Consider the following 461373-nt stretch of genomic DNA (forward strand, 5'->3'; position numbering starts at 1 on the left):
GTATTTCAGCTCTTGAACGGGTCGCAGCGATTTAGCGAAATTGAAGCAGCACTTCCAAATCTAAGCGGCAGAGTTCTGTCAGAACGGCTGAAAGAACTTGAGCTTGAAGGAGTAGTGAAGCGGGATGTCATCCCTGAAACTCCGGTTCGCATCGAATATTCATTGACTGATAAAGGAAAGGCACTAGCACCCATATTAGGTGAGATTTCTAAATGGGCGACTGAATGGATTGACCCTTCCTTTCTTGACTAATTGCTAAAACGGTTCTGATCTCAAAGACGAGAAAAGAACCGTTTTTTATTTTCCAGGTGAAAAAAAGATATCTCAGCCGATATATAGTACATCCACACATTACGTTTTTAAAGGAGACCACTATATGCGACTGACGATTTCCCGCAAATTCAGCCTGGTATTTTTGACACTGATCCTGATCAATTTACTTGTAGGCGGAATAGGCGTTCTTAATATGCAGCATATCATTCAAAAAACAGATGAAATCAACACAAAATGGATTGACGGCATCAAAGGAATCACTTCAATTAATTATGTAACCGAGCACCTGTCTTCTAAAGAAAAGGACTTTCTGATTTATACAGACAAAAGTAAAATGGATACACTTGATCAAGAAATGAATCAAATCATGGAAGACATTAACCAAAAGCTCGATAACTACGAAAAAACGATCTCCACTGATAAAGAGCAGAAACTGTTCGAGCAGCTTCAAACTGAAGTGAATACCTATATGGATATTCATGCGCAAATTATCGAAAGCGGCCGCACGAATGACATGGACAAAGCAAGAGGTTTATTGGTTCAGACTGAGGCCAGCTTTGAGGATATGAAAAAAACAATCACTCAGCTTGTTGACTTAAATCAAGAAGGCAGCAACACAGCGGTAAAAGAAACGAAGGCCGTCTATCATAAAGGGCTCATTTACACTGCTTTGCTTGTGGCAGCATCAATCCTCATCAGCATTTTCATCTGGCTTTATATCACGCGAAACATTGTAAAGCCTATCATTCGCATGAAGGAATCTGCCAATCATATTGCCGAAGGCGATTTGTCGAACGATATGGAGGCGCTCAACTCAAAAGACGAACTGGGTGATCTGAATGAAGCGCTGCAAAAAATGGTAGGGAATCTGCGAGATATTGTCGGATATTCTAAAGACATATCAAGCCGGGTTCTTTCTTCTTCACAGGTGCTTGCAACCGCAACGAATGAAACAAGATCCGGCAGCAAACATATTACCGAGACGATGAACGAAATGGCTGAGGGCTCTGAACAGCAGGCCCAAGACGCCGTGACGATTGCCGAATCGATGAATGAGTTTACCGAAAGCATTGATAAAGCCTATAATCACGGCATCACAATCAGCGATACGTCTCAAAACGTTCTCGAACTCGCGGTAAGCGGGAACGAAAATATGGCTACGTCATTACAGCAAATGAAAACCATCCATCATATTGTTGAAGAAGCCGTGCATAAAGTGAGATCACTGGAACAGCATTCTCAGGATATTAACAAGCTCGTTCAGGTCATCAACGGAATTGCCGAGCAAACGAATTTGCTGTCCCTTAACGCCGCGATTGAAGCTGCCCGCGCAGGAGAAAGCGGCAAAGGCTTCGCCGTTGTGGCAGAGGAGGTCAGAAAGCTGGCTGACGGCGTTTCTGATTCCGTGCAGGATATTACCCGGATTGTAGGCGGGACACAGCAGGAGATCCACACTGTCATTACGTACTTGGAAAGCAGCTTTACAGAAGTCGAAAAAGGAACGGAAAACCTGACAGACACCGGGCAGGCTATGCAGCATATCAAGCAATCCGTCACTCATGTTGCAGACAGCATTAAGGAAGTAACGGATGGCTTGAAGCAGTTAACAAACCAATCGATTACTATCAATCAATCGATTGAAAATATCGCTTCTGTATCCGAAGAGTCGGCCGCCGGCATTGAAGAAACATTTTCAATAACCGAGCAATCCGCCCATTCGATGGATCAAGTGCTTCAAAATGCTGAAGAGCTTGAGCAGCTGGCGAAGGAGCTTAATGAGAAGATGGGGCAGTTTACGATTTAAATAGAAAAAAGAGGCTGGACTCCAGCCTCTTTTTCTATTCTATGCAGCTGATTGAACGTGTTTCGCCCCGGTTCTTTTTTTCTTCACCGGACTTAATGCCCGCTCCAGCCAGGCCATGAGCAAATCCGCCCCTACCGCCATCACCGCAGTTGGTATCGCTCCGGCTAGAATAATGGCTGTTCCGTTTGTCGCGTTTGAGCCGCGGACGATCATGTCCCCAAGGCCTCCGGCACCGACAAATGTGCCAATCGCTGTAATTCCGATGGCAATGACGAGAGCCGTGCGAAGGCCCGCCATAATGACAGATAGTGCGAGCGGGAGCTCAACCATTCTGAGCACTTGGAATTTCGTCATGCCCATTGCTTTCCCCGATTCTAAGTAGGCATGCTCAATACTGATAATGCCTGTGTACGTGTTTCGAATAATCGGCAGCAGGGAATACAGAAATAATGATAGAATCACGGTATTTGCGCCGAGCCCCATAACAAGCATTAAGACGGCCAGCATAGCGAGCGACGGGATTGTTTGAATAACGTTTGTTACGGCAAACACCCAGGCTGACAAACGGCGAAAATGCGCGATGAGGATTCCGACCGGAACCCCGACGACAGCGGCAAACAATACGCCGTAAGCCGACATGAGAAAGTGGCGGCTGAATTCATCCATGACGTAACTGCCATTCTGCGCGTAATACGTCATTAACTGTTCAAACACGTTCATTGACCTCGTCCCCCTTTCACGATTCGAAGTAGCGATGTTTTTCTAAATATTCCTTGGCAACGACAGACGGTTCTTTGAGATTGCCGTCGACTTCATAGTTAAGCTCCTGCATCGTGGCTGTGTCGATTTTTCCGAGCATTTTCTTGATGATGCCTTCAAGCTCAGGATGTTCTTTGAGCACCTTTTCCGGAACAACCGGAGAGCAGTCGTACGGCGGGAAAAATTGTTTATCATCCTTTAGCATTTTGAGACCATAGGACTTGATTCTTCCATCGGTTGAATACGCAAGCACAATGTCCATTTTTCCGCTCTTCACCGCGTCGTACACAAGGCCGATCTGCATCGGATACGTGCCGCCGAATGTCATGCCGTAGGTTTTTGTAAAATCCTGATAGCCGTTTCCTTTGAGCTTCATCCAATAGTTATCAACGCCCAGCTTTAATTGCGGCGCCCATTTTTTAACGTCTGATACGGTCTCTAAATGGTATTGGTCGGCCAGTTCCTTGCTGACTGTAAAGGCATATGTATTATCAAACCCGTAGGAGTTATACCATTTTAAATTGTATCTTTTTTTAAACTCCCGCTGAGTAAGCGCCAGCGCTTTGTCCGGGTCTTTTTCCGGTTGCATTCTCAGCGTGCCTGTCAGCGCGTCTCCCGTATATCTTGTGGCCGCAATGTCAATTTCCCCGTTCATTAAAGCCTGCTGCTGCACCGCGTTGGAGCCAAGATTTTTAATCGTTGTTGTTTTGAGATCAGTATGGTGTTCGATCAACTGGCCAAGCATGCTGGCGATGATTTCTGATTCGCTCATGCTTTGCGCGCCGATTTTAATGGTCTGGTCTGCAGCAGCGCTGAGACCAGGAAGCGAACAGCCGCTCAGCGTCAGCGTTGCCGCAAGTGCTAAACCTATCATTAATTTGAGATATTTTCTTTTCATGAGCCGCCTCCTTATGACAATTCCTTCAATCTCTGCATGCCGGCAGGTGTCAGTTTTCGTTCAGCAACTGCCAGCACATAATCAATCACAATTGCCAATATCGTGACAGGTACCGCGCCCCCGATGATATATTCCGGCTGATATAAATTCAGTCCGATAAAAATGTAATCACCCAATCCGCCGCCTCCGATAAAGGAAGCAAGCGTGGCCCAGCCGATTAAGTAAATCGTCGATGTCCTGATTCCCGCCATGATCACTGGCGCGGCAAGCGGCAGCTCCACCAAGCGGACTTGTTCAGCCGGCGTCATTCCTATGCCTTTACCAGATTCGAGCAGATTTTTGTTGACGCCGCGAATGCCGGTATACGTGTTGCGAAGAATCGGCAATACGGAATAGAAAAACAAAGCCACAATGGCCGGAACCTTCCCTACACCAAGGAGCGGGATAAAAAAAGCGAGGATGGCCAGACTCGGCAGCGTCTGAATGATATTGACAATGCCGATAATGGTGCCGGCTCCTTTTTTCATTCTGGTAAGCACAACCCCGAGGGGGACGGCAACCAGCACGCCCAGGATCACAGCAATGAGCGATATCGTAATATGCTCGTATGTTTTATAAAGAAGCTCGCCCCCATTGGTTTGCAAAAATTGAACAATATGATGCATGACTTATCGCCCCTCCCTATGACAATGCTGCGAGCTGCTTTTCTTCTCCCCAGAGGGAGTCATACACGATGTCGACCAGACTTGCCCTCGTCACAATTCCGATCAGGCGTCGGTCTTCATCCACAACGGGAACATATTTGACACCCCGTTTTAAAATTTTGCGGACCGTGTCGCGCAGCAGTGTGCCGCCCAGTACTGTGTATATATTTTCATGTAAAACCTCACCTACGAGATTGGCCTTTTTCCGGCATTGATCAATGATTTCAACATCGACATAGCCTTGCAGAACGTGCTCGTCATCGACGACCAGCAATGAATCGACCCGTTCCTGCCTCATCAGCTGAATGGCCTCAGAAAGCGTTTTATCCGCGGTGATCGTTACAGGCTGTGTGTTCATAATCTGGTCAACCCGTTCAACATCCGGGCTGGATGACTGAATCAGCCGCTCCTTGCCGATAAATTCCTCAACAAATTCGTCTGCCGGATTTCTTAAAATGTCATCGGGCGTTCCAACTTGAACGATTTCTCCAACTTTTAAAATCACAATTCGGTCTGCCAGCTTAATCGCTTCATCCATATCGTGGGTAACAAATACGATGGTTTTATGTAAGGTTTTTTGCAGTTTTTTAAATTCTTCCTGGAGGGAATCCCTCGTAATCGGGTCGAGTGCCCCAAACGGTTCATCCATTAAGATAAGCGGCGGCTCCGCGGCAAGTGCCCGTAATACACCAATACGCTGCTGCTGCCCCCCGCTTAATTCATGAGGGTAACGGTCTAAATATTCAGGCCCCATATCGACCAATTTTAAAAGCTCACGCGCCCGTTCTTTCCGCTGCTGCTCCGGCCATTTCAGCAGTTTTGGGACGAGTGAGATATTCTGCTGAATGGTCATATGGGGAAACAGGCCGATCTGCTGAATCACATAGCCAATTTTGCGCCTGAGCTCTACAGGATCCTGGTCCATGATGTTTTCGCCGTCAATGAAAATCTTCCCGGCGGAAGGCTCAATTAATCGGTTAATCATTTTCATTGTTGTTGTTTTTCCGCAGCCGCTCGGCCCGATAAAGCAGATAAATTCGCCTTTTGCAATCTTAAGATTTACGTTGTTCACGGCTTTTTTGCCGCCCCTGTATGTTTTCGAGACATTTTCTAATGTCAGCAAACATCGCACCTCCAAAATTAAGTTTATTCAATTCGTTCAGTTTAAATTTAATTTTTCAGACAATTGAATGCTTCCCATTATAGAATAAAGTTTATAAAATAAAAAGTTTACAATTTGTTCATATTATTTATAAAGTATGTGTAAACGCTGATTTACCCGCATTGACGTGTGTTGATCTCCTTATTGCTCCAATTTCCTGCCAAATTCTCTTTTGACAGCATTTTCGCCGTATCAAAAATGTGGTATATTGACATCGGAATTGTTAGCTGAAAGGATGAAACCGTTGGAGAAAGATCCGTTAACGATCATTGAACAAGCCGAGGACCATTTTATAGAAAAAATCGCGGAAAACATGCATGCATTTGGAATGCCCTCTACCGTCGGACGTGTGCTGGGCATTATTTATATGAATCGAAAACCGATGACGCTTACGGAATTATCTGAGGCCACCGGCATGAGCAAAACACGCATGAGCCAGGTAGTGCGGGAAATGCTTGATGCCAACATTGCCGAGAAGGTGTTCGAAAAAGGCGTCCGAAAAGATTTATATGAGGTTGAGCAGGACTACTATCAAACATTTATCACGCTGTTTTCAGCCACCTGGAGCAAAGTCGTCAGCAAAAACAAAATGATGCATAAAAAACTCAATCGGGAGCTGCTTAGCGTGTTGGATGAAGAGCTTACTCCTGAAGCGGAAGAAAAAGTGAATGAACTGCTGAAAGAATTAAAGGAATGGCTTGATTATTATAATTGGCTCAGCCGTTTGATTGAGTTTTTTGAGAGCGAAGAAATTTTTAAATATGTGCCGAAGCCGTAAAAAGTTCCCAAATTCAATTCTGGGAACTTTTTTAGTTCCAATCCAAATGGTTGAATATCAAACTTCAAGAAAATAAACAAAATAATGCATAGTTTACATTAATTTATTCATTATCCATTTTTTGTTGATTATTCTGACTAGCTATTATATAATCTTTTTGAAATGATTATATTAGCTTAGAGGAGGTAATCTATATCAAAAAAAAAGGAATTATAACTGTAATGACTATATGTTTCCTATTATTTTCTTCTTATTACTTTAGTAATATTTCACCTCAGAATCCACTGTTCAAAAAAAATTTTTTGCAACAATTGTCTCCCCAAGGCTTTGGCTTTTATAGTAAAAGCCCTACAGAAGAAAACATTTCATTTCACACAAAAGAAAATTTAAAGTTACCTAATGCACTTCCCAATAATTTTTTTGGGATAAAAAGAGAAGGAAGAGTTCAGGCAATAGAATTAGGCAAAATTGTAGAGAATATCGATCCAAAGAATTGGAAAACTTGTGAAAACAACAACTCCTGCACAAATTTAGAGAAACAAATAAAGCCTATTAAGGTTATAAAAAATGAAGATTATATACATCTTAGCAAAGGAGAATACCTAATATATCGCCAAAAACCACTCTCATGGTATTGGATAGACTTTAAGCAAACTACCTCTTTTGAAAGAAAGGTGCTAAAAATAAAAATAGTATGAAGATATTAAATAGTTTAGAAGGTTATATTGACACCTATAATCCATGGAAAAATACATATGCACTTTTTAGAAGTTTACTTGGTTTCTCAACATTACTAGTACTATTATTCAATAGTACTGATATTTTATTTAGTTATAGTGCAAATAATGTCACATGTGAAAATGTCTATATCCCTACCGCTTTTTGTTTTGCTAAAGAATATAGTATCAATTTTGAGATTATAAGATACTTAATGATTTTTATATTAACCTTAGTGGTTATAGGGTGGAGACCTAGATTTACCGGTTTATTTCACTGGTATATTTGCTATAGTATTCAAACTTCAGCTTTAACTATCGATGGTGGAGAGCAAATTGCAACTGTTCTTTCTTTTCTTATATTACCTGTTACATTATTAGATTCAAGGCGAAATCATTGGAATATAAAGAAAAACAATAATGAATCTTTCACAAAGAAGACAGTATTGTTTTATATAATGACAATAATTAAAATTCAAGTTTTTATCATTTATTTAAACGCAGCTTTAGAGCGATTGAAAAATAAAGAGTGGGCAGAAGGAACAGCAATTTACTATTTCTTTTCTGATCCGGTGTTTGGATTACCTGAATATCAACTTAACTTAATGAATCCACTACTTGAAAGCAATTTTATTGTTGTCATCACTTGGTTAGTAACTATTTTTGAGTTGTTCTTAGCAGCAAGCATAATTTCAAATATCAGAATAAAGAGAATTGCCCTTGTTTTGGGAATATTATTTCATATTGGGATAATATTCAGCATTGGTATTGTAAGTTTTGGCTTGATCATGATATCAGCATTAATTATATATCTGCATCCTGTACAACAAAATATCACTATGAATTGGTGTTCTCCTTTATTTAAATATATATATGTAAAAGGAAAGAGAAATTTCAAAAGAATAGGAGGTGAATCAGTCAAGTTTCTTACAAAATTGTTTCATAGCTAACATTTAGATAATGGAGAAATAACTTAATGGAGGTATAATAATTTGAAAAGTAAATTACTTAGGCTATTGATTGTTTCCATGGTGACGATATTGGTTTTTTCATTAGTAGGACTCTCTAAGGAGTCAAGTACATCTGCTAAAGAAAACCATACATTTTCTGGAGAAGATTACTTTAGAGGACTTTTATTTGGACAAGGGGAAGTTGGTAAATTAATTTCAAACGATTTGGACCCTAAACTCGTAAAAGAGGCAAATAGTACAGAAGGTAAAAAGTTAGTAAATGATGTAGTCAAATTTATAAAAAAAGATCAACCACAATATATGGATGAATTGAAACAATCGATTGACAGCAAAGACCCTAAAAAACTCATTGAAAATATGACCAAAGCAGACCAACTTATCCAAAAATATGCTAAGAAAAATGAAAACGTAAAATACTCTTCTAATAAAGTTACTCCATCTTGTGGGCTTTATGCCGTCTGTGTAGCAGCTGGATATTTATATGTTGTGGGCGTTAACGCAGTTGCATTACAAACGGCTGCCGCAGTAACAACTGCAGTGTGGAAATACGTTGCCAAATATTCCTCTTCAGCTTCTAATAATTCTGATTTAGAAGCGGCTGCTGCAAAAACCCTAAAATTGATTCATCAATAATCCATTATAATTGAGTGTCTTGCGGATTGCTCCGCAAGACACTTTTTCAACGTGAACCGTTTAATTTTTTGTAATAATGATATGAAGCTAGTGTTGAAATAACTAATGCTAGAAGAACTAGCACAATCATAATAAGAATTATATATTCTCCTGTAAAAAATGAAAGAACAGCTATTATAAAACCACACACTACAAGTACTTTAGAGGCAAAGCGATTTCCCAGTTTCCAAACAGTCTCATCTTTTAATGTCCAAGGTGTCCTCAATCCAATAAGATGGTTTTGTTCTGCTAGCTGCATAGAATTTCCACCAATAATTAAAAAGATACCAACACCAAGCCCTATTATTAAATCAATATTCACTTCGTATCCTAAACTTATCAATAGAGTTGAGAGTTGTAAAATATATAAAAGGATTAACATATTATTAGAAGCTAGGAAAAGCAATGCTTTATTTTTTTGTGTAGACTTAATAGTTAACATATAAAAAGTAAGATAATAAATAAGCATAACAACAGGTATAATAAATATTGTTAAAGGTTTAGATACAATTGCAGCCGGTTTATTTCCTGACCATTGTATCGGTATTTCTTCTGGAAGGTATTGATATAATATAATTGAAGTCAAGAAACTCAAACATACAATAATTATGGAAATTATATTTTTCTTCATAAATCGTTATCCCCTTTATTTATAAAGTTAAGCATCCAATTTATTGAGTCTTGAAGTACTGTTGTATTTAGAGAGTAATAAATAAATTGTCCTTTGCGATGGTCACTTATGACTTCCGCTTGCTTTAAAATATTCAAGTGGTGCGAAATACTCGGTTTGCTGATATTAAAATGCTCAGCAATATCTCCCGCAGTCATATCCCCTCCTTTTAACAAATCCAAAATTTTTCTCCTTGTTGGATCTGATATAGCTTTGAAAACATTATTCATAGCGTTTTCTCCTTTACAAAAAAACATTTAGACATTTAGATATTTGTATAAATGTATTATTTCCATTATAACTTGAAATTTTTTTAAAAACAACCCTCCAATTGGTTATAATATATGTTTTTGTATTTTATTCAAATAATTGGATAATCCCAACACTGGAAAATATGTTTAACAGGTACTAACACATGTTGTTTATTTAAAAAAACCACCTCCGTTGTATTTAAATAGAGGTGGTTTTTCTATCAGCTATAATAAAATTTCCTTTTTTCTTTTTAATCGGGCTTAATGCTCGTTCAAGCCAGCCCATGACCAAATCGGCAATCACCGCCATCAGAGCTGTGGGGATCGCTCCCGCTAATATAATCGCGGTTCCGTTTGTGGCGTTTGATCCCCTGACGATGATGTCCCCGAGACCGCCTGCACCGACAAATGTCCCGATGGCCGTAATGCCGATGGCAATGACAAGCGCGGTGCGCAGGCCGGCCATTATGACCGAAAGCGCAAGCGGAAGCTCGACCATCCTCAGCACTTGAAATTTTGTCATCCCCATTGCTTTTCCGGATTCAAGATAGGCGTGCTCAATACTGATAATCCCTGTATACGTATTTCTGATAATCGGCAGAAGAGAATACAGAAATAATGACAATATCACCGTATTAGCGCCCAGCCCCATGACAAGCATCAGCACGGCAAGCATGGCGAGAGCCGGGATCGTCTGAATGACGTTCGTGACCGCAAAAACCCATCCGCTTAATCTTCTGTATCTGGCTATCAGGATGCCGAGCGGAATTCCAACAATGGCGGCAAATAAAACGCCGTATACCGACATCAGAAAATGGCGGTAAAACTCCTGCAGCACATAACCGCCGTTTTGCGAATAGTATGTGCCAAGCTGCTGTAGTACTTCCATATGATCCACCTCTTTTCTTAGTCAAAATAATGATGTTTCTCTAAAAATTCCTTTGCTACGACAGACGGCTCCTTCAGCTTGCCATCCACTTCATAATTAAGTTCCTGCATCGTTTCCGTGTCGATTTGCCCAATCAGCTTATTGATCACACCTTCAAGCTCCGGATGCGCCTTAAGCACCTTTTCCGGAATCACCGGTGAACAGTCATACGGCGGGAAGAAACGCTTATCATCTTTTAAGATTTTCAAGTCATAGGCTTTAATCCGTCCATCCGTTGAATAAGCCAGAACGGCGTCCATTTTCCCGTTTTTGACTGCGTCATAGACAAGCCCGATCTGCATTGGATAAGTTGTGCCGAATTCAAAGCCATATGTGCTGACAAAGCCTTTATACCCGTCACCTTTTCGTTTCAGCCAAGCATTGTCGACGCCTAATTTATATTGGGAGGCATTTTTTTTCAGGTCGGACACGGTGTTAATATGCTCATTTTCCGCAAACTTTTTTGTTACGGTGAAGGCATACGTGTTATCAAAGCCGTAGGAATCAAACCATTTATAAGAAAAGCGCTTTTGAAACTCGTTCTGCACAATGTTCAGCGCTTTTTTTGGATCTTTCTCCGCTTCCTTGCCGAGGGTGCTTGTTAAATCTGTTCCGGAATAGCGCGTGGCTGAAATATCAATGTCACCGCCCAGCATCGCTTGGTGCTGAACATAGTTTGAGCCGAGGTTTTTCACTAAAGCGGTATTCAAATCTGTATCATGTTCAATAAGCTGCGCGATCATATTCGCTAAAATTTCTGATTCTGTCATGCTTTGCGCCCCGATTTTGATCGTGTCGTCAGAAGCGCCGCCGAGACCCGGCAGAGAGCAGCCGCCTAGCAGCATGACAAAGACGAGAGCAAACGCGCCAAGCCATTTGATTTTTGTCATTTTCAACAGAGCCAACTCCTTACGAAACTTCCTTCATCCCTTGCAAGCCTTTCGGCGTCACCTTTCGTTCTGTCACGGCTAGGACATAATCAATGATAATTGCCAGAATTGTGACAGGCACGGCACCGCCAATGATATATTCAGGCTGGTATAGGTTCAGGCCGATAAAAATATAGTCCCCGAGGCCGCCTCCCCCGATAAACGACGCAAGTGTCGCCCAGCCAATTAGGTAGATCGTTGATGTGCGGATCCCCGCCATGATGATGGGAATCGCCAGCGGGATTTCAACGAGCCGAATCTGCTCCCAGCCGGTCATGCCAATTCCTTTCCCAGATTCCAGGAGGTTTTTATTTACACCTTTAATGCCGGTATACGTATTGCGCAAGATCGGCAGCACCGAATAGAAAAATAAAGCGACAATCGCAGGCACTTTTCCTACGCCGAGAAGCGGAATAAAAAAGGCTAAAATCGCCAGACTCGGCAGGGTTTGCACAATGTTTACGAAACCGATAACCGCACCTGCGCCTTTTTTCATTCTGGTAAGAGCAACGCCGAGCGGCACTGCAACGATAATGCCCAATACAACGGCTATGAGTGAAATATATAAATGCTCTCCTGTTTTATACAACAGCTCTCCGCCGTTCGTTTGCAAAAAAGTCATCATTTGATTCATCTTAAAAGAGCTCCTCCCCTGGTCAGATCGTCATGAGCTGGTTTTCCTCGTCGCCCCAAATGGAATCGTACACGATATCAACAAGGCTCGCTCTTGTCACAATCCCTGCTAAATGGTTCTGTTCATCGACCACCGGAACATACTTGATCCCCTGCTTCAAAATTTTTCGGACTGTATCGCGAAGTAGCGCCCCTTTTTGAACGGTATATATATCTGAGCGGTATACATCGCCAACGATGCTTGCTTTTTTGCGGTTTTGATCAATCATTTCCACATCAACATAGCCCTTCAGCACATTTTGCCGGTCCACAACGAGCAGCGAGTCAACACGTTTTTCTCTCATCAGCTGAATCGCCTGAGAAAGCGTTTTGTCCGCAGATACCGTCACCGGCGTTCTGTTCATCATTTGCTCTACCCGCTCGATATCCGGTCTTGACTGAATCAGGCGCTCTTTCCCGATAAATTCTTCAACAAACTCATTTGCCGGGTTTCGAAGAATCTCATCAGGTGTGCCGACTTGAACGATTTCTCCCGCTTTTAATATCACAATCCTGTCAGCAAGCTTAATCGCTTCATCCATATCGTGGGTTACAAACACAATCGTTTTGTTTAAGGTTCTCTGCAGTTTTTTGAATTCTTCCTGAAGGGAATCACGCGTAATCGGATCAAGCGCTCCGAACGGTTCATCCATTAAAATGAGAGGGGGTTCCGCTGCCAGGGCGCGCAGCACGCCGATTCTCTGCTGCTGTCCGCCGCTGAGTTCATGCGGATAACGGTCTAAATACTCTGGGCCCATATCCACAAGCTTTAACAGCTCGCGCGCCCGTTCTTTCCGTTTTTCCTCAGGCCATTTCAACAGTTTTGGTACGAGTGAGATGTTCTGCTGGATGGTCATATGGGGGAACAAACCAATCTGCTGAATCACATAGCCGATTTTTCTCCTCAGCTCAACCGGGTCCTGTTCCATAATATTTTCTCCGTCGATAAAGATCCTTCCAGACGATGGTTCTATCAGTCTGTTAATCATCTTCATCGTCGTCGTTTTTCCGCAGCCGCTCGGGCCGATAAAACAGATAAATTCACCTTTGGCAATATCTAAATCAATGCTGTTCACAGCTTTTTTGCCGCCTTTATATACTTTTGACACTTGTTCCAATTTCAGCAATCCGTGCACCTCCGCAGGTTTCCTTTAAATTTTCTGAAAAGTATAATCCTTATTATAGTTTGAACTTTGTAAAATAAAAAGTTTACAATGTGTTGAAATTATATGTTATTTATAGATTATTTATTGTTATGACCGAGACGGAAAGGGTGTTCTTACAATTACGCCGGATACCTCCCACTTCCTCTGCATTCAGCTATTTTCAACACCAGGAAGAAATATGATATATTGACACCATCAATTGCCATTTGAAGGGATGATCAGCTGTGAAAAAAACCGCTCTCGACATCATTGAACATGCTGAAGAGCATCTCATTGAGAAGATTGCCGAAAATATGCATACGTTTGGAATGCCTTCAACTGTCGGACGTGTGCTCGGAATTATTTATATGAATCGAAAACCAATGACCTTAAGCGAGCTCTCTGAGGCAACGGGCATGAGCAAAACACGGATGAGCCAGGTTGTCCGGGAAATGATCGATGCCAATATCGCCGAAAAGGTGTTTGAAAAAGGCGTACGAAAAGACCTTTATGACGTCGAGCAGGATTATTATCAAACCTTCATTTCTTTATTTGCGGCGAATTGGACAAAGGTCGTGAGCAAAAACAAAGTGCTGTATAAAAAATTAAACCGGGAGCTGAGTGATCTTTTACAAAGGGACGGGCTTACCCCGGAAGCGGAAGAGAAAGTCAATCAGCTGCTGAATGAATTAAAAGAATGGCTTCATTACTATGATTGGCTGAGCAGGTTGATTGAATTTTTTGAGAGTGAGGAAGTCTTTCGGTACGTGCCAAAAACAAAAGAAAGCAGCTCTCTAAAATAAGGGAGCTGCTTTTTGCATCATGAGGTTAAGATCGGAAACATGCCTTTCAGCCCCGCACCAATCATCCCGACCGCAACCACGGCTAAGATTAATCCCATCAGTCTGGTAATCACATTCATCTCGGTTTTTCCGAGTTTGCTGCTGATAAAAGCAGAATAGTGGAAAAAGAGAAAGGTCAGGGCAATAACGGCGGCTATGCCGATCATGACAGCCACATAATGACCAATGCCGCTATGACCGGCGGAAAGGCTCATTACTGTTGCAATCGTTCCGGGCCCAGCAATGATCGGAATGGATAAAGGTGTGACTGATATATCCGCTTTTTCCTTGCTTTCCTTATGTTCATCATGGTGAAGAGATTGCACGTGTGATTCTTTCGCATTCAATAGATTATAGGCAATGCCGAAAATGAATATGCCGCCCGCCACTCGGAGCGCGTGAATGTTGATATCAAACAGTTTAAAGATAAGATGGCCGAAAACCAAAAAAGCCGCGAGAATAAAAAAGGATAAAATAGCTGCCTTCCGGGCAATCACTTTTCTTTCCGCTGCAGTATAGCCTTCTGTCAGCGTCAGAAATATCGGTACGTTTCCGATCGGATTCGATACTGCGAATAAAGAAATGAAGACGTGAACGATGAATGAGAACATCATATACCTCCTTGTTGGTAGTGTCTGCATAGGAAATAGAATTATTCTCCACCCTTTTACCCGGAGGCGATTTCCCGGTAAACCTTTATAGCCTGTCAGAAACGCGCCATGCTACAATGAAGTGACAAATTGAATAGGAAGGACGTATACAGATGTTCAAAAAAATTGCGGCAGATGCCTTGGGCTTATCTGATATCGGAAAAATTATCGAACCTCAGGACTATGACAAAACAGACGCAGATGACTATGTCATGCATGAAGATAATGAGAAAATTTATTTCTTGATTAAAACAAAAGCAGACGAGTATTGCTTTACGAACCTGGCCCTGATCCATGTAGACGGCGAACGCGCCACTTCCTCGAAACGAACGTTGAAACGCTATCCTTATTCGCAATATAAAATCTCTGACGTTTTTCTTGAAACTGCCGGAAAAGTGGATTTGGATGTTGAAATTAAGTTCAAGCTGGGCGGTGAACAATTCGACATTGATGTCCACAAAGACCAGATTGAAAAGTTAAAAGACCTTTATAAAGCACTGCTTCGCATCGCTGAAACAACCTATGAAAATGACATTTTAATCAATCAAGCGGAGCAAAGCTTAGATAAAGCAGTGACGATTCTTCACCATACCCGCCCTGAGCACGTCAATATTGAAACGCAATACAAAGAGCTGACCGAATTCGGATTCACTTGGCTGACATCCGTTCGCTCGCAGTATCATATTAAGGATTTTGGAGATGTATTTGAGAAATATATTAATAACTAGATAAAAAAAGACACAGCTGCTATCGTGCTCTTCTCTTTTTTTGTATGAATATTGATTACTTTACAACTTTTTTCTTTTATAATAAAACTATTAGTCTATTTTCCCTATATTACAGGTAAAGGAGTTATTTTATGTATTGTCCTCAATGCGGCCATCAAACAGATGGTGGAAATTTTTGTGAGAAATGCGGATCACCGCTCTCCGGTCAATCAGGCCACCAGCATGCAGCTCAAACTGGAGCCGCTGCAAAGCAAGCAGCAAAACAGTTCGGTTCATTTGTCTTATCCGTCCTGAAACGCCCTTATCAGGAATGTAAAGCAACAGGCGGAGAACAGCTGATCAGCGCAATCATTACGATGGTTCTTTTCAGTTTGCTGACCCCTTTGATGTTTTATATTCTTTTTTCAGACGGTCCCGGAAGCGTAAGCTTTACAGCAATCTTCTTAGAGCCAACCATTTATTTTATTTTATTTCTATTTGGCCTGCATGCATGCATCTTTTTCGCCCTGAAAATCGCGGGAAACCAAGTGTCTTTCAAGGATTCATTCTCAAGATTCGGAGCATTTCTTATTCCTTTTACGGCTATTTTGATTCTTGCCCTTTTCTTCTTTTTATTACATACAGACATTTGCTTTACTATATTAGCCGTTGGTTTAATCGGTGCATTCTTCGCCATTCCTCCTGCGATGCTGAGCAGTTACCAGCATTCATATAAAGGGAAAATTGATGTCATTTACTCAACGATTGTGATTTATCTGATCATCTGCGTTACATTTCAGCTTATTATCGAACACTATGTCAAAGAAATTTTCCGTTATATGCTCTTTTAAAAACAATCCCATCACCTGCTGGTGATGGGATTGTTTTATTGAATAGACGTTAAGTAAATTCTTCCGTTCTTCACTACGCCGGTATAAGTCCAGTTATATGTTCTGAGCTTTGGACTGCCGCCTGATTTTGTGATTTCGAATTCTTCGTATGTTTTAATTGTGATATTCGAGCCGCTTTGGCTAAAGCTTTTGACCTCTACATCAATAAATACTTCAGTCGTCCCCTCGCTATACAATTTCTTAACTAGTTTCTGCTGATCAGCATATAATGTGCTTCCTTTTTCCAAATTACCTTCCATCACTGCAAATTCATTTAAACTCACAGCACTTGATTGATTTGTCAGATAATCAACCATAAATGATGTCACTTGCTCTTTTGTAAGTGTGTCGGAATTAACTTTGGCCTCATTTGATGACGCCCAAGCGGAGGTGTATATTTTAGGATTTTCATTTTTAAGAGTTTTTATATGGTCTCCTATGGAATCAGAAGTGGTCTCCGCACTCTCAAGCTTCCATTCTTTTTGTTTTTTATCATACGACAAATAATAACGATAAGCTGTATGTTCTTGTTTCATCTCAGGTTCTGTATAATCATCAAAATAAGCTGATTCGTGAAGTTCATTTCCGTTCACTGAAACAATCCATTGTCCCTTGTCACTTTGTGAAATAGCAAATGAATCAAGATCGTAATCTGTTTCTATATATTTATCCTTATAATACATATGATTGCTCTTCATCTCTGAAATTTGTTTTTTCGTTTGAGCTTTAACATCGGATACAGCTTTTGTCATCTGTTCGGTTTTCCCATTGGAAAAGGCAGCCGTGTATTGCTCAGTCGCCTTATTAATGGTTTCTATGATGTTTTCTTTTGTTTCTTTATCAGGAACTAATCTCATCTTCATGTCGCTACCTGTAATTGGCATTGCATCAGTCATTTGCTTTCCCCATGGAAAGTCAGTTTTCACAGTCGCCGTCATACTGCCATCAGTCAAAAGAGGGCCATATGTAAAAGTTTTGAACGGATCTTTATGAATTGATTTACCGTTAATCAGCAAATCTCCCTTCCCGCTCTTGATGTCATCCGCTAAGCTGAATGTCACATCGTCTGCTTCCAATGAGAGATCAACACGAAAGCTGTTATCGCCAATCGCCTGAATGTCTTCCTTTTTCACAAGGTCAACGACATCGTTTTTCAGTTTGGCTGAGACTGTATATTCGCCGGGAATGTACGGACCAAGGGTTTGTGCTTGATCTGCTTTCTTTACAGATCCGGCTTCCTCTTTATTGACATATAGATCGGTATTTTTATAATTGCTGCTCACTTCAAAATAAACAGGTGCTACCTTTAAGTCATAATGGTCAAATACCAGCAGGCTTTTCCCGTCTTTTTCCGCATATACGATATCCTTCTGGGCTGTTTCATCACGCAGCGATGCAAAAAGTTCATCTTTTTTATCTGGATGATCCTTCAAATATGTAAGAAACGGTTTTACATTATTTTTAGTGAGTTTAAGATTGTCATTTACCGGTGTAAGTAGAGTCGCGATTTGGTCCTGATCCTCATCATTTACGGCCTGTTCAAACTTGTTAACTAACCTATCCTTTGAAGTAAAATACGCTCCGGTTTTATATGCGGCGAATAATATAACGCACGCCGCGGCAATGCTGCTCCATAAAATGATGGTTTTCTTAGGGATCGGTTTTCGCGGAGCCTGCCTTGTTTCTGCAGTGCTAGCTGTTTCTTGATTCGCCTGTTTGCTGCCCCCTCCGATCGGGGTGCCGCATTGTTTACAAAACTTGGCTCCTTCATTATTTTTTTGACCGCATTCCTTACAAAACATGTGGCTTTCCTCCTGTTTGTTATACCCGCTATATTTTGTGCTTATTTCCTATGTTACATATTTTATAATAGAATGGTAAGAAATTGGAGAAAATCATGAAAATATCTCTATAAACTATGAAAAGGTGGAATGATAATGCAACACCTCACCATTCAAAAAGCAACAAACTTTGATCAAGCGCTGTATGAGCTTCTGCTGCTCGCCGATCCGTCAAAAGAAATTGTTGATGACTACTTGGTCAGAGGAGAATGCTACACAGGTTATATATCAGGCGAATTAGCTGGTGTATACGTGATCATCACAACTAGGCCACAAACGGTAGAAATCGTTAACATCGCAGTAAAACAAACAATGCAAAAACAGGGCATTGGCAAGCTTCTTATCCTCGACGCCATTGAAAAAGCGAAACACATGGGAGCAAAGGTGATTGAAATAGGTACTGGAAATTCAAGCATCCATCAATTGTCTCTATATCAAAAATGCGGATTTCGCCTTCAAGCGATCGACCATGATTTTTTTATCAGACACTACGACGAGGAGATTTTTGAAAACGGCATTCAATGCCGTGATATGGTGAGGCTTTATTTGGATCTCTAAAAGCATAAAAAAAGCCGCCGAGAAAATCCCGGCGGTCTTTTTATTACTTGTTTAAGTTGTAGAAAGAGTTGATACCGTGGTATTGAGCAGTTTCAGCCAACTGATCTTCGATGCGAAGAAGCTGGTTGTATTTCGCAACACGGTCCGTACGAGACGGAGCACCTGTTTTGATTTGTCCTGCGTTTGTTGCCACAGCGATGTCAGCGATTGTGCTGTCTTCAGTTTCACCAGAACGGTGAGAGATAACAGCTGTGTAGCCTGCGCGTTTCGCCATTTCGATCGCATCGAATGTTTCAGTCAATGTACCGATTTGGTTTACTTTGATCAGGATAGAGTTGCCTACGCCGTTTTTAATACCTTCAGCAAGTTTTTTCGTGTTTGTAACGAAGAGGTCGTCACCAACAAGCTGAACTTTTTTGCCAAGACGCTCAGTAAGAAGCTTGTGGCCTTCCCAGTCGTTTTCGTCAAGTCCGTCTTCGATAGAGATGATTGGGTATTTAGAAACAAGCTCTTCATACCAGTCAACCATTTCAGCAGATGTTTTCACAACGCCTTCGCCAGACAGATGGTATTTGCCGTCTTCTTTGTTGTAGAACTCAGAAGATGCAGCATCCATAGCAAGTTTAACTTCTTCGCCAGGTTTGAAGCCGGCTTTTTCGATTGCTTCAACGATTGTTTGAAGCGCTTCTTCGTTAGAACCAAGGTTTGGAGCGAATCCGCCTTCGTCACCTACAGCGGTGTTTAAGCCTTTTGCGCTTAATACTGATTTCAGGCTGTGGAAGATTTGAGCGCCCATGCGAAGTGCTTCACGGAAGTTAGGAGCACCTACAGGCATGATCATGAATTCTTGAATATCCACGTTGTTATCAGCATGCTCTCCGCCGTTTACGATGTTCATCATCGGTACAGGAAGCGTTTTTGAGTTGAATCCTCCAAGGTATTGGTAAAGAGGAATCTGTAAGAAATCAGCAGCAGCACGCGCACAAGCCATAGATACGCCAAGGATTGCGTTCGCACCAAGTTTGCCTTTGTTTTCAGTACCGTCAAGCTCGATTAAAAGCTGGTCGATTGCGTTTTGTTCAGTTACATCAAAGCCAAGAAGCTCTGGAGCAATGATTTCGTTTACGTTGTTAACAGCTGTTAACACGCCTTTTCCAAGGTAACGGTCTTTGTCGCCGTCACGAAGCTCAACCGCTTCGTATTCACCTGTAGAAGCTCCGCTTGGCACTAATGCGCGGCCGAAAGCTCCTGTTTCTGTATATACTTCAACTTCAACTGTTGGGTTGCCGCGGGAGTCTAATACTTCGCGTGCATAAACATCAACAATGTATGGCATGAGTTTTGTCTCTCCTTTTGATTTTCAAATTATTTTTGAATTAAAGATGTTCCTGTCATTTCTTTCGGTTTTTCAACACCAAGAAGGTCTAATAACGTTGGTGCAAGGTCGCCTAGGATTCCGCCTTCACGCAGCGTAATGCCTTCTTTCGTTACAATCACAGGGACTGGGTTTGTTGTATGCGCAGTGTGCGGTTCGCCTGATTCTGTAATCAGAATGTCAGCATTACCGTGATCAGCGGTAATGATGGCGTGTCCGCCTTTAGCAAGAATCGCGTCAACGACTTCGCCCAAGCATTCGTCCACTGCTTCAATTGCTTTAATTGTTGGTTCAACCATTCCGGAGTGGCCGACCATATCAGGGTTTGCGAAGTTAAGAATGATCGCGTCATGCTTGTCAGCTTCAATTTCTTTGACAAGCGCGTCTTTCACTTCATACGCACTCATCTCAGGCTTCAAGTCATACGTTGCAACTTTAGGCGAGTTGATGAGAATACGCTCTTCACCCGGGAATTCAGCTTCACGGCCGCCGCTCATAAAGAACGTGACATGCGGATACTTTTCAGTTTCTGCAATTCGAAGCTGTTTTAACCCGTGCTGAGATAATACTTCTCCGACTGTGTTATCAAGATTTATCGGTTTAAACGCTACATAGCCGTCAACTGTTTCACTGAAGTGAGTCAGGCAGACGAAATACAGGTTCTTTGGATAATTCTCGCCGCGGTCGAAGTCACGGAAGTCTTTGTTTGTGAACGTGTTGGAAATCTGGATGGCGCGGTCCGGTCTGAAATTATAGAAAATCACAGAATCGCCGTCTTGGATTTTCGCAACAGGCTCACCGTTTTCTTTTGTGATGACAGATGGAATCACGAATTCATCGTAGATACCATTTGCATATGAATCATCAACAACATCCAGGGCGCTGCGGTAAGAAGGGCCTTCGCCGTACGCCATTGCGCGGTACGCTTTTTCTACACGGTCCCAGCGTTTGTCGCGGTCCATAGAGTAGTAACGTCCGGAAATGCTGGCGATTTCACCCACACCGATTTCCTTGATTTGATCGTTCAACTGGTTGATGTACGTTTTCGCTGTCTGCGGACCTACATCACGGCCGTCAAGGAAGCCATGGATATAAACCTTTGTCAGCCCTTCTTTTTTCGCAAGCTTTAACAGTGCGAATAAATGATTGATATGGCTGTGCACGCCTCCGTCAGATAAAAGACCGAACAGGTGCAAGGCTTTGTTGTTTTCTTTCGCGTTGCTGATCGCGTCAAGGAATGTTTGATTGCGTTCGAACTCTCCTTCGCGAATGGCAACATTTACGCGTGTTAAGCTTTGGTACACAATACGTCCCGCACCGATATTTAAGTGACCTACTTCGGAGTTCCCCATTTGCCCTTCAGGAAGACCTACAGCCTCGCCTGAAGCAGTCAATGTTTGATGAGGATACTGGTTCCAATAGCGGTCAAAATTCGGTTTTTTCGCTAAAGCGACTGCGTTCCCTACTGTTTCGTTACGTAATCCGAACCCATCAAGAATGATGAGTGCAGCTGGTTTTTTACTCATATTGACCTTCCTCCAATAATTGAACGAATGACTGTGGCTCAAGGCTCGCGCCGCCGACCAAAGCACCGTCAATATCGGACTCTGCCATATATTCTTTAATGTTTGCAGGCTTTACGCTTCCGCCATATTGGATGCGAAGCTTGTCTGCAGCTTCTTGGCTGAAGCTTTCAGCGACGGTTTTACGGATATGCGCACACACGTCATTCGCATCTTTCGCTGTAGAAGATTTGCCTGTTCCGATTGCCCAGATTGGCTCATACGCAATAACAGAAGCAGCAACTTGTTCTTCAGAAAGACCAGCAAGGCCTTTTTTCACTTGGTCAGCAACAAGATCATTTGTTTTGCCGGCTTCACGCTCTTCAAGCGTTTCACCTACACAGATGATCGGCACAATGCCGTGTTTGAAAGCTGCGTGTGCTTTTTTGTTAACTGTTTCATCAGTTTCAGCGAACATTTCACGGCGCTCAGAGTGGCCGATGACGCAGTAGTCAACGCCAAGGTCTTTCAGAGCAACCGGGCTGATTTCGCCTGTGAACGCGCCGCTTTCTTCGAAGTGCATGTTTTGAGCGCCGACTTTTAGGTCAGTGCCTTTAACAGCAGAAGCAAGCTTTTCTAAGAAAAGCGCTGGCGCGCAAACAACAGCTTCAGCTTTGTCTGCTGCTGGAATGGAAGATTTCACTTCTTCAACGAAGCTGACAGCTTCGCCGAGTGTTTTGTTCATTTTCCAGTTACCGGCGATAATTGGTTTTCTCATCTGTTCCACTTCCTTATAGCAGTTTTGAGATTATTTATCGTTCAGTGCAGCTACCCCTGGAAGCTCTTTGCCTTCCATAAACTCAAGGGATGCGCCGCCGCCTGTTGAGATGTGGCTCATTTTGTCAGCAAGGCCGAATTTTTCAACCGCTGCCGCAGAGTCTCCTCCGCCGATGACAGAGTATGTATCTTTCGCCTCTGCCAATGCTTCCGCAACCGCTTTTGTTCCTTGAGCGAACAAGTCGATTTCGAATACGCCCATCGGTCCGTTCCACACGACAAGTTTGCTGTTTTTGATGACGTCAGCATACGTTTCGCGTGTTTTCGTACCAATGTCGATTGCTTCTAAATCACTAGGGATTTCAGAGATCGGCACAATTTTCACGTTTGCATCGTTAGAGAAATCATCTGCAACGAGTACATCTTCAGGCATGTAGAAGTTAACGCCTTTTTCTTTAGCGCGGTCCATAAATGATTTCGCAAGCTCGATTTTATCCTCTTCAAGAAGAGATTTACCGACTTCATAGCCAAGCGCTTTTACGAAAGTATAAGCAAGACCTCCGCCGATGATCAGGTTGTCTACTTTATCAAGAAGACTTTCGATTACACCGATTTTGTCTTTTACTTTCGCTCCGCCGATGATCGCTGTGAACGGGCGGTCAGGATTGGAAACCGCTTTTCCAAGTACATCAAGCTCTTTTTCCATTAAGAAACCTGCAACTGCTGGCAGATGCTCGGCAATTCCAGCTGTAGATGCGTGAGCACGGTGGGCAGCACCGAATGCGTCATTTACATATACATCTGCAAGTTCAGCAAATGCTTTTGCAAGCTCAGGGTCATTTTTCTCTTCACCAGGATAGAAACGTACGTTTTCCAATACAAGAACGTCTCCGTCCTTCATCTCGGAAATTTGTGCTTTTACAGCATCGCCGTATGCTTCATCCGCTTTTTTCACTTCTTTTCCAAGCAGTTCGCCGAGACGTGCAGCGACAGGAGTTAAACGAAGCTCCTCAACCACTTCGCCTTTCGGGCGGCCTAAGTGGCTCGCAAGAAGGACTTTTGCGCCTTGGTCTGCAAGGTGTTTGATTGTTGGAAGCGCAGCACGGATACGTGTATCGTCTGTTACTTCCCCGTCTTTCATTGGAACGTTAAAGTCGACGCGGCAGAATACAACTTTGCCTTTTACGTCGATGTCTTTGAGAGTTTTCTTATTCATGCCTAGGAGATCCTCCTTCAAAATGGTTTGCATACAGCACGAAAAACGTGAAACCGTCTGTTCAAGCGATAACGCCGCTAGGGCAGATCGCAGTCTTTTTCGGCACAGGGCAGTTCGTCTAAAAGCCAGGGCAGCGGCCTTAGGCGAAAGTGCCGGCAAAGCTGCTTAAAACGCGGTCGTTTCTCTATCACAGAGCGTTTTCTGAAAGCCGGTCTTCATGGAAAAAGGGAAAGGGAGTCCGTCCCCTTCCCTTGTCCGCTTTCATTATAGCGCTTCTATTCGAAAGAACCAAGTCAGGTCCTTTTTCAGCTATAAATTAAAGACCTTTTTTTGCGATGTAAGCTGCAAGGTCAACAACGCGGTTAGAGTAGCCGCTTTCGTTATCGTACCAAGAGATTACTTTTACCATGCTGCCTTCCATAACCATTGTAGAAAGAGCATCGATTGTAGAAGAGTTTTTGTTTCCGTTGTAGTCGCCAGAAACTAATGGCTCTTCGCTGTAGCCAAGGATTCCTTTAAGGTCGCCTTCAGCCGCTTCTTTAAGAGCTGCGTTTACTTCTTCAGCTGTTACTTCTTGGTTCAGTTCAGCAACCAAGTCAACTAGAGAAACGTTTGGAGTTGGAACACGCATTGCTCCACCGTTCAGTTTGCCTTTTAGTTCAGGAAGAACTAGAGAAACTGCTTTAGCAGCACCAGTTGATGTTGGGATGATGTTTTCAGCTGCTGCACGCGCACGACGGTAGTCTTTGTGCGGAAGATCAAGGATTTGCTGATCGTTTGTGTAAGAGTGAACAGTTGTCATCATACCGCGTTTGATGCCGAATTTATCGTTAAGTACTTTTGCAAACGGCGCAAGGCAGTTTGTTGTGCAAGATGCGTTAGAGATAACATCGTGGTTAGCCGCATCGTATTTATCTTCGTTAACACCCATAACGATTGTGATATCTTCTTCGTTAGCAGGAGCAGAGATGATTACTTTTTTCGCGCCAGCTTCTAAGTGTTTCGCAGCGTCTGCGCGTTTTGTGAAGAAACCAGTAGATTCAACTACGATTTCAACGCCTTGTTTGCCCCAGCTAAGTTTAGCAGGATCGCGTTCTGCAGAAACTTCAATTGTTTTGCCGTTAACAACAAGGTTGTTACCGTCAACTGAAACTTCAGCGTCTAATTTTCCGTGTACAGAATCATATTGTAAAAGGTGAGCCAGCATGTTAGCATCTGTTAAATCGTTAACCGCTACTACCTCAACTTCAGGATTGTTTAATGCTGCGCGGAATACGTTACGTCCAATACGACCAAAACCGTTAATACCGACTTTTACTGCCATGATTGTTTCCTCCTTTAAATAAGTGAGAGATATTTATATTGAGGGATTATTCATCCCTTAATAACTTCTTTGCGGCTCCTTCGTCTGTGACGAGAACCGTGTTGCGTGGCTTTTTAAAGTAAGCCTCGATCGCCTCGGCTTTTGATGATCCGCCCGCTACCGCAATAATATCGGGGATGGCGTCTATGTCATCCAGCTGCATTCCGACAGAATGCACTTTGTGAACCACTTCGCCGTCCGCGTTAAAATAGTAGCCGAACGCTTCTGTCACCGCGTCGTTATCATCTATTTTCTTTAAGTCTTCTAAAGGCGTGTTTCTGCGCTGAGCCATAGTTTTAGCTTCGCCGATTCCATGAACCAGCATACTCGCTGATTTAATGGTGTTCAGCACCTCTTTGACAGAAGGCTCTTCAATAATAGATGAATAGGCGCCTTGTGACAGCTGTCCCGGAACAAACAAAAGCCGGTAAGTGCCTGAAGCCTTCTCCGCCATATGCGCGCATATGGTGTTCGCCTGGTTTTTCACATCTTCGCCTAAACCGCCTCTTGCAGGCACAAACAAAAGCTCGCGGTTTTTAGAATCCGGCGTCATCATTTCGGCGACAGCTTCAATTGTCGTACCGCCAGTTACAGCGACGATATTTTTGCCTGAAAATCTTTTTTTCATACATGCGACAGCCGCTCTTCCCATTTCTTTTTTGACCCATGGGGATTGATCGCTGTCTCCGGATACGATAATGGCATCCTTCAGATTTAAACGTTCTTTTAATGTCTTTTCCAAAAGAGTCAAACCTAAAACATCTTTCATCGTATCTTCCAAAACAGAAAGCAGTTCATAGCCCTCTTCTGTCAATGTCATGCCGTTTGTCTTAATATCAACCAGGTTCTGTTCCTTTAAAAACTGAACCTCGCCCCTCAGCACACGCTCGCTGATTCCGAGACTGGCAGACAGGCTTCTTCGCCCGATGGGTTCTGTCAGCCTGATATACTGCAAGATTTCAAACCTCTTTTGCATAACGAGCAGAAGATCAGGCAATAATTTTTTTTGAGCTTGTATTAACTGGTTCATGACTCAAACGTTCCTTCCTTTTTTGCTGGACATTATATGTCCCGCTATGACAAAAAACGTCCCGTCATAGCCAAAAAAAATCATTTCTGCTTTCTTTAATTATTTTAACAGGGTGGAATTGTTTATTCAACTGTTAAGAGCCAATTCATCGACAATATTCGCAGAGTTTTCATGCCGCGTCGTTTTATCCAGCAATATTTTATCCTATATATCTTTATCTTATACAGAAAGCGCCAAATGGTGCATCCCAATATAAACAGCCCTTCCCGTAGAAAGGGCTGTTCCATTAAAGCGTTTTCATTTTATCCAAAGCTTTTCAATTTCCTCGAGCGATTTGTTCTTCGTTTCCGGACAGATCGTAACGACAAACAGGAAACAAAGGATGTTAATCACCGCAAAGATCCAAAATGTATAGGCGAGCCCGAAAGAATCGATCATCATTGGCACAAACTGTCCGATCGCCCAGTTTGCTCCCCATAAAAAGATGGTCGCAATGCCCGCGGCCCGCGCACGCAGATGGTTCGGGAAGATTTCAGAAATCATAATCCATGTGATCGGTCCGACCGAGACACAGAAAGCAGCGACAAAACCTAATATAAGGACGATCATCATGATCCCGCTTGTTAACTCAAAATAAAACGACGTCCCGATTAAAATCATAAAAATAGCCATAAAAGCAGAACCGATGGACATCAGTTTTTTTCGTCCGACTTTATCAATCAGCAACACCGCAATAACGGTAAAAATAACTTCTACAACCCCGACGATACAAGTCGTCACAAATCCGGCGTTTTGCCCGAATCCCATCATTTTAAAGATTTCCGGCCCGTAGTAAGTAATCGCGTTCATGCCGATGACTTGGTTAAACAGCGCCAGCAGGATTCCAATGACAAGCGCCTTTCTGAGCCCCGGCTTAAACAGCTGGGAGAGCGACCCCATTTGTTCTATTTTTAAAGAGTTCTCAATGTTCTTTAATTCTTCTTTTGCAACAGTTTCTCCATTAATTCGTGTCAGGATCTTTAAAGCTTCATTTGTTTTGCCCGCTTTCGCCAGCCATCTCGGACTTTCCGGGACGACGAGCAGGACAAGGAAAAAAATGACGGACGGCACCATTCCATAAGCAAGCATCCATCTCCAGCCGGTGTGCACGCCCCATTCGTATGTTCCGGACCGCTGCACAGCTAGATTAATAAAGTATGTTGCGGAAATCCCCAGTATCGTAAAGAGCTGATATAAGGAAGATAAACTTCCGCGTATGGCGGGCGGTGCCGCTTCTGTAATATACGTAACAGAGAGCGATGAGCCCATCCCGATTCCCAGCCCCCCGATAATCCTTGCAATGATTAAGGTGGACACGTCTTGAGAAAGCGCTGAAACGATTGCTGATATCGCAAATAACAAAGCGGCTGTCATTAAAATTTTTCTCCGGCCGAATCTGTCACTTAAAAATCCGGATATCCCGACGCCCACAACTCCTCCAATCATAATGCTTGAAATGACAAGTCCCTCCATAAACGGACTCAGGCTGTATAAATCTTTCAGAAAACCGATGGCGCCAGAAATCACTGCCGTGTCATAGCCATACAATAAGCCGCCAAGCCCCGCCGCACATGAGATCAAAATGACAAATCCCATTGAATGGCTTCGTGTTACAGGAACATTTGGTTCTAATTGAGTTGGAGTATTCTTCATTTCCCTGCCCTCCCGAATGTTGAGTAAAGCGTTTTCATTCAAAACTTCAATTGTACGTACTTATATTAAAATTTAACGAAAATTACATTTAATTAGTACGTACAAATATAGAATAATCTTGTTTGCATTTTCTGTCAATGTTTTCTTACAAAGAACGCTGTGATATACTGAAATTTGTCCGTATACATTTTGGAGGAATGGATATGTTACCAAAATACGCGCAAGTAAAAGAAGAAATCAGTTCTTGGATTAATCAAGGCAAAATACTGCCCGATCAAAAAATCCCTACCGAAAACGAATTAATGCAGCAATTCGGCGTCAGCCGGCATACCATCCGCAAAGCGATCGGAGACCTCGTATCACAAGGTCTGCTGTACAGCGTGCAAGGCGGAGGCACCTTTGTCGCTTCACGCTCTGCTAAGTCAGCGCTGCATTCCAATAAAACGATCGGTGTTTTGACAACCTACATATCAGACTATATTTTCCCGAGCATCATCAGAGGAATCGAGTCCTATTTAAGCGAGCAGGGGTATTCTATGCTTTTGACAAGCACAAACAACAACCCGGACAACGAAAGAAGAGGCTTAGAAAACCTGCTGTCCCAGCATATTGACGGACTCATCGTAGAACCGACAAAAAGCGCCCTTCAAACCCCAAACATCGGCTATTATCTGAACTTGGAGAAAAACGGCATTCCTTTTGCGATGATTAACGCGTCATATGCCGAGCTTGCCGCGCCAAGTTTTACCTTGGATGATGTGAAAGGCGGGATGATGGCGGCGGAGCATTTGCTTTCTCTCGGCCACACGCATATGATGGGTATTTTTAAAGCTGATGACACACAAGGCGTGAAACGGATGAACGGATTTATACAGGCGCACCGGGAGCGTGAGTTGTTTCCTTCTCCGGATATGATCGTGACATTTACAACGGAAGAAAAAGAATCAAAACTTCTGGAGAAAGTAAAAGCCACACTGGAGAAAAACAGCAAGCACATGCCGACAGCCATTCTTTGTTATAACGATGAAATTGCGCTGAAGGTGATTGATATGCTGAGGGAGATGGATCTTAAAGTGCCGGAGGATATGTCTATTGTCGGGTACGATGATTCACATTTCGCCCAAATCTCAGAAGTGAAACTAACCTCTGTCAAACATCCGAAATCGGTGCTTGGAAAAGCAGCCGCCAAATATGTCATTGACTGCTTAGAGCATAAAAAGCCGAAGCAAGAGGATGTCATATTTGAGCCTGAGTTGATCATTCGCCAGTCCGCACGAAAACTGAATGAATAAAAAAAGCAATGTATGGGTCTCCCCGCTACATTGCTTTTTTTATAGCTGTTATCTGTTTTTCCAAACGTCAGCGATGATTTCAAACGAACGCATTCTGTCTGCGTGTTCAAAGGTTTCTGAGTTAACCATAATTTCGTCAGCCTGTGTCGTTTTGACGAAATCTTCAAGCTTCGCCTTCACTTCTTCCGGACCTCCGACAATCGTGGAGCTCAGCTGCTCATTGACCATCGCTTTTTCATACGGGCTCCAAATTTGATCCATATCCTCAACAGGCGGTTTAAGCTGGTTCGGCGTACCGCGGACAAGATCAAGAAATCTTTGATAATGCGAAGTCGCAAGGTGCTGCGCTTTCTCGTTTGTATCTGCCGCGATAATGGTGACACCGACCATCGCATACGGTTCGTCGAGCACGTCTGACGGCGTGAAGGAATTGCGGTACAGCTCCAAAGCGGGAACCGTATTCGCCGGTGAGAAATGAGCGGCAAAGGCAAACGGAAGACCTAGTTCACCTGCCAAACGGGCGCTGAAACCGCTTGAGCCCAGCAGCCAAATCGGCACATCTATGCCCTCTCCGGGAATGGCGCGAACTTGATTGCGCACATTTCCTGACGGTTTAAAATAATTGCGCAGTTCCTCTAATTGTTCTGGAAAATCCTCCCCGCTGTTGATGTTTCTGCGGAGTGCTCTGGCTGTCAACTGGTCTGTTCCCGGCGCACGTCCAAGCCCCAGATCAATCCGCCCGGGATACAGTGTTTCCAGTGTGCCGAATTGTTCAGCAATGACTAATGAAGAGTGGTTCGGGAGCATAATGCCGCCGGAACCGACGCGGATTTTCTTCGTGCCTCCGGCAATATGGCCAATCAAAACTGCGGTGGCAGAGCTTGCAACACCTTCTATATTATGATGTTCAGCAAGCCAGTAACGGTGATAGCCCCATTCCTCTGCCCGGCGCGCCAAGTCCATGCTGTTTCGGAATGATTCTGCAATCGTTCCTCCCTGAACAACCGGAGATAAATTCAAGACAGAAAGCAAGGTATCTTTGCGTTGGTTGTTAGACATATTGTTCTCCTTTGCAAATGTGTTATCAGTAAACAGCCCAAAGCTGTCAGGTCATGATTGAAAGAACTTCTATCACACCATAACACAACTGCATTCAGGAATAAAAGAATTTGATTCGATGAAATTCGAACAATATAAAACGAACGGTTTGGAACATTATTCTGCTCCAAACAGCTCCTTAGCCATCTCAATAAAGAGCTTAGCCGCCAGAGAAGCCTCCTTTAGCGACGGAACAGCAAGCTGCACATCACGGTATACCTGCGGGTCCAATTCCCGGGTCACCACATGCTCTGGCAGCGGCATCCCCGACATGGACATTTCTGATAAAATGGCCAGGCCCAGGCCTTCTCTGATCATACTGATCGAGGTGTTGATGTTATAGACCGTGAAAGCTGGGTGCAGCGTAGCACCCGCCTGCCTGAACATATCGATAAATGGTGATTCATAGCCGCCGTCACAGACGATCATCGGTTCATGGTCAAGATCTTTCAGCGTAATGGCTGAATGACTGGCAAGCGGGTGATCGTCCCTGAGCACGACAGCCATTTTGTCTTTTTTCAAATGAATGTACTCCATCTCCTCTGTTGGATACAGAAGAATCCCAACATCTATCATCCGCGTATGAAGCCACTCCTTGACTTCATTTACAGTTCCCTCGTGCAGCACGAGCTCAAGTTTCGGATATTTTTGTTTAAATTCACTGATCAGCTTCGGCATAAAATAAGCCGAGGCAGTTGAGAATGTGCCGATATGGATCGTTCCCAGTTCAAGCCCTTTTTCCGCTGCTGCTACCTGCTCAACTTTTTCAATGCCTTTTAAGACTTCTCTGATGTGTACTAAGATCTGTTTTCCCGTATCCGTCAGCATCAGGCCATTGCGGCGGTCACGAATGATCAGCTTTACATCAAGCTCAGCTTCGATCGCAGAAATCGCATGGCTGACAGCCGGCTGTGTCATGTTCAGCGCCTGACCCGCTTTTGTAAAGCTTCCCGTTTCAGCTATTTTCACAAAAACCTTTAATTGAGTAATAGTCATAACAATTTACTTATGCTCCTTATAAAAAAGATTCATTTTATTTATCTTATGTTCTACCGTATCATATGATGGAAAAGTTCTACAAGGAGTGAATGAACAATGAAGCAGCTCTCAAAAACGCGGACAGCTCTCCTGCTCGCATTTCTCGTCATCATGTGGGGCGTCAATTGGCCGCTGTCCAAAGCCGCGCTCGCCTATTCTCCGCCATTATTGTTCGCGGGCATCCGAACGCTGATCGGCGGGCTTTTATTAGTCATAGTCGCACTGCCGCGTATTCATAAATTACGCTTAAAAGAAACGTGGCCGATTTATCTTGTTTCTGCTCTTTTAAATATTACATTATTCTACGGCCTGCAAACGATCGGGCTGAATTATCTTCCGGCCGGCCTGTTTTCTGCAATCGTCTTCTTCCAGCCTGTTCTGATGGGTGTATTTTCTTGGCTGTGGCTCGGCGAATCCATGTTTGTAATGAAAGTGATCGGACTCATCCTCGGTTTTGCGGGAGTAGCCGTCATTAGTGCTGCGGGCTTTGGCGGGCATATTTCTGTCATTGGGGTTCTGCTGGCTCTCGGCTCCGCAATCAGCTGGGCGCTCGGAACGGTATATATGAAAAAAACAGGCAGCCGCGTCGATTCCATCTGGATGGTCGCTCTGCAGCTGACGATCGGAAGCGTGTTTCTGCTTATATCCGGCTTTTGGACAGAAAGCTTTTCGGCGATCCAATGGACAGCTCCGTTTATCACGAGCCTGCTGTTTATCTCCGTATTCGTTATCGCACTCGGCTGGCTTGTCTTTTTTACGCTTGTCGGTTCAGGAGAAGCAAGCAAGGTCGCATCTTATACTTTTTTGATTCCGCTCATATCAATCGTGGCCAGCTCCATTTTCCTGCATGAACCGCTCACCCTTAGCCTCTTGGCAGGGCTGCTGCTGATTGTCACGAGCATCTGTCTCGTGAATACAAAATCAAAAGCGCAGAAAGCTGCGGCGATTGGTATAAACGAGAAAGCTGCACAATAATAAAAACCCTCTTGCCGGATGCGGCAAGAGGGTTTCTTATTTACTGATGCTTGCGTCCTTTGACCAAATATGCAACTGTAATCAAAAGGTAGATCGCCGCAGTAATGCCGGTAATGACAATTGATGTTGTCATGATGACCCCGATCAGAATGGCGAGTAATGCCACAATCGCAAACCATGTCGTGTACGGGAACCATTTTACATAATAGGCCGGTGTTTCCGTTTGCTGTTTTCTCGATTTTAAATGAGCGAATCCGATAATCAGCCAAATGAATAAAACGGTATATCCCAATGATCCCATTAAATAATTAAATGTTTGGCTTCCTGCGAACAGAGAAATCAATACGCCAATATAGAGAGAAGAAGTGCACATCAGAATCGCAAACATCGGTACGTTTTTCGATGAAAGCTTAGAGAAGACCTTTGGAAGCCTTCCGTCACTTGCCTGTGTATACAAAATGCGTGATGATCCGTATAAACCTGAATTCATAGAAGAAATGATCGCCAGCAGGATGACTGCATTCATGATATGATCCGCGCCCGGAATGCCTACCATTTTAAAGACCATTACGAAAGGACTTTCCGGAACGGAATTGACTTGGTTCCATGGAATCAGGCTGACGATGATGAAAAACGGCAGCAGGTAAAACGCGACAATCCGTGTCAGTGTGCTGCGGACAGCTTTCGGGACAACCTTTTCCGGATTTTTTGTCTCTGCAAGCGTTACACCGATAATTTCTGTACCGCCGTAAGAGTAGATGACGACAAGCATCGCCGTGATCAGCCCTGTGCCGCCGTGCGGGAAAAATCCGCCGTGGTCTGTCAGATTTGAAAATCCGGATGCTGTATGATCACCGAATGATACAAATAAGAGCAGCAATCCCAGAATAATAAAGATAATAATAACGGTAATCTTGATCATTGCCAGCCAATATTCGGTTTCGGCGAAGATTTTAACAGAAAGCAAGTTTACAATCGTGACGATAAGAGAAATTCCTAATGCCAACACCCAGATCGGGCAGCCCGGCAGCCAATATTGAATGAAAATCGCAGCTACAACAGCTTCAGCCGCAATGTTAAGCACCCACATTTTCCAGTAGATCCAGTCCAAAAAGTAAGCGGCGTAATTTCCCAATACCTGCTGGACAAGATCACGGAAGGTTCTGGCGTTACGGTTTCGAACAGCCATTTCCGCCAGCCCCTGCATAATAAACAGCAAAATAATCCCGCCGAGCAGATATGCGAGAATGACAGATGGCCCTGCCACATCGATCGCTGAGCTGCTCCCCTTAAATAAACCTGCGCCGATTGCTCCGCCCAGCGCCATCATCATAATATGGCGGGACGTCATCGTGCGTTTTAACGTTTGATTGTCGTTTTTCATCCTCTTCTACCTCTCCTTCTCGTTTTCAAAAACAAAAAAGCCCGCCGTCTCCTACCTAATCTAATAGATAAAGAGACGACGAGCCTTCGGCTGACCGCGGTACCACTCTTGTTGATTCTTCATGAAGAATCCTGCTTTTGACCTGTAACGAAGGTTAGCCGTTAAAACATAGGGAATATTCAATCTATTCCGTTCCGTCTTACCACTCCCGGGCGAGTTCAAAGAAGAATCAGGCTGCGTCGCACCACCCCGCAGCTCTCTGTTCTGATCACTTTCTTTTACTGCTCCCAATCTATGTGTTTTAGTTTTCTGAAAAACTCAAATTTTATGATCTGAATATATTAACATAATATACGTGCTTCTCTTTTAACTGTCAATAACTTCAGAGAAAAAAGAAACTGTTATTTTGTCCCTTTTCGAATGGCTTTCCAAAAGGATTCTGACTCGTTTCCTAATGCGTAAACTGAAACACCTGCTATTTTATATTGCTTTGCCAGATGGCTTTTCGTTTGAACGGTTTTTTCGTTTTCATACCACACGACATGTTTATGCTTCTTTTTATCAACATAAGAAAACGTCATCGAGCCTGATTTTTTGTTGAATGCCGGCTTTGCTTTTTGTTTTTTGATGAGGGATTTGAGCTCATTCCATTCCCTTATTGTGCTGGTACTTCCGTCTTTTACATCCCAGTCATAGCCGTACGCAGGGATTCCCATGATGACTTTATTGGCTTTGATCTTTTTGACTGAAAACTGCAGAGAGCTTTTGATCCAGTTTGTGCTTGCCACTGACCCTGGCTCACCCCAAATGCCATGTTCGTCGTAGGTCATGACTTGTACGAAGTCGGCATATTTGCCGATTTTCGCATAATCATACGGCCAGCTCCAGTCATCATTTTTATCATCGACGCTTTTGGCCGGAACGGATACCATTATTTTAATATGTTTCTTGTTCAAAGCCTGTGAGACATATTGAATGAAGGTCGAGTACGCAGCGCGGTCTTCTGGATTTACTGCTTCAAAATCGATATTAATTCCGTAATATGAGTGCTTTTTGGCCAGTGTAATTAACTGATCTGTGAATCGTTTTTTCGCTGTTTTATTACTCATGACTCGACTCGCTAAATCTCCGTCAAAATCATAAATGGCATCATTATAGTTTGAAATGACAGCCCATGTCTTGATTTTTTTCTTTTTGGCATATGTCAGCTGCTTAGTTGGGGCATCGCCAATCACATGTCCGTTTTTTTCAAACGCAAACGTATCGGTTGCGATGGCATTCATGTATGTATGATATTTCGTAAGAGAATTGTATGAAGCCGTATCCCCAGTCGTGTAGCCTACTGTCATACCGGCTGCCTTCGCTTCTCCTTTTGTATACATAAACAGAACAATCGCAATCGCCAGTGAAACCGCTATGATCAGCCATTTTTTCATCGCATTTCCTCCTGTATCAAGTCATACTCTTCTCATCGGTCAAAAAATTGGAAGTTGAAGTTTTTTCAAGCAAAAAGCCCGGCATATGCCTGCCGGGCTTCCTGAGTTCAGCGGTCAGAGACGAGAATATATGCTGCCTTTACAGGTCCGTGCACTCCCACAACTAAATCCATTTCAATGTCGGCTGAGTTGCTCGGTCCGGTAATGTAGTTGATACATGAAGGAACAGTGACACCGTCCGCAATGTTTTGGCGGATGATATCACTGGCTTGTGTCATTCTCGGTACAATGCTTGATTTCGGCACGATCGCAATATAAGTCGTCGGCAAAAGGCTGACAGATCGGCCGATGTCTTTTGAGGAGAAGAGGACAACCGTCCCCGACTCAGCCAATGTAATTTCGCTGAATGTAATCCCTACATTGGCTTGCTCCGCTTTTTTGATATTGTCCTCGCCTTTGTCAGCATCCCACTCCCAGACCGGCGTTCCTTCACTCGGCCAGTCCTTGGTGAGCAGGCTTTTCAGTCCGTATTCTTCAAAGCGGGGGTCCTTCGGAATGATGACAGGGCCTCCGGAAAAGCGGCTGACTTGCTCGCGCAGGGCATCATAAAGGCCGGTTGAATCCGTTTCAATCAGCTCTGTATGGATTTTGACACAATGGTTTTTGAGCACTGTGACTAAGTCATCCGCTGAATATCCTTCAAGTGTTTTATATTGCGGCTGATGCGCCCATTCAGGGACTGCCACGCCTCCTGTTCTTCTTTCACGGCCCAGGCTGGATGCGATTCGATTTAAAAAGCTCTCTTGATTCTGAATGGTTCCCTTCGTCATCACTGCTCCTCCTTCGTGCGTTCACTTGTTTCTCTGTCCGCAAACCAGTCTCTGAATCTCGATTTATGCGGTGCCGGGAAGTCGCGGATCTGTGTCCAATTTTTAAGCGGGCCGGGCCCTTTCGAAATTTTTTCGTCCTCTGTAAAAGGCGTCATGGCGGCCGGCGCCCATTTTGAGCCCATTTTGTAAAGCGATAAGGAGGATGCGCCAAGTCCGAATGCTTTCATTGCAAGCTTTTCACTGATCGGCGCTCTGCCTTCTTTTTCGACGATATTCTGACGATGCTTGAGTAGCAGCTCATGAAGCGGGATTTTGACCGGGCAGGCTTCTGAACAAGCAGCGCACAGTGAAGACGCGTACGGCAGCTCCTTATAATCGTCATAACCGCCGAGCAACGGCGATAAAACCGCTCCGATCGGCCCCGAGTAGATTGAGCCGTATGAATGTCCGCCGACATGGCGGTACACAGGACAGACATTGATACAGGCGGCACAGCGGATACATTGCAGCACAGACTGGAATTCCGTTCCAAGGATATTGGATCGTCCATTGTCAACGATGACAAGATGGAATTCTTCCGGACCGTCCACTTCACCTTCCAGCTTCGGACCCGTCAAAGCTGTAATATAACTTGTCAGCCGCTGTCCGACAGCACTTCTTGTCAGCATGCTGACAAGCACTTCAAATTCAGAAAATGACGGGACAATCCGCTCCATTCCCATGACGGTAATTTGTGTTTTCGGCAAGGTGCTCACAAGCCGTCCATTTCCTTCATTGGTCACAAGGCTGACAGAACCCGTGTCAGCGATGGCGAAGTTACAGCCGGTAATGCCGATATCCGCTTCCAGAAACTTTTTCCGGAGAATGGCGCGCGCATGCATCACCAGCTCTTCCGGTTTTTCTGTATGTTGATAGTCCAGCCTTTCTTTAAACACATCGCGTATCTGCTCTTTATTTTTATGAAGGGCGGGCGCTACGATATGTGACGGCGGATCGTGATCATCGATCTGCAAAATATACTCGCCGAGATCGGTTTCTACGACTTCACAGCCTTCCTTCTCCAGCACCTCATTCAGATTGATTTCCTCTGTGACCATTGATTTAGATTTCACAATTTTCTTCCCGTTCTTCTTTTGAATGACATCACGAATATAAGAAGACGCCTCTTCCGCTGTTTCCGCGAAATAGACATGTCCGCCTCTTTTCGCCACATTTTCGGCAAGCTGTCCGAGATAGAAATCAAGGTTTTCAAGGACATGCTGCCTGATTTCCTCTGATAATGAGCGCCACTCCTCCCAGTTTCCCAGTTCTTCTGCTGCCTCTAGGCGCCGCGTCCGCAGACGCTCCTGTGCACCCGAAACAGCACCTCTCATAAATTCATTATCAATCCCCTGTGATACCCGCTCTTTAAAAGCGTCAGTACCGATTTTCATCGCCATGATCCTTTCCCCCTCTGAATCCAGTTTTATCTGCTGTTGAGCACTTCGGCGATGTGCATCACTTTGACATTCTTATCTTTTCGGCCAAGCCGTCCCCCGATATTCATCAAACAGCCGCAGTCAGCACCGATCAGCACCTCTGCTCCCGTTTCCTCCACACATTCGACTTTTTCATCGACCATCTGCTCAGAAATCTGCGCCATCTTGACGGAGAACGTTCCTCCGAATCCGCAGCAGTTATGTTTGCCCGGAAGCTCTGTAAACTGCAGGCCCTTCACATGGCTCAACAGCTTCATCGGCTCCTCCCGAACACCCAGCAGCCTTGTCATATGGCACGACGTATGTAAGGTCGCTTTTGTATGAAGGGTCGCGCCGACATCCTCTACTCCAAGTACGTTCACAATAAAATCTGTCAGTTCATACGTTTTATCCGCCAGCTTTTTCGCTTTATCGGCCCATTTCGGATCATCCTGAAACAGGTGCGGATACTCCCGGAACATCGTTGTGCAGGAACCGGAAGGACTGACAACATATTCGGAATCCTGAAACGTTTCGATCATCCGTTTCATTGCTTTTTTGGCGTCATTTACATAGCCGCTGTTGTAAGCCGGCTGCCCGCAGCAAATCTGCCCTTCCGGAAAATCAACCTCACACCCAAGCCGCTCCAGCAGCTCAACCGTTGCTTTTCCGACATTTGTTTGAAACATATCAACAAGACAAGTGACAAAAAGTGAGACTTTCATGATGAACCCCTCTCTCATCCCCAATATATGATCAGGTCATCTGATGACCTGAGTTAAAATAACTATATGAATATCGTACACTATTCTGACAATGGAAGGGAAGGGTTTTCTAGGGATATTTTCATTTGTGGCATATAAAAACACTCCCGATCTCCCAGGAGTGCAGTATATGGTTAAATCCAGCCCTTTTCCTCAGCGATGCTGGCGGCTTCTGTCCGATTTTTCGCATTAAGCTTTTGGATGATTTCTGAGATATAGTTTCGAACTGTGCCTTGAGATAAATAGAGCTCCAGCGTAATGTCTTTTGTTGTCTTGCCTAAAGCCGCAAGCCTCAGAATTTCTTGCTCTCTAACGGTTAGCGGATTTTCGTCTCGCATCATATTAAACGTCAGCTCAGGGCTGAAGACACGTTTTCCCTTTACACATTTTCGAATGGCATCGGCCAGATCGTCAATTTCGCCGTCTTTCAGCAGATAGCCATGTGCACCGGCCTTTACGGCGCGTTCAAAATATCCGGGGCGAGCAAAGGTGGTTAAAATAATGACCTTGCTGACGCAGCCTTTTTTCATTAATTCCTCTGCCACATCCAGCCCGCTTCGAACCGGCATTTCAATGTCCATAATGCATACATCCGGCTCCAGCTTCAAAATAGCATGTAGCGCCTCTTCCCCGTTTAATGCTTGTCCGATGACTGTCATATCCTCTTCTAAATCAAGCAAAGATCCCAAAGCGCCTAAAAGCATTCGCTGGTCCTCAGCAATAAACAGACGAATCATTCTTTTCGTCCTCCAATCATTCTGCTTTTTTAATAAGCGGAATCGTCAGTGCCACAACCGTTCCGTTATGATCTGAAACCGTTAATCCCCCTTCAATGAGCATGAGCCGTTCTTCCATTCCCCGCAGGCCATTCCCAAACATTTTCTCCTTCGGCGCTCCCTTTCCGTCATCCCGTATCACGATCCTCATTTTGTCAGCAAACTGAGAAATGGTGATGGCACAGTGGGTTGCTTTGCTGTGCTTGATAATGTTAGTCACGGCTTCCCGCATACACATACTGATAATATTTTGAGTGACGGGAGATATCGCTGAAAAGTCGTCGGCTCCTTCGTATTGAAAGGTAATGTTCCCCGCTCTTAATATGTGCTGAATGTTTACGAGCTCCTCTGTTATCGTGACCGTCCTCATATCAGAAACCAGCTCTCGAACTTGCTTGAGTGCGGATCGTGAGCTGGTTTCCATTTCTTTTGCCTCAAGCTTGGTCCGTTCTGGATCAGATGCAGCCAGCCGCTGAATGAGCTGGCTTTTTAATGTAAGCAGCGACAGGGTGTGGCCAAGAGTATCGTGAAGATCACGGGCGATTCGAACACGCTCCTCTCTTTTAGAGAGTTCTTTTATCTGTTCGTTGGCTTGTGCAAGCTTATTTTCAAGCTCAATTCTCCGAAACATAGAACGAATGCCGAATGGAGAAATAAGCATAATGACGAGAAACGGGAGAACAGATAAAAGCTCCCGGAGCGAGACCGAATTCGCGATAAATTGGTATAGGCATGGAAAAAGCAGTATAAAGATTAAAGCGCAGAACGCACGGTTAAAATTCGTTTTCTCTTTGAAATAGCCAACAAAGTTTGCCGGGAAAAAACCTAAGTATATATAGGTGATATTGTAAAACACACTATACATCAAAATAACCGCCATTTGCACGATAAGCCAATATGTAAACGAAGCTTTGCCCACGCTGCAGAATAACTGGCGATATGCCGCTACAAAAAGGAGCAGCATACCATATCCGATCCCCTGTTTGACACCTGATTCTTTTAATAAAGAGAGGAACGGCATAATCGTATACACCAGAAAGATATAAGGGAAAAACCCGAATTCCTTCGGGAAAATAGATATTGCCTTTTTCATGTATTACACCGCTTCTTGTTTTCTTCTTATGTATTTAGATAGTAGCATGAAGAGCATCATATAAGCGATTAATATCAGAATATTTTTCCAAGTCGGACTCCCACCCCGGACAAGTTCCCACGCTCCGCTCCCGAAATGATAAGACGGAAGCCACTGGCCAATGCTCTGCATCATGTCAGGCATGACCTCAAACGGCATCCACATCCCTCCGCCTAAAGCCAGCAGCATATAAAGCACATTACTGATTCCGGCCGCTGTTTCTACTTTTCTCATGAGGCCGATTAGTGTGCCTAATGCTAAAAAAGGCAATGCGCCAAACAAAATCCACAGTCCGCTCATCAACCATTCAAACGGTGACAAGGCAATATCATTGATGATTGCGCCGAACAGAAATATGACGGTAATTGATAAAACGTGAATGACACTTTGGCCGATCATCTGAGCTGATAAATAGATATGATCCGGAAGAGGCGTAAGGCGGATAAAGGCGGCCCAGCCTTGTGACCGTTCTTGTACCATTCGGATGCCAAGCGTCATGATAGAGGAACCCATCACGCTGAAGACTGTCATCGACATCAGGTAATGGGCTTCCCATGCACGTTGATCAGGGACGTTGGTATTCACTACATTTGTAAAGAAATAATAAAAGGCAATCGGCATGATCAGAGACCAAAGCACAAAATACTTGTTCCTAAGCACCCTTTTCATTTCAGCGATGCTTTGCTTTTGCAGCATGTTCACTCACATCGCCTCCCTGTTGCCGTCAGCCAGCTGGCGAAATGCCTCATCGAGCGTCGCTTGCTCAATTCGAATATTTCGTGCTGGGATGTTTTCTTGAAAGATCAGCGCCAACACTTTGTCTGTATTTGATGTCTGGATGATGGTTCTCTCATGCTCGTGGATCACTCTCTCGACTTCCGGGTGACAAGACAGCCTTTCCAATGATTCACTTGGATGAAGCGTAAAGGAAACAGACTGTTTTTGAATTCTTGAGCGGATTTGCATTGGTGAGCCGTCTGCAACAAGCCGTCCTTCAGTAAAAAATAGGATTCGCTGTGCGGCATCATCTGCTTCCTGTAAATAATGAGTTGAAAAAATAATCGTTTTTCCTTGGTCCGACAGTCCGTGAATGGTCTGCCAGAATCGGTGTCTTGATGAAGTGTCCATGCCGACTGTCGGTTCATCAAGTATAAGCAGCTCCGGGTTCCCGGCAAGAGCCAAAGCAAAGCTCAAACGGCGTTTTTGTCCGCCGGATAATTTTTCTGCTCTTGTTTTCAAATCTTCTTTGGTGAGTGCTGTTAACGAAACGAGTTCTTTCATGGACAATGGATTCGGATAATAGCTCCGGAAGAGTTCAAGGATTTCATCCACCTTAAGGCCCGGCATGACACTTACTTCCTGAAGCATTACACCTATTTTTTCACGAACCTGTTGATCATCGGGAACCCGGTTAAATAGTTTGATTTCTCCCTCACTCGGTTTCAGCAATCCTAATATCATCGAGATGACGGTCGTCTTCCCTGCCCCATTTGGCCCGAGAATGGCTGCAATTTCTCCTTTTTCAATACTGAAGCTGATGTTGTTTACAGCGGTTTTTCGCTGGAAATGTTTTGTCACGTTGCTTACTGTTACTGCTTCTTTCATCACATGAGCACCTCCTGATCGTTTACATTGATTGTAAAATGACGGAGAAGACGATGTTAGTATGGGGTGTCATGATGATGGAGTGACAAATGTCATTTTTTTCTCACCCCGGTGTCTAGGCAATCCTCCTCCTGCATCTTCCAATTCATCCATCTTTTCTATCTCCCATGTCCTCTTTCTTTTAAACTGCTGTGACATTCATAGAAAGATACACTCTTCAAACCATCCGAGTGTTATGATAGAAATATTGAACTTTATATTACTTTCCGGCTGAAAGGAGCCAATCATGAACGAAGCGATTTTGTCTAGAAATCATGTGAAGGTGAAAGGCAGCGGCAAAGCATCTATCATGTTCGCACCTGGTTTTGGATGCGATCAAAGCGTGTGGAATGCCGTGGCACCTGCCTTTGAAGAAGATCATCGGGTGATTTTATTTGATTACGTCGGTTCGGGACATTCAGATTTGCGCGCATATGACCTGAATCGTTACCAGACACTTGACGGCTATGCCCAGGATGTTCTTGATGTTTGTGAAGCTTTAGATCTGAAGGAAACCGTGTTTGTGGGGCACTCCGTCGGAGCCTTGATTGGGATGCTTGCATCCATCCGCCGCCCGGAGCTTTTTTCCCATCTGGTGATGGTGGGGCCTTCTCCTTGCTATTTGAATGATCCGCCTGAGTATTACGGAGGATTTGAAGAGGAGCAGCTCCTTGGCTTGCTGAAGATGATGGAGAAAAATTATATCGGCTGGGCGACTGTATTTGCGGCAACCGTTCTGAATCAGCCAGATCGGCCTGAAATTAAGGAAGAGCTTGAAAGCCGTTTTTGTTCTACTGATCCTGTCATTGCCCGCCAATTCGCGAAAGCGGCGTTTTTTTCTGATCACCGAGAGGATCTTTCGAAGGTAACGGTTCCCTCTCTTATTCTCCAATGTGCAGATGATATCATCGCACCTGCAACAGTAGGTAAGTATATGCATCAGCATCTGCCTTATAGCAGTCTGAAACAAATGGAGGCTCGCGGACATTGCCCTCATATGAGCCATCCAGATGAGACGATACAGCTGATCGGCGATTATTTAAAAGCACACGTGTGATATAGGAACGAAAGGGATAGAGGTGACCCTCTTAGATGGACAAACAATTGAATGATGCACCATGCGGTTTCCTCGCTTTGTCAGAAGAGGGGTCGATCATAGCTGCCAACCGCACCCTTATCAAGATTCTGGATTATGAACCGGAGCAGGTTATCGGCCAGCACATGAATATGATGTTGACCATTCCCGCACAGCTTTTCTGCCAGCTTTATTTTTTTCCGCTTTTGAAATTGGAGCATCACATCGAAGAAATATACATTTCCCTGAAAGCAAGAGATGGAGAAGAAATTCCCGTCCTTATCAATGCTATTGCGAGACACGATAGCGGGGCTTCTGTCTTTGATTGTGTTCTTATTCCAATGCGAAAGCGAAATGAATATGAAAATGAGCTGCTGATAGCCAGAAATGAGGCCCAAGAAGCTTTGCTTGCCAAACAGAAAGCCAATGCGGAGTTAGAAATTGCCTTGGAAACGCTTAAAGCAAAACAAGAAGAACTTCTTGAGATCAATAAACAAAATCAACAATTTAAATTAAACACCAAAAGAGAGCTTGAACTCGCCAGAAAGATCCAGAAAAACTCGTTGACTGAACCGATTGTAAACGATCAGGTTCAGATTGACTCTTATTACAACGCATCGAGTGAATTGTCAGGTGATCTTTACGGATATTATCAAATCGATGAACACCGTTACGGCATTATTATCCTTGATGTGATGGGGCACGGAATTTCATCTGCATTGATTACGATGTCTCTTCATCCTTTGTTCCAGCGCCAGATCACGCAAGGTCTCAGCCCCGTTAAAGTTATGAAGGAATTAGACCGGCACCTTCACAGCTTGTTTCAAAATGATGAGGAAGCAAGACATTATTGCACTGCTATTTATCTCGAGATTGATATAGCACGGCAAAGAATTGATTATGTCAACGCAGGGCATCCGCCGGCACTTTGGCAGGACGATAGCGGAGCTCAACATCTGCTTCACGCGACTTCGCCTCCGATCGGAATGTTTGAAGACTTAGTATTTCAGTCAAGCAGCCTTTCATACACGGAGGGCGGAAGATTGCTTCTGTATACAGATGGCGTGATGGATCCTACGGCTTCATGTTATTTATATGATTTACTAAAGGATCATCCTGATTCGCCGATCGCTGACCAGAAGGAGAAAATCCTTACATCACTGCAGCATCAAAAGGAAGCTCATCATAAGAGTGATGACGAATGTTTTATATTAGTTGATGTAAAATAAAATGATCCATGAGACATAACAATGATTTGTTACATCTCATGGATTTTTTGTTTCAGCGTTTCTTTGGAATATGTCCTGACTCCGCATATTGAAACACCTGCAAGGAAGGCAGCGGGTGTCCATTAAAATCAAATAAAGCTTGATTATCTACAGCACTTCCCCCATACCACTTCCCGGCGTCTTCAGGATCGTATTCAGCAGCGTAGCTGGAAGCCCACCCTGACCCGTATGTTTCCCATAACACTTTGTTTTTCTCTATCTGTGTCTGCGGCCCGACCGGAATCCACGCCGGCTCCCAGTAGAAAACACCAAGTCCTGCTTTGCCCGTATTCGCCACTGCCTCCATTACATCTCTTACTGCAGTTGCCTGGCCTTGAACAGAAATTGGATATGGCAGCGTCTGCCCGCTTTTTGGTGCTGTATTTCCATGCCCATCGCCATCCTCAGCGGTATAGGTGTACGATGTCTCCGCCACCATGACTTTTTTGCCGTAAGTATTGGCAACAGCCTTCAGCACGGAGGTCAAATTTTGTAATGTCCCATGCCAGAAAGGATAATAGGAGCTCGCAAACACATCATAATCCACTTTGTTTTTGCTGAGTGTTTCCGCAATAAATGAATACCTTCCAGCCGTTTCAGGATTGGTAAAATGCAGGGCGACCAAAATATTTGAATTTGTCTCCCTGACCGCTCGGCTTCCTTCATTAAATAATTGGCACATCTTCGTCCAATCAGTCTCACCGGCAAATCCTCCTGTTGTTTCATTTCCGACCTGAACCATGCCGATGTCAACGCCTTCCTTGATCATCTTTTGCAGGCTTTGTTTCGTATACTCATAGAGCTTTGCTTTTTTTGCTTCAAAGCTGAGATTCGCCCAGGCTTTGGGCACCTTTTGTTTCGCTGGATCGGCCCAGAAATCAGAGTAGTGAAAGTCGGCCAGCACCTTCATTCCGTTCGCTGTCGCTCTTTTTCCGATTTCGATGGCTTTTTGAACATCATTGTTCCCCCCGCCATACCCATTGCCATTTGAATCATACGGGTGATTCCAGATGCGGACGCGAACATAGTTGACCCCAGCCTGTTTTAAGGTTGTAAAGATGTCCTGGCGTTTTCCGCTTGTATTGTAAAAGGTGACACCGCTGTTTTCCAAAGCAATAACGCTGGATACATCTGCCCCTTTGATAAAGTCCTTGTTCATTCCCTCTACTTTTTTAACAAAAAGATCCTCTGCCCGAAGCTCTGACACGTGCTTCTCCTTCTCAATGGCAGCGGCATATCCTGTTGAACTACATGCACTCCACACGATGGCAGCCGCAAAGAACATTTTCACTTTGCTTTTCATGATTTCATCCCCCCAAGACTTAGTAAGCGGTTTCATTCTATAGAAAAAAGAATCCGCCCATATCGAGCGGAGCATCAGCCTAATGTGTGTTTACGACAATTCTCACTTCATACTTTTCCATCGTCAGGTCGCCTGACAATATGTCTCCTGTCATCATGTCCTTCACACTCTGATCAAACGTGACCAGCTGTTTTTCTTCCGTGAAATTCATGATAAAAATATAATCATTGTCCTGATCCTGCCTCGCTTGTACGGAGACGCCTTTTCCGTGCCGAACCGGAAAAACTGGAGAAAGAGACAGGTCTGTGATCAGACCCTCATAGAAATCACGCTGAAATTGATCCTCCAAACGCGCGCCGATAAAATACGCCTTGCCCTGCTGGTACTCATGGCTTGTGACCGCTGGCGTGCGCGCATAAAAATCTTCTTGATACACCGCTTCCACTGAAGCTGTCTTTACATCAATCACGGTTGCATAATCCTTCATTTCATATATTTGGCTGCGGTAGCTGACAGCGTTTCGATCCTTCGGATACAGGGTGTCCGTTTCAAGAGGCTCAACTCCAAATATAGCTTGAAGATCCGGATGCCATCCGCCTGTGTATGTTAAGTCATGCTCATTCACAACCCCGCTGATATACGTCATGACTAAGGTGCCGCCGTCAGCCGTAAACGCTTTTAAACGGGAAATGGTGTCCTCGCTGATTAAATACAGCATCGGGACGATCAGCAGTTTATATGGTGAAAAGTCTTGTTCTTTCGTGATGACGTCGACAGGGATATCGTGTTCCCAGAATGTGCGGTAATGCTGCTGAAGCGTTTGCGGATAACGTTTTGTCGCCTTCGCAAACCCCTGAGCATCCTCGAGCGCCCAATGATTTTCCCAGTCATATAAAATCGCGGTTTGAGCCGGCCTCTTCGTTCCGACAACTTCGGACAGCCGTTCCAATGTCTCACCTACCTTGGCCACTTCTTGAAAGACGCGGTTCTTCGGGCTATTGTCATGATCCACAACCGCTCCGTGTAATTTTTCTGATGACCCCCGTGATTTGCGGTATTGGAAATAGAGAACGCTGTCCGAGCCGTGGGCAATCATTTGCATGGATGACAGCAGATTCATGCCCGGGCGCTTTGCCTTGTTGACGTTATGCCAATTGACCGCGCTTGGCGTACACTCCATTAATAAGAAAGGCTGCTGCTTCAAGCTTCGGTACAGGTCGTTGATAAAACCGACCTTCATCGCCAAATCAGCTGTGCTTTCCCAGTCATTGTGCCAGACAGGATAAGCGTCCCAGCTGATGACATCGACATGCTTTGCAAATTTGCTGTAGTCGAGGCCCTGATACGGGATCAAATCCGCTGTGTCAGCCATAAAATTCGTTGTGATAGGGATATCAGGCGTCAATTCTTTCAGCGGAATGATTTCATTTTTATAAAACGAAATCGTTTGATCGGTGACGAACCGGCGCCAATCTAAATTCAGGCCATGCAAGCCATTTTCACCGATCGGCGAAGGGCTTTCAATTTGTGACCAGTCATTGAACGTATGGCTCCAAAAAGGAGTCCACCACGCATGGTTCAATGTCTTGAGGCTGTTGTCATATTTCGATTTCAGCCACTCCCGGAAAGCATGCTGGCATAGATCACAGTGGCAATCTCCCCCGTATTCGTTTGAAATGTGCCACATTAACAGCGCCGGGTGATGTCCGTATCGTTCTGCTAATAAGCGGTTGATGTGCCGTGTTTTTTCTCGGTAGACTTTAGATGTGAGGCAGTGGTTGTGCCTTCCGCCGTGCAACTGTTTGACGCGGGAGGCATTGACGCGCAAAACTTCCGGATAGGTTTGCGACAGCCAGGCCGGACGGGCTCCGCTCGGCGTTGCTAATATGACCCGGCCGCCTATACTGTGAATCCGCTCAAAAATATCATCCAGCCATTCAAATTGATATATGCCCTCCTCCGGCTCAAGTGCGCTCCATGCAAAAATGCCGACAGAAAACGTATTCGTATGAGAAAGCTTCATCAGTTTGATATCGTCAGCTAAAATATCGGGCCGATCCAGCCACTGATCGGGGTTGTAGTCTCCCCCATGGAGCATAAATTTCGCTTCTGTTACGTGCGTTTTTTCAAGCTTTGACATCACATTCTCCTCCTTGTTCTCTTAGCCCTTCGTTCCGCCTGCGGTTAATCCGGATACAAAATTCTTTTGCAGCATGATAAAGATAACGGCAACCGGTATGCTGATAAGCAGGGCTCCGGCCGCAAATGTCGTATAGCTGGCCCCCATGACATCATTCACTAAATTGAATAGACCGACGGGCAATGTATATGATTCAGGCGTTCTCAATATGGTTGAGGACAGCACAAAATCTCCGAGCGGACCGGTAAAGCCGTTCATGGCCACGACTGCCGCCATCGGTTTTGATAATGGCAGAATGATCTGGAAGAAAATTCTGGTGCTGCTGGCTCCGTCAATCTTGGCGCTTTCGTCTAAATCCATCGGAATGGAATCCATATACCCTTTCATCAAATACGTATTCATCGGGATCAGGCCGCCGATATAAAGCAAGATTAGCAGCCAATGGCTATTGATCATTCCCAAGATTTGCGCCAGCACAAACAAGGCAATTAAAGCTGAAAACTGAGGAATCATCTGCAGCAATAAAAAGAGCGTTAAAGCGTATTTCCTGCCTTTGAAGCGAAAGCGCGAAAACGCATAGGCTGTAAACGTCACACAGAGCAAAGACCCTGCCATTGTAAACAGGCTGATCTTCATTGAGTTGACATACCACTGCACATATTGAAGGCTTTCTTTGCCCGCAAATAATTCCTTGTAATGGTCGAATGTCGGATGCTTCGGAATGATGGATGTACTGATTAAGCTGTTGCCAGGGTTAAAGCTTGCGCCTGCTGTCCAAAGGAGAGGATAAACAATGATGACCGCCATAAAGGCTAGCAACAAGTAAGAGAAAAGGAGACGGATATATTTTCTGACCTTCATATCTGCCAGCATGCCTTATGCCTCCTCTTTAAAAGACTTTGTCTGTCTGAACTGCCACAATGCGATGGAGATAACAAATACAGATAATAAAATGGTTAAAGCCGCAGCAAGTGAATATTGGCTTGACTGCATTGTCAATTTATAAATCCATGAAACGAGGATATCTGTCCCGCCGGCTGTTGATCCGGTTACAGCCGGACCTCCGCCATTGAATAGATAGATAATATTAAAGTTATTAAAGTTAAACGTAAACTGAGTAATGATAATCGGAGCCATTGCAATGAACACCATCGGAAGCGTGATGTATCTCAGCTTTGAAAAGACAGAAGCGCCATCAATCGTAGCTGCTTCATACAGATCGTCCGGGATGGATTGCAATACGCCTGTTGAGACGAGAAAGATGTACGGAAATCCGAGCCAGCCCTGCATGAGAATCAACGCAAGCCTCGACCAATTGGCATCTGTCATCCACGGAAGCGGATCTATCCCAAAGAAAGCCAAGATGTCGTGATTCATCGCACCGAAGCTATCATTAAACAGTCCCGCAAAAATTAAAATCGTCACAAAACCGGGAACGGCCCATGGCAAAATCAGAATGGTCCGAAAAAAACGTTTAAACCGAAGGTCTTTCTGGTTAACAATGATCGCGAGAAAAATCCCCAAGCTGACTTGCAGTGTGGATGCAGCAAGTGTCCAAACCACCGTCCAAGCCAGTACATCAAAAAAAGTCGACCTCCAAATATCAACTGTGAAAATATTTGCGAACGTTTGAAAACCGACCCAATCAATTAATTTTGCAGGAGGAGAATGATACAAATCATAGTTTGTAAACGCTAATGCAAAGCTGAATAAGATAGGAAAGATCACGGCGAAAATTAAAATAAACAAAGATGGGCCGCTGACGACATAAGGATAGCCCTCAGAAATGATATGTTGGTATTGTTCCTTTAAGGAACTTAATGGCTTATTTTCATCACGCTGTTTTCCGCTTTGGAACGCATCGCGAAGATTCACATAATACACCGCAAGGCCAAAGCAGGTCACGATGACAGCGATAATTCCTTCCGCCAGCAGAAAAACGGAATTATCCCGCGGCACTTCTGTTCCCAGTGTAAAGATTCCCCAAAACCCCATATTGAGCAGATCTCCAAAGACCGCAAAAAACGATGCGCCTAAGAAAAGAAAGACAATACCTTTTATCCATTGCTTGTTATAAAATTGCCCGAGCCCCGGGATGATAGAAAGCAACAAAGCGACTTGACGATGCTGCACCGTTTTCACCTCTCTTACAATACAAATCTAGCTTCCTCTTTATTTTCCGCTGTGCTTTGCCTTAATTTGTCCTTTGGCGGTTTCAGCGGCTTGATCCAATGCTTGTTTCGGATCCGCCTTCCCTGTTGCAACCGTCTGTAATGCTGAATCAGCCGGCGTCCATATTTCATTCATTTCCGGAATATTTGGTGTTGGCTCTGAGAAACGGGATTGTTCAGTAACAGCCCGTGCCGCCTCGCTTTTCATAATAGCCGGGTCATTGGCTAGGGATTTCACAGCAGGAACTTCTTTCGTCTCTTCATATCGTGTTTTAGAATTTTTTTCATTTGCCAGGAAAACGGCTAATTCTTGCGCCAGCTCTTCATTCTTTGAAAATGCACTAACGTTGTAGCTTTTAACGCCGATAAAGGAGCTCATGTTTTTCCCATTTTCCAGCTTCGGCAGTTTCGTAATGCCATAATTGATTCCTGCTTTCGAAAAAGCTTCTACATTCCATGGCCCAGAAATAATTGCGGCGGCTTTTCCTTCTGTGAACAGCGATTCCAATACGTTAATCCCTTGTTCTCCAATAATGCCAGCCGGGAACAAGCCATCTTTGTAAAACTTCTGAATCAGCGCCGCACCTTTGACAGCTCCTTCATTATTGATTCCAATGTCTGACGGGTTATAGCTCCCATCTTTGGCCTTTCCAAAAATGTATCCGCCATATCCGCTCATCACACTTTCTGCATAATAAATTTGATCGAATAGGGCTAAAAAGCCAAATTTGCTGCCGTCAGCAGTCTTTTTGGAATAGTCGTACCACTCTTCCAGCGTTTTGGGCAATTCCTTTTCTGTGATGAGATCTTTGTTGTAAAAAAGCACAGTCGTTTCGACCGCTTTTGGCATTCCATAAAGCTTTTGATCTACCATTTGAGACTGAATGGAAGCGTCAGTATAAAGTGATTGAACGTCTTTTTTGACATGTAATTCCTTGAGTAATCCTTCCGTGACAGCGGTTCCGATTTGGTCTCCTGGCATTGTTAACACGTCAGGGCCTGTGCCGGCCGGTCCGTCCATTCGCAAATCTTCAATCTGCTTGGCATACGGTTTTTCAACGACTTTGACCTTCACATCATGCTCTTTTTCAAACGCAGCAACGGCCTCTTTAATGCCGATGCTCTTTTCTTTATCCTCCCATACAACAAGCTCTGATCCTTTCGAACTCGATTTGGCGCTGCTGCTTTCCTTTGGGCCGCAAGCCGCCAAGGATAAACTGACAGCTGTGCAGAGCATGAATACGGAACACTTTTTTGCCATTTTCATTGATTGTCACCCTTTCGGTAGGAATGAAAGCGCTTTTAAAGATAATATAGCACGCCTGAGAAAATGTGTAAACAAACTATTTACCTCACAGAGTAAATTTTTTTACTTAAATAAAAAATGACTTAGTGTCCTAAGTCATCCTTAATTCATACTCTTCCTGACGATTAATTCTGCGCCCACATATAATGTTTTTACCGTTCTTCTCTTGTCCTGCACTTGTTCAAGCAGTAATTGAACAGCATTTTTACATAATTCATGTATATCAATATGAAACGTCGTCAGAGGAGGCGAGACATACTTCGCGAAGCTGATGTTGTTGATACTCACAATGCTTACCCTGTTTGGTATGGCAATTCCTTTTTCGTTCAGGGCTTGCAGACAGCCCACTGCAATCGGGTCCGCTGCAATCATAAAAGCAGTCGGAAGCTGATCGCCTAATGTGTCGATCGCTGCTGACATCAGGCGGTAGCCGTTTTCTACAGAGAATCCGCGATGACAGAAAATATAGCGCTCGTCCAGCATGGCTTTTTCCCTCATATAGGATCTGAAGGTTTGTTCACGGATGTCCATTTCATCCTGATTGGTATTCGGATTTTTGTATGTGCCGCCGATAAAACCGATGCTATTATGCCCCTTCTCAGTCAGGATGTTTACCGTCTTCCTTGTCATTTGTGCCAAATCGGGCCTTACCGAGTCAAAATGATCGGGATCAGGAGTTGAATCGATGAACACGCCGTTTTCAGTGAGATTTCTGAGGAAAGCCAGCTCTTCATCTGAAAATGTGCCGACGGCAATAAACCCTTCCGTATGTTCAGGAATGCTCTCGATTCCATCCGCTATTTTATAAGTGGTCATATCGACATTGAATGCTTTCGCCAGTTTCTCTACTTCTAATCTCATCGTTTTAAAATAGACATCTTCTAATTCTTCTTTATCTGTCAGCCAATATAAAAACGCAATATGTTTCACCAGCGGCCTTACTGTTTTTTTGCGGTAATTGAGCTTTTCCGCCGCTTCATAGATTTTCTCCCGTGTTTCATCAGGAACAGAAAGGCTTTCATCGTTATTTAAAACGCGGGAAACGGTTGAGATTGAAAATCCCGCTTCCTGCGCGATATCTTTAATTGTCGCCATTGCATCTGCCTCCATTATTCAGCTCGCATTGTTTTAGTAAAATATTTTACTTTCTTTTTCGCAAATGTCAAGTACACAAAGCCCTCTGGCTGCCTCATGTAAAAAGACTGAACCATTTGCGGCTCAGTCTCAGTTGTTCGTATCATTCGGAACCGGCGGAATTGCCCGGGAAATGAGTTGGTTATTGCACATTTTCCTCGAAATATCCCGAAAGCACATCTTCCACATTCGTCAAATGCGCCAGCATGGCGGCTTCCGCCTGTGCACCGTTCCCGGCAGCCACAGCATTGTAAATCCGTTCGTGCTCCTCATACAGCCGCTGAACGGAGGTCTTCTTGGAAAACAGCCAGATTTTCCTCGTTTCCCTCATTGTTTCCAGCAGCAATGATGACACGTGATTCATCAAGTGTTTAAGAAGTTCATTTTGAGAAGCGTCCGCAAGCGCAAGATGAAATGCAAAGTCTGCTTTCTCTCCCAGCTCCCCGTCCGCTTCAATGCTGCCCATTTCCTTTAGTGCATCCTGAATTCTTTCGAGATCTGCTTCTGTCCTTTTTTCAGCCGCTAGTGAAGCCACGCCGATTTCAAGCAGTTTTCTGACCTCGAGCAGCTGCTTGACGTCCTCTTTTTTCATCAGAAGGGCGGCTGAGAGCGGCTGAGAAATTTGATTGAGCTCAAATTCCTTCAGATACGTGCCTTCTCCCTGTTTCATTTCGACAAGCCCCATCGCTTTTAGCGCAGAAAGTGCCTCGCGAACCGCTGAACGGCTGACTTGAAAGCTCTCAGCAAGCGCCTGAACAGAGTCCAGTTTATCCCCCGGCTTCAATTCGCCGTTTTTGATCATATCTAATAGTGCATCCGCTACTTCTTCATATATTTTTTTTGTTTTAATCTGTTTGTATTTCAATGCAATTCACCCCGTAACTTGTAGGTCTGGCTGTTTACGATCTATTATACTCTGTTTTGTGGGCCGCCAAAAGATTTTGACTATTTTGTCAAAAAGTCTTGTACTTTGATTTTTTTCAAAATATAATGCTAGGTAACTGGTCTTATTACCCAGTCATCAGATGATCATATCATCTATAGAAACCGCTTACATATGGCGCCAGTTTATGTTTCAAGGAGGGGTTTGGGATGCAATGGACACAGGCATATACGCCTATAGGGGGAAATTTGCTAGTATCAGCGCTTGCCGCACTTGTACCGATTATTTTCTTTTTTTGGGCACTCGCGATTAAACGGATGAAGGGGTATACAGCTGGCTTGGCCACATTGGGGATCGCCCTTGTCATTGCTGTATTGGTTTATCGGATGCCTGCGGAAAAAGCGCTGATGTCCGCGACACAAGGAGCCGTATACGGAATGTTGCCGATCGGCTGGATCATTGTGACGTCTGTTTTTTTGTATAAAATCACTGTGAAAACGGGACAGTTTGATATCATTCGCAGCTCTGTTCTCTCGATTACTGATGACCGACGGCTTCAGGCTCTCTTGATCGCTTTTTCATTCGGGGCTTTTTTAGAAGGGGCAGCAGGCTTCGGAGCGCCGGTCGCCATTTCTGCCGCGCTGCTGGTCGGTCTCGGCTTTAATCCTCTTTATGCTGCGGGGATCTGTTTGATCGCCAATACGGCGCCGGTTGCCTTTGGGGCGATTGGGATTCCAATTACAGCCGTAGAAGGGCCGACAGGGATTCCGGCGATGGAGATTTCGCAAATGGTCGGGCGGCAGCTGCCGTTTTTATCCGTATTTATTCCTCTTTATTTAATCATCATCATGAGCGGGTTCAGGAAAGCCTTGGAGATCTGGCCGGCGATTCTCGTATCTGGTGTTTCCTTTGCTGTTGTTCAATATCTCAGTTCCAATTTTTTAGGGCCTGAGCTGCCCGATGTTTTGTCAGCTCTTGTTTCAATGGCTGCACTTGCTGTGTTTTTGAAATGGTGGAAGCCGAAAACAACATTCCGGTTTGCCGGTGAACAAGAGTCGGCCGCCTCAATTGAAACGGCGCGCACAAATCCGGCGGCGCCTGCGTACAGCGGCGGACAGATTTTTAAGGCTTGGTCGCCATTTCTGCTGCTGACGGCGATGATTTCCGTATGGGGCATTCCATCTGTCAAATCTGCACTAACCGGGCATTATGAAGGCTCTGCGGTGTTCTTGAAGTGGCTGAATGCTGTTGGAGAAAAACTGACTTTTGCCCCCGGTGTGCCTTTTTTGAACAATCAGATTGTCAATGCTGACGGTACGCCGATTGAGGCGGTTTACAAGCTTGAGGTGCTTGGTTCAGCCGGCACCGCGATATTGATTGCCGCAGTGCTGTCAAAGTTCATCACGGCGATTTCGTGGAAAGACTGGGGAACCGTTTTTAAAGAAACAGTCCAGGAATTGAAGCTTCCGATTTTGACCATCGCTTCTGTCGTTGGTTTTGCCTATGTCACCAACTCCTCGGGAATGAGCACGACACTCGGGATGACACTCGCGCTGACAGGTTCGATGTTTACCTTCTTTTCGCCCATCCTCGGCTGGCTCGGCGTCTTCATTACCGGCTCGGATACTTCCGCCAACCTGCTGTTCGGCAACCTGCAGAAAGTCACCGCATTATCAGTCGGCATGGACCCCGTTCTGTCTGTGGCCGCCAACTCTTCAGGCGGTGTCACAGGAAAAATGATTTCACCGCAGTCGATAGCGGTGGCGTGCGCCGCGGTAGGGCTCGCCGGAAAGGAGTCAGATCTTTTCCGCTTTACCATTAAACACAGTCTGTTTTTGCTGCTGCTCGTCTGTATCATCACCTTTTTGCAGCATCACGTATTCAGCTGGATGATTCCTTAAAAAAATCCTCCCGTCTAGGGAGGATTTTATTTATATCGCTTTCTCGCTGCCGATGACGGAATATTCATTTGATCGCGATATTTTGCCACGGTGCGTCTCGAGATTTGGATGCCGTGTTGTTCATACAGCAAATCGACAAGCTTTTGGTCTGAAAGCGGTTTTGTTTTGTCCTCTTGATTGATCAGGTTTTCCAGATGCGTTTTGACTGCATAATTCGACGCATCTCCATCACCTGAAGCCTCGGCTTTTGCTGAGAAAAAGAGTTTCATCTCAAACAGCCCGTAAGGCGTTTGTATTGTTTTCCCTTTAATGGCCCGGCTCACAGTTGATTCATGAAGGCTTAGACAGTCCGCCACCTCTCTGAGAGTCAGCGGCTTCATTGCGCTTCGCCCTTTCAGAAAGAAATCCTTTTGGCGTGTGATCAGTTCATTGATAATTCTCGTGATTGTCTGTTTTCGCTGCCTCAGCGCGCGGCTCAGCCAGCGCCACTCCTGATATTTCGCAGATAAATAGGAGACAGTATCCTGACAGGAGCCGGATGATAAAAGCGTTCTGTACTGCGGATGCAGATCGATCTCGGGAAACGAGCGGGTATTCAGTTCCGCTGCGATGTGCCCGTTTTTTACAGTGATAAAAATGTCAGGCTCAATATACACATCTTGCTCTGGCCGGGCAAACAGAAGGCCAGGTCTAGGATGAAGAGCCGCGATATCATCTGAGATATCTTGAATGGTATGAAGCGGAATTCCCGTCTCTACTGAAAGCGCTTTCCATTTTTTTTGCGCAAAAGCATCAAAATGAGCTGAAACCAGCATTTCCGCTTGTTCATTTCTGTTCGGCAGCCGCTGTAATTGAAGAAGGATGCATTCCTGCAAAGATCTCGCACCGATTCCAGCCGGTTCTAATGACTGGAGTTTTGCCAAAACAGCCTCCGCTTCCTTGGCCGATACAGATAATCGCCGTGCTGCCTCCTCTATATCTTCTTCCAAGTACCCGTTTGAATCAAGCGAATGAATCAGATAATTAAAAATCTTTTTTTCAGTGTTTGTCAGATTCATATCGAGTGACTGCTGTTTTAACGCATCCTGCAATGTTTTTTGCGGATTACTTAATTGAAGGCCCGCTTCCTGTGCATTCATCCTGTTTTTGTTTGTTTTATGGTAAGATAGTGGCGGTGTGTCTGTTTCCTTTCGTTCAATAAGAGGGTTTTCCAGTGAGAGCTCATCAATGTACTCGGCGAGTTCTGCCGAATGATAGCCAAGCAGCGTGATGGCCTGCCTGAGCTCCTGTGTCAGTTGAGGCTTTAATACTTGTACTTGCTGAAGTTTCATATCCATCTTGCTCACTCCCCTTTCTTCATTGTACATGATTGAGATCACACCGTATACATTTATGAAAAAGGAGCTGCCAAAGAAATGTCTGAACTTTTTTCCGTCCCTTATTTTATTGAGAATTTAAAACAGCATATTGAAATGAATCAGTCTGAGGATAAAATCCACGCGATGAACAGCTACTACCGTTCCGTCGTCTCAACACTAGTGCAGGACCAGCTGACGAAAAACGCAGTTGTCCTGAAACGGATTCAGCATTTAGATGAAGCATACAACAAAGTCAAACGTGGAGAATCAAAATAAACCTTCCGCTCACATGTGAGCAGGAAGGTTTTCCTTCTTTGAGGCGTGCTGGATGAGACGGGTGCTTGGCACGCCTTCCATCCAGGTATGAAAGTAATTGGCGTTTTTCCCGTAGGAATTATCAATGACCGTGTTTTCTTTTTGAAGAAGAGAAGACAGGATGTGGCCGTGCAGCCTTGATGTTTCCACCGATTCGTAACGGCTGAAAAACCGAATCGCTTTTTGGACGATATAATCCGAGTATTTTTCCCATATATACGCAATGGGCAAAGGGTTGCCTGCTTTTTTATTCAAGACGTTCAGCGTTTGGAGAAAAGCAATCGTCCGGCGGTCTGAAGCTGACAGCACCGTGCGCCAGTCGTAGCTTTCCGCTTCTGCGTGTTCCTGAAGCGCCTGGTTTGCTTCATGATCTGTTCGGATAAATCTCAGCTTTTGATTGGACGGCTGCTGCGTGGGAATGACGGGAAACAGCTGATGAGCCATATCAGGCAGAAGCTGAATGTGATTTGTTGTAAAATAGGCCTGTGCCGTAGCATAGGAGGCTTTTTCCCTTGTCATGATGTGAAGGTTCGCATGCTTAGAAAATATCTCTGCCGTCCGTTTGAGGTTGTCTTTGTTTTGAAAATAAATCGATTGCGGCAGGATCACAATTTTGTGGTTCGGATAGGTTTGAACGATTTTCTCTCTAAAGCCTTGATAGTACGGATACAGATCCCCGAAGTTTCCGCCTCCCTGGCAGACGATGATGAGATTCGGATCAAGCTTTCGCCCGATTGGGAAATTGTCTGGATTCCAGCGTTTTCTGACCCGAATCCCGTGTTCTTTAAAGAAGACTTCTGTTCCTTTCATAATAAATAAATCCCCTACATTCCCATATAGAGGATAGTCAGCATATATAATCTCTGATTGTTTCGGAATGACGTCGAGCAGCCCGGACAGTTTCTGTTTCAGGCTGATCATCGAATGCTTGCTGTCCATTTCTTCACCTCGGCAGTTTGGAATAAGTGCAGTAGCACTTCAATGACCCGGTCTTGCTCATCTTCTGTCATATTGGACCCCGATGGGAGACAGATTCCTCGCTTGAACAAATCTTCGCATACGCTTCCTGTATCTTCATAAGAATAAAATAAAGCCGGATTGAACAGCGGCTGGGTATGGAGCGGCTTCCACAGCGGACGGGCTTCAATGTTTTCTTCAGCAAGACGTTGAACTACGTCATATGGGCTGAGCCCGTTATCAAGTGTGAGCGTGGTGAGCCAGCGATTGGATACGCCGGCTGCGTACTCCGGCATAAAGCGGACGCCGTCTATGTGACCGAGCGCATTTTTGTATCTCGTGAAAATGGTCCTTCTTTTCTCCACTCGCTCATCCAGCACCTCAAGCTGGGCAATGCCGACGCCGGCTAAGATATTGCTCAGCCTGTAATTATGTCCAATTTCACTGTGATGATAATGAACAGCTGGCTCTCGTGCCTGCGAAGCGAGAAATCTTGCTTTTTCAATTGCGGCTTCATCATTTGAAACGAGCATCCCTCCCCCTGATGTGGTGATGATTTTGTTCCCGTTAAATGAAAAAATGCCGAAGCGCCCGAATGTTCCGCTTTGCTTCCCTTTATAGACTGTGCCGAGAGATTCGGCTGCGTCCTCAATGACAGGAACTCCGTATGCATCACACAGGCTTACGATTTCATCCATTTTCGCGCTCTGCCCATATAGATTGACGGCAATAACCGCTTTTGGCAGTGTTCCGTTTCTTTTCGCTTCCTCCAATGCTCTTTCAAGGGCTGTCGGCGACATATTCCACGTATCAGGCTCAGAATCAATAAAAACGGGCACCGCTTTTTCATATAAAATCGGATTGGCGGTTGCTACAAATGTGAAGGACTGGCAAAACACGCTGTCACCTTCTTTTACCTCAAGCAAACGCAGGGCCAGATGAATCGCCGCCGTTCCTGAGCTGACCGCAGCTGCTGCTTTTACACCGACTCGTTCTGCCAGCTGTTCTTCAAATGAATTCACGAGCGGCCCAAGCGGCGCGATCCAGTTTGAGCGAAAGGCTTCTGAAATATAGTGCTGCTCCCTGCCGCTCATATGAGGGGGAGATAAGTAGATTTTTTTATGCATAGAATCATCCTTTGTTTGATGTTTGAATGGAAGAAATGATGCGTGCCGGAGCACCGGCCGCCGTTACCCTGTCCGGTATGGGACGGATCACCGCGGAGCCGGCGCCGACAATGCTCCAAGCCCCGATTGTGATCTGCGGTATGACGGATGCACCAGTTCCGACGTGAGCGCCTTCCTGAACGGAAACCGCTCCTGACAGCGTGACACGCGGGGACAGATGAACGTAATCGCTGATTTGATTGTCGTGCTCTGCCACTGCACCCGTATTGATGATGCAATGAGCGCCGATGCGCGCATCCGCCTGAATGATCGCGCCCGCCATAATCACTGTCCCTTCCCCGATGACAGCCGACTTGCTGACGATGGCTGACGGGTGAATCAATGTAATAAAATCATCTTTCCTCAGTCCCAGTCGCACCGCCAGCTGTTTTCTGACACTGTTCTTTCCAACAGCAATCAGAAACAGCACATCAGGAATGAGCCTGCGCAGTTCAGTAACGGCTTCCGGCGGTCCTGTGTACCATTCTTTTCCGCCTTCGAACGTTTTGAATTTATCATCCAGCACCGCGGCTAAGCGCGTATCTGAGCGGGCGTTTATCAGCTCTCTGATCACCTTTCCGTGTCCGCCGTCACCCACAATGGCCACGTTTTTCATGAGGACACATCTCCGCTTCCGGTAAACCGTTCCGCGGTCACATGATTGGTTTGCTGAATCCCTTCTGAAACAAGGACCTTTCGCACCGTCAAACATAAAATTTTCAAATCGAGAAAAAATGACCGGTTGTCAACGTACCATACATCTAATTCAAATTTCTTTTCCCAGGAAATCGCGTTTCTGCCATTGATTTGCGCCCAGCCTGTGATACCCGGCTTCACCTCATGGCGCCGTGCCTGTTTTTCTGTATAAAGAGGCAGATAGTCCATCAAAAGCGGCCGCGGCCCGACAAGGCTAAGATCGCCCTTCAGGACATTCAGGAGCTGCGGAAGCTCATCAATGCTCAGCTTTCTGATCAGCCTGCCCGTTTTCGTCAGCCGGACTTCATCTGGCAGCAGATTTCCCTCACTGTCCCGTTCATCCGTCATTGTCCGGAACTTATATAAGGTGAACGGTTTGCCGTGCAGGCCTGGCCTTACTTGCTTAAAGAAGACAGGTGATCCTATTTTCAGCCTGACAACGGCGATGGTGAACAGAATGATCACACTCGTACAGCACAACAAAAAAATGGCGGCCGTCAGATCAAAAAGTCGTTTCAGGATCAAAGATTCACAGCTCCTTTCGTTTTTCGAAACCGTTTTAGTATCAGCTGTCTTTCCTCTTTTGTACAAACGAGCATAAAAGCGAAAACAGCGTAACAAAAGCTGACTGTCACTCCCGTCGCTATCAGTGACGGCCAGCTGTCAATCTTCACAACGAACTGAATTGCCTTACAGACCGTCCAGGCAAATACAGCGGCTGAAAGAGGCCCGATTATGCCTTTAAAGAACACGTGCTTTTTGTAGCCTGTAATGCGGGATACGTAAAGCGGCGTAAAGATGGCATTTTTTAAAATAAGAGAAATGGCCCCTGCCAATGTTATGCCGTACAGACCGAGATGAGCCGGCCCGCTCAGCGTGACCGCCAGCACCACATTCACCGCACCTAACAGCAGGGTAACAATCGCCGGTGTTTTTTGTTGATTAAAAGCGGTCCATATATAAAACAGCGGCATAAAGGCGAGGCTGACAACCAAGTATCCGGCATGAATAAATAAAAGCGGTGCTATTGTTGAAAAGGACGGTCCGAGCCAGATTGTCAGAAAAGGTCCCGCCAATCCGCCCAATAAGGCAGCAGGAAGTGCAAGCAAAAGACCATTGAGCCTTACTGCCTTATTGGCGTAATTCATCAATCCTTCCATATCGCCTTTTGAATAATATGAAGTCATGATGGGCGCAAACAGGGATGCGACCGTTCCGGCCAAGCTGCGCAAAAGCAGCGGAAACTGGATAATCGCCGCGTATTTCCCGGATGCAGACGCCCCCAGCATCAAATTGGCGGTTAACAGATCAATCTGCAAAAAAAGCAGGACGCCGATTTGATTGACGGAGCTCCATGCGCCCGCTTGAAACAGCTCCTTGCTTGTGCGGAATGAAAGATCCTTCATACGAAACGAAAACCACGGAATCAGCTTTTTGAAGAAATAGAAAGACAGCACAGACGCAATAACAGCACCAGCTAAAGCTGCAAGCTGGATCTGCCAGATTTTCGGCGCAAAGCATGCAAACAGGAGCAGCACAGACAGCACCCGTATAAGCATTTGCACCGCCTGAATGGAACTGGTGATATAAAGGCGGTTGGCATAAAATGGTGCAGCGCCGAAACCCGCCATCAGAAACGTTAAAATAAACAGCAAACTGCCGATTAAAATCGACAAACGCACATCAGCCAAAAGCGCTTGCGGCACATTCATGACGCGGTCAATAAAAAAAGCCGAACCCGCAAGCGGCAGCAAGAGCAGCAATGAAATCAAAACAGAGGCCGCTAAATAATTGCTGATATACGCATTTGCTTTCTCCCGCTCTCCCCTGTGGGCAGCAACAGAAAAGAACCGAACGACAACCGAGCTGAGCGCCACGGTAATAATCGAAAAGTAATTAATCACATTTTGTGTCAAGTGAACAAAGCCAAACGCTTCCACACCGAGCGTTTTGACAATAAAAGGCGTCATCCAAACCGATAGGAAAACGGACAAGAGAAAAGCCGTGAGATTAGCGCTGAAGTTTATTGTGAATTTCATGCTTGCTTCGCACTGCCTTTCATTGTCCCCCGATGCTCGAAAAACAGCTTGATGAGAAAAGTGAGCCGCCATTTACACAGTGCTAATACCAAGCGCTCTCCTCTTAATAATTTCTCATGCTGAAACGGTGTATGTCTGACAGCCTGCCGCACCATGTCATAGGATAAAATCTGCCTGATCTTCTTTTTGATGTCTTTCGGCGAATTCGGAGAAGCACAGGCATTTGCCAAAAGCATCGGAAGCTGGTGCCTGCAAATGTACACATTCAAATCTTCTTGGCATGCGCCTGCTAAGCCATAGTGATTGTAGAATGCGATTTTAGCTTGATATTGTTTTTGAAGATGTTCATCCATCGCCGGCTTATAAGGGATTTCTGTCAGGCTGTTCGGGTTTTCACGATAAATGTACAATCCCTCATCAAGCATTTTCACCCGCTCCGCTTCGCAAAAAGCGGACAAATTGAAGGGAGAGTCTTCAGCAAAACGGATGTCTTCATCAAACATCAGATTCGCCCTATCAAAAAGCTCACGGCGGTAAAGATAACGCCATACATACCAGATAAATCTCGTTTCGTGAGCATGTTTAAGCCGTTCAGTCATTTCTCGTTTTGTCAGCACGCGGTTTGCCTCAAGCTGCGGCGGCACATAAGTCCGCCTGTCCGATGACTGTTTGTAAAAACCGCATCCGACGATGTCGAGCCGATTTTCCTCCGCTTCTTCAGCCAGTCTCTGGAACATGGAGGAAGATACATAATCGTCTCCGTCTACAAAGCCGATGTAAGTGCCCCGCGCGGCCTTTATTCCCGTATTTCGCGCTGAACTAAGCCCGCCGTTTGCCTGATGAATGACCCGGATTCTCGCATCCCGTTTTGCATAGTCCTCTGCAATCTCGCCTGAACGATCCGGTGTTCCGTCATTCACGAGGATGATTTCAATATCAGAAAGCGTTTGACGAAGCAAAGAATCAATGCACTCCCCTATAAATGGTTCAACATTATACATCGGGACAATAATGCTGACGAGCGGGGTCATTGCGCTTCACCGCTGATTTTGTCACGCAGACCTTTAAAATACACATCTCTCGGAAAGCCTGCACGGGATGTTTCTTTTGTTAAAAGCTCATTGACTGCGGCTGTTACGCGCTCTGGCTCCGGATGTTCTATCAGCTTCATGAACGGGATGTCTTTAAGCCATTGATAGCCCTCCATCACCTTATGGTCAAAGGAGCGAATGACAACACACGGCGTTCCTGTCAGCGCGCAAAAAATCATGCCATGAAGCCTGTCAGTGACGACGGCTTCTGCGCTTTGCAGCTTAGACCACAGCGCTTCAAGTTCATGTTCGCGTGTATCGCGGCTGACCCGACGGCCGATCGTTGTCTTAAAGGATTTGATCTCGCCGAATTCCTCACATAGCGCAGCCTTAACCCGGTTCCTCTGCTCCTCCTGAAGCACGCTTTCCTGATCCTCGCGCAAACACATATAAACCCCTTCGCGTTCTGCGGGGGCCTTGCTTCTGTCTAAATACAGCACCATGTCCGGCTGTTTCAAAATTATTTTTTCTTGAAAATGCTGTTTCATAAATTGATACGTTGTTTCATCCCGCGCCATCAGCAACAGGCCGGGGTGCGCATTATAAATTTTCTGTGCCCGTTTCAGCTCTTTGCGCCCCTTTTTCGTGTCAGAAAAATGAGCCGTTGCCGGAAGCTGGACAACCCGAAAGTCATGGAATGTTTTAATGATGAAGCGGCGCGTCCACTCCTCATAACGGTATAAATCCCCCATATTTCCGCCGCCGATGATAAAGACCATATCCTCCGGATGGCGCGAGCGGATCAGGTTTTTTGCTGATTTGTAAATGTCCTTCATATCGACCTCGACGATGTCAAAGTCCGGGTATTCTTGCTCAAGAAATGCCTTGCTGGCATAAGCAATTGCGTGATCTCCCAAATTGTCATGGGACGGCAGCAGGGTCAGTATGATTTTTTTCTGATGTGCTGCGGCCTTTACCGGTTGATCTGCCGCTCCCAGCCAATATTGGGACGGGTATTTGACCTTTAGCAGCAGCCATTCTGCAAAATTGATTTTCAACGATTGTAACGACATGTCCTCACCCTCTGTTTCTCATTTTGTACTCGATCACCCGCTGATACACAGCCGATGCCATAGCGACGAACGGAATCATTCTGTATTTCGCCATCAGAAGCAGGCATGACCGTTTTGCGTCAAAAGGAGCAGTACCCGTTTTTGAAAGACTTTCTTGAAACACCGGGTCCGCGCATATCACGCCAACATTTCTAAACTTTTCAAACAGCCGGCGGCTTCCGCTCGTTTTCCATTCATTCAGCATACAGATGCTGCTGTGAAGAACGATAAAGGTATCAAGCTCCTTGCGATACTCCTCCAGTTTGTTGTTCTCCTGTAAAAACGCCGCATTCGCCTCATACAGCGCAAGTCCTGATTTAAACAATTTTTTCTGATAGCGCTGCACAATGGAGGAAAGGTGAATTCGGTAATGATAGAGCGGCGTTTTTACGTAGGCTACTGAGCGGGCGAAAAAATGAGCCCTGAAGCTGAAAAACTGATCCTCGACATGCTCCAGCTCTCCTCGGAGCGGAAACGACAGCCGATGGGCTTCAATCATGCTTCTTCTGTACAGTTTGTTCCATGAAAACCCTCTGACCTTCCCTTCGAATAACGCCTTGATATAGTGCTCCTTCGGCTGATCCTGATAGGTTTGGGCAATGTCAGAGTCCATGGTTTTGCCAGTGTCCTCAAACTCTGCGGCGTAATTGCAAATGACCAGATCAGTTTCATCGCCTGCTGCCCGGAGCATCTGCTCGCAATAATCAGGCTCAATCCAATCGTCTGAATCGATAAACGCGATAAATTCGCCGCGTGCTGCCTCAATGCCTTTATTCCGAACCGCACCGAGACCCTGGTTCTCCTGATGAATCACCTTGAACCTGTTGTCCATTTTGGCGTATTCTTCTGCAATATCCGGGCTTGCGTCTGCTGAACCGTCATTAACAATGATGATTTCTATATTGTCCACTGTCTGGTTCCGCAGTGATTCGAGACACGTTCTGATATATGTTTCTGTGTTATAAACAGCGACTAACAGACTAACCGCAGGTGTTTCCATAATGACCGGCTCCTCTTGCATAAATTACCGGGAAAAAATCGTTCTGTAAGGCAGAACGGATGAATCAACCGGCATAAGCAAATAACTGTAAAGAAAATAACAAACAACAATAGCGATATAGATAAGGGCGTTCGATTTTTCATCAAATATCCTGACAAAATAAGGGACTAAGATCATTTGATACAGACCGAAATAAATATTGAATCTGGCAAAAATCACGTCCTTTGTGGCCAAAAGGCCGAACAAAAAACCAAGCAGGCACAAATTGACTACAATATCGATTTGCGGCCACAGACTCCGCAATCGTTCTTTATAGCAAAATGCAAGGAACAGCGGCAGAACCAACACAGCGATTTTGATCACATTCATTCCATTTGTGTTCGTCATGAGCCATTTTTCATAATGGCTGTATGAGCTGTTTTCAAGTACAACGACAAACACAGAAATAAATTTTTGATATAAAAATGTCATGCCGAGAAATAAAGCGGATAGGCCGAATATCGCCGGTGACCAGGCTTTTCTTCTGACAATAAAGTACACTGGAATCATAATCAGCGCCGACGAATGAAAGAGAGAGCTGACCAGCACAATCAGGAAATATCGCTTCCAGTTCCCGCTGATGATATAACGGATCGCCCAAAACAAAGCAGCTGCGACCATGTATTGCCTGATGCCGTTAAAAGACGCGTAGTAATGAAAGGTTCCCAAAAACAAAAAGACACTCAGCTCAAACGGCCTGCCATAGTCGGCGAGTGTCTTCATAATAAAGCTGTAGGTCACGACCGCCACCGTAAAATACATGATTTGAGGATCTTCCGTGATGAAATTCATCAGCCAAAGGAGTGCGGTAAACCCCGGATCTGTCGCTGTTTTCGCAGTGCCGAAACCGAATATCTGCCACACATTTTGATAATCGCCCGCCAATTCGTACAGCAGCGTGTACGTCTGAAAATCCGTGCCGACTCGATAGCGGAGACCTGACACGAGCACAAGTGAAGCGAGCGGAATCCAGATCAAAAGCTTATTCGGCCGATACCCCGTGGCAAGCGAATCGTCACGGCCGCCGCACATTTTAGCGAACCAAGACCAAATAAATACAATCCCCATATTGACGGCATATACAATCATCGGTCATGGTCCTTTTCCGTGCTGATGTTGTATACATTCAGCAGCGCTCCTACATTTTGCTGTGCATCGTAGCCAAGTTGAGCGAGTGTTTCTTTGATGAACTCACGCTTCGGCCTGCCTGCGGCGGCCGCCCTTGCAATGGTTTCAGCCCAGACGCTGATCGGCTCAGAAAGACTTAATCTTGTGACAAGCCCGAGACCGGCGTCGACTTTTTCTGTAATGCTGTCTGAAATGATGCATGGAAGCCCCGACGCCTGTGCTTCCACAAGCACAACCGGCAAGCCTTCGTACAGAGACGGCATGACAAATACATCAAATGTGCGCATCAATTCATGGATCCGTTCTTCCGTGCCTAAAAAGAGGACGTCTGAAAGCAAATTCTGCTGCCGCGCCTCCTCCTCTATCTCCCCGCGCAACGGCCCGTCTCCCGCCAGAACGAGCTGAAAGCGAACGCCTCTTTCTTTGAGATGTGCGGCAAGTTTAAGCAGGAACGCGTGGTTTTTCACTTCATGAAACCGGGCCACATGGCCAATGATGAGCCGGTCGGCTGCAATGCCGCGTGCTGCTTTTTCTTCATCAGCCGCCTGCCCATTTGGGGCGAACAACTCAAGGTCAATCCCATTCGGAAGAAGGTGAACACGCTCCCGCTCCATATTGGACTGTCCAAATAAAAACCTGCCCGCATCCTCTCCGCAGGCACACAGCGCTGTCGCATTCGCCAAGATGAGCCGCCTGAACACCATCAGCTGCAAGCGATCCTTCCAATTGAAGCCGGTCTTCCAAGACGTATTGTGGGAATGGCATACCCTGACCGGCACTCCGGCGAGCCTTGCCGCAAGGGCGATAAAGCCCGTTTGGAAATCCGTGTGCGCATGAACGGCGCTGAACGGCCCGTTTTCTTTTATCGCGTTTCTCACATTCCTCACAAATGTAAGGGGATTGCTTTGCCCAATGCTCGGGACATAAAAAAGCCGCCCGCCTAAAGATAAAATCTCTTCATCATAAGCGCACGGATCATTTCGATACGTTAAAAAGTCAAATTGCACTTTGCTTTTGTCCATCTTCCGATATAAATTCATTACCATGGTTTCCGCGCCGCCCCTGTTCATGCCGCTGAGAACATGGAGCACGCGCTTTTGGCTGCTATTCATGCTTGACAAGCCCTTCCTTTTGGTTCATCACTCTTTTTTTGTGGTAGCGATTCATCACGGCTGCAGGCATAAACGCGCGGATTAACGGTTTTGCGATATATATGTAATCAGATAAAGGAAGCTTCAAGCGTCTGCACGCCTGATAGACAAGAATGGCATTGTCGATTGAATACGTAAATGACCGCCGTTTGAATGCATCGCTGTCTTCCCTCACTTTATACAAGGCTTCCTGAAGATTATAGCCCCTGAAGCCCTCTTCAAAAAAGCGAAGCCACAAATCAATATCTTCCATTCGTCTCGTTCGCCGCACCGACCGATAGCCTTTCAGCGTGCGGTAGGAACTCGCTCTCATCATAATCGTGCCGTGGCAAAATGGGGTCCCTTTTGCCATGATGCCCGGCTCCGGAACAGAAGGCAGAATGCGGGTGCCTCTTACGCCAAATTCATCAAACACAAGCATGCCGGTGCCAACCACCTGATAGTGTCGGTGCTTTTCTAAAAACGCGACCTGCTTTTCCAGGCGGCGCGGGAACGAAAGATCATCTCCGTCTTGACGTGCGATATAATCTCCTGTCGCATGCGAAAGACAATGATTTAATGATGCGGCAAGCCGCTTGTTTGTTTTGTTTTGAATCAGTTTGATGCGGTCGCTGTAATGAGCGGCATACTGCTTCGCGATACGGAGCGTGCCGTCTGTTGACGCATCATCGCACAAAATCAGCTCCCAATTTTTATAGGATTGGCTGAGAATGGATTCTATGCTTTCTGCCAAAGTGCGTTCGCAATTATAAATGCCCATAATGACAGAAACTTTCGGTCCTGAGTTCATACGCTTTTCTCCTTTGTATCCATATCCATGTAGGCGGAATAAATATCTGCCATTTCTTCCACCGTTCGCGCCTCCGAGAAGCGCAAGGCTGTTTTTCGGCCTTCCTGTCCCAGCTTTCGGCAGAGCTCCGGCTTATGGTAAAGCTGTTCAATCCGGCGGGCAAAAGCAGCACTGTCACCAATTTTGATCAGAAAACCGTTTTCTCCGTCGCGGATGATTTCCCGATGCCCGCGATTATCTGTGGCGATCGCCGGTTTTTCTGCCGCCATTCCCTCAAGCACATTCATGCCGAGGCCCTCTCTAATGCTGGATGCGACAGATATATCCGCAAGCTGAATCAGCTCTTGTATGTCGCTGCAAAAGCCGTAAAAACAGACATTGGCGGAAGCGCCAAGCTTTTCAGCCAACGTTTGATACGTTTGTTCCATTGCCCCTTCCCCGGCAAACACAAGGCGAAGCGAGGGAATTTTTTCTTTTAGCAAGGCTGCGGCTTCAATTAACTGCTTCTGGTTTTTGTTCAGATTGAGCTCAGCTGGATAAACCAATATAAAATCATCTTCACGGAACCCGTGCTTTTCTCTGAGTCTTTGCTGCTCTATCGGACTGACAGGCCGGAAACGCTCTGTGTTGACGCCAATGCCGTGAATTTTCTGCGTCCTTCCGCCCGGCCTTTGAAGTCCTTTCGCCCGTTTATAATCCTCTTCATTAATCGTAATCAGGCAGTCCGTATATGCTGAAAGCCATTTCTCGACCGGATAGTAAAGAAGCCAATTTTTCATTGGTGCTCCTTTGCAGAAGTGAAATCCGTGCGCTGTGTACAGCACCTTTGTTCCGTGCCGCCGTGCCTGCCTCGCCGCCAGTCTGGCGAGAACACCGCCGACCGGTGTATGGCAATGGACAATATCGTATTCATAGGTGTCGATCACTTTCTTCAGCTGCCTATAAACGGCCAGGTTCTGAGGGTTAAAAGGTGACCTGCGAATCGGGATGGAGAATTTCTCATCCACATACGGCAGCTTGGTTTGTCCGTTCGCGGCGACATGAACCTCCCAGCCCATTTGCTTGAACCATTTAAAATAAGGGAGGTGAAAGGCCTTAAAATGATAATCAACAGTCGCGCAAAACAATATCTTTTTCGTCATTTTCACTCCCCCTAATGAACGCTGGCAGCCGTCATTTTGTCTGATGTATTGATTGCCGCAAACAGCCTCGCTCTCAGGTCGGCTTCCGACAGTTCAGTGAAATCCTCGATAAAGCGCATCAGCACCGGCCAGTCGCCGTCTACCGCTTTGCCGATATGAATTTTTGGAAAGACTTGTTCAGCGTGGACTTCATTTTTGTTCAGTAATTCTTCATACATTTTTTCGCCCGGACGAATGCCTGTGAATTCGATCGGAACCTGCTCAGTCGTGTAGCCGGACAAATGAATGAGGTTTTTGGCAAGATCCACAATCTTTACGGGCTCTCCCATATCGAGAACGAAAATCTGACGCCCTTTCGCCAGTGCCCCAGCCTGAATCACAAGCCTTGATGCCTCGGGAATCGTCATGAAATAGCGGGTCATTGCCGGATGTGTTACTGTCACCGGGCCGCCTTTTTCAATCTGTTTTTTGAAAATTGGAATGACGCTGCCGCGGCTCCCGAGTACATTGCCGAAGCGAACAGCGACAAATTTGGTTCTGCTGACTTTCCCAAGATTCATAATAATCATCTCTGCGAATCGTTTTGTCGCCCCCATTACATTGGCTGGGTTCACCGCTTTGTCCGATGAAATCAGCACGAATGTCTCTGTTCCCGACATATCGGCTGCTTCCGCGACATTTTTTGTTCCGATAATATTGTTTTTGACCGCCTCTTCAGGATTGTGTTCCATTAAAGGCACATGCTTATGGGCAGCTGCATGATAGACAACATGCGGCTCGTATTTTTTCATCAAGGTAAACATTTTATCGCGGTCCTGCACATCAGCGATTTCCGTATGGAACACAATGTGTTTGCCGAATCGTCCGTTCAGCTCTGTATAAATCGAATGAATGCTGTTTTCCCCATGGCCGAGCAGAATAATTTCCTTAGGCTGAAACGCGCTGATCTGACGGCAGATTTCCGAGCCGATTGATCCGCCCGCTCCCGTGACGAGAACTGTTTTTCCTTTGATGCGGTTCGAAATTTCGCTAGTGTCGAGGGTTACCGGCTTTCTGCCGAGCAAGTCCTCAGCTTTTACATCTCTGATTTGTCCGGCAGTTCGTGTGCCAAGCAGCATTTCATCAAAATGAGGCATAATTTTAATGCTTACTCCTGTTCGCACACATTCTTTATATAACACCTGAAGCTCATGGGTGCGGAGTGAAGGAATGGCAATAATAATATAATTAATTTTGAGCTTTTGCACCGCAGGCATGATACTTTCTTTACCGCCGATTACGGGCAGTCCCATAATTTCTAATTTATGCTTCGTTTGGTCGTCATCAATAAAAGCGACAGGTATGATATCAGGTTCATCTTTCGAAAGCAGCTGCCTGACCATCAGAGTCCCACCTGAGCCCGCCCCGATAATCAGCGCGCGGGACGAGGCGCAGCGTTTTTTCCTGATGCTTTCGTTTAATACTCTGGATAAAATACGGGTCCCTCCAATAGACAAAAGCTGAAGCACCCAGCACGCGGTTAACAGACGGAAGAACATCGTGTGATACACAGCATACTGAATGATACCGGTCACAGCGGCGGAAAGCGTAATGCCCTTAAGCAGGACAATCAGCTCGCCGAGTCCGGTGTATGTCCACACCTGTTTATACTGATTGAACAGGAAAGCACACACATGATAGCTGAGGAGCAAGCTGACAGCGGTAAGCAGTAATGCTCCGGAGTCATAAAATTGATAGGAATCTTTTAAAAATTGATATCCTGCAATAACTGAATTTAAAACGAGGTAAGTATCCAGCGCAATAATCATTGACAGTCTTCTCCGGTAACTCAACCTTTTCCCCCCTAATTCTTTTATCGGTTTAGCTGCGGCGGTTTTCGTCTCTCCAAAAAATCGGCAGCAGCTAAACCGACAATACGTCCTATGTATATATCAGATAAGTGGGCATTTAACCCATCCTCACGCCCCGCCAGCGACGACCAGCATCTAAGGCAGCAACTTCAGCTGCCCACAGCAGAGCCGAGTGCCTCCATTGATACAGGTCAGGAGACATCACCTTTACAAAAACTAGTAGGAATAGTGTTCCGATTTTTTCATTTTCTTTTTGTTTAAAAGAGCGCCTAACAGCTTCGCATTGGATTGTTCCAGTGCATCTTTTGCTTTCAGAACGGTATCGGTTTTTGTTTTTCCGCTTAAAACGACGAGCACGCTGCCGTCTGTTTGATTTGCTAGAATCTGAGCATCTGCAACAGCCAAAAGCGGAGGGGAATCAAAGATGACGAGGCTGAATTGTTCATAGATCTCAGATATTAAGTCTCCCATTGCTTTTGAAGACAGCAGTTCTGCCGGATTTGGCGGGGTCGGCCCGCTTGTCAGTACATATAAGTTATCGATCGGCGTCTTTTGCACCGTCTCACTGAGTGAAGCATTGCCGACCAGCACATTTGTCAGCCCGGTTACATTATCAACCTGAAACGTCTGATTGATGGTCGGCTTTCTTAAATCGGCATCCACCAGCAGTACTTTCTTTTCCTGCTGCTGCGCAAAGACAGCCGCAAGATTCGCTGCACTGAACGATTTACCTTCACCAGGCACAGAGGAGGTGACGAGGATAGATCGCAAGTTGGTCTGGACAGATGAGAACTCAATGTTTGTCCGAATGGTGCGATATTGTTCCGCAACAACTGATTTATTGTGTAAAACAGATATTTGAGCCAAACCTCGCCTTGCTTTCTTTTTTCTAAAGATCACTCGCTTCACTCCCCGAAATGTTTTATCCCGCGATTCCGCCCTTTGTGGACATCAGGAACGGAGCCTAAGCATGGCAATCCGGTTCTCTCGCTGAGCTGCCGTGCGCTTTTGCATGTATCATCGAGAAAATGCAGAAAAAATGCCAGTGTAATGCCGCCCATGACAGCAGCGCCAAAAGCCATGACCATATTTCGCAGCCTGGCCGGCTTGATCATCGGGCTTTCAGAAGCCTTCGCCTCTGATAATATATGTACGCCTTGTACATTCATTCTTTCATCTACTTCTTTTTCAAACTTGTTCACTAACGTGTTCGCAATCTCAGCTGCTTTCGCCGGATCGTGATCCTGAACGGCAACGTTGATTATTTCTGATTCATTTTCACTGCTGGTAACCACTTTTCCTTTCAGCGAGGAAGCCGATTCAGATAGGTGCAATTCCGCCTTAACTTCTTCCATCAAGGCAGTGCTTTTCATAATCGATTGGAACGTGCTGCTATACTGAAGATTTCGCTGGATGTCACTGAGATTCGAGTTTTCTTCACCGTCTGATTCATGAACCAGCACCTGTGTCGACGCCTGGTAGGTCGGTGAAATGACCTTAAATTGCACAAAACCCATAATAAGGGTGACGCCGATTGTGATGAGCAGAATCAGCACGAATCTGTGTCTGACAATCGCATATAATTCTTTGAAACTCATATTCTCATTCATGTATTCATAGCCTTCAGCCTTCCCGCGGCTGGCTTCCCGCGCCCCTTTCTGTTAATGATTGGATTATAAAAGAAAACGTTATTATTTAAAAATTGCAAAATAAGCCAATAAGTTCTCTTTAGAGAACAAAAACGTGATTTTCCTCTAATTTACTGCACTTCCCTTATTATTTTAAATTTTATAAAGAACGAAAAATTCCTTATAATGAACGAAATAACGACAGGAATAGAGGAGAATTTCATATTATGATTGGAAGAATTATCCGTTTGTACCGTAAAAGAAAAGGCTATTCTATTAATCAGCTGGCTGTTGAGTCAGGCGTATCCAAATCCTATTTAAGCAAGATTGAAAGAGGCGTTCACACGAATCCGTCCGTTCAATTTTTAAAAAAAGTTTCTGCCACACTGGAAGTTGAATTAACAGAATTATTTGACGCAGAAACAATGATGTATGAAAAAATCAGCGGCGGTGAAGAAGAATGGCGCGTACATTTAGTGCAAGCCGTACAAGCCGGGATGGAAAAGGAAGAATTGTTCACTTTTACGAACAGGCTGAAGAAAGAACAGCCTGAAACTGCCTCTTACCGCAACCGCAAACTGACAGAATCCAATATAGAAGAATGGAAAGCGCTGATGGCGGAAGCAAGAGAAATCGGCTTGACTGTCCATGAAGTCAAATCCTTTTTAAAAACAATGGGAAGATGATGATCGGTTAAGGGCTAACGTTCGCATCTGTAGGGTAAATCTGTTTATAATGGGGGAAAAAGGGAGAGAACACGATGACTCATCAAATAGTAACGACTCAATACGGCAAAGTAAAGGGCACAACGGAAAACGGCGTACATAAGTGGAAAGGAATCCCCTATGCCAAGCCGCCTGTCGGACAATGGCGTTTTAAAGCACCTGAGCCGCCTGAAGTGTGGGAAGATGTCCTTGATGCCACAGCGTACGGCCCTATTTGCCCGCAGCCGTCTGATTTGCTCTCACTTTCGTATACTGAGCTGCCCCGCCAGTCCGAGGATTGCTTGTTTGTCAATGTATTTGCGCCTGACACTCCAAGCCAAAACCTTCCTGTCATGGTGTGGATTCACGGAGGCGCTTTTTATCTTGGAGCGGGCAGTGAGCCATTGTATGACGGATCAAAACTTGCGGCGCAGGGAGAGGTCATTGTCGTTACACTGAACTATCGGCTGGGGCCGTTTGGCTTTTTGCACTTGTCTTCATTTGATGAGGCGTATTCCGATAACCTTGGGCTTTTAGACCAAGCCGCCGCACTGAAATGGGTGCGAGAGAATATCTCAGCGTTTGGCGGTGATCCCGATAACGTAACAGTATTTGGAGAATCCGCCGGCGGCATGAGCATTGCCGCGCTGCTCGCTATGCCTGCGGCAAAAGGCCTGTTCCAGAAAGCGATCATGGAAAGCGGCGCTTCCCGAACAATGACAAAAGAACAAGCGGCAAGCACTGCGGCTGCCTTTTTACAAGTCCTTGGAATTAATGAGAGCCAGCTGGACAGATTGCATACTGTAGCAGCGGAAGATTTGCTTAAAGCGGCCGATCAGCTTCGGATCGCAGAAAAAGAAAATATCTTTCAGCTGTTCTTCCAGCCCGCCCTTGATCCAAAAACGCTGCCTGCTGAACCAGAAAAAGCGATCTCAGAAGGGGCTGCTTCCGGCATTCCGCTATTAATCGGAACAACCCGTGATGAAGGATATTTATTTTTCACCCCGGATTCAGACGTTCATTCTCAGGAAACGCTTGATGCAGCGCTCGAGTATTTACTAGGGAAGCCGCTGGCAGAGAAAGCTGCCGATTTGTATCCGCGTTCTCTGGAAAGCCAAATTCATATGATGACTGATTTGTTATTTTGGCGCCCTGCCGTCGCCTATGCATCCGCACAGTCCCATTATGCCCCTGTCTGGATGTACCGGTTCGATTGGCACCCGGAGAAGCCGCCGTACAATAAAGCGTTTCACGCATTAGAGCTTCCTTTTGTCTTTGGAAATCTGGACGGATTAGAACGAATGGCAAAAGCGGAGGTTACGGATGAGGTGAAACAGCTTTCTCACTCGATACAATCAGCATGGATCACATTCGCCAAAACAGGAAACCCAAGCACCGAAGCTGTGAATTGGCCGGCGTATCAGGAAGAAACAAGAGAGACGCTGATTTTAGATTCAGAGATTACGATCGAAAACGATCCCGAATCTGAAAAAAGGCAGAAACTATTCCCTCCAAAAGGAGAATAAACAAGGGGAAAACAGGATACATTGGTGCTGCCATTGTTGTGGCAGCTTGTATCATTATTTTATCGGCCGTGGTATGTTTACGGGACACAGTCTATTACCAGCCTATGCGCTGGACTGGCATCATACTGTTTTTCGCGGGAATTGTGATGGTTCCCGCATACTCAGCAAAAAGAAAACCCGGAAAAGAGAAGGAATTCTCTTTTCCGGGTTTTTATGTTTATTATAATCTTCCCGCGCGAATATCGTCTGTCATTCCCTCATAAGGAGCCTTCGAAATCACTTCTTCGTTGTCGACTCCTTCATTTTTCAGAAATGTAATTTCCGCAAATTCAGGTACAACGTATTTTGGATACGTTTCATATTTTTCGCGGGATTCTTCCATCAAATCAATGTGGTCATTTTGGTAGCAAACCGTAATTTCAGGATGTTCATGCACCCATTTCGGGAAGAAAATAATGCCGTGCATGCGTTTTTCATTTGGCATAAAGTTTAATGAAACATCCGTGCCAGTCGGCTCTGTCCAAGACACTTTATATACGCCTTCTGTCAGTTTGACAATATTCACTTCCTGATCCCGAACCCAGCGTCCGGCAACCATTCCGCTATGAATTCTATAATCAATTGTATGGTCGTTTTTAATATAAATCTCGTATTCCCATCCGTTTTCATACGTATAAATCATGTGGCTTCCGATAAAGTTTTCCATTTTTCACACTCTCCTTAGTCTTTTACTGCACTTCATAAATGTCTAGTTGAACGTAATCAGGGGTTCTTTCTGCGGAACCGATAAACAAGCGGTCATGGAGCCATTGATAGACTTCACTGCCTGTTTCAAACGTCGGTACCGTACGAAAATAAACATGCTCCGGTTCAATAATTTCCCCGGCTGCCGCTTGTTTTCGAAACGGCTCACTGACTTGCCGTATTCCATTGTTTTCAATGTAAATCAGTTCATGATCTGCTGTTTCAATCACATACCTGGCAGATAAATCGATTCTGCCGTTAGCGCGAATCATTTGTGAATCGGCACCGCCCGGCAAAATACGTCCCTTTACTTCCCCGGTTATTGTTCCCGAACGAATCGGAATGAATCGTCTCAGTCCCAGGCCTGTCTCACCAATCGTGATAGGCGGATCAACCTTGATTTCTAAAGAGGCGAATGGTTTTAAAACCGGCTTCTTCACGAGAACCACCTCACCTTCAGAAAAAAATCATGTAATTATTTACATGTTTACTTTAACACCATTGCAGTTAACTGTCAAACAATAGGAACATAAAAAAACAAGGACTGTTTGAAGACAGTCCTTGTCTGAAGCTAGCTTTGATAAGCAAGATATGTGCTGACAGTGCTTTTGGCAAGACAGGCAGAGGAATCTATAATCGGAATCTCACTTTGAATATGATCTAACACCGCATTTAAATCTGTGCAGGCTGAAATGATGATGTCTGCATGCTGACTGATTTCTTCATATAGCGTCTGCCACAATGCTTGTGAATGCTGCATATGATTTGGCTGTTTGATTGCGGCGATAAGCTGGTTCACAGCCTGCTGCCAATGGTCCTTGTGAACAACTTCTTGTCCATTTTCCTTCAGAACTTTTTGGTAGATGGCGGATTGGATGGTTGGCTCTGTTCCTAAAACCACCGCTTTTTTTGCAGGATGCGGAATCTCTTTTATCGTTTCCTCAACGATATGCAACATAGGAACCGACAATGCCTGCTGAATCTCTTCATAGTAGACATGCGCCGTATTACAAGGCAACGCAATGAAATCCACTCCTGTTTTCTCGAGCTTTACCGCTCCGTCGATAATCGCTTTTTTCATCTCGTCATGGTCAATTGGACGATCTGCATAGAAGGGCGTCGGGCATGAATAGATCATCATGTGCGGGTAGTCAATATCGTTTGAAGCCCCATACAGCTTCTGACAGTAATCAATCACCTTATCAATAAACGGCGAGGTCGATTTCGGCCCCATTCCGGCTAATATTCCGATCATCAAATTCATTCCTTTCTAATTCGTACGGACCGCTTCTTCCTCTGAGCCATCCTCATAGAGGATAAAACTTTTCGCAGCATCCCCGCCTAACATAAACTCGACTTCAACAGACAATGCTCGCAGAAAAAAACGCGTTTCCGAGGAAGGGAATAACTCCAGTCTCAGCTGCCCGGTGATCTCCAAATAAAGCCGTTCATTCTCGGCTGTCACCTGTGCAGCCGTCCCATCCTGCAACAAGTAGCTGCCAACATAGCGGCTGTATATCGCCGTATCAATTGCTTTTTTCTTTTTATCAGCAGGACGTTCCGGGACCTCATATGGCTGGCCAAATAGAATATGTTCCGCCGCCTTCAGAATCGCTTGTTCATATTCAGTATCCTCTTCCTTATTACTCAAATAGATCAGCGTTTTACGATGATCGATATATCGGATCATCATCGTCGAATAGCCGGGCCATCCTCCGCTGTGGCTGACAACCCGCCCTTTTTCAGGACTGTTTTGCAGTACCCAGCCAAAGCCATAATCAATTGTTTCTCCATTGTTGAGGCGCACTGGAGAAAACGCAGATTCCTTAGAAGCCTTGCTGATTAAATCGTCCTGATATAAAGCCTGATCAAATCGAAACAAATCGCTTGTGACAGAGTTCACCGTCCCATCTCCCTGTATGCCATCGAGATACACAACATAGTTCGTTTCCTCTAGCTCATCAGGGAGGACGTATGTTTCGGAATGTACATCATACACATATCCATATGCATAATGATCAATTCGCTCAGGCGAAAGCCTCCTGTTATACACTCTTGTTTCATTCATGCCGGCCGGTGAAAAAATACTTGTTTTCATAAAATCCGCATAGCTCATGCCAGATGCTTTTTCAATGATAACCGCCAGCAGCACATACCCCGTATTGCTGTACAGCCAGCCTTCATTCGGCTCAAAATAACCAGATAGCCCCTCATTCATCAGCATATCGACAATATCCTGATTCACCGCAATCTTGTGTGAATCCCAATTGGCAAAAAACCATCCCATATAATCAGGAAGCCCTGACGTATGGTTCAATAAATGCCGAATCGTTACGCCCTGATACGGAAAACCGGGCAGCCAGCGATCCACTTTATCTTCATAGCCAAGAATCCCCTTCTCCTCCAGCAAGATGATTCCCAATGCTGTAAAAGGCTTTGACAAAGACGCTAACTCAAACAAAGAGTTGGTTTGCAACGGGCGTTTTTCCGTCATTTCCGCATAACCAAAAGAGTGATGATATAAAATATCGCCACCCTCCGCAGCCAGAACCGTCCCGTTAAACTGATGTTTTTCGCCTAATGTCTCAAATAATGCCTGAAGATGCTTTCTTTTATTCTGCTTCATTCCTCCACCTCCCATATCTCTGTACGTAACTAACCTACTAACGTTTCAAATATTTTGAAAACAATAAAAAAAGCTGATTAATCCTCAAATAGGAAAAATCAACTTTAATATAGCGGTATTAGATCTGCATGAATCAAAAAATCCTCTTTTATGAAGTCGGAGAAGGAACTCTAGCGGCTGCAAAATGGGTTCTCGTAGTCGCTTGAATGACTCCTGCGGCAGTACTCCTCATTGCAACTGTCACCGTATCTCCGGCGTTTAACTGAAGAATTTCCGTAATGGCTACGACAGCGGGGAGATTCCCTGCTTGAAATTGGTTATTTCCGCCGCCTACCACATCTTGATTCACGAGAAATACGACTTCTAAGTTGAAGCCAACATTCGCATTCGCTTGAAATTCAACTGATGCATTAAGAGAATACACGCCTGCTGTTCTCGGGGAAAATGTAGATGTGCCGGGGTTATATTCATTCGCCAAATCAAATTGGACATTTTGAAAAAGAACTCCGCTGGCTGCATTTGCAGCAACTGACAGATTCATATTGCTGGTGGCTCTGAAAGCAGAAATAGGCTGGTTCGTCATTGGTGCGAAGGACTGGTTTTGTTGAGCTGATGGGGTATTTCCATTTGTGACACTTGGTGATAAAAGAGGTTCCGGTCGATCGTTCCTCTTAATCCATTTAGTTGGCCGGGGCTGCATAACTTTTTCCTCCTTATAAGCCTTACGCTTCTATCATTTGTTTGCTAGTTAATACATTATTATATTAATCGTTACAGACATTGAAACGGTATCTGCCCGACTGTATTCAAAAATAGAAATCACAGCAGCATGTTCCAAAACAGATTACTGCTTTTGATCCAAGAGGCATGCTTCATCAAGGCATCAGACGATCTTATATGAAAGACCTCAGTTAGAGATCCTTTTTAAAACATCACATATACCTGCCGTTCACTATTATTTAGTGAAATGAGATATTATGATATTTTCTGAATTGTGATTAAAAAGGCAACTTTATGCCCATGCAACAGAAACTTTAAAAAATACAGAGAATGAAAAGAAACAGATAGATTTTTTAGTTCTTTAGGCCCGTAGTCTGCAAATCCTTTTATGATTTTCTATCAAACAAAAGAGGAAAATAGACCAGTTGCAATCCAAACGAGAGTCTAATAGAATGAGGTCGAAAAGTAAATCGCGCGGGTTTGTTACTGATAAAGCAGGCAAGACCTAAAATGTGTAAAGGGCAAAGTGTATACTTTGGCGTCACCCCTTACATATTTTAGGTCTTTTTTATTGTGCGTAACTAACTTGCCATCTTCAAACAGGAGGGCTGGAAGAAGCAGACCGCTAACACAGTACATACAAAAAGGAGACATGAACGATGAACATTAAAAAGTTTGCAAAACAAGCAACAGTATTAACCTTTACTACCGCACTGCTGGCAGGAGGCGCAACTCAAGCATTTGCGAAAGAAACGAACCAAAAGCCATATAAGGAAACATACGGCATTTCCCATATTACACGCCATGATATGCTGCAAATCCCTGAACAGCAAAAAAATGAAAAATATCAAGTGCCTGAATTCGATTCGTCCACAATTAAAAATATCTCTTCTGCAAAAGGCCTGGACGTTTGGGACAGCTGGCCATTACAAAACGCTGACGGCACTGTCGCAAACTATCACGGCTACCACATCGTCTTTGCATTAGCCGGAGATCCTAAAAACGCGGATGACACATCGATTTACATGTTCTATCAAAAAGTCGGCGAAACTTCTATTGACAGCTGGAAAAACGCTGGCCGCGTCTTTAAAGACAGCGACAAATTCGATGCAAATGATTCTATCCTAAAAGACCAAACGCAAGAATGGTCAGGTTCAGCTACATTTACATCTGACGGAAAAATCCGTTTATTCTACACTGATTTCTCCGGTAAACATTACGGCAAACAAACACTGACAACTGCACAAGTTAACGTATCAACATCAGACAGCTCTTTGAACATCAACGGTGTAGAGGATCATAAATCAATCTTTGACGGCGACGGCAAAATGTATCAAAATGTACAGCAGTTCATCGATGAAGGCAACTACAGCTCAGGCGATAACCATACGCTGAGAGATCCTCACTACGTAGAAGATAAAGGCCACAAATACTTAGTATTTGAAGCAAACACTGGAACTGAAGATGGCTACCAAGGCGAAGAATCTTTATTTAACAAAGCATACTATGGCAAAAGCACATCATTCTTCCGTCAAGAAAGTCAAAAACTTCTGCAAAGCGATAAAAAACGCACGGCTGAGTTAGCAAACGGCGCTCTCGGTATGATTGAGCTAAACGATGATTACACACTGAAAAAAGTGATGAAACCGCTGATTGCATCTAACACAGTAACAGATGAAATTGAACGCGCGAACGTCTTTAAAATGAACGGCAAATGGTACCTGTTCACTGACTCCCGCGGATCAAAAATGACGATTGACGGTATTACGTCTAACGATATTTACATGCTTGGTTATGTTTCTAATTCTTTAACTGGCCCATACAAGCCGCTGAACAAAACTGGCCTTGTATTAAAAATGGATCTTGATCCTAACGATGTAACCTTTACTTACTCACACTTCGCTGTACCTCAAGCGAAAGGAAACAATGTCGTGATTACAAGCTATATGACAAACAGAGGATTCTACGCAGACAAACAATCAACGTTTGCGCCAAGCTTCCTGCTGAACATCAAAGGCAAGAAAACATCTGTTGTCAAAGACAGCATCCTTGAGCAAGGACAATTAACAGTTAACTAATAAAAACGCAAAAGAAAATGCCGATATCCTATTGGCATTTTCTTTTATTTCTTATCAACATAAAGGTGAATCCCATATGAACTATATAAAAGCAGGCAAATGGCTAACCGTATTCCTAACCTTTTTAGGAATATTGCTGTTTATCGACTTATTTCCAAAAGAAGAACATGACCAAAAAACAAAATCAAAACAGAAGCCGGACTACCGGGCGGCATATCATTTTACGACGCCGGATAAATGGAAAAATGACCCTCAAAAACCGATCTATTTTGATGGCAAGTATCATTATTTCTATCTATATAACCGGGATTATCCAAAAGGCAACGGCACAGAATGGCGCCATGCCGTCTCAGAGGATTTGGTGCACTGGACCGATGAAGGCGTGGCGATTCCGAAATATACAAACCCGGACGGTGATATTTGGACCGGTTCCGTCGTGGTGGATAAAGAGAACACAGCCGGCTTCGGGAAAAATGCGCTTGTCGCGATTGTGACACAGCCCTCAGCCAAAGACAAAAAACAGGAACAATATTTGTGGTACAGCACAGATAAAGGAAAATCATTCAAATTCTACAGTGGCAACCCCGTTATGCCTAATCCGGGTACAGACGATTTCAGAGATCCGAAAGTCATATGGGATGACCAAGATAACAAATGGGTCATGGTCATGGCTGAAGGATCAAAAATCGGCTTTTATGAATCCGATAATCTTAAGGACTGGCATTACACAAGCGGATTCTTCCCAGAACAGGCGGGAATGGTGGAATGCCCCGACCTCTACATGATGCGGGCAAGCGACGGAACGAATAAGTGGGTTCTCGGTGCCAGCGCGAATGGCAAACCGTGGGGCAAACCAAATACGTACGCCTACTGGACCGGAAGCTTCGACGGAAAAGAATTCAAAGCGGATCAGACTGAAGCCCAATGGCTTGACTATGGCTTCGACTGGTATGGCGGTGTGACGTTCGAAGACAGCAAAAGCACAGATCCATTAGAAAAGCGGTACGCGCTTGCCTGGATGAACAATTGGGATTATGCCAACAACACCCCGACAATGAAGAACGGCTTTAACGGCACAGATTCTGTCATACGCGAACTCCGGCTGAAGGAGCAAGATGGAACATACAGCCTCGTCTCACAGCCGATTGAAGCTTTGGAGCAGCTGACTGTTTCAACTGACAAAATAGAGGATCAGGATGTGAACGGATCAAAAACATTGTCGATAACAGGTGATACGTACCAGCTTGAGACGGACCTTTCTTGGTCAGAGCTAAAGAATGCAGGCGTCAGGCTCAGAGAATCAGAAGACCAAAAACGCCATATTGATGTCGGTATTTTCGCTGAAGGCGGCTATGCTTATGTCAATAGAGCAGCCACAAATCAGCCTGACAAAAGCAATACCTATGTCGAAAGCAAAGCTCCTTATGATGTAAGCAAACGTAAGGTGCATTTGAAAATACTTGTCGATAAAACAACGATAGAAGTATTTGTTGGCGACGGGAAAACCGTTTTTTCAAATGAAGTCTTCCCAAAGCCTGAAGATAAAGGCATTACCCTTTTTTCTGATGGCGGCACAGTCTCCTTCAAAAATATAACAGTGAAACATTTTGATTCGATTCATGAATAAAAACAGGGGCAGCGCAGGCTGCCCTGTTTTTTTATTAGGAGCGGTATTCTCTGTTACATATTGGGCATTGTAAGAAATATAAGGCTGGTTTCAAAGGAGGAAGCGAATGTCTAAACAAGGAAATTTTCAAAAATCAATGTCGCTGTTTGATCTGATTTTGATTGGGATGGGAGCCATCTTTGGATCAGCGTGGCTGTTCGCTGTCAGTAATGTCGCTTCAAAAGCAGGGCCCTCCGGCGCTTTTTCCTGGATCCTCGGAGGAGCCATTATTTTGTTAATCGGGCTTGTATATGCGGAGCTCGGAGCCGCTCTGCCCCGTACCGGAGGCATCATTCGATACCCCGTTTATTCACATGGCCACCTTGTCGGCTACTTAATTTCGTTTGTCACGATTGTCGCTTATACAAGCTTAATTTCAATTGAAGTGACAGCTGTGCGCCAGTATGTGGCCTATTGGTTTCCCGGCCTGACCATTAAAGGGTCTGATTCGCCGACCATTTCCGGCTGGATCTTGCAGTTTGCCCTATTATGCTTGTTTTTCCTGCTGAATTATTGGAGCGTCAAAACCTTCGCTAAGGCAAATTTCATCATATCGATTTTTAAATATATTGTGCCGATTACCATCATTATTGTGCTGATCTTTCATTTTCAGCCGGAGAATTTATCCGTTCAAGGATTTGCACCGTTTGGATTTACAGGTATTCAGGCTGCAATCTCGACAGGCGGCGTCATGTTTGCGTATCTCGGCCTGCACCCGATTGTATCTGTAGCAGGTGAAGTCCAAAATCCAAAACGCAATATCCCGATCGCTTTAATCATTTGCATCATCGTTTCAACCATCATTTATACTGTTTTGCAGGTCACCTTTATTGGTGCAATCCCGACAGAAACACTGAAACATGGCTGGCCCGCAATTGGTCGGGAGTTCTCATTGCCGTTTAAGGATATTGCGGTCATGCTCGGATTAGGCTGGCTTGCAACGCTTGTCATTTTAGACGCCATTCTGTCTCCCGGAGGAAACGGGAATATCTTTATGAATACGACATCCCGCCTTGTTTACGCCTGGGCGCGTAACGGCACATTATTCGGCATATTCTCAAAGGTCAATAAAGATACGGGGACACCCCGCGCTTCGCTTTGGCTTTCGTTTGCCCTGTCCATTTTCTGGACACTTCCCTTTCCTTCGTGGAACGCGCTCGTCAATGTCTGTTCAGTCGCGCTCATTCTTTCATATGCGATTGCACCCATTTCTTCAGCTGCGCTGAGGGTCAACGCGAAGGACTTAAACAGGCCGTTTTATTTAAAGGGAATGAGCATTATCGGGCCGCTTTCCTTTATATTTACAGCGTTTATCGTGTACTGGTCAGGATGGAAAACAGTCTCCTGGCTGCTCGGTTCACAGCTCGTGATGTTTTTGATCTATCTCTGTTTCAGCAAATATACGCCTAAAGAAGATGTCAGCCTCGCTCAGCAGCTGAAATCAGCCTGGTGGCTTATCGGGTTTTATATTATGATGCTGATCTTTTCCTACATCGGTTCTTTCGGACATGGTTTAGGGATTATCAGCAATCCCGTCGACCTCATTTTAGTCGCGATCGGCTCACTTGCGATTTATTACTGGGCAAAGTATACCGGGCTCCCAAAAGCCGCCATTGATTACGATAAATAAAGAAGCAAGAGGTTTTCTTGCTTCTTTATTCTTTACAAACATACATATACGCGATAAAATGAATGAGAGTCAGTCATTATTGGAGGTGTTCCTCATGCCAAAACAAACATCGGGCAAATATGAAAAAATTCTGCAGGCTGCCATAGAAGTCATTTCTGAAAAAGGCCTCGACAAAGCTTCTATTTCTGATATTGTCAAAAAGGCCGGCACTGCCCAAGGAACATTCTATTTGTATTTTTCATCTAAAAATGCCCTCATACCGGCCATTGCAGAAAATCTTCTCACCCATACACTTGATCAAATCAAAGGTAGGCTGCATAGGGACGAAGATTTTTGGACCGTTTTAGATATATTAATTGATGAGACATTTCTCATTACAGAACGCCATAAGGATATTATTGTCCTCTGTTATTCCGGGCTTGCGATCGACCACTCCATGGAAAAATGGGAGACGATCTATCAGCCTTATTATTCCTGGCTTGAACAAATCATCAACAAGGCCATTGCAAACCATGAGGTAACGGAAGGAATCAATTCAAAATGGACGGCCAGAACGATTATCAACTTGGTCGAGAATACTGCGGAACGATTCTATATCGGATTTGAACAAGATGAAAATGTTGAAGTGTATAAAAAGGAAATTTTCACTTTCTTAAAACGGAGCTTAGGTACTGCTTAAAAAATGACTGGGTAACACCGCTCATTTTTTAATGCCCTAAAAATGACTGACGTTCATTCATGAAATAGAGAGGTGTTTCATTTGAATTGGGTTCTTGTTTTTATTGCAGGGCTTTTAGAGGTTGTTTGGGCCTCTTCCCTCAAACATGCCGATTCGCTTTTGGATTGGATCATCATTTTTATCTTAATCGCGGTCAGCTTTATCCTGTTGATCCGCTCTTATCAAAAAATCCCAATGGCCGCCGCGTACACTGTGTTTGTGGGAATCGGAACCGTCGGAACATATCTGACTGGAATTGTTCTGGGCGAATCCTTCTCAGCAGCCCAAATGTTCTTTTTAGCTTTATTGCTGGCTGGCATTTTAGGAATGAAATTATTTACGAAAGAAAGCAAATCTCAGCCGGGAGGTGAACAATAATGGCATGGTTTTTATTAGTGATTGCCGGCATAGAAGAAATTATAGCTGCCATTGCCATGAAATATATAGACGGAACAAGAAAAAAATGGCCGATCATTGTGATGACTGTTGGATTCGGCTTATCCTTTTACTGTCTTTCTCAAGCGATGATGGTCCTGCCTGCCGGAGTCGCATATGCCGTCTGGACTGGCATTGGAAGCATTGGTGTTTCGGCGGTCGGGCTCATCTGGTTTAAGGAGCGATTTCAGCTTTCACAGGTGATTTCACTTTGCCTTATCCTAGCCGGCGTTATCGGCCTGCGTCTTACGTCATCTTCATAAAATCAAGGCATATACAGCTGTATATGCCTTTGCCATTAAGCTTCGTGATGTTTTTGAAGATGAAGCGGCGGCGGGATGAGCCAGCCTTTGTTTTTTAGCAGCCTTAAGTATTTTGCGCCAGTTGCCGCTTTCGACATATGAAATTGCCCAAACATCATGGCAATATCCTCACGAATCGATTGCCCCATCATTTTGCTGCATGTCACAAGACCTGCAGCATTTTGTGCTGCCGCGGAGGCCGCCACATCCGGATCGAGAAAACGTGCGCCAGGCGGAATATCGTTAAGATCTGCTGTCGGCGGTTCAGGAGAAGCCGGCGGCATCGCCACCCCGTTTTCTTTCAGGATCGTGCTGACCTGTTTGATTTCATCTTGGCATTTCTCAATAGACTCACGAAGCAGCTTCTTCAGGTCGTCATCACCGACATGATTCAATAGCATTTGGTAATTGCCGACCATTTTATTGCCCGCCATCACATAACTCCACAAGCCGAATACCTCACCGTAATGCATCGGCTCATCCTGCGGGTTTCCGCTTAAAATACCCATGTTCATCCTCCTCGCAAATTTAATATCGCACACATTCCATAACGTGCCCGAGAGAAGGAAAATTTATGTTCCAGCGGCAGAGATTTATGAAACAAAACAGACAAGAGTGGTGAAATGCCAAAACTCTTGTCTTTCCTCTTTTTATGTTCGCCTGCTAAACAGCCTTTTTTCTCGGTGAGGCCTGCTGAGAAACCAGTTGATTCTAATTTTTTCGTAAGCTTTTGAGCAATCTTCCTGTCAAACCCTCCAACAAGAATCTTTTTTCTTATCGTTTTTAGAGCCATGTACAGATTTTTTCCGTGTAAATATTCGATCGTGGTAAAAAGAAAAGTGAGATAAAAATGGGATAACGCATGATGAAGGTTGAAAAATCGAATGATTAGGACAAGAGATGTTCATTCATTCATCCATACAACAGACTCTAAATAAACATATACTGAATGATAGTTTTAATTAGAAAGGAGAAACCAGCTTTGGCAAAATATCGGATCATAACCTTTGATGGGGGAGGTACCTTAGGTGCTTTAAGTTTACAGCTGATGAACAGACTGGCTAAACAAAATCCAACATTAATAAGTCGAACTCATGTATTTTCGGGAAATTCAATCGGTTCATTTACTGCCCTTGCATTAGCAAGCGGAAGATCTCCGAAGGAAACACTTCAGTATTTTGAGGATGAAATCCTGCCCGCATTCAGCATTTCCCGGCCGGGCGGACCTGTTTTCAATCAACAATTACCATACTCCGGTTTTATAAAAGCAGTACGAAATTTTTTCCCAGCAGACCTTCGTCTTAAAGATGTAAGAAAACGAATTGTTGTCCCATCATTCAAATTATATTCTCCAAAACTGGATCGTTGGACTCCTGTATTATTTCACAACTTTCCCGGCTCTCCCTATTTCAATGAGAAAGTAAGTGATGTCATACTGCGGAGCAGCGGTGCTCCCGCGACGCAACGGGCCTATCAAAACTATGTGGACGGATATGTAGTAGCAACGAATCCTAGTACAGCCAGTATCGCGTTTGCGGTTGGTAAAGCTAACGTACCACTGGATCAAATTGCGGCATTATCCATTGGAACAGGTGAAGCCCCGACTCGTTTAAGAAGAGATACGAGGGGGTGGGGAATGGTAAGTGCAGATAACATACGTCCTGAAAATCTGAAGAACCTTCCTCCAAATTGGGGAGTTCTTTTGGACAGATCGCCTAATGAACCTCTACTGCCATTTCTTCAGATGATCTCTGGCGGAAATGGTTACTACGAATCCATGGTCAGCGCGAATCTTCTGGGAGATCGCTTTTTTCGGCTAGATCCACGAATTCCAAACTTCTCCAAAACGGATCCTACCGTGTTTCCCGCTCTCATTGAGATTGCGAACAAAACCAATTTACAACCTGTGATTCAATTTATAGAGAAGAACTGGAGGACCAAATAAATTTTTATTTTAAAACTATTCTCACTTACATTTCTAACTTACCACTTTTCTCTGAGAAAAGTATTCTCGAATAAAAACAGGCAATGGGTAAAAAGAATTTTTTTCTTCTAGTTTTGACAATAAAGTTGTTTACAAGTGTAATGTCTCTTTGGATTCCAACAAGTAAACAACATTTTTGCAAAGTATCAGTAAGAACCGGATTTTTTTTAAGTGTTATTCAAAGCTAATAAGACAATCGCATAATGATTGATTTGAAGTTTATTTCAAAACTCGAAGGTTTACTATGCCTCTTTTTTCACACAAAAAAGACAAGAGCGGCAAATCGCCAAACCCTTGTCTTTCCTGTTGTTCTATTGGACGCGCTCGGAGGGATTCGAACCCCCGACAGACGTGGTACCGGAAACCACCGCTCTATCCAACTGAGCTACGAGCGCATATAGACTGCGTTATGAGAACGTCAGCACAACTAATTATACGATAATTCCATTCAAATAACAACCCTCTATTTCGAGAGGCCGTTTTTTAAATAGACAAAGCATCTTAATTGGCAATCTGACATACGATGGTTTGAACCCCTGTATTTTTGGGGAAAATGGGAAAAAGAGACGACTTTGCATATCAGGCCAGCTTTTTGTTTGACCTTTATTGACCAAAAATGTATCATGTAACTACATACTTACCTAAAAGGTGAAGGAGGAGCATTATGAATTTAATACCTACAGTCATTGAACAAACGAACCGCGGGGAAAGAGCGTATGACATTTATTCTCGTCTATTAAAGGATCGTATCATCATGCTTGGATCTGCGATTGATGACAACGTTGCGAACTCCATCGTGTCACAGCTTTTATTCTTAGCAGCAGAAGACCCTGAAAAAGAAATTTCTCTTTACATCAACAGCCCGGGCGGCTCTATTACAGCCGGTATGGCGATCTATGATACCATGCAGTTTATTAAGCCGAAGGTATCTACAATTTGTATCGGTATGGCTGCGTCAATGGGCGCGTTCCTGCTTGCAGCCGGCGAAAAAGGCAAACGCTATGCGCTTCCAAACAGTGAAGTCATGATTCACCAGCCTCTTGGCGGTGCGCAAGGTCAGGCGACAGAAATTGAAATTGCCGCGAAACGCATTCTCTTGCTTCGCGACAAATTAAACAAAGTCCTTGCTGAACGTACTGGCCAGCCGCTTGAAGTGATCGAACGCGACACAGACCGTGATAACTTCAAGTCTGCTGAAGAAGCGCTTGAATACGGCCTGATTGACAAAATATTGACTCACACAGAAGACAAAAAATAATCAACACAACCTGCAAGAGCTGCGTCTCTTGCAGGTTTTTTCATTTCAAGGAATTGACTCCCTTAAACACTTTTTATTCTATACTGCTCCCATTCCTCATGTAACAGCTCAAGTGTCAAATCATTCGTCTGCCTCACAACTAGATCAGCACCAAGCATCGGCTGTCCTTGACCGACTCCAACCGCAAACATCCCGGCAGATTTGATTGCAGAAATACCTGCTTCTGCGTCTTCTATTGCCGCGCAATCAGCAGGGGAAACATCGAGCATCGCTGCAGCTGTTAAAAAGATGTCAGGATCAGGCTTCCCCTTCGCAAGAGTCGTCGGATCAACAATGGCATCAAAATCATCGATAATTGCCAAACGTCTTAAAATCTTAGGAGCATTGCGGCTTGAAGATGCTAACCCGATTTTTATATTTTCGTTTTTCAATTGACATAGGAGCCTGCCAATCCCCGGCAAAAGATCTTCCGGCGTCAATTTGCTGATCAGCGTTTGATAATCGTGATTTTTCCGATGCATAAGTTCTTGTTTCTCCGCATTTGTATACCTAGTTTCCGCACCGCCAGAGATCAAGATGCTTTCAAGTGACTCTTCTCTGCTGATTCCTTTTAGCCTTTCATTCATGTCTCTGTCAAAAGGGATATTGATTTGTTCTGCGATGTGCTTCCAAGCGAGAAAATGATATTCAGCCGTATCTGTTATCACTCCGTCTAAATCAAAAATGACCGCTTTCATATACTAATGCCCATCACAGCTTCATAAGGTTTGAGGCTAATACTCTTTAAGTCAGCCCGCTCCTGCGGATAGTTTGAAATCAGCACTTTCCAACGCTCATGAATCAGTTCTGGAGGCGCTTCGAACAGAGCCTTTTCTTCCGATAAATTCACAACGACAAGAAGCTTTTCCCCTTGATATTCTCGAAGGTAAGAAAAGACCTGCGGATCATTCTCCTGCAGCAGCTGATAATCGCCATATATCATAATCTTATATTGCTTTCGTAATTGAATGAGCTTCTGATAGTAAAAGAAAATCGAATCTTGATCTTCCAAGGACTCTTTCACATTGATAGCTTGATAGCGGGAATTTACCGGCATCCACGGGTCTCCGGCTGTGAATCCCGCATGTTTTCCGGCATCCCACTGCATCGGTGTTCTCGCATGATCCCTTCCTTTTATCATCACGGCTTTGACAAACTCTTTTTCTGACATCGTTTTGTTTTCGACGACTAGTTCACGATATGCATTCTTTATTTCAAGATCATCATACATCTCCAGCCACATATCGCTGTTGACCATGCCGATTTCTTCTCCCTGGTAAATAAACGGCGTTCCTTTCATGCCGTGCAGAACCGTTGCAAACGCCTTCGCACATTCCTTACGCAGCTTCCCATCATTGCCCCAGCGGGAAATAACCCTCGGCTGGTCATGGTTCTCAAAATACAGGGTATTCCAGCCGACATTCATTAACCCGGTCTGCCACCTTGTCATCGTCTTTTTTAAAGCAACCAAATCGAACGGCTTGATCTGCCATTTCCCATTTGGCGAGTTTTGTTCTGTATCAATATCCATATGTTCAAATGTAAAGATCATATTCAGCTCTTGCCTGCTTGCATCTGTGTACTTTTTCGCCTCTTCAATATCAGAGCCGTTTGCCTCTCCGACTGTCATGCAGTCGTAATGAGAAAGCACTTCCCTGTTCATCTCTTGAATAAACTCATGAAGACGGGGGCCGTTAGAGTGATAACGGCCGACAATATAGCTGCGGCTGTGATCCGTTTCGTAGTCCGGAAAATCGGTGTATTTAGAAATAGAGCCGATCACATCCATTCGCCAGCCGTCAACGCCTCTATCCATCCAGAATCTCATTACATCATAAACTTCCCGGCGAACGGCTTCGTTTTCCCAATTTAAATCAGGCTGTTTTTTTGAAAAGTAGTGCAAATAATACTGCCCTGTTCCTTCATCGTATGTCCACGCTGAGCCTGAAAAGATCGATCCCCAATTATTCGGCTCTGAGCCGTCCGGTTTAGGATCTTTCCAAAAATAATAATCCCGGTAAGGATTGTCCTTCGACTTGCGGCTTTCAGCAAACCAAGCATGCTCATCCGACGTGTGGTTCACGACCAAATCCATGACGATTTTCATTCCGCGTTTATGGACTTCATCAATCAGCTGAAACATATCTTCATTTGTCCCAAACTTTTCGTACATGTTTTTGTAATCGCTGATATCATATCCGTTGTCATCCTGCGGGGAATCAAATACCGGGGAGAGCCAGATGACATCCGCCCCGAGATTTTTGATGTAATCCAGCTTTTGAATCACACCTTGCAAATCCCCGAATCCATCTCCATTGGCATCATAAAAACTGCGCGGGTAAATTTGATAAACGACAGCTTCTTTCCACCATTCACTCATTAGGCGTTCTCCTTTCACATCGTCCCTGTAGGACAACTGGTTCCTCATAAACGTTCATGTGCAGCGGCTCGCCTTTTACAAGCTCAAAAATAACGCGCTTTTCGTCAACCGTCACATTGATTAATCGATTTCGATAATTGATGTTGAAAGAATATTCGTCCCATTCTTTCGGCAAAAACGGAGCAAATGACAGCGTCTCATTCGCGGTGCGCATGCCTGCAAAGCCATGAACGATTGCCAGCCAGCTCCCCGTCATTGAAGTAATATGCAAGCCTTCTTCCGTATCATGATTGTAATTATCAAGATCAAGCCTTGCTGTGCGCTTATATAATTCGAGCGCTTTCTTTTCCAGCTTGAGTTCGGCTGCGAGAATCGCATGGACAGAGGGCGATAGGCTTGATTCATGAACAGTCATCGGCTCATAAAATTCAAAATTTCGCCGTTTTTCTTCCATTGTAAAACGGTCATTAAAAAGATAAATGCCTTGGAGAACATCTGCCTGCTTAATAAAATTGGAGCGGAGAATCTTGTCCCATGACCAATTCTGATAAAGAGGCCGCTCCGCTGGATCTAATTCATCTACTGCTTGCAGATCTTTGTCCAAGAACGTGTCATGCTGAACGAAAATTTGCAGTTCTTCACTATACGGATAGTACATGTGCTGGATGATTTCTCTCCAGACTTTCAATTCTTCTTCCTGCACATCCAGAAGGCGGCGTTTCTCCGCTGAGATACTTTCGAGATTTTGTAGAGTATACTCCAACGTCCAAGCCGCAATGACATTCGTATACCAATTGTTGTTAACGTTGTTTTCGTATTCATTCGGCCCTGTGACGCCATGGATCATATACTTATTTTTTCGTTTCGAGAAGTGAACACGGTCGGCCCAAAATCTGCTGACTGCCACAAGAACATCTATCCCGTATTCTTCCATATAGTTACAGTCGCCTGTATAATTGATATAATTGTAGATCGCATAACAGATCGCGCCATTGCGGTGAATTTCTTCAAAGGTGATTTCCCATTCGTTGTGGCATTCATCACCGGTGAACGTCACCATCGGATAAAGTGCCCCCTTCATCCCCAATTTTGCAGCGTTTCGTTTGGCAGCCTCCAACTGATGAAAGCGATACAAAAGCAGGTTTTTCGTCACCTCCGGCTCGGCTGTCGCCAAATACATCGGAACGGCGTACGCCTCAGTATCCCAATATGCGGCACCTCCATATTTCTCGCCAGTAAATCCTTTCGGCCCGATATTCAAACGGGCATCGCCCCCGTAATATGTCGAGAATAACTGAAAGATATTGTAGCGGATTCCTTGTTGAAGCTCCTCATCTCCTTTAATCTCAATGTCCGCTTTTGCCCATCTTTCCTTCCATCGATCAGTGTGCCTCCGTTTTGCATCTTCATAGCCGTTCTCTACCACATCCGACAAAAGCTCCTTGGCTTTCGATAAAAGCTCTTCCTCCCGAAAATCACGGGAAGTCGTGACAATCACAAACTTTTTCAATGATGCTTTCGTTTGATAACTGTAGCGATTCTCGACATACATTTCATTCGTTTTAAAGCTTTCATTGACAAAACCCTCCGTCTCGTTTGCCATCGCGGCTAAAACCGTGAAGCGCGGTGTTCCAAATGGATTTTCGATCGTTTTTGCCGCTAAATGGCCGCTGTGAGAATCAGCACCTTTCGCTTCCTCCTGCCAAAACTGTTCTTGGTAGTTAGAATCTTCATTTGCCACATTTCCATCCAGGTAAGGAACAAGCGTAATGACAGCATCTCCCGTCAGGCACTCCGCTTCATAATGAATCGCACAAAGTTCTTTTACAGCAAGGCTAAGAAACCGCTCTGACCTGATTCTGACGGTTTTATCTTGAATGCGGACAACAGCTTTTCGCCGCAGAATCCCCTCTTTCATATTGAGTTCTACCTCAAATGATTCGATTGGATTTTGATGGAGATCTATTTTTTCACCGTCAACATATAGGCCTATGCCTATAAAGTTCATCGCATTGATCACTTTTCCGAAATATTCTGGATACCCGTTTTTCCACCAGCCTACTCGCGTTTTGTCGGGGAACCACACGCCTGCAATATATGTGCCTTGGTGACTGTCGCCTGAATAGCCTTCTTCAAAATTTCCTCTGACCCCCATATAGCCATTGGCAAGAGACGTCAGGCTTTCCAGCAGCCGTGTATGCTCCTTATTAAATGTATTTGTTTTGATTTTCCATTCATCAATCTCAAATAACCGCTGATTTATCATCATTTCCTCCCGAATGTAAGTTTCCATTATCACGGCGGGTTTTGGTCAAATATCTAAATGCAAAAGAAATCATCAAAGTAACGCCACACGAATGGATCATCAATACAGTAATCAAATCAAAATGAACCATGCCGATAGCAGCTGCCGCAAATGCCGGCAGTGCCGAGGCGCAAATCGCCGTAGATACTGCTTCCTTGAATGACGCAATAGAGATCATGTTTGATATTTTTGTGATCCAGAGGCCACCTGCAAGAACAAACGTTAACAAAAGCTGGATCATAAAGATTACCGCATATGCCAGCATCATGATCATCGGCTTATACTGTGCCAACCATAATGTATCGATCAAAACCTCTACATCATGGACGTTTGGTTTCTCGAGCTTAACGTCCATTTTCGCATAGCCAACAGAAAACCCCGTTTCGTTTTGATCGGTGATCACCAGTTGATCAGGTTGAAATATGATGGCGTTTTCAAATCCAGTTACTTTCAATCGCCCATTTTCACCGCTTGTCTCATATTCATGCTTCATATCAACTGCCATCACATTCTGCCCATCTTCAATCCTCTCAGAGCTCTTCCCGCCTGTTAGTTTTCCGTTCCTGATTTGAAAACCCTGTAATTGATCAGCAAATTGATCATTAACCCCTTGAATCGCTGACGGCATAAAAGATGCAACGCTGAAGCGATCCATTTTCACAAACGAAACCGCTAACGGCGCCATTAAGCAGGCCGTTAAAAACATAAAGAGAAAAGAGAGCTGCAGCCAGCTGAAGGTATTCCCATAGCTGCAAACACCTGATGGAGATGCAGCCGCTTTCAGGCAGCGGATGATAAAGCTTTTATTCTCCAGATTCTTCATTGAATTACCCCTTTGTTCCGCCGGCTGTCAAACCGGACACAAAGTTCTTTTGGAGAAAAAAGAATAGAACGCATATCGGCAGTGCGGCAAGGATGGCACCAGCCGCAAATAGAGCTACTTTTTGCTGCTGCGGATTAGAAATAAAGGATTGTAATCCTACAGCGATGGTCAGCCTTTCCGGTGAGCGAAGCAAAAACTTTGCCAGCAAATAATCACCAAACGGTGCCATAAATGCCCAAAGCGCTTGTACCGCGAGCATTGGCTTAACAAGCGGCAGAACAATTGAAGCGAAAATCCTCAGATGTCCCGCTCCGTCAATTCGCGCGGCTTCATCAATTTCTCTCGGCACAGTATCAAAATAACCTTTCATCAGCCACGTGTTCATCGGAATTCCGCCGCCGATATAGATCGCTGTTAAAAACCAGTATTGATCGAGTGCGCCTATCAGCATCGCCAAGACATAAAAAGCAGTCAGCGCCGCCATTGTCGGCACCATTTGAATGATTAAAAAGAATATCAGGCTCTTTTTTCTGCCTGCAAACCGATAGCGGCTGTACGAGTACCCGGCAAGTGTCACGATTGTAACCTGCAAAACCATGACCGATAGCGCGATGACAAGTGTATTGCTGTACCAATTGAGATAAAGCGTTTCGTCAAATAGCCGCTTAAAATGATCCAACGTCCAAGAACCCGAAAAATCGAGCTGAAAAGCCGCCGAATTTCCCACACGGAAGGCTGATGATGCCGTAATCAGCAACGGATATATAATGACAATACTTAAAAGCGTCAAAAATAAATACGTACAGATTTTATTAAGCATTCTGGCAGTGCTCGCGTTCACCTACATAACCTCCTCATTGCCAAAAGCATTCGATTTTTTGAAAGCAATCAGTGAAATCCCAATGACAATGAAAGAAATTAACAGTGTCACAGCCGCCGCAACGGAATATTGGGGTGATGTGCCTGTTGTCAGTTTATAAATCCACGAAATTAAGATATCGGTCGATCCGGCCCCGGCTCCCGCACTGCCTGGCCCTCCCTCATTAAATAAATAGATGATCGAGAAATTATTGAAATTAAACGTATACTGAGTAATCATCACGGGTGCTGTGGCAAATAAAATCATCGGGAATGTAATATGCCGAAAACGCTGAATAAAAGTGGCCCCGTCAATCTTTGCCGCTTCATACAATTCACCTGGAATCGCCTGAAGCACTCCCGTTACCATGACATAAATATATGGAAAGCCGAGCCACGTCTGAATCATAATGAGGGCTGTCTTTGTCCAGAAAGGATCAGTCTTCCACGCGATCGCAGGCAGCTCAACAAACGGCAGGTGATTGAATAGTGGAATCACCTGTGCATTCACCGCTCCTATGCTGTCGTTAAACATGTTGGAAAAACTCATGATTGTAATAAACGCCGGAACAGCCCATGGAAATAAGAAAATCATTCGAAATATCCGCTTGCCTTTTATAAAATCCTGATTGACGAAAAGTGCCGTCACAATACCTAAAATGATTTGCAGCGTTGTTGCACAGATTGTCCAGATAACCGTCCAGCCCAGTACATTCACAAATGTTTCACGATAGGAGCCAAGGAAAAAAATATTTAAGAAATTTTTAAACCCGACCCAGTCAATCAGACGATTAGGCGGAATATGATAAAAATCATAGTTTGTTAATGCAACAAACAGAGTCACCAAAACCGGAAAAATAATCACAAACACCATCATGATATATGCCGGAAGTGTAAATAGATATGGAAACCCTTTATCGCCCGCATGACAGATCATATCCTTGGCTGTTGTATTGACTTCCAAACCCGCCGCTTTCATAGCGGCGGTCTTACGCGAATCATGGATATTAAAGATATAGAACATGAGGAAAATCACCGTCACGATCAATTGCAGCGTGCCTTCAATCAGCATAAACAGCGAGTGGTCTTCACCGGGAACACTTCCCAATGTCATCAATCCGGTTAGCGCCTGTATACCGAAAACGCATAATTCAAAAGCAAACAAGCCTGTGATGGCAAGAAATAAGAGCCCCTTTGACAATTGCTGATTCGCAATCTGCCCAAGTCCTGGAATGATCGATAAAAGCCCTGCCTTTCGTTTTTGCTTTGCAAGTGTGTGATGTTTATTCATTTTTTTCCGCCCTCTATTCTTCCGGACGCTATCCCGCCGTTTTATTTCACATACTTTTCTTTAATGTTTTCCTTTATGACATTTACAGCATCATTCGCTGATGTTTGTGTCGATTTTTTTCCTGAAGCTGCATCAAAAATTAAACTTTCCGCTCCTGTCCATACTTCAGCCATTTCCGGAATATTTGGAGTCGGCGTCGCTGTTTCATATTGTTTAATCACAGCCGACGTCAGCTCATTCTTTTGCTCATCGGCTTTCTTCCTGGCGGCTGTGTTGGCCGGAACTTCGTTTGTATCCTGATAAAAAGCGTAAGCATTGGCATCATTTGCAGCATACTCAAGCCATTTTTCAGCCAGCTCGGGCTCTTTTGTATATTTTGAAGCTACCCAGCCCTTCCCGCCCGCAAAAGGGGCATATTCTTCTCCATTGGGCAATGTCGGAATGGGAGCCGCTCCGTAGTTCAATTTAGCCTCTTTATAATTGGCAGCTGACCAAGGACCGCCAATGATCGCAGCCGCTTTGCCTTCTAAAAACATCTGCTGAATAAAGTCGTCTGCGCTTGAATTGTCTTGCATTCCTTTCGGCCAATATGTTTCAAACCATTTCTCCGCATATTTCACCGCTTCTACAGCTCCTTTATTGTTCAGGCCGATGTCCCCGGAATCTGTGCCGTTTTTTCCAAACACATATCCGCCGTATCCAGCCAATAAGCCGTACGACATATAAAAGTCAGTCCATTTTGCTAAAAATCCGGTTGATTTTCCTTTTTCCGAAGCAAACGCGAATCGAGGATCTTCCGTTAACTTTTCAAGGTCTTTAAATGTTTTTGGCGCTGTTTTTAAAAGATCTTTGTTGTAATACAAAATAAGTGTCTCAATGACTAGCGGCATTCCGTACACTTTGCCGTCAACTGTCACCTGCTGCATTTCTTTATCACCAAAGCTTTTTGTATGAGATGGCTTAATGTCAAGCAAATGTCCTTGCTGTCCCAAACCGCCGATCCGGTCATATGCAGCAAGCATAACATCAGGCGCATTACCCGCCGGGCCATCAAGAGGAAGCGCTTCTAACTGTTCGAACATTTGCTTTTCAACAATTTTTACTGTGACATCATTCTCTTTTTCGAACTTTGCTTTAATGCTTTCAATGTATTCTTTATACGTTTCTTCGACAGACACAGTCAGCACCTTTTTGCCATCAGCGCTTGCTGGATTTTTTGAACTTGAGCAGGCGGCAAGGCCGATTGCCAGAAATGATGCCGCCAATATGGCGAACCCCTTTTTAAAAAGAACCATCTCTTTTCCCCCTTCTATTTACGAAACTATAACAATTGTATTGTCCTATAGAAAGCGGTTACAACAACTTTCGATTTGTTACCGATAACAGAATTTTATACTGGGGCAGCAGCACTCAAAATCAAAAATTCTCCCGGCTGAACGGCAATGACATCGTGATGCTGAAGCGGCTGCTCTGTCCATGCATCACAGATCCTCTTATTCCTTTCAATATTCAAATCCAGTAAACTGACATGTTGAACCGCATTCCCTTGATTAAAGAAATAAATCAGTATTTTTTCATCAAGAGTCCGTGAAAAGCTGATAAAATCGTTTTGGTCATCCAGCAGATTCCACTCAAGATGTCCTTCTGTCAATAAAGTGTTTTCCTGCTTGCGTAAAGCAATTAACCGTTTCATAAATTGCAGCATGTCTTGGTTTTGCTTCTCTTTTTCCCAAACCATACATTTCCGGCATAATGGATCATTTTCGCCGTCCAGCCCGATTTCCGTTCCGTAATAAATGCAGGGAGAACCTGCTTGAGCAAACATAAAGGCCAGCAATGCGCGTGCTTTCTTCTCATCATTGCGGCATCTGGTCAAAAGGCGCTTTGTATCATGGCTATCCAGTAAATTAAACATCACCTCATTGGCTTGCTTCATCCCATTCATCAAATGCGCATTGACAAGGTAGGCCATACGTGAGGCTCGGATCGTCCGGTCAGCAAAATATTCAATCATAGGCTCTGTAAAAGGGTAATTCATCGCCGCATGAAATTCATCCCCTCTAAGCCAGGGTTCGGCAGAATGCCAGATCTCACCTAAAATATAAACGTCAGGCTTTTCAGTAGATACAGCCTGCCTAAATGTCTTCCAAAAAACGTGATCCACTTCATTTGCGACATCCAAACGCCAGCCGTCAATGTCAAATTCGCGAATCCAGTACAAAGCAATATCAAGCAAATATTTCTGCACCTCAGGATTAGCCGTGTTTAGCTTCGGCATATCAGCTGTAAAAGCAAACCTGTCATAATTGTCGTCTGTGACGGGAAAAGAGTGAATATGGAACCAGTCCTTATAGCGGGATCGAGCTCCGTTTTTGACGACATCCTGCCATTGCGGAGACGCGCTTCCTATATGGTTAAAAACCGCATCTAGCATAATTCTCATCCCCCGCTGATGAAGCTGGCTGACCAATGTACGAAAAATCTCTGGATCCCCGAAATGCTGATCAATAGAAAAGTAATCCAGCGTGTCGTATTTATGATTAGAAGGCGCGGAAAAGATCGGCGTCAGATAAATGCCGTTCACCCCTAAATCCTCTAAATAATCAAGCTTGTCAACAATTCCTTGTAAATCCCCTCCAAAAAAATCATTGACGTCCGGGTCCTTGCTCCCCCACGGCAATGCATTCTTCGGTGACAAGTCTTCTCTTCCATTTGCAAAACGCTCCGGAAAAATTTGATACCAAACCGTTGACTTGACCCATTCAGGCGCTTGAAATGTATCAGCCTCGTGAACAAACGGAAATTTAAAGTAATAATGAATCGTTTCCAGTGTTTTTTCGTTATAAGGGCATACACCCGAACTTCCGAAAAAGATGTCTTCATGATCGTCTGTTACAACAAACGCATATTGTAAACGCCTAAATGGCGGCACCACTTCAGCAAACCAATAGTCATGCATTTCTGTAGCAGCAATTTTCCTCATCGGCTGCTCGTTTGCCGACCACTTGCCGTCGTTGTACTCATAGGGATCACCCCAAATGAATCGAATGTGATCTACATCACCTTTTTTCGTCCGAATCTTGATATGCACAGTCCGCCCATCATAAGAATAAGCATCGGTGCTGAATGGCTGGTGGTGAATCGCTGCATATTCCATCATGTTTCCCCCTTTGATTTCCGTTTTATTGAAGCCGGCTCATAGTTTGAAAGTATCATGATGAAATTGTGGGAACAATCCTTTTCACCCTGTTACCGATAACAGGATAAGGCGCTTACAGCGTTGATTCTCGTACAATTAACTCTGGTTCAAAAAATAGACTTCCTTGTGCAGCGCCGTCTTCATTCATTTTTTTCAGCAACATTTTCGCACAGGCTTCCCCCATTTCAACAACAGGCTGTCTGACCGTAGTCAAGCGCGGCGAGGAGATGCGATCAAGAAACACACCGTCATTCCCGGTAACCGCAACGTCTTCTGGAATTCGCTTTCCAAGGGATTGCGCCGCACGAATGACGCCGAGCGCGATTCGATCAGATGCGCAGACAAATGCGGCCTGATTGTCCATGGATTTCAGCAGTTCTCTTGCAAGGCATTCACTTTTCTTAGAACTGTTGTCGATCCGAAACATATTCGATTTTTTAAAGCTTTTATTCATCGCCCGTATATACCCCTGTTCTCTTGCACGTTCGAAAGGCTCATCTAAATCAATGCCAAAAAAGACAACTTCCCGCTCCCCCAGCCCCATAACATGGCGGGTTGCCATAAAAGTGCCTTTCTCGTTATTCACATCGATAAAGTCATAGCCCATTTCATTTTGCCCAAATACGACGAGCGGCTTCTCAAAAGCTTTTATTACACCTTCAAAATCGTTCTTTCTCAAGCCGGTGGCAATAATGCCGTCACATTGGCCAATATTAAGAGAATTTCTTGTCACAAGCTGGAGAGCATAGTGATTGCGATCCAGCTCCCTGCTGATTCCTGTCAGCAGGTTCATGTAATATGGTTCTGTCGTATCCATTTCCTCAAGTATCAATAGTTTCACAACCTGTGTTCTGTTTTGCACGAGCGCTCTCGCCGCATAATTAGGGATGTAATTCAGCTCTTTCATCGCAGAATGAACAAGCTTTTTCAATTCATCCGTCACCGTCTCAGGGTGATTGATCACTCGTGATACCGTCATTTTCGAAACATTTGCTTTTTTCGCCACATCTGACAATGTTGCCATTTTCATCCCCTCCTTATCTGTGCTTATTATCCAAACTAGTGATAAAGTCCTCTATTACTGCTAAATATACGATGCAGGCAAAAGAGAAATAAAAAAGAGATTTCCTTAAGGAAACCTCACTTTGTTAAAAACACTCGATTTTTCATGAATTCATACGCTAGGTTGCTGACTCATTCTCTCCACTTCCATGAGAAAGTCTCTTTTTTAAATTTCTGTCCACTTTTTTTCTAAAATCGGATAAGAATAATTTTGCATTTGCTCAATTAACTCATCCGGCCGTGACGAGCTGTGAATCAGTTTTAGGTGCGATTCGTTAGAAAACCCTTCTTGAATGCTGTATTTCACCATTTTCATCATTGGCTCAAAATACCCGTTTACATTATACAGTCCGATTGGCTTTTGGTGGATGCCGATCTGTGCCCAGCACAGCACTTCAAATAATTCTTCATATGTACCGAAGCCGCCCGGCATTGAGATAAAGCCGTCCGCCAGCTCGCTCATTTTAGCCTTTCGTTCATGCATCCCGTTTACTTCAATCAGCTCAGTCAGGTTTTGATGGACAACCTCCCCGCTGAACAAACCGCTCGGCATGACCCCGATTGCAGTTCCGCCGTTTTCCATAATCGCGTCAGCAATCGTGCCCATCAAGCCGACGCGGGAGCCTCCATAGACAAGGCCGATTCCCTGCTCAGCCATGTACGTGCCAAGCTCTGCCGCTTTTCTTTTATACGCTTCATTTCCCCCAGGGTTTGATCCCGCAAATACACAAATGGTTTTCATCTTGTCATCTCCGCATCTATATATCGTGTTAAACATTCAAAAACACACTATATATTGTCCCATCTTCATGTGATAATATCAATATGAAATACATAAAGAATGCAGGAGTGATGAGGTTGCAGCTGGCTGATGCAGAAAAATGGATGAAAGAGTTTTACGAAAAAAGAGGCTGGACAGAATACGGACCTTTTATTCGCGTCGGCTTTTTAATGGAGGAAGCCGGAGAATTGGCCCGGGCTGTCAGGGCGTATGAAATCGGCAGAGACCGGCCGGATGAGAAAGAATCGTCACGCGCTGAGCAAAAACAAGAATTGATTGAAGAAATGGGAGATGTCATCGGAAATATCGCCATTCTTGCTGATATGTATGGTGTCTCTTTAGAAGACGTCATGAAGGCCCACCAAGAAAAACTGACAAAACGATTTGAGCATGCATAAAAAAGCGGCCGCGATGGCCGCTTTTTTTAACCTGTGATTTCATCATGGTGATCAAAGAAATGCTGCTTTCCTATTTTGTGAAAAAGGCCTGTTTTATGCAGCAGCTCCTTCGGCTGCGATTGCAATCCTACAATCATCAGCTTTCCATTGTGGCGTTTAATTCGATTCATAATGTTCCCAAGCACCGCTTCAGCTGACGTATCCATATAGTGCACCTTATTCATGAGCAGAATGAGGGTTTTCGGTTTTTTCTGTACATGCTCCAGCAATGACGATTCAAGGGAATCAATTGATCCGAAAAACAGCGGCCCTTCTATGGCATACATGCTGACAGATGGATCTTCTCTCTTCGCCAGAACAGGATGCGATTCCTGATTGTGGATGCGGGTCGCTTCGCTCATTCTTCTGATAAAGAACACAAATGCAAGCAGCAATCCGGTTGCCACACCGATGATTAAGTCAAAAAGAACCGTAAGGGCGAAGGTCGCCGCCAAAATAAAGGAATCAGCATTTTTCAGTCTCAGCATGTTTGCGACTTCCTTGCGCTCACTCATATTCCATGCGACCACCATGAGAATCGGTGCCATACTGGCAAGCGGCACATGGGACGCATAAGGCGCAAATACAAGCAGGACAAGGAGAACGACTACGCCGTGAACGACGCCGGAAACAGGGGAAACCGCTCCGTTTTTTATATTGGTCGCCGTTCTCGCAATCGCTCCTGTAGCCGGGATTCCGCCAAACAGGGGCGCTGCCATATTCGCAATCCCCTGGCCGACAAGCTCCTTGTTGCTGTCATGCTTTGAGCCCTTCATGTTATCAGCGACCATTGCGGACAAAATCGACTCAAGTCCTCCAAGAAGCGCGATGACAAGCGCAGCCGGAAACAGCATGACCATTTTATCCAAAGTAAGCTCAGGAAACTGAAATTCAGGCAAATGGCGGGGGATTTCTCCATAAGTTGACCCAATCGTTGCCATGCGGTCAGGGAAAAAGACAACCGCGACCACTGTGGAAATAAGAAGCGCCAACAAAGCGCCCGGCACTTTAGGCATCACCTTGGCGGATACAAGCAAAATGACGAGCCCGATCACAGCTGTCAAAATGGCATACACGTTAAAGGTGCCGAGCTGCTGTACAATTTCAAACATGTTGTGATGAAAGTTCTCATGTTTTTCAACATTTCTCAATCCGAGAAAATTAGCGATTTGTTCCGTAAAGATCAGCACGGCAATTCCGGCTGTAAAACCGACGATAACGGGTTTGGGCACGAATTTCATTATTTTTCCGAGCTTAAACAGCCCAAACAGTACCAGCATCACTCCTGCCATAAACCCCGCAATCAGCAGATTTTCCAAGCCGTACTGCATGACAATGCCGAATAAAATCGGGACAAAGGCGCCCGTCGGACCGCCAATCTGATATTTTGATCCTCCAAACAAAGAAATACAAATCCCTGCTATAACAACAGTGTATAGCCCATATTCAGGCTCGACTCCCGAGGCAATGGCAAACGCCATTCCTAAAGGAATTGCCACGACACCTACTACGATACCTGCAATCAAGTCTTTCTGAAATTTCTGCAAATTGTATCCCTTGAATCTCCCTGAGAATCGCATATTTTGTTATAACCTCCCTTATGAGTGATTGTTTATAAGCTCAGTTTCATAACCGTTAATGACCACATCAAGTTTTCCTGTTTCAGGATGAATGACAAGTCCGTGAACCGGCACTTTTTTCGGAAGCAGCGGATGATTCTTAATCATGTTCACACTGTGGGAAACGCTTTCTTCCACGCTGTGAAAACCGGTCAGCCACGTTTTCAAATCGAGTCCGGCGCTCGTCAGCAAATTCAGGCAGCTATCCTCCACCCCGCGTTCCTTTGCTTTCTCAAGAATCGAGGACGCATTCAGCCCAGACATTCCGCATTCATGATGGCCGACAATGCATACCTCTTCAGCCTGCAATTCATAAATCGCGACCAGTATGCTTCGCATCACGCTTCCAAATGGGTGAGAAACGATGGCTCCCGCGTTTTTTACAATTTTAGCATCACCGTTTTTAAGCCCCATTGCTTGCGGAAGAAGTTCTGTAAGCCTTGTATCCATACAGGTGACAATGACGAGCTTTTTCGAAGGAAACTTTGTCGTTTTGTACGGTTCATACTTCTTCTCACTGACAAACCGCTGATTGTGTTCCAAAATTGATGTTAAAGAAACCATTTGATTCATCTCCCATCCATATGATTTTGCAAGCCTTCTTACCCAGCTTACAGTAAGGAATTATAGCATAGGAATAAGCCAAGAAAAGGTTTTCAAAAAAAGACACTATAATTGGACTGTAGAATCAAAACATAAACATTTATATCTTTCAAAGATAATAAAATTTATATTTAATGCATCCTATAATCCGGCTGCAGTTCGCATATCGATGATTTGTCTGACAAAAAATATGGGTGAATTCTGATAATTAAAAAACTTTTTTAAGCAGATTTAGCTGTTCGATCTTCATTTTAAGTTCAAAAGAACCAGAAATTAAAAAAACGCAGCTATATTTTTAACATCTATTTATTTCCGATATAATGAATTAGACAACAGCCATAAAGGGGGAGCCTTGTTGAAACCATTTGTATTTATCACAAAACCGATTCCTGAAGAGATTGAAGCATTCATCGGTGAACATTGCCGTTATGAAGTATGGCAGGAGGATACGCTTCCGAGTGACGTGCTATTTGAAAAATTAAAAGAAGCGGAGGGGCTTTTAACATCAGGGACGTCCGGACCGTCAATCAATCGTGAGTTGCTGGAACACGCGCCTAAGCTCAAAGTGGTCAGCAACCAATCAGTAGGCTACGATAACTTCGATATAGAAGCAATGAAAGAAAGAGGAGTCGTCGGGACTCATACACCTTATACACTGGATGACACAGTTGCAGATCTGGCTTTTTCACTGATTCTGTCTTCCGCCAGACGTGTTGCCGAACTGGACCGTTTTGTCAGAGCAGGAAAATGGGGAACCGTGGAAGAGGAAGCGCTTTTCGGAATTGATGTTCATCATCAAACGTTAGGCATTATCGGCATGGGCAGAATTGGAGAACAAGCAGCGAGACGCGCCAAATTTGGTTTTGATATGGAAGTGCTTTATCATAACCGACATCGCAAACAAGAAACAGAAGACAGCATCGGCGTTAAGTATGCAGAGCTTGATACATTGCTGGAGCAATCTGATTTTATTCTTCTCATTACGCCGCTGACTGATGAAACCTATCACATGATAGGAGAACGCGAATTTAAGTTGATGAAGGATTCAGCAATTTTCGTCAATATTTCCCGGGGAAAGACAGTTGATGAAAAAGCACTGATTCGCGCTCTTCAGGAAGGCTGGATCAGGGGAGCCGGCTTAGATGTATACGAAAAAGAGCCTGTCACCCAAGATAATCCGCTCCTGCAGCTGGATAATGTCACGCTGCTTCCTCATATCGGTTCAGCAACAGCTAAAGTGCGCTTCAACATGTGCAAACAGGCCGCCGAAAATATGATCGCAGCCATTCAAGGACAAACACCGAAAAATCTCACAAGAGAATTTCAATAAATCAAAAATCCGGTCTGATAACAGACCGGATTTCATATTACATACGCTGAAGAACAGCACGCTTATAAATATGACGGGTGACGATATAATAAAGAGCCTGGAATACAAAATAAATGAAGATGACAATTACGGCCTCAAGAAATAAATTGGAATTCAGCATATTACTTAACGCTGCATACGCAAAGCCCGCGTGAATCGTACCTGCGATAAATGGGATGAAGAATAAAAATCCTATTTGTTTTCCAAGGATCGAGTGAATCTCTTTGTCCGTAACCCCTATCCTCTTTAACGCTAACACCTGCACTCTCGTATCTTCTATTTCCGTAAACATCCGCAAATACAGCATGCTTCCTTGCACGATAAAAAACAGCACGCTGACAAACAGACCAATAAACAGCATTAATGCAACTCCCTGCTTCACAATTTGATAACTGGGAGCACGTGTTTGAAAATCAGATGTATGTTCTTTCGGCACCATGTTTTCAAGCTTTTCAGAGACATCCACCGTCTCCTGCCAATGCTCAAGCTCATAACCTACCATTCTCATCTGTTCCTTCAGCGGCACATCCTGTGACAGACTGTCAAAGCTCTTTTCGCTGACAACCAATAAACGGCTGACTCCATCGACAGACATCAATATCCCTTTGTTTTGCTGCTTTTTCATGACGTAGGAAAGGGTTTTTCCTGACTTCATATGAAATGCTGCTGTTTCCCCTTCTCCAAATGTGTCTTTCACCATCATTTGAAAAGAAACATTAATAAATGCTTCATTTTCTTGTAAATGAATAACTGGGAACCCTTTTTCCTTTGCGACTTGATTATAGACTTTTTCTGAAATCAGCAAAGCTTCCGCTTCCATCTTCTTATTTCCATACGGCAAGTCTGACTGAAAAGTGACAGGAATCCCTGTGGCATCCACCTTATACTTGATAACAGCATGAGCTTTTTTCAATGTATTCTCAGCTGTCTCAGGCTTCATGACCTGAAAGCGGGAAGCATCCTTTTCCACCCAGGAAACAGACTGAGGAATGCTTTGCTCCTCCTGCCTTTGTAAATCGGAATAAAACATATAGATGACACCTGTAGCTGTTAATATGACCGCTGTAATGACAGAGGTTAAAAACAGCATGCGTGCATGATCCTTCAGCCTGAATATCATGTTGGAACGCACAATGATATTCGTGCCTTTGTAGAAGCTGTGTTTCTTCCGGTAAAGCATGCGGAAAAACGCCACACTGCTTTGGGTAAAAAAGAAATACGTGCCAATTAACACTAAAATCAAAATTGGAAAAACCCGAAACATCATGTCAATTGCATTGGCTGTTGCAGATAGATAATAACCGCTGCCAAGACATAGCAAAGACAATACAGTGAGCCATTTCGAATAAACCGGCAAACTTTTCGGCTTTTTGGCCGATTTAATCAGTTCAATGATTTCCAGCTTCCGAATCCGTCCCAGTGATAAAATGAGCAGCGTCTGAAACAGGATGAGAAAGCCGGCAATTGTCATCACAAACGCTTTCGGCACAATGGCAAACGAAATCGGCACCTTCACGCTGAGCATCCATGTCATGATCATAAAAAACAGTTTTGAAAATAACAGGCCTGCTCCAATGCCGGCCGCAATCGCCGCAAGAGAAATAAGTGACTGCTCATAATAAATCATCTTGCGAAGCTGCTGCTTTGATGTGCCAAACAGTGTCAGCAGCCCAAACTCTTTCTTTCTTGCCTGCAAAAACGCTGAATTGGAATATGTAATGAAAAATATACAAAACACAATGATGACGACAAGAGCTGCGCTCAAGCATGTTTTGACAAGGCTTCCGCCATATATATTGTCTTCATTGACATCAGGATGAAAAATAAATGATGTGAAGACAAAAAACACCGAAACGGCAAACACACAGCTTAAAAAGTAGGCCACATACCGTTGCAGATTCCCAAGAATGTTTTTACGGGCGATAGTTCTCAAATTCATGAAAATCGCCTCCCAACACACTCAAGGTATCCAATATACTTTGATAAAACACCTGCCTGTTTGTTCCTCTGTGAATCTCTGAAAAGAAACGTCCGTCTTTAATAAAAACAATTCGTTTACAGAAACTTGCTGCTGTGGCATCATGCGTAACCAACAGAATCGTCGCTTCCTTTTCCTCATTCAGCTGAGCCAGTGTGTTCATCACTTGCTTTGCCGATTTTGAGTCGAGGTTTCCTGTCGGTTCATCAGCAAGAATGAGCGCCGGATTGTGAATAATCGCTCTGGCACAGGCTGCCCGCTGCTGCTGTCCGCCCGACACCTCATATGTGCGATGATCGAGAATGTGCTTGATTTGCAGCGTATCCGCCAGTTCATCCAATCGGGCTTCCATTTCTCTCAGCTTTACCTTATCCAATGCGAGCGGCAAGAGAATATTTTCACGAATCGTCAGCGTATCAAGCAGATTAAAATCCTGAAAGACGAAGCCGAGTTCTCTTCTGCGAAACAAAGCCAGCTCTTGGTCCTTTAACGTTTTCGGCTGAATGCCGTTGATCATCATCTCGCCCTGGGTCGGCTTATCAATGGTAGCCAGCAAATTCAAAAGCGTGGTTTTTCCGCTTCCCGACGGCCCCATAATCCCGACAAATTCCCCTTTTGACACACTGAGATCAAAGGCGCTGAGCGCTTGGTATGATATTGTTCCTTTATTTGAATAGTACGTTTTCGATAGGTTCGTTGTTTGCAACACGTTCATGTTCTGCTCCTCCTTTTTCTTTATTATAAAAAGGAAGTCAGCATCCTCCCATCGAACTTTCTTGCAATTCCGCTCCCCAATCTTACAATGCTGTCACATTCACGAGGGTGTCACTTGAAAACACGATGGTTATCACAGTGCCAGCCCCTTCTTTTGATTCCGCATACAGCTTATGGCCGAGACGGCTGCACACCTGTTTTGCTAAATAAAGGCCCATTCCAGTTGCCTCTTTCATGGTTCGTCCGTTTTCTCCGGTAAAAAACGCGTCAAAAATCCGCGGCAGATCCTGCGGCGGTATGCCGATTCCTTCGTCGGCAAGCGACAAGCGCGTCTCATGTCCCTGTGTTTCAATCCGGATTGTAATAGGGTCTCCCACACCTTGCTTTGAATATTTTAAGGCGTTGAAAAGGATTTGCTCAACAACAAAGGAAAGCCACTTTTGATCACTGGAAATCTGAACGGCATTTGGTGGCACATGTAATGTTGGAAAAAGGCGCCGTTTAATAAACTGACGTTTTTCCTGATTGATCAGTGAACGAACCATTTCTGCCAAATCAAAGGTTTGCGGCTTTACATCAAATGCAAATTCCTCCAGCCGAGCCGTTTGCAGCATCATATCAAGACCGTGGCGAAATCTCTCATTCTCATCCTCCAGCTCCTCTAAGAACGTCGGAAAAGAGGATGAGGTTCCGTTTTTTCCTTCCTGAATCATTAAGGATATGACGGATACCGGTGTTTTCATATGGTGGACCCATTGGTTGGTGAAGGTGTAATGCTGTTTTTGCTGATTGATATATTGTGAGAGCCTGCTTTCGTATTGCTGCCCGAGTGCGTTGATCATTTTCGTCCAAAGCGCTTGCTCTCCTGTTCTTGGCTTTCTGGCTTTCAAAGATTGTCCGATGTCATTCGAAGAAGAGGCTTGTTCTGCAAGCTTTTTAACATATGTGAGAAAGGAAAATTGCCGAACATAATCAGCAGCAAAACCTGCGGCTAAAAGAGTACCGGGCAAAATCCATATGTACATCATATTTTCTTTGGAAGGTTCTGCGCCGCTCTCTACAATGCTTAAATACGCAATCAGCATGGCGGACCCTATCCCTAATAATGAAAATAGAATAATGGCTAAGCGGTCGATGAGATAAGTCTTTAACACTCCGCTTCATCCTTCCGATTGACTTGAAATTGATAGCCTTGTCCTCTGATTGTGGAAATGCAATCTTTCAGTCCTGCATTCTCCAGTTTTCTCCGCAGCCGGTTGACATTGACCGTTAACGTATTGTCATCGACAAAATCAACGTCATCCCATAACGCCTCCAATAGTTCATCACGAGAGACAATTTTTTTATGCTCCCTCACAAAAATCGAGAGAAGCTGGAATTCTTTTTGGGAAAACAAAATCCGGACGCTGTTCCACTCCGCTTCATTTTGATCAGGATAAATCGTTAGCCCGCCAAGCTCCACTATTCTTGATTCCTGCGGCAAAGAGGGCGAGTATTCACCATATGTGCGGCGCAGGACGCTTTTGATTTTGGCCATCACTACCTCTAGATGGAACGGCTTTGTGATATAATCATCGCCGCCATTTTCAATCGCCATTACCTGATTCAGCTCATCGGTCCGTGCCGATATAAAGATAATCGGCGCATTGGAAATGGTACGGATTTGCCTGCACCAATAAAACCCGTCAAAAAAAGGCAGGTTGATATCAAGCAGCACAAGATCAGGCTTCATTTCTGCAAATTCCAATTTTATATCATTCAGCTGTTCAGCAATTTTCACTTCATATCCGTATTTTTGAAGATGACCGCCCAGCAAAGAAGCAATCCGCTCATCATCTTCCACAAGCAAAATCCGATACACGTTAATCCCCCTTATATGTACATCACGATGATTTTTCTAGAAGATTCCAAAATTATTATAGCATGTGCGAAATAGTAAATCGGTCTTTTTCTTTTCGTTGTGATAGAATAATAAAGGTAAAATTTTCATAATAGGCAGGTGTCGTGATGAAGAAAATCATGCTGTTTCTGGCAATGACGTCAATTCTTTCAGCATGTCAGCCCAACTATACCGGGAAATACATAGAAATTGGGGATACACTAACTGACTATACCAAAGAGTGCTTTAAAGAGAATGAAATTCCTTATAAATACGAAAAGGGAAAACTGTATATCCCAGAAGACGCATTTGATACAGCAATCTACACTTGTTCATAAGAAAAAGCTTGCAGATAACCTGCAAGCTTTTCACGTTACAAAAAATGAGTATTTAATTTCTCTTCAAATCCTGAAGGGCCGATGTCGCTTTTTTGAATGTTACCGCCGTTTTCATAAATCGTAAAATGGCGCTCTGACATGACCATCCTTCCGCTCGGCGTCAGCTTTGAGGCAAGCAGGGACTTGTTAAAAGGAGATTTTTCATGAGAGTGAATGATGTCCTTCATGTTATCTAAATCACCGAGATCACTCTCTTCAAGAGTAAAGGCGTACCCAATTTGCCAGCCTTCTCCTTTGTCCATCAGCAGAACATGGCTGCCCTTTTCTGTCTCTTCTCTCTTGATTCGGAATGCCCCGACTGGTGACTGTACCGTTTCTCCGGAAAGCGGTATCGGCTGGAGCGCCAGGTTGATGCCGAAGCCGATATCAACGAGGTAATCGCCGTTTTCCGCAGACAGCCATACAGCAGCATGCGTCCCTTCTAGTGCCCATCCCTCTTGATCGCCTGCATAAACCGTTCCTCGAATGAGCTTCACACGAAACCCAGCCTCACGCAAGACAAAATAAAGAAAACCATTTAAATCGTAGCATAGGCCGCCGTGCTGATCTTTGAGCAGACGTCGCCATAGCTCTTCTTTTGTGATCTTATAATTCTCTTTTGCAAGTACGGCACGGTTTTCGAATGGAAAACGGTATGCCATTGCTTTGAGAAAAAGGGGAAGATCGCCAAAGCTGACATGGTCTTTCTCCCAGCCGATTTTCTGAAAGCAGTCTTTTAGAAAGTCACTCATTTTTATCACCTAAACTTCTTCTTGAACGTAAGCAGCCAGCTTCTCCAGGGCCTCTTGTTCATCTTCTCCCTGGGCAATCAAGGTAACCTCAGTGCCTGTGCTTACCGCAAGGCTCATCAGCCCCATGATGCTTTTGGCGTTTACTTTTTTCCCATCCTTCTCAAGAAACACATCTGACGTAAACCGGTTTGCTTCTTGTACAAACAAAGCAGCAGGACGTGCTTGCAGTCCTGTCTTTAATCGAACTTCCACTTTCTGTTGAACCATAAGATCTCCCCTTTTCTTTACGGTTATTTTAAAGTGACGGTTTGCCCTGTCCGCAGCTGTTCTGCGATTTCGTCAAGTTTTCTCAGCCTGTGATTGATCCCTGATTTGCTGATTTTCCCGCTTGCTACCATTTCCCCCAGCTCTTTCAGCGTCACTTCCTGATAATCAATCCGAAGCTGCGCAATTTCCCGAAGTTTTTCAGGCAGCGCCTCCAGGCCGATTCTTTCATCGATGTATTTAATATTTTCCACCTGTCTCAGCGATGCGCCGATCGTTTTGTTTAAGTTGGCTGTTTCACAATTGACAAGGCGGTTGACCGAATTTCTCATGTCCCGAACGATTCTGACATCCTCAAATCGCAGAAGCGAATTGTGAGCGCCGATTACGTTCAGAAACTCTGTAATCTTTTCAGCCTCTTTTAAATAGGTAATGTAGCCTTTTTTCCGTTCAAGCGTTTTGCTGTTTAACTGAAACTCATTTAACAGGTCACATAATGAATCGTTATGCTCCTTATAAAGAGAGAAGATTTCTAAATGATACGAGGAGGTTTCCGGGTTATTGACCGAACCTCCTGCCAAAAATGCTCCTCTCATATAAGAACGCTTGCAGCACCTCTTTTTAACCAGCTCTTTCGAAATACTTCGTTCAAACACAAAGTTCTCCCCGAGTATTTTTAAATCCTCTAAGATCGTTTTTGCATTTTCTGAAAAACGCACAATATAGACGTTATTCTTTTTCAGCCGCATTTTCTTTCTGACCAGCAGCTCGACCGACACATCATATTGTTTTTTCAGCAATGTATAGATGCGGCGGGCAATCGCCGCGTTTTCGGTTTGAACATCGAGTACGAGATGGCGGTTTGTAAATGATAAAGCTCCATTCATCCGAATGAGTGCAGACAGCTCGGCATTAATGCAGCAGTCCTTCACTTCCAGATTCGTTAATTCTTTTTTTGTTTCTGATGCAAATGACATATAGCCACCTCATTTCAAGGCTTCATTCTTTCAGTAAATCAACAAGAAGAGAGGCCACTTTATGTGTATCGTGACGTATTACGTCATTTTTATACGTTACAATTTGATCTCTGATGACTTCAAGCCCCATCGCTTTCAGTTCTTCGATATCAAAATCAACAGGACGCGCCGATTCCATTTCGTACTTACGCTTTATTTCGTCGGGAATGTCTTCACTGTTTACTAATATCGTATCAATAAAACCGCAGCCCATATGCTGATTGAGCGCTTTCACATGATCAGCAGCGGTGTAATGGAGCGTTTCGCCGGGCTGAGTCATCACGTTGCAAATGTATACTTTTTTCGCCGGCGCCTTTATCACTTCTTCCCCGATTTTTGGGACGAGCAAATTGGGAAGAATGCTTGTATAGAGGCTTCCCGGGCCGATAATAATCAAATCCGCTTCCCTGATCACGTCTATTGTTTCCGGCAGCGGATCAATCTGTTCAGGCGTGAGAAAAACACGCTTAATACGCTGTCCGTATTCCGGGATCGTTGACTCGCCTGAGACCACGCGGCCGTCTTCCATCTCAGCATGCAAAACAACACTGGCATTGGCAGCCGGCAAAACCTTTCCTCTTACATTCAGCACCTTGCTCATTTCTGTGACAGCGTGAAAAAAATCACCGGTTATATTTGTCATCGCTGCCAAAATCAAATTCCCGAGAGAATGGCCTGTTAAGTCATTCCCTTTATTGAAGCGGTGCTGAAAAAGATCTTCAACAAGCGGCTCCACATCGGATAAAGCGGCAAGCACATTTCTGATGTCTCCGGGAGGCGGAATTTTCAGTTCATTCCGCAGACGGCCAGAGCTTCCCCCATCATCGGCAACTGTTACAATGGCCGTGATGTCAACAGGTTTATGCTTTAAGCCCCTAAGCAATACAGAAAGACCTGTACCGCCGCCAAAGATTGCGATTTTCGGCTTTTGTCCCATCTTATTTCCGGCTTCTCTTTTCAATGTCCCGGTGAGTAACATGAGTATAGTAATCCTTTTTGAAATAATCAGCTAAATTCTCGGCTAATGTCACAGAGCGGTGCTGGCCCCCTGTGCAGCCGATCGCAATGACAACCTGGCTTTTTCCTTCTCTTTTGTAAGATGGAAGCATAAAGCTCAGCAGATCAATTAATTTCTCATTGAACTTTTGTGTTTCATTCCACTTCATGACGTAAGAGGAAACCTCTTTATCCTTGCCAGTCAGCGGCCGCATGCTTTCGATATAGTACGGATTCGGCAAAAATCTGACATCAAAGACGAGATCTGCATCAATTGGAATACCGTATTTAAAACCAAATGACATGACATTCACGGTAAATGTCTCTCCTTGGTTTGTCGCAAAGTGCTTCACGATTTTTTCACGCAAATCACGCGGCTTCATGTCAGACGTATCGTAAATGATTTGAGAGCGGCCTTTTAATTCCTCAAGCAGCTCTCGTTCCAGCGCGATGCCTTCAAGCGGCAGGCCAGTCGCTGCCAAAGGATGCGAGCGTCTCGTTTCTTTATATCTTGTGACGAGAATGGAATCCTTCGCGTCCAGGAATAAAATTCGCGGTGTGATCCACGGATTTTCGGCCATTTCATCCAGCGCTTCAATCAGCCGGTCAAAAAATTCGCGGCCGCGCAAATCCATCACGAGCGCAACTTTGCTCATTTTCGAATTTGATTCCTTCATCAGCTCTAAAAACTTCGGAAGCAATGAAGGCGGAAGATTATCGACGCAGAAATAGCCGAGATCTTCAAAGCTTTGGATCGCGACAGTTTTCCCCGCTCCCGACATTCCGGTTATAATGACAAGCTGAATATCATGTGATTCACTAACACTCATCTTTCTCCCCCCTGACTTGTCTTTCTATTTGATGTGCTGCGGGTCTAAACGATAACTGAGCAGCTCAAATTCCGGTGTATACGTAAATGTGCCGTGCAGCAGCCCTTGTCCCTTCATCATAAAATCAAGGATATGGCCGTCTCCAGGGGCCATAGGCAGGTTCTGAATGTCATTGACATCGTGCCACTGCAGTTTGCCTTCCTCTGATTCTGATACATTTTGTCCTGTATAAGAATCCGCGACAAACGTAAACATCATCCACTCGGAGACAATGTGGTCACCGTCTTTAATAATAAAGGTAAAAACGCCTTTTAATTGAGGATTTATGATATAGATACCAGTCTCTTCTCTGTACTCTCTGATGACGGAGTCTCTGACTGATTCTCCGCTCTCCATCTTGCCTCCCGGCGCGACCCACCATCCGCGTCTCGGCTTTTGAAGCAGAAGAACTTTGTCATCCGTCTGAAGCACACAATTTGTCACTCTTTGCAAGTACGTCACCTAACCTTCGTCCTGTCATCGTCTCTTTATTATACCGCTTCAAGATGCCTCCCACAATGAAGAGACATTGACAATCTTTTCTTCTATTTTACAGCATATTCATTCCTTAATTCAGATGATTTTGCTGTAACTGGCATTCATCTTTTATTTATGGACAAAAAAAGGACACGGATAACTGGAGAATCCGTGCCAAAAAAGTGTATTCATTATAAAAAGGGGGTCAATTACTTTATTAATCATAACCGAAAAGCATTACACATGTGTTACAGCGGAATTAAAACCCAGTAACGTAATGTGAAACTCGTATGACAGCCCTTTTTATTTTAAGGTTTTCAGCGTTTCTTGAAGCTCTTCAACATAATGCTGTACGCTTTGCGCCGCAATACTTCCGTCTCCTGTAGCCGTTACGATTTGGCGCAGTGATTTTTCGCGAATGTCTCCGGCAGCGAAAATTCCTTCAACCTTTGTCTCCATGCGGTCATTTGTTTCGATGTAGCCTTCTTCATTCGTAATGCCCAGATTCTCAAACGGTTTAGACAGAGGAAGCATGCCGATGTAAATGAATACGCCGTCTGTTTTGAATTCACTTTCTTCACCGGTTACCGTATCGACAAGCGTTACGTTACCGACTTTGCCGTTTTCCTCATGAATTTCCTTCACGGTTTTGTTCCATAGGAAGTCAACTTTTTCATTATCAAATGCTCTCGCTTGAAGAATACTTTGAGCACGGAGTTTATCACGTCTGTGAACAATCGTTACTTTTGAAGCGAAACGAGTCAGATATACGCCTTCTTCAACCGCGGAATCTCCGCCGCCAACAACGACTAGTTCTTTGCCTTTAAAGAAAGCGCCGTCACATACTGCACAATAAGATACACCGCGTCCGCCCAATTCTTTTTCGCCAGGCACACCGATTTTTTTATATTCCGCACCAGCAGCAATGATGACAGCACGAGCTTTATATTCTTTTGAACCAGCTTTGACTACTTTGTACTCTTTGCCGTCAACGACTTCTTTAATATCGCCATAAGCGTATTCAGCGCCGAATTTTTTCGCGTGTTCAAACATTTTGTTAGAAAGCTCAGGCCCAAGGATACTTTCGAATCCAGGATAGTTTTCTACATCTTCCGTATTGGCCATTTGTCCGCCAGGAATTCCTCTTTCAATCATTAATGTCGATAAATTCGCTCTTGATGTGTATACAGCGGCCGTCATCCCAGCAGGGCCCGCGCCGATTATAATCACGTCATAAATTTTTTCTTCTGACACACTATTCACTCCTTAAACCATCTTTTCAAGTTTGGGCTCTTTCTTATAAGATAAGAATCCCCATCAAACGTATTCCTTACCCATATCCTATAAAATCTCATGATGATACGCTATTTTTTTGCTCATTTTTTTCGAAACGCGATTAAATGTATTTCAAAAGGGTATGTATATTAATAAGAAAGAGCCTTCTGTCCATAGAAGGCCCTTGTCTTATTTATTATTGAACAACACGTCTTACAACGCCTTTAAATGCTGCTTTCCAGTAAGGATTGCTCATAGAGTCAACAGATACACCATGAGATGTATTGTCGTTTAGGAAAGTACCGTTTCCTAAGTAAATTCCAACGTGACCGTTTGTTTTATATGTGTCAAAGAAAACTAAGTCTCCGCGTTTCATATCCGATGCGCTGACAGCTTGTCCTCTGCCAACTAACGTATCAGTTGTTGTTCCGCCGACAGGTCCAAGGTTAACACCTGCAGAAGCGTATGCCCAGCGTACGAATGATGAGCAGTCAAAAATACGGTTGTTGATATCAGACTGACTGCGTCCGCCGCCAAACTTGTACGGAGATTGTCCTACAATGCTTGAACCAACGCTGATCGCGCCTTCAATTCCGCCGGAGTTGCTGATAACAGTGCCGCCTGAATTGCTGTTTGAGCCGCTGCTCTTCTTAGAAGATGAGCCGTTAGACGAACTGTTTGATGAACCGTTAGAAGAATTGTCTGAAGAATCATCAGATGAGCTTGCTTTTGCTGATTCAGTTGTAGCCGTTTGGCTGTCATCTGTTTGTGTTTCATCAGATGCTTTTTGTGCTTCTTCCTGCTTTTTGATCAAAGCAGCCGCTGCTTCTTGTTCTTTTTTGATGCGTGCTTGTTCAGCTTCAGTATTTGCTTTTTGATTTGCAAGTTCAGACGCCTCTGATTTTAATTCAGAAATCGCTTTAGCCGTTTTCTTCTGGCTTGCTTTTGCTTCGTCGAAAAGCTTGTCTTTTTCATTAAGCTGTTTATCAAGGTCTTTTTGCATTGTTTCTAATTTAGCCAATGCAGCTTGAACTTCTTTCAGCTTGTCATTCAAATCCGCTTCAGAATCCTCGAGCTTCGCTTTATCCTGCTCTTGCTGTTTGATTAAATCTTTGTCTGCGTCCACAATAGATGAAACCGCAGTCGCACGAGAGATAAAGTCACCAAAGCTTGTTGATCCTAGAAGAACATCTATGTATCCTTGAGATCCGCCGCTTTCCTGTAAAGAACGAACGCGTTTTTTCAGGATTTCATTGCGTTTTTCGATACGTGCTTCTGTTTCTTTAATCTCTTTTTTCAGTTTTTTGATTTCTTCTTTTGTTTTATCATTTTCTTCTTTTTTATCTTCGATCTTGTTGCTTGTATCAAGCGCCTTAGCGTTAATGTCTTTCAGTTCTTTTTCAATCTTTGATTGATTTTCCTGAAGCTCACTTAATTCTTTTTCCTTCGCTTCAATGCTGGAAGCAACCTCAGATTGCTTGCTTTCGATTTTTTGTTTCTTTTCATCTAATGTTTCCGCCGATGCAGTTTTACTTGTAAATGGGATCAAAAAACTGCTTGTCCCGATGACGGAAGCCAAACCAAGTGTAATTAAACTCTTTCTCACTTTTTATATCCTCCCTTTTACTGTGAACCTGTCCTCATTTGGAATCGTATTTTGAACATCAAGTTTCGTTCCTCATACTCTACGAGGAATGATGGTTGTTTATGGTTAATTATTCTGTGCATCTCTTATTCTGGTTGTATAGCGTTTATTTCACATCATATGTAAAAAACACTAATTCCTTATGTACGAGAATCATTATACCATCAAGTTTCGACAAATTAGCGATAAATTTTATTACATTTATGTTTCAAACAGATGTCAAGTCACACATCATTTGTCATTTTTCTTAAGCGTGTAAAAAAACTGTCGATATTATTTTCTTAATATAATCTATCAAACAAAAAAAGAGTCGATTAAATAAATCGACTCTTTAAAATTTACTATTCTAGAATATCATCAATATATTTCATATATTTCGTCAACGTTGCCGGAGAGATGCCGAATCGGGCCGCTGTGTCTTTTTTCGTGTCTTGCTTGCCATGGGCTTCTTTCCAAATATAACAGATGGCTGCTGCCCAGCCTTTCTCATTCTTCAACGGAGCAGCTGCACGAATTTGCTGGATGACATGGAAAACCCAGCAGCTCATGACTTCTGTTTTCATCTCTTCTTTTTCAGCTTGCTCTAATAGTTTGACCGTTTGATAGGCGAAAAGTGCATCCTCTGAAACGTCAGCAGCCGCAGAATCTCCATTTAGAAGCAGCTTTACAAAATGATTTTCAAAAGGAGCGGTAATTCTCTTTGAGCGTATCACCGCTTCAAGATGCTCTGTTTCTCCCTTTGTGCTGCTGATATAATAGGCTGCAAGACGCTGTTCCACAGATGAAGGAAGAGCTTCCCTCCGCTCAATCCAAGGCGCCGGGCGGTCTTCGCCGGGATATTGCGACTCGACTTTTCTCCAGATCGTCTCGGCAAAGTCGGTATGTCCCGTAAAATAAGCAGAGCAGGAAAGCCAGTAAAAGAAGGTGTCGTCACCTTCAAAGCCGGTTTTATATAATGATTTGAGCCATTTATATCCGATCTCGTAGCGGCCGACAAGCGCCAAAGTAGCACCCAATTTATAACGCTGCTCCATTAGCATCGGATAGACATTGGAGAGCTGATCACTCAATTCCGCCACTTTTTCGTCTTCTCTTTCATAATAGTAGAAAACGAGAAGATTGCATAAGGCGTGAAGATTTCCTTCATTATGAGAAAGCACTTCATAAGCGGTTTGCTTCGCTTTTACAACGTTTCCTGAATAGAAATAGGCAAGCGCGAGATTGTTGTATGCTGACCAAAGCTCCGGATATTCAGCTGTGATTTCCTCAAGCGCCGCAACCGCTTCAGCAAGCTGGCCGCTTTCCAGCAATGACTTTGCCCGATCCTGTTTCACCAGCAGTTCATCCTGATCATACAACGAATCCTCAATGCCGTCGTCTCCTAAATCGAGCAAATCAAGCAGACTATCGTTTTCTTCGGCGAATTCACCATCCGGGTCCGCATCAGAATAAGCGGCCGCTTCTTTATAAGCTTCCTGGAAGAGCCCCAGATGGGCAAAGTTATTCGCTTTAAAGTAATGGCACTCCGGCATTTCGGCCTCCAGATTTGCCATGATATAGTCAAGAAGATCGTTCGACTCTTGATACTGGCCCATTTCCGAATAAATGACCGCAAGCTGTGAAAGCATCTCTGAATCCTCCGGCTCCAAATGAACCGCGCGCTGAATCAGTTTGCTTGCCCGTTTTAGATTGCGCTCTTTATACGCTTTCAAGCCTTTATGAAAAAAATATTGTCCATCTTGAAGCAGCTGGACAATTTGTGCGTGATTTTTATGTTCAGAAGTGTGTTTTCCCACAACTACCCTCCGTTTTATACAATATTACCGTCAGTAGTATACCATAAATCGTAAGCCCCTCAATAGTTCAAAAGGAAGGATTGGGAAAATCCCTCCTCTTTTTTATTGGCTGATTCGACCAAAATTTACCCGGCTTTGTTTTCTAAGTCCGCATTCATTTTCAGCTGCTGTTCAGCAAAATCCCTATAAAGGCCATGGGAAGCCATTAACTCATGGTGTGTTCCACGACCGGTAATTTCCCCTTTTTCAACAAACAAAAGCTGGTCCGCATCTACAACGGTAGATAGGCGGTGAGCGATAACAATCGTTGTTCGGCCCTCCATCAGCACCTCAAGCGCCTGCTGAACTGATTTTTCAGATTGGCTGTCGAGACTTGAGGTAGCTTCATCGAGCATAAGAATGCTTGGGTTACGGAGAAGCGCTCTCGCAATCGCGATTCTTTGCCTTTGTCCGCCTGACAGCATAATGCCGCGTTCGCCCACTTCTGTATCAAACTGATTCGGCAGCTCCTTTATAAAATTGAGCGCATATGCCATCTCCGCAGCTTTTTCGATCTCAGCATCCGTCACATCTCGTTCTAACCCGTAGCAAATATTTTCTCTGATTGTCCCGGACATTAACGGGCTTTCCTGTGATACATACCCGATATGCTCCCTCCACGATTCAAGCGAGTAAGTATCAATCGGCTCGTCCCCCAGCCGAATGGACCCTGCAGTCGGAGAATAAAAACGTTCAAGCAGCTTAAACAGCGTCGTTTTCCCCCCGCCGCTCGGACCGACAATCGCTGTGACTTTACCTGCTTCAATGACGGCGCTGATCTCTTTTAAGATCAGCTGATCAGGCTTATATCCAAAAGACACGCGATCAAGCTGGATAGGGAGATGCGCATTTTCAATTTGTTTTCCTGTCACTGTATCTTCCTCTTCCTCTGCCAAAATCTCAATCATTCGTTCTGTTGCACCGATTGATTTTTGCAGCTGTGTGAAAAACGTTGTAATCTGGCCCATCGGCATAATAATTTGGAACAAATATAAAATAAAAGCCACGAGCGCTCCGGCTGTGAGCTCGCCTGATGAGACCTGCATGCCGCCATATCCGATCACTGCGACAAGCGCTGCCATTAACACGAGTGAGATAAGCGGGCCGACAAGTGATTGAACCTTGGCTTCACGAACGCCAAGCTTAAATAATGACGAAATCCCCATTTTCCCGCGCCCATATTCGACATCCTCCGCATTTGAAGCTTTGACAAGCCTGATTTCCGGGAGAATTTGATTCAGCAGGCCTGTAAAATGAGCCGTTTCATCTTGCGTTTCCCGTGAGATAGAAAACATCTTCCGGCCAATCGGCATCAAGATGAGAGCGGCCAGCGGAACGACCACTAACACAAGCAGTGTCAGCTTCCAGTTCATAATAAACAAGATTGTCAATGATCCAATGACAGAAATGATGCCTGTAATAAACCCGCTGATATGGGTTGTAATCAGTTCTTTGACCACCATCGTATCATTCGTTACACGGCTGACTGTTTCTCCGGAAGCATTTGTATCGAAATAAGAGACAGGAAGCTTAATTAATTTCTTCCATAATAAATCCCGCAGCCCGGAGATGATTTTTTGTCCATTATAGTTAAGCGCATAGGTGGCATAAGCGCTTAAACCGGCCTGAACGAAAAACACCAGCGCGATCAACCCGATTTGCGTGCCTGACAGATTTGACATAGAAAAACCATCGACAAGCTGCTTCGTTAATAATGGAATGAGCAGGCTGACCAGCGTGGTTACAACACTGAGGGCAAGCGCAAAGGCGAGCTTTCCATAAGAAGGATTGGTCCGTCTTACTAATGCAAAAAAGGGTTTCAATTTACTTTTAGATTTTTGTTTCTGGGTTGGCATATATTTTCCTCCTGTTTCAGCGTTCAGAAAGGTGAAATGTCATAGCAAAAGGATGATTTTTACTCTTTCTCAATCATATCAATGGAGAAAGACTTTTTCAGTATATTTTTGCCGTGATCAAAATAAAAATCTCCCACTCATTGTTTGAATAGGAGATTTTTATGTTAGACATCTTTCACAGGCTTCTTTTTTCTGTAAGTCAATGTTACATCCTGCTGTCGCAGGTCTTCTATTATCATTTTGTACCGATCAACTTTTGCGGTATGTTCTTCTTTTATCATCTCAAGGGCAGCTTTTCGTTTTTCGCTATTAGACTCAAGCTCTTTTTTTATTTTTTTTACAATCAACCCTTTTTGCCCTTTGATTTCCTCTTTTAATGAAGACTCAAATTTCTTAGTCAGGCTGAGAAAGTCGTTGATCGGTTGATTGAGGGTGCCCGCTTTCCCCTTCATTTCATCTTGGGTAAGAAACATATAGGTCGTTGATACAATTTCTGTTTCACTTACTGAAAATAAGGAAGTCACTCTTCATATTCCTCCTAAGGCTGAAAATCAAATAACTGAGAAATCATTTCTTCTTTTTCAAACAGCTTTTCAATACTCTCGCGGATATTTTTGATAAAATCTCTTTTTTCTGTTGTCTGTTTTTTTAATTCAGCAACAATTCCATCATTAGCAGGAAGCGCACCTGTGTGGAATGATTCATGAACAGAGATTTTCTCCAATTTATCGAATGTGTGGCTGAAACCAGCTGCAAGCCGGAATTGAAGATCGAAGGCATAATGCGAAGGGGTTTCTTCCATATGATGAATCGCCGTGGTGATCGCCTGTTTTTTATCTATGAAATCTTCATCGATTTCCTGACTGTAAACCTTCTGGTACTTAGAAATCGCATCTTCCATATCTTCAACGATTTTCATACCGTTTTGATAGATTCTGACAGCGGATGAGAGATTGACTTGAATTGTTTCTCCCGAGCCGCTCTTCCCTGTAAAGTAAATATCGGAGCCTTTATAGCTGAAGCCTTTTTCCTTTGACAAGGCGTTGAGCATTTGAACGATGCTGTGGCCGTCGACGATAAGTTTTAGTGCGTCTTTTGTTTCTGTGTCGAGTGTTTTCAATGAGGACAGAATTGATTTTACGTAGTCCACTATTTCACCAACGTCTTTTAAAGCTTGCATAAATTGGCCATGCTTTAGATGGTCAATGAAATGTTCGTACCGTAATTCTATGCCTCGCATACTCGCATTAATATTCGTTAATTCTTTTTTGATCACTTTCTTTTGCGTTTCATCAATATAACCATTTTCAGCTAACTGATCTACGACCGGTCCGCTGTTTCTCAACAAGGTATGAAGAAAACCTAAAAACGACGGCAGTTCCTCTTTTATTCGGCCATACATTTGCTTAACATCATCAAAATGCTCATATAGGACACTTACTTTCTTTAAAGCGCCGTCTGTGTTTTTCACTCTTTCAATCAGGTCTATGTCTATCCCGCTGGCTGCCTTTATAAAACCGTTCAAGCCGTCTTTTTCATAGTCATCCTTATATTTTTGAAGGAATTTTTGAATTGACCTCACATCTTCGTCAGGAACCCCATCCATAATGTTTCGGATGCCTTTTACACTTGTATTTGTATCTGCCATCTTCACATCACCGAATGTAATGAAATCGGCCTTGCCGCTGACTCCATACAGCGGGTCATCTTTTGAGATGCGTTGGATGATGTTCGCTGTGACGCCTTTGTCTTCATAATATTTTTGGATTTCTTTTTTTAACTTTTCTGGCGGGATATCATTAATATCTTTTAAGCGTCTAATATGAAATTTATGCATTAACCTATCTCTCAAATTCAAATCAGTTGCTAGTAGGTGGTCAACGCTTATTTGAGCTCCGTTAACCCCATAAACTTCATCAAATTCTCCATCAATTAATTGAACCATCACCTGATTATTATTTGCCAGTGAGTGCCCCATAGCAAAGGTCTTTAAATCATTAGAATTCTCTGTTTCTCTTTTGGCATTTCTTACAAACTCTTTTGTCGCTTGGTACTGGCTGTCATCTATCCCTAAAAAGAGACCAAAGAAATTGTATGACCAGTCTTCGTTATCAGCACTCCCCTCTGAAATAATATGAAGTTGATTAACGTGTTGTTTATCATCCTTAATATAAATAGCTGTACCATCATATCCGGACTCTCTTATTGATGTATCTATTTTCGAATTTTTTTTAATAAGTTCATTAGATGTGTATATTTCCACACTTTTTGGAAGGTCTCGATGTGTTTCTTCTTTGTATATTCTACGCACCTCGACTTCAAAATCTGTTTTAGCTCTCTTTATTTCACTTTCAGTATCAGAAGCAAATCTTTCTTTATAATCGTACTCCAAGTCAATTAAACGCAGCTTTACATTTTCATTTTCAAATATATTCTTATTTTCCATTTTCTCTATTTCTCCTTTTTAACTTTTAAAAAGGTAATAGAATCAATTATTTTCCGAACTTTTTTTTCTGCTTCTTCTTCCTTTAATGAACAAACCTCTTTACCCTTATAGCAAGAAAAACGAAAAGAATACTCTATTCCTAAATAATCCTCTTTTTTAGATTTAACATAACCAAAAAATCTATAAGAAAAATTATTCTTTTCATCTACATCATCAAAAATACTTTTCTTTTGAGCAGAATATACAATTTTATCAGATAGCTCTCTTTCTTCGAATTTTCCTTTATAGCTATTTCTACCGCTTACAATGTCAAGCATTGTGTCCTTGTCATTCGCAAAACTTTTTTCTTGATGATAATCTAATTGCCCGTCATATTGAATGTTAGTTTTTTTATTGAAACTATCAAATACTATTGTTTCCTCATTTTCTCCTTTACTTGAAAGATCAGGTACGTACTCCCCATCCTCTGGAAACAACATCCTAAACCCTTTCAGCTTAGATTCCAGCAAATAATATCCTGGTTCCTCTTCTTTTGTTGACACCATATACTCTCTCGTTTTCTCGTCCTGAAACGCAGGTACTTGAGGCAGATCCTTGGGATCCATGTCTTTTGGTTTTACCGCTTCTGTTTTATTGTCATTTGTGGTGTTTTTATCATTATCATTCATACTGCATCCTCCTGTCAGGGCAAGTAATAAGCTGAAGCAAATAAAGATGATCTTTTTCATTACGAACCTCCACGGGTTTTGTGAGAATAGAATTCTATTTTCATACTAAAATAATTCTATTGACCTGCTTAAGAAATGATTATTTTATCCTTTTTCATGTTACATCATGGCTGAATTTGGATAAATAGGAAATCGGACTCGGTTTCGTTCTCTTTCCATTAACAAATCAAGCAAAACATCACAAACACATCAAAATACCTACTTCTTTTTTCATAAAATCGTTTATCATACGGCTCTTACTTAACCTCTTCATCTTTATAGTAGGTAAATCGAAACGAATACTCTATTTCCCTTAATTCTCTATAAGAAAAACTATTCTTTCCCTCTATATCATCAAAAGCCTTTTTCTTTGAGCAGATATCTCTCTTTCTTCGTATTTTCCTTTACATATCGCCAAAGGTAGTAGAGTTTATTATTTTTTTAACTTTTTCTTCATTTTCTTTCGGGTTTTGTTTACATGTATTTGCATTGGCGGAGCAGCTAAACATAAAAGAATATTCCATCCCTAAATAATCTTGTTTTTTCGATTTTATATAACCAAAGAAGATATAAGATGGTTTCTCTTCTTTGTCAAAGTTTTCTTGTTTTAAGGCAAAGTAAATATCTTTATCCTTCGTTTCTAATTTCTCAAAATTACCTTTGTATTTATTTTTACCGCTAATAATATCCAACATATTCTCCGGTTCGTTTATAAACGATTCATTTTGATAGAACTTTACTGAAACATTCATTACTATATTCGTTTTTTTATTAAAGCTGTCAAAAAATAGTGACTCGTTTGTCTTTGAAGTTTCAGAGTCGGAATACTCCGCATCCTCCGGAAACAACATCCTAAATCCTTTCAGCTTAGACTCAAGCAAATAATACCCTGGCTCCTCTTCTTTCGTTGACACCATGTACTCTCTCGTCTTCTCATCTTGAAACGCCGGAACTTGCGGCAGGTCTTTTGGATCCATTTCTTTTGGTTTTAAGGCTTCTGTTTTATTGTCTTTTGTGTTGTTTTTTTCATTGTTGTTCATACTGCATCCTCCTGTCAGGGCAAGTAATAAGCAGAAGCAAAGCAAGATGATTTTTTTCATGACGAACCTCCACGGGTTTTCGGCTAATTTGCCTAAATCATTTTTGACCTTAATTACAAAGTGATTTTTAGCCTTAATATTTTTGTATTCATTTTATTTCTCCTGTTTGTTGTAAAAAGGTGATCGATTTTACGTGTTTTTTAACCTGGTCTCCTAAATGATCTTTATCTAACGTACAAGACTTTCTATTATTTGGACATCTAAACATAAACGAAAATACGATACCTGCTTGTTTTTTCTCGGGTGAGTTAATATAACCGAAATATCTGTATGAAAAGTTGTATTTGTTTTTATCGTTTTGAAAATGATTTTTCTTATGAGCAATATAAATATCTTTGTCTGCGTGCTCTAGCTTTTCAAAATTGCCATTATAACCATTTTCATTCCTTACTTGCTCTAACATTGTCTCAGGATTATTAATAAAAGATGTTCCTTGGTAATACTCTATTTGTGCATTTAACATTTTATTTTTTGTTTTATCATAACTATCAAATGCGATAATTTCTTCATTTTCATCACGACTAGACAAATATTTCGAATATTTTGCATCCTCCGGAAACAACATCCTAAACCCTTTCAGCCTAGACTCCAGCAAATAATACCCCGGCTCCTCTTCCTTCGTTGACACCATGTACTCTCTCGTCTTCTCATCTTGAAATGCCGGAACTTGCGGCAGGTCTTTTGGATCCATTTCTTTTGGTTTTAAGGCTTCTGTTTTATTGTCTTTTGTGTTGTTTTTTTCATTGGTGTTCATACTGCATCCGCCTGTCAGAGTAAGTAATAAGCAGAAGCAAAGCAAGATGATTTTTTTCATGACAAACCTCCACGCGTTTAACTGATAGATTGTTACAACATGATTATTTAGTTCTATCCGTATTACAATATAGAATCATACTGAAAAAAGACCGCCGCGTTCTATCGGCAGTCTTGACCAGACATGATTGTTACTCTTTTTTCGAATAAAATACTCTGGATATAAACAGGCCAATGACTCCTAACAAGATGAATAAGACCGCTCTCCAAACAATATCAATCGAAGCAGAATCTATTAAAATTATTTTGGCAAGTGTAATGAATAAAAAGATCAGCCCAATTCGGTTCCATGTCTTGTCTTTGGTTGCGTAATAAACAGCATACATCACAATGACAAATATAAACCATGACAGGGATACTCCGACGTTTACTGATACGCCGTCAATCCTATCCGACATCCATATGGATAATTTGCTGAAGAATACAAGCAGCAACAATGAAACAGCGGACGAAACAACAGTTGTGACTTGTTTATAATGTATTTTCTTCGAATACAGATAGCCGCCAAAAAGTGAGCTGATCAGCAGCAGCCAAGAGACAATGCTGAGAACGTGTAATGAACGTGCCGGGTATTGTATGAGGCCGCAGGCTGCCTGTAATAATACAATCACTCCGGCAATGCCGATCAACCAGCTTTTTTTGCGGTATGACACGTAACACATCATGATTCCTTGTAAGGTGAATATGATGTACAGCAAGATCACATTTTCAGCTAATGCATCCGCTGCCAATACATTAAAATAAATCATAGAAATGAGTAAAAACGTATATTTGATTTCGGCAAATTCTTTACTTTTCCATAAGCTTAACAACAGGTAAAACACAAATGCAGCAGTATAAAAGACGTATAAGGCTGTATCGTTTTTCATGTACAGGACAACCCCTGTGATGAAAACGACAAAAGCTCCGATTGTAACAGCTGTGAGATAGACAGCTTTTTTAAATTGGCTGTTCGATCGTAAGGCTGATAGGATCGTAATCGCCTGCTGTAGGATAAATACAGCAAGTGTCCAACCCGTCACCTGCGCATCTGTAAATGATAAGAAAGCAAAAATCGCTAATATGAAAGCATAGTTTGCTATATTCCATGCTATGCTGTACTTTTGTTTAACTGTCTCATATATTAAGCCTGCGAAAACCAATGACTCATATACATAAAAGATGTATTCATTTCCTTGTTTCCCGCCAAATAAAAAAGGATACAAGTAAACACCTGCGACGATAATCGCAATCAGTGTTTGTGATCGGTATTTCCTTGATATGTACACACCGCCCGCAACGCCTGCAGCAAGAAGGATCATTGTAAGCGGCGTCGGTATAATCTGGTACAGCATGTTACCCGCAAACAAAGAAACAATATAGACAATATTACTACCCGCCAATAATGAACTGCCAAATACACTGGCATTTTTCTTATGTGACCTGCTACCGAGAACATATAGCACAATAGAGACAATAAGTCCTGCCCCTACCCTCATATATGCGTTGATCCAGCCTTTTTCTGCAGCTGCCACAAATGCCCAAATCATACCAAGAAGAAAAACAAAAATAAAGATCTTCGGAAGCCAATTTCCCGCCATGTTTTCTAAAGTGCGGTTCTCTTTTCGCGGAGCCGGCGTCTTTTGTGGAACTTCGGTTTCCTTGTTGATTTTTGGGTGCTCATCCGTTTTGACTACTGTTTGTTCTTTCTTGCCAGCAGCGAGATATGCGATCTCCCTTTTGACACTTTCCAGTTCTTGTTCTAAACGTCCAACTCTTTTGTTCAGTTCATCAATTTTTTCGTTCACCATTCTCTCCTCATTTTTCGAATAATTAGCAGCCGCTTTTTCATACTATGTCTTTTCCTCACTATCCTGACCGGTTTGTATAAAATAATCCTAAAGACCTGATATCCATTTGGGATTTTCATTCTAAGTCATGTTACATCATGGGAAATTTTCGTTAAATAGGAAATTCGATTGGTTTTTTTATTTCTTCTATTAGGACAAGACAAATGGTTCAGCTGAAACAAATACATAAAAAAGGAGCTGACATATGAGCAGCTCCAATCCTTTTATTTCTCAGAATGGCGTTTTTTCAATACGTCAAGCACATCATCCAGCGGCAAGGCTTGTTCTCTGAGCAGGACAAGCAGGTGATACAGCAGGTCTGCCGCTTCCCATTTGAGTTCCTCGTGGTCCCGATTTTTCGCGGCGATGATGACTTCGGATGCTTCTTCTCCGACTTTTTTCAAAATCTTATCGACGCCTTCACGGAAAAGGTAAGTGGTGTAAGCTCCTTCAGGCATCTCCGCTTGGCGTTCCGCGATCACGCGCTCCAGTTCGTTCATGATGCCGAATCGGCCTGCGGCCTGTTCTTCTGTTTGTTCCTTCGTAAAACAGCTGTAGCTGCCAGTGTGGCATGCCGGGCCGGACGGCTCTACAAGTACGATCAGTGCGTCCTGGTCGCAGTCATACCGGATACCTTTGACGGCTTGCGTGTTCCCTGAGGTTTCTCCTTTATGCCATAACGCTTGGCGTGAGCGGCTGTAAAACCATGTTTCCTTCGTTTCCAGCGTTTTTTCGTACGATTCCTTGTTCATATACGCAAGGGTCAGCACTTCTTTGCTTGCCGCATCCTGCACGATGGCAGGAATTAATCCGTCCTCGTTAAAACGCAGCTCATCTGCCTGTTTCATCTCACATTCACCCCGTACTCTTTCAAGTATGATTTCACTTCTTTAATCGATGTTTCTTTATAATGAAAAATTGAGGCGGCCAGCGCGGCGTCGGCTTCTCCTTTTGTAAAAGCCTCAAGCATATGCTGTGCGTTTCCCGCGCCTCCCGAGGCGATAACAGGGACGGGGACAGCTTCGGAAACAAGCTTTGTCAGCGTGTGGTCGAAGCCTTTTTTCTCACCGTCAGAGTCCATGCTTGTCAGCAATATTTCTCCTGCCCCGCGTTTGACGCCTTCTTTTGCCCACGCGGTGACCTCCCAATCTGTTTTCTTTCTGCCGCCGTGCGTATAGACCTTATATGTGTCAGATTCTTTGTCATACTTGGCATCAATGGCAAGAACGATGCATTGCGAACCGAAAAACTCGGCTCCTTCTGCAATCAGCTCAGGACGAAGAACAGCTGCCGTGTTCACCGACACTTTGTCCGCTCCGGCACGCAGTATCGTTTTCATATCGCTGAGCTGATTGATGCCGCCGCCGACTGTAAACGGAATGGCAAGCTTCGCGGCAACCTGCTCCACAACGTCAACCATCGTCTTTCGTCCTTCGTGCGAGGCGGAGATATCAAGAAAAACAAGTTCATCCGCACCTTCCCGGTCGTACACTTCGGCGAGTTCGACTGGGTCACCGGCATCCTTCAATTCGAGAAATTGAATTCCTTTGACAACGCGTCCTTCTTTGACATCAAGGCATGGAATAATCCGTTTTGTGATCATTTGCGCTTCACCCTTTCAAGCGCCTCACTCAGCGTAAACTGATTGGTATACAGCGCTTTTCCGATGATCGCTCCAGAGACGCCGTCCGCCTCGTAGCGGGCGAGAGCTTCGAGATCCGCGACGGAGCTGACTCCGCCGGAAGCGATCACCGATTTCCCCGTTTCCTTAGCAAGCTCGACCGTGCTTTTAACATTGGGGCCTGACAGCATTCCGTCTGTCGCGATGTCAGTAAAAATAAAGACTTCCGCACCTTCATTGGCTAGCTCTTTGCCCAGTTCAGTTGCCTTAAGGGTTGATGTTTCAAGCCATCCCTCTGTTGAAACAAAACCGTTTCTCGCATCCAGTCCGATTGCAATTTTCTCGCCATATTGTTTCAGCATTTTTTTGACAAACGGAGGGTTAGAAACTGCTGAGCTTCCCAGGATCACCCGATCGACTCCTGCTGATAAATATTCATAGACGTCATTTTCGGAACGGATCCCGCCGCCGATTTCGACTTTCAGGTTCAGCTTTTGCGCAATCTCAATCACATGGCGGTCATTCACTCTTTTCCCTTCTTTGGCCCCGTCGAGATCAACGAGATGGATCCATTCGGCACCCTCTTTCGCAAATAACTCAGCCATGTCGTACGGTGAATCGCCATATATCGTTTCCTTATTATAATCCCCTTGAACAAGGCGAACACATTTGCCGTTTCTCATATCAATTGCCGGATATAATGTAAAAGCACTCATTTTTTCACCTTCTGTTCTGCTGCCATTTTCGTAAATTGGGTTAAAATAGACATTCCGACCGTGCTGCTTTTTTCCGGGTGAAATTGGGCGCCGAAGACGTTCCCTTTTCCGACTACAGCAGGCACTTGCACACCATAATCAGCGCTTGCCAGGAGCGCGTTCTCCTCCATCCCGTCAATGTAATAAGAATGAACGAAGTAAGCGTAGCCTTGTTCTGTTTCAGACAGCAGCGGAGATTCATTATGAAAAGAAAGACGATTCCAGCCCATATGCGGAACCTTCAGCTTGTTTCCTTTTTCATCTTCTGCTTTCAGCCTGACTGCTTTTCCTTTTAACAGCCCGAGTCCTGAAGCGGTGCCGTTTTCTTCGCTTTCTTCAAATAAAAGCTGCATGCCGAGGCAGATCCCGAGAAGCAGCCTTCCCTCTGAGACCATATCGTGAATCAATTGATCAAGCTTCGTGTAGCCCAAATTGTCCATCGCGTCTCCAAATGAACCGACTCCCGGCAAAATGAAGGCATCAGCTTCTTTCAGCTCCTCCGGCTTTTCAGAAACAAAATACGGCACGCCGACACGTTCAAGCGCCTTTGAGACACTGTATAAATTCCCCATTCCGTAATCTATCACGCCAATCATCTACAGCATCCCTTTCGTTGACGGTATTCCTTTAACTCGCGGATCGATCGTTGTCGCTTCATCAAGCGCACGTCCCAGTGCTTTAAAAACGGCTTCAATCATGTGGTGGGTGTTTGTGCCATAATGAACGATGACGTGCAGGTTCATTCGAGCTTCGAGCGCCAGCTTCCACAAAAATTCATGTACAAGCTCCGTATCGAAAGTTCCGACTTTAGCAGCCGGGAAATCAGCGCGCATTTCTAAGTGCGGCCGGTTGCTTAAATCAATCACAACTTGAGCAAGTGCCTCATCCATCGGCACAAACGCCGATCCGTAGCGTTTGATTCCTTTTTTATCGCCTAACGCTTCGAGCAGCGCCTGCCCTAAGCAGATGCCGATATCTTCAGTCGTGTGGTGATCATCTATATCAACATCGCCTTTTGCGTTAATGGAAAGATCAAATTGGCCGTGTTTCGTGAATAAATCCAACATATGTGTCATAAACGGCACATCTGTTTTAATATCCGCTTGTCCTCCGCCGTCTATTGTAAATGCCAGCTCAATATCTGTTTCGTTTGTTTTCCTGACGCGTTCCGCTTTTCTCATTTAGAAACCCTCCGTTCTCTCGCTTCAATTGATCTGGCATGGGCTTCTAACCCTTCCAGTCTGGCAAAAGCCGCGATACTTTCGGCATGTTCTTCAAAGGCTGATTGACTGTAAGAAATAATGCTCGATTTCTTTTGAAAATCAGTTACGTTTAATGGACTTGAAAATCTGGCTGTTCCGTTTGTCGGAAGCACATGGTTCGGTCCGGCAAAATAATCACCGACAGGCTCAGGGCTGTATCTGCCTAAGAAAATTGCACCCGCATGTTTGATACTGCCAAGCAAAGCTTCCGGAGACTGTGTTATGATTTCTAAATGCTCTGGCGCGAGTGTATTGACAGTCTCAATCGCTTCTACCATTGTTTCCGCCACATATATACAACCGTAATCTCTCACTGAAGCTTCCGCTATTTCTCTTCGCGGCAAGGTTTCCAGCTGCTTACTCACCTCAGCTGAAACCGTCTCGGCCAGCGCCATGGAATCTGTGACAAACACACATGAGCTGAGCTTATCGTGTTCCGCCTGTGACAGCAGATCGGCTGCAATTTCGCTCGGGATCGCTGTTTCATCAGCCAGCACGACGATTTCACTAGGTCCGGCAATCATATCGATATCGACATCGCCGAACACTTCTCGTTTGGCAAGCGCGACATAAATGTTCCCCGGACCCGTGATTTTATCCACCGGCTCAATGGTTTCTGTTCCGTATGCTAACGCCGCAATCGCCTGAGCGCCGCCCATTTTGTAAATGTCTTTTATGCCCAGCTCGGCTGCAGCAACCAAAACTCCAGGAGACAGCAGACCGTCTTTTCCCGGAGGCGTGACGAGAACGATTCTTTCAACGCCCGCTACAAGCGCCGGAATCACATTCATCAAAACAGATGAAGGATATGCAGCCGTTCCCCCCGGCACATATACACCGGCGGAATCCAGCGCCGTCACTTTCTGCCCCAGCATTGTGCCGTCCTTTCTGTGATAAAACCAGGAGGATTGCAGCTGTCTTTCGTGATATTCCCTAATATTTTCGATTGCCTGCCTAATCACCTGAAGAAGACGTGAATCCAGTGAGGTGTATGCCTCCTCAAATTCTTCTTTTGTGACCAGCGGGCTGTCTATTTCGATGCCGTCAAATTTCGCCGTGTAGCTGCGAACCGCCTGATCACCGTTTGCTTTAACATCTTCAATAATGGATCGGACCGTCTTTCTTTGCTCTTCCGTTCCGGCATCGATGGAACGCTTGAGAGAAAGCCGTTCCGTTCCGCTGATGGTTTTGATCTTCATTTTGCCGTCTCTCCTTCCACAACGAGAGATAGGCGAGATGCCATTTCGTCAATCACATCGTCTTTCATGCGATAGCTTACCGGGTTGACAATAAAGCGAGAGGTAATGTCACAAATGTGCTCCGTTTCAACAAGCCCATTTTCTTTCAGCGTCTGTCCTGTGGAAACAATGTCCACTATCCGATCTGCAAGCCCAATGAGCGGAGCCAGTTCAATTGAACCGTTGAGCTTAATGATCTCGACTTGTTCTCCCTGCTCTCTGAAATAACTGGAAGCCACATTCGGATACTTTGTCGCGATTCTTGGCGCTACGCCGCTCCAGTCTGTATTCGGAAGTCCGGCGACAGCTAAGTGGCATTTGCTGATTTTTAAATCCAGTACCTCATACACATCGCGTTCCTCCTCCAGCATGACATCCTTGCCCGCAATTCCGACGTCTGCCACGCCATGCTCCACATACGTGGTTACGTCCATCGGCTTCGCTAATATGAAACGGAGATTTTCCTCCGGCACATCGATGATCAGTTTTCTCGAATCTTCAAACTCCTCAGGGAGCCTGTAGCCTGCCTGCCTCAGCAGCCCTGCCGCTTCTTCAAATATCCGGCCCTTTGGCATCGCCATTGTGAGTAACTTACCCATTTTGCTCTTCCTTTCTGGCACCGATAAAATAAGTGACGTTTGCAAAAGATTTTGTCATCTGGTCGATATTTTCTATTCCCGATAAATCTTGAAGAACCACTTTGTTCCCTTTCATGCGTTCTTCATTCGCATAAGCGATGGCTTGCGCCCGCTGCTCTTTGCTGAAAATAACAGCGTCTATATCACAAGGTACTTCTTTCATATGAAGGGCTTCAATCAGCCGGTCGATCCGAAGCCCGAAGCCTGTTGCCGGTGCAGGTGAATCAAAATGGCCCAGAAGCTTGTTGTAACGGCCGCCGCTTCCAATGACAAAACCGACATTCTCGGCGTACACTTCAAATAAAATCCCTGTGTAATAGCTCATGTGACTGACCATATTCAGATCCAGGCGGACATTTTCCGTACATCCGTAATCCTCAAGAGTGTCCCACAGCGCCTTCAGCTCATCAACCACGCTTTTTCCTTGCGTAGAATCGACGATTTCCTCGGCACGTCCGCATACTTCTATACCGCCCCGCAGTTCAAGGAGCTCAAGCAGCCTGCTTTTATCAATGGAGGAAAGCGGGAGAGACTTGACATGCTCTCTGTAGCCGACGTAGTTCTTTTCATATAAGAACCTCCGCAGCACATCAGCTCGTTCAACGTTTCCGAGCACCTCAACAAACAAAGCATCCGCAATGCCGGCATGGCCAATGGCAATTTTAAAGGATGCCAGCCCAGCGTTTTTCAATGCCCCGACGACTAAAGCAATGACCTCCGCATCCGCGCTCGTCGTGCCGTCACCGATTAACTCCACTCCGACCTGCTCGAACTCAGCCGGACGTCCGCCTTCACGCTCCTGAGCCCTGAATACATTTGCCGCATAGCCGACTCTGAGCGGATGACCGTGTTTCAGAAGCTTCGATCCCGCCACCCTTGCAATCGGCCCCGTCATATCCGGGCGAAGCACCAATGTCTTGCCGTCCTGATCAAGTAGCTTAAACAGCTGCTGCTCTTCAATTGCTGACTGGACGCCAACGGTATCGTAAAACTCCAGTGTCGGCGTTTCCATAAATTGATATCCCCATTTATCAATCAAATCGGTTAACGATCGTCTCACCTTTTTTTTCGTTTCGTATAAACCGGGCAGTGTATCTCTCATGCCGTGCGGTTTTTCAAACATAAACATCAACCCGAGCACCTCCGTTGTTATCTTATGAAGGAAAATTCCGAATCCTTTAGTTCGCTAATATGATAATATGTTAGCAGATGAAAGAATGAAAATCAACGCTTAACTTCAGTAAGGATATTTTTAGTTCAAATATCCTTCTCCTCATTATGAAAAAATCATGAATAATGTATTAAAGGTACGTAATATCTCAAATTCTTTATGTTTGGCATGCTATAATACAAATCAAATAGAGAACAAGGAGATAAAGATGAAAACACTGCGAACTCTATGTGTCCTGATGATTCTTTCAGGCGTTATTTTTTTCGGACTTAAAATAGATGCAAAAGATATAGATATTCCTTTTTTGAACAGCCTTAAAAAAGTGGTTTCTGATAGCGATACAGACTCAGCTGCGAATAGCAAAAAGGAGCTGAAGGGAAGCGCAAAACCGCTGGATGTCATCCTTTACAATCAAATGGACGCACCCCGGCTCTATAACGGCTGTGAAGTAACAAGCCTTGCGATGGTGCTGAATTATGCAGGATACGACGTGACAAAAAATACCCTGGCAAATCAGGTTGCCACAGTGCCTTTGACATACAGCAGCGGATTAAAGGGTGATCCGAATGACGGATTTGTCGGGGATATGGCGAATGGCCCTGGTCTCGGTGTCTACCATCGACCGATCTATCAGCTGGCGAAAACCTATGCGGGAGACAAAGTGTCTGATCTGACTGGAAAAAGTATTTCCGCTGTTTATCAGCAGCTTGAAAAAGGCAATCCAGTTTGGGTTATTACGACAGCCAACTTTACGCCAGTTGACAACATGCAGACATGGAAAACGCCAAACGGAACGATAGAGATTACGTACAGCGAACACAGCGTCGCCGTTACGGGATATGATGATAAATATGTGTATCTCAATGATCCGTATGGCTATAAAAACAGAAAAACCGATAGAACAAGCTTTGAAAAAGCGTGGAAACAAATGGGCAGCCAGGCCGTGGTTATTCAAAAGTAAACACCTGAAGCCTCACTATGCTCTATCCTGAGCAAATACGACAATATTCATGCTTTTTGTATCAATCGGTAAGATCGATTCATTTTCCATTTTTCACCCAAAATTGTCTTTACTTTCAGGCTGTCTGTTTTTATGATTAAAGCAGATTCAGCCTTGCCCCGATCTATGCGAGAGAAGCCGGTGCAAGTCGCTGACGCTTCTCTTGCAAAAAATGAAAGATATCCGGGGAGGATTTATCATTGAAAAAAATCGTGTCTATCCTATTTATGTTCGGTTTGGTTATGGGTTTCAGCCAGTTTCAGCCATCAACCGTTTTTGCAGCTGACAAAGTGGTGCACGAAACAATTATCGTACCAAAAAATACAACATATGACGGGAAAGGACAGCGGTTTGTGGCAGGAAAAGAATTAGGCGACGGAAGCCAGTCAGAAAACCAAGACCCTGTTTTTCGTGTGGAGGATGGAGCAACCCTGAAAAATGTCGTGCTTGGTGCACCTGCTGCTGATGGCGTGCACACTTATGGAAACGTTAACATTCAGAATGTGAAATGGGAAGATGTTGGTGAGGATGCGTTAACGGTGAAGAAGGAAGGAAAAGTGACGATCGACGGCGGTTCTGCTCAAAAAGCGTCAGATAAGATATTCCAAATCAATAAAGCCAGTACCTTCACAGTGAAAAATTTCACGGCGGACAATGGCGGGAAGTTCATTAGACAGCTTGGCGGTTCAACCTTCCACGTTGATGTGATCATCGACAAGTGCACCATCACAAACATGAAGGAAGCGATATTCCGGACGGACAGCAAAACAAGCACGGTCAGAATGACAAATACACGCTACTCTAATGTCGGTCAAAAATGGATTGGTGTTCAGCATATTTACGAAAACAACAACACTCAATTTTAACAAAAAAAGTCCGCTGATGTTATTCAGCGGACTTTTTCAATCTTTCTTGCATTTCTTCCTTCGTATAGATGATCCTCATCGGATTTCCGCCGACAAATGCCCCGTCAGGCACATCCTTATGGACAAGCGTTCCGGCGGACACAACTGCGCCATCTCCTATTTTCACCCCGGGCAGAATGGTCGTGTTGGCACCAATCATCACTTCGTCTCCGATCAGAACTTTGCCGATCCGGTATTCGTGAATCAAATACTCATGGGCCAGAATGGTCGTATTGTACCCGATGATTGTATTTGTTCCGACTGAGATCTTTTCCGGAAACATGATATCTGGCATCACCATGAGGGCAAAGGATGTCTGTTTTCCAACCTTCATCCGCAGAAATGTGCGGTACAGCCAGTTTTTCATCCCTATAAACGGCGTATATCTCGCAATTTGAATGACAATGAAATTTTTGACGACCTTTAAAAAAGGTACCGTTTGATAGACATGCCACAGTGAGTTGGCCCCCGAGACCGGATGACGATCTGTTTTTCTCACAGATTACTTCACTCCAACGATTTGTAATAGATCACTCATTTTCTCAAGCATAAAATCCGGCTCATACTTCGCCAGCATTTCCGGCCCTTTAATCGTCCATGCGACTCCTGCCGTTTTTGTACCGGCGTTTTTCCCTGCCAGCACATCGTGGTAATTATCTCCGACCATAATGGCTTCCGCCGGCTCGCTTCCTAGCTGTTTCAGCGCTAACAGCACAGGCTCGGGATCAGGCTTTGCATTCGTCACATCATCAAGGGTAACAACTGTTTCAAAGAATTCGCCGATTCCCGTGAGCTTGAGGCCCATGTTGACAGTATCTCTTAATTTTGTTGTCACAATCCCTAATGTAAAGCCGGCTTTTTTTAATGCATCCAGGGTCTCATATACCGTTTCATATTCAGTCACGAGTGAATCATGCATGTCATGATTGTATGCTCTGTACATGGCGATCATATCCTCGCATTTATCAGGGTCCATCGAAGAGAACGTTTCAAAAAGAGACGGCCCGATAAACGCAAGGACATCTTCTCGTTTATACTTGCTCGGATAATAATGCTCCAGTGTATGCAAAAAGGACGCGATAATTAATTCATTCGTATTAATAAGCGTTCCGTCTAAATCAAACAGAATCGTCGTTACTTGTTTGTCACTCATATTGCTTCCTTTCCAACCGCTGAGGGTTTCCACTTTTTCCATGTATGCGCAATAGCCATTGTCAGCAGAACTGCTGTGGTGACACGAATCACAAGAAGAGGCCAGACCGGTATGCCAAGCGGAATAAAGACAAGTGTATCTTCTACGACCGCGTGGCAGGCAACGAGAAATATAAATGCCAATGTCATATCCCGCCTGCTCACGCCGTCATCCTCGACAGCTTTGATCATGACACCCGCTCCGTAGGCCAGACCAATCGTCAGTCCCGCCACCATCGTCATAGACGTATTTTTATTCATGCCAAGCAGCTGCGTAAACGGAGACAGCCACCTGGAGAACCGATGCAGCCAGCCTAAATCTCTTAAAAACTGGATGATGATCATCAGCGGTATGACAATTGCCGCCAGCTGCAAAACACCAAGTCCGGCTTTCGTTAAGGCTTCTGCCAGCATCGCCAGCCAGCTGTCTGGCGCCGCGCTCTTCGCAGCGATAAAACCGTACTGTGCCGTTTCCTGTCCGCCATGCCAAATGAGGTTGATGACGATGGCTGACACAGCGGCCAAACCGATGCGCACGGCCAATATGACGCCAATTCTGATACCAACCTTTGCGGCAACTGTCGATTCGATAATCAAGTTATGACAGAATGAAAGCATAACAGCTAAAATAAAGACTTCTTTCACAGATAAATCCAATGTTAAAATCCCAGCAATTCCAGCATACAGATTCAGCATATTTCCCAGTACAAGCGGAATGGCCGCTTCACCGGAAAGCCCGAAGAGACCCATTACCGGTGTGATCAGCCGTACAAGCCAATCCATGACAGGCGTATGCTGAAGCAAAGTGACCAATAGCGTTACCGGGAAAATCACTTTACCGAGTGTCCATGTTGTTTGAAGACCTGCCGCAAGACCGGCCAGAAAGATCTTCTTCATCCCTCATCCCCCTTTGTTGACGTCTACTCCGCGTACCGCTCCTTCGAGTATCCCTTGACGCGTCTGAAGATGATGGCTGCCACAGCCAAAACAATTAATACGATTGAAATCACCTGAGCGATGCGAAGTGAATCAGTCAGCATTAAGCTGTCAGTCCGCATTCCTTCAATAAAGTATCTTCCGATTGAATACCAAATGATATAGATCAAGAACATCTCGCCTCTACGCAAATTCGCTCTGCGCAGGAACAGTAAAACAATGACGCCGACAAAGCTCCATAGTGATTCATATAAAAAAGTAGGATGATAATATTGCCCATTGATGTACATTTGATTGATGATAAATTCAGGCAGGTGCAGGTTTTCTAAAAAGGCTCTGCTGACAGCCTCGCCGTGCGCTTCCTGATTCATGAAATTCCCCCAGCGGCCGATCGCCTGGCCGAGCAAAATGCTGGGCGCGGCAATATCCGCAAGCTTCCAGAACGAAAGGTTTTTCACTCTCGAAAACACATAACCCGTTAAAATGGCGCCGATTAATCCGCCATGAATGGCAATGCCGCCCTTCCAAATCTTAATGATTTCTCCCGGATGTGCCGCATAATAATCCCATTCAAAGGCAACGTAATAAATTCGTGCGCAAATAATCGCAATTGGAATGGCAAACAGGACAAGATCAATAAACGTATCTTTCTGCAGCCCCCGTTTTTCACTTTCCCTCATCGCTATCCACAGCCCGAGCAAAGCGCCGAGACCGATAATGATTCCGTACCAATGGACGGCTAACGGCCCCAACTGAAAAGCTATCGGATTGAGTGGTTCTATCGCTTCATTCATTTAACGCCAACTCCTATTCTCCTTGTTCACCGTCTTCAATGACATCCGCCAGCTTGTTCGTAAATTGTTCAGCGGCATTCAGCCCCATCCGCTTCAATCTGAAGTTCATTGCTGCCACTTCGATGATGACTGCCAGATTTCGGCCTGGACGGACGGGAATCGTCAGTTTTGTGATTTCTGTATCAATGATTTTCATGGTTTCTTCCTCAAGCCCGAGACGGTCGTATTGCTTGCCCTGCTCCCAAAGTTCAAGGTTCATGACAATCGTGATTCGTTTATTGCTTCTGACCGCGCCGGCGCCAAACAGCGTCATCACGTTGATAATGCCAAGCCCCCTGATTTCAAGGAGATGCTCAATTAATTCCGGAGCGTTTCCGACAAGGGTATCCTGATCCTCCTGCCGAATTTCAACGCAATCATCGGCAACAAGGCGATGCCCTCTTTTCACAAGCTCCAGCGCTGTTTCACTTTTCCCGACGCCGCTTTTTCCTGTGATCAGCACGCCGACACCATATATATCGACAAGAACGCCATGAATCGCCGTGGTAGGCGCCAGCCGGCTCTCAAGGAAGTTGGTTAAACGGCTTGACAGTCTTGTCGTTTTCAGCGGCGATCTGAGGACTGGCACCCCATTTTTCTCAGAAGCGTCAATCAGCTCCTGCGGGATGGGCATATCTCTAGAAAGAATAATAGCTGGTGTTACATCAGTGCACAGAGAATCCATTCGCTGTTTTTTATCCTCTTCCGGAAGCTGTTCAAAGAAAGAAAGCTCTGTTTTTCCGAGAAGCTGCACGCGCTCTCTCGGGTAATATGTAAAATATCCGGCAATTTCAATGCCTGGTCTTGATAGGTCACTCATTGTAATCGGGCGGTTAATTCCTTCTTCTCCGCTGATTAATTCCAAATTGAACTGTTCCATTACGTCTTTTGTGCGAACCTTTGCCACGATATGTTCCTCCTGTTCCGGGCTGCCCCGAGCTTGCTCACAATACTTTCATTTTATCACTTTCAGGCTTGAACCTAAAACAGATTTTATAAAAGGGGGGAAAACACCTCAGCTGGTCTAGATCACTAGTCTGAAAAAGAGTAAAATAAAGGTATTCAAATTCCAGAAAGGCGGATCATCTATGGCAGAGAGTCTTCTTATCAAAGACATTGCGATCGTGACAGAAAATGAAGTAATCAAAAACGGCTATGTCGGAATCAATGACGGAAAAATCAGCACAGTCTCAACAGAACGGCCCAAGGAGTCATATTCAAAAGAGATTCAAGCACCTGCGGATTCCGTTTTGCTTCCCGGCATGATTGACATTCATATCCACGGCGGCTATGGCGCAGATACAATGGATGCTAGCTTTTCCACGCTCGACATCATGTCGTCAAGACTGCCCGAAGAAGGCACGACGAGCTTTTTAGCCACAACGATTACCCAAGAGCATGGGAACATTTCTCAAGCTTTGGTGAACGCAAGAGAGTGGAAAGCGGCTGAAGAGTCCTCTTTATTAGGTGCAGAACTGCTCGGCATTCATTTAGAGGGCCCCTTTGTTTCGCCTAAAAGAGCCGGAGCGCAGCCAAAAGAGTGGATTAGGCCTTCGGATGTTGCGCTTTTCAAAAAGTGGCAGCAGGAGGCGGGCGGACTGATCAAAATTGTTACACTTGCGCCGGAGGAGGATCAGCATTTTGAACTGATCCGCCATTTGAAAGACGAATCGATTATCGCATCCATGGGGCACTCGGATGCCGATTCCGCATTGCTGTCGGATGCCGCAAAAGCAGGGGCGAGCCATATGACTCATCTGTACAACGCGATGAGCCCGTTTCATCACCGAGAGCCCGGAGTGATCGGAACGGCGCTGGCCCATGATGGGTTTGTGACAGAGCTTATCGCCGATGGCATTCACTCCCATCCTTTAGCTGCAAAGCTTGCTTTTTTGGCGAAAGGCAGCAGCAAGCTCATTTTAATTACCGATTCCATGAGGGCAAAAGGACTGAAAGACGGCGTATATGAGTTCGGCGGCCAAAGTGTGACGGTAAGAGGACGAACAGCTCTTCTTTCAGACGGAACCCTTGCCGGTTCGATCCTCAAAATGAACGAGGGCGCACGGCATATGCGTGAGTTTACAAATTGCTCTTGGACGGATATAGCTAATATAACTTCTGCAAACGCGGCCAAACAGCTGGGCATCTTTGACCGAAAAGGCAGTGTGACTGTGGGAAAAGATGCAGATTTGGTGATTGTCAGCAGTGATTGCGAGGTGATTCTCACCATTTGCCGCGGAAACATTGCATTTATATCCAAGGAGGCTGACCAGATATGAAAGTAATGGAATGTCAAACGTATGAAGAGCTAAGCCAAATAGCAGCCAGAATAACGGCAGATACAATCAAAGAAAAACCTGATGCCGTTCTCGGTTTAGCGACGGGCGGCACACCGGAAGGCACGTATCGCGAGCTGATCCGCCTGCACCAAACTGAGAATCTCTCATTTCAAAACATCACTACAGTTAATTTGGATGAGTACGCCGGACTTTCAAGCGATGACCCGAACAGCTATCACTTCTATATGAACGACCGTTTTTTTCAGCATATCGACAGCAAGCCTAGCCGGCATTTTATTCCGAATGGAAATGCAGACGATTTGGAGGCCGAATGCAGACGATATGAACAGCTAGTCGATTCCCTCGGCGGCACTGACATTCAGCTTCTCGGCATCGGCCGAAACGGACACATTGGCTTTAACGAACCGGGAACGTCTTTCAAGTCGCGAACTCATGTTGTGACATTAAATGAGCAAACCCGCCAGGCGAATGCCAGATATTTTCCTTCCATAGACAGCGTGCCGAAAAAAGCACTCACAATGGGAATTCAAACGATACTCTCAAGCAAGCGTATTCTGCTGCTCATTTCTGGAAAAAGCAAAGCGGAAGCTGTTCGTAAGCTGTTAGAAGGAAACATAAGCGAAGATTTTCCCGCATCTGCTTTGCACCTGCATTCCAATGTTACGGTTTTGATTGATCGTGAAGCCGCGTCATTAAGACCTTGAAAGGAACATGCTGACTTATGAATATCAATAAACAATCGCCTATTCCGATTTATTATCAGATTATGGAGCAATTAAAAAACCAAATTAAGAGCGGAGAGCTGCAGCCGGATATGCCTCTTCCTTCTGAGCGCGAATATGCACAACAATTCGGGATCAGCCGGATGACAGTTCGCCAGGCGCTTTCTAATTTAGTTAATGAAGGCTTGCTCTATCGCCTGAAGGGGCGGGGCACCTTTGTCAGCAAGCCAAAAATGGAACAAGCACTTCAAGGGCTGACAAGCTTTACCGAGGATATGAAAAGCCGCGGGATGACACCGGGCAGCAGGCTCATTGATTATCAGCTTATTGATTCGACTGAGGAACTCGCGGCTATATTAGGCTGCGGGCACCCCTCCTCTATCCATAAAATCACTCGGGTGCGGCTGGCAAATGATATTCCGATGGCGATTGAGTCCTCACATATTCCGTTTGAGCTTGCGGGTGAATTAAACGAATCACATTTTCAGTCGTCGATCTATGATCATATTGAAAGGTACAACAGCATACCGATTTCCCGTGCAAAACAGGAGCTTGAGCCAAGCGCTGCCACCACGGAAGAAGCGAACATTCTTGGTATTCAAAAGGGAGCGCCGGTCCTATTAATCAAACGAACAACATATCTGCAGAACGGAACTGCTTTTGAGCATGCAAAATCTGTATACAGAGGCGACCGTTATACATTTGTCCACTATATGGATCGTCTTTCATAAAAAAAAAGCCTCCAACCCTTTTTAAGGATTGGAGACATGGCGAAAATCAAACTGGTCTGGTGCCGGACGATATGTCTCTTTTTTCGTCTTGAACTTCCAGATCGGTGATTTCGTTTTGCCGTTAAAACTGTCTTCCACTATAATGTACCAATAATAAACAGACTGCGGTTCAAGATGATCCCAGCGGAATTCAGCTGTATCCCCGCTCTTCACTTGCTCCCGTTTTCCGAGCTCATCATTGGTATATACGTTACATTCAAAATAATCGGTTTCCACCTTTTTGATTCTTGGCTTCAAATCAAGCGAAAGGGAAAATTCATCCTTGTTGCCATAGGTATCCGTATCATAGTAGTTCTTATCCTTTACATACGGAGAGTACGTCGATACGTGCACCATGTCATTGGCTTGGTCAAATTGAAGCAAACGCAAATACCCTTGGCCGCCTTCTGGCCCGCCCTGATAATCGGCCAGCATTTGATGCACAAGACGATCCGGTTTCCCATCACCATCATCATCCAGCTCATCTGTTTTTCTCATCGCACTATGATAATGCCCGCTCAACACCATCACGACATTCGGGTTCGGCTTTACGATTTCTTTGAATATTTTCTCTCCGATTGGGCTTCTGTTTCCGCTGACCAGCAAATACTCATGAAAAGCTAAAATGGCCATCCGGTCAGGATGCTTCTTCAGCACCTGATTCATCCACGCGATGTCTTCATCCGTAATGCCCCATCCCATGTACAGCATGATATAATCATTGCCGTTGCTAGAAATCAGGTCATAATGTCCGCGGTTGTTTTTATAGGAACCGCCATAATGCAATTTTTTATCAAAACGATCGCTGCCAAAATATTTGCCAAACGCCCTGTAGGAGCCGTCCTTATGCCCGACATCGTGGTTGCCGGCCAGCACGCCGTAAGGAATTCCGCTCTTATCCAGAACGGACATTGACCGATCAGCGTTTTTCCACTGTCTGATATCGGCGGAATCATCTACAATATCACCCGTGTGGAACACATATTTGATATTGAGCTGCTTTTGGTTATCTTTTATCCATTCGGTCTGTTTATCAAAAATATGCGGATAGCTTTCGGCGTAATACTGTGTATCAGACATCCAGACAAATGTGTACATATCCTTCGCAGGGGGAATTTCATCCTGTACAATCACATTCATTTTCGACTCCCGTACAAAATCGGCGGCAATCACAGACGCTTTCAGCGTAAACGGTTTGTCATCCTTCGCGACGAAGCTGTCAACAGGCTGCCATTCGTTTGTCCGATAATTCCAAGCATACATCGTCACCTTTCTCCCCGGCAAAGAACTGCCCTTCCAGACTGCTTCTGCCAGATCATTCTCATCAATTGATGGATCAACCGTCACTTCAAAGCGATGATAAGGGAAAAGCTCTTTGTTTTCTGTCGATACTGTTTTTCCATCAGCAGCAGATACCCGCTCCAATTCTTTATTCGTAAATGGGGTCTCACTTTCCGGCACAAAGCTTTTCGGCGGTTCAGTCAGTGACGCGTGCTTAAATATTTTCACATGATTTCGCGCTGTATATTGAAATCCCCTATAAAAACCAACATCCATGGCATCATTCGTCGGATCTTTCACCCGTACAGAAAGCTTGGCCTTATGCGTGTCGGCTTCGCTGTCTATAACCTCCGGCTGGTCCGGATGCTCTCGTTCGGTTTTAAACGTCCTCTCAATCACTGTTTTATTGCCCGCGAGATCCGTTGCTGTCACTTTTAGAGAATGTTTTCCCGGCAAAAGTTCAGAAGATGACGTATGATATGGGAGTGTAATGCTTTCTCCATCTAAAGACGCCTTCGCTTCCTCAATTTTGCTCCATTTATCATACATATCCGCCTGCAGGATAAGGTTTCCTTTATACGTTTGCCCCTCGGTGATATTCGGCTCAATGTGAGGTCCTGAATTATCTACCCGTACAACCAGGCTGACATTTTCCTTGCCGTCGCTTGCTTGAATATGGTGAGCGCCTTCAGAAAGCTTTGATGTATCCCACTCCAGCAGCTGTGATGTAAATAGTCCGTCAGGCAGATTGAACTGAAATTGCCAGCTTTTATTTGAGCGCTGATTATCGCCAATAAAGAGTTCCTTCTCAGGGGACACCCTCTGATCCCTGATCACCGTTCCATCCGATAACACCAATCGGGCGTTTTTGACTAAGAAGTCATCACGGTTTTCAGCCGTATCAAACGGGGACACCTTCGAACCCGATCGTATCGTAATACGCTGCAGCTGCTTCCCTTTCCGAAGCAGTGTCTCTGGCAATGGAACAGAATAGGTGCGGTATTTATTTGTTGTATCATCGAACACCTTTAGCACTTTGCCTTCCATCGTTACCGCGTTTTTAAAATAAAGGTTCGTTTTCCTCGTATCGAATGCAAAATATACTTCTTTTTCCATCGCGGGCTCTGTCACTTGTTTTTTCCCGTCAATCCATAGCTTAATGCGGTCAGCTCGCCCTTCTGTCGTGGCTTTGAGAAATTGAGTTCCCGACAGCGTGTCTCTGTTTTCAATATTCATCCGCAGACCGTGCGACTTGCTTGTTTGTTTAATATCAATCATTTTGACCGGCGTTCTCGCTTCATTGATCCCGTCCCCGGCCGCCACATAATACTCTAGCTGATCCTTCCCGATCAATTCAGGCGAATACACAATATAATGGTAGAGATTATCGTTGCGGTCTTTTTCAGCAAGAATTCGCTTAAACGGTTTGTTCTCATCCGTCCGGTAGTAAAAGGCCGCTGTTTTCACTAGACTTCGGTCCCGTATGTCAGCCCGCAGCTCAATGCTTTCAGCAGGGCGGACAGGCTTGCGGTCAGTTAAATCCTCAATGACCGGCTTTTCTTTATCGAGCTTGATTTTCCGTTTCTGCTCGGGCACCTGTGCCTGTAATACGGTTCCGGGAGATGGATTCTTTTCCCCGATTGAAATGTTCAGAAGTTCTGCGGTTCCGTTCAGCGGATACTTATAAAGCACTGATGACAGCCGGCGCAGCGCATGTTTCCGATAATGCGCAACCGAAATGTCCTTTCCTGTATTCGTTGATATCACAACGGCCCGCGGCCTCGTATTGGCCATACCCTCTGTCTCGTCTATCACCGCGAGATTTTTTCCTTCTTTTAGTTGTGTCTGATAATAACGATTGAAATCCTCTGACGTCAATTCTGGATGCCCGGCAGGCTTCAGCCAGACGACAAACGTTTCGCCGGATGGTATCAAGATCCTTTCATCAGGTCTCCAAATCAGATCGGAGTCAGGCCCTTCTTTTGGGTAGCGGTAACGGATATGGTAGTCTTTAAAATCAATCGTTCTGTCAGTCGTATTAAAAATCTCAATAAATTCATAACCGTCTGCACGTCCTATATTCTTCGTATCAACCGCCAGCTCTGTGATCAGAAGCTCCGGAATATGGGCAAGGTCAGCCTGGTATCCTTCAAGCTTCAGTTTCTTCGTCTCCGACTTCACCCGCTGCTTCCCATTCGACATCACAATGTAATACTCAAGCTCGCTGTTCCAAATCAAACGTTTCGGAATTTGTGCCAAAAACTTGCGGACCGCTCCGGGGGTCGGGTCCATCGGCACCATTTTGTAGCCCAGCTCATTACTTTGTTTATAAAAAAGAAAGGCGGAAAATGCTTGATACGAATTATCGCGAACTTGAGCCTCAATCATTAGATTGTTTCTCATTTCAGCTTTCACATCAATTTGAGGAGGATTTTCAAGCAAGGGTATGTAATGAGGCGTTTGAAATAGTTCCTGCTGTACAACAGGAACAGCTTTCGATTCATGATGGCCGCCAGACAAAACGGAAAGAAAAGACAGTAATATAGAAGCAATAACCGTGTATTTCCTCATCAAAGCACCTCCCTTTTCATGTATTTTGCGTCTGAACAGGGAAGCTTATGAGTTCATTTTTAAACAATATCCAATCTGACAAAGCAGATAGTATACGACATATACGCGGGACTGCTGACAAAAAGCGAACACTTCACTTCACAATTTTTTAAGGAGGCTGCAGAACATGTAAAAAAGCTGCCTTTGCGGGCAGCTTTTTTTTATTTTTTTCTAAGCGGCTCTAAAATGCCTTTTTGAATCAGCAAATGGAAGACCGACAGGATAACGGATGCCCATATCGCTGTGCCGAAGCCGTCGATTTGAAAGCTGTCACCCATAATGGACGCGGTCATCATAAGCGTGATGGCGTTAATCACAAACAAGAAGAGTCCAAGCGTCACCATGGTGACCGGCAGTGTAAAGATAATTAAAAGCGGTTTAATCAGCACGTTTAAGATCGATAAAATGAGGCTGGCGATAATCGCTGCCCCAATGCTGCTGATATGGATGGAGTCAATATATCCATCAATGACGATTAATAACAATGCATTGACTAAAATGCTGACTGCCCATTTTACCATGTCATTTCATATCCCTTTCTGACGGGACGATAAAAATCCAAATGATATAAATGAGCAAAACCGGGAAAACACTTGTCATAATGGCTAAGATAACAGTTATGACTCTGAGGAGTGATGCGTCCCAATTGAAATATTCCGCGAGACCTCCGATAACACCGGCGATTTTCTTATTTTTTTCTGAGCGATAAAGCTTATTCATTCGATCACCTCTGTGAGTACTTTAGTTTGATGGCGCCTGTTAGTGATTCTGAGAAGACGGTGATGTTTTGATCATGTGCCTGATTTGAAGTGAACATCATTTCTTTTTGAATGGTATCATTTTTTTCCTTCAGCATCTCAACATCCATTAATTCATGGGACAGCGAACCAAGATTGCTTTTCAGCTCTGCCTTGACTGCGAGATCGTCCGGAATCGCAAGCTCCACACTTCCAGTCGTTGTTTTTGCATAAATGGAGCGGCAGTCTGATTCTGTTACGTTAATCGCAATATTTCCGTTAAAGCTTTGAACGTCAATGGATTCGCTTTTCCCTCGGAGATCGATCAATCCGTTAATGGTTTCCGCTTCTATCGTTCCGCAGCTGTGGCTGGCGAGTTTAATTTGCCCGTTGGCCGTTTCAGCTATGGCTTTTTCGGCTGTTAAGTGCGAGAACGACAGCACGCCGTTTGTCGTTTTCGCTGAGAACTCTTTTACATGTAAATGTTCCCCTCTGACCGGACCGTTAAACAGCTTCACTCGAATCTTATCATACTCCTTCTGAGGAATATACAAAGTGACATTCGTTTTCATCGTCTTTTTCTCAGTACGGATAAAAAATTTATTTCCTTTGATTTCACATTCAATATGCTGAAGAAATGCGTGTCTCGCCGCATCCTGGCTATCAGCGCGATATACCTTCGCCTGGCATTCCGCTCTGATATCGTCATCTTCCCAAGGGACGATATTCACGCTGCCATTGGCAATTTGCAGCTCAACACTGGAAAAGTCAGTATCTTTAAATTGAAAAATGTGCTGAACATCATACGCATGGCCAAAGTTTAAATCAAGGTCAACTTCCTTGACCTTTTTCACAGCAGAATCAATCCAGTCAAACAGCTTGGCTCCTAAAGACGGCTTGCCGCTTTCTTTTTTTGCCGTTGTAAATGGCTCTTCCTCGTCATGAACGTGAACTGAGAGCGCTGTGATTTTCTCTTCTTTTTCCTTGTAGTCGCTGTCAAGCTTTTCAATCAGTGTCAAAGCTTCTTGTGCTGTAAGCTTTCCTTCCTCAACAAGCTTAAGGATTCGTTCCTTTTCTTGCATCATTACGATCTCCTCCCCATTGTCTACTTATGCTGCACGCAGGACCTTAATGCCCTGAATCACATTCCAAATGATAATGCCAATGACAACCAAGAAATAAATAACCGCTCCCCCAATGATTACAAATACAGGAAGCAAGCTGTCTCCATCAATCGCAACGGCTCCGCCAAGTAAAGCAATAAAAAGGAACAGCCAGCCGACAAACGGAACTATGTGAGAAATAAGAGAGCGTATCGCATGGCGTTTTGTTTCTTTCTCATTTACAACAAAATAAGCGACAATCGGCACAATGATTGGCGCAATAAACACACTGAAATAACAAAGTGATGCAATAATAGCTTGATTACGGTTCAATTCATTCCACACTCCTATTGTGAATTGTCCATGACAAAAGATCAGGGACGTTTTACTTATTTATACGTTTAAAATCTCTTCAGGTTTCAAATTCATTCTTTAGACATGCTCCGATTTACGGAAATTGGATTTTAAAAAGTTTTAGAAGTAGAATCTTCCGGCTATACCGATTACAATATGTAAAAAGCTTACGGCAACCAAGGAGGCTGGACAAGCAATGGAGAAAGATCCCAGTGACTATACAGTAACACAAGAATCAGTGTTAAAGCTGATTCTTGAACAAAAAAGAATGAATCGTGAAATGATCGCCGAGCTTGAGCAGATTCACGGACCCTTCCCGATCTCTCACGATATCCAATATATAAAAGTGCTGCTCGACAGCAGCAACACGCATATTGTTCAAGATTTAATGAGTGTAAGTAAGCAGCTGTATAAGAAGACTTTGTAATTGCGGAAAACATATCATTCATTATAACTGAAACAAAGCTAAAGGTTAGATGACAATATCTTGCCTTTTTTGTTTTGAAAAAACAAGTGATTCCCTGGCTGTCACAAAATGATTGTAACAAAAAAAGCCTGCCGGCACATCCAATTAATGGACTCTGTCGGCAAGCTGTAACTATCAGAAAGAGATAGCCGTTCAAAATTAACGTAACAATTGAAGCACGTTTTGCGGCTGTTGGTTTGCTTGAGCAAGCATCGCTTGAGAAGCTTGAGAAAGAATGTTGTTCTTTGTGAAATCGCTCATTTCTTTCGCCATGTCAACGTCACGGATACGAGACTCAGCAGCTGTCAAGTTTTCAGAAGAAGCACCAAGGTTGTTGATTGTGTGCTCTAGACGGTTTTGTACCGCACCAAGTTTAGCACGTTGGTTTGAAACACTTGTAATTGCACTATCGATTTTAACAATCTCAGTGTCAAAACTAAAATCATCTGCTGAAACATCGATACCTTTTACTCCTAAAGTTGTTGCATCCATGTTGCCAATTGTAACATTAATATTTTGGCCAGCATTTGCACCAATTTGGAATGTAAATCCTGCTGTTTCACTACCGTCTAAAAGTTTTTTTCCGTTAAATTCAGTACGTTGAGAAATTCCATCGATCTCTTCAGTTAAAGCATCCATTTCATCTTTAATTGCAGTTAAATCTTCAGTTTGCTGTGTACCTGTGTTTCCTGCTTGAACAGTAAGTTCACGCATACGTTGAAGGATTGCATGGGTTTCAGTCAATGCACCCTCAGCTGTTTGGATAAGAGAAATTCCGTCTTGAGAGTTTTTAGAAGCCATTTCAAGACCTCTGATTTGTCCTCTCATTTTTTCAGAAATCGCAAGACCCGCTGCGTCATCTCCCGCACGGTTGATGCGAAGACCTGAAGAAAGTTTCTCCATGTTTTTTGAGCTCGCGCTGTTGTTTGAAGACAAACGGTTTAATGTGTTAAGCGCTGCAATATTGTGGTTGATTCTCATGTGAAAAATACCTCCATGTGTATATGTTTTTGAAATCAAAGACTTCCTTTTCTTTGATTTCTGGCGTATCAGATTCCAATAAAGCTTCTAACCTATGTAAATTCAGTTATTGATTAAGGATGCCTTTAAGCCCCTTAATAGGGTTTGTCTGCTTAATTTGGAAATCATCATCCGCCTTTCAATTCATATATCGACAGCAATTTGTAAATGTTTAGGCGTTTTCCCAAAGAAATTTTACCCAAAGACGATTCTAAACCTATTATGCCGTAAAGAAAAAGCTTGCCTGCTAAGCCCTAGGATGGACTTGCTGACAAGCTGTCCCCTCTTAACAGAGGGTTTTAAGATGTAGCTGTTTCTTTCGCTTTCAAGAGCGATTTCATGCGTGTTTTGTCACGTTCGATAACAGGCTTCAAATAACGGCCTGTATATGATTCTTCCACTTCAGTGATTTCCTCAGGCGTTCCTGACGCGACAATGGTTCCGCCCCCGGCTCCGCCTTCCGGGCCCAAATCCACAATGTAATCGGCTGTCTTAATGATATCAAGGTTGTGCTCAATAACAAGTACAGTGTCTCCGTTGTCTACCAACCGTTGCAGCACGACAAGAAGCCTGGCGATATCGTCGACATGCAAACCTGTCGTTGGCTCATCTAAAATGTAGAGCGTGCGTCCGGTCGAGCGTTTGTGCAGCTCTGACGCGAGCTTCACGCGCTGCGCTTCTCCGCCTGACAAGGTCGTCGCCGGCTGGCCGAGCGTAATATAACCTAAACCAACATCATAAAGGGTTTGGAGCTTGCGTTTGATTTTCGGGATATTTTCAAAGAAAGAAAGAGCATCTTCAACCGTCATATCAAGCACATCAGAGATGCTTTTTCCTTTGTACGTCACTTCAAGCGTTTCACGGTTATAGCGTTTGCCGTGACACACCTCGCATGGAACGTATACGTCAGGAAGGAAGTGCATTTCAATTTTAATAATCCCGTCTCCGCGGCAGGCTTCACATCGTCCGCCCTTCACGTTGAAGCTGAAACGGCCTTTTTTATAGCCGCGGACCTTCGCTTCATTTGTCTGCGCGAATACATCACGAATGTCATCAAATACACCGGTGTATGTCGCAGGGTTGGATCTCGGCGTTCTTCCAATTGGCGCCTGGTCAATGTCAATGACTTTGTCTAAATGATCCAAACCTTTAATCTCTTTATGGCTGCCAGGCTTCGCTTTCGCTTTATGAAGCTTTTGCGCCAGCGCCTTATGCAAAATTTCATTAACGAGTGTACTCTTTCCTGAACCGGAAACACCTGTAACTGCTGTAAACGTCCCAAGCGGGAACTTGGCATTCACTTTTTTCAGGTTGTTTTCTGAAGCACCTTTAATTTCAATGTAACGTCCGTCCGGCTTTCTTCTTTCAGGAGGCAATGGGATAAACTTTTTCCCTGATAAATAGCTGCCCGTTAATGAGTTTGGATCTTCCATCACTTCTTCCGGCGTACCCGCAGATATCACCTGTCCGCCGTGAATGCCGGCTCCCGGTCCAATATCTATTAAATAATCTGCTGCCATCATCGTGTCCTCATCATGTTCGACAACAATCAGCGTGTTCCCGAGGTCTCTCATATTTTTCAGAGCGCTGATCAAGCGGTCGTTATCACGCTGATGCAGACCGATAGACGGCTCATCTAAAATATAAAGCACACCGGATAAGCGCGAGCCAATTTGAGTCGCCAGCCTGATGCGCTGCGCCTCTCCCCCTGACAATGTACCCGCTGCCCTGCTCAATGTCAGGTAATCGAGGCCGACTTTGTCCAGAAAGCTTAAGCGCTCCACAATTTCGCGCAAAATCAAATTGGCGATCTGCATATCCTTCTCAGAAAGGGTAAGGTCTTTAAAGAAGGCAAGTGTGTCGGCGACAGACAGCTCGGTAATTTTTCCAATGTGGCGGCCGTCAATCAGTACGGCAAGCGCCTCTTTCTTTAACCGATAGCCTTTGCACGTCGGACAAGACTTCTGAGACATATACTGCTCCATTTGCTCACGGATGAAATCAGAGCCTGTCTCCTTATAGCGTCTTTCAATGTTGCGCAATACGCCTTCAAATTGAATTTCACCTTCGCGTATTTGTCCAAAATCATTTTCATATCGGAAATAAATCAGGTCATCCCCGCTGCCGTACAACACTTTATCCAGTTGATGCTTCGGCAAATCTTTGACCGGCACATCCATATCAATCCCGTAGTGGGTGCAGACTGCCTCAAGCAGCTGAGGATAATATTGTGAGCTGATCGGTGTCCAAGGGGCGACCGCATTCTCCTTCAATGACAAATCTTGATTGGGGATGACAAGATCGGCATCCACTTCAAGCTTCATTCCGAGACCGTCACACGTCGGACACGCCCCGAACGGACTGTTAAACGAAAACAGACGCGGCTCAAGTTCACCAATTGAAAATCCGCAGTGCGGACAGGCATGATGCTCGCTGAACATCAGCTCTTCCTCACCGATGACATCGATCATAACCCGTCCTTCACCTAAACGAAGCGCCGTTTCCAATGAATCTGACAGCCGGGCTGCCACGCCTTCTTTCACGACAATCCGGTCAATGACTACCTCAATGGAATGCTTCTTGTTCTTTTCTAATTCGATATCGTCGGAAAGCTCAGCCATCTCGCCGTCAATTCTGACTCTGACATAGCCTTGTTTCCTAATCTGTTCAAGCACTTTGACATGAGCGCCTTTTCGGCCCGAGACAATCGGCGCCAGCACCTGAAGCTTCGTCCGTTCCGGGTATTCCAGAATTCTGTCCACCATTTGCTCGATGGTCTGGGATGTAATCTCAATTCCGTGTTCCGGACAATGAGGCTTCCCTACTCTCGCATATAAAAGACGCAGATAATCATAAATCTCAGTTACCGTACCGACAGTAGACCTCGGATTGCGGCTCGTTGTTTTCTGATCAATGCTGATGGCGGGAGAGAGCCCCTCAATTGCATCCACATCCGGCTTATCCATTTGCCCTAAAAACTGGCGGGCATAGGCAGACAGCGACTCGACATACCGTCTCTGTCCTTCAGCATATATCGTGTCAAAGGCAAGGGAGGATTTACCTGATCCGGACAAACCCGTGACAACGACAAGCTGATCTCTCGGAATCGTTACATCTATATTTTTCAGGTTATGCGCCCTGGCTCCCTTCACCTCTATCCGATCCATAGCCATTTGTTCATCATCCTTCCGCTTTTAGCTCTAAAAGTAAATCGCGAAGCTCCGCGGCTCTCTCAAAGTCAAGCGCCTTGGCGGCTTCCTTCATTTCATGCTCCATCTGTTCAACGACTTTCTGGCGTTCTTTCTTCGTCATTTTCGACAGCTTCGGCGCGGCTTTTGTTTTGTATTCCGCTTTATCCTCAGCTGCTACTGTGGCACGAATGACATCGCGAATTTCTTTATTTATCGTTTTCGGCGTAATGCCGTGCTCTTCGTTAAACCGCTCCTGCTGCTCGCGGCGGCGTTTTGTTTCATTAATCGCAATTTCCATAGACTTCGTTATTTTATCGGCGTACATAATGACGCGGCCTTCCGCATTTCTCGCTGCCCGTCCGATGGTCTGGATCAGCGACCGCTCCGAACGAAGGAAACCTTCCTTATCCGCATCCAAAATCGCAACAAGGGATACTTCGGGAATGTCCAAACCTTCCCTCAGCAGGTTGATGCCGACAAGCACATCGTACTTGCCAAGGCGCAGGTCGCGGATAATTTCAATCCGTTCAAGCGTCTTGATCTCAGAATGCAGATAGTTTACTTTAATGCCGATTTCCTTTAAATAATCGGTCAGATCCTCTGACATCTTCTTCGTCAAAGTTGTCACAAGCACCCGTTCATTCCGCTCGATTCTTGCTTGAATTTCGCCGATCAAGTCGTCAATCTGACCTTCGATTGGACGGACGTCAATAAGCGGGTCAAGAAGCCCCGTCGGACGAATGATCTGTTCGACCATTTCATCTGTATGTTCAATCTCGTACGGCCCTGGTGTTGCTGATACATACACGATATTGTGCATATGCTTTTCAAATTCCTCAAAACGAAGCGGACGGTTATCAAGCGCTGATGGAAGCCGGAAGCCGTGATCCACGAGCACCTGTTTCCGCGCCTGGTCTCCGTTAAACATGCCGCGCACCTGAGGAATTGTCACATGCGACTCATCCACCACGATCATAAAATCGTCTGGGAAATAATCAAGAAGCGTATACGGCGTTGAACCTGGAGGCCGCAGAGTCAAATGTCTTGAATAGTTCTCGATGCCGGAGCAGAAACCCATTTCACGCATCATTTCAAGATCATATCTTGTCCGCTGCTCTAAACGCTGCGCTTCAAGGAGCTTTCCGTTTTCATGCATGACCTTCAGCTGCTCCTCAAGCTCCTTCTCGATATTTTGAATCGCCTTCTCCATTTTCTCGGCCCGCGTTACGAAGTGGGATGCCGGGAAAATCGCAACATGATCTCGGTCGCCGAGAATTTCTCCTGTCAGCGCATCTACTTCCCGAATCCGTTCGATTTCGTCACCGAAAAATTCAACTCTGACACAATGCTCATCACGGGATGCCGGAAAGATTTCCACTACATCCCCGCGCACACGAAATGTACCGCGCTGAAAGTCGATATCGTTGCGGGCATATTGGATGTCTACAAGTTTTCTGAGCAGCTCGTTGCGCTCAATTTCCATTTCACTCCGCAGTGACACGACCATTTCCCGGTATTCCTCAGGCGAACCGAGGCCGTATATACAAGACACACTCGCAATAATAATGACATCTCTGCGCTCAAACAAAGCTGATGTGGCGGAGTGTCTCAGTTTATCAATTTCATCATTAATACTAGCGTCTTTCTCTATAAATGTATCCGTTTGAGGCACATACGCCTCCGGCTGATAATAATCATAGTAGCTGACAAAATACTCGACAGCATTGTTCGGAAAAAATTCCTTGAACTCACTGTAAAGCTGTCCAGCAAGGGTTTTGTTATGGGCAATCACGAGAGTCGGCTTATTGACTTCTTTAATCAAATTGGACACCGTAAATGTTTTCCCAGTTCCTGTTGCACCCAGCAGAGTCTGATGCTTCTTGCCCTCCTGAATTCCTTTCACAAGCTTTTCAATGGCTTTCGGCTGATCTCCCTGGGGCTGATATTTCGAGACTAACTCAAAGCGATCTTTCACAAAAATAAGCCTCCGTTTCTTTAACGAAATCTTCCTATAGATATAGTAACACAATGGAAAGCAAAATCACTAAAAATACGAACTAAAGTTCGGTGGTTTTTTATTTCCAGCTGTTTTTGTGTATAAAAAACCTGCTTTTAAAACGTAAAAGCAGGTATTCAGTCTTTATATTCATTATGTCCGATTTATTCTTCTTTTTTCTCTGCAGCTTTTTTGGCCATATACAGTCCGCCAGCCACAAGAGACACAACATCCAATCCTACAATAAAATACGTTTCTGTATAGCCTTTTAAATAAGAGGCAAACAGCAATGCAGCTGTTAAAGCGATCGCCACATAATGATTAAAGGTGACTCTAGTAAATAAAACAACAAGCATAAAAGGGAAAAACAATGCAAAAACGGCTTTTGTAATCAACAAAAACCCTCCTCAGGGATTCTTCATCTGATCTGATTATAGTAAAAAATGAAGAATCGGACAATCGTGCATTCGCTCCCTCTACTACACCATACCCCTTTTCAGCCAAAATCAATCACCATATTTGCATTTTGGTACCGGTCAAAACTTATTCCATAATGCCGCTGTTCTAATCAGCGGCACTTTTTTTATTACATCATCAAGTCCGCCGCCAGATTCTGAGAATAAAAGAAAATAGGCATACAGTACCAGTACGGCCGCATTTTTCATGATAATCTAACTAACTTAACTATTCATTTTATTTAGGACTTTCTGCGTTTGACAGCATTTTCCTGAAAACCTACAATTGAATGATAGTGTTTACTATCATTTTTTTAAACACAGGCTCCGCAATAAAAAGACTAGAGAGAAAAACAAAATGAATGAAGAAAAGAGGGGTTTCAAATATGTATTCTGTTTTATTTCGCCAGGCAGAAGAGTCCAGCCAGCTGGCTGGAGCAAAAGGAATGAATTTGATTAAATTGACCAAACACGGTCTTCCTGTTCCGGACGGGTTTATTATTCAAACGAATGCGCTCGCACGTTTTATGGAGGACAACCAGCTTCAAGAGACTAGTGAAAACGTCGAAAGCGGGATCATTTCCGGAACATTTTCGGATGAGCTGAAAGATGAGCTGACTAGTTCCTTTTATAAGCTTAGAGAATCATATCGATCCGTAGCCGTGCGTTCTTCGTCTGCCTCGGAAGATTTAGAAGGCGCCTCATTCGCGGGTCAATATGAAACCTACTTAAATATCAAAACAGAGGAAGAATTTCTGGCTAAAGTGAAAGAATGCTGGGCCTCATTTTTTTCTGGGCGGGTCAGCAGCTATAAGAAAAAAATGAACAATCAAATCGCAGAGCCGTTAATGGGAATAGTCGTTCAGGGGCTGATCGATTCAGAAATGTCAGGTGTTATCTTCAGCCGCAATCCTGTTACCCATGATGATAGAGAGCTTTTAATAAGCGCCAGCTATGGGCTGGGTGAAGCTGTTGTTTCAGGAAGTGTTACCCCAGACACGTTCATTGTTAATAAATCTTCGTTTGAGATTCAGAAAGAAATAGGTGCAAAGGAAATCTACATGGAGTCTGCGGCAGAAGGAATTGCTGAAAAAGAAACGAGTGAAGACATGCGCAGCCGTTTTTGCCTTACAGATGAACAAGTGATTGAATTGGCTGAAATCACAAAAAAAACCGAAGACCTGTACGGATATCCTGTCGATATAGAATTTGGAATTGCTGATCATCAAATATACCTTCTGCAAGCTCGTCCGATTACAACCATTGATCAGGACAAAAAAGCGGCAGAAGAAAAACGCAGCTTCATGATTACCGACACTGATATGAATGATTTCTGGCTTAACATGGAGTCTAATATTGAAGGTCCGGTGAGTCCGTTATTTTCATCCTTCATCGTGCCGGCGTTGGAATATGGCTTGAAGAAGAGCATGCAAAAGTTTCCGATTGGTGTAGTTGTTGATGAAGTAAAACTTTATCGCGGACATATTTATTCCAAAAACCAAGGCGGACAGCAGCCTCCGTCTGAAGACTGCGGCAAAGAGCTTTTCCCGATTTTATCGGAGCATATGTATGACATCATTAATCACACATACCTCCCTTTTTACCGGACACTGGACCAGCTCGCACAAACTGAGCATACCGCAGAAAGCGCACTGGATGCTTTTCAAAAACTAAAGGCCTTTTATCTCACGGCTTATGAAGAGCACTTCAATATCGTTTTCCCGCAAATCCTTTTAACAAACAAACTGCAAGCGATGTATCAGGACATTCAAGGAGAGTCCGAAAACGCTCATTTTTACGAGATGCTGACAGGAAAAATGAACAAATCACTGGAAACGGACCGTTGCTTATGGCTATTTTCTGTGGAAGTTCAGGAGAACCCGAACCTTCTGGCCATTTTTGAAAACAACAAGCCTGAACAGCTCCAGAAGAAATTGGAACAAACAGATGAGGGAAGACACTTCCTGAAGAACGTCCATGAATTCTTGCAAGAATACGGATGGAGATCTGTTAAAAGTCATGATCTGATTGAACAAATCTGGGTGGAAAATCCGTATTTCGCTCTGGCCAATATTCAAAATTATGTCCGTAATGGCTATCATTTTGACAATGAATTTCAGAAAACGAAAGAAAAACGAGAGAAATTATACAATGAATTCTTGGAAAGCATAGAAGATCCCGGTTTGCGCACCGAATTTGATCGCTATTATCAATGGACACTGAACTCTGCAAATATAAAAGATGATCACCACTTTTATATTGACGCCATGCTGGATGCCAAGGCGAGAATCTTTCTGCTGAAGATAGGTGAATTGCTGGCGGAAAACGGTGTCATTCAAGATCGGGAGGACCTTTGGTTCTTATATGATGACGAAGTGGAACAAGCGCTTCTTCACCCTGTATCCCTGCAAGAAAAGGCTGAAAAACGCAGACAGATTTTTCATGAGTATGAGCTGGCCCAAGCCCCGGCCTACCTCGGCACCCCGACAAAAGAACAGCTCAAAGCAGCTGAAGAAATTGTCGGCGCTGTGATAGAGGATGAAAAAAACACAGAGAATCATATTTTTGGCATTGCGGCATCAAGCGGCATTGCGACAGGTCCGGTGAAAATCATTCGGGACGCCAATGAATTTTCTCAATTCGCGCCTGGGGACGTACTCGTTTGCAAGATGACCACACCGCTATGGACCAGCCTGTTTCAAGACGCCAAAGCGATAATTACAGACACAGGCGGCATTTTGTCTCATGCTGCGATTATTGCCCGTGAATACGGCATTCCAGCCGTTCTCGGCACACGCACGGCAACCGAAAGACTGCGAGACGGTGACATCATCACTGTTGACGGAAGCAGCGGCAAAATCACAGTTGTCAGCCGGTCCTGATGCGTCCCCCTCTTTCTTATACAAGCGGGGCGGGTGTATACTTGTCCTGCCAGTATATTCGTGAGGTGAAACGTATTGAGACCGACAAACAAGAGAATCCTTGACGCTGCCATGCAGCTGCTCGTCAAAAAAGGATATCGTGCAACAACTACAAAAGAAATTGCAGAAAAAGCAAATGTAAGTGAAGCGACGATTTTCAGGAACTTTAAAAACAAACAAGGACTAGTTGAGGCTTTGCTTTCTCAGCATTCTTCAAACAGAGGCAGCATTTTGGAACAAACAGAAGGGGATTTGTACAAAGACCTGCTTCATATCGGAACCTGTCTCTTGGAGGAGCTCGAACATAGAAAAGATATCATTAAAATCAGCTTTCGTGAACCGGCCATGTTTCAGGATGTCATTAACCACGTCACTGAATATCCCCAATCTATGAAACAGCTATTGGTTGATTATCTCAAAACGATGGGTGAGAAAGGGGTTATTCAGACAGGAAATGAAGCGGAGAATTCCGACGTGTTCATGTCGATTATCTTCGGTTATTTCATTCACCGTCTCCACTTAGGAGACCGGGTCATATCAATGCCCCAGGAAAAAATGCTGGAGCACAGCACAGCTCTATTTGTCAAAGGAATTTCTGCTGATTAACTCCTTGGCATAATAAAAAGGAGGATCCCAATGAGCTCAAGAAAAGAATGGGCGCTGATCGTCTCGCTATTATTGGGGGCCATTCTGGTTCCCATTAACTCAACGATGATCGCGGTCGCGCTCTCATCTATTTCCCATACGTATAACGAGTCCATCGCAAGCATCACTTGGGTGGTTACCGTTTATTTAATCGTGATGGCAGTCACACAGCCGATTGCAGGAAAGCTCGGTGACATGTACGGCAATAAAACAATGTACTTATGGGGAGTCGGCCTTTTTCTAATCGCATCTCTAGGCTGCGCCCTTTCACCGAGTCTGCTCCTGTTAATTGTCTTTCGGGCATTGCAGGCTGTCGGCGGGGCATTGCTTACGCCAAACAGCATTGCCATTATCCGGCATGTTGTTTCTGAAAAACGCCTACCGAAAGTGTTTGGATTTTTCGGACTGGGCGCGGGACTTGGTGCAGCACTCGGGCCTTTTATCGGCTCTATACTGATTGACAGCTTCAGCTGGCATTCGATTTTTTGGGTCAACATCCCGTTCCTCGCCATTGCTTTATTTACGGCATTAACGATGTTTCCTCAATATAAAGAAAATAAATCTGACGCGCCGCTGGATATCATCGGCTCTCTCTTGCTTGCAGGCAGCATCGTTTCAATTATCCTGCTGACGAAAAATGAGGCTCCATGGGGATATACTGTATACAGTGTATTGATACTTCTTTTTGTTCCGCTTTTTTTCAGAAGAGAAAAACGTACCCAGCACCCCATCATTGACTTTGCACTGTTTAAAAGCTCAACCTTTACAAATGCGAATCTATCAGTCTTGTTAAGCAATTTGATGATGTATGCCGTCTTATTGATTATGCCGTTATTTATGACGAACCAATTTGGGCTTAATACATCTAACAGCGGGATGGCGCTTTCTGTATTTTCGATCTTCATGTCAGCCAGCAACTGGGTGGGCGCGCAGCTCCATCACAAATGGGGAGCCAAAAAAATCATTTTTCTTTCATTTGCCATGATGGCTGGTGCGAATCTATTATTTCTGCTGTTAAGCAGCTCGCATTCTGTCTTGTTCCTCATGCTCTCTCTTATCCTTGGCGGGCTCGCTTCCGGAGTCGGTCTGACCAGCATGCAGGTGTCATCCCTTGCCACAGTAGACCCCGGTATGTCAGGAGTGGCATCTGGGATTTTCTCGACCTTCCGTTATTTCGGAAGCATCATTTCATCAGCCTTAATTGGCCTGATTTCGGGATATCACATCCTATTTATGATTCTCTTTGCTGTATCCATCATCGGCGTTTTTGTTTCATTGGGCATCAAATCTGATGAAACGGCACGGATAGAAAAAAACTCAGCGTAACACAAAACAGCCCGGCATCGCATCTTCCTGCGGTGCCGGGCTGCCTTTTATGATCCGGAAGCGGCTGCTTCGTCTTCACGGTCATCCTTTACGAAGAGGATGCCCAATTCATGATGTTCTCCTTCATAAGAAGCTCGCTGGTCAAAACGAATTTCTCCATTCAAACCGATAATTTCAAGCTTCACATATGCACGGTTATGCTGAAGCGCTTCATAGAAATCAGAAACGTTCTTGACCGGTATGCCATTGACTTTCGTTATGATTTCCCCGATTTTCAATTCCAGATCCTCAGCCGGCGTATTGGGGATAATCCCAAGCACCATTAAGCCCTGATCCCTTTTCGAGAAATAAAACGGAGCCGCATTATCATTCACTCTTTGCTTTATGGACAGAAAAATACGCCCTAACAAAGCAGTACAGACCGCTGCACCCGCAAGCGGCGTCCACAGTAAGCTCGCTGCACCGAGAACTGCGACAGCAAGACCGAGAATACAAACGCGTTTCGCTGTGATCCTTATACTCGTTTCAGGCAGCGATCCCTGTACCCTTTGTCCAAATCCGACAAAGTAAGGAATCCATAGAAAATGGAATGAGCCGCCGGGAACAGTAAACACGGGCCACCAGCTAAGGTGCGATTCTAAACCATTACCGGGCACGAGAAGGAACAGCGGCAAAAGCCAAACCCGGTTTGCCAGCTGCTGTCCGATCGGCAAACCGCGGCTGCTTACGACAAGTGCCGGTGATGTTCTCACATGCGCAGAACGATAAGCAACCGCTCCTTCAGTGATAATCAGCAAACCTAGAAACACAGCCACAGCCGGCCAAACAACTGCAAATCCTTGCGGAAATCTCTCTAGAAAGGGCTCCGCCTGATATATTTGCAGTCCAAAACCTATCAGCATACTCACACTGACGATATATGCAGCAGACATCCAGTTTGCGCGAAGAGTGAACGCTGCCGCTGCAGTGATAACGGCAATAATCGCAAGTAAACCGAGAGGAATCGATATTCCGAGTCCACCTAAAATAACTGACAAAAGAAGACCTGGAATCAGTCCCTTTGTATATGTAAATTTCAGATCATCATAAATATCTGCTATTCTTGTATGAAAGGTTTTTCGTTCCCGTTTGATTCTTACATAGCCGAAAGCCAGGGTTATGATGATAAAAAACCAGAAAAGCGGGTGTAAGAAGAACAAGCCCGCGCTTTTTAACAGTTCAATTCCCCATTGAACAGACACTATCTCTCACCGCCTCAAGCCAAACATGTTACTCATATTCTATCAAATATTAAATGGCTTGGATATCCTCAGGAGAGTTTATCTCTCTTGCGTCATCCACAGCGTGACATTCGATAGTGAAAAATCCTTTAAATAGTGGTTTACATCCACATCCAATAACCCGCTGATTAGATGCATCGACCTTTTTATATCTGTCAGATTAATTCCTAATCGCTTATGGTTTTTCATTAAGTAGTTAAAATAATGTTTGGCGCATTCCTCATTAATGTCATTTACTGATTCGACATTGGTGTAATTGACCAAATATCTGCTGAACAGCATAAGAAGACTTAGTGCTTTTGTAGCTGAAAATGTTACGTCTTGTGTTCTGTCTTTTAATTGTTCCACTAATTCATAATATTTTTTTTCACGCACAATACTTGCCCTCTTCAATTGTGAACCCCCATTTTCTTTATACAGATAAGCACGGGCCAGTATAAGCAGCAGTACTGGAGTGCTAACAAGCATTCTCGCTAACGTTACTCTTTAAATACCTGTCGTTCAGCTGCCATTAACCTGATTACTGTTCTTTTTAGAACCTTCTTATATTGTATGAAGTAAACAAAGACTAGGCAACTTGCAAAAGTTTCATTTTAAATGCATATTAACTCGTTAGAAAGTCTCTCTCATATATTGATATCGGGTAATAACAGTCCTTTATAAATGTTTATTTGTGAAAATTTTTTTAATTTCTTGTCAAAAACTCATTTTTTATGTGACTTATGATCCATAATCTCTTTAAGTACAAAGAAACAGGAGATGGAATACCATCTCCTTTAATTTACAAATAATGATTTCAATGCTGTTTGAAGCTGCAAATCATTTTTTTCATCTGATTTTTTCTTTTCTATCTGCTGATTTAATGTCTCTGCAGTGCGAGTGTCGATCACACCGGTTTTATTCAGCTTGTTTTGATCCTGAAAAGCCATAACCGCTTTTTTCATGTCTTTGCTGAAATAGCCATCCTCACGTCCCGGATCAAAGCTGAGACCTTTTAACAATACCTGCGCATGCTTGACGTCTTCATTGTTCATGTCCACTTTAAGCGGCTCTTTCAGCTGTAAGGGCCCGGCGGAAAAATAATCAGGCTGCTTAATCGCAATGGTCGGTTCAATTCCTTTCTTATGAATCCAGTTTCCATTTGGCGTCAGCCACTTGTAAAGCGTTAATTTGATGTTGCTGCCGTCCCCCATTGGCACAGCCTGTTGAACCGTTCCCTTTCCAAAAGACGTATCGCCTACAACATCATAATGGCCAGCTTCCTTTAATGCGCCGGCAAGAATTTCTGATGCAGAGGCACTTCCTTTATCCGTAATCACATTGACAGGGTACGCTTTTTTATGGGTCAATGTTGAAAAATAACGTTTTTTATCCCCATTGCGTTCAGCAATCTGAATATACGGCTGATCCTTTGTAACAAAATGCTTAAGAATTTCTTCCACACTTTGAAGATATCCGCCCGGGTTGCCGCGTACATCAATGACAAGTCCTTCTATTTCTTTTTTCTCAAGCTCCCTCAGCGCTTTTGCAAAATCCTCTGCGGTGTGCTCAGAAAAAGTAGAGATGGCAATATATCCGACAGAATGCCCCTGTATTTTTTTCTCTGATGCAAAAACCGTTTCGAGCGGAATCTCAGCTCTCTTGATCCGGAATGACAGCTGCTTCTTCGTTCCAGGCCGCTGAATCCTCATTGAAACGCTGGACCCTTTTTTTCCTCTTATTTTTAACACAGCGTGGTTTAAATCCTTGCCGGCCATCGATTCTCCATTGATGCTGATAATTTCATCATTAGGCTTCAACCCGGCTTTTTCCGCTGGCGATTTCTTGAATGGGGAAACAATAATAATTTTGCCGTTTTCCATGCCAACCTCAGCCCCGATGCCTTCAAATGAGGAATCAAGAGAATCAGAAAATTGCTTAGCTGTCTGCTTGTCCATGTAAACAGAATAAGGATCATTTAGCGTAGACAGCATTCCCTGGATGGCTCCCTCGAGCAGCTTTTCTCTATCTACTTTTTCTACGTACTCATTCGAAATTAACTCATACGCTTTTTCGATTTTGTCCATAGCTTTATCCCGTTCAGAGTCAGCTTGTGCCGTCGCGGGAACTGCTGCAGTCTGGGGCTTATCCATCTCAAGCAGGTTGATTCCCGCATATACACCGGCGCCTCCGAACAGCATGCTCCCTGCTGCTATCACAGCCATTATTTTTTGATTCATCCTTTACTCCTCCTGTATGCCAGACTGTCTTTACCAAAACCTAGAGATAGTATATGTAAAGGATGGAGATTTCATGTAATCATAGAAGAAAAAGAAGGCAAATGAAAAGCCGTCCCGACAGCGGGACGGCTTTTTCACTTTATACTCGCAGAAACTTACGGATGGAAGTCAGACTTCCCCATACTCCAATTACTGCGCCGATTGCAATCAGAACTAGCGAAACTTGGAATACAAATGGATTATAAGGAAGAAGAGAGACAAATGATCCTTGAACCTTTGGAACGACCCATCCGATGACGTATTGGTAAGTGCTCAGCACCAGTGCAATCGGAATCACAGAACCGAATACGCCTAGCAGCAATCCTTCAAGGAAAAACGGCCAGCGGATAAACCAGTTTGTCGCACCGACAAGCTTCATGATTTCAATTTCTTTTCTTCTTGCGAAAATTGTAATTTTAATGGTGTTGGAAATTAAGAACATCGCCGTAAATACCAGACCGATAATTAACGCGATTCCAATGTTGCGGGAAACGCCGACCACTTTAAACAAACGGCTGACCTCTTCTTTTCCATAAGTGACTTTATAAACATGATCCATTTTTTCGATCTTTTTCGCCACGTTCGGCGTATCATGCGGATCTGTCGTTTTGACGACAAACGCATCATTAAGCGGGTTTTCCTGATCCTTCATTGTCAGGGATTTTCCGCTGTCACCAAAACTGTCAACCAGCTGGTCAAGCTCTTTTTCTTTAGATGAAAAAGTGACACTCTGAATGCCCTTCAGTTCCTTAATATCGTTCTGAAGCTTGTCCTGTGCCTTCTGATCTGCAGTCAGATCAATCAACACTTTGATTTCAACTTGTTTTTCAGCATTCGTGGCCATGTTATTCAAATTCAGCATAATCACTAAAAACACGCCGACTAAAATCAGCGTAACGGTTACAGCACTAATGGATGCAAATGTCATCCATGTGTTTCTCCCGAGAGATTTAAAACTCTCACGCAAGTGGCGCCCGAGAATTTTAATCATATGAACCATACTCCCCTCTTGACTCATCACGCACAATGATACCATCTTCGATTGCAATGACACGTTTCTTCATGGTGTTTACGATTTCTTTATTATGTGTCGCCATCACGACTGTTGTCCCGCGGTTATTAACTTCCTCCAGCGTCTTCATGACTTCCCAGGACGTATCCGGATCAAGGTTTCCTGTCGGTTCATCAGCAATGACAACATCAGGGTTGTTCACAATTGATCTGGCAATAGATACACGCTGCTGCTCCCCGCCTGAAAGCTGGTCAGGAAATTGTCGCGCTTTATGCTTCAGCTGCACGAGATCAAGCACTTCAAGCACCCGTTTCTTAATAACAGACGGCTGTTCTCCAATCACTTCAAGGGCAAATGCTACATTTTCAAAAACAGTAAGTTTCGGAAGAAGCTTGAAATCCTGAAAGACAACGCCTATTTTGCGGCGCACGAAAGGAATCTCTTTTTCTTTAATTGTCGCGAGATCTTTATGATTGATTAAAATTTGTCCTTTTGTCGGTTTTTCTTCTCTGTAAATCATTTTAATAAAAGTAGATTTACCCGCTCCGCTCGGACCAACAACATACACAAACTCACCGGGATGAATGGTAACAGAAATCCCATTGAGCGCTTTTACGCCGTTCGGATAGGCTTTATATACTTCCTTCATCTCTATCATGAAATCACCTAATCTTTTATATCATTTTATCTATCACACGGTCATACTCTTCGAATGCATTCGACAATTTATGACCCATTCATTTGTAAAAAGATGAAAAATCTGAAAGTTCCCTTTTTCAATACACTTCATTATACGTCAAATTTAGACATAATACTATTACAGTTTCTTTTCATTCAATGTCAAGGCATAAAAACATCCTTGCCGGCACTCGGCAAGGATGTTTTTATCTTACTTTTTTTCTGACAGCCATTTGGCAATAACAGCGGCTTCGTTATCATCTACAAGCCCCTTTGGCATATTGCCGCGGCCGTTTTTAATAATGCTTTCAATTTTGTGTTCATCGTATTTGCCTCCGACCTCTTGGAGATTAGGCCCTGACACACCTTCTAAATCCTTGCCGTGGCAACCTACGCAGCTTTGCTGATATAATTCTTCCCCTTCAGATGCAGTGGCTTCCGTCTTGCTGCCAGTGTCTGTCTTCTCTTCTTTTGCATCGTTTGATCCGCAGGCAGCCAACAGAACAGAAAGCGCAAATCCAATCATTAGTATCGATAACTTTGATTTCATGTTGAGAAGCACAACTCCTTTACGATCTCTTCCATATTATAACCTCGTTTAAGCGCGTTTGAAACCCTCGCCCAGCACCTCGCTCGCGTCTGCTACAATTACAAAAGCTGACTCATCAATCTGTTTGACGATTTGTTTCAATTTGGTGAATTCAGTTTGCCCAACCACGCACATTAAAATCGGACGGTCATCGTCAGTATATCCGCCGACTGCAGAAATTTTTGTCACGCCTCTGTCAATCTTCTGTAAGACAGCCTCCTTGACAGCCTGCTCCTGCTTTGTAATGATGAGCGCCATTTTTGAACGATTAAAGCCGACTTGCACAACATCAATGGTTTTGCTGGACACATAGACGCCAAGCATGGCATATAAGCCTTGCTCAATATTAAATACGATCATAGCCGTAACAACAATCATTCCGTCAATGATGGCGAGACACTTCCCCAATGACAGACCGGAGTACTTATGAATGATCTGTGCAGCCAAGGCTGTTCCTCCCGTCGACCCTTTCCCTAAGTACACAATACCAATTCCGATACCTATCCCGACACCGCCAAAAATCGCCGCCAAGAGTTCATGATGAGTGGCGGGCTGAATATCCCTTGTCAGAAACACTACTAGCGGCAAAAACACAGAACCTGCAAGCGTCTTTAGTCCAAATTTCCCGCCGAGCAAAATGACGCCAGCAATAAATAAAGGGATATTAATAATCCACTGTACATACGCTGCTTCAAAACCATATGATTGTAAAATCGTACTGATCCCGCTGACACCGCCGGCGGCAATCTTGTTCGGAAGCAAAAATACATTAAAGGACACGGCCGTAATCGCTGCTCCTATCAATATGTATACATAATCCCGCAAAATCCACAATGTTTTATTCCGTACGTCCATCATATATCCTCCGTTTCTTCCAATGCTCTCCGATAGCATTTTAATCCTTCCCTGATTAGATGTAAATAACACCCAAATAAAGTGGTAATATGCTAAAGCAGCAGTGAAATCAAGGATATAAGGAATAAAAAAAACAAACCCGTATGCATCAGGTGTGTTTTTCAGCTTATGAAAGCTTAGATCGCAGGTAGGCATCAATAAACGTATCAATGTCACCATCCATTACAGCTTGAACGTTCCCCATTTCTGTATTGGTCCGATGGTCTTTTACCATGGAATACGGATGGAATACATAAGAACGGATTTGGCTGCCCCAGCCGATTTCTTTTTGTTCACCGCGAATTTCATCCAGCTCTGCCTGCTGCTCTTCAATTCTGCGCTGATACAGCTTGGCCTTCAGCATTTTCATGGCTCTTTCACGGTTTTTAATTTGTGAGCGCTCCGTTTGGCATGTCACAACTACGTTCGTCGGCAAGTGAGTAATCCGAACGGCTGAATCCGTCGTATTGACGTGCTGTCCGCCCGCGCCGCTTGCACGGTACGTGTCAACTTTAATATCCTCCGTACGAATATCAATATCAATTTCATCGTTAAATTCAGGCATGACTTCACATGAAACGAAAGATGTGTGGCGGCGGCCTGATGAATCAAATGGTGAGATCCGCACAAGACGATGAACACCTTTTTCTGCTTTGAGATACCCGTAAGCGTTGTGTCCTTTGATGAGCAATGTCACTGATTTGATTCCCGCCTCATCACCTGGAAGGTAATCGAGAGTTTCTACTTTAAAGCCGCGGCGCTCTCCCCATCTTGTATACATTCTAAGAAGCATAGAGCCCCAGTCCTGTGACTCTGTACCGCCAGCACCAGGGTGCAGTTCTAAAATCGCGTTATTTTTATCATACGGCTCGCTGAGAAGAAGCTGAAGCTCAAACTCATTGAACTCTTTTGTTAATGATTTTAGTTCTTTTTCAAGCTCAAGCTGTAGATCAGTGTCCGGCTCTTCTTTCAAAAGATCATGAGTCATTTGCAATTCTTCGTGGGATTCATTCAATTTTTTATACGAATTGACATAATCCTTTAAACCGTTTGCTTCATTTATAACCGTTTGAGCTTTTTGCTGATCATTCCAGAATTCCGGATCAGCCATTTGTTCATCTAGCTCAGCAATGCGGGCCTCCTTTGATTCGAGGTCAAAGAGACCCCCTAAAGTCCGCTAAACGAGAAGCCATATTTTCGAGCTCTGCTCTGATTTCTGATAATTCCATTTCATTCACCTCATTAAAAGATCCGCAGGCGCCTGCAGGCGCCGCGGTCAGTAAACTTGCCGGGGCGAACTATTCAGTACGGCCGCAGCAATTTTTATATTTTTTCCCGCTTCCGCAGTGGCATGGGGCATTTCGGCCGATATCAACCACTTTGCGAACCGGTGCTTTCTTTGCTTTTTTGTTATCGTCGCCTTCTTGCGGCTGATGAGCTGTTGTTTGGCCTTGTACAACCTCTTCACGCTCCAGATTGTTTTCAATCTCAGCTTTCATCACAAATTTTGCGACTTCGTCCTCAATTGATTCAATCATATGCTCAAACATCGCAAAACCTTCCATTTGATACTCACGAAGCGGGTTCGTCTGCGCGTAAGCACGAAGGTGAATCCCTTGGCGGAGCTGATCCATCGCATCAATATGATCCATCCATTTAGAATCAACGGCACGAAGAACGATAACTTTTTCGAATTCGCGCATTTGCTCTTTGCCGAATTGCTCTTCCTTCTCATTATATTTTGTGATGATGCGATCCATAATGAGCTCAAGCATTTCATCCGGTTCTTTGCCGAAGATATCGCTCTTCTCAAGCGCACCTTCATCAAGATAAGTTGTGTTGATAAGATCAACTAGACCGTCAAGCTTCCACTCCTCAGGAAGCTCTTCTCTTGGCGTATAGGCTGCAATTGCGCGTTCGAGAGAAGACTTGATCATATTTTCAACGATTTCACGCAGGTTTTCAGAGTCAATGACTTCAAAGCGCTGCTTATAAATGACCTCACGCTGCTGGCGGAGAACATCATCATATTGCAGAAGCTGTTTACGCGAATCGAAGTTATTGCCTTCGACGCGTTTTTGAGACGATTCAACCGCGCGAGATACCATTTTGCTTTGGATTGGAGTAGAGTCGTCCATGCCGAAGCGGTCCAGCATCGCCATTGTCCGCTCAGCTCCGAATCTGCGCATCAATTCATCTTCCATAGAAAGATAAAATTGAGTGATCCCCGGGTCTCCCTGACGTCCGGAACGACCTCGAAGCTGATTGTCAATCCGGCGTGATTCATGTCGTTCTGTTCCGACTACAGCGAGTCCGCCAAGCTCTTTTACACCTTCGCCAAGCTTAATGTCCGTTCCGCGCCCCGCCATGTTAGTCGCAATCGTAACTGCGCCTTTTTGGCCGGCCTCTTCAATGATCTGCGCTTCACGTTCATGGTTTTTGGCATTTAACACTTGATGCGGAATTCCTTTGTTTTTAAGCAGCTTAGAAATCAATTCAGATGTTTCAACGGCAACCGTACCGACTAGAACAGGCTGTCCCGTCATGTAACGCTGTGCGACATCCTCCGCAACTGCCTTAAACTTTCCTTCCATCGTACGGTAAATTAAATCCGGACGGTCATCACGGACAACAGGCCTGTTGGTAGGGATCGTGACAACCTGCATGTTGTAGATGTTGCGGAATTCTTCTTCCTCTGTCTTAGCTGTACCCGTCATACCGGCAAGTTTTTCGTACATTCGGAAGTAGTTTTGGAACGTAATCGTCGCCAAGGTCATGCTTTCGTTTTGAATCTCAAGCCCTTCCTTTGCTTCAATCGCTTGGTGAAGCCCCTCACTGTAGCGGCGGCCTTTCATCAGACGTCCCGTGAAGGAATCAACAATAACAACCTGTCCGTCTTCCACTACATAGTCAACGTCCTTTTGCATCGCAACGTGAGCTTTTAAGGCCTGGTTGATATGGTGGTTGAGCGCGACATGCTTCACATCAAAGAGGTTATCGATGCCGAACGCTTTTTCCGCCTTCGTCATTCCTTCTTCAGTAAGCTGTACAGCTTTTGTTTTGATGTCGTACGTGTAATCCTTCTCCGCTTTTAACGTACGGACAAAAGCATTTGCCTGTACGTACAGCTTAGTGGATTTTGCAGCTTGTCCAGAAATGATAAGCGGTGTTCTCGCTTCATCAATTAAAATAGAGTCAACTTCATCAATTACCGCAAAATGAAGCGGGCGCTGAACCATCTGCTCTTTATAAAGAACCATATTGTCACGCAAATAGTCGAAGCCAAGCTCATTGTTTGTGGAGTAAGTAATATCAGCGGCATAAGCTTCCCGTTTTTCGTCTTTTGACATTGAGTTTAAATTCAAGCCGACAGTCAAACCGAGAAACTCAAAAATTTTCCCCATTTGCTCAGCGTCACGGCTTGCCAAGTATTCGTTGACAGTCACGATGTGTACGCCTTTACCTGTTAACGCATTTAAATAAACAGGCAGAGTAGACGTTAATGTTTTCCCTTCCCCTGTTTTCATTTCCGCGATATTTCCGTCATGAAGCGCCACGCCCCCCATGAGCTGGACTTTAAACGGAAACATGCCTGTTACGCGGCGTGAAGCTTCTCGAACAACAGCGAAAGCTTCGACAAGAAGATCATCCGTTGTCGCCCCTTTTTCAAGGCGCTCTTTAAATTCAATTGTTTTATGTTTCAACGCGTCGTCAGAGAGATTTTCATAGTCTCCGCGAATCGCATCAATATCGTTAGCAATTTTTTCGTATCTATTCAGCGTACGTTTTGTTGGATCAAACATTTTATTTAAAATTCCAAGCATTTATAACGCTCCTCTATCATCACATGCCTATTTTAAAGGCATGTATAAATAATTTACTAGTCCATGTATACCTCTCATTATCATATCATACCTTTTGTTATTTCCAAAGAATTTGCAAATAAGAAAAACAAAAACCTTCCGCGGACATCACGGAAGGCTTCTCTTCATTATTCAGTCGGTTCAATTAAGCCATATTTCCCGTCATTTCTGCGGTACACGACATTTGTAAGGTTTGTTTCCGCATTTGTGAAAACAAAGAAATTATGGCCAAGCATATTCATTTGCAAGATCGCTTCTTCACTATCCATCGGCTTTAAATTAAAGCGTTTCTGACGGACAATGTCCAAGCTCTCCTCCTCTTCTATGTCATCCTGAACCGCAATATCTGTATCAGAGCCAAGGCCGTTTGCCAATAAATATTTTGGAGAGCCCTGCTCACGGAATTTACGGTTTACTTTCGTTTTATGCTTACGGATTTGACGTTCCAGTTTGTTTGTTGCGAGATCAATTGCGTTGTACATATCCTCGTTATGCACCTCGGACCGAAGCGCCAGATCTGTCATCGGAATCGTAACCTCAACCTTAGACTCCTTGTCATTGTAAAACTTCAAGTTGACGTTCACATCGGCATCCACACTATGGTCAAAATAGCGCTCCAGCTTGCCGATCTTCCTCTCGACATGATCCTTTAACGCGGGTGTCACTTCAATATTTTCTCCTCTGATGTTATAGTTCATCAAAGAACGCCTCCCTTTTATTAAGGATATGTATCTATTTCTCTTTTACCCTTTACAATTCCTGCTGAAACATAAATCTTTTGTGAAAATTCAGTGAACTTTGTCGAATTTTGTTTGTATTTGCTCTGTTATTGGCGGTTCGGAGGTATATGTATATGCTGATTGAACGAAACAAATACCTCGCACACGCCTAATTGATTAAAAAGGGTTCCATACATTGATGAATAGACAGCATCCATTTTCTATAATGAATCAGAAAATGTTCCTTTAAATACTCACTGAACTCATGAGAGGGAAAAGAGAAAGAGACCAATTGATCAAACTCCGCAAAAATTTGGTCAAATGCTTTCACACAAATTTCAGCACACCGTGAATCCATAATGAAGAGAAGTGTTGAATGTGTTGAGTCCAAATAAAAAAAGGCTTGGATCAGATCTTGGTAGATCCGATCCCCTTCTGTTTTTGATAAATTCTCTTCAGCCTCTATCAAATAACACAACCCTTCTTCAATGGTAAAAAGAAGATGATAATAAGCTGATAAAAGCGTATAATCTTCAATGCTCTTCAAGGCACTCACCTATTTACGCTTGTCATAATATGTGCCGTCAATCGTAATGTTGTTATAAGGATTTAAATACGTGGTATGCATCACACGTTTTCTTTTCATCTGCTGAAGTTCTGCTGCGATTGACTGCTTCAGTCGTTCCATTTCCTTCACAATAAGCTGATCCCATGTCAGCACAAGCTTCATCTGCTTTCGCTCTTCTTCTGAAAGCGGCAGAGATATCTCCTGAATCAGTTCAGACCGTTTAGCCACAAAGTCTTCAATTTGTTTTAAAAGCTCATCGCTTTCCGGCGTATTTTGTATGTGTGACAGCATACTCTTCGTCTCAGTGTATAGTTGATCTATGTTATTCATGCGATCCCGCCTGATCCGTGCCGGTCCTTCCGCTCACTTTGAATGGCCTGTTTCCAAGCATCGCGAAAATCTGTTACATAGCCTTCAACCTCAGCCAGCATGCCCGTATCATTTTTGATATTTGCCTGTACCAATCTTCGATACATATAATCGTACATCGCACCCATGGAAGCGGAAAGCTCTATGTTACGGTTAAGTGTAAAATTTAATTCCTGAATAATATTTTGCGCTTTAATCAGATTCTCATTTTTACGTTCCATATCATCATTCTCGATGGCCTGAGAGGCAAGTCTTATAAATTTCAAACAGCCATTATACAGCATAAGCGTCAGTTCACCGGGTGTAGCCGTATTCACTGAATTTTGCTGATAGGCTGTATAAGGATTTTGGATCGCCATGTGTCATCCTCCAAATTACATTTATTGTACAAGAAGCTGTGATAAATAGGACGCTTGTTCGTTCATTTTTTGAATCGCAGAATCCATTGCACTGAATTTTGTATAATAGCGGTTTTCTATTGTGGTCAACCGGTCCTGCATTTTGGTAATATCTGTGCTGATCGTGTTTAAATTTTTACCGATTGAATAATCATTGGTTCCCATTGTCGAGTTGCCGGCTTTTGCTTCAATGCTCTTCACCGTACTTTTCAGGGTGTCACCGATGCGTTTCATAATCCCTTTATCACTATAGGCGCTGCTGTTCGACCCACTTGTAAATAAAGCGGCAACGCTTTGCGGATCTTCTTGTATTTTGGCTTTCAGTTTGTCTTCATTAATCTCTAAATGCCCCCGCATTTGGTAAGCACTTGAGGTTGTTATGCCGAATTCTGTCAATTGATAGGTTTTCCCATCCGCATTAACTTGAGTATAAAAGTCAGTCCGCATTTGATTCGTGCCGGTGCTGATGCTGGAATCATTTCTAAGCAATCCGCTTTTCGCCTTCTCCTCCCAGAGCTCTACCTCTTTATCGGACATGGCTTCTTTTTGTTCACTTGTCAACGGAGTATAGTCTCGGTATTTTTCTTCTTTCAGCTTTTCATTCAGGCTGTCAACCATTTCATTGTATTTATCTACAAACTCTTTGATTTGGTTATAAATCCCGTCAACATCAGTAGAAACAGATGTGGTAACAGGGCCTGTGGCTGCAGTTGTATTTTTAATCGAGTAAGTAACACCATTCACCGTGAAATTGTTTGTCAGCTTCTCCATTTCAAAGCCGTTGATTGTGACTTTGGCATTTGTGCCTTCTTTGTAAGCAGTGAGCTTATTATCAGCATCCAAAGAAAAACCAAGCTGACCGGACATAAAGTCAGCTGTAGCAGAGTCTGCTGCCTGTATACTGCCCCCTGCACCTGTTGCTTTAGAAGAAAACGCAATTGTTTCTACGTACTCTGTACCATTCCAAATTTTATCTTTAAAAGCTGATACTCCTAGATCTGAGCTGTTAAGTTTAGAAATCACATTATCAATCGTATCGGCGCTCGTCACACTAATGTTCACTGTTTTTGCCGTTGTTTCGCCAGGCGCAACAACGTTAAATGCCAAATTGTAATCGCCTTGAGTGTATCCCGTATAATTGTTTGCCTTATACGTTGCTGCGGTTGCCAAGCTCGCCACTTCAACAGTAGAAGAAGAGTTTGGTGCACTTGCGCTTCCTGTAGCAGTTAACACAGACTCATTAGAGCTTGTCACAGTTTTGCTCTGAAACGTACTCGGATATGTCAGCTTATTATTAGACATATAGTCTTGCAATTCTTTTATTTTTGTATTGACTTCCCGATAGCTGTCACGCTGCCATTCAAGAGTCTGCTTTTTTTGCTTCAGCTTATCAAGCGGCGCTCTTTCTGTCTGCATCAGCTTAGATACGATATCATCTATATCCATTCCTGACGCCAGTCCTGTTATTCTTGTGACCATCTCAAACCACTCCTATTCTACTTTTTTTCATCTACAAATAACCCGAGAAATTCAGTCATAGCCGCATAAAAATCAAGCCACCGTTTTGGTGGAATTTCGCGGATCACTTCATTTGTAGAGTCCTCTATTACCTTTACATAGTATTCATTTAACTTGTCATGAAGCTCGAACTTCAGATGAACTTGCGAAGGTTCCAAAAGCTTGTTCATTTCCCCCACCATTTCAGCAAGATTGGTATATGAAACTTGATGAACAGGAACCTCGTTATCATTATCTTTCTGATTATGTATTTGAGTATCATAACGATCCCAAACAGGTTGTAACGTAGTGAGCCTTTCAATGTTCAATTGATCATCCCCTATGCCCCAATCTATCGTTTATATCGACTAAATGGAGATAAGATTACACATATTTTTGGAAAAAAATCTTCTGTTTTAGATTTCTTGTTTGGAAATACATTTATAAAAAGTTAGTGGAGAATCCGGTTATTATATCATGAGTTAGTGACAGGATGAGGAATGATTCGGAGATAGAAATATAAATTAAAAGACCCTGGCAACGCCAAGGTCTTTTTTAAAATTAACGTAACAATTGAAGTACGTTTTGTGGCTGTTGGTTTGCTTGAGCAAGCATCGCTTGAGAAGCCTGAGAAAGAATGTTGTTCTTTGTGAACTCACTCATTTCTTTAGCCATGTCAACGTCACGGATACGAGACTCAGCAGCAGTCAAGTTTTCAGAAGAAGCACCAAGGTTGTTGATTGTGTGCTCTAAACGGTTTTGTACTGCACCAAGTTTACCACGTTCAGAAGATACTTTGTTAATTGCAGAATCTACTTTAGTTAAAAGCGCATCTGTGTTAGCTGCCGTAGCTGTTGTTACAATGTAATCTGCTTTTTTAATATCAAGACCTGTAGTACTCATATCCCCAATGTTAACTGTTAATTGTTGACCTTTGTTGGCACCGATTTGGAAAGTGAATCCATTTGTCTCAGTACCATCAAGAAGGTTTTTACCGTTAAAAGCTGTACGTTGAGAAATTCCATCTACCTCATCAAGAAGGTTATTAACTTCATCTTGAATGGCTTGAAGGTCTGTCGTTGCATCTTGAGTACCAGTGTTACCCGCTTGAACAGTTAACTCACGAACACGCTGAAGAATTGAGTGAGTTTCAGTCAATGCACCCTCAGCTGTTTGGATAAGAGAGATTCCGTCTTGAGAGTTTTTAGAAGCCATGTCAAGACCTCTGATTTGTCCTCTCATTTTTTCAGAGATCGCAAGACCTGCTGCGTCATCTCCCGCACGATTGATACGAAGACCTGAAGAAAGTTTCTCCATGTTCTTTTGGCTTGCACTGTTGTTTGAAGACAAACGGTTCAGTGTGTTAAGTGCTGCGATATTGTGGTTAATTCTCATTGTTTTGTTCCTCCTTGAATATGTTGTTAAGGCACGTCCTTGTGCCCTTATTTTGTAACTGGCGGAGTCTTTTGCGCCTCCTCCCGGCTACATCATTAATATCGGATTGTCTCTGATTTTGTTAATACAAAAATAAAAAAATCCTCACTTTTTTTGTGAGGATAATGCGGAGATCACATCGCTGGATAACGCTGCCGCACGGTTATTTTCTTCCTGAATGGTCAAGTAGATTTCTTTCCTGTGAATATCAATATGCTTTGGGGCGTCAATTCCAAGCTTCACTTGATCCCCCTCAACCGCAATCACTTTCACTTCAATATCAGCACCTATTTGAATCGCTTCGTTTATTTTCCGCGATAAAACTAGCATGATTCTCCTCCAATCGGATGCTTTGTCGTATATGAGGAGTCGTGTAAAACGACTTGCTTAGCCATCATGTTCTTGCGATTCACAATAATGGGGGCCAATAAATTCGCAGTAGACTTTTCAAATGGCTCTGCCATAGTCAATATTGTCATGACTTCTACGTCTTGAATATTATCAATATCCAAAAGTTCAGCAGTTGATTCATCAAGGTCAAATTCATAATTCTTAAAAAAGATAAACGGACTTACAACGATAAACGCAAGATTTTCTGAAGTGACGGACTGCAGTGCCACGAATGGGGAGTCTTCTGAAAGCGGAAGTATGACGAACTGTTTTTCTTCTAAAAAGCCTGGAATCCCGCTTTCAAAAAGAATGATTTGTTCTTCTTTTATGTTCATTTGGCCATGGTACTTCGTATGAATGATCATTGTTCACGATCCTTTTCTTTTTACTTTTCGGGTGATTCTTTTGGGTATTCTACATCTATATTTAAATCAGGGTATTGGAGCATGTCAACCTTAACATTTCCTGGCGTATATTCAACAATTGGCTTATGCGGCTCAGCCTGAATAACAGGCTTTCGCGGCGTAATCTGAACATCAAGCTGTGACGGAGTATATTGTATTTTCACCCTAGATAGAGAAGGAGCATAATTTTCGCCTAATTGAATTTGGTGCATTTCAGAGTTCCTCCTTGCTTGTGAAGCGATTGGGTTCCCCTTATTTTCAATCCTCATAAGCTCGTCGCCTTCTTCTGCAGTACGCGCTATTCCCTCCATTACATCCTCATGCCCTTGTTGTGCGGCTTCTTCAATTCTCTTGAAAACATGCTTTCTGTCTAATTCTTCCCATGCTTGTGTCTGGTCAATCGTGAGTTTTCCAGGTGTCACCGATAGTTCCATTTCCGCACTCGGCTGTTCGATCTCTAGATCAGCTTGAGGCTGCTCCATTTTTAAGCTGGCAGGCGTCGTTGTTAAACCAATTTTTCCTTGAACACTATGCATAATCAATCTGGGAATCTGCATCACTCTACCTCCTGAACTATAAAAAAAGCGAACTCCTAAGAGCCGCTTACTTTAAAAAGTCAATCAATGTAGGCTGAACAATTTGCGCATTAACGGCCAGAGTAGCCCTGTGCACACTTTGCTGCGCAATAAATTCAGTTATTACTTCTTCCAGTTCTACATCTTCATTGTCTGATAACACTTTGGTAGCTGTTTCTTCTTGCGCTGACAGTCTTGTATTAACCAATTCAAGACGATTATATCTCGCTCCAAGATCAGATCGTTCAGCACTCATGCCGTCAGAAAAATGATCAATATCATCTAAAACACTGTCCATGCCATCTAGCGAACCAGAATTTAGTGCTTTCTCAAAAGAATCAAGCATTTCAAATACATTCTGCCCGCTTTCAGAAGTGCCTCCAAAAGCTGACTTTGGATCTGAATTCACTTTCAATGACATATTATTTGATATATTGACTACGACATCAGCTGTATCAGAAATTGTATAAGTTCCGTCTCCGTTATCTGTAACCGGAGGCTTATCTGAATTTGTGCCATTAAAGATATATCTGCCGTTCACTTGTGTATTCGCAATATTTAAAAGCTGTTCCTTTAACTGCTTTACCTCTACGCCAATCGCTTGCCGCTCCGACTCGCCGTTTGTATCATTTTGAGCTTCAACCGCTAATTCTCTGACCTTTGACAAGATGTCAATTCCTTCTGTAATGTTTGTTTCTGTGTTTTCGAGCCAGGTAAAGGCTTGAGAAGCATTGCTTTTGTACTGCTGCACTTGAGACAGTTGCGTATTATACTTTAAGCTTTTCATTGCTACTACAGGATCGTCGGAAGCTTTTGAGATTTTTTTCCCTGAAGAAATCTGCGACTGGAGTTTATCCAGTTTCGAGTAGCTCGAACCGATATATCTCAGTGAGTTTTGCTGTATCATGCCTTGTGTTACTCTCATGTGACTCTACCTACCTTCCTCCAACACCCATGCCATTGATCACTTTATCAAGCAATTCGTCTTGTAAAGTCACCATTCTTGCAGCTGCATTGTATGCGTGTTGGAATTGAATCATATTCGTCATTTCTTCGTCTAAAGAAACTGCGCTCATTTGCTGACGGTTTATGTCAGCATCATTTAGCTGTGTTTCTGTATTAGACGCCAGTCGATTAGCCTCTTGAGCTTCGATCCCTAGCTCGCCAATCAGACCAGCATAATAATCTAACACACTAGTTTCTTTACCGTTAATAGTAATTTTACCGGTTAAAACATTTGCTAGTTTTGTAGCATTTGCGTTATCGTTGGCTGCACCAGTCAGTGAGAAAGCAATGTTTGCGCCTTTTGAATCTATTATGCTGTCAGCCACTTTGATCTTGCCCGCCGCGCCCTTGGCAGGTTCAGTTTCACCGCCAGTAAAATCAAAAAAGTCTCCGCCTTGTTCACCGCTCTTGGTCACACCATTTCTGTGCACTTCATTGAAAGCTTTCGCGAATTCAAGCGCCATATTGTCAAGATCAGAAAGCATTTCCGGGTATACGCCCTTTTCTTGGCCGTCTGCTGTTATATACCCGTAGGACTCTATAAATCCTAAAAGGGATCCCTTGCTGCTGAAGGACTCCGCCTGCACAGCTGTATCTCCGATTGAAATACTTGATACTAACCCAGTTTCATTATCATAGTTGGCTGCAAGTTCTGAAACCTCGTAATTTTTACCGTCCAAAACAGTTCCTAGCGACTGTTTATTTTTATCGAGGATTTCAATTGATACAGTTCCTTCAGCAGAAGCAAGCGCATTCCCGCCTGATTTGTTGTAGCTGACTTTGATATCAACCATTGAGGATAATTTATCGATCAGCAAATCTCGCTGGTCATATAAACCATTCGGAAGAAGCCCGACCGGCTCTACTTGTGCAATTTGCTTATTTAAACTGTTTAATTGAGAAAGCAGAGAATTGACATCCAACACAGTTGTATTTAGCTCTGCTTTTAAATTCGATTGGACATTTGTAAGTGATTCAGAAATATAATTAAACGTTTCAGCTACAGCTTGTCCTTTTCGAGCAACAACAGAACGTGCACTTTCTTCATTTGTATTATTCGATAATTCCTGCAGGGAGTTCCAAAACGAATTGAGCACACTGTTCAAGCCGCTGTCATCCGTTTCATTTAAAACGCCTTCCATTTGGGACAGCGCTTTGGCCTTCGTGTCATAGTATCCGGCACTGTTGTTTTGAAGACGGTATTGGTAGTCAAGAAAGATATCTCTTATTCTCTCAACTGATTTTCCTTGAACGCCCGTACCCATTTGTCCCGCTGTTTTTTCTGCGTTTTTGGATACAGCAGGGAAATAGTCAGTTGCCTCCAATGAGACCCGCTGTCTTGTATAACCATCAGTATTGGCATTTGCCACGTTATTTGCAGTAGTGCTTAAAGCTGCCTGCTGAGCGCTTAACGCCCGCCTTGCAGTTTCAAGCCCCATAAAGGTAGATGTCATTTTCTGAATTCCTTTCTGCTAAGCTTTTGAATCAAACAGTTTCATTTGGCTGCTTTTCGGCAGCTCAGCTTTAATTGATTTGCTGTAATTGAAGTTATTTTCCTTAGGAACCAGCATATCGTACGAAATAGAGATGAATTGCAGCGCGTCTCTTGTCAGCTGCCTATTCATCTCATTTACTTTTTTCAGACGTCCGAGAACTTGAGAAAGAGATTCGTATAGTTGTTCCAGCTCTTCCTTTTCACTGCCTGAGGTTTTGGCGATACATGCGGAAATAGTATTATTTTCGCTATATCCGAGAAAGGCCGAAGTTGTTTTGATCCGGTCATCTTCTGTCTGCGTGATCGCTTGAATATATTTTTGCTCTTTTGTCAAAATGTTAGAAAGCTCTTTTGTTTTGCCGGCTTTGAGCGCTTCCGTCTTTTCTTCAGACAGCGTGAGCAGGTGCTCATGCAGAACGCAAAGTCGCTTCAATTGTTCAATAATTGCCTTCGCTGACATGGGCTTTCTCCTTTTTTATTGCTTTTTATAAAAATTAATTATATTTTTCGCGATATGATTTGCGTCTACTTTGTATGACCCGTTTTCAATTTGCGCTTTAAGCTGCGCAATTTTTTCCTGTCGTGAACCAGCGACTGCGTCGGATGCATGTTGCATTTCTTTAGCCTGTGATGAAATTTCAATTTTATCTTGAGGCTGTGCAGCAGTTTTTTGCACCGCTTGCTTATCATAATTTTTTTGATATGGATTAACGGATTGTGTTCCAAATTGATTGATTTTCATAGGATTCCTCTCGCTTTCCGTTGCAGTCTTTAAACAATCTTAACCCTTTTATCGACTGCGTTTTCAGTTAGTTTAGGGAATCAGCTGTTTTTGGTATTATAGGCATAGTATGTGTCTTTTTTACTATTTTCTTTCTCGATTTTCAGAGCATCCTCGTGGTTCAAATGATCCATTTGATCCTTAATATCGGACTGGCAAACCTTGCAGAACTTGCCTTCTCTAATCGATGTCCCGCACCTTTCACAAGGGTATGCCAAATTAGGAAGATGAGTGATCTGAATTCGCTTCTGCCTGATGAATTTCAATATCAGCTCTTCTTCCACACCTGTTTCCTCAGTTATCCGGCTCAAAGTTGATTGCCGATTTTCCTGTTTTCTTAAAAATTTATAGACAGTCTCAAATGATTTTTCTTCTTCCTTAATACACGCCTGACATACGGTTTGCAGCTTTGTTTTTAAAAATAAAGCATTGCATTTCGGACAATTAGCCAGTTCTCCCATCTTTTTTTCTCCTTATTAGATAATATGCCTGTGTCAATTTCTAGTGATTATATCGGCATAAAAACAGAATCATTTAGCTTCTGATCAAGGTAAAAGATGCCACTGAAGCGGCTTTTCCTTTTTCTAATAAGCAGCGGGCTGCGAAGTGCAAAGTGGCGCCTGTTGTATAAAGATCGTCTATTAAAATGATATTCATACCTTCTGCTGAATTATTTTTCGTATCAAAAATGCGCTCTGACAGCAGGCGTTCTGTTTTCTTTTTCTTTGACTGTTTCTCATTATTCAGGCGAATGAGGGGATGGTGGGAAGGCCGGTCTAAACATTCTGCCAAGAGCTGTGCCTGGTTAAATCCGCGCTCTTCTTCCCGTTCCTTGCTCAGCGGAATAGGTACAAGAACAAAATGCTTATCGGGGTAAACCTTAGAAAAGGTTGAAGAAAAATCACTTTTAAATGCATTTATGATTTCTGCATCTCCTCTAAATTTAAAACGGGAGAGCGTTTCTTTCATCATATCATTATATGTGTAAACTGAACGGTTTTGACGCAATAGCAAACTGTCTCTGATCCTTGTTCTCCACACCTCGCAATCCCTGCATACGGCATGAACAGATTGAGGTCTGCCGCACAGGGGGCAGATATGTCCTGTGATTTTCTTTAATTTGCTTCTGCAAGAATAACAAACCTTTTCATCAGGCTTTAATAAAAAAAGGGCTCTCCATGTAACATCTTGAGAAAATTGCGAATCACATAATAAACAGATCAGTTTATGAATGCCTCCTCCTGCTTCGTTTGACATAAATCGCTTGGACTCTCTGAAACTACAGCAGCAGATTCAGCCAAAATGACAAGCATTGCTGTGTTTTTTTGTTTATCTACCAGCTCAGCTTTCGTATATGCGATCTTTTTAAGATCAGTAACGTAGGATGGACTCACTTTGTTTAAAGAAAGTGCCAATACATCGTTTTGGCATACTTGGCAAGTACAGGCCATATGAAGCTGGTCCATATATCGGTCGAGCAGTTCTTTCATTACGATTTCTTTTGAATTGACAAGCATTTTTACAGCTCCTCATCATCGGTTATATGAGTATACTGTACCACGTTTTCAAATAATGGCTAGTCTGTACATTCAACTTTTGCTGCCAATTCATTCATTTCTTTTATATGCTTTCTTGCATCGAGCATACTCTTTGTTTTGCCGAAGTGAAAGTAAATGACATCGCCGTCCGCATATTCTTTATGCCGGCCGGTTCTTCCTGCAATTTGAACAAGTGCGCTTTCCGTAAAGATAGGTGATTCCGCTCCTAGTACACCCGTTTGCACCTTGGGGACTGTGACGCCTCTTTCCAGTATTGTTGTTGTGATTAATAAATCGAGCTGACCATCTCTGAATTGCTGCACTTTCTCCTTTCTATGCTTGTCTTCCGCGTGCACAGATGCGGTTCGGCAATGAACACCTCTAAAGCACGCAGCAGCCTTTTCCAGAATAGAAACGGAAGGAACGAATAAAAAAACAGGCCTCCCTTCTTTTACATGAAACTCTATCCATCTTTTCACCGCTGGCGGAATTTTATTTCGGTTTAATTTCTTCTTCCAGTTTCCACACCATACAAAGCGCGGTTCGGGTAAAGGTTTCCGGTGGTGTCTTGCGGGGATGCGAACTGAATGTAACTGTCCGTTCAGTGCTTTTCTTTTTAATTCTTTAGGAGGTGTTGCACTTAAATAAACAAGGGTGCTGTTTTTCTTTCTTGCTTTTTGAACAGCGAATTGAAGGGTTTGATCAGCAGAATATGGAAAAGCGTCAACTTCATCAATGATCATAACATCGATTGCATCTTTATATCGCAAAAGCTGATGCGTAGTGGAAATCATAAGCGGAGATAGCCGCCCTTTGTCATCACTTCCTCCATAAAGCGCTGAAATGTCAGCACCCTGAAAGGCAGCCTTGAGCCTTGGAGCAAGCTCTAATACAACATCGGTGCGAGGTGTTGCAATACATACACGCAGTCCTTGATTTAACGCTGATTCTATACCAGGGAACAGCATTTCTGTTTTGCCAGCGCCGCAAACCGCCCAGATGAGGAGCTCTTCTTTTTTTGATATTGCTTCAATTAATACATTGGCGGCTTTTTGTTGTCCGCTTGAAAGCTTGCCATCCCATGTCAGTTTAATTGACTTCCAGTTTGGTTCATTTTCCTCTTCCCATGAATATAAAGGAACCCCCTTACTCACTCTGCCCATCATGACACAGGAACGGCAATACAGCTTATTCTTTCCAGATGAGTGATAAAAAGAATAATACCGCTGATCAGTTTGGCCGCACCTATTACATCTATATCCCCGTTTATTTATGGATATAGAATTTTCAGCAGTGATATATCCATTCTTGATATGCCATTCAATCATCTCATCGGAAAATGAGAGCTCAGTCCTGAGCAAATGACGGCTTCGAAGCGTCTGCTGCAATTCTTTTGAAAAGGAACTGTTTTTTTCAACTGGCACATTCACATAGCACGCCTCCTTTCGAGACAGTATGCCTGAATGAATATTTTCTGTCCAACTATTAAAATAAGAATATAAAAAAATCTCCGCTCTAAAAACGGAGATTTGGCCTTATTTAAAACACCAGCAAATTCCTAGCGCACCTTCACCCAAATGAGTGCCGATTACCGCGCCAAAATAGCTGTTATAAAATTCAACATGAGGATATTTTGCAGAAAGCTCTTCAATGATTTTCGCTGCTTCTTCCTCTCGATTAGCGTGGATAACAGCAGCTCGCATAGGTAACCCTTTACTCGCATCTTCGTCTAAAAGCTCATAAATTCGCGAAATTGCTTTTTTACGTGTGCGAATCTTCTCAAAAGGCACAATTACCTTATTGTCAAAATGAAGGATAGGCTTTACCTTTAGAAGACTACCAATGAAGGCTTGGGCGCTGCTTAATCGCCCGCCGCGCTGAAGATGAGCTAAGTCATCTACCATAAAATAAGCTCGAACTGTTTTTTTCATTTCTTCCAGTTCTTTTATAATATCTTCCGGCGATGATGCTCCGTTTTTGATTAATTCAGCAGCTTTAAGGGCATAAAAGCCTTGAGCCAAGCAGCTGATCTCTGAGTCAAATGGATACACATCGATATTGTCGACCATCGAATCAGCCGCTGCTGCACTGCTGAATGTTCCGCTGATCCCGCTGGAAAGATGGATACTGATAACCGCATCATAAGACTTGCCAAGCTCTTCATACAACGCAACCAGCTCGCCGATTGGCGGCTGAGAAGTCGTCGGGAGCTCATTATGTTTTTTCACTTCTTCGTAAAAGCTTTTCCAGTCCAACTCAATTTCTTCACGGTAAGTCTCCTCCCCAAAAACAACCTGGAGAGGGATCATATGTATCTGATGTTGTTCACGCATTTCTTTCGGAATATATGCCGTGCTGTCTGTTACGACTGCAATATTCATAGCTTCGATACCTGCCTTATTGCTTTATAACTCTATTGTAAGGGAAACGGCAGCCTAAAAAAAGACCTGCCTAGAAAAAGGCAAGTCTCCTATTATACTATCTCATTTCTACCCAGCCATTTTTAATGGCGACCACAACGGCTTGCGTCCGGTCGTTTACATTCATTTTTTGTAAAATATTGCTGACATGGTTTTTAACGGTTTTCTCACTGATAAACAATGATTCACCAATACCGCGGTTGCTTTTTCCGTCTGCAAGCATCTGCAGCACTTCACATTCCCGCCTAGTTAAAATATGTAATGGTCTGCGGATTTCAGGGTAAACCTCATGTTGAGGGTGTGCAGAAACTCCGCTTGTTGCAAGGCGGCGGAATTCGTTAACGAGGTTGTGAGTAACCTTCGGATGAAGGTAAGATCCGCCCTCAGCCACTACTTTAACCGCTTCAATTAATGTATCAGCATCCATCTCTTTCAGCAGATAACCTCTTGCACCTGTTTTCAGGGCATGTGTTACATAATTTTCGTCATCGTGAATTGATAGAATAATTACTTTAGATTCAGGATACAGCTCTACAAGCTGTTTTGTAGCTTCCACACCATTTACGTTTGGCATATTGATATCCATGATCACAACATCAGGATGATAGTGCTCAACAATACGAGCCGCTTCGTCTCCGTCATCACCTTCGGCTACCACTTCAAAGGTAGGTTCAAAATCCAATATCCGTTTAACACCTTCACGAAATAACTGATGGTCGTCGATAATAACAATGTTTACTTTAGTCACAAGCCACGCCTCCTTGTATTATTGTTCTATATACTCTAGCATTCGGTCAATATGCCTTTTGGCTCTATTTTACAAATCATAGTCAAAGAGATAACGGAACCTTAATCATAATAAATGTCCCAAGACCTATTTTCGAATCTATTGTCATCGTTCCTTCCAATAAATCTACTCTTTCTTTCATGCCCAGCAAGCCGAATGATTTGTTTTTCTTCTCTTTCGCTTCCTTCAGGTCGAACCCTTTACCGTTATCTTTTATCATTAAAATCACAAAATCCTTTGTGATCTCAACTTTGACTGTAATTTCTTCAGATTCAGAATGCTTTAGCGCATTAGACACAGCTTCCTGTGCGAGCCTGAAGAGCGCAACCTCAAACTGAGGCGCTAGCCTCTGATCCTCTGTTTCTCCAATGCACTGAAAATGTATTTTGACCTTCCCGTTATATTCCTCGGTTGTATATAGATATTTTCTTAAAGTTGGAATCAGGCCTAGGTCATCAAGGGCCATCGGTCTTAAATCATATATAATCCTTCTCACTTCGTAAAGGGCATTCCGAACATTTTGGCGTAGATTTTTAATTTCTTGGAACCCGTCCTCTGCGCCCCGGTCACGGAAAATCCGCTCGATTAATTCCGATCTCATCATAACATTCGCCAGCATTTGAGCGGGTCCGTCATGGATTTCTCTTGAGACTCTTTTTCGCTCTTCTTCCTGCGCCTCAATAATTCTTAAGCCGAAATCCTGTTTTGCCTGAGCATCAGCAAGAAGCAGTCCAACTTCGCGCAAATCCTGATTCAAGTAGTTGAGCACAACTGTAATTTGGCTTACTAATGATTCTGACCGCTCAATGATTTCCTGAAGCCCTAGCAATCTGCGCTCCAAATCGTCCCGCCGTTCGCGCAATTGCTTCTCACGCTGCTGGATCATCGTCAATTCTACCTGCAGCTTATGGGCTTTTTCATAAGCATTGCGGATTTCCTCTTCACTGAATCTATGAAAATTACGGCTGACCTCGGATAAACGGTTTCTCGCATGGCGGGTTTGCACTTCAAGTTTATCGCCAAGCTCGATCACTTCATACACCTGCTGTTTAATTTGTTTCAGTTCTTCGACCAGCTGTTCATACTGCTGGCGTGACTGCTCCCCGATTTGAAAAACTTCGTCCTTGCTCCCGTCAACGGTTTTCAGCATCTTCATCAAAATAGAATCCAGCACTTTGGAATCCATCTTTGTTTTATTCATAATTTCCCTCCGTCACGGCGTTGTCATATATTTTTATTATAAATGTAATTGATCTGCAAATTATGTCGAATTATAATGAAAGAATGCGTATATTCTAGAAAAAAACATTTTTATATACTATCTACTCTTTATGATACCAAAATACGCACAAAAATTCTAAAGACTGTACGAATTTGTATAGGCAGTCTTTTATGCTTAGCAGGAGGGTCAGCTAGCATGCTGCACAGCTATTTTACTGTGAAAGAAGCAGGAGAACACGAGATTGTTATAGAAAAATCGCGTTTTATCTGTCATTTAAGCCGTGTTTCTACCGAACAAGAGGCACAGGAATTTATACAGAAAATAAAGAAACAGCACTGGAATGCGACTCATAATTGCTCGGCTTATGTTATTGGCGAGAATGATCATATCCAAAAAGCCAATGATGACGGAGAACCAAGCGGTACAGCGGGAGTGCCGATGCTCGAGGTTTTAAAAAAACGCAGACTGAAGGATACTTGCGCCGTTGTTACACGCTACTTCGGAGGCATTAAGCTTGGTGCTGGCGGATTAATTCGCGCTTATGGGAAATCAGTGTCTGAAGGATTAAATCATATAGGTGTTGTAGAACGGAAGCTTATGCGAATCATGCATACTTCTGCAGATTACACATGGCTTGGCAAGATTGAAAACGAATTAAGGGAGTCACAATTTCTGTTAAAGGAAATCCATTATTCAGAAAATGTTGAATTCGAAACATACGTCGAAGAAAAAGAAACAAACGCTTTTTCTGAATGGATGACAGAACTGACAAATGGAAAGAGTGATATTAAAGAGGGAGAGTTGACGTATCTTGAAAAAGCCGTCAATCACATAAAGGAGACTGAATAATGGCTGAACGCGTTAGAGTGCGTGTGCGAAAAAAGAAAAAGAGCAAACGCAGGAAAATTATAAAAAGAATTATGTTATTGTTCGCCCTTGCACTATTGGTAGTTGTGGGGCTTGGCGGATATAAACTTTATAAAACCATAAACGCTGCGGATGAATCGTACGATGCCCTATCCCGCGGGAATAAATCAAATCTTCGCAACGAAGTTGTAGACATGAAGAAAAAACCGTTTTCTATTTTATTTATGGGAATAGAGGATTACGCGACTAAAGGACAAAAAGGGAGATCAGACTCTCTTATTGTTGTTACCCTGGATCCCAAAAATAAAACCATGAAAATGCTGAGCATTCCGCGTGACACACGTGTGCAATTAGCTGGTGACACAACGGGAAGCAAGACGAAGATCAATGCCGCTTACAGCAAAGGCGGTAAAGATGAGACAGTTGAAACTGTTGAAAACTTCTTGCAAATCCCGATTGATAAATATGTCACAGTTGATTTTGACGGATTTAAAGATGTGATTAATGAAGTCGGCGGTATTGATGTAGACGTGCCTTTCGATTTCGATGAAAAAAGTGATGTAGACGAAAGCAAACGGATTTACTTCAAAAAAGGCGAGATGCATTTGAACGGCGAAGAAGCCTTAGCATATGCCCGGATGAGAAAACAGGATAAACGCGGAGACTTTGGCCGTAATGACAGACAAAAACAAATCTTAAACGCGCTGATTGACCGAATGTCAAGTGCAAGCAACATTGCTAAAATTGATAAAATCGCAGAAAAAGCCAGCGAAAACGTTGAAACCAATATTCGCATTACTGAAGGTTTAGCGCTTCAGCAGATTTACAGCGGCTTTACCAGCAAAAAAATCGACACATTGAGCATTACAGGTTCTGATTTGTATTTAGGGCCTAACAACACATATTACTTTGAACCTGATGCTACAAATCTCGAGAAAGTCAGAAAAACGCTTCAAGAGCATTTAGATTATACTCCTGATACAAGCACTGGCACTTCCGGTACCGGAAATGCAACAGACGGGGCTGACAGCTCAAGCAGTTCTGGCAGCACTGGCACAACAACTGACGGGACGACGAGCGGAAGCAGCTATTCGAATGACAGCAGCACAAGCTCAAACAACAGTACAACGAATTCAACAACTGATTCATCCTATTAAAAAATGCCCGGTCCTTTTAGAGGATCGGGCATTTTTGCGCAGAAAAAAACTCCGGCACATAAGCCGGAATGTTTAATTCCTTTTCACCAGCCGTTTATAAAACTTTGTAAACGGCTTAAATTTTTCATTCACGAGTCCTGTCACTTCTGCTATGATTTGCATAAAAATAATTAAAATGAAGATAATAAACAAAGAAAGCCAAATTGTGGCACTTTTAAGTACAATCGCACTGATACTGAAAATAAATCCAATTAAATAAATAACTAAGACCGACATCCGATGTGAAAGGCCAAAGGCCATCAGTCTATGGTGAATATGCGACTTATCAGGCGCTGAAATCGGCTGTTTGTTTAATATTCTCCTGATGATAGCAAATGTTGTATCAAAAATCGGTACGCCTAATATAATAATCGGGATAACGATACTGAACAATGTGACACTTTTATACAGGCCTAATAATGAAAGAATCGAAATACTATATCCTAAAAAAAGTGATCCCGTATCTCCCATAAAGATTTTTGCCGGGTGGAAGTTGTAAAACAAAAACCCCAGCGTGCTGGCAATAACGACTAATGAGAGTGACAGAATGAGCACTTTTCCGCCGGATAGCGCCATGACAGCGATCGTTGACAGACCGATAACAGAAAGACCGGCAGCAAGGCCATCCAATCCATCAATCAGGTTAATTGCGTTCGTGATGCCGACAATCCATAATACCGTCAGCGGATAAGCCATCCATCCTAACTCAAATCGTTCTGTTAAAAAAGGTACTGAGAAAAAGTCCATTTTTAAGCCGGTGCTTACAATCATAATGGCTACACCTAATTGAATCAAAAACTTAACTTTTGCACTTAATTGATATTTATCGTCAAGAATACCTAACACAATAATGATGAATGCTCCGACTGTAATTGCCGTCATCCTTGTTTCTGTGTAAATACCGGATGCAAGCACGCCTGCAACCACCCCGATAAATATGGCCAGCCCGCCCATGCGGGGCATGATTTTGTCATGTACTTTTCGATTGCTGGGCTGGTCAACTGCACCTATTTTAATCGCAATCCTTTTTACGATTGGGGTTATGATTAAAACTGTCAGCAGCGAGACAATAAACGCAACAACAATGCGAATCATGCGTTCGTCAAGCATAAAGAAGTCTCCTTTGGAATTAAATGAAGTCTTTATTTATATAGAGAACCGTTCCTTCCATTATACCTTCTCCTTAGTTATTATAACAAGCTTCATCAAAAAGAAACACGTATAATCAAAAAACGCGCATCCCAATTTATAGGACTACGCATGTTTTTGAATCCCTGTATATTTCATAATTTGTCTAAATAAGCAATTCCAATCTTGTGTCCGGGCGATGTTTCGGCGCATTTCTTTATAGGTCTCGTCTCCGTTTTGACCGAGAACTTTTTCACAAGCGGCTATAAAATCAATCGGATGATCGCCTTCTACATATTCGTATACATACGGCTTTTGCATTTTTGAGGTTGACGGAAGATTAGAGCCGACGACAGGTTTTCCTGCCGCTAAAAATTCAAATAGTTTCAGCGGAAACACAGCTTGATTATACGATGATTTTTTATAAGGCATGATGCCAATGTCGATAAGCTCCATAAAATGCGGAACTTCTTTCGGATCTGCCGGGCCGGTCCATATGACATTTGGAAGCCTCAGCAGCTCTTGAAACGAAACGTCACCATTAGTGGCATCCGGGCCAACCCATAAAAATGTCCAATCAGGCTTTTGCAGGGCGGCTTCTTCAATCATTTTAAAATCGAGCTTCGGTTTAATTCCACCGATAAAACCTAACACTGTTCCTTCTCTCCCCTGCAGTATACTGCGATCGGGAGCTTGTTTATTTGCAGAAAACAGCTCATACTCCACACCGTTTTCCACAGTATGAACCTTTTCTCGTCCTGCAGTCAGTTTTTTGTCTACTTCCTTGTGAAGATAATCTGATGAACAGGTTATTGAATCTGCTCGTTGTATAATTCTCAGCTCTGCCGTTTTAATGACTTTTCGCCGGAATTCAGACAGCAGATTTGATCGGCCGCTGATCGGCGCCGCCCATAAGTCACTGCAGTCATAAATGACCTGATCCCAAGGATACAGCGAAGACAGCAGCGGGAATCCAGGAAACGTGTACCATAAACAGCAGCGTTCACCGTTTGCAGAAGCAGGTGTAAGCTCATCGAGTAATGGGGAGAGCTTATGCCTGTAAAAGACATCTGTATATCGTCCGAAACGAAACATTTTTTTCTGCAGCAGGTCTTTGACAGCGAATTGCCTGATGCCAGAATGGACTTCCTGAAACTCTTTCCCTTGGGCACGCGGAGCCGGACATACCCAAATAACTTCCTTCGTTTCCTCCTGAGCAGCTAAAAATTCTGCCAGCCGGTGCCTTCTGTATCTCAATTGGTCTTTTCCCCATTCAGCAGTGGCAACGATGACATGAATGATTGCTTCTTTTGTTTCCACCTTCATCACCTTTTCTCTCTGTTTGCGGCTATAATCTTTTTTTCACCGCGTTTTTTGCATATTGAACAAAACACCATGTTGCTTTCATAAAATGAAGCCGTTCGATCTCCCTGTAGACAAACCACGTTTTTTTCGCAGCCTTCCATTTGTTGCTGGAAATTGAGTTATTGACAAGCCGATATTCAGCCAGGCATTCATTCATTCCATAGGCAGTAAATCCTTTTTTTAAAAGAGACAGCCATGTGGCTAAGTCCTGTCTCGTTCTGATATTCGGCATTTGGATCTGTCCCGTTTGCTCCCTGTCAATCATCACCGTCAAGCAGCCGATAATTGTATTTTTCAGGGCGTCATCGTACGTCAGGCTTTCCGGCGCATGAATAAATTTATCGAGTGGGGTCCCGTCCTGCGCCATTAAGCTGTAGCCCGTGAAAGAAAACGCACAGGAGCGCTCCATCATAAACTCAAGCTGCTTTTCCAGTTTGTCTTTTTTCCATTTGTCATCACTGTCCAAAAATGCTACGTAGCGCCCTTGAGCGCGTTCCAACGCTTTGTTGCGAGCAACCGCAGCTCCGGAGTTCTCTTCCAGATACACCACATGAATTCTTTCGTCTATTTTTTCATACTGCTGTAAAATGTCGCGGGTCCCATCCGTTGAGCAATCATCCACGATAATCATTTCCCAATGAGGATGGCTCTGATCTAATACCGAATGAACCGTGTCTTCAATATAGTCACGCGCATTATAGGAAGGTGTAATGACAGATACGAGAGGTTTCCAATTGGTCATGATCACATCTCCATCGTATGATTTTAAAAGGATTCCCTGAAAAATTCAGGAATGACAACGAACATAAAGGCAATCGTAAGGCCAATCATAACGCCGAGAACTGCTTTCTTTTTCGGAGACATTCCGCCGCCTGCTGTCTCACTTACGGTTTCGGAATCAGTAATACTTGCCGCTTTCAGGTTAAGCTGTGTGTTTTTGAGCTCATACAAAAATCTCTCTTTATCCACTTTGGAATCCTCGCTCACCGACTCGCCTTCAAGCGCGTCTATGCTGCTGCGGATGACGGCTTCTCTTTCTGCATACAGCTTTTGATCGTTTTTGAGGAAGGTGGAGGATATGGCGTTTAAGACAGATTCCGTTCTATCCTTATCCTCGTCACTATAGCTTAAAGTCAGTAACGATTTGGATTCCGTTTTGATTGTAAGCTTCTCTTTGATTTCTGCTACATCTTCATCCTTTTCATCAGGAAGCGCCTCCTTCAAAAAAGAGTCGCTCTTTAGCAGAAGCGGAATCTCTTCTGTGCTGTTATAAACCGGATGATCATAGCTCCCCACAGCCAAGGTATCTTCAGCTGTATAGCTCTTTTGATCAGCGATCTGTGACGGCAGGATATACCCCGCCGCACCTAATATAATTGGCACCGCTATGATCCAAATGATATTTTTTTTTATGCGACGGGCTATTCTTATCAATATATCGTTCATATAAGTCTCCCTGCTTTTTGTAGTCTGTTTATCTGTACATCGGCTCAGGCATTTGTCTGGATCGCCTTAACACATTCACGGCTGCGATGACGAGCGCCATAAACACCCAATGGAAAAATAAATTTGAAACAGAGCTTGGGCTGATACTTGATACCAGGAAACTGACCATAGCGGTAATAAGTCCTTCTGTGATCAGTTTTGACTGATTTTCTAATTTTCTTTCATAAAACTTGTAAAGCGTCCATATGAGGTAGGCATAAATGGACAGATATCCAAGCATGATGAACAAGCCAAAATTAGCCAGAATTTCAACAAGCCAGTTATGCACCTCTGCCACATTGTCAGTATCATATACAGCATAATGCTCAAGATAATAGGATACATTTCCTGCTCCGACTCCGAATCCGTATGAATCAAGGAAAAAATGCCAAGCGTTTTTCAGCAGATTTGCCCGAGCCACATTTGATGGAAGCCTGTCATGAAATGAATGTAGCGTCTGCGGGGCCAAAAACAGCTCCCAAAACTTTGAAAAGATTTTGCTGGCGAAAAGAACTGCGAAAAGAGCAATTCCCGCCGCCGACAGCCATATAGCCATTTTCTTTAAAACAGGCGGCAATACAATGAAGATGTAGACAGCAATACCTGCAAAAATCCCCAGAAGGCTGGCTCTTGAACCAGTGGCAAAAATTAAATACAACGCACAGAGCGAGAGCACAAGGCCAATTGCCCTGATGTATCCATTCTTAATGTTTTTCATCATCGTGATGTAAAAAAAGAAGCTGATGGATAAAAAGGTCGCAAAGTCATTTTGATTAAAAAAGACCGATGTCGGATAATGCTGCTTATACTCCGGTCCGCTGTATAATGTGGAACTCGCAAGATGATGGTTGGTGATATGATTGTAAAAACCAATGATCATCAGAAATACCGTCATCACCAGCCAAATGGCATAAACAATCATCAGCCGCTCCATTTTTTGCACGTACATGACAATAAGATAAATGAAGAAAATTCCCATAGCCAATAAGGCTAAATACTTGAGGCCAACTGTTACCGACTTGGCCCACAGCAGAGAAACAAGGCCATATATAAACCAAAAGGCGAAAAAGAGCAATATCCCTTTTACTTGCAGCCCATGCCATCTTTCAATATGGGTTCGATTCCGAACCATGCCGAAAATATGAAGGCAACCCGCTGCAATGAGCAGAAGCCGGTAAAGGAACAAACTGAAAAATCCAAGATGAATGGCGAAAAATGCATTATTTAAAAAAGTGCAGGCGATCAAAATATAGATTACAGCCATAAAGAGCCGTTCTTTTGTTGTAAATGCGGTTGCAAGCGTCAGTAAAAACAGGCCAATTGCCAACACCGCAAGCACAGCAGCCATCTGCATGAAACCTATATCTTTATGGATGGCTCCCAGCAATAGGACGACTCCAAATATAGCAGCGGCCAGTAACGCTAGCGTATGGACCGCTGATCGTTTGATACTCACATGTTTAACCCCTTTCCTGATGTTTCAGGAGCCGGCGGCCGAGCCTAGCAGCCGGCAGCTTCAACCAAGTAACACTTTTTCTTTTTATAAATTGACGCTTCCCAAGTCTTTAGCCAATTCTTCAAGCGGCAAGCCCGGAAAATACTTGTCAGAGGGTTCCGTTCCCCGAACAGCGGGACGGCCGATAGAGTGATAAATGTATCCGGCTGCCTGCATCTCTTCAAGTGAAAATAAATTTCTGCCGTCGATGATGACTGGCTGTTTTAAGAGGGTTTTTACTTTTACAAGCTCCATTTCTTTCACTTCCGGCCAATCCGTTAAAATCAGGCATGCATCAGTGTCTTCAATCGCAGCATACACATCTGTGTAATACTCGACCTGTTCGCCAAGGATCGCAGAAGCTTCAGGAATAGCAATCGGATCGTATGCTTTTACATGGGCGCCCAGCTGCTGCAGCATTGGGATAATATCAAGCGCTGGAGCGGATCTCACATCGTTCGTATTCGGTTTGAAGGCTAATCCCAGGACTGAAATGGTTCTCTCTTTGACGCTTCCCATAACAGTCAAAAGTTTATCTACAATATGAACACGCTGCTTTTCGTTCGTTTCAATGACAGCTTCGATGAGCTTGAATGGATAGCCTGCCGATTTTGCGATTTGAAGCAACGCGGTTGTATCCTTTGGAAAACATGAACCGCCGAATCCAATACCCGCTTTAAGGAACTTTCTGCCGATACGGCTGTCAAGACCAACACCATCAGCAACTTTTGAAACGTCTGCGCCGACTCGCTCACAAATGTTTGCGATATCGTTGATAAAGGAAATCTTTGTCGCCAGAAATGCATTCGCGGCGTATTTAATCATTTCTGCACTTTCTAGGTTTGTTTTAATGACAGGAGCATGGAATGGCTGATGAAGTTCCTCAATGATGGCAGCGGCTTTATGACTTGTTGAACCAATCACGGCACGCTCCATATTCATCGTGTCATGAATCGCTGACCCTTCCCGAAGGAATTCAGGGTTAGATACAACATCAAATGAGTATCTCCCCTTTGAGGCTTTTTGAACGATAGATTGCACCAGTTTCCCTGTTCCAACCGGGACTGTGCTTTTATTTACGATCACTTTGTAGCCGTTAAGATGCTCACCGATTGTTTTCGCCGCCGCTTTGACGTACGTTAAATCAGCTTCACCTGTTTTGGACATAGGCGTTCCGACTGCAATATAAATAATATCTGAGGCCCGAATGGCGGACGGGATATCGTTCGTAAAGGTCAGGCGCTGATCCAGCACATTTTTTTCAACTAAGTCTGTAAGCCCTGGTTCATAGATTGGGATTACCCCATTTTTCAGACTTCTGATTTTTGATTCATCGATATCACAGCAAACAACTTTATTGCCGATCTCCGCAAAGCAAGTGCCTGATACGAGTCCTACATAACCTGTTCCAATGACAGCTATTTTTTTCACAGCGCTCATCCCTCTCCTGTAAAATGATCTTCCTATTTATATTGGTCGCAGTTTCTTACGATTAAACGGACGTTTTCGTGACCGTCTGATACTGATGATGCAAGGCCTTGGCGTTTTTTCCTGCGTCAAATTGAGCCTGCACGGTTTCATACAAGTCATCTGCTACTTCCGGCTTCCATATTTGCTCATGTTCGTACCGAGTGATCGCTTCCGCCAAGGCTTGAGCGGATTTCGGTTTAATCAGCAGATGTTGGTGCTTTCCGAATAAAGACGACACTCCGCCAACATCCGTACAAATAACAGGAACCCTTAGCGCCAGCGCCTCAATCACAACAGTCGGCATCCCCTCACTGTAAGAAGGAAGCACGAATAGATCTGCCGCAAGTAAATAGTCTCTTACCTGATGATTCGGGACTTGGCCTGTGACGATATGCCCCTTCTGCGTCAGCGTCGATTTTGCGGGACCATCCCCGACAAAGACTGCCTTAGGAGAGTCCTGCAGAGATTCGATCGCTTCAGACAGTTCAAAAATGCCTTTCTCTCTGACCAGCCGGCCGACATAGACAGCCAGACGCTGATCGAGCGGGAGTCCGAGTCTTTTTCTTATTTCCTCTTTCGTCTCCTCATTCTCCTGAAAACGGCTGAGCTGTATGCCGATTGGCAAAACCGAGCTGTCAAAGCCCGAAAGCTTTTTGGCTTCTTCCTGAAGCTTGTGGCTGACTGCTAAAACAACTGACGCAGAACCTACGGCACGCTTGAAGGCTTTAAACGCTCCTTTGCTGTAATGCGGATAGACATTCACATCACTGCCATGCAAGGTCAGGACATAAGGAATTTGCGCTGACTCTGACACGACTGCCGCAGCCCCGCCCGATGGCATGGCAAAATGAGCATGGATCAGATCCGGATATAGGTCGCGCTGTTTCATGGTTTTTAAAACGGCTGATGCGATTCTCCGATGAGGCTGCGCCCACTTCAGCTGGCCGGGAACTGCCCGATAGAAAGGCCGGTAAACCGGTATCCCCTTTCTAACCTCATACTCCGGTCTGGCATCCTTTTTTCGATATGTCTTTTTCAACATGCGGACAGGCGCTGAATGAAAAGGCCGTGGGCATATCACAGTGATATCAAGCCCGAGTTTTTGCAGCTCTTGCACCTGTGTCTCATGAAACACACCCTCTCCGGGTTTCATACTGCTCGGATATACGCTTGTGATCCACAAAATCTTCATGACAAACGTCCTTTTCTTAGTAGTTTGCTTTTCGTTTGAGGGTACGCTTTTACCAAAAGAAAGAGATAGCACAGCGCCCCGGCCGCAACTGAAATGGCCAACCGCATTTCTGCCTGCATACTGAAGTGTTCGGTACTGAGGCTTACACCAAACGCGATGATGCCCATCGCCGCAGTAATCAGAAATGGCTTCATAATCGACTGGAAATAAGCTGAAAGGTTAAGCTTGATGACATATGCCAAAAGCCAGCGCCCGATCAGGAAATTAACAACGCTGATAATGGCATACACCCATGCGACTGTCAGCAGGCTTCCCGTCTGTACAGCTGCAAACAGTGATAATCCGTACAGCAGCAGCACGCCGGAATCCCAATAAAACGCTAAGTCAGCTCTTCCTTTAGCCAGCAACACAGATCCATTTGGATTCATGAGCACTCTTAGTATCCCGACAATGGCCAGAACATTTAGGATCGGAACAGCAGCAAGCCACTTTTCTCCGAAAACCGCTGTGATAAAGGCGTCTGACACAGACACGAGCCCGATTAACAGCGGAAACGAAACAAGCGCCAGCATTTTTGTCATATTCAGAAAGCCTTCTCTGATCACGCTGTTTTCATATTTGTTTTTTGCGAAAACAGGGAATGCCACCCGTGTGACAATCGGATTGATCTTCAAAACCGGAATGGTGACAATCTGATAAGCGAGGTTATAAATCCCCAATGCTTCAGCACCAATAAACCGGCCGATCAAAATCATATCGATATTTGCTCCCAGCCTGTTCACAAGACGGGATGAAAGCTGAAAGGCTCCAAAAGAAAAGAAATCCTTCATGCCTCTCAAATCAAAAACAAAAGCAGGATGCCACTTTTTTCGGTATACAGCCCAATATAAAATCCCTTTACTGGACTGCAGCAGGACTTGAGAAATCACATACGCCAAAATCGCATCCATCATAAAAACCGCTATCGCTAAATATCCGAATGACAATACATTTGAAAAAATCTCTATTTTGCTTAACGTATTAAAATGCAGCTGCTTTTGCAGCATATACTGATATTGCTGTCCAATTGGCGCGATCAAAAACATAATCGCCAGAATCCGAACCAGAAACACCAGCTCTTCACTTTGATAAAATCCCGCAATGACAGGACTGCTCACATATAAAAGAACAAACAGCAAAACGCCCGTCATAATGTTAAGCCAATACAATGTTGACAGCTGGCGCTCCGTCGCGTCGTCTCTCTGAATTAATGCTGCGCCAAAACCCATATCGAGCACAATCTGGGCGAAAACTGTAACCGTTGTGATCATGCCGACAAGCCCAAATTCTGTTAAGGTCATCATATTTCCAAGCAGGGCAAACTGAACAATTTGTATGATTGTAATACACATGGTTGAAATACTTGTCCACTTTGCACCGCTCATGATTTGTTTTGTAATACTTGGCATCATATTCCCTACTTCTTTTTAAGCTCAGATTGATGGTGAATAATGGCATTCCGTTTTATCTTGCACCATCACCCGTCCAAACTACTTTACAAGTTTTTAACATAATTTTTAATTCTAAAGTGAAAGTCAGATTGCGAATGTAATATAAATCAAATATCAGCTTTTCCTTCGGCGTCATATCGTAACCGCCGTTCACTTGAGCCCAGCCGCTCAATCCCGGTTTAACAGCCAGACGCTGTGTAAAGCCTGGAATCTCATTCTGGAATTTTTCCGTAAATACGGGCCGTTCCGGACGAGGGCCAATCATACTCATATCGCCTTTCAGCACATTAAACAGCTGAGGAAGCTCGTCAATTCTCGTTCTTCTGATAAAAGCTCCGATCCTTGTCACCCGCGGATCTTGCTTCTGTGCCCAAACCGCCCCAGACTTCTCGGCATCTATTTTCATGGAACGAAGCTTATAAAGCTTAAATGGTTTCCCGCCTTTCCCTACGCGTTCCTGCGTATAAATGGCAGGCCCCGGCGTCTCCAAACAAATCAATATTGAAAATACCGCAATCATTGGCAGCGCAATCGCCAACCCAATGAGCGCAAACCAAATATCCATTACGCGCTTTATTGCCAAATAACGAGCCGTCTTTTCAGATAATGTAAAAGAATGTATTTGCTGAACTGAGAATTCACGACTCACATTCATGCTTTTCTCTGCACTCACTGACACACACCTCACGATTTGTTTGGGATGTTATGATGACCTATGCCAGTCAGTTTAGCAGACGGATGTTAATTGGTTGTAAATGGTATGTTAAGAAGTGTGAATTTGTTATTTTTTCTGACATTTATCCGTAAACTTTTTATTGTTTTAGACACTTTTTTTAAAAATTAAGCATATTGTTTAAAAAAAGAGACAAATCATTTTACTGATTTGTCTCTTTTCGTTGTGAAGCATTTAATATTGAAAATAAAACTTTGATTTAGAGGTTAACAGCTTGTATTGGACCTCAACCATTTTACTAAAGAATAACATGGATTTTCGTTCCACATTCCTTGTGTCCAAGACAATTGCTTGGTTATCCACTTTTGCACTGATTTTATTTTGAGAAGTGTTTATCGCAAATTCAATTAATCGCTCTTTCTTTACATGAGCTAGCTGTTCAAGCAAACTCTGCACGTTTACCGTCAATTTTGTGCAATTAGGCTCTAACTCTATACGTTTTACCGGTAATGAGATTTCAGACTGTCCGGTATTCACAATCATTTTTGAATGATTTGGCAAACAGATTTGCTTATCTTTAAAAATAAATGATAAATCTTTTGATTCAGTTTCATATGAAAGTTCTGCTTCTGTATAGGCATGTTTCTTTATATCAATCGAAAGATTATCGTAGTTCATTGTGAAATATGGTCTTGCACTGAAGACAAACAACGCATTATGCCCTAAATACATCGTGTTTGTTGAATACTTATACGCAGCACGCTTGTTTCCGATTCTCGCCCTTAATTTATAGCCATCTATTGACGATTCAATAAAGAAATCCCAAACGCCTAAATCTTCTTCTGCAGATGCCAGTTCATCAAACTTGCACTCAAATGTAAATGTTGAATTTTCATACTTAGCCGGCGCAATGTATTTTTCCGCCTTTGTATCACGATGAACAAATACTCCTGTCAGAGATTGATTTTGATTCGTTTCATCATCCAACAATTTGTGTTTAATGGTTCCTTGAATGCTGAGGCTGTGATCGCTAAATTCAATATTCTGCAGATAATGTTCAAGCTTATTTTTATAATTTACTTTTAATAACTCTTCAGAAATTGGATAGCGTTCTAAGCTCGGATAACGTGCAATTAAATCCCCATTATTTACAACACAGAACTTTTTAATGTCTTGTTCTTCACGCTCATACTGGGTTAACCCCTGCAAATCATTATTCCGAATAAACAGCAGACGCAATTTGATATGCGGAAGCACAAATTGGTCAGCCTCTTCAGGTACTGCATGAATAAATGAGGACAAATATTTAAACCATTCAGCTCTTTCTTCATCTGTCTTCATTTTTATTGTGACATTTTTTGTCCGCGAAAAATCGAAATGCCTGTTTAAAAATACTGCCATCAGTTTCGTTTTTCTTGCTTCTTCCAGATCACTAGCCTTGATAGCAGAGATAATATCTTCCATTGCTCCATAAAAGTTCTCTGGGGGAACATAAGCGACACTCATATGTTCACCGTCTCTTTTGACCAGATAGTAATAATCATAGTCAGCTGAAACAGAAATCTTCTTTGCTTTTAAATAAGCGTTCATTGTGAAGACTTGATCTTCCGCTGCTTTTATGTGAGTAGGGAAGATGATTTGATTTTCTTTTAAAAGTGAGGCTTTAAACAGTTTTTGGGGTCCCAATGTGAAAACAATTTTGGAATCAACCAAATCAACATCTGGGTTTGTTTCCTTAAACATTGATTTGGGAACACCTCGGCCGTTTATCCCTTTTAACTTACCTAAAGTAATATCTGAATCATTCTCTTTTGAGAAATTGTACCATCTTAACAATGCTTCATTGCCTAGATAGTCATCGGAATCAACAAACAGGATGTATTCACCTTTGGCAATTTTTATTGCATCATTCCGCGGCGCACCTGGACCGCCTGAATTTACGGTTCTTTCAACAACAACAATATTGTCATATTTCTTTTTATATCGATTCAAAATGTCTAAAGATGAATCCGTAGATTTATCATCGACACATATAATCTCATAATCCTCTTTTGGCATCGTTTGGTTAACTAAGCTATCAAGACATTCGGAAATAAGATCTTCTGAATTATATACAGGGATAACAATGCTTATTTTCATCGATTACCTCACTACCCTAATGGATCGGTTATATTTTTGCCTGATAATTATATCAAAAACATCTGTCAATAAGAATAGGCCTAACCTTAAATTTTGTTAAACTTTTACATAGCATATGTGGTTTAAAATTTTTCTCATTTTATCGTATAAAAAAGCTTGCCGGCAATTCCTGATGGGTTCTGCCGGCAAGCCGCTGTTGATGTCTACTAATTTAATCTCCTAATAATATCCAATGATTCCTTCATATATTGCTTGAGCTGCTTTTTCTTGATACAAAGCACTCTTTAACTTACTTGCGTCGTTCGCATTCGAAATGAACGCCAGCTCTGCTAAACTGCTCGGCATCGTTGATTCTCTGATGACATGGAAATTCCCGATTTTCACGCCGCGGTTTTGAGTATTGAGTGCTTTATAGAGTCTGTTTTGTATTTCTGTCGCAAGCCGTTTGCTGTTTTCTGACTCATATTTTGTATAATAGTAGGTTTCAGTACCGGTTGCTGCTGGGCTCGCTGAATTGGCGTGAATACTCACAAACAGGTTTGCATTATTGCTTTTTGCTTTTGCAACCCGCTCTGAAAGCTCTAAGAAAACATCTGTAGATCTGGCCATAATCGGAATGGCTCCACCATTGGAAAGTTTGCTGTTTACAAGCTTAGCAACGGCAAGGTTAACATCTTTCTCTTTTAAACCATTACCGACCGCGCCGCTGTCATAACCACCGTGTCCTGCATCCACAAATACCTTTTTGCCTACAATTACATTTTTAAGTTGGTTCACGACATTTGTTGTCACTGAAATAGTTCCCCCAAGAACTGTGAAGGTATTCTTGCTATTTGATCCGATGACTGTTCTTGTCGCAGTCGGCAATGAACCGGCGTCAGTAAATAGCATTGGGCGATTTTGCTTCGCCGCCAGCACAGAACCAGCTAAAGCATCTGCATATTGATAGCCATTGCTGACAAATGCAGCTTTTGATGAAGAATAATACTTTTTCGCTATGTTGGCAGCCACTTCAAAACGGCTGTTCCCGCCGATTCTTGTTGGTGATGGCAACTGGCTGTAAACGCTTTTTGAGACACTGATTTCTCCCCCGACCACAATAGTCGATGTTGTTCCTTTGCTGTTCATCGCATTTTTCGTTGGTTCGGGAATAGAGCTTGCAGTCGTCAGAAGAATTGGAATACCGTTACGGGCAGCATAAGAACCGATCGCCAGACTGTCAGCATATGCCGTGCCATTTGCGATTACCGCTTTTGAATTTGAAGACAATTTTTTAGAAATATTTTGGGCAACTTCATAGCGGCTTCTTCCGCCGATTCGTTCCACATTGGAAATACCCAATTTTTTAATGTCACTTACAACGTTGTTAGAAACACTGATCGTTCCGCCAATGACGATAACCTTGCTCGGTTTAAGCTGGCTGATTCTGTCTTTCGTCGGCGCAGTCAGTTTAGATGATTCCGTCAATAAAATCGGGGCATTGTATTTATAAGCTAGAGGAGCAGCAGTTAATACATCTGCATACGCTGTTCCGTTTGCCACAACAACCGTGCTCGCACTGCTCCAGCCTTGTTTTGAAACATTCACAGCAACCTCATATCTGCTTGCTCCATCCAGCCTTGTAACAGAGTTTGCCGCAAACGCATTTGGTACAAATAACACGACTCCTAGTATCAGCATAGGTATGCTTTTAAGAAAGATCCGCAAAGATAGTCCCTCCAAAGATTCATAATGATTCATAAATCAAATAACGAACAAAGGAGGCATCTCGCCTCCTTTGACTCTAACAATCTTTTAATAGCTTGATAGAGTTGTTCCCGGATAGTAAAAACTTAAAATTGTTGTATAAGATTGTCCGGCAGCTGCTCTGGCATTGGCTCCGTACTGACTCATGCCTATGCCGTGTCCGTATCCTTTACCGCTAATGAGAAAGGCGTTTGTATTGCTTGAGACAGAAGCATATGTACTCTTCATATTGGAAGCGCCAAGCATCGTTCTCAGCTCTGTTGCAGGTACAGTAATTGTTGCTGTTTTTTCACTGAGGCTTCCATTTGACAGGATATAGCCATTTGATTTTTCTTTCACGAAATATGAGAATGTGACGCTTGCTGTTTCCGGCCGCTGACCGGCAGTTTTCTCCGTGCTGAATTTCACACTGGATATTTTCGTGATTTTGATAGACTCGGCATTGCTGTATTTATTTTTAATAAACCAGCTTTTCAAACCGCTCAAATATGATGAGTTTGTTTCATTTTTAGAGCTCCACCATGAACCCGGGCTTTTCAGATTCAGACTGCTCTTATCAAGCTGGGTTTTATTTAAAGACAGAGACCAGCTGATTTGCGGGTCGTACGTATCTTTTTTGGCGATTAAATAAGGAAGCTGGCTGCTCCACACCTCACCGCTCGCTTCTGTGTAGCCGCCGTTGCTTGAGGAATACGTAGCAGAAATCAAATTCCCATTGTATTTCAAAACTTTTCCTTTTGTAGCTTCGACCACTTCTGAAGTTTTTGAATTCCAGTCATATCCGCCATATACCTGAAAAGCGGTGGTGTCTTGTACTTCTTTTCCGGCCGAACTGATGGAATAAGTTCTCGCTGCGACAGCTTGGGCTTTAAGCGCTTCTTTCTGCCAGCTGGCCGGCATTTCATGAGGAACAACACCCTTTAAATAATCTTCAAAGGGGATATTCACATTGATTGGCCGAACATATTTGCCTGACTCTATTGTAAATTTCATGTTTCCGAGATATGGCGTTCCGTTCAAACTGATAGAATTTGTAGTTGCATATTTTTTAGGCTGTGCTGTAAAAGACGTTCCAAGCGACTTGATTGCAGTACTGTTTTTATAAAGCACTAGGTTTCCGCCGGTTAACTTGACTGTATATCCAGTTCCTGCAAAAGTATCTGCCAGTTTGTTCTTTAGCGTATCACTGATGGAAATGCTTCCTCCAAGCAGCGCAAATGACTGAGTTCCTTTTGACGCTACTACATCAGCGACTGGTGACGGCAGGCTGCCTGATTCAACCAGCAGTAAAGGGCTTCCCTGCTTTGCTGCAAGCACAGATCCCGTCAATGCATCCGCGAATGTTTGGCCATTTGACATAAATACCTTTGTTGCTTTCATATTTAATTCTTTAACGATATTGGCAGATACCTCATATCGGGAAACGCCGCCAATCCGTTTCACAGTTGCCTTCTTTTTTAATGCAGCTTCCACACCAGTGCTGACACTCAACGGACCGCCGACAATTGTAACCTTGCTTGGAATTTTGTAATCACTGCGGATGTTATTGTCTCCCGCAAGTAAAATCGGATAACCGTTCATTGCAGCATATGGCGCGATTGACAGGGCATCCGTAAAGACCATGCCTGTGGCCACTACTGCCTGGCTGTAATTCCCCATCCGATCGGCTATGTTTTTAGAAACCTCGTAACGGGTTGCTCCGCCAATCCGATCGATAGAACCATATTTTTTTAATGTATTTTCTACATTTTTAGAAACACTGATTGTCCCGCCAATGATGAGAATATTGTCAGGATTTAATTTTGCAATTTCGCTTTCTGTTTTTGGTGTTAGCGAATCTGCGTCTGTTAATAAAATCGGTGCATCGTACTTTTTGGCAAGCGGGGTTGCTGAGAGCGCATCGGCAAAAGCGTCCCGATTCACAATGACCACAGTCGTTGGATTTGTCCATCCGGCAGAAGCGACATTATTGGCAACATCAAAACGGGTTGCTCCTCCATATCGCTCCGTATCCGCAATTCTTGAGCCGGAAATTTCATATCCGCCTGTGATATCGACATCCAAACTTGATTTGCTGCCTACATAATTACTCAGCTTAACCGAAATGGTTTTATCTGCGGCTTTCGCAGTCTGCATAAACGCCGGACATGCTACAGCCGCCGCAGTGACTGACGATAGAAGCAAGAGCTTCATTTTTTTCAAAACATGGAACCCCCTAAGAGTTTTTTATTACTTTGTCTCAAGATCCTTAAGCATTAAAGCACCATTTGAATCTTTTGTATATTTAACAACAACTTTTTGCCCTTCTGAAATGCTGTTCATTTTGTCCTGAAGGTCTGAACCAACCTGAATCGACGTCTCTTTATCATCAATAGTGACTGCAATTGTATGGCTGTCCGCCAAACCGGCAAAAGTGCCTTCCTTCGTTACTGTCTCTTCTGCAGTTGCATCCTGGCTGTCTGAATTTGTTTCTGCTCCTGATGAGTTCTGAGCTGTGCCGCACGCAGACAAAAGAAGCAGCATTGAGAACATTAAAATAGCAATTTTTTTCATTCCTATATCACCTCTCCACTTTTTATCGACAATTTTAAGCTTATTTTAAGATTTCTTTCAAAACAACGAAAAATTTTTGCGGATTTTCTTAAAATACCGAAACATTTGTTACAAGGAGCCGTCTATTGTAAAGAATCAGACAAATTTTAGTTGTTTTCAAATATTAAGAAACTTATAATCGTACTAGATTACAAAAAAGCGAGGACTTTATTATGAGAGCTGAAAAAAGAAAGAAAAAAAGAAAGGCATTACTTGTCATTTTAGCCATTGTGGCCGTATTTGTACTCGGAACTGGCGGCTATGCATACTACTTATGGCATAAAGCAGCATCAACCGTGGCAAGTATTCATGAAAGCATTGATAAATCGAAAAAGAGGGATAAAGAGGTCAGTATCAATAAAAAAGATCCTTTTTCCGTCTTAATCATGGGTGTGGATGAACGCGACGGCGATAAGGGCCGTGCCGATACGCTCATTTATATGACCGTTAACCCAAAAACGAATACAACCGACATGGTCAGTATTCCGCGTGACACGTATACAAAAATTATCGGAAAAGGCACAATGGATAAAATCAACCATTCATACGCTTTCGGCGGCACGCAGATGACGGTAGACACTGTTGAGAACTTCCTTGATGTTCCGGTTGATTATTTTGTGAAAGTGAACATGGAAAGCTTTAGAGATGTTGTTGATACACTTGGCGGCATTACAGTTAACAGCACATTCGCGTTCAGTTATGACGGTTATTCGTTCGGCAAAGGAGAAATCACGCTGAACGGAAAAGAAGCGCTCGCTTATACCCGGATGAGAAAAGAAGATCCGAGAGGCGACTTCGGACGCCAGGACCGCCAGCGCCAAGTCATCCAAGGTATTATTAATAAAGGCGCTAATATTTCTTCCATCACGAAATTCGGAGATATGTTTAAAGTTGTTGAAGATAATGTGAAAACGAACTTGACCTTCGATAACATGTGGGATATCCAGTCCGATTACAAAGGTGCGCGGAAACATATTAAACAGCACGAACTAAAAGGTACAGGCACGAAAATCAATGGAATTTACTACTACCAAGCTGATGAAAGCGCCCTTTCCGATATTACAAAAGAGCTGAAGGAAAGCCTCGAAAAGTAAAACAAAAAAGAAGCTTCGCACAATGTGCAAAGCTTCTTTTTTATTTGCCTGTAAATGAATCCGGTTGTTCTTTCCGATACCCGTAATGAAACAGCAATTCTTCCACAATCCGGCGAGAAGCCTCTCCATCTCCATACGGATTAGAAGCCTGGGACATTTTCTTGTACTCATCATGATCAGTTAACAGCTGTTTTGCCAACTGATAAATGTTTTCCTCATCCGTACCTGCAAGTTTCAGCGTTCCCGCTTCCACTCCTTCAGGCCGTTCCGTCGTATCACGCAGAACAAGCACCGGTTTCCCGAGAGATGGGGCTTCCTCCTGCACGCCGCCCGAATCTGTCAATATAAAATGCGATTTCGCTGCAAAGTTATGGAAATCAATCACCTCTAAAGGTTCAATCAGATGCACTCTGTCAGAATCACCAAAATGCTTCTGAGCCGCTTCCCGGACAACTGGATTCAGGTGCACAGGGTAAACAACTTGTACATCTTCAAATTCCCCTACAATTCTGCGGATGGCCTTGAACATGTTTTCCATTGGCTCGCCCAAATTTTCCCGGCGGTGAGCGGTCAAGAGAATCATTTTATCCTCACCCACCTGATCGAGAACAGGATGTGAGTAACCATCCCTAACCGTTGTGTTGAGTGCGTCAATCGCTGTATTGCCCGTTACAAAAATAGAGTCGGCCTTTTTGTTTTCTTTTAATAAATTGTCTTTCGCCTGGCCTGTCGGAGCAAAATGCAAATCAGCAATCGCCCCTGTCATCTGTCGATTGAGCTCTTCCGGAAACGGGGAATACTTATTCCCTGTACGGAGCCCCGCCTCCACATGACCGACAGCAATTTGATGGTAAAAAGCGGCTAGGCTTCCGGCAAACGTCGTCGTTGTATCACCATGGACAAGCACAATATCGGGTTTGATATCTTTAAACAACTCATCCAATTTTACAAGTGCGTTAGACGTAATCTCTGCCAGTGTCTGCCGCTCCTTCATAATGTTCAAATCGAAGTCAGGCTTGATATGAAACGCATCTAACACCTGATCGAGCATCTGTCTGTGCTGTGCAGTTACCGTTACATAGGAATCTATTTCAGGATATTTTTTCAATTCAAGCACAAGCGGTGCCATCTTGATCGCTTCAGGCCTCGTCCCGAAAACGGTCATAACTTTTAGTTTTTTCATATTTGTCACCTGGTTTCTTTGTTTAACGGGCTGTTAGATAGAATTTCGATTGGTCCGATTGTATAAATAGATCTACTTTCTTCTTTATTTTAAAGCACCATAGCTTTTTTTCAATATTTTTACTGCAAAAGTACACACTGACATCCTTTTTCGGAACCAATGTGGTTTTATAAGAATTAATGGATAAAACAATATTGGTGTTTTGTAAATAAGCCGGAGCAAACTTTTGCTGAACGAGATTCCGATCAACCTGTATCACTGTCCCATCAGCTGAACTGATTTGATTTTTTATTGGTATTAAAAACTCTTGGTTATTGCATTCGAGCAATAATAAAGATTGCTTCGGGAAAAACAATTGGCTTCCAGGAAATACGAACGTTAAATGCTGGTCCGAATCATTATCTCTGAATTCGACTTTCAGAACTTCCTGCTTTCTGATATCCACCGACAAATTATCATAGGTTTTAGTAAAGTACGGCCGTGCGCTGAAAGCATATTCCCCGTTATTCCCAATATATTTAGCATGTTTGGAATAAGGATACGGTTCTCTGCTGCTGCCAATTCGGACGCGTTTTTTATAGCCGTCTATCCCCGATTCAATAAAGAAATCCCAAACACCAATATCTTCTTCATGAATAGCCAAATCAGTAAACTTCGTGAGAAATTCAAATTCTCCGTCCTTGGAATACACTGGAGAAATGATTTTTTCAGTTTTTCTATCACGGTGCACCCAAATGCCGTATAAAGTTTGCATAGCTTGATGCTCTGGTTGTAAAGCCGTGTGGGTAACCGACCCTCTTAATGTGAAAGTGTTGTCCTTCATTTGAAATTCGCTCACGTAATGACTGATTTTGTTTCTGTCATCAACAATCCGTTCATTCTCTGCCAAATGATATGAGATAAGGCTGGGATAGTTTGCTATGATATGACCATTTTTAACTGACGTATATTGGGCCATATTTTCTTTATCAGCTTCAAACTGCTTTAAGCCCTTTAGGTCATTATGGCGTACAAAGTGTAATTTTAACCGCGTATGAGAATGAACAAGTTTATCAATTTCCCGTGGTATATTTTGTTCAACAAAATGATGCAGCTCTGTCATCCATGTTTGCTGCTCCCGTTCGTCCTCGATTGTTACGGTAAAGTCCGTTGTTCTGGAAAAATCAAAATGACGATTCAAAAATTTCGCCATAAACTTCATTTTGCGATTATGTGAAAGACGGCTATTACGAATCATATCTATGATTACCTTCATTGCGCCATAGTAGCTTTGGGGCGCAACGTATGCAAACGTCATATGCTCGCCGTCATGCTGTACAGCATAGTAATAATCATAATCGGCCAAGACAGAAATTTTGTCCGCTTCTAAATAAGCCTGCATGACAAATACCTGATCCTCTGTAGCCTGTATATTAGAGGGGAAATATATGTCATGCATTCTAAGCAGTGAAACTTTAAAAAGTTTTGTCGGTCCTATTGAGTAAACAAGCGGAGATTTTACAAGATCCGCCTCAGGTTTCGTTTCCTTAAAAATAGCTTGCGGGACCGATCTGCCGTTTACACCGACCATTTTCCCAAGCACAATATCTGAATCATGCTGTTTTGCAAATTGATACATTCTCTCGAACGCTTCGATTCCTAAATAATCATCGGAATCAATAAAAAAAATGTATTCACCGTTCGCAGCACGTATCGCTTGGTTTCGCGGCTCCCCCGGCCCTCCCGAATTTTTTTCTCGTTCTATAATCGTTATATTAGAATACTGTTCACTGTACTTTTTTAATATTGAAACCGTGCCATCCTGTGAACAATCATCTACACAAATAATTTCGTACTCATTATTCGGCATGGTTTGTTGAACCAGACTATCCAGGCAGCGGGAGATAAAATGTTCTGAGTTGTATGTGGGTACTGCTGCAGTGATTTTCACCATGACACCTCTATCCTTATCCGCTTCTATTTCTTCACATAAAGCTCATATAATGAACAAAAATGGTGCAAAAACGTACTATTTCGTTATTTCAAATACTTCTTCCCATCTTTCAAATAATCGGGCTTCACTATATTCAGTATCCATTAAGTTCTTTGCGTTTTTTCCATATTGAATGGCTCTCTCAGGGTTGTCGTACAAATAAATGATACTTTCAGCAAGCATGTCAATATTATCAGGTTCTACAAGCATTCCCGTTTCGTGTTCTTTTATGAGCTCCCTCGGGCTGTATTTCACATCAAAACTGATAACAGGGGTTGCGCACGAAAACGATTCACAAATCGCGAGACTAAACCCCTCAAATTTTGATGTTAATAATGTAGCAAGCGCCTGCTGATAAAATGGAGCGGGATTTGCGACATACCCTTTTAAATGTACATTATCTAACTTAAGATCATCGATCAATTGCTGGTATTCCTCATAGCTGGGACCGCTGCCATATATATTCAGGACAATATCCGGCCGGGATTTTTTTACGATTCCCATTGCTTTTATGACCTTATCGATCCCTTTTTCCTCATGATATCTGGCCACCATGACAAACTCGTTTTTCTTTTTTTCATACGTTTGTAATTTTTCAAGCCTTCTTGGTGCATGAGGAATAACAAAAATATTATTGTTCGACTCAAAATCCTTCATGATATCTTCTTTTTGTTCATTCGTTAATACGATCAGCCCGTCATAATCCTTAATATGCTCCATCGCATATTGATGATTGTTTCGAACTTTGCTGCCTAACGTATAAGGATAATCTAAATGATTTGAGTGAACACAGTAAAATCGTTTTGCCAATCCTGCACGCATTTCATTTACTTTTGAAGCACTTCCGACTCCATCACAGATGATAATAGGGTCCTTTTCTTTCTCACATAACGTTTCAAGCCAATGTGTATGAAACTGGTGCTTGTTTTTGAAAAATACAGCTTCCTTTTCATCACGGCCAAACAGCATAACTCCTTGACTGGCTCCTGTTTTAAAATGGTACCATTCTGTTAAATAACAGAAACCGTCGGGTGCTGTGTAGTGAATTTGATTGATTTTTCCGCTTCTTGTATCGAAAATCACAGTTTTATTTACATAACCGCCATGAAAGAATTCTCGCTTTGTCATTTGCATATTTTCATTGAAATGATCTACATATAAAAGATTATCCGACTCATCCCATTTTTTCTTTTTTATATATAAGCCATTCTTGAAGTATTCCGTTTCTAATTTTTCCTCATTATGATACGCAGCATATGGTTCTTCAAAGCGATTACGATTTTGATCATAGTAACTTTGTTGCACTTCCCCAATTTTTATATGCTTATGCTGATTTTTATAGTCATCATAAATATTGAGGATATTTACATCTGCATGCAGCCTTCCAGCGCTCTTCAGCACTTGCTCAATCTGATCATAATTGTCTTTATAATCAAGTGTAACCAAATCGATTTTATGGCCGCGCTCCGCAAATGTAAAAGATCTTGACATCATAGAGCTTGTAATGCCGCCTTTTTCAATGTCTATTTCATATATTAGTGAAAAGATCCTTCTCATCTTCAAGCTCCTTCTTCTGGTAAAACCTTGTCTGCTATTTTTTTACAAACAGCCGTTTCATTAATTTTCTCCGAAATCCCTCGGCAGTCTGAACACGCAAATAATTATTTTCTTTTTCTAAAGTAACTTGCCAGCCTGAAATACTTTGTTCTGATAATGGAATTTCCTTTGAATCGGTTATTCGCACACCTGATGAAAAGAAGCTATTATCCCACTCGGAACAAAGATACAATTCAATGGTGGACAACTGATCTAATACAGAGTGAATACGAAGTGTACCGCTTACGGTAAATATTAGTTCTTCCTCGCTGTTTACTTTTGCGTTAAACGTGCTTTCAGTGCCGCTCTTTTTATTTTTTAACTTCCAATACATTTTATGGCGGCCAACAGAATGGGGAGGAATGCAGCCTTTAAATTCAACCTTGGCTGACAAATATAAATCGGATTTTGATTGCCATTCTGCCATTAACAGCTCAACATTCATATCCTTCAATTGATTATTAAATGGCACCTGATCTATTAGTTTGTCCACAAAACGCTTGCGGGTAAACGGCTCTTCAGAAACGTAATAAATATTTGTGCGAGGCCCCGTATTTTTAATTATGTCATGATATCTCTTCAAGGAAGGAACCACGAAAGCATCAAGGTGGCCTATTTCCTTTTCAGGGTTTTCCAACATCTCATTCGTCTCTATAAAACCTAGGTACATGGAAGAATATTCAACTGAAGAAAGAGATTTTAATGTAGTATATAACTCAACTTCAGAAGTCATAAATAAATAATCCGCTTCCTTTATCAAGCGGCTCAGAAAATAACGGGAAAGTTCATTTTCTGAATACAATACACTGACTATATTCTCTTTTTCGTCAAAAATGACAATTTTTTCAGTTGTTCCATCATTCTTATACCATTTTGTCATATAACAAGTGCCATCTGCCCTTAAATAAAGATGCTGCTTCGGTTTGTTAGTGTCCAGATCCATGTACATTAAGCTGTGTACATATCCAGACAAATCATATTCTTCCCTTTTAAATCTTTGCCTGCTTTCATTAAAGTAATCAATGACAGCAAGTTCTCCTGATGCTGTAAACCTTTGATATTTGATATAACGTCCATTATTGTAATAACGATAAATTGGCTTATTTGGTTCTTGAATATATGTTAAACCTTCTTGTTCAATTGGATGCTTGATTTTATCTTTCTGAGGTTCAGAACCTTTAAAGTAGCTGTACATATTAATAACAGCAGTATCTTTAAAAGAAGAAGGCCCATTGGGCTCATGATGTAAAGTGACAATTTCCATTGGATAATTCCAATCGATCGTATTGATACTAAACTTTTTTGCAGCATTCAGCTCTTGACAAACAAATGCTAATTTTGGAGTAGAAACCTTAATCGTCATCATCTATTTATTACCTTTCGAATAAATTCGTACAGTCACATTTTCAGAACTACATTATATCACTTTTGCTGAGCAGGCTCTAGAGATGAAAAAGCTGTTATGTTTCTTGAAATACCGGATCAATTGAAACCGTTTTATCTATCAATTAATGATATTTTTTTGTATTTCCTCGACCCCAAAGTCACTGAATTGACTCTTGTTTAATATTGGTTTTTCTTATATGATTAAATGTGTTTAACAGAATGAAAATAGGGTATTGATGAGAAAAGAAACTCAAACATTTTAAATACTCAGCATTCAAAAGAGTGACCCTAAATCTGTTCTTAAGGAAGGTGCTTTGAAATTGAAAAAAGTACGTAAAGCCATAATCCCTGCCGCAGGTCTCGGAACGAGATTCTTGCCGGCTACGAAAGCAATGCCGAAAGAAATGCTTCCTATCGTTGATAAACCTACCATTCAATACATAATTGAAGAAGCTGTTGAAGCCGGTATTGAAGATATTATTATCGTAACAGGAAAAAGCAAGCGTGCGATTGAGGATCATTTTGATTACTCTCCTGAGCTTGAAAGAAACCTGGAAGAAAAAGGAAAAACTGAGCTGCTTGAAAAAGTGAAAAAGGCTTCTAACCTGGCTGACATTCACTATATCCGCCAAAAAGAACCTAAAGGTCTCGGACATGCTGTCTGGTGCGCGCGCAACTTTATCGGCGATGAGCCGTTTGCGGTACTGCTTGGAGACGATATTGTTCAGGCTGAAACACCAGGGTTGCGCCAATTAATGGATGAATATGAAAAAACACTTTCTTCTATTATCGGTGTTCAGCAGGTGCCTGAAGAAGAAACACACCGCTACGGCATTATTGACCCGCTGACAAGTGAAGGCCGCCGTTATCAGGTGAAAAACTTCGTTGAAAAACCGCCTAAAGGCACAGCACCTTCTAATCTTGCCATCTTAGGCCGTTACGTATTCACGCCTGAGATCTTCATGTATTTAGAAGAGCAGCAGGTTGGCGCCGGCGGAGAAATTCAGCTCACAGACGCCATTCAAAAACTGAATGAAATTCAAAGAGTGTTTGCTTACGACTTTGAAGGCAAGCGTTATGATGTTGGTGAAAAGCTCGGCTTTATCACAACAACTCTAGAATTTGCGATGCAGGATAAAGAGCTTCGCGATCAGCTCGTTCCATTTATGGAAGGTTTACTAAACAAAGAAGAAATCTAAACAAAAAGGCTATTGGACATTCATCCAATAGCCTTTTTTTATTTCAACATCAAAGTCAGTGTATGCTCTTCATTATCAACTGCAAAAACCTGATCATCTGTATTCACAAGAAAACGCTTCTTGCTGCTGTCATACAATACATCGCTATCACTTAAGGATAGTGACGCCGGGTTGATAGGAGAACTGTTATGAAAAATAAGCTCTGTTGCTTTATCATTCTCCAGCACATAGCTGATTTTTTCATAATCAAAATCTAACGTTTTTCTGCCGTCAGCCGTATCCCCTTCAGTATATCCATTCAATTTGGATTGAATGCTGGTTCTGCTGTCTCCCAGGAATTTCAGAAAGTATTCATAGGAAGCCGCTGCGGCTTGCGGCACATAAGGCGTAAACGCAGCAGCCCGCAATTCAGCATGTTTCACGTTTGTTGCAACAGCGCTCTTTTTCACATAATAAGAGTGCTCGTCAAACTTTATTTTCGCTGCTTGTTTGCCTTTTGCAGCTACCGTCACTTTTGTACCGAATGGCAGTGTAACGTCAGCCTTCTGTTTCAAACCCTGATCCTTATAAGCAGCCGCTTTTTCATTTGCTATAAACCCTTGCTTATTGACTGCGGTTAAGCGTTCCTCTGACTTGCCCTTTGCATTGCCATGATGATTCTTCACTTCATTTTGCGGGATAGCGCCAAACGAAGCAATTGTACGAAGCGGAGCATTAAAGAACATCGTTCCTGCCATGAATACAGTCAGGATAGACAAAATAGCAATTTGAATGGCATTAGCCAGTGATTTCGGCTTTTTCTTCTTTTGGCGGAAACGGGCAAACGCTTCAGGATCTTCTTTCTTCCTCTCTTCCGTCTGCTCTTTTTTATATGTCTCTTTTTCTTTTTTAGACAGCTTATTAAACCAGTCAATAAACGCTTTATACTCTTTGACAACTGTTTTTGTTTCATCAAACATACGAAGCTCGCCATAGTGCATCCAAGCAACACGGTCACACATCTTTTCAATCTGGCCGATCGAGTGGCTGACAAAGAAAATCGTTTTTCCTTGCTTTTTAAACTCATTTATTCTGTCTACACACTTCTGATAAAACGTTTGGTCCCCTACAGAAAGCGCTTCGTCAATAATTAAAATGTCAGGGTCAATATGCACGGAAATCGCAAAACCGAGACGCGATTTCATCCCGCTGGAATAGTTTTTAACCGGCTGATTAATAAAATCGCCAATCTCGGCAAATTCAACGATGCTGTCATACATATCATCAATTTCTTTATTGGTTAACCCCATCATCAAACACTTGAGCCGGACATTGTCCCGGCCCGTTAATTGGTTATTTAAACCGGCAGCAATCGCAATCAGCGACGGCTGGCCGTTCATTTCAATTTCACCGCTGGTCGGCGGAATAATTTTAGCCAGCAGGTTAGACATGGTTGATTTCCCTGATCCGTTTATCCCTACAAAGCCGATTGTCTCTCCCTCATACACGTCAAAGGAGACATTCCGCACAGCAAAAAAACCATTATCCTTAGCCGGAAAAAACAATCCTTTTATCTTGTCCGATTGTTTTTTATACAAATGATATTGCTTTGAAACATTTCGAAACGAAACTTTTAGTTTCATCGTACAATCTCCTTACGTATTAAAGAAAGTCAACAAACTTGTCTCTGAATTTCATATGCAGAATAGAACCCACTAACAATAAAAGGAATGTGAACAGCCAGAAATACAGCGTGTACTTCATGTCTTGGAAAAACCATTTTCCATCTAAGAAGCTGTTCCTAAATCCTTCTATCAGATAAAAAATCGGATTCAGCTTAAGCACAGGCAGAAGATTCGGGTGATTTTTCCCGAGCTGCTCTGAGATATTCCAAAAAATCGGAAGTAAAAAGAACAATAATCTGGTTACGGCCTGCAGCAGAAATTGATAATCTCTGACAAGCACACTGATTGTAGAGTTAAACAAGCTAAATGAAAACATAAACACAATCATGCAGATTAAATAGTAAATATATTGTATCCAATGCAAGCTAGGGTAAACACCGCTTGCTAAAAGGACAATGACATAAACACCCATCATTACAAAATAACTAAATAAATTTGAAGCAATCACGACAGAAGGCAGTGAACTGATTGGAAAATTCATTTTCGCAACCATATTGATCCGTTTAAATACACTGTTTGATCCATCCAGAATCGTCGGGCTAATAAAAAACCACGGGATCAAACCAGCCAGCATCCAAACAATAAAAGGCACTTCTCCAATACCTGTTATGACTGGCTTGCTGTTACGAATCCCCATACCAAATACAAACCAATACGCCAGCATTTGAATGAGAGGATTGAGAAACTGCCATAATACGCCAAGATAATTCATCTGATACTGAGACTTTGTCTCATACGAAGCTAAGCGCAAAATTAAAGGAAACGATGTCACTTGCTCTTTTACGATTCTTACTAATGCATTCATTGTTTATCTTCCTTAGACTTAAATGATTTTTTGGATCTTTCGGTTAAAGAAATTTGAAAGCACCGGTGAATATTGTAACAGATATTGAGGTTTTTTTCACTTTTGAAAAGTAAAGAGAAGTCCCGCAGAACTTCTCTTTACTTTAAAGTGTCAGTATAGGGCAAATTAAACTCACTTAGCAACTTTATTATTATCTAATTCCAAAATAGCTTTATAAATACGATTCCTATTATTTTTATCAGTATATGCAAAAAAGTTATCTACTCTTTTTCTATACTTATCTTCCATACGACTATTGTTTTTCATATAATAGATAACTTTATCAACTAAGCTATTATGATCTTCTATTACATCACCAAACCCCATTTTTTTATAATCATAATAATCAAGTTTAAAATGGTATGATTTTTCGTATTGATAATAGATAACAGGTTTTTTCTCATATGCAAAATCAAACGCTACAGATGAAAAATCAGTAATCATTATATTAGAAGAATTAAATAGCATTTGATAGCTGCTGTTATAGTCGGCAAACTCCACATACTCATGTTTTTCAAAGTCTACAATCTGTTGCTGAATATCTGGGTGCGGAAAAAAAGTTATTTTATAATTATTTTTCTTAGCAAATTCGATTAGCCGTTCATCATTAATCAAAGCATTATACCTAGAAAAGTATTCACTATCTTTAAATTTCGGGTTGTACGGTCTTACTCCTTTTGCCTGATCTTTCGGTAATACAATATCTTTTCTCCAAGTCGGCATTATTAGAAGCTGCTTTTCTCCTTCACTCTTCTTAAGATTATCGTATCTCGGAAATCCACCCAACAAAATATTCTCTTTTTTATAGTTGTAATTCCCTTTCACAATAGACCGATATTCAGGTTTGGCAGAAGTGACTAATAATTTGATATTCTTACTGTATTTATTTAACCATTCAGAATGATCTGCCATTGTTATTCCATGCTGCAAAAAGACAAACTCAAAATTAAATAAATCTCTAAAATAAATCTCCATATTAAAAAATGGATTTACAACCCATATATCTGCATGTGTCGATATTACTTTGGAAGAGGATAAGGTTAAAATTTTATGTCTAAAAGATCTGTATGGTATAACCTTTCCATATTTTTTAATCCTGTTGTAATCCTTGCTATCTTTTTTTATTATAAAGTATTTTTTTACCCCATCATTCTTGCTGATTGCATATTTAAAGAGGTGCTCTGCATTATCATCAGCTTTATCTTGTCTGTCTATGAATAACCAAACTGGCTTCCTGTTAAAAATAGTAAAAACATGGTGTGCCACTCTTGCCAACATTGCCTTTTTAATAGCTGATTTTCGTTTCTTTGATTTATCTCCTAATTTATTAAGGGATTTTAAGAAACGAAATTCTTTTATAAATCTATTTTTAAAATTGTTTTGTTTGAACATTAATTTTTTATAATTATAATAAAAGATATAATCCTTTTTAGCTGCATAAGCGTTAAATAGATCATTTGACAAACCTGAATACTTAAAGAATCGAAGTTTTGCCATTTTTCTTTTTTTACCTTTAGCTATAAAAAATTCAATATGGTGATTGCCATCAAGATAGCTTTTCGGAATATCTATAGAAAAACCAGGATATTTTTTTATTACTTCTCCCAAACTTATATAATCGTTATGCCTTCTTTTTATTTTCTTTGCTTTTATTTTTGTTTCTCCAATTTTAGCATAAAAATTAAAGCCTTTAGAATTAAAAAGAGAGCTCCAAAATCCTTCAATATGAATAGAATCATCATTTTCTTCTAAAATCTCAATAGTTAGAGTTTGATTCGATAACTTCGAAACAATTTTATCTTCTCTGAATAAATAATAATCTTGTTCAGTTTCTTTTTCATATACATACTTACTATAATTTTCACCGTGTTTTATTTTTAAAGCATGATATAGATAGAAATGGCTGACACTTTTTGTATTAATAATGACATCGTCGTCAATATACGATAATACTTCTCGTATCAATGTTAAAAATTCGCGGTATTCATTTTCGTCTAAAGGTGTTTCACTAATATCCTTAATCAATAATTTCCACTTCAAATCATGCATAACCATGTATTGAAGAAACAAAGGTATTTTTTGTTCATTATTTTTGGTGATATCGATTAAATTCTTGGAGAAAGTGATAAGTGAATGGTTAAACCAATTCTTATTTGCTTTAGCAGTCTGCATGGCAGACGATCCATCTTCTCTAACTCTATAATGATATTTTGCCTCCTTAACAAGACCATACTTTTTCTTTTGCGATATAATTAAATTAACTAGCTTAGCATCTTCACCTATTTTACAATTTTCATCAAACCTGATATTTTTCAAGGCATCATTTTTTATAAATGTAGAACAGCAATGAGTTAATATATGATGTGGTTCTTTTTCCACATCCAATATTCTCGTTGAAGAAAACTTATTATTTAGATTATGTTCTCCAGTTCTTCCTTCCTCAAAAAATATTGGGATTGCTACAATATCAATTTCATTTTTATATTGGTTAAAGAAGTTTAAAACATTTTCGAATGTTTCTTCTGAAACTAAATCATCCGGATCCAAAAATTGAATATATCTGCCTTCAGCATACTTTAAACCATAATTTCGAGCACTGCTCACTCCACCATTCTGTTTCTTTACATATACAATATTTTTTGGATATTTTTGAGCATATTCTTTACAAATCATTTCACTTTTATCAGGGCTTTCATCATTCACAAGTATTAACTGAATATTCTCGAATCCTAAAGTCTGGTTAATAACGCTTTCTATTGCATCAGTTAGATATAACTCGACATTATAAATCGGCATTATAACACTGAAATCATAGTTAAAACTCTTTTCGTTCATAAAAGATTACTCCTAACAAAATGTTTATATGAATAAGAATCCGGGTAAATAAAAGTAAAAACAATTAGAGTGCTAAATTTTTGAAAAAACATAATTAATTTAGTAAAATGTATGAAAAGGATTCCTTACCTGTTTTTTAAAGTCTTTGTAAGAAAACTTTTAAATACGTTTACATGGTTAAGTTCTAAAGCATCATTTGGTGTTTTTAGGACAAAGTCAAATGCAAGGGCCCAAATAGGTATTTCTACAACAAAACCAGCATGTCTAAAATCTCTTAATTTATATCCCCATACTTCAATTGTTTTTTTCAGTTCTTTTCGTTTACATACTTTTAATCTATTAAAATATTTTATATATAATCTGTCATTTTCTTTCATCTCATAATACTGGTTAATAAAGTGCCCTGTTAATTCAAGCCTAAACCCTTTTATTTTTGTCGAAGTAACAGTACATGAACTAAGCAGTACTCTTTCTTTTTTTATATTTTCAAGAGCTTCTGTATTTTCTTTTAATAAGTGAAACATAAATTCTTTATAGTACATCGGCATATCTTGTTCTTTTATAAATTGCGGATCAATAAATTTTAAAACTTTTATAAAATTATCAACAAAAACTTTTTGTTCTTGTTGATCTAAAACAGACTTATAAACATCTCTATAGTTCGGATATAAAAACAGTTTCATATGATATACAATTAAAAATTGCAGATAAGGCAAAACTATATCATATTTTTTTATTGAATCCATCAACAAAGTCATGTAACATTCATTCAACAAATATGTGTACCTTTTTTTGTTAAACCACGAACGATCAACTAATGAGTTCTGTTCTTTCCGTTTTCTATAAAAATACTTTCCTTCTGCAACTGCTCCGTATCTTTTTTCTTTCAGTAATAACTGATTAAAAAAGATAGCGTCTTCCCAAAACTTGATAGATTCATCAAACTGAACGGTACGATTTAGTGTATGTCTTCTGTAAAAAGTGCCGCCAATATAAAAGTGAATAGCTTTATAATCGTTGAGAATATTTATAACTCTTGTTCCTTTTTCAAATCTATTATTTAATTTATGTTCGCCTTCTTTTTCACCTGTGTAATAAACAGGTAATACCGCGATATTTACATCTTCGGAATCACAAAAAAAATCATAAACACTTTGCAGTGCATTTTGAGACAATGCATCGTCAGAATCAAGAAAACCAATAAATTTAGATTTTTCGCTTACATTTGATAATCCACAATTTCTTGCAGCAGAAGGTCCAGAGTTTTCAATTTTCATGATTTTAATATTATTAGGATATAGATTTTTAAAGGACTCACAAATTTGAGGACTGCTGTCAACACTACCATCATCTATTAATATCAGTTCTATATTTTCCTTAAATCCTATTGACTGGTTAATGACACTCTCTATTGAGTACCTTAAATAATTCTCAGAATTATATATTGGCATAATTATAGAAAACATGTTTGTACCTCTTTATTTAGAAGTTAAAGGATCGTTTCAATTACTCTTTTAGAAGCCTTGCCATCTTCTAAATTACAAAATTCATTATAAAAATCCTCATAGTTATGATCTATATAAGGATTATGTAACAACTCTATTACCGTATCTATAAGTTCTTCACTTGTTTGAACCAAGTTTCCTGGCGTTTTTTGCTGAAAATTAAAGTAAAAACCTCTGATAGAGTCTCGATAAGCCGGGAGATCATACACAAAAAATACAATGGGTTTTTTTAAATTCATATAATCAAAAAAGACAGAAGAATAATCCGTAATCAATAAATCACTAATTAAATATAAATCTCGAATATCTTTATATAAGGAAACATCTTTCACAAAATCTTTATATTTCCCTAAATTAAATTGTTCTGAAACTAGATAATGCATTCTTAAAAGAATAACCACAGAGTCCCCAAGCTTCCTCTTCATTTCCTCTAAATCAAATTGAAGCTTAAATTTATACTGACCAACTTTCTTAAACTCATTGTCTCTCCAAGTTGGTGCATATAAAATTATTTTTTTATCTTCGCTAATTTCTAACTCTTGTTTTACCCTATTTATTAATGATTCTTTATTTGGTGAATATAGAATGTCATTTCTCGGATAACCTGTTTCTAAAATTTGTTTTTTAAATTGAAATGCCCGTTTAAAAATTTCAGTCGAATAAGCATTAGGAGAAATCAAATAATCCCATTTGCTTGCTTCCTGCAGAAAATTCTGTTTATATTTTTCAGTTGTGGTTCCGGGCATATGCACTTCATCCATATCATTAGCAAGTTTTTTTAGCGGAGTGCCGTGCCACGTCTGTACATACAATGTGTTTTTTGGTTTTGGAATCCATAAAGGGAGCCGGCTGTTTGTAATCCAATATTTCGCTGTAGCCATGTACCAAATCCACTTAAAAGAAAACCTTTTTATATATGCTGCATCTACGCCGTCTAATGCCGACAAATATCGTTTATCAATGCTCCATATCATTTTATAATCATATTGATCTTTATTTTCCTGTAAATATTCATAGATTGCTCGGGGATTGCAGCTAAACTGCTTTCCTGAGTAGCTTTCAAATAAAATTAATTTATTGTTTCTTGGCAGAAGAGCAAAAATCTTAAAAAGAACTGAATAGGCCCTGACTAATAAACTTCTGCATTTTTGTAAAATAAAAGATTTCATAATGAACTCCTTAAAGAGTAAAAAATTTATATTTGCGCAAACAAGAAAAAAAGAAGCAACTGAATTACTTCAAGCCTCTTTAAGTTAGTGCTTCTATAAACTAGCCATGTCTTTTTTGATTTTGGTAGTTGAAATGCCTTCTGTTCTCGGAAGGTAAATGACCTCACAATATTCCTTTAAGAAGTCAAACTTCCCTTTCCAATCATCGCCGATCACAAATGTATCTATATCGTACTTTTGAATATCTGAGATTTTTTGTTCCCAGTTTTTTTCGGGAATCACTTCATCCACAAAATCAATTGTTTCTAAAATGAATTTTCGATGTTCATAGGAATGATGCGATTTTTTTTGTTTTTGAAGATTAAATTCATCTGTAGATAATCCCACGATTAAGTAATCACCCAGATTTTTTGCTCTTTGCAGCAGCTTCATGTGTCCATAGTGAAATAAATCAAATGTTCCGTACGTTATCACTTTCTTCATCAGATAACATCACCTTCCAACCGTTTTCAACTGAGAGTACCAGAAAAAAACCACAAACCTTAACAGATTGTTTATAATTTCGACACATTTTTTACGTACCATTAATATTGAACAATAATAGCATAAGTTCCTATAAAAGTTAAGGCTCTTTAAAAATGTCAATCACCAGCATTTTTTGGTATCATCGTTGTATTGATGTATAATTTTTACAGGTCCAATGTCTTATCCATACCCATTATAACAAGTTTTCTTTTTCGAAAAAATCGAATCTTTTGTCGCGTTTTTAAGTGAAACGATTTTCTTTCTGCTGCGTCATTTATTTTGTACGCCCTCCTCATATTAATTCATCGTCAAAACGTGAAGGAATTGTAATGTGAATGTTAAAAGTTCCTAAAGATTTTTGTGGTAAGATAGAGTAAAATGTTTTCAGACAAAGAGTCTTTAATCAAACTATACGAATGACACGTGTTTTTTATAGACATATAGATGAAAAGGAGGGTTGATACGATGCAAACGAAACCCATTAATCAATTAGATTTTGTAGACGGTGAACTAACTTCATTTGTATCACATTTAGAAACGTCATTTTTGGACCAGAATAAAGGTGCGTTCATCGTAACAGCGAATCCTGAAATCGGATTTGAAGCGATGCAAAATCCGCGTTATGAAGCGGTTCTTTCATCTGCTGATTTTATTTTGCCGGATGGCATTGGTGTTGTGTTGGTTTCCAAGCTAATTGGTAAGCCGCTTCAATCCAGAATCGCCGGTTATGATTTGTTTACGTCTTTGCTTGAGAAGGCTGATCAAAAGAAAAAACGGGTTTTCTTTTACGGTGCAGCTAAGCATGTGATTGCTCAGACAATCGAGCGAGTCGAACGTGATTATCCTGGGATTGAAATTGCCGGATATTCTGACGGTTATGTGAAAAATCAACGTGAGGTGGCAGACAAGATCGCAGCCTCAAATCCTGACATGGTATTTGTTGCTTTAGGTTATCCTAATCAGGAGTTCTTTATCCATAAATACCGACATCTATTCCCTCAGGCTGTTTCTGTAGGGCTGGGCGGAAGCTTTGATGTGTTCAGCGGCAATGTCAAAAGAGCGCCCTCATTTTTTATCCGTTTTCACCTTGAATGGATGTACAGGCTGATCACAAACCCTGCGCGCTGGAGAAGAATGCTTAGCATTCCTAAGTATGTTACAGCCGTGCTGAAACATGAACGAACTTCAGCAAAGCCGCAATATACGGGACAGGTCAAAGATCAATCACGCCATCTGTAATGGGCCTTAAAGGAGCTATGGTATGTAATGAAATGCATGAATCTTTCACTGTGCCTGCCGACAATCCGTGGCAGCCGTTTTGAGCTGATGACAGATTGAAATCCTGGTTTGCGTTTTTTTACTATGTGTTCATCAAAGTCATCGGCGCATTGCTGTTTTGGGTCAAACCGGGAAGTCAAGTGACCCTTCTTGTTTCCTTTCCTGATAATGCCCGGGCAATATTAAAGGAATATCAGATGGGACACTACTCATTTCCCATTCATGTACTTCTGACCCAGCATGCCAAATCGCTGGAAACAGAATTTCCTGAGCTTACTGTTTCAGTTATTAACGAAAAACACCCGCTTCATATATATAAAGCGGTCTTTTCTATGCTGAGCAGTAAAGCTGTGATTGTTGATAACTATTTTGTTTTGACAACCGTTTTGACCTGCAGACCTGATATCGAGTGTATCCAAGTTTGGCATGCGAATGGAGCGTTTAAACGATTTGGGTTAAAGGATATCAACACACAGAATCGTTCGCGGGCTGACGTGAGACGCTTTCGCAAAGTGTATGCTTCATTTGACCGGATTGTCGTCGGTTCTGAACGTATGGCTGACATATTCAAGGAATTTTTCGATATAAAAGGTGATAAATTTCTTCGGTTTGGCGTGCCTTTAACCGATGCTTTCTATGAGGTGAAGGAAAACAGCAATGACCTTAAAAGCAAATATCACCTGCCGGCAGAGAAAAAAATCATCCTGTATGCGCCTACCTTTAGGGATCATCAGTTTGAAAGCTTTTCGCTGCCGTTTTCAGAAAAACAGCTGCAGCATGATTTAAAAGGAGAATATTTACTTGCAGTAAAACTTCATCCTGTTATGAAGCAATCTGCTCAATTGCATGGGGATAGTGCGTGGATAAAAGACGTATCAGACCTCCCTCTTGCAGACCTTTTAAAAATGAGTGATCTGTTAATATCAGATTATTCTTCTGTCCCTTTTGAATTTGCTTTGCTGGACAAACCCATTTTGTTTTATACGTATGATATGGAGGCTTACAACAGAACCCGCGGTTTAATCCGCCATTATACAGAGGTAATCCCCGGGGTTCCTTGCCGTGATTCAGGAATGCTCTTGGACCAGCTGAAAGATATGAACAGGCTTCAAGCTGAAGTGGAGCGCTTTTCACGTGAATGGAATCTGTACTCGAGAGGGAATGCCAGCAAGCTGCTTTTAAGCTATGTAAATGAGAAATCAAACTGATCTTTATATATAATAGAGATCGGTATTGCAAATAATATGAAAACCTTTTATAAAACATTATGAGTTGTAGTAAGGAAGGAGTCATTTTATGATTTATGCTGAGATTCTAGCCGGTGGAAAAGGTTCCCGCATGGGGAACGTCAATATGCCAAAACAGTTTTTGCCGTTAAATAAACGCCCAATTATCATTCATACGGTTGAAAAGTTTTTATTAAATGACCGTTTCGATAAGATTTTAATCGTCTCCCCTAAAGAGTGGATTAACCATACAAAAGACATTTTAAAGAAATTCATCGGGCAGGATGATCGCCTGATTGTCGTTGAAGGCGGCAGCGACCGTAATGAATCTATTATGAGCGGCATCCGCTATATTGAAAAAGAATTCGGTATTCAGGATGATGACGTGATCATCACTCACGATTCTGTGCGTCCGTTTCTCACTCATCGCATTATCGATGAAAACATTGATGCTGTTCTTCAATACGGCGCGGTTGATACTGTTATCTCAGCCATTGATACAATTATTGCTTCAGAAGACCAGGAATTTATTTCTGATATCCCTGTCCGCGATAACATGTATCAGGGGCAAACACCGCAAAGCTTCCGGATCAGCAAATTGGTCGAGCTTTATAATAAACTGTCCGATGAGCAAAAAGCTGTCCTTACTGACGCTTGCAAGATCTGCTCGTTAGCAGGTGAAAAAGTGAAGCTGGTCCGCGGTGAAGTCTTTAACATTAAAGTAACGACACCATATGACTTAAAAGTGGCTAATGCCATTTTACAGGAGCGAATTTCACAATGATTAATCAAACATATCGTTTAGTTTCTGCCCGACAATTTGAAGTGACATATAAAGATAAAGTTGTCCATTCAGATAAGGTCGTCGTCCGTCCTACCCATTTATCCATCTGTGCTGCAGACCAGCGTTATTATACTGGCTCACGCGGCAAAGAAGCGATGGACAAAAAACTGCCGATGGCTCTGATCCATGAAGGGATCGGAAAAGTCATGTTTGATCCGACAGGCACATTTAAAGTTGGAACCCGGGTTGTTATGGTGCCAAATACACCGGTTGAAGAGCATGAAGTCATCGCGGAGAATTACCTGCGGTCCAGCAGATTCCGTTCAAGCGGTTATGATGGATTTATGCAGGATTATATGTTCATGGCGCCTGATCGGCTTGTTGAGCTTCCAGACAGCATTAATCCGCATGTCGCAGCCTTCACTGAGCTTATTACAATTGCAGTTCACGCGCTTTCCCGCTTTGAGCGCATGGCGCATAAGAAGCGTGACACATTCGGTGTCTGGGGGGACGGAAATCTCGGATTTATCATGACGCTTCTACTGAAGAAAAAATATCCAGACAGCAAGGTGTTTATTTTCGGAAAAACACCTTACAAGCTTGATCATTTTTCTTTTGTTGATGCAGCTTATCAAATTAACGACATTCCTGAAGATGTCAGAATCGATCATGCCTTTGAATGCGTGGGCGGACGCGGCAGTGAAAGCGCAATTGAGCAAATCATTGCCCATGTCCATCCTGAAGCGTGTGTAGCGCTCTTAGGCGTATCTGAATACCCTGTTGAAATTGAAACAAGAATGGTGCTTGAAAAAGGGATTACGCTGATCGGCAGCAGCCGAAGCGGACGCGAGGATTTTGCCCGTACTGTAGACTTTTTAGCTCAATACCCTGAAGTCGTTGATTATTTAGAAACATTAGTTGGCGGACGCTTCCCGGTACGCAGTATTGAGGAAATTACAAACGCGTTTGAAGCAGATTTGACTTCATCTTGGGGAAAAACTGTTATTGAATGGGAAATTTAAACAGTGAAAACATTCCTTACGCGAATTGTAAAAGGAGTATTCGGCACTGCTTATAAACTATTGAGCGCTTTATTACCAGTACAGCACAACAAAATTGTCATAGCTTCCTATCGTGAGGATCATTTAAGTGATAATTTTAAAGGTGTCTATGAAAAGCTGAAGCAAGATCCGTCTCTTCGCATCACCCTGCTGTTCCGCAAGATGGATAAAGGGCTGATCGGACGAGCTGCATATTTGCTTCATCTTTTCAGCTCGTTATATCACCTTGCAACATGCCGCGTGCTTTTGTTGGATGATTATTATTTTCCTTTGTATGTTGTGCCAAAACGAAAGGAAACTGTTGCCATCCAGCTTTGGCATGCTTGCGGCGCGTTTAAAAAATTTGGCTACAGCATTGTGAACAAGCCGTTCGGCCCTTCTTCTGATTATTTGAAGATTGTTCCCGTGCATTCAAACTATGATTATGCCATTGTCAGTGCACCCGCTGCCGTTCCGCATTTCGCCGAAGCCTTTCAAATGGAGCAAAAGCAGATTTTGCCGCTCGGCATTCCAAGAACGGATTATTTTTATCATAAGGAACATATTCGCACTGTACTGGATGAGTTTCATCGGGTTTATCCTGAACTGAAGCATAAAAAAAAGCTTTTGTATGCTCCTACTTTTCGAGGCAGCGGACATCATCAAGAGGGTGACGCTATACCGCTTGATCTGCTACAATTAAAATCGGCGCTAAACCATAAAGATTATGTCGTGATCCTCCATCTTCATCCGTATATGCGCAAACATGCGCACACGGAAGAGGATGATTTTGTGCTGGATTTAACTGATTCGTACTCTTTGTACGATTTGATGGCAATCTCTGATGGGCTGATAACCGATTATTCTTCAGTTATTTTCGAGTACAGCCTGCTGAAACGTCCGATGTATTTTTACTGCCCGGATTTAGAAGACTACTTGGAAGAACGTGATTTCTACTACCCGTTTGAATCGTTTGTACCCGGGCCGATTTCGAAAGACGTTCCATCGCTTGTACACGATATCGAGAGTGATCACGAGGCTGATACGAAACGTATTGAAGATTTTTCACAGGCATTTATCACCCATCAGGACGGCAAATCTTCAGAGCGGGTAGCCGATTTTATTTCATCATTTTTAACATCTGGTGCCGATTAGGAGAAAGTGAGGTACAAAGTGAAGCTGGCAAGAAAGATTAAGAACAGACTTTTCAGATCAAAAAAGAAAACGCAAAAAGAAAATGCAGCTGTCATTGTCCATCCAGCTGATAACAGGGTTTTTTCTCTATTTGATAAAACGAAGCGAATTGAAGAAAACCAGCAAGTCCCTGTCAGAAAGATTTCTGAGTTTTCTTGGAATGGGTCAATTCTAAAAATTGCGGGTTATATGTATATCAAGGGCCTGCCGCTTCAAAAAGAGGATCAGGTTCGAAAACGTTTATTATTGGTGAACAACGGTGTTTTATTTACAGCTGTTTCACTGCGGGATGTTCCGGTAGATAAGCTGTCAATTGATACTTCAAATGTGCCTGGAGCCTATAAGTGGGCAGGATTTTCACAGCAGATTAACTTTTCTAAGCTGATGAATGACAAACCTCTTCCGCAGGGCGAGTATAAGCTGTTTCTCGAGATTGAAGCTGTAGATGACCAAAATGTAAAACATCAGGAAGTGCATACAGTCGGAAATGTAAGTAATTTCCTTTCTAATGATGTGTATGCCACAAAAATGGAATTTCATTCTGCTAAAAAGCTGATGAAGTTCAATTTGATCGTTAATTATGATGAGGGCGAAAAGACGATTAATTTGTCTTGCAACAAACTGCAGGAAATTGATCCGAGCCTTTTGGAGCTGGATACTGGAAAAGAGGCAAACCGCTTTTTGCGCAAGCTGAATACAAGCTTGTTCCATTTTGCATATGATGTGTTCCGTCTGCTGCCGATTAAGTCCAATAAGATTGTCTTTGCTTCTGACAGCCGGCTTGATATGACAGGAAACTTCGAATTTGTTTATGAAGAGCTGCTGAAACGTGAAGAAAATTTTGATTTCAAATTTTTCTTAAAGAGCAGCATTCGAGATAGAAAAAGCCTGTCTGAACTGATGTCGATGGCTTATCATTTTGCGACAAGCAAAATCATTTTTATAGATGATTTTTATCCGATTATTTATCCGTTAAAAATCCGTAAAAATGCGGACCTTGTCCAGCTGTGGCATGCTGTCGGCGCCTTTAAGACATTCGGCTACAGCCGAATCGGTCTGCCGGGAGGACCGTCACCGCATTCGAAAAACCATAGAAACTACACGAAGGTTATTGTCAGCTCTGAAAATATACGGAAGCACTACGCAGAGGGCTTTGGGGTAGACATTGAGAACGTCATTGCTACGGGCGTACCGCGAACAGACTTTTTCTTTGATGAAGCGAAGAAGGCATTTGTAAAAGAACGCCTTTACACGGAATATCCGTTTCTAAAGGACAAAAAGGTCATTCTTTTTGCTCCAACCTTCCGCGGAAACGGTCAGCAATCAGCTCATTATCCTTTTGAAGTGCTTGATTTTGACCGTCTGTATCGTGAGTTAAAGGATGAATATATCTTCTTATTCAAAATTCATCCATTCGTACGAAACGATGCCAATATACCTTATCAGTACAGCGATTTCTTTTATGATTTCTCTTCGTTCAGGGAAATTAACGAGCTATTGCTCGTAACAGATATTCTGATAACGGATTACTCTTCTGTTTGCTTTGAGTATGCTTTATTAAATAAACCAATGATCTTCTTCAGCTATGATGTAGATGATTATATTCGCAAACGTGATTTCTATTACGATTACTTTGACTTTATTCCTGGCCCTCTTGCGAAAACGTCTGAGCAAATGATTTCGATCATTAAAGAAGAGAAGTATAACTTTGAGCAAATTGATTCATTTGTTCATTATTTCTTCGATGATCTTGATGGAAAAGCAAGTGAGCGAGTCGTCGATCAAATTGTTTTCCCTCAGGAAGAAGAGCCATCAGAGGATAAAGTTCTTAAAAGATAAATCAAAAACACCTTTTGCAGCCGCAAAAGGTGTTTTTTTATTGATATTCCGGAACATCAAAGTAAAGTGTATAACCGTCCAGCAATGAATACAGGCTGTACATGCGGTTTACTTGTTTGTACGCCCAGCCGATGTCTGTTGCGTATTGATGTGTCGCTGTAGCTGACCATCTCATTTTGTACAGTGTGTCTTGATTGTAAGCTGTGTTGTGGATATACGATGAGCCTATGAATTTAGCTCCGCCGATAATGGCCGCTTCTGGTGTGAACCAGCCCTGCTCGTACGCATATTTGGCTCCGTAGTAATTCGGATTGCTGTCGTATGCTCCAATTCCATACATGTTGTATACGGTTTTTCCGTTATAGGTTAATCCATTGGCTAAGGCGGATGTCCCGTTTCCTGTTTCAAGAAGAGCGTGTGAGATTAAATACAGTTCGTTGATGCTATATTGATTGGCGGCATCGATAAATGCCTTTGCTCTCCCTGTCAGGATGCCTTTACCCGCAAGCACTTTCTGATTGACCTCAGTAACGCTGAGGCCCGCTGTCTGTGACAGCTTGAGAAATTGGAAGTAGTATTTGCTGTCTCTGGTAAAGTTATTTGGATCCACGTATTGAACTACTTCATCACTGCTTGCGTTTCGCCAGCCCAAATTGATCTTAGCCCAGCCGTTTATCTGTCCGATGATTTTCACTTTATCGCCTTTTTTAAATTGGCCGATCACGTTTGTCGGGCTGACTTCCGGCGTTGACCGGATATTTAGTACATCAGCCGTAACGGTTGATGTTGCTGTATTAATGTACGTGAGCGATACGTAAGCCGCTCCGTCTGTTTGCGGACTTACTGTCATTTGTTTTTGGACCATATCACGAAGCGAGAGATTGTAGTTTGTTTTCATGATTTGCGGGCCGTTTTTGATCTTCACGATAGATGATGTCCATCCGTATAATTGTTTTAGCTTCGTTGATGCCGCAGCAGCTGTATCATTGCCTGTGAACTGCTCATTTACGCTGATTTTATAAAGCGTATTGCTTTTCGTTGTGTAGCTGGGGGTTACACTTTTCGATTTAAGATAGGTTAACCCATTATTCAATGCTGTTTTGCTGCTGAGCTGTGTTGTCACGATTTTGTATTGTGTATATGCAGTCTGGCCTGTTTTTGATGTTGTGACTGCGATATGATTTTGTTTGAAAAATGTTAAAACGCGGTCAATCTCTTCTTGGCTGATGATAGCTTCAGTTGTGATTTGATAGCTGCTCGCAGCTGTCTGACCGGTTTTCTGGCTTGCTGCTGATATATGATTCGATTTGAAAAACGTGAGTGCCTGATTGACTTTCGTTTGATCAAGCAGAGATTCGGTTGTGATTTTAAACGTGTCAGCTATTTGTTTTTTGACGGATTTCGCAGAAGCACTCAGCTGATTTTTCTTTAATATGTTCAAACCCTTTGTGACTTTTGCTTGATCTGATGTTTCTTCTGAGATGAGCTGATATTGATTTTCTGCTGTTGATCCAGCTGCTGTTTTTGCAGCTTTTACTTTTTTCTGAGCAAAGAAGGCTGCTGCTTTGTTTGCTTGCTGCTCGCCTAAAATCTTAGCCGTCGTGATTTGATAAGCTGCAGACGTTGTCGTTTTTTTGACGCTGGATGACGTGTAATGCCATTTTTTCTTTTTAAAAAAAGTGTCTATTTTTTGGAGCTGCTGTTTTGTTATACCCTTCATATTCACGGTATATGATGTGCTTTTTCCAACCTGTTGATAACTGCCGGATACGCCGGTGTTTTTCTTGATTTGGCTGATAGCATCCTTTACTGTATTCAGCCCTTTGAAATAAGCTGATTGGACATTGTATGACTCAACGGTTGTTTTTTGATTGATGGACTTGTAGCTGCCTGTAATGCCAGTGCTCTGTTTCAGCTGCTGCAATAGAGTCTTGGCATTCGCTTCACCTGAAATGGCGGCAGTTGTGAACGTATAATAGGCTTGTCCTTTCACCGTTTCCTTTAATGATGCCTGCAGCCCCGATTCCTTTTGGAAGGCGTTTTTGATCTGCGCTGCTCTGCTGTCTCCCACAATTGTGCCAGACTGAATGGTTGTGACAGACACCGTATGTGTGATGGGCTGATACGAGCTTTTAATCCCCGTTTGCTTAGCCAGGCTCTGGATAAGCGCCTTGACTTTTGTCTCATCAGCAATGTCTGATGTCATGACGTTCATATAGGGCTGAGCTGCTCCGTAAGCTTTTACAGCACCAGCCACTCCCGTCTCCTGTTTCAGCTTTGCTAGGATAGTGTTGGCCTGTTTTTCTCCGGAGATGGCACCTGACGAGATGGTGACATATGGCTGTTTGCTTCCAACAGGACTTGACGTTCCTGTAATCGATGTCTGTTTGGCGAGTCCGTTCAGTATTGCTTTCGCTTCTGATTCGCTATGAATGCCTGAGGCGGAAATTTGGTAGGTCGTTGTTGTGCCTGAAGCCTGGTAGGATGCATCCCAGCCAGTATCTTTTTCCAGTTTGGCGACAGCTTGTGAGGCTCGGCTTTCTGTACTGAACGTATTCGACGGCTCTACTTTATATAGTGAGTAGTCGGTATACGCGGCTGCCTGGGCAGAACCAGACATGGCAAAAAAGGCAAGGGACGCGGCGGATAGAAGCATAGGTGCGATTAGTCTCTTTTTCATTCCTTCTCCTCTTTCTTATTCTATGAGAATATAAAACTAGTTTATTTATCGGCACGCGCATGCTTCATTTATAGGTGAATCACTTCCATTTTCTAATAAAAAAAACTTAATCTCGAAGTGAGATTAAGTTTAAATATGAGACACGATAAGGGTACAAGTTCCTTTTATCGTAAAATCGGGCATTTGAGCCGGCAAAATAAAGTGATCGCCTTTTTTGAGCGGACATGTTTTGTCCTCATACATGAGCAAACCGCTTCCTTCTATCACGCTGCAAATCAGAAAGGATTCATCCTGAGCCATTTCAGCTTCGCCATTGATGTCCCATTTATAAACCGAAAAATATTCCCCTTGGACAAATGTTTTAATGGTTATTCCTTTTCTTGATTCTGTCGATTCATCTATATACCCGTCCACATGGGGAACCGTGGCCGCATTGACCGCTTTGGCAAAATGAAGCTCTCTCGGGCTTCCGTTGCTATCAAGACGGTCATAATCGTACACCCGGTATGTGGCATCAGAATTTTGCTGAGTCTCTAAAACAAGGGCCCCCTTGCACAATGCATGCAGCGTTCCGCTCGGCACATAATAGAAATCACCCGGTTTAATTTTGATTCTTCGCAGCAGGCCCTCCCAGTCACCGCTGTTGATCATTGTGACAAGTTCGGTTTTTGAGCGGGCCGTATGCCCGTAAATGATTTCTGCGTTTTCCTTACAGTCGATAATGTACCAGCATTCCGTCTTGCCGAGTTCTCCCTCTTCGTTTTCTCCGGCATAGTAATCATCAGGGTGAACTTTAATTGACGTACTTTCCTTCACATCCAGCAGCTTTGTCAGAAGCGGGAACCGATCCCCCTCTACACCGCCGAATACTTCACGGTGCTCTTCCCAAAGCTCGATCAATGTCTTTCCTTTATACGGGCCATTTGCAACAGTGCTCGGTCCTTTTGGATGAGCGGAAATGGCCCAGCATTCCCCCGTTGATTCTGAAGGAATACTGTATCCAAATCTATCTCGTAAAGCGGTTCCGCCCCAGATTTTTTCTTTAAACACAGGCGTTAGAAAAATCGGTGATTGCGTCATGATCCGTACCCCTCCCCTGTAAATAACTGATCATCATTTTCCCGGTGCGCCCCTCTTACAAACGCCCGTATAAGCTGTCTTTTTCCGATGACAACATATGTACAAAGCATCATCTTTTCATTACCCCTTCAAAGAAAACGCTTCCTATCTATTATATCACGTCGAAAAGAAGCTTTGTTTCAGCCTTTTCCTCGATAAGAATAATTCTCCTTTTTTGATACAAATTAATAAAAACCGTCAATCTGTTTACGAAGGAGAGAAACTATGCAAATCGACTCTGATCTCCAGAACAATTTAGACACACTGAAAAAAACATTGGGACAAAACGACGATATGATGTTTTATACATTTGCATTCGGAGATAGCAGACAAAAGGCGTGTTTACTGTATATTGACGGTCTGACAGAGAATAAAATGCTGGCGCAATACGTCATTTCTCCTTTACAAAAAGAGGCGTTAGCCCATAAGGAATGCTCGATTGAAGACTTATCCGCCTTTTTTTTCGGCTTTCACCACAGCGTTGTTTCTACAATGAAAGAAATAGAGCAACTCGTTTTTTCAGGGCAAGCCATTTTGCTCGCTGATGGCTATCGCGGAGGATTAGCTTTCGACACAAAGTCAGTCGCAACACGCAGTCTTGATGAACCCTCCTCCGAAGTCGTGGAACGCGGCCCTAAAATAGGATTTATTGAAAAACTGCGGACAAACACGGCGCTTTTACGTGAACGGACGAGTGACCCTAATCTTGTCATCAAAGAAATGACACTCGGAAAAAGGACGAAAAAGAAAATCGCTGTCGCTTATATTCAGGATATCGCCCCCGATTATGTCGTCAAAGAAGTGTTTAAAAGGCTGAAATCAGTCAATATAGATAATTTGCCGGAATCGGGGACGCTTGAACAGCTGATTGAAGACGAACCATTTTCAATTTTCCCCACGATTTTAAGTACAGAACGGCCAGATCGTGTAGAGGCTGCTCTATTAGAAGGACGAGTGTCCATATTAGTGGATGGTACGCCGTTTGCTTTGATTGTACCGGCTACGGTTGACGAATTTATTCATTCGCCCGATGATTACAGCCAGCGCTGGATCCCAATGTCACTTGTACGCCTTCTTCGTTATTCCAGCATCCTGATCACCATTTATTTGCCCGGTCTGTATATTTCTCTCGTTTCTTTTCACACCGGGCTATTGCCGACTAGAATGGCCATTTCCATTGCAGGCAGCAGGCTTAACGTACCGTTCCCGCCTTTTATAGAGGCCTTTATCATGATCTTTACGATCGAATTGATTCGAGAAGCCGGATTAAGGCTGCCTAAGCCGATTGGACAGACAATTGGCCTTATCGGCGGGGTCGTCATCGGACAGGCAGCTGTTCAGGCGCAAATTGTCAGTGCGCTTATGGTCATTGTCGTTTCTGTCACAGCACTGGCATCCTTTACCGTTCCTTCATACGCCTATAACTTTCCGCTGCGGATCATTCGGATCGGGGTTATGATAAGTGCAACAGCGCTTGGCATGTATGGCGTTATAATGGTTTATCTGTTTGTGATTGGCCATCTCATGCGCCTGAAAAGCTTTGGCGAGGATTACATTATCCCGATCATGGCGCAGCCTGGACAGGATTTGAAAGACACAGTCATCCGTATTCCCACGATGTTTTTAAAAAGAAGACCGACACGAAACGATCCTGAAGATAACATCAGACAAAGGTGATGGCTATGAGGAAATCAGAGCATAAACTGACATTTATGCAGACGCTCATTATGATCAGCAGCACACTGATCGGTGCCGGGGTCCTAACCCTTCCCCGCTCAGCTGCTGAAACCGGCAGTCCGAGCGGATGGCTTATGATACTGCTGCAGGGCGTTATTTTTATTATCATCGTTCTGCTTTTTTTGCCTTTCCTTCAAAAAAACAGCGAAAAAACTCTTTTTAAGCTCAACAGCATTGTAGCTGGAAAATTCATCGGCTTTCTATTGAATTTATATATCTGTCTATATTTCATTGGGATTGTTTGCTTTCAAGCTCGGATTTTGGGAGAGGTTGTCGGATTCTTTTTGTTGAAAAATACGCCAATGGCAGTTGTGGTGTTTATATTTCTTGCAGTTGCCATCTATCATGTGGGCGGAGGCGTTTATTCAATTGCAAAAGTATACGCTTATATTTTTCCTATAACCCTTATTATTTTTATGATGCTTTTGATGTTCAGCTTTCGCTTGTTCCAGTTCGATTTTATCCGGCCTGTTTTTGAAGGAGGCTATCAAAGTTTTTTCTCTTTATTCCCAAAAACACTTTTATATTTCTCAGGATTTGAAATCATCTTTTATCTCGTCCCATTTATGAGAGATCCGAAGCAAGCGAAAAAGGCTGTTGCTTTTGGGATCGGGACTTCTACAGTGTTCTACAGCATTACTTTGTTCATTGTGATTGGCTGTATGACTGTGGCTGAGGCAAAAACGGTGACATGGCCTACCATTTCCCTCATTCACGCATTAGAGGTTCCGGGTATTTTTATTGAACGATTTGATCTGTTTTTACAGCTGACCTGGACAGCTCAGCAATTTACCTGTATGCTCGGATCCTTCAAAGGCGCCCATATCGGGTTAACGGAAATCTTTCATCTAAAAAATAAAAACAATGCTTGGCTGCTGACTGCAATGCTGGTTGCGACGTTTTTCATAACGATGTATCCCAAGGACTTGAATGACGTGTTTTATTACGGGACGCTTCTTGGATATGCTTTCTTAATTGTGATTGCAATTCCATTCTTCGTCTGGCTTTTAAGCTGGGTACAGAAAAAACTTGGGAGGGGTCAGCTGCAATGAAAACAGCAACAAAACTCGCAGTCATGTTTCTTATGCTGCAGGTTCTCTGCGGGTGCTGGGATGTCAAAAATATTGAGAAACTATCCTTCGCCAGAGGACTGGCGATTGATGAGACAGATGATCACCAGTACAAACTGACGTATCAAAACCTTCTTCCCCAAAGCGAAGACAGCCAAGCATCCGGAAAACCCGAATTTGTCAATGTGACGTCCTACGGGAAAACGATCCTGGAAGCAGTCAGTGATGTATCCATCAAGGACCCTCCTGTTTATAGCGATCATTTAAAAGTGATTCTTTTGGGAGAAAAACTGATGAGGAATCAAAATGTAGACCAAGTCTTCAACCACTTTATCCGGGATGATGAGCTGCGGCGAAGCAGCTATTTGATGGCAGCCAGAGGGAATGCAGCTGATGTTTTCACAAAAGGAAACCCCAATCAGCAGCAGCCGATGCCCTCAGAAAAACTGATTGATTTGACAACTCACAGCGGATATAACGGTAAGATTATGATACCGCTGCGCATCGGCAGAGCATCTATATACTCTCAGAACGGGTACAGTTATCTTATTCAAGCCGTGAAAAACCAAAAGGGAAAAGCCAAGTATGACGGTTCAGGCGTTATCAAAAGAGGCAGCAATAAACTCGTTGGGTTTCTTTCAGCTGATGAAACCCAAACACTGACATGGGTCATGGGGACGATCCAAGGCGGTGTCATGCCAACGACAGATAAAGGACATCCGATTACGTTTGAAATTAAAAAGTCGAAAACGAAAATTAAGCCGGTCATTGAAAACGGAAAACCTGTCTTTCATATTTCTGTTAAAACGAAGGGCATCCTGACAGAAGACCAAAACCCGAATGAAAACTCGTTCAGCAAAAGTTATTTGCACAGGCTGGAAAACATTTTTGAAAAAAAGCTTGAACGAGATGTAAAGCAGGTGATGGATAAACTGCAGCACGAGTATAAAACCGATCCGGTCTTTTTATCAGACCACATAAGGATTCAACACCCTGACTACTGGAATAAAGTAAAAGGGCATTGGGATGAAATATTTTCTGAGGCTGATTTTAAGTACGATATTTCTTTTAAAATCATTAACTTTGGCACGGTGGGAAAGTAAGCAATCAAAAGGGTGCGCATGATCGCGCACCCTTTTTTATGTCCCAACAGTCTGCTGTTTTCCGGCCGATCCTCCCTGTCCGTTTTTGTCCCGTAAATCCTGCTCAATTTCTTCAAGGCTTTTTCCCTTTGTCTCTGTCACTTTAAATCGGACAAATAAGAACGCCATGATACCGATTGCGGCATAAATCAGGAATAAATAACTGATTCCGATCGCTTCCATTAATATTGGATAGGTTAGTGAAACAATCAGTGTCCCAACGTGCAACATTAAGGTCGAAACACCGGTCCCGATTCCTCTGACATGAAGCGGGAACAATTCAGGAAGCATCACCCATACAACCGGTCCCCAGCTGACCGCAAAGACAACGATAAACACGCCTAAACAAATGACGGTCGTCCATGAGGCAGCCGGAGTGTTATCGAAAAAGAGATTTACTAAAGCGAGAACGATCAAGCTGATCACCATGCCCGCATTCCCGAATAGCAGTAACGGCTTTCTTCCAATCTTGTCGATGATTTTAATCGCTACTAATGTCATGACAACATTGACTGTGCCGATTCCGACCGTGCCTAAAATCGAAGCGGAGTTTCCGAATCCGACGTTTGTAAAGGTCTTTGGCGCATAGTAGATGATCGTATTCGTTCCGATAAATTGCTGCAAAAAAGCGAGTCCCAAACCGGCAATAAGTGCTGGGCGCACCCATGGATCGAACAGCTCCTTCAGGCCGCCTTCATCCTGCTTTTCCGCTTCTTTTATATCATGTATTTCCTGATCAATATCTTTTGTGCCACGCAATTTTTCAAGAATGTTCTTCGCTTTGCTTTCTTCGCCATTTGTGAACAGCCAGCGCGGGCTCTCCGGCATAAACAAAATGCCAATGAGCAAGAGCAATGACGGCACAGCAGCCAATCCAAGCATCCAGCGCCACGCTTCGGCATCGGCAAATATGTAATTGACAATGTAAGAAAGAAGGATGCCGACCGTGATCATCAGCTGATTCAGTGATGACAGCGCCCCGCGTTTATGTTTTGGCGCCAGTTCAGATAAATAAAGCGGCACGATCGTCGTCGATGTTCCGACTGCAAGTCCCAAAATGATGCGAAACAGCACCATGACTCCCGTATTCGGGGCCAGCGCCACACCAAGACCGCCTATACAAAACAGCAGCGCGGCCGCCATAATTGCTTTTTTTCTTCCGAAACGGTCAGTCAGCTTGCCGGCCGCTCCTGAGCCCAATATCGCCCCAACCAGCAAGGAGCTGACAACAAGACCTTCTGTAAACGCGTTTAAGCCTAACTCCTTTTTCATAAATAAAATAGCTCCGGAAATCACTCCGGTATCATAGCCATATAACGCGCCTCCAAGAGCTCCGAAAAAATAAAGCCATATATTTGACTGCTTTTTCATAAAAATGACTCCCTTTCTCCATCAGCTGCAATGACATTGTCTGTGGGATTTTTTTAGAAATCTTTTAGCCTCTTTTTCCGGCCATTAAACCTTTTTATTTTGCTGATCATAAGTTTTCCAATTATTTACTTGTATTTTTTTCAATGTCGCCGAAACATTTTACCTGCTGCGGCGTCCAATATAAGGTGATTCAGCACATCATCGTTATCAATTTTCAAAAACAAGAACTTATAAATATAGGAATATTTATCGAAAAATGTCTTTCGAGTAGTTGCCCCATGGCAAATAGAATGGTACGCTTCAAATATTAAAGAAACGTGAGGTATTGATATATGGAAGAACGATCACAGCGCAGAAAGAAAAAGAGAAAACTAAAAAAATGGGTGAAAGTTGTTGCCGGATTAATGGCTTTTTTAGTCATTGCGGCAGGCTCTGTCGGCGCCTATGCTTTTGTAAAGCTGAACAATGCTTCTAAGGAAGCTCACGTCAGCCTTGCACGCGGAGAACAATCTGTAAAACGGATCAAAGAATTTGATCCTGGAAAAGATTCTTTTTCTGTATTGCTCTTAGGAATTGATGCCAGGGAGAAAAACGGCGAGACCGTCGATCAGGCAAGAAGTGACGCGAATGTGCTGGTTACATTTAATCGAAAAGAAAAAACAGCTAAAATGCTGAGCATTCCGCGTGACGCCTATGTAAACATCCCAGGCCACGGGTATGATAAATTCACACATGCTCACGCTTACGGCGGCGTTGACTTGACTGTGAAAACAGTTGAAGAAATGCTGGATATTCCCGTCGATTATGTCGTAGAAAGCAATTTCACGGCTTTTGAAGACGTCGTAAACGAGTTAAATGGCGTCAAAGTAACTGTAAAAAGCGATAAAGTCATTCAGCAAATCAAAAAAGATACAAAAGGTAAAGTCGTTCTTCAAAAAGGAACACATACGCTTGATGGGGAAGAAGCGCTCGCTTACGTAAGAACACGTAAAGCGGACAGTGACCTTTTACGCGGGCAAAGACAAATGGAAGTGCTGAGCGCCATTATAGATAAATCAAAATCATTGAGCTCAATTCCGGCTTATGATGATATTGTGGATACGATGGGGCAAAATTTAAAAATGAACTTATCCCTTAAAGATGCCATCGGCCTGTTCCCGTTCATCACTTCATTGAAATCAGTTGAGTCTATTCAGCTGACGGGTTATGATTATGAACCTGCCGGAGTTTATTATTTCAAATTGAATCAGCAAAAGCTGCAGGAAGTTAAAGAAGAGCTGCAAAACGATTTAGGTGTATAATGAACGGGATGGCGATTACGCCATCCCGTTTTACATATTTCCTTGTTGAAAATTATCAAAGTAACGTTTAGCCTTGATTTATATGGATTATGTTTCACAGGCAAGCTGAACATACTACACGAAGCAGCTTCATTTTTAAGGAGGTTCCCCTACATATGAAATGTATTGCGATTGATCTAGACGGAACATTACTGAATAAAGAAAGCGTCATTTCTGCGGAAAACAGAGAAGCGATCAAGCGGGCCGTTGATGCCGGCATCCTCGTCACCATTTGCACGGGAAGAGCGACATTTGATGTAAAAGCGCTGCTGGATGACTTGGACATCCCTATCATTGCAGCTAATGGCGGTACGATCCATGACACGGGTTACCGTTTGATCAGCCGGACATTAATGGATCAGGAAGCCGGTAAAGCGATTGCTGATTACTTACTTTCAAAAAACATTTACTTTGAGGTATATACAGATGACCATCTGCTTTCTCCTTTTGACGGCGAAGCTAAGCTGCACGCGGAGCTTGACATTCTAAAGAGCGCAAACCCAAACGAGCAGACGGATGACTTGTGGCAAGGAGCCATGACTCAATTCAAACAGTTTGGCATTAAACCAATCCCTCATATCGAATCGGTTTTTGACGGCGGTGAAAACATTTATAAGCTTCTTTGCTTCTCCTTTGATATGGACAAGCTGAAACAAGCGAAGGAAGAACTGAAGCATCATAAAAAACTGGCGCAAACCTCTTCAGGAAAACATATTATCGAAATCCTGCCGGCCTCGTCAGGAAAAGGACGCGCGTTAACAAAGCTCGCTGACATATATGGAATTGAAACACAGGATATCTATGCGATCGGCGATAGTCCAAACGATTTGTCCATGTTTGAAGTCGCCGGACACCGTATCGCCATGGAAAATGCGATTGATGAATTAAAAGAAAAAAGCACCTTTGTCACAAAAAGCAATGACGAAAATGGTGTGGCCTACTTTATAGACCAGCTTCTTTCGGGGCAATATGCATAAAGAAAAGACTCCAGAGATTGGAGTCTTTTTCTTTTATTGCACCCGTATACTTCCTGCGTATTTATCCTTCCAATATGTGCTCGTGTTCATATTGGTAATGGTCACGCCGTTTGATAATGTGACATGAACAACTTGTCCGTTTCCGATATAGATGGAGGGATTTAAGCTTGTTGATTGAAAGAACACAATGTCTCCCGGCTTCAGGTCCGCCTTCTCAATCTTAGTTCCGGCATTGTACTGGCTTGTTGCGTATCGAGGCAGGGAAATACCGGCTGCTTTCTGGTATACATATTGGACAAATCCAGCTGTATCAAATCCTGTCTCAGGTGTTACTCCGCCCTGTTTGTAAGGCACTTCTCCGACATAAAGCGTCGCTTCGGAAACAATCGGATTTTCTTTCGGGATTGTCAGGTTGTCAAATCGGCGAATACCCGTCATCTTCGATTTCCAGTAATCCTCTGACAAATAGGAAATGGTTACTTTTTCTGATCTGCTCGCCTGGATGAACCTGCCTGCGCCCGCATAAATGCCTGCATGTGAAATTCCCGTTTTATACGTATTGCTGAAATAGACGACATCACCAGGCTTTATGTTCTGAGGGGCTACCTTCTCGCCCACTGCCCACTGCTGTTCGGCTGATCGCGGCAGATAAATGCCGAGTGCCTGTTGAAACACATATTGCACAAGCCCCGAGCAATCAAAGCCCTCTGACGGCGTGCTTCCGCCAAACACATATGGGACACCGATATATTTTTCGGCCTCCTGAACGACAGGAACATCAGCCGTTGCCGGATCGGCAGCGATTCGTCTCGCCCCGATATAAGCCCCGCTCCAATAGCTGCTTTTTTTGTAATTGGTGATGATAACCCCTTTTGACTGTGTACTGTGAACCATTTGGCCGTCTCCGATATAAAGGGCGTCATGTGTCGGAACAGTGCCGGTGCTTCCCTCTTTCTTGAAAAACAAAATATCACCCGGCTTCAGGTTTTCCGGCTTTACAGCTGTTCCGATTTTATACTGGTCGTTTACAGATCTCGGCAGATGAATATCAGCCTTACTGAACACATATTGTATCAATCCTGATGGATCGAAACCCTCTTTCGGCGTTTCCCCGCCATATTTATACTGATATCCAAGCAGGTTTTTTGCTTCGCTGACAATCAATTCTGATGATGTATCAGCTTCCGCAATCTCCGCTTTTGTCATAATTGGAACCAAAAAACAAATGATAACCGCCACAAGCAAAAACTTCTTCCAGTTTGCCAGTGTGTTCACTTTTATTATCTCCTCCTCTTTTTGCAGTTTTAACATCGGTATTTTTTTGAATATGTTAAGAGACTTTTTAATATTTTTACAGAATGAATATGCTGGGCAAATAAAAAGAGAGTGTCTCATCAGACACTCTCTTTTTTTGAATTATTTATTGGCGTTTACCGGTTCTTCCTGCTGTTGGATTTTATTCATTTCCATATCAATCTTCTGTTTTTCCTGATCTGTCAGCTGATCATTGAATTTAAAAGCTGACATAAACATGAACACGATGGCTACGGCAACAAACGGCCAAATGGCTTTGACAAATTTCATCTTTATCACTCCGTTTATTTAGATTTTAGTTTGTCACTATGATCAATATCAAACGTCAGTTTTCCGTCTTCTACTTTCCAAGCGAAATTAGAGTCTTTCGTCAGTTCGCGAATAATGGTTTTCTGTTTAAGGCTGTCTTTTTTCACAGGTGCAGGTGTCGCTTCATGGATGTCGATCGGTGTCACTTCAAAGCGGCCTGTTCCATTTTTCTTCAGGTGATACTGAACCAGTGCACTGTCTCTTGTTCTCGTCCAGCCCTGGTCAAAGACAAAGTTGCCGAGGCTGTAGAAAATGACGGTTCCGTTATATACTTCAATCGGTTCTAAGACGTGCGGGTGATGGCCGACGATGATGTCAGCTCCCGCATCAGACATGGCTCTTGCAAGCTGGCGCTGGCGGTCGTTTGGATCATTGTCATACTCTTGGCCCCAGTGTGACTGCACAACAACGATGTCCGCATGTTTTTTCGCTTCTGAAATCATAGGGATGAAGATTTCAGGATCTGCGGGCAGCACGCCCGGCGTATTCTTTTTAGCCGCGAAACCTTTCCCGGACACATCGGTAAAGCCAAGCGTCGCAATCGTTACCCCGTTGACTTTCTGGTACGAAATTTTCTTTTTCGCATCACTTAAGCTGTATCCCGCTCCAACGATATCAAGGTTTTGCTTCGCAAATTCTCCAAGCGTATCTTTCATGCCCTGAACGCCGTAATCCATTGCGTGGTTGTTTGCGCTGTTGAGAACCGTGAAATTCATATCCTTCAAGACTTTCACTGATTCCTTATTCGTCTGCAGATGAATCTCTTTATCTGCTTGTTTATAATTCTTTTGATAGGTTACCGGGTTTTCAAAGTTTCCTGCTACATAATCCGAGGCTCTAAAGATCGGTTCAACATATTGAAAAATACTGTCTGCCCCTTTTTGCTCCGTTACTTTTTCAACATAGCGTCCCATCATAATATCGCCTACAAATGAGGCTGAGAGTACGTCGTCAGAATACGTTTTGACCTTCGGCGTTTCCGCTTTTCCCGCCCACATGAAAGCGAACATAAGGACAAAAACGATCGGAATGGCAATAAATACGTGCTTATTGGTTTTCTTTTTTTGCTGTTTTGTCAGCTTTAGCAGCTTTTCATGAAAGCTCAGTTCTTTTTTCATCGTTTGACACACCTTACATTAAATTAAGTAGTAAACAAACATGATAGCAAAGGTCGCTCCGCTCAATAGCAGCGTGCTTCCGAACGTAATGGTTAAACCTTGTTTCTGAATGGTATTGGCAATTAAACCTGGCACGATGATGCCGATTCCTCGAAATTCTGCGATTTCAAATGGTACAATCGGGTATAGAAAATCAAACGCGATTTTTAGGACGATCCCTGTTATCAGCATGGCAGCGAATTTTCTGCGTCCATACAAAATCATAAATTTAGATAAACCGTATTTCACAATAACATAAGTGAGCAAGCTCACTAGCAAAACAAGTAAAATAAAGACCGGCTGATTAAACACAAGTCCTAAATATCCCGGTACAACAAGTCCTGCCGGCACGATCCCTGTTTTTTCCGCAAAAATTAAACTGAGTAGTACACCTAAAATTAGTGCGATGTATAAATCTGATCCGAACATGTTTGCATTTCCCCCTAGCTTACGAGCTGCTTAACCTTGTATTCGTGGATTTTTTCAATTAAAGGCTCTGCGGCACCATGAATATTGCCGACGCCATATATGACACGGTTGTGCATTCTTTTCTTTAACAATTCCATAATTTCATCTGTTGACTTATACTCTAGATCATGCAGTTTGTCTGCAGGAATTTTGCCTTCTTCGTAGGCTTTTACGATCGGTTCTGTTGTTTCACCGATTAAGATCAGTTCACTTGCTTCAATATAAGGCAATACGTCATTTGCGAATTGCTGTGTCCGATCGACACGGTCTGCGCGGCAGTTCATGATGATGATCGGATCATCGGTCGGGTAACCGATTTCTTTTACACGTTTCCATATATTCAAAGTAGAAGAAGCGTCGTTTGCGGCAAACCCATTAACAAAGTGCCCAGGCTCGCTCGGACTGATCAGCGGAAGAATTCTCATTGCTCCCGGATCTGGCGGCGCATTCAGCATTCCCTTAAATGCTGTTTCTTCGTCAATGCCGAGTGCTTGAGCCACACCCAGCGCCAGAGAAGCGTTATCAGGGAATACCATGTATTCAAATTTACGTAAATACTCATCTGTAATTTTTGAGTTATCAGCAATGATGACTTTTGTGTTTCGTTCTTTTGCTTTTTGTTTAAAGAACTCGGTATATTCACTATCTGTAATGACAAGATGGCCATTATAAGGAATTGTAGCGGTAAACGCTTCTGCAATTTCATCAAGCGTCGGCCCCATGACATCCATATGGTCTTCCAAAACATTCACAATGACGCCGATATTGGCCTGCAGAAGTTCTTCCTGAAAGATGATTTGATAATCTGGGTTAACAGCCATGCATTCACTGACAATCGCGTTAGCCCCTCTTTCTACTGTTTCTCTCATGACTTCTTTTTGCTCTCCGATATTCGGCCCCTGAGGTTTCCGTTTAATCGGCTTTTCCTCCGGTGTGTCCCAGTAAATCATTCTTGCATCTGTTCCTGTTGTTTTTCCAACAGTCTTGTAACCGGCTTCTATTAATATTCCGGTTGTCAGCCTTGTCACAGTCGATTTTCCGCGGATGCCGTTAATATTCACCCGAACAGGGAGGGCATCAATGTTTTTCTGATGTCGTCGTTTTTCTAATATTCCGATGACCAGTATGACAGCACAGGCTATAATGAGTAACCACATTGCTTTTCGACATCTCCTTCTATATTGTTGTAAATTCATTCATCAGTATATAGAATCACTATGAATTCTCAATCGGCATTATGTAACATAATCTTCCCTAATCGACTAAGCCAAACTTCTCTTTTGAAAGAGATTTTATACCTACAAACTGTTTTCTATTTTTGGAAAACAGCAGGACTTATACCTTATCACTTTTTTAAAAAATCGAAGAGAATGCGCTTTCATTTTTCTCCTGATATCCTTCTGGACGTATAGTCACACCTTGCTGTTTGTATTTAATATGCATTTCAAATCAATCTTTTTTTCAGCCTGTGTTATCAAGCATTTCCTGCTATCATGCGTGTTTCCGGTTCTTATGAACACAAAATAATTTTATCCTGTTTCTTAAGGACAAGGTCATAATGTCATCCTTTCTGCATGGAATAAGCAATATTAGGCCCATTCCAAAATGACTAAGGAGGTTCGAGATGAAAACGCTAAACATATGAGTCCGAATTCTCTAACATAATTAAACATTTTCTGGGATGATAGTCTTTTCTGTTTCTCACCATTTACAGGTCTAAACGCATGACTTTGAAACAATTTTAATAAAACTTAATATTTGTTCAAGAAATCTTCATCCATATTTGTGAAGACTTTGTCAAAAAAAGAGTGAAAACCTTAAATTTTTCAATTATATATACAATTTACAATTAGATTTCTTTTGATATTTTTATTGCTAACTTCGGATTGTTCATGATAATCTATCTATGTAAACGGTTACATAAACAAGGAGGAGCTGTTTTGGCTACAATTAAAGATGTCGCCGGAGCGGCGGGCGTTTCAGTTGCGACGGTTTCCCGCGTCCTGAATGATAACGGCTATGTACACGAAGAAACGCGAACGCGTGTCATAGCGGCGATGGCGAAGCTGAACTATTACCCGAATGAAGTCGCCAGATCTCTATATAAAAGAGAATCCCGACTGATCGGACTTTTGCTCCCGGATATCACAAACCCTTTCTTCCCTCAGCTTGCTCGCGGTGCGGAGGATGAATTGAACCGGGAAGGCTATCGCCTTATTTTCGGCAACAGTGACGAGGAATTGAAAAAAGAACTTGAATACCTTCAAACCTTTAAGCAAAATCATGTCGCAGGCATTATTGCCGCAACGAATTACCCGGATCTCGAGGAATACAGCGGCATGAATTATCCAGTTGTTTTTCTGGACAGAACACTTGAAGGGGCTCCTTCTGTGTCCAGTGACGGCTATACAGGAGGAAAGTTAGCCGCCCAGGCTATCATTCACGGAAAAAGCCAGCGCATTACGCTCTTGAGAGGACCCGCTCACCTGCCGACCGCTCAAGACCGCTTTAACGGCGCTTTGGAAATCTTAAAGCAGGCTGAAGTTGATTTTCAGGTCATTGAGACGGCTTCATTTTCAATTAAAGATGCACAATCAATGGCGAAGGAGCTGTTTGCCGCTTATCCAGCGACAGATGGTGTGATCGCGAGTAATGATATTCAAGCCGCTGCCGTTTTACATGAAGCATTGCGGCGCGGAAAAAACGTGCCGGAGGACATTCAAATTATCGGCTATGATGACATTCCGCAAAGCGGACTTCTGTTCCCGCCACTTTCTACAATTAAACAGCCCGCATATGATATGGGGAAAGAAGCTGCCAAACTGCTTTTGGGTATCATCAAAAAACAGCCGCTGGCAGAAACGGCAATTCAAATGCCTGTCACCTATATAGGAAGAAAGACGACAAGAAAGGAAGATTAAGATGCGTAATATTTGTGTGATTGGTAGCTGTTCTATGGATTTAGTGGTCACCTCGGACAAACGCCCAAAAGCCGGTGAAACGGTTCTTGGCACGTCATTTCAGACTGTGCCGGGCGGCAAAGGAGCAAATCAGGCCGTTGCCGCAGCCAGACTTGGGGCGCAAGTGTTTATGGTCGGCAAGGTTGGAGACGATCATTATGGAACAGCTATTTTGAATAATCTCAAAGCTAACGGCGTTCGCACTGACTATATGGAACCGGTTACACATACGGAAAGCGGAACCGCTCATATTGTGCTTGCTGAAGGCGACAACAGCATTGTCGTTGTCAAAGGCGCGAACGATGACATCACCCCAGCGTATGCGTTAAACGCGCTCGAACAGATTGAAAAGGTCGATATGGTGCTGATTCAGCAGGAAATCCCAGAAGAAACGGTTGATGAGGTGTGCAAATACTGCCATTCTCACGATATCCCGATCATACTAAACCCAGCACCGGCCCGCCCGCTCAAGCAGGAAACAATTGATCACGCTACCTATCTGACGCCGAATGAACACGAGGCTTCGATTTTATTCCCTGATCTTACCATTTCTGAAGCTCTGGCGCTTTATCCGGCAAAGCTCTTTATTACGGAAGGAAAACAAGGCGTCCGCTATTCGGCTGGCAGCAAAGAGGTGCTCATCCCGTCCTTCCCTGTAGAACCCGTTGATACAACCGGAGCCGGTGATACGTTTAACGCAGCATTTGCCGTGGCCCTGGCTGAGGGAAAAGACATTGAAGCCGCATTGCGGTTTGCCAATCGTGCCGCTTCCCTTTCTGTCTGCTCCTTCGGTGCCCAAGGCGGAATGCCGACAAGAAATAAAGTAGAGGAGCTGCTGTCATGAAAAAACACGGTATACTGAACAGCCATCTTGCCAAGATTTTAGCCGACCTTGGCCACACTGATAAAATTGTCATCGCGGATGCCGGACTGCCGGTTCCTGACGGCGTTTTGAAAATTGATCTTTCACTGAAGCCGGGCCTTCCGGCTTTCCAAGATACAGCGGCAGTGCTCGCTGACGAGATGGTCATCGAAAAAGTCATTGCTGCAGCTGAAATAAAAGCATCCAATCAGGAGAATGCGAAATTTCTAGAAAATCTTTTCTCTGAACAAGAGATTGAATACCTTTCTCACGAGGAGTTTAAGCTGCTGACAAAAGAAGCAAAGGCAGTCATAAGAACAGGAGAATTCACACCATATGCCAACTGCATCCTGCAGGCAGGTGTACTTTTCTAGAAAGGAGGATGAAACATGCAGATTGAAATGAAAGACATTCATAAAGCATTCGGAAAAAATCAGGTGCTGTCAGGCGTTTCCTTTCAGCTCATGCCTGGCGAGGTTCACGCATTAATGGGAGAAAACGGCGCCGGCAAGTCCACGCTTATGAACATTTTGACAGGCCTGCACAAAGCAGATAAAGGTCAAATCAGCATAAACGGAAACGAAACGTATTTTTCCAATCCGAAAGAAGCGGAACAGCATGGAATAGCCTTTATCCATCAGGAATTGAATATCTGGCCGGAAATGACCGTTCTTGAGAATCTATTTATCGGTAAAGAGATATCCTCCAAGCTGGGCGTTTTACAAACAAGAAAAATGAAAGCGCTAGCAAAAGAGCAATTTGACAAACTCTCCGTCTCTCTTTCTCTTGATCAAGAAGCCGGCGAATGTTCCGTCGGACAGCAGCAAATGATCGAAATCGCAAAAGCGCTTATGACAAATGCCGAGGTAATCATTATGGATGAACCGACCGCAGCGTTGACTGAACGTGAAATCAGCAAGCTCTTTGAGGTCATTACAGCGTTAAAAAAGAACGGCGTCTCCATTGTCTATATTTCGCATCGCATGGAAGAAATTTTTGCGATTTGCGACAGAATTACCATCATGCGTGACGGAAAAACGGTAGATACAACAAACATCTCAGAAACTGATTTTGATGAAGTCGTCAAAAAAATGGTCGGACGGGAGCTGACTGAACGATATCCAAAACGCACTCCTTCTCTCGGTGACAAAGTATTCGAGGTGAAAAATGCCTCCGTAAAAGGGAGTTTTGAGGATGTCAGCTTTTATGTTCGTTCCGGTGAGATCGTCGGTGTTTCAGGATTAATGGGAGCCGGCCGGACAGAAATGATGAGAGCGCTGTTCGGCGTTGACAGGCTGGACACGGGTGAGATATGGATCGCTGGGAAAAAAACGGCTATTAAGAACCCGCAGGAAGCCGTGAAAAAAGGTCTCGGCTTTATTACAGAGAATCGCAAGGATGAAGGGCTTCTGCTCGACACCTCGATCCGCGAAAATATTGCCCTGCCCAATCTGTCCAGCTTCTCACCAAAGGGTCTCATTGATCATAAGCGGGAGGCTGAATTTGTCAATCTGTTAATCAAACGACTCACTATCAAAACAGCATCACCGGAAACGCACGCACGCCATTTATCAGGAGGAAACCAGCAAAAAGTGGTGATAGCCAAGTGGATCGGCATCGGACCGAAAGTGCTTATCTTGGATGAGCCAACAAGAGGTGTGGATGTTGGCGCCAAACGAGAGATTTATACGCTGATGAATGAGCTGACCGAACGCGGCGTCGCAATCATCATGGTGTCATCAGAGCTGCCTGAAATTCTGGGAATGAGCGATCGGATTATCGTTGTCCATGAAGGCAGAATCAGCGGAGAAATCCATGCGCGAGAAGCAACACAAGAACGAATTATGACACTTGCCACGGGAGGGCGGTAATATGAAAACGGAACAACTGCAAACAGAACAAAAACGGATTCACTTCGACGGAGTCATGCAAAAACTCGGCCCGTTTCTTGGTTTATTTATTCTCGTTATCATTGTATCTATTTTAAATCCCAGCTTTCTTGAACCGCTGAATATTTTAAACCTGCTTCGCCAGGTCGCCATTAACGGATTAATCGCGTTCGGAATGACCTTTGTCATTTTGACAGGCGGCATTGATCTTTCTGTCGGCGCTATTCTTGCCCTGTCCAGTGCTTTAGTTGCGGGGATGATTGTGTCCGGTGTCGATCCGGTTCTCGCGATCATCCTTGGCTGTATCATTGGTGCCGTACTAGGCATGATCAACGGATTATTGATTACTAAAGGAAAAATGGCGCCCTTTATCGCCACGCTTGCGACCATGACTGTGTTTCGCGGACTGACGCTAGTGTATACAGATGGAAATCCGATTACCGGACTTGGCACAAACTACGCTTTTCAGATGTTCGGACGCGGTTACTTTTTAGGCATTCCTGTACCGGCGATTACGATGGTTCTTGCCTTTGTCATCCTTTGGGTGCTTCTTCATAAAACACCATTCGGACGCCGAACGTACGCAATCGGCGGCAATGAGAAAGCCGCTCTCATTTCAGGCATTAAAGTGACGCGCGTGAAAGTGATGATCTATTCTTTAGCCGGTCTTTTATCCGCTCTTGCAGGTGCCATATTGACTTCCCGCCTGCATTCGGCCCAGCCGACTGCGGGGGAATCGTACGAACTTGATGCTATCGCGGCAGTCGTCTTAGGCGGAACAAGTCTTTCTGGCGGCCGAGGACGCATTGTCGGCACGTTAATCGGGGTGCTGATCATCGGCACACTTAATAACGGACTTAATCTGCTTGGCGTCTCATCATTTTATCAGCTGGTTGTCAAAGGGATTGTTATCTTAATTGCGGTATTATTAGACCGCAAGAAGTCAGCATAGGAGGGTTTTCACATGAAAAAGGCTGTATCCGTCATTTTAACGTTATCATTATTTTTGTTAACCGCCTGTTCGCTTGAGCCTCCCCAATGGGCAAAGCCGTCAAACTCGGGGAACAAAAAGGAATTCACCATTGGCTTGTCCGTCTCAACACTTAATAATCCTTTTTTTGTCTCATTAAAAAAGGGTATCGAAAAAGAAGCTAAAAAAAGGGGAATGAAAGTCATCATTGTTGATGCACAAAATGATTCATCGAAACAGACGAGTGACGTGGAAGATTTAATTCAGCAAGGTGTTGATGCATTATTAATCAACCCGACTGATTCTTCGGCGATCTCAACGGCAGTAGAATCTGCAAACGCAGTCGGTGTGCCCGTCGTAACAATCGATCGATCTGCCGAACAAGGAAAAGTTGAAACCCTCGTTGCTTCCGATAATGTAAAAGGCGGTGAAATGGCCGCGGCGTTTATTGCCGACAAACTTGGAAAAGGAGCAAAGGTGGCAGAGCTTGAAGGCGTCCCCGGCGCATCTGCCACACGGGAACGCGGCTCAGGATTCCATAACATCGCAGACCAAAAGCTCCAAGTTGTCACAAAACAATCAGCTGACTTTGACCGCACGAAAGGCCTGACTGTCATGGAAAACCTGCTGCAGGGACATCCTGATATCCAAGCTGTTTTTGCTCACAACGATGAAATGGCGCTCGGTGCTCTCGAGGCAATTAACAGCTCGGGGAAAGACATATTGGTGATCGGTTTTGACGGCAATAAAGACGCGCTCGCTTCCATTAAAGACGGAAAGCTGTCAGCAACCGTCGCTCAGCAGCCTGAGTTAATCGGTAAACTGGCTACAGAAGCAGCAGATGATATTTTGCACGGAAAAAAAGTGCAAAAAACAATATCCGCGCCTCTCAAACTAGAAACACAAAAATAATTGTCTGATGTTTAGGAACCTACGATAAAGTGAATAGAGTTATAGAATGAATTATTTCTCTTACGTGAGGAGAGGAACGGCATGAACAAACCAACAAAAATATTTTCAACTTTAGCACTTGCGGCTGGAATGACTGCGGCTGCTGCAGGGGGCGCTGGCACGATCCATGCCCAACAGCCAGAAACAACGGTAAGCATTGATGATTTATACAGTTATCCGATTGATTCTTATTTGGTATCAGCAGAGGCTCTAAATGTCAGAACGAAGCCTTCCGCATCAAGCCAGAAAGCCGATACGCTGCACTTAGGAGATAGCCTAAAGCTGATTTCCTTCTCAAATGCTGACTGGGCAAAGGTTCATTATAAAAACGGAAAAACAGGCTTTGTCTCCACTCATTATATTGTAAAAGCAGCAACAACAGTAAAAACCAAAACAAAAACGAAAGTATACACATCCGCTGACGGAAAGAGCATTAAGACTCTTCCAGCAGACACAAGCGTTTCTTTTTTAGGCTGGAGTCAAACGAATAAAGGCGGTTTTGATTTTGATTGGGTATTCGTTGATTACGGCGGTGCGACAGGTTATATGAAAACAAAGGATTTACACATGACAAAATAACTGAGAGGGATTCCGCATAAATGCTGAATCCCTTTTATTATGAATTGATTTGTCACATTCCCAAGATATTTCTCAGGAAATATTGTCGTATGCTGTGTCGAAACCTTACATGATCATCGACATTTTTGTTCACGCTAAAAAGCGGAGGTGTAAATATGGATCAATTTGAAGCAGCATATGAATCGTATAAAGCCCGGCAAACAACTGTCGATCAAGAAAATGTTCCATCTGGAAAAGAAGAAATTATTGCGGTTAGAAGAAATGAGGAAGACAATATTATCGCAGTGAAAACCAATACAGGAAGAGAGCTCGACTATCCTACTGCGCTGTCAGAAGCAAAATCAGGAAAACTCGCTCATGTTGATGTCTTCCATAAATACGGGCGTGACATTTTGCGAAGTGAACCGGACGGCATCAAGGAAAATAACCTGTCTGAGCTGCCGGATTTTTAAACAAATACAGCCCTGCCGTATGTTCGACAGGGCTTTCTTTTAAACAAAAGGCTGCTGAATGTATTCGGCTAACCGTTTTGCACTGTGTGAAATATCCTCTGCAGCTGCATAATTCACGCCATAGAACACATATGGAGGCAGATACTTCATGCCGATCAGATTACTCGTGGCCTGAAATGGTTTCAATAGCTCACTGATCGAGTAATGATTTGCTCCGCCCGCTTGATATTTTTCCGCTTCGCTCCCTGTTGATACAGCCAGCATCAGCTCCTTGCCATGCAAGGCATTTCCTTCTGAACCAAAAGCCCAGCCGTAAGTCAGCACAAGATCCTGCCATTTTTTCAAGAGCGGCGGAGAGCTGTACCAATATAGCGGGAATTGAAAGACAATCCGATCGTATTCCTCGCACAGCTGCTGTTCCTTCGCAACATCTATAGCTTCATCCGGGTATTCCTTATAAAGATCCCGTACTGTGATATTGTCATGTTTACTCAATTCCTCAGCCCACGCCTTATTAACAACTGAGGTCTCCATATGAGGATGCACTGCCAAAACCAATATTTTCATCAGACCACACCTTTACTGTTTTGATGTTATTTTAACTAAAATCAGGAAAAGAGCCAAATAAAAAGAAAGCCCTGCTAAAAGGGGCTTTCTTTTTTTCTTTTATTCAGGGCTTCCTTCAGTTGTTTCGATATCTTTCGCAAAATCAGGGTTATCCAGATTCGCATTAAAGAAATCCGCTGTGTTCGGAAGTCTGAGATTCATGTTCATTTTTTGAGAAATCGTAACCGTGCAATCCTCAAGCACATAGTCAAAAACGTGTCCGCCTGAATTGCGTCCTTCGTCAATGAAGTGCAGGTGATAGCCAGAAACGGCGATTCCGTTTGCATAGGCTGGTGTCAAGAAACCTACGATCGTTCCTCTCACGTTGTCGAAGTTGAAAATCGGCTGTGTTTTGACTGCTTCAACCATTGGCACGTAAGGTTTTTCTTGAAGTTCTACCGTTCTTGTCTGCACCTTTTTAAACAATCCGTCAATGCGAATTGCATAAAATAAGTTTCTGCTTGGCAGCATGCTGTTGATCTCTTTTTCAAAGTCTTCGCGTGTCATTTTCGCATCAATTTTGTGCGTCATGTCCGGTGTAAAGAACGTAAATGAACAGAACGGTGAACGGTCCCCTTTTTGGACCGGTGTCGCAGTTCCGTCTGAACGGAGACGGTAAAATTCGCCGTCAAACCCAATCAGCTCTCCGTCAAGCTTGTTAAAGGTTCCGATACCGAAGTCTCCATATTTCGGAATCTCTGACAGTTCAAAATCTCCGTCATATACTCCGTCTAATAGAGAAGTCATTGTTGATACTTGATAAATCTGGCTCACAGGCTGATCTTTTTGACCGCGGCTGAGCACTTGAATGTTGCTTTCTCGTTTCATATTTCCCTTCACTCCTTTTATTTAGTGCTGTTCATAAAACAGTGTCGTGATGCGCAGAGTGCTAGAGAGCTTTCGTTTTCATGAGTTCCCCGAATTCTTTCGGAAGCTTGTCACTTGCTAAATTAATGTTATCACTGTAGTCAACCGGGACATCGATGATGACAGGACCTTCAGCGTTCATGCCTTGACGCAGAACATCTGCCAGCTGGTCTGGTGATTCTACGCGCAAGCCAGTTGCTCCGAAGCTTTCCGCATATTTCACGATATCGATATTTCCGAAATCGACCGCAGATGTACGGTTATATTTTTTCAATTGCTGGAATGCAACCATGTCATATGTGCTGTCGTTCCATACAATGTGTACAATTGGTGCTTTTAGTCGAACCGCTGTCTCTAATTCCATTGCTGAGAATAAGAAACCGCCGTCACCAGAGACAGAAACCACTTTTTCTCCCGGTTTCACCAATGAAGCGCCGATTGCCCAAGGAAGCGCAACGCCGAGTGTTTGCATACCGTTACTGATCATTAATGTTAACGGCTCGTAGCTGCGGAAATAACGTGACATCCAAATGGCGTGCGAACCGATATCGCAAGTTACTGTAACATGATCATCGACTGCATTACGCAACTCTTTAACGATTTCAAGAGGGTGCGCTCTGTCTGATTTCCAATCTGCAGGCACCTGCTCACCTTCATGCATATATTGTTTTAAATCAGAAAGGATTTTCTGCTCACGCTCTGCAAATTCCACTTTCACAGCATCGTGTTCGATATGATTGATCGTGGACGGAATGTCACCGATCAATTCAAGATCAGGCTGGTAAGCATGATCAATGTCAGCGATAATCTCGTCTAAATGGATAATTGTCCGGTCTCCATTGACATTCCAGAATTTCGGATCATATTCAATCGGGTCATAGCCGATAGTCAGAACAACATCTGCCTGCTCTATCAGTAAATCGCCAGGCTGGTTGCGGAACAAACCGATACGGCCAAAATACTGATCCTCTAAATCTCTCGAAAGGGTACCGGCAGCTTGATATGTTTCAACAAATGGAAGCTGAACCTTTTTCAAAAGCTTGCGAACCGCTTTAATCGCTTCCGGTCTTCCGCCTTTCATACCGACTAATACGACAGGAAGTTTTGCTGTTTGGATTTTTGCAATGGCCGCACTGATTGCATCATCTGCTGCAGGACCGAGTTTTGGCGCTGCAACAGCTCGCACGTTTTTCGTATTTGTGACTTCATTCACAACATCTTGCGGAAAGCTCACAAAAGCGGCCCCAGCCTGCCCTGCTGACGCTATCCTAAATGCATTTGTAACAGCTTCCGGTATATTTTTAACATCTTGAACTTCTACACTGTATTTTGTAATCGGCTGGAATAGCGCCGCATTATCCAAAGATTGATGTGTCCGTTTTAAACGATCTGCACGGATCACGTTTCCAGCAAGCGCAACGACAGGGTCTCCTTCAGTGTTCGCTGTCAGCAGGCCTGTTGCCAAGTTAGAGGCACCCGGTCCTGATGTGACTAACACGACTCCCGGTTTTCCAGTTAAACGGCCGACTGCTTGGGCCATGAATGCTGCGTTTTGTTCGTGCCGGGCAACGATAATTTCAGGTCCTTTATCTTGTAAAGCGTCAAATACCGCATCAATTTTTGCACCTGGAATGCCAAATACATGTGTGACACCTTGCTCCACCAAGCAATCAACAACAAGCTCCGCCCCTCTGTTTTTCACAAGGGATTTTTGTTCTTTTGTTGCTTTTGTCAACACCCTCACTCCTTATTATGCATTTTAAACGTAAAATTTTAAATATCTTGTGATAAGTTTCACTATACACTCTTTGGAAATTGACCTCCAATATCGATTCGCCTTATGATTAATATGTAATACGAATTATTAACCTATGGAAAGGAATGCATATTGAATGGAGCTTCGCCATCTTCAATACTTTATCGCAGTAGCCGAAGAGCTTCATTTCGGAAGGGCTGCCCGGCGGCTGAACATGACGCAGCCTCCTCTCAGCCAGCAGATCAAACAGCTGGAGGAAGAAGTCGGAGTTACGCTTCTGAAAAGGACAAAACGATTTGTCGAGCTTACCGCAGCAGGAGAAATCTTTTTAAATCATTGCCGCATGGCATTGATGCAAATCGGACAAGGAATTGAACTGGCACAGCGGACGGCCCGCGGCGAGCAAGGCCTTCTCGTAATCGGTTTTGTCGGATCAGCTACATATGAATTTCTGCCGCCGATTGTCCGGGAATATCGTAAAAAATTCCCATCTGTGAAAATAGAACTGCGTGAAATATCCTCGTCTAGGCAGCAGGAGGAGCTACTAAAGGGCAACATTGATATTGGTATACTTCATCCTCCCTTACAGCATACAGCTTTACATATCGAAACCGCCCAAAGCAGCCCTTGTGTTTTAGCTTTGCCTAAGCAACACCCATTGACTTCTAAGGAATCAATTACGATTGAGGATTTAAGAGATGAACCAATTATTACTGTTGCTAAAGAAGCATGGCCTACGCTATACATGGATTTTATTCAGTTCTGTGAACAAGCGGGCTTCAGACCCAACATTGTCCAGGAAGCCACAGAATATCAAATGGTGATTGGTTTAGTCAGTGCCGGAATTGGTATGACATTTGTTCCTTCCTCAGCCAAAAAACTATTTAATTTGGATGTTACTTATCGAAAAATGGACCAAATACAGCTTAATGCAGAATGGGTTATCGCTTACCGCAAAGACAATCATAATCCGCTTATAAAGCATTTTATTCATATTTCAAATTGTCAGCAGACAAGAACTAAAGAGAGTGATGCAGGTACATGAACGATACTTGCAATCTCTTTTTTCTTTTGGGTTTCTTATGGAAATTTTATTAATTTAATATAATCGCTTAGTACAACTTTATATCAGTATACGTATACATACAGTACAAATAGTTGGCAAGGACATTAGTAAGCGCAGGACATTAGTTTGATTTTAAAAATGAAAGATAGAGAGGTGAAGTAAATTATTGAGTTCACCGGCATATTCACATTGCTCGCTTTTTTCGTAACAATGATTTTTATTTTCTGGAGACCAAAAGGACTAAATGAAGCTATCCCCGCCACATTTGGCGCTTTAATGGTTTTATTGTGCGGAAGTGTGTCATTGGCAGACTTAGGGGAAATCGGAACAAAAGTCACGGGTGCATCGGTTACAATCCTTGCCACTATGATTATGGCCATTGCACTGGAAAGCTTTGGTTTCTTTTATTGGGTGGCTGCAAAACTGCTCCAACAATCCAAGGGTTCAGGCATCAAGCTTTTTTGGCTAACCAATTTGCTCTGCTTTCTCATGACCATTTTCCTGAATAATGATGGGAGCATTTTGATCACAACTCCAATCCTTTTGCTTGTACTAAAATATTTAGGTTTAAAAAAACATCAAAAAGCCCCATATTTATTAAGCGGTGTTTTAATAGCCACAGCCTCTAGCGCACCGATTGGCGTAAGTAATATTGTTAATTTAATTTCTCTCAAAATCATTGGAATGGATCTATATCTTCACACTGCCATGATGTTTGTCCCTAGTATGATGGGACTCATTTTTATGACTTGTCTACTGTTTATGTTCTTTTATAAACGTCTTCCCAAGAGCCTTCCAGATATACCGAGCCATTTTCAGTCTCTGCGGCATAGAAGGTACCATCCTCTTCATTCGCCATCAGCTCCTTTACCAGAACGAAATCAAACAAAAATCATGTTGTTTGTGCTTGCATTTGTTTTTCTCGTCAGAATGAGTCTATTTGCAGCATCATATACCGGTATTTCTGTTCCTCTAGTCGCTGTCATCGGATCTTTTATCCTGTTGAGCTGGAGATGGATTTATTTCAAAACCTCCCCAAGAGACTTGTTATATAAATCGCCTTGGCACATTTTTATATTCGCTTTTACTATGTATGTCTTAATTTATGGTCTGCATAATATTGGATTCACTGAGTTACTTGTGAATTATTTTGAACCTGTGGTTTCTGGAAGCCTCGCCCATGCAACTTTTGCATCAGGTATCTCTACTTCTGTTTTTTCTAATCTCTTTAACAATCATCCAGCGTTAATGATCAGTACTTTTACCTTAACTGAAATGACCCTGAATCCTTCAACAACAAAAATCATCTACTTGGCAAATATTATCGGCAGTGATATCGGTTCATTATTATTACCTATGGGAACCTTAGCAACGCTTATTTGGATGCATATATTAAAACAGCATGATGAAAGTATTTCATGGGGCGAATATATAAAAACGACCATTATCATCATTCCGCTGACTGTTCTTTTTACGTTAACATGTTTATATTTTTGGATCAGTTGGTTATTTCTTTAGCACAGTATGAAACGAAAAACTGCCTTCTGCTATTCAAGAGGGCAGTTTTGCATACACTAGGGAAGATGCATTGTCTTTAGATGATTTAACTTCCAAATGATTGGCTCTCCATTTGCGTTAATAAGCTCAATGATATTATTAGAGACATCCTTTAATAGACCAACTTTTTCTGGCACCTCTCCCATATCAAATATGACCAATTCACCAATATTTTTTTTGATCTGCTCCTCAAAATTACGCACAAGAGGAACTTTGGAAGGCACGACAGGCAATTGTGAGTTGTCAAGAGTGTACGGTGTTTGTTCAGTTGAATAAGGGGTAAACCATTTTAAATGATGCATAGATATAAAAAGTATTTTAAATACAGGTGAGAAAAATACAATATAATCGTTTAAAACATTTGTAACATACCCATGGATCGATCGACCCCCAGTTACATAAACTTCAATAAACTGGCCTTTGACCTTGTTTAATGTATTTCTATATGAAAAAGCTTGAGTTTCTGCCTCTATCATTGGATCTTCCGGATTGATAAAAAATGGCTTCTCAGTACTGGTCACTATTTTCGCCTTTTTCATTTGATGAAGATGCAACAAGGGAATATAAAGATAATTGCAGCCATCAAAAATAACAAAAATATCCTGTCCGATATCTATAAGGGTGCCGACAAACCTTGTATCTCCTGAAATGACAACCTCAACATCTGCGTTAAGGAATTGATTCAAACCTTTCACGATTCTCCTCCTTTAACTGAAAAAGGGCATCACTTAATCTGATGCTCCTCCATTATCTATTAATATTTACGTTTCCAGTGATAGTCTATCGTTCTGACAATCGTTTCATAGCTATAATCTTCCTTTTGTTTTCCTGAACTTTTTAAGGAACTTGAATAGCCTGATGATCTTGATGATTGATAATCTGATGATCTTGGCGATCGTTTAGATGATTTTGATGAACTCTTTGAACCTGATGAGCTGTAAGATTTTGATGATTGATGATCTGAAGATTTTGATGATCGTTTAGATGATTTTGATGAACTCTTTGAACCTGATGAGCTGTAAGATTTTGATGACTGATAATCTGAAGATTTTAGTGATCGTTTAGATGATCTTGATGAACTTGATGAGCTATATGGCTTTGAAGAAATTAACGAACTGCTGTACACTTCTTCTTTTTGATCTGTATCATCGCTGTCTTCCTGATTTTGATGCTCATTCTTTTCATCCTCTTTTTTGTACGACCCTTTTGGGCCTAAGCTGATGCTTTTTATGTGAAAAGGATAGATGCGAAGCACCTCTTGATTTTTCACTATAGTATAATGGCCGTCGGCATTATCTACAAGGATACCTTCAATGGCTTCCGGACCTCCACGATTAATTGAAACCCATTTATGAGTCAGACTCTTAAAAACCTCGCTTAAATAATCAGCTTCCAAGACACCTGATGGCGTCTGTCCTTCTATTTTCAAATCGGGCTCATGTTTACTTATACTCTTTATGTGATGGATATTAAAATACACTACCCCATCCTCATTTGTGTTTAACGCAGCGTAATCATCTCCCAGCCAGACCAACCTTCCTTTTTTAGATTCCGGACCCCCTTGATTAAATTGAACTGATTGGTTCATTAATTGTCCGATTAAGCTATGAAAATCGTCAGCGTCGGGCATTTCCCCAGTCTCAATTGTTGTGGTGCTATTATTGGTATCCTCAGTAATACTTTTCACATGATCCAACTGATAATAAATTATTTTTTTTTCAGCTTGTAAAGCAATATAATCTGATTTTACAGCAGTTAATTTTCCTTTTTTAGATTCCGGACCTCCACGATATACAGTAACAATTTTATCTTTCATTGAATGCAAAAAGTTATAATAAGATATTTCATCATTTGAATGATACTTCATTCTCCTCTTGCTCATTCAAGTTCCTCCTAGTCACTTATACATAGATGATAAACATATTGCATATATACGTGTCACGTTTATTTGTTGAACTAATTCAATAGCCTAATTGTCGCTTTTTCAGCAGAATACCTATTTTCACACATTCATAAAATACTTAAATTATTTTTGAGGTATTGTGAACGGTTTTTAATATACTCACAAATCACATCCGGCTCACGGTCAAAACGCTCAACATCATTCTTTTTATATGGGTCCATTAAGATAAAAGGCCTAATCCGCTCATACATCGCCATTATTTTCGGTTCCATATATTCTATCGTAAAAAGAGATTGGAGCGTTTTTTCTAACAGGCGCTTGTAGGACTTGCGAAACTCGGATTCATCCAATATCCGGGCGGTTAGTGTATTAAATCCTTGAATTCTTACATAATCGGCAGCCATCCGCTCTCCATGGATATCCCTGCCCCAGGTCGCATCATAATCCCAAGGAATCACCTCAAATAATCCGGTTTCCCCGCTTCTGTATAATGCGTAGTTGTGGACAAACCCGTCATAGTTCGAGGTGAATACAATACCGGCAAGCCAGCGCAAATACTTATCGACATCCACGTGTTTTGTCACTTCTGACTTAAACTGAGCTTTAGGGACAGTATTAATTTTAAAAATCATATCCTGTAAATAAAAATCATCTTCCACAGTCCCTGTCTTCTTTTCATATCCAAGCTCCAGCGACGTCTTCGTTTCCTTTTCCAAATCGCTCATCAGAGAAAAGTTAGCATCATCATCCACCGCGTAAAAAATCGCGCCATCAGCCAGCTTCCTTTTCGCCAAATAATATTCATCTACGGATTCAAGTTCAAGATAAACCCCTTCATTCTTCCCATTCACCTTTACAAACACAAACTCTGCCTTTGGAGACAGTGTCCCTAGCTCCGAGAAAAAATCCAGAGACAATTTGTTTCTCATCAAGGAAGGGTCTTTATACTCCGCATTTAAGTGAATCTCTCGCGCGCCGCGGAATGTTTTCGGCTGATAAAAGGAAATATGGTATGACTTCTTTTTGAAGTCTCTGATATGTGATCCCCGATAAGCGATATCGATATCCAGCCTTTTTTGATTTACCTTCATCACAGCTGGCACCGGATCATCGTCCCATATATCCTTTTTTAATTCACGCAAATCCTTTGGATGAACAAACAGCTGATAAAGCGGTAAATTGGATTGATTCTTCATCCATAATCCTCCTTACAAATTTTAGGCTTTTATTTTTATAAGATCTCAGCGGAACACTTATACACTTTTTAAAACCGCGCGTACTATGAGGGTAGTAAGGATCTTCATCCTTAACATCATTTTTAAAAGGAGGATTTCAAATTGGGCCACTATTCCCATTCTGACATCAAAGAAGCGGTGAAATCCGCAAAAAAAGAAGGTTTAAAGGATTATTTATACCAAGAGCCTCATGGAAAAAAACGCAGTCATAAAAAGTCGCACCGCACTCACAAAAAATCTCGCAGCCATAAAAAATCATACTGCTCTCACAAAAAATCTCGCAGTCACAAAAAATCTCGCAGCTTCAAAAGATCGTTCTGCTCTCACAAAAGATCCCGCAGCCACAAAAAATCATTCTGTTCTCACAAAAGATCTCGCAGCCACAAAAAATCATTCTGTTCTCACAAAAGATCCCGCAGCCATAAAAGATCTCGCAGCCACAAAAGATCTCGCAGCTTTAAAAAGTCATGTCGTACACACAAAAGATCTCGCAGCTTTAAAAAGTCATGTCGCACTCACAAAAGATCTCGCAGCTTTAAAAAATCATGCCGCACTCACAAAAAATCATATCGTTCCCATAAGAAACACTACAAAAAACACGATGATTATGACAGCAAAAAAGAATACTGGAAAGACGGCAATTGCTGGGTAGTCAAAAAGAAATACAAATAATCTAAGTTTTCATTGTTTCAATAGGCTGCCGGCGGAGGTACGGAAGCCTATTTTTTTATTTGCCCTGTATTAGATATATGTCATGACATAACATATGCAACCCGCATCATTTGGTTTCCTTTAAACCATTTCGTTATAATCAAGGTATCCTAACGATAAAGGCGGTTGTTGCTATGTACATATTTCAAGCTGATCAGCTTAGTGCCAAAGACACATACAAGCTATTGTCAGGTACCGTTATTCCCCGCCCCATTGCATTTGTGACAACACTTTCTTCAGGAGGAGCGGTAAATGCCGCGCCTTTCAGTTTTTATAACGTCGTCAGCTCAGATCCTCCGCTTCTCAGTATTTCTGTTAACAGGACGGAAGGACGCCAAAAAGATACAGCACGAAACGCAGTGGAGAACGGAGAATTTGTCGTTCATGTCAGTGATGAAGCCATCATTGAAGATATCAATGAAACAGCTGCAAGCTTAAGGCCGGATGAAAGCGAGCTTACACGCACCTCGCTTCATCCTGTTGAAAGCAAAGCTGTTTCAGTTCCCGGCATTAAGGAAGCCCGCGTTCGCTTTGAGTGCAAATTAGAGCGGCATATTACCTTTGACAATGATCAAGGCATCACTACAGCAGATCTGCTCATCGGAAGAGTTGTCTGCTTCCACCTAGATGAAAAGGTGTATGATGCAGAAAAGGGATATATTTTAACGGATGAATTAAAGCCTGCCTCACGATTGGCGGGAAATCACTATGCCAAGCTGGGGGAAGAATTCACACTGATTCGTCCCAGCTGAAGAGAAGGACTATTTAAATAGAAGAAACTAGTCAAAAAGACCTTATGATTACAAAATATCGCCTGTAAATAACTGAAAAAATATCAAAAAAAAGAACACCCAGAGCAAGCTCGGGGTGTTCTTTTATGAAACGTTTTTCCTTTTTCTTCGTATAAAGGTAGATGAGGAGGAATTGGAATGACAAACTTTTGGATTTTAATGCTGATCGCTATTACCATCAGTCTCGCCTCTCAATTTTTTATAAAGAAAAAATACGGTATTGATAAATCCGGCTGGCGATATAAGCATGTCAGCAATACACACAAATGGATCGAAATCACTTTACTTATTTTGTTTGTGTTTTCACTCTCCTTTTTTCCAGTTGAATATTTGCTTCTTTTATTTTTTATTGTGATTGACTCAATACGAATTTTTATGGAGTGGCATTATAGACCTAAAGATAAACAGTATATGTACCACATTGTAGAGGTCTCCCTTATGTTTATGCTTTTGATTTATATTTGTACCCTATAGTTATTTAAATCCCCACAGCCGCTCCGTCTCCCCGAGGATCGGCTCCGCCTTGGAGAAAGCCTTCTTCATCAACTTTGATTGCAGCCGCTTGTCCCATCAGCGGATCATAGTCACCGACAACCTCCACGAGATGCCCGCTGTCTTTCAGTTTTTGGATTGTTTTGTCTGTGAATCTGCCCTCGACTCTGAGACCTTCGTATTCCTCTCCCCACGTTCTGCCCCATACCCAGCGCGGTTCGCTGATTGCCTGCTGTGGATGCATTCCGTAGTCCAGCATTCGGGTAATGATGGCCGTCTGGGTCTGCGGCTGGCCTTCGCCGCCTTGTGTGCCGTACAGAATTTTTGGCTTTCCGCCTTTACAGACCATAGCCGGCATCAACGTATGGAAGGTGCGCTTTCTCGGTTCAAGCGTGTTGACATGATTTTCATCCAGTGAGAAAAATGATCCGCGGTTTTGCAGTAATATGCCTGTATCACCGGCAGTGACTGCCGAGCCAAATTCAAAGTACAGGCTTTGAATGAATGACACTGCGTTGCCATCCGCATCGATTACGGCCGCATATGCCGTATCACTTCCCACCGGCCTGCTTTCTGCCGGTATTGCGAGATAGCCGATTTCTTCTGCCAATTGTTTTGCATAACGTTTGTCCAAAAGCCTTTCAAGCGGAATGTCTGCAAACGCCGGATCAGTCAGGACGGCATCCCGATCTAGAAAACTCTTTTTCAATGCCTCCACAAGCACGTGATAATACTCAAATGAACCGTGTTCGATTTGGGTGAAATCATAGTTTTCCAAAATGTTCAGTGTTAATAAACCGGTAAATCCCTGAGAATTCGGCGGCGCCTGATACACACTGTATCCTCGATAATCACTTGATACAGGCACTGCCCACTCACCCCGATGCGCTTTAAAATCATCGATTGTCATGTAACTGCCGTTATTCTGTAAATGTGAGACAATCCGCTGAGCGAGATCTCCTTCATAAAATGCGCTTCTTCCTTTTTCAGCAATCAAGTTCAGACTGTCTGCAAGCTCTTTTTGCACAAACCGCTCTCCCGGGACAGGTGCTTTGCCCCTTCTTGTGAAGATGTCAGCCGTGTAAGGCGTGGAAGCCAGCAATTCAATATTCTTTTCTGTGTGACGACACTGATCTGCTGATACAGGAAACCCATTTTGGGCATAATCGCGTGCGGGCTCCAATACATCTGCAAGAGACAGACGCCCGTACTCCTTCAGGACCGCATCCCAGCTATCAACCATTCCCGGCACGGTAATGGCACTGTCAATTCCCCGCAGCGGAATCGCGCTTTTTCCCTTATATACATCTCTCGTTACGTTTTTTCCTGAACGGCCGCTGCCATTGTAGACTTTTACTGCCTTTGTTTCCTGGTGAAAAGTCAGCCAAAAGGAATCCCCGCCAAGTCCGGTCATATGCGGGTACACAACCGCAAGACAAGCACTCACCGCAACAGCGGCGTCAAACGCGTTGCCTCCCTTATCCAGTATGCGGTTTCCGGCTTGAGAAGCGAGGTAATGCGGACTGACGACCATTTGCTTTGTACCGATGACAGATTTGTTCATCATAAGTCCCCTTTTTTAAGAAATTTTCTTCAGTATAGGGAGCCTGATTTTTCAGATCTACTGATCCGGCAGAAAAACTGACGAACTTTCTTCTTTTCGCAAAAAATAAGATATTTTTGCATTCATTTCGAAAACAAATGAAAAATCATTATTTCGATACGTAAGTTTTATGATAAAATGATTGCTAAAAGGCTACGAAAGCAGGTGGAGCAATTGAGTCATGAATATCAAATCCCCAACCTTGTACTTGATGAGACTGATAAACAAATTCTCACGATTTTGCATGAAGAAGGCAGAATTTCTTATACGGATCTTGGCAAAAGAGTCGATTTGTCACGGGTCGCCGTGCAGGCCCGTATCAACCAATTAATTGAAGCCGGTGTTATTGAAAAATTCACCGCTGTCATCAATCCCGCTAAAATCGGCATTCATGTTTCCGTGTTTTTCAATGTCGAGGTAGAACCGCAATTTTTAGAAGAGGTCGCTCTTAAGCTTGAGGAAGAGCCTGCGGTCACCAGCCTTTATCACATGACAGGCCCGAGCAAGCTGCATATGCATGGGATCTTTGCCAACGATCAAGAAATGGAAGAATTTTTAACAAAACGGCTGTATCCATTGCGAGGCGTCGTCAGTGTTGATTGCCAGATGCTGATCAAACGATACAAAAGCCGTATGGGAATGAAGCTGTAAAGGAGAGAAACGAATGAAAAACCATCCTTATCGGGATATGACGGCCGCAATGATTCGCACCGGCATATTAGGTTTCGGCGGCGGACCTTCCGTGATTCCGCTGATCCGCCATGAAGCGGTCAATAAATATAAATGGATTGACGATGATGAATTCGGAGAAATATTAGCAATCGCTAATGCGCTTCCCGGACCGATTGCCACCAAAATGGCTGCTTATCTGGGCTTTAAGCTAAAAGGCACATTAGGTGCAATTGTGGCGACCCTCGCCCACATTCTGCCTACATGTCTTGCGATGGTGGGCTTGTTTGCGGCTGTAAATGTGTTAAGCCATTCAGCAATTGTTGCAGGTATGATTGGTGCCGTCACGCCGGTAATTGCGGTCATGCTCGGAATCATGGCGTACGAGTTTGGCCAAAAAGCGCTTAAAGGTTTCGGCTGGGTCACCGGCATCCTGTTTTTTATCATCGCTTTTATCGGCCTGCAAACTTTACAGATTAATCCCGGCCTTGTCATTATCCTTTTCTTAGCGTACGGGGCGTTTCATTTTAAACTGAAAAACAAAATCACAAATAAACATTCAAAAGATAAAGGAATGTCAGCCTCATGATATCGATCTATTTATTTATGGCGTTTTTTATCGCAAACCTACTGGGATATGGCGGCGGACCTGCGTCTATCCCGCTAATGTTTGAAGAAGTCGTAAACAGATACAGCTGGCTCTCAAACGATCAATTCTCAAATATGCTCGCACTTGCGAACGCATTGCCGGGCCCGATCGCCACGAAAATCGCTGCGTATGTCGGCTACAGCGCAGGCGGGTGGCCCGGCTTCCTAATTGCCCTGATCGCAACCGTCGTACCGTCGGCGCTCGCATTGATCGTCCTGCTGCGCATCATCCAGCGCTTCCGCCAATCACCTGTCATCAAAGGCATGACGCTGTCCGTCCAGCCTGTCATCGCGGTCATGATGCTCATTCTTACCTGGCAAATCGGCGCAGACGGCATCAAAGCGATCGGCTGGGTCCAATCGATCGTGATTGCGGGAATTTCGCTCCTTGCCATGACAAAATTCAAAATGCATCCGGCATTTTTGATTATCGCGGCGTTTTTATATGGGGGCCTTGTGATCCCTCATTTATAGAAAAAAGCACCTTGACAGGTGCTTTTTTTATTTTGGCCCAGAAATGCCGTTTGATATGACAGCTGTTTCTTCTCCTGCGTCACTCTTGATGATGTGCTTGACTTGCAGCGTGGTTCCTGCCATTCTTACATATTGCTTCAACTGGGACGAATTGGTTTCAACTTGTATCCAAACAGGAGGCTGGACCTTCCAAAATAAAAAGAATGCAAGAATCAGCATGCCAGCAACGACCGACAGCAAAAACTTCATATCGCATCGCTTCTTTTCAGTAAGCGGCTCGCAGCGGATAGCGCCTGATGATCACGAAGAATATCGCCTGGACGATTGCCTTCTCCCAGCACATAGCCTTTAAAGGGCATTCCCATAAAATGAAAAATATGTTCGAATTGCTGAATCAGCGGCAGCCCTTTTATTTTTGGATTGTCTCCGCCCACTGCTATTACATATGCCTGTTTCACTGACATTTGCTGTTTAAAATCAGGAAATCTCGGATCTCTCAATGTCTGTGACCAGCGATCAATAAACAGCTTTAATGTCCCTGACATGCCAAACCAATAAATTGGGGTGGCGAATACAAGAATATGGCACTGCAATATCCGTTCAATGATAGAATCGTAGTCATCTTGAACAGGACGAAAGCCGCCTTGGGCGTGACGCAGATCTTCAATTGGCCGAATTCGATATTTCTGCAAATAAATGTGCTCCGCATCGAATCCTTGAACAGCCTTCTCCGCAAGAACATCCGTATTTCCGCCAGACCGAGTTCCGCCGTTAATAACCGCAATTTTCATGATGCATCTGCTCCTTTGTTTACGAATGATTTTCTTCATCTTATAATGGATTCATCAATCAATACAGATGATTATTTCGATTAATCCAATCGCTAAAACCGATTTAGAAAGGAAGAGAACAAGTGGAATTGAAGCAGCTGATCACCTTTATTACGGCGGCAGAACATGTAAACTTCACCCTAACCGCCAAAATGCTTAATTATGCACAATCAAGCGTTACCTCTCAGATCAAATCACTTGAAGAAGAAATTGGGACGCCTTTATTTGAACGGCTCGGCAAGCGGCTTATCTTGACAGAAGCAGGAAAAACGTTCAAATCTTATGCACAGAAGATCATTGCGTTAACAGAAGAAGCGAAAATGGCCGCAAATCAAGTAAGAGAAACAACCGGAACCTTAAAAATCGGGGCGACGGAAAGCCAGTGCACATACCGTCTGCCCCCTATCATAAAAGAATTTAAACAGGCTTTTCCCCAAGTAAAGCTCATATTCAAACCATATATCTCCAATGAACAAGCGAAAGAACAGCTCTTACAGGGCCAGCTTGATATCACCTTCATCTTGGATGTAAACCGGATGGAAGACGCACTGCACGTTGAATCTTTGATTCAGGATGAGATCAAAATGGTGGCTGCTAATGACCATCCTTTTCCTGCGGATTTACCAGTAACATTGAAGGATCTTCAAAACGAAACTCTTCTGCTGACAGAGGACGGCTGCTCGTACCGCACGCTCTTTGAGAACAATTTGCATGACTCCGGTGTCTATCCTAACAAATTGGAATTCGTCAGCATAGAAGCCATCAAACAATGCGTAATGGCCGGACTTGGGATTGGAATCTTGCCTGAAATGACAGTAAAAGATGATATTGCAGCAGGCCGGATGAAAGAACTCAATTGGCAGAGCGATTGCCCCGTTTTCACTCAATTAGCATGGCATAAGGACAAGTGGATGTCTGCGCCATTAAAGGCTTTTATCGATTTGACACGGAAAACATGCAAATAAACCTCTCCACAAGGACGACAAGGTTTTTGAGACCAGAAAAGCACACACATACAAAAAAACACTTGATGACTTAGAGCACCAAGTGTTACACGTGATTTTTCTGATAAAACGTTCGCAAAACATGCGTCTCAAGGTCAGCCAGGCGGACAGGGATCGGCAGCCTGCTTTCTTGATTGATCAAGCTCATCGTGATCTGATAGCTGCTGTCTAAATCAATATAATTACCGCAAGACAAGAAAATAGGCTTCACGTCCCGCCGCGTTCGCAGCGCCCGTCCATATACCTCGCCGTCAATGATAATATCGGTATATGCGCCTACTTCATTTTCAGGCGTCACGAAATCGCAGCCTTTGATTTTGAGATAGGTTTTCGCTATCCCAATCGTCGGCTTACCCAGAAAAAAAAGCCGCATGGGTGGCAACGCCCATATGGTTGTAATGCAAATATCCGTTGCCATCAAACAAGAAGACATCCGGCTCCGTCTCCAGCTTTTTCGCCGCCTCGATGATCAAAGGCAGCTCGCGAAACGCAAGAAAACCGGAAACATACGGCACGCTGATTCTCCCCATGCTGTGCACTTTTTCAATGACTTCTTTTGTATCAGCGTCAATCACGATAATACAGCACACCCCATACGGTTCTCCATCCTGCTCCCAATAGGCCAGGTCAACGCCTGCGCAGGTGTTGATGGAGTTGGGATGGATCGTGTGGGATAGGTTGATACGATTTCTAAGGGATTGTTGTGTTTGAACAAAATCCGATTCATCTTTTAGATGAAAATCGTGAATTTGATGTATTTCCATTTTACTTGTTTCCCTCTCTTCGCGCTCAATTGTCCTGCATGTCGAATCTAGCAATGACACCAAATTATATCATTGAAAAAAGCAGATAGTATAATCTGCTTTTTTATTAATATCCATTTTTCATTTCTTTCATAAAAATATAATCCAATTGTTTAATTAATTCTTTAAGTTCAGTACACATAATATCCTCTAAAGGATTTTCCCAATCTTCGTTTTTTATCAGTTCAATCCCATAGCTTCCGGCTGGATCACCTTCTGGGTACCACCCTACGTCAAGCAGCAAATTTTTTGTCTTATGAGAAATCTGCAGGAGATCTTGATTAAAGTCAAATAACCAAGCATCATCATTTGCCTCTAGCGTCTTAGGATCAGTATCTTTTAATGTAATATAATCAACAGTCCAACCAGCCGGTATCTTTAGCCTTAAAAAATTGGGAATCTGTTGGCTTAGTGGCTGCAAACCCTCTAAAACCCCGCTTCCCACACTCCAGATTTGATATTCTAACTCTTCTAATAATTGTTCTATCTCATCAAAAGATTCATCTTCATAAATCTTATCTGTATGTAAACCAGCTACTTTGATATGGTATTGATTATTTTCATAACTTACCTTAATAAAGGCCTTACGTTTTTCATTTTGTAGTATTAGTAATTCACATTTTTCTTGCATTCTTTTTTCTGAACATAAATTGTTCAGTACTACAGACCAGCCATTACAGATTTTTAATGGCTGCAGTTGAGAAATATGGTCTCTTTCCATCCCGCTTCTCCTTGCACTCCATATTGTTATACTATCTATAAAAAAACATGCCGATGACAACAAGGCAAGTTTTTAACTATAGCAATTCTAATACATCAGTAAACAAGGCATCTCCTAATGTTAATCTCCTGTTGAAAGGCTGTATATGCGGCAATTCACTCCACTCATACACAGTATCGTAGTAATCATATAAATAACTGAGTTCAATAAACCCTTTCTCTTGCATTATTTTATTAATATAGTTCGTTCTCTGAATGAATTCTAAAGATTCAGCGGTGCCTACAATATCATAAACGCCATCGATTAAATCGTGTCTTAGGAATAACTATAATCTAATACATAAACAGGAACCAATTTAGATACTTTCATATTGATTTGCTGTTCTAAATGAAATCCATTTTCCCCAGAAAGATCTTGCAAGTGGATATTGATTTCTCCTGAAGGATTGTTTAAATCTCTAACTTCAATTTTTTTCAAACCTTTTATTTGATTAAATTCATCAGGTACTTTTATTTTCTCTGCGCATTTGTTCTTGTACCATTCGTCTAATTCCCTATTCACAAATAGACGATGAAGCACTTCACCGATTTCAGGATATTCATTAATAAATCTGATTCCATGTTCCATAAATAGTAACCATTCCATCCTTTAATCAAGAAAATCTAAACTTCATTCCACCAAGTAGTTGTTACTTGTTTTAAATGATATTCAATATATAAAATCACTTTTTTATAGTCATCTGATGAAAATTCTTTAATAGGATCTTCCCAATCATTATCTTTGACTAGTAAAACCAGATAATTACCTTCAGGAGAAATGTCAGGAACCCAGCCTAAATCAAGCGTTATTGAGGATTGTTCATGATAAAGCTGCAACAAACTGTCTGTGAACATAAACCAGGAATCATCATTCGGTTCTAAAGTTCTTGGATCTATTTCAACAAAATGATTATAATTTACTTTCCAACCTTGTGTTATTCTTAAGGGATGTATATTAGCTTTTGGAACATCTAATTTAATATGTTTTCTTACCATGAGAACCTCTGTCAGTAACTATTAATTTCCTAAACTTTATTTTTTATAAGGTTCAATGCTATAAATTCCGGTTCAATCTCCTGGGTGCACCCCAATTAAATACACTAATTATTCATCTTTAGGGGGTATAAAAGCGACTAATTGACCTTCAGGATATATACCTTTCCATCCACAAGGCCATCCGCCTGATTTATACACTTGAAACATTTTCTCAAAAAGATTGTCTTTATTACCGTTTACTAGACGATTTATTGCACATTTATACAGATCTGACTCTACTTCTTCAGCAATATCCCAAAAATCCATAGGAATGAAATCTTCAGAATAGTTATCATCAGAATTGAAAATATTCGACAATTCTTCATCTAATGTTTTTAAGTGCTCATCATTTAAAATTATACCCAACAACTGTCCGCTTTCATTTGATTTTACATCTTGCCAAACTACTTCAACTTCATCAGTATCTTGAGACCATGCTAATTGTTGCGCTATCTCAAAATCTTCTATAAGTGTAATATCAGACAAATTCCGATTATTATTCTTAAATAATTCTCCGTGTTTAATAAAGTCAATTACCTCTTTCACTAAATCACTATATTTACCGTAACTACTCATTTATTTAACCACCTTTCCCATAATTCCTCTGTAGCCCCCCCACCTCTTTGCCAAATAGGGAGCTTTTTGTTTTGACCCCTTTTATAAAATTTTTCTACATTTTTGATTTTCGATTTATAAAGAGGTATTCCTTTTTCTACCCCTAATTTTAGTTTTTGCTGTAATTCATAGACTTGTTGTTCTAAAATTTCAACACTTTCATTAATGTCCATTTTATTTAACTGTTTTTTTACAACATTATTATAAACACTATGATAACCTCTATGTCTAGACAAAGTACTTATTGCCTCTGCAGGGATTGGTAAGAAAATACCGTTCGATGCATGATTTGTTTCCATTCCAATTTTTTTAATTATAGGATGGTTATATAGTTCTCCAGGAATAATATGTTGGGCTTGGTATCCAGTCCATTTTGATGACCGCGGTAATCCCATAGATTCTAACAAGTTTTTCCCAAGTTCAGTTGAATCACTTTTTGTTGTATGACCCGGTCGTCCCGGTATTTTCCTCTTCTGCTCTATCATCGGACCCTTAGTGCCTTTACCACTACTAACCATCTTCACAACCCCAAGATCTTTCACAGCTTTCGTTTTCACATCAGCGTGAACAATTGGGAAAGTTGTCCCATCCGGTGTGACAGTCTTGTGGACACGAATTTTTACATTCGTCGGCACTTTGAATTCTTTTACTTGATCTAGAATCTTTCTCCCTTTTTCAACTTTTGCTACTTGTGGCGATTTAGCAAGCGGGATGCCTTTATCAATGTGTTTCGCCAATGCACCGGCACCAACCAGACTCAATGCCGCTTCGAGCGCCCCTTGCTTCCGCTTCTCCTCAGACACTTTGTTTCCAAACATATCTCGTCCTGTGACGGCTTCTGAGAATCCGTTTGACGCAACAAGGCCGTATGCGCCCATTTCTGTCATTTTGAGAATGTCTAAGGATTTGCCTGTTTTGTAGGCATCTAAAGCGTGTTCAGCTGCGATAGCTGCTTTTCCGGTTTTGTAGATGGCTTTTCCGCCTTTGAAGGCGCGGCCTGCCCAGCCGACGACTGGTATAAATCCGGCTGCGGCCATAGCTCCTGCTGTCACACGTTCTGCGGTGGAGAGTTTTTCTCCGGTAACCGGATCAACGCCTTCAGTTGCTCTTTTATAATCATAATAGCCAGTGACTTCTCCAGTAAAGTTGCAAACTCCATCCCATGTTTTTTCGTACCACGGTTTGTTTGCTTCTTCCTCGGCTTTTTCCTGGAGCCGTCTTGCTTCTGCTTGCTGGGTTTTTGCATCGATATAGGTTGTTCCTTGATTTTCTACTTCAATGACGCTTTTGTAGACTTCATTGCTGTGGAAGGCTTTTTTGTCATAGTACATAGGAGAAGCGCTCTTCCCGTTGCTGGTGGCCTGCATGAGAACGGAATATTTGGTGAGCACTGCGTTGTCCAGAGATTCTAAATTTTGATATTCAGTGGTCAGGGATTCATCAAGCTTATCGACAGCTGTGATCGTGTCACGTCTGATTTTTTGGGCATCGCCCATCTTATCTGCATAGTCGTCAAGCGTATACATGTCGAGATCAATAATATCGCTGATGCCTGACAAAATAGAATCGATTTCTTCTTTATGAGCGGAGACTATCTCTGAGGCTTTCAGGTCTCCATTGGGCAGCTCATGATCCAAAAAAGAAGTTTCCACATATGAATCATTCAGTTCTTGATCTTTAATATCTCCTGAAATGCCATTTAAAAACGCAATTTGAGCAGAGACAAGCGTCAGCCAGCTGTCTACGATTTCCGCCTGCCCCTGAAAAAAATCTTTAATATTATCCGCGCCTTTGCCTTTAAAATTATCGCCTAAATCTGCAACTCCCTGAAACGCTTTTTTCAGCGTATTCAGCTGCTCCTCAAGCGTCTCATATTGCTTTTTTCTGCTCTTCGCTTCTTCGATTAAAGATTTAGATTCAAATACTTTGCTCATCGCACTGCCCTTTCTGTTCTATTTTACCGCTATCGCCTCGTCCTGCTCTTTGAGTGAATCTACATTATCCTTTGTATCCTCGATATTTTTCTGTACCGCTTTTTTATAGTCTCCGAGCATGGTTTTGATGTTCTCCTCACGCTCATGATATTTTTTCGTATAATCGAGTTTGTTTTTTCCATTGGACCCCGCGGCGCCGATTGATACGTCAGCAAGCGCATCTTTGACAGACTCTAATGTTTTGATTACAGCATCGTATTTCAATTTAATTTCTGACATAAAAAAGATCACCACAATTTAATAGATTTAATTTGATTAACAGCATCCTCCAAGAATTCTTCACCCTTAGCAAGAGTATGACCAGCAAAATTCGCTAGCTTTAATTCTTTGTCATAGAAAAATTTCATAGATTCCAACTGAATAATCTCCATCTGAATCGAAGCCATATACTCGTTATATTTATCATTCACAATCTTGGATGCTTCCGATTTCGCCTCTTCTCTTCCCTTGTCGAAATCATCGGCTTTTGTTCCCGTCCAATGCTTGCCCAATTCCGGTTTCACAATTTCTTTGATTTCAGTGATTGCCTCTTCTTGCAGTGTGTCTATGTCCTTTTTTGCTTTTTTCAGCTTTTCGATCTTGTCTTCCACGTCGGAAATTTTTCCGTTGAGCGAACTTTTGATATCCGCCAGCATACTTTCATAACCCATCTGAATCACCTCTTAATACTCAAAAAGTCGTATGGAGGGGCTGATGAAGATAGACTTTTCCATACTTTATTTCCATATATTATATTTTAAAATAGCCAGAAGGCGGCTTAAATAGGGTAAATGGCTTAATTTAGGCATATAACGCTCTTGAAATGTAGGTATTTGATCTTGTTTTTGTTCGTTATACAGTTAATAAAAGCGTTTTATCAATTAGAAATACCTAATGTCATAGTTATAAAGGCACTTGAAAGAGGCAGATTTTGTTGGCCTGCCTCTTACCGTGCTGAGCTTATTGTTCATCAGGTCGACCACGTCTGATTTTGTCTTTGGCTTCTATTATTCCCCGCTTCTGACCCTTTGGATCAAAAGCTTGTATTAGCTGCAGTCCCAGTTATACAGAACGTTTGAAAAGTCTTTTTTCCTTAAATCGTCAGGTGTGATGAAAAAATTGGCGATGCCGACGTCTCCCCACATTGAATCGATATCATCGTCTGAATCAATTTGTAAAAGCATGATGGTGTGTTCTTTATATGCGTATTCCCGCGGATCATGCTGGGTAAAAGAAGCGTATCCGCCGATTTTATGGCCAAATCCGTTTTCAGCCAGTTCATTATAAATGTCTTCTTCATCCTCGCCGAACTGACCAAAGAACTCCATTGTTTCCATGCCCGTATACTGCTCAAATTGAAAATCTGTAGGCAGCACCCATTCCGAAGATTTCACAGGCTCGACTGCCGCTTCTGATAAAATCGGAAAATCACATTCGCCTGTGCCAATAAATGAAAAATCAGAAACAAGCTCGTCTTCGTTTTCTATGATATTTTCAAAATAGATCACTCTGAAATTCTTTTGTTCACATCGATCGTCAAAATTCAATCCATAGACGTCATCATGAACAGAAATGTAGAACTGCAGGATACCTGAAGAAGGGTAGCCGTCAAGCTGGGGAATGTGTGAGAAATTAATCTGTGCCAGAAGCTTCATCGGCTGTCCATTTTCATCAGTCGGGTATGTTTCATGCTTGGGGAAATAGGGATCACCGGCAATTTTGCTGTCATATCGTCCTGTTTTCCCTTTTCTCACATTCAGTTTCACGTATTCTTTCGCTGATTTCTCCAGCAAGTCGCGGTACGGTCTCATTTTTTCGGGCAGATGATTCATCAGATTCTCTCCTTTTCCGGCATCTCCAAGGTTTTATTTTCTGGTTTTCTTCGTTTCTTCTAATGTTTTTCAAACGATTGTTTAAAGAAGCCCTACTTCTGCATAATTTTCCAAACAATAGTTAAATAGTAGCAAATGTATTCAGCACCCCGCAATAGAGGAAAAAAAAAGACTGGTGCGCAACCAGCCTTTCTTTTTCCTCTATTGAATTGCACCTGACGGAACAACCGCCTTCCGACCGACAGAATAATACTCCACTCCTGAAGCCGCAGCTTCATCCAATGTGTAGCAGTTTCTGCCGTCAAATATGAGCGGCGATTCCATCAAATCCCGATAAGCCGCTAACGGAAATTGTTTAATGTCAGCCCAGTCGGTTAAAATCATGACGGCGTCAGAACCTTTGACAGCTTCCTCGATCGTCTCTTTATATTCAACAGCTTGCGGGAGAACATGCTTTGCATGACCAACTGCAATGGGATCGTAGGCTCTGATACGGGCGTCGAGCGCAGCGAGACGGTCTGCAATAACAATTGACGGCGCTTCCCTCATATCGTCCGTATTCGGTTTAAATGACAGGCCTAAAAGGGCAATCGTTTTTCCCGTCACCCCGCCGAGCCTGTTCAGCGCTTTATCAACCAGCATCGCCTGCTGATTGTTGTTGACTTTGATAACCGATTTCAGCAGTTCAAAATCATGCTCGACATTGCCGGCAATTTGCACGAGGGCGTTTGTGTCCTTTGGAAAACAAGAGCCGCCGTAGCCTATGCCCGCTTTTAAAAACTGGCTCCCGATCCGCTTATCCTGTCCCATCCCGTATGCGACTGCTTCAATATCGGCGCCGACCTTTTCACATATATTCGAAATTTCGTTTATAAAACTGATCTTAGTGGCCAGAAAAGCATTTGAGGCATATTTGATCATCTCGGCGCTTCTGATATCCGTTTGGTAAATCGGGATTTGAAACGGACGGAAGAGCTCCTCCAGCGTATTTGCTGTTTTCTCATCGGCCGTCCCGATCACGATCCTGTCACCATGAAAGGTGTCATAGATCGCCGACCCCTCACGCAAAAATTCCGGATTGGATGCGACCGAAATACTGACAGGCTCCGCTAGATGTTCAGTGATCAGTCCATTAATCAAATCGTTTGTCCCAACGGGCACTGTGCTTTTCGTTACCACGACTATATCTCGTTTGACATGCTTTGCGATGCGTTTGGCCGCATCTGTAATTTGCTCCAGATTGGCGTGCCCGTCGCTTTTCTGCGGTGTGCCGACCGCTATAAAAATGATGTCTGCCTGTGCCAAGCCTTTCTCATAGCTCGTTTCAAAGTTCAGCCGTCCATCAGCTGTATTTTTTCTCATCAGCTCTTCAAGACCTGGTTCAAATATGGGGGAAATGCCCTTTCTCATTTCATCAATCTTGTGAGCGTCAATATCAATGCAGGTTACATGATGTCCAATCTCAGAAAGAGAAACACCTGTCACAAGACCGACATAGCCTGTTCCGATGACTGTTATATTCATTGTTTCCCTCCAACAGTTAAATTGCTGCTTTGCAGCTTCCGTAATATCGTATGAGAACATCCTATCATGAATGCGAATGATCTCCCGCATAGCCTGTCGGGTACAGCCTGTACAGATTTCTGAAATGTGATTCAACCATACAATACACTATTATATCGCTCTCAAAAAGAAAGTGGTGAAATGAGAATCGGCTGTTAAAAAAGACCAAACAATTTTCTTCTTTTGACCGGTTGCGGAGGCTGTCTGAAGATGGTCTGATTCCGCAGGAGAAGCTCTGCATTTTCCGTCAGCATATAAGGAAGTTCCGAGCCGAATTCTTTCTCTAGAACATAAAGGGCCTCTTGAGTGTGAAAATTTCTCGTTTTCACATTATGGGCATCTGAGGCTACGAAATGGATCAAATTGGCTTCAACCAGCCGGAGAGAAAATGCTTTCAGCTGCTTGCCGAAGGTCCCCGTAAGACTTCCTGAAGTAATCTGAGATGCTGCTCCTTTTTCCACAAGATGATACAGCAAAGACGGGTTTTCGCGAATTTCCCTGTTGCGTTCAGGATGGGCGATAACCGGAATATATCCTTTCAGCTGCAAATCATAAAAAAGCTGCTCCGCATATCGGGGAACGTGATCAAACGGAAACTCAATCAAGATGTATTTTGTATCATTCAGCGAAAGCAGCTGCTGTTTGGCAAGGTCTTGTTCCACCTCGCCGTAGATTCTGATTTCCTGTCCCGGAAGCACATGTAAAGGAATGTCTTCTTTGATTAAACGTTTGTTTAACTGATTTGCTGTTTCTCTGACTGCGGCTGGCTCGTTTTTATACACACCGTTGTTATGATGAGGTGTCGCAATGATCGTCCGGATTCCCTGACGAACAGCGGCTCTTGCCATTTCTATGCTGTCGGCCGAATCACCTGCCCCGTCATCCAATGCGGGAAGAATGTGACAGTGAATATCGATCATGTCCTAGCCCCCTTTTTTCGCAAAAATAAATAACGGGCACGATGCACGTTATTTATTTTGCATGAAATTGTCCTTGTTTCCGTAATATCCGTATTCAGAGTGCTTCGAAAGCTTTTTGCCGTTCATAATCGCCCCAAGGAGCTTGCTTTTGCACGTTTCAAGCGCCTCTTTCGCTTTTGCGGCTTGTTCTTTTTCTGTTTTCCCGCTTGAAATAACCAGAACAGAACCGTCTGCCACGTTGCCTAAAATCTGTGCATCTGCTACGGCAAGAATAGGCGGCGTATCAAAAATGACCATATCATATGCCGCACACGCTTCGTCTGCAAGCTCCTTCATCCACTTCGAGGAGAGAAGCTCGGCCGGGTTTGGCGGGATCGGGCCGCTCGTCAGCACGTCAAGATGTTTTTCATTCGATGCTTGTACAGCCTGCTCCATAGAGCTTTTCTTTAATAAAACAGATGTTAAGCCAACCGTATTTTCAAGAAAAAAAGCCGTATGTACTGTTGGTTTTCGCAAATCAGCATCAATCAGGAGCACTTTTTTTCCCTGTTGGGCGAATACGACAGCCAGGTTGGCGGCCGTTGTTGATTTTCCTTCCCCCGGACAAGCCGATGTAATCATGACTGATTTCATTTGCCGGTCCACTGAAGCAAATTCTATATTCGTGCGAATCGTCCGATATTGTTCAGAGTTCAAGGATTTCGGCTCTGTCATTGCAATGACATTTCTCCGCATCCGCGAGCCTCTGTTTTTTCTAAGCGCCAAAATGTCCACTCCCCGTTTTTTCAGATTGGAAACCCTGTAAGGTCTTAGCTGTTTTCTGCTCATTCGCAATGGTGGAAACTGTCCCTAAAACAGGTATGTCCAGCAAGGATTCGAGCTGCTCTTCCGATTTGATCGTATTATCCAAATGCTCAAGCAGGAAGGCCAGTCCGATGCTTCCCGCCAATCCGGCCGCAAACGCGATGGCAATGTTTAGTAGCGGCTTTGGCGATACAGGGGACGGATGTTCTGAAACCTCGGCTTTTGACAGAATGCTGACATTGTCAACATTCATAATGGATGTGATTTTGTCTTGAAAAACAGATGCTATAGTATTGGCAATATGAGCCGCTGTTTCCGCGTTTTCATCCCTGACTGATATGTTGACCACTTGGGAGTCCTGTTCGCTGGATACGGTAATTTTGTCATTCAGTTCTTGGGATGTCATCGACAGGCCCATTTCTTTAATGACTTCATCTAAGATGGCAGGGCTTTTAATGATGACATTGTACGTATTGATTAACTGAAGATTGGTTTGGACATCGTTAAATTGAACTTCTTTTCGTTCATTTTTCGATTGGTTGACCAGAATCTGAGTTGAATTTTCATAGATGGGTGTAAGTGCGAAGAAACTAATGAGTCCGCCGGCAGCAGTGGCAGCTGCGGTTACAATCATAATCAAAAGTATGCGTTTTGTTAACGTTGATAATATCTCTTTTAAGCTAGTAGATTCTCCCATGATACCTCCAAATCTCTTATAACATCCTTTTCCATTTACGATTATACAACGTTGAAACCGCATTTCTCCAGCTTTTCACGTGACATAATTCGACATTTTTTTACAAAACGAAATGTTACTCTTTTTTATGTAAGCGCTATATTTACTGTGTTGACAGCGCTGTCTCATTTTCTCTTATTCGTGCAGTCACGTAACCTCGCATAAAAAAATCCCGCTAAAGGCGTGCGGGATTTTTATGTTGCATATCCATTTTTAATATGAGAAATCAAATTTTCAAGCATTTCCTTCGTCGTCATCTCAGATGACTGCTCACCAATTTCATGTGCATGCATCAAAATTTTCAGAAACTCTTCTTGATTCAATTTCTTTTCACTCATCTTTTTTTCCTTTCAGCTTCCATTAAGTTGAAAACACGATTATTATATGATGCTGGTTATCAATTTGCAATCTCTAATACATCATTCGACACATCCCATTTTTTATGTCCTTTTTTAGGAAAAACTTTTTAAGGCCGATGTGTTGCGATATAATAGAGAAATTGGATCTTTTTATTACGTGACTCGGTTAGGAGCGATAATCATGCTTCAGAATATGATTTCCAAAGACGATGTGCTGGCATCTGCTGAACAGTTAAAAGAACTTCTTCCTTACAATGAGGAAAATGTTCAGCTGATCAAAAAAGCCCTTATTTTATATCGGCAGGATTCAGTCTATCGTTTACAAGCAGTGAGTCCGACGGAAGTTACGGCTTACGTGCAGGATGTTGTGCCTGTGCGGGTCACATTGAACTTGTTTGTCATAGTCAAAAGCGGCTGTTCATGTCCGTCCGGAAGAATCTGCCGCCATATGCTGGCTGTGTTTTTATATGTATATGCAATGTTCGAGCGAGTGGGTACTTTTACAGAGTATTGGCTGGAGAGGGAAAAGCTTGAGGAAAGCAAAGAGCTCGTCCGCCGCCAGTTTCAGGAAAAGGTGCTGCCTAATGAAGAATCGCTTTCAAGCTGGCTTGCTTTTTTTGATTCAGAGTTTTCTCTCTGGCAGGCACGTACGCCAGAAGGCAGCCAAAACATGCAGGGCCTCTATTACGGCTACCTGTCCGCATTAAAAAAACATACGCCGAACAAGCCGGAGCTGAAAAGCCTGTACCAAATTCATTCCGCGATTGCGGTTTGGCTTCGCATGTTCACATTGATTGAAGCGGGCAAGCTGAACCCCGAACAAGATTTTTATTCCCTCAATCCGTACGTTGAACAGCTGATGGATACAATCTACAGCTCTATTGATAAATTAAAAACATACGCGCTGTCTTTTGCGCTTGATCCGTTTTTGGATAAAACACCGGATGTTATCCGACATTTGCTGTTGAGAGAAGAAATTTTCCAATATGAACGCATCCGCGTCTTCGGTGAAATTTGGAGTGCGCTGCTTTCGCGTCCAAAATGGGTGACACGCGAACAGGAGATGTTGAAAAAAGAAGCAGGACGGCGTTTTTCTCCCGAATTGCAATTCGGGCGCCTGCATTTGGAATTCCTGCAAAAGAATGATGACGTTATTTTTGCGGAAGCGGATCAATTCCCGCCGGAAGCGCTCCCTTATACGTTCCAATGGCTGAGTGAAATGACTGCCAAGAAGGACTGGAAACGGCTTAAAACATGGTACCAGCAAATTGAGCCAATTGCGATGGGTTATACGAAGCTGGATAAGCCGTTTAAAGAGATTCGCGATGTGATCGGCGAGTTGTTCCTTCTGTTGAATGCCTATGTGCAGCAAACCAATGATCAAGCGCTGTTTGAGCGCTTTGCCGCGGGCTGTCTGCCGTATACGTTCACAGAATACAGCCATCATTTATATGAAAAAAAACGCTATGCCGAGTGGATTGAAATTCATAGCCTTGTCGGCTTTTCCATCAATGAAATGGATAAAATGATGCTCAAGGAAATTGCAGCGAGCGACCCTGAGGCGCTTATACCGGCTTACCATAGAGAAGTGGCTTTTTTCATTGATCAGAAGAACCGCAGCTCGTACAAGGAAGCCGCCCGGTATTTGAAAAAATTGCGCACTCTGTACAAAAAAGCGAAAAAGCAGAAGGTGTGGGAGCGGTATATTCAGCTGCTGAGCTCGCATTACAAGCGCCTGCGCGCGCTTCAAGAAGAACTGCAGAAAGGAAAGTTGATTGATGGCGAGTCTTAAAGAAATTCTCATCCACGTCGAACAAATGGAAGATGGGTCATTTACGCTCTCAGCCTTTGATGAAAATGAGCAGCCTCTTCCCTACAGCCATATGAAAAAGCATTTGTTCCAATGGCATGAATCCTCATTTTACGGAACCTTTCTAGAGGATGTCAGCTTCATCGGGACGACTGCTGTCCTGCTATCTCCATGGATGACTGTAGAGCTTCTCGGCAAAAACTCGTTCAACTCATTCAGCTCCGTGCAGCTTACAGAAGAAACAGAGCCGCTGATCGAGGCGGCATCGACCATCTATGAATTTATCGCGGACGGCGATTTTCTGCCTGACTATGACGCATGGACAAACGGTGTTTTTCGCTGGAAGGACCGCGATAATATACTGGAAGGCTTTACTGCGGAATGGTTTTCCGCTGCCGTACAGGATTACATCCAATACGACGATGACCTGCGGGAGAAATGGGAACATATCAAGGAGAAATCGCCTGCGGTTACGACATTCCGCGGCCATTTTCTTGATGAAGAGGATTTTCTGGAAGGCATTGGCTGGATTGACGATCAATCTCCATTTACTGTCGGCTTGCGCTTAAATGAACCGGACTTTGACGGAGACGAATGGAAGATCGAGATGTTTTTACGCGATAAAAAGAGCGGTGCTGTAGAATTCTTTGACGGACTGAAGAGCCTCAAAAAATCGTGGCAGGCGTACAGCGATAAAATCGCGCGTGAGCAGGACCGCTTTCACAGAACGGTTCCGTGGCTGTCGTTTGATTCCGGGACAACGCTGATCTCGGAGGAAGAAGCCTGGATCTTCCTGTCAGAAGCAAGTGAGACGCTTGTCGATATGGGGGTAGAAATCCTCCTGCCGTCTTGGTGGCAGATTGTCAGAGACAGCAACATGATGCTGAAAGCAAAGGTGTCTTCCTCCCCGCGCGGCGAGTCATTTGTCGGCATGAATGCACTGCTTGATTTCAACTGGCGGTTTGCGACAAATGGAATTGAACTGACTGAGGCTGAATTTAATGAGCTTGTCGCCAGCAACAGGCGCCTTGTTAATATCCGCGGGCAATGGGTTAAAATCGATCCGCAGTTTATCAAACAGATGAAACGCCTGATGGAAAAAGCAGAATCAGAGGGACTCCACATGTCTGATATTCTGGCGCGCGAGCTAATGGATCAGCAGGATGGCGGACTTGAGGATTCGGACCTGATTGATACATCTGCTTTTGCCGGCATTCAGTTTGATCTGTCTAAACAGCTCAGGTCACTGATTCGAAAGCTCACTGCCGCGGAAAACCTGCCGGAGCACGAAGTCAGTCCTTCTTTCAAAGGAACGCTCCGCCCTTATCAGAAATACGGCATGAACTGGCTGCTGTTTCTGCGGGAAAGCGGTTTTGGCGCCTGTCTGGCTGACGATATGGGGCTTGGGAAAACGATTCAAATGATCGCCTATTTCCTTCACGTGAAGGAAAGCGGCCGGCAAAAAACGCCTCATTTGATTATTGCGCCGACATCCGTACTTGGCAACTGGCAGCGGGAGCTTCAAACCTTTGCCCCTGATCTGTCTGTCGCGCTCCATTATGGGCCGCGCCGGCCAAAGGGTGATGATTTCGCCGCGCATTATGAAAACGCAGACGTGGTGCTCACTTCATACGGTCTGTCACATGCCGATACTGAAGAGCTTTCTTCTGTGACATGGAACACGATCTGCCTTGATGAAGCGCAAAATATTAAAAACGCGCATACGAAGCAATCACGCGCAATCAGGAAGCTGAAGGGGCTTCATCATATCGCGCTGAGCGGCACGCCGATGGAAAACCGCCTGACTGAGCTGTGGTCCATTTTTGACTTCATGAATAAAGGCTACCTCGGCAGTTTGACCGGCTTCCATAAACGCTATGTGCTGCCGATCGAAAAAGACCGGGACGAAAAGAGAATCGGACAGCTTCAGCAATTAATCCGGCCATTCCTTCTCCGCCGGACGAAACGGGATGAAGAGGTCGCGCTTAATCTTCCTGAGAAGCTGGAAGAAAAAGAATTTATCCCGCTGTCAGCCGAGCAGGCATCCCTTTATGAGCAGCTCGTCAAAGACACTTTTGACCATATGACATCACTGACCGGCATGCAGCGAAAAGCGCTGATCCTCAGCATGCTTGGACGGCTCAAGCAAATATGCGATCATCCCGCGCTTTATTTAAAGGAAGAGCAAACCGAGCTGCTGGCCGGCAGATCAGTCAAGCTCGAAAAATTGCTGGAACTGATGACAGCGATCCGCGCCCAAAACGAAAGCTGCCTCATTTTCACGCAATACATTCAGATGGGGAACATGATGAAGCGGCTGCTTGAAAAAACGTTCGGGGAACCTGTGCAATTTTTAAACGGGAGTCTCTCCAAGCAAGAGCGGGATACACTCGTTGAGAAATTTCAAAGGAAAGAATATCCGACACTGATTCTCTCACTCAAAGCTGGGGGCACCGGACTTAATTTGACTGCCGCCAATCACGTCATCCATTATGACAGATGGTGGAACCCGGCGGTTGAAAATCAAGCGACTGACCGTGCATACCGCATAGGCCAAGAGCGCTTTGTCCACGTTCATAAAATGATTACGACGGGAACAATCGAAGAAAAAATTGATGTCATGCTTGAATCCAAGCAAACCCTGAACGATCAAATTATCCAAAGTGAAAACTGGATTACCGAGCTTTCCACACAGGAGCTCGAAGAACTGTTTACATTAAGCGCTACAGCGCAATAATCATGACTAAAAAAGCTGGCTCTAGAGAGCCAGCTTTTTTCCGTTCATAGCCGTCACGCCGAATTTCCAAAAAATCCGTTACGCCGGTTATCAACAGGATGCGCTTTTGTGGCAGCACATATACTTACAACAAATGTTTCATCATATGTGCGACACCATGTTCGTCATTGGTTAAGGTGACAGCATCGGCTATCGATTTGATGTCTTCCCGGGCATTGCCCATCGCTACACCTTTTCCCGCAGCCTCCAGCATCGATTTGTCATTTAAACTGTCACCTACAGCAGCGGTTTCCTCGAGCGGAATATTCAGCTGTTCCGCAAGCCTCTTCAGCGCCTGCCCCTTGGAAGCTTTGCGGGAAGAAAGCTCAAAGTTGTGCTCAGCCGAACTGACAAGCGTCAAATCTTCGGCATGCTCATATCTTTTCCAGCCTGCCTCAAGCTTTTCTTTGAAGAAAGAAAAGCCGAGAATATTGTAAAAATCGATTGGCTGATCGGCTTCAAACAGCTCTTGAAAGGAGTTAATGTAAGCAAAGCCCGATTGGCTGTATTGCACCTCGGCCGCCTGCTTAAGGACAGAAAGATCCGCTTCCGGATTTGCGCTTCTGAATCTGTCGAGCTCAACATCAAGAAGTTCTCTGCCGTTTTGCGGCGTATAAATCGCTGAACCTGTGAATACCTCATAATAATAGTTTTCCGACTCAAGCCATGAGAGAATGTCATACGCCCGTTTCTTATCAATCGTTTCGTGATGATAAAGCCTGCCGTCGGGATCGTGAATGACGGCGCCGTTTGCACTGATGACCCATGTTTTGATCCCCAGCGGTTCAAAGATTGACATGACGTCAAAATGAGCGCGCCCAGTTGACACCACCACTTCAATGCCATCCCGCTGCGCCTGCCGCAGTGCGTTTTCATTTTCCAAGCTTACCTGATGCTTGCTGTTGAGTAAGGTTCCATCTAAGTCAATCGCAATTAATTTCACGTTTGTCAGTCCTTTCCTTCATCCTGCTCTGTCACGAGAAGCTCAACGCCGTTTCGGTCAAGCAAGTCACAAAATGCCTGATTCGGCAGCCTGTCTGTAATCAAGAGGTCGATTTCATTCAGCTCCGCATACTGATAAAAACTGGTGCTGCCCAGCTTAGAATGGTCTGCAAGCGCGATTACCTGCTTTGCCTGCTGTATCATTTTCCGCTTCACCATGCCATCCTCTTCATGCGCAATTGTAATGCCATGTTCGGAAATGCCGACCACACCAATCAGCGCTTTATCAACATGGTAGCTTGAAAGCTTTTCAATCACAGAGGACCCGTACAGAAAGCGGTGCTCCTTTTCCAGCTTGCCTCCCAGCAGATAAATTTCAATTCCCTCTTTATCGGACAGCACATCCGCAAGATTAATCGAATTGGTGATTACCGTACAATCAACCGCATTCAAATGCTTTGCACATGCCTGAACAGTTGTAGAGGCGTCTAAAATCACCCGGTCACCATCATGAATAAGCGATGCTGCAAGCCTGCCGATCTTATTTTTTTCCTCAGACACTGTTTTCAGGCGGCCGGAATAGCTTTGAATTTTCTGATGCACAGTCGGTAAAATGGCGCCGCCTCTTGTGCGGATGATGGCATTCTGTTCCTCAAGTTTCACAAGATCTCGTCGCGCTGTATCCCTTGACACTTGCAGGAGCGTACAGATCTGCTCCGTTGTAATTCGGTTATGCTGTTTTAAAAAATCCAAAATCGCTACTAATCTTTCTTCTTGGTACACGCCCTCATTCCTTTTCTCAGCAATCATTTATAAGTAATTATAAGTTTTTGTTTAATTTTATTCAACATTAATAAGTGATTTTAAGTAAAAATGCGTCGAGAGAACCAATTTTTCCTAAGTAGACAAAAAGAAAGAACCAGTCTGGTCGACTGGTCAATTTTGAGGGGATGATGCGAAGATCCGGATAATAGTGAATGGATAGATAACGGGAGGAGCAGGGGGTGTCAATCAGCAGCTTTTTCCCGGGGTTTAGGGTCCATAAAACGAACAGTGTCAGCCAACACTTCTGTTACATACACGTTAACGCCTTCCGCGTTTTCATAGCTTCTTGTCTGAATCCGTCCGCTTACGCCGACGAGAGAACCTTTTTGGCAATACAACGCCGTGTTTTCAGCTGTTTTTCTCCAAAGTGTGCAATTGACGTAATCAGCTTCGATTTCACCTGAAGCATTCTTGAAGCTGCGGTTCACCGCGAGCGTAACATGTGCAACTGCCGCACCGGCGGAAGTGTAGCGAAGATCAGGATCTTTTGTAAGACGTCCGACAAGCATGACCTGATTGAACATGCGATTCCTCCTCTCCTTGCGGTTGTATGTATTGTAAATGATGCAACAGGAAAAGAAAAACGCTTAAAAATGGCTTTCAGCCTCTGTTTTTATCTTTCGTTTTCATTTTTCCTTCAGCTAAAAACATCTTTTGCTTTTTTCCTTTGAAGAAATATGTACTTTTTAAAAAACGGAAAAAGATTTGCTTTGTCAGCCAGTTTTGCGTATTCATGCGCACATAGGAAGAGCCATCCCACGCAAACCACTGAAAGCTCAATTTTTTTTCCGGCATTGACAGCTTGATTTTATACTGCTCCATGCCATCTTGTGTTTCGTATAAAAAACTTATTCTTCCTTTTTTGTTCAGATGAACCTCAAACACTTCTTTACGGCTTAACATATATGTTACTTCCTTTTGAATCAAATGGCTTTCAGAAGGAGCGCCGTCAATATAAATTTCTTTTAAACGAAATTGATTCATACCACATCTCTCCGTAATCCATAGTCAGTTACAGTATAATGAAAAAATAGAAATTATTAAATGTTTCGCTCATACAAAATTCTTTAGCCCCAGCATTGCAGGATTTTTTCCTCGAAAACGTTTATGTTATAATGGAAGGCAAGAAAACTTTGGAAGTAATCGGGGTGAGAAGAAATGAAAACCTTTAAACTGGTTGACCTGAATGTGGAACGAGTGGACAAGGAAGAACAATCAATCGAACAGTTTCCCCTTATTGACGGACTGATTATAAATAAAGAAGACGGTGAAAATCACTGGCTGATTGAGGCGCTTGTACAGAAAGAACATCTGTCTTTTTTTGAACAGCTTCAAAACAGCCAATCTGAAGCCAAAGTATTTGTAACGATCACGAAAAAAAGCAATCGCCCCGCCCAGCTGACAGCAGCAGTGAAAAATATCGTCAAGCTGGAAGAAAGCATCCAGGTTTTACTCTATGGACAAATGGTCACAAGAAAACAGCAGGGCACTGAAACCATTCTCGAGTCCCTTGTAAAAGAGGGCTATACAGGAACAAAACTCATTGAAGCATTTAAGCAAAAGTTATAAATATGAGGGGGCATGTTCCCCAAAACAGACACAGAACCGAAGAGCATCACAATAGACATTTAGAATAGATATGTTCTGCATGAAAAAAGCTGCCGTTTTGAACGGCAGCTTTTCTTTTCGTACTTTCACTCTTGCATATTTAATTTGTATGGCCAAAAGAATCAACCAATTCCCCTTTCACAACAAGGCGCCCTTCAGTTTTGACAGCCTTGTCACATGTGATTAGCGTAATCTCTTTTTTGTTTGTCTCCTCAATTACATCTGCATCCATTTCCGATATGATGTCTTTAGATGTTACAGAATAGATATAATCCTTTTTAAAATCCGTGATGACAATTTGGGCACCTGTTTTTATGTTTTCCAGAGGTCCGAACAGAAGATTCTTTTGCTTCAAATGATGGCCCGCCAACGGATAATTTCCCTCACCCATTTTTTGATCCGGGCGCATTGTTGCCGCCCCAATCAAAAGATTTTCATTGGTTGTGCCTTTTACGATCGGAAGCTCCAGATCGACACTTTTAATTGTTATCCGCCCGATAACCGCTTTTTGATCGTGATCAAAGCCGGCCTTTACAGCATCCATCAACTCAGGCGGCTCGATTGAATCAAATTCAAATTCCGCTTCTCTCTCATTATTTTTTTTCAGCTGCTCCACAGTTAAGGCCGATTCACTCTGGCTTTTGCTAAGATAAGCTATAATTCCACCTTTGATATAAGGAGAAGAGATCAGCAGCAGTCCGAAAAGGATGAACACCGTAATGATCATTTTCTTGTACATGCAAAAAACCCTTTCTTATGCATCCTTCTAAAAACGCTTCGTGTCACTTTTCAAAAAAGCACCTGATCGATTCTTCGATGATCAGGTGCCTTCAACTTTATCCTTTTCTTTGTTTCTTTCTTGAGGCAACAGCTAAGCCTCCGCCTGCCATAAGCAGCAGGATACCGATCATTGCTGTCAGCATGCTGTCTGTATCTCCGGTTTTTGGGAGGGTTTTGTCTGTGTTCGACTGACCATCCGAGCTGCCATCTGTACCATTGGTATTCGGATGATCTCCATCATCTTTTCCATTTCCGCCCGGTGCAGGTTTATCAGGATGATCATGCTTATCAGGCGTTGGTGTTTTCACTTTTTGATTAGAAACAACGATCTCAACAGCTTTTGACTGTCCTTTTTCAATTGTGAATTCAATCGGTGTTTCGTCAAGTTTGTAACCTTCGGGAGCCTTCGTTTCAATCAACTGGTAGCTTCCCGGCGCAAGGCCTTTTACAGTGAACTGCCCATTTTGATCTGTTTTCCAGAGTTTAGAAAGCTCTTTTCCATACCCGTCAGTTTTTACAGGCTTGCCGCTTTCGTCCAATAACTTGAATTCAGCGCCCTCCAAAACGGTATTTTTATCGTCTTGATCCACTTTTTTCACATTTACGTCACCTGGTGCCAAAATGTTTTCCGCGGTGATTTCGACTGTTTTCGTGTCTGTGTTTGTGATCTTGAACGATATAGGAGTTTGGTCCACCTCATAATCCTTAGGCGCTTTTGTTTCTACAAACTGATAATCGCCAGCTTTGAGGCCATGCACCGTGATTTGTCCTTTGTCATCGGTAACCAAACCGGACTTCAGCACTTTGCCGTTGGCGTCTGTCAAATTGAATTCTGCGCCTTGCAGAACTTTACGTTGATCATGCTGATCCACTTTTGTGAGGACAACCCGGTTCTTCGTATTAACCGCTGTTACTTCAACTTGTTTAGGTTTGCCGCCGTTTTCTGCCTTAATGGTGAATGGCACAGGGATGGCGGATAATAGATACCCGTCTGGCGCCTGTTTTTCGATAAATTGGTAGCTTCCTGGCGCTAACCCGTCAACTTCAATTTTGCCGCCTTCTTTTGAGACTAGATCGTCTCTCACTGTTTTCCCATTGCTGTCAGTGATTTTGAATACCGCGCCTGCTAAGCCTTTTCCATCCTGATCTTCCTTCGTCAGCTGAACCGATCCTTGATAGTTCACGACGATCCGGGCATCAGCGGATTTTGGCTTTCCTGCTGCTGATTCAGAAATGGTAAACTCTTTTTTCTCCGTGTTTAGCACATAACCGGCTGGCGCTTTCGTTTCAACAAAGGCGTAACGTCCCGGCGCAAGGCCCGAAGCTTTTACTTTTCCCTCTTTATCGGAAGTCAGCTCTTCTTGAACCGTATTTCCTTTTTCGTCGACAATGATGAAAACTGCACCTTCAAGCTTCTTGCCTTCCGCATTTTCCTTCGTCAACTCAACGGAGCCTTTATGATTAATGGCGATCCCGGCATCTGTAGCTTCAGGCTTTCCTTCAGAGGAATCAGAGATCTCAAACTCTATTTTCTCTGTGTTCAGCACATAACCGACTGGCGCTTTCGTTTCAACAAAAGCGTATTGTCCCGGTGCAAGGCCTGAAGCTGTGACTTTCCCGTTTTTATCTGAGGTCAGTCCTTCTTGAACCGTATTACCTTCCTTGTCGATAATCTTAAAGACGGCTCCTTCAAGCTTCTGGCCATCTGCATCTTCCTTCGTCAGCTCAACAGAGCCTTTATCGTTAACGGCGATTCCGGCATCTGCGGCTTCAGGCTTTCCTGCTGCAGATTCTGAGATGGTAAATTCTTTTTTCTTTGTATTCAGCACATAGCCGGCTGGCGCTTTTGTTTCCACAAAAGCGTAATGGCCCGGTGCAAGGCCCGAAGCCTCAATTTTTCCGTCTTTATCTGAAGTCAACTTCTCTTGAACAATCTTTCCATCTTGATCGACAATGTTGAATACTGCGCCTTCAAGTTTCTGGCCTTCAGCATTTTCCTTCGTCAGAGAGACTTTTCCTTGATAATTGGTCATTGCCCCCAAATTGACGTCAGACACTTGATTCTTTTCATTCTTTGCGATTGAGAAGTGAATCGCTTTTGTATTTACGATAAAGCCTTCAGGAGCTTGTGTTTCTGTCAAGCGATAGTAGCCCGCCGGCAAACCGTTCATTTCTACTTTTCCGTTTTTATCAGATTTTATATCTGTTCGTATGAGAGTATAGGTGCCGTCATTTGACTTTTTCTCCAGCTTGAAAACAGCACCCGCCAAAGGATTGTTTTGTTCGTCTTGTTTGATAAGCGTCACCTTGTTCTGTTGATTTACGACTTTGTACAGCGCTCCTGTCTTGGAGGAGTTGCTGTCTATCTTTACAGAGACTCCTTTTGCATAAGCATCACTGATGGTATATCCGTCAGGCGCTTTTACTTCTTTTAATACATAGGAACCGTAGCGAATATTTCCGAATGTAAGCTTCCCGCCGGCATCCGTCGTACCAGTGCGGAGGAGCTGTTTGGAGCCCTCAGACCATAACTGGAATTCTGCTCCTTCAAGAGCTTTATCGTCCTCTCCAGTCTTAAAAATCGTCAGGCTTCCTTTTTCTCCGGATCCGGAACCGTCGCCGCTTGAAATGGCAACAAAGATCGAGCTGCTGTTTTCTTGAGTCTGCTCCTTCACATTTGTTCCTGAAATGGACACCTTATTTTTAACATGGCCGCTCGTGCCGGCTATGTTAATCAGAGACCGGTATTTGATCACATAGGCGCGATCAATTTGCTTATAGCTGCCTATGAATTTCAGGACAAACGATTGTTCACCTGTTGTATTGTCCGTTTTGATGTCTAACGTGTAGTCTTTGTCTTTTTGAAGCTCGACATCTCCCGCGGTCAGATTTCCGCTGCTGTCTTTGACCACTCCGTTTTCATCATATTTTGCTTGATACACTTTAAAAGAATCCGCATCTAATATTTGATTTTCATCCGGCGTGTCAGTAACTTTTACGTCATCCAGCGTTGATTGGCTGGAGTTGACATTGATGTTCCAATCGATGTAGCTTCCATTTTGTTTGCCGCCTTTGAAAACCAGGCTTCCTCCGTTCGCAACTGAAACAGAGCCTGTTAACGTGCGGTCTGCATAGCCGTCATTATAGTAGGTTGCCTTGTTTGTATACTGATTCTGATCAATGACCTGTCCTTTGAGTGATGTCTTAAACTCAATCAGATATGGTACAGAATCGCCTGTTTTAAGGTGTACCGTCAGCGTGCGTTCATTTTTCGCAGAAGGCTCTTCGACATCATACTTGGAAGGATCAAGCGCGTCTCCTTCTGTGATCGAGCCGTTTTTATTGATCGTATAACTCTTAACGACAACGGAACCCGGCACAAATTGCTGAGGATCTGTTATGGCATCTTTGATATAAGGGTTTTTCGTCGGCTCGCCGTTATAGTTGACGCCGATTTTCCACGTGATTTCCTTTGAAACCGCGTTGTATGAGCCGTTTTTAAACCCATTATTTGAAGTCTGATGATTCGGCGTAAAACCGCTTGATACCTTATTCGTGCGCTCAGTGCCGTTTTGATCAGTCCATGTCGACTGAGCTGTATTCTTAACGCTTTCGTTAGAATAATCGGCATTGAATGTTGTCGTATAAGTGATCTTAAATTGACTGTCTGTTTTTGCATAATCCCCGATCAATGCCAAAGTAAAGCCTTTTTGATCAGGTTTTTTTGTTAACGTGTAGTCTTTGTCTTTCTGTAATGTTTTGTTGTTCGTTGTGTCTTGAAGCTTGAACGATTCATCAAGCAGAACCATTCCGCCGCTTTCAAATTGATCATCCAAAGTCCAATTGTTCATCAAGTATTTATTTTTATTAACTGTAATCGTCCAATCAACCGTCTTCTTCTCATAATCAACGTTTGAATATCCTTTGATGAGATTTTGCTGAATGGCTATTCCAGAAGCTTCTTTTGAATCCCCTGTTCCGGTTATAACGCTATTGGTGTATGTTGTAGATTTATCAATGATCACTCCGCTGTTGACCTTTGTTTGATATATGATTTTGTAAGCGCTGGTTACGTTTTTATTAAATTTGATTTCAAATCCGCTTCCATTATCGATGAGCGTGTAGTCCTCGCCTTCCTTTAAAGGCGTGCCCGCTTGCTCGCTGCCATTCTGACCAAAGGTAATAGGAATAACCTTCAAAGAATCTTTCACAAGATGCAAATCACCAGTTCCAAAAGAATCTTTAATGCTGGCCTTGGATTGGTCGATCTGTTTCTCACCGTAGTTGTATGCAAGAGCCCAGCTGAATGTTTGAGATTCTCCATCATAGCCGGTCGATGATTTCGCGATCATTTTTCCATACTTGGCTGCAACAGTGGCTTCTGCAGAAATGGGTTCCAGGTTGTCTCCGCTGAATGCCGCCTTATTTGTCAGCGTTATATTTCCGCCTTCACTCGGCTTCGCACCATTGTCAATGTCGGTTTCGTATACAAGGCGGTAGGCTGAATCAATTGTCCCGTCAAATGTGACATTTCCTTTTGAATCAACACTGTAGCCTGAAGAAACTTCATTTCCTCTGCTGACAGAACCATCAATGTTCACATTGAGTTCATACACTTTAACTGAACGGTAGATTACGCCATCTGGAAAGCTTTCCGTGAGTTTGGCATTTTTGACTTGATCCAACTTTTTATTGACATCGACCGTCCATGTTACTTTACCAGGGTTGATGCCTTTATCCAGCACACCTGATTTATCAATGGTTTTACTCACATTGGGTTTAAAATAAACTGTTGTTTCAGGAGTATCGGCATTCACAGGGAATGGAATCTTTTGTGTTGTCGAACCCGTTATTTTTTTCTCGTTGAACTGCGTATTGATAACCAATGTGCCTTTGACATTAGAACTTTCTTTTACCTCGCCGTTAAATGTCATCACCACATGTCCGTTCGTATCAATAGAAAATGTCCCGTAGGTGGTGTCTCCGGCGCCTAACGGCAGGTTCACAATGTCATTATGCATAATAAATTCTTTAGGCAAATCAAATTCATATTTATCGCCGGCATTGATCGTTTTTCCTAAATCGTCAGGAATAGCCCAATCAATTGAAATTTTCACCGGAGAATTCGTATTGGCGCGATTGCCCTTGTCATATGGCTCTCCGTTTGCATCCGTCAATGTCACGCCGGTTAAAATATGTTGCGTGATTTGTTTTTCTTCAGTTTGCAAGCTTTTGAAAGCTGATTGACTTGAGGATGACACTTTTTTTGAATCATCACTCTTAGAGGATTCGCCGCTCTTAGAGTCATCTGACGGCTGCTGTTCTTCCTCTTTTTGATCCTTGCTGACTGAAGGTGCAGATTTGTCATCTTTCCCTTCCTGATCACCCGCAGTATCAGAAGAGTCGTTTTTTGGCTCTTCCGCCTCGGCATCTGGTGTCTCCTCTTTCTTAACAGGAATGATCACCTGCTGGGTTTTGCCTCCCCCTAGCTGAAAAAGGGCTGCTGCTGTATGTTCATCGTCTTTTACATCTGCAGAAAACTTAGCTGGCAGTGTAATGGTCCCCTTGGCATCAGGAGAATCCGCGGATGCAGTTGTTAATTTTACTGTCATGGTGCTGCTGCCCGCCGGCACTTGATAGCTGCCGATGACCTGATCAGCAGATTTGATCTCACCTTCTGCACCTTTATCAAATGTAAAGCTTTTAGGTATCTCCACATTGATATCCTGTTCGCTATCAGCTTTTTTGTCTTTTTTCAATGACCATTCATATGTCAGTATCACTTCATCCCCCGGCGTTAATGCCGGTTCGTTTCCTTTTGATCCGTCAACAATCTGACTCTTTGCGTCCTTAACTGTTACCGAATCGAAGAATTGGCTGTCACTTGACGTTACGTCCACAGCCTGTGCTGTAAGAGTATAGCTGGCGATCTGGCTGAAGAAGAAAAAGATGGCAAGGCTTATGATCATAACGATCCGCCCGCTTTTTTTCAGCCCTAAGGGAAAACTCCTCGTTCTCAACTTTTCATTCCTCCCTTTCTTATCTATCTTTCACTTGCCGACTGATCCGCGAGACCATAACATCATGTCTCATCCCTCAAAAAGAACTGCTAATACCGAATGAGTTTCAAAACTAAGATTTGCCATCCGAACCAAACTACATTGTATGAAATGGAACTATACAATTTCTGTACAACTCAGAAATCATGTATGATTGAAGTGAATTGGAGAGAGTTGAAGTTTCACCCAGGAGACATATGGCGAGGCCTTCTCTTTAAGTGCACAAAAAAACCAGTGTGCATCGAAAAGCAATCGACACATACTGGTTTGGAGTTCTTTAATTAATTTGATCCTTCATTTGTTTGTAACGCTGATATTCTTTTATCGCATCTTCTACCTTCCCGTTTTTGTTGAATAGCTGCAGCTTGTATTGCATAATTTTATGATCGCATGGCTCAATTTTCTCCGCTTGCAGGCAAATGTCCATCGCTTGATGATCGTTCATTTCATGAATATGATAATCGATCAGTTCATAGGCCTTTCCAAGCCAAAGCTGGGAAAGACGCGTCTTTTCCGGTTCTGCCCAAAGATAACCGTGCTCCATTAGGTAATGATTTTGATAGGACATGAAAATATCCATGTGCAGATGTAATGTAGCCGTATTGAGCGGCGGCGCCCCTTTTAGTGATTTTTCCCATTCGACAACATCGATTTTTGCGCCTGAAAGCCGAAGAATATATCCAGTATCAGTCTTCTCGATAGTTTGGCTGAAAGGGATCTGGCTGAATAGTTTTCGTATTTGGTAAATGGTGGAGTAAAGTTGGGTGCTTGCTTTTGAAACATCGTAATGAGGCCAAAAAAGATCGATTAGCATGTCTTTACTGACCACATGGCCTTGATTGTGAAGCAAAAATAAGTATATTTCACGTGCTTTCGACGTTCTCCACTTGACTGGAATGCTTGTTTTGACACCCTTTAAGATTTGATGAAACTGCAAGCTTCCAAAGCATTGGATGGAAAAATGCGCCTCGGTATTTTCTGCATTTTGTCTGAGCATATTATTCGTTTTGATTCGTTCAACAGTTGTCTCAAGCCGCTTGTATATGACAGGCTTCAGCAAATAATCAATGGCATTCAGCTCAAACGCCTTGATAGCAAACTCATTATAAGCCGTGATGAAAACGACTTGGATGTTTTCATTCATCGATTGAATCGCCTCAGCAAGCTCAATGCCATTTACCCCCGGCATTTCAATATCAAGAAACACCGCATCTACAGCAGGAGTCTCAGGATGCTCTAAGGCCTCAACCGGATCTTGATACGCCATAATAGATTGAAAGGCGTTTGTTCGTTCAAGCATTTTCTTAAAATGGAGCAATGCCAAGTGCTCATCGTCAACAATTAACGCTTTCACAAAACATCCCACCCTATATGTAAAATCGAGATATCAGTAAATAACTTCTATTATATCATGACAAATAACCCCTTTATCTGGATTCTTTTTCTTTCTATTGTAGTTTTTGAAATTTTGCACTTACAATATTTATAAAAAAATAGGAATTTAGAATGATCCTATTTGAATAAAGGAGCCATGATATGAAAGAGAAATTGATCTTCACTTCGATTATTTTCGGTTACGCTGCATTCTTTATGGGTTTCATAGCCATTGACCATTTTTCCGGATCAACGCTTCCTGCGGCAAGGCATGGGGTCATGAACTTGGAGAATTGGGATTTTCAGAAGGATGGGAATGTACAGCTAAACGGAAAATGGACATTGTATCCAAATCAGATTCTGTCACCAAAAGAGATCGCTTCAGCAAAAGGAAAAGATCCCTTATTCGTTGATGTCCCCAGCAATGTGAAGCTGGCCAAGCAGGGTATCAATGTTGATTACGGAACGTATAAGCTGACCATCAGATCAAAGCAAGACAATCAGGTTTTTGGGATCAGCACGTCGTTTATTTACAGTGCCAATCGCATCTATTTTAATGGACAATTCATTGGCCAAAGCGGCAACCCTTCAGATAAACCTGATTTTGCGGCACAAAACCGCCCATATACGAGCTTTTTTACGCTTCACAAGGGTGACAATGAACTTGTCGTACAATTTTCGAACTTCGGAAAAACGCCGGGATGGGGAATCGCAAAGCCAATTACTTTTGGCACCCAGGAACAAATAGTGCGGGAAAATAAAATTTCCTTTCTTAATGATACAATCATGATTACAGCTTTTTTCATTACCGGATTATATTTTCTGGGCTTTTTCCTGCAAAGAAAAAAAGATAAACATTTGTTGTTTTTTTCTGTTATGTGTCTTCTGTTTTCGTTCATTATTCTGATGATCGGAAAAGAGCGGATTATATTTCTCCTCTATCCGTCAATTTCATTTTCACTGCTAAATTCATTGAGGGCCATCTCTACAGTGCTCGTCAGCATTGCGGTTTTTCTCTATCTCTTTTTTGCTTACAGAGAGATTGTTTCAAAGCGATTTATTCGCATTGCCACTGTTTCTTCCGGGCTGGTCTTAGTCACAGATTTTTTAACCGTGGGTTTTATCGGCCATGCCTCGTACATCTTACATTCTGTGCTAGCGGTCTCGACTCTGGTTTATATTACATATATTTTTACGATTGCTGCGATCCGCAAAATGGAAGGAAGTCTGTATCTGACCATCGCCTCTATATCAATGAGTGCTTTTGTCATTTTAACCACCATTTCAGCTTATAGCGGCAAAACAGCCTTTTCCTTTAATTCGATTTATTCATTGCCAACAGTTATCGCTTTGCTGGCGATCGTTCTGTTAATGGCACAGCAATTTGCCGGGGCATTCCGTGAAAATGAAGTGCTGTCGTGGAAATTGCTCAGAAGTGACCGGCTAAAGGATGAATTTATTGCCAAAACATCACATGAATTCAAAACACCGCTGAACAGCATCATTAATATATGCCAGACCCTGCTGGCCGGCAAGGGAAAAAGAACGATAGAAGAAGAGAAAGAAAATATGCAGCTCGTCATCCGCATGGGCTACAGGCTGTCCAATCTGGTAAATGACATCCTGGATTTAGAAAAAATAAAGCAAGGCATGCTTCAAATCCACCCGGTTCCTGTTGATATTTATACTTTAGTTTGTTCGGAAATGAATTTCTACAACCTCTTATCGAGACATAAAAACTTAAATATCATGAACCATATCCCAGACGATCTTCCTCTGGTGCTCACAGATGAAAACCGCTTCCGCCAAATATTAACCAATTTAGTGGACAATGCAATCAAATATACAACAGAGGGCCAAATCACACTTTCTGCTTCAAGACTGAACGATAACATGATCAAAGTGACAGTAGCAGATACGGGAAGCGGCATTTCAGAAGCCGATCGCCAAACCATCTTTGAGTCTTTTCAGCAAGCCGAAAAGAATAAAGACGATGGTGCCGGTCTTGGCCTCAGCATTGTCAAACAGCTGGTTCAGCTCCAAAACGGAGATATTTGGGTCGAATCAGAAGAAGGAAAAGGTTCGGCATTCCATTTCACCTTGCCGATCGCCCAAAATGAACCTGTATCTGAAACAAAAAAACGCCTTCCTGAATTACAATCCGGGAGAGATCTATCAGATATCTCATTTAGCACGCCTTATTACTCTGAGAGTATTGACGCTCCAACCATTCTGATTGTCGATGATAACATTGACAGTTTAAAAATTTTAAACGATATGCTTGAAGGTGTGCCCTACAATGTGATTGCTGCGAAGAACGGAAAGGAAACATTAGAAATCGTCTCTTGCACAAAGCTTGATTTGGTTATTTTGGACTTGATGATGCCGGATATGACTGGTTTCGAAGTCTGTATGAAAATTCGCGAACGATTCAGCATGGTTGATCTTCCGGTTCTGATCATTACAGCTGCCATTATCGGCCATGACAAATACAAGGCTTTTCATGCCGGAGCGAATGACATTTTGCAAAAACCTTATCATTACTCTGAATTTATGGCGCGTATTCAAAACCTGATCATGATGAAACATACAGCAAATCAAGCCACAAGAATGGAAATGGCGTTTCTCCAGTCGCAAATCAAGCCTCATTTTCTTTATAATGTATTAAACACGATTATTTCTCTCACTCATTTGGATATTGAAAAGGCCCGGGAGGTAACAGAGGAATTTACCAACTATTTAAGAATGAGTTTTGACTTTCAAAATACATCAGCCATCAGTTCCTTCAGACATGAGCTTTCGATTATCAATTCCTATCTTTCTATAGAAAAGACGCGATTCGGTAATCGGCTTGAGGTTCTTTTCGATATAGATGAAGACATTGACTTTATCCTTCCGCCTTTAATGATTCAGCCCTTGGTGGAAAATGCCGTTCTTCACGGTGTCAGCAAGAAAAGAGGCGGAGGATGGATCAAACTGACAGCTAAAAAACAATGCAAAAATAAGTATCACATCAAAGTAGAGGATAACGGTGCGGGGATGCCTCCGGAAAAACAAAAAGATCTCTTATCTGCGGATTTCGATCGCAGCGTCGGATTGAAAAATATCAATCAGCGGCTGAAACATTTTTGCGGGAGCGAGTTGATGATTACCAGCACTCCGGATGCAGGCACCTCTGTCTCAATGCTCATTCATCTCGCTGAAACAACAGAAAGCCCTGCAGAACTGAAGGACACAGAACGAACCTAAACGGAAATTGAGAAAAAAAAGACGCCGTTTCTAACGGCATCTTTTTTATTCCGGCGACTTTGCTTGCTGCTTCAGCAGGTCTCTGATTTCTTTCAGCAGCTCCTCCTGTGCATCCACCGCTTCCTCCGCAGCCTCTTCTTCTGCTGCTTCTTTTTTGCGCCTTAACCCATTCAAAGTCCGAATGACGATAAAAATGGAGAACGATATAATTAAGAAGTTCACAATCGTCTGTATAAAGCTGCCATACTTCACTACAGCATCGCCAAACGTAAACGACAGGCCTGAAAAGTCAAGCCCTCCCAGCAGCAAACCGACCAAAGGCATAATGATATCATTTACTAGAGATGTGACGATCTTTCCGAAAGCGCCGCCTATCACAACACCAATCGCAAGGTCTACGATATTCCCCCGCATGGCAAAGGCTTTAAATTCATTCCACATACAATCACCTGCTTTTCTATATTTGTAAAGAAAAAAAGACAAATGTGCCGCTGGCCATCTGCCTTTTTTCAATTATTCTCCGAGGGCAAAAGTCAGTTCTACTTCGCAAACGACTTCGCCATCAACTGTGGCAACGCCTTTTCCGCGCCCGATTGTACCGCGGGCACGAATGATTTCAACCTCAAGGTGAAGCTGGTCACCAGGCTTGACTTGTTTTTTAAAGCGGCAGTTATCAATGCCTGCAAAAAAAGCCAGTCTGCCGCGGTTTTCTTCTTTAATCAACATCGCAACAGCTCCGACTTGAGCGAGTGCTTCTACGATTAATACGCCGGGCATAACCGGGTACTGAGGAAAATGTCCGTTAAAGAACTCTTCATTAGCGGTTACATTTTTATAGCCTTTTGCCCGTTTGCCCTCTTCAACTTCCGTAATCCGATCCACAAGCAAAAACGGATAACGGTGAGGAATAATTTCTTTAATTTGCTGAGTATCAAGCATTGTCTTGACATCTCCTTCATCTGCATTAGTATGTATAGCAATCATCAAAGATCCAATCTGTACATTTGAAAAGTATATTATGAATTAATCTCTTTTTCAACCGCGCTAAAATGTAACCAACTGTCAATGAGAGCCGTCAAAAGTTATGATATGATAATTATAGATTTTACCAATAGCAAAGAGGTAGGAAAATGATTTCGAAGTTTATTGAAAAAAGAATGCTAAACATGTTAGACGAGTGGTATTCCGCAATGAGCAAACGCAAAATGAATCACGTTTGCACACTGAAAGAGAAAATTGATCAGCACCTTCCAAAGATCAAAAAGAACACAAAACTTTGGATGCGTTATCAATTGTTTCAGGCCCGCCATCAGCTGCTTTTTGAAAACCAGAACGGACTCGATTCATTGTTCGATGACCTATATGGCCTGGAAGACAAAATGGATGATGAATTGAAATATTATCTGTATTTTTTCTCTGGGTTATATGAGATGGTAAAAACAGCTCCGAAACATGCAGTACATCATTTTAAAAAAGCTGAACAGTACCTGGCCGCCATTCAAAATACGTTTGAAGCCGCTGATTTATATTATCAAACCGCCGGCGCCTATTACTTGATGAAATCACCGCCGCTTTCCATCCAATACGTCAAAAAAGCATTACACATCTATTTGCACCAATTCGGCTATATCAAAAAGGTAATCACCTGTAAACTTTTGCTCGCCGTGAATTATATTGATCAAGAACGCTATGAAAAAGCTGAACAGCTTTTCAAAGAAATCATTAAGAAAACCCAGCAACTACATGACGAAAACCTGCTATGCCACGCTTATTATAACCTTGGCTTTTTAAAAGCGACCGAGAAAAAAGACCAGGAAGCGCTTCTTTACTTTAGAAAAGTATTAAAGAATCAAGAATTTGAAATGAATTCACCAGTCTCATATCTTCATTGTGTGTACGAGTCTGTCAGAGCGCTTTTTAAAACAGGAAACATCACAGAAGCTAAAGCCGTCCTTCAAAAAGGAAAAGAATTATCTGAAAAGGTAGACATTCAAACCATTTATTTAAAATTAAAAACGCTTGAAGCCCTCTACACCTCAGTGGAAGATCCCTATGAGCAGCTGCTCGAATATGTGCTTGAATTAGAAAAAATCGAGGCGTGGGTGGATTTAGAAGTGCTGTTAGAAGATATTACGGAATACTACAAAAAAAAGGACGATTTCGAAAAAGCCGCTTTTTTTATCATGCGCGGCTGATTGAAAAACGCCCATTTTCTTATTATCTGACTGAATTGATTAAACCGAGCATTTGATCTCCCATTGTGATCGTTCTGCTGTTCAGCTGATATGAACGCTGGGACGTGATCAAATCTGTCATTTGTTCTGAAATATCGACATTGGACATCTCAAGTGAGCCCTGCTGCATGCCGATGTTTTGTCTATTTGCGCCGTTCAGCTCTTCTAAAGCTGCCGCATTATCAATAGAGAAAAGGTTATTCCCTTCGGATTTCAGCTCTTGAGGGTTATTCACTTGGACAACGCCAAGATTAAACCGCTGAACCGCGTTTCCGTCAGATGCGGTTAAGGTGCCGTTCTTATTGATGGTGATATTCTTCATTGAGCTGTCGATGTTCACTGTATTGCCGTTCTCATCAAGTACGGGATACCCATTTCCAGTGACGAGCTGCAGCTGGTTGGCATTATTGGCTGAAGGCGTTAAATATAATGCTCCGTCTCTCGTATACTGGCGGTTTCCATTTACATTGACCTGAAGATACTGGTATGGAGACGTAAATGCGATATCCAGATCGCGATCCGTCTTCTGAATGCTACCTTGATCAGAGACAAGGCGTGAATTCATCATCGCTCCGACGCCAAGGCGCAAGCCGGGCGGCGTTTTTCGGGCTTTTGCCACTTCCTCGTTTTTTTCATCAACCTGATCGAATTGCTGTCTGACAAGCTCAGAAAAATTCGTATCTTTTGCCTTATAGCCGGTTGTGTTGCTGTTTGAAAGGTTGCTGCTGATTGTGTCAATCTGCTGCTGCAGCTGGTTTAAGGTTGTTGATGCCGTTAGCATTGACCTGAGCATAGTTGATGTCCCCCGTTTTTTCTTCCGTTATCTTAAATTTTTCCGATTTCATTCGCTGCTTTATCCATACTTTTATCGTAAGCCTGAATAACCTTCTGATTCGCCTCAAACGATCTGTACGCTTCAGTCATTTCTGTATAGGCGCTCGTCACATCCACGTTTGAAAGCTCTGAGACGCCTTGTTTTAATGAATAGGATACCTGATTGTTTCCGGCTGCGCTTGGCAGATCATTACCGTCCGCCGTGCTGTACAAATCATTTCCGTCCCGTTTGAGATTGCGGACATCTTCCGCCATTCTGACATCAATTTGGCCGGCTGTGCGTCCGTTCGTTGTCACAGTACCGTTTTCAGACACAGTAAAATTCTCATTATCAACAGTGATTGGCTGGCGATCCGTCGATAAAATAGGGCGTCCGTTGATCGTCAGCTGGTTGTTCTCATTTAGTGAAAATGTGCTGCTTTTTGAATAACGGATTCCATCCGCTGTTTGAACCGGATAAAAAAGAGCAGCTTTTTCATTGGTTTCCGCATTCATCGGAACTTGATTTTCGATCAATGCAATGTCTGTAGGCTGATCTGTGGACTTCAGGCTTCCCTGTGTGAAGAGAGGCTTGAGCTCCTGCATATACACTCCGGTATTCACGGAACCGATTTCCGTCCTCGATGTCCCGGCCGGAGATTTTGATTCTATTCTGCTGAGCAGCATCTCAGGGAACGCGCGCATCGAGCCTTGATCAGCTTTATATCCTGATGTATTTGCGTTAGCAATATTATTTGAAAGCATTTCCGTTCTTCGCTGCTGGGCAATCATTGCGGATGTTGCTGTATATAATCCTTTTAACAAATTTCCCACCTCTAAAAATGGCATTTTTTCCAGTTGTCATATAGGAACGTTCGTTCTATAATAAAAACTCAGTATTTTATCCTATTATCGTCATTTAACATCTTTTCGTGAAGGCTTTTTCATAAAAAAACCTCATTCTTTTTGCAGAATGAGGTTTGTGAAATCAGCTTAGTTTGCGTTTAGGAAGCTTGTCCATATTATCAAGCATGACACCTGTGCCGATGGCTACGCAATCCATAGGATTTTCAGCAACGAGGACCGGTACCTTCAGCTCTTCAGCAAGCAGCTGGTCAAGGCCGTTTAAGAGCGCGCCTCCGCCGGTAATAATAACGCCGCGGTCAATAATATCAGCAGAAAGTTCAGGCGGTGTTCTTTCGAGCACTTGTTTCGCAGCCTGAACAATAACAGCGACAGATTCACGAAGGGCTTCTTCAACTTCTTTACTGTTTACTGTAATTGTTCTTGGAAGACCGGAAACCATGTCCCGTCCGCGAATGGAAATTTCCTCGTGACGTGCGTCTGGGAAAACAGTTGCGACTTTAATCTTAATATCCTCCGCAGTACGTTCGCCGATCAGCAGCTTGTACTCGCGTTTGATATAATTTAAGATTTCCATGTCAAACTTGTCCCCAGCCATTTTAATAGAAGAGGAGGTGACAATATCGCCCATTGAAATAACCGCGATATCCGTCGTCCCGCCTCCGATGTCTACAACCATGTTACCGCTTGGCTGGAATATTTCCATACCCGCGCCGATAGCGGCAACTTTAGGTTCTTCTTCAAGGTACACATGTTTCCCGCCGCTTTTTTCTGCAGCTTCTTTAATTGCTTTTTGCTCAACGGATGTAATATTCGTCGGGCAGCAAATGAGCATGCGCGGCTTTGAGAACAGGCCTTTTACATTCAGCTTGTTAATAAAATGTTTCAGCATTGCTTCTGTTACTTCAAAGTCAGCAATAACTCCGTCTTTCAGCGGGCGAATCGCAACAATATTCCCAGGTGTACGTCCAACCATTCGTCTTGCCTCTTCGCCAACCGCCAGCACTTTGCCGCTGTTTTTATCAAGTGCAACAACGGAAGGTTCATTCAGAACAATTCCTTTACCTTTAACATGGATCAGTACATTTGCAGTACCGAGGTCAATACCAATATCCCTTGCAAACATCTATTTATATCCTCCTTGAAAATCTGTTTCACAGTAAATATCCACATTGTGCCCTAATTATATATATTATCATAAAATATAGAAAAAAAGTTGGAAGCACAATAAGTTCTTTACAAATTTTTGCGGATGTTTTATGAACGATTTCAAGAAGGCAATGCCAGGTGATTACGATTGCTGAACAGGCTCTCCTTCGAGAATTTCATCTTTTTTATATTTGAGCTTTGTCGCTTCTCCTCCTCTTAAATGCCTGATGGATTTATGATAATCGAGTATTTCTTTCACTTCGTTTGCCAAGTCGGGGTTAATTTCAGGCAGACGCTCTGTTAAATCCTTGTGTACTGTACTTTTGGAAACACCAAATTCCTTCGCAATGACACGAACGGTTTTCTTTGTCTCCACGATGTACTTCCCTATCTTGATTGTTCGCTCTTTGATGTAATCGTGCACACCACTCGACCTCCCTAAAATGGATGTGAGAAGTGTGAAATGAGATCCGTATTCTGTAAAGAGTCGTTCATTATGCCGCTTCTTCGTTGTATGGTTTTAAAAGTAAGTTTGTGAAATATGCCCACGATCCCTCACCTCAAACACTCTCTTTGTTAGGTTTGTAACAGTGTATTAGCATTCTTTTGGGAATATGCTAAAAACTCAATAAGGACAAGGGGTGAAACGAACTTTTTCAGATTCAGCAAACTATTTCGCGTCACTAAATTTTCACCTTTACAACTATCGATCGCTCCTGTAAAATGAAATAAGCAATTAGTTACTTAGGTAAGTTTTTTAGAAGGAGACCGACATGTCCTACGTCAACAGACACCTCATTCATCAAATCAACCAAAGCGCCCGCCTGATTGCCAAGAAAGCCAATGAACAGCTAGAGCCATTCGGCCTTTATTCATCTCAATGGTCAGTTTTATATTGTTTGCGTACGATCGGACCAATGACTCAAAAAGAGATTTGGTCCTATTTAAATGTGGAAGCGCCGACTGTGACTCGGACGATAAAACGCCTGGAGGAGAACGGCTGGGTTCAGAGACGGCAAGGTGAAGACAAACGGGAAAAACTTGTTGTCCTCACAAAAGAAGCCGAGAAAAAATACGAAGAAATCAATGTGAAAATGCTGAAATTCGAGGAAGAGCTGCTTGCTGATTTCCGGGATGAAGATAAAGAAGCTTTTTCTCATTTATTCCACATGTTTTTACAACAATGAAAATAAGGAAGTGACATACATTTGAAAAAAGCGGATGCGATATGGACCAAGGATTTTATTATGGTCCTGCTTGTCAATTTATTTGTGTTTGTGTTCTTTTATACATTTTTAACTGTATTGCCGATCTATACACTGCAAGAGCTTGGCGGCACAGAATCACAAGGCGGGCTTTTAATCAGCCTGTTCCTTCTGTCTGCGATCATTACACGGCCTTTCTCCGGAGCCATCGTTGAGCGTTTCGGGAAGAAAAGAATGGCGATTGTATCAATGGCGCTCTTCGCCCTATCATCTTTTCTGTATATGCCGATTCATAACTTTTCCCTGCTGCTCGGATTGCGGTTCTTCCAAGGAATTTGGTTCAGCATTTTAACGACTGTTACAGGTGCAATTGCCGCTGATATTATTCCAGCCAAACGGCGCGGTGAAGGGCTTGGATACTTTGCCATGTCTATGAACCTCGCTATGGCGATCGGACCTTTCCTTGGTCTGAATTTGATGAGAGTGGTAAGCTTTCCTGTATTCTTTACAGCCTTTGCGCTGTTTATGGTTGCGGGCTTACTTGTTTCGTTCTTGATAAAAGTGCCGCAAAGTAAGGACAGCGGTACGACTGTATTCCGTTTTGCGTTCTCGGATATGTTTGAAAAGGGCGCACTCAAAATTGCGACGGTCGGTTTGTTTATTTCTTTCTGTTATTCAACAGTCACATCATATCTGTCTGTATTCGCCAAATCAGTTGACCTTTCGGATATAAGCGGATATTTCTTTGTTTGTTTTGCGGTGACAATGATGATTGCACGCCCGTTCACAGGGAAATTGTTCGACAAAGTCGGACCGGGCATTGTCATTTATCCATCAATCCTGATTTTCTCTGTTGGACTCTGCATGCTGTCCTTCACACATAGCGGCTTAATGCTTCTGCTTTCAGGGGCGGTTATCGGTCTTGGCTACGGATCAATCGTTCCTTGCATGCAAACATTGGCGATTCAGAAATCTCCGGCTCACCGCTCCGGTTTTGCAACGGCAACGTTCTTTACCTTCTTTGACAGCGGAATTGCTGTAGGATCGTATGTATTCGGATTGTTTGTAGCATCTGCCGGCTTCTCTGCCATTTATTTAACAGCGGGGCTGTTCGTTTTAATTGCCCTGCTCCTCTACACGTGGAGCCAGAAAAAACCTGCTGAGGCTGAAGGAAAAGTGTCTATTGCAGAATAACTTGTCAGACTGCCGGGAAATCCCGGCAGTCTTTTTTCCATTAAAACACGGCGCCCTCTTAGAGAACGCCGCCAGCCTGAGGGAGCTATGGTGCTCCCTTTTTTCATGTCATAATAATTGAGATTCTTCAACACTAAATTAGCTTGTTAGAAACATATGTACTTTGAGAGAAAACACTTCTGACTCCTTCGTATCACTTCATTCAGAACCGTGACAATATGATTTACGTTCAAACTAAACTAAATCCTGTAAATTATTTTATAAGTGATAGAATCAATAAGTGAAACGGTGAGTATTGATTTATTAAAATTCCTTTTTATTACAAAATAGTATTTAAGACCCTTCCAATAGAGGGTTATCCCTCTTATAATTAAGATGTATTACAAAATTTGGGAATGGAGATGATTCACATGAAATTGAGAAGGACAATTACTGGAGTTGCTTTATCTTTAGGATTGCTTTTACCTGTTTCTGGACAAGCTCTTGCTATAAATGATTCAACGGATGGGGATATGCGTACGAAGGCTACTTCAATTGTAGATTGTTCTATAACTCCATTTAAAGGCGCAAGTAATAGATTATGTATGTATTCAGATAATGGCGTTTTTGCAAATAGTTTCGATCGTTTTGGTACTACATTTTACTTTAAAGGCAAAGCTGGAAATTATGCGTATTATGAAAGTGCAAGTAGATAAGACAACGGGGGCTTTTAGCCCCTCAGACTGAGAGAACATCTCGACAAGAGCGCAGCTTTGCAGCATGGGTTTCGCTACGGCCGATTGAGGGGAAAACAAAACGTAAGTGGCAAGTTCTTCTCCCATCTGCATGTCAGAACATGAAAAAGTTCATTCATCATACATGAGCTAAAAATAAAAAAATTGTAGAAAAACATGAGTTTCTCTACAATCTGACGGCGCTCTCTTAGAGAACGCCGCTTATGGCATATTATTCAATGACTTTCCGCGCAGGTGAATCAGGATCTAACGAAAAATCATAGGACGCTTCATCACGAAACATCGGGTCGGCATAAATGGATTGCTGATCGTTTTTTGTTGCTTTTCGATACGACGAAAATGAATCATATTCTTTCTTTTTCCACATCCATATGCCGTCTTGATCCGCTTCCTTGTGGTACACGTTATGATTGACCGTATTTCCTTCATTTTCTGTAAAATCGTTTCCGATAAATAATCTGGAATCACCGGCCGTCAATATATTCTTTTCAATTGTGTTGTTTTTCGTATCGTACTGCAGCAGCAGCTGTCCGCCGTACAGTCCCTTTGTGTCATTCCGGTACATAATATTGCGGGCAATCAGAGAATTGCTGGTGCCGCCCCGCTTTTTGTCATATCCTCCGATTGAAATACCGGTGTACGCATTGTTGTACACTTTGTTATCTGTGATCTGAATGGCATTTGCATACTTTCCTTTGTGTTCAGACGTTGCTTCAATCCCAATATCGTTATCGTAAACTGTGTTATTCTTAATTTCGATCTTGTGTCCTCCATCGACATAAATCCCGCCCGCTGAGTATTCATCTCCATAAGCAGGATTGCCGTAAGTCGAGTTTTGATAAACTGTATTGTTTTCTACGATTCCGTTTCGCACGTAATCGTTTTTATCCGCGGTTCCCTCATAACCAATTAGATCGATCCCGATGTTGTTATTGTTGCGGACCAGATTGCCTGCAACAGTGAAGCCGTCGATATTACCGTTCAGCACAACTGCTTCACTCGCTCCAAGCGTCAGATTCTCAACTGTATTGTCCTCGATTTGGATGTCTTTCATGCTGCCAGTCCCATAAACTGCGATTCCATGAGCATTTCCTTCATCCGCTGTTGTCTTAATCCCCCGGATGTGATTATCCTTAATGGCGATATGACTGCTGGAGCCTGATACATAAATCCCTATAGCAGTTGCTTCCTCAGATGAAACAGAAAGATCTTGAATCGTTAAACCGCTGATGGCAATGTCATGTTTATCGTGAATATGAATGAGCGGTGTCTCATATTTTGCGTTCGTAATGGATTCACCGCTAATCACGACGTTTTCATTTTCATAGTTTCGGAATGTGATAGGCTTTCCGTCCGTACCGCTGTGCTTTACATCAAGGGTCTCATGATACGTGCCCTCCCGAATTATGACAGTTGTGCCGGCAGCAGCCTTCTCAGATGCGTGTGCCAATGTACGAAACGGTTTTTCTTTTGTTCCTTCATTTTGATCACTGCCATTTGGCGAAACATACAGATAATCCCCAGATCCTTCCTCATTCGCTTTTGTCTTATCATAAACGAAAGCGAGGATGACAGACGTTAAAACACCCGCCAAAAGAATAAAATACCATTTTCTCATTTTCGATTCCCATTTCGTTTTAGAATAGATTTCTAAAACAATTATAAATGTTCTATTTATGGAAAACCATTCAAAAATATGAAAATATACCGTCTAAATAGATCTTATTCAGCCTGGCTGACCCGCGCATGTTCAACCGTTTCAATTGCCAATGATGCAGGCGGGTGAACACGCATCAGAACAATGTAGAAAAGAAAGGAGATTAGCACACCTACAAACCAAGAAATATCGTATAAGCTTTTCAATGCAGGAACATACATGCCAATCAGCGAAATCAGCGCTCCTAACATTGTGGCTGCAAACGCACGGTAATTGTAGCCCTTCCAATACACATACCGTCCTGTTTCGGAATACAGGTCATCTACCGAGAGCTCACGTTTGCGAATGATAAAATAGTCGGCCATCATCACGCCTGCCACCGGTCCAAGCATGCCGCCTATTAAGCCAAGAAACGCATACACGCTTGTCGCGCTCTCCATCAGCTTCCATGGAACCGTAAATAAAGCGAGCAACGCTGTGATAAAGCTGCCACGTTTGAAATTGATATATTTCGGCAGGGCATTCGCTATATCATAAGCGGGCGATACGATGTTCGCCGCGACATTTACAGAGATCGTGGCGATGCAGAGTGTGATCACGGACAAGACGATGACATAAGGGTTATCAAACCGCGCCAAAATATCGACAACATCCCAAATCGGCTCTCCGAACGCGACCTGCGAGCCGGAGGTCACCGTAATACTTGCGAATGCGAAAAGCGCAAACGTTCCCGGCAAGCCGTAAAATTGTCCTTTGATTTGCTCTTTTTGTGTTTCAGCAAACCGTGTAAAATCAGGTATATTTAAGATCAATGTCGCCCAGATGCCGATGATGCCAGTAACTCCGGCAGCAAACGGCCAGAATGTTTCTGAAAACGTATGAAACTTTCCTGGTTGAGAGTATATCGGCCCCAATCCTCCGGCAATATCGACGGCCCACCATACCATGCCGCCAAATACCAGATACACTAAAGGCCCTGCCCACACCTCAAAACGTTTAATCGACTCCATGCCGTGATGCAATACGAGTAAATGAATGGCCCAAAAGAATACAAAGGAAAGCAAACCAGACAAGTGAATGCCGAGGATGTTCCACTCGCCGCCAATTTCTCCCCAGCCTGGCCACATATTCAAAAGCAAAATGTTCAGTGCCGTGCTACCCGCAAAGGTCTGGATGCCAAGCCACATGATAGCTGTAAACGCCCTTAGAAGCGCCGGGATATTCGCGCCGTATATCCCGTAAGAAGCCCGAATGATCACGGGAAACGGCAGCCCGTATTTTGTCCCCGCATGGCCGTTTAAGGCAAGAGCGCCAAATAGGATAAGTGATGCCGTAATAATGATCGCCAGCACCTGCCAAGGCGAAAGGCCGATCGCAATTAATCCTCCCACGGTCGCGTAGGTCGGTATGTTATGTATACATCCCATCCAAATGGAGGCAAAGTTCATTGCTTTCCACGTCCGTTTTTCCTGTCCCAAAGGCACCAGATCTTCATTGCTCAGCCTGTTGGATTGCTGCTGACTCTCTTTTAATTTCATAGCCGGCTCCCCTTTCCATATTGTCTATATGTCGTCACATGTTATGTTTTTTGACATTAGATGTCACTTAATATAACTGAAAGGTCAGACAATAACACTGGCTATGATATACAATTTTCCCGTTTGTATTTGAACAGCTTAAACAAGAAAAAGAGACAGACCTCAGAGCCCGTCTCTTTCTTAAGATGCAGTTTTCATTAATGCAGCAAATCTCACAGCCATTAACAGGCTTGCTCCGCCCGCTATGATCATAATGATTCCCATCATATCAAAATGGGCTGCCGTGATTTCTTTACCAAAAAGAATGCCAAGGATCACCGAAGACAAAATCGATCCTAGGTAACGGCAGGTTTGAAACAGGCCTGAAGTCGTTCCTACCATGTTGGAAGGACTCGTTTTCAGCATCGCTGCCTGAAGCGCGACATTTCCCAGTCCGTAGCCTATACCCAAGAGCGATAGAATGAGGCCTTTCCCAATGGTCTCGACATTGATAAAAAAGATGGTTAAGAGCACGGCTCCAGCCGTCATCAAAAGCGCTCCCGCAAAGATCGGTTTGACGACACCAGATCGGTCGATCCATTTGCCAGTTAAAGGTGACACAACGATGCTCATTCCAGACATAAACAGCATAAACAGGCCGCTCGTTTGAACAGAAAGATGCATTTCATCCTGAAAGTAACTTGGCAGACCAAAAAATAAACAATAGAAGAAAACATTCAGTAAAATAAACTGAACATACACGGCTGACAGGTTTCGCTGTGTTTTAAACAGACGGACATCAATAAACGGCTTATCCGTTTTCAGCTCGCGCCAGACAAACGCACAGAGCAGAAGCAAGCCAAGCACACCTTCAACCGCATGCGGCGACGTGCTGAACGACAGCAAAAAGGATAGAAGGAAAATGATTCCCCCGGCAAATAAAACAATTCCAAGAATGTCGAGCTGCCGAATAATGGTTTTGATTCCCGCCCCTTTTTTCTGATCTTTCGGGAACATATACAGGCCCAATAAGAAGCTGAGGATAATAAACGGCAAATTAACGATAAAGATCGCCGGCCAGCCTCCCCATACAATCAAAAACCCGCCGACTGTCGGCCCCAGCGCCGTCATGGCGGACGCAAATATAGAGAGTACAGCCAAGGCTGAAGCTTGGCGCTCATGAATATGATTCCGAATCAAGCCGACACCTGACGGATAAATCGCACTGCTCCCCACCGATTGAAACAGCCGCATGACCAATAATGTCATAAACGTCGGCGCAAACGGCGCCCCGATGGCAGAAATCGCAACAAGAATAAGCCCGAATAAAAACAAGCGTTTCCGCCCAATCAAATCACCGAGCTTTCCCGTAACCGGCTGTGCCACGGCACTCGCCAAGTAAAACGAGGAAATCAGCCAGGAAACCGTTGTAAACGAGAGGTGAAACTCATGCTGGATGCTATGGAGCGCAAGAGAGATCATAGACGAGTTCAGCGGATTCAGCATTGTTCCCGAAGCCACCGCTGTTAAAAAAACAGCCCGGCTTTTTTTCGATAACATCATTTCACTTGTTCCAGAAACTCTTCCGTCGTTCGCGATTTACCGATTCTCGGGAAAATAAAGCGCAGTGTGGCTTCATGCTCTTCATCGCTAAATGTGGACATGGCATCTGTAATAAAAATCTGCTGATAGCCAAGCTGAAATGCCTCCCGTGCTGTGCTTTCCACCCCGATATTCGTTGCGATGCCGCACAATACAATCGTATCAATGCCGCGGCGTCTGAGCTGCAAGTCTAAATCTGTGCCAAAAAAAGCACCCCATTGCCGTTTTGTCACAGTATAATCGCCATCCTGCACACCGATTTCCGGAACAAATTCGGCCCAGTCCGCCGGCATTTTCCCTGAACCTCCCTGCGCAGGCTCATCCGTTTGCGGCTTCAGGGCGTCCGCTCCATCATGAAAGGCTACATTTACAAAGCTGATGAACCCGTTATGTTTCCGAAATTCATCTACGAGCTTTTTCGCGTTCGGGACAACCTGGCCGCTTTGATCAATCGGCACAATTCCCTTTTGTAAATCAATGATAACCAATGCTGTTTTTTGAAAATCAATGTTGAGTGTATTCATCATACGTCTCCTCCTGATACTGTTAGTGTTTCTCACATTGCATATTTTACTCTTCACACTGCCTAAGTTCTTTTATGATGCTTGTGAAATTCTCAGAAGGAGCGTTTTCTCATGATTTTTCTTTTATGTAGTAGTAACAGGTTGTGCATACGAACAAACCGGCAAGCACAGTAATCATAAGGGGCGTCATCGCTTCATCACCTGCCTGCTGTCTATCGGTTCCTGCCTGAAAATGCCCATGAATTTGCGGCGGTCCATCCAAAGCAGGATAAGACACATAACCATTAATATCGTGCTAAGATCCTGCACGCCAATATCAAAACAATAGTTAATCAAGACGATGTTCACAATAATGGGCATAAAAATAACCGCCCCTAATGCAGCCGTTCGCGGAATCAGTAATAAAACAGCTGCCAGGATTTCACCAAAACCTATAAACAGTTCATAGACATGAGAATAACCGAAAAATGTCCACGCGATCGTAAACCCCTTCCCGGCAGCCGCCTCGATTTCAGGCGTCACCTCGCCAAACTGGCCAATTACCACTTTCGCCAGACCGTACACGAAAAAATTAAAGGCTAAAAACAATCGGAACGTCGCGGGAATCGACTTGCGTACCGCTTTCCTCAGCCTGCCGCCTTTATTCATCATACATCCCCCTCAGTGTATTATTTGATATAGTACACTTAATACAGTATAGAGTATTCTAATTAATGTCAATTCCCTTTTCAGCTCATATGAATAGCTTCTTTTATAGATACAAAGTCTTATATCGCAAAAAATGCCATTCTCCTTCCTTTCCGTCCCTCGATAACATTCCTTAAAAACCATGTCAGGAAATCTTACATGAAAATGTTTTATCATTCTTTTTTCTCTATAATGAAGAAATATAATAATTGCTTTTTATTCTGAAAGATACGGAGGAATGAGACATGCAAATGGGCGATACAGTTTTTATGTTCTTTTGCGCTTTACTCGTGTGGCTGATGACCCCGGGATTAGCGTTATTTTATGGAGGAATGGTAAAGAGCAAAAATGTGCTGAGCACTGCCATGCACAGTTTCTCTTCCATTGCCATCGTTTCCATCGTTTGGGTGCTGTTCGGATATACACTTGCCTTCGCACCAGGCAATTCAATCATCGGCGGGCTGGAGTGGGCCGGCCTCAAAGGGGTCGGATTTGATCCGGGAGATTACAGCGATACCATCCCCCACTCGTTATTTATGATGTTCCAAATGACGTTCGCCGTTCTGACTACAGCGATTATTTCCGGGGCCTTCGCAGAGCGGATGCGATTCGGCGCTTTTCTTTTATTCTCGGTTTTATGGGCCTCTTTGGTTTACACACCTGTAGCGCACTGGGTATGGGGCGGCGGCTGGATCGGCCAGCTTGGAGCGCTCGATTTCGCCGGCGGCAATGTTGTTCATATTTCCTCCGGTGTGGCAGGACTTGTTCTTGCCATTGTGCTCGGCAAACGGAAAGACGGCACAGCGTCTTCTCCGCATAACCTCATTTACACCTTCTTAGGAGGAGCTTTGATTTGGTTCGGCTGGTTCGGCTTTAACGTCGGCAGCGCTTTGACTTTAGATGGTGTAGCCATGTACGCGTTCATCAACACAAACACCGCGGCTGCAGCCGGGATCGCCGGCTGGATCTTAGTAGAATGGATCATTAACAAAAAACCGACAATGCTCGGAGCGGTATCTGGCGCAATCGCCGGGCTTGTCGCCATTACGCCGGCTGCCGGATTTGTCACACCGTTCGCTTCCATTATTATCGGCATCATCGGCGGGGCAGTTTGTTTCTGGGGAGTATTCTCGCTTAAAAAGAAATTCGGATACGACGACGCGCTTGACGCCTTTGGCCTGCACGGGATCGGCGGCACATGGGGCGGAATCGCAACAGGATTATTCGCAACAACCTCTGTTAACTCAGCGGGCGCAGATGGGTTATTTTACGGTGATGCAAGCTTAATCTGGAAACAAATCGTCGCCATCGCCGCCACTTATGTTTTTGTATTTATTGTCACTTTCGTTATTATTAAAATTGTAAGCCTCTTCCTTCCCCTTCGCGCAACCGAAGAAGAAGAGTCACTTGGGCTTGACTTAACGATGCACGGGGAAAAAGCATATCAAGATTCTATGTGAGGAGTGACGCTATGAGCGGTCAAATGTTCAAGGTAGAAATTGTAACGCGTCCGGCAAATTTTGAAAAGCTGAAGCAGGAACTCGGAAAAATCGGAGTGACCTCTCTGACTTTCTCCAATGTACACGGCTGCGGCCTTCAAAAAGCACATACGGAGCTCTATCGAGGGGTAAAAATAGAAAGCAATGTATACGAGCGTTTAAAAATAGAAATTGTGGTCAGCAAGGTTCCTGTTGATCAAGTGACTGAGACCGCTAAAAGGGTGCTGAAAACGGGATCACCGGGTGACGGTAAAATATTTGTCTATGAAATCAGCAATACGATCAACATCCGCACAGGCGAAGAAGGACCTGAAGCACTTTAATATCGGTACGAGATTCGGACACTCCGGATCTCTTTTTTTGTGCACAGAATCCCCCAGAAACCGCGATTCCTCTTCGAATTCTCTTCAAGCGCCGTTATTTCAGACAATCTCTATTTTTATTTGAAACTTTTCATGAGTAAGATTAGTCTACTAAATATAAAAATGTAAAAGGTGATTATTTGAACTACGAAATTTTTAAAGCAATCCATGGACTATCTCATCACAATTCAGTTCTCGATTCCATTATGGTCTTCATCACGGAATATGCCATTGTCGCCTATGCCCTTATCCTATTGGCAATCTGGCTGTTTGGGAACACACAAAGCAGAAAACATGTGCTATACGCAGGCATCACAGGAATTGCAGGCCTTGTGATCAACTATTTGATTACGCTTGTTTATTTCGAACCGCGCCCGTTCGTTGCGCATACAGTGCATACACTGATTCCGCATGCTGCGGATGCTTCATTTCCAAGTGACCACACGACAGGTGCATTAGCGATTTCTATTGCGATGCTTTTCAGAAACCGCAAAATCGGCTGGCCGCTTGTCATTTTTGGGCTTTTGACAGGCTTTTCGAGAATTTGGGTGGGACATCACTATCCGGTAGATGTATTGGGCAGCCTCGTTGTCGCCATCATTATCGGGTTCCTTTTCTTTAGATTTTCAGATCTGCTTCGCCCGTTCGTCGATTTGGTCGTGAGGATTTATGAAACCATTATCAATAAACTGACGAAAAAACCAACCGATCAAAATTTCTAAGAAAGACAAAAGCCGGCGTCTTTAACCAAGACAGCCGGCTTTAATATTTCTCATACATCTCTTGTTTTCTTCGCTTCGCCAACACATATAAACCATAAAACAATCCAATACCAACAGCATCGATGAGCACATCCCGAATACAACCGTTCCTGCTGAAGAAGAGCTGAAGAACTTCTGTAAAAAAAGCAAACGCAAATGAGCCGGCTGAAGCTGATCTTATGCTGCCCCGCTGTTTCCACAGCAAATATGTCAGCACAAAGAAGGAAAACGCATGTCCGATTTTTTGAATAAACGCTTCAGGGACAGTAAGCTCAGTAAAATCCATAACTAAAAATTGAGACAGATCAGGGTGCGGCTGAAAATGAAAAGCCACCGTTTGCGATACGACCATGCCGCTGAAGCTTTCCGTACAGACAGAAAGCAGGATAAAAAAGATCCAGCCTGCGAGCAATAGGCGGTTCATGACATAACCTCCTTTATAACGTACGTGCCTACATGTAACTACATAGACGGTAAAACAAAGCAAAAAGTAACAGAAAAAAACGCCCATCACAAGGATAGACGTTTTCTTCATTAAGACTGTTCAGTGTCTTCTGTTGTGCTGCTTTCTTTGGAACCAGATTTGTCAGTTGAATCATCCTTTTTCTCACCGGATTTTTCTTCTGTTCCTTTTTCAGTTGATCCGTCCTTTTTCTCGGAAGATTGCTGAATGGATTCTTCTGTTTCTTGGGTGGCAGCTTTTTCTTCAGCAGCTGCTGCTTTTTCAATAGAAGAAACTGGTTTGTCCATAAAGTTTAACGGATTCATTGCGACCCCATCTTTACGGATTTCAAAGTGTACGTGGTTTCCGCTGTCTTCACTGTAAAGGTTCTTGCCAGATTTTCCGATCACTTGATTTTGTTTTACTTTGTCACCTTGCTCAACGCTTACTTCGGAAAGAGATTGATACACAGTCGATAAACCGTTGGCATGTTCTACTTCCACAACATATCCCAGCACTGGATCTTTTTCAGCTTTAACAACCGTACCGCTCAGAGAAGCAGAGACATCGAAATCTTTCCCGTCTTTCTCAGCTAAGTCAATTCCTTTGCTTAGGCTGTACGTGTTATTATAGGTAACGAGTGCTGCTTCTTTCTCTTCTTTTGCGGCATCGGTTTCATAGAACTTTTTCACAACAGAAACGTTTTCAGAATCAACAACTGGCATTGCGACATTTTCCATTGACTTTCCTACTTCAACTGCATCGTCGTTGTTGTCATATGCGGAGTTTCCGCCGTTATCAGCCAACTGATCCTTTACCTCATCATTTGATACTGATTGATACCAAAGGACAGCTGTTAAAATGACGGCCGCACTGACTAAGTAAATTGCAGGGAACACCCAGCGTTTACGAAAAAACTGCTGAAGTTTTTTGACTTGAGAAGTTTTCTTTTCTTCCTCTCTCATTGTTTCATCACCTCAGCAACATTCTGAACACTTTTCTGAAAATATATACACCTATCCAAAAAACTTTTTTAGATGTAGTTTGCGCAGACTGTTACGAAAATATGTCATTTTTTTTGAGAGGAGTGCCAAAAACGTATGAACATGACATTGCGCCTTGCTGAAAATAAAGATCTAGAAGCTGTTGTTGCGATTTATAATTCAACGATTGCTTCTCGAATGGTAACAGCCGATACCGAACCGGTAACTCCTGAAGACCGGATGGAATGGTTTTTGGGACATACAGAGGCACGTCCGCTCTATGTGGCCGAGGACGAAAACGGAAACGTCGCTGCCTGGATCAGCTTTGAAACATTTTATGGAAGGCCAGCCTATAATAAAACAGCGGAGGTCAGCATATACATTGACGAAGCATGCCGCGGCAAAGGCGTTGGATCATATTTGCTTCAGGAAGCGCTCCGCATTGCCCCGGATCTTGGCATTCGCTCACTTATGGCCTTCATTTTCGGGCATAATAAACCAAGCCTGAAGCTGTTTGAAAAGCACGGGTTTGCAGAATGGGGACTATTCCCCGGCATCGCCGAAATGGACGGAAAAAGATACGATTTAAAAATTTTAGGGAGAGAGCTTTCATGATTAGTCTGGATAAAGATGAAAACGAAATTGAAAATCATAATGAAGAAAATAGCCTCGTTGAAGAGGAGACTGCACCTGTTGAACAGGAGACCCGCCAGCTGAGCGCCTCTGCTGTCAAGTCGCTATCCGACATTGCCAAGTGGGGCAAAATTTCTGGCATCTTGTTAATCATTATGGGATCGCTTGTCACTCTGTCTGTTTTGATAACAGTGATTGGCGCCATCCCGGGCGTGCTGCTCATTATATCAGGCGTATTTTTGATGCGCTCAGCAAAAGCAGCCGCGGAAGCCGAAGGAAATCTAGCCGGCAGCGCTGGCGAAAGCATGCTTGAAAATTACGGGACATTTATAAAAATGCAGCTGTTTTATGCAGCATCCAGTATCTTTACTGTCCTGATCGGGATCATTGTAGCCATTTTCGTGCTGGTGGTAATCGGCATTGCTGCTTTTGAGAACACGCCTTCGTATGATGATCCGGATTCTTATTATTATGAGGATGATCCGGTGTTTGAATAATGATGAGACAGGACAGGGCATGAGTTCCATATAAACGGAACCATGCCTATTTTATTTGACTATTCAAAGCAGGCCGGCGTAAACACCAAATCCTGAAGCAAGCATACAATAGACATCTCTAGTAGTGGAAATCAACAAAGCAACGCTGTTACCCAGAAATGAATATCAAAAAAACGGATGAAGTCGGAATCAATCCGAAACCGCACTTTTTATTTCGGGTGTCTGCATGCAAAAAAACACACCCGGATCGTCTGGAAAATCCCAGAAATCCGGGTGCAGCTCTTCTTTAATACATTTTTTTGCGTCTGTCTTCCTCAGTCAAAAATTCAACAAAACTCCGCATCGCAAAAGGCTCTTCCTTTATTTGTCGTGCGTAGGAGCTTTTCCGCTCTTCTGAAAGGATTTCGCTCTTTTTGATCCTGTTCAGCATATAGATGTGAACCGTTTTTTGGATTTGTTTATGCTGATAGCCTGCCTCTTTAAAAAATGCGAGACCGAGCGCCGCCAAAATGGCGAATATGCCTGCGCTGATCAGGGACTCCCTGTCAGCTGAAGCATGAAATAGAAAAGCAGCTAAATTAAAGAGAGAGAATGCAGCAAGCGGAATAGCAAGAAAACGGTAAATGACGGTTTTTTTCATGAAAGGCTGTACGGCCTTTTGAATTTTTTGCATTTCTGTTTTGATGAACCCCGGCATTTGTTCGACTCTGTAAAAGTTCATATAATCCTCCCCCTTTATTTGATGTTTCAAGCTTCACGAACGTTACATATGTGTTTATTTTAACGCAGGTGCAAGCTGGTTTTAAAGAAATCTGCCCGTATTTTTCACGAAGAATCTGGATCACCGCTCTTTATTCTTTTAAAATGTGAGTGTTATAATTTGTAATGGGAATCAGATCACTGTTATTCATGGAATACTAATGGCAATCTTCTTGATAAATATGAATGAGCGGGGTTACAAAGTGAGTATTTCTTCCATCCTTTTATCACTTTTTTTCATTTTAAATATTCTTTTGGCCATCATTGTCATCTTCAAAGAACGGCGCGATGCCAGTGCATCTTGGGCGTGGCTGCTTGTTCTTTTCTTTATTCCCGTTTTAGGCTTTATTTTATACTTATTATTCGGCCATAATCTCAGACGCAAGCATTTGTTTCAATGGGAAGACCGGAAAAAGATTGGAATTGAAAGGCTGCTGAAGCATCAGCTTGAAGATTTAGAAACCAAGCAATTTCAGTTTAACAACCGGGCAACCTTTGATAACAAAGATTTAATTTATATGCTGATTATGAATAACCATGCTGTGTTTACAGAGGATAATTCAGTTGACGTCATTACAGATGGACGGGATAAATTTCAGCGGCTGCTGAGTGACATTTCAAAGGCTAAGGATCATATCCATTTACAGTATTATATTTATAAAGGCGATGAATTAGGCAAAAAATTGCGGGACGCTCTCATCCAAAAGGCGAAAGAAGGTGTTCAGGTCAGAGTGCTTTATGATGAACTCGGGTCCAGAACGCTGAGAAAAAAGTTTTTTAAAGAGCTTCGCGAGGCTGGCGGGCATGTGGAGGTCTTTTTCCCTTCAAAGCTCAGGCCGATTAACCTGCGGCTGAATTACCGGAACCATCGAAAGCTTGTGATCATAGACGGAATGACCGGTTATGTCGGAGGCTTTAACGTCGGAGATGAGTATCTAGGGCTTAATCCGAAATTCGGTTATTGGCGGGATACGCATATCCGGCTGCAAGGAACGGCCGTGCACGCCATCCAAACACGGTTCATCCTTGACTGGAACCAAGCTTCTCATCACCATACGCTGACATATATTCCAAATCACTTTCCTGATTACGGCCCAAAAGGCAACGTCGGGATGCAGATTGTCACAAGCGGCCCTGATTCGGAATGGGAACAAATTAAAAATGGCTACATCAAAATGATTTCGAACGCCAAGCGTTCCATTTTGATACAAACACCTTATTTTATCCCAGATGCAAGCCTGCTGGATGCTTTAAGAATCGCTTGCCTTTCGGGCATTGACGTTAACATTATGATTCCGAACAAGCCTGATCACGCCTTTGTATACTGGGCAACACTTTCGTATATCGGCGATCTGCTGAAAGCCGGAGCCACTGTCTATATTTACGATAACGGCTTTATTCACGCGAAAACCATCGTGGTGGATGACGAAATCGCTTCAGTCGGCACAGCGAACATTGATGTCCGAAGCTTCAGGCTGAATTTTGAGGTTAATGCATTTATTTACGATATCACCATTGCTAAAAAACTGGTTTCAACTTTTAAAGAAGATTTGCTAGTATCCAGAAAATTCACCTATGAGGAGTATCTGCAGCGCCCGTTGTGGATTCGAATAAAAGAATCCGTCTCGCGGCTGTTGTCGCCGATCTTATAAGATGCGCAAACCCCCGGCCTTTACGGCCGGGGGTTTTCCTGATGGTCACAGTAAATGATGATCGCCTCCCGCAAAAAAGCGGCAAGACCTTCTCCATATTGATTGATTGAATCGGTAAATCGCTCGTCAGTGATATACACTTCCCCGAGTCCTCTGAAAATGTCGAGTGTGCAATCGTAATGATATTGGCAAATATGATCGCGAAATGCCCCCACTGCGGCCTGAACCTCTGCATCATCGGGCCCATGCTTCATTCGCGCCGCAATTCGTCTGTAAATCGAATCAAATTCAGCCATGATCGTGCTCCAATCATCTGCCGAGTATGCAGATGTCCTTTTCTCTGTTTCTTCTGCGATTTCCTTTCCATACAGCTTTCTGACTTCATCAGCGTATGTCTGCTGGTGCTCTTCAATGTCTTTCATGCTTAATCCGGCAAATAAATCCCTCTTATTCATCGTTTCCCCTCCATCAACGGACAAAAGCGTCCTGTCAATTGTTTGAATCATCTCATCCATTCTTTGTTTTTTCTTCATCAATATCTCCTTTTGCGACTGAAGTGCCGCTTTCCGGTCAAAATTCGGATGATCCAGCATCTCTTTAATTTCATCCAAACGAAACCCGATTTCCTTGAAAAATAAAATCTGTTGCAGTCTTTCCAGATCTGCGTCACTGTACAAACGATACCCAGCATCAGTAAGCGCTGAAGGATTCAGAAGCTCAATATTGTCATAGTGATGAAGCGTCCGAATGCTAACACCTGATATCTCCGCCACTTGTTTAACTTGATATTTCATACATAACACCTCCTCTTTTTTATCGTAAACAATCACGCAACGTTAGGGTCAATCCCCAAAATGTTATTTTCTATATACAAAACTTCTCACAAATAGTGTATAAAAGAAAAGTGAGTATTTTTTTGTAAAGGGGAGCCAGTATACATGAATCCTGAAACAATGAACAAAACCCTCATCAGCATTTCGAAATGGGGAAAAGCTACAGGCATTTTATTTATTATTATGGGCGCAATTACCGCGCTTTCAGGCGCGTTCATTTTTCTAATCGGTGCCGTGCCAGGCGTACTGCAAATTATTTCCGGTATCTTTTTGATGAGGTCAGCTAGGGAAGCAGGCCAAATGGCTGAACACAATAGCGGACAGTCTGAAGACTTAATGCTGGAGAATTACGCGAAATTCGTAAAGATGCAAGGGATTTATTTGATCGTAAGCATTGCTGTATCCATTCTTGCGATTATCGCCTTCTTCATCTTTTTAATGCTTGGGATTGCTGACGGCCTTTTCAGCGATACGTACAGCACTTATTAATGAGAAAAACCCGGAGCTGGCTCCGGGTTTTTTATTATTCCGCTTCGCTTACCACTGTGAAGCGTTCATTTTTGTGTTCGGGATGTTCAAGCTCGTCCAACACGGCAATGGCATAATCTGCATAGCTGATATAGCTGTCGCCTTTTGCATTTACGATGACATTGTCTTTTCCTTTTTGGTAAGAGCCAGTCCGTTTTCCTGCTGGATCAAAAAATGCCGCAGGACTGAGGAACGTCCAGGAAATGGAGTCTGTCTGCTGCAAATCTTTCAGGTTCTCGCCTTGATTTGATGCGGTTGGCAAATATTCTTTCGGAAATTCCGGCGTATCCATTAAACGGGTTGTTTTGGCTTCATCAACAAACAGGCTTCCCGCTCCGCCAACAACAAGCAATCTTGTGTGCTTCGCGTCCTTTAAAATGCTGATGAGTGCTCTTCCTGCTTCAACATGAAGATGTTCTTGGCCGGGTGCTGCTCCAAAAGCGTTTACGACCGCGTCGAAAGGCTTGATGTCTTCCGCAGTCAGTTCAAACACATCTTTTTCCAAAATCGCTACGTCTTGCTCCTGCACTTTTGAAGCGTTTCTGACGATGGCTGTCACTTCATGGCCTCTTTTTTTCGCTTCTTTCAAAATCTCGTTTCCCGCTTTCCCACTTGCGCCTATAATACCAATTTTCATTTTTCATTTCCTCCTTATTTGTAACAATTTTAGTTACATGTTAGCGGTGAGAAGTCATCCCTTTTGATTAAAAGAGATGATTCATAACATCTTTTAATGACTTGCTCGCCAGTTCATTTTCCATCGCTCTTTGCACACTTTCAAACGTTTCATCCAGAGCGTTCTGAATTTTTTTCCCTACCGGACATTTCGGATTCGGGTTTTCATGAACCGCAAAGAGTTCTTCTTGCTTTTGGACAGCCCGGTACACTTCTAAAAGAGAAATATCAGCAGGATCTTTTTTGAGGCTTGCACCCGGCACCCCGGCGCGTGATGTGAGAATATCAGCTTTTTTCAGCAGGCTGATCATTCTTCGCACAACTACCGGATTCGTGTTGACACTGTCAGCAATGATTTCTGAAGATGTTTTTTCATCCATCGAGATGAGGGATAAAATATGAATGGCAACAGCAAGACGGCTGTTAATCATGTTTTTTCACCACCGTTGTAACTATAATAGTTACATTTGATTCGTTTGTCAACATCTAATATACACTAAATACATGGGTTTTGTGCACCGTTTTTAGTCAATAGAACGGCCGGATGCACTCCGGCCGCGTCTTATCAGAATAAGAAATATCTTTGTCCAAGTGGGACATAATCGACAGGCTGGCAAGACAACTCCTCCCCGTCAGCAAAGACCTGATAGGTTTTTGGATCAATCTCAATCTTCGGCAAAGCCGAATTCAGCTTCATATCCAGCTTGCTCAGCTTTCTGATATTTTTGACTGGAGAAATCCTTTTTTCCAGCCCTAAGCTTTCCGCCACACCACGCTCTATGCTTGCCTGAGACATAAATGTAATCGAGGTTGAGCGGTTGGCTTTTCCGTAAGACGCATACATTTGGCGCATGAAAACCGGTTCAGGAGTCGGGATGGACGCGTTCGGATCTCCCATTTGCGCACGTGCAATCATGCCGCCCTTTAAGACCAGTTCCGGTTTTACGCCGAAAAATACCGGGTCCCACAGAACGAGATCAGCAAGCTTCCCTTTTTCCACCGAGCCGACTTCATGGCTGAGCCCGTGCGTAATTGCCGGATTAATCGTGTATTTGGCAATGTACCGTTTTGCGCGCACATTGTCATTTCCGTTTTCGCCGGCAAGAGCGCCGCGCTGTTTTTTCATTTTATCGGCTACCTGCCATGTTCGGATAATCACTTCACCGACCCGCCCCATCGCTTGGGAATCCGATGATGTCATGCTGATCGCACCGATATCATGGAGAATATCCTCCGCGGCAATCGTCGCAGCCCTGATTCTGGAATGGCTGAACGCCACATCTTCAGGCACTTTCGCATCTAAATGGTGGCAAACCATCATCATGTCAAGATGCTCATCCATCGTATTAACGGTATAAGGAATGGTTGGCGTTGTAGATGACGGCAGAATGTTCGCGTAAGAAGCGAGCTTCATAATATCCGGGGCATGGCCGCCGCCTGCACCTTCAATGTGATAAGTATGAATGACCCGGTCCCCGATCGCGTCGAGCGTGTTTTCCAAAAAGCCCGCTTCGTTAATCGTATCGGTATGGATGGCAACTTGAATATCAGCCTCGTCCACAACTTCCATACACGTTTTAATGGCGCTTGGCGTCGTGCCCCAGTCTTCATGAAGCTTAAGGCCGATGGCGCCGGCTTCCACCTGCTCGATCAGCGGCGCTTTATCGGATGCATTCCCTTTTCCTAAGAAACCGACATTGATCGGAAACTCCTCGGCCGCTTCCAGCATCCTTGCCATATACCACGCGCCGGACGTACAAGTTGTCGCTTTGCTGCCTGTTGCGGGTCCTGTTCCGCCTCCCAAAAGGGTCGTCACACCTGAAGAAAGCGCAACTTCCATCTGCTGAGGACAAATAAAATGAATGTGCGTGTCCACTCCCCCGGCTGTTAAAATTTTGCCTTCACCGGAAATCACCTCTGTCCCCGCTCCGATGACCATGTGCGGATCGACTCCATCCATGATATCAGGATTTCCGCTTTTTCCGACACCAACAATCCGGCCGTCTTTCACACCGACATCCGCTTTGACAATGCCTGTGTAATCCAATAGCACGACGTTGGTGATAACCAAATCCAAAGCGCCGTCCTTCCCTGTGATTCTGCCGTTTTGGCCCATGCCGTCGCGGATTGTTTTTCCGCCGCCAAAGATCATTTCTTCACCGTATACTGTAAAATCCTTTTCGACTTCGATCCATAAATCCGTGTCGCCCAATCTGATTTTATCGCCCGTTGTCGGGCCAAACAGTTCCGCATATTCCTCCCGTGACATTTTCATCGGATTACACCCTCCATCCAGCCGGCTTGTTTTAAGTTGGCCAACGTTTTTTCTTTGCCGCGTTCATCGATAAACGTGTCGGCCATTCCGTTCAGCCCTCTAATTGTCTTGCGTCCTCTGATTTCCACTAGTGAGACCGTTTTCTGCTCTCCCGGCTCAAAACGGACCGACGTGCCTGATGGAACATCAAGACGCATGCCGATCGCCAGCTCACGGTCAAATAATAAAGCCCCGTTGGCCTCCGCAAAATGAAAATGCGAACCGACTTGAATGGAGCGTGATCCGGTGTTTTTTACCGTTACCTCCCGTATCTCACGGCCTTCATTAATCGTAATGGTTCCCTCAGCAATTTGAAATGCTCCCGGCTTCATGACTTCACCTCCGCAGAAATTGGCTGATGTACCGTAACAAGCTTTACTCCATCCGGAAATGTGGCCTCCACCTGAATGCTGTCCAGCATCTCAGGCACACCTTCCATCACATCTTTTTCCGTTAATACATGGCGGCCGGCTTCCATCAGCTCTGCTACTCCCTTCCCATCACGTGCGCCTTCCATAATAAAGCAGGTGATATAAGAAGCAGCCTCAGGATAGTTCAACAGAACGCCCCGCGCCTTTCGCTGTTTGGCTAATTCCCCCGCTGCAAAAATGAGCAATTTTTCTTGTTCAACCGGTGTCAGTTTCATCTGTAATCCTCCTTCTTTTGTCATATAAAGCGGATGCGGTTACTACGAATTTGTGGAGCATGCAGGCGGGACATCACCTCCCTTTCTTCGAGAATGGGGGTCATACGGTAGGGTGCCTTTCAAAGCGGCATGCCGTTTCTTCATCAGCCTTGCCATGGTCAACAACCGTTCCCCTGTCGATTACAGAAAGATAGTCAGCACAGGTTAACGCGTTTTCCAGACTGCGCTCGACTAAGATAACAAATGTCTTTTTTTCTGGAAATTTCTATAATAACTTATCTGACTAGTTCGACAATTAAAATCTGAATTCCTTCCAATTGTTCATTAAGTAAAATATTTTTCGGATTTACCATCAGCGCTCTGGCGATTGCAAGCTGCTGCTGAGACCGCCTTTTCGTTTTGAACAAACGTTTGATTAAAACAAATAGCCCCCCTGTTTAGCCGGAAGCAGGCCTATGAAGTGGATTGGCCGACTCCATTTCGGCCTAATACAGCGACAATCTGCCCCGGGTGAACCTCCATGTTGAGGCTGTGCTAAACCATCGATTGATCATAACCAGACGTTACATTTCTGATGGCAGCCCGTTGTTTTGCTCCGCAACCGGAAGCATGCATGGAGGCCAGTCTGAGGCGCCGTCCTCCACGATACCGAGAACCCGACTATTGCCATTAACTCCGCATCATGGACGGTCACTTCGCTGATCGCCACCGTTCGGCTTAACGAGTGAAGAATCCCGGCCTTCACTGAATCCCGCTTGTGTCGATATTAACTGTTTTTTCGCACTCCCGCTGGCTTCCGACACTTTCTTCGGTGCAGTACATTCCGTCATCAAAACCCCTTTGTTTGATTTCCCCAAATGATGTTATAAAACTTTACAACTTATGTCATTATTATATAGAAGAGGCCTATTAATTCAAAGAATATTTAAAAAATTTAGTTACCTTGACCAAATCAGCTTCTTTTTTTGTTATATTTAGTCACATCAGAAAAAGCGAACAAAAAAAGACAAGAAACATTTCGTTTCCTGCCTCTTCCGTACGATTAATCTTTATCTGAAAATTTATCCTTGGCTTTCCCGATATCCTTTTGGATTTCGCCTTTTGCCTTATCTTTTTTGCCTTCAGCCTGCATGTCCGTTCTGTCAGCCATATCTCCGACTTTATCCTTCACTTCTCCTTTGGCTTTATTGAAGCCGCCCTTCATTTTGTCTTTTACACTATCGTTACCCATGTTAATTCTCCCCTCTCAATTATGTGTGTACTTGTTACCTTCCCGATCTGAGAGGCAATAAACATTCTAATGTTATTTATCGATTTCGTAGCGCTCTCCGTAACGGAGCACCTTGTATATCGCCAGCCCGTCTGATGACTTTTTCTCTGAATATCGGACCGGCAGCAGGGCAAAAAACACATAATACGTAGAAAAATAGACAAACTGATAGAAAAACACATTCGGCTTTAATACACTGTGTAAAATCAGCAGATTGATTGCAAAAATCGTGATGAGGTTAAACAAGCAGCCCCCTGCATACACGAGTGCATTTGAGAATCGATTGTCAATTTTCAACTCCCCGTACCGGCAAAAAGAATCGATAAAATAAATCGTTCTGAACCGTATGGGTCCAATTTTAAGCAGCGTTTTTCCCATGCCTATATCCAACGATCCCTTTCCGCCAAAAATAAAAGCCATAAAGCTGTGCCCTGAAACATGTATAATCTGTACAAGCGGCAGAACAATGAGGAAAGACCACAGAAACTTCACCATATCATTAAAACCAAACATTGAATTCCCCCTCACATGCATATCTGCATCCCAAAACGGCTTTTGTTCAAAAAACAGTGCTGTAGCGATTTTTCCTGTTCTCCCCGGAAATAAACGTTCCGATGCTCCCCTTTTTTTGCATATAAAAAAACCATCTGCCAGCAGATGGTTTTGTCTCATACTTCATATAAACAATCGTTCCTTTGAATCATCTCTCTCATGCTGACCGCTTTTTCATAAAAATACACCGCTTCTTTATATTGTTCGCGATGACTGAAATAGGAGGCAGCATCTAAAGCAAATTCTTCAATATATACATACAGGCCCTTTTCTTCCATATAATCAAATACTTCTTGAATCATATCCAAATTGACAGATTCCACATATAATGCCTGCAGAAATTTATATTTTGCCAGACTGAAGAAGTCGTTTCGTTTTTGGGCAATGGCAATCCCTTTTTCATAGTACCGTATCGCAGCTTCGCTATCTTGTTTTTTGAAAAGAACGCGAGTCAGGCTGAAGAGCGCTTTTGGAAGCTGTTCCAGCTGATAATCCTCGAAGACAGGAAGCGCTTTTTCAAAGTATTCGGCGGCCTGATCCAGCTCCCCCTTGTCATCATAGCAATTCCCGATATTATAAAGGGCTGATCCGATCAAACGGGGCTGTCCTTCCAATAAAGCAAGGCGATACGCGTCATCTAAATGTTCAAGCGCTTTTTCATAATTTCTGTAGTCTATGTAGTTTCCTGATATGACGAAATGGCATTGAATTCTTCTGACTCTGTAAAAATCGTGAGCCTTATACGTCTCCAGCGCCTGTACGGCGTGGTTCATGGAAAAGTGCGTCTGCTTCATAATATAAAAGACTTCCGCCACTTTAAAATGAAATTCCGCTCTTTCAATTTCATCTTCTACAAACGCAAGCATCTTCTCAGCTTTCCGATAAAAGGATATAGCCGAGATGTAATTGTTCTGTTCAAATTCGTACATTCCTCTAAACAAGTGAAAATAATACTCAGATAATCCGGAGATGCTGTCCTGATTGCTTTCCAGCGTTTTGATCAATTCACGATATTGAAGCTGAGATTCCTCGTGCAGGTCAGGCTTTACATAATCCAGCATAATTTGGTGCCGGTAGCTGATCAGCTGATAATACAGGAGAAGCAGCTGATCCTCTTCCATCTGTTCTATATCTAGATCAATTTCTTCCTTCAGCTTTACGGCATCAGCCACTTGAAATGCTAAAATGTGCTTATACCACTTATTGATTTTCACTCCTACTTGAGATGACGGGATCTCGTACGCGGCCATGCCCCTCCAACCCTTTCTATTTTCTAATTGGTTATATTTTATCATAATGTATGGCTTTGGAATTAAATTTTCTTACAATGATTCCTTCTTTATGCCTATCCTTATATATTTCGGTTTTTATACGTATTTTTTGCACTCGGATTCTAATAAAAAAGCTTATCGGACAGTGCCGATAAGCTTTTGACTTCAAATTAACCGCCAATATAAGACATTTCCACTTTCTTTTTGCCAGATGCTTTTGATAGCGTACGATCGACTGAATACTGATCAATCCGATTTTTCCATACTGTCCCGATCATTTCTGATAGTTCGTCATCACTTAATTCCTGGCGAACCGGAGCTCTGAGGTCAAATCCGCTTGAAGCGAATAAGCAGGTAAACAGCTCTCCTCTCGCAGAAAGACGGGCTCTGTTGCAAGATCCGCAGAACGCATCAGATACAGATGATATGACGCCGATTTCTCCGGAGCCGTCCAAGTAGCGGAATCTGGAAGCCACTTCGCCTATATAATTAGGCGCTATCGGCTCAACCGGCATGTGTTCATTGATCAAATCTATGATTTCCGCCTTTGTCATGACGTCTTTCTTTTCCCATTGGTTGGTGTTGCCTACGTCCATAAATTCAATGAATCTCAGGATATGCCCTTTTTCTTTAAAATAACGGGCCATAGGCAGTATATCTTTTTCATTGACGCCCTTTTGAACGACCATATTGATTTTAACACCGAGCCCTGCTTGCTTCGCCGCTTCAATGCCTTCCAGCACCTTGCTGACAGAAACGCCACGCCCGTTTATCTTCTTAAAACGCTCGTCTTCTAAAGAATCAAGGCTGATCGTAACCCTTTTCAACCCAGCCTCCTTGAGCCTCTTTGCATAAACAGGCAGCAGTGATCCGTTTGTCGTCATCGCGATGTCACGAATACCCGGTATGCGGGCCAGTTTTTTGATTAACTCCGGCATATCCTTTCTCATGAGGGGCTCTCCGCCGGTCAGGCGGATTTTTTCAACGCCAAATCTTGTGACAAACAATGTCGCAAGCCGTTCCAGCTCCTCAAATGAAAGCAGCTCCTCTTTCTTTAAAAAAGGATAATCCGGGCCGAATAATTCGGCGGGCATACAGTACGTGCATCGGAAGTTGCAGCGGTCTGTAACAGAAATGCGAAGGTCTCTCAGCGGTCTGTTTCTTTTATCCAACATCTGACGCGACTCTGTAATCATAGCTACAGCCCCTTCCTATCCCCTGATTCTCTCAGGGTGTGTATATACATTAAATGATCCGTTTCTGACAAATCCAATCGCTGTGATATTCAATTCTTCAGCCATTTGAATCGCAAGCTCCGTCGGGGCCGATTTGGAAATGACAATCGACACGCCGATTTTGGCCGCTTTTAACAGGACCTCTGATGAGATTCTGCCGCTGAACACAATCAGTTTGTCGCGTACGGACATACCGTTTAGAAGGCAGTGTCCGTATAGTTTATCAAGTGCGTTGTGCCGACCGATATCTGTGCGCATCAACAGAAGCTTCTCTGTGTCGCAAAGCGCCGCATTATGGACGCCTCCCGTATCCTGAAACGTCCCGCTCCCTTGCTGCATGTCTTTCATAAGCGCCAAACATGCCTCAGGTGATATCTTGATTTGGCTGACAGCCGTCTTGGCTGTTTTGACATCCTGCTGAAAATAAAAATGACGGCCCTTTCCGCAGCATGAGCCGATCACCCGTTTCGTATAATCCTTTTGATCCAATGTCTCAGGGTGAACGAGGTCGACATATACAAAACCGAGACTTTCATCTATTGTAAACCTTTTAATTTCTTTTTGAAATCGTATAACACCCTCTGATGCGAGAAATCCGATGACAAGCTCTTCGATATGCTCAGGCGTACAAACGAGCGTCACAAATTCACTGCCATTCAGTATCACTGTCAAAGGGAATTCTGTCACCATCCGGTCTTCTACTTTGCTTATTTCCCCTTGTTCATAGCGCCATACATCCCTGACCGCAGTTACTTTATCGTTCAATGTCTCTTCCCCTCCGCAATGTTCCTGCCTTTATATTTTTTCACACTCCTCGGATTTTGTCGAATTCTGAGACACAAAAAGAGCCCTCTATATAAAGGGCTTTCACAGGATGTGATGACGGCGGTGTTTAGGCAGGGCGCCTAAGCATTTAGCCGCCGTTCCTTTTATAACACGTGAGCACCAATGTGCATTGACAACGAACGCGGGGTTTGTCGACACTGTATAAAGGACTCTATGTTTGATTATGCTGATTCTTTTTCAGAACCGTAAACAGCACAATAGCTGCGATCAAGGTGAGAATGCTGACAAAAAAGAAGGCTGCCAGTTTTAGAAGAACACCAAGCAATATGAATGCAACGGTGGCTATAAGAAAAATCATTCCGAATAATTTCATATGTTCAACCCCTTTTTAGGGTATCATTCCCGCCCAAACTGTTTTTAAACCAATAAAAAAAGGCGCCTGGGGGAGCGCCTGATCTTTAGGTTCCTTACTCAGTAAATTTTTGTGCTTCTTTTTCCCAAGCCTGTTCGAACTCATCCGCACTGTTCGCTGAAATATATTCTCCGCCGCCAGCGACAGCTGCTTGTTTCATCTCTTCATTACCCTTGACATCAAAGTTGAAGCCAATGATGTTTACAATCGTATCCACATTTGATGCACGGAGCTTTTCGATTTCTGCCGCAGGGTCTCCGCCGCACGTTTCTTCACCGTCAGTGATTAAATACACCACGTTTTTCCCGTCTGCGTCAAATGCTTCAAATTCTTTTCTTGTGTCTGCAAGTGCTTTGGCAATCGGTGTCCATCCAGTCGGCTTGAGCTCACTCAATGAATTGTCAAACAGAGACCCTTCATATGGATGAAGGCCGTAAATGGTTTCCGTCGTACTGCACGAAAGGGCTTTACCGGACAGTTTATTGTTCCCTGCATGCCCGAAAACGCGAAGCATAAGATTTGTATCCTTCGGAAGAAGTTCGGCAAAAGATTTTACTGATTTTTTGGCAATGTCTATTTTGCGCTCTCCTCCTGTTTTTTGAACCATGCTTCCGCTTCCGTCAAACAAAACAGCTACATTTGTATCAGCCTGTTTCTCAGCGGCAAAAGACGGGGAGGCAATGGAAACAGTCAACAATCCAATGATACCGGCAGCCAGCAATTTTTTCATATGATTACTTCCTTTCTTTTTCATATTTTCCAACTATATGTTGGATTCTTCTTTATGCTAGAATACGAAAATGCAAAAAGATATAGGACATGCTGCCTTTTGTGCTGCTTTCACGATCTGTCCAAAATCGCTTGAAATGCCGTTCATTTTTAGCCATTTCCGCCCAGAAAGCATAAACAGATTGTGTGATCATTCATTCTTTTTTCGCCTTGATTATGACAGAAAAACGGAAATCTGCTACTATGCTACAGGCAGACAGCTAATTAGTTTTGAAGTTTTTGTTACATACAAAAAGAGGCTGACCATCACCAGCCTCTTTTTTCTTATTTAGATAACATTAGTGATTGCTGAGTGAAAATTTTCTCAACATCTTTTTGGGTATAAGCCGGGAAGTATTCACCGCCGCCTACTTTCGCAATTGCGTTCAGCTGGCCTTTGTATCCCTCTTTATAATCAAAGCCGATCACATTAACAGTGATATTGTCTTTTTGCAGTTCCTTTGCTGTTTTAATCGGGTTTCCTCCGCACGTTTCCTCACCGTCTGTCAACAGATACACCACTTTTTCCCCTTTTGCATCAAGCTGGTCAAAAGAAGATTTCGCCTCGTTCAGCGCTTTGGCAATTGGCGTCCAGCCAGTCGGCCCAATTGTATTGAGAGAATTGAGGAAGCTTTGCTCGTTAAAGCTTTGGAAGCCGTATACGTTGCGAATGGCTTCACATGACTGAACTTTTCCGGAATTTTTATTGTTTCCTTCAGAGCCAAACACGCTCATTTTCACCTGAGTTCCTTCTGGCAGTGAGCTCGCAAACTTTGAAATTTCTTTTTTGGCTGAATTAAATTTAGATACACCGTCTATTCTTTTCGCCATACTTCCGCTGGCATCAAGCAAGACCGCCACGTTCGCCGGCGCTTTAGCCTCCGTTTCTTTCTTTTCAGCTGCAAAAGCAGGTGAAGTTAATCCAAAAAGCAATCCTGTCATCATGATCAGTGAAAATCTTTTCTTCATGTTCGTACCCCTTTACCAATTTGTTTCTGCGTGCAGATGTTCAACGCTGAACATAATCTATCGTAATCAACAAAAACCGAGAAATAAATAGGGCGGGCTTCCCCATTGCTGTTGTTTACTTTTGCATAGAAACCTATGTTTTTATTAGTGATTTCCACCTAACGCCCCTATGAAAAGAGAAGATTGTCCGCCTTTCGGCTTTCGTTATATGAGTCTGTCGAAGTCTGTCGACACATGTGGATGACTTTACCACAATCTCAAAGCCTGAAATCAGGAAAAAAGGACTGATCCTTAAAGACGGTCAGAAGCTCCTCTAAACCGTTTCAGCTGCTCTTAGATAAAAGATATTCAGGAACAGAAAAAGACGCCTAAAGAGCGTCTTTTTCTACTTTTTCGCCATATATTTATTCAAAAACGCATCTGCCTCAGAAATTTGTGTGCCTTGGTAATAGTACTTTACAATGTCATCAACCGTTTTGCCTTCTTTGGCCATAAAATTCGCTCCGTATTGGCTCATCCCCACACCGTGGCCAAATCCTCTCGTCGTGACTGTAATTGTGTCTCCATTTCGCTTCCATTCAAAATCGGCGGAGTTGAGACCCAGCTTTTCACGTATGTCTCTTCCTTTCAGCGTCTTGCCGTTAATGACGGCAGTTGCAACCTGGTGGCCCGGTGTCTCGCCGGTAATCCTCCCTACTGCGCTAGATCCATCCAGCTTGACGCCAAGCTTTTGCTGAAATTCTGCCGCTGTAAAGGTTTTCGTTGCCTTATATTTCGGAGACTTTTTATCCCATGGGCTTTTGACGCTTTTTAAATATGGGATAGCACTTGTCCAATAAGCTTCTGCATTCTCTGTGTAGCCGTTGCTTGTGGAGAAAAAGGAGGCTTCAATCGGCTGGTTGTTGTACGTTAAAATTTTGCCTTGCGTACTGGCTACCGCATCTGTGATTTTCTTCAGTTTTGTCTCATAGCTTGTGCCCCACTGTTTTTTCAGCTCCGCTTTGCTTTTATACACCTGGAACATCTGTGTATCATCCACCAGTGAGCCTTTAGGAGCCTCTACCGCTGAATTTGACACCATCAGTCTGACAATAAATGTTCTGGCGGCGAGCGCCTGGGCTTTCAGCGCTTCAGGTTTAAAGGTTGCCGGCATTTCGGAGGCGACGACTCCAATCACATACTCTTCAAGCGGAATGTTTTCTACGGATTGATTTGCGGTTCGATAGACGGGAATAGAAACAGGTGATGCTTTCAATGTTTCTGCTCCTTTCGATGCTGGTTTCGTGCTGACTGCTGTCTTTTCTGATTCTACGCTGGCCCCCGCTTCCTTATTATGCTGGAATGGTATAACCAAGAGTGTGGGAACCAAGAGAATCAATGCACATAGTACGGATAGTGTGATTGCGAATTGTTTCATATTCAGCTGCCTCCTGCTCGGGATTCGACTCTAGTCTAGTCTATGGGCAGGGACAAGCTAATATGACTCTCGTTTTGGACAGAAACTTTATTTGTCATTTACGTATTCTTTTTTGCTATTTTGCGCATAATGATGATAATACACAAAAAATAAAAAACCAGTATGCCAGAGTGACATACTGATTTTCAAGTAAGTTTATGCATTTAAGTCAGAAACGACTTCTTTATTCTCTTGCTCAGAAGCAGACACATCATTTACACGTTCGATGTCTGCGCCCAGAGCGGCAAGCTTCTTATGGAAATCAACGTAACCGCGGTCTAAGTGCTTCAATTCAGTAACACGTGTGTGACCTTCAGCCACTAACCCCGCAAGAATCAGCGCTGCACCTGCACGCAAATCAGTCGCTGCAACTTCAGCTCCCTGAAGCTGTACAGGACCGTTAATGATGACAGAACGTCCTTCAATCTTGATATCACCATTCATACGGCGGAATTCTTCCGCATGCATAAAACGGTTTTCAAAAACTGTTTCTGTAATCATGCTTGTGCCGCTTGCACGAAGCAGAAGCGCCATCATTTGTGACTGCATATCAGTCGGGAAGCCCGGGTGAGGCATTGTCTTGATGTCAATCGGTTTAAGTTCTTTCGGGCCGATGACACGCAGACCTTCACCTTCATCCTTAATTGTTACACCCATCTCTTCCATTTTTGCAATTAAAGAGGTGAGGTGTTCAGGAACGGCTCCTTTTACTAATACGTTTCCTTCAGTGATCGCAGCAGCAACCATAAATGTGCCCGCTTCAATGCGGTCAGGAATAATATGGTGTTTTACGCCGTGAAGCTTTTCGACTCCTTCAATTTTGATGGTGCCGGTGCCAGCTCCGCGGATTTTTCCGCCCATGCCGTTGATATAGTTTGCTAAATCAACGATTTCGGGTTCTTTTGCCACGTTTTCCAGCGTTGTTGTTCCTTCAGCTAGAGCGGCTGCCATAATCAGGTTCTCTGTAGCTCCTACACTTGGGAAGTCCAGATAAATTTTTGCGCCTTGCAGTCGGCCTTTTACTTCAGCTTCAATGAAGCCATTACCGACTTTGATTTCTGCGCCCATTGCTTCAAAACCTTTTAAATGCTGATCAATCGGTCTGGAACCAATTGCGCATCCGCCCGGAAGTGCAACTCTTGCATGACCTGTACGCGCAAGAAGCGGCCCCATGACAAGCACAGACGCACGCATTTTACGAACATATTCAAAAGGTGCTTCAGTTTGCAAAGCGTATGAAGCATTTACAGTCACTTCATTATTTTCAAAATGCACATCTGCTCCTAAATGACGCAACACTTCGTTAATTGTATATACATCGGAGAGCGTAGGTACATCACAAATTACGCTTTTTTCTTCACTTGCTAATAAAGATGCAGCGATAACAGGTAAAACGGCATTTTTAGCGCCTTCAACTTTGACTGTGCCGTTTAACTTCTGACCGCCGCGGACGATGATTTTTTCCAAGGTATTCCCCTCCGCGTCCCTAAATTCTCTATATTAATATTCAGTCGTAACGATTGGTGTGCCAACCGTAACGGTATGTTTTCCGCCCATTCCTGCACTTCTAAGTGCAATTTGCAAATTCATTTTATGTTTCGAGGTCATAATGTACTCTTCCCACTCATCTGTAAACGCAGAAATAGAAACGAAATTTGGCTCAACTACATGTTCTACTGATCTTGCTTGAAATTCATTTAATAACTGATTTGCTTTTTTTTGCAAAACAATATTCATATTATCATCTAAGTGACCATTTAGACAAGTAAAAATAACTACTTTTTCTTGGAATATCCCAAGTGTCTCCCGTTCAAACTGTTCATATGTATCATTCCAGCTATCCGGTGTCTCTAGACTCATTTGCTCATATAATAAATACGAAGTTGGATTGTGTTTTTTGAGGGTTGTGACAAGCTGCAGTCTAAAAGAAGTACGATTTTTTTTGTCAGTATATGTGCCAATTGCCTTTACGACTTTATCTTCCCGTGCAATCACCCAATCATATTGACGATACTCTGATTTTAAACGTTGCACTTTTTGATAAAATTCTTTCTCGGTCAGTGACATGTTTTGTTTTGCATGCAATGTCCACTTATCTATTGACACATCTTGGCGTTCCATCCCCTCTGCCATTTGTGCTAACGGCGTTAATTCACTCGCATGAATGGTATGGAAAACAGCAATGACGAAGCTTAACATGACGGAAATGATAATAGCGTGGCTTACTTGTTTTTTCTTCATGTTCATCTCTCCCCCTTATCCCCAGTTTTACCGGAGGCAAGAGGCGCCATACGTAAAAATCTTCGTCAAAACTCGAGCTATTCGCCTCAACCCGCTTCTCCCAACCATTTAATGATAATAATGTTCAAAACCTATTAAAATAGATAGGGAAGCTGCTGTGAATAATTGAGGTAATCTAAAAAGAAATTGGCAACGGCCGTTCCAATGGCGATTGTCAGCAAAATCATCAGGAGTCTTGCCTGCACGACTTTGCCTTTTTTGATTAACGGATCTATATTGACGGCTTGCAACGCCCACCAAGTCACTGCTATAAAAATCAGGTGAACGACAATGCCGATTGCAGCCTGCTGTCCCAATACACTCATCTATTACACTCCTTTCTCTGCGTTCATACCCTTTCTTATTATATAAGAAGCACAGATAAAGATGATACATTTTATACAGAACGGAATAATCAGCCAAATCTAGGGCTAATCCCCGCTTAAAGTGCGATTCTTTTACATGGTATACTTTATTGGAAAGGAGCTGGCAAATGTGAATCATTCTTTTTTTCAGCCTGAAAAGCAATATAGTGAGGACCTGCCAATTTTTGATCAGGAATGGGAAGCAATTGCATTCTATTATGATTATAGACAGTCACAGATTGAAGAACTGAATGAATTGTGTCAGTTTTTTAACATTTCTCTTACCTATACGAGAGAAAGCCTTGAAGAGCTTGAAAACCTTTATTTTCAAAGTATACAAGAGCTTTTGCTTGCTGATTGGAATCTTCCTATTGAAGAATTCGAGAAAATGATCAGTGTTTATCTTATAGATTGCGTGATTGCCCGCCATGAAGATGCTGAATGGGTTGTAAAACCTTATCCCTATAAAGACGGCGCTTATACACTTGGCTTTAGAAGACATCGCAAATCGTGGCATACAATGAATGCCTGTGATGGTTTATACCTGCGCCAAAAAGAGGATCGCCCGCTGCTGTCGCTGTTTGATTCTCTTGTTCGTTCATAAAAAAATCCTTCTCTTTATGAGAAGGATTTTTTCTTATTTCCCTGCTACATCCAATCTGTTCAAAGCCCGCTGTAACGCAAGCTCAGCCCGACGAATGTCAGTATCATCTGATTGAGAATTCAAACGCTCCTGCGCCCGCTGGCGTGCAGCTTCAGCGCGCTCTTTATCGATGCCTTCTGCTGTCTCGGCAGCCTGGGCAAGGATAGTGACCTGATCAGGACGGACTTCGACAAATCCGCCGCTGACGGCAACCATTTCAGTCTGCCCGTCTTTTTTCAGACGGACAGCGCCGATTTTAAGAGGAGCCACGGTAGGAATATGGCCTGGCAAAATACCGAGATCGCCGCTTTCGGCTCTCACACTCACCATTTCGATATCCGCATCGTATACTGGGCCGTCGGGAGTAACGATATTGACTTTAACGGTCTTCATGCTTTTACCCTCCTAGGACCAGATTAAACTTCTACACCCATTTCTTTTGCTTTCTCAACAACTTCTTCGATACGGCCTACAAGACGGAACGCATCTTCTGGAAGATGGTCGTATTTACCGGCTAAGATTTCTTTGAAGCCTTGTACCGTCTCTTTTACAGGCACGTAAGAACCTTTTTGTCCAGTGAACTGTTCAGCCACGTGGAAGTTCTGAGAAAGGAAGAACTGGATTCGGCGTGCGCGGTGAACGACAAGTTTGTCTTCCTCGCCTAATTCATCCATACCGAGAATCGCAATGATATCTTGAAGCTCTTTGTAACGCTGAAGCGTTGACTGTACTTCACGCGCAACCGCATAATGCTCTTCTCCGACAATTTCAGGAGCAAGGGCGCGTGATGTAGATGCCAACGGATCAACCGCAGGGTAAATACCCATTTCAGTTAATTTACGCTCAAGGTTTGTTGTCGCATCCAAGTGAGCGAACGTTGTCGCCGGCGCCGGGTCAGTGTAGTCATCGGCAGGCACGTAGATCGCCTGGATAGATGTAACTGATCCAACGTTCGTAGACGTGATACGCTCTTGGAGCTGACCCATCTCAGTTGCAAGCGTCGGCTGATAACCAACCGCTGAAGGCATACGGCCAAGAAGGGCTGAAACCTCTGAACCCGCTTGTGTGAAACGGAAAATGTTATCGATGAAGAACAGTACGTCCTGTCCTTGTACATCACGGAAGTGCTCAGCCATTGTAAGGCCTGTCAAAGCAACGCGCATACGTGCGCCCGGCGGCTCGTTCATTTGTCCGAATACCATGGCTGTTTTGTTGATTACGCCAGAGTCACTCATTTCGTAGAAAAGGTCGTTCCCTTCACGAGTACGCTCTCCTACGCCGGCGAATACAGAGATACCGCCGTGCTCTTGCGCGATGTTGTTGATTAATTCCTGGATTAATACTGTTTTACCTACACCGGCACCACCGAACAATCCGATTTTACCGCCCTTAATGTAAGGAGCAAGCAAATCAACAACCTTAATACCTGTTTCAAGAATTTCAACTTCTGTTGAAAGCTGATCGAATGAAGGCGCCTGTCTGTGAATCGGATCCTTTTTCGCATCCGCAGGAACCGGCTCATTCAAATCAATATTTTCTCCGAGAACGTTAAATACACGTCCAAGTGTTACATCACCAACCGGTACTGAGATTGGCGCTCCTGTATCTACAGCTTCCATACCGCGCTGAACACCATCTGTAGATGCCATTGCGATTGTACGGACTGTATCATCACCTAAATGAAGAGCGACCTCAAGCGTTAAATCAATACCTACTTCGTTTTCACTTGCAGCTGGCTGTGAAATTTTAATCGCATTATAAATTTCAGGCAAGTGACCGTCTTCAAAACGCACGTCGACGACCGGTCCTAATACCTGGCTAACGCGTCCTTTCTTCATCGCTATCCCTCCTGACAAAATCTTTCTATTCTAAAGCGGCTGCTCCGCCGACAATTTCCGTAATTTCTTGTGTGATGGCTGCTTGGCGAGCGCGGTTGTAAGAAAGCGAAAGTGAATCGATAAGTTCCTTCGCGTTGTCTGTCGCGTTTTTCATCGCCGTCATTCTTGCAGCGTGCTCACTTGCTTTACTGTCAAGAAGCGCACCGAAGATTAAGCTTTCTGCATATTGAGGAAGCAAAACCTCCAGAACCTCCTCTTCAGATGGTTCAAATTCATAAGACGCCGTTCTTTTTCCGCCGCCGCTGCCCAAATCAGATAACGGCAGAAGTTTTTTCTCCGTTACTTCTTGAGTAATGGCGCTGACAAAATGGTTATAAACAAGGTGCAATTCATCAAACGCACCGTCTATAAACATTTGGATCGTTTGACGGGCAAGATCTTTAATTTCTGTAAACGTTACTTCATCCCCTAGTCCTGTTAACTCGGAAATGATCGGAATCTCCCGTTTCTTAAAGAAATCACGGCCCACTCTTCCGATGGCAATCACCGCATACTCATCCTTAGACTGATGACGTTCTTGCATGGCCTGATAAGCACTCCGTAAAACCGAACTGTTAAAAGCGCCGGCAAGACCGCGGTCAGACGTAATGACAAGGTATGCCGTTTTTTTCACTTCTCTGCTGAGAAGCATCGGATGCTTTACGTTGCCGGAAACTCTTCCGACGTTTGACACAACCTCTTGGATTTTATCCATATATGGCACAAATGATTTTGCATTGTTTTCAGCACGATTCAGCTTAGCCGCAGATACCATCTGCATGGCTTTTGTAATCTGACTTGTTTTTTTCGTTGACGTGATCCTTGACTTAATATCGCGTAATGAGGCCAAAGATTTCACCACCTTTTCTCTTCATCTGCGTAAAAAGAGAGAAAAAGAGAACCTTTTTCTCTCATCAGCATTCGAGTTAGTTGCTTGGTGCAAATGTGCGTTTGAAGCCTTCGATTGCAGCTTTGAAGTCTTCATCAGCAGGAAGGTTTCCTGTTTTCGCAATTCCGTCAAGCAGGTCTTTATGGTTTTGGTCAAGGTACATGTAGTACTCATCTTCAAAACGTCTGATATCCGCCACAGGAATATCATCGAGATATCCTTTTGTCAGCGCATAAAGAATGGCTACTTGCTTTTCAACCGGAAGCGGCTTGTTCAGATCCTGCTTCAGCACTTCAACTGTACGTGCACCGCGGTTCAGTTTTGCCTGAGTCGCTTGGTCGAGGTCAGAACCGAATTGAGCGAATGCTTCCAGCTCACGGTATGACGCAAGGTCAAGACGCAAAGTACCTGATACTTTTTTCATCGCTTTGATTTGCGCTGAGCCGCCGACACGGGATACAGACAATCCGGCGTTGATCGCTGGACGTACGCCTGAGAAGAACAAATCAGATTGCAGGAAGATCTGTCCGTCGGTGATGGAAATGACGTTCGTCGGAATATAAGCAGAGATATCTCCGGCTTGTGTTTCTACGAACGGCAGAGCTGTAATTGATCCTGCGCCTTTCGCGTCGCTAAGCTTTGCTGCACGCTCAAGCAGACGGGAATGAAGATAGAATACATCCCCAGGGAACGCTTCACGGCCTGGCGGACGGCGAAGAAGCAAGGACAGCTCACGGTAAGCAGCCGCTTGTTTAGAAAGATCATCGTATACAACAAGAACGTGCTTGCCGCTGTACATAAATTCTTCTGCCATTGTAACCCCAGCATACGGTGCCAGGTACAGAAGCGGTGCCGGCTGTGACGCAGACGCCGTTACAACAATTGTATAATCAAGCGCGCCGTGTTTACGCAATGTTTCTACTACGCCGCGGACTGTTGATTCTTTTTGACCGATCGCAACATATACGCAGATCATGTCTTGGTCTTTTTGGTTCAGGATCGCATCGATCGCAACAGATGTTTTACCTGTTTGACGGTCACCGATGATCAGCTCACGCTGGCCGCGGCCGATTGGAATCAGTGCATCGATCGCTTTGATACCGGTTTGAAGCGGTTCATGAACGGATTTACGGTCCATAACGCCTGGTGCAGGGCTCTCAATCGGACGAGTTTTGCTTGTAAGGATCGGGCCAAGTCCGTCTACCGGCTGGCCTAACGGATTTACAATACGGCCGATTAACTCTTCACCAACAGGAACCTCCATGATGCGGCCTGTTCTTTTTACTTCGTCTCCCTCACGGATCTCACTGAAAGGTCCTAAGATGACGATACCTACGTTTGATTCTTCAAGGTTTTGAGCCATACCCAAAACACCGTTTGAAAATTCGACAAGTTCACCGGCCATACAGTTGTCAAGGCCGTGCACACGAGCAATACCGTCACCGACTTGGATGACTGTACCTACGTCTTGAACTTCAATATCAGATTGATAATTTTGTATTTGCTGTTTTATCAGCGTGCTAATCTCTTCAGCTTTGATGCTCACTTAGGTTTCACCCCTTCTATCGATTTTCCCCGGCTAATTGACGTTCAATGCGCTGAAGCTTCCCGCTTACGCTGCCGTCATAAATCCGGTTTCCAATGCGGACTTTAATGCCGCCTATTAAATCCGTCTGCACTTCATTTCTGATTCTCAGTGAAGCGACTCCGGCTTTTTTTGCAAACACTTGTGATAATGGTAAAATTTCCGCATCCGTCAGCGGTTTCACTGAATATACGATTGCGTCTTCTGTTTGACGGGCCTCATTTGCGAGTTTGATAAACTCATCTGTGAGCTCAGGCACAATCGCGGCACGATGGCGGTCAATCAAAAGAAAAATCGTATTAAGCACGGACTGTGACAAAGAGCCAAATGCATTTTGGATCAGCTCTTTTTTCTTCGCAGCCGGCACCTTCGGATGGTTCAACACATCATTAAGCGCTTTTTCATTTTGAAATACTTGTTTTACAACAGTTAGCTCTTCTTCTACTTGATTCAGCTGAGCGGACTCATTGGCTATATCAAAAAGAGCTGATGCATATCGTTTAGAGACAGCTGATCCACTCATCGGCTTTCTCCTACCTCTTTAAGATAGTCCTGGATCAATTTCTCTTGCGCTTGTTCATCCAGTTCTTTTTCGATCACTTTCGACGCAATCATGACAGAAAGAGACGCTACTTGCTCACGGAGAGCAGAAACCGCCTGTTCTTTTTCCTTCACGATTTCAGTTCTTGCTGCTTCTTTCAGACGTTCAGATTCTGCACGTGCAGCCTGAATAATCTCTTCTTTTTGCTTCTCTCCCAGTTTCTTTGCGTTTTCGATAAGAGTTTGGGATTCCTGTCTTGCTTCTTTTAAAAGAACGCGCTGCTCTTCAATCAGCTGCTGCGCTTCTTTATTTTTTTCTTCAGCAGACGTAATTTCTCCAGCGATGTGGTCTTCACGCTGTTTCATTATGTTTAATAGCGGCCCTAAAGCGTATTTCTTCAGAAGCGCTAATAAGATTAACATAGCTAACAGTTGGAACAGGATATCTCCGCCGTTAAACGACAATCCTAGTTCAAGTGGTAATTGAGACATCTACTACGGCAACTCCCTTCTGCAGGTTTTTCTTTGCTGATCCAGCAGCCGCACTTGTCTCTTTTCAGCCGGCAAGGCGGGATGCTTATCAGACATAAAGCAATGGCGAAGGTTCTCTTGGAATGATCTTCGCCATTTTTAGTTCATATAAGGCTTTTATGCTTAGCCAAAGAACGCTAAGAATGCGATAACGACAGCGATAATAGGAAGGGCTTCAACTAATGCGATACCCATGAACATAAGAGTTCTCAGTTCTTTACCTGCTTCCGGCTGACGGGCAATCCCCTCTACCGTACGTGAAACAATCAAACCGTTACCAATACCTGCACCAAGTGCGCCTAAACCAATTGCAATCGCAGCTGCTATTAAATTCATGAAAAAGTTCCTCCTTTAAAATGTTATCCGTTTGGATATAATGTTTTAATGATCATGACTGATTTTATGAGACATGTACACCATCGTCAGCATTGTAAAGATAAATGCCTGGATAGCACCAATAAATAAACTGAATGCTTGCCATGCCAGCATCGGCAGAATGGCACCGATTGTACCGACAAGACCGAGAGCCACGCTTTGCGAATAATGGCTTGTTGCTAATCCCGCAAGCAGGCCGAGAAGAATCTCACCGGCGAAGATGTTACCATACAGCCGCAAACCTAGAGTCAGCGTATTCGCAAACTCTTCGATGATTTTCATCGGGAGCATGAATGGAACAGGTCTTAAATAGTCTTTGGAATATTCCTTGAGCCCTTTCATCTTCACACCATAGTAGTGGGTTAAAGCAACAACCATCACGGCTAGCGTTAATGTAATGGCAGGATCGGCTGTCGGAGACTTCCACCAGAGCTCATGTCCGATTGTAATAGAGAACGGCAGCCCCAGCATATTCGACACAAATATGTACATCAGCAATGTGACACCAAGTGCCAAGAAGTTAGCCCCTGTTTTTAAATCCATTGTACTGCCAATAATATTGCGGACGAAATCAACAATCCATTCCATAAAGTTCTGGGCTTTTCCGGGACGGATCGAAAGCGTTCTTGTCGTCAATATAGCAATCAATAAAACAATCACACTCGCCACAGTAATCATCAGAATGTTTGTCAGATTAAAAGTAAGACCTAGAAATTCTATAGTTCTGTAACCATGATTCAAAGGGTTTTCACCTCTCTTCCATTGATGAACGTTTAAGCTGGATAAAGGAATCTATCATAATGACAGGGTATATTGTCATTAATCCAATAACTGTACTTGCCATATGAAAATATTCGGGATTTTTAAAGGCAACAGCCACAGCAAGAATCGCATTGCACCACCGCGCTGCGCTCCCGAGAGATCGTATGGACTTTCCTTTCTCAACAGCTCTGTCAAAAGCATTCATTCTCCTGACGAGCAGTAAAAAATTAAACAAACTGAAAACAGTTCCCAGAATAAGGCCTAAAAAAACGGTTTTATACGCTGTTAAACCATAACCCAGTACATACACTGCCAAAATGAACAATAAATATTTGCGTTGTCTGCTAAATGTAAGCTTGGGATCGTCCATCAATTATCTGTCTCCTGATGAAAAAATAATGTATAGCTTGGATACGGCAAAAATCAGCGGTTAACCCTTAGTAGAAGACCTTTTTTGACCGGCAAAACGGGCCTGTTCGAAAAAATCATTCATCCGCAAGCCTTGCAGGGATGCTGTTTCATTCGCTTAAATAAATCCTCATAATACGGGTTTGCTGAGAGGATTTACATTGAGGATGAGGACTATAATGAAAGCTATGAAAACCTTCTCATAATACCCTCGTTTAGCATACAATAGCCCCTAACATGTGTCAATCTGTTTAAAGTTAAAAAACTTTTTATACTTTACGTCTCCACAGAATGTTCACATTTTCACCTATAATTGTATACAGATTCACCGAATAGCAAAAAACTGGATAAAAAAATGAAACCCCCTTTTGGGGATTTCATTTTTTATTTTGTTCCAAACATGCGGTCACCCGCATCTCCGAGACCTGGAACAATATAACCTTTTTCATTTAATTTTTCATCTAGCGCCGCAATGTAAATATCAACGTCCGAATGATGCTTCTGCAATTCTTCCACACCCTCCGGCGCTGCTACAAGACACATGAAACGGATATTTTTCGCACCGCGTTTTTTAAGGCTGTGAATAGCTTCAACTGCGGAACCGCCCGTAGCGAGCATCGGGTCAACCACGATGAATTCACGCTCTTCCACATCAGAAGGAAGCTTGACATAGTATTCCACGGGTTTTAAGGTTTCTGGATCACGGTAAAGGCCGACATGTCCCACTTTTGCCGCAGGAATCAGCTTTAAAATGCCGTCAACCATTCCCAATCCTGCTCTGAGGATAGGAACCACTCCGAGTTTTTTCCCTGAGATGACTTTCGATTTCGCAGCCTGAACCGGTGTATTGATATCCACTTCTTCCAGAGGAAGATCGCGGGTAATTTCAAATGCCATGAGTGTAGCCACTTCATCTACTAACTCTCTAAAATCCTTCGTACCTGTATTTTCATTCCGTATATATGTCAGCTTGTGCTGAATTAAAGGATGATCAAATACATAAACCTTTCCCATACTGTGTTTCAGCTCCTTTTTTATTGTCCCATCAACAATTACACACTTCTATTGATTCTACAAAAAAAGACATTGAGTTTCAAGAACATCGTCAAAAAACCCGCCGGGCATAAGCCCAAGCGGGTTTTAGGATCTTAATAATCTAATTCTTTATATAAAGGAAATTTATCAGTCAGAGCAGCTACACGCTGTCTTGCTTCTTCAAGTTTTCCTTCGTCTTCGTGGTTTTTCAATGCAAGCGCAATGATAGCACCGACTTCTTCTAAAGCGTCTCCGTCAAAACCGCGGCTAGTTACAGCAGCTGTACCAAGACGGATGCCGCTTGTTACGAAAGGTTTTTCAGGATCATATGGAATCGCGTTTTTGTTAGACGTAATACCGATTTCATCAAGTACATGCTCCGCAACCTTACCAGTCAGTCCGAGCGAACGAAGGTCAACAAGGATAAGGTGGTTGTCTGTTCCGCCTGAAACGAGCTGGATGCCCTCTTTCGTTAAGGCTTCAGCCAGACGTTTCGCGTTTGAAATGACGTTTTGTGCATATGTTTTGAAATCGTCCTGCAATACTTCACCGAATGAAACAGCTTTTGCGGCAATAACGTGCATCAGCGGGCCGCCTTGAATTCCAGGGAAGATCGATTTATCAATTTTCTTGCCAAACTCTTCACGGCAAAGGATCATACCGCCGCGAGGACCGCGAAGTGTTTTATGTGTTGTTGTTGTAACGAAATCAGCGTAAGGAACCGGGTTTGGATGAAGGCCTGCCGCAACAAGTCCTGCGATATGTGCCATATCCACCATGAAGTAAGCGCCGACTTCATCAGCAATTTCACGGAATTTCTTAAAGTCGATTGTACGAGGATACGCACTTGCTCCTGCTACGATAAGCTTCGGTTTATGAGCGAGGGCTTTTTCACGCACGTCATCGTAATCAATATATTGAGTTTCTTTATCTACGCCGTACTCAACAAAGTTATATTGAACACCGCTGAAGTTGACTGGGCTTCCGTGTGTTAAATGGCCGCCGTGGGAGAGGTTCATCCCAAGTACAGTATCGCCTTGCTCCAAAATCGTGAAGTACACTGCCATGTTTGCTTGCGCGCCTGAATGAGGCTGAACGTTTACATGCTCCGCTCCAAAGATTTCCTTCGCGCGGTCACGGGCGATATCTTCAACGACATCGACGTGCTCGCATCCGCCGTAGTAGCGTTTGCCCGGATATCCTTCTGCGTATTTATTTGTCAAAACAGATCCTTGTGCTTCCATAACCGCTTCACTTACAAAGTTCTCAGAAGCAATCAATTCGATCTTAGTCTGTTGGCGTTCACGCTCATTTTTAATGGCGTTAAACACTTGTTCGTCTTGCGCAGGTAAATGTTTCATCAGCGAGATCCTCTCCTATCCGTATCCTGTTCTTTGTTTTTACCATCACTATTGTACATGGTTTTTAAGGCCGATGTAAAAGATTATTTTTAAAAAATCTAAATTTTTATTGGTAAAAACGAATATTGATAACTTAAATTTAATTTAAAGTTCGGAATTTATTTCACTGTCTTAAAATAAAAGAAAAGACTGGCTATGCAGTCCTTTCATTCGCACTCATAAACCGCCCGCACTCCGCCGATTAGTTTCGGCCGTGTACGCGCCAATGTCACATGAGCTGAACCGAGGCTGTTTTGAGAGACACGCACAGGGACAGCCACCGGCTTCAGATGCATGCCGATAAACGTATCGCCTATATCAATTCCGGCGTCAGCCTGAATGGTTTCAACAAGAACAGGAGACTTCATCTGCTTAAACGCATAAGACGCCATCGCGCCGCCCGCTTTTGGAACGGGCACGGCAGAAACGGTTGGAAGCCTGAACAGCTTGGCTGTTTCTGCTTCGACGACAAGCGCTCTGTTTAAATGCTCGCAGCATTGAAACGCCAGATGGATTCCCGTTTTTTCCCGAAGCTCGGCAAGTCCGCTGTAGATGCTTTCAGCGATATCTACACTGCCCGATGTGCCGATCCGGCTGCCGGCCACTTCGCTCGTGCTGCATCCAAGGACGAAGAGCTGATCTTGTTTCAATTCCGCTTGGTCCTGAAACTCAGACAGCATCGTCTTCCACGTTTGTTTCAACTCATTCATTAAACAGCACCCCTACAGGTTTTTCTCTTCATAATCTGAGATTTTTCCAATACGCGTTTGGTGTCTTCCCCCGGTAAACTCAGTAGTCAGCCAGATTTTTGCGATTTCCCGAGCCAAACCAGGTCCGATCACCCGTTCACCCATCGCAAGGATGTTTGTGTCATTATGCTCCCTCGTCGCCTTCGCGCTGAAGGTATCGTGCGCCAGCGCGCAGCGAATCCCTTTTACTTTATTAGCGGAAATGCTCATGCCGATGCCTGTCCCGCAAATTAAAATGCCTCTGTCAACTTCGCCGCTAACCACTTTTTCGGCCACCGGAAAAGCATAATCCGGATAATCGACAGAGCCGCTGCCGCAGTCACAGCCCATATCAATATATTCAATTTGCAATTCGTCCATTAACTCTTTGATTTCATTTCGAATGTGAACGCCGCCATGATCCGATGCAATGGCTACTTTCATCTGCTTTTCCTCCCAGCGTGTGTGATGCGGCCCGCCCGCTTTATTGACCGCGCAGCCTGTCCGCTCTTTGATTCACACCATATGATGTGCTTTTCACTATATTCTACTCCTTCACGCAGGATTTGCAAATGACCTGTTTGCAGATTTTCTGACAACTTATCTACGGTCTTTTTTCAGCTGTTTTGCCAGCTGCCGAAGAAGCTCTTCAAGCTCATCTCGCGTTTGTTTATAGATGTCAATTGAGCCGCCGAACGGATCGATGACATCACCATGGCTGCCTGTAACATATTCTTTTAACGTAAACACTTTATCACGATAACGTCCAAATTGGCTGGCAATGATCTGTTTGTGCTGATGGGTCATAGCCAGAACCAAATCAGCCGATTCCATAAGTTCTTCAGTTAATGGAGAAGACACATGATTAAGGGCAATGTGTTTTTCAAACAGCGCTTCGACTGCATGAGGCGTCGCTTTCCCATTAGGCGAAGCAAACACGCCTGCCGAGCGGACATTGACATTCAGCCCTTCCATTTCTGCAATTGATTTAAAAAGCGCCTCAGCCATTGGGCTGCGGCACGTATTTCCAGTACAGACAAAAATAATATCCATGTCAGTCACCCCTTATTTTTCTCTATTATATATGAAGAAAAAAGAAACGGCGACTTCGTTTCTTTTATTGGTATATTAAATTGGCAAAAGCAGCTTTAGTCCAAACACGATTAATATGATGCCCCCGAGCGCTTCGCTGTATGTGCCAAGCCATGACTGCACTTGTTTTCCGACCAGCAGGCCCAGCCATGTCAACATCATGCTAAACAGCCCGAACAGGGTAATTGTGAGGAGCGGATGCGAGCCGTATATCCCCAAGCTCAAGCCGACGGAAAAGCTGTCAAGGCTGACGCCGATGGCAAACAGCAATAAGCCCGGCCCTGCCGGTGACATGAATCGTTCTTCTGACTGTTTAAAAGAGGCCATAAGCATTTGAACCCCAAGAACAAAAAGCAGCGCCCCACCGATATAAACCGCTAACACGCCGAGGAGCCCTGACAGCATGTTACCGGCCGCCATCCCTGCGAGAGGCATGATGACGTGAAAGAGGCCGATGATGAAACCAATATAGAATATCTGCTTCTTTCTAAGTTTGACCATGCCCATTCCAAGGCCGACAGAAAAAGCATCCATCCCTAAAGCAAACGCCATGATGCTTAATGTAATCAGTTCGCCTATAAACAAATCCGACATACATAAATAACCCCCTTGGACACGCCCCGCTTTTTTAGCCTATGCGTGTCCAAAAAGGGTTAGAACATCTGACTGCTTTCAGCGAATCACTCTTCCTCCGGCGGCTTTCATCAGCCTGTTCATAATAGCAAGACCGACACCTGTGTCCGGAAAGGATTCCGCAATAATAAAGTCCACCTTATTCTCATCAAAGCTGCGCAAAGCATCATACAGCCCTGCCGCAACAGTCTCAAGCTGAGCCCGTCTTCCGCAGCTCTTCACATAATCAGCGGAATAAACGCCCGCGTTTTCTTCTGTCGTCAGGACACCGACCCGTCTTCCGCCCTGTTGATATTCTTGAATGAGGTGCTGAATGCGCTCTGGGCTGCCTTCACAAATGGCAAGAGGCGCTGTCGGCGCATAATGTGTATATTTCATCCCTGGAGAAATCGGCTTCTCGTTTTGATCGCTGAGCCCTTTATCCACATGAATCGGCCCGATCACCGCTTCAATTTGTTCCTTCGTAATGCCGCCAGGACGCAGGAGAACAGGGATGTCGTCCGCACATGAAAGCACGGTTGATTCGACCCCGATTCCGGTAGGGCCTCCATCCATAATACCGGCTATGCGGCCATCCAAGTCGTGTGCCACATGCTCCGCTTTTGTGGGACTTGGCTTGCCTGATAGATTGGCGCTCGGTGCTGCAATCGGCAGTCCCGATTCGCGAATTAATGCAAGGGCAAGCGGATGATCCGGCATTCTAATGGCAACCGTTTCAAGACCTGCCGTTACACGAGGTGAAAGCGCACCAGGTTTGCAAGGCAGTATGAGCGTAAGTGCTCCCGGCCAAAACCGTTTCATCAATGTTTTCGCCTTTTCCGGCGCTGGGCCCGTTAAATCCTCAAGCTGGCTGATATCCGCAATGTGGACAATCAGGGGATTATCGCTCGGCCGTCCTTTCGCCTCATATATTTTTTTGACGGCATCCGTATTTTTTGCGTTTGCGCCTAGGCCATATACTGTTTCTGTCGGAAAGGCAACGACCTCATTTTCTCGGAGCAAAGCGGCTGCTTGTGCAATTTGTGGATCATTTGTGGATAACTCGTCAGTTACATCCACAAACCATCTTTTCGTTTTCATTTCTGACCAAACTCCTTATTCACAACAATAAAACGATTGTTTTACGCGTGTAATCCTTTTGAAAGTATAAAAGATGTCCTGTAATAAAACAAGCGTTATCCACAAATTGTGGACAACGCTAATAAAGAAGTGGATAAGTGTGTGTATAAACTGCACTTATCCAGACGCTTTTTTCATCAAAACGGCTCCTTCTGTTTGCCGCGATTCACAGAAGTGATCAGAAGAAAACAGCTCCTCCGGTACACTATCAGCTCTTTCAAAACCCATGGCCGTCAGAAAATCCGCAGAGGAATGCTGATTTGCTACTAGGTACACGGTTTTGATCTGATGCTTTTCGCACAGCACCTCCATGCTTTGAAAAAGCGTGACGATATGGCCTTGGTGAAGCTTGTCCGATATGACAAGTGATCGCAGCAGCCCCTGGTCACAGCTTATTTTTTCAATACCGAGGCATCCGGCAATGTTTTTCTCACTGTCCTCCAGCATAAGAAATTGAGTGAAGCCTTCTTTCACGCCTTCATAGCTGGTTTTCGCCTGTTTTAAAAATGCCTCGAGCACATCTCCGTCTTTTTCCCTTGCCACCCGCAGTTGATAAAACATCCGTTCACCCCGTTTTTGCGTTCTTTCTTCCAATCTATGAGGCAAATCTATTTTTAGACCAGATGATTAGGAAAAAAGATCGGAAATCCATTCGACTAAAAAGAATTTCACTTCTGTGCCGTCTTCTTTTTCTTCGTTCTCTTCTTTTTTGGCTTTTTCCGCTTTAGCAGTTACGTCCTCAAGCACTTTTTCAGTCTGCTTTTTTGAGGCTTCTTTATCTTCTTGTTCTTTGACGGCTTCCCCGTTAGAAAAATCGAGAAAGCAGAGGGGCGGGAACAGCACACACCACCAGTTGGCTCCGTCTCCGTTTCCAAGCGTAATCAAAATCGCTTCATACTCACCGGCAGGATATACCATGTTGCCGTAAAGCTTTGTCGGAAACGAGATTTTGTCAAAATCAACAGATATCGACTGATTCGCTCCTTCTTTCTCCATTGTTTCCTTTGCAATCGCTTTGATTTCAGGCAGCTTTGAACGAATCACGCGACGCGCTTCTTCAATAGAAGTAATATCCTTTACCCAAGTTGTGATTTCTTTATTCACCGCGTCTCTTATATGACGTTTTAATTGCTGATCTTGGTCACTATCGCTGTTTGCCAATATTCTCAAACGAATTGCCTGATCCGGTATGACCACCGGCTGATTTTCCGATTTCTGTGCCGTCTCTTCTTTTGCCAGCCCTACGAGCGCTCCAGATAGTAAAAGAAAGATATATATACAAATGATTACTGTTTTTTTCATCGGTCCCCACCGTTCCTCTCCGTGCTTTGTTTCTAGCCCTATTATGGACAAGGAGAGCCGGGGGTAAACGTGCAGGGTGAAAAAAATCTAGCAAGCTGTTAATCTTATTTATGGTACGATAGTGTTTTAGGAGGTTTAAGATGAAATACAATTATACAGTGCTGTTATCAGCATTCACGATGTCCGTTCTTTATTCAGTAATTTATATTCATTCATTTATCATTGCCGCTCTCATCACAATGGCATTTTATTTTCTGTTCCCTTATTTGATCTTCGCACTGCCGCTTCAAATCATGATGAATAAAAAGCCGAAACGGTTCAGCCCTTTGTATCTGCTGTATTACCTTGCCGCTGCTTTTATTGCCAACGCGATCATTTTCGGCGTGCTTCAGCCTTCGGGACAATCTTTGTTTCAAAATACAGCCTTCTATCTTTTCGCTGTATTAACAGCTCTTATCTATTGGATATGGGACTCTGTTTTACTGCAAAAAAAGGAAGCCTAAGAGGCTTCCTTTTTTATTAAAACAAAATCGTCAGCAAATAACATAGAATGGAAGGTATCGCCGCAACAAAGAAAGCGGCCGCCATTTTCATGCGAGATGTACGGCCTTCTTTGGTTTCTGAATGGTAGTTTGCCCGCTGATCGCTTCCGCTTACAGCCAAACCCGATGTAATGATCGCGAGCCCCACTAAAACGAGAGACGCAACGCCAAAAATCGCTTCATATGAAAGAGCCTGCGGAAAAATGGTGCCAATCATGCTCTCAATCGCAATGAGCAGGATTCCTGCTGTCAGGGCCTTTTTCATGTTTACATCCCCTTTGCTGGTGTTAAACAGCTTGATCCATTCACTCGCCAGCAAGCTGCTTATTTATTTCTATGAATCAGAGCGCATATGGTTCTGTCTTTTCCATTAATATCTTTCAGCACTTCCACTTCCGCTCCCTTAAACGCCTTGAGGATCAAGTCTTTGACCGCCACTCCCTGTTTCCAGCCGATTTCAAAAACGACAAATACTTTATCCTTCATGACAAGCGGAATGTCTTCCATAAACCGCTTATAAAATTTCAGCCCGTCTCCGCCATCGGTGAGCGCGTGCAGCGGCTCATGAAAACGGACAATTTCCGATAGATCAGCCATTTCTTCCTCTGAAATATATGGCGGGTTTGAGACAATGATATCCGCTTTTTTTCCCGCCTTAATAAAAGGCTCAAGCAGATCGCCCTGATAAAAGCGCACATTTGCACCGAGTTTTTCTGCATTGGCAGAGGCGACTTGCAGCGCCTCTTTCGAAATATCGACCGCCGACACAGAAAAGTTTTGGTTTTCAAGCGCAAGCGTGACGGCTATTGCGCCGCTCCCTGTACCAACGTCAACAACTTCGAGCTTGCCGTCTTCAGAAAAGACACTCCGATATTTTTCAAGCAAATGAAAGACAACTTCTTCAGTTTCCGGCCGCGGGATCAGCACATCATCATTCACCATAAATTCCCGTCCATAAAAAAACTCTTTTCCTATAATGTATTGAACCGGCACGCCCTCTTTATGCATCTCAACGTGACGCTTAAAGCGATACAGCTCGTCTTCACCAATCGGTTCCTGTAAGCTTGCGAGCAGTTTGCTTCTCTCCATTCCGGTATCATAAAGCAATAGGAGCTCGGCTGCATTTTCTTCTCTTCCCGCTTCGGTTAAATAAGAAGAAGCCCATTTCAGGGCTTCGAATATCGTCTTCATCTTAACCTTCCGACTGCTGAAGCTTGCTTGCCTGATCTTCAACAATCAGCGCTTCAACCACTTCGTCAAGTTTTCCTTCAAGAATCTGATCAAGCTTTTGAATCGTCAAACCGATTCTGTGATCCGTCACACGGTTTTGCGGGAAGTTGTATGTGCGGATACGTTCAGAGCGGTCACCAGATCCGACTGCTGATTTCCGTGTTTGATCATATTCAGCCTGGGCTTCCTGCTGAAATTTATCATAGATTCTGGCACGGAGAACCTTCATTGCTTTTTCTTTGTTCTTAATTTGAGATTTTTCGTCCTGGCATGATACAACAACACCTGTCGGCAAGTGAGTCAGACGAACCGCAGACATTGTTGTGTTAACGCTTTGTCCGCCCGGTCCGCTTGAAGCAAACGTATCGACACGGATATCCTTCTCATGGATGTCAACCTCTACCTCTTCTGCCTCAGGAAGACATGCTACTGTTGCAGTGGATGTATGGATGCGGCCGCCTGATTCTGTTTCCGGAACACGCTGCACGCGGTGGGCGCCGTTTTCATATTTAAGTTTAGAATACGCGCCGCTTCCCGTAATCATAAAGATGATCTCTTTGTAGCCGCCCGTTCCGGTTACATTCGCTTCCATGACCTCTGTTTTCCAGCCCTGAAGCTCAGCATAACGGGAATACATTCTGTACAGATTGCCCGCGAATAAAGCGGCTTCCTCGCCTCCCGCAGCCCCGCGGATCTCCATAATAACGTTTTTGTCGTCATTAGGATCTTTCGGGATCAGGAGCACCTTCAGGCGTTCGGACAGTGTTTCCGTTTCCTTCTGAAGTTCAGAAATCTCTTCCTTCACCATGTCGCGCATCTCAGCGTCCAGCTTCTCTTCAAGCATCGCTTTTGCATCAGCCAGCTGTTCTGACGCATCTCTGTATTGTCTATATACGTCAACTGTTTCTTGTATATCAGATTGCTCTTTTGAATATTCTCTTAGCTTTTTCGGATCGTTGACTACTTCTGGATCGCTCAAAAGCTCATTTAATTTCTCGTATCGTTCTTCAATTGATTTTAAACGGTCTAACACGGTCTTCACCTCTGTTTTCCTGTGCGTAACATTCTCATTATAGTATAGTGATTAACCCCAGTCAAAAGCATTTCAATCCCAGCTGGAAAAGCTCCCTCTGCTATACTGGAATTCGAGGAGGGATGATGTTGCTGAAATCCATACATCATATTGCAATCATATGTTCAGATTACGAAAAGTCGAAAGCTTTCTACGTACATAAGCTTGGTTTTCAGGTGATTCAAGAAACGTACCGCGAAGAGCGCTGCTCCTATAAGCTTGATTTGTCGCTTAACGGCTCGTATGTCATTGAGCTGTTCTCGTTTCCCGATCCGCCCGAACGACAAACCCGGCCTGAAGCCGCAGGCCTGCGCCACCTCGCCTTTACAGTCGTCAGCTTGGATAAGGCGGTTCAGGAGCTTCATGAAAAAGGAATCGAAACAGAGCCAATCAGAACAGATCCGCTGACCGGCAAGCGTTTCACCTTCTTTTTTGATCCTGACCAGCTTCCATTAGAACTGTATGAACAATAACAGTTTTTGAAGAAAAAAAGGAGATACCCACTTTCTTTGCCGAATCTTTTCTTGTTTTGTCTAACGGGAAGGGAACCGCATTCTATGGTCGAATACCTAGCTTAAAAGGAGGTATGGGATCATGAATACAAATATGGTAGCAAGTGAACTCGGCGTCTCCGCAAAAACGGTGCAGCGGTGGGTGAAGCAGCTGAATCTTCCGGCCGAACGCAATGAGCTCGGACACTATTCGTTCACGGCAGAAGACGTGAAGGTTCTAAAATCCGTTCAAAAACAAATCTCTGAAGGCACGGCGATTCAGGATATTCATCTGCCGAAAAGCGCTAAAAAGCGCACAGGCTTCCTTGTCCAAAAAACAAGTAGCGACACAGAACGAAGAATCGAGCAGCTTGAACAAAAGCTGGACACCCTTTTACAGCAAAGGCAGGACGAAAGCGAATTGATGGCAAGGATGTCGGAACTGGAACGCCAGCTGAAACAAAAAGCCGATGAAGGTGTATCTTACCAGCTGCTTCAGCACCGCAGAGAAATCGATGATATTCTTGCAGATCTGCAATCACTGACCTCACAAATGAAAGAATTCACCGCTCAGCCGATCCCCGAGACCGCTGCTGCTTCTGAAAAAACCAAAACAAGAAAAAAACCGCTGCTGTCACTGTTCAAATTTCAAACCTAAAGCAAAAAGCTCCCGTAAAGGGAGCTTTTTTTGTTACGCAGTAAGCGCGATAATGATTGGAAGTGAAATCAATGACAGAATCGCACTGACCACAAACGCAGTTGCAGTTTCTTCTTCTTGTTTCTCGAAACGAGTCGCAATCATGGCTGCAACGGCAGAACCAGGGAATGCAACAAGAAGGATTGCTTTTGTTGTTTGGTCAGCTGGAAGTCCGATAGCAAGAGCAATCAGGAACATTAACGCAGGCTGAACCGCAACTTTTAGTAACGCAATACCGATAGCCGGCATACTGAGTTTAATTTTACGAATACCAACGGTAACACCGACAGCAAAGAGAGCAACACCAGATGTTGTGCTTCCAAGCTGATCAAGCATTTTAACACCCAGCTCAGGAAGAGTGAAATTGAAAACCAGCACTAAGATCATACTGATTAACGGAGCAGCTGCAAGCGGCTCACAAAGACCATGCAGGATTGATTTTCCTGTCATCTTCCAGAAGCTGTCGCCACTCTCTTCGTTTTTCTTAGAAGACTCACCAACAGTAGCGATAATGATCGCGAGAGGATCAAGAATCGCGTTAACCACGATACCTGTGACCGCGATCGGAATCGCAACTTCATTCGCTCCGAATAAGCTTCCCAATACCGGGATACCCATAAATGCGAATGTCGGCTGTGCAGAGTTCAAAGAAAATACAGATGAGTTCGTTAAATCATACTTGAAAATAAATCTGCAAACCAAAAGAATGATGATATAGAAACCAACAATCCCAATAATTAAAGAAATCATTAAAGGTACTTGTGATAAAAATTCACTTCTGGAAGTTGTCAAAATACCAGCGATAAAGTGAGCTGGAAGTGCGTATTTCGTTACTAACGTACTTACCCCTTTTGCCGACTTGGCATCATAACTTCCAAAATGTCCTGCAAACCAACCCAGCACGATAACAAAGAAGATCGGCGCCAGGAGGATTAAGATATCTAAGATGCTCAAAATATTCTCCTCCAAATCCTATGTCCGTATACTTTAGCTTTACAAAAAGCTTTCCCTCGGACAGAAAAATTTACTCGCTAATTATTTCGCGATGACTTTTTTGTATTCAGGTGTCCACATTGCATCAAGTACCGCTTGTTTCACATCTTCAGGCTGACGATTTGCCACGCCGTCTTTAATTGCTGCTTCAGCAACGGCAATCGCAACTTGGATAGAAACCTCTTGAAGCTTATCAATGCTTGGAAGCAATCCTGCTCCAGGTGTTTCAAGATCAACCATTTCAGCAATCGCATCAGCAGTTGCTGCAAACATAGCAGGTGTAATGATACGCGCTTCAGCTACAATTGAACCAAGTCCAAGACCAGGGAACGCGAATGCGTTGTTAGATTGTCCGATTTCATAAGAAACACCGTTGTATTCTACATTGTCAAATGGGCTTCCTGTTGCAATAAGCACTTTTCCGTCAGTCCATTTGAACAGATCTTCAGGAACAGCTTCAGCAAGGTGAGTCGGGTTAGACATCGGCATGATAACCGGACGGTCTACGTGAGATGCCATTTCTTTTACAATTTCCTCTGTGAATGCACCTGAAACCCCTGAAGTACCAATCAAGATCGTTGGTTTCGCTTGACGAACCACTTCATCGAATGGAATTTGACCTTTTTCATCGCGCTTCCAGTCTTTCACTTCATCCGCATTGCGAAGGTAAGGTTTTTGGAAATCAAGGATGCCTTCGATGTCTTCAGTCAGCAAGCCTCTGTAATCAAGTGTGTAGAAACGTTTGTTAGCTTCTTCTTCAGATAATCCGGCTAGCACCATTGTGTCACGGATTTGGTCAGCAATACCGATACCAGCAGAACCAGCACCGAAGATAACAACACGCTGATCTTTAATAGAAGCGCCGGTTTTCTTCATAGCGGCAAGCACACCTGCAAGTGTAATCGCGCCAGTACCTTGAATATCATCATTAAATGTCAGGATTTCATGATTGTATTTTTTCATGATGTTACGTGCATTTTTGTTGCCAAGGTCTTCCCAGTGAAGAAGCGCTTTAGGGAAGAATTTCAATGCAGCTTTTACATAAGCGTCAATGAAAGCTTCGTAGCGTTCACCTTGAACACGTTCATGCTTGTTACCAATATATAAAGGATCGTTTAGAAGTTTTTCGTTGTTCGTACCGACATCAAGCACAACCGGGATAACACGGCTAGGGTCAATACCAGCTGCAGCAGTGTAAACAGCCAATTTACCGATTGCGATATTAATACCGCCTACACCCCAGTCACCGATACCGAGAATGCTTTCGGAGTCAGTAGCAACGATAAGATCAATATCACCTGCTGTCGCATGAAGGTTTTCAAACGCTTTTTCAATACCGTCAATATTATCGATTGACAAGTAGATTCCTTGAGGTCTTCTATATTCATGGCTGTATTCCTGAATCGCTTCACCAACTGTTGGCGTGTACACAACAGGAAGCATTTCGCGAAGATGGTTTTTCAGCAATTTATAGAAAAGAACTTCGTTACGGTTTGCAAGATCACTTAAGTAAACATTTTGACGAAGGCGGTCAGGCTGCGCTTGGAATTGCTCGTACGCGCGTTGTGCTTGTTGATCAAGAGAAAGTACAGTTGGCGGCAGAAGCCCTTCTAAGCCGAGTTCTTGTCTTTCTTCTAGTGAAAAAGCAACGCCTTTATTTAAAGTAGGAATAGATAAAACTTCTTTTCCTCTAAGAGTTGTTTCTAAGTGGCCTTCTTTCGTTTTTTTTATGTTATTCAAGCAAATCTCCTTCTTTCTTGAAATAGTTAACCAAGTTAAGTAATAACCCATCTAAAATATGACCGATCATGATCTTTATGCGACTTTGTGACAATTATTCGAACAATGTCTCAAAACTATTTACATTACGTAAGCTATTGTATGCCTGTCAAAATCAAAATTCAAGGGAAGAAAATTACTTAATTTTTTAATATACTTATTTAAATTTTTTAATTGAATATTATCAGAATATAAAAAAAACACCGGTGTTTTTAGCCGGTGCATTCTATCTTTATACCCATGTTTTGGACTATTTTTTAGATTTTCCTGGGACTTCGTGATGATGTCTGCATCTTGCTTCATATGATTCAGATGCACCAACCAAAATGACCGGATCATCGTAAGAAGCAGGTTTGCCGTCAATGAGGCGCTGTGTTCTGCTCGCCGGTGATCCGCAAACAGAACAGACGGCTTGCAGCTTTGTCACACTTTCCGCAATCGCCATGATATTCGGGACGACACCGAACGGCTCTCCCCTAAAATCCATATCAAGGCCTGCTGCTATCACACGGTAGCCTTTATCGGCAAGAGATGATAAAACCTCAACAATTTCCTGATCAAAAAACTGCACTTCATCAACCGCAACCACATCTGTACTTTCACTGATGTGATCCCAAATGTCCGCAGCAGACGAAATGGCATAGCTCGTCATCGATGTTCCATTATGGGAGACAACAGCAGCTTCGCTGTATCGGTTATCAATTACAGGTTTAAATACCCTGACTTCCTGCTTGGCATAAGTTGCTCTCTTCACTCTTCTGATCAGCTCTTCAGATTTCCCTGAGAACATGCTGCCGCAAATCAGCTCAAGCCACCCGCTTTGTTTCATTATGTACATAGGCTTCGCTCCCCTCTCTCTGCCAGCTGTGTTTTAGACAATATAAAAAACAGGCAAGACTGCTGCTTGCCTGTTGAGAAATCTATTATTACTTAAGACCGTATTTTTTGTTAAAGCGATCAACACGACCATCAGCAGAAGCGAATTTTTGACGGCCAGTGTAGAATGGGTGGCATTCAGAGCAAATCTCAACGCGTACCTCTTCTTTTACTGAGCCTGTTTCAAATTCATTTCCGCAAGCGCATTTAACTGTTGCTTTTTTGAAATTAGGATGAATTCCTGCTTTCATTGTATCCATCTCCTTCCGCCCTGAATCCCGTGTGGAAACAGAGTTATTATTTCGGAGCATTGTCCGAAACGCATATGAGAAAATTATATCAGTGATTTACTTCTTTTGCAAATACAATTTACCTTCTTGCAGATGATAGATTTGCCTGTTTCCATTCTTGATTGAGAATATCGAAAAATTCCTGGTTTGTTTTGGTTTTTTTCATTTTTCTCATGAACTTTTCTGCGAAATCAGGTGAATCAGACATCGTTTTGCGGATAGACCATAAACGATCAAGATGCTCTTTAGGCACAAGCAGCTCTTCTTTGCGCGTTCCTGAACGGCGAATATCGATGGCAGGGAAGATGCGGCGCTCGGCAAGAGAGCGGTCAAGATGGAGCTCCATGTTGCCTGTTCCCTTGAATTCTTCATAAATGACATCATCCATACGTGAACCTGTATCGACCAGAGCCGTAGCAAGGATGGTTAAGCTGCCGCCCTCTTCGATATTTCTCGCAGCCCCGAAGAAGCGTTTCGGACGGTGGAACGCCGCTGGGTCAATCCCCCCGGAAAGCGTTCTTCCGCTTGGCGGAATCACTAAGTTGTAGGCGCGGGCAAGCCGTGTGATGCTGTCCATCAGGATAATGACGTCTTTTTTGTGTTCCACGAGACGCATCGCACGTTCAAGCACAAGCTCGGCCACTTTGATATGGTTTTCCGGCACTTCATCAAACGTTGAGCTGACGACATCCCCAGCTACAGAGCGCTCGATATCGGTTACTTCCTCAGGTCTTTCGTCAATTAAAAGCACGATCAGCTCTGCTTCAGGCTGGTTCGCTGTAATGCTGTTGGCAATTTCCTTCAGCAGCATCGTTTTTCCGGCTTTCGGCGGCGCAACAATCAATCCGCGCTGCCCAAATCCAACCGGCGCCATCATGTCCATAATTCTTGTAGACAAGAAGTTCGGCTTTGTTTCGAGCACCATTTGACGATCCGGATAAAGTGGCGTAAGAGCCGGGAAATGCACACGCTCTTTTGCAGATTCGGGATCATCCCCATTTACTGCTTCAACGTGCAAAAGTCCATAGTAACGCTCATTTTCTTTTGGCGGGCGAACCTTGCCTGATACTTTGTCTCCGTTCCGCAAATCGAAACGGCGGATTTGTGAAGCTGAGATGTAAATGTCTTCTGAGCTTGGAGAGTAGTTGATCGGTCTCAGGAAGCCGAAACCTTCAGACTGGATGATCTCAAGAACACCTTCCATAAACAGCAGATCTTCCTGTTCTGCATTCGCTTTCAGAATGGCGAAAATGAGTTCTTTTTTTGTCAGTTTGCTGTAATAGGAGATTTTATAATGTCTTGCAAGTTCATAAAGCTCTTTCAATTTCATATTTTCCAAAGAGGAAATAGATACGTCTTTCATAAAAACACCACGCTTTTCATAGTCAATATCTTACTCTGAACATGTCATCTGCTGCTTTTGCACAACATCCGCCAAAGCACATTCTTTTTTTAACATAAAGGAACTTCTATCGGTAACACTTCCACCCATGATCGGCGCTTTTGTTAAAAGGATTGTCTTAATGAGTTTTGAAGGAAGCGAGGACAAAAACATGAGAAGATCAATACTTATATCGTCTGTATGCGGTAGAAATTGAAACTTTCCTAGTGCTTAAAAGAAGGTATTACGCAGTAAAATTCGCAGCACTCTTTATTTTTACCTTATTTCAAAAAATTATTCAACTGAAATAAGGTTTTGACACGGAATTGATAGAGTTGACGCTTTTCTGCAAAAGTTAAAGCGGGCTCACACCCGCTTTTTCTGTTTGTTATGGACGGATTACAAGATTTGGTTTCTTTTTCAAGCTGTGTCTGCCGTCAACGAAACGAACAGTGCCCGATTTTGCACGGATAACTAAGCTTTCAGTTGTACCGACAGAGCCTTTGAATTGAACTCCTTTTAACAGCTCGCCGTCAGTAACCCCTGTAGCTGCAAAAATCGCGTCATCACCCTTCACAAGGTCTTCCATGCGAAGGACTTTGCTTAAATCAAGGCCCATTTTGTGACAGCGAGTGATTTCTTCTTCGCTTTGCGGAAGAAGTTTACCAATGATTTCTCCGCCGAGTGCTTTTAGCGCAACAGCGGAAAGCACACCCTCAGGAGCGCCGCCTGATCCGAACAGGATATCAACGCCCGTGTGGTCGAAAGCCGTGTTGATGGCGCCTGCGACATCGCCGTCATTGATCAATTTGATTCTGGCGCCGGCCTCACGAAGCTCGGAAATGATTTTTGCGTGTCTTTCACGGTTTAAAATTGTGGCAACGACGTCCTCAACGTCCTTGTTTTTCGCTTTTGCCACCGCTTTAAGATTGTCAATGACAGGTGCTTCGATGTCAATGCAGCCCACCGCTTCCGGACCGACTGCGATTTTTTGCATATACATGTCAGGAGCATTCAGAAGCGTGCCATGGTCTGCGACCGCGATAACCGTCAGCGCATTCCAGCCGCCGCTTGCTAAGATGTTTGTGCCTTCAAGAGGGTCAACTGCGACATCCACGCGCGGGCCGTACCCGTTTCCGAGTTTTTCCCCGATATACAGCATTGGCGCTTCGTCCATTTCCCCTTCACCGATTACAACAGTCCCTTTCATCGGCACTGTATCAAAAACGTCTCTCATTGCACTTGTTGCCGCTTCATCAGCCTCATCTTTTTTTCCCCGGCCCATCCATCTTGCTGATGCCAATGCCGCAGCTTCGGTCACACGTACCAATTCCATTGATAAACTTCTTTCCATTTCAACACGATCTCCTCTCACAAGAAACCATTATGAATTTTGAAGCTGTTCTATTTCTTCGTCAGTCATTCTTTCACGCCAAATTGTCGCTCCAAGCCCCTCAAGCTTCTTCTCAAGGCTGCTGTATCCGCGGTCAATATGCTCCAGTCCCGTAATTTCCGTGACGCCATCAGCCATCAGTCCGGCTACCACCAAGCAGGCTCCGGCACGCAGATCACTCGCCTTCACTTTTGCGCCTTGAAGCTCGACAGGACCTGTGATGATGGCAGATCTGCCTTCTACTTTCATATTGGCACCCATTCGTCTCAGCTCATCAATGTGCTTGAATCTTGCCGAGTAGATGGTGTCTGTGACGACACTCGTCCCTTTCGCCCTTGTCAGTAGCGCCGTCATCGGCTGCTGTAAATCAGTCGGAAACCCCGGGTATACGAGGGTTTTAACGTCAACCGGCTTTAAGTTCTTCTGCCCGCCGACAATGAGGAGCTGGTCGTCGCTTGTTTCGATATGATAGCCCATTTCTCTCAGCTTTGCCGTTAACGACTCTAGATGAGTGGGAATGACGTTATCGATAATGACTTCCTTGCCCATTGCAGCCCCTGCAATCATAAATGTCCCGGCCTCAATTCTGTCCGGAATGATCGTATGCTTGCAGCCGTGCAGTTCCTTCACGCCGTCGATTCGAATCACATTGGTGCCCGCACCTTTGATTTTGGCGCCCATGCTGGTAAGCAATGTCGCGACGTCAATGATCTCAGGCTCCTTGGCAGCGTTTTCGATGATCGTTTTCCCTTCTGCCAAAACAGCGGCGAGCATAATGTTAATCGTTGCCCCAACGCTTACGACATCTAAATAAATCCGTGCGCCTCTCAGCCTTTCAGCTCGCAAATAAATGGCGCCTTGTTCATTGGTTACTTCAGCTCCGAGTGCTTCAAAGCCTTTGATATGCTGATCAATCGGACGGGGCCCTAAGTGACAGCCGCCAGGCAATCCAATGACCGCCTGCTTGAAGCGGCCGAGCATCGCCCCCATTAAATAATATGACGCGCGAAGCTTTTTTACTTTCCCGTTAGGAAGCGGCATGCTGATCATCGACGTAGGGTCAACAACCATTTCCCCATTCTCAAAATGCACGTTGCCGCCGATTTCCTTTAACAGGTCACGCAGCGTTTCAATATCTGAAATCTCTGGAAGCCCTTCAATTGTCACCTCGGAATTTGCCAAAATGGTTGCAGGTATTAACGCAACAGCGCTGTTTTTAGCGCCGCTGATATGTACTGTACCGTTTAACGAGTCACCGCCGGCAATATTCAACTTTTCCATGATAGTCTCCTTCCATAAGAAGATAGCTGCGGAGCTAAATAAAATGTCATTTTATTCTGTCTCTGCAAATAAAGCTCATGTCCAAAATCTAGCCAATTCGAAGAGAAAGAATACAACACATTGTAAAATATCAGGAAGAAAATAGCGAAGCTTTGGGGGGTACAGGTTTCAAAAGATGCACAGAGACCCGCCGGCTCGAGAGACATCGTCGTCATCCGGCAAAAGCAGTACGCATACCCTTCATTCCGATATCAGCTTCTACAGCCCAATGATTCCTTCTCTGTAAAGCGGCGTCAGCATCTGAAGATCCGCTGTATCAGGTCGGTGAAATACAAAGGCCGCGGCAAACAGGCATAAAGCTGTTTGCCGCCCCTTTCATTATTTGTTCCAGTCTGCCAGGAATTGTTCGATTCCTTTGTCTGTTAACGGGTGTTTAGTGAGCGCATGAATGACTTTCAGCGGCATTGTGCCGATATGAGCCCCTCTAAGAGCAGCTTCTGTCACGTGCTGCGGGTGGCGGATTGACGCTGCAATGATTTGCGTGTCAAGGCCGTGAATGTCAAAAATCTGTTTAACTTCTGAAATCAGGTCAAGCCCGTTGTGGCCGATGTCATCTAAACGTCCCAGGAATGGAGATACATATGTTGCCCCCGCTCTGGCAGCAAGAAGCGCCTGGTTTGCATTGAAGATCAATGTGACGTTTGTTTTGATGCCTAAGTCAGTAAGTGCTCTTACCGCTTTTAAACCGTCAGACGTCATCGGGATTTTCACCGTAATGTTCGGTGCGATCTTCGCCAGTTCTTTTCCTTCCTCGATCATTTCCTCAGCTTTCAAAGAAATAACCTCTGCACTTACAGAGCCTTTCACGACGTCTGTGATCTCGCGAAGACGGTCGTGGAATGATACATTAGCTTCCTTTGCTACTAAACTAGGATTCGTCGTTACACCGGCGAGAATTCCTAATTCATTCGCTTCTCTAATTTCATCGATATTGGCTGTATCAACAAAGAATAACATTTTCAAAAAGCCTCCCTGATTAAGAAATTTTCTGAACTGCGAATATGATTGCGCTTTCTAAAGATAGACGGAAAACCGCCTGTCAAGCTGTCAGGCGGCTATAAAAAGTTCCAATTGAATTAAGCTTGGTTTGAAGAACCAAATTCACGCATTTTACCGATAACTGTTTCTTTGATCGCTTCACGAGCTGGTCCAAGGTATTTACGTGGATCGTACTCGTCAGGCTTAGCTGCCAATGTTTCGCGAACAGCTTTTGCAGAAGAAATTTGGTTTTCAGTATTCACGTTGATTTTAGCTGTACCAAGTGAAATTGATTTTTTGATGTCAGCAGTCGGAATTCCAGTACCGCCGTGAAGAACTAGCGGAAGACCAGTTGATTTTCCGATCTCTTCCATTTCTTTGAAGCCAAGGTTTGGCTCACCTTTGTAAGGGCCGTGAACAGAACCTAATGCTGGTGCAAGGCAGTCGATGCCAGTGCGCTCAACAAGCTCTTGGCACTCTTTAGGATCAGCGTAGATTACGCCTTCAGCGATAACGTCATCTTCTTGTCCGCCTACTGTTCCAAGCTCAGCTTCTACAGATACTCCGTGGAAATGAGCAAGCTCAACAACTTTAGCAGTTGTTGCTACGTTTTCTTCAAATGGATGGTGAGAAGCGTCGATCATTACAGATGTGAAACCTGCATGAATCGCTTTCGCACAAGATTCAAAGCTTGAACCGTGGTCTAAGTGAATCGCAACAGGAACTGTCACTTTGTACTCTTCCATAAGTGCTTTTACCATAGCAACGACTGTTTTGAAGCCGCCCATGTAGCGTCCCGCACCTTCGGAAACACCAAGGATCACTGGAGATTTTTCTTCTTCAGCTGCTTGTAAAATCGCTTGAGTAAACTCAAGGTTGTTTAAGTTAAATTGTCCTACAGCGTACCCTTTTTCTTTAGCTGTATTCAACATTTCCGTCATAGAAACTAAAGGCATGTCGAATGTCCTCCTTATGTAGCCTGATTGTCTTCTAGCGAAAAAAGCTTTCCACCCTAGCATGACCCATATATTGCTGTCATATGTAAATACTCAGATCGCTTTTTCTCCATAACTAGGATACCAACTTTTCGACAAATCGGCAACATAATGACATGATTCATTTGTTTCTTCTTTTTGTCAATTCGACTTCAGGGGCAGATATTTTTTGACGGCGTCTCTGATTTCGTCGATGTCAAACGGCTTTGCAAAGTGCGTCAGAGCGCCCAATTCCTTCGATTCCTGGATCATGTCGAGCTCTCCGTATGCCGTCATGATAATGACCCGGATGTTTTCGTCAATGACCTTCATTCGTTTTAAGATTTCGATTCCGTCCATGCCGGGAATTTTCATGTCCAAAAGCACAAGGTCGGGCCGTTCTTTTGTCACAATGTCAAGCGCCTGCAGGCCGTTCGCAGCCTGAAACGTCTGGTAGCCTTCTTTATTGAACACTTCATTTAGCAAAATACGAATGCCGTATTGATCATCAACGATTAAAATTTTTTCATTCATCATTTTACACCCCAATATTATGATTTTCGTCAAAAGTAAGCAGTATTGTATGTATTCTGTTTGATTTTACTATTTCCTTTAATTATAATAGTCTACTTTACGACATTTTCTGAGCATTTTCTCTTTTGTTGTATACTGATATTGTACGTTATAAAGGAGGATTCACTTATGTTGAAAATATTCACGACGCAGTTAACAGGTATTTTTTCCCGCATTCAGGATAAGGAATCTGACGCGATTGAAGATGGGGCGCGGCTGCTTGCTCAAGCGGTGATCAGCGGGCATTCCATTTATTTATATGGAGCGAATGAGCTTCAGGGCGTCTTTTATGAGGCCACCGAAAGCAAAGAACCCTTCCCATCTGTCAAAGCCTTTCCAGAAAGCGCTGAGGAAGTGACAGAAAGCGACAGGGTGCTGATGTTTTGTTCAGGGACGGGCACAGCCGAAGAACAGGCGCTCGCAAAAGAGCTTTATGAAAAAGGTGCGGGAGTCGTATGCGTATCGCCCGCAGCCAAAGACAGTGCGGGAATAGAACAGTATTGTGATGTGCATATTGATTCTAAATTAAAAATGCCGCTTGTTCCCGATGAAGACGGCACCCGTTACGGATTTCCCTCTTTAATGACAGCACTGTATGTCTATCACGCTTTATCGTTTACACTAAAAGAAATTCTGCAAGAGTATGCATAATATCTTATTGTACATGCTGGAACTTGCCGGAAACAAATAAAAAAGACTTGCCCGCTTTTGACAAACGGCAAGTCTTTTTTATTACTTCTGATTTGCAGCTTCGACAGACGCTCCGATAAAGCCTTTGAATAGAGGCTGAGGTCTTGTCGGTCTTGACTTGAACTCTGGGTGGAACTGAGAAGCCACGAACCAAGGGTGGTCTTTCAGCTCGATGATTTCAACAAGGCGTCCATCAGGGCTTGTGCCTGAGAATACGAAGCCTTGCTCTTCCATTTGCTGTCTGAATTCATTGTTAAACTCATAGCGGTGGCGGTGGCGCTCGTACACCACTTCATCCTGATACACTTCAAAGGCTTTCGTGCCTTCCTCAAGCTTACAAGGGTAAAGGCCGAGACGAAGCGTTCCTCCGAGATCCTCCACATCCTTTTGTTCAGGAAGAAGATCAATGATCGGGTATTGGGTTGACGGATCAATTTCTGCTGAGTGAGCGCCTTTTAAGCCCAATACGTTTCGTGCGTATTCAATAGACGCCACCTGCATGCCCAAGCAAATGCCCAAGAACGGAATGTTGTTTTCGCGCGCGTATTTTGTCGCGACGATTTTGCCTTCAACACCGCGGTCTCCGAATCCGCCCGGCACAATGATGCCGTCTGTTCCGCTTGTGAGTTCTGCGATATTGTTTTCTGTCACTTCTTCCGCGTTGATCCACTTCACTTTTACATCTGTGTCAAACGCATAGCCCGCATGGCGGAGAGACTCGACAACAGAAATGTATGCGTCAGGAAGCTCAACGTATTTGCCGACAAGGCCGATTGTAATCGTTTGAGACAGGTTGCTGACTTTGTTAACAAGCTCTTTCCACTCGGACATTTCCGCTTCTTTGCATGCCAATTTCATGTGCTCGCAAACAAGCTTATCAAGCCCTTGTTTTTGAAGCTCCAGCGGAATGGAGTAAAGGTTGTCCGCATCTTCACATTCAATAACCGCTTTTGTATCGATGTCGCAGAAAAGCGCGATTTTATCTTTCATATCTTGAGAAATCGGCATTTCTGTACGAACGACGATGATGTTTGGCTGAATGCCCAAGCTGCGCAATTCTTTTACGCTGTGCTGTGTCGGTTTTGTTTTTAATTCGCCAGCAGCTTTAATGTAAGGTACGAGCGTACAGTGGATGTACATTACGTTTTCACGGCCGATGTCGCTCTTCATTTGGCGGATCGCTTCAAGGAATGGCAGTGATTCGATGTCTCCGACAGTACCGCCGATTTCTGTAATGACAACATCTGCGTTTGTCTCTTTCCCTGCGCGGTAAACACGGTCTTTCAATTCGTTTGTGATGTGCGGAATGACCTGTACGGTTCCTCCAAGGTAATCTCCGCGGCGTTCTTTTTTAAGAACTGTTGAATAGATTTTACCTGTTGTCACGTTGCTGAATTTATTCAGGTTAATGTCGATAAAACGCTCATAGTGACCAAGGTCCAAGTCTGTTTCAGCGCCGTCATCCGTTACGAATACTTCACCGTGCTGGTACGGGCTCATTGTTCCCGGGTCAACGTTGATGTATGGATCGAATTTTTGAATCGTCACGTTCAGTCCGCGGTTTTTCAGCAAACGCCCTAATGAAGCTGCTACAATACCCTTTCCAAGTGAGGATACAACTCCCCCGGTTACAAAAATATATTTCGTCATTTCGTTTGCTCCTCTCTTCGCTCTTAGCTACATTTTTAAAATGTACTATTTTATAAAAAATCATTTAGCCTTTTAAATGATTTATAAGAAAAATGAGGGGTGAAAATAAGAAAGCTCCCTTTCAATTTCTTGAAAGGGAGCATAACGTACTATGTTCTCTCTTCGTTTTTGAAGAGCCCAAAATACATACTACATAGTTCGACTATGAAAGTCAAGATCGTTTTGAAGATGAAATCTGATACTATTTAATTTCCTCTTCTTCATCATCATAGTCTTCATCATCTTCATCAACAATATCTTCTTCGATCTCAAGATCGTCGTCGTCTTCGTCAATATCTTCATCGTCAAAATCGTCGGCTTCAAGATCGAGTTCTTCCTCAACTTCATCCAAATCAAGGTCATCTTCGTCGATCTCTTCAAACTCGTCAAGATCAAGATCTTCTTCGACTGCTTTCTTCGCTTTTTTCTTTTTCGCCTTGACTGTCGGCTGAGTTTCTTCATCAAGCTGATCATACGGATACCAGCTGCGAAGCCCCCACGTCTGGTCAGAAAGCGCAAGGAAGCGGCCGTCAATGTTTAAATCTGTATAAAATTGAGCGATGCGGTCTCCAAGCTCTTCTTTTTTCACGCCGAGCAAAGATGCGATTTCATTTAAAAGCTCCTGAAAAGGAACTGGTTTTTTATGTTCTTCAAATAATTCGTGAGCGATTTCAACTAAAGCCATTTCCTTTAGCTCTTCCTGTGAATATTGTTTGATACCCAAGGTCGGACACTCCCTTTCTATTACTTATATGTATCTGTTTTATCAATAATGAAAGCGATTTTGTATCGTTCTTATACAAACCATACCTCTCATTATAAACAAAATAAAACAGAATATGCTACCCTTAACAGCGTTAATTTAAATAATTTTACAAGAGTGATCCGACTGAGAGATGTTTTCCGTTAATCCGCGAGCATTCTGGAGATGACCAGTCTTTGAATTTCTTGAGTGCCTTCATAGATTTGCGTGATTTTTGCATCACGCATATAGCGTTCTACCGGATAATCTTTTGTATAGCCGTAGCCACCGAAAATCTGCACAGCTTCGGTCGTTACCTTCATCGCCGTATCCCCAGCCATCAGTTTGGACATGGCGGAAGCTTTTCCATATGGAAGACCCGATGATTCTAACCACGCAGCCTGATAGGTCAATAGCCTTGAAGCTTCTATCATTGTCGCCATATCCGCGAGTTTAAAAGCGATGCCCTGCTGCTCGCCGATCGTTTTTCCGAATTGCTTTCGCTCTTTTGCATATTGAAGCGCCGCATCAAGCGCTCCTTGGGCGATGCCTACGGCTTGTGCAGCTATGCCGTTTCTGCCTCCGTCAAGCGTCTTCATCGCGATTTTGAAGCCTTCTCCTTCTTGTCCGAGACGCTTTGATACGGGCACTACACAATCTTCGAACATGATTTCCGTTGTCGGTGAAGAACGGATGCCCAGCTTCTTTTCTTTCTTGCCTGTAAAAAATCCTTCAAAATCCTTTTCTACTATAAAAGCGGTAATGCCTTTTTTCTTTTTCTCGGGATCGGTGACGGCAAAAACAATGTAAATATCAGCAACGCCGCCGTTTGTGATAAACACTTTGGAACCATTTAACACATAGTCATCGCCGATTCGTTCAGCAGTTGTTTTCATGCTGCCGGCGTCAGAGCCAGACCGTGCTTCGGTCAATGCGAATGCGCCGATTTTCTCTCCGAGGGCCAGCTGTGTTAAGTACTCTGTCTTCTGCTCCTCCGTCCCAAAGGCAAACAGCGGCCAGCTGCAAAGAGAGATATGGGCGGAAAGCGTCACACCGGTGGATGCGCACACTTTTGACAGCTCCTCCACCGCGATGACGTAGGCCAAATAGTCACTTCCGATTCCGCCGTAATCTTCAGGCCATGGAATTCCCGTCAGCCCCAGATTTGCCATTTCCCGAAACAGCTCGCGATCGAAGCGTTCTTGTTCGTCCCGTTCTGCCGCTGTCGGGGCCACCTCATGCTTCGCAAAATCGCGCACCAATTTTCGTATCATCTCATGTTCTTCTGATAATGAAAAATTCATTGCTTCTCCCCCATTTTCAGATCAGCGCCTAAAACGGATTGAGCCAGAAGCTCGACGACGTCGTACGTTTTGACTTGGTCTTCGGCTTCCTTCGCCTTTGTGCCGTCCCCAAGCATTGTGAGACAGTACGGACAGCCGGAACTGATCACCGATGGGTTGACTGCGAGCGCTTGCTCTGTCCTGGCGACGTTAATCCTGTTGCCTGTTTCTTCCTCCATCCACATTAATCCCCCGCCGGCTCCGCAGCACATGCCGGTTTCCCGGTTTCTCTCCATTTCAACAAGCTGCACGCCCGGAATGGCTTTCAAAATCTCTCTCGGCGGATCATAGACTTCATTGTACCGGCCCAAATAGCATGAATCATGGAAGGTAATCGTCTCATGAAGCGGGTGCTGCGGTCTTAATTTTCCGTTTTTCACAAGCTCGGCCAGCACTTCTGTATGATGATAAACCTCCCCTTCAAATCCGAAATCCGGATATTCGTTTTTAAATAAATTGTATGCATGGGGATCGATCGTAACGATTTTTTTGACATCATTTTTTTCAAATTCAGAAATATTCTTCTCAGCCAGCTCTTGGAACAAAAATTCATTTCCGAGGCGGCGCGGCGTGTCTCCTGAATTTTTTTCTTTATTGCCGAGGATCGCGAAGGACACGCCCGCGTGATTGAGCAGCTTGGCAAAGGAAATTGCGATTTTCTGGCTTCTGTTGTCGTAAGACCCCATGGAGCCTACCCAGAAAAGGTACTCAAATTCTTTTCCTTCTTTTTTCATTTCTTTTACAGTCGGAATCTCAGCATCCGGCGCCTCGTCACGCCAATTTTCACGTTCCTTGCGGTTGAGTCCCCACGGATTCCCCTGCCGCTCAATACTTGTCATTGCGCGCTGGGCGTCACTGTCCATTTTTCCTTCTGTCAGTACGAGGTAGCGGCGGAGGTCGATGATTTTATCCACGTGCTCATTCATGACCGGGCATTGATCCTCACAGTTTCGGCAAGTGGTGCATGCCCAAATTTCTTCCTCTGTGATGACGTCGCCGATCAAGCTTGGATTGTAATCAAGCGCCGCTGCGGCTTCCTGCGATCCGCTGCCCGCTGACGCCGCAGCCAGCTGATTGCCTCTCGTATGCCGAAACGCTGCTGCGGGCACCCATGGGGAGCGCGAGGTGACGGCAGCGCCTTTTTCAGTGAGATGGTCTCTGAGACGCAAAATCAAGTCCATCGGAGACAGCATTTTTCCGGTGCCTGTTGCAGGACACATATTTGTACAGCGGCCGCACTCGACACACGCGTACAGATCAAGCAGCTGAGACTGCCTGAAATCCTCAATTTTTCCCGCTCCGTAACTTTCTTTCGTTTCGTCGGTAAAATCAATTTTTTCAAGTTTTCCGGCAGATTCCATTCTGTTGAAAAAGACGTTTGCCGGGCCGGCGATTAAATGGGCATGCTTCGACTGAGGCACGTACACTAAAAAGCTAAGCAAGAATAGGAGATGGATCCACCATGCGATATAGAAAATCACCGTCGCGCCTGTTTTCCCGACACCGCTAAGCATAAACGCAATACCTGAGGCAATTGGCTCGCTCCAAGAAAGCCCATGCTCATGCCAAATCAGATTCATCCCGTTCCCAAGCAGAACGGTCAGCATTAACCCTCCGATAAAAATGAGAACGAGTCCGGCTTTGAAACCGCGTTTCAGCCTCACGAGCTTTTCTATATAACGTCTGTAGAATGCCCACCCAACAGCAATCAAAATGAGAAACGTAACAATTTCCTGAAAAAAGGTGAAGGCGGGATAGACCGGGCCAAGCGGCAGATTCCGGCCGGGAGCCAGTCCTTTGATGATAAAGTCAATTGCTCCGAACTGAACCAATATAAATCCGTAGAAAAACATGACGTGAATGATTCCGCTTTTCTTGTCCTTGAGCAGTTTTTTCTGTCCGAATACATTCACCCATATGTCGTGAAGCCGTTCCTTGAACCGTTGATCAAATTGTTCTTTCTGGCCGAGCTTGATGTAGGCCAGTCTCGTTTTGACCAAGTACACAAACAAATAGACAGCGTAAGCGGTTACAATCAGAAATAATAATGCATTTGCGATGAGAAAGCCGCTCATTCCAATTCCCCCTTTTTACTGATAAAGACCGCGATCCCCTACCCCCGAATCTGTATAAGATTATCTTTATGATAAATAATGAATGAGTGTTCAGTCAATAATTAAATTCCTGCTGTTCGGGCACACTACCTTTACTACGGAAAGGAGTGCCGGTATGAAGGTATTTATCGTGATTATGATCATTGTCGTTATTTTCTTTGCCTTGATTCTGCTTGATATCTTCATGGGCCGTGCCGGATACAGAAAAAAGGCGTACGAGCCTGTTTTTTCAAAAAAGAAGAGTGACATCGAATTGATCCACTGCGGCGCTGATCTCGTTGAGCGGATGATGAATGATATTCGCCAGGCCGCCTCTTCTGTTCACATGATGTTTTTTATTATGAAAAATGATGAGGTCAGCCACAATATGTATACCTTGCTGAAAACAAAAGCCCAAGCTGGCGTATCCGTTTATTTGCTTCTGGATTGGGCGGGCTGCCGGGCAATTAAAAAAACGGCGCTGCAGACGATGAAAAATGCCGGCGTCCATGTCCATGTGATGAATCGTCCCCGTTTTCCTTTTTTCTTTTTTCACATGCAAAAACGGAATCACCGGAAGATTACGGTGATAGACGGAAAAATCGGTTATATCGGCGGGTTTAACATCGCCGAAGAATATCTTGGAAAGAAGGCGAAGTTCGGCAATTGGGAGGATTATCATCTGCGCATGATGGGAGAAGGCGTACATGATCTTCAAACGCTTTTTGCTTCTGATCTAAAACGAAATACCGGAATCGAACTGGGTTCGGATGTTTGGCCAAAGCTTCAGCAAGGGACTATTTCTCACAAGATATATGCGACTGACGGTTATTCCCTTGAAAACATATACTTGGCCAACATTGCCCAAGCGAAGAATCGCCTTACGGTTTGCACGCCTTATTACATTCCATCAAAACCGCTTCAAGAGGCCCTTATTAACGCAAGAAAAAACGGCGTATCCGTGAGAATCATTGTACCGATGAAATCAGACCATCCGCTGGTACGAGAAGCGGCTTTTACGTATTATTCGGAGCTCTTGGATGCCGGCTGTCTTATTTATCGTTATTATCAAGGGTTTTATCATGTAAAAGCCCTCATCATAGACGACCATCTCAGCATAATCGGAACAGCCAACTTCGATAAACGAAGCCTGTTTTTAAATGAAGAGGTGAATGTCGAAATTGATGACGAAGCGTTTACAAGTGAAGTCTATGCCACGATTGAGGAGGATATGAAAAAGTCGGAGCGGCTGACCATGGAGGATTTCAGCAAGCGCACATTCAGGCAGCGCCCGGCGGAATGGCTCGGCAGGGCATTATCTTATTTCTTATAAAGGAGAGTTCCTATGATTTTCAGATTCGGGTTCGTTTCAAATGCGATGAGCCTTTGGGATGCGTCTCCCGCTAAAACATTGACATTCGCGCGTTATTCAAAGCTTTCAAAGACTGAAAGAAAAGAAGCGCTTCTGACTGTGACAAAAGCCAATTTGCGCAATACGATGAGAACCCTTCACTATATCATCGGCCACGGCATTCCTTTGTACCGTTTTTCCAGTTCGATTGTGCCGCTGGCTACGCATCCCGACGTGATGTGGGATTTTGTAACACCGTTTCAAAAAGAGTTTCGGGAGATTGGAGAGCTTGTTAAAACACATCAACTGCGAACAAGCTTTCATCCAAATCAATTCACTCTGTTTACGAGCCCGAAGGAATCCGTCACAAAAAATGCGGTAACCGATATGGCCTATCACTACCGCATGCTTGAGGCCATGGGCATTGCTGATCGCTCCGTTATCAACATTCATATTGGCGGCGCTTACGGAAATAAAGACACCGCCACTGCACAATTTCATCAAAATATAAAACAGCTGCCGCAGGAGATCAAAGAGCGGATGACACTTGAAAATGATGATAAAACATATACAACGGAAGAAACGCTTCAGGTCTGTGAGCAGGAGGATGTTCCGTTTGTCTTTGACTTTCATCATTTTTACGCCAATCCAGACGATCACGCCGACCTGAATGTAGCACTGCCCCGCATGATCAAAACGTGGGAGCGGATCGGCCTTCAGCCAAAGGTTCACTTGTCTTCCCCAAAATCGGAGCAAGCGATACGCAGCCATGCCGATTATGTTGAAGCCAACTTTTTGCTGCCGCTGTTGGAACGCTTTAGGCAATGGGGAACGAATATTGATTTCATGATTGAAGCAAAGCAGAAAGACAAGGCGCTTCTCCGCTTGATGGATGAATTAAGCTCCATCCGCGGTGTCAAACGCATCGGGGGCGGTGCGCTGCAATGGAAGTCATAAATGTGCAAAAATAGGTTTACGACTTGTCAGCTTTGGGAACTTAGGCTATATAAGACAACAATCGATGGAGGAGAAAGATCATGAAAAATATCAAGTCTCTGAAAGTAGCCGCACAGGCCTTTACTTTAAGAAATTTGATTCATCTTTATAAAATGTGCCATTCCGGAAGCCACGAGGTTTATATTTATTCAAAGAAAACGATGTGCAAAATCAAAAGCTTAATTGAGCTTGAAACATTCCGCATGGCTCATAATGAAAAGGAATATTTGATCGTAGTTGAAGGAACAAAAGCATCGCAGCTCATTGAAAAATTCCAAAATCTCATCGAGCCTGCTGAGAGAGAAGCGCTCTAACTTACATACAAAAAAGGATAGACATCTGTCTATCCTTTTTCTTATGCTCTTACATAATGGAGCTGAACCGCTTGTCCAAATTGTTTTGTCCCTTTTAACCGCAGTTTTGTTTCATTTGTTAGTTCGTGAAACAGCGGGATGCCGCTTCCTAAAACGACGGGAATAACAGTAATGATGAATTCGTCGATGGCATCTTCTTTCATAAAGGCATTCACCAGCTCCGCCCCGCCAGCTATCCAGATGTTTGAGCCTTTTTCCTGTTTCAAACGGTCAGTGAAGGCTCTGGCTCCCTCATTGATAAACGTCACATGTTCATCTTGATAACTGTCGGGCGATCCTGTAAAAACATAGCAGGTTTTATCCTGATACGGGAAAACCGGTGTTAGCACTTTTACGTGCTCATATGTGCTCCGCCCTAAAATGACTGTATCAACAGTCTGATAAAAATCACTGTAGCCGTTGTCGCCTTCACCTTCAAATTCATCCAGCCAATCGATGCTTCCATCTTCTTTTGCGATCATCCCGTCCAATGAAACAGCAATGTACAGCACAGTTTTTCTTTCCATGTTCTCCTCCTATCGCTGCACCATTTGCCCGAATTGCGCTTGATGCAGCCTGCTGTATAGGCCTCCGGCTTCGATCAGGTCTTGATGACGGCCTTGTTCTTCAATACCGTTGTTTGTGACGACTACAATTCTGTCCGCGTCTTTGATCGTCGCCAGCCTGTGGGCGATGACAAGCGTCGTGCGCCCCTCAGACAACTCTTGAAGCGCCTTTTGGATCGCCGCTTCCGTCTCTGTATCAAGGGCTGAGGTGGCTTCGTCGAGAATCAAGATCGACGGATTTTTCAAGAACATCCTTGCAATTGACAGACGCTGTTTTTGCCCGCCGGAAAGCTTCACGCCGCGTTCGCCAATCATAGTATCCAACCCATCGGGCATGTTATGGACGAGCTCTTCCAGATGCGCCTGCTTCACAGCTTGCCAAATGTCTTCTTCTGATGCGCCTAGTCGGCCGTAGGCGATATTTTCTCTAAGCGTGCCCGAGAATAAGAAAACGTCCTGCTGCACGACGCCAATCTGCCCGCGCAACGAAGAAAGCGTCATGTCTTTTATACTGATGCCGTCAATCGTAATGTCGCCCTCCGATGCTTCATAAAAACGCGGAAGCAGACTGCAAAGCGTTGATTTCCCCGCACCTGACGGACCGACGAACGCCACCGTTTCCCCCGCTTGAATGGATAGGTTGATGTCATTGAGGACATTGTGATGGCCATCATAGCCAAACGAAACATGTTTATAGCGGATATTGCCCTTCAGGCCGGAAACATCTTTCGCATCAGTTGAATCCTGAATGTCCGGCTCTGTCTCCATGAGCTCCATATAGCTTTTGAAACCCGCGATCCCCCTCGGATACATTTCGATAATGGCATTAATTTTGTCAATAGGCCTGAACAGCACATTTGTCAGGAGCACAAACGCCACGAATTCCCCGTACGATAAGGAGCCGCGAATGACAAACCACGTCCCGCACAAAAGGACAAACAGTGTGACAAACCGGGTCAGCATATAGCTGATTGAACCGTTTTTCGCCATGATTTTGTAGGAAGAAAGCTTTGTGACACGAAAACGCTGGTTGTTGACGGCGAAGCGTTCTTTTTCAAATGCTTCATTTCCGAACGCCTGCACAAGCCGGATGCCGCCGATGTTATTTTCTACACGCGCGCTGAAGTCTCCGATATCCTTGTTCAGCGTGGTAAATGCTTTGGTCATTTTTTTGTTAAAATAAAGCGCTAGCCAAATGACGATCGGCATAATGATAAACGTTAATAAAGCAAGCTGCCAGTTAATAAACAGCATCACTCCGAACGCCCCGAGAATGGTCATGACCGCAATGAATAAGTCTTCCGGTCCGTGATGGGCGACTTCACCGATATACATTAAATCGTTCGTGAGCTTCGACATCAGCGTTCCCGTCTTGTTGTTGTCGTAAAATTTGAACGAGAGCTTTTGCAAATGGTCAAAAAGCGACTTTCTCATATCAGTCTCAATATTGATACCAAGCATGTGTCCCCAGTAGGTCACGATATACTGAAGAGCCGAGCTGAGCGCGTACACCGCAAATAACCCGATTGAGGTCGCGATGATCAGTCCCCAATCCCTGCCCGGCAGCAAGGTATCAATAAAATAATTGACGATCAAAGGAAAACTCAGCTCCATTAAACCTCCCGCGATCGCTGAGAAAAAGTCGAGAAAGAACAACGTTTTATATGGTTTATAATATGAAAAAAATTGCCGCAGCACCCTATCTTCCCCCAATGTATAAATAACTGATAATATTTCTCAATTATACTATACACGGGCTGTTTTGAAAGATCAGATTTCTTTTTTCTTACAGAACACCTGAAAACAGGCGGGCAAACGACTCTTTTGTCCGGTCAGCCACGCCTCTTTTATAAAAGCCGACAGGGCTGAGCTTTTCACTTTCCTGCATATCCTCTTCAAAATGGGCCTCAAGGGTTCGTATCGCTTCGGCATCCGTGAAGAACACATTCACTTCAAAGTTGAGCTGAAAGCTGCGCATGTCCATATTCGCGGTACCGACGGAGGCGAGATCGCCATCAATGATCATGACTTTTTGATGCATGAAGCCTTTTTGGTAGGAGTACACTTCAATGCCCTCAAGGAGCAGCTCCGGGAAATAGGACCTCGACGCGTATTGGGTCAAAAAGCTGTCGTTCTTCTCCGGCACCATAACCCTTACCTCTACCCCCTTTGTCGCCGCTGCTTTTAGCGCCGTGCGAATGGATTCATTGGGGACAAAATAGGGCGTGGCGATCCATATTGATTTCTGTGCTGAAGAAATCATTTCATAATAAAGGTCGCTCATGCTTTCCTTCATGTCAGGGCCTGTTGCGACAATTTGATAAATGCCTCCTCCTTCCACGGGAACCGGGGTATTGTACTCCTCTTGATCAATTAACACTTCATTGGAGACATATTCCCAATCCAGCATAAAGATAGCGTGGAGCGTTTGCACAATTTCCCCCTCAAGCCGCAGGTGTGTATCTCTCCAAAATCCGATGTACGGATCTCTGCTGATATATTCCTTCCCGACATTTAATCCGCCCACAAAACCGGTTTTCCCATCAATGATCACGATTTTCCGGTGATTTCTGAAATTCAGCTTCTGGTTGAAAAACCCGTATTTCAGCGGAGAAAACGGGACGATGTCCACCCCCGCTTGTTCCATTCTCATAATATCTCTTCTTGCCAGCTTCATGCTTCCTGCCGCATCGTATAAAAACCTCACCTCGACACCCTGGCGCGCTTTCTCCATCATAATGTCCATCATGCCGCGTCCGAGCATGTCTGATTTAAACATGTAGTATTCAATATGTATGTAAGATTCAGCTTTTCTCATCGCTTTGAAAATGTCCGGGAAGGTTTCTTCGCCGTTTTTCAGCACTTTGATGTTGCTTTTCGTATTGATATTCATATGGGCAGCCTTGATGGAATATGTAAAGAACCTCTCTTGATTGTCCTTCAGCCCTGTCACTTCGGGCGTTTCCTCCTTGTCAAACAGCTTCCTGAGCTTTTCCCTGTTGTACATTCGTTTTGTCTTAAACAGCTTTCCCTTTACATAAAGCTGTCCCGAAAACAGATAAAACACGTAGCCGACGATTGGAAAAAAGACAAGAATATGGATCCATAGCAGCGTGTGCTGCGAGGTGCGGTTTTCAAGAATTAATGAATAGATGCTGAACAAAATAATGCTTATATAGCAAAGCAATCCTCCGTAAAACTCAAGCCTGGAAACCGGAAAAAACCAAATGACATATGCCCCGATGAGCATCATATATAAAAAGAAAAATTCCAGTCTCCTTTTCAGCATCCTGATTCTCTCCAATCTGATTCAATTACCTCTGTATTACCTCTTTTTTCTAATCGATAAACCTTGTAAGTAAAAAACCTCTCCGCCAAAGGAGGAGAGGTTTAGAGAAAACTAACTGTCAAGGGGTTCATCCGCATCGTTTCTGCAGAAATAAAGCAAGACTATTGGCAACGCCGAGTGACAACATGAACGGCAGGCCGAACCCGCTCAGCACTCCGGCAAGCGCCGAAAAAGAGGCGGCGCTGTGACTGCAAATACGGTGGATAGAGTGAAGTTGATACCCATTCTGATGAGAGAAAATATATAAAACGGGATATTGATCAGAAAGAAAATAAGGAGTTAGTCAGGCTGAGTCATAATCTGCTGTTCCGCCGGTTTAAAATGAGTAAAATCCGTTTTATTCTTGATGTTATTTCCAGGATTCCCGGCCGCCCAGCCATTACCTTGGCAGAAAAAACCCCCTCTTGCAAGGGGGATTTTCACGAGCGTTTCCGATATACAACGTAGCTGCGGGTCAGATACTTGAGCGGCAGACTGAACACATGAACCAATCTCGTAAACGGCCACAGGATAAAAACGACGTATCCTATTACAATATGAAACTTAAACCATAGCGGGACACTCTCCATCAACGAGGGGTCAGGCCGGAACAAAGCGATTTCCCTGAACCACGGTCCGACTGTTGTCCGGTAATCGAAGCCTTTCGAATCAATGTTGAGAAACGTGGCCGCAACGCCTGACAGCATCATGAACAGCAGCAGGAGGAGCGTAAGGATATCTGATGGCGAGCTGGTTTTGCGGATCCTTTTGTCAAACAGCCTTCTGTACGTCAGGATGACAAGTCCGGTACATGCCGCAATGCCCGCCGGCAAGCCAGCGCCAATCGCCATTTTGTGATACATATGCTCTGAAATGCCAAGGGAAGCATACACGCCTTCCGGGATCAGAATCCCCATGACATGCCCGCCGACAACGCACAGCAGTCCCCAGTGAAAAAGTGTGCTGCCCGCGGCGAGTTTTTTCTTTTCTAACAGCTCGCTTGATTTCGCCGTCCAGCCAAATTGGTCATGCTGGTAGCGGTAAATATGGCCGCCGATAAAGATTGTCAATACAATGTATGGCATAATACCCCAGAGGATCTGCCCGCTCATGCCTGAACAGCCCCTTCAACGCTTTCACGTACGCCAATGTTTTCAAGCGCGGCCAGCAGCACGTGCAGCAGTTCAGCGTATATACTGTCATTTTTTTCGAGACGGGATCCCAGCTCCCTCACATTGGACAGATATTTCTCAAACACGCTTCTCGCTGCTTCAATTTCTGCAGCCGCAGCAAATTCCAGCATCAGCGGCAGATAATCAGGCAGCTCTTTCTCTGTCGGCAGGAAACCGGATTGCTCGTATGTGTTTTTTAAATGCAGCAATTCAACGCCGCGTTCCCTTTGCTCGCCCGAGTTAAAGTAGGTGACATACATATTTGTTTTTTTCCCAAAGTCGAATGTATAGACATAGTGTTCAATCAGCGCTTCCGGTGAAAAGCTGGCTGACGCTTCGAAAAAGTGCAGCAGCTTCTCCCGGATTTGCCGGTTGCTGATTTCATGGATAAGAGCCTTCCAATCGGGAATCTCGGCTCTCCACTCTTCATCCGGATAAGAGAGAAGAGTGGAAAGAGCGGAGAACGTCATTTGCCGGTCTGTGGTGTTCATCTTGTTACACCTCATTTATCAAAAGTTAGAAACAGGAGCCGGGGCCGCCTGAAAATGATAAGCCGCAGCTCCCTTGTTCAGCATATAAATCTGAAACTTCTTCTCGATGACTGCTCGGTATCACAAAGCGGTCATCATATTTGGCAATCGCAAGCAGCCGATACATATCTTCAATTTGCTGTTCTGTTAAGCCGACACTGGAGATCAGTTCCGGGTCGATTGATTTATTCGTCTGGATCGCTCTCATATACTGGCGCATGACAGACATTTTCTTCAACGTTGACCGAATATGATCCGTATCACCGGCTGTTAACAGCTGCGCCAAATAATCTATCGGGATTCTCATTTGGTCGATAGCCGGAAAAATATCTTCCGCGGATTGCCGGCTGCCTTTTCCTTCAAAGAGATTCATAATCGGGCTGAGCGGCGGAATGTACCACACCATTGGCAGCGTGCGGTACTCAGGATGAAGCGGCAGCGCAATCTTCCAGTCAATGATCATTTTATAAATCGGCGATTGCTGCGCAGCCTCTATCCATTCAGCCGGAATGCCTTGTTCTTTTGCCAGCTGGGCAACCTCAGGATCATTCGGATCAAGAAAAACGTCCAATTGGGAATGGTAGAGATCCTTTTCATTTTCAACAGATGCCGCTTCCTCCACTTTGTCCGCGTCATACAGCATGACGCCGAGGTAGCGAATTCTGCCAACACACGTCTCAGAGCAGATGGTTGGCAGTCCCGCCTCCAAACGCGGAAAGCAGAGTGTGCATTTTTCCGCTTTGTTCGTTTGCCAGTTAAAATAGACTTTTTTATAAGGACAGGATGAGACGCAATATCTCCATGAACGGCATGCGTTTTGATCCACAAGCACAATGCCGTCCTCCTCGCGTTTGTACATGGCGCCGGATGGACAGGATGAGACGCACGCCGGGTTGATGCAGTGCTCGCAAATACGGGGCAAATACATCATAAAAACCTCATCGAATTCTGTTTTGATCGATTCCTCCATCTTTTGTACGTTGGGATCTTCAAGTCCCGTTATGTGGCCGCCCGCGAGATCATCCTCCCAGTTCGGTCCCCATTCGATATTCATGAAATCCCCCGTCAAGGACGATTTCGGGCGTGCTACCGGCTGGTGTTTTTTCTGCGGGCTGTTCGTTAATGTTTCATAATCATAGTTCCAGGGTTCATAGTAATCATCAATCGACGGCTGATTCGGATTATAGAAAAGGCCTGCAAGCCGATTGGTTTTCGAGCCCGATTTCAGCTCGAGCTTTCCTTTTTTCAATGTCCAGCCGCCTTTATATTTGTCCTGGTCCTCCCATTGCTTCGGGTAGCCGATGCCCGGCTTTGTTTCTACATTATTGAAGTACATATATTCCGCACCGGAACGGTTTGTCCACGTGTTTTTGCAGGTGACGCTGCACGTGTGGCAGCCGATGCATTTATCCAAGTTCATGACCATACCGATTTGCGCTTTAATCTTCAAGCCAATCGACCTCCTTCAGCTTGCGGATGACGACGTTCAGGTCGCGCTGATTCCCCGTTGGACCGTAATAATTAAAGCCGTAGCTGAGCTGGGCATAGCCCCCGATCATCTGGGTCGGCTTGACGTGAATCCTTGTCGGGCTGTTATGGGTGCCTCCGCGGTTATTCGTCAGCTTTGTGCCGGGCACGTTGATGTGGCGGTCCTGGGCATGGTGCATAAACGCCATCCCTTTAGGAATCCGATGAGACAAAACCGCTCTCGCGACGACAACACCGTTTCGGTTAAAGCATTCAATCCAATCGTTGTCTTTGATATCCGTGTCCTCTGCATCATCTTTATTCATCCACACGGTCGGCCCGCCGCGGAACAGCGTCAGCATTGGCAGAGAATCAAAATACATGCTGTGGACGGACCATTTATTATGCGGCGTCAAATAATTGAGGACGATTTCTTTTCCCTCTTGATCAGGCCGCTTGCTCAGAAACGGGCGATGCTGGAGGATCGGTTTGAATGTCGCCATCGTTTCACCGAATTCCATCATCAGTTCATGATCGACATAATAGGATTGTCTGCCTGTCAGCGTCCGCCACGGGATTAATTTTTCAACATTCGTCGTAAACGGCGAATACCTGCGCCCTCCTTTTTCAGAGCCGGAAAACGCTGGAGACGTGATCACCGTTTTCGGCTGGGCTGTAATTTGTTCGAACGTAAAGCATTCTTCCTCGCGTTCTTCCGCCAGGTCTTTCAGCTTCAGGTTCGTGATGTTTTCAAGTGATTCCCATGCTTTGACGGCGACCTTTCCATTCGAAGTGGATGATAGGGTTAAAATCGCTTCTGCTGCCTGCTTTGCTTCACTTATATTTGGACATCCCTTTGCGACACTGTCCGAGGTGATTTCTCCCAATCTCTGTTTGAGTGATTCATATTCATCGGCTATTGACCAGCTCATCCCTTTTGTTCCGCTCGGCTTTAAAGCAACGTTCGGACCAAGTGCAGTCATTTTATGAAAAATGTGTTTGTAATCCCGTTCAACGACTTGGATGTTCGGCATCGTTTTTCCCGGAATGGCTTCACATTCGCCTTTGCTCCAGTCATTGATTTTGCCGAATGGCTGGGCCAATTCCTGCATGGTGTCGTGGAGGAGCGGCGTCGCAACCACTTCTTTCACGGGCTCCATATCGACTTCTTCTGCCAGATCGGAAACGGCTTTTGACAGCGCCTTGAAAATATCCCAGTCTGACTTCGATTCCCACGGAGCCGAGATCGCAGGAGCAAATGGATGAATGAACGGATGCATATCCGTGCTGCTGAGATCGTGTTTTTCATACCATGTCGCCGCCGGCAGCACGATATCGGAATACAGCGCCGTACCGGCCATTCGGAAGTCAAGATTGATTAACAAGTCGAGCTTTCCTTCCGGCGCCTGCTCCCGCCATTTGATTTCTTCAGGGCGGATGCTGTCGCTGTCGTCATTCATCAAACCGTTCGTCGTCCCCAGCAAATGCTTGAGAAAATATTCATGCCCTTTTCCTGAGCTTGAGATCAGATTTGCCCGCCATACGAAGAGATTTCTTGGGAAATTCACTTCATTGTCGGGATCTTCAATCGCGAATTTCAGTTTTTTCTCTTGGAGCTGTGAGGCCACGTACGCACCTACGTCTTCAGGTGTTGCTGCCCCTGCTTTTTCAGCTTCTTTATACAGATCGATGCCATTTTGATTGAAAGTCGGGTAAGACGGAAGCCACCCCAGCCGCGCGGCCAGCACATTGTAATCAGCGTGGTGCTTGTAGCGGGATGACGCAGCAATCGGTGATGCCAAATCACTGATCGGCTGGTCCTCATAACGCCACTGATCTGTCGCAAAGTAGAAAAATGAGGTGCCGTTTTGCAGCTTGGGCACGCCCTCCCAGTCCTTTGCAGTTGCAATCGTCTGCCACCCTTCAGCAGGTCGGAGCTTTTCCTGCCCCACATAATGGGCCCAGCCTCCGCCGTTTACGCCTTGGGCGCCTACAAGTAAAACAAGATTTAACACCGCTCGGTAGATCGTGTCGGAGTTGAACCAGTGGTTAATGCCGGCCCCTACGATAATCATGGACCGGCCGTCTGTATCGATCGCATTTTGGGCAAACTCTCTGGCAATCTTAACGACAGCTTCTTTTTTGATTCCTGTCATTTGTTCCTGCCAGGCAGGCGTAAACGGCTCAGGATCATCATAGGAGACAGCCGATCGTTCGCCGATGCCCCGGTTCACGCCGTAGTTAGCCAGTATCAAGTCAAACACGGTCGTGATGTACGTTTCTTCACCGTTCAGGTTCATTTTTTTAATAGGAAGATCCCGCTCGAGCACTTTGTTTCCGTCATTTGAAAAATACGGGATGCGCACCGTGCCGATTTCGTCCTCTATTCCCAGCACAGAGAGACGGGGTTCAATCGGTTCCCCGGTTTCTTCATCAATCATGTGCAGGTTCCATTTCTGCTGCCCGTCCCAGCGCGAGCCCATTGTCCCTTGGGGTATGGCAAATGAACTTGTCTGTTCATCCCAAACTGCAGGCTTCCACTGATCATGCTTTGTCTTCCGCCCGATGTCCTTCGCATGCAGAAACCGTCCCGCTGTGTATACGCCATTTTCTTTTGACAGAGTGACGAGAAATGGAAAATCAGTGTATTGCTTCGCGTACTCAATAAAACGTTCAGTTTCTTGGTTCACGTAAAATTCCTGCAGAATAACGTGACCCATCGCCATCGCAAGCGCCCCGTCAGTCCCTTGGCGAATACTCAGCCAGTCATCCGCGAACTTTGAGGATTCCGCAAAATCTGGACTGATCGAAATGACCTTAGCGCCTTTATAGCGGGCCTCCGCCAAAAAATGCGCGTCAGGCGTTCTCGTTAACGGAACGTTGGAGCCCCATGTGATAATATAGCCGGAATTGTACCAATCACTGCTTTCCGGAACGTCCGTCTGGTCACCCCAAATTTGCGGGGATGCTGGAGGAAGATCCGCATACCAGTCATAAAAACTGAGCATAGGGCCTCCGATTAACGACATAAACCGGGAGCCTGATGCGTGGCTGATCATGGACATGGCCGGAATCGGAGAAAAACCGACGTTTCGGTCAGGCCCGTATTTCATCACTGTATACAGCAGAGAGGCTGAAATCAGCTTCAGCACCTCCGGCCATTCAGCGCGCACAAAACCGCCTTTCCCTCTCGCCTGTTTATAGGACTTCGCTTTTTCAGGGTTTTCGACGATCGATTTCCAGGCTTCCAATGGATTTTGATGCGTCTGCAATGCCTCCCGCCACAAATTGATCAGCACACCGCGCACGTATGGATATTTCACACGCAGCGGGCTGTAGATATACCATGAAAAACTGGCCCCCCGCGGGCAGCCTCTCGGTTCAAAATCAGGCATATCCGGGCCTGTTGATGGATAATTCAAATTTTGCCCTTCCCACGTGACAATTCCGTTTTTCACATAAATATTCCAGCTGCAAGACCCTGTACAGTTAACGCCGTGGGTGGAGCGAACGACTTTGTCGTACTGCCATCTGTTTCTGTATACATTCTCCCAATCGCGATCCTCGCGGGTGGTTTGGCTATGTTTATTTGAATGGTGTTCGATAGGAGAGAAATAATTCAATCTCCTAAACAACGGACTCATTTTCTTTTTCTTCATGAGAGTTCACTCCTTCCGAGTCAGGTGATGCTAAGTTCACTATAAACAGAGACAGCGTGTTTCCTTGTGAACTATGTCACACACTCTGCTTTTTTCACAAAATGTTCACACAAAGGAGAAGGAAGGATTTTCACAAGATGTGAGGAAGGCTGCGTTCAGGCAGGACGCTTGGGTCATTAGCCGCCTTTCATTCAAAGATCAAAAAAAACCGGCTCTATTTAAGAACCGGGCTCGGCGTTTTCATCCTGTGATGTATGCAGATACCGCAAAAATAATTGATAGGAACAAAAAACATTTTGCTGAAGCATAGCCAAAAAGTTCATTTGCAGCTGCGGATGATAAGACATCATTTTCTTAAATATGTAATATGGGATATTGAGAATCAGAATGTCTGAAGTGGCATTGACTGAGATAAAGGGCGATAAATAAAGCCCGCCTTTTTCATCAATCGGAAACACATCCCCTTTTTCCCACAGCGCAACGGTTTTCGACCCTTCAGGGAGCCTTGTGTCCATGAAACGGACACTGCCTTTTAATACAATATAAACAGATTGAGAATGAAGAAAAGATGGAGACTGATCACATGAGCCGCGGATAAACGTGCCGTTTCTCAGCAAATTTTCGACAATGGATAGAGGCACTTCATTAAACATAGGAAGTTGTTTCAGAAATAATAAATAGTCACACTGATTCATAGGAAAACCTCCTGTGCTAAGGATAGCTTTAGTGTAGCTCGATCGAGCCTGTACAGCAGTGATGTATTTCACAGCCTGTATGATGAATGTCACTTATCAGGAGGGTGACTGCATTTATAATGAAAGAAAAAAGGAGGATTTCGATGAAGGCGCTGATTCCGAAGCAGCACGGCGCGTGGGCGATGCTGCTGATCCCATTTTTACTCGGCATGGTCAAGGGAGGCCCCGTTATTTGGCATATTCCGCTCTTCCTAGGCTGGCTTTTCCTATACTTAGCGGTTTATCCCGTTACGCTTGCCTTAAAAAAGAAACAAAGCAAACCATATCAAAAGTGGATGTGTTATTACGGTTTTCCCGCCTGCTGCTTTTTGATGATCTCGGTCTTTCATAAGCCGCCTCTCATCTGGGTGGGCGTTTCTTTACTGCCGCTGTTTCTCATACATATGTATTTTGCCCGCAGAAAAAACGAACGAGCCTTATTGAATGATGTTGCAGGTGTCTTGTTCTTTTGTTCGGGCGGGTTTGCGAGCTGCTGGCTGGGGATGGGAACCCTTGACGGCTGGGCTTGGTTTATTTTCTTGCAGTCTGCTTTATTTTTTATCGGGAGTTCCTTTTATGTGAAATCGGTGATTCGTGAAAGAAAGAACAGGGCATTTGCATACTGGTCATGGGGGTATCACCTGCTGCTCCCCTTTTTATCCGCTCTTTTCGGAGCAGGATGGGCGTTTCTCGCTTTTATCCCGAGCAGCTTGCGGGCATGGTTTTTTCATGGAAGGGATTGGCCCGTGAAAACGATTGGCATTCTGGAAATCGTGAATGCCTGCTTCTTTCTTGCCGTCATGTGCCTGTTTATCACAAGGTAAAAAAACAAGGACACCACTGTCCTTGTTTTTTCAGTCAATATTGCAAATCTCCAGCGGGCAATTTTCACACTCAATCTCACATCGTAAATAGTCCCGCTTGTGCAAAATAATTTTTCCGGATTCGTCTATCGAAATAACCCCTTTTTTGCGGAGATCTCCGAGCATACGATTGACGCTTTCCCGTGCAGCCGCGCAAAACTTTGCCAAATCCTGATTTGTCAGGACAATGTTAATCAGAATGCCGTCGCTTCGCTCCACTCCGTAGCTGTTTGATAAGCGGATAAGGGTAGAATAGAGCGCCCCCTTTTTGCCATGAAGAAGCAGATCCCTGATTTTGGACTGAATCTTCCGGAGGTGCGTGCTCATCCATTTCATGAACTCAAATGTCAAAGCGCCGTTTTGGATTAATTCTTTTTCCAGCTTATTTTTATTAATGACGAGCACCTCGCCATCCTCTAGCACTTTTGCACTGAGCATATACCTTGGTTCTTCAGTGAAAAGTGTTAATTCACCGACGATATCATGCTTTTGGCAGATTCTAAGCGTCAGGTCTTTTCCGTCAGATGTCAGCTTGCCGATTTCAATGAGTCCTGATTGAATCAGATAAAGCTCTTCTGCATCCATTCCTTCTCGAAACAAATACGTGTGTTTTTCCATTTTTCTTTTCGTGCTGATCGATTCCAGCAATTCATGCAGATCGCTGGATATAAGATCACTATCAGATGGTCGAACAGAGAGAAAATTCATGAGCTCACCTCGAAGAAAGTCACGTTGTGTGTTTATTGTAACGTGAATTGATTTGTACCCATCGAGAAAAAACTAACAATCTTGTGAATGCCCCAGTGTTAGTTGATGCTCTGGCTGTTTCTCTCCGTGTGTGTTTTCATTCTTTCCTGCCAATACATCCATATGACAAGGACAAAACTGGCTAACGCCACCTCTGAAAGCGCCATAAACCCGATCGCGTACTGGCCTGTTGCCTGAAACACACTCGCCAATATGAGCGGAGGAAAAAAGCCGCCTAATCCGCCCATGGCAGACACAATCCCATTGGCAATCCCCGCTTGCTTCGAAAAATAGAAAGGCACCAGTTTAAAAACAGTCCCGTTTCCTATGCCTGAGCAGACGGCCACGGTTAATGATCCAAACGTATAAAGGCCGATTGTCGGCGAGAACGATAGGATAATGCCTGATAATGTAAGCCCGGCAAAAACAAACATCAAGATGCGGAGCGGGCTCATTTTATCAGCCAGGAATCCGCCTGCAGGCCTGAGCAGCGTAGAAACCGCAATAAAGCCAGCCGTCCGCAAGCCGGCATCTGCAGGATTCAGCCCAAAATGCTCCACCAGAAAGTTCGGCAGATAGATAGTGAAGGCGACAAAGGCACCGAACGTAATAAAATAAAACAGGCTCAGAAACCATAGCACATGATTTCGGTAAACGGCTTTGATTTGAGTCTTAACAGAAACTTTGACCTTCTTCTCATGCCTGTCGCCGAACAACACGTGCAGTAAGGCAAAGACAGCCAGCAAAATCAGATACATCTGCACGGTTGATTTCCACCCGACGGCTTGAGCGATAACCGGCGCTGCAAATGTCGTAACGGCTGTCCCGATATTTCCTGCACCGTAAATCCCATTGACGACACCGTGCTTTTCTTTCGGATAATATTTCGGGAGGGAGGTCACTCCAATGGAAAACACCGCTCCCCCGATCCCTAAGAAAAAGCCGCCTGCGATTAAATCAAACAGAGAGTCCGCGATACTGATCCAAAATACAGGAAATAAAAGCAGGATGAAGCTGACCATAAACATGAGCCTCGCGCCAAACCTGTTCGTTAAATACCCTAAAGGAATGCGGAGAAGCGACCCGAGGATCACAGGAATCGCCGTCACCAAAGAAATCTCACCCTTGCTTAAATGAATATCTAATGTGATTTGGGAAATGAGTGATGAAATCAGCACCCAAACCATAAACCCTGCCACCAAGCTTAATGACTGTAACGATAATTGAATGTGTTGACGGTTGATCATTTGGCTTGCCCCTTTCAATGATTCAATAATCAGTCTTATCATACAAAAACTCGCCAAACAGGATTGTGAATTACATCACACGTTTTTCTCATAAAAAAAGGACAAAGCCCGAAGACTTTGTCCTTTTGATCGTGATTACATTTTTTCCGGAGCCGATACGCCGATCAGCTGAAGCGCATTGTTCAGCGTAATTTGCGTTGCCTTCATTAAAGCCAGGCGCGCGCGGCTTTTCTCTTCATTTTCAGGGTCGATGACTTTCTCTGCGTTGTAGAAGCTGTGCAGAGCAGAAGCCAGATCATAAATATAGTTAGTGACACGGTGCGGAATTCGTTTTTCCGCTGCTTCCGCCACTGCCTCTGGGAAGCCGCCGATCGTTTTCAGCAGATCGTATTCTTTTTCTGATTGAATATGGCTGAAATCAAGATCTGCCGCCGGTTTAAGTCCCTGCTCTTCCCCTTGGCGAAGCATGCTGCAAATACGTGCATGCGCGTATTGTGCATAATACACAGGGTTTTCGTTAGATGTTGATACAGCAAGATCTAAGTCAAAATCCATATGGGTGTCCGCACTTCGCATTGCAAAGAAGTAACGAACAGCATCCAAGCCGACTTCTTCAATCAGGTCACGCATCGTTACGGCTTTACCGGTCCGTTTGCTCATTTTCATTTTCTCGCCGTTTTTGTAAAGGTGAACGAGCTGAATGATTTCTACTTCAAGCGTTCCTTTTTCATAGCCCAGCGCTTCGATTGCCGCTTTCATACGCGGGATGTAGCCGTGGTGATCGGCGCCCCAAACGTTGATCAGCTTATCAAAGCCGCGGTCAAGCTTGTCCTTATGATACGCGATATCAGGAAGAAGGTACGTGTACGTGCCGTCCTTCTTGATCAATACGCGGTCTTTATCATCGCCGAAAGTCGTGGAACGGAACCAAGTCGCGCCGTCTTCTTCATAGACATGGCCTTTTTCGCGGAGCGCTTCAAGCGCCTTGTCAATTTTTCCATTTTGGTACAGTGAAGTTTCTGAATACCACACATCAAACGGCACACGGAAGTTTTCCAAGTCCTTGCGAAGCTTTTCCAGCTCGTATTTCAGGCCGTATTCACGGAAAAACGCGAGGCGTTCACTTTCCTCTTCGTTAACGAAACGATCACCGTATTCCTCAGCGAGACGCTTTCCGATCGCAATGATATCCTCACCGCGGTAGCCATCCTCCGGCATCGGTTTTTCCAATCCGAGTGCTTCAAAGTAACGGACTTCAACAGAAAGCGCCAGATTGTTGATTTGGTTTCCCGCATCGTTAATGTAGTATTCGCGGCTTACATCGTAACCCGCTTTTGAAAGCACGTTGCACAAGGAATCGCCGACAGCCGCCCCGCGCGCATGCCCGAGGTGAAGGTCTCCCGTCGGATTCGCTGATACGAATTCTACCTGAACTCGTTCACCGTTTCCGATGTTCGTTTCCCCGTATGCTTCCCCTGCTTCCAGTACAGACGGAATCAGCTTTGTTAAATACTGATTGTTCATATAGAAATTGATAAAACCCGGGCCGGCGATATCCAGTTTTTCAATCGAAGCCTTCCCTTTATCAAAATGGGCGACAATCTCTTCAGCGATTTGACGCGGCGCTTTTTTTGCCACTCTTGCCAGCTGCATCGCCATATTCGTTGAGTAGTCGCCGTGTGTTTTATCTTTCGGTGTTTCTAAAACAACATTGGGAATCTGGCTTTCTTCAGCCAGTCCCGCTTTCAGAACGGCCGCTTTGATTTCTTCTTTCAGCACGTCCTTCATTTGTTCCGCAATGTTCATGCGTGAGTTCCTCCCTCATACGTGATCGTCATATTATGTAAATGCTCCTGCTCGTCTCCGACATGCATGTCATATGCGATGCTGATACGGCCTTTTTCTTCATCGAGATCAGATTGAATCGATTTTGTGCTTGTTTTCAGCTCAAGCTCACCAAATGACATTTTATATTTAGCAATTGTGGAAGCTCCCGTTATGAAACGCTGATTCATTTTGACAGCCCCTGACCTCATGACCAGGACTTCGCCTTCGCTTACTTTCACAATCGTTTTGACTTTGCCTAAGTCGTGTTCTTCATAATAAGATAGATACACTTTATTTTGTTTTACATAGTAAAATCCGGTGGTGCGGAATTCGATGACTTCTTGGTTTCCGTCATCCTCGATCACAGACTTCACATGGAGTGTTATCGGTGTCTCTTGCTTCATTCTGACACGTCCTTTTCATCATTCCACTTTGACTTGAATAGTATAATCATTCGGTTTGTAAACTTCAACTGCTTCTATCTTACCATCATTGCTCATCAGATTTGAAGATAAACCTCATAAAAAGCATTTCCTTATATAGAAGAGAAAATCATATCACTAATTACCTTTAGGAAATGTTACATTTTTCCGAAATCTATCATTTCCTTTTCACATTTTTTTCAAAATATATGTATTGAATTAGTAATTTGATAGTTTTAAGATAAAAGTACAACATAGATCTGCTAGAAAAACAAAAAAAGGGAGGATTCAATTATGAAAAAAGCTGTCATTGTAGAAAACAAAGGTTGTGCAACATGCTCGATCGGAGCCGCTTGTCTAGTGGACGGTCCTATCCCTGATTTTGAAATTGCCGGTGCAACAGGTCTATTCGGTCTATGGGGGTAAGGATCTCCCAAAAGGGCATAGTCATTCTACTATGCCCTTTTTAAGTAAATTACAATTTTTAACTAAAATCTACCTCTTGGATATACATACACAACCGTTTTTCATTTGAATCATATGTATAGGGGATGGTATTTTGTTTATAGAGCAGATGTTTCCATTTATTAATGAAAGTGTAAGAGTTCACCAGCTTCCTGAGGGCGGCGTGTTAGAAATCGACTACTTGCGCGATAATGTCTCCATTTCTGACTTTGAGTATTTGGATCTCAACAAAACGGCTTACGAGCTCTGCATGCGCATGGATGGCCAAAAAACAGCTGAGCAGATTTTAGCTGAGCAATGTGCAGTGTATGATGAATCCCCGGAAGACCATAAAGATTGGTATTACGACATGCTCAACATGCTCCAGAACAAGCAGGTGATCCAGCTTGGAAACCGGGCCAGCCGCCATACAATCACCACGAGCGGAAGCAATGAATTTCCGATGCCCCTGCACGCCACCTTTGAACTGACGCACCGCTGTAATTTGAAATGCGCCCACTGTTATTTGGAAAGCTCACCTGAAGCGCTCGGCACCGTGTCGATTGAGCAATTCAAAAAAACGGCTGATATGCTGTTTGATAACGGTGTATTGACATGCGAAATCACAGGTGGAGAAATTTTTGTCCATCCAAACGCCAATGAGATTCTTGACTATGTGTGTAAAAAGTTCAAAAAAGTCGCTGTCTTAACAAACGGAACACTCATGCGAAAAGAGAGCCTGGAGCTTTTGAAGACTTACAAGCAAAAAATCATCGTCGGCATTTCTCTTGATAGTGTCAATTCCGAGGTCCATGACTCCTTTAGAGGGAGAAAAGGCTCTTTTGCCCAAACTTGTAAAACGATAAAATTGTTGAGTGACCACGGTATATTTGTCAGAGTCGCCATGTCTGTCTTCGAAAAAAACATGTGGGAAATCCACGATATGGCCCAAAAGGTTCGGGATCTCGGGGCGAAGGCGTTCTCTTACAATTGGGTTGATGATTTCGGAAGAGGCAGGGATATTGTCCATCCAACGAAAGACGCCGAGCAGCACCGCAAGTTTATGGAATACGAGCAAAATGTGATTGATGAGTTTAAAGATCTGATTCCGATTATTCCCTATGAAAGAAAACGCGCGGCAAATTGCGGCGCTGGCTGGAAGTCCATTGTGATCAGCCCGTTCGGCGAAGTACGTCCTTGCGCCCTCTTTCCAAAGGAATTTTCATTGGGAAATATTTTTCATGATTCCTATGAAAGCATCTTTAACTCCCCTCTCGTCCATAAACTGTGGCAAGCGCAAGCGCCGCGGTTCAGCGAACATTGCATGAAAGACAAATGCCCGTTCAGCGGCTATTGCGGAGGCTGTTACTTAAAAGGGCTGAACTCTAACAAATATCACCGAAAAAACATTTGCTCTTGGGCGAAAAATGAACAATTAGAAGACGTGGTCCAGCTTATTTAGGAGGGAAACGATTTGTCACCAGCACAAAGAAGAATTTTACTGTATATCCTTTCATTTATCTTTGTCATCGGCGCAGTCGTCTATTTTGTCAAAAGCGATTATCTGTTTACGCTGATTTTCATTGCCATTGCCATTCTGTTCGGGATGCGCGCGCGGAAGGCTGACTCGCGATGAGCATTTTGGATATACACGATGTATCCGTTTGGTATGAACGGGACAACGTCATCTTAGAACAAGTGGATTTACATTTAGAAAAAGGCGCCGTTTACGGGTTACTTGGGGTAAACGGCGCCGGAAAAACGACACTGATTAATACGCTGACAGGCGTGAACCGCAATTTCAGCGGGCGCTTTACACTGTGCGGAATTGAAGCGGAGGCCGGCATGCCGCAGAAAACATCAGATCAGCTGAAGACTCACCGTTACTTCGCCGCCGATTATCCGCTGCTATTTACAGAAATTACGGCGAAGGACTATGTGTCTTTCGTCCATTCGCTTTATCAAAAGGATTTTTCAGAGCAGCAGTTTGCCAGTTTGGCCGAGGCCTTTCATTTTTCGAAATACATCAATAGGAGAATTTCGGAGCTGTCCTTGGGGAACAGGCAAAAGGTTGTATTGATGACAGGCTTATTGCTGCGCGCTCCCCTGTTTATTTTGGATGAGCCGCTCGTCGGTTTGGATGTGGAATCGATAGAGGTCTTTTATCAGAAAATGCGTGAGTACTGTGAAGCAGGCGGAACCATTTTGTTTTCTTCTCATCTGCTCGATGTCGTGCAAAGATTTTGTGATTATGCGGCTATTCTTCACAACAAACAGATCCAAAAGGTCATTCCGATTGGAGAGGAGACCGATCTGCGGCGGGAATTTTTCGAGGTGATCGGCCATGAATAACATAATCCCCATCATGTCTTTGCTGTTCAAACAGCTTTACAGCCGGCAAGGGAAAAAGGATGCCATCCGCATTGCCGCAGGCCTTGTCATTCTGGCCGTGTTTGAAATTGGGCTGATCCGCCAGGCCGGCATTGATGAATCGGTGTTGCGCAAAACGTATATCATACTCGCGCTTCTCTTAATGAACGCATATATGGTGTTTCTTTCTGTGACATCTTCATGGAAGGAATCTTATATGAAACTGAGCTGCCTGCTGCCGATTTCTTCACGGAGCTTTTGGCTCGCCCAGAGTGTCGTTTTGTTTGTCGATACCTGTTTGAGAAGAACTTTATTCTTTTTTATTTTACCGCTGTTCTTATTTGGAAACGGAACGCTGTCAGGGGCGCAAACATTGTTTTGGCTCGGCAGGTTTTCGTTTTTTACCGTTTACTCCATTATTTTCGGAGTTGTGCTAAGCAACCACTTCGTCAAAAAGAAGAACTTGATGTTTCTGCTGCATGCGGCGATATTCGCCTGTGTATGTCTCAGCGCCGCTTTGATGCCGGCCGCCACGCTTCCGCTTTGCGCGGTTCATATGCTGTGGGCGGTGATCATTGACTTTCCTGTCTTTCTGCAGGCGCCTCCGCAGCAGGGCAAGATGCATTCATTTATGCGGCGATCTGAATTTTCGTTTTACAAAAGAGAATGGAACCGATTTATCTCTTCTAAAGCGATGCTGTTAAATTACGCGGTAATGGCGGTATTCAGCGGCTTCTTTTCGTTCCAGATGATGAACACCGGCATCTTCAATCAGCAAGTGATTTATATCGTGATTTCCGCGCTTTTGCTCATCTGCTCGCCGATCGCCCTTTTGTACTCGATTGAAAAAAATGACCGGATGTTGCTCATCACGCTTCCGATCAAGCGGAAAACGATGTTTTGGGCGAAATATCGCTTTTATTCAGGCCTATTGGCAGGCGGATTTCTCCTTGTCGTGATGATTGTGGGTTTCATCAGCGGCCGTCCGATTTCAGTTCTCACTTTTTTGCAGTGCATTGAGTTGCTGCTGGCGGGAGCTTTTATCAGGTTAACTGCGGATGAAAAAAGGCCCTCCTTCAGCTGGCAGACGGAGCAGCAGCTATGGAGCGGTTTCTCAAAATATCGGTCTTATCTATTTTGTCTTCCCCTATTCTTAGCCACATTAGCCGGCACCGCTGTATCCTTGGCGGTCATTCCGATAGCCGGTCTGGTCATAGTCTATTACCTGCAAAAACAGGATGGTGGTTTCTTTGATACAAGCAAAAGAGAACGGCTTGGAAGTTAACCTGCTGAAGACTCATCAATTTTCAACTATTTCAATCGCCGCGAGCTTTCTGAAACCGATCGAAAGCGCGGCGGAACCTGAGGAAGAAACAATTTATTTTTACGGCGCCGCCGCATACCTGAAGGAGCAAATCATTGACGCTTTTGGTTATGCTGCCGGCAGCCGTTTCATGTACTCAGCGAATCTCTTTTTTGATCAGCAGCTGAAAACCTGCGGGACCCGTTTGATTCACCCATTATATAACGGGAATCTTCATGTTGACGCCCTGATGAAAACTTTTGCAGACTTGTCTTTCCCTTCTTCTCTTTCATTCGAAGCAGTTGAAAAGGCCAGGAATGAGCTGCTGCTGAAAATCGAAAAGAAATTCACTGATCCCTTCTCCTACTCTGCGGCTCGCTTGGCTGAGGAGGTCTTTGGAAACCCGATGTACGGCACAGGCATGTTTGGCCGGAAAGACAGGATAAAGGCGATTCATCCTAAACGGTTTCTCGACGCAACGGACTTTATCGTTGATTTAGTGTCCCAGCAAAAACAGCTGAACATATTGGGACAAGTACATGCATGTGATGTTCGGGGACATGCCCCGCAAACGTCCGCTATAACGTCCGGAAGAATACCCGTAAACCGGCATGTGTTTGAAACAGAGACACGCAGCGCTGCAGGTCCTTCCGTCTTGACACTCGGATTTTACTGCGGAGAGATGAAAGATGCCAGCGATTATATCAAAATACAGCTAATAGACGGATTACTGGGAAAGTACGGCCATTCCGCTTTATTCAAGCACTTCAGAGAGAAGGATCTGGCAGTCTATCACGTTATCACCCGTTACGATGTCATGAACAATTTGCTGCTTGTTTCAATATGTACAGATCAGCTTCATGAGAAAGACATTCCCCCGCGCGTTTTGGAAGCTGTCTCAGCTTTTCATACAGATGAGCGGGAACTAGAACAGGCAAAGCAGTTTTTACGCAATGAATTGCTGCTGCAATTCGATTCTCCCGAAGGTCTATTGGCCTATATGGGGGTCCTGCGCCGCTTCTCCTGCACGAAAGAAGCCTTGCTGGATGGCATCTCAGCGGTTACATGCCGCGATGTATTGCAATTCATAGCGACCATCAATTATATCGGAGCTCATGTAGTAAGGGGATGAAGAGATGGAAAAGAAAGCCTTTTTTCAACAGCTGGATGAACGAACCGATATCAGATACACAGACAGCGGACTAAAAATATTCAGATTGAAATTCCCCCGCGCCCACCTGCGGCTGTGCAATGTAAAAATCGATTTTGGAAGCCGGGATGTATGTATACGGGCAGAATCCGGTGATACACTGCTTCCGTATGGCACAGCGCATTTTTTAGAGCATCTTCTCTTCTGGCATAACGGCCGCAATCTGTACAGTGATTTTTTTGCGCATGGCGCGCTTTTAAACGCATTCACTACCTACACCGATACCAATTTCATGTTTACCTCATTACCGGATCGGCTCAGACAAACGATTCCCATCCTGCTTGATGCTTTATGGAACCACTCATTTGACAAGAAGATTGTCGCTCAGGAAAAAGCTGTGATTACAAGCGAAATTCAAACAGCACACCTTAACCATCAGCTCTCATATCATTATCAGCTGATCAGCATGCTTTCTCCCTCCTCACCAGCTGCCGTTTTCCCCGCAGGCAGAATCGAAGATATTGAGGCGCTGGACATCAGTGATTTACAAAAAGCCTATAAGGCTGCCTATCAAGCCCATCGGATGACGCTGTTTTTGATTGGGGGCTCAGAAAATACAGAAACGCTTTTGCCTCCTCACCTCCAGCTGGAAAAGCGTCCGGATTATCATGCTGAAAGAAAAATCATCCCGGCATGCCCTCCAGCCCTCTCACAAAAAATGGTGCTGGGTGATGAGGAGCGAATGGAAGATACCTGGACCGGATTACAGATCGGCGCACTTCCTAGGCAAAACGATCTGTTGACGATAAAGCTTTATTGGGATATCGCGTCTCGTATTCTATTTCAATTAGATTCACCGTTTTTTCAAGAAATTCAGCAAACGTACCGTCTGGAAATCAATCGCTTGTCAGCCGAGACTTATATATATGAGGATGGCGGTTTCTTGATCCTTCACAGTCAAGGGACCCATTCTTCAGCTTATATCGATGTGGCTTCATACTATGTCACACAGAAGAAAGAACAGGTTGCCGCCTGGCTTCAATACGGCAAGGATTCTTTGACAGACGCGATCATTTATGACAGCGATTATGTGCGTAAATGCTTCGAGTGGGCAGCCGAGTGTGACAGGTGCGATTGCTCGTTTCTTGACATGTACCACATCATTCAAGATATGGATGCGCAGGTTTTCTTGTCTCTCATTGATGCAATGGCATCTTCTAACAAAGCGATCATTCACGTTTCTCAGAAAGAGGCGATCAGACAATGAAAAAAAACACTGTCTTTACCCTTTTATTGCTGCTTATAGGTATGGCGTCTTATTCCTTCGGCTGGGTTCAGGCCGTGGCCGAAGCCGCCGCCCAATATGTACAGATGATCAACAATGACGCTGTGCGGCTCGGGCTGCTGGCTTGTACCGCTGCCCTCCTGATGCTGCCTGCTTTTCTCTATCTTCATTATGTCACCCAATCCGTGAAAAACATGACAGCAGCTTTTCAGAAACTCACACAGTCTCATCAAAGCTGCTGTGACTTTCAGCAACACAACTTGTGCAGCCGATATGCAGAAGACGTCAAATCGCTGCGTGACAGCTATAAAAACGTCCGCCAAACATACGTGATGGCTGCCGTGTTGTGCCAAGTCATCATATTCGGCTGCATGTTCGAAATCGTTAAAGCCGTCCCTTTCCGCCTCCACACGCCCCCTGCCCTTTCAATGGGACTTGCGATGCTACTGATCCTGTATTTATTGTTTTGCATGCGAACTTATTTGCGGCAGCTTTTCCGGCACGGCAGCCTGTTCAGAAAAGTGTTTGCGGGGGCACTGGCCGCAGCCGGGATTTGGTGGATGCTCAGTTTCTCTATAAGTGAACTGCTGTTTCTGATTATCCTGGCTGCCATTCAGCAAATCGGATCATTTATTTATAAACGATTCTCTTATCGCAGCACCGCTTCTCTTGATCTATAAAATAGCTACATCGCAATCGCAGACGGACCCGCGCCAACCGGAATCACCGTCACGGCTGTATAATCACTTGTGCGGTACACGGTCACAGCATTGTCGTTGGGCTGTGCCGCATAAATATACTGTTTGTCCGGCGTTACGGCGAGGTCAAAAGCGCCGGGGAGAGACACGTTTGCAATGATCCTCTGTCTGGCCGTATTAACTACGTATAAGTTATTAATGAGAAACGGTTCACTATATGGCTCTAGAAAATAAGCTCTAGTGCTATCGAGAGAAAATACAATCGTCCTCAGCGTTTCAAATAAACGGCTGAAGTCCCCTCCCCTGCTTAATGGAGACAAACTAATCTCCGTTACACCTTTCGGCCACAGCTCACCATTCAACACGTACGCAAAATTTCCAGCGTAAGGAGTTGCAATTAAACTGGGAAATTCAAATGAATCTATGATACTTTCTACCAACTGCCCAGTATTTACATCATATTTATCAACCGACCAACTGCTTCCATTAGCGGTATAGACATACTGTCCATTCGGATCAAGAGCAAAGTCTAAAGCGCCGGGTATCGGAATGACATCAATGACCGATTGAGAGGCCGTGTTAATCACATATATAGATCCGGCGGCCATCACGTATACGAACTCATCTGTTGGATCAAATTCGATCTTTCTCGGCCCTCCTCCAACAGTAATGGTATTTATGATGGTTAATGTTTTATTATCAATCACTGAGACAAGGTTGGTATTCCCATGGAGAACATACGTGAATGCTTTATCGAAAGTAACGCCTAGATTAGTTGGCACAGCAGAAAACGGGATTGTTTTTACAATAGTGTTTAAATCTGCATCAATGACTGAAACCGTGCTGTCTCCAGTATTGGCAGTAAACACATACGATTGAGGGTCTGGTGATGGCGGTAAAACAAGTATCCCGGCCACCGTGAGCGGACTGCCGTAGAAAGGCGGCACAATGAGAAGATCTTCCACTGTCATTTGACTAAAATCAGGACAGCGGCCAGACTGTGCTGCATAATAAACAACTTGATCAATCTCTTCAGTATGAATCACAGAAACAGCCCCGTCTCCTTGTCCATATTGATTTCGTACAGGCGACACACTGACAAGAAGCGTAATGGCCCCTTGTACTCTCACGGCATATCGAACACCGATATCTTCTGGTTCCGACCCAGTCTGGATTAAGCAAGGCTCACTGATACAGGACAAATTGTCTGTACTCCATGTAACAGCCGCTGACGCTTCGGCCGAATCAACCTTGAAGCCCTCAGGGGTATCTATCGGCACTTGAAACGGCGCTTCCCGGCTAATTTCCTCATCACAAAAACAGAAACAATTTTCCTGTAAAACAGAAAGATCATTCTTTTTCATGATTTCACGTCCTTTTAGAAATGCACCACACATAGTTAATTAAATCGCAATAGCTCCCGGTGAAACCCCAAGAGATATGACAGTCTCCACGGAGTAATCATCCGTGTTGTAAACAGTGATGCTCTGTTCTAGGACATGAGTTGCATACAGAAACTCGCCATTCGGGGTAAACGCAAAGTCTCTTGCCGACTGCGGAACATTTCCTATAACGCCTGCTCCATTTGGACTGACTGAATATAAATTGCCAGTGAAGCCGTCATATAAATACACCTCTGCTCCACTCGTAAACATTCGATATTCCCCTTCATACTCCAGCTCTTGGGTGCTGCTGATGGTAAACGTATTTAAATCAATAACCGTCAAATAATTAAAAAAGAATTCTTGTTCTAATACATAGGCATACCGCTCCGGCCAATTTGTTTCTATGGTTGATACGATAAGCTCTCGTTCAATTGTTCCTGTGACTTCACCGGTAGTTAGGTCCACTTTTTGCACTATACCAAAATTAAGAACATAGGCGAATAACCCATTGGGATCGATTGCAACATCATACCCTTCCACAGGAATCGACCTATCCACAGTTAACGTATCAATTCCAATCACATAAACCGCAGTACCGGTGAAAACATAAGCAAACTCATGATTAGGGATAAATCTAATCAATCGAGGCGGCTGATCCAGCAATATAGATGCTGTCACTGTTAATGTGTCATAATCGATGACAGAAATCACATTGTTGTTGGGATGTAAGACAAACACAGCGCTTTTATCCGGGGTAATTTCAATACCTGCCGGATTGTACGGAAGAGCAATCGTTGTCACAACAGAATGAGTGTTTGTATCAATCACAGAAACTGATTGATCATTTGGATTCGCTGTAAACGCATAAACGGGTTCCGGCTCCGGTACAAGCACAATCGTCCCCGTCACCGATAAAGGACTGCCGTAAAACGGCGGAACAACAACAAGGTTCTCAATCGTGATGTCACTGATATCCGGGCAATCATCCGGTTCATCGGAATAATAGACGACTTGATCGATCTCTGCATTGTGAATGACGGAAACAGCCCCGTCCCCTTGTCCATATTGATTTCGCACAGGTGAGACACTGACGAGTAGCGTAACGGTTCCCTGCAGGCGCACTGCAAATTGAACACCGACCTCATCAGGCTCAGGCCCCGTTTGAATTAAGCAACGGTCACTGACACAAGAAAGGCTGTCTGCATTCCACGTCACGTTTGCAACAGCTTCAGCCGGATCAACGACAAACCCTTCAGGTAATTCAATCGGTGCTTGAAACATGGCTTCTCGGCTTGCTTCTCCCTCACAAAAACATAAGCACTCTTCTTGTTCTGCTCCTGCTTTTTCTTTAAAGGAAAGCTTGTTTTTTCTCATTCCTTCACTTCCTTTTCAGACATACACTGCTCACGCAGATATAACAGAATATGGAAGGGTAACGTGTTTGCTTGTACAAATTGCTGAGGGTAAAAGCTTCTTTTTGAAAATATATCTCCAAACATGCGGTGTAACGAAAGAAAAAATTGCGGTTTTTTTGCGCTTCTCACAAGAATGTTGATGATAAAATATGACATATATAGAATTATGAAGGGAGGGATTTGCAAACGTGACAGGTGTCATATCTTCTTCTTCCATCGGAGAAAAGATTAACGAATGGTATATGTACATACGCCGATTCAGCATACCCGATGCAGAATATTTGCGACGAGAAATCAAGCAAGAGCTGGATCAAATGGAAGAAGATCAAGACCTTCATTTGTACTATTCACTAATGGAGTTTCGGCACAACCTGATGCTTGAGTACCTTGAACCGTTAGAAAAAATGAGGATTGAGGAACAGCCGAGACTGTCTGATCTGCTGCTTGAGATTGATAAAAAACAGGCTCGTTTAACTGGTCTGCTTGAGTACTATTTTAATTTCTTCAGAGGCATGTATGAGCTGGATCGCCGTGAATATGTATTAGCCATTCAATTCTTTAAAAAAGCTGAGAGCAAGCTGGTTTTTGTGAAAGATAAAATCGATAAAGCTGAATTCTTTTTCAAAATGTCAGAAGTCTATTATTATATGAAACAAACTTATGTCTCCATGGACTATGCACGTCAAGCATTCGAAATATACAGTGAACAGACTACATATGATATCAGAATGATTCAATGCCAGTCCTTATTCGGAGCCAACTTTTTGGATTTAAAACAATACGAAAAAGCAATTGCCCATTTTCAAAAAGCCTTTACACTTGCAAAAACAGAGCAGCAGCCCCAATTAATGGGAAGAACACTTTATAACATAGCACTCTGCAAGCAAAACCAAAACAGTTTTGAATCAGCGATAGAGTATGTAAAAAAATCTATTCAAGTATTTGAAGGATCTAAAATGCTTCCTTCACTGCCACAAGCTTTTTTCCTAATTACACAAATTTATTTTAAATTAGGTAAGATTGATAACGCCTGTGAATATCATAAAAAAGGAAAAGAGTATTCTGCAGCTGCGGGAGATACCGTGTATCTAACGGAGTTTGAATTTTTGGAATCTTTATACTTGTCTGGACCGGATGAGGAACGGATAGAAAAATGTTTTGTTTTTCTTGAAAGTAAAATGATGTATGCAGATATTGAGGACTTCGCACTTGATGTTGCTAAATATTATCATCAACAGGAAAATTACAAAAAAGCATCTCATTACTTTTTAAAGGTTGAAGAAGCAAGACAGCACATTCAAGGGGGGGTGAATTTATATGAAATGGAAGTATAAATTATTACTCGCTTGTTTAGCTGTGAGTGCTGTATTTATCACAGTCGAAGTATCAAATTCATCAACAGAACATTTTGATGTTGCACAACGCGCCATGATCTAAACCGCCGTCCATCGGCGGTTTTTTTGTCCCCTCTTTACCAAAGTCTCCCAATCCACGCTATGATCTTTTCAATAATCTTGAAGAGAGTGGAAATGCAGCATGTCTCTAAAAAGTGTGAGAACCCACTTTACACAATGGAATCGAGAAAATGATGTGACGGAGTTCGAAACGTCGAGCGCGACAGTTGAACAGGCAGCTGAGATGACCGGCGTGAGCCCGGCTAGAATCGCCAAGACCCTGTCCTTCAGAGGGGAAGGAGATCAGGCGATTCTGATTGTGGCAGCCGGCGATGCCAAGATTAATAACAAAAAGTTCAGGCAAACATTTGGCTTTAAAGCAAGAATGCTCTCTCCTAATGAGGTACTGGAGCAGACAGGCCATGAAATTGGAGGTGTTTGCCCATTTGGGTTGGCTCATGATCTTGAGGTTTATCTAGATGTATCGCTGAAACGGTTTGAGACTGTTTTCCTCGCATGCGGCAGCAGAAACTCCGCTATTGAGGAGAATTATCCGAATTTTCTTTCTCAAAAGCATGGATTGATGTTTGTAAAGACTGGGAATAAAAAAACATCCAGACATCGTCTGGATGTTTACTTATTTCACAAACCCAAGCAGCATTTCACGGATGATTTTGCTGGCTGTGTTTGCCGTTTGCTCTGAGTGGTCATACACAGGTGCGACTTCCACTAAATCAGCGCCCTTTACGTTTACCTCTGAACGCGCAATTTCATGGACGGATGCAAGCAGTTCTTTAGACATGATGCCGCCGGCGTCAACCGTTCCTGTACCCGGTGCGTGTGCAGGGTCTAATACGTCAATGTCAATTGTGACATAAACCGGACGGCCCGCCAGCTTCGGAAGCACCTCTTTCAGCGGTTCAAGCACCTCAAATTTTGAGATGTGCATGCCGTTTTCCTTCGCCCATTCAAACTCTTCTTTCATGCCGGAACGGATTCCGAATGAATACACATTGTGCGGTCCGATCAATTCTGCCGCCTTACGGATCGGCGTGGAGTGAGAAAGCGGTTCTCCCTCATAATCAACACGAAGATCTGTATGTGCGTCAAAATGGATGATCGCAAGGTCTGGGTATTTCTTGTACATCGCTTTAATGACAGGCCATGACACGAGGTGCTCACCGCCCATACCCATTGGGAACTTCCCTTTTTCTAAAATGCTGTCCACGTACTCTTCAATCATATCCAAGCTTCGCTGCGGATTTCCGAACGGCAGCGGAATGTCGCCGGCGTCAAAGAAGTTCAAGTCAGCCAGATCGCGGTCTAAATATGGGCTGTATTCCTCAAGGCCGATTGACACCTCACGGATTCTGCTTGGACCAAAGCGTGAGCCCGGGCGATAGCTGACTGTCCAGTCCATCGGCATGCCGTAAAGAATGGCGTCCGCCTCTTCCCACTCGGGACGGCTCGCGATAAATACTTTTCCTGAATAAGCTTCATCAAATCTCATCTATAATACCCTCGCTTTCCTGTAAAAAAGCGCAAGATTTGCTCCTGCGCCATACCTTCATTATTTAATCAGGTCACTCACAAATTTCGGCAGAACAAACGCCGCTTTATGAATATCTTTTGTGTAATATTTCGTCTCAATATCGAAGAAACGGCTGTCTTCCACTGCAAGCGGATCATATTTTTTCGAGCCAATTGTAAATGTCCACAAACCGCTTGGATATGTCGGAATGTTCGCCGTATACAGCTTCGTAATCGGGAAGATTTCCTTCACGTCGCGCTGTACATTTGTGATTAATTCCGGTGTAAACCATGGGTTGTCCGTCTGCGCAACGAAAATACCGTCTTCTTTCAGCGCTTTTGCGATTCCTGCGTAGAATCCTTTTGTAAACAGGTTTACAGCCGGTCCGACTGGTTCAGTTGAATCTACCATGATGACGTCGTATTGATTTTCAGATTTTGCAATGTGCATAAATCCGTCATCTACCTGCACGTCAACGCGCGGATCATCCAGTTTGCCTGCGATAGAAGGAAGGAACTTTTTAGAGTATTCGATAACCTTGCCGTCAATGTCTACAAGTGTCGCTTTTTTCACGCTTGGGTGCTTCAGGATTTCTCTGATAACGCCGCCGTCACCGCCGCCGACTACGAGAACGTGTTCCGGATTTGGGTGCGTAAATAATGGCACATGCGCCACCATTTCGTGATAAACGAATTCGTCTTTTTCAGATGTCATCACCATGCCGTCCAAAAACAGCATGTTGCCGAACTCTTCTGTTTCCACCATTTCTAAATGCTGAAACTCCGTTTGTTCTGTATGTAACGTTTTGTTAACCTTCATCGTAATGCCAAAGTTTTTCGTCTGCTTCTCTGTGTACCAAAGTTCGCTCAATTGTCATCTCCCTTTCGAGGCTGTATTCATTTATTGTAAGCGTCTTATCAGCTTTTATTCTCGGTTGAAATCTCATTTTCACCTAAGGAAAAAGTATAGAGGATGGCGGGGAAAAAGTAAAGATGCGTCCTGTTCTGCGATGTTTAAAAACGATCTTTTTTTCTCATAATAGTAGAAACATAAAAAAAGGGGGAACCCGTTGTGGATGCAATGACAAATAAACGGCTGAGACTGACGTTGAAAACCGTTCGCGCCTTTATCTTTTTAGGGGCTTTTGCGGCCTTGGCGGCAGCTGCCGTGTTTATGACTGTCATTTTGATAGCCAAATACCAGGGCGCTCCCTCGGTGCAAGTGCCGCAATCCACGATTTTGTATGCGAGTGATGGCTCAAAGCTCGGGGAAACGAACTACGGCGAAAAGCGCTATTGGGTCCCCTTAAAGGACATGAATCCGACGATCGTAAAAGCGACAGTGGCGATTGAAGACCAGAATTTCTACGATCATCACGGCTTTGATTATAAACGCATGGCCGGCGCGGCGCTTGCTGACCTGAAAGCATTTGCCAAAGTTCAGGGTGCAAGCACCATCACCCAGCAATATGCCAGAAACTTATACCTTGAACACGACAAAACGTGGAAACGGAAATGGAATGAGGCGTTCTACACGATCCGTCTGGAACAAAACTATTCTAAGGACGAGATATTAGAAGGCTATTTAAATACGATTTACTACGGCCACGGCGCCTACGGCATTGAAGCAGCTTCCCGCCTTTATTTCGGCAAGCATGCCAAAAACCTGACGGATGCGGAGGCGGCGCTTTTGGCAGGAATCCCGAAAGGCCCTTCCGGCTATTCACCGTATGTCAATGAGACGAAGGCCAAGGAACGCCAGAAAACGATCGTGCGGATGATGGAAAAGCAGCAGATGATCAGCCAAAAGAAAGCGGATGAATTGATCAAGGAACCTCTTTCCTATCAGCCTTTGAATAAACAAGTTTCCAAGAGAAAGGCTCCTTATTTCTATGACAATGCGATGAGAGAGCTGGAAAAAAAGCTCGGCATGACACGGGAGCAAATTGAAACGAGCGGGTTAAACGTCTATACAACGGTAGATAAACGGATGCAGCGCATCGCCGAGGAGACCATAACCGAAACGGTTAACGCGGGCTCTGACATTCAAGTCGGGTTTTCAGCCATTGATCCCCGCACCGGAAACGTTCTCGCCCTTGTCGGCGGCAGGGATTATCAAAAAAGCCCGTTTGACCGGACGACACAGGCGAAGCGCCAGCCTGCTTCGACGATCAAGCCGTTGCTGTACTATAAAGCGATTCAGAGCGGATTTACGCCAGTCACTTTGATGAAAAGCGAAGAAACCGAGTTTCAAATTGATGCAAAGGGAGAAACCTATTCTCCAAGCAACTATAACGGATACTATGCCAAAAAGCCGATTACGCTTCTGCAGGCGCTGGCGCTTTCCGACAATATTTATGCTGTGAAAACGCATCTTTTTCTCGGCACGAACAAACTTGTAAAGACGGCAAAGGAATTCGGCATTACCGCCCATCTTCAAGCACTGCCGTCTCTGGCACTCGGCACCGAACCCGTGCGTCCGATTGAGATGGTCAACGCCTATGCCATGCTCGCAAATGGCGGAAAGAAAATCGAACCGACTTTTATTTCAAGGGTAACGGACGCAGCCGGCCACGTGCTGTACGAAAACCCGAATCAGCATAAACAGGTGCTTGATGAAAAAGCCGCTTTTGTCACAGCGAGTATGATGACAGGCATGTTTGATACCGATTTAAATGGATACACGTCGGTTACGGGGCGAACGATAGCCAACCGCCTGACAAGAACGTATGCCGGAAAATCAGGAACCACCAGCGCAGACAGCTGGATGATCGGCTTCAATCCGAAGCTGGCCGCAGGTGTTTGGACCGGCTATGACAAAAACAGCACCATCGACTCGGTCGAAGAAAAAAGCTATGCCAAAACCATTTGGGCGGACTTCATGGAGGACGCGCTCAAAGGCGAACCAGAAACCGCGTTCAAGCCGCCAAAAGGCGTAACCGGTGTGTACATTGATCCGGAAACAGGCTACTCATCAGGTCCCGGCTGCGCCGCTAAGCATTACACATATTTTGTGAAAGGCACAGAACCAGCAAACGTGTGCTACGGGGCAGAACCCGCAAAACAAACAAAAGACCGGCTTCCATCCAAAGAAAATCCCGCTTCCGAGAAAAAATGGTGGGACAAATGGCTGGGGCGACATCATTGAAAATAACCCGGCTCCTCGGAGGCCGGGTTATTCGTATGGTTCCTTCATAATCGATGGAAGAATGTTAGACAATCGAGCTGAACAATCAGTTTTGGGATAAAGTGGTGAATTTCTCATTTCTTCGGCGCTGGCTTTCATCTCCCAGTCGCCGACTCATATCCCCCTAAAAATGAAAAACCCCGAGTCTTGTTTCGGCTCGGGATTTTCCATGTCCTATTTCTGTATCACCAGTTTACTCAATGTTTACGAAAAATATCTCAAATACTTTAAAAGTTCACAGAAAATTCACAAATCAATCATCTTCCGGAAGCAGGCTTGTTTTTAACTCATCTGAGGAACGGTCCCATAGGCCCTGATCATGCTTTTTCAGAAATTCGCCTAGTACACGCTTCGAGCTGTCGTCCATTTTATCAACGATGATTTTCCGTTTCATGGATTTATCCATCAGATTCACATGCTCAGGCAGTGACTTGTAGCCTCTTCTGATGCTTCTGTCGACCGTCATTTCACAGGCTGTCACACCAGCGTAATAAGGCCCCTCTTCTCTTCTGTCAATCGTCACCCACACAAGCCAGTATGGTTTTCCGTTCGGAACTTCTTCTTTATTCGGGAGAAATTTAATTCCTTTTTCAACGGTGCTGCGGGCATGCATGGCACCGATGTCTACGAACGCTTCTTTTTCCTCTACATCGACGAATACGGGAGAAATGTTATCAAGGCTGAGTGCCCCTACGCCAAAACCGCCGTGTCCGTCTGTCGGATCACTTTTGATAATATTAAACCCGATTGATTTTTTCTTTTTTTCTTCCATGAAGTTCTACCTCCTACAAAAGCGGTTGAAATATCGCTGAAAACAGCTTTAAAATCGAATCTCTTCCTGCATTGAGCATCGGCCACAGCACGTAAGATCCTAGCGGCGTCACAAACAGCACCAAAAATACGATAAAGCCGTAGCTCTCCGCCTGCGTCATTTTGGCACGCACGCCCGGCGGAACGAGATCTTCTATAATTCGATAGCCATCGAGCGGAGGAAGCGGCAGCAGATTAAATAAAAACAAGACAAGATTCAGCTGTATCCAAATAGAAAAAAACTGATCCAGCCCCGTGCTGAACGCCGCAAGCATTTCCATTCCGTACGCATGCATCAACACTAACAAAAAGAAACCAATAAACGCAAGAATCAGGTTACTGACGGGCCCGGCTATAGATACGAGCACACCGGCAAGCCGAGGCTTCTTAAAGAAGCGGCGATTCACGGGAATGGGGCGCGCCCACCCGAATCCGGCCACCAGAATCAAAATGGTTCCGAACGGATCAAGGTGTTTAATGGGATTCAGCGTCAGTCTTCCTTGTTTTTTCGCCGTATCGTCACCGAATTTGTATGCGACATAAGCGTGGGCAAGCTCGTGCATCGTAAACGACACAATTAGCGTGATGACGAGGTATGGCATTAAAGATAACGGATAATATAAAAAACGGTCCAAGTGAGATATCCCTCTTTCTCAAAATGCAAGAATTTACTTTATTCAGTATACTATAAGAAGCCTCTTTTTCTAAAGAGAGGAAACGAGATAAAGGAGGATTCAGCACCCATGCCATACGTAACTGTCAAAATGCTCGAAGGCCGTACAGACGAGCAAAAACGCAATCTTGTCGAGAAAGTAACAGAAGCCGTAAAGGAAACAACCGGTGCTTCTGAAGAAAAAATTGTTGTCTTTATAGAAGAAATGAGAAAAGACCATTATGCCGTCGCAGGCAAACGCCTGAGCGATATGGAATAATCTCTATAAAGCCGGCGCTTCGCGCACCGGCTTTTATTATCCCTATTGAGCCAGCTTCGCAATAATCGCCAAGAACGTCTTTTTCTCTTCGGCTGTTAAACGTTCAAACATGCCATCAATCAGCTGCTGGCGGTTTTCGATCATTTGTTCAGCCGCTCCCCGGCCCGATTCAGAAAGCGTAATCCATACAGTGCGGCGGTCATTGTTATTTCTGGATCTCTCAATAAACCCTTCCTGCTCTAAATGATTCAGAGCTGTGGTCGTGGCAGAGGGAGACAGTGTGACCTCCTTCAAAATATCCTTTATGGTGCAGCTCCCATGTCTGTATATGATCCGCAGAATAAATCCTCTTACATTATTCACGTGTTTCGGAACGGTGGCTTCATCTAATTGCTTCGTGCTTTTCAAATATTTTGTAAGTGCGTGATCCAGCAAATTTGCTTCCAGTTTGTCATGGTCCATGTAAATTTCCCCATTTCGAGATGCATTCATAACATACGAACGATATGATTTACTTATTATTTTACTGATTCCGAATAGGGAAAGTCAAAAAAGCAAAATGTGAATTCACAGCTTTTATCCTACATGCCTCGATTTTCCACCTGTTTGACAAGTTTATCTTTAAAAGTTTGGAAAGGAACGTGTTCACTCTGCTGATGTCTGAATTGGCGGACGTTTACCGCATTCTCCTGCTCCTCATGATCTCCAAGCACCAGCACGTACGGGATTTTCTGCACCTGCGATTCTCTGATTTTATAGCCGAGCTTCTCATTGCGCTCATCAATGCCGGCTCTTATCCCTGCCTGCTTCAGCTCCGCCTGTACCTTTCTGCAATAGTCTAAGTGAACGTGAGAAACCGGTATGATTTGAACCTGGAGCGGTGCGAGCCAGACTGGAAAAGCCCCGCCGTAATGCTCGATCAAAATGCCGAAGAAACGGTCGATCGAGCCGAAAACCGCTCTGTGGATGACAACGGGACGAACCTTTTCATTGTGTTCGTTGATATATGTTAAATCAAATTTTTCCGGCATTTGAAAATCAAGCTGAATTGTCGCACATTGGTGGCTCCGTTTCAGGGCATCTTTTATGTGGAAATCAATTTTCGGCCCGTAAAACGCCCCATCACCTTCATTGATCTCATAAGAGAGGCCAAGCTCCTCAAGGACGCGTGCTAAGGCACGTTCCGACGCTTCCCAAAGGCTGTCATCGCCTAATGAATCCTCCGGGCGAGTCGAAAGCTCAACTGAATACTCGAAACCAAATGTCCGATATACCTCATCAATCAGCCGAATCGCTTCTTTGATCTCACTCTCAATCTGATCCTCCCGAACGAAAATATGGGCGTCATCCTGACAGAACGTCCGAACGCGAAGCATTCCGTTTAAAGCGCCGCTGTATTCATGGCGATGCACCTGTCCGAATTCCGCCATGCGAATCGGCAGATCCCGATAAGAATACAGGCTGTTTTTAAAGATGAGCATGTGGCCGGGGCAATTCATCGGCTTCATTGCGAATCTTGTATCATCCACTTCTGAAAAGTACATATTGTCGCGATAATGGTCCCAATGGCCTGACTGCTCCCATAACCGCTGATTCATCATAAACGGCGTACGCACCTCATCGTAGCCGGCATTTGTTTGCAGCTCACGCGAGAAACGCTCCAGCTCATTGCGGACAATCTGCCCTTTCGGCAAATAAAACGGCATCCCCGGCGCTTCTTCAGAAAACATAAACAGCCCTAACTGTTTGCCGAGCTTGCGATGGTCTCGTTTTGCCGCTTCTTCCAGCATATGCAGGTGCGCATCCAAATCCTTTTTCTTTTGAAACGCAACCCCGTACACCCGCTGCAGGACTTCATTTTTGCTGTCTCCGCGCCAATAAGCGCCTGATACTCTTGTCAGTTTAAACGCCTTGATCATCCCTGTAGAAGGAAGATGAGGACCACGGCACAGGTCAACGAATTCTCCTTGCTGGTACAGCGTGATATCCTCCCCGCGCGGAATATCCTTTAAAATCTCAAGCTTAAGCCGCTCGCCTTTTTGTGCAAACAGCTCTTCAGCCTCTTCGTAAGAAACCTCCATACGTTTGATTTCAAGGTTCTCATTTATTATGTGTTCCATTTCTTTTTCGATGGCCTCTAAGTCTCCTGATGCCAAGCTTTTCCCCAGCTTCATGTCATAGTAGAAGCCGTCTAGAATCACTGGCCCTACCCCCAATGACACTTCGCCGTACAGCCGTTTTACTGCTTGGGCCAGCACATGCGCTGATGTGTGGCGAAGCACCTGCAAGCCTTCTTGTGAATCGAGTGTAACAATCGAAAGCTCAGCATCCTCCTCCAGCTTGAAACTGAGATCAACAAGCTTGCCATTGACCTGACCTGCGGCCGCCTTCTTTTGCAGACTGGAACTGATAGAACCAGCCGCTTCTTTGATTGTGATGCCTTTCGGATATTCCTGGATCTGTCCGTCCGGAAGCTGAATGTGTACATGTTTACTCATTTTAGAACACTCCTTATTCATTGTTGTATATAAAAAAACACACCCGTCCCGCAGATAGGGACGAGTGTGTGATTAACCCGTGGTTCCACCCAAGTTCCCGACAAATACGATATTGTCGGCTCGGTGCTGTAACGCAGCATAGACGGCATTGGTTACTTCAGTTCCCCAATGCTGCTCCAAGGCGGTAAATGATATTCCTAAGCTGGGAAGCTCTCACCTTTCCTTCCCTCTCTGAAAACCGTAACTATCATTCATGTCCTTTTCATCGCATGTATTCAATTCATAAAAAAACACACCCGTCCCACAGATAGGGACGAGTGTGTGATTAACCCGTGGTTCCACCCAAGTTCCCGACAAATACTATGTTGTCGGCTCGGTGCTGTAACGCAGCATAGACGGCATTGGATACTTCAGTTCCCCAATGCTGCTCCAAGGCGGTAAATGATACTCCTAAGCTGGGAAGCTCTCACCTTTCCTTCCCTCTCTGAAAACCGTAACTATCATTCGTGTCCTTTTCAACGCATTTATGTAGTTCATATAAAAAAACACACCCATCCCTCTAAAAGGGACGAATGTGTTGATCATCCGTGGTTCCACCCAAATTCCCGATCAATTACACATGGTGATCGGCTTAAAGATGCTGTAACGCAGCATGACGGTATCAGATACTTGTTTTCCCCGATACGGCTCAAAGGCGGTAAGCTGCTTTCCCTGCGTTAGGAAGATCTCAGCTGTCCTTCCCTCTCTGGAAACCGTAAAAAGCATCTCGTGTCCTTATCAGTGCCTGTTGTTTCAATAATTTTTTATATCTTACTATATATTCCCACAAAGCGCAATCAGTGATTTACATTTTTTTCTGACGCGGCAGTTCCGTTATGGGCAGCCAGAAACAGCCATACAAGCAATGCAGCGAGGCTGTATGCCGCTCCCATCATCAAAAACGTAAACCCGGCACCGGCATACCAAGTGGCGGACAGATGAATAATCACCCCGGTTATCGCTACGCCGACCAAGGCTCCGATTTGCCGGTTTGCATTTAACGCCGCACCGGCGATATTCGCATGCCTTTGCCCGGCAGCCTGCATGATCACAGTTGTCATGGCAGGAACTGTAATACCGGTACAGAGGTTCATAACAGACATCAACACCGCCAGCTGCCAATAAGGAAAATCCGGAGAAATCAGCACAAACAACAGCAATGCAATGATACAGCTGACCGCCATTGATACAAACATAAGCTGCCCGGCTTCAAACCGATTCGCCAGACGGGCAAACAGCAGATTGCCGATCACGAAGACCGCCATCATCGGCAGCAGCTCAACTCCAGCCATAAAGGAACTTGCGCCTCCTGCTTCCTGCAAAAAAAGGCTGAGCATAAACATGCCGCCAAAAAGGGCGAAATTCAGCAAAAACCCGATAAATTGGGCAGCTGAGAAGCGGCCGTTTTTGTATAAGGACGCCGGCAGGATGGGTGCTTTTGCAGAAATTTCCCGCAGCAAAAACAGCACAAATGCCAAAATCGCTGCAGTAAATGCTACAAGAATCACTGGCGAGCGCCAGCCCGCTGAAGGCCCCTGTATCAAAGCATAGGAAAGAAACCCGAGAGCCATCATGCCAAGCAGATGCCCGATGATGTTCACGCGGCTGCTTTTTCCCGGAACGCGGCTGAGGATTCGGTAAGCTGAAATGAGCGCAGCAGCCCCTATTGGCACATTGATCAGAAAAATACTCTGCCAGCCCGCCAACTCTACCAGCACGCCCCCGATAAAAGGCCCAAGGGCTGAAGCGGCGGAAACAAGCGCGGCCCACAGTCCAAACATTCTCGCCCGCGCCCGCTCATCAGGGTAAGAGGCAGCCAAAAGGCTGAGTGAGCTTGGCATAAACAAAGCTGCGCCAATTCCCTGTATAAGGCGTCCGGCAATCAGCATCTGTCCATTTATAGATGCAGCGCATAAACAGGAGGCCAGAACAAAAACGGCTAGACCCAAGATATAGATCGTCTTCGAGCCGAAACGGTCAGCCAAGGCTCCGCCCGCCAGCAGAAGCGACGCAAAAGTAAGAATGTACCCGTCCACAACCCACGTTACACCTGAAAGTGACATTGAAAGAGTGTTTTTCATATCAGCCATCGCCACATTCACAACGGTCACATCAAGAGTTGCCATGAGGAAACCAAGTGCGAGCACGATCAGCACGGATATGCCTGTTGATGATGTTGATTCTTGTATAGACCCGCTATTTTTCATTACAATTGCCCTTTCACTTGCTTGATTACCCAATCATCTATTTTTTCAAGATCATACAATTCCCCGACCCTGTCCATGACATGCTGCAAGGACTCTTCTCTCATGAGATTAGCCCATTTATCCTCGATTTCCGCCATGACTGTCTCCAGCACACATTGACTTTCACCCTCGAATACAGATTGCAGCAGGCCTTTCCCCTGATACATCGAACCTCTGCCTTCGACCGCTTGATAAACATCATAAAGCGTAATGTCAGCCAAAGGCTTCGTCAGGGTAAAACCGCCCTTCGTCCCTGGTAAGGATTCTGCCAAACCGGCTTGAACTAATGTTCTCATCAGCTTCTTCAAGTAAGACGGAGACACACGCAATCGCTGGCTTATAGCCTCTGACGTCAAAGAAGCCTGTACCGGCAGCCGTGACAGTAACAGCAGCACAGAAACCGCCTGCTCCATTCCTGATTTCATTTTCATCCTATTCACTCCTGATTCATTATGGATAACTATTATCCATAATGAATCTCTTAGCAGCTTTTGTCAATAAAAAAAGCAAAAGAAACGATTCATTTCTTTTGCTTGGTATGGTTAACAAATCTGCTTCAGTTCCTCTATGTATTGAAGCGCTTCGTCATATTCTTCATTTGTATATTTTTGCTTACTTTTGATGGTAAAGACTTTTTCTTTCTTTTCCTCATCCTCAAGCCCGTCAAAGTAAAGGATCGTGGAAACCAGCTCTAAAAACCGTGATGAACGGCTGTTTACACTGTCGATATAGCCTTTCATATCCGGCATGTCCAGATCAGCATGGTCTAAAAATGCGGAGCCTGTCTCAGTCAGCGAATACCGGTATTGAAAGTAGCCGCCCTTTTTTTCCTTCACCTCATGCAGAAATCCAAGGTTGCACAGCTCTTCAATCTGGAGCGTCAGTTCCTCTGAATATGGTCCGTAAAAGTGAAAATCATATTTCTCATAGAAAGGAAACTGCATTTTCTTGGCGATATAAATCATTTTCTGCAGCTTCTTTCGCCCGATGATTTCTCCAGAATCCGAGAACACCTTCATCAGTTTTGCATGTTCTTTCAACAAATTCCCGACATCTCCTTTTTCCTTCTTTCCAATTTCTATGTCAGTCCCAGCAGCTGCCGGATTTTCATTTTCGCTTCCGGATGTTCAGAGCCGTCACAAATCAAGTCCTTTGGATAGTACAGCTTGTGGTCCGTCCGCCGTTTACCTGAGATGGATTCCACAATAGCCGACTGCCTGGACAGCTCTTTAATTTGGCCGTTTTGCGTCAAGAGATGGATCGGCAGACGCTCCTCTTCCTCTCCCGGTCGGTAAAAATCGTATGGCAGATCTGATGAAGAATCAACGACCAAATAATAGCTCGGATCGATTCCCGCCTCTTTGAACAATGAAGTCAGCTCAAAATAAGCCGACATTTCTTCATTCGGATTGAATTCAACGTATTGGAACAGCTGGCGGTTAATGAATCTGCGGCACAAGTCGGATAAAATCGCGTCTTCTTCATCCTCCCAGGCCTGGAAGTAATACAAAATAATAGATTCATCCAGCTTTACATAATCCTCCAGTGTCAATTTCCCTTCAAAAATAGAATAGAAATGAACCGGAGCGTGAGTGAAGACATAGCCTTCATCATGCAGCTGCTTCGCCCTGTGAAGAATCTTCGTTAAAATGACCTCTGCACTTCTGGTCACAGGATGGAAGTAGACCTGCCAGTACATTTGGTAACGGCTCATGATATAGTCTTCGACAGCGTGCATTCCGCTTTCTTTAATGACGATCTGATCCTCGCGCGGCCGCATCACCCGAAGAATCCGCTCCATATCAAAATGGCCGTAGCTGACGCCCGTATAATATGCGTCGCGCTGGAGGTAATCCATGCGGTCTGCGTCAATCTGACTCGAAATCAGGCTGACCACTTGCTTGTTTTTATATGTTTTGGCAATGACTTCAGCAACATCCTGAGGGAAACCCGGGCTCACCTTTCTTAGCACCTGATTAACCTCCGTGTCTCCCAAAATGATACCTCTTGTAAAATCCTCGTGGTCAAGGTGAAAGACCTTTTCAAATGAATGCGAGAACGGCCCGTGCCCGAGGTCATGAAGCAGCGCCGCGGCCAAACAGAGTTCGCGCTCACTGTCATCCCATTCAGGGCGGCCTTTAAAGACGTCATCAACCATTCTTCTGACAATTTCATAGACACCGAGAGAATGGTTGAACCGGCTGTGCTCAGCCCCATGGAACGTCAAATAGGTCGTGCCGAGCTGCTTAATTCTGCGGAGACGCTGAAATTCACGGGTTCCGATTAAATCCCATATCAGCTTGTCCCGAACATGAACATAGCGGTGCACCGGATCTTTAAACACTTTTTCTTCTGATAATTTTCCATTTGGATACGCCATCGTCATTCCCTCTTTTTTTTAGCCGTGTTTCTATTATATCGACTCTATTCTTTGAAAACATCCTTGAATTTGCCCGGCGATTTGTTCCATCTTCATGAAAAACACATCTTGTGAAGCAAAAAAGCCTGACCTGAGGGCCGAGGCTAAGAAAAAATATGTTTTTACTTTTTTATTTTCTTTTTTACTTTGTCAATCAGCTCATCCTCTGTCGGAGCTGACAGCGGGCGATTGTTCACAAAAGCAAATGATTTTTTCCGTCCGGGCCCGCAATAAGATTGGCATCCTACCTCAACCTTTGCGTCCGGGTCCACTTCTTTCAAACGCGGCAGCAATGTTTTGATATTAGTGGCTTGGCAATCATCACACACTCGAAATTCATTAGCCATGACGTACGCTTCCCTTCATTTCTATGTTCATCTATGTGAATAACCTAAAATCACGTTTCAAAAAAAAATCACATCACTCTTCATTTTACAAGGATTCGACTGTTCCTGCAAGCCGCTCCATCCTTCGTATCTCCTATTCTTTCAGCCAATTTGTATAAATATTTTCCAACCTGGACATTCTAATACCATGAAAAGAAAAATGGGAGTTGAGATAAATGACAAAACAGCGACAAGACGCTTGGTCAGAGGAAAACGATCTGCTTTTAGCCGAAACAGTGCTTCGGCATGTGAGGGAGGGCAGCACTCAGCTGAACGCCTTTGAAGAAGTCGGCGATAAATTAAACCGGACATCCGCAGCCTGCGGATTCAGATGGAACGCAGTGGTCCGCCATCAATATGAAAAAGCGCTTCAGCTTGCGAAGAAACAACGAAAACAGCGGATGAGAGCGCTCGGAAACGGGCAGCCTGCGAAAAAAAGATTATTATATCAGCCTCCTGCCGTTGATCCTGAAATCATTCAAGAAACCGCTGCAGAAGAGCCGGTTAAAACGGAAACACCATCTGTCGAAAATGAGCAACCTTTAATGTCTGGCGAACACATGCCTTTTGTTGATGAAAGCTTTAAGGAAGAGTTAGCTAGTCTATCACACTTATTGTCTCCTCAAACGCCTGCAGCTGCGCCTGAGATGACGATGAATGATGTGATCCGCTTCCTGCAGAATTACGAAGGCAATAACGAGCAATCATCAGCATTAAAAATGGAAAACGAGCGTTTAAAGAAAGAAAATCAGGAATTGCAAAACAAAACAGAGCAGCTAGAGGCAGAAGTTCAAAAGCTTGAAAAAGACCAAAAAACGATCCAAGAAGATTATGAAACCTTGGTGAAAATTATGAACAGAGCCAGAAAGCTAGTTTTATTTGAAGAAGATGAACATGCCTCTCCGTCCTTCAAAATGGACCGGAACGGCAATTTAGAAAAATTAGCGGAATGACATAGAAAAATCCCAAGACGGGCAGCTGTTTTGGGATTTTCGCCATGTACAAAATCCCCTTTTCTATTGAGAAAAGAGAATTTCCTCATTTTGCAGCCGGATCAGCTATTCTTGTAAAATGAGGCCAAGCTTATGTGAATCTATTAAGACATGTGAGCTGCCTCGGCCGTTTTTTGTTTCCGAGGCGCAGCAGAAATGACCAAAAGCCCCAGCATCATAAGCGCAATGCCCAGCCACGAGGAAGGCGAAAGCATTTCCCCTATGAAAAACACGCCAAGCAATGAAGCCGTCAGCGGTTCAGCTAAAGACAGCGTGACCGCCGCCGAGGCCGGAACCCCGGTAAGCCCTTTCGCAAACAAAAAGTATGCGGCACATGTTGCAATTAACCCGATGTAAAGGCTTGTTCCCAGTCCTCTAGGGGTCCATATCCACGAGATATCTGACTGCCATAATAGCGGCGTCAGCAAGATGGCGCTGATCATGAATACAACGGCGGAGGTCGCTCGCGGAGGCTGGGTTTTCATCATCGCTTTACTGATGAGCGTATAGCCTGCAAAAGAAGCACCCGCTCCAAGCGCCATAAGAACACCAGCCACATCAATCCGAACATTGGAACTGTCGGAAAACAGAAGCCAGCAACCCGCTAAAGCCAGCACAGTCGCAATCCACCAAGAGTTTCGCGGGCGTTTCTTCAATACGGCCCATTCGAGAGTCCCGGCAATGATAGGCGCACTGCCGATGGCAATCACAGTTCCCACTGCAATTCCCGTTTCTTTAACCGCTGTGAAAAACAGCGGCTGGTAACACGCCATACAAACAGCGGCTAAAAATACGAGCGGCCATGACCAATTTTTCACGTGAAGCTCCCGGCTGATCCAAACCGCAAGCAGCATGGCGCTTCCTCCTATTAATAACCTGAACGCCCCAAATGCCAGTGGTGTGGCGCTTTCTGGAGCCAACGCCTGAACGGTTCCCGTAGATCCCCAGAAAAAAGCCGCAATCAATACAAAAAGGCTGTAAATATTCCCTTTCATCTGCCTCTCCCCTTTAATATGGATGCTGATGTCATTTTATCGTTTTTCTTTTTGTCGTGGTTATCTGTATGTAAGAAGGATTTATCTGAAAATAAGATTATTGAGGTAAAATGCCGCTTGAGATAAAAAATGCATGCCGGCATATACAGCCGGCATGCGAAGAACGTTCACCCAAATACCTTTGCATTCCGCTCAGCCATCCGGACGAGGTTTTTCTCAAATTCCATTTCCTCATCAATGGACAGTCCAGCTGAATAAAGATGGGTGCTTAACGCTTTTAATTCCGTCAATAAAGCGAACATTAAGTCTTGTACGGAGATGTCTTTTTGCAGAAGCTCACTTAAGGACGCCATCGTTTCCGGACGTATTTCCGGATAGACGCCTTTTTTATCGTTTTGTTTGTCTTTCAGCGCCGCTTGATAGAATCGTCTGATCAAGTCGGCCCTTTCACTGCCGCTTTTATCTGCACAGAGATAAATTTGAACAGCGACTCCGCCGCGAACGCGTCTCTGAGAGATGCCGGCGAACTTTTTGCCATTTATACTGAGGTCATAGCTGCCGGGACAATAAGACCCTTCAATTTCATAGGCTTCGATCTTTGCGTTGTACGGTCTCAGCATTCGTCTCATCAGCTCGACCATCGCTTCATATCCTTTGTCTATATCGATGCCTTTCTTTTCGTCCTCGAATATGAGAGAGATATTTAAAACACCGTCATCCAATACGACGGCAAGACCGCCGGAATTGCGTACGATCACACGGTATCCTTCACTCTCCAGCAAGGAGATGCCATCCTGCAAAAACGGGAGGCGTGTATCCTGTATTCCAAGGACAATTGTATCGTGGTGCACCCATGAGCGCGCTGTCGCCGGCGACACGCCTTTTCCGACGGACATGCACAGCGTATCATCCATTGCGAAGGATTGCTTCGCATCAAATAAAGGGCCGAGACTGGATTGGTCAATGACTCTCCATTTCGGCTGCATCAGTAAATCAATCGGTTGGTTTGCCATCTATGTAAAACCCTTTCATGTTAGGCTTATTGAACGAAAACTATTATATCATTTCAGCAGCTGTGATTGATAATTGCTTTTCAGCATCGTAAGAAAAATTTCTTTATTTTTTGTATTCTCCATGAGAGGGGAATGAATGTAAGACAGCTTGCGCTTTAACGAGAAATCTTTAATATGCAGAATTGAGATTTCGCGGTGGATCAAATCCTTATGCAGTACGCTTCTGGATAGAACCGAAAGTCCCATGCCGTTAATCACCGCTTCCTTTACACCTTGATTGCTGCTGATAGTGAACATTGATTTCGGCCGAAGTCCATTTGAACTGAGTACATGATCGAGAAATTCTCTCGTCCCGGAGCCTTTCTCTCTTGTCACCCACGCTTCGTTCTGCAAATCGCTGATCGAAATCTCTTTCCGCCCGGCGAGCGGATGCTGATTTGGAGCGGCAATGCACATTTCATCCTCCATGAACGGTTCAATTTCCAGCTCATTCTCGTTTGTATGTCCTTCAATCAGCCCGATATCAGCCTGAAGCATACGCACACGCTCGCTGACCTCCTCTGTATTGCCAATCATGACATCGAGGTTCAGCTCTGGATACAGCTTTTGCAGCTGGGCCAATAGCGGCGGAAGAATATACTCACCAATTGTAAAGCTTGCAGCTATTTTCAATTCGCCCTTCACATAGTGATGATGCGCATAGATTTCAGCCTTGGCTTGTTCGTAGAGAAACACCATTTGCTTTGCTCTTTGATATAAAATGTCTCCTGTCGGCGTTGTCGTAAAGTGTTTTGGCGACCTGTTCAGAAGAGCCGTTTGAAATTCTTTCTCAAGATTTTTGATATGCAGACTGACGCTGGGCTGGGAGATCATCAGCTTTTCCGCCGCTTTTGTGAAGTTTTTTTCTTCTACCACCGCTATAAACGTTTTCAGCACGTCGTAATACAAAAACCCCACCCCTGTCATTAATGAAATATATGGTTATGATTAGTTTTCTTTATTGTACTCATATCATCCATCTTGGTAAAGAAGGCTATACGGAAGCGCAAAAAAGGCAGCCCTCGGTCGAGAGCTGCCATCGTCTTCATTTTTATTACAGTGCTTGCGCCGCTGTAATTAATGCGAGATTGTAAACATCTTCAGCGTTACATCCTCTTGAAAGGTCGTTTACAGGCATATTTAAACCTTGCAGGATTGGTCCTACTGCTTCAAAGTTGCCCAAACGCTGAGCGATTTTATAGCCGATGTTTCCTGCTTCAAGGCTTGGGAATACGAATACGTTAGCGTCCCCTTTGATCTCGGAATCCGGCGCTTTTTTCTCAGCTACAGATGGAACAAATGCAGCATCGAATTGGAATTCGCCGTCAAGTGTCAGTTCAGGCGCTTTTTCTTTCGCGATTTTCACTGCATCCGCTACTTTTTCTGTTTCATCAGATTTTGCTGAGCCTTTTGTAGAGAAGCTGAGCATTGCCACGCGAGGCTCAATGTCGAACATTTTTGCCGTATTGGCACTTTCGATCGCAATCTCGGCAAGGTCTTGGCTGTCAGGCGCAATGTTGATCGCGCAATCTGCGAATACGTATTGCTCTTCCCCGCGAGCCATGATGAACACGCCTGAAGTCTTTTTCACGCCTTCTTTTGTTTTGATGATTTGAAGAGCCGGGCGGACAGTGTCAGCTGTCGAGTGAGCAGCTCCGCTTACAAGTCCGTCTGCAAGGCCTTTATACACCAGCATTGTACCGAAGTAGTTCTCGTCTAATAACGCTTTGCGAGCCTGTTCTTCTGTCGCTTTGCCTTTGCGGCGTTCTACAAATGCTTGTACAAGGTCTTCCATGCCTTCATATGTATGAGGATCATAAATCTTAACGCCGTCCAGCGTAAGGTTCAATTCTTTTGCTTTTGCTTGGATCTCATTTTCATTGCCGATCACAATCGGATTCAGCACTTTGTTTCCCGCAAGCTTGCTGACCGCTTCTAAAATACGCTCGTCTAAGCCTTCAGGAAATACAATTTTAACGTCTTTTCCAGCTACTTTTTCTTGCACTGTTGAAAATAAATCTGCCACAATAAAACCTCCTCAAAAAGTTACAAAAACGCTTTCTTTTACTAGCATACTCTTCTTCCAATCAAATTCAAACAGCCAACTTTCATTATAGCGCTTTCATAAAAAAATCTTATTTTTCTAACTAATTTAAGTGACTCAATCTTCCCTTATAGGTTCTTCTATTTTGATGGAGTTATACGGAAGGGATGTTCAAGGTTTCTCCACAGTAGAATCGGATAAACTATGGTATAGTGAAGGCAATCATGAAAAGATAATGGGAGTGAATATAAATGAGTGAACAGCAAATGACGAATGAAGCGGCAAAAACGCTTGACGGCTGGTATGCGCTTCATGATTTCCGCACAATGGATTGGACTTCCTGGAAGCTTCTGTCCAGTGATGAGCGCCAATCTATCATACATGAATTCACCGGGTTGCTTGAAAAATGGGGCGTAGCCCAAAAAGAAGGAAAAGGATCGCAAACTCTTTACAGCATCGTCGGCCAAAAAGCTGATTTTATGCTGATGATCCTTCGTCCTACAATGGAAGAATTAAATCAAATTGAGCTTGAATTCAACAAATCAAGACTTGCTGAGTTCACCATTCCGGCATACTCCTACGTATCAGTGGTAGAGCTGAGCAACTACTTGGCAAGCGGTGACGGCGATCCTTATGAAAATCCGCATGTGCGCGCTCGCCTTTACCCTGAACTGCCGGAATCTAAATATGTATGCTTCTATCCAATGGATAAAAGAAGATCTGGCAACGACAACTGGTATATGCTTTCAATGGAAGAACGCAGAAACTTGATGAGAAGCCACGGTTTAATCGGCCGCAGCTATGCGGGCAAAGTCAAACAGATCATCACCGGCTCTGTCGGCTTTGACGATTACGAGTGGGGCGTTACATTATTCAGCGATGATGTCCTTCAATTCAAGAAGCTAGTGTATGAAATGCGTTTTGACGAAGTCAGCGCTCGCTATGGCGAATTTGGTTCATTCTTTGTCGGCAATCACCTTTCGCTTGATACACTTCCTCAATTCCTATATGTATAATATCCTCTCCCGCCCTATCCGGCGGGAGTTTTTCAATCTGCCTTTATCAGAATTTAAATAAAATTTGCTATTTTCTCGGTTTTTTCTTACGATGTAGATAATAATCCAATTTTTTCAAAGGGGTGCAGTTATTTGTCAAAACGAACCGCATTTGTTATGGGAGCCAGTCAAGGGATCGGGAAAGCAATCGCTCTGAAATTAGCAGACCAGCATTTTTCCCTCGTCATTAATTCGCGAAATTTGGATAATATTGAATCTGTCAAAGAAGACATTTTGGCCAAGCATCCTGAGGCGAGCGTCATTGTCCTTGCGGGGGATATGTCTGACCAGCATACGAGAGCGGGCATTTTTCAGGAAATCGAATCTCAATGCGGACGGCTTGATGTTCTGATTAATAATATCCCGGGCGGCGCGCCTGACACATTTGATAACTGCAATATAGACGATATGACGGCCACGTTCACTCAAAAGACCGTTGCCTATATTGACGCAATCAAGCGTGCTTCCTCACTGATGAAACAAAACGAGTTTGGCAGAATCATCAACATTGTCGGAAATCTGTGGAAAGAACCCGGCGCCAACATGTTCACAAACAGTATGATGAATGCCGCTTTAATTAACGCCAGTAAAAATATTTCCATCCAGCTTGCTCCTCACAACATTACTGTCAACTGTCTGAATCCTGGTTTTATCGCTACAGACCGTTATCATCAATTTGTGGAAAATGTGATGAAAAAGAACAGCATATCCAAACAGAAAGCAGAGGAACAGATTGCTTCCGGGATTCCGATGAAACGGGTCGGATCAGCCGAAGAAACCGCAGCGCTCGCCGCGTTTCTTGCCTCTGAGGAAGCCTCCTACATTACGGGACAGCAGATTTCCGCTGACGGCGGCAGCATGAAAAGCATATAAAAAACATCCCGCTTTTTAGCGGGATGTTTCTTGTAATGACCCGAACGGCAGGTTCAGCTTTTGAATCCGCATGACAAATTCCCGCAGATCCTCCTGCTTCGACACCATTGAGATTCTGACATGCCTTTTTCCGTTGCTTCCAAAAATTTCGCCCGGTGTGACTACGACATGGGCATGCTCCAGCAAGTAATCGGAAAATTGGTGAGATGTCTCAAACGTATTCGGAATTTCAGCCCATACGTAAAAGGTTCCTTTTGGCTTTTCCATCTTCCAGCCCAGTTCCTTTTCGCAAAGCGCCGTAAAAAAGTCAATTCGTTCCTTATAAATTCGTTTCAACGATTCCGTATGCTCCGGATCTCCAGAAAGCGCCGCACTCGCCGCCTGCTGCAGCCCGCCGAACATGCCGACAAATACATGGTCCTGAAATTCATTGACGGCTTGAATGATCTTTTCATTCCCAACCGCAAACGCCATTCTCCAGCCGGCCATGTTAAATGTTTTTGAAAATGAGTAAAGCTCTGCTCCTACAGCTTTGGCATCCTCTGCCTCAAGAAAGCTGGCCGGTTTTTTATCGAATTCAAACGCTCCGTATGCAAAATCATGAATCAAATGGATGTTATGCTCTTTCGCAAAAGCAGCAGCTTTTGCATAAAAAGCCGCATCAGCCACAGCTCCAGTGGGGTTGTTTGGATAGTTTAAAAACATAAGCTTCGCTTTTTCCAGCACGGCTGGATCAATCTTTTCAAAATCCGGCAGATAGCCATTTTCTTCATACAGCGGCATTTCGTAAAGCTCAGCTCGCGCCATCGTAATCCCTGATAAATATTCAGGGTAGCCTGGATTCGGGACTAAAGCGATGTCTCCCGGATTGAGCAGGCATTGTGTCAGCACATACAATCCGGCTTTCCCGCCTCCGAAAAGCGCGACTTCCGTTTCAGGATTGATTGTCACTCCGTATTCCCTTTTATAGAAAGCAGCGATCGCTTCCTTTAAAAAAGGATAGCCCCTGAAAGGGCCGTATCCATGAAACGAAGGATTCAGAGAAGCCTCCCGCAAAGCCTCCACAATATGAGGCGGAGTGGGAAGGTCAGGGTTCCCCTGTCCGAGATTAATGATATGGGCCCCCGTTTTTTCCAATTCCTTTACCTTTTGAAAAACGAGAGAAAACTCCTGCCTTGGAAGTGTCTTGATGACATCGGACGGTGTTATTTCCATCTAAAAGACTCCTTTTTGCTCCGTTTTGTTATCCTGTTCCAAAAACGATTTGTTGACGAGCTTCGTATGCAGAAACAATCCGCATACAATTACGACAATCAGCCCCATAATGACCGGAGCGCTTAGGACGTTAATGAACATTGAACCAACAGAAATGCATAACCCGATAGACGCTTCGGCCACTGAAAAAATGCGCCCTTGAATCTGGTTTGCCGCATTTTCCTGAACCTTCACTTTTGCAAGCACTTCCCCGTATTCCATCGCGATGAAAAAGAGGATCGCCGCGATGACAGAAACAGCGAAAATCGGCGTGAATAAAAACAGCGCCAGCGAGACAATGGACAAAACGGTAAAGTACGTCAGGCCTCTATTATTGTTAAAGCCCCATTTGCCGACAAGCGCCGCTCCGATAAAGCCGCCGAAGCCGATGCAGAACGTGAGAATAAAGTTGCCGATTTCCCCGTCACCCAGAAAGCGGCTGACAATCGGAAAATAGCTGTACACAACTCCCCACAGCAAAGCCATTGTAATCATCGTAAACATGGCGTTTAATACGAATGCATTGGTTTTGATTTCCTTGAGTCCTTCCTTAAAAGACTGAAAGGCCTCTTTTATGTTTTCAGATTGAATCGGCACAAATTGCAGCTTGATACGGCTGATAAAATATGCCGAAACCAGGTATGTCACACCGTTAAAGGCAACAGCCAGCTCTACAGATCCACCTAACAGAAAGAGCCCTCCGGCAGCCGCCCCGACGATAATGGAGATGGTTGTCGCTTTTGCAAATAACGTGTTGATGCTTTTAATATCTGATTCCAAGGACGACATGACAGCGAGACGGGCAGGATTAAAAAACACGCCGCTCCCATAAGAAATAAACAGCAGGGCCAAAAAAATCAGCGGATACTCGCCTTTGGGAAGAAATGTGAGCCCCAAAAAGATGATGCCTCTGATGATATCCGTCCACAGCATGATCTTAATTCTGTCTAACCGGTCGACCAGAACCCCCAAAAACGGCTGGAACACCATCGGAATGCTTCTGACCACGATGACCCCGGACGTCACCCAGTAATCGTGATAATATGTAGACAAAATGAGCAGGGCAGGGAGAACACAATAGTCTCCCATGAACGATAGCGCCTGCCCGTAAAGCAAGTATTTAGAGTTGGGTTTCAGCTGTTTCATACTGGCAGCACATACTTTGCCGTCAGCTTCGCATGCTGCTGAATTTGTCTGATTGATTCAGCCACATCTTGTGAATTACTGCCTTTCAGTTCAAATGCAGCAATGGAATTGAAAGCTTCAAACAATGCTAAATCAACTGAAGTGCCTGGTGCTGCGGCCGAAAAAGAAACGATTTCAGTATCCCCTTTTAAAAGTCCGTCCGGAATATCGATCGCTTCAATGACCAAATCCTCAGCAGTTTCAGGAATTTGGCCGTTTTGTTTGAAATGCTGCGGGTACAAATGGCAGTCGGCAACATAGTAAGGCTCTTGATCCAATAATCCGTCCGGCAGATCGGCGTCTTTTCCGAAACAGAGGACATCTAATAATAATTGCGCCATATCAAGGCCGAAAACCTTTTTAATGTTAGGGATCATATTCCAGCCGGCAAATCTGGCTGCTGATTCTATTAAACCCGGTTCTCTGTTTTTCATTAGCTTGATCTCTGTATGTGTTGCGCAATTTTGCAGTCCAAGCCCTTCATTTGCCTTTTTGGCAGCTTCGACAATTTTCTTTTTCGCCTCTTCATCCAGAATGGACGGCGTAATGTGGGATGTCTCTGTAAACCCGATTTGCGGCGTTTTATCATGAATGGCGATCGGGAAATACTCACCGTCAGCCATGATGCCTTCTATACTGATATAATCGGAGTACCCTTCTGTTTGATACCAGTCTCCGTACTCACCCTGTAAAAATTCTTCAGCGATAAACGGCGCTTCAAACGTGACCGCCTTTGGCACGTTAATTGATTTCAGATAGTCATTGACTCTGTTAAATTCATCTTCTGCCGTCTCAGTGTCCGTAATCAGCGTTACACCGATTGAACTCGCTAAGTATGTAGGCTTTAAGATAAGAGGTGTGCCGATCTCTTCCAGAGCAGCACGGAAATCTTCAAGAGTTGTGACTCGTTTGTTTTTGATCGATTTGACTCCGGCCTTATTAAAAGCGTCCCTCATTTTATTTTTATCTCTGGCATTTTCGGCTGCCTGCACGCCGGCACCTCTCAGGCCCAGACGTTCACAGGCTTTCGCCATCGGGGCAATGAATAATTCATTGTTTGTTGTGATGGCATCCGCCTCAAACATTTCGGCAACCTTGACGATTTGCTCGACAACCTCTTCCTCAGGCTTGTCATGATCCTCATGCGCCCAATAAATGGAGTCAGGATGCTCAAAATCAGCTAAACTCTTAAAATAGTCTTTATCTTTTATGACCGCGACCGAGTATTTTTCAATCAATGCTGCATGGGAGGCTGTAATTGCAAAAGGTCTTGGAATAAAGCTGACCAGGTTATATTTTTCAGCAGCGCTTTTATAAAACATGTGCGGCGGGCAGCCCCCAAGATCAGCGATGACCAATACTGTTTTTCTCTCCATATGTAAAACACTCCTTCTCTATTGTGCGGTGTATCCTCCGTCTGCGGTGATGGCGCTTCCGGTCATATAGCTTGATAAATCTGAGGCTAAAAACAGCATCACGTTTGCGATTTCTTCAGGTTTTCCAAGCCTCAGCAGCGGATTTACCTTCGCCTTTTCTTTTTTGATCTCTTCAAGTGTGCCTTCATTATTTTCAAGGAATGATTTTTCATTCAGCGGTGTGTCGATGATCCCTGGGCATACGCAGTTCACGCGAATTTGATGCTTCGCATAATCAACAGCCATTGATTTAGTCAGCTGCAAAACCCCGCCTTTGCTGGCGTTATAGGCAGGAATATCAGGCCATGCCACGAGTCCGCCGACAGAGCACGTATTAATGATGTTGCCCTTGCCGGCGGCCAGCATATGCTTGAGTGCATGTTTGCTCATTAAAAACGTGCCGGTCAAATTGACTTGCAGCACCTTGTTCCAATCTCTGAGCTCCATCTCGTGAATAGGCGCCACGATTTCGATGCCTGCATTATTAATCAAGACATCGAGCCCGCCAAATGTATGAACCGCCGATTCAACTGCGTGCTGGCAGGCAGCTTCGTCTGTGATGTCCGTTTGCACAAAGTGCAGCCTGTCATTATTTTCTTTTCGTACCATTGCTTCTCCCTGCGCTTCGTCAATATCCGCCACAACCACATTGGCCTGCTGGCCCAAAAAAGCCTGAACCGCAGCATAACCAATGCCTGATGCGCCTCCTGTTATGAGGACGGTTTTATCGGTGAGGTTCATGATCATTCATCCGCCTTCATTTTTTTTGCTTTTGCTCTGTTGTAGCGCGGCGGGAAGAAGATATTAATCGATTTTGATTCTTTTTCCGAACGGTTGATGGCACCGTGATCTTCACGAGGCTCACAGAAATAGGCTGTGCCGAATTTCATCTCGACTGTGCAGCCTTCGACCGTCATGTCATAGCCGCCGCCGATGCAGATGCCGATTTGTTCATTCCGATGTTTATGGAAAGGCATTTCTCCGCCATTTCCAGGGATTTTGGCAAGCATAATTTCTACCCAATCCTCAACAAAGAACGTGACTTCCATGCCCGGCAACAGGTCTCTTGTTTTGAAAATATCCAAAAAGTAGTCCTCAGGACTTGTATATGTTTCATCAGCTTTCAGCCGCTTGATATCAATAGCAATCACTTCTTGGTCTGTGTCGTTTCTTGCCCCGTGAGGCACATGCGGCGGCGCGATATAGGCAGATTCCAAGGCTGTCATTTTTCTTGTCACATCTCCGACAGTCATCATCAGCTCGCCAGAAACGACCATGCCGATTTGGACCTCCTTATGCTGATGGGGTTCAACATTGGTATGCGGCGGGACGTAAGACATTAAGACTTCAGTATCCCCTCGTACGGTTGAATACTGCCTCACTCCGTTTTCCCATTCAATTAATTTCGGTGTCGGGAAATAAAGCTCCTGCATATCCTCTTTAGTTTTCATCATCAACGTCTCCTTTTCCAAATAATGACCAGCTCATTGGAATGCTTTTGAATGTTTTTACAAAGGTTAACCCGTACTTTTGCCGTGCAAGCTCATTGGTTAAGGCAATGTCATACAAACCTTCTTTTACTTTTCTTGCGGCTTGACTGGTTGAATTGACTAGTTTGAAACGAACATCTTTGCGGGTAAAATATTTTATTAAATTAATAGGTGAAGGATGTGAAACAATAACAGATGTATCAAGCATATCGTCTCTGAATTCAAAATCAGGACGAACAGCCAGGCCGTACATCGGTGTATCGCACCTGAAGATCTGCAATAGCTGCAAATCCGGCCTCATGTAGAAATGCTTAATGCCATCGTAAGCATGTGGGACGATGGTATATTCCAGCGGGCTTTGGAGCGTCCTTTCGATGCATGATTCAAAAGTATCATGCAAGGACAATTTACTGTTCAGCCCTTGTAGAAGAGTAAAATTGGAAATGAAATGCTTTGCTGCGTACTCACTGCTTGTCCCCTCAGGGCCGAGCGTGTTGACTGTAATGAGTTTGGATAGTGAATCAGTTCTTTTTTTTGTCTGAATGCTATTATCCAATATAATCATGAGCACCAACCAATCTTTTAAAATTTTAAGTAAATTTTATCCAGCGGAAATTGAACTGTCAATGTTTTTTGAAAATATTGATAATTATTCCCATACAAACAAAAAAACCCTTTAAAAAGGGTTTTTAATTATAGGAATTTAGAAACTTTGTTTATTGAGATAAGGACTGATCGGCCTTCTGCTCAAGTTTGCCGTACTTTTTATATGCGAATACACTGAGCACAAATCCGAGGACTGTGATGGCTGCGCAAATCAATCCGACAGCTGCATAGCCGTATGCCACATAGACGGGTCCCATTAAAGCAGAACCTAATGTCACGGCCAGATTCGAGGCGAGGCTGTAAAACACCATGACTTTTCCGCGATGACGCTCTGAGCAGTCACTCAAAATGGTGCTGAGCAGCGTCACCGTCAAACTTTGCATTAATCCCCAAATAAATAGGCTGGCGATTAACAGAAACATAGACGCCGGCGCATATGGTAAACACGCCAGCAGAACGCTGATGACCCCCAGCGCAATCAAAAGGGAGCGCATTTTTCCGATGCGGTCGGCTATCTTTCCTGTAATCACACTCATGGAAAACCCGATTCCATAAATCATGATAAATAAGCCCGCAGCCGTGTTTCCTCCGGTAAAAACGTCCTGAAGATAGGTGCCTAAAAAGGAATACATACCGTAAAAACCAATCATATTACAAAAGGTTATCGTGATATAAACAGGTACACGAGGGACTTTCAGCGCATCCCGGAATGTTCCTGCCGGCTCTTCTATTTCTTCCTTGCCGCTGTTTTTATGTTGGGCATGGCGGCGCATTTCAAGGAGAATCAGCAGGACAACTAAAACGCCCATCAAGGCGAAAATCCAAAACGTCCATCTCCAATGCAGGACGCCGCCGATAAATGATCCGAGCGGCACTCCGAAAATCAGCGCCAGCGACCAGCTTGAAACGATCAGTCCCATCACCTTGCCCCGGTATGTATAAGGGACACGATCACCGACAACTGCGTAAGCGGTCGGAACAAACGCTCCCGCAGCCAATCCCGAAAGCGCCCGGCCTAAAAAGAAGAAAAAAATATTTTGAGCTAAAGCGCATATCACCGTTCCTATGATAAAAATCATAAGCCCGGCCAATAAGCTCAGTTCTCTGGAGTATTTATCGCCTAATGGAACCAAAAGCGGCGCACCGATAAAAATCATAACGCCGTAAATACTAATAGATAACGCAAGGACGCTGACATCTGAGTTGAAGGCTTTTGCTAAATCCGGCAGCAGCGGTGAGATCACAAGCTCTTCAGATCCGGCTGCAAATACCCCCATCGTTAAAGCCAGTGCCAACAATAACGGAAAATGATGTTTTGTTTTGATGTCATTGTTTTGATTGCTGTTCATTCTTTCTCAAACACCTCTTCCATAATCTTCTTATCATAAAGTTGTATTATAGTTTAGCATTGTTTTTTCACTATTTACAATTCGAACGAAATATTTATAAGTTTTATTATTTTCATTTAAATCCCATTATATATTTCTATATTTCATTCTAAAAATACATGAGGATGTAATGCGTAAAAAAAGCTCTCCGGCCTCCCGGAGAGCTTTTTCTATTGCGCCTCTGTCTGCTTTTTTTCAATCGGTTCATGATTTATACGCTTTTTGATGCTTAGATGATAGTATGCATAACAGAAAATAATGATCGGCACACCGCAGTATAAGCCAATTCTTTGATCCGGAATGAAAATAAGGCTGATCAACACGCAGCCATATAAACAAAATCCGAGAATCGGGACTAGCGGATAAAGCGGCGTTCTGAACTCCAGATCATTCACATTTCCGCCTTCTGCCAGGAAACGTCTGCGAAAGAAAAATTGCGACGCACAAATGGACATCCATGCGACAACTGTGACCATGCCCGAGATTGAGATACACCATAAATACACTGTTTCTGCGGCCATGACACTTGTCAGCAGCGAACAGCCTGAAATGCCTAGCGTAATCAGCAGAGCATTCATCGGCACGCCTTGTTTTGTCAGTCTGGTGAGAAAGGATGGACCCATTTGATTTGATGAAAGTGACCACATCATACGCGACGCCGCATACAACCCCGAATTAGCAACAGATAAAATGGCCGTTAAGATGACAAAGTTCATGATATCTGCCGAAAATGGGATGCCGATTTGATCGAGTACCGCTACAAACGGGCTTTCAATCACCCCCGCCGTTTTGTACGGAAGGATGGCAACCAAGACGAACATAGCGAGCACAAAGAAAAACAGCGTGCGCCAAATGACATTTCGAATGGACTTTGGCAGTGTTTTTTCCGGGCTTTCACTTTCCCCTGCCGCAATGCCGACAAGCTCCGTACCCTGGAACGAGAAGTTCACCATGACCAGCGTAAACATAACGGCCAGCACCCCATTAGGGAAAAGCCCTCTATCAGTCATAAAGTTAGACAAAAAGGGTGTTTCCTGTCCGCCTTTAAAGTCAATCAAGCCAAACACAGCGGCTCCGCCAATCACAATAAATAATATGATCGCCGCCACTTTGATGCTTGAAAACCAAAATTCCATTTCCGCAAAGCTTCTGACAGAGAGCGCATTAATCAAAAAGATGACGATGCCGAACACGAGGCACCATATCCAGATCGGAACGGAGGGCAGCCACCTTTGCATCAAAATGCCTGCTGACGTCAGCTCTAACCCCACTGTATTCGCCCAGCTGAACCAATACAGCCAGCCAATCATAAAGCCTGTCGACGGTCCCAGAAATTTAGTGGCGTAGGCCTGAAACGATCCGGCCACCGGCATGGCAACAGCCAATTCTCCTAAACAAAGCATGACGAGATACATTAAAAATCCGCCGATGATATACGCGGCAATGGCGCCGAGCGGTCCCGCCTGGCTAATGGTAAAGCCAGAGCCTAGAAACAGCCCAGTGCCAATCACCCCTCCCAAAGCAATCATAAACAAATGCCTGCTTTTCATGCTGCGCTGCAATTCATTTTTATGATTCTGCATCATCCTTCCCCCTTTGGTTCTTTTGCCGTGATGGTCATCCGGTAGCTCTGCAAAAGGTGAACGGTGGTTTGCTGTATGAGGAGAGGCAATACATGAAATGTGTACGGTTTATAGACTCGTTCTGTCCATTTATGGCCGTCTTTTCCGTACACACCCATATTAATGGATGGAATATTCAGCTTGCGTATATCTTTGAACGGAATGGTCCCAATCATATTCCACCCAGGGAAGTTCCTGATAAAAGAATCAATTTCGCCATCGGTTTCGTGCAGTGATAAAAAACTGCCGTCTGCCAAGTAGGGGAAAAACTTTTTGAAGACAAATGTTTCGCCTGTCGATTCAGCGGTTTTGTCAGCCGCTTCTTTAATCACATGCTGCAAAAGCTGATCTCTTGCGCTATCTTCTTTCAAATAGTTATGCGGCAGGTAAGGAGGTGCGTAAAATAGAATGACTTTTGCGCCTTGATCGGGGTCAAGCTTTTGAAGCTCTTCGATTGCCTGAAAGCATCTCATGCGAAGTTCAAGGTGCTCGTTGGCTTTGAATGTCTGCTCGATACACTGCTCGGGATCTATCCCCCGGTTTCTCAGCTTTTCTAAGTATTGCTCCAGGCTATACACTTGGATGCCCCATGATAAATGTTTCTTTGGCAGGTTGGCTCTTTTTGCATATTCTTCATAATAATCTGATAATTTTCGTTCTGTCTCTCGGCATACTTCCTCAGTGACTTCAATAAGCAAATCCATCATTTCTTTTGCTGTTCTTTCATAAATAAAACAATTGAAGTACAAGCTGGTGCTGACAGCCGTTTGCACATTATAGGATTCCTTGTTATCACGCTGATACAAACAGGATGGGGGCAGAACCAACTCCCCTTCAACCTTTTCTGCCAGATGGATGTTATTGTGGAGACGGCTTGTGATTTCAGATGAAATTAAATTTGGGTCAATTCCTGCCAGTGTATCGCCAACATGGACTTCACGCCCGTAAATGTAAAAGCAAGGCAGCAGTTTTCCCGCGGCTCCGGTATAGATATATCTTGTCTGATCACCATCGTAAAGCGGGGTAATAAAATCCGTATTAATAGCAGCCAAATAGTGAAGCTGTTTTTCTTTTTTTAGCCGGTTCAGCTCTGAAATGCTGGCGAGAATGCCCGAATGCTGGCTCTCCTCATCGGGATTGGCCATAAACAATACATTTCCCGGCAACGTCTCAAGGTTCTCCGAAAAATGCAGGAGATTGGCTAAATGCACGGCGATGCCGCTTTGCATATCGACAGATCCTCTTCCGAACATCCACTCGCCTGATTTGGCATCCCGCTGAACATCCTGATCGAACTCATAGCGGCTGAAATACTCGGCCAATTTCTCACAATCAAAAGCGATATCCTTTAAAGGGCCGAAATCTTCAATTCCAACTGTATCCAGATGGGCATGGTAAATGACTGTATTTCGGCTTTCTCCATGTCCTTTAATAAACGCAAAAATATTTTTGCGATTGTATGGGTCATTGGGAATGGCCTGTTCCCACACATGACTGGGGTTTTCCTGAAAATAAGGATAGCTCGTGATCACTTCTTTGATGAAATCTGCTTTTGTCCCTTCTCCAACGGTGCCGTTCACGCTGCTGAGGCTGACCAGAGATGCTGTCAGCGCCTCCACTCTTTCAGCCGGATTCATGTGACTGATTTTTGTATACTGCATAAATTGTCCTCCTGATCAAAAAGTTGAAATCGTGCGATCCGCTAAAGAATCGCACGATTTTATTTCTCTCAAATCAAAAAGCTTCGGACGTTGTTTTGGCTTGCATATGAAGAATTAAGTAATCGGGACCGCCTGCTTTTGAGTCTGTTCCTGACATATTAAAACCGCCGAACGGCTGATAGCCGACAATTGCTCCGGTACATCCTCTGTTAAAATATAGGTTTCCGACATGGAAATCCTCGCGTGCCCGTTCAATGTGCGCACGGTTTTTCGTCAGAAGCGCACCTGTTAATCCGTATTCCGTGTTATTGGCAATCTCCAGCATATGATCGAAATCACGCGCTTTGCAAATCGCAACAACCGGGCCGAAAATTTCTTCCTGCATCAAGCGGGCGTTTTCATCAACATCTGCAAAGATCGTCGGCTGAATAAAGTAGCCTTTTGAATCATCGCCTTCTCCGCCGGCCAATACCTTGCCTTCAGATTTGCCGATTTCAATGTATTTCATCACTTTGTTGTAGGATGCTTCATGAATCACGGGACCCATATACGTATCAGGATCTTCTGGATTGCCGACAGTCAGCGTTTTGGTCAGCGCCACAGCTTTTTCCACCACTTCATCATAAACATCCTGATGAATGACCGCGCGGGAGCCCGCAGAACACTTCTGTCCTGAATATCCAAATGCTGAGTACACGATAGAGGATGCAGCAAGGTCAAGATCAGCGTCCTTGTCGACAAGCACTGTGTCTTTTCCGCCCATTTCTGCAATTACCCGTTTGAGCCATTTTTGGCCCGGCTGCACTTTGGCGGCTCGCTCATAAATCCGGCAGCCGACTGCACGGGAACCTGTAAATGAGACAAACCGTGTTTTCGGATGCTCAACTAAGAAATCACCGATCTCCGCTCCATCTCCCGGAATGTAATTCAGAACGCCGTTTGGCAGACCCGCTTCCTCCATGACCTCGACAAATTTTGCTGCCACTACCGGGGCTGCGTCAGCCGGTTTTAAGAGAATCGTATTTCCTGTCACAATCGCTGCCGCCGCTGTTCCCGCCATAATCGCGAGCGGGAAGTTAAATGGAGAAATGACGATGCCGACGCCAAGCGCTTCGTAATGATATTGATTGACCTCGCCAGCACGGCTCTTCACCGGAGCCCCTTCCTTGAGCTTTAACATTTGGCGCGCGTAGAACTCTAAAAAGTCTATCGCTTCAGCCGTGTCCGCATCTGCTTCCTTCCACGGTTTTCCCGCTTCCTTCACAAGATAGCTTGAAAATTCATGCTTTCTTCTGCGCAAAATAGCCGCTGCCTTAAAGAGAATATTCGCGCGGTGCTCCGGTCTTTGTTTTTTCCAGGAATCAAATGCCTGCAATGCGGCTTGCATCGCTTTTTCAGCAAGCTCTTGATCCGCTGTAGACGCGTACCCTATGATCTCTTCTTTATTTGCCGGGTTAATAGAAATGATTTTGCGGTCCGTTTCAATTTTTTCTCCATTTATGACAAGCGGATAATGTTTGCCGAGCTGAGTGTTTACAAAGGCCAATGACTCCCCAAATGCAGTTTTATTCTTTGCTTCCGTAAAATCGGTAAATGGTTCGTGCGCGTATGTGACTGTCATATGTAGTCCCCCTCGTGTTATGAAATATATCTTCGCATATGAATAAAAAAGCAAGAATCATGCCATTTTCTTGTCTTTTGTTGAAAAAACTTGTTGAATCGAACAGAAATTTGTCTAACAGGTGATCACCTTTCTCTTTTTCCGATCTTGAACGCAAATTTATTTTGCGATTTTTGCTCTTTACGCAAAAAACAAATGCAAAATTATTTTGCGGAGGCTTCTCAAATTATACCCATCCGCGGAATCGCGATGCTTCTGCCGATTTTCTGATGCCCGTCATGTAAGCCGCCAAACGCATATCCACTTTATGTGTTGCCGCTGTCTGATAAATTGTTTCGAACGAGCTGACCATGACGTTTCTCAGTTTTTCTGCAACCTCTTCTTCTGACCAATAATATCCTTGGTTGTTTTGCACCCATTCAAAATAAGAAACCGTGACGCCGCCGGCACTCGCCAGGATATCCGGCACAAGCAGCACGCCTCTTTCATTCAGGATCTTAGTGGCATCAATGGTTGTCGGTCCGTTCGCCGCTTCAACGACGATTGACGCCTGAATGTTATGTGCGTTTTTGGCTGTGATTTGATTGGAGATCGCGGCAGGCACTAAAATATCGCAATCCTTTTCAAGCAGCTCCTCATTTGTGATGACGTCAGTAAATAAATTGGTGACCATACCGAAGCTGTCCCGTTTATCGAGCAAATAAGGGATATCAAGGCCGTCTGGGTTGTAGAGCCCGCCATTGGCATCAGAAATCCCGATCACCTTCGCGCCCGCATCGTGCATGAATTTGGCCAGGAAGCTACCCGCGTTTCCAAAGCCCTGTATGATGATGCGCGCGTTTTGCAGCTTGATCCCTTTTTTCTTCACCGCCTCTTCAATACAAATCGTGACGCCCTGTGCCGTCGCTGTTTCCCGTCCTTGCGATCCTCCCAAAACAAGCGGTTTACCTGTAATAAAGCCCGGAGAATCGAATTCCCGCAGCCGGCTGTACTCATCCATCATCCACGCCATAATCTGCGAATTTGTGTATACATCTGGAGCTGGAATATCCTTTGTCGGACCGACGATCTGGCTGATGGCACGGACATACCCCCTGCTCAGCTTTTCCAGTTCTCCAAATGACATTGTCCGCGGATCACAAATAATACCGCCCTTCCCGCCGCCGTAAGGAAGATTGGCAATCCCGCATTTGAGCGTCATCCAAATGGATAATGCCTTTACTTCCTCTTCATTAACTTCTGGATGGAAGCGAACGCCCCCCTTTGTCGGACCGACAGCATCATTGTGCTGTGACCGGTAGCCTGTGAACACTTTGACGCTCCCATTGTCCATTTTGACCGGAATGCGGACAGTGAGCATTCTCTGCGGCTCTTTCATGAGTTCATACATATCTCCCGGATAACCCAGCTTCCGAAGGGCTTCCTTAATGATTGTTTGGGTAGACAGAAATAAGTTAAGAGCTTCTTTTTCTTCATCTTTCGAGACTTGCTTTGCTGACATCTTTTTCACCTCATTGTTTTTTTGGCCGGCTGTAATGTAAGCGCTTTAAAAAATCAGCCCGCCAATTCCTTTCTGCATCGGATTCACCCTTATCATCATGCAAGATCCGTACCAGCTTTTGAATCCACAAAAAAAAGAGACTGAAAACATCTCAGTCTCTGACTACAAATCTATCGATTAACGGGGATCAATCACCAGCTGCGTTTCAGCATAAAAACTGCCGATTCCCAAACCGTTTACTACATCGCCTTTAATCGTGTAAGTGCCTGCGCGAGGAAGAGTTTTACGCACCATGACAAGGTCAAATTCGGATGCGCCTAACAAATCAAGCGTAAGCGAGAGTCTGACTGTTTTTCCATCGTTTAAAATCTGTGTTTCTTTCAGTGTTCTTCCATTCACTGAATCTCTTGTCGTAGCATGAAACCCGTCAGGAAATTGAAATTCTACCGCTCCGAGAGAAAGCACCGCATTTGGTTTATATGTCACTTCAATATCAGAAGTGGTCCACTCTTTCGTGCTGTTAATTGTTTTTGCCTCGATTGATGCAGACTGTGCATGAGCTTGGCCCGAAGGAAGTAAGATTGATAGTAAAACAGCTGAACTGATGAATAATGAAGATACGAATGAAGTTCTTTTTAGCATGACATTTCCCCCTAATTGATTGTTGAAATTTGGCCAGAGCGTCCTCTGCAGAAAAAGCGCTTTTTCATAATTCGCGAATTACCAGTTCTTTTTCTTAAAAATTAATCTATCATCATTTTCCATGGAAGTAAATGTTTTTTAAGGAACATTAACACTTGGAATTCAATGAGAATTCCTTCCTGTTTATACAAGGTTCAAATGGACGATTTCTCTCTCTTTTTCTAGTAACATCTGCCCGACATTTTCTATCTTTTATCCTATTTTAAAAAAGGGCAAAAAAAGTCGAAGATGCCTCTGCTCTTCGATTGATCACGTTCCTATTTTTATCTGAATTCAGTGTTCCAGTTAAAACCGATCGTCTCATCATTCCACGGAATTCTTTTTTCATCAGGCTGATCCGGGTTATACGACATGGTGGTAAAATAGATAATTGTCAGCGGCGTCTCTCCCAGCACTCTATATCCGTGAGCCACCCCTTTTGGGATTAATAACAGCATCGGGTTGTCTTCGCCCATATAATAGACGTCCGTTTCTCCTTTTGTCTTTGAATCCTCTCGAAGATCGTATAGGACAACCTGAGCGTGGCCGGTTGGGAAGAACCAGAGATCATCCTGCTTCTCATGATAATGAAATGCCTTAATCACACCCGGATAGCTTTTCGACCAAGAGGCCTGCCCAAAATGCTCAAGGAGATTCTCATCGTCCCGGACCAGCTCAGCAAAAAAGCCTCTGTCATCGCTATGCTTCATCAATTTTTTCACCTTGACTCCATCAATCACACGCACTGCTCCTTTCCTGCAAATACTCTCGTAACGCTTCCCGCCAGTGGCGGGGGCGGATGCCGGCTTCTTCAATAGCCCGATGGCTCAGCACAGAGTATGCCGGGCGGGGCGTTTTGTTCCCGTATTCCTCTGTCGTTACAGGCAAAATGGCTGTTTCCAGCCCGCTTTCTTCCATAATTGCCGTCGCAAACTCATACCAGCTGCATATGCCTGAATTGCTGACATGATAGATGCCCGGCGGATGGCTGAACAGCTTGATGACCGCTTCTGCTAAATCCTTCGTATAAGTCGGCGAACCAATTTGATCGCTGACAACCCGAAGCTCTTGTTTCGTTTCAGCAAGCTTCAGCATGGTTTCAACGAAATTATTGCCGCCATGTCCGTACACCCACGATGTTCTGATGATCGTGCTGTCTTTTGTCGTTAATCGTATCAGTTCTTCTCCAAGCCTTTTGCTTTTGCCATAAATGGTTTTCGGATCGAGGGGATCGTCTTCCCTATATGGCTGGGTTCCTTTCCCATTGAATACATAGTCCGTGCTGATATGAACATATTGAGCACCGATGCGGGTTGACTCAAGCGCTGTATAATAAGCACCGATTCCGTTAACCAAGTACGCTTTATCAAGCTCTTTCTCGCATTGATCAACCGACGTAAACGCGGCGCTATTGACCACGATATCCGGCTGATAATGGCCAAACGAATGCCGTACTGAGCGCTGGTCAGCAATGTTCATCATCTTCTTTGTTAACGCAATGACCTCATATCCGGCTTGCTTCAGCTGGCGGCATAGTTCCAAGCCAAGCTGTCCTCCCGCCCCAGTTACCAATACCTTTGTCAATCAGATCACCTTCTCATCGGTCATTGTCTGTATACCACTGAATCGTAAGCGCAATACCTTCTTCAAACGTCACTTCCTGCCGCCAGCCCAGTTCATTTTTCAGCTTAGATGCATTGATCGCATAGCGCCGGTCATGCCCTTTTCGGTCTTCCACGTGGGCGAACAATTCCTCACAGCCCAGATGCTTCAAAATGGCACTCGCCAGCTCTTTATTCGTGCGTTCATTTCCGCCGCCGATGTTATACACCTCGCCGTCGGTTCCTTTTTCTAAAATCAGTTTGATTGCGCGGCAATGATCCTCCGCAAACAGCCAGTCTCGGATCTGGAGTCCATCGCCATACAGCGGAACAGGCAGGCCCTGCTTCGCATGACGGATAATCGTCGGAATCATTTTTTCGCTGTGCTGATAAGGTCCGTAATTGTTGCTGCATCGTGTAATGATGGCCGGAAGCTTGTGGGTTTTCACATAAGACAACACGAGCAAATCTGAGCTTGCTTTGCTGGCTGAGTATGGGTTATTAGGAGAAAGCGGCGTCGTTTCTGTAAACGCGGGATCATCCGCTTTTAAATCCCCGTACACCTCATCTGTTGAAATATGAATCAGCTTCTTGGCTTTTCCTTTCAAGACCGCTTCCGCCAATCGGTAAGTCCCCATGACATTTGTGGTGATAAACGGCTCCGCTTGGGAAATGCTTCTGTCCACATGCGATTCTGCTGCGAAGTGAATGACGCCGTCGTAGGTCTCGTCAAACGCCCGGTCGATATCCTCCTGAACGCTGATGTCCCCTTTTACAAAGCGAAAACGGCTGTTTTGCTGTAATTTTTCCATTTCCTCCGGGTGGCTGGCGTACGTCAGTTTATCTAAAACGGTAATGCGCGCATCCGTTTCCCTCAGCATGAGCTTTGTAAACGTGAGCCCGATGAAGCCGGCCCCGCCTGTAATTAAATATGATTTTGCCATCACTTTTCGTCCTGTCCTTTCCGTAGAGCCTGGTGTACAAGCTGTGAAGCGAGATAAAGCGATTCGTGAGTTCCGGCATCTACCCACCAGCCTGATAACACATCATACGTAAGCTGGCTGTTTTCGATGTATAGATTATTCACATCGGTGATTTCCAGCTCGCCGCGCTTTGATGGTGATATTTGTTCAATATACGAAAACACCTCTGCATCATACATATAAATGCCGGTAACACAAAGGTTGGTCGGTGGCTGTTCGGGCTTTTCGATGATGGAACGAATCCGCTTGTTTTTCTCATCAATCTCAGCAATCCCGAAACGTTCCGGGTCATCAACTTCTTTCAGAAGCACTTTTGCTCCTTTCCCCTGCTGTTCAAAGCGTTCTGTATAAGGCTTTAATGAATCTTCAAATATATTATCACCTAATAATAAAATGAAAGACTCTTTTTTCGTAAAGCGCTTTGCATAAGACAGCCCATCCGAAATGCCCGATGCTGCCGGCTGTACTTGATAAGTGATAGTAACGCCAAGCTCTTCCCCGTTCCCAAGCAGTTTGTAAAATTGCGGCATATGCTCCTTTTGGCTGATGAGTAAAATGTCTTTTATTCCGGCTTCCTCCAGCTTCATAATCGACCAGTATATCATCGGATACGGGCCTACAGGAAGCAAATGCTTGTTGACGGCTTTCGTTAAGGGCATAAGGCGTGAGCCGTTTCCTCCGGCTAAAATAACACCTTTCACATTAACACTTCCTTACATGCATTTTTATATCTCTTGTTCATATAAATCTTGAAGAATAGCTGTTACCCGTATAATGCCTTTGCCATCCACGAGCGGCCTTCCTCCCTTGTGCAAAGAAAGGCGAAGAGGATAGCTGCTCATAATGCGTGACATCTGATAGATGAGTGTTTCATCCGGTACAAGCTCACCCAATCCAAGATCAAGAGCGGCGCCTTGGCCAGCAAATGTTTTTGCTGTTGCCGTTTGATGCTCAACCTGAGAAAGAACAAGGCACGGCACGCCGATGCAAATGGCTTCATATAGAGAAATGCCGCCGGCGACAATGGCTGCGTCCGCTTGTTTCATCAAACCTGCCATATCATTTGTCTGTTCGATCATCTTGTACTGCGGCTTCTTTTCGATCCGCCTTCGGACTGCCTCTTGATGCGGTGAAGCGCTCCCCATTACAAACATCATGTTTTTGTCTTTTATGTCGGGGACTTGATCAGCGGCAGCCAGCACTTTAAAAATAAGCTGCTTCGGATCACTTCCTCCTAATGCAACAAGGATATTGCGGCAGTCTTTCTTAAGTGTGTAATCCTCTCTAGCGGCCTGAAAGGCGGGGTGAAGAATAAGATAGTCCGGACCTTCATAGATGCGTGTGTTTCCCTGAACGTACACCCTGCTTCTGATGTGACCGTAAATTCCGTTAATGACTGCGTCACTATATTGAATCGATTTACCGTTTTTCTCTTCAAAAAGAACAATTTTCGCATCTGTCTCCGTCTTTATTTTCTTTAACAGCTCTGCAGGCGCGCCTAGAATATCAAACAAAAGCAAATCAAGCTTCTTGCTTTTTATTTCCCGGAGAATAAATTCGTGCTGCTGCAGCTCCGGCTTTACGATGACACGCCAATGCTCTTCATGAAGAAACGCTTCAGACTCCTGATTCGTATAAAACGTAATCAAGCATCGCTGTTTGAGCCCCACCGCAAGCCTCTTCATCCGGACAACATGGCCCATTCCCTTTTCATAGCCGCCGTCTGCGAAGATCCCAACATGCATGGCTAGTCAGCCTCTCGTTCGGTTGCCGCATCGGGGTTCCGGTTCAGAAGGGTGATAAGCTCTGAGGCGGATACATCGGGGCGCTCGCCTGCTTTTTGATAGAGGGCCTTTATCGATTCATAGTCTTCCTTTGTATCAATGGTCAGCCGATATTGAGGGGCGCGAAATCGTTCCGGCGCCTCTAAAAACTGAACACGATAAAGAGCTGGATGATTCCTTATATATAACGTGACATGCTCCTGATATTGATCCTCCAAAGCCTGAATACGGCTGATGTCAATTAACAGGTTGGCGTTGACCACTTCGCCGCAAATCCCTAATGGGGCATTCAGGATATACGTATAATCCGAGCCTTGATCAAAATGCGCCTGAATCATTACATCGAGCAGCTCAGGATCGACAAACGGATTATCACCTGTTAACCGGATGATGACTGACGGTTTAACAGCTTCTATGACCTTCACAAACCTATCGAGGACACGTTCTTCGCTCCCGCGGAAAACACGAAAGCCTTGTTTGATACAGTGCGCCTCTAATATGTCGTCAGTTTCTTTGTCAGACGTGGCGATGACAAGATTATCCCGATCCTTTTGGTAAAACGCGCTTTGCCGGACACGGTGAACGAGAATATCAAGTAAACGATTCGATCCGAGCGGCCGAAGCACTTTTCCCGGAAGCCTTGTTGAACCCATTCTTGCTTGAATGATAAAGAGAATATCATTCATGAAACGGGCTGTCCTTCAGTAAAATGTCATCCCAGACAATGCCTGTGTCGGCTGGAATGTCTCTTACAGCCCGAACACCGCTGGTCAGCAGTTCAAAAAATCTCGGGTGCAGCCCCTGCGGCTTTTGTCCGGGCCGAAGCACAGCGATATTGTCTTCACTAAAGGCTTCACCTTTTTGAATCGGAGCTGTTGTAAAAATGCCTCTGTATGCAAAATTTCTGATTTCTCCTTCGATGGAGGTTGTTGTTTTGTATGAACTGCCAAGCAGTTTTTCAGAGACCGGCTTTGTGATCCCCTGTTTCAGCTCAGCTTCCGTTTTCCTGATGCCATCGACCATTTCTTTCAATTCATCCGGATTTAATGCAAACGAGTGGTCGGCACCCGGCAGATTTTTATCGATCGTAAAATGCTTTTCTATCAGTTTTGCTCCGAGCCGAACCGCGGCACACGGCGCTTCTGTCGGATGCTCGCTATGATCGGAGAAGCCGATTACAGCCTCAGGAAAAGCGGCGGCAAGCATCGGAATGACGCTGAGGTTGCTGTACTCCGGCGGTGCTGGGTATTTCGCCACACAATGCATTATGGCAATTTGATTGTTTCCCTCTGCCCTGATGGTGCGCCAAGCTTCGTGGACATCAGAGATTTCAGCTCCGGCTGTCGAGAAAATCATCGGCCTGTTTAGTCGGGCGACATATTTGAGCAGTGGAAGATGGTTAATTTCATAGGATGCGATTTTAAAAGCGCTCGGCGAGGTAGACTGAAGCAGATCAGCTGACCCCTCGTCACATACCGTACTTAAAAAAATCACCTGCTTTTCGCGGCAGTAATCCAATAGCGGTGAAATCCACTCAGCGGGCATTTCCATAGATTGAACCAAAGAAAAAATAGAGACGTCCTTGCCCGCTGCCGTCTTGTACAAACCAGGATCTTTCTGGTACATCCTATCAGCTTGGAACATTTGAAATTTCACGGCATCCGCTCCCGCTTCCGCCGCGGCGTCTATCAGCGCAAAAGCCTGATCAAGCTTCCCGTCATGATTAATCCCCGCCTCAGCAATAATAAAAACAGGAGCGTCTTTGCCTACAGTTTTATTCGCGATCTGAAACGCTGCCATTATTTCGCCTCCTTGCCCGGCCAAATATGATAATAGTAATACGATTGTTCAGCGGTGAAGCCCATTCGTTCATAAAGGCGGATCGCCCTTACATTGTGAAGCTGCGTCCCCGCTGTTACCGTTCTATGCTTCTGGGTCTCCGGTTGTTCTATGAGATTCGCCAATAAATGAAATGCAATACGTTTCCCTTCAAATCCCGGCTTTACAGCCATCAAATCGAGAATGCACTCATCATCTCTTGATAAGCCCTGAAGATAGCCGATGACCTCGCCATTGTGTTTAGCGACAATATTGACCGCCGCCCTTCCATTCAGATTGTTTCGTGTCCACTCCTGAAATATTTTGTTTGCTGCATCGCGGCTGAGATGAGGATCCTGAAAATATCTGCTTTTTGTAAACGAGTCTCGGGCCAGCTCACATATCGCTTCTGTGTCCCCGGGCTCAGGCGGGCCCAGTTCAAAAAATGGCGGTGTTTTGTCATAAAAAGACGGAGGCATCGCCAGCTTCAGCAAACTCCCGACAAAGTAAGAGGATGGCTGCTGCTGTATCACATGCGCGGCTCCGATATCTTCAGCCGGAACGCGGACAAAGATAAAATCCGTTTCATCCATTTGGCGTACAGTATAAAAAGCTTCAAACAGCCTCTTTAGCTGCCCGGTACTATTTGCCGCAAGAAGTTTGACGTTCATGACTTTCTTCTGAAGCACCTTGCTTTCCCACAAAGAATCTTCGTAAAGCAATACGCCTTGGAGCCTGCTGTTTTCAAAAAGGCCGAGGGAAAATTGATACGGAACATCCAGTGTAAGCTGTCGGCTTTGGAGAAATTCCTCAATCAACTCTTTGGAGACATTTTCTTTTACCGTATACACTTAATCAGCCCCTTTTACGATATCCCGCACAGCTTCAATGACATCATCTACATCGTCGTCAGACATTGACGGATAGAGCGGGAGAGAAAGGGTTCGTTTATAGTAATTCATGGCATTCGGAAAGTCCGCTTCCTTATATCCAAATTGCTTTTGATAATATGGATGAATGTGTACTGGAATAAAATGAACGCTAGTGCCGATATTGTATTCATCCTTTAAAGCCGTAATCATTTCGCTGCGCGTAACCCCGGCCTTTTTGTCATCAACTTGCAGAACATATAGATGCCAGGCGTGCCTGCCGTCATCATGGACAAACGGCGTGATCAGCCCAGGAATCTGCTGAAAAGCGGTTTGATAGCGGCCGGCAATCTCTTCTCTCCGTTTCTGCATATCATCCAGCCGTTTCAGCTGATGAAGTCCGAGGGCCGCCTGCAAATCAAACATATTCATCTTATAGCCGGGCGATTCGACTTCATAGTACCAGCTGCCATTTGAAGAATAACGGTTCCATGCGGCTTTACTCATGCCGTGAAGGCTTAGCACCCGGATCTTATCGGCAAGCTCCTCATCATCAGTCGTCAGCATGCCGCCTTCCCCTGTCGCGAGGTTTTTGGTGGCGTAAAAGCTGAATGCCGTTGCATCCCCGATAGAACCGATCATTCTTTGCTTATAAGTCGTATATACCGCATGTGCCGCATCCTCCAGCACGAATAAACCATGATTTTGGGCAATAGCCAATATTGCATCCATATCGCAGGACTGCCCGCCAAAGTGGACGGGCACAACTGCTTTCGTTTGCGGTGTGACGGCCGCCTCAAGCTTTACCGGGTCAATATTGAGCGTGTTTTCGTCAATATCCGCAAACACAGGCGTCGCTCCTGTATGAATAATCGTATTGGCGGTCGAGCTGAACGTAAGCGGAGAGGTAATGACCTCGTCCCCGGGCCCGATCCCTTTTGCTTTCAAAGCCAAAAATAAAGCTGCGGTACATGAATTCACCGCCACGGCGTGCTTCGCCCCGACAAACGCGGCAAACTCTTTTTCAAACTGCTGAACCTTCGGGCCTTTAGAGAGCCATCCCGATTCAAGCGTTTCTGTAACCTCCTGAATTTCTTCCTTACCGATTAACGGCAATGAGTAAGGGAGAAAATGATTTCTCTTTTGCACCATTTCTTTGCGCTCCTATCATTTTATTCAGTATCTTCCCGCCTGTAATCAACCCCTGTTTTGGCTTTCAGTTCCGCAAATAAAGCATTTGTTGATTCTGCCACCGGATAATTAGCCGCTATGAATGCCAGGCGCGCCTCTTCTGCTTTTTGATGCACGTCGGGACTTCGAAGAACCTCAACCAAGGTGTGCGCCAGTCCATCCGGCTGGTCAAACATAAAATCGCCAAGAGACTCATAATACGGATACGAGCGATTTCCGGACGATTTTCCGATCAGCACAGGCTTTTGAAACAGCATGGCTTCAAGACCGACTGTCGAGGTTTGCGTCACTGCGGCATCAACATACGGCAGCAAATCATAAAGCTCCAGCTCCTTTTTGATGACTCTGCATGCTTGATGTTTTTTCGCCGCCTCGTGATACAGATCAAGCTTGTTTTTTCCGATTTCCCACGGGTGGGGTTTGATAATGATTTGCAGCTGCTTCTGATCAGAAAGCCCCTGCAGCACACCGGAATAAAAGTCTTCTGAAAAGGGCTGAGTGGCAATGAGCACAATTTTTTTAGTCGGCTGAAAAGCAAGTTTTCGATAGAATATGGACATATCCATAGGCGTTCTGTTAAAAATCTGATCGAAGCGGGGATGTCCCGTTACGAGAATCTGCTCGGGTTTACAGCCTTTTCGTATGAACCACTCTGCTTCATACGCACCAAAAACAGCTTGATAGCTTGTAAAAACAGGAATGAAGGCTTCATCTCCCATCAATGCGCCATGCTGAAGACAAATGCTGACGGCCCCTTTTCTTTGACACATGAGAGCGAGCACCCTGCTGTAAATGTCTTCTGCCGTTCCGACAATAACAGCTGAAATCTTTTCCTGCTCAAACAGCGCATCAACTGTATCAATGGCCTCTATAAATAAAGGAATATCTTTGAAAAGCCGGTCGCGAAACGCTTGATCACCAAATGCCGGGTGATCATCATAAGGGGCGAGAAGCGAACAGGCTGTTTCGAGATACTGCTTCGAATCGCCTTTTTGGCATGAATCCGCAATCTCCCGCTTGCTAATTACAGGCAGATCACAATAATGCGGCAAACTCCATCTGGCCAAAACAGCCGTTTTTTCAGGATCAAATTGATAGTAATTTTCGTTTGAAAAACGCAGGTAATCAAAGTGCAAAATGACTTTCCCTTTAACAGGTTCGTCATTTGTTTTAACGATGTTTTGGATTCTTTCTTCAAAAAACGGCTGAATCTGTCCCTCATCGATATGCTGATCCACCGATCCGAATAATTCCGGTTCTTCTTCCATCATCACCCTCAGTTCAGGGCTGATGTATTGATAAAAATTACTGATAAGCCCAAGCGGAATCCCTTTGTAGCGAAGTTTGTCAAAAAGCTCCACGTACTTCCGGTACAGCACCCAATAATTGCTTAAATAGGCCGACAAGCTCTCACCCCATTCCAAGCTTTTTTAATGATTCACGCAGTTCTCGGCAATTTCGCTGCGGAGGAAGGTTCCTGACAAATTCATTTTTTTCTGATTCAAACAGCTGAAAGTGAATCGATTGGTCGGTAATATAATTCAGGTCCAGCTCCTCATCCAGTGGGTAAAACGGATAAAAATGATTGACTCTCCAAAAGAACCGGGCATCTCCTATACGGTAAAACGCCGGGCTTTCATCCCAATAGGAGCCAAACTTCTCCTTTACCTTCTCAAGCACCGAATACCTGTGCATCACCGAGCAATGATCAATTGCGCACGGCGCGTTCCATGTCACTTGAGCGGCAGGCCTGACAGTTTCTTTTACAATGTCGCGATTCTCGTTTAAATGATAGGTTTTGGAGGCTGAGTAAATCACAGCCTTTTCAGAATGGGTATCGAGCTCCCGCACCATTTTCAGGAGGCGGTCCGGCATATAGATGTTGTCATCCGTCGCATAGGTGATATATTCACCCTCCGCCATCTCAATCGCCTGATTGATCAGTGCCGCGTATCTCGTTTTTTCTGTTCTTTCCTTCACTCCAGATACATCGCTTTGATAAAAACGCACTCGGTTATCATTCAAAAAAGGACGGATTACATTCAGCGTCTCTTCATTGGAGTTGTCATCCATAATAAACAATTCAAAATCTGAAAACGTTTGTGAGAGTATGCTAGAAATGGACTTTGCCACATAATCGCTTTTGTTATAGCTCGTCATAATGACTGATACTTTAGGCAAATCCTACACCTCCTTCTTGGAACTTCACACCTGAAACTATCGTTATCTTATGTTGCTTATGCTCAAGTTGCGCTAGGGATACAAACCAATATGCGAAAAGTTTGTGTATGTCTCTGAAAAACAGCGGCTGCCCAGAGCGAAATCTGATCGGTCCGCTGTTCTTTTTCAGCATAATCCAAGCATCAGCCTCATAAGGTGAAAGAGATAAAAATCGCACCAGCGACTAAGATCGTTTTCCATCGGAGGTGAGTCATCGCGGAGCGTTCACCTATACATCCAGAACATGTTTTGAATGGTTTTCATAAAAAGGAGGAACGATATGAAACCGAAAAAAAATCAATATCAGCAAATGCAGGCATTTGATAATATGCAGGGGTATCAGCCTCAGTTTGGCGCCAACCCGTACCCGCAGCAAGGCCAAGGCTCACAAATGCAGACAATGGGGATGCAGCCAATGATGCCAATGCAGCAGGGACAGCAAGGACAACAAGGACAGCAGGGATTTGGATTCCCGGGCCAGCAGCAGGGCGGCGGTTTTCAAATTCCATCGGGGCCTACACCGTCAGGACCGGGCCAAAGCGTTCCCGGCATGCTGCCTGTTGAGGAATCTTACATCGAGAATATTTTGCGCCTGAATCGGGGAAAAACGGCCACCATTTATATGACATTTGAAAACAGCAAGGAATGGGGCTCGAAGATTTTTCGCGGCGTCATCGAAGCTGCGGGCCGGGATCACATTATTATCAGCGACCCGAAATCAGGAACACGCTACCTGCTCCTGACAATCTACCTCGATTACATTACATTTGATGAAGAAATTGCTTATACGTATCCATATTCCATGGCGTCCTATTCGCCAAGATAAGAAAAAAGCCAATCACTCATATGATGAGGATTGGCTTTTTTGTTTATAGATATTTGACGGCTGCGACAACGATCATAATCCAAGAAATAATAAACGCCACACCGCCGAGCGGGGTGATCGCTCCAAGAATGGAGATTTGCGTCACACTTAGAATATATAAGCTTCCGGAAAACAGCACAATTCCCGCAAACATCAGCCAGCCGGCTGTCGTGACACTGCCTATGCCGGATAATTTATCAGCCAGAAACGCGACAACGAATAACCCAAGGGCGTGATACATATGATACTGCACACCTGTGTGCCAAACCTGAAGATACTTATCAGGTATTTTCCCTTCTAATCCGTGAGCGCCGAATGCTCCGAGTCCCACGGCAAGCAGGGCGTTAATGGCCCCTAATATGATAAAAACTTTCATCTATCTCTCCCGCCTTTTCGTTAAACTCATATCATTTATCTTATCGCACCTGCACCAAAATTCAATGTTTGTTCTCCGTTGACACGAGATTGTCGGATTTTCTCCTGCGCCAAAGCTGGAACTGGTCAGCAGCTATTGCAGCAAGCGTCCCTAATACGAGCCCGTTGCTTAATAGAGAAATAAATACCGGATGCAATCCCTTTAACGCAGTTTCAGGAACAAACATGATACCGACCCCTGTCAGCAGCGAGATGCCGATGATAGACCTCACCCTTTTTGATTCTTCTTTCTCATATGAATCAAATTCGGCAAAGGCCAGACCGCCCATTGCGGAGAACACAACAAAATTCACCGCAAATCCAACGGGTGACGGCAGGCTCGCAAACGTATTCATAAAAAACGGGATCACGCTGATCACGATAACCAGAATACTGCCGAGCATAAACGGTTTTTTAGAAGGCATTTTGGTCGTTTCAATAAAACCTGCGGCTCCCGAAATCGGAACAGGCGCAATAGCTCCCGTCAAACCGCTAAGCAGATGGCTGAATGAAGCGGCAAAACCGGCATGGCGTTCATGATGCTTTCCATCAGGCTGTTTGCTGAATTTTTTCACGGCGATGTCCACGACCTTCATGCTCGCCAGCATATTCACGATCAGCAAGATGGTAATAAAAATAGAAGTGATGATCAGGCCGCTGTTAAATAACGGGGTCCCAAAAGGAAACAGGGAAGGCAGCTGAAACAGCCGGTCCGGCATTTCAATCGGCTTTGCCGCTCCGGCAGCCGCAAACAGCACCCATCCGCCGAACAAGGCTAATAAAATAGAATATTGCTTAAAAAACATGATGTTCGAATTTGTCATTATAAAGGCGGCAGCGATCACAACAAGCGCCAGACCAAATACAAGACCGTCCACCCCGTCCTGTCGATAACCGATTCCGAGAATTCCTTTTATAATGGGCTGACTCAGCTGCATGACAAGAAGCAATAAATAGACGCCCGTTACAACCGGAGTAAACAATTTTGCAAGTCTGTCAATGACCTTGAAAACACTTAACAAAAAGAAACATACAGCGCTTACAAGAAGAGCTCCCTGCAACCCCCGCAGTGTGTCTCCATATGTCGCAAACACAGTTCCCGTCAGCCCTGCGTAGATCGTATACACTCCCCACCACAAGCCGGCTGGGCTTTCATTGATCGGCAGTCTGTGGCCTTTCAAACACTGAATGACGGCGGCAATTCCCAGTACAAAAAAAGTGCTTTGAATCAATCTTGCAGAATCTGAGTGATCCAGATGAAACGACTGGGCAACCGCCACCGGAACAACAATCGCCGCAGCAATAATAAACGCTGTCCATTGCAGCGCGCCAAGAACCAATTTCACGTAAGCTCAACCTCTCTCTTTAAAAATCAAATAAAGACTCTCCGTTTCCATCCTCTTCCTGCTTCTCTTTTTCTTGCTTTCGATATTTGTTTAATCCCGCGCTCCCCATCATTTTTTCCATCATCAGCTGGTCTGTCGATGGCGGCGCGGCGGGACTTGGCGTAACGTTCGGCTGTATGCGGGGCGCGCTCGCGTTCTCCGGCTGATCAAGCACGACATCACACAGAGAACGGACAACCGCTACATAACGCTTCAGCTCCTCATCCCGTTCAGCTGTTTTTGCTTTTTTCAGCTCCTCTTCCATCTTTTGAATTAATGCAGATATATGAATGTTCATGAAGCACCCTCCAAAAAAATAAATGTTGTCTTCCTGCATTTTATCAAATTCCTGCTGTAAACGCAGATATGAGTTTGTTATTTTTTCTGACAAACCTTGCGCGATTGACAAGCAGAAGAGATTTTTCACATAATAAATCACCATACCTTACAAAAAGGAGAAACGGAATGAACAGCATCCCCTCTATCATCAGCAAGCATAAAGCCTATTTTGCGGCGGGACATACGAGACCGCTTGAATCGAGACTGAACATTTTGCGGAAGCTGAAACAAGCCGTCAGAACTCATGAAGCCGATCTCATAGCCGCTCTCTACCAGGATCTCCATAAATCCGAGCAAGAAGCATACTCAACAGAAATCGGAATCGTCTTGGAGGAAATCAGCTTTGTCATGAAACGGCTGAGAAAATGGTCCAAGCCGAAACGAGTCAAAACACCGCTGACTCATCTAGGCTCCAAAAGCATCATCATTCCTGAGCCGTATGGAACCGTTTTGGTGATTGCGCCTTGGAACTATCCCTTGCAGCTGGCGCTTTCTCCGTTGATTGGAGCCATTGCGGCGGGGAACACGGTCGTTCTCAAGCCATCGGAATATACGCCGGCTGTTTCTGCTATTCTTTCCAAACTCATCAGCAGCGTTTTTCCGACCGATTATGTCGCTATGGCAGAAGGCGGGCCCGACGTCAGCACGGCATTATTACAGCAGCCCTTTGACTACATTTTCTTTACAGGCAGCGTAGCCGTGGGAAAAGTCGTCATGGAGGCCGCCGCCAAACAATTAATTCCCGTAACCTTGGAGCTCGGCGGCAAAAGCCCCTGCATCGTCCATAAAGATGCTGACATTCAGCTTGCCGCCAAACGCATCGTCTTCGGGAAATTTACAAATGCGGGACAAACCTGCATCGCACCGGATTATTTATTTGTACACGAGGACATCAAAACGAAGCTCACAGAAGAAATGAAGCGTGCGATCAGAGAATTTTACGGCCCTCAGCCGGAACGGAATCCGCAGTACGGCAAAATCGTCAGTGAACGGCACTATCAGCGGCTGCTCAGCTTTCTGAATGACGGCATCCCACTCACAGGCGGACAATCTGATCCCAATCATCACAAAATTGCGCCGACCATTCTCGAACAAGTGAGGGATGACTCTCCAGTGATGCAGGAGGAGATTTTCGGGCCGATTCTTCCGCTCTTTACATACCGCAATATCGGGGAAGTCATTGAGAAAGTCCAATCGCGCCCTAAGCCGCTCGCCCTGTATCTCTTCACCACAAACAAAGAAATTGAGCGCGCTGTTTTAGGAAATCTGTCGTTTGGCGGGGGCTGTGTCAATGATACGTTAATGCATGTGGCGACGCCGTATTTGCCATTCGGCGGCGTCGGGGAAAGCGGCATCGGCAGCTATCACGGGTTTGACAGTTTTAACACATTCACGCACAAAAAAAGCGTCGTCATACAAACGAACCGCTTCGACTTCGCATTTCGTTATCCTTCCTCCAAAAACGGGCTGCGAATGATTCGAAAAATACTCAAATAAAAAAGCGCAGACAACCTGCGCTTTTTACAAATCCTTAATACACCAATCAATCGGCGCCTCACCCATTTTCTCCAAATAGGCATTCGCCCGGGAAAACGGTCTGCTCCCGAAAAATCCGTTTCTCGCCGAAAACGGGCTGGGATGCGTCGATTCAATGATAAAATGCTTGGACGTGTCGATCCGTTCTTTTTTCATTTGAGCATGCCGTCCCCACAAAATAAAGATAACCGGCCGCTCTCTTTCACTCAGCACGTCAATAATTCGGTCCGTCAGTCGCTCCCAGCCTTTTCCCTTATGGGAATTCGCCTGTCCGCGCCTTACTGTCAGCACAGTATTCAGCAAAAGAACGCCTTGCTTTGCCCAGCTCACAAGCGACCCGTGATTCGGGATGCTGCACCCGATGTCCTGCTGCAGCTCAAGAAAAATATTTTTTAACGAAGGCGGCTGCTTTACACCGGGCTTGACAGAGAAGCTTAAACCTTGAGCCTGTCCCGGCCCGTGATACGGATCTTGGCCGAGAATGACGACCTTGACATCATCGTATGAGGTATAATGCAGCGCATTGAAAATATCCCGGCTGTCCGGATAAATCGTTTGCTCCGCGTATTCCCGCTTCAGCATTTCTCTGAGCTCTTGATAATACGGTTTCTCAAACTCTTCCTTTAGCTGATTCCACCAGCTGTCTTGTAAAAGCTGTTTCAAGATTCAGGCCCCCTTACGAACGATGAAGTCTGGAATAGACAGGCTCGCCATCCCAAACCATTTCACTTTTTGCTTCCCGCCTCTTCATCTCAGGCTCTTCAAGCAGGACGGCAAAGTTTTTCGTCGGCAGCTCCCCGAGTCCGTGCTTTTCACTTAAACGATCCAAATATTGCTTCCGCTTGGCGCCAAGGTCCGCAGACTGATTGTCTCCCGCGTCACTGAAGGCATAAATCACACTGGCGCAAGGGACACGCTTCACCCGGTAATCCTTGGCTGCGCGCAGATAAAAATCCCAATCCCAGTAATTGTGCACATCAGCATCGAAATACCCGATTTCATCATGCAGAAAACGTCTGTACATGCTGCCCGACGGCACGTATGTAGAAAACACTCTCATATCCTCATAGTCAGCGGTATAAGCAAACAATTTCCGTGACACTGGATATCTTGTTCCGTTTTTCTCTTCAAACGAAACTATTTCCGCATCAGAATGAACGAAGTCTGCCGTTTCTATTTCCTTTGCCATTTTCTCGACATGCCCTGGCGTAAAGAAATCATCGTCATCACACAGCATAATGCAATCGCCAGACGCCTCTTTTACACCGGCATTTCTCGCAGCCACATGCCCCGAGTTCTTTTCTAAATTGATGACAGCAATCGGCAGCTCCGGATACAGTGCTTTGACCGGCACGACCGATTCCCCGGCATCATTCACAATAATAATTTCATACGGCTTCAAGGTCTGGCGGGAAATCGACTCCAGAAGCTCACACAAAGCCGGAATCCGATTATAGGTCACAATTACGATAGAAATCTTCATGATGCTCTCCTTCTCATTTTCATAGTCATGTACTATTAAAACATATATTGGACGGGAGATCAGTGGGAATATCCTACTGAAACGGCATACTACAATGATAGAAACAGCAAAGTGGCTCCGATCAGAAGCACCATGATCAGCATCAGATCTCCAAAGACATGAAAGAGATCTTTCAGGCGGACGCCATTCGGAAGGATAAGACGCCACAGCTTAGATTGATAGACCGGCAGCAGCACCAGTGCATAAGAAAGACACAAAAATGTAAAAGCCGGCGGCACAAAAGCACAGCCTGCATCGTCCCAATTCATCACAATGTCTTTCATACTAGATCCATCCAATAAAAACAAAGATATCATGAGGGCCAGCAACACAAAGGACCCCAATTGAACCTCAAACAGGCGCATTTTCTGGTTATATGCAAATCGGACCGCCCAAAACCAGACATAAGCATATGAACATAACAGCGTAAGAATGGCACCTGCTGTAAAGACGACATCAGGCAGCCGATCAAGCAGAAAAACAAAAGGCAAGCTGGCTGCCATAGCCAAGAGCATGCAGCCACCAGTAAACAAAAATACTGCCCCATGAGCTACAAAACCATATAAACAAGAGCTAATCCTCACGACATACACCTCCTTTACATAGAATTTCTATGTATATACCTAAAAAATCAGGCAAGCTGACGCCTGCCAATATAACAGCCCATTCGGCCAAATAACGGAAATAACAGCGTTGCAAAAGCACAAGTTCCAACAAACCAAGGTGTCAACAAGGATTGAAACAGCGCAGCAGGAATTACATTGAATAGAAAAACAAGCATAAAAATGACGTTTGGCACCATTGAGATCAGAATCGTATGTAGAACAAGCTTTTCTCCGCGTTTTCCAAACTCCTTCACGCCTTGATACCCAATCAGCACCCAGTAGATCATATATGCAGCTAAGATCAGCCAAACAGAAACAGAAATGCCTTTCCATACTGCTTGAACAAACGGTGATTCAAGCCATACATGCATTATTGTAATCGCAATGCCGACAGCGAATAGGGCACTGTTACAGAAAAGATGGAACATCAAAAACGCACGGAACGTTACTGGCTGTATTTTCTTAAACGAAGAAACAATGTCAGTTGGTGTTCCAAACGCCTGCAATAAAGTCTGCATAGCTTCCTCCTCACTCTTTCCTTCCTGAAAAGAGCAAAACAGATGGTGTTCAATATGGCTCTCAATCTCTTCTATCATTGCCTCGTCTTCAGGAAGCCCTTTAAGCCCGCTTTTGATTTCGGATACATATGTTTCTTTATCCATTTTGTCCGCTCCACTTCAGTATTCGGTCCATCATGGCTGAAAATACGCTCCATTCCTTCGTGCGTTCCGCCAGCACTTCTTTGCCTTCGTCTGTAATCCGGTAATATTTGCGGTCCGGTCCTTTCTCCTGCTTCTCCCAGTAGGAAGAAATATATCCTTGGCGTTCAAGCTTGTGAAGAGAAGGATACAAGGTCCCTTCTTTCATCTGCAGTTCGTTTCCGCTGCGGCTTCCCATTTCTTTTACAAGCTCATAGCCGTACATCGGCCGCTCGTTCAGAAGCGTCAATACCAATATAACCGTGCTTCCCTTAACCAGCTCACGATTTAACATCTCAAAACCCCTACCTAGTTTTCTTATGTAGCATTTTACGAAAGCACCTTGAGATTGTCAAATGATTCCTATAGATCTTCTATATTGTGATACAGAGAAAATCTAACTATAATGAAAGACAAAACACGATGGAGGTTCAAGACATGTCTATGCATAAAGCACTCACCATTGCCGGCTCAGATTCCAGCGGCGGTGCTGGGATTCAAGCTGATTTAAAAACATTTCAAGAAAAAAACGTATACGGGATGACCGCCTTAACGGTGATCGTTGCGATGGACCCAAACAACAGCTGGGACCATCAGGTATTCCCGATCGATACTGATACAATCCGCGCCCAGCTTGCAACAATTACGGACGGCATCGGTGTGGACGCCATGAAAACAGGAATGCTGCCAACCGTTGACATTATCGAGCTTGCGGCAAAAACGATCAAAGAAAAACAATTAAAAAATGTGGTAATTGACCCGGTTATGGTTTGCAAAGGTGCTAATGAAGTCCTTTATCCGGAGCACGCCCAAGCCCTGCGTGAGCAATTGGCTCCGCTAGCCACTGTCATTACGCCAAACTTGTTTGAAGCCAGCCAGCTCAGCGGCATGGATGAACTAAAAACAGTTGACGATATGATCGAAGCCGCGAAAAAAATTCACGCACTCGGCGCTCAATATGTCGTCATTACAGGCGGAGGCAAACTCAAACATGAGAAAGCCGTTGATGTTCTCTATGACGGAGAAACAGCGGAAGTCCTTGAAAGCGAAATGATCGATACGCCTTATACACATGGCGCAGGCTGTACATTCTCAGCAGCCGTGACAGCGGAGCTTGCCAAAGGTGCGGAAGTCAAAGAAGCCATTTACGCAGCGAAAGAATTCATCACAGCGGCCATTAAAGAATCCTTCCCGCTAAACCAGTATGTTGGTCCTACGAAGCATTCTGCACTGCGCCTGAATCAACAATCATAAACAAAAGGGGCTGCCTTACAGAGAGGCAGCCCTTTTTAAATCACCGAAGACTTTTCACAAAAAAAACTGCCGATCCCATCAGCAGCCTGTTTATTTGATTTTTAAATTGTTTGCAGATTTCCTCAAAAATGTTTCTATCGACTGAACAAAAAGTGCATATTCCTTCATTTGTTCATATGCCCGCGTGAGAATTTCCGCTGTTTCACTGTGCGGCGTTGTTCCGCCAAGCATTTTTTTCAGCTGAAGCAGCACATCCTTATATTCTTCCCGCTTATCTTCAACTTGGTTAGCAGCCTTTTCCAAACATTCCGGTGTTATCTTCTGTTCATGTATATTCAAGAAAACAACTCCTTTTACAGAAAAAAATAGTAGGTTATCGTTGAAGAATAGCACAGATGGCTCAGATTTCACATAAGAAAATAGAAGGATTTTCTACATAAGTGTCCAAATTCCGACATTCATTTCAGATTTCCCGGTCGAACTGGCTGTTACTTCATGATTTCCCGGGAAAGGAAAATACCTCGCACTAAAGACCTCTTCTCC

Annotated in this window: 451 protein-coding genes, 1 tRNA gene, 8 pseudogenes and 4 other annotated features (2 of these 464 cut by a window edge); of the genes and pseudogenes, 117 read left to right on the forward strand and 343 right to left on the reverse strand. The window is 43.8% G+C overall.

Features of this window, described 5'->3' with window-relative positions:
• Both catR and CW370_RS09885 read left to right on the forward strand, forming a co-directional pair.
• Window positions 1-252, forward strand: the 3' portion of a protein-coding gene (gene catR, locus CW370_RS09880) for a catDE operon transcriptional regulator CatR (RefSeq protein WP_003242888.1). The gene continues 75 nt to the left of window position 1, outside the view; 252 of the gene's 327 nt are visible here — the last part of the coding sequence; its start codon lies off the left edge, out of view; it ends in the stop codon at window positions 250-252.
• Window positions 253-376: 124 nt separating this feature from the next.
• Window positions 377-2077 carry a methyl-accepting chemotaxis protein gene (locus CW370_RS09885; RefSeq protein ID WP_101169603.1) on the forward strand — a complete coding sequence of 567 codons (1701 nt, stop codon included), beginning with the start codon at window positions 377-379 and terminating at the stop codon, window positions 2075-2077.
• A gap of 39 nt (window positions 2078-2116) precedes the next feature.
• Here CW370_RS09885 and opuBD read toward each other — a convergent pair whose 3' ends face one another.
• From opuBD to opuBA, 4 genes are read right to left on the reverse strand one after another with little or no spacing between them, the layout of a single operon-like run.
• Window positions 2117-2797: a choline ABC transporter permease OpuBD gene (gene opuBD / locus CW370_RS09890; RefSeq protein WP_101169604.1), complete on the reverse strand. Its 681-nt coding sequence runs from the start codon at window positions 2795-2797 to the stop codon at window positions 2117-2119.
• Between the two features lie 16 nt (window positions 2798-2813).
• Complete coding sequence (gene opuBC / locus CW370_RS09895) at window positions 2814-3734, reverse strand: choline ABC transporter substrate-binding lipoprotein OpuBC (RefSeq protein ID WP_101169605.1); 921 nt, start codon at window positions 3732-3734, stop codon at window positions 2814-2816.
• An 11-nt stretch (window positions 3735-3745) separates the two neighbouring features.
• Complete coding sequence (gene opuBB, locus CW370_RS09900; RefSeq protein ID WP_003228370.1) at window positions 3746-4399, reverse strand: choline ABC transporter permease OpuBB; 654 nt, start codon at window positions 4397-4399, stop codon at window positions 3746-3748.
• Window positions 4400-4415: 16 nt separating this feature from the next.
• Entirely contained in the window at window positions 4416-5561 is a 1146-nt protein-coding gene (opuBA, locus tag CW370_RS09905) for a choline ABC transporter ATP-binding protein OpuBA (protein ID WP_101169606.1), read from the reverse strand.
• A 283-nt stretch (window positions 5562-5844) separates the two neighbouring features.
• On the opposite strand from opuBA, the gene CW370_RS09910 reads away from it, so the two are divergent.
• The 4 genes from CW370_RS09910 (at window position 5845) to sdpC (ending at window position 8698) form a co-directional block, all read left to right on the forward strand.
• Window positions 5845-6378: a GbsR/MarR family transcriptional regulator gene (locus CW370_RS09910; protein ID WP_014480910.1), complete on the forward strand. Its 534-nt coding sequence runs from the start codon at window positions 5845-5847 to the stop codon at window positions 6376-6378.
• A 221-nt stretch (window positions 6379-6599) separates the two neighbouring features.
• Window positions 6600-7076 (forward strand): sporulation-delaying system protein SdpA, encoded by a 477-nt coding sequence (gene sdpA / locus CW370_RS09915; RefSeq protein WP_009968174.1) that lies wholly within the window; start codon window positions 6600-6602, stop codon window positions 7074-7076.
• Window positions 7073-8044 (forward strand): sporulation-delaying protein SdpB, encoded by a 972-nt coding sequence (gene sdpB, locus CW370_RS09920; protein WP_003228363.1) that lies wholly within the window; start codon window positions 7073-7075, stop codon window positions 8042-8044. Before sdpA ends, sdpB begins: the two co-directional genes overlap by 4 nt.
• Before the next feature lie 42 nt (window positions 8045-8086).
• Entirely contained in the window at window positions 8087-8698 is a 612-nt protein-coding gene (gene sdpC / locus CW370_RS09925) for a sporulation delaying protein SdpC (RefSeq protein ID WP_003243360.1), read from the forward strand.
• Window positions 8699-8744: 46 nt separating this feature from the next.
• Here sdpC and sdpI read toward each other — a convergent pair whose 3' ends face one another.
• The 6 genes from sdpI to opuCA form a co-directional block, all read right to left on the reverse strand.
• Window positions 8745-9368: an immunity protein SdpI gene (sdpI, locus tag CW370_RS09930; protein WP_003228357.1), complete on the reverse strand. Its 624-nt coding sequence runs from the start codon at window positions 9366-9368 to the stop codon at window positions 8745-8747.
• Window positions 9365-9637: a sporulation delaying system autorepressor SdpR gene (sdpR, locus tag CW370_RS09935; RefSeq protein WP_003243541.1), complete on the reverse strand. Its 273-nt coding sequence runs from the start codon at window positions 9635-9637 to the stop codon at window positions 9365-9367. Before sdpR ends, sdpI begins: the two co-directional genes overlap by 4 nt.
• A 220-nt stretch (window positions 9638-9857) precedes the next feature.
• Window positions 9858-10547 carry a glycine betaine/carnitine/choline/choline sulfate ABC transporter permease OpuCD gene (gene opuCD, locus CW370_RS09940; RefSeq protein ID WP_003244403.1) on the reverse strand — a complete coding sequence of 230 codons (690 nt, stop codon included), beginning with the start codon at window positions 10545-10547 and terminating at the stop codon, window positions 9858-9860.
• Window positions 10548-10564: 17 nt separating this feature from the next.
• Window positions 10565-11476, reverse strand: coding sequence for an osmoprotectant ABC transporter substrate-binding lipoprotein OpuCC (gene opuCC, locus CW370_RS09945; protein WP_072173533.1), 912 nt, complete (start codon window positions 11474-11476; stop codon window positions 10565-10567).
• A gap of 19 nt (window positions 11477-11495) precedes the next feature.
• The gene (gene opuCB / locus CW370_RS09950; RefSeq protein ID WP_003228349.1) at window positions 11496-12149 is read right to left on the reverse strand and encodes a glycine betaine/carnitine/choline/choline sulfate ABC transporter permease OpuCB; all 654 of its coding nucleotides are present in this window, start codon (window positions 12147-12149) and stop codon (window positions 11496-11498) included.
• Between the two features lie 22 nt (window positions 12150-12171).
• Window positions 12172-13314: an osmoprotectant ABC transporter ATP-binding protein OpuCA gene (gene opuCA / locus CW370_RS09955; RefSeq protein WP_003243370.1), complete on the reverse strand. Its 1143-nt coding sequence runs from the start codon at window positions 13312-13314 to the stop codon at window positions 12172-12174.
• A 263-nt stretch (window positions 13315-13577) separates the two neighbouring features.
• Between opuCA and opcR the strand changes: the two genes are divergently transcribed.
• Window positions 13578-14135 carry an opuC operon transcriptional regulator OpcR gene (opcR, locus tag CW370_RS09960; protein WP_003228345.1) on the forward strand — a complete coding sequence of 186 codons (558 nt, stop codon included), beginning with the start codon at window positions 13578-13580 and terminating at the stop codon, window positions 14133-14135.
• Between the two features lie 17 nt (window positions 14136-14152).
• Here the strand turns inward: opcR and CW370_RS09965 are convergent, their stop codons facing one another.
• A complete protein-coding gene (locus CW370_RS09965) occupies window positions 14153-14788 on the reverse strand; it encodes an NAAT family transporter (protein WP_101169607.1) in 636 nt (211 codons plus the stop codon).
• Between the two features lie 149 nt (window positions 14789-14937).
• Between CW370_RS09965 and CW370_RS09970 the strand changes: the two genes are divergently transcribed.
• Window positions 14938-15552 carry a PH domain-containing protein gene (locus CW370_RS09970; protein WP_003243118.1) on the forward strand — a complete coding sequence of 205 codons (615 nt, stop codon included), beginning with the start codon at window positions 14938-14940 and terminating at the stop codon, window positions 15550-15552.
• Between the two features lie 131 nt (window positions 15553-15683).
• Complete coding sequence (locus tag CW370_RS09975) at window positions 15684-16382, forward strand: zinc ribbon domain-containing protein (protein ID WP_101169608.1); 699 nt, start codon at window positions 15684-15686, stop codon at window positions 16380-16382.
• Between the two features lie 35 nt (window positions 16383-16417).
• On the opposite strand, the gene CW370_RS09980 is transcribed toward CW370_RS09975, so the two are convergent.
• Window positions 16418-18223 (reverse strand): zinc ribbon domain-containing protein, encoded by a 1806-nt coding sequence (locus CW370_RS09980; RefSeq protein ID WP_101169609.1) that lies wholly within the window; start codon window positions 18221-18223, stop codon window positions 16418-16420.
• 129 nt (window positions 18224-18352) lie between these two features.
• On the opposite strand from CW370_RS09980, the gene CW370_RS09985 reads away from it, so the two are divergent.
• Window positions 18353-18820 (forward strand): GNAT family N-acetyltransferase, encoded by a 468-nt coding sequence (locus CW370_RS09985; protein WP_076457576.1) that lies wholly within the window; start codon window positions 18353-18355, stop codon window positions 18818-18820.
• Window positions 18821-18863: 43 nt separating this feature from the next.
• On the opposite strand, the gene eno is transcribed toward CW370_RS09985, so the two are convergent.
• The 7 genes from eno to araE all read right to left on the reverse strand — a co-directional run bounded on the left by eno (window position 18864) and on the right by araE (window position 27775).
• Window positions 18864-20156, reverse strand: coding sequence for a phosphopyruvate hydratase (gene eno / locus CW370_RS09990; RefSeq protein ID WP_041850522.1), 1293 nt, complete (start codon window positions 20154-20156; stop codon window positions 18864-18866).
• Between the two features lie 29 nt (window positions 20157-20185).
• The gene (gene gpmI, locus CW370_RS09995) at window positions 20186-21721 is read right to left on the reverse strand and encodes a 2,3-bisphosphoglycerate-independent phosphoglycerate mutase (protein ID WP_003228330.1); all 1536 of its coding nucleotides are present in this window, start codon (window positions 21719-21721) and stop codon (window positions 20186-20188) included.
• Window positions 21714-22475, reverse strand: coding sequence for a triose-phosphate isomerase (gene tpiA, locus CW370_RS10000; RefSeq protein ID WP_003243394.1), 762 nt, complete (start codon window positions 22473-22475; stop codon window positions 21714-21716). The genes gpmI and tpiA overlap by 8 nt, the downstream gene beginning before the upstream one ends.
• A 30-nt stretch (window positions 22476-22505) precedes the next feature.
• A complete protein-coding gene (locus CW370_RS10005; protein ID WP_003243051.1) occupies window positions 22506-23690 on the reverse strand; it encodes a phosphoglycerate kinase in 1185 nt (394 codons plus the stop codon).
• A gap of 316 nt (window positions 23691-24006) precedes the next feature.
• Window positions 24007-25014, reverse strand: coding sequence for a type I glyceraldehyde-3-phosphate dehydrogenase (gap, locus tag CW370_RS10010; RefSeq protein ID WP_003219957.1), 1008 nt, complete (start codon window positions 25012-25014; stop codon window positions 24007-24009).
• 46 nt (window positions 25015-25060) lie between these two features.
• Entirely contained in the window at window positions 25061-26083 is a 1023-nt protein-coding gene (gene cggR, locus CW370_RS10015; protein WP_009968188.1) for a gapA transcriptional regulator CggR, read from the reverse strand.
• Between the two features lie 297 nt (window positions 26084-26380).
• On the reverse strand, window positions 26381-27775 hold the full coding sequence (gene araE / locus CW370_RS10020; RefSeq protein WP_003243899.1) for an arabinose-proton symporter AraE: 1395 nt from the start codon (window positions 27773-27775) through the stop codon (window positions 26381-26383).
• Between the two features lie 203 nt (window positions 27776-27978).
• Here araE and araR point away from each other — a divergent pair, with 203 nt between their 5' ends.
• Window positions 27979-29067 (forward strand): arabinose utilization transcriptional regulator AraR, encoded by a 1089-nt coding sequence (araR, locus tag CW370_RS10025; RefSeq protein ID WP_003243070.1) that lies wholly within the window; start codon window positions 27979-27981, stop codon window positions 29065-29067.
• Between the two features lie 48 nt (window positions 29068-29115).
• On the opposite strand, the gene CW370_RS10030 is transcribed toward araR, so the two are convergent.
• Both CW370_RS10030 and CW370_RS10040 read right to left on the reverse strand, forming a co-directional pair.
• A complete protein-coding gene (locus CW370_RS10030) occupies window positions 29116-30126 on the reverse strand; it encodes an LLM class flavin-dependent oxidoreductase (RefSeq protein ID WP_003228318.1) in 1011 nt (336 codons plus the stop codon).
• Between the two features lie 156 nt (window positions 30127-30282).
• Window positions 30283-31161 (reverse strand): LysR family transcriptional regulator, encoded by an 879-nt coding sequence (locus tag CW370_RS10040; RefSeq protein WP_003243271.1) that lies wholly within the window; start codon window positions 31159-31161, stop codon window positions 30283-30285.
• Between the two features lie 99 nt (window positions 31162-31260).
• Here CW370_RS10040 and CW370_RS10045 point away from each other — a divergent pair, with 99 nt between their 5' ends.
• On the forward strand, window positions 31261-32178 hold the full coding sequence (locus tag CW370_RS10045) for a DMT family transporter (RefSeq protein ID WP_029946021.1): 918 nt from the start codon (window positions 31261-31263) through the stop codon (window positions 32176-32178).
• A 40-nt stretch (window positions 32179-32218) separates the two neighbouring features.
• On the opposite strand, the gene CW370_RS10050 is transcribed toward CW370_RS10045, so the two are convergent.
• From CW370_RS10050 to CW370_RS10090, 9 genes are all read right to left on the reverse strand, one after another.
• A complete protein-coding gene (locus CW370_RS10050) occupies window positions 32219-33562 on the reverse strand; it encodes an amino acid permease (RefSeq protein ID WP_101169610.1) in 1344 nt (447 codons plus the stop codon).
• 68 nt (window positions 33563-33630) lie between these two features.
• Window positions 33631-33866: a binding site (T-box leader), on the reverse strand.
• A 97-nt stretch (window positions 33867-33963) separates the two neighbouring features.
• The gene (locus CW370_RS10055; protein WP_101169611.1) at window positions 33964-34998 is read right to left on the reverse strand and encodes a glycosyl hydrolase family 18 protein; all 1035 of its coding nucleotides are present in this window, start codon (window positions 34996-34998) and stop codon (window positions 33964-33966) included.
• Between the two features lie 107 nt (window positions 34999-35105).
• Window positions 35106-35828 (reverse strand): lactate utilization protein LutC, encoded by a 723-nt coding sequence (gene lutC / locus CW370_RS10060; RefSeq protein WP_088326990.1) that lies wholly within the window; start codon window positions 35826-35828, stop codon window positions 35106-35108.
• Window positions 35828-37267 carry a lactate utilization iron-sulfur protein LutB gene (gene lutB, locus CW370_RS10065; RefSeq protein ID WP_014480926.1) on the reverse strand — a complete coding sequence of 480 codons (1440 nt, stop codon included), beginning with the start codon at window positions 37265-37267 and terminating at the stop codon, window positions 35828-35830. The genes lutC and lutB overlap by 1 nt, the downstream gene beginning before the upstream one ends.
• Window positions 37268-37293: 26 nt before the next feature.
• Window positions 37294-38010, reverse strand: a complete 717-nt coding sequence (lutA, locus tag CW370_RS10070) for a lactate utilization iron-sulfur protein LutA (RefSeq protein WP_029725948.1) — start codon at window positions 38008-38010, stop codon at window positions 37294-37296.
• A gap of 173 nt (window positions 38011-38183) precedes the next feature.
• Window positions 38184-38786 (reverse strand): two-component system response regulator YvfU, encoded by a 603-nt coding sequence (gene yvfU / locus CW370_RS10075; RefSeq protein ID WP_015251201.1) that lies wholly within the window; start codon window positions 38784-38786, stop codon window positions 38184-38186.
• Window positions 38787-38802: 16 nt separating this feature from the next.
• Window positions 38803-39918, reverse strand: coding sequence for a two-component system sensor histidine kinase YvfT (yvfT, locus tag CW370_RS10080; RefSeq protein ID WP_134154479.1), 1116 nt, complete (start codon window positions 39916-39918; stop codon window positions 38803-38805).
• Window positions 39919-39921: 3 nt separating this feature from the next.
• Window positions 39922-40659, reverse strand: coding sequence for an ABC transporter permease (locus CW370_RS10085; RefSeq protein ID WP_024571740.1), 738 nt, complete (start codon window positions 40657-40659; stop codon window positions 39922-39924).
• A complete protein-coding gene (locus tag CW370_RS10090) occupies window positions 40660-41565 on the reverse strand; it encodes an ABC transporter ATP-binding protein (protein ID WP_101169612.1) in 906 nt (301 codons plus the stop codon).
• Between the two features lie 283 nt (window positions 41566-41848).
• Between CW370_RS10090 and rsbQ the strand changes: the two genes are divergently transcribed.
• Together rsbQ and rsbP are read left to right on the forward strand one after the other, a co-directional pair.
• On the forward strand, window positions 41849-42658 hold the full coding sequence (gene rsbQ / locus CW370_RS10095; protein ID WP_101169613.1) for a sigma factor SigB/phosphatase RsbP regulator RsbQ: 810 nt from the start codon (window positions 41849-41851) through the stop codon (window positions 42656-42658).
• 35 nt (window positions 42659-42693) lie between these two features.
• Window positions 42694-43905, forward strand: coding sequence for a phosphoserine phosphatase RsbP (gene rsbP, locus CW370_RS10100; protein WP_101169614.1), 1212 nt, complete (start codon window positions 42694-42696; stop codon window positions 43903-43905).
• A 52-nt stretch (window positions 43906-43957) separates the two neighbouring features.
• Here rsbP and ganB read toward each other — a convergent pair whose 3' ends face one another.
• The 7 genes from ganB to lutR form a co-directional block, all read right to left on the reverse strand.
• Window positions 43958-45247 carry an arabinogalactan endo-beta-1,4-galactanase gene (gene ganB, locus CW370_RS10105; protein WP_101169615.1) on the reverse strand — a complete coding sequence of 430 codons (1290 nt, stop codon included), beginning with the start codon at window positions 45245-45247 and terminating at the stop codon, window positions 43958-43960.
• Window positions 45248-45326: 79 nt separating this feature from the next.
• Window positions 45327-47390 carry a beta-galactosidase GanA gene (gene ganA / locus CW370_RS10110; RefSeq protein ID WP_101169616.1) on the reverse strand — a complete coding sequence of 688 codons (2064 nt, stop codon included), beginning with the start codon at window positions 47388-47390 and terminating at the stop codon, window positions 45327-45329.
• Window positions 47391-47408: 18 nt separating this feature from the next.
• The gene (gene ganQ / locus CW370_RS10115) at window positions 47409-48260 is read right to left on the reverse strand and encodes an arabinogalactan oligomer ABC transporter permease GanQ (protein WP_014478026.1); all 852 of its coding nucleotides are present in this window, start codon (window positions 48258-48260) and stop codon (window positions 47409-47411) included.
• Window positions 48261-48263: 3 nt separating this feature from the next.
• Entirely contained in the window at window positions 48264-49520 is a 1257-nt protein-coding gene (gene ganP, locus CW370_RS10120; RefSeq protein ID WP_029946017.1) for an arabinogalactan oligomer ABC transporter permease GanP, read from the reverse strand.
• Between the two features lie 39 nt (window positions 49521-49559).
• A complete protein-coding gene (ganS, locus tag CW370_RS10125) occupies window positions 49560-50825 on the reverse strand; it encodes an arabinogalactan oligomer ABC transporter substrate-binding protein GanS (protein ID WP_101169617.1) in 1266 nt (421 codons plus the stop codon).
• Between the two features lie 141 nt (window positions 50826-50966).
• On the reverse strand, window positions 50967-51959 hold the full coding sequence (ganR, locus tag CW370_RS10130) for a galactan degradation operon transcriptional regulator GanR (RefSeq protein WP_101169618.1): 993 nt from the start codon (window positions 51957-51959) through the stop codon (window positions 50967-50969).
• 181 nt (window positions 51960-52140) lie between these two features.
• Complete coding sequence (lutR, locus tag CW370_RS10135) at window positions 52141-52863, reverse strand: L-lactate utilization/bacilysin biosynthesis transcriptional regulator LutR (RefSeq protein ID WP_003228277.1); 723 nt, start codon at window positions 52861-52863, stop codon at window positions 52141-52143.
• A gap of 227 nt (window positions 52864-53090) precedes the next feature.
• Here lutR and lutP point away from each other — a divergent pair, with 227 nt between their 5' ends.
• Window positions 53091-54782: an L-lactate permease LutP gene (gene lutP / locus CW370_RS10140; RefSeq protein ID WP_101169619.1), complete on the forward strand. Its 1692-nt coding sequence runs from the start codon at window positions 53091-53093 to the stop codon at window positions 54780-54782.
• A gap of 26 nt (window positions 54783-54808) precedes the next feature.
• Here the strand turns inward: lutP and rpoN are convergent, their stop codons facing one another.
• Window positions 54809-56119 (reverse strand): RNA polymerase factor sigma-54, encoded by a 1311-nt coding sequence (gene rpoN / locus CW370_RS10145; protein WP_038829413.1) that lies wholly within the window; start codon window positions 56117-56119, stop codon window positions 54809-54811.
• Between the two features lie 78 nt (window positions 56120-56197).
• Between rpoN and yvfG the strand changes: the two genes are divergently transcribed.
• Complete coding sequence (gene yvfG / locus CW370_RS10150; RefSeq protein ID WP_003219905.1) at window positions 56198-56416, forward strand: protein YvfG; 219 nt, start codon at window positions 56198-56200, stop codon at window positions 56414-56416.
• 9 nt (window positions 56417-56425) lie between these two features.
• Here the strand turns inward: yvfG and CW370_RS10155 are convergent, their stop codons facing one another.
• From CW370_RS10155 to CW370_RS10225, 15 genes are all read right to left on the reverse strand, one after another.
• The gene (locus tag CW370_RS10155; RefSeq protein WP_101169620.1) at window positions 56426-57394 is read right to left on the reverse strand and encodes a polysaccharide pyruvyl transferase family protein; all 969 of its coding nucleotides are present in this window, start codon (window positions 57392-57394) and stop codon (window positions 56426-56428) included.
• Complete coding sequence (locus CW370_RS10160; protein WP_101169621.1) at window positions 57373-58539, reverse strand: DegT/DnrJ/EryC1/StrS family aminotransferase; 1167 nt, start codon at window positions 58537-58539, stop codon at window positions 57373-57375. The genes CW370_RS10155 and CW370_RS10160 overlap by 22 nt, the downstream gene beginning before the upstream one ends.
• A 4-nt stretch (window positions 58540-58543) precedes the next feature.
• Complete coding sequence (locus CW370_RS10165) at window positions 58544-59194, reverse strand: acetyltransferase (RefSeq protein WP_101169622.1); 651 nt, start codon at window positions 59192-59194, stop codon at window positions 58544-58546.
• Window positions 59191-59799: a sugar transferase gene (locus tag CW370_RS10170; protein WP_014480945.1), complete on the reverse strand. Its 609-nt coding sequence runs from the start codon at window positions 59797-59799 to the stop codon at window positions 59191-59193. Before CW370_RS10170 ends, CW370_RS10165 begins: the two co-directional genes overlap by 4 nt.
• A complete protein-coding gene (locus CW370_RS10175; protein WP_086344343.1) occupies window positions 59796-61313 on the reverse strand; it encodes an MATE family efflux transporter in 1518 nt (505 codons plus the stop codon). The genes CW370_RS10170 and CW370_RS10175 overlap by 4 nt, the downstream gene beginning before the upstream one ends.
• Window positions 61310-62344 carry a glycosyltransferase gene (locus CW370_RS10180; RefSeq protein ID WP_024573313.1) on the reverse strand — a complete coding sequence of 345 codons (1035 nt, stop codon included), beginning with the start codon at window positions 62342-62344 and terminating at the stop codon, window positions 61310-61312. The genes CW370_RS10175 and CW370_RS10180 overlap by 4 nt, the downstream gene beginning before the upstream one ends.
• Window positions 62341-63417 carry a polysaccharide pyruvyl transferase family protein gene (locus CW370_RS10185; RefSeq protein ID WP_029946013.1) on the reverse strand — a complete coding sequence of 359 codons (1077 nt, stop codon included), beginning with the start codon at window positions 63415-63417 and terminating at the stop codon, window positions 62341-62343. Before CW370_RS10185 ends, CW370_RS10180 begins: the two co-directional genes overlap by 4 nt.
• A 4-nt stretch (window positions 63418-63421) precedes the next feature.
• Window positions 63422-64456, reverse strand: coding sequence for a glycosyltransferase family 2 protein (locus CW370_RS10190; protein ID WP_101169623.1), 1035 nt, complete (start codon window positions 64454-64456; stop codon window positions 63422-63424).
• A gap of 24 nt (window positions 64457-64480) precedes the next feature.
• Window positions 64481-65584 (reverse strand): biofilm exopolysaccharide biosynthesis protein EpsG, encoded by a 1104-nt coding sequence (gene epsG, locus CW370_RS10195; RefSeq protein ID WP_015714749.1) that lies wholly within the window; start codon window positions 65582-65584, stop codon window positions 64481-64483.
• Complete coding sequence (locus CW370_RS10200; RefSeq protein ID WP_024573440.1) at window positions 65581-66735, reverse strand: glycosyltransferase family 1 protein; 1155 nt, start codon at window positions 66733-66735, stop codon at window positions 65581-65583. The genes epsG and CW370_RS10200 overlap by 4 nt, the downstream gene beginning before the upstream one ends.
• The gene (gene epsE, locus CW370_RS10205; RefSeq protein WP_024573441.1) at window positions 66728-67564 is read right to left on the reverse strand and encodes a glycosyltransferase EpsE; all 837 of its coding nucleotides are present in this window, start codon (window positions 67562-67564) and stop codon (window positions 66728-66730) included. Before epsE ends, CW370_RS10200 begins: the two co-directional genes overlap by 8 nt.
• Entirely contained in the window at window positions 67561-68706 is a 1146-nt protein-coding gene (locus tag CW370_RS10210; protein WP_029946012.1) for a glycosyltransferase family 4 protein, read from the reverse strand. The genes epsE and CW370_RS10210 overlap by 4 nt, the downstream gene beginning before the upstream one ends.
• A gap of 11 nt (window positions 68707-68717) precedes the next feature.
• Window positions 68718-70538 (reverse strand): polysaccharide biosynthesis protein, encoded by a 1821-nt coding sequence (locus CW370_RS10215; protein WP_172401337.1) that lies wholly within the window; start codon window positions 70536-70538, stop codon window positions 68718-68720.
• Between the two features lie 234 nt (window positions 70539-70772).
• Window positions 70773-71456 carry a protein tyrosine kinase EpsB gene (gene epsB, locus CW370_RS10220; protein ID WP_003228249.1) on the reverse strand — a complete coding sequence of 228 codons (684 nt, stop codon included), beginning with the start codon at window positions 71454-71456 and terminating at the stop codon, window positions 70773-70775.
• 5 nt (window positions 71457-71461) lie between these two features.
• The gene (locus tag CW370_RS10225; RefSeq protein ID WP_003228247.1) at window positions 71462-72166 is read right to left on the reverse strand and encodes a YveK family protein; all 705 of its coding nucleotides are present in this window, start codon (window positions 72164-72166) and stop codon (window positions 71462-71464) included.
• Window positions 72167-72411: 245 nt separating this feature from the next.
• Here CW370_RS10225 and slrR point away from each other — a divergent pair, with 245 nt between their 5' ends.
• The 3 genes and pseudogenes from slrR to CW370_RS10240 all read left to right on the forward strand — a co-directional run.
• Complete coding sequence (gene slrR, locus CW370_RS10230) at window positions 72412-72870, forward strand: HTH-type transcriptional regulator SlrR (protein WP_003228245.1); 459 nt, start codon at window positions 72412-72414, stop codon at window positions 72868-72870.
• A 74-nt stretch (window positions 72871-72944) separates the two neighbouring features.
• Window positions 72945-74414 (forward strand): para-nitrobenzyl esterase, encoded by a 1470-nt coding sequence (gene pnbA, locus CW370_RS10235; RefSeq protein WP_024572764.1) that lies wholly within the window; start codon window positions 72945-72947, stop codon window positions 74412-74414.
• Window positions 74411-74605: pseudogene (locus CW370_RS10240) on the forward strand (hypothetical protein); the annotation flags it as partial. The gene pnbA and the pseudogene CW370_RS10240, both read left to right, overlap by 4 nt.
• Window positions 74606-74634: 29 nt before the next feature.
• On the opposite strand, the gene padC reads toward CW370_RS10240, so the two are convergent.
• The 5 genes from padC to CW370_RS10265 form a co-directional block, all read right to left on the reverse strand.
• Entirely contained in the window at window positions 74635-75120 is a 486-nt protein-coding gene (padC, locus tag CW370_RS10245; protein WP_003228238.1) for a phenolic acid decarboxylase, read from the reverse strand.
• A 22-nt stretch (window positions 75121-75142) separates the two neighbouring features.
• Window positions 75143-75598 (reverse strand): DUF3237 domain-containing protein, encoded by a 456-nt coding sequence (locus tag CW370_RS10250; protein ID WP_024572762.1) that lies wholly within the window; start codon window positions 75596-75598, stop codon window positions 75143-75145.
• A gap of 131 nt (window positions 75599-75729) precedes the next feature.
• Window positions 75730-76413: a broad specificity amino-acid racemase RacX gene (gene racX, locus CW370_RS10255; protein ID WP_024572761.1), complete on the reverse strand. Its 684-nt coding sequence runs from the start codon at window positions 76411-76413 to the stop codon at window positions 75730-75732.
• A 15-nt stretch (window positions 76414-76428) separates the two neighbouring features.
• The gene (locus CW370_RS10260) at window positions 76429-77784 is read right to left on the reverse strand and encodes a serine hydrolase (protein WP_024572760.1); all 1356 of its coding nucleotides are present in this window, start codon (window positions 77782-77784) and stop codon (window positions 76429-76431) included.
• Between the two features lie 148 nt (window positions 77785-77932).
• A complete protein-coding gene (locus CW370_RS10265) occupies window positions 77933-78484 on the reverse strand; it encodes a C1q-like domain-containing protein (RefSeq protein ID WP_029946010.1) in 552 nt (183 codons plus the stop codon).
• A 679-nt stretch (window positions 78485-79163) separates the two neighbouring features.
• Here CW370_RS10265 and sacB point away from each other — a divergent pair.
• The 6 genes from sacB to CW370_RS10295 all read left to right on the forward strand — a co-directional run bounded on the left by sacB (window position 79164) and on the right by CW370_RS10295 (window position 85294).
• A complete protein-coding gene (gene sacB / locus CW370_RS10270) occupies window positions 79164-80582 on the forward strand; it encodes a levansucrase (RefSeq protein WP_024571701.1) in 1419 nt (472 codons plus the stop codon).
• 76 nt (window positions 80583-80658) lie between these two features.
• Entirely contained in the window at window positions 80659-82209 is a 1551-nt protein-coding gene (gene levB, locus CW370_RS10275; protein ID WP_024571702.1) for a 2,6-beta-fructan 6-levanbiohydrolase, read from the forward strand.
• A 106-nt stretch (window positions 82210-82315) separates the two neighbouring features.
• Window positions 82316-83878, forward strand: a complete 1563-nt coding sequence (gene aspP, locus CW370_RS10280; RefSeq protein WP_003228228.1) for an aspartate/proton symporter AspP — start codon at window positions 82316-82318, stop codon at window positions 83876-83878.
• Between the two features lie 94 nt (window positions 83879-83972).
• Window positions 83973-84557: a TetR family transcriptional regulator gene (locus CW370_RS10285; RefSeq protein WP_024571703.1), complete on the forward strand. Its 585-nt coding sequence runs from the start codon at window positions 83973-83975 to the stop codon at window positions 84555-84557.
• Window positions 84558-84638: 81 nt separating this feature from the next.
• Entirely contained in the window at window positions 84639-84974 is a 336-nt protein-coding gene (locus CW370_RS10290; RefSeq protein ID WP_014480966.1) for an SMR family transporter, read from the forward strand.
• Window positions 84974-85294 (forward strand): QacE family quaternary ammonium compound efflux SMR transporter, encoded by a 321-nt coding sequence (locus CW370_RS10295; protein ID WP_021480661.1) that lies wholly within the window; start codon window positions 84974-84976, stop codon window positions 85292-85294. The genes CW370_RS10290 and CW370_RS10295 overlap by 1 nt, the downstream gene beginning before the upstream one ends.
• 35 nt (window positions 85295-85329) lie before the next feature.
• Here the strand turns inward: CW370_RS10295 and CW370_RS10300 are convergent, their stop codons facing one another.
• Together CW370_RS10300 and CW370_RS10305 are read right to left on the reverse strand one after the other, a co-directional pair.
• Window positions 85330-85842, reverse strand: a complete 513-nt coding sequence (locus tag CW370_RS10300; RefSeq protein ID WP_024573360.1) for a DUF3231 family protein — start codon at window positions 85840-85842, stop codon at window positions 85330-85332.
• A gap of 2 nt (window positions 85843-85844) precedes the next feature.
• Window positions 85845-86126 carry a poly-gamma-glutamate hydrolase family protein gene (locus tag CW370_RS10305; RefSeq protein ID WP_024573361.1) on the reverse strand — a complete coding sequence of 94 codons (282 nt, stop codon included), beginning with the start codon at window positions 86124-86126 and terminating at the stop codon, window positions 85845-85847.
• 189 nt (window positions 86127-86315) lie between these two features.
• On the opposite strand from CW370_RS10305, the gene cotR reads away from it, so the two are divergent.
• Window positions 86316-87278 (forward strand): sporulation hydrolase CotR, encoded by a 963-nt coding sequence (cotR, locus tag CW370_RS10310; RefSeq protein WP_024573362.1) that lies wholly within the window; start codon window positions 86316-86318, stop codon window positions 87276-87278.
• A gap of 358 nt (window positions 87279-87636) precedes the next feature.
• Here the strand turns inward: cotR and CW370_RS10315 are convergent.
• A tRNA-Arg gene (locus CW370_RS10315) sits at window positions 87637-87712 on the reverse strand.
• Window positions 87713-87981: 269 nt separating this feature from the next.
• Between CW370_RS10315 and clpP the strand changes: the two genes are divergently transcribed.
• Window positions 87982-88575 carry an ATP-dependent Clp endopeptidase proteolytic subunit ClpP gene (gene clpP, locus CW370_RS10320; RefSeq protein WP_003228214.1) on the forward strand — a complete coding sequence of 198 codons (594 nt, stop codon included), beginning with the start codon at window positions 87982-87984 and terminating at the stop codon, window positions 88573-88575.
• A 62-nt stretch (window positions 88576-88637) separates the two neighbouring features.
• Here the strand turns inward: clpP and pgmB are convergent, their stop codons facing one another.
• From pgmB to CW370_RS10370, 10 genes are all read right to left on the reverse strand, one after another.
• Complete coding sequence (gene pgmB / locus CW370_RS10325; RefSeq protein ID WP_024573363.1) at window positions 88638-89312, reverse strand: beta-phosphoglucomutase; 675 nt, start codon at window positions 89310-89312, stop codon at window positions 88638-88640.
• Window positions 89309-90994 (reverse strand): oligo-1,6-glucosidase, encoded by a 1686-nt coding sequence (gene malL / locus CW370_RS10330; RefSeq protein ID WP_101169624.1) that lies wholly within the window; start codon window positions 90992-90994, stop codon window positions 89309-89311. The genes pgmB and malL overlap by 4 nt, the downstream gene beginning before the upstream one ends.
• Window positions 90987-93260, reverse strand: coding sequence for a maltose phosphorylase (mdxK, locus tag CW370_RS10335; protein WP_024572150.1), 2274 nt, complete (start codon window positions 93258-93260; stop codon window positions 90987-90989). The genes malL and mdxK overlap by 8 nt, the downstream gene beginning before the upstream one ends.
• Window positions 93238-94122, reverse strand: coding sequence for a DUF1189 domain-containing protein (locus CW370_RS10340; protein WP_024572151.1), 885 nt, complete (start codon window positions 94120-94122; stop codon window positions 93238-93240). Before CW370_RS10340 ends, mdxK begins: the two co-directional genes overlap by 23 nt.
• Before the next feature lie 4 nt (window positions 94123-94126).
• Complete coding sequence (gene mdxG, locus CW370_RS10345) at window positions 94127-94963, reverse strand: maltodextrin ABC transporter permease MdxG (protein ID WP_015251161.1); 837 nt, start codon at window positions 94961-94963, stop codon at window positions 94127-94129.
• The gene (gene mdxF, locus CW370_RS10350) at window positions 94964-96271 is read right to left on the reverse strand and encodes a maltodextrin ABC transporter permease MdxF (protein WP_014478063.1); all 1308 of its coding nucleotides are present in this window, start codon (window positions 96269-96271) and stop codon (window positions 94964-94966) included. It lies immediately after the preceding gene.
• Between the two features lie 41 nt (window positions 96272-96312).
• Window positions 96313-97566, reverse strand: a complete 1254-nt coding sequence (gene mdxE, locus CW370_RS10355) for a maltodextrin ABC transporter substrate-binding protein MdxE (RefSeq protein ID WP_024572152.1) — start codon at window positions 97564-97566, stop codon at window positions 96313-96315.
• 95 nt (window positions 97567-97661) lie between these two features.
• Window positions 97662-99431 carry a maltogenic alpha-amylase gene (gene mdxD / locus CW370_RS10360; RefSeq protein ID WP_101169625.1) on the reverse strand — a complete coding sequence of 590 codons (1770 nt, stop codon included), beginning with the start codon at window positions 99429-99431 and terminating at the stop codon, window positions 97662-97664.
• A gap of 112 nt (window positions 99432-99543) precedes the next feature.
• Window positions 99544-100494 (reverse strand): substrate-binding domain-containing protein, encoded by a 951-nt coding sequence (locus CW370_RS10365; protein ID WP_003242739.1) that lies wholly within the window; start codon window positions 100492-100494, stop codon window positions 99544-99546.
• 204 nt (window positions 100495-100698) lie between these two features.
• A complete protein-coding gene (locus CW370_RS10370) occupies window positions 100699-101274 on the reverse strand; it encodes a TIGR00730 family Rossman fold protein (protein ID WP_014665480.1) in 576 nt (191 codons plus the stop codon).
• A gap of 116 nt (window positions 101275-101390) precedes the next feature.
• On the opposite strand from CW370_RS10370, the gene CW370_RS10375 reads away from it, so the two are divergent.
• Window positions 101391-101711 carry a MazG nucleotide pyrophosphohydrolase domain-containing protein gene (locus CW370_RS10375; RefSeq protein WP_003242570.1) on the forward strand — a complete coding sequence of 107 codons (321 nt, stop codon included), beginning with the start codon at window positions 101391-101393 and terminating at the stop codon, window positions 101709-101711.
• Between the two features lie 26 nt (window positions 101712-101737).
• Here the strand turns inward: CW370_RS10375 and CW370_RS10380 are convergent, their stop codons facing one another.
• Together CW370_RS10380 and CW370_RS10385 are read right to left on the reverse strand one after the other, a co-directional pair.
• Window positions 101738-103330, reverse strand: coding sequence for a SulP family inorganic anion transporter (locus CW370_RS10380; protein ID WP_017695267.1), 1593 nt, complete (start codon window positions 103328-103330; stop codon window positions 101738-101740).
• 18 nt (window positions 103331-103348) lie between these two features.
• Window positions 103349-103942, reverse strand: a complete 594-nt coding sequence (locus CW370_RS10385; RefSeq protein WP_010886620.1) for a beta-class carbonic anhydrase — start codon at window positions 103940-103942, stop codon at window positions 103349-103351.
• Window positions 103943-104324: 382 nt separating this feature from the next.
• Between CW370_RS10385 and CW370_RS10395 the strand changes: the two genes are divergently transcribed.
• Window positions 104325-105302: a 2-hydroxyacid dehydrogenase gene (locus tag CW370_RS10395; protein ID WP_072557265.1), complete on the forward strand. Its 978-nt coding sequence runs from the start codon at window positions 104325-104327 to the stop codon at window positions 105300-105302.
• A gap of 37 nt (window positions 105303-105339) precedes the next feature.
• Here the strand turns inward: CW370_RS10395 and psdB are convergent, their stop codons facing one another.
• The 4 genes from psdB to psdR form a co-directional block, all read right to left on the reverse strand.
• Complete coding sequence (gene psdB / locus CW370_RS10400) at window positions 105340-107280, reverse strand: lantibiotic ABC transporter permease PsdB (protein ID WP_024571588.1); 1941 nt, start codon at window positions 107278-107280, stop codon at window positions 105340-105342.
• Window positions 107255-108034 (reverse strand): lantibiotic ABC transporter ATP-binding protein PsdA, encoded by a 780-nt coding sequence (gene psdA / locus CW370_RS10405; protein ID WP_003228167.1) that lies wholly within the window; start codon window positions 108032-108034, stop codon window positions 107255-107257. The genes psdB and psdA overlap by 26 nt, the downstream gene beginning before the upstream one ends.
• Before the next feature lie 82 nt (window positions 108035-108116).
• Window positions 108117-109187 (reverse strand): two-component sensor histidine kinase PsdS, encoded by a 1071-nt coding sequence (gene psdS / locus CW370_RS10410; protein WP_024571589.1) that lies wholly within the window; start codon window positions 109185-109187, stop codon window positions 108117-108119.
• Window positions 109181-109894 (reverse strand): two-component system response regulator PsdR, encoded by a 714-nt coding sequence (gene psdR, locus CW370_RS10415; RefSeq protein ID WP_003228163.1) that lies wholly within the window; start codon window positions 109892-109894, stop codon window positions 109181-109183. Before psdR ends, psdS begins: the two co-directional genes overlap by 7 nt.
• A gap of 146 nt (window positions 109895-110040) precedes the next feature.
• On the opposite strand from psdR, the gene CW370_RS10420 reads away from it, so the two are divergent.
• Window positions 110041-110250, forward strand: a complete 210-nt coding sequence (locus CW370_RS10420; RefSeq protein ID WP_003243327.1) for a lipoprotein — start codon at window positions 110041-110043, stop codon at window positions 110248-110250.
• A gap of 35 nt (window positions 110251-110285) precedes the next feature.
• Here CW370_RS10420 and CW370_RS10425 read toward each other — a convergent pair whose 3' ends face one another.
• The 24 genes from CW370_RS10425 to CW370_RS10540 all read right to left on the reverse strand — a co-directional run bounded on the left by CW370_RS10425 (window position 110286) and on the right by CW370_RS10540 (window position 134812).
• Window positions 110286-111050 (reverse strand): arylamine N-acetyltransferase family protein, encoded by a 765-nt coding sequence (locus CW370_RS10425; RefSeq protein WP_101169626.1) that lies wholly within the window; start codon window positions 111048-111050, stop codon window positions 110286-110288.
• Window positions 111051-111308 carry an HPr family phosphocarrier protein gene (locus CW370_RS10430; RefSeq protein ID WP_003219835.1) on the reverse strand — a complete coding sequence of 86 codons (258 nt, stop codon included), beginning with the start codon at window positions 111306-111308 and terminating at the stop codon, window positions 111051-111053.
• 23 nt (window positions 111309-111331) lie between these two features.
• On the reverse strand, window positions 111332-112282 hold the full coding sequence (gene whiA / locus CW370_RS10435; protein ID WP_003228147.1) for a DNA-binding protein WhiA: 951 nt from the start codon (window positions 112280-112282) through the stop codon (window positions 111332-111334).
• A 22-nt stretch (window positions 112283-112304) separates the two neighbouring features.
• Window positions 112305-113258: a gluconeogenesis morphogenetic factor gene (mgfK, locus tag CW370_RS10440; RefSeq protein WP_003244450.1), complete on the reverse strand. Its 954-nt coding sequence runs from the start codon at window positions 113256-113258 to the stop codon at window positions 112305-112307.
• 1 nt (window position 113259) lies between these two features.
• Entirely contained in the window at window positions 113260-114147 is an 888-nt protein-coding gene (gene rapZ, locus CW370_RS10445; RefSeq protein WP_003243903.1) for an RNase adapter RapZ, read from the reverse strand.
• Window positions 114148-114171: 24 nt separating this feature from the next.
• A complete protein-coding gene (locus tag CW370_RS10450; protein ID WP_010886622.1) occupies window positions 114172-114648 on the reverse strand; it encodes an 8-oxo-dGTP diphosphatase in 477 nt (158 codons plus the stop codon).
• Between the two features lie 318 nt (window positions 114649-114966).
• On the reverse strand, window positions 114967-115917 hold the full coding sequence (gene trxB / locus CW370_RS10455; RefSeq protein WP_003228139.1) for a thioredoxin-disulfide reductase: 951 nt from the start codon (window positions 115915-115917) through the stop codon (window positions 114967-114969).
• A gap of 217 nt (window positions 115918-116134) precedes the next feature.
• Entirely contained in the window at window positions 116135-117544 is a 1410-nt protein-coding gene (gene cwlO, locus CW370_RS10460) for a peptidoglycan DL-endopeptidase CwlO (RefSeq protein WP_024572238.1), read from the reverse strand.
• A gap of 380 nt (window positions 117545-117924) precedes the next feature.
• Window positions 117925-119379 (reverse strand): tetratricopeptide repeat protein, encoded by a 1455-nt coding sequence (locus CW370_RS10465; RefSeq protein WP_017695276.1) that lies wholly within the window; start codon window positions 119377-119379, stop codon window positions 117925-117927.
• A 125-nt stretch (window positions 119380-119504) separates the two neighbouring features.
• Window positions 119505-121274: a multidrug resistance ABC transporter ATP-binding protein/permease BmrA gene (gene bmrA / locus CW370_RS10470; protein WP_101169627.1), complete on the reverse strand. Its 1770-nt coding sequence runs from the start codon at window positions 121272-121274 to the stop codon at window positions 119505-119507.
• Window positions 121275-121438: 164 nt separating this feature from the next.
• Window positions 121439-121798: a hypothetical protein gene (locus CW370_RS10475; protein WP_024572912.1), complete on the reverse strand. Its 360-nt coding sequence runs from the start codon at window positions 121796-121798 to the stop codon at window positions 121439-121441.
• A gap of 14 nt (window positions 121799-121812) precedes the next feature.
• Window positions 121813-123720 (reverse strand): DUF6792 domain-containing protein, encoded by a 1908-nt coding sequence (locus CW370_RS10480; protein WP_024572911.1) that lies wholly within the window; start codon window positions 123718-123720, stop codon window positions 121813-121815.
• Between the two features lie 5 nt (window positions 123721-123725).
• Entirely contained in the window at window positions 123726-124448 is a 723-nt protein-coding gene (locus CW370_RS10485; RefSeq protein ID WP_101169628.1) for a lipoprotein YvcA, read from the reverse strand.
• Between the two features lie 383 nt (window positions 124449-124831).
• A complete protein-coding gene (locus tag CW370_RS10490; RefSeq protein ID WP_101169629.1) occupies window positions 124832-125527 on the reverse strand; it encodes a lipoprotein YvcA in 696 nt (231 codons plus the stop codon).
• A gap of 88 nt (window positions 125528-125615) precedes the next feature.
• Window positions 125616-126341, reverse strand: coding sequence for a lipoprotein YvcA (locus tag CW370_RS10495; protein WP_185183999.1), 726 nt, complete (start codon window positions 126339-126341; stop codon window positions 125616-125618).
• Between the two features lie 130 nt (window positions 126342-126471).
• Window positions 126472-128130 (reverse strand): DUF2339 domain-containing protein, encoded by a 1659-nt coding sequence (locus CW370_RS10500; RefSeq protein ID WP_024571941.1) that lies wholly within the window; start codon window positions 128128-128130, stop codon window positions 126472-126474.
• A gap of 263 nt (window positions 128131-128393) precedes the next feature.
• Window positions 128394-129017, reverse strand: coding sequence for a bifunctional phosphoribosyl-AMP cyclohydrolase/phosphoribosyl-ATP diphosphatase HisIE (gene hisIE, locus CW370_RS10505; RefSeq protein WP_024571940.1), 624 nt, complete (start codon window positions 129015-129017; stop codon window positions 128394-128396).
• The gene (gene hisF / locus CW370_RS10510) at window positions 129014-129772 is read right to left on the reverse strand and encodes an imidazole glycerol phosphate synthase subunit HisF (protein WP_015384749.1); all 759 of its coding nucleotides are present in this window, start codon (window positions 129770-129772) and stop codon (window positions 129014-129016) included. Before hisF ends, hisIE begins: the two co-directional genes overlap by 4 nt.
• A complete protein-coding gene (hisA, locus tag CW370_RS10515; RefSeq protein WP_024571939.1) occupies window positions 129769-130506 on the reverse strand; it encodes a 1-(5-phosphoribosyl)-5-[(5-phosphoribosylamino)methylideneamino]imidazole-4-carboxamide isomerase in 738 nt (245 codons plus the stop codon). Before hisA ends, hisF begins: the two co-directional genes overlap by 4 nt.
• Window positions 130503-131141 (reverse strand): imidazole glycerol phosphate synthase subunit HisH, encoded by a 639-nt coding sequence (gene hisH / locus CW370_RS10520; protein ID WP_024571938.1) that lies wholly within the window; start codon window positions 131139-131141, stop codon window positions 130503-130505. The genes hisA and hisH overlap by 4 nt, the downstream gene beginning before the upstream one ends.
• Complete coding sequence (gene hisB, locus CW370_RS10525; RefSeq protein WP_003243389.1) at window positions 131142-131726, reverse strand: imidazoleglycerol-phosphate dehydratase HisB; 585 nt, start codon at window positions 131724-131726, stop codon at window positions 131142-131144.
• Complete coding sequence (gene hisD / locus CW370_RS10530) at window positions 131723-133006, reverse strand: histidinol dehydrogenase (RefSeq protein ID WP_101169630.1); 1284 nt, start codon at window positions 133004-133006, stop codon at window positions 131723-131725. The genes hisB and hisD overlap by 4 nt, the downstream gene beginning before the upstream one ends.
• Entirely contained in the window at window positions 133003-133644 is a 642-nt protein-coding gene (gene hisG, locus CW370_RS10535) for an ATP phosphoribosyltransferase (protein WP_015251138.1), read from the reverse strand. The genes hisD and hisG overlap by 4 nt, the downstream gene beginning before the upstream one ends.
• Window positions 133637-134812 carry an ATP phosphoribosyltransferase regulatory subunit gene (locus tag CW370_RS10540; RefSeq protein WP_101169631.1) on the reverse strand — a complete coding sequence of 392 codons (1176 nt, stop codon included), beginning with the start codon at window positions 134810-134812 and terminating at the stop codon, window positions 133637-133639. Before CW370_RS10540 ends, hisG begins: the two co-directional genes overlap by 8 nt.
• A gap of 250 nt (window positions 134813-135062) precedes the next feature.
• On the opposite strand from CW370_RS10540, the gene CW370_RS10545 reads away from it, so the two are divergent.
• Window positions 135063-135815: a C39 family peptidase gene (locus CW370_RS10545; RefSeq protein WP_003243552.1), complete on the forward strand. Its 753-nt coding sequence runs from the start codon at window positions 135063-135065 to the stop codon at window positions 135813-135815.
• A 239-nt stretch (window positions 135816-136054) separates the two neighbouring features.
• A complete protein-coding gene (gene pelC, locus CW370_RS10550) occupies window positions 136055-136720 on the forward strand; it encodes a pectate/pectin lyase PelC (protein WP_003242578.1) in 666 nt (221 codons plus the stop codon).
• Window positions 136721-136739: 19 nt separating this feature from the next.
• On the opposite strand, the gene hprF is transcribed toward pelC, so the two are convergent.
• Genes hprF through hprK form a run of 5 tightly spaced genes read right to left on the reverse strand, consistent with a single transcriptional unit; the run spans window position 136740 to window position 140626 of the window.
• Window positions 136740-137258 (reverse strand): heptaprenylglyceryl phosphate O-acetyltransferase, encoded by a 519-nt coding sequence (hprF, locus tag CW370_RS10555; protein ID WP_003244270.1) that lies wholly within the window; start codon window positions 137256-137258, stop codon window positions 136740-136742.
• A 3-nt stretch (window positions 137259-137261) separates the two neighbouring features.
• The gene (gene ppaX / locus CW370_RS10560; protein ID WP_041055175.1) at window positions 137262-137912 is read right to left on the reverse strand and encodes a pyrophosphatase PpaX; all 651 of its coding nucleotides are present in this window, start codon (window positions 137910-137912) and stop codon (window positions 137262-137264) included.
• Window positions 137909-138847, reverse strand: coding sequence for a nucleoside recognition domain-containing protein (locus tag CW370_RS10565; RefSeq protein ID WP_101169632.1), 939 nt, complete (start codon window positions 138845-138847; stop codon window positions 137909-137911). The genes ppaX and CW370_RS10565 overlap by 4 nt, the downstream gene beginning before the upstream one ends.
• A 23-nt stretch (window positions 138848-138870) precedes the next feature.
• Window positions 138871-139680, reverse strand: coding sequence for a prolipoprotein diacylglyceryl transferase (gene lgt / locus CW370_RS10570; RefSeq protein ID WP_014478105.1), 810 nt, complete (start codon window positions 139678-139680; stop codon window positions 138871-138873).
• Window positions 139681-139693: 13 nt separating this feature from the next.
• On the reverse strand, window positions 139694-140626 hold the full coding sequence (hprK, locus tag CW370_RS10575; protein WP_024571931.1) for an HPr(Ser) kinase/phosphatase: 933 nt from the start codon (window positions 140624-140626) through the stop codon (window positions 139694-139696).
• Window positions 140627-140807: 181 nt separating this feature from the next.
• On the opposite strand from hprK, the gene nagA reads away from it, so the two are divergent.
• Genes nagA through nagR form a run of 3 tightly spaced genes read left to right on the forward strand, consistent with a single transcriptional unit; the run spans window position 140808 to window position 143472 of the window.
• Window positions 140808-141998: an N-acetylglucosamine-6-phosphate deacetylase gene (nagA, locus tag CW370_RS10580; RefSeq protein WP_101169633.1), complete on the forward strand. Its 1191-nt coding sequence runs from the start codon at window positions 140808-140810 to the stop codon at window positions 141996-141998.
• On the forward strand, window positions 141995-142723 hold the full coding sequence (gene nagB / locus CW370_RS10585) for a glucosamine-6-phosphate deaminase (RefSeq protein WP_101169634.1): 729 nt from the start codon (window positions 141995-141997) through the stop codon (window positions 142721-142723). Before nagA ends, nagB begins: the two co-directional genes overlap by 4 nt.
• A gap of 17 nt (window positions 142724-142740) precedes the next feature.
• Entirely contained in the window at window positions 142741-143472 is a 732-nt protein-coding gene (gene nagR / locus CW370_RS10590) for an N-acetylglucosamine utilization transcriptional regulator NagR (protein WP_029946143.1), read from the forward strand.
• A 21-nt stretch (window positions 143473-143493) separates the two neighbouring features.
• On the opposite strand, the gene CW370_RS10595 is transcribed toward nagR, so the two are convergent.
• From CW370_RS10595 to yvlA, 5 genes are all read right to left on the reverse strand, one after another.
• Window positions 143494-147363, reverse strand: coding sequence for a metallophosphoesterase (locus tag CW370_RS10595; protein WP_101169635.1), 3870 nt, complete (start codon window positions 147361-147363; stop codon window positions 143494-143496).
• Between the two features lie 200 nt (window positions 147364-147563).
• Entirely contained in the window at window positions 147564-147923 is a 360-nt protein-coding gene (locus CW370_RS10600) for a phage holin family protein (RefSeq protein WP_003228066.1), read from the reverse strand.
• Between the two features lies 1 nt (window position 147924).
• Window positions 147925-148122 carry a PspC domain-containing protein gene (locus CW370_RS10605; RefSeq protein WP_015384763.1) on the reverse strand — a complete coding sequence of 66 codons (198 nt, stop codon included), beginning with the start codon at window positions 148120-148122 and terminating at the stop codon, window positions 147925-147927.
• A gap of 4 nt (window positions 148123-148126) precedes the next feature.
• A complete protein-coding gene (locus CW370_RS10610) occupies window positions 148127-149224 on the reverse strand; it encodes a DUF4097 family beta strand repeat-containing protein (RefSeq protein WP_014481027.1) in 1098 nt (365 codons plus the stop codon).
• Window positions 149225-149248: 24 nt separating this feature from the next.
• Complete coding sequence (gene yvlA, locus CW370_RS10615) at window positions 149249-149575, reverse strand: protein YvlA (protein WP_003244375.1); 327 nt, start codon at window positions 149573-149575, stop codon at window positions 149249-149251.
• A 217-nt stretch (window positions 149576-149792) separates the two neighbouring features.
• Between yvlA and CW370_RS10620 the strand changes: the two genes are divergently transcribed.
• Window positions 149793-150023 carry a hypothetical protein gene (locus CW370_RS10620; RefSeq protein ID WP_024571653.1) on the forward strand — a complete coding sequence of 77 codons (231 nt, stop codon included), beginning with the start codon at window positions 149793-149795 and terminating at the stop codon, window positions 150021-150023.
• A 198-nt stretch (window positions 150024-150221) separates the two neighbouring features.
• Here CW370_RS10620 and hag (CW370_RS10625) read toward each other — a convergent pair whose 3' ends face one another.
• The 4 genes from hag (CW370_RS10625) to CW370_RS10640 form a co-directional block, all read right to left on the reverse strand.
• Window positions 150222-151043, reverse strand: coding sequence for a flagellin Hag (gene hag / locus CW370_RS10625; protein WP_029318328.1), 822 nt, complete (start codon window positions 151041-151043; stop codon window positions 150222-150224).
• 338 nt (window positions 151044-151381) lie between these two features.
• Window positions 151382-154255 carry an excinuclease ABC subunit UvrA gene (uvrA, locus tag CW370_RS10630; RefSeq protein WP_101169636.1) on the reverse strand — a complete coding sequence of 958 codons (2874 nt, stop codon included), beginning with the start codon at window positions 154253-154255 and terminating at the stop codon, window positions 151382-151384.
• Window positions 154256-154262: 7 nt separating this feature from the next.
• Window positions 154263-156248 carry an excinuclease ABC subunit UvrB gene (uvrB, locus tag CW370_RS10635; RefSeq protein WP_024573253.1) on the reverse strand — a complete coding sequence of 662 codons (1986 nt, stop codon included), beginning with the start codon at window positions 156246-156248 and terminating at the stop codon, window positions 154263-154265.
• Between the two features lie 185 nt (window positions 156249-156433).
• Window positions 156434-156664: a CsbA family protein gene (locus tag CW370_RS10640; protein ID WP_003228053.1), complete on the reverse strand. Its 231-nt coding sequence runs from the start codon at window positions 156662-156664 to the stop codon at window positions 156434-156436.
• A 446-nt stretch (window positions 156665-157110) separates the two neighbouring features.
• Here CW370_RS10640 and CW370_RS10645 point away from each other — a divergent pair, with 446 nt between their 5' ends.
• The 3 genes from CW370_RS10645 to CW370_RS10655 all read left to right on the forward strand — a co-directional run bounded on the left by CW370_RS10645 (window position 157111) and on the right by CW370_RS10655 (window position 161616).
• Entirely contained in the window at window positions 157111-159606 is a 2496-nt protein-coding gene (locus CW370_RS10645; RefSeq protein WP_029946092.1) for a PEP/pyruvate-binding domain-containing protein, read from the forward strand.
• Window positions 159607-159681: 75 nt separating this feature from the next.
• Complete coding sequence (locus CW370_RS10650; RefSeq protein WP_017695297.1) at window positions 159682-160251, forward strand: TetR/AcrR family transcriptional regulator; 570 nt, start codon at window positions 159682-159684, stop codon at window positions 160249-160251.
• Window positions 160252-160281: 30 nt separating this feature from the next.
• Window positions 160282-161616 (forward strand): MFS transporter, encoded by a 1335-nt coding sequence (locus CW370_RS10655; RefSeq protein WP_024571532.1) that lies wholly within the window; start codon window positions 160282-160284, stop codon window positions 161614-161616.
• 47 nt (window positions 161617-161663) lie between these two features.
• Here CW370_RS10655 and minJ read toward each other — a convergent pair whose 3' ends face one another.
• The 30 genes from minJ to degS all read right to left on the reverse strand — a co-directional run bounded on the left by minJ (window position 161664) and on the right by degS (window position 187771).
• Complete coding sequence (minJ, locus tag CW370_RS10660) at window positions 161664-162857, reverse strand: cell division topological determinant MinJ (protein WP_003228042.1); 1194 nt, start codon at window positions 162855-162857, stop codon at window positions 161664-161666.
• Window positions 162858-162935: 78 nt separating this feature from the next.
• Window positions 162936-163289, reverse strand: a complete 354-nt coding sequence (gene swrA, locus CW370_RS10665; RefSeq protein ID WP_015251121.1) for a swarming motility protein SwrAA — start codon at window positions 163287-163289, stop codon at window positions 162936-162938.
• Between the two features lie 383 nt (window positions 163290-163672).
• Window positions 163673-165115: a carboxy-terminal processing protease CtpB gene (gene ctpB, locus CW370_RS10670; protein ID WP_024571531.1), complete on the reverse strand. Its 1443-nt coding sequence runs from the start codon at window positions 165113-165115 to the stop codon at window positions 163673-163675.
• Between the two features lie 139 nt (window positions 165116-165254).
• Window positions 165255-166145: a permease-like cell division protein FtsX gene (gene ftsX, locus CW370_RS10675; RefSeq protein WP_009968247.1), complete on the reverse strand. Its 891-nt coding sequence runs from the start codon at window positions 166143-166145 to the stop codon at window positions 165255-165257.
• Entirely contained in the window at window positions 166138-166824 is a 687-nt protein-coding gene (gene ftsE, locus CW370_RS10680; RefSeq protein WP_014481035.1) for a cell division ATP-binding protein FtsE, read from the reverse strand. The genes ftsX and ftsE overlap by 8 nt, the downstream gene beginning before the upstream one ends.
• Before the next feature lie 231 nt (window positions 166825-167055).
• On the reverse strand, window positions 167056-167394 hold the full coding sequence (gene cccB, locus CW370_RS10685) for a cytochrome c551 (protein ID WP_003242725.1): 339 nt from the start codon (window positions 167392-167394) through the stop codon (window positions 167056-167058).
• A gap of 48 nt (window positions 167395-167442) precedes the next feature.
• The gene (locus CW370_RS10690; protein ID WP_003242677.1) at window positions 167443-168288 is read right to left on the reverse strand and encodes a YitT family protein; all 846 of its coding nucleotides are present in this window, start codon (window positions 168286-168288) and stop codon (window positions 167443-167445) included.
• 166 nt (window positions 168289-168454) lie between these two features.
• Window positions 168455-169556 (reverse strand): peptide chain release factor 2 gene (gene prfB, locus CW370_RS10695; RefSeq protein WP_010886623.1). Its coding sequence is split into 2 segments (ribosomal slippage): window positions 168455-169483 and window positions 169485-169556, totalling 1101 coding nucleotides; the frame shifts between segments, so codons are not numbered across the junction.
• Between the two features lie 69 nt (window positions 169557-169625).
• On the reverse strand, window positions 169626-172151 hold the full coding sequence (gene secA / locus CW370_RS10700) for a preprotein translocase subunit SecA (protein WP_024571530.1): 2526 nt from the start codon (window positions 172149-172151) through the stop codon (window positions 169626-169628).
• A gap of 167 nt (window positions 172152-172318) precedes the next feature.
• Complete coding sequence (hpf, locus tag CW370_RS10705; protein WP_003228031.1) at window positions 172319-172888, reverse strand: ribosome hibernation promotion factor; 570 nt, start codon at window positions 172886-172888, stop codon at window positions 172319-172321.
• Window positions 172889-173078: 190 nt separating this feature from the next.
• A complete protein-coding gene (locus CW370_RS10710) occupies window positions 173079-173456 on the reverse strand; it encodes a hypothetical protein (RefSeq protein WP_024571529.1) in 378 nt (125 codons plus the stop codon).
• 9 nt (window positions 173457-173465) lie between these two features.
• On the reverse strand, window positions 173466-173807 hold the full coding sequence (gene fliT / locus CW370_RS10715) for a flagella biosynthesis regulatory protein FliT (protein ID WP_014481040.1): 342 nt from the start codon (window positions 173805-173807) through the stop codon (window positions 173466-173468).
• A complete protein-coding gene (gene fliS, locus CW370_RS10720) occupies window positions 173804-174205 on the reverse strand; it encodes a flagellar export chaperone FliS (protein WP_014481041.1) in 402 nt (133 codons plus the stop codon). The genes fliT and fliS overlap by 4 nt, the downstream gene beginning before the upstream one ends.
• A gap of 21 nt (window positions 174206-174226) precedes the next feature.
• Entirely contained in the window at window positions 174227-175723 is a 1497-nt protein-coding gene (locus CW370_RS10725; RefSeq protein WP_024571528.1) for a flagellar hook-associated protein 2, read from the reverse strand.
• A 17-nt stretch (window positions 175724-175740) separates the two neighbouring features.
• Window positions 175741-176070, reverse strand: a complete 330-nt coding sequence (flaG, locus tag CW370_RS10730; protein ID WP_009968250.1) for a flagellar protein FlaG — start codon at window positions 176068-176070, stop codon at window positions 175741-175743.
• A 232-nt stretch (window positions 176071-176302) separates the two neighbouring features.
• Complete coding sequence (gene hag / locus CW370_RS10735) at window positions 176303-177136, reverse strand: flagellin Hag (RefSeq protein WP_032726957.1); 834 nt, start codon at window positions 177134-177136, stop codon at window positions 176303-176305.
• A gap of 144 nt (window positions 177137-177280) precedes the next feature.
• The gene (gene csrA / locus CW370_RS10740; RefSeq protein ID WP_003219727.1) at window positions 177281-177505 is read right to left on the reverse strand and encodes a carbon storage regulator CsrA; all 225 of its coding nucleotides are present in this window, start codon (window positions 177503-177505) and stop codon (window positions 177281-177283) included.
• Window positions 177499-177930 (reverse strand): flagellar assembly protein FliW, encoded by a 432-nt coding sequence (gene fliW, locus CW370_RS10745; protein WP_003228007.1) that lies wholly within the window; start codon window positions 177928-177930, stop codon window positions 177499-177501. The genes csrA and fliW overlap by 7 nt, the downstream gene beginning before the upstream one ends.
• Window positions 177931-177950: 20 nt before the next feature.
• Window positions 177951-178526 (reverse strand): DUF6470 family protein, encoded by a 576-nt coding sequence (locus CW370_RS10750; RefSeq protein WP_024572058.1) that lies wholly within the window; start codon window positions 178524-178526, stop codon window positions 177951-177953.
• Window positions 178527-178572: 46 nt separating this feature from the next.
• A complete protein-coding gene (flgL, locus tag CW370_RS10755; RefSeq protein ID WP_015714797.1) occupies window positions 178573-179469 on the reverse strand; it encodes a flagellar hook-associated protein FlgL in 897 nt (298 codons plus the stop codon).
• 10 nt (window positions 179470-179479) lie between these two features.
• Window positions 179480-181003, reverse strand: coding sequence for a flagellar hook-associated protein FlgK (gene flgK / locus CW370_RS10760; RefSeq protein ID WP_003228001.1), 1524 nt, complete (start codon window positions 181001-181003; stop codon window positions 179480-179482).
• 18 nt (window positions 181004-181021) lie between these two features.
• Window positions 181022-181504, reverse strand: a complete 483-nt coding sequence (gene flgN / locus CW370_RS10765) for a flagellar protein FlgN (RefSeq protein ID WP_014481048.1) — start codon at window positions 181502-181504, stop codon at window positions 181022-181024.
• Between the two features lie 15 nt (window positions 181505-181519).
• Window positions 181520-181786, reverse strand: coding sequence for a flagellar biosynthesis anti-sigma factor FlgM (gene flgM / locus CW370_RS10770; protein ID WP_024572695.1), 267 nt, complete (start codon window positions 181784-181786; stop codon window positions 181520-181522).
• 80 nt (window positions 181787-181866) lie between these two features.
• Window positions 181867-182286: a TIGR03826 family flagellar region protein gene (locus CW370_RS10775; protein ID WP_024572694.1), complete on the reverse strand. Its 420-nt coding sequence runs from the start codon at window positions 182284-182286 to the stop codon at window positions 181867-181869.
• Window positions 182287-182359: 73 nt separating this feature from the next.
• A complete protein-coding gene (gene comFC, locus CW370_RS10780) occupies window positions 182360-183082 on the reverse strand; it encodes a comF operon protein ComFC (protein WP_024572693.1) in 723 nt (240 codons plus the stop codon).
• Window positions 183046-183342, reverse strand: a complete 297-nt coding sequence (gene comFB, locus CW370_RS10785) for a late competence protein ComFB (RefSeq protein WP_015483764.1) — start codon at window positions 183340-183342, stop codon at window positions 183046-183048. Before comFB ends, comFC begins: the two co-directional genes overlap by 37 nt.
• Before the next feature lie 59 nt (window positions 183343-183401).
• Window positions 183402-184793: an ATP-dependent helicase ComFA gene (gene comFA, locus CW370_RS10790; protein ID WP_024572692.1), complete on the reverse strand. Its 1392-nt coding sequence runs from the start codon at window positions 184791-184793 to the stop codon at window positions 183402-183404.
• 105 nt (window positions 184794-184898) lie between these two features.
• Window positions 184899-185744, reverse strand: a complete 846-nt coding sequence (locus CW370_RS10795; RefSeq protein ID WP_003227986.1) for a DegV family protein — start codon at window positions 185742-185744, stop codon at window positions 184899-184901.
• A gap of 97 nt (window positions 185745-185841) precedes the next feature.
• Window positions 185842-186531: a two-component system response regulator DegU gene (gene degU / locus CW370_RS10800; protein WP_003219701.1), complete on the reverse strand. Its 690-nt coding sequence runs from the start codon at window positions 186529-186531 to the stop codon at window positions 185842-185844.
• Between the two features lie 82 nt (window positions 186532-186613).
• Entirely contained in the window at window positions 186614-187771 is a 1158-nt protein-coding gene (degS, locus tag CW370_RS10805; RefSeq protein WP_003227983.1) for a two-component sensor histidine kinase DegS, read from the reverse strand.
• A gap of 216 nt (window positions 187772-187987) precedes the next feature.
• On the opposite strand from degS, the gene CW370_RS10810 reads away from it, so the two are divergent.
• Both CW370_RS10810 and tagV read left to right on the forward strand, forming a co-directional pair.
• Window positions 187988-188641, forward strand: a complete 654-nt coding sequence (locus tag CW370_RS10810) for a YigZ family protein (RefSeq protein ID WP_003227979.1) — start codon at window positions 187988-187990, stop codon at window positions 188639-188641.
• A complete protein-coding gene (gene tagV, locus CW370_RS10815; protein WP_101169637.1) occupies window positions 188641-189816 on the forward strand; it encodes a polyisoprenyl-teichoic acid--peptidoglycan teichoic acid transferase TagV in 1176 nt (391 codons plus the stop codon). Before CW370_RS10810 ends, tagV begins: the two co-directional genes overlap by 1 nt.
• A 72-nt stretch (window positions 189817-189888) precedes the next feature.
• Here the strand turns inward: tagV and CW370_RS10820 are convergent, their stop codons facing one another.
• From CW370_RS10820 to CW370_RS10880, 13 genes are all read right to left on the reverse strand, one after another.
• Window positions 189889-190965 (reverse strand): MraY family glycosyltransferase, encoded by a 1077-nt coding sequence (locus tag CW370_RS10820; protein ID WP_003227975.1) that lies wholly within the window; start codon window positions 190963-190965, stop codon window positions 189889-189891.
• Window positions 190966-191109: 144 nt separating this feature from the next.
• Window positions 191110-192303: a teichuronic acid biosynthesis protein TuaH gene (gene tuaH / locus CW370_RS10825; RefSeq protein ID WP_080262665.1), complete on the reverse strand. Its 1194-nt coding sequence runs from the start codon at window positions 192301-192303 to the stop codon at window positions 191110-191112.
• Window positions 192304-192331: 28 nt separating this feature from the next.
• Complete coding sequence (tuaG, locus tag CW370_RS10830) at window positions 192332-193090, reverse strand: teichuronic acid biosynthesis protein TuaG (protein ID WP_003242619.1); 759 nt, start codon at window positions 193088-193090, stop codon at window positions 192332-192334.
• A 23-nt stretch (window positions 193091-193113) separates the two neighbouring features.
• The gene (gene tuaF, locus CW370_RS10835; RefSeq protein ID WP_024573113.1) at window positions 193114-193794 is read right to left on the reverse strand and encodes a teichuronic acid biosynthesis protein TuaF; all 681 of its coding nucleotides are present in this window, start codon (window positions 193792-193794) and stop codon (window positions 193114-193116) included.
• Window positions 193795-193822: 28 nt separating this feature from the next.
• Window positions 193823-195289 (reverse strand): teichuronic acid biosynthesis protein TuaE, encoded by a 1467-nt coding sequence (gene tuaE / locus CW370_RS10840; protein ID WP_029946412.1) that lies wholly within the window; start codon window positions 195287-195289, stop codon window positions 193823-193825.
• Between the two features lie 84 nt (window positions 195290-195373).
• Complete coding sequence (tuaD, locus tag CW370_RS10845; protein WP_024573114.1) at window positions 195374-196759, reverse strand: UDP-glucose 6-dehydrogenase TuaD; 1386 nt, start codon at window positions 196757-196759, stop codon at window positions 195374-195376.
• A gap of 61 nt (window positions 196760-196820) precedes the next feature.
• Window positions 196821-197990, reverse strand: coding sequence for a teichuronic acid biosynthesis protein TuaC (tuaC, locus tag CW370_RS10850; RefSeq protein ID WP_024573115.1), 1170 nt, complete (start codon window positions 197988-197990; stop codon window positions 196821-196823).
• Window positions 197987-199438: a teichuronic acid biosynthesis protein TuaB gene (tuaB, locus tag CW370_RS10855; protein ID WP_024573116.1), complete on the reverse strand. Its 1452-nt coding sequence runs from the start codon at window positions 199436-199438 to the stop codon at window positions 197987-197989. The genes tuaC and tuaB overlap by 4 nt, the downstream gene beginning before the upstream one ends.
• A gap of 55 nt (window positions 199439-199493) precedes the next feature.
• Window positions 199494-200153 carry a sugar transferase gene (locus tag CW370_RS10860; RefSeq protein WP_003242561.1) on the reverse strand — a complete coding sequence of 220 codons (660 nt, stop codon included), beginning with the start codon at window positions 200151-200153 and terminating at the stop codon, window positions 199494-199496.
• Between the two features lie 234 nt (window positions 200154-200387).
• On the reverse strand, window positions 200388-202292 hold the full coding sequence (gene tarQ, locus CW370_RS10865; RefSeq protein ID WP_024573117.1) for a (poly)ribitol-phosphate teichoic acid beta-D-glucosyltransferase TarQ: 1905 nt from the start codon (window positions 202290-202292) through the stop codon (window positions 200388-200390).
• A gap of 219 nt (window positions 202293-202511) precedes the next feature.
• The gene (locus tag CW370_RS10870; RefSeq protein WP_029946112.1) at window positions 202512-203999 is read right to left on the reverse strand and encodes an N-acetylmuramoyl-L-alanine amidase; all 1488 of its coding nucleotides are present in this window, start codon (window positions 203997-203999) and stop codon (window positions 202512-202514) included.
• Window positions 204000-204086: 87 nt separating this feature from the next.
• A complete protein-coding gene (locus CW370_RS10875; RefSeq protein WP_029946111.1) occupies window positions 204087-206240 on the reverse strand; it encodes a SpoIID/LytB domain-containing protein in 2154 nt (717 codons plus the stop codon).
• 27 nt (window positions 206241-206267) lie between these two features.
• Window positions 206268-206591, reverse strand: a complete 324-nt coding sequence (locus CW370_RS10880; RefSeq protein WP_015251105.1) for a hypothetical protein — start codon at window positions 206589-206591, stop codon at window positions 206268-206270.
• A gap of 212 nt (window positions 206592-206803) precedes the next feature.
• Here CW370_RS10880 and tagU point away from each other — a divergent pair, with 212 nt between their 5' ends.
• Complete coding sequence (gene tagU, locus CW370_RS10885) at window positions 206804-207724, forward strand: polyisoprenyl-teichoic acid--peptidoglycan teichoic acid transferase TagU (protein ID WP_015251104.1); 921 nt, start codon at window positions 206804-206806, stop codon at window positions 207722-207724.
• A 40-nt stretch (window positions 207725-207764) separates the two neighbouring features.
• Here the strand turns inward: tagU and wecB are convergent, their stop codons facing one another.
• The 4 genes from wecB to CW370_RS10905 form a co-directional block, all read right to left on the reverse strand.
• Window positions 207765-208907 carry a non-hydrolyzing UDP-N-acetylglucosamine 2-epimerase gene (gene wecB, locus CW370_RS10890; RefSeq protein WP_021480729.1) on the reverse strand — a complete coding sequence of 381 codons (1143 nt, stop codon included), beginning with the start codon at window positions 208905-208907 and terminating at the stop codon, window positions 207765-207767.
• Window positions 208908-208929: 22 nt separating this feature from the next.
• Entirely contained in the window at window positions 208930-210840 is a 1911-nt protein-coding gene (locus CW370_RS10895; protein ID WP_024571906.1) for a glycosyltransferase, read from the reverse strand.
• A 75-nt stretch (window positions 210841-210915) separates the two neighbouring features.
• A complete protein-coding gene (locus tag CW370_RS10900; protein WP_024571907.1) occupies window positions 210916-212436 on the reverse strand; it encodes a glycosyltransferase in 1521 nt (506 codons plus the stop codon).
• A 34-nt stretch (window positions 212437-212470) separates the two neighbouring features.
• Window positions 212471-213841: an alpha-glucosyltransferase N-terminal domain-containing protein gene (locus tag CW370_RS10905; protein ID WP_024571908.1), complete on the reverse strand. Its 1371-nt coding sequence runs from the start codon at window positions 213839-213841 to the stop codon at window positions 212471-212473.
• Between the two features lie 340 nt (window positions 213842-214181).
• Between CW370_RS10905 and galU the strand changes: the two genes are divergently transcribed.
• On the forward strand, window positions 214182-215060 hold the full coding sequence (galU, locus tag CW370_RS10910) for a UTP--glucose-1-phosphate uridylyltransferase GalU (protein ID WP_003227944.1): 879 nt from the start codon (window positions 214182-214184) through the stop codon (window positions 215058-215060).
• A gap of 38 nt (window positions 215061-215098) precedes the next feature.
• Here galU and tagH read toward each other — a convergent pair whose 3' ends face one another.
• The 6 genes from tagH to tagD form a co-directional block, all read right to left on the reverse strand.
• Window positions 215099-216682 carry a teichoic acids export ABC transporter ATP-binding subunit TagH gene (gene tagH / locus CW370_RS10915; protein ID WP_024571909.1) on the reverse strand — a complete coding sequence of 528 codons (1584 nt, stop codon included), beginning with the start codon at window positions 216680-216682 and terminating at the stop codon, window positions 215099-215101.
• Between the two features lie 19 nt (window positions 216683-216701).
• On the reverse strand, window positions 216702-217529 hold the full coding sequence (gene tagG / locus CW370_RS10920) for a teichoic acids export ABC transporter permease subunit TagG (RefSeq protein WP_014665585.1): 828 nt from the start codon (window positions 217527-217529) through the stop codon (window positions 216702-216704).
• Window positions 217530-217700: 171 nt separating this feature from the next.
• Complete coding sequence (gene ggaB / locus CW370_RS10925; protein WP_024571910.1) at window positions 217701-220403, reverse strand: poly(glucosyl N-acetylgalactosamine 1-phosphate) glucosyltransferase; 2703 nt, start codon at window positions 220401-220403, stop codon at window positions 217701-217703.
• Between the two features lie 125 nt (window positions 220404-220528).
• The gene (locus CW370_RS10930) at window positions 220529-221869 is read right to left on the reverse strand and encodes a glycosyltransferase family 2 protein (RefSeq protein ID WP_024571911.1); all 1341 of its coding nucleotides are present in this window, start codon (window positions 221867-221869) and stop codon (window positions 220529-220531) included.
• Between the two features lie 23 nt (window positions 221870-221892).
• Window positions 221893-223077, reverse strand: a complete 1185-nt coding sequence (locus CW370_RS10935; RefSeq protein WP_015251091.1) for a CDP-glycerol glycerophosphotransferase family protein — start codon at window positions 223075-223077, stop codon at window positions 221893-221895.
• A gap of 93 nt (window positions 223078-223170) precedes the next feature.
• Window positions 223171-223560, reverse strand: coding sequence for a glycerol-3-phosphate cytidylyltransferase (gene tagD, locus CW370_RS10940; protein ID WP_024571912.1), 390 nt, complete (start codon window positions 223558-223560; stop codon window positions 223171-223173).
• Between the two features lie 507 nt (window positions 223561-224067).
• Here tagD and CW370_RS10945 point away from each other — a divergent pair.
• The 6 genes from CW370_RS10945 to CW370_RS10970 all read left to right on the forward strand — a co-directional run bounded on the left by CW370_RS10945 (window position 224068) and on the right by CW370_RS10970 (window position 230963).
• On the forward strand, window positions 224068-224841 hold the full coding sequence (locus CW370_RS10945; protein WP_015251089.1) for a WecB/TagA/CpsF family glycosyltransferase: 774 nt from the start codon (window positions 224068-224070) through the stop codon (window positions 224839-224841).
• Between the two features lie 95 nt (window positions 224842-224936).
• Complete coding sequence (locus tag CW370_RS10950) at window positions 224937-226088, forward strand: CDP-glycerol glycerophosphotransferase family protein (RefSeq protein WP_024571913.1); 1152 nt, start codon at window positions 224937-224939, stop codon at window positions 226086-226088.
• A gap of 88 nt (window positions 226089-226176) precedes the next feature.
• Window positions 226177-226890: an IspD/TarI family cytidylyltransferase gene (locus CW370_RS10955; protein ID WP_003235520.1), complete on the forward strand. Its 714-nt coding sequence runs from the start codon at window positions 226177-226179 to the stop codon at window positions 226888-226890.
• Complete coding sequence (locus tag CW370_RS10960; RefSeq protein WP_003235523.1) at window positions 226887-227912, forward strand: ribitol-5-phosphate dehydrogenase; 1026 nt, start codon at window positions 226887-226889, stop codon at window positions 227910-227912. The genes CW370_RS10955 and CW370_RS10960 overlap by 4 nt, the downstream gene beginning before the upstream one ends.
• Before the next feature lie 3 nt (window positions 227913-227915).
• The gene (locus CW370_RS10965; RefSeq protein WP_024571914.1) at window positions 227916-229085 is read left to right on the forward strand and encodes a CDP-glycerol glycerophosphotransferase family protein; all 1170 of its coding nucleotides are present in this window, start codon (window positions 227916-227918) and stop codon (window positions 229083-229085) included.
• An 18-nt stretch (window positions 229086-229103) separates the two neighbouring features.
• On the forward strand, window positions 229104-230963 hold the full coding sequence (locus CW370_RS10970) for a CDP-glycerol glycerophosphotransferase family protein (protein WP_015384814.1): 1860 nt from the start codon (window positions 229104-229106) through the stop codon (window positions 230961-230963).
• A gap of 37 nt (window positions 230964-231000) precedes the next feature.
• Here the strand turns inward: CW370_RS10970 and lytD are convergent, their stop codons facing one another.
• Window positions 231001-233643, reverse strand: a complete 2643-nt coding sequence (gene lytD, locus CW370_RS10975; protein ID WP_029946047.1) for a beta-N-acetylglucosaminidase LytD — start codon at window positions 233641-233643, stop codon at window positions 231001-231003.
• Between the two features lie 129 nt (window positions 233644-233772).
• Window positions 233773-234723, reverse strand: coding sequence for a mannose-6-phosphate isomerase, class I (gene manA, locus CW370_RS10980; RefSeq protein WP_024571916.1), 951 nt, complete (start codon window positions 234721-234723; stop codon window positions 233773-233775).
• A gap of 264 nt (window positions 234724-234987) precedes the next feature.
• Between manA and gerBA the strand changes: the two genes are divergently transcribed.
• Genes gerBA through gerBC form a run of 3 tightly spaced genes read left to right on the forward strand, consistent with a single transcriptional unit; the run spans window position 234988 to window position 238672 of the window.
• Window positions 234988-236439: a spore germination protein GerBA gene (gerBA, locus tag CW370_RS10985; RefSeq protein WP_024571917.1), complete on the forward strand. Its 1452-nt coding sequence runs from the start codon at window positions 234988-234990 to the stop codon at window positions 236437-236439.
• Window positions 236440-236444: 5 nt separating this feature from the next.
• On the forward strand, window positions 236445-237551 hold the full coding sequence (gene gerBB / locus CW370_RS10990; RefSeq protein ID WP_024571918.1) for a spore germination protein GerBB: 1107 nt from the start codon (window positions 236445-236447) through the stop codon (window positions 237549-237551).
• Window positions 237548-238672, forward strand: a complete 1125-nt coding sequence (gene gerBC / locus CW370_RS10995; RefSeq protein WP_024571919.1) for a spore germination protein GerBC — start codon at window positions 237548-237550, stop codon at window positions 238670-238672. The genes gerBB and gerBC overlap by 4 nt, the downstream gene beginning before the upstream one ends.
• Window positions 238673-238708: 36 nt before the next feature.
• Here gerBC and CW370_RS11000 read toward each other — a convergent pair whose 3' ends face one another.
• A complete protein-coding gene (locus CW370_RS11000; protein WP_024571920.1) occupies window positions 238709-240082 on the reverse strand; it encodes a sugar porter family MFS transporter in 1374 nt (457 codons plus the stop codon).
• A gap of 332 nt (window positions 240083-240414) precedes the next feature.
• Here CW370_RS11000 and tagT point away from each other — a divergent pair, with 332 nt between their 5' ends.
• Window positions 240415-241383, forward strand: a complete 969-nt coding sequence (gene tagT, locus CW370_RS11005; RefSeq protein WP_014478157.1) for a polyisoprenyl-teichoic acid--peptidoglycan teichoic acid transferase TagT — start codon at window positions 240415-240417, stop codon at window positions 241381-241383.
• 155 nt (window positions 241384-241538) lie between these two features.
• The gene (gene ywtE, locus CW370_RS11010) at window positions 241539-242399 is read left to right on the forward strand and encodes a 5-amino-6-(5-phospho-D-ribitylamino)uracil phosphatase YwtE (RefSeq protein WP_003244395.1); all 861 of its coding nucleotides are present in this window, start codon (window positions 241539-241541) and stop codon (window positions 242397-242399) included.
• Between the two features lie 33 nt (window positions 242400-242432).
• Here the strand turns inward: ywtE and pgdS are convergent, their stop codons facing one another.
• The 5 genes from pgdS to pgsB all read right to left on the reverse strand — a co-directional run bounded on the left by pgdS (window position 242433) and on the right by pgsB (window position 246804).
• The gene (gene pgdS / locus CW370_RS11015; RefSeq protein ID WP_024572524.1) at window positions 242433-243674 is read right to left on the reverse strand and encodes a gamma-DL-glutamyl hydrolase; all 1242 of its coding nucleotides are present in this window, start codon (window positions 243672-243674) and stop codon (window positions 242433-242435) included.
• Between the two features lie 141 nt (window positions 243675-243815).
• The gene (gene edmS, locus CW370_RS11020; protein WP_003227896.1) at window positions 243816-243983 is read right to left on the reverse strand and encodes an extrachromosomal elements maintenance protein EdmS; all 168 of its coding nucleotides are present in this window, start codon (window positions 243981-243983) and stop codon (window positions 243816-243818) included.
• 14 nt (window positions 243984-243997) lie between these two features.
• On the reverse strand, window positions 243998-245140 hold the full coding sequence (pgsA, locus tag CW370_RS11025; protein WP_003243306.1) for a capsular polyglutamate synthetase PgsA: 1143 nt from the start codon (window positions 245138-245140) through the stop codon (window positions 243998-244000).
• A gap of 18 nt (window positions 245141-245158) precedes the next feature.
• Entirely contained in the window at window positions 245159-245608 is a 450-nt protein-coding gene (pgsC, locus tag CW370_RS11030; RefSeq protein ID WP_003227889.1) for a poly-gamma-glutamate biosynthesis protein PgsC, read from the reverse strand.
• Window positions 245609-245622: 14 nt separating this feature from the next.
• Window positions 245623-246804 carry a poly-gamma-glutamate synthase PgsB gene (gene pgsB, locus CW370_RS11035; protein ID WP_003227883.1) on the reverse strand — a complete coding sequence of 394 codons (1182 nt, stop codon included), beginning with the start codon at window positions 246802-246804 and terminating at the stop codon, window positions 245623-245625.
• A 783-nt stretch (window positions 246805-247587) separates the two neighbouring features.
• Between pgsB and CW370_RS11045 the strand changes: the two genes are divergently transcribed.
• From CW370_RS11045 to CW370_RS11080, 8 genes are all read left to right on the forward strand, one after another.
• Entirely contained in the window at window positions 247588-248568 is a 981-nt protein-coding gene (locus CW370_RS11045) for a LacI family DNA-binding transcriptional regulator (RefSeq protein ID WP_032722637.1), read from the forward strand.
• 1 nt (window position 248569) lies between these two features.
• On the forward strand, window positions 248570-249451 hold the full coding sequence (rbsK, locus tag CW370_RS11050; RefSeq protein WP_024572787.1) for a ribokinase: 882 nt from the start codon (window positions 248570-248572) through the stop codon (window positions 249449-249451).
• Window positions 249448-249843 (forward strand): D-ribose pyranase, encoded by a 396-nt coding sequence (rbsD, locus tag CW370_RS11055; RefSeq protein WP_003227877.1) that lies wholly within the window; start codon window positions 249448-249450, stop codon window positions 249841-249843. The genes rbsK and rbsD overlap by 4 nt, the downstream gene beginning before the upstream one ends.
• A 15-nt stretch (window positions 249844-249858) precedes the next feature.
• Window positions 249859-251340 (forward strand): ribose ABC transporter ATP-binding protein RbsA, encoded by a 1482-nt coding sequence (gene rbsA / locus CW370_RS11060; RefSeq protein WP_015714823.1) that lies wholly within the window; start codon window positions 249859-249861, stop codon window positions 251338-251340.
• 1 nt (window position 251341) lies between these two features.
• Window positions 251342-252310, forward strand: coding sequence for a ribose ABC transporter permease RbsC (gene rbsC, locus CW370_RS11065; protein WP_003227873.1), 969 nt, complete (start codon window positions 251342-251344; stop codon window positions 252308-252310).
• 12 nt (window positions 252311-252322) lie between these two features.
• Window positions 252323-253240, forward strand: coding sequence for a ribose ABC transporter substrate-binding protein RbsB (gene rbsB / locus CW370_RS11070; protein WP_024572245.1), 918 nt, complete (start codon window positions 252323-252325; stop codon window positions 253238-253240).
• A gap of 81 nt (window positions 253241-253321) precedes the next feature.
• Window positions 253322-253858 carry an SH3 domain-containing protein gene (locus tag CW370_RS11075; RefSeq protein WP_101169638.1) on the forward strand — a complete coding sequence of 179 codons (537 nt, stop codon included), beginning with the start codon at window positions 253322-253324 and terminating at the stop codon, window positions 253856-253858.
• A 155-nt stretch (window positions 253859-254013) separates the two neighbouring features.
• Window positions 254014-254310 (forward strand): DUF3892 domain-containing protein, encoded by a 297-nt coding sequence (locus CW370_RS11080; protein WP_003227867.1) that lies wholly within the window; start codon window positions 254014-254016, stop codon window positions 254308-254310.
• 39 nt (window positions 254311-254349) lie between these two features.
• Here CW370_RS11080 and CW370_RS11085 read toward each other — a convergent pair whose 3' ends face one another.
• The 3 genes from CW370_RS11085 to alsS form a co-directional block, all read right to left on the reverse strand.
• A complete protein-coding gene (locus CW370_RS11085; protein WP_003242788.1) occupies window positions 254350-254877 on the reverse strand; it encodes an NAD(P)H-dependent oxidoreductase in 528 nt (175 codons plus the stop codon).
• A gap of 99 nt (window positions 254878-254976) precedes the next feature.
• Complete coding sequence (budA, locus tag CW370_RS11090) at window positions 254977-255744, reverse strand: acetolactate decarboxylase (protein ID WP_024572687.1); 768 nt, start codon at window positions 255742-255744, stop codon at window positions 254977-254979.
• 61 nt (window positions 255745-255805) lie between these two features.
• Window positions 255806-257518: an acetolactate synthase AlsS gene (alsS, locus tag CW370_RS11095; protein WP_024572688.1), complete on the reverse strand. Its 1713-nt coding sequence runs from the start codon at window positions 257516-257518 to the stop codon at window positions 255806-255808.
• Window positions 257519-257675: 157 nt separating this feature from the next.
• On the opposite strand from alsS, the gene alsR reads away from it, so the two are divergent.
• Together alsR and CW370_RS11105 are read left to right on the forward strand one after the other, a co-directional pair.
• On the forward strand, window positions 257676-258584 hold the full coding sequence (gene alsR / locus CW370_RS11100; protein ID WP_024572689.1) for an acetoin biosynthesis transcriptional regulator AlsR: 909 nt from the start codon (window positions 257676-257678) through the stop codon (window positions 258582-258584).
• Between the two features lie 210 nt (window positions 258585-258794).
• Window positions 258795-260123 (forward strand): arsenic transporter, encoded by a 1329-nt coding sequence (locus CW370_RS11105; protein ID WP_024572690.1) that lies wholly within the window; start codon window positions 258795-258797, stop codon window positions 260121-260123.
• Between the two features lie 56 nt (window positions 260124-260179).
• Here the strand turns inward: CW370_RS11105 and CW370_RS11110 are convergent, their stop codons facing one another.
• The 3 genes from CW370_RS11110 to cotH all read right to left on the reverse strand — a co-directional run bounded on the left by CW370_RS11110 (window position 260180) and on the right by cotH (window position 263261).
• Window positions 260180-260857, reverse strand: coding sequence for a DUF2642 domain-containing protein (locus tag CW370_RS11110; RefSeq protein WP_024572691.1), 678 nt, complete (start codon window positions 260855-260857; stop codon window positions 260180-260182).
• A 59-nt stretch (window positions 260858-260916) separates the two neighbouring features.
• Complete coding sequence (locus CW370_RS11115; protein ID WP_101169639.1) at window positions 260917-262044, reverse strand: spore coat protein CotH; 1128 nt, start codon at window positions 262042-262044, stop codon at window positions 260917-260919.
• Between the two features lie 128 nt (window positions 262045-262172).
• Complete coding sequence (gene cotH / locus CW370_RS11120; RefSeq protein WP_014478176.1) at window positions 262173-263261, reverse strand: spore coat protein CotH; 1089 nt, start codon at window positions 263259-263261, stop codon at window positions 262173-262175.
• 141 nt (window positions 263262-263402) lie between these two features.
• Between cotH and cotG the strand changes: the two genes are divergently transcribed.
• From cotG to CW370_RS11135, 3 genes are all read left to right on the forward strand, one after another.
• Window positions 263403-263972 (forward strand): spore coat protein CotG, encoded by a 570-nt coding sequence (gene cotG, locus CW370_RS11125; RefSeq protein ID WP_101169640.1) that lies wholly within the window; start codon window positions 263403-263405, stop codon window positions 263970-263972.
• 173 nt (window positions 263973-264145) lie between these two features.
• The gene (locus tag CW370_RS11130; protein WP_003227852.1) at window positions 264146-264763 is read left to right on the forward strand and encodes a flavin reductase family protein; all 618 of its coding nucleotides are present in this window, start codon (window positions 264146-264148) and stop codon (window positions 264761-264763) included.
• A 177-nt stretch (window positions 264764-264940) separates the two neighbouring features.
• Window positions 264941-265276, forward strand: coding sequence for a DUF4181 domain-containing protein (locus tag CW370_RS11135; protein WP_024572831.1), 336 nt, complete (start codon window positions 264941-264943; stop codon window positions 265274-265276).
• A 4-nt stretch (window positions 265277-265280) separates the two neighbouring features.
• Here the strand turns inward: CW370_RS11135 and ggt are convergent, their stop codons facing one another.
• Complete coding sequence (gene ggt / locus CW370_RS11140) at window positions 265281-266858, reverse strand: gamma-glutamyltransferase (RefSeq protein WP_024572832.1); 1578 nt, start codon at window positions 266856-266858, stop codon at window positions 265281-265283.
• Window positions 266859-267071: 213 nt separating this feature from the next.
• On the opposite strand from ggt, the gene chrS reads away from it, so the two are divergent.
• The 3 genes from chrS to chrA are packed head-to-tail and all read left to right on the forward strand — an operon-like array spanning window position 267072 to window position 268688.
• Window positions 267072-267548, forward strand: a complete 477-nt coding sequence (chrS, locus tag CW370_RS11145) for a chromate efflux transcriptional regulator ChrS (RefSeq protein WP_014478181.1) — start codon at window positions 267072-267074, stop codon at window positions 267546-267548.
• 13 nt (window positions 267549-267561) lie between these two features.
• Complete coding sequence (gene chrB, locus CW370_RS11150; RefSeq protein WP_024572834.1) at window positions 267562-268155, forward strand: chromate efflux transporter subunit ChrB; 594 nt, start codon at window positions 267562-267564, stop codon at window positions 268153-268155.
• Window positions 268152-268688, forward strand: a complete 537-nt coding sequence (chrA, locus tag CW370_RS11155) for a chromate resistance efflux protein ChrA (RefSeq protein ID WP_021480764.1) — start codon at window positions 268152-268154, stop codon at window positions 268686-268688. The genes chrB and chrA overlap by 4 nt, the downstream gene beginning before the upstream one ends.
• A gap of 27 nt (window positions 268689-268715) precedes the next feature.
• Here chrA and CW370_RS11160 read toward each other — a convergent pair whose 3' ends face one another.
• Both CW370_RS11160 and CW370_RS11165 read right to left on the reverse strand, forming a co-directional pair.
• On the reverse strand, window positions 268716-268937 hold the full coding sequence (locus CW370_RS11160) for a hypothetical protein (RefSeq protein WP_024572835.1): 222 nt from the start codon (window positions 268935-268937) through the stop codon (window positions 268716-268718).
• Window positions 268934-269479 carry a flavodoxin family protein gene (locus CW370_RS11165; RefSeq protein WP_024572836.1) on the reverse strand — a complete coding sequence of 182 codons (546 nt, stop codon included), beginning with the start codon at window positions 269477-269479 and terminating at the stop codon, window positions 268934-268936. Before CW370_RS11165 ends, CW370_RS11160 begins: the two co-directional genes overlap by 4 nt.
• Before the next feature lie 122 nt (window positions 269480-269601).
• On the opposite strand from CW370_RS11165, the gene CW370_RS11170 reads away from it, so the two are divergent.
• Complete coding sequence (locus CW370_RS11170) at window positions 269602-270483, forward strand: LysR family transcriptional regulator (RefSeq protein ID WP_024572837.1); 882 nt, start codon at window positions 269602-269604, stop codon at window positions 270481-270483.
• Window positions 270484-270568: 85 nt separating this feature from the next.
• Here CW370_RS11170 and CW370_RS11175 read toward each other — a convergent pair.
• The 15 genes and pseudogenes from CW370_RS11175 to CW370_RS11240 form a co-directional block, all read right to left on the reverse strand.
• Window positions 270569-271286: pseudogene (locus CW370_RS11175) on the reverse strand (endonuclease V).
• A gap of 106 nt (window positions 271287-271392) precedes the next feature.
• Complete coding sequence (locus CW370_RS11180; RefSeq protein WP_024572839.1) at window positions 271393-272046, reverse strand: hypothetical protein; 654 nt, start codon at window positions 272044-272046, stop codon at window positions 271393-271395.
• Window positions 272047-272122: 76 nt separating this feature from the next.
• A pseudogene (locus tag CW370_RS21755) lies at window positions 272123-272673 on the reverse strand (hypothetical protein).
• Between the two features lie 35 nt (window positions 272674-272708).
• Complete coding sequence (locus tag CW370_RS11190; RefSeq protein ID WP_024572840.1) at window positions 272709-273080, reverse strand: hypothetical protein; 372 nt, start codon at window positions 273078-273080, stop codon at window positions 272709-272711.
• 108 nt (window positions 273081-273188) lie between these two features.
• A complete protein-coding gene (locus CW370_RS11195; protein ID WP_024572841.1) occupies window positions 273189-273695 on the reverse strand; it encodes a hypothetical protein in 507 nt (168 codons plus the stop codon).
• Window positions 273692-275668 (reverse strand): T7SS effector LXG polymorphic toxin, encoded by a 1977-nt coding sequence (locus CW370_RS21715; RefSeq protein WP_024572842.1) that lies wholly within the window; start codon window positions 275666-275668, stop codon window positions 273692-273694. The genes CW370_RS11195 and CW370_RS21715 overlap by 4 nt, the downstream gene beginning before the upstream one ends.
• 18 nt (window positions 275669-275686) lie before the next feature.
• Window positions 275687-275947 (reverse strand): YwqI/YxiC family protein, encoded by a 261-nt coding sequence (locus CW370_RS11205; protein ID WP_024572843.1) that lies wholly within the window; start codon window positions 275945-275947, stop codon window positions 275687-275689.
• Window positions 275948-275955: 8 nt separating this feature from the next.
• Window positions 275956-276378: a YwqH-like family protein gene (locus tag CW370_RS11210; RefSeq protein ID WP_024572844.1), complete on the reverse strand. Its 423-nt coding sequence runs from the start codon at window positions 276376-276378 to the stop codon at window positions 275956-275958.
• 210 nt (window positions 276379-276588) lie between these two features.
• On the reverse strand, window positions 276589-276678 hold the full coding sequence (locus CW370_RS21550) for a hypothetical protein (protein WP_430383960.1): 90 nt from the start codon (window positions 276676-276678) through the stop codon (window positions 276589-276591).
• A gap of 75 nt (window positions 276679-276753) precedes the next feature.
• A complete protein-coding gene (locus CW370_RS11215; protein ID WP_015714838.1) occupies window positions 276754-277539 on the reverse strand; it encodes a YwqG family protein in 786 nt (261 codons plus the stop codon).
• 201 nt (window positions 277540-277740) lie between these two features.
• Window positions 277741-279063 carry a UDP-glucose 6-dehydrogenase UglF gene (gene uglF / locus CW370_RS11220; RefSeq protein WP_029946178.1) on the reverse strand — a complete coding sequence of 441 codons (1323 nt, stop codon included), beginning with the start codon at window positions 279061-279063 and terminating at the stop codon, window positions 277741-277743.
• Window positions 279064-279257: 194 nt separating this feature from the next.
• Window positions 279258-280022: a tyrosine-protein phosphatase gene (locus tag CW370_RS11225; RefSeq protein ID WP_024572973.1), complete on the reverse strand. Its 765-nt coding sequence runs from the start codon at window positions 280020-280022 to the stop codon at window positions 279258-279260.
• A 48-nt stretch (window positions 280023-280070) separates the two neighbouring features.
• Window positions 280071-280787, reverse strand: a complete 717-nt coding sequence (ptkA, locus tag CW370_RS11230; RefSeq protein WP_024572974.1) for a tyrosine-protein kinase PtkA — start codon at window positions 280785-280787, stop codon at window positions 280071-280073.
• A complete protein-coding gene (gene tkmA / locus CW370_RS11235; RefSeq protein WP_003227811.1) occupies window positions 280777-281523 on the reverse strand; it encodes a protein-tyrosine kinase activator TkmA in 747 nt (248 codons plus the stop codon). The genes ptkA and tkmA overlap by 11 nt, the downstream gene beginning before the upstream one ends.
• A 233-nt stretch (window positions 281524-281756) precedes the next feature.
• Window positions 281757-281900 (reverse strand): hypothetical protein, encoded by a 144-nt coding sequence (locus CW370_RS11240; RefSeq protein ID WP_003242876.1) that lies wholly within the window; start codon window positions 281898-281900, stop codon window positions 281757-281759.
• 202 nt (window positions 281901-282102) lie between these two features.
• Here CW370_RS11240 and CW370_RS11245 point away from each other — a divergent pair, with 202 nt between their 5' ends.
• Both CW370_RS11245 and CW370_RS11250 read left to right on the forward strand, forming a co-directional pair.
• The gene (locus CW370_RS11245; protein WP_029946177.1) at window positions 282103-283713 is read left to right on the forward strand and encodes an SWIM zinc finger family protein; all 1611 of its coding nucleotides are present in this window, start codon (window positions 282103-282105) and stop codon (window positions 283711-283713) included.
• The gene (locus CW370_RS11250; protein WP_033885048.1) at window positions 283700-286468 is read left to right on the forward strand and encodes a DEAD/DEAH box helicase; all 2769 of its coding nucleotides are present in this window, start codon (window positions 283700-283702) and stop codon (window positions 286466-286468) included. Before CW370_RS11245 ends, CW370_RS11250 begins: the two co-directional genes overlap by 14 nt.
• A gap of 124 nt (window positions 286469-286592) precedes the next feature.
• On the opposite strand, the gene ywpJ is transcribed toward CW370_RS11250, so the two are convergent.
• From ywpJ to ywpG, 4 genes are all read right to left on the reverse strand, one after another.
• Window positions 286593-287450, reverse strand: coding sequence for a phosphatase YwpJ (gene ywpJ / locus CW370_RS11255; RefSeq protein ID WP_015251049.1), 858 nt, complete (start codon window positions 287448-287450; stop codon window positions 286593-286595).
• 5 nt (window positions 287451-287455) lie between these two features.
• Window positions 287456-288232, reverse strand: coding sequence for a transcriptional regulator GlcR (gene glcR, locus CW370_RS11260; protein ID WP_003244075.1), 777 nt, complete (start codon window positions 288230-288232; stop codon window positions 287456-287458).
• 224 nt (window positions 288233-288456) lie between these two features.
• Window positions 288457-288798: a single-stranded DNA-binding protein SsbB gene (gene ssbB / locus CW370_RS11265; RefSeq protein WP_014478203.1), complete on the reverse strand. Its 342-nt coding sequence runs from the start codon at window positions 288796-288798 to the stop codon at window positions 288457-288459.
• Window positions 288799-288874: 76 nt separating this feature from the next.
• On the reverse strand, window positions 288875-289258 hold the full coding sequence (ywpG, locus tag CW370_RS11270; RefSeq protein ID WP_014478204.1) for a DynA interaction protein YwpG: 384 nt from the start codon (window positions 289256-289258) through the stop codon (window positions 288875-288877).
• 174 nt (window positions 289259-289432) lie between these two features.
• Here ywpG and CW370_RS11275 point away from each other — a divergent pair, with 174 nt between their 5' ends.
• Window positions 289433-289843 carry a YwpF-like family protein gene (locus tag CW370_RS11275; RefSeq protein WP_003227794.1) on the forward strand — a complete coding sequence of 137 codons (411 nt, stop codon included), beginning with the start codon at window positions 289433-289435 and terminating at the stop codon, window positions 289841-289843.
• Window positions 289844-289982: 139 nt separating this feature from the next.
• Here the strand turns inward: CW370_RS11275 and CW370_RS11280 are convergent, their stop codons facing one another.
• The 3 genes from CW370_RS11280 to CW370_RS11290 form a co-directional block, all read right to left on the reverse strand.
• Complete coding sequence (locus CW370_RS11280) at window positions 289983-290621, reverse strand: class A sortase (RefSeq protein ID WP_069322955.1); 639 nt, start codon at window positions 290619-290621, stop codon at window positions 289983-289985.
• 97 nt (window positions 290622-290718) lie between these two features.
• Window positions 290719-296682 carry a SpaA isopeptide-forming pilin-related protein gene (locus tag CW370_RS11285; RefSeq protein ID WP_101169641.1) on the reverse strand — a complete coding sequence of 1988 codons (5964 nt, stop codon included), beginning with the start codon at window positions 296680-296682 and terminating at the stop codon, window positions 290719-290721.
• Window positions 296683-296998: 316 nt separating this feature from the next.
• Entirely contained in the window at window positions 296999-298075 is a 1077-nt protein-coding gene (locus CW370_RS11290) for a response regulator (RefSeq protein WP_024571993.1), read from the reverse strand.
• 806 nt (window positions 298076-298881) lie between these two features.
• Here CW370_RS11290 and CW370_RS21555 point away from each other — a divergent pair.
• Window positions 298882-300195, forward strand: a pseudogene (locus tag CW370_RS21555) (sensor histidine kinase); the annotation flags it as partial.
• 177 nt (window positions 300196-300372) lie between these two features.
• Complete coding sequence (locus CW370_RS21560) at window positions 300373-301344, forward strand: histidine kinase (RefSeq protein ID WP_234398221.1); 972 nt, start codon at window positions 300373-300375, stop codon at window positions 301342-301344.
• Between the two features lie 45 nt (window positions 301345-301389).
• On the opposite strand, the gene mscL is transcribed toward CW370_RS21560, so the two are convergent.
• Together mscL and fabZ are read right to left on the reverse strand one after the other, a co-directional pair.
• Entirely contained in the window at window positions 301390-301785 is a 396-nt protein-coding gene (gene mscL / locus CW370_RS11300) for a large conductance mechanosensitive channel protein MscL (RefSeq protein WP_021445844.1), read from the reverse strand.
• Between the two features lie 72 nt (window positions 301786-301857).
• Window positions 301858-302283 (reverse strand): 3-hydroxyacyl-ACP dehydratase FabZ, encoded by a 426-nt coding sequence (gene fabZ, locus CW370_RS11305; RefSeq protein WP_003221796.1) that lies wholly within the window; start codon window positions 302281-302283, stop codon window positions 301858-301860.
• Between the two features lie 191 nt (window positions 302284-302474).
• On the opposite strand from fabZ, the gene rapD reads away from it, so the two are divergent.
• On the forward strand, window positions 302475-303539 hold the full coding sequence (gene rapD, locus CW370_RS11310) for an aspartate phosphatase RapD (RefSeq protein ID WP_014481149.1): 1065 nt from the start codon (window positions 302475-302477) through the stop codon (window positions 303537-303539).
• Between the two features lie 22 nt (window positions 303540-303561).
• Here rapD and flhP read toward each other — a convergent pair whose 3' ends face one another.
• The 5 genes from flhP to CW370_RS11335 form a co-directional block, all read right to left on the reverse strand.
• A complete protein-coding gene (flhP, locus tag CW370_RS11315; protein WP_024571991.1) occupies window positions 303562-304371 on the reverse strand; it encodes a flagellar hook-basal body complex protein FlhP in 810 nt (269 codons plus the stop codon).
• Window positions 304372-304403: 32 nt separating this feature from the next.
• Complete coding sequence (gene flhO / locus CW370_RS11320) at window positions 304404-305216, reverse strand: flagellar hook-basal body complex protein FlhO (RefSeq protein WP_015251036.1); 813 nt, start codon at window positions 305214-305216, stop codon at window positions 304404-304406.
• A gap of 163 nt (window positions 305217-305379) precedes the next feature.
• Entirely contained in the window at window positions 305380-306381 is a 1002-nt protein-coding gene (gene mbl, locus CW370_RS11325; RefSeq protein WP_003227776.1) for a cell shape-determining protein Mbl, read from the reverse strand.
• 165 nt (window positions 306382-306546) lie between these two features.
• Window positions 306547-306828 carry a sporulation transcriptional regulator SpoIIID gene (spoIIID, locus tag CW370_RS11330; RefSeq protein WP_003221804.1) on the reverse strand — a complete coding sequence of 94 codons (282 nt, stop codon included), beginning with the start codon at window positions 306826-306828 and terminating at the stop codon, window positions 306547-306549.
• A gap of 14 nt (window positions 306829-306842) precedes the next feature.
• Window positions 306843-306953 carry a protein usd gene (locus tag CW370_RS11335; RefSeq protein ID WP_010886628.1) on the reverse strand — a complete coding sequence of 37 codons (111 nt, stop codon included), beginning with the start codon at window positions 306951-306953 and terminating at the stop codon, window positions 306843-306845.
• A gap of 224 nt (window positions 306954-307177) precedes the next feature.
• On the opposite strand from CW370_RS11335, the gene CW370_RS11340 reads away from it, so the two are divergent.
• From CW370_RS11340 to CW370_RS11350, 3 genes are all read left to right on the forward strand, one after another.
• A complete protein-coding gene (locus tag CW370_RS11340; protein WP_024571990.1) occupies window positions 307178-307591 on the forward strand; it encodes a MarR family winged helix-turn-helix transcriptional regulator in 414 nt (137 codons plus the stop codon).
• A 21-nt stretch (window positions 307592-307612) separates the two neighbouring features.
• Complete coding sequence (locus tag CW370_RS11345) at window positions 307613-308803, forward strand: MFS transporter (RefSeq protein WP_003227769.1); 1191 nt, start codon at window positions 307613-307615, stop codon at window positions 308801-308803.
• Window positions 308804-309213: 410 nt separating this feature from the next.
• Window positions 309214-309498 (forward strand): LCI fold-containing protein, encoded by a 285-nt coding sequence (locus tag CW370_RS11350; RefSeq protein ID WP_024571989.1) that lies wholly within the window; start codon window positions 309214-309216, stop codon window positions 309496-309498.
• Window positions 309499-309748: 250 nt separating this feature from the next.
• On the opposite strand, the gene CW370_RS11355 is transcribed toward CW370_RS11350, so the two are convergent.
• The 5 genes from CW370_RS11355 to CW370_RS11375 form a co-directional block, all read right to left on the reverse strand.
• Window positions 309749-311155 carry a right-handed parallel beta-helix repeat-containing protein gene (locus CW370_RS11355; protein ID WP_024571988.1) on the reverse strand — a complete coding sequence of 469 codons (1407 nt, stop codon included), beginning with the start codon at window positions 311153-311155 and terminating at the stop codon, window positions 309749-309751.
• Window positions 311156-311259: 104 nt separating this feature from the next.
• A complete protein-coding gene (pucI, locus tag CW370_RS11360) occupies window positions 311260-312732 on the reverse strand; it encodes an allantoin permease (RefSeq protein ID WP_024571987.1) in 1473 nt (490 codons plus the stop codon).
• A 180-nt stretch (window positions 312733-312912) separates the two neighbouring features.
• Window positions 312913-314271 carry an MFS transporter gene (locus CW370_RS11365; RefSeq protein ID WP_032679938.1) on the reverse strand — a complete coding sequence of 453 codons (1359 nt, stop codon included), beginning with the start codon at window positions 314269-314271 and terminating at the stop codon, window positions 312913-312915.
• Window positions 314271-314840, reverse strand: a complete 570-nt coding sequence (locus CW370_RS11370) for a hydrolase (RefSeq protein WP_015251033.1) — start codon at window positions 314838-314840, stop codon at window positions 314271-314273. Before CW370_RS11370 ends, CW370_RS11365 begins: the two co-directional genes overlap by 1 nt.
• Before the next feature lie 183 nt (window positions 314841-315023).
• Window positions 315024-315488, reverse strand: a complete 465-nt coding sequence (locus tag CW370_RS11375; RefSeq protein ID WP_003244424.1) for a hypothetical protein — start codon at window positions 315486-315488, stop codon at window positions 315024-315026.
• Window positions 315489-315769: 281 nt separating this feature from the next.
• Between CW370_RS11375 and amtB the strand changes: the two genes are divergently transcribed.
• The 3 genes from amtB to bcrC all read left to right on the forward strand — a co-directional run bounded on the left by amtB (window position 315770) and on the right by bcrC (window position 318107).
• Window positions 315770-316984 (forward strand): ammonium transporter AmtB, encoded by a 1215-nt coding sequence (amtB, locus tag CW370_RS11380; RefSeq protein WP_003227757.1) that lies wholly within the window; start codon window positions 315770-315772, stop codon window positions 316982-316984.
• Between the two features lie 11 nt (window positions 316985-316995).
• The gene (locus tag CW370_RS11385) at window positions 316996-317346 is read left to right on the forward strand and encodes a P-II family nitrogen regulator (RefSeq protein ID WP_003221829.1); all 351 of its coding nucleotides are present in this window, start codon (window positions 316996-316998) and stop codon (window positions 317344-317346) included.
• Window positions 317347-317525: 179 nt separating this feature from the next.
• Complete coding sequence (bcrC, locus tag CW370_RS11390) at window positions 317526-318107, forward strand: undecaprenyl-diphosphate phosphatase BcrC (RefSeq protein ID WP_024573494.1); 582 nt, start codon at window positions 317526-317528, stop codon at window positions 318105-318107.
• 40 nt (window positions 318108-318147) lie between these two features.
• Here the strand turns inward: bcrC and CW370_RS11395 are convergent, their stop codons facing one another.
• Both CW370_RS11395 and spoIIQ read right to left on the reverse strand, forming a co-directional pair.
• The gene (locus CW370_RS11395; protein WP_024573493.1) at window positions 318148-318570 is read right to left on the reverse strand and encodes a VanZ family protein; all 423 of its coding nucleotides are present in this window, start codon (window positions 318568-318570) and stop codon (window positions 318148-318150) included.
• A gap of 110 nt (window positions 318571-318680) precedes the next feature.
• The gene (gene spoIIQ / locus CW370_RS11400; protein ID WP_024573492.1) at window positions 318681-319553 is read right to left on the reverse strand and encodes a stage II sporulation protein spoIIQ; all 873 of its coding nucleotides are present in this window, start codon (window positions 319551-319553) and stop codon (window positions 318681-318683) included.
• A gap of 141 nt (window positions 319554-319694) precedes the next feature.
• Here spoIIQ and CW370_RS11405 point away from each other — a divergent pair, with 141 nt between their 5' ends.
• The 3 genes from CW370_RS11405 to CW370_RS21250 all read left to right on the forward strand — a co-directional run bounded on the left by CW370_RS11405 (window position 319695) and on the right by CW370_RS21250 (window position 320991).
• On the forward strand, window positions 319695-320186 hold the full coding sequence (locus CW370_RS11405; RefSeq protein WP_080262692.1) for a GNAT family N-acetyltransferase: 492 nt from the start codon (window positions 319695-319697) through the stop codon (window positions 320184-320186).
• Complete coding sequence (locus tag CW370_RS11410) at window positions 320183-320701, forward strand: DUF5362 family protein (RefSeq protein WP_029945994.1); 519 nt, start codon at window positions 320183-320185, stop codon at window positions 320699-320701. The genes CW370_RS11405 and CW370_RS11410 overlap by 4 nt, the downstream gene beginning before the upstream one ends.
• 158 nt (window positions 320702-320859) lie before the next feature.
• Window positions 320860-320991 carry a hypothetical protein gene (locus CW370_RS21250; protein ID WP_032679935.1) on the forward strand — a complete coding sequence of 44 codons (132 nt, stop codon included), beginning with the start codon at window positions 320860-320862 and terminating at the stop codon, window positions 320989-320991.
• Here CW370_RS21250 and CW370_RS11415 read toward each other — a convergent pair.
• Entirely contained in the window at window positions 320988-321422 is a 435-nt protein-coding gene (locus CW370_RS11415; protein WP_015251026.1) for a YwnF family protein, read from the reverse strand. The genes CW370_RS21250 and CW370_RS11415 overlap by 4 nt on opposite strands.
• Before the next feature lie 241 nt (window positions 321423-321663).
• On the opposite strand from CW370_RS11415, the gene cls (CW370_RS11420) reads away from it, so the two are divergent.
• Window positions 321664-323112, forward strand: a complete 1449-nt coding sequence (gene cls, locus CW370_RS11420) for a cardiolipin synthase (protein WP_003243311.1) — start codon at window positions 321664-321666, stop codon at window positions 323110-323112.
• Window positions 323113-323132: 20 nt separating this feature from the next.
• Here cls (CW370_RS11420) and mta read toward each other — a convergent pair whose 3' ends face one another.
• Window positions 323133-323906: a transcriptional activator Mta gene (gene mta, locus CW370_RS11425; RefSeq protein ID WP_029945993.1), complete on the reverse strand. Its 774-nt coding sequence runs from the start codon at window positions 323904-323906 to the stop codon at window positions 323133-323135.
• Between the two features lie 144 nt (window positions 323907-324050).
• On the opposite strand from mta, the gene CW370_RS11430 reads away from it, so the two are divergent.
• Window positions 324051-324434: a DUF5362 family protein gene (locus CW370_RS11430; protein ID WP_014478231.1), complete on the forward strand. Its 384-nt coding sequence runs from the start codon at window positions 324051-324053 to the stop codon at window positions 324432-324434.
• A 34-nt stretch (window positions 324435-324468) separates the two neighbouring features.
• Here the strand turns inward: CW370_RS11430 and CW370_RS11435 are convergent, their stop codons facing one another.
• The 20 genes and pseudogenes from CW370_RS11435 to CW370_RS11535 all read right to left on the reverse strand — a co-directional run bounded on the left by CW370_RS11435 (window position 324469) and on the right by CW370_RS11535 (window position 339433).
• The gene (locus CW370_RS11435; RefSeq protein WP_003227736.1) at window positions 324469-325110 is read right to left on the reverse strand and encodes an NAD(P)-dependent oxidoreductase; all 642 of its coding nucleotides are present in this window, start codon (window positions 325108-325110) and stop codon (window positions 324469-324471) included.
• Window positions 325111-325177: 67 nt separating this feature from the next.
• Complete coding sequence (locus CW370_RS11440) at window positions 325178-325579, reverse strand: Rrf2 family transcriptional regulator (protein ID WP_003227734.1); 402 nt, start codon at window positions 325577-325579, stop codon at window positions 325178-325180.
• Window positions 325580-325713: 134 nt separating this feature from the next.
• On the reverse strand, window positions 325714-327423 hold the full coding sequence (gene ureC / locus CW370_RS11445) for an urease subunit alpha (RefSeq protein ID WP_003243090.1): 1710 nt from the start codon (window positions 327421-327423) through the stop codon (window positions 325714-325716).
• Window positions 327420-327794, reverse strand: coding sequence for an urease subunit beta (ureB, locus tag CW370_RS11450; RefSeq protein WP_003227726.1), 375 nt, complete (start codon window positions 327792-327794; stop codon window positions 327420-327422). The genes ureC and ureB overlap by 4 nt, the downstream gene beginning before the upstream one ends.
• Window positions 327791-328108 carry an urease subunit gamma gene (gene ureA, locus CW370_RS11455; protein ID WP_024572850.1) on the reverse strand — a complete coding sequence of 106 codons (318 nt, stop codon included), beginning with the start codon at window positions 328106-328108 and terminating at the stop codon, window positions 327791-327793. The genes ureB and ureA overlap by 4 nt, the downstream gene beginning before the upstream one ends.
• Window positions 328109-328302: 194 nt before the next feature.
• Window positions 328303-328461 (reverse strand): annotated as a pseudogene (locus CW370_RS21255) (hypothetical protein).
• A 264-nt stretch (window positions 328462-328725) separates the two neighbouring features.
• A pseudogene (locus CW370_RS21260) lies at window positions 328726-328938 on the reverse strand (urea ABC transporter substrate-binding protein); the annotation flags it as partial.
• A 212-nt stretch (window positions 328939-329150) separates the two neighbouring features.
• A complete protein-coding gene (gene csbD / locus CW370_RS11470; RefSeq protein ID WP_003227718.1) occupies window positions 329151-329339 on the reverse strand; it encodes a stress response protein CsbD in 189 nt (62 codons plus the stop codon).
• 72 nt (window positions 329340-329411) lie between these two features.
• Window positions 329412-329891: a hypothetical protein gene (locus tag CW370_RS11475; protein ID WP_014478240.1), complete on the reverse strand. Its 480-nt coding sequence runs from the start codon at window positions 329889-329891 to the stop codon at window positions 329412-329414.
• A 155-nt stretch (window positions 329892-330046) separates the two neighbouring features.
• Window positions 330047-331180: a response regulator aspartate phosphatase RapB gene (gene rapB, locus CW370_RS11480; protein ID WP_015251020.1), complete on the reverse strand. Its 1134-nt coding sequence runs from the start codon at window positions 331178-331180 to the stop codon at window positions 330047-330049.
• Between the two features lie 191 nt (window positions 331181-331371).
• A complete protein-coding gene (gene moaA, locus CW370_RS11490; protein ID WP_015483814.1) occupies window positions 331372-332397 on the reverse strand; it encodes a GTP 3',8-cyclase MoaA in 1026 nt (341 codons plus the stop codon).
• A 15-nt stretch (window positions 332398-332412) separates the two neighbouring features.
• Window positions 332413-333201, reverse strand: a complete 789-nt coding sequence (fdhD, locus tag CW370_RS11495) for a formate dehydrogenase accessory sulfurtransferase FdhD (RefSeq protein ID WP_014481178.1) — start codon at window positions 333199-333201, stop codon at window positions 332413-332415.
• A 232-nt stretch (window positions 333202-333433) separates the two neighbouring features.
• Window positions 333434-333595, reverse strand: coding sequence for a hypothetical protein (locus CW370_RS11500; RefSeq protein ID WP_003227706.1), 162 nt, complete (start codon window positions 333593-333595; stop codon window positions 333434-333436).
• A gap of 94 nt (window positions 333596-333689) precedes the next feature.
• Window positions 333690-334364 (reverse strand): vWA domain-containing protein, encoded by a 675-nt coding sequence (locus tag CW370_RS11505; RefSeq protein ID WP_003243553.1) that lies wholly within the window; start codon window positions 334362-334364, stop codon window positions 333690-333692.
• Window positions 334365-334416: 52 nt separating this feature from the next.
• The gene (locus tag CW370_RS21265; RefSeq protein ID WP_014478246.1) at window positions 334417-334557 is read right to left on the reverse strand and encodes a hypothetical protein; all 141 of its coding nucleotides are present in this window, start codon (window positions 334555-334557) and stop codon (window positions 334417-334419) included.
• A gap of 130 nt (window positions 334558-334687) precedes the next feature.
• On the reverse strand, window positions 334688-335371 hold the full coding sequence (locus CW370_RS11515) for a vWA domain-containing protein (RefSeq protein ID WP_024571497.1): 684 nt from the start codon (window positions 335369-335371) through the stop codon (window positions 334688-334690).
• A gap of 385 nt (window positions 335372-335756) precedes the next feature.
• Entirely contained in the window at window positions 335757-336788 is a 1032-nt protein-coding gene (gene spoIID / locus CW370_RS11520; protein ID WP_024571496.1) for a stage II sporulation protein D, read from the reverse strand.
• A gap of 195 nt (window positions 336789-336983) precedes the next feature.
• Window positions 336984-338294, reverse strand: coding sequence for a UDP-N-acetylglucosamine 1-carboxyvinyltransferase (gene murA / locus CW370_RS11525; RefSeq protein ID WP_024571495.1), 1311 nt, complete (start codon window positions 338292-338294; stop codon window positions 336984-336986).
• 33 nt (window positions 338295-338327) lie between these two features.
• Window positions 338328-339068: a YwmB family TATA-box binding protein gene (locus CW370_RS11530; protein ID WP_024571494.1), complete on the reverse strand. Its 741-nt coding sequence runs from the start codon at window positions 339066-339068 to the stop codon at window positions 338328-338330.
• A 134-nt stretch (window positions 339069-339202) separates the two neighbouring features.
• Window positions 339203-339433, reverse strand: coding sequence for a DUF1146 family protein (locus tag CW370_RS11535; protein WP_003227691.1), 231 nt, complete (start codon window positions 339431-339433; stop codon window positions 339203-339205).
• Window positions 339434-339602: 169 nt separating this feature from the next.
• On the opposite strand from CW370_RS11535, the gene CW370_RS11540 reads away from it, so the two are divergent.
• Entirely contained in the window at window positions 339603-340076 is a 474-nt protein-coding gene (locus tag CW370_RS11540) for a hypothetical protein (RefSeq protein WP_024571493.1), read from the forward strand.
• 33 nt (window positions 340077-340109) lie between these two features.
• Here CW370_RS11540 and CW370_RS11545 read toward each other — a convergent pair whose 3' ends face one another.
• The 18 genes from CW370_RS11545 to spoIIR form a co-directional block, all read right to left on the reverse strand.
• Complete coding sequence (locus CW370_RS11545) at window positions 340110-340508, reverse strand: F0F1 ATP synthase subunit epsilon (protein WP_014478254.1); 399 nt, start codon at window positions 340506-340508, stop codon at window positions 340110-340112.
• Between the two features lie 23 nt (window positions 340509-340531).
• The gene (gene atpD, locus CW370_RS11550) at window positions 340532-341953 is read right to left on the reverse strand and encodes a F0F1 ATP synthase subunit beta (protein WP_003227686.1); all 1422 of its coding nucleotides are present in this window, start codon (window positions 341951-341953) and stop codon (window positions 340532-340534) included.
• 25 nt (window positions 341954-341978) lie between these two features.
• Window positions 341979-342842: an ATP synthase F1 subunit gamma gene (gene atpG, locus CW370_RS11555; RefSeq protein WP_003244388.1), complete on the reverse strand. Its 864-nt coding sequence runs from the start codon at window positions 342840-342842 to the stop codon at window positions 341979-341981.
• 76 nt (window positions 342843-342918) lie between these two features.
• A complete protein-coding gene (atpA, locus tag CW370_RS11560) occupies window positions 342919-344427 on the reverse strand; it encodes a F0F1 ATP synthase subunit alpha (RefSeq protein ID WP_003227681.1) in 1509 nt (502 codons plus the stop codon).
• A 16-nt stretch (window positions 344428-344443) separates the two neighbouring features.
• Window positions 344444-344989, reverse strand: coding sequence for a F0F1 ATP synthase subunit delta (locus tag CW370_RS11565; RefSeq protein ID WP_003227679.1), 546 nt, complete (start codon window positions 344987-344989; stop codon window positions 344444-344446).
• Window positions 344986-345498 carry a F0F1 ATP synthase subunit B gene (gene atpF, locus CW370_RS11570; protein ID WP_003244051.1) on the reverse strand — a complete coding sequence of 171 codons (513 nt, stop codon included), beginning with the start codon at window positions 345496-345498 and terminating at the stop codon, window positions 344986-344988. The genes CW370_RS11565 and atpF overlap by 4 nt, the downstream gene beginning before the upstream one ends.
• A gap of 162 nt (window positions 345499-345660) precedes the next feature.
• Window positions 345661-345873, reverse strand: coding sequence for a F0F1 ATP synthase subunit C (atpE, locus tag CW370_RS11575; protein ID WP_003151167.1), 213 nt, complete (start codon window positions 345871-345873; stop codon window positions 345661-345663).
• Window positions 345874-345918: 45 nt separating this feature from the next.
• The gene (gene atpB, locus CW370_RS11580; protein WP_003242621.1) at window positions 345919-346653 is read right to left on the reverse strand and encodes a F0F1 ATP synthase subunit A; all 735 of its coding nucleotides are present in this window, start codon (window positions 346651-346653) and stop codon (window positions 345919-345921) included.
• 7 nt (window positions 346654-346660) lie between these two features.
• The gene (gene atpI / locus CW370_RS11585; RefSeq protein WP_024571492.1) at window positions 346661-347044 is read right to left on the reverse strand and encodes an ATP synthase subunit I; all 384 of its coding nucleotides are present in this window, start codon (window positions 347042-347044) and stop codon (window positions 346661-346663) included.
• 422 nt (window positions 347045-347466) lie between these two features.
• A complete protein-coding gene (gene upp / locus CW370_RS11590; protein ID WP_003227670.1) occupies window positions 347467-348096 on the reverse strand; it encodes a uracil phosphoribosyltransferase in 630 nt (209 codons plus the stop codon).
• Window positions 348097-348230: 134 nt separating this feature from the next.
• Window positions 348231-349478 carry a serine hydroxymethyltransferase gene (glyA, locus tag CW370_RS11595; RefSeq protein ID WP_003227669.1) on the reverse strand — a complete coding sequence of 416 codons (1248 nt, stop codon included), beginning with the start codon at window positions 349476-349478 and terminating at the stop codon, window positions 348231-348233.
• A 206-nt stretch (window positions 349479-349684) separates the two neighbouring features.
• The gene (locus CW370_RS11600; protein WP_003227667.1) at window positions 349685-350227 is read right to left on the reverse strand and encodes a TIGR01440 family protein; all 543 of its coding nucleotides are present in this window, start codon (window positions 350225-350227) and stop codon (window positions 349685-349687) included.
• 12 nt (window positions 350228-350239) lie between these two features.
• A complete protein-coding gene (gene rpiB / locus CW370_RS11605) occupies window positions 350240-350689 on the reverse strand; it encodes a ribose 5-phosphate isomerase B (protein ID WP_003221910.1) in 450 nt (149 codons plus the stop codon).
• 156 nt (window positions 350690-350845) lie between these two features.
• On the reverse strand, window positions 350846-351298 hold the full coding sequence (gene prpB / locus CW370_RS11610; RefSeq protein ID WP_014481190.1) for a protein arginine phosphatase PrpB: 453 nt from the start codon (window positions 351296-351298) through the stop codon (window positions 350846-350848).
• A gap of 75 nt (window positions 351299-351373) precedes the next feature.
• A complete protein-coding gene (locus CW370_RS11615) occupies window positions 351374-351931 on the reverse strand; it encodes a manganese efflux pump MntP (RefSeq protein WP_003227661.1) in 558 nt (185 codons plus the stop codon).
• 78 nt (window positions 351932-352009) lie between these two features.
• Complete coding sequence (locus CW370_RS11620; RefSeq protein WP_015251011.1) at window positions 352010-353050, reverse strand: L-threonylcarbamoyladenylate synthase; 1041 nt, start codon at window positions 353048-353050, stop codon at window positions 352010-352012.
• 156 nt (window positions 353051-353206) lie between these two features.
• A complete protein-coding gene (locus tag CW370_RS11625) occupies window positions 353207-353650 on the reverse strand; it encodes a GNAT family N-acetyltransferase (protein ID WP_015714871.1) in 444 nt (147 codons plus the stop codon).
• A gap of 66 nt (window positions 353651-353716) precedes the next feature.
• Entirely contained in the window at window positions 353717-354391 is a 675-nt protein-coding gene (spoIIR, locus tag CW370_RS11630; protein ID WP_003227654.1) for a stage II sporulation protein R, read from the reverse strand.
• A 140-nt stretch (window positions 354392-354531) separates the two neighbouring features.
• Between spoIIR and CW370_RS11635 the strand changes: the two genes are divergently transcribed.
• A complete protein-coding gene (locus CW370_RS11635; RefSeq protein WP_014478265.1) occupies window positions 354532-354894 on the forward strand; it encodes a UPF0715 family protein in 363 nt (120 codons plus the stop codon).
• A 16-nt stretch (window positions 354895-354910) separates the two neighbouring features.
• On the opposite strand, the gene CW370_RS11640 is transcribed toward CW370_RS11635, so the two are convergent.
• The 3 genes from CW370_RS11640 to prfA are packed head-to-tail and all read right to left on the reverse strand — an operon-like array spanning window position 354911 to window position 357196.
• Window positions 354911-355198, reverse strand: a complete 288-nt coding sequence (locus tag CW370_RS11640; protein ID WP_003244050.1) for a DUF5316 family protein — start codon at window positions 355196-355198, stop codon at window positions 354911-354913.
• A 59-nt stretch (window positions 355199-355257) separates the two neighbouring features.
• The gene (gene prmC / locus CW370_RS11645; protein WP_024572670.1) at window positions 355258-356124 is read right to left on the reverse strand and encodes a peptide chain release factor N(5)-glutamine methyltransferase; all 867 of its coding nucleotides are present in this window, start codon (window positions 356122-356124) and stop codon (window positions 355258-355260) included.
• 1 nt (window position 356125) lies between these two features.
• Window positions 356126-357196, reverse strand: a complete 1071-nt coding sequence (gene prfA / locus CW370_RS11650; protein ID WP_003227645.1) for a peptide chain release factor 1 — start codon at window positions 357194-357196, stop codon at window positions 356126-356128.
• A gap of 125 nt (window positions 357197-357321) precedes the next feature.
• On the opposite strand from prfA, the gene gloA2 reads away from it, so the two are divergent.
• Together gloA2 and racA are read left to right on the forward strand one after the other, a co-directional pair.
• A complete protein-coding gene (gloA2, locus tag CW370_RS11655) occupies window positions 357322-357708 on the forward strand; it encodes an SMU1112c/YaeR family gloxylase I-like metalloprotein (protein ID WP_029878457.1) in 387 nt (128 codons plus the stop codon).
• Between the two features lie 121 nt (window positions 357709-357829).
• Complete coding sequence (gene racA / locus CW370_RS11660) at window positions 357830-358384, forward strand: chromosome-anchoring protein RacA (protein WP_015251007.1); 555 nt, start codon at window positions 357830-357832, stop codon at window positions 358382-358384.
• A 33-nt stretch (window positions 358385-358417) separates the two neighbouring features.
• On the opposite strand, the gene CW370_RS11665 is transcribed toward racA, so the two are convergent.
• The 11 genes from CW370_RS11665 to spo0F form a co-directional block, all read right to left on the reverse strand.
• Window positions 358418-359377 carry an AEC family transporter gene (locus CW370_RS11665; RefSeq protein ID WP_003242497.1) on the reverse strand — a complete coding sequence of 320 codons (960 nt, stop codon included), beginning with the start codon at window positions 359375-359377 and terminating at the stop codon, window positions 358418-358420.
• Window positions 359378-359458: 81 nt separating this feature from the next.
• Window positions 359459-361156, reverse strand: coding sequence for an oxaloacetate-decarboxylating malate dehydrogenase (gene malS / locus CW370_RS11670; RefSeq protein WP_003244309.1), 1698 nt, complete (start codon window positions 361154-361156; stop codon window positions 359459-359461).
• A gap of 289 nt (window positions 361157-361445) precedes the next feature.
• Window positions 361446-362033, reverse strand: a complete 588-nt coding sequence (locus tag CW370_RS11675) for a thymidine kinase (protein ID WP_024572668.1) — start codon at window positions 362031-362033, stop codon at window positions 361446-361448.
• Window positions 362034-362121: 88 nt separating this feature from the next.
• Window positions 362122-362322 (reverse strand): 50S ribosomal protein L31, encoded by a 201-nt coding sequence (rpmE, locus tag CW370_RS11680; RefSeq protein WP_003151132.1) that lies wholly within the window; start codon window positions 362320-362322, stop codon window positions 362122-362124.
• Window positions 362323-362440: 118 nt separating this feature from the next.
• Complete coding sequence (gene rho / locus CW370_RS11685) at window positions 362441-363724, reverse strand: transcription termination factor Rho (protein ID WP_003221939.1); 1284 nt, start codon at window positions 363722-363724, stop codon at window positions 362441-362443.
• A 30-nt stretch (window positions 363725-363754) separates the two neighbouring features.
• Window positions 363755-363916, reverse strand: a complete 162-nt coding sequence (locus CW370_RS21270) for a hypothetical protein (RefSeq protein ID WP_003227632.1) — start codon at window positions 363914-363916, stop codon at window positions 363755-363757.
• Between the two features lie 214 nt (window positions 363917-364130).
• The gene (gene glpX / locus CW370_RS11690) at window positions 364131-365096 is read right to left on the reverse strand and encodes a class II fructose-bisphosphatase (RefSeq protein WP_003242962.1); all 966 of its coding nucleotides are present in this window, start codon (window positions 365094-365096) and stop codon (window positions 364131-364133) included.
• Window positions 365097-365126: 30 nt separating this feature from the next.
• Window positions 365127-366416, reverse strand: coding sequence for a UDP-N-acetylglucosamine 1-carboxyvinyltransferase (locus CW370_RS11695; RefSeq protein ID WP_003227628.1), 1290 nt, complete (start codon window positions 366414-366416; stop codon window positions 365127-365129).
• A 378-nt stretch (window positions 366417-366794) separates the two neighbouring features.
• Window positions 366795-367433 (reverse strand): fructose-6-phosphate aldolase, encoded by a 639-nt coding sequence (gene fsa / locus CW370_RS11700; RefSeq protein WP_003227626.1) that lies wholly within the window; start codon window positions 367431-367433, stop codon window positions 366795-366797.
• A 119-nt stretch (window positions 367434-367552) separates the two neighbouring features.
• On the reverse strand, window positions 367553-368410 hold the full coding sequence (locus CW370_RS11705) for a class II fructose-bisphosphate aldolase (RefSeq protein ID WP_003243339.1): 858 nt from the start codon (window positions 368408-368410) through the stop codon (window positions 367553-367555).
• A 180-nt stretch (window positions 368411-368590) separates the two neighbouring features.
• Window positions 368591-368965 (reverse strand): sporulation initiation phosphotransferase Spo0F, encoded by a 375-nt coding sequence (gene spo0F / locus CW370_RS11710; RefSeq protein ID WP_003227621.1) that lies wholly within the window; start codon window positions 368963-368965, stop codon window positions 368591-368593.
• 165 nt (window positions 368966-369130) lie between these two features.
• Here spo0F and CW370_RS11715 point away from each other — a divergent pair, with 165 nt between their 5' ends.
• A complete protein-coding gene (locus tag CW370_RS11715; protein ID WP_024572667.1) occupies window positions 369131-369652 on the forward strand; it encodes a DUF2529 domain-containing protein in 522 nt (173 codons plus the stop codon).
• Window positions 369653-369733: 81 nt separating this feature from the next.
• Here CW370_RS11715 and pyrG read toward each other — a convergent pair whose 3' ends face one another.
• The 4 genes from pyrG to CW370_RS11735 form a co-directional block, all read right to left on the reverse strand.
• Window positions 369734-371341: a glutamine hydrolyzing CTP synthase gene (gene pyrG / locus CW370_RS11720; RefSeq protein ID WP_003227612.1), complete on the reverse strand. Its 1608-nt coding sequence runs from the start codon at window positions 371339-371341 to the stop codon at window positions 369734-369736.
• 241 nt (window positions 371342-371582) lie between these two features.
• Complete coding sequence (gene rpoE / locus CW370_RS11725) at window positions 371583-372104, reverse strand: DNA-directed RNA polymerase subunit delta (RefSeq protein ID WP_024572666.1); 522 nt, start codon at window positions 372102-372104, stop codon at window positions 371583-371585.
• Window positions 372105-372286: 182 nt separating this feature from the next.
• Window positions 372287-373426, reverse strand: coding sequence for an acyl-CoA dehydrogenase AcdA (gene acdA / locus CW370_RS11730; protein WP_024572665.1), 1140 nt, complete (start codon window positions 373424-373426; stop codon window positions 372287-372289).
• A complete protein-coding gene (locus CW370_RS11735; RefSeq protein ID WP_029946106.1) occupies window positions 373423-375540 on the reverse strand; it encodes a heterodisulfide reductase-related iron-sulfur binding cluster in 2118 nt (705 codons plus the stop codon). The genes acdA and CW370_RS11735 overlap by 4 nt, the downstream gene beginning before the upstream one ends.
• 154 nt (window positions 375541-375694) lie before the next feature.
• On the opposite strand from CW370_RS11735, the gene cls (CW370_RS11740) reads away from it, so the two are divergent.
• From cls (CW370_RS11740) to CW370_RS11750, 3 genes are all read left to right on the forward strand, one after another.
• Window positions 375695-376891 carry a cardiolipin synthase gene (gene cls, locus CW370_RS11740; RefSeq protein ID WP_024571804.1) on the forward strand — a complete coding sequence of 399 codons (1197 nt, stop codon included), beginning with the start codon at window positions 375695-375697 and terminating at the stop codon, window positions 376889-376891.
• Between the two features lie 12 nt (window positions 376892-376903).
• Complete coding sequence (gene uvsE, locus CW370_RS11745; RefSeq protein ID WP_017696270.1) at window positions 376904-377866, forward strand: UV DNA damage repair endonuclease UvsE; 963 nt, start codon at window positions 376904-376906, stop codon at window positions 377864-377866.
• A gap of 80 nt (window positions 377867-377946) precedes the next feature.
• Entirely contained in the window at window positions 377947-378219 is a 273-nt protein-coding gene (locus CW370_RS11750) for a hypothetical protein (protein WP_003227597.1), read from the forward strand.
• A 41-nt stretch (window positions 378220-378260) separates the two neighbouring features.
• Here CW370_RS11750 and CW370_RS11755 read toward each other — a convergent pair whose 3' ends face one another.
• The 9 genes and pseudogenes from CW370_RS11755 to arfM form a co-directional block, all read right to left on the reverse strand.
• Window positions 378261-378785: a dihydrofolate reductase family protein gene (locus CW370_RS11755; protein WP_024571805.1), complete on the reverse strand. Its 525-nt coding sequence runs from the start codon at window positions 378783-378785 to the stop codon at window positions 378261-378263.
• A 9-nt stretch (window positions 378786-378794) separates the two neighbouring features.
• Window positions 378795-380522 (reverse strand): ABC transporter ATP-binding protein, encoded by a 1728-nt coding sequence (locus tag CW370_RS11760; protein WP_024571806.1) that lies wholly within the window; start codon window positions 380520-380522, stop codon window positions 378795-378797.
• A gap of 88 nt (window positions 380523-380610) precedes the next feature.
• Window positions 380611-382113 carry a cardiolipin synthase gene (cls, locus tag CW370_RS11765; RefSeq protein WP_024571807.1) on the reverse strand — a complete coding sequence of 501 codons (1503 nt, stop codon included), beginning with the start codon at window positions 382111-382113 and terminating at the stop codon, window positions 380611-380613.
• A 104-nt stretch (window positions 382114-382217) separates the two neighbouring features.
• Window positions 382218-382449: pseudogene (locus CW370_RS21565) on the reverse strand (YitT family protein); the annotation flags it as partial.
• 143 nt (window positions 382450-382592) lie between these two features.
• Window positions 382593-383264 (reverse strand): respiratory nitrate reductase subunit gamma, encoded by a 672-nt coding sequence (narI, locus tag CW370_RS11775; protein WP_024571808.1) that lies wholly within the window; start codon window positions 383262-383264, stop codon window positions 382593-382595.
• A complete protein-coding gene (gene narJ, locus CW370_RS11780) occupies window positions 383261-383815 on the reverse strand; it encodes a nitrate reductase molybdenum cofactor assembly chaperone (protein ID WP_024571809.1) in 555 nt (184 codons plus the stop codon). Before narJ ends, narI begins: the two co-directional genes overlap by 4 nt.
• 25 nt (window positions 383816-383840) lie before the next feature.
• On the reverse strand, window positions 383841-385304 hold the full coding sequence (narH, locus tag CW370_RS11785; RefSeq protein WP_029946107.1) for a nitrate reductase subunit beta: 1464 nt from the start codon (window positions 385302-385304) through the stop codon (window positions 383841-383843).
• On the reverse strand, window positions 385294-388980 hold the full coding sequence (locus CW370_RS11790) for a nitrate reductase subunit alpha (RefSeq protein ID WP_024572780.1): 3687 nt from the start codon (window positions 388978-388980) through the stop codon (window positions 385294-385296). Before CW370_RS11790 ends, narH begins: the two co-directional genes overlap by 11 nt.
• A gap of 218 nt (window positions 388981-389198) precedes the next feature.
• Window positions 389199-389675 carry a Crp/Fnr family transcriptional regulator ArfM gene (gene arfM, locus CW370_RS11795; protein WP_024572781.1) on the reverse strand — a complete coding sequence of 159 codons (477 nt, stop codon included), beginning with the start codon at window positions 389673-389675 and terminating at the stop codon, window positions 389199-389201.
• A 143-nt stretch (window positions 389676-389818) separates the two neighbouring features.
• Here arfM and CW370_RS11800 point away from each other — a divergent pair, with 143 nt between their 5' ends.
• Window positions 389819-390538, forward strand: coding sequence for a YwiC-like family protein (locus CW370_RS11800; RefSeq protein WP_014481214.1), 720 nt, complete (start codon window positions 389819-389821; stop codon window positions 390536-390538).
• A 30-nt stretch (window positions 390539-390568) separates the two neighbouring features.
• Here CW370_RS11800 and fnr read toward each other — a convergent pair whose 3' ends face one another.
• From fnr to CW370_RS11820, 4 genes are all read right to left on the reverse strand, one after another.
• Window positions 390569-391285, reverse strand: coding sequence for a fumarate/nitrate reduction transcriptional regulator Fnr (gene fnr / locus CW370_RS11805; RefSeq protein WP_003227573.1), 717 nt, complete (start codon window positions 391283-391285; stop codon window positions 390569-390571).
• Between the two features lie 98 nt (window positions 391286-391383).
• Window positions 391384-392571 carry a nitrate transporter NarK gene (gene narK, locus CW370_RS11810; RefSeq protein WP_010886631.1) on the reverse strand — a complete coding sequence of 396 codons (1188 nt, stop codon included), beginning with the start codon at window positions 392569-392571 and terminating at the stop codon, window positions 391384-391386.
• Window positions 392572-392706: 135 nt separating this feature from the next.
• Window positions 392707-394377 carry an arginine--tRNA ligase gene (gene argS, locus CW370_RS11815; RefSeq protein WP_003227570.1) on the reverse strand — a complete coding sequence of 557 codons (1671 nt, stop codon included), beginning with the start codon at window positions 394375-394377 and terminating at the stop codon, window positions 392707-392709.
• Window positions 394374-394802 carry a DUF1934 domain-containing protein gene (locus CW370_RS11820; protein WP_017696263.1) on the reverse strand — a complete coding sequence of 143 codons (429 nt, stop codon included), beginning with the start codon at window positions 394800-394802 and terminating at the stop codon, window positions 394374-394376. Before CW370_RS11820 ends, argS begins: the two co-directional genes overlap by 4 nt.
• Window positions 394803-395114: 312 nt before the next feature.
• Between CW370_RS11820 and sboA the strand changes: the two genes are divergently transcribed.
• The 9 genes from sboA to albG are packed head-to-tail and all read left to right on the forward strand — an operon-like array spanning window position 395115 to window position 402052.
• The gene (sboA, locus tag CW370_RS11825; protein WP_003222002.1) at window positions 395115-395246 is read left to right on the forward strand and encodes a subtilosin A; all 132 of its coding nucleotides are present in this window, start codon (window positions 395115-395117) and stop codon (window positions 395244-395246) included.
• On the forward strand, window positions 395203-395355 hold the full coding sequence (gene sboX / locus CW370_RS11830; RefSeq protein ID WP_010886632.1) for a bacteriocin-like protein SboX: 153 nt from the start codon (window positions 395203-395205) through the stop codon (window positions 395353-395355). Before sboA ends, sboX begins: the two co-directional genes overlap by 44 nt.
• A 24-nt stretch (window positions 395356-395379) precedes the next feature.
• Window positions 395380-396726 carry a subtilosin maturase AlbA gene (gene albA, locus CW370_RS11835; RefSeq protein WP_024573031.1) on the forward strand — a complete coding sequence of 449 codons (1347 nt, stop codon included), beginning with the start codon at window positions 395380-395382 and terminating at the stop codon, window positions 396724-396726.
• Window positions 396727-396738: 12 nt separating this feature from the next.
• Window positions 396739-396900, forward strand: coding sequence for an antilisterial bacteriocin subtilosin biosynthesis protein AlbB (albB, locus tag CW370_RS11840; protein ID WP_003222006.1), 162 nt, complete (start codon window positions 396739-396741; stop codon window positions 396898-396900).
• Window positions 396897-397616 carry an ABC transporter ATP-binding protein gene (locus CW370_RS11845; protein WP_003227564.1) on the forward strand — a complete coding sequence of 240 codons (720 nt, stop codon included), beginning with the start codon at window positions 396897-396899 and terminating at the stop codon, window positions 397614-397616. Before albB ends, CW370_RS11845 begins: the two co-directional genes overlap by 4 nt.
• Entirely contained in the window at window positions 397609-398919 is a 1311-nt protein-coding gene (albD, locus tag CW370_RS11850) for an antilisterial bacteriocin subtilosin biosynthesis protein AlbD (RefSeq protein WP_101169642.1), read from the forward strand. Before CW370_RS11845 ends, albD begins: the two co-directional genes overlap by 8 nt.
• The gene (gene albE / locus CW370_RS11855; RefSeq protein ID WP_080262599.1) at window positions 398909-400069 is read left to right on the forward strand and encodes an antilisterial bacteriocin subtilosin biosynthesis protein AlbE; all 1161 of its coding nucleotides are present in this window, start codon (window positions 398909-398911) and stop codon (window positions 400067-400069) included. Before albD ends, albE begins: the two co-directional genes overlap by 11 nt.
• 4 nt (window positions 400070-400073) lie before the next feature.
• Window positions 400074-401354 carry a M16 family metallopeptidase gene (locus CW370_RS11860; RefSeq protein ID WP_024571996.1) on the forward strand — a complete coding sequence of 427 codons (1281 nt, stop codon included), beginning with the start codon at window positions 400074-400076 and terminating at the stop codon, window positions 401352-401354.
• Window positions 401351-402052: an antilisterial bacteriocin subtilosin biosynthesis protein AlbG gene (gene albG, locus CW370_RS11865; RefSeq protein WP_024571997.1), complete on the forward strand. Its 702-nt coding sequence runs from the start codon at window positions 401351-401353 to the stop codon at window positions 402050-402052. The genes CW370_RS11860 and albG overlap by 4 nt, the downstream gene beginning before the upstream one ends.
• A gap of 5 nt (window positions 402053-402057) precedes the next feature.
• Here the strand turns inward: albG and CW370_RS11870 are convergent, their stop codons facing one another.
• Genes CW370_RS11870 through CW370_RS21760 form a run of 3 tightly spaced genes read right to left on the reverse strand, consistent with a single transcriptional unit; the run spans window position 402058 to window position 405056 of the window.
• Window positions 402058-403434, reverse strand: a complete 1377-nt coding sequence (locus CW370_RS11870) for a YncE family protein (RefSeq protein WP_024571998.1) — start codon at window positions 403432-403434, stop codon at window positions 402058-402060.
• 39 nt (window positions 403435-403473) lie between these two features.
• Window positions 403474-404829 carry a YncE family protein gene (locus tag CW370_RS11875; protein WP_024571999.1) on the reverse strand — a complete coding sequence of 452 codons (1356 nt, stop codon included), beginning with the start codon at window positions 404827-404829 and terminating at the stop codon, window positions 403474-403476.
• Window positions 404826-405056 (reverse strand): hypothetical protein, encoded by a 231-nt coding sequence (locus CW370_RS21760; RefSeq protein ID WP_024572000.1) that lies wholly within the window; start codon window positions 405054-405056, stop codon window positions 404826-404828. Before CW370_RS21760 ends, CW370_RS11875 begins: the two co-directional genes overlap by 4 nt.
• 2 nt (window positions 405057-405058) lie before the next feature.
• Here CW370_RS21760 and CW370_RS11885 point away from each other — a divergent pair, with 2 nt between their 5' ends.
• The 3 genes and pseudogenes from CW370_RS11885 (at window position 405059) to CW370_RS11895 (ending at window position 406870) form a co-directional block, all read left to right on the forward strand.
• A complete protein-coding gene (locus CW370_RS11885; protein ID WP_017696253.1) occupies window positions 405059-406204 on the forward strand; it encodes a response regulator aspartate phosphatase in 1146 nt (381 codons plus the stop codon).
• A complete protein-coding gene (locus tag CW370_RS11890; protein ID WP_014665774.1) occupies window positions 406188-406307 on the forward strand; it encodes a PhrC/PhrF family phosphatase-inhibitory pheromone in 120 nt (39 codons plus the stop codon). The genes CW370_RS11885 and CW370_RS11890 overlap by 17 nt, the downstream gene beginning before the upstream one ends.
• Window positions 406308-406406: 99 nt before the next feature.
• Window positions 406407-406870, forward strand: a pseudogene (locus CW370_RS11895) (YbaK/EbsC family protein).
• Between the two features lie 31 nt (window positions 406871-406901).
• On the opposite strand, the gene speB reads toward CW370_RS11895, so the two are convergent.
• Together speB and speE are read right to left on the reverse strand one after the other, a co-directional pair.
• Window positions 406902-407774 carry an agmatinase gene (gene speB / locus CW370_RS11900; protein ID WP_024572001.1) on the reverse strand — a complete coding sequence of 291 codons (873 nt, stop codon included), beginning with the start codon at window positions 407772-407774 and terminating at the stop codon, window positions 406902-406904.
• Window positions 407775-407834: 60 nt separating this feature from the next.
• Window positions 407835-408665: a spermidine synthase gene (speE, locus tag CW370_RS11905; protein ID WP_003227543.1), complete on the reverse strand. Its 831-nt coding sequence runs from the start codon at window positions 408663-408665 to the stop codon at window positions 407835-407837.
• A 201-nt stretch (window positions 408666-408866) separates the two neighbouring features.
• On the opposite strand from speE, the gene CW370_RS11910 reads away from it, so the two are divergent.
• Entirely contained in the window at window positions 408867-410942 is a 2076-nt protein-coding gene (locus tag CW370_RS11910; RefSeq protein WP_101169643.1) for a transglycosylase domain-containing protein, read from the forward strand.
• 292 nt (window positions 410943-411234) lie between these two features.
• On the opposite strand, the gene CW370_RS11920 is transcribed toward CW370_RS11910, so the two are convergent.
• Window positions 411235-411753 (reverse strand): YwhD family protein, encoded by a 519-nt coding sequence (locus CW370_RS11920; protein WP_029946120.1) that lies wholly within the window; start codon window positions 411751-411753, stop codon window positions 411235-411237.
• Between the two features lie 13 nt (window positions 411754-411766).
• Window positions 411767-412426 carry a site-2 protease family protein gene (locus CW370_RS11925; RefSeq protein WP_003243167.1) on the reverse strand — a complete coding sequence of 220 codons (660 nt, stop codon included), beginning with the start codon at window positions 412424-412426 and terminating at the stop codon, window positions 411767-411769.
• A 108-nt stretch (window positions 412427-412534) separates the two neighbouring features.
• On the opposite strand from CW370_RS11925, the gene CW370_RS11930 reads away from it, so the two are divergent.
• On the forward strand, window positions 412535-412723 hold the full coding sequence (locus tag CW370_RS11930; RefSeq protein ID WP_003222038.1) for a 2-hydroxymuconate tautomerase: 189 nt from the start codon (window positions 412535-412537) through the stop codon (window positions 412721-412723).
• Between the two features lie 42 nt (window positions 412724-412765).
• Here CW370_RS11930 and CW370_RS11935 read toward each other — a convergent pair whose 3' ends face one another.
• The 7 genes from CW370_RS11935 to CW370_RS11965 form a co-directional block, all read right to left on the reverse strand.
• Entirely contained in the window at window positions 412766-413185 is a 420-nt protein-coding gene (locus CW370_RS11935) for a MarR family transcriptional regulator (protein WP_003242889.1), read from the reverse strand.
• A gap of 119 nt (window positions 413186-413304) precedes the next feature.
• Window positions 413305-415221, reverse strand: coding sequence for a threonine--tRNA ligase (gene thrS / locus CW370_RS11940; RefSeq protein WP_101169644.1), 1917 nt, complete (start codon window positions 415219-415221; stop codon window positions 413305-413307).
• Between the two features lie 53 nt (window positions 415222-415274).
• Window positions 415275-415496, reverse strand: a binding site (T-box leader).
• Between the two features lie 31 nt (window positions 415497-415527).
• Window positions 415528-415749, reverse strand: a binding site (T-box leader).
• 33 nt (window positions 415750-415782) lie between these two features.
• Window positions 415783-416011: a binding site (T-box leader), on the reverse strand.
• Window positions 416012-416057: 46 nt separating this feature from the next.
• Window positions 416058-417467: an MFS transporter gene (locus CW370_RS11945; protein ID WP_101169645.1), complete on the reverse strand. Its 1410-nt coding sequence runs from the start codon at window positions 417465-417467 to the stop codon at window positions 416058-416060.
• Window positions 417467-417937, reverse strand: a complete 471-nt coding sequence (locus CW370_RS11950) for an Rrf2 family transcriptional regulator (RefSeq protein ID WP_015714902.1) — start codon at window positions 417935-417937, stop codon at window positions 417467-417469. The genes CW370_RS11945 and CW370_RS11950 overlap by 1 nt, the downstream gene beginning before the upstream one ends.
• A gap of 111 nt (window positions 417938-418048) precedes the next feature.
• Window positions 418049-418549 (reverse strand): YwgA family protein, encoded by a 501-nt coding sequence (locus CW370_RS11955; RefSeq protein WP_003227524.1) that lies wholly within the window; start codon window positions 418547-418549, stop codon window positions 418049-418051.
• A 35-nt stretch (window positions 418550-418584) separates the two neighbouring features.
• Window positions 418585-419886 (reverse strand): HD domain-containing protein, encoded by a 1302-nt coding sequence (locus CW370_RS11960; protein WP_024571616.1) that lies wholly within the window; start codon window positions 419884-419886, stop codon window positions 418585-418587.
• A gap of 161 nt (window positions 419887-420047) precedes the next feature.
• Entirely contained in the window at window positions 420048-420272 is a 225-nt protein-coding gene (locus tag CW370_RS11965; protein WP_003222050.1) for a DUF1450 domain-containing protein, read from the reverse strand.
• Between the two features lie 215 nt (window positions 420273-420487).
• On the opposite strand from CW370_RS11965, the gene rsfA reads away from it, so the two are divergent.
• A complete protein-coding gene (rsfA, locus tag CW370_RS11970) occupies window positions 420488-421264 on the forward strand; it encodes a prespore-specific transcription regulator RsfA (protein ID WP_003227516.1) in 777 nt (258 codons plus the stop codon).
• Window positions 421265-421407: 143 nt separating this feature from the next.
• On the opposite strand, the gene CW370_RS11975 is transcribed toward rsfA, so the two are convergent.
• From CW370_RS11975 to pta, 4 genes are all read right to left on the reverse strand, one after another.
• On the reverse strand, window positions 421408-422298 hold the full coding sequence (locus CW370_RS11975) for a carboxylate/amino acid/amine transporter (RefSeq protein ID WP_101169646.1): 891 nt from the start codon (window positions 422296-422298) through the stop codon (window positions 421408-421410).
• Window positions 422299-422465: 167 nt separating this feature from the next.
• Window positions 422466-423311, reverse strand: a complete 846-nt coding sequence (gene ywfL, locus CW370_RS11980; protein WP_003227511.1) for an octanoyl-[GcvH]:protein N-octanoyltransferase — start codon at window positions 423309-423311, stop codon at window positions 422466-422468.
• Window positions 423312-423359: 48 nt separating this feature from the next.
• Complete coding sequence (gene cysL, locus CW370_RS11985; RefSeq protein ID WP_041334620.1) at window positions 423360-424259, reverse strand: cysJI operon transcriptional regulator CysL; 900 nt, start codon at window positions 424257-424259, stop codon at window positions 423360-423362.
• 145 nt (window positions 424260-424404) lie between these two features.
• Entirely contained in the window at window positions 424405-425376 is a 972-nt protein-coding gene (pta, locus tag CW370_RS11990) for a phosphate acetyltransferase (protein WP_003235941.1), read from the reverse strand.
• 269 nt (window positions 425377-425645) lie between these two features.
• Between pta and hemQ the strand changes: the two genes are divergently transcribed.
• Together hemQ and bacG are read left to right on the forward strand one after the other, a co-directional pair.
• A complete protein-coding gene (hemQ, locus tag CW370_RS11995; protein WP_003227507.1) occupies window positions 425646-426410 on the forward strand; it encodes a hydrogen peroxide-dependent heme synthase in 765 nt (254 codons plus the stop codon).
• A gap of 132 nt (window positions 426411-426542) precedes the next feature.
• Complete coding sequence (gene bacG, locus CW370_RS12000) at window positions 426543-427322, forward strand: NADPH-dependent reductase BacG (protein ID WP_029318683.1); 780 nt, start codon at window positions 426543-426545, stop codon at window positions 427320-427322.
• Window positions 427323-427337: 15 nt separating this feature from the next.
• Here the strand turns inward: bacG and bacF are convergent, their stop codons facing one another.
• The 23 genes from bacF to spsA form a co-directional block, all read right to left on the reverse strand.
• A complete protein-coding gene (bacF, locus tag CW370_RS12005) occupies window positions 427338-428537 on the reverse strand; it encodes a transaminase BacF (RefSeq protein WP_101169647.1) in 1200 nt (399 codons plus the stop codon).
• Window positions 428538-429722 (reverse strand): bacilysin exporter BacE, encoded by a 1185-nt coding sequence (gene bacE / locus CW370_RS12010; protein WP_101169648.1) that lies wholly within the window; start codon window positions 429720-429722, stop codon window positions 428538-428540.
• Complete coding sequence (gene bacD / locus CW370_RS12015; RefSeq protein WP_101169649.1) at window positions 429719-431137, reverse strand: alanine--anticapsin ligase; 1419 nt, start codon at window positions 431135-431137, stop codon at window positions 429719-429721. The genes bacE and bacD overlap by 4 nt, the downstream gene beginning before the upstream one ends.
• 18 nt (window positions 431138-431155) lie before the next feature.
• Window positions 431156-431917 (reverse strand): dihydroanticapsin 7-dehydrogenase, encoded by a 762-nt coding sequence (bacC, locus tag CW370_RS12020; protein ID WP_124059369.1) that lies wholly within the window; start codon window positions 431915-431917, stop codon window positions 431156-431158.
• A gap of 2 nt (window positions 431918-431919) precedes the next feature.
• Entirely contained in the window at window positions 431920-432627 is a 708-nt protein-coding gene (bacB, locus tag CW370_RS12025) for a 3-((4R)-4-hydroxycyclohexa-1,5-dien-1-yl)-2-oxopropanoate isomerase (protein ID WP_003244300.1), read from the reverse strand.
• On the reverse strand, window positions 432617-433231 hold the full coding sequence (gene bacA / locus CW370_RS12030; protein ID WP_009968341.1) for a prephenate decarboxylase: 615 nt from the start codon (window positions 433229-433231) through the stop codon (window positions 432617-432619). Before bacA ends, bacB begins: the two co-directional genes overlap by 11 nt.
• A 151-nt stretch (window positions 433232-433382) precedes the next feature.
• A complete protein-coding gene (locus tag CW370_RS12035; RefSeq protein ID WP_101169651.1) occupies window positions 433383-434621 on the reverse strand; it encodes an MFS transporter in 1239 nt (412 codons plus the stop codon).
• 209 nt (window positions 434622-434830) lie between these two features.
• Window positions 434831-436243: an amino acid permease gene (locus CW370_RS12040; protein WP_024571626.1), complete on the reverse strand. Its 1413-nt coding sequence runs from the start codon at window positions 436241-436243 to the stop codon at window positions 434831-434833.
• Window positions 436243-437943 (reverse strand): M20 family metallopeptidase, encoded by a 1701-nt coding sequence (locus CW370_RS12045; protein WP_101169652.1) that lies wholly within the window; start codon window positions 437941-437943, stop codon window positions 436243-436245. Before CW370_RS12045 ends, CW370_RS12040 begins: the two co-directional genes overlap by 1 nt.
• Before the next feature lie 73 nt (window positions 437944-438016).
• Entirely contained in the window at window positions 438017-439564 is a 1548-nt protein-coding gene (gene pruA / locus CW370_RS12050; RefSeq protein WP_101169653.1) for an L-glutamate gamma-semialdehyde dehydrogenase, read from the reverse strand.
• A 226-nt stretch (window positions 439565-439790) separates the two neighbouring features.
• On the reverse strand, window positions 439791-441065 hold the full coding sequence (rocG, locus tag CW370_RS12055) for a glutamate dehydrogenase (protein ID WP_101169654.1): 1275 nt from the start codon (window positions 441063-441065) through the stop codon (window positions 439791-439793).
• Between the two features lie 177 nt (window positions 441066-441242).
• On the reverse strand, window positions 441243-441707 hold the full coding sequence (gene bslB, locus CW370_RS12060; protein ID WP_101169655.1) for a biofilm surface layer hydrophobin BslB: 465 nt from the start codon (window positions 441705-441707) through the stop codon (window positions 441243-441245).
• A gap of 323 nt (window positions 441708-442030) precedes the next feature.
• Entirely contained in the window at window positions 442031-442486 is a 456-nt protein-coding gene (locus CW370_RS12065) for a dTDP-4-dehydrorhamnose 3,5-epimerase family protein (protein WP_014481242.1), read from the reverse strand.
• Window positions 442479-443330 (reverse strand): dTDP-4-dehydrorhamnose reductase, encoded by an 852-nt coding sequence (rfbD, locus tag CW370_RS12070; protein ID WP_101169656.1) that lies wholly within the window; start codon window positions 443328-443330, stop codon window positions 442479-442481. The genes CW370_RS12065 and rfbD overlap by 8 nt, the downstream gene beginning before the upstream one ends.
• A 13-nt stretch (window positions 443331-443343) precedes the next feature.
• Window positions 443344-444291, reverse strand: coding sequence for a dTDP-glucose 4,6-dehydratase (gene rfbB, locus CW370_RS12075; protein WP_101169657.1), 948 nt, complete (start codon window positions 444289-444291; stop codon window positions 443344-443346).
• A complete protein-coding gene (locus CW370_RS12080) occupies window positions 444291-445031 on the reverse strand; it encodes a sugar phosphate nucleotidyltransferase (RefSeq protein ID WP_014478328.1) in 741 nt (246 codons plus the stop codon). The genes rfbB and CW370_RS12080 overlap by 1 nt, the downstream gene beginning before the upstream one ends.
• Before the next feature lie 24 nt (window positions 445032-445055).
• On the reverse strand, window positions 445056-446075 hold the full coding sequence (locus CW370_RS12085) for a PseG/SpsG family protein (protein ID WP_101169658.1): 1020 nt from the start codon (window positions 446073-446075) through the stop codon (window positions 445056-445058).
• Between the two features lie 2 nt (window positions 446076-446077).
• Window positions 446078-446800 (reverse strand): spore coat polysaccharide biosynthesis protein SpsF, encoded by a 723-nt coding sequence (locus CW370_RS12090; protein WP_003243421.1) that lies wholly within the window; start codon window positions 446798-446800, stop codon window positions 446078-446080.
• Window positions 446793-447914: an N-acetylneuraminate synthase family protein gene (locus tag CW370_RS12095; protein ID WP_076457443.1), complete on the reverse strand. Its 1122-nt coding sequence runs from the start codon at window positions 447912-447914 to the stop codon at window positions 446793-446795. Before CW370_RS12095 ends, CW370_RS12090 begins: the two co-directional genes overlap by 8 nt.
• Window positions 447914-448783, reverse strand: coding sequence for a GNAT family N-acetyltransferase (locus CW370_RS12100; RefSeq protein ID WP_014481248.1), 870 nt, complete (start codon window positions 448781-448783; stop codon window positions 447914-447916). The genes CW370_RS12095 and CW370_RS12100 overlap by 1 nt, the downstream gene beginning before the upstream one ends.
• On the reverse strand, window positions 448784-449953 hold the full coding sequence (locus CW370_RS12105; protein WP_024572040.1) for a DegT/DnrJ/EryC1/StrS family aminotransferase: 1170 nt from the start codon (window positions 449951-449953) through the stop codon (window positions 448784-448786). It lies immediately after the preceding gene.
• A 20-nt stretch (window positions 449954-449973) separates the two neighbouring features.
• A complete protein-coding gene (locus tag CW370_RS12110) occupies window positions 449974-451398 on the reverse strand; it encodes a CDP-glycerol glycerophosphotransferase family protein (protein ID WP_101169659.1) in 1425 nt (474 codons plus the stop codon).
• Between the two features lie 4 nt (window positions 451399-451402).
• Window positions 451403-452173, reverse strand: coding sequence for a spore coat dTDP-glycosyltransferase SpsA (gene spsA, locus CW370_RS12115; protein ID WP_101169660.1), 771 nt, complete (start codon window positions 452171-452173; stop codon window positions 451403-451405).
• Between the two features lie 319 nt (window positions 452174-452492).
• Here spsA and gerQ point away from each other — a divergent pair, with 319 nt between their 5' ends.
• On the forward strand, window positions 452493-453038 hold the full coding sequence (gene gerQ, locus CW370_RS12125; RefSeq protein ID WP_003227448.1) for a spore coat protein GerQ: 546 nt from the start codon (window positions 452493-452495) through the stop codon (window positions 453036-453038).
• Between the two features lie 43 nt (window positions 453039-453081).
• Here the strand turns inward: gerQ and CW370_RS12130 are convergent, their stop codons facing one another.
• The 3 genes from CW370_RS12130 to CW370_RS12140 form a co-directional block, all read right to left on the reverse strand.
• The gene (locus CW370_RS12130; protein WP_003227446.1) at window positions 453082-453453 is read right to left on the reverse strand and encodes a DUF423 domain-containing protein; all 372 of its coding nucleotides are present in this window, start codon (window positions 453451-453453) and stop codon (window positions 453082-453084) included.
• Window positions 453454-453514: 61 nt separating this feature from the next.
• On the reverse strand, window positions 453515-454837 hold the full coding sequence (locus CW370_RS12135) for a purine/pyrimidine permease (protein WP_015384975.1): 1323 nt from the start codon (window positions 454835-454837) through the stop codon (window positions 453515-453517).
• 19 nt (window positions 454838-454856) lie between these two features.
• Complete coding sequence (locus CW370_RS12140; RefSeq protein WP_124059380.1) at window positions 454857-455174, reverse strand: YwdI family protein; 318 nt, start codon at window positions 455172-455174, stop codon at window positions 454857-454859.
• Window positions 455175-455341: 167 nt separating this feature from the next.
• On the opposite strand from CW370_RS12140, the gene CW370_RS12145 reads away from it, so the two are divergent.
• Window positions 455342-456712 (forward strand): aldehyde dehydrogenase, encoded by a 1371-nt coding sequence (locus CW370_RS12145; protein WP_101169661.1) that lies wholly within the window; start codon window positions 455342-455344, stop codon window positions 456710-456712.
• A 24-nt stretch (window positions 456713-456736) separates the two neighbouring features.
• On the opposite strand, the gene CW370_RS12150 is transcribed toward CW370_RS12145, so the two are convergent.
• From CW370_RS12150 to CW370_RS12170, 5 genes are all read right to left on the reverse strand, one after another.
• Window positions 456737-457414 (reverse strand): uracil-DNA glycosylase, encoded by a 678-nt coding sequence (locus tag CW370_RS12150; protein WP_003242965.1) that lies wholly within the window; start codon window positions 457412-457414, stop codon window positions 456737-456739.
• 13 nt (window positions 457415-457427) lie between these two features.
• Window positions 457428-458234 carry a glycosyltransferase family 2 protein gene (locus CW370_RS12155; RefSeq protein ID WP_017696218.1) on the reverse strand — a complete coding sequence of 269 codons (807 nt, stop codon included), beginning with the start codon at window positions 458232-458234 and terminating at the stop codon, window positions 457428-457430.
• 89 nt (window positions 458235-458323) lie between these two features.
• Window positions 458324-458857 carry a hypothetical protein gene (locus CW370_RS12160; RefSeq protein WP_024572195.1) on the reverse strand — a complete coding sequence of 178 codons (534 nt, stop codon included), beginning with the start codon at window positions 458855-458857 and terminating at the stop codon, window positions 458324-458326.
• Between the two features lie 47 nt (window positions 458858-458904).
• On the reverse strand, window positions 458905-459540 hold the full coding sequence (locus CW370_RS12165) for a permease prefix domain 1-containing protein (RefSeq protein WP_017696216.1): 636 nt from the start codon (window positions 459538-459540) through the stop codon (window positions 458905-458907).
• Complete coding sequence (locus CW370_RS12170; protein ID WP_003227432.1) at window positions 459533-459871, reverse strand: PadR family transcriptional regulator; 339 nt, start codon at window positions 459869-459871, stop codon at window positions 459533-459535. Before CW370_RS12170 ends, CW370_RS12165 begins: the two co-directional genes overlap by 8 nt.
• A gap of 143 nt (window positions 459872-460014) precedes the next feature.
• On the opposite strand from CW370_RS12170, the gene CW370_RS12175 reads away from it, so the two are divergent.
• Window positions 460015-460830 carry a bifunctional hydroxymethylpyrimidine kinase/phosphomethylpyrimidine kinase gene (locus CW370_RS12175; protein ID WP_014665830.1) on the forward strand — a complete coding sequence of 272 codons (816 nt, stop codon included), beginning with the start codon at window positions 460015-460017 and terminating at the stop codon, window positions 460828-460830.
• A 90-nt stretch (window positions 460831-460920) separates the two neighbouring features.
• Here the strand turns inward: CW370_RS12175 and CW370_RS12180 are convergent, their stop codons facing one another.
• Together CW370_RS12180 and sacA are read right to left on the reverse strand one after the other, a co-directional pair.
• A complete protein-coding gene (locus tag CW370_RS12180; protein ID WP_003243437.1) occupies window positions 460921-461169 on the reverse strand; it encodes a hypothetical protein in 249 nt (82 codons plus the stop codon).
• Between the two features lie 93 nt (window positions 461170-461262).
• On the reverse strand, window positions 461263-461373 hold the final stretch of the coding sequence (sacA, locus tag CW370_RS12185; protein WP_024572193.1) for a sucrose-6-phosphate hydrolase. It continues 1329 nt past the right edge of the window; the window shows 111 of its 1440 coding nt (coding positions 1330-1440); its start codon lies beyond the right edge, outside the window; its stop codon occupies window positions 461263-461265.

Origin of the sequence: Bacillus sp. SN32, assembly GCF_002837495.1 — a bacterium.
Taxonomy (GTDB): Bacteria; Bacillota; Bacilli; order Bacillales; family Bacillaceae; genus Bacillus; species Bacillus subtilis.

Bases quoted from the DNA above. Each gene is read 5' to 3' on its own strand.
- CW370_RS09885 (WP_101169603.1), top strand. From the start codon at position 377: ATGCGACTGACGATTTCCCGCAAATTCAGCCTGGTATTTTTGACACTG.
- opuBD (WP_101169604.1), bottom strand. From the start codon at position 2,797: ATGAACGTGTTTGAACAGTTAATGACGTATTACGCGCAGAATGGCAGT.
- opuBC (WP_101169605.1), bottom strand. From the start codon at position 3,734: ATGAAAAGAAAATATCTCAAATTAATGATAGGTTTAGCACTTGCGGCA.
- opuBB (WP_003228370.1), bottom strand. From the start codon at position 4,399: ATGCATCATATTGTTCAATTTTTGCAAACCAATGGGGGCGAGCTTCTT.
- sdpA (WP_009968174.1), top strand. From the start codon at position 6,600: ATGACTATATGTTTCCTATTATTTTCTTCTTATTACTTTAGTAATATT.
- sdpB (WP_003228363.1), top strand. From the start codon at position 7,073: ATGAAGATATTAAATAGTTTAGAAGGTTATATTGACACCTATAATCCA.
- sdpI (WP_003228357.1), bottom strand. From the start codon at position 9,368: ATGAAGAAAAATATAATTTCCATAATTATTGTATGTTTGAGTTTCTTG.
- sdpR (WP_003243541.1), bottom strand. From the start codon at position 9,637: ATGAATAATGTTTTCAAAGCTATATCAGATCCAACAAGGAGAAAAATT.
- opuCD (WP_003244403.1), bottom strand. From the start codon at position 10,547: ATGGAAGTACTACAGCAGCTTGGCACATACTATTCGCAAAACGGCGGT.
- opuCC (WP_072173533.1), bottom strand. From the start codon at position 11,476: ATGACAAAAATCAAATGGCTTGGCGCGTTTGCTCTCGTCTTTGTCATG.
- opuCB (WP_003228349.1), bottom strand. From the start codon at position 12,149: ATGAATCAAATGATGACTTTTTTGCAAACGAACGGCGGAGAGCTGTTG.
- CW370_RS09965 (WP_101169607.1), bottom strand. From the start codon at position 14,788: ATGATGTTCTCATTCATCGTTCACGTCTTCATTTCTTTATTCGCAGTA.
- CW370_RS09970 (WP_003243118.1), top strand. From the start codon at position 14,938: ATGTTCAAAAAAATTGCGGCAGATGCCTTGGGCTTATCTGATATCGGA.
- CW370_RS09975 (WP_101169608.1), top strand. From the start codon at position 15,684: ATGTATTGTCCTCAATGCGGCCATCAAACAGATGGTGGAAATTTTTGT.
- CW370_RS09980 (WP_101169609.1), bottom strand. From the start codon at position 18,223: ATGTTTTGTAAGGAATGCGGTCAAAAAAATAATGAAGGAGCCAAGTTT.
- CW370_RS09985 (WP_076457576.1), top strand. From the start codon at position 18,353: ATGATAATGCAACACCTCACCATTCAAAAAGCAACAAACTTTGATCAA.
- eno (WP_041850522.1), bottom strand. From the start codon at position 20,156: ATGCCATACATTGTTGATGTTTATGCACGCGAAGTATTAGACTCCCGC.
- gpmI (WP_003228330.1), bottom strand. From the start codon at position 21,721: ATGAGTAAAAAACCAGCTGCACTCATCATTCTTGATGGGTTCGGATTA.
- tpiA (WP_003243394.1), bottom strand. From the start codon at position 22,475: ATGAGAAAACCAATTATCGCCGGTAACTGGAAAATGAACAAAACACTC.
- CW370_RS10005 (WP_003243051.1), bottom strand. From the start codon at position 23,690: ATGAATAAGAAAACTCTCAAAGACATCGACGTAAAAGGCAAAGTTGTA.
- gap (WP_003219957.1), bottom strand. From the start codon at position 25,014: ATGGCAGTAAAAGTCGGTATTAACGGTTTTGGTCGTATTGGACGTAAC.
- cggR (WP_009968188.1), bottom strand. From the start codon at position 26,083: ATGAACCAGTTAATACAAGCTCAAAAAAAATTATTGCCTGATCTTCTG.
- araE (WP_003243899.1), bottom strand. From the start codon at position 27,775: ATGAAGAATACTCCAACTCAATTAGAACCAAATGTTCCTGTAACACGA.
- araR (WP_003243070.1), top strand. From the start codon at position 27,979: ATGTTACCAAAATACGCGCAAGTAAAAGAAGAAATCAGTTCTTGGATT.
- CW370_RS10030 (WP_003228318.1), bottom strand. From the start codon at position 30,126: ATGTCTAACAACCAACGCAAAGATACCTTGCTTTCTGTCTTGAATTTA.
- CW370_RS10040 (WP_003243271.1), bottom strand. From the start codon at position 31,161: ATGACTATTACTCAATTAAAGGTTTTTGTGAAAATAGCTGAAACGGGA.
- CW370_RS10045 (WP_029946021.1), top strand. From the start codon at position 31,261: ATGAAGCAGCTCTCAAAAACGCGGACAGCTCTCCTGCTCGCATTTCTC.
- CW370_RS10050 (WP_101169610.1), bottom strand. From the start codon at position 33,562: ATGAAAAACGACAATCAAACGTTAAAACGCACGATGACGTCCCGCCAT.
- CW370_RS10055 (WP_101169611.1), bottom strand. From the start codon at position 34,998: ATGAAAAAATGGCTGATCATAGCGGTTTCACTGGCGATTGCGATTGTT.
- lutC (WP_088326990.1), bottom strand. From the start codon at position 35,828: ATGACGAAGGGAACCATTCAGAATCAAGAGAGCTTTTTAAATCGAATC.
- lutB (WP_014480926.1), bottom strand. From the start codon at position 37,267: ATGGCGATGAAAATCGGTACTGACGCTTTTAAAGAGCGGGTATCACAG.
- lutA (WP_029725948.1), bottom strand. From the start codon at position 38,010: ATGAAAGTCTCACTTTTTGTCACTTGTCTTGTTGATATGTTTCAAACA.
- yvfU (WP_015251201.1), bottom strand. From the start codon at position 38,786: ATGATTCGTCTGTTTATTGCTGAGGACCAGCGAATGCTTTTAGGCGCT.
- yvfT (WP_134154479.1), bottom strand. From the start codon at position 39,918: ATGAAAAAGGCAATATCTATTTTCCCGAAGGAATTCGGGTTTTTCCCT.
- rsbQ (WP_101169613.1), top strand. From the start codon at position 41,849: ATGAACGAAGCGATTTTGTCTAGAAATCATGTGAAGGTGAAAGGCAGC.
- rsbP (WP_101169614.1), top strand. From the start codon at position 42,694: ATGGACAAACAATTGAATGATGCACCATGCGGTTTCCTCGCTTTGTCA.
- ganB (WP_101169615.1), bottom strand. From the start codon at position 45,247: ATGAAAAGCAAAGTGAAAATGTTCTTTGCGGCTGCCATCGTGTGGAGT.
- ganQ (WP_014478026.1), bottom strand. From the start codon at position 48,260: ATGCTGGCAGATATGAAGGTCAGAAAATATATCCGTCTCCTTTTCTCT.
- ganS (WP_101169617.1), bottom strand. From the start codon at position 50,825: ATGAAAATGGCAAAAAAGTGTTCCGTATTCATGCTCTGCACAGCTGTC.
- ganR (WP_101169618.1), bottom strand. From the start codon at position 51,959: ATGGCGACAATTAAAGATATCGCGCAGGAAGCGGGATTTTCAATCTCA.
- lutP (WP_101169619.1), top strand. From the start codon at position 53,091: ATGCAATGGACACAGGCATATACGCCTATAGGGGGAAATTTGCTAGTA.
- rpoN (WP_038829413.1), bottom strand. From the start codon at position 56,119: ATGGATATGAAACTTCAGCAAGTACAAGTATTAAAGCCTCAACTGACA.
- yvfG (WP_003219905.1), top strand. From the start codon at position 56,198: ATGTCTGAACTTTTTTCCGTCCCTTATTTTATTGAGAATTTAAAACAG.
- CW370_RS10155 (WP_101169620.1), bottom strand. From the start codon at position 57,394: ATGGACAGCAAGCATTCGATGATCAGCCTGAAACAGAAACTGTCCGGG.
- CW370_RS10160 (WP_101169621.1), bottom strand. From the start codon at position 58,539: ATGCATAAAAAAATCTACTTATCTCCCCCTCATATGAGCGGCAGGGAG.
- CW370_RS10165 (WP_101169622.1), bottom strand. From the start codon at position 59,194: ATGAAAAACGTGGCCATTGTGGGTGACGGCGGACACGGAAAGGTGATC.
- CW370_RS10175 (WP_086344343.1), bottom strand. From the start codon at position 61,313: ATGAAATTCACAATAAACTTCAGCGCTAATCTCACGGCTTTTCTCTTG.
- CW370_RS10180 (WP_024573313.1), bottom strand. From the start codon at position 62,344: ATGACCCCGCTCGTCAGCATTATTGTCCCGATGTATAATGTTGAACCA.
- CW370_RS10185 (WP_029946013.1), bottom strand. From the start codon at position 63,417: ATGTCGTTACAATCGTTGAAAATCAATTTTGCAGAATGGCTGCTGCTA.
- CW370_RS10190 (WP_101169623.1), bottom strand. From the start codon at position 64,456: ATGGAAACACCTGCGGTTAGTCTGTTAGTCGCTGTTTATAACACAGAA.
- epsG (WP_015714749.1), bottom strand. From the start codon at position 65,584: ATGATTGTATATGCCGTCAATATGGGGATTGTATTTATTTGGTCTTGG.
- CW370_RS10200 (WP_024573440.1), bottom strand. From the start codon at position 66,735: ATGAATAGCAGCCAAAAGCGCGTGCTCCATGTTCTCAGCGGCATGAAC.
- epsE (WP_024573441.1), bottom strand. From the start codon at position 67,564: ATGAACTCAGGACCGAAAGTTTCTGTCATTATGGGCATTTATAATTGC.
- CW370_RS10210 (WP_029946012.1), bottom strand. From the start codon at position 68,706: ATGACGAAAAAGATATTGTTTTGCGCGACTGTTGATTATCATTTTAAG.
- CW370_RS10225 (WP_003228247.1), bottom strand. From the start codon at position 72,166: ATGAATGAGAATATGAGTTTCAAAGAATTATATGCGATTGTCAGACAC.
- slrR (WP_003228245.1), top strand. From the start codon at position 72,412: ATGATTGGAAGAATTATCCGTTTGTACCGTAAAAGAAAAGGCTATTCT.
- pnbA (WP_024572764.1), top strand. From the start codon at position 72,945: ATGACTCATCAAATAGTAACGACTCAATACGGCAAAGTAAAGGGCACA.
- padC (WP_003228238.1), bottom strand. From the start codon at position 75,120: ATGGAAAACTTTATCGGAAGCCACATGATTTATACGTATGAAAACGGA.
- racX (WP_024572761.1), bottom strand. From the start codon at position 76,413: ATGATCGGAATATTAGCCGGAATGGGGCCGAAATCGACCTCGCCGTTT.
- CW370_RS10260 (WP_024572760.1), bottom strand. From the start codon at position 77,784: ATGAAGCAGAATAAAAGAAAGCATCTTCAGGCATTATTTGAGACATTA.
- CW370_RS10265 (WP_029946010.1), bottom strand. From the start codon at position 78,484: ATGCAGCCCCGGCCAACTAAATGGATTAAGAGGAACGATCGACCGGAA.
- sacB (WP_024571701.1), top strand. From the start codon at position 79,164: ATGAACATTAAAAAGTTTGCAAAACAAGCAACAGTATTAACCTTTACT.
- levB (WP_024571702.1), top strand. From the start codon at position 80,659: ATGAACTATATAAAAGCAGGCAAATGGCTAACCGTATTCCTAACCTTT.
- aspP (WP_003228228.1), top strand. From the start codon at position 82,316: ATGTCTAAACAAGGAAATTTTCAAAAATCAATGTCGCTGTTTGATCTG.
- CW370_RS10285 (WP_024571703.1), top strand. From the start codon at position 83,973: ATGCCAAAACAAACATCGGGCAAATATGAAAAAATTCTGCAGGCTGCC.
- CW370_RS10295 (WP_021480661.1), top strand. From the start codon at position 84,974: ATGGCATGGTTTTTATTAGTGATTGCCGGCATAGAAGAAATTATAGCT.
- CW370_RS10300 (WP_024573360.1), bottom strand. From the start codon at position 85,842: ATGGGTATTTTAAGCGGAAACCCGCAGGATGAGCCGATGCATTACGGT.
- CW370_RS10305 (WP_024573361.1), bottom strand. From the start codon at position 86,126: ATGGCTCTAAAAACGATAAGAAAAAAGATTCTTGTTGGAGGGTTTGAC.
- clpP (WP_003228214.1), top strand. From the start codon at position 87,982: ATGAATTTAATACCTACAGTCATTGAACAAACGAACCGCGGGGAAAGA.
- pgmB (WP_024573363.1), bottom strand. From the start codon at position 89,312: ATGAAAGCGGTCATTTTTGATTTAGACGGAGTGATAACAGATACGGCT.
- malL (WP_101169624.1), bottom strand. From the start codon at position 90,994: ATGAGTGAATGGTGGAAAGAAGCTGTCGTTTATCAAATTTACCCGCGC.
- mdxK (WP_024572150.1), bottom strand. From the start codon at position 93,260: ATGATAAATCAGCGGTTATTTGAGATTGATGAATGGAAAATCAAAACA.
- CW370_RS10340 (WP_024572151.1), bottom strand. From the start codon at position 94,122: ATGAAGAATCTGGAGAATAAAAGCTTTATCATCCGCTGCCTGAAAGCG.
- mdxF (WP_014478063.1), bottom strand. From the start codon at position 96,271: ATGAATAAACATCACACACTTGCAAAGCAAAAACGAAAGGCAGGGCTT.
- mdxE (WP_024572152.1), bottom strand. From the start codon at position 97,566: ATGGTTCTTTTTAAAAAGGGGTTCGCCATATTGGCGGCATCATTTCTG.
- mdxD (WP_101169625.1), bottom strand. From the start codon at position 99,431: ATGATGGAATATGCAGCGATTCACCACCAGCCATTCAGCACCGATGCT.
- CW370_RS10365 (WP_003242739.1), bottom strand. From the start codon at position 100,494: ATGGCAACATTGTCAGATGTGGCGAAAAAAGCAAATGTTTCGAAAATG.
- CW370_RS10370 (WP_014665480.1), bottom strand. From the start codon at position 101,274: ATGAAAACCATTTGTGTATTTGCGGGATCAAACCCTGGGGGAAATGAA.
- CW370_RS10380 (WP_017695267.1), bottom strand. From the start codon at position 103,330: ATGCGATTCTCAGGGAGATTCAAGGGATACAATTTGCAGAAATTTCAG.
- CW370_RS10385 (WP_010886620.1), bottom strand. From the start codon at position 103,942: ATGAATCAAATGGTTTCTTTAACATCAATTTTGGAACACAATCAGCGG.
- psdB (WP_024571588.1), bottom strand. From the start codon at position 107,280: ATGAATTTGAGAACTATCGCCCGTAAAAACATTCTTGGGAATCTGCAA.
- psdA (WP_003228167.1), bottom strand. From the start codon at position 108,034: ATGAACGTGTTGCAAACAACGAACCTATCGAAAACGTACTATTCAAAT.
- CW370_RS10420 (WP_003243327.1), top strand. From the start codon at position 110,041: ATGAAGAAAATCATGCTGTTTCTGGCAATGACGTCAATTCTTTCAGCA.
- CW370_RS10430 (WP_003219835.1), bottom strand. From the start codon at position 111,308: ATGGTTCAACAGAAAGTGGAAGTTCGATTAAAGACAGGACTGCAAGCA.
- whiA (WP_003228147.1), bottom strand. From the start codon at position 112,282: ATGTCATTTGCATCAGAAACAAAAAAAGAATTAACGAATCTGGAAGTG.
- mgfK (WP_003244450.1), bottom strand. From the start codon at position 113,258: ATGGGACAAAAGCCGAAAATCGCAATCTTTGGCGGCGGTACAGGTCTT.
- rapZ (WP_003243903.1), bottom strand. From the start codon at position 114,147: ATGAGTGTTAGTGAATCACATGATATTCAGCTTGTCATTATAACCGGA.
- bmrA (WP_101169627.1), bottom strand. From the start codon at position 121,274: ATGCCAACCCAGAAACAAAAATCTAAAAGTAAATTGAAACCCTTTTTT.
- CW370_RS10480 (WP_024572911.1), bottom strand. From the start codon at position 123,720: ATGGAAAATAAGAATATATTTGAAAATGAAAATGTAAAGCTGCGTTTA.
- CW370_RS10485 (WP_101169628.1), bottom strand. From the start codon at position 124,448: ATGAAAAAGATCATCTTTATTTGCTTCAGCTTATTACTTGCCCTGACA.
- CW370_RS10490 (WP_101169629.1), bottom strand. From the start codon at position 125,527: ATGAAAAAAATCATCTTGCTTTGCTTCTGCTTATTACTTGCCCTGACA.
- CW370_RS10495 (WP_185183999.1), bottom strand. From the start codon at position 126,341: ATGAAAAAAATCATCTTGCTTTGCTTCTGCTTATTACTTACTCTGACA.
- CW370_RS10500 (WP_024571941.1), bottom strand. From the start codon at position 128,130: ATGGTGAACGAAAAAATTGATGAACTGAACAAAAGAGTTGGACGTTTA.
- hisIE (WP_024571940.1), bottom strand. From the start codon at position 129,017: ATGAAACAGGCAGATGAGCTGCGTTTTAACGAGGACGGATTAATTCCT.
- hisF (WP_015384749.1), bottom strand. From the start codon at position 129,772: ATGATCACAAAACGGATTATTCCATGCCTTGATGTCAAAGAAGGACGC.
- hisA (WP_024571939.1), bottom strand. From the start codon at position 130,506: ATGAGTGCTTTTACATTATATCCGGCAATTGATATGAGAAACGGCAAA.
- hisH (WP_024571938.1), bottom strand. From the start codon at position 131,141: ATGATTGGCGTGATAGATTACGGAATGGGGAATTTATACAGTGTCTCA.
- hisB (WP_003243389.1), bottom strand. From the start codon at position 131,726: ATGAGAAAAGCGGAACGCGTCAGGAAAACAAACGAAACAGATATTGAG.
- hisD (WP_101169630.1), bottom strand. From the start codon at position 133,006: ATGAAGATCAAAACCATCAGCGGAACGGAACGGCTTTCTCTCAAGCGT.
- hisG (WP_015251138.1), bottom strand. From the start codon at position 133,644: ATGGGTAAGTTACTCACAATGGCGATGCCAAAGGGCCGGATATTTGAA.
- CW370_RS10540 (WP_101169631.1), bottom strand. From the start codon at position 134,812: ATGTTTATGTTTGAAAAACCGCACGGCATGAGAGATACACTGCCCGGT.
- CW370_RS10545 (WP_003243552.1), top strand. From the start codon at position 135,063: ATGAAAACACTGCGAACTCTATGTGTCCTGATGATTCTTTCAGGCGTT.
- ppaX (WP_041055175.1), bottom strand. From the start codon at position 137,912: ATGAGTGACAAACAAGTAACGACGATTCTGTTTGATTTAGACGGAACG.
- CW370_RS10565 (WP_101169632.1), bottom strand. From the start codon at position 138,847: ATGAAGAAGATCTTTCTGGCCGGTCTTGCGGCAGGTCTTCAAACAACA.
- lgt (WP_014478105.1), bottom strand. From the start codon at position 139,680: ATGAATGAAGCGATAGAACCACTCAATCCGATAGCTTTTCAGTTGGGG.
- nagA (WP_101169633.1), top strand. From the start codon at position 140,808: ATGGCAGAGAGTCTTCTTATCAAAGACATTGCGATCGTGACAGAAAAT.
- nagB (WP_101169634.1), top strand. From the start codon at position 141,995: ATGAAAGTAATGGAATGTCAAACGTATGAAGAGCTAAGCCAAATAGCA.
- nagR (WP_029946143.1), top strand. From the start codon at position 142,741: ATGAATATCAATAAACAATCGCCTATTCCGATTTATTATCAGATTATG.
- CW370_RS10595 (WP_101169635.1), bottom strand. From the start codon at position 147,363: ATGAGGAAATACACGGTTATTGCTTCTATATTACTGTCTTTTCTTTCC.
- CW370_RS10600 (WP_003228066.1), bottom strand. From the start codon at position 147,923: ATGGTAAAATGGGCAGTCAGCATTTTAGTCAATGCATTGTTATTAATC.
- CW370_RS10605 (WP_015384763.1), bottom strand. From the start codon at position 148,122: ATGAATAAGCTTTATCGCTCAGAAAAAAATAAGAAAATCGCCGGTGTT.
- CW370_RS10610 (WP_014481027.1), bottom strand. From the start codon at position 149,224: ATGATGCAAGAAAAGGAACGAATCCTTAAGCTTGTTGAGGAAGGAAAG.
- CW370_RS10620 (WP_024571653.1), top strand. From the start codon at position 149,793: ATGGAGAAAGATCCCAGTGACTATACAGTAACACAAGAATCAGTGTTA.
- hag (WP_029318328.1), bottom strand. From the start codon at position 151,043: ATGAGAATCAACCACAATATTGCAGCGCTTAACACATTAAACCGTTTG.
- uvrA (WP_101169636.1), bottom strand. From the start codon at position 154,255: ATGGCTATGGATCGGATAGAGGTGAAGGGAGCCAGGGCGCATAACCTG.
- CW370_RS10645 (WP_029946092.1), top strand. From the start codon at position 157,111: ATGTATTCTGTTTTATTTCGCCAGGCAGAAGAGTCCAGCCAGCTGGCT.
- CW370_RS10655 (WP_024571532.1), top strand. From the start codon at position 160,282: ATGAGCTCAAGAAAAGAATGGGCGCTGATCGTCTCGCTATTATTGGGG.
- ctpB (WP_024571531.1), bottom strand. From the start codon at position 165,115: ATGAATCAAAAAATAATGGCTGTGATAGCAGCAGGGAGCATGCTGTTC.
- ftsX (WP_009968247.1), bottom strand. From the start codon at position 166,145: ATGATTAAAATTCTCGGGCGCCACTTGCGTGAGAGTTTTAAATCTCTC.
- ftsE (WP_014481035.1), bottom strand. From the start codon at position 166,824: ATGATAGAGATGAAGGAAGTATATAAAGCCTATCCGAACGGCGTAAAA.
- cccB (WP_003242725.1), bottom strand. From the start codon at position 167,394: ATGAAATCAAAGTTATCGATACTAATGATTGGATTTGCGCTTTCTGTT.
- CW370_RS10690 (WP_003242677.1), bottom strand. From the start codon at position 168,288: ATGGACGTACGGAATAAAACATTGTGGATTTTGCGGGATTATGTATAC.
- secA (WP_024571530.1), bottom strand. From the start codon at position 172,151: ATGCTTGGAATTTTAAATAAAATGTTTGATCCAACAAAACGTACGCTG.
- hpf (WP_003228031.1), bottom strand. From the start codon at position 172,888: ATGAACTATAACATCAGAGGAGAAAATATTGAAGTGACACCCGCGTTA.
- fliT (WP_014481040.1), bottom strand. From the start codon at position 173,807: ATGAATAACATAGATCAACTATACACTGAGACGAAGAGTATGCTGTCA.
- fliS (WP_014481041.1), bottom strand. From the start codon at position 174,205: ATGGCGATCCAAAATCCTTATACAGCCTATCAGCAAAATTCAGTGAAT.
- CW370_RS10725 (WP_024571528.1), bottom strand. From the start codon at position 175,723: ATGGTCACAAGAATAACAGGACTGGCGTCAGGAATGGATATAGATGAT.
- hag (WP_032726957.1), bottom strand. From the start codon at position 177,136: ATGAGAATTAACCACAATATCGCAGCACTTAACACACTGAACCGTTTG.
- csrA (WP_003219727.1), bottom strand. From the start codon at position 177,505: ATGCTAGTTTTATCGCGGAAAATAAACGAAGCGATTCAAATAGGTGCT.
- fliW (WP_003228007.1), bottom strand. From the start codon at position 177,930: ATGATCATTCATACGAAGTACCATGGCCAAATGAACATAAAAGAAGAA.
- CW370_RS10750 (WP_024572058.1), bottom strand. From the start codon at position 178,526: ATGCAGATTCCCAGATTGATTATGCATAGTGTTCAAGGAAAAATTGGT.
- flgL (WP_015714797.1), bottom strand. From the start codon at position 179,469: ATGAGAGTAACACAAGGCATGATACAGCAAAACTCACTGAGATATATC.
- flgK (WP_003228001.1), bottom strand. From the start codon at position 181,003: ATGACATCTACCTTTATGGGGCTTGAAACTGCAAGGCGGGCGTTAAGC.
- flgN (WP_014481048.1), bottom strand. From the start codon at position 181,504: ATGTCAGCGAAGGCAATTATTGAACAATTGAAGCGACTTTGCGTTCTG.
- flgM (WP_024572695.1), bottom strand. From the start codon at position 181,786: ATGAAAATCAATCAATTTGGAACACAATCCGTTAATCCATATCAAAAA.
- CW370_RS10775 (WP_024572694.1), bottom strand. From the start codon at position 182,286: ATGGGAGAACTGGCTAATTGTCCGAAATGCAATGCTTTATTTTTAAAA.
- comFC (WP_024572693.1), bottom strand. From the start codon at position 183,082: ATGTCAAACGAAGCAGGAGGAGGCATTCATAAACTGATCTGTTTATTA.
- comFB (WP_015483764.1), bottom strand. From the start codon at position 183,342: ATGCTTGTCAATTCAAAAGAAATCGTAATGAAAGAACTGCTCGACCGA.
- CW370_RS10795 (WP_003227986.1), bottom strand. From the start codon at position 185,744: ATGAATATTGCAGTCGTAACAGACAGCACGGCATATATTCCGAAAGAA.
- degS (WP_003227983.1), bottom strand. From the start codon at position 187,771: ATGAATAAAACAAAGATGGATTCCAAAGTGCTGGATTCTATTTTGATG.
- CW370_RS10810 (WP_003227979.1), top strand. From the start codon at position 187,988: ATGCTGCACAGCTATTTTACTGTGAAAGAAGCAGGAGAACACGAGATT.
- tagV (WP_101169637.1), top strand. From the start codon at position 188,641: ATGGCTGAACGCGTTAGAGTGCGTGTGCGAAAAAAGAAAAAGAGCAAA.
- CW370_RS10820 (WP_003227975.1), bottom strand. From the start codon at position 190,965: ATGCTTGACGAACGCATGATTCGCATTGTTGTTGCGTTTATTGTCTCG.
- tuaG (WP_003242619.1), bottom strand. From the start codon at position 193,090: ATGACCAATTGGAAACCTCTCGTATCTGTCATTACACCTTCCTATAAT.
- tuaF (WP_024573113.1), bottom strand. From the start codon at position 193,794: ATGAACGATATATTGATAAGAATAGCCCGTCGCATAAAAAAAAATATC.
- tuaC (WP_024573115.1), bottom strand. From the start codon at position 197,990: ATGAAGATTTTGTGGATCACAAGCGTATATCCGAGCAGTATGAAACCC.
- tuaB (WP_024573116.1), bottom strand. From the start codon at position 199,438: ATGCCAAGTATTACAAAACAAATCATGAGCGGTGCAAAGTGGACAAGT.
- tarQ (WP_024573117.1), bottom strand. From the start codon at position 202,292: ATGAAAATAAGCATTGTTATCCCTGTATATAATTCAGAAGATCTTATT.
- CW370_RS10880 (WP_015251105.1), bottom strand. From the start codon at position 206,591: ATGAAAAAAATTGCTATTTTAATGTTCTCAATGCTGCTTCTTTTGTCT.
- tagU (WP_015251104.1), top strand. From the start codon at position 206,804: ATGAGAGCTGAAAAAAGAAAGAAAAAAAGAAAGGCATTACTTGTCATT.
- wecB (WP_021480729.1), bottom strand. From the start codon at position 208,907: ATGAAAAAACTAAAAGTTATGACCGTTTTCGGGACGAGGCCTGAAGCG.
- CW370_RS10895 (WP_024571906.1), bottom strand. From the start codon at position 210,840: ATGGTGAAAATCACTGCAGCAGTACCCACATACAACTCAGAACATTTT.
- CW370_RS10900 (WP_024571907.1), bottom strand. From the start codon at position 212,436: ATGAGAAGGATCTTTTCACTAATATATGAAATAGACATTGAAAAAGGC.
- CW370_RS10905 (WP_024571908.1), bottom strand. From the start codon at position 213,841: ATGATGACGATTAAGGTTTCTACTCCAAAATTAGCATTTGTTTGTCAA.
- tagH (WP_024571909.1), bottom strand. From the start codon at position 216,682: ATGAAACTAAAAGTTTCGTTTCGAAATGTTTCAAAGCAATATCATTTG.
- tagG (WP_014665585.1), bottom strand. From the start codon at position 217,529: ATGAATGCATTAGTAAGAATCGTAAAAGAGCAAGTGACATCGTTTCCT.
- ggaB (WP_024571910.1), bottom strand. From the start codon at position 220,403: ATGAACGAAAAGAGTTTTAACTATGATTTCAGTGTTATAATGCCGATT.
- CW370_RS10930 (WP_024571911.1), bottom strand. From the start codon at position 221,869: ATGTTTTCTATAATTATGCCAATATATAATTCTGAGAATTATTTAAGG.
- CW370_RS10935 (WP_015251091.1), bottom strand. From the start codon at position 223,077: ATGAAATCTTTTATTTTACAAAAATGCAGAAGTTTATTAGTCAGGGCC.
- tagD (WP_024571912.1), bottom strand. From the start codon at position 223,560: ATGAAGAAAGTGATAACGTACGGAACATTTGATTTATTTCACTATGGA.
- CW370_RS10945 (WP_015251089.1), top strand. From the start codon at position 224,068: ATGCAAACGAAACCCATTAATCAATTAGATTTTGTAGACGGTGAACTA.
- CW370_RS10955 (WP_003235520.1), top strand. From the start codon at position 226,177: ATGATTTATGCTGAGATTCTAGCCGGTGGAAAAGGTTCCCGCATGGGG.
- CW370_RS10960 (WP_003235523.1), top strand. From the start codon at position 226,887: ATGATTAATCAAACATATCGTTTAGTTTCTGCCCGACAATTTGAAGTG.
- lytD (WP_029946047.1), bottom strand. From the start codon at position 233,643: ATGAAAAAGAGACTAATCGCACCTATGCTTCTATCCGCCGCGTCCCTT.
- manA (WP_024571916.1), bottom strand. From the start codon at position 234,723: ATGACGCAATCACCGATTTTTCTAACGCCTGTGTTTAAAGAAAAAATC.
- gerBA (WP_024571917.1), top strand. From the start codon at position 234,988: ATGCAAATCGACTCTGATCTCCAGAACAATTTAGACACACTGAAAAAA.
- gerBB (WP_024571918.1), top strand. From the start codon at position 236,445: ATGAGGAAATCAGAGCATAAACTGACATTTATGCAGACGCTCATTATG.
- gerBC (WP_024571919.1), top strand. From the start codon at position 237,548: ATGAAAACAGCAACAAAACTCGCAGTCATGTTTCTTATGCTGCAGGTT.
- CW370_RS11000 (WP_024571920.1), bottom strand. From the start codon at position 240,082: ATGAAAAAGCAGTCAAATATATGGCTTTATTTTTTCGGAGCTCTTGGA.
- tagT (WP_014478157.1), top strand. From the start codon at position 240,415: ATGGAAGAACGATCACAGCGCAGAAAGAAAAAGAGAAAACTAAAAAAA.
- ywtE (WP_003244395.1), top strand. From the start codon at position 241,539: ATGAAATGTATTGCGATTGATCTAGACGGAACATTACTGAATAAAGAA.
- edmS (WP_003227896.1), bottom strand. From the start codon at position 243,983: ATGAAATTTGTCAAAGCCATTTGGCCGTTTGTTGCCGTAGCCATCGTG.
- pgsA (WP_003243306.1), bottom strand. From the start codon at position 245,140: ATGAAAAAAGAACTGAGCTTTCATGAAAAGCTGCTAAAGCTGACAAAA.
- pgsC (WP_003227889.1), bottom strand. From the start codon at position 245,608: ATGTTCGGATCAGATTTATACATCGCACTAATTTTAGGTGTACTACTC.
- pgsB (WP_003227883.1), bottom strand. From the start codon at position 246,804: ATGTGGTTACTCATTATAGCCTGTGCTGTCATACTGGTCATCGGAATA.
- rbsK (WP_024572787.1), top strand. From the start codon at position 248,570: ATGCGTAATATTTGTGTGATTGGTAGCTGTTCTATGGATTTAGTGGTC.
- rbsD (WP_003227877.1), top strand. From the start codon at position 249,448: ATGAAAAAACACGGTATACTGAACAGCCATCTTGCCAAGATTTTAGCC.
- rbsA (WP_015714823.1), top strand. From the start codon at position 249,859: ATGCAGATTGAAATGAAAGACATTCATAAAGCATTCGGAAAAAATCAG.
- rbsC (WP_003227873.1), top strand. From the start codon at position 251,342: ATGAAAACGGAACAACTGCAAACAGAACAAAAACGGATTCACTTCGAC.
- rbsB (WP_024572245.1), top strand. From the start codon at position 252,323: ATGAAAAAGGCTGTATCCGTCATTTTAACGTTATCATTATTTTTGTTA.
- CW370_RS11075 (WP_101169638.1), top strand. From the start codon at position 253,322: ATGAACAAACCAACAAAAATATTTTCAACTTTAGCACTTGCGGCTGGA.
- CW370_RS11080 (WP_003227867.1), top strand. From the start codon at position 254,014: ATGGATCAATTTGAAGCAGCATATGAATCGTATAAAGCCCGGCAAACA.
- CW370_RS11085 (WP_003242788.1), bottom strand. From the start codon at position 254,877: ATGAAAATATTGGTTTTGGCAGTGCATCCTCATATGGAGACCTCAGTT.
- budA (WP_024572687.1), bottom strand. From the start codon at position 255,744: ATGAAACGAGAAAGCAACATTCAAGTGCTCAGCCGCGGTCAAAAAGAT.
- alsR (WP_024572689.1), top strand. From the start codon at position 257,676: ATGGAGCTTCGCCATCTTCAATACTTTATCGCAGTAGCCGAAGAGCTT.
- CW370_RS11115 (WP_101169639.1), bottom strand. From the start codon at position 262,044: ATGAGCAAGAGGAGAATGAAGTATCATTCAAATGATGAAATATCTTAT.
- cotH (WP_014478176.1), bottom strand. From the start codon at position 263,261: ATGAAGAATCAATCCAATTTACCGCTTTATCAGCTGTTTGTTCATCCA.
- CW370_RS11130 (WP_003227852.1), top strand. From the start codon at position 264,146: ATGTACATATTTCAAGCTGATCAGCTTAGTGCCAAAGACACATACAAG.
- CW370_RS11135 (WP_024572831.1), top strand. From the start codon at position 264,941: ATGACAAACTTTTGGATTTTAATGCTGATCGCTATTACCATCAGTCTC.
- ggt (WP_024572832.1), bottom strand. From the start codon at position 266,858: ATGAACAAATCTGTCATCGGTACAAAGCAAATGGTCGTCAGTCCGCAT.
- chrB (WP_024572834.1), top strand. From the start codon at position 267,562: ATGAAAAACCATCCTTATCGGGATATGACGGCCGCAATGATTCGCACC.
- chrA (WP_021480764.1), top strand. From the start codon at position 268,152: ATGATATCGATCTATTTATTTATGGCGTTTTTTATCGCAAACCTACTG.
- CW370_RS11160 (WP_024572835.1), bottom strand. From the start codon at position 268,937: ATGAAGTTTTTGCTGTCGGTCGTTGCTGGCATGCTGATTCTTGCATTC.
- CW370_RS11165 (WP_024572836.1), bottom strand. From the start codon at position 269,479: ATGAAAATTGCGGTTATTAACGGCGGAACTCGGTCTGGCGGAAATACG.
- CW370_RS11180 (WP_024572839.1), bottom strand. From the start codon at position 272,046: ATGGAAAGAGACCATATTTCTCAACTGCAGCCATTAAAAATCTGTAAT.
- CW370_RS11190 (WP_024572840.1), bottom strand. From the start codon at position 273,080: ATGGTAAGAAAACATATTAAATTAGATGTTCCAAAAGCTAATATACAT.
- CW370_RS11195 (WP_024572841.1), bottom strand. From the start codon at position 273,695: ATGAGTAGTTACGGTAAATATAGTGATTTAGTGAAAGAGGTAATTGAC.
- CW370_RS21715 (WP_024572842.1), bottom strand. From the start codon at position 275,668: ATGAGCAAAGTATTTGAATCTAAATCTTTAATCGAAGAAGCGAAGAGC.
- CW370_RS11205 (WP_024572843.1), bottom strand. From the start codon at position 275,947: ATGTCAGAAATTAAATTGAAATACGATGCTGTAATCAAAACATTAGAG.
- CW370_RS11210 (WP_024572844.1), bottom strand. From the start codon at position 276,378: ATGGGTTATGAAAGTATGCTGGCGGATATCAAAAGTTCGCTCAACGGA.
- CW370_RS21550 (WP_430383960.1), bottom strand. From the start codon at position 276,678: ATGAACAATAAGCTCAGCACGGTAAGAGGCAGGCCAACAAAATCTGCC.
- CW370_RS11215 (WP_015714838.1), bottom strand. From the start codon at position 277,539: ATGAATCATCTGCCCGAAAAAATGAGACCGTACCGCGACTTGCTGGAG.
- uglF (WP_029946178.1), bottom strand. From the start codon at position 279,063: ATGAATATAACAGTCATCGGAACAGGCTATGTCGGTCTTGTGACAGGT.
- CW370_RS11225 (WP_024572973.1), bottom strand. From the start codon at position 280,022: ATGATCGATATTCACTGTCACATTCTTCCCGCATTGGATGACGGGGCA.
- tkmA (WP_003227811.1), bottom strand. From the start codon at position 281,523: ATGGGAGAATCTACTAGCTTAAAAGAGATATTATCAACGTTAACAAAA.
- CW370_RS11240 (WP_003242876.1), bottom strand. From the start codon at position 281,900: ATGAGTGAAAAGAAATTGAATCAAGAAGAGTTTCTGAAAATTTTGATG.
- CW370_RS11245 (WP_029946177.1), top strand. From the start codon at position 282,103: ATGCTTCAGAATATGATTTCCAAAGACGATGTGCTGGCATCTGCTGAA.
- CW370_RS11250 (WP_033885048.1), top strand. From the start codon at position 283,700: ATGGCGAGTCTTAAAGAAATTCTCATCCACGTCGAACAAATGGAAGAT.
- ssbB (WP_014478203.1), bottom strand. From the start codon at position 288,798: ATGTTCAATCAGGTCATGCTTGTCGGACGTCTTACAAAAGATCCTGAT.
- ywpG (WP_014478204.1), bottom strand. From the start codon at position 289,258: ATGAATCAATTTCGTTTAAAAGAAATTTATATTGACGGCGCTCCTTCT.
- CW370_RS11275 (WP_003227794.1), top strand. From the start codon at position 289,433: ATGAAAACCTTTAAACTGGTTGACCTGAATGTGGAACGAGTGGACAAG.
- CW370_RS11280 (WP_069322955.1), bottom strand. From the start codon at position 290,621: ATGTACAAGAAAATGATCATTACGGTGTTCATCCTTTTCGGACTGCTG.
- CW370_RS21560 (WP_234398221.1), top strand. From the start codon at position 300,373: ATGCTTGAAGGTGTGCCCTACAATGTGATTGCTGCGAAGAACGGAAAG.
- mscL (WP_021445844.1), bottom strand. From the start codon at position 301,785: ATGTGGAATGAATTTAAAGCCTTTGCCATGCGGGGGAATATCGTAGAC.
- fabZ (WP_003221796.1), bottom strand. From the start codon at position 302,283: ATGCTTGATACTCAGCAAATTAAAGAAATTATTCCTCACCGTTATCCG.
- rapD (WP_014481149.1), top strand. From the start codon at position 302,475: ATGATTTCGAAGTTTATTGAAAAAAGAATGCTAAACATGTTAGACGAG.
- flhP (WP_024571991.1), bottom strand. From the start codon at position 304,371: ATGCTCAGGTCAATGCTAACGGCATCAACAACCTTAAACCAGCTGCAG.
- mbl (WP_003227776.1), bottom strand. From the start codon at position 306,381: ATGTTTGCAAGGGATATTGGTATTGACCTCGGTACTGCAAATGTACTG.
- CW370_RS11340 (WP_024571990.1), top strand. From the start codon at position 307,178: ATGTCCTACGTCAACAGACACCTCATTCATCAAATCAACCAAAGCGCC.
- CW370_RS11350 (WP_024571989.1), top strand. From the start codon at position 309,214: ATGAAATTGAGAAGGACAATTACTGGAGTTGCTTTATCTTTAGGATTG.
- CW370_RS11355 (WP_024571988.1), bottom strand. From the start codon at position 311,155: ATGAGAAAATGGTATTTTATTCTTTTGGCGGGTGTTTTAACGTCTGTC.
- pucI (WP_024571987.1), bottom strand. From the start codon at position 312,732: ATGAAATTAAAAGAGAGTCAGCAGCAATCCAACAGGCTGAGCAATGAA.
- CW370_RS11365 (WP_032679938.1), bottom strand. From the start codon at position 314,271: ATGTTATCGAAAAAAAGCCGGGCTGTTTTTTTAACAGCGGTGGCTTCG.
- CW370_RS11370 (WP_015251033.1), bottom strand. From the start codon at position 314,840: ATGATGAATACACTCAACATTGATTTTCAAAAAACAGCATTGGTTATC.
- CW370_RS11375 (WP_003244424.1), bottom strand. From the start codon at position 315,488: ATGATGAATAAAGGCGGCAGGCTGAGGAAAGCGGTACGCAAGTCGATT.
- amtB (WP_003227757.1), top strand. From the start codon at position 315,770: ATGCAAATGGGCGATACAGTTTTTATGTTCTTTTGCGCTTTACTCGTG.
- CW370_RS11385 (WP_003221829.1), top strand. From the start codon at position 316,996: ATGAGCGGTCAAATGTTCAAGGTAGAAATTGTAACGCGTCCGGCAAAT.
- CW370_RS11395 (WP_024573493.1), bottom strand. From the start codon at position 318,570: ATGAACCGCCTATTGCTCGCAGGCTGGATCTTTTTTATCCTGCTTTCT.
- spoIIQ (WP_024573492.1), bottom strand. From the start codon at position 319,553: ATGAGAGAGGAAGAAAAGAAAACTTCTCAAGTCAAAAAACTTCAGCAG.
- CW370_RS11405 (WP_080262692.1), top strand. From the start codon at position 319,695: ATGACATTGCGCCTTGCTGAAAATAAAGATCTAGAAGCTGTTGTTGCG.
- CW370_RS11410 (WP_029945994.1), top strand. From the start codon at position 320,183: ATGATTAGTCTGGATAAAGATGAAAACGAAATTGAAAATCATAATGAA.
- CW370_RS21250 (WP_032679935.1), top strand. From the start codon at position 320,860: ATGAATATCAAAAAAACGGATGAAGTCGGAATCAATCCGAAACCGCAC.
- CW370_RS11415 (WP_015251026.1), bottom strand. From the start codon at position 321,422: ATGAACTTTTACAGAGTCGAACAAATGCCGGGGTTCATCAAAACAGAA.
- mta (WP_029945993.1), bottom strand. From the start codon at position 323,906: ATGAAATATCAAGTTAAACAAGTGGCGGAGATATCAGGTGTTAGCATT.
- CW370_RS11430 (WP_014478231.1), top strand. From the start codon at position 324,051: ATGAATCCTGAAACAATGAACAAAACCCTCATCAGCATTTCGAAATGG.
- CW370_RS11435 (WP_003227736.1), bottom strand. From the start codon at position 325,110: ATGAAAATTGGTATTATAGGCGCAAGTGGGAAAGCGGGAAACGAGATT.
- CW370_RS11440 (WP_003227734.1), bottom strand. From the start codon at position 325,579: ATGATTAACAGCCGTCTTGCTGTTGCCATTCATATTTTATCCCTCATC.
- ureC (WP_003243090.1), bottom strand. From the start codon at position 327,423: ATGAAAATGTCACGGGAGGAATATGCGGAACTGTTTGGCCCGACAACG.
- ureB (WP_003227726.1), bottom strand. From the start codon at position 327,794: ATGAAGCCGGGAGCATTTCAAATTGCTGAGGGAACCATTACGATTAAT.
- ureA (WP_024572850.1), bottom strand. From the start codon at position 328,108: ATGAAACTGACACCGGTTGAACAAGAAAAATTGCTCATTTTTGCAGCG.
- csbD (WP_003227718.1), bottom strand. From the start codon at position 329,339: ATGGGTAACGATAGTGTAAAAGACAAAATGAAGGGCGGCTTCAATAAA.
- CW370_RS11475 (WP_014478240.1), bottom strand. From the start codon at position 329,891: ATGTTTGGTTTTAATGATATGGTGAAGTTTCTGTGGTCTTTCCTCATT.
- rapB (WP_015251020.1), bottom strand. From the start codon at position 331,180: ATGGCCGCGTACGAGATCCCGTCATCTCAAGTAGGAGTGAAAATCAAT.
- moaA (WP_015483814.1), bottom strand. From the start codon at position 332,397: ATGATTACAGAGTCGCGTCAGATGTTGGATAAAAGAAACAGACCGCTG.
- CW370_RS11500 (WP_003227706.1), bottom strand. From the start codon at position 333,595: ATGAAATTATTCGGAATGATTTTTCTTATAGCCACCGTTGCATTCATA.
- CW370_RS11505 (WP_003243553.1), bottom strand. From the start codon at position 334,364: ATGAAAAAATTGCTGGCTGCCGGTATCATTGGATTGTTGACTGTTTCC.
- CW370_RS21265 (WP_014478246.1), bottom strand. From the start codon at position 334,557: ATGATCACACAATCTGTTTATGCTTTCTGGGCGGAAATGGCTAAAAAT.
- CW370_RS11515 (WP_024571497.1), bottom strand. From the start codon at position 335,371: ATGAAGAAAAGATTTTCACTGATCATGATGACAGGATTGCTTTTTGGA.
- spoIID (WP_024571496.1), bottom strand. From the start codon at position 336,788: ATGAAACAATTCGCAATCACACTATCCGTACTATGTGCATTGATTCTC.
- CW370_RS11530 (WP_024571494.1), bottom strand. From the start codon at position 339,068: ATGAAGAAAAAACAAGTAAGCCACGCTATTATCATTTCCGTCATGTTA.
- CW370_RS11535 (WP_003227691.1), bottom strand. From the start codon at position 339,433: ATGAGTGTATTGGGACAGCAGGCTGCAATCGGCATTGTCGTTCACCTG.
- CW370_RS11545 (WP_014478254.1), bottom strand. From the start codon at position 340,508: ATGAAGACCGTTAAAGTCAATATCGTTACTCCCGACGGCCCAGTATAC.
- atpD (WP_003227686.1), bottom strand. From the start codon at position 341,953: ATGAAGAAAGGACGCGTTAGCCAGGTATTAGGACCGGTCGTCGACGTG.
- CW370_RS11565 (WP_003227679.1), bottom strand. From the start codon at position 344,989: ATGAGTGGATCAGCTGTCTCTAAACGATATGCATCAGCTCTTTTTGAT.
- atpF (WP_003244051.1), bottom strand. From the start codon at position 345,498: ATGTCTCAATTACCACTTGAACTAGGATTGTCGTTTAACGGCGGAGAT.
- atpE (WP_003151167.1), bottom strand. From the start codon at position 345,873: ATGAATTTAATAGCAGCTGCGATTGCAATTGGTTTAGGCGCACTTGGT.
- atpI (WP_024571492.1), bottom strand. From the start codon at position 347,044: ATGGACGATCCCAAGCTTACATTTAGCAGACAACGCAAATATTTATTG.
- upp (WP_003227670.1), bottom strand. From the start codon at position 348,096: ATGGGAAAGGTTTATGTATTTGATCATCCTTTAATTCAGCACAAGCTG.
- glyA (WP_003227669.1), bottom strand. From the start codon at position 349,478: ATGAAACATTTACCTGCGCAAGACGAACAAGTGTTTAACGCCATTAAA.
- CW370_RS11600 (WP_003227667.1), bottom strand. From the start codon at position 350,227: ATGAATGAGTTGAAACAAACGTGGAAGACGATGCTGTCTGAGTTTCAG.
- rpiB (WP_003221910.1), bottom strand. From the start codon at position 350,689: ATGAAAGTAGCCATTGCATCGGATCATGGCGGCGTTCACATTCGAAAT.
- prpB (WP_014481190.1), bottom strand. From the start codon at position 351,298: ATGGATATTATTTTTGTCTGTACTGGAAATACGTGCCGCAGCCCAATG.
- CW370_RS11615 (WP_003227661.1), bottom strand. From the start codon at position 351,931: ATGTCGGATTTGTTTATAGGCGAACTGATTACATTAAGCATCATGGCG.
- CW370_RS11620 (WP_015251011.1), bottom strand. From the start codon at position 353,050: ATGAAAACGAAAAGATGGTTTGTGGATGTAACTGACGAGTTATCCACA.
- CW370_RS11625 (WP_015714871.1), bottom strand. From the start codon at position 353,650: ATGTTTTATCAACTGCGGGTGGCAAGGGAAAAAGACGGAGATGTGCTC.
- spoIIR (WP_003227654.1), bottom strand. From the start codon at position 354,391: ATGAAAAAAACAGTAATCATTTGTATATATATCTTTCTTTTACTATCT.
- CW370_RS11635 (WP_014478265.1), top strand. From the start codon at position 354,532: ATGAAATACAATTATACAGTGCTGTTATCAGCATTCACGATGTCCGTT.
- CW370_RS11640 (WP_003244050.1), bottom strand. From the start codon at position 355,198: ATGAAAAAGGCCCTGACAGCAGGAATCCTGCTCATTGCGATTGAGAGC.
- prmC (WP_024572670.1), bottom strand. From the start codon at position 356,124: ATGAAGACGATATTCGAAGCCCTGAAATGGGCTTCTTCTTATTTAACC.
- gloA2 (WP_029878457.1), top strand. From the start codon at position 357,322: ATGTTGCTGAAATCCATACATCATATTGCAATCATATGTTCAGATTAC.
- racA (WP_015251007.1), top strand. From the start codon at position 357,830: ATGAATACAAATATGGTAGCAAGTGAACTCGGCGTCTCCGCAAAAACG.
- CW370_RS11675 (WP_024572668.1), bottom strand. From the start codon at position 362,033: ATGTACATAATGAAACAAAGCGGGTGGCTTGAGCTGATTTGCGGCAGC.
- rpmE (WP_003151132.1), bottom strand. From the start codon at position 362,322: ATGAAAGCAGGAATTCATCCTAATTTCAAAAAAGCAACAGTTAAATGC.
- rho (WP_003221939.1), bottom strand. From the start codon at position 363,724: ATGAAAGACGTATCTATTTCCTCTTTGGAAAATATGAAATTGAAAGAG.
- CW370_RS21270 (WP_003227632.1), bottom strand. From the start codon at position 363,916: ATGTTTTTGTCCTCGCTTCCTTCAAAACTCATTAAGACAATCCTTTTA.
- glpX (WP_003242962.1), bottom strand. From the start codon at position 365,096: ATGGAAAGAAGTTTATCAATGGAATTGGTACGTGTGACCGAAGCTGCG.
- CW370_RS11695 (WP_003227628.1), bottom strand. From the start codon at position 366,416: ATGGAAAAGTTGAATATTGCCGGCGGTGACTCGTTAAACGGTACAGTA.
- fsa (WP_003227626.1), bottom strand. From the start codon at position 367,433: ATGTTATTCTTTGTTGATACAGCCAATATCGATGAAATTAGAGAAGCG.
- CW370_RS11705 (WP_003243339.1), bottom strand. From the start codon at position 368,410: ATGCCTTTAGTTTCTATGACGGAAATGTTGAATACAGCTAAAGAAAAA.
- spo0F (WP_003227621.1), bottom strand. From the start codon at position 368,965: ATGATGAATGAAAAAATTTTAATCGTTGATGATCAATACGGCATTCGT.
- CW370_RS11715 (WP_024572667.1), top strand. From the start codon at position 369,131: ATGTTGAAAATATTCACGACGCAGTTAACAGGTATTTTTTCCCGCATT.
- pyrG (WP_003227612.1), bottom strand. From the start codon at position 371,341: ATGACGAAATATATTTTTGTAACCGGGGGAGTTGTATCCTCACTTGGA.
- acdA (WP_024572665.1), bottom strand. From the start codon at position 373,426: ATGAATTTTTCATTATCAGAAGAACATGAGATGATACGAAAATTGGTG.
- CW370_RS11735 (WP_029946106.1), bottom strand. From the start codon at position 375,540: ATGAGCGGCTTTCTCATCGCAAATGCATTATTATTTCTGATTGTAACC.
- cls (WP_024571804.1), top strand. From the start codon at position 375,695: ATGAAGGTATTTATCGTGATTATGATCATTGTCGTTATTTTCTTTGCC.
- uvsE (WP_017696270.1), top strand. From the start codon at position 376,904: ATGATTTTCAGATTCGGGTTCGTTTCAAATGCGATGAGCCTTTGGGAT.
- CW370_RS11750 (WP_003227597.1), top strand. From the start codon at position 377,947: ATGAAAAATATCAAGTCTCTGAAAGTAGCCGCACAGGCCTTTACTTTA.
- CW370_RS11755 (WP_024571805.1), bottom strand. From the start codon at position 378,785: ATGGAAAGAAAAACTGTGCTGTACATTGCTGTTTCATTGGACGGGATG.
- cls (WP_024571807.1), bottom strand. From the start codon at position 382,113: ATGCTGAAAAGGAGACTGGAATTTTTCTTTTTATATATGATGCTCATC.
- narI (WP_024571808.1), bottom strand. From the start codon at position 383,264: ATGAGCGGGCAGATCCTCTGGGGTATTATGCCATACATTGTATTGACA.
- narJ (WP_024571809.1), bottom strand. From the start codon at position 383,815: ATGAACACCACAGACCGGCAAATGACGTTCTCCGCTCTTTCCACTCTT.
- CW370_RS11790 (WP_024572780.1), bottom strand. From the start codon at position 388,980: ATGAAGAAAAAGAAAATGAGTCCGTTGTTTAGGAGATTGAATTATTTC.
- arfM (WP_024572781.1), bottom strand. From the start codon at position 389,675: ATGAATCAGTGTGACTATTTATTATTTCTGAAACAACTTCCTATGTTT.
- CW370_RS11800 (WP_014481214.1), top strand. From the start codon at position 389,819: ATGAAGGCGCTGATTCCGAAGCAGCACGGCGCGTGGGCGATGCTGCTG.
- fnr (WP_003227573.1), bottom strand. From the start codon at position 391,285: ATGAATTTTCTCTCTGTTCGACCATCTGATAGTGATCTTATATCCAGC.
- narK (WP_010886631.1), bottom strand. From the start codon at position 392,571: ATGATCAACCGTCAACACATTCAATTATCGTTACAGTCATTAAGCTTG.
- argS (WP_003227570.1), bottom strand. From the start codon at position 394,377: ATGAACATTGCGGAACAAATGAAGGACGTGCTGAAAGAAGAAATCAAA.
- CW370_RS11820 (WP_017696263.1), bottom strand. From the start codon at position 394,802: ATGAAGCAAGAGACACCGATAACACTCCATGTGAAGTCTGTGATCGAG.
- sboA (WP_003222002.1), top strand. From the start codon at position 395,115: ATGAAAAAAGCTGTCATTGTAGAAAACAAAGGTTGTGCAACATGCTCG.
- CW370_RS11845 (WP_003227564.1), top strand. From the start codon at position 396,897: ATGAGCATTTTGGATATACACGATGTATCCGTTTGGTATGAACGGGAC.
- albD (WP_101169642.1), top strand. From the start codon at position 397,609: ATGAATAACATAATCCCCATCATGTCTTTGCTGTTCAAACAGCTTTAC.
- CW370_RS11860 (WP_024571996.1), top strand. From the start codon at position 400,074: ATGGAAAAGAAAGCCTTTTTTCAACAGCTGGATGAACGAACCGATATC.
- albG (WP_024571997.1), top strand. From the start codon at position 401,351: ATGAAAAAAAACACTGTCTTTACCCTTTTATTGCTGCTTATAGGTATG.
- CW370_RS11870 (WP_024571998.1), bottom strand. From the start codon at position 403,434: ATGAAAAAGAATGATCTTTCTGTTTTACAGGAAAATTGTTTCTGTTTT.
- CW370_RS11875 (WP_024571999.1), bottom strand. From the start codon at position 404,829: ATGAGAAAAAACAAGCTTTCCTTTAAAGAAAAAGCAGGAGCAGAACAA.
- CW370_RS11890 (WP_014665774.1), top strand. From the start codon at position 406,188: ATGAAATGGAAGTATAAATTATTACTCGCTTGTTTAGCTGTGAGTGCT.
- speB (WP_024572001.1), bottom strand. From the start codon at position 407,774: ATGAGATTTGATGAAGCTTATTCAGGAAAAGTATTTATCGCGAGCCGT.
- CW370_RS11920 (WP_029946120.1), bottom strand. From the start codon at position 411,753: ATGGAAGAAAAAAAGAAAAAATCAATCGGGTTTAATATTATCAAAAGT.
- CW370_RS11930 (WP_003222038.1), top strand. From the start codon at position 412,535: ATGCCATACGTAACTGTCAAAATGCTCGAAGGCCGTACAGACGAGCAA.
- CW370_RS11935 (WP_003242889.1), bottom strand. From the start codon at position 413,185: ATGGACCATGACAAACTGGAAGCAAATTTGCTGGATCACGCACTTACA.
- thrS (WP_101169644.1), bottom strand. From the start codon at position 415,221: ATGAGTAAACATGTACACATTCAGCTTCCGGACGGACAGATCCAGGAA.
- CW370_RS11945 (WP_101169645.1), bottom strand. From the start codon at position 417,467: ATGAAAAATAGCGGGTCTATACAAGAATCAACATCATCAACAGGCATA.
- CW370_RS11950 (WP_015714902.1), bottom strand. From the start codon at position 417,937: ATGAAAATGAAATCAGGAATGGAGCAGGCGGTTTCTGTGCTGCTGTTA.
- CW370_RS11960 (WP_024571616.1), bottom strand. From the start codon at position 419,886: ATGGCGTATCCAAATGGAAAATTATCAGAAGAAAAAGTGTTTAAAGAT.
- CW370_RS11965 (WP_003222050.1), bottom strand. From the start codon at position 420,272: ATGGCTAATGAATTTCGAGTGTGTGATGATTGCCAAGCCACTAATATC.
- rsfA (WP_003227516.1), top strand. From the start codon at position 420,488: ATGACAAAACAGCGACAAGACGCTTGGTCAGAGGAAAACGATCTGCTT.
- CW370_RS11975 (WP_101169646.1), bottom strand. From the start codon at position 422,298: ATGAAAGGGAATATTTACAGCCTTTTTGTATTGATTGCGGCTTTTTTC.
- ywfL (WP_003227511.1), bottom strand. From the start codon at position 423,311: ATGGCAAACCAACCGATTGATTTACTGATGCAGCCGAAATGGAGAGTC.
- hemQ (WP_003227507.1), top strand. From the start codon at position 425,646: ATGAGTGAACAGCAAATGACGAATGAAGCGGCAAAAACGCTTGACGGC.
- bacF (WP_101169647.1), bottom strand. From the start codon at position 428,537: ATGGAAATAACACCGTCCGATGTCATCAAGACACTTCCAAGGCAGGAG.
- bacE (WP_101169648.1), bottom strand. From the start codon at position 429,722: ATGAAACAGCTGAAACCCAACTCTAAATACTTGCTTTACGGGCAGGCG.
- bacD (WP_101169649.1), bottom strand. From the start codon at position 431,137: ATGGAGAGAAAAACAGTATTGGTCATCGCTGATCTTGGGGGCTGCCCG.
- bacC (WP_124059369.1), bottom strand. From the start codon at position 431,917: ATGAACCTCACCGATAAAACCGTCCTCATAACAGGAGGCGCATCAGGC.
- bacB (WP_003244300.1), bottom strand. From the start codon at position 432,627: ATGAAAACTAAAGAGGATATGCAGGAGCTTTATTTCCCGACACCGAAA.
- bacA (WP_009968341.1), bottom strand. From the start codon at position 433,231: ATGATTATATTGGATAATAGCATTCAGACAAAAAAAAGAACTGATTCA.
- CW370_RS12035 (WP_101169651.1), bottom strand. From the start codon at position 434,621: ATGAACAGCAATCAAAACAATGACATCAAAACAAAACATCATTTTCCG.
- CW370_RS12040 (WP_024571626.1), bottom strand. From the start codon at position 436,243: ATGCAGAATCATAAAAATGAATTGCAGCGCAGCATGAAAAGCAGGCAT.
- CW370_RS12045 (WP_101169652.1), bottom strand. From the start codon at position 437,943: ATGCAGTATACAAAAATCAGTCACATGAATCCGGCTGAAAGAGTGGAG.
- pruA (WP_101169653.1), bottom strand. From the start codon at position 439,564: ATGACAGTCACATACGCGCACGAACCATTTACCGATTTTACGGAAGCA.
- rocG (WP_101169654.1), bottom strand. From the start codon at position 441,065: ATGTCAGCAAAGCAAGTCTCGAAAGATGAAGAAAAAGAAGCTCTTAAC.
- bslB (WP_101169655.1), bottom strand. From the start codon at position 441,707: ATGCTAAAAAGAACTTCATTCGTATCTTCATTATTCATCAGTTCAGCT.
- rfbB (WP_101169657.1), bottom strand. From the start codon at position 444,291: ATGGCAAAATCATATTTAATTACAGGCGGGGCCGGCTTCATCGGGCTC.
- CW370_RS12085 (WP_101169658.1), bottom strand. From the start codon at position 446,075: ATGCATGTTGGGATCTTCGCAGACGGCGGCTATGAAAAGGGAATGGGC.
- CW370_RS12090 (WP_003243421.1), bottom strand. From the start codon at position 446,800: ATGAATGATATTCTCTTTATCATTCAAGCAAGAATGGGTTCAACAAGG.
- CW370_RS12095 (WP_076457443.1), bottom strand. From the start codon at position 447,914: ATGGCAGCGTTTCAGATCGCGAATAAAACTGTAGGCAAAGACGCTCCT.
- CW370_RS12105 (WP_024572040.1), bottom strand. From the start codon at position 449,953: ATGGTGCAAAAGAGAAATCATTTTCTCCCTTACTCATTGCCGTTAATC.
- gerQ (WP_003227448.1), top strand. From the start codon at position 452,493: ATGAAACCGAAAAAAAATCAATATCAGCAAATGCAGGCATTTGATAAT.
- CW370_RS12130 (WP_003227446.1), bottom strand. From the start codon at position 453,453: ATGAAAGTTTTTATCATATTAGGGGCCATTAACGCCCTGCTTGCCGTG.
- CW370_RS12140 (WP_124059380.1), bottom strand. From the start codon at position 455,174: ATGAACATTCATATATCTGCATTAATTCAAAAGATGGAAGAGGAGCTG.
- CW370_RS12145 (WP_101169661.1), top strand. From the start codon at position 455,342: ATGAACAGCATCCCCTCTATCATCAGCAAGCATAAAGCCTATTTTGCG.
- CW370_RS12155 (WP_017696218.1), bottom strand. From the start codon at position 458,234: ATGAAGATTTCTATCGTAATTGTGACCTATAATCGGATTCCGGCTTTG.
- CW370_RS12165 (WP_017696216.1), bottom strand. From the start codon at position 459,540: ATGGATAAAGAAACATATGTATCCGAAATCAAAAGCGGGCTTAAAGGG.
- CW370_RS12170 (WP_003227432.1), bottom strand. From the start codon at position 459,871: ATGTTAAATCGTGAGCTGGTTAAGGGAAGCACGGTTATATTGGTATTG.
- CW370_RS12175 (WP_014665830.1), top strand. From the start codon at position 460,015: ATGTCTATGCATAAAGCACTCACCATTGCCGGCTCAGATTCCAGCGGC.